At 68.7% G+C, this 448983-nt stretch carries 414 protein-coding genes, 7 tRNA genes, 1 other RNA gene, 5 pseudogenes and 3 riboswitches; of the genes and pseudogenes, 254 read left to right on the top strand and 173 right to left on the bottom strand.

Features of this window, described 5'->3' with window-relative positions:
- Positions 1-292: 292 nt before the first annotated feature.
- The 4 genes and pseudogenes from metG (at position 293) to FHR84_RS22990 (ending at position 5846) form a co-directional block, all read left to right on the top strand.
- Positions 293-2095, top strand: coding sequence for a methionine--tRNA ligase (gene metG / locus FHR84_RS17760; RefSeq protein WP_179536636.1), 1803 nt, complete (start codon positions 293-295; stop codon positions 2093-2095).
- 293 nt (positions 2096-2388) lie between these two features.
- Positions 2389-3234, top strand: coding sequence for a YchF/TatD family DNA exonuclease (locus tag FHR84_RS17755; RefSeq protein WP_179536635.1), 846 nt, complete (start codon positions 2389-2391; stop codon positions 3232-3234).
- 340 nt (positions 3235-3574) lie between these two features.
- Positions 3575-3823, top strand: a pseudogene (locus tag FHR84_RS17750) (transglycosylase family protein); the annotation flags it as partial.
- Positions 3824-4337: 514 nt separating this feature from the next.
- A complete protein-coding gene (locus FHR84_RS22990; protein WP_179536633.1) occupies positions 4338-5846 on the top strand; it encodes a ubiquitin-like domain-containing protein in 1509 nt (502 codons plus the stop codon).
- A 99-nt stretch (positions 5847-5945) separates the two neighbouring features.
- Here FHR84_RS22990 and FHR84_RS17740 read toward each other — a convergent pair whose 3' ends face one another.
- Positions 5946-7196, bottom strand: coding sequence for a cytochrome P450 (locus FHR84_RS17740; RefSeq protein WP_179536632.1), 1251 nt, complete (start codon positions 7194-7196; stop codon positions 5946-5948).
- 129 nt (positions 7197-7325) lie between these two features.
- Between FHR84_RS17740 and rsmA the strand changes: the two genes are divergently transcribed.
- The 6 genes from rsmA to FHR84_RS17710 all read left to right on the top strand — a co-directional run bounded on the left by rsmA (position 7326) and on the right by FHR84_RS17710 (position 14358).
- The gene (gene rsmA, locus FHR84_RS17735; RefSeq protein WP_179536631.1) at positions 7326-8201 is read left to right on the top strand and encodes a 16S rRNA (adenine(1518)-N(6)/adenine(1519)-N(6))-dimethyltransferase RsmA; all 876 of its coding nucleotides are present in this window, start codon (positions 7326-7328) and stop codon (positions 8199-8201) included.
- Positions 8202-8462: 261 nt separating this feature from the next.
- Positions 8463-8552: riboswitch (SAM riboswitch) on the top strand.
- Between the two features lie 218 nt (positions 8553-8770).
- A complete protein-coding gene (locus tag FHR84_RS17730) occupies positions 8771-9790 on the top strand; it encodes an ATP-binding cassette domain-containing protein (RefSeq protein WP_179536630.1) in 1020 nt (339 codons plus the stop codon).
- A complete protein-coding gene (locus FHR84_RS17725; protein ID WP_179536629.1) occupies positions 9787-10473 on the top strand; it encodes an ABC transporter permease subunit in 687 nt (228 codons plus the stop codon). The genes FHR84_RS17730 and FHR84_RS17725 overlap by 4 nt, the downstream gene beginning before the upstream one ends.
- A gap of 154 nt (positions 10474-10627) precedes the next feature.
- On the top strand, positions 10628-11440 hold the full coding sequence (locus FHR84_RS17720) for a MetQ/NlpA family ABC transporter substrate-binding protein (protein WP_179536628.1): 813 nt from the start codon (positions 10628-10630) through the stop codon (positions 11438-11440).
- 99 nt (positions 11441-11539) lie between these two features.
- Positions 11540-12493 (top strand): 4-(cytidine 5'-diphospho)-2-C-methyl-D-erythritol kinase, encoded by a 954-nt coding sequence (locus tag FHR84_RS17715; RefSeq protein ID WP_179536680.1) that lies wholly within the window; start codon positions 11540-11542, stop codon positions 12491-12493.
- 74 nt (positions 12494-12567) lie between these two features.
- Complete coding sequence (locus FHR84_RS17710) at positions 12568-14358, top strand: ABC-F family ATP-binding cassette domain-containing protein (protein ID WP_179536627.1); 1791 nt, start codon at positions 12568-12570, stop codon at positions 14356-14358.
- A 411-nt stretch (positions 14359-14769) separates the two neighbouring features.
- Here the strand turns inward: FHR84_RS17710 and FHR84_RS17705 are convergent, their stop codons facing one another.
- The 3 genes from FHR84_RS17705 to FHR84_RS17695 all read right to left on the bottom strand — a co-directional run bounded on the left by FHR84_RS17705 (position 14770) and on the right by FHR84_RS17695 (position 16984).
- Complete coding sequence (locus tag FHR84_RS17705; protein WP_179536626.1) at positions 14770-15453, bottom strand: hypothetical protein; 684 nt, start codon at positions 15451-15453, stop codon at positions 14770-14772.
- A gap of 223 nt (positions 15454-15676) precedes the next feature.
- Positions 15677-16267, bottom strand: coding sequence for an aminoacyl-tRNA hydrolase (pth, locus tag FHR84_RS17700; RefSeq protein WP_179536625.1), 591 nt, complete (start codon positions 16265-16267; stop codon positions 15677-15679).
- An 87-nt stretch (positions 16268-16354) separates the two neighbouring features.
- Positions 16355-16984 carry a 50S ribosomal protein L25/general stress protein Ctc gene (locus FHR84_RS17695; protein ID WP_179536624.1) on the bottom strand — a complete coding sequence of 210 codons (630 nt, stop codon included), beginning with the start codon at positions 16982-16984 and terminating at the stop codon, positions 16355-16357.
- A 393-nt stretch (positions 16985-17377) separates the two neighbouring features.
- Between FHR84_RS17695 and FHR84_RS17690 the strand changes: the two genes are divergently transcribed.
- Positions 17378-18664 carry an Nramp family divalent metal transporter gene (locus tag FHR84_RS17690; RefSeq protein ID WP_179536623.1) on the top strand — a complete coding sequence of 429 codons (1287 nt, stop codon included), beginning with the start codon at positions 17378-17380 and terminating at the stop codon, positions 18662-18664.
- Between the two features lie 403 nt (positions 18665-19067).
- On the opposite strand, the gene FHR84_RS17685 is transcribed toward FHR84_RS17690, so the two are convergent.
- From FHR84_RS17685 to FHR84_RS17670, 4 genes are all read right to left on the bottom strand, one after another.
- Positions 19068-20039 carry a ribose-phosphate diphosphokinase gene (locus tag FHR84_RS17685; RefSeq protein WP_246300687.1) on the bottom strand — a complete coding sequence of 324 codons (972 nt, stop codon included), beginning with the start codon at positions 20037-20039 and terminating at the stop codon, positions 19068-19070.
- Positions 20040-20088: 49 nt separating this feature from the next.
- Positions 20089-21588: a bifunctional UDP-N-acetylglucosamine diphosphorylase/glucosamine-1-phosphate N-acetyltransferase GlmU gene (gene glmU, locus FHR84_RS17680; protein WP_179536622.1), complete on the bottom strand. Its 1500-nt coding sequence runs from the start codon at positions 21586-21588 to the stop codon at positions 20089-20091.
- 316 nt (positions 21589-21904) lie between these two features.
- A complete protein-coding gene (locus tag FHR84_RS17675; RefSeq protein WP_218863031.1) occupies positions 21905-23578 on the bottom strand; it encodes a GGDEF domain-containing protein in 1674 nt (557 codons plus the stop codon).
- A 121-nt stretch (positions 23579-23699) separates the two neighbouring features.
- Positions 23700-23770, bottom strand: a tRNA-Gln gene (locus FHR84_RS17670).
- A gap of 481 nt (positions 23771-24251) precedes the next feature.
- Here FHR84_RS17670 and FHR84_RS17665 point away from each other — a divergent pair.
- On the top strand, positions 24252-25220 hold the full coding sequence (locus FHR84_RS17665) for an acyl-CoA desaturase (protein ID WP_179536620.1): 969 nt from the start codon (positions 24252-24254) through the stop codon (positions 25218-25220).
- A gap of 313 nt (positions 25221-25533) precedes the next feature.
- A complete protein-coding gene (locus tag FHR84_RS17660; protein ID WP_179536678.1) occupies positions 25534-26130 on the top strand; it encodes a TetR family transcriptional regulator in 597 nt (198 codons plus the stop codon).
- Between the two features lie 32 nt (positions 26131-26162).
- Here the strand turns inward: FHR84_RS17660 and FHR84_RS17655 are convergent, their stop codons facing one another.
- A complete protein-coding gene (locus tag FHR84_RS17655; RefSeq protein ID WP_179536619.1) occupies positions 26163-26693 on the bottom strand; it encodes a thioesterase family protein in 531 nt (176 codons plus the stop codon).
- A gap of 411 nt (positions 26694-27104) precedes the next feature.
- On the opposite strand from FHR84_RS17655, the gene FHR84_RS17650 reads away from it, so the two are divergent.
- Positions 27105-27506: a DUF4326 domain-containing protein gene (locus FHR84_RS17650; RefSeq protein ID WP_179536618.1), complete on the top strand. Its 402-nt coding sequence runs from the start codon at positions 27105-27107 to the stop codon at positions 27504-27506.
- A gap of 187 nt (positions 27507-27693) precedes the next feature.
- Complete coding sequence (gene mfd, locus FHR84_RS17645) at positions 27694-31335, top strand: transcription-repair coupling factor (protein WP_179536617.1); 3642 nt, start codon at positions 27694-27696, stop codon at positions 31333-31335.
- A gap of 79 nt (positions 31336-31414) precedes the next feature.
- Here the strand turns inward: mfd and FHR84_RS17640 are convergent, their stop codons facing one another.
- Positions 31415-32047: a hypothetical protein gene (locus FHR84_RS17640; protein WP_179536616.1), complete on the bottom strand. Its 633-nt coding sequence runs from the start codon at positions 32045-32047 to the stop codon at positions 31415-31417.
- A 241-nt stretch (positions 32048-32288) separates the two neighbouring features.
- Between FHR84_RS17640 and FHR84_RS17635 the strand changes: the two genes are divergently transcribed.
- From FHR84_RS17635 to FHR84_RS17615, 5 genes are read left to right on the top strand one after another with little or no spacing between them, the layout of a single operon-like run.
- A complete protein-coding gene (locus FHR84_RS17635; protein ID WP_179536615.1) occupies positions 32289-32570 on the top strand; it encodes a hypothetical protein in 282 nt (93 codons plus the stop codon).
- On the top strand, positions 32567-33838 hold the full coding sequence (locus FHR84_RS17630; protein WP_179536614.1) for an NsdA family TPR-like regulatory protein: 1272 nt from the start codon (positions 32567-32569) through the stop codon (positions 33836-33838). The genes FHR84_RS17635 and FHR84_RS17630 overlap by 4 nt, the downstream gene beginning before the upstream one ends.
- Positions 33839-33875: 37 nt before the next feature.
- A complete protein-coding gene (locus FHR84_RS17625) occupies positions 33876-34613 on the top strand; it encodes a TIR domain-containing protein (RefSeq protein WP_179536613.1) in 738 nt (245 codons plus the stop codon).
- A complete protein-coding gene (locus tag FHR84_RS17620) occupies positions 34610-36598 on the top strand; it encodes a hypothetical protein (protein ID WP_179536612.1) in 1989 nt (662 codons plus the stop codon). Before FHR84_RS17625 ends, FHR84_RS17620 begins: the two co-directional genes overlap by 4 nt.
- Positions 36595-36966: a hypothetical protein gene (locus FHR84_RS17615; RefSeq protein ID WP_179536611.1), complete on the top strand. Its 372-nt coding sequence runs from the start codon at positions 36595-36597 to the stop codon at positions 36964-36966. Before FHR84_RS17620 ends, FHR84_RS17615 begins: the two co-directional genes overlap by 4 nt.
- Positions 36967-37084: 118 nt before the next feature.
- Here FHR84_RS17615 and FHR84_RS17610 read toward each other — a convergent pair whose 3' ends face one another.
- A complete protein-coding gene (locus FHR84_RS17610) occupies positions 37085-37258 on the bottom strand; it encodes a hypothetical protein (protein WP_179536279.1) in 174 nt (57 codons plus the stop codon).
- 26 nt (positions 37259-37284) lie between these two features.
- On the opposite strand from FHR84_RS17610, the gene FHR84_RS17605 reads away from it, so the two are divergent.
- Both FHR84_RS17605 and FHR84_RS17600 read left to right on the top strand, forming a co-directional pair.
- Entirely contained in the window at positions 37285-37503 is a 219-nt protein-coding gene (locus tag FHR84_RS17605) for a hypothetical protein (protein WP_218863030.1), read from the top strand.
- Entirely contained in the window at positions 37500-37841 is a 342-nt protein-coding gene (locus tag FHR84_RS17600; RefSeq protein WP_179536609.1) for a type II toxin-antitoxin system PemK/MazF family toxin, read from the top strand. Before FHR84_RS17605 ends, FHR84_RS17600 begins: the two co-directional genes overlap by 4 nt.
- A gap of 46 nt (positions 37842-37887) precedes the next feature.
- Here the strand turns inward: FHR84_RS17600 and FHR84_RS17595 are convergent, their stop codons facing one another.
- Both FHR84_RS17595 and FHR84_RS17590 read right to left on the bottom strand, forming a co-directional pair.
- On the bottom strand, positions 37888-39408 hold the full coding sequence (locus FHR84_RS17595) for a glycerol-3-phosphate dehydrogenase/oxidase (protein ID WP_179536608.1): 1521 nt from the start codon (positions 39406-39408) through the stop codon (positions 37888-37890).
- Between the two features lie 4 nt (positions 39409-39412).
- A complete protein-coding gene (locus FHR84_RS17590; protein ID WP_179536607.1) occupies positions 39413-40000 on the bottom strand; it encodes a TetR/AcrR family transcriptional regulator in 588 nt (195 codons plus the stop codon).
- 17 nt (positions 40001-40017) lie between these two features.
- Here FHR84_RS17590 and FHR84_RS17585 point away from each other — a divergent pair, with 17 nt between their 5' ends.
- Together FHR84_RS17585 and FHR84_RS17580 are read left to right on the top strand one after the other, a co-directional pair.
- Positions 40018-41631 (top strand): FAD-binding oxidoreductase, encoded by a 1614-nt coding sequence (locus FHR84_RS17585; protein WP_179536606.1) that lies wholly within the window; start codon positions 40018-40020, stop codon positions 41629-41631.
- 85 nt (positions 41632-41716) lie between these two features.
- Positions 41717-42595: a diacylglycerol kinase gene (locus tag FHR84_RS17580; protein ID WP_179536605.1), complete on the top strand. Its 879-nt coding sequence runs from the start codon at positions 41717-41719 to the stop codon at positions 42593-42595.
- Positions 42596-42724: 129 nt separating this feature from the next.
- On the opposite strand, the gene FHR84_RS17575 is transcribed toward FHR84_RS17580, so the two are convergent.
- Positions 42725-42988: a hypothetical protein gene (locus FHR84_RS17575; protein WP_179536604.1), complete on the bottom strand. Its 264-nt coding sequence runs from the start codon at positions 42986-42988 to the stop codon at positions 42725-42727.
- 162 nt (positions 42989-43150) lie between these two features.
- Between FHR84_RS17575 and FHR84_RS17570 the strand changes: the two genes are divergently transcribed.
- The 10 genes from FHR84_RS17570 to FHR84_RS17525 all read left to right on the top strand — a co-directional run bounded on the left by FHR84_RS17570 (position 43151) and on the right by FHR84_RS17525 (position 51949).
- On the top strand, positions 43151-43990 hold the full coding sequence (locus FHR84_RS17570) for a Scr1 family TA system antitoxin-like transcriptional regulator (protein ID WP_179536603.1): 840 nt from the start codon (positions 43151-43153) through the stop codon (positions 43988-43990).
- Positions 43983-44171, top strand: coding sequence for a DUF397 domain-containing protein (locus tag FHR84_RS17565; protein ID WP_179536602.1), 189 nt, complete (start codon positions 43983-43985; stop codon positions 44169-44171). Before FHR84_RS17570 ends, FHR84_RS17565 begins: the two co-directional genes overlap by 8 nt.
- Positions 44172-44267: 96 nt before the next feature.
- Positions 44268-44666: a hypothetical protein gene (locus FHR84_RS17560; protein WP_179536601.1), complete on the top strand. Its 399-nt coding sequence runs from the start codon at positions 44268-44270 to the stop codon at positions 44664-44666.
- Complete coding sequence (locus FHR84_RS17555) at positions 44663-45292, top strand: DUF3558 family protein (RefSeq protein ID WP_179536600.1); 630 nt, start codon at positions 44663-44665, stop codon at positions 45290-45292. Before FHR84_RS17560 ends, FHR84_RS17555 begins: the two co-directional genes overlap by 4 nt.
- Positions 45292-46737 (top strand): PPE domain-containing protein, encoded by a 1446-nt coding sequence (locus FHR84_RS17550; protein WP_179536599.1) that lies wholly within the window; start codon positions 45292-45294, stop codon positions 46735-46737. Before FHR84_RS17555 ends, FHR84_RS17550 begins: the two co-directional genes overlap by 1 nt.
- 30 nt (positions 46738-46767) lie before the next feature.
- Complete coding sequence (locus tag FHR84_RS17545) at positions 46768-47589, top strand: ESX secretion-associated protein EspG (RefSeq protein ID WP_179536598.1); 822 nt, start codon at positions 46768-46770, stop codon at positions 47587-47589.
- A gap of 195 nt (positions 47590-47784) precedes the next feature.
- Positions 47785-48696 carry a SurA N-terminal domain-containing protein gene (locus tag FHR84_RS17540; protein WP_179536597.1) on the top strand — a complete coding sequence of 304 codons (912 nt, stop codon included), beginning with the start codon at positions 47785-47787 and terminating at the stop codon, positions 48694-48696.
- Between the two features lie 385 nt (positions 48697-49081).
- A complete protein-coding gene (locus tag FHR84_RS17535) occupies positions 49082-50086 on the top strand; it encodes a nucleoside triphosphate pyrophosphohydrolase (RefSeq protein ID WP_179536596.1) in 1005 nt (334 codons plus the stop codon).
- 132 nt (positions 50087-50218) lie between these two features.
- Complete coding sequence (locus FHR84_RS17530; RefSeq protein WP_179536677.1) at positions 50219-51031, top strand: lytic murein transglycosylase; 813 nt, start codon at positions 50219-50221, stop codon at positions 51029-51031.
- A gap of 84 nt (positions 51032-51115) precedes the next feature.
- Complete coding sequence (locus FHR84_RS17525; protein WP_179536595.1) at positions 51116-51949, top strand: lytic murein transglycosylase; 834 nt, start codon at positions 51116-51118, stop codon at positions 51947-51949.
- A 108-nt stretch (positions 51950-52057) separates the two neighbouring features.
- On the opposite strand, the gene FHR84_RS17520 is transcribed toward FHR84_RS17525, so the two are convergent.
- A complete protein-coding gene (locus tag FHR84_RS17520) occupies positions 52058-52441 on the bottom strand; it encodes a tetratricopeptide repeat protein (RefSeq protein WP_179536594.1) in 384 nt (127 codons plus the stop codon).
- A 260-nt stretch (positions 52442-52701) separates the two neighbouring features.
- Between FHR84_RS17520 and eno the strand changes: the two genes are divergently transcribed.
- The 3 genes from eno (at position 52702) to FHR84_RS17505 (ending at position 55052) form a co-directional block, all read left to right on the top strand.
- Positions 52702-53988 (top strand): phosphopyruvate hydratase, encoded by a 1287-nt coding sequence (gene eno / locus FHR84_RS17515; RefSeq protein WP_179536593.1) that lies wholly within the window; start codon positions 52702-52704, stop codon positions 53986-53988.
- Between the two features lie 120 nt (positions 53989-54108).
- Positions 54109-54534, top strand: a complete 426-nt coding sequence (locus tag FHR84_RS22985) for a septum formation initiator family protein (protein WP_179536592.1) — start codon at positions 54109-54111, stop codon at positions 54532-54534.
- Positions 54531-55052, top strand: coding sequence for a DUF501 domain-containing protein (locus FHR84_RS17505; RefSeq protein WP_179536591.1), 522 nt, complete (start codon positions 54531-54533; stop codon positions 55050-55052). Before FHR84_RS22985 ends, FHR84_RS17505 begins: the two co-directional genes overlap by 4 nt.
- 291 nt (positions 55053-55343) lie before the next feature.
- Here the strand turns inward: FHR84_RS17505 and FHR84_RS17500 are convergent, their stop codons facing one another.
- Positions 55344-57008 carry an isovaleryl-CoA dehydrogenase gene (locus FHR84_RS17500; protein WP_179536590.1) on the bottom strand — a complete coding sequence of 555 codons (1665 nt, stop codon included), beginning with the start codon at positions 57006-57008 and terminating at the stop codon, positions 55344-55346.
- A gap of 184 nt (positions 57009-57192) precedes the next feature.
- Here FHR84_RS17500 and FHR84_RS23355 point away from each other — a divergent pair, with 184 nt between their 5' ends.
- The 7 genes from FHR84_RS23355 (at position 57193) to FHR84_RS17465 (ending at position 65593) form a co-directional block, all read left to right on the top strand.
- A complete protein-coding gene (locus FHR84_RS23355) occupies positions 57193-58497 on the top strand; it encodes a lytic murein transglycosylase (RefSeq protein WP_218863026.1) in 1305 nt (434 codons plus the stop codon).
- 214 nt (positions 58498-58711) lie between these two features.
- Complete coding sequence (locus tag FHR84_RS17490; protein ID WP_179536589.1) at positions 58712-59665, top strand: Ppx/GppA phosphatase family protein; 954 nt, start codon at positions 58712-58714, stop codon at positions 59663-59665.
- Between the two features lie 206 nt (positions 59666-59871).
- Positions 59872-61527 (top strand): peptide ABC transporter substrate-binding protein, encoded by a 1656-nt coding sequence (locus FHR84_RS17485; protein ID WP_179536588.1) that lies wholly within the window; start codon positions 59872-59874, stop codon positions 61525-61527.
- A gap of 81 nt (positions 61528-61608) precedes the next feature.
- Positions 61609-62535 carry an ABC transporter permease gene (locus FHR84_RS17480; protein WP_017976580.1) on the top strand — a complete coding sequence of 309 codons (927 nt, stop codon included), beginning with the start codon at positions 61609-61611 and terminating at the stop codon, positions 62533-62535.
- The gene (locus FHR84_RS17475; protein WP_017976579.1) at positions 62528-63532 is read left to right on the top strand and encodes an ABC transporter permease; all 1005 of its coding nucleotides are present in this window, start codon (positions 62528-62530) and stop codon (positions 63530-63532) included. Before FHR84_RS17480 ends, FHR84_RS17475 begins: the two co-directional genes overlap by 8 nt.
- A 14-nt stretch (positions 63533-63546) precedes the next feature.
- On the top strand, positions 63547-64566 hold the full coding sequence (locus tag FHR84_RS17470) for an ABC transporter ATP-binding protein (RefSeq protein WP_179536587.1): 1020 nt from the start codon (positions 63547-63549) through the stop codon (positions 64564-64566).
- The gene (locus tag FHR84_RS17465; protein ID WP_179536586.1) at positions 64559-65593 is read left to right on the top strand and encodes a dipeptide ABC transporter ATP-binding protein; all 1035 of its coding nucleotides are present in this window, start codon (positions 64559-64561) and stop codon (positions 65591-65593) included. The genes FHR84_RS17470 and FHR84_RS17465 overlap by 8 nt, the downstream gene beginning before the upstream one ends.
- 359 nt (positions 65594-65952) lie before the next feature.
- On the opposite strand, the gene FHR84_RS17460 is transcribed toward FHR84_RS17465, so the two are convergent.
- Positions 65953-67431, bottom strand: coding sequence for a S10 family peptidase (locus tag FHR84_RS17460; protein ID WP_179536585.1), 1479 nt, complete (start codon positions 67429-67431; stop codon positions 65953-65955).
- A 78-nt stretch (positions 67432-67509) separates the two neighbouring features.
- Here FHR84_RS17460 and FHR84_RS17455 point away from each other — a divergent pair, with 78 nt between their 5' ends.
- The 14 genes and pseudogenes from FHR84_RS17455 to FHR84_RS22560 all read left to right on the top strand — a co-directional run bounded on the left by FHR84_RS17455 (position 67510) and on the right by FHR84_RS22560 (position 80271).
- The gene (locus tag FHR84_RS17455) at positions 67510-68277 is read left to right on the top strand and encodes a uracil-DNA glycosylase family protein (RefSeq protein WP_179536584.1); all 768 of its coding nucleotides are present in this window, start codon (positions 67510-67512) and stop codon (positions 68275-68277) included.
- 732 nt (positions 68278-69009) lie between these two features.
- Entirely contained in the window at positions 69010-69465 is a 456-nt protein-coding gene (locus tag FHR84_RS17450; RefSeq protein WP_343075312.1) for a hypothetical protein, read from the top strand.
- Positions 69466-69771: 306 nt separating this feature from the next.
- Positions 69772-71094, top strand: coding sequence for an NAD(P)/FAD-dependent oxidoreductase (locus FHR84_RS17445; protein WP_179536583.1), 1323 nt, complete (start codon positions 69772-69774; stop codon positions 71092-71094).
- A gap of 307 nt (positions 71095-71401) precedes the next feature.
- Positions 71402-71475: transfer RNA gene (locus tag FHR84_RS17440), tRNA-Leu, on the top strand.
- 51 nt (positions 71476-71526) lie between these two features.
- Positions 71527-71730, top strand: coding sequence for a hypothetical protein (locus tag FHR84_RS17435; RefSeq protein ID WP_179536582.1), 204 nt, complete (start codon positions 71527-71529; stop codon positions 71728-71730).
- Between the two features lie 131 nt (positions 71731-71861).
- Complete coding sequence (locus tag FHR84_RS17430) at positions 71862-72086, top strand: hypothetical protein (protein ID WP_179536581.1); 225 nt, start codon at positions 71862-71864, stop codon at positions 72084-72086.
- A gap of 420 nt (positions 72087-72506) precedes the next feature.
- The gene (locus FHR84_RS17425; protein ID WP_218863025.1) at positions 72507-73694 is read left to right on the top strand and encodes a ParB/RepB/Spo0J family partition protein; all 1188 of its coding nucleotides are present in this window, start codon (positions 72507-72509) and stop codon (positions 73692-73694) included.
- A gap of 1051 nt (positions 73695-74745) precedes the next feature.
- Positions 74746-75063 (top strand): hypothetical protein, encoded by a 318-nt coding sequence (locus FHR84_RS17420; protein WP_179536580.1) that lies wholly within the window; start codon positions 74746-74748, stop codon positions 75061-75063.
- Positions 75064-75082: 19 nt separating this feature from the next.
- Positions 75083-75781 carry an SDR family NAD(P)-dependent oxidoreductase gene (locus FHR84_RS17415; protein ID WP_179536579.1) on the top strand — a complete coding sequence of 233 codons (699 nt, stop codon included), beginning with the start codon at positions 75083-75085 and terminating at the stop codon, positions 75779-75781.
- On the top strand, positions 75778-77142 hold the full coding sequence (locus tag FHR84_RS17410) for a long-chain fatty acid--CoA ligase (protein WP_179536578.1): 1365 nt from the start codon (positions 75778-75780) through the stop codon (positions 77140-77142). The genes FHR84_RS17415 and FHR84_RS17410 overlap by 4 nt, the downstream gene beginning before the upstream one ends.
- Positions 77139-77765, top strand: a complete 627-nt coding sequence (locus FHR84_RS17405) for an LbetaH domain-containing protein (protein ID WP_179536577.1) — start codon at positions 77139-77141, stop codon at positions 77763-77765. The genes FHR84_RS17410 and FHR84_RS17405 overlap by 4 nt, the downstream gene beginning before the upstream one ends.
- 26 nt (positions 77766-77791) lie before the next feature.
- A pseudogene (gene cmlS, locus FHR84_RS17400) lies at positions 77792-79483 on the top strand (chloramphenicol-biosynthetic FADH2-dependent halogenase CmlS); the annotation flags it as partial.
- Positions 79484-79680: 197 nt separating this feature from the next.
- Positions 79681-80106, top strand: a pseudogene (locus tag FHR84_RS23530) (4'-phosphopantetheinyl transferase family protein); the annotation flags it as partial.
- Positions 80107-80130: 24 nt separating this feature from the next.
- On the top strand, positions 80131-80271 hold the full coding sequence (locus tag FHR84_RS22560) for a hypothetical protein (RefSeq protein ID WP_246300685.1): 141 nt from the start codon (positions 80131-80133) through the stop codon (positions 80269-80271).
- Positions 80272-80313: 42 nt separating this feature from the next.
- Here FHR84_RS22560 and ectA read toward each other — a convergent pair whose 3' ends face one another.
- Positions 80314-80832, bottom strand: coding sequence for a diaminobutyrate acetyltransferase (gene ectA, locus FHR84_RS17390; RefSeq protein ID WP_179536574.1), 519 nt, complete (start codon positions 80830-80832; stop codon positions 80314-80316).
- Between the two features lie 534 nt (positions 80833-81366).
- On the opposite strand from ectA, the gene ectB reads away from it, so the two are divergent.
- A complete protein-coding gene (gene ectB / locus FHR84_RS17385) occupies positions 81367-82629 on the top strand; it encodes a diaminobutyrate--2-oxoglutarate transaminase (protein ID WP_179536573.1) in 1263 nt (420 codons plus the stop codon).
- Between the two features lie 502 nt (positions 82630-83131).
- Positions 83132-83929: pseudogene (locus tag FHR84_RS17380) on the top strand (IS5 family transposase).
- Here FHR84_RS17380 and FHR84_RS17375 read toward each other — a convergent pair.
- On the bottom strand, positions 83926-84906 hold the full coding sequence (locus FHR84_RS17375) for a LysR family transcriptional regulator (RefSeq protein WP_218863024.1): 981 nt from the start codon (positions 84904-84906) through the stop codon (positions 83926-83928). The pseudogene FHR84_RS17380 and the gene FHR84_RS17375 overlap by 4 nt on opposite strands.
- 328 nt (positions 84907-85234) lie before the next feature.
- Between FHR84_RS17375 and FHR84_RS17370 the strand changes: the two genes are divergently transcribed.
- The gene (locus FHR84_RS17370) at positions 85235-86479 is read left to right on the top strand and encodes an APC family permease (RefSeq protein WP_179536572.1); all 1245 of its coding nucleotides are present in this window, start codon (positions 85235-85237) and stop codon (positions 86477-86479) included.
- A 71-nt stretch (positions 86480-86550) separates the two neighbouring features.
- Here the strand turns inward: FHR84_RS17370 and FHR84_RS17365 are convergent, their stop codons facing one another.
- Positions 86551-86850 (bottom strand): MFS transporter, encoded by a 300-nt coding sequence (locus FHR84_RS17365; protein ID WP_179536571.1) that lies wholly within the window; start codon positions 86848-86850, stop codon positions 86551-86553.
- A 246-nt stretch (positions 86851-87096) separates the two neighbouring features.
- Here FHR84_RS17365 and FHR84_RS17360 point away from each other — a divergent pair, with 246 nt between their 5' ends.
- The 4 genes from FHR84_RS17360 to FHR84_RS17345 are packed head-to-tail and all read left to right on the top strand — an operon-like array spanning position 87097 to position 92101.
- A complete protein-coding gene (locus tag FHR84_RS17360) occupies positions 87097-87651 on the top strand; it encodes a YbaB/EbfC family nucleoid-associated protein (protein WP_179536570.1) in 555 nt (184 codons plus the stop codon).
- A gap of 25 nt (positions 87652-87676) precedes the next feature.
- Entirely contained in the window at positions 87677-87985 is a 309-nt protein-coding gene (locus tag FHR84_RS17355) for an ESX-1 secretion-associated protein (RefSeq protein ID WP_179536569.1), read from the top strand.
- Positions 87982-91773 (top strand): YwqJ-related putative deaminase, encoded by a 3792-nt coding sequence (locus tag FHR84_RS17350; protein WP_179536568.1) that lies wholly within the window; start codon positions 87982-87984, stop codon positions 91771-91773. Before FHR84_RS17355 ends, FHR84_RS17350 begins: the two co-directional genes overlap by 4 nt.
- Before the next feature lie 7 nt (positions 91774-91780).
- Entirely contained in the window at positions 91781-92101 is a 321-nt protein-coding gene (locus tag FHR84_RS17345; RefSeq protein ID WP_179536567.1) for a toxin-antitoxin system YwqK family antitoxin, read from the top strand.
- Here the strand turns inward: FHR84_RS17345 and FHR84_RS17340 are convergent.
- A complete protein-coding gene (locus FHR84_RS17340) occupies positions 92098-92784 on the bottom strand; it encodes an endonuclease V (RefSeq protein WP_179536566.1) in 687 nt (228 codons plus the stop codon). The two genes, FHR84_RS17345 and FHR84_RS17340, sit on opposite strands and share 4 nt — an antisense overlap.
- A 166-nt stretch (positions 92785-92950) precedes the next feature.
- Positions 92951-93129, top strand: a riboswitch (cobalamin riboswitch).
- A 76-nt stretch (positions 93130-93205) separates the two neighbouring features.
- Here FHR84_RS17340 and FHR84_RS17335 point away from each other — a divergent pair.
- From FHR84_RS17335 to FHR84_RS17325, 3 genes are read left to right on the top strand one after another with little or no spacing between them, the layout of a single operon-like run.
- Complete coding sequence (locus FHR84_RS17335; RefSeq protein WP_179536565.1) at positions 93206-94231, top strand: ABC transporter substrate-binding protein; 1026 nt, start codon at positions 93206-93208, stop codon at positions 94229-94231.
- Positions 94228-95265 carry a FecCD family ABC transporter permease gene (locus FHR84_RS17330; protein ID WP_179536564.1) on the top strand — a complete coding sequence of 346 codons (1038 nt, stop codon included), beginning with the start codon at positions 94228-94230 and terminating at the stop codon, positions 95263-95265. Before FHR84_RS17335 ends, FHR84_RS17330 begins: the two co-directional genes overlap by 4 nt.
- Positions 95266-95287: 22 nt before the next feature.
- Positions 95288-96067 carry an ATP-binding cassette domain-containing protein gene (locus FHR84_RS17325; protein ID WP_179536563.1) on the top strand — a complete coding sequence of 260 codons (780 nt, stop codon included), beginning with the start codon at positions 95288-95290 and terminating at the stop codon, positions 96065-96067.
- Between the two features lie 127 nt (positions 96068-96194).
- On the opposite strand, the gene FHR84_RS17320 is transcribed toward FHR84_RS17325, so the two are convergent.
- Positions 96195-96779 (bottom strand): NADPH-dependent FMN reductase, encoded by a 585-nt coding sequence (locus tag FHR84_RS17320; protein ID WP_179536562.1) that lies wholly within the window; start codon positions 96777-96779, stop codon positions 96195-96197.
- 484 nt (positions 96780-97263) lie between these two features.
- On the opposite strand from FHR84_RS17320, the gene yidC reads away from it, so the two are divergent.
- From yidC to FHR84_RS17295, 4 genes are all read left to right on the top strand, one after another.
- Positions 97264-98439: a membrane protein insertase YidC gene (yidC, locus tag FHR84_RS17315; protein WP_179536561.1), complete on the top strand. Its 1176-nt coding sequence runs from the start codon at positions 97264-97266 to the stop codon at positions 98437-98439.
- A gap of 187 nt (positions 98440-98626) precedes the next feature.
- On the top strand, positions 98627-99427 hold the full coding sequence (locus tag FHR84_RS17310; RefSeq protein WP_179536560.1) for a Bax inhibitor-1/YccA family protein: 801 nt from the start codon (positions 98627-98629) through the stop codon (positions 99425-99427).
- 173 nt (positions 99428-99600) lie between these two features.
- The gene (locus tag FHR84_RS23525) at positions 99601-99786 is read left to right on the top strand and encodes a leucine zipper domain-containing protein (RefSeq protein ID WP_179536559.1); all 186 of its coding nucleotides are present in this window, start codon (positions 99601-99603) and stop codon (positions 99784-99786) included.
- A gap of 923 nt (positions 99787-100709) precedes the next feature.
- Positions 100710-101252 carry an IS5 family transposase gene (locus FHR84_RS17295; protein ID WP_425489960.1) on the top strand — a complete coding sequence of 181 codons (543 nt, stop codon included), beginning with the start codon at positions 100710-100712 and terminating at the stop codon, positions 101250-101252.
- A gap of 18 nt (positions 101253-101270) precedes the next feature.
- Here FHR84_RS17295 and FHR84_RS17290 read toward each other — a convergent pair.
- Positions 101271-102069 (bottom strand): annotated as a pseudogene (locus tag FHR84_RS17290) (IS5 family transposase).
- Between the two features lie 231 nt (positions 102070-102300).
- Positions 102301-102582 carry a transposase gene (locus FHR84_RS22555; protein ID WP_179536557.1) on the bottom strand — a complete coding sequence of 94 codons (282 nt, stop codon included), beginning with the start codon at positions 102580-102582 and terminating at the stop codon, positions 102301-102303.
- 408 nt (positions 102583-102990) lie between these two features.
- Here FHR84_RS22555 and FHR84_RS17280 point away from each other — a divergent pair, with 408 nt between their 5' ends.
- The 3 genes from FHR84_RS17280 to FHR84_RS17270 all read left to right on the top strand — a co-directional run bounded on the left by FHR84_RS17280 (position 102991) and on the right by FHR84_RS17270 (position 104715).
- Positions 102991-103368: a helix-turn-helix domain-containing protein gene (locus tag FHR84_RS17280; protein WP_179536556.1), complete on the top strand. Its 378-nt coding sequence runs from the start codon at positions 102991-102993 to the stop codon at positions 103366-103368.
- The gene (locus FHR84_RS17275) at positions 103320-103733 is read left to right on the top strand and encodes a transposase family protein (protein WP_246300684.1); all 414 of its coding nucleotides are present in this window, start codon (positions 103320-103322) and stop codon (positions 103731-103733) included. Before FHR84_RS17280 ends, FHR84_RS17275 begins: the two co-directional genes overlap by 49 nt.
- Before the next feature lie 493 nt (positions 103734-104226).
- Positions 104227-104715, top strand: a complete 489-nt coding sequence (locus tag FHR84_RS17270) for a hypothetical protein (RefSeq protein WP_179536555.1) — start codon at positions 104227-104229, stop codon at positions 104713-104715.
- 275 nt (positions 104716-104990) lie between these two features.
- Here the strand turns inward: FHR84_RS17270 and FHR84_RS17265 are convergent, their stop codons facing one another.
- Entirely contained in the window at positions 104991-106211 is a 1221-nt protein-coding gene (locus FHR84_RS17265; protein ID WP_179536554.1) for an acetyl-CoA C-acetyltransferase, read from the bottom strand.
- Between the two features lie 497 nt (positions 106212-106708).
- Positions 106709-107620 carry an SGNH/GDSL hydrolase family protein gene (locus FHR84_RS17260; protein WP_179536553.1) on the bottom strand — a complete coding sequence of 304 codons (912 nt, stop codon included), beginning with the start codon at positions 107618-107620 and terminating at the stop codon, positions 106709-106711.
- Positions 107621-108001: 381 nt separating this feature from the next.
- Between FHR84_RS17260 and FHR84_RS17255 the strand changes: the two genes are divergently transcribed.
- From FHR84_RS17255 to FHR84_RS17240, 4 genes are all read left to right on the top strand, one after another.
- Positions 108002-109369, top strand: coding sequence for a cystathionine beta-synthase (locus FHR84_RS17255; protein WP_179536552.1), 1368 nt, complete (start codon positions 108002-108004; stop codon positions 109367-109369).
- Between the two features lie 95 nt (positions 109370-109464).
- Complete coding sequence (locus FHR84_RS17250; protein ID WP_179536551.1) at positions 109465-110790, top strand: hypothetical protein; 1326 nt, start codon at positions 109465-109467, stop codon at positions 110788-110790.
- Between the two features lie 296 nt (positions 110791-111086).
- Positions 111087-111659 (top strand): hypothetical protein, encoded by a 573-nt coding sequence (locus FHR84_RS17245; RefSeq protein WP_179536550.1) that lies wholly within the window; start codon positions 111087-111089, stop codon positions 111657-111659.
- A 155-nt stretch (positions 111660-111814) separates the two neighbouring features.
- A complete protein-coding gene (locus tag FHR84_RS17240; RefSeq protein WP_179536549.1) occupies positions 111815-112954 on the top strand; it encodes a cystathionine gamma-synthase in 1140 nt (379 codons plus the stop codon).
- Positions 112955-113121: 167 nt separating this feature from the next.
- Here the strand turns inward: FHR84_RS17240 and FHR84_RS17235 are convergent, their stop codons facing one another.
- Both FHR84_RS17235 and hppD read right to left on the bottom strand, forming a co-directional pair.
- Positions 113122-113397: a hypothetical protein gene (locus FHR84_RS17235; RefSeq protein WP_179536548.1), complete on the bottom strand. Its 276-nt coding sequence runs from the start codon at positions 113395-113397 to the stop codon at positions 113122-113124.
- A gap of 303 nt (positions 113398-113700) precedes the next feature.
- The gene (hppD, locus tag FHR84_RS17230; protein WP_179536547.1) at positions 113701-114906 is read right to left on the bottom strand and encodes a 4-hydroxyphenylpyruvate dioxygenase; all 1206 of its coding nucleotides are present in this window, start codon (positions 114904-114906) and stop codon (positions 113701-113703) included.
- A gap of 164 nt (positions 114907-115070) precedes the next feature.
- Here hppD and FHR84_RS17225 point away from each other — a divergent pair, with 164 nt between their 5' ends.
- Complete coding sequence (locus FHR84_RS17225) at positions 115071-115556, top strand: Lrp/AsnC family transcriptional regulator (protein ID WP_179536546.1); 486 nt, start codon at positions 115071-115073, stop codon at positions 115554-115556.
- 632 nt (positions 115557-116188) lie between these two features.
- Here FHR84_RS17225 and greA read toward each other — a convergent pair.
- Together greA and FHR84_RS22980 are read right to left on the bottom strand one after the other, a co-directional pair.
- Positions 116189-116677 (bottom strand): transcription elongation factor GreA, encoded by a 489-nt coding sequence (gene greA / locus FHR84_RS17220; protein ID WP_179536545.1) that lies wholly within the window; start codon positions 116675-116677, stop codon positions 116189-116191.
- 177 nt (positions 116678-116854) lie between these two features.
- A complete protein-coding gene (locus tag FHR84_RS22980) occupies positions 116855-117304 on the bottom strand; it encodes a DUF4307 domain-containing protein (RefSeq protein ID WP_179536544.1) in 450 nt (149 codons plus the stop codon).
- Between the two features lie 181 nt (positions 117305-117485).
- Here FHR84_RS22980 and mca point away from each other — a divergent pair, with 181 nt between their 5' ends.
- Complete coding sequence (gene mca / locus FHR84_RS17210; protein WP_179536543.1) at positions 117486-118367, top strand: mycothiol conjugate amidase Mca; 882 nt, start codon at positions 117486-117488, stop codon at positions 118365-118367.
- Positions 118364-118768 (top strand): hypothetical protein, encoded by a 405-nt coding sequence (locus FHR84_RS17205; RefSeq protein ID WP_179536542.1) that lies wholly within the window; start codon positions 118364-118366, stop codon positions 118766-118768. The genes mca and FHR84_RS17205 overlap by 4 nt, the downstream gene beginning before the upstream one ends.
- 102 nt (positions 118769-118870) lie before the next feature.
- Here the strand turns inward: FHR84_RS17205 and FHR84_RS17200 are convergent, their stop codons facing one another.
- Entirely contained in the window at positions 118871-120196 is a 1326-nt protein-coding gene (locus tag FHR84_RS17200; RefSeq protein WP_179536541.1) for an AAA family ATPase, read from the bottom strand.
- Positions 120197-120555: 359 nt separating this feature from the next.
- On the opposite strand from FHR84_RS17200, the gene FHR84_RS17195 reads away from it, so the two are divergent.
- Entirely contained in the window at positions 120556-122604 is a 2049-nt protein-coding gene (locus FHR84_RS17195) for a thioredoxin domain-containing protein (protein ID WP_179536540.1), read from the top strand.
- Positions 122605-122749: 145 nt separating this feature from the next.
- On the opposite strand, the gene trhA is transcribed toward FHR84_RS17195, so the two are convergent.
- The gene (gene trhA, locus FHR84_RS17190; RefSeq protein ID WP_425489959.1) at positions 122750-123427 is read right to left on the bottom strand and encodes a PAQR family membrane homeostasis protein TrhA; all 678 of its coding nucleotides are present in this window, start codon (positions 123425-123427) and stop codon (positions 122750-122752) included.
- A gap of 160 nt (positions 123428-123587) precedes the next feature.
- On the opposite strand from trhA, the gene FHR84_RS17185 reads away from it, so the two are divergent.
- Positions 123588-124364 carry an isoprenyl transferase gene (locus FHR84_RS17185; RefSeq protein ID WP_179536539.1) on the top strand — a complete coding sequence of 259 codons (777 nt, stop codon included), beginning with the start codon at positions 123588-123590 and terminating at the stop codon, positions 124362-124364.
- 243 nt (positions 124365-124607) lie between these two features.
- Here FHR84_RS17185 and FHR84_RS17180 read toward each other — a convergent pair whose 3' ends face one another.
- The gene (locus FHR84_RS17180) at positions 124608-124856 is read right to left on the bottom strand and encodes a hypothetical protein (RefSeq protein WP_179536538.1); all 249 of its coding nucleotides are present in this window, start codon (positions 124854-124856) and stop codon (positions 124608-124610) included.
- A gap of 261 nt (positions 124857-125117) precedes the next feature.
- Entirely contained in the window at positions 125118-125366 is a 249-nt protein-coding gene (locus tag FHR84_RS17175) for a hypothetical protein (RefSeq protein WP_179536537.1), read from the bottom strand.
- Between the two features lie 379 nt (positions 125367-125745).
- Here FHR84_RS17175 and FHR84_RS17170 point away from each other — a divergent pair, with 379 nt between their 5' ends.
- Both FHR84_RS17170 and phoH2 read left to right on the top strand, forming a co-directional pair.
- Positions 125746-126954, top strand: coding sequence for a DUF2268 domain-containing putative Zn-dependent protease (locus FHR84_RS17170; protein WP_179536536.1), 1209 nt, complete (start codon positions 125746-125748; stop codon positions 126952-126954).
- Between the two features lie 302 nt (positions 126955-127256).
- Positions 127257-128648, top strand: a complete 1392-nt coding sequence (gene phoH2, locus FHR84_RS17165; protein WP_179536535.1) for an RNA 5'-3' helicase PhoH2 — start codon at positions 127257-127259, stop codon at positions 128646-128648.
- Between the two features lie 76 nt (positions 128649-128724).
- On the opposite strand, the gene FHR84_RS17160 is transcribed toward phoH2, so the two are convergent.
- The 6 genes from FHR84_RS17160 to FHR84_RS17135 all read right to left on the bottom strand — a co-directional run bounded on the left by FHR84_RS17160 (position 128725) and on the right by FHR84_RS17135 (position 135831).
- Complete coding sequence (locus FHR84_RS17160; RefSeq protein ID WP_179536534.1) at positions 128725-128943, bottom strand: DUF397 domain-containing protein; 219 nt, start codon at positions 128941-128943, stop codon at positions 128725-128727.
- A gap of 165 nt (positions 128944-129108) precedes the next feature.
- On the bottom strand, positions 129109-130548 hold the full coding sequence (locus FHR84_RS17155) for a GuaB1 family IMP dehydrogenase-related protein (protein WP_179536533.1): 1440 nt from the start codon (positions 130546-130548) through the stop codon (positions 129109-129111).
- 104 nt (positions 130549-130652) lie between these two features.
- Entirely contained in the window at positions 130653-131141 is a 489-nt protein-coding gene (locus FHR84_RS17150; protein WP_179536532.1) for a DUF4288 domain-containing protein, read from the bottom strand.
- Positions 131142-131379: 238 nt separating this feature from the next.
- Positions 131380-132912, bottom strand: coding sequence for a GGDEF domain-containing protein (locus tag FHR84_RS17145; RefSeq protein WP_179536531.1), 1533 nt, complete (start codon positions 132910-132912; stop codon positions 131380-131382).
- A gap of 292 nt (positions 132913-133204) precedes the next feature.
- Positions 133205-134602: a class II fumarate hydratase gene (locus FHR84_RS17140; RefSeq protein ID WP_179536530.1), complete on the bottom strand. Its 1398-nt coding sequence runs from the start codon at positions 134600-134602 to the stop codon at positions 133205-133207.
- Positions 134603-135009: 407 nt separating this feature from the next.
- Positions 135010-135831: a trypsin-like serine protease gene (locus FHR84_RS17135; RefSeq protein WP_179536529.1), complete on the bottom strand. Its 822-nt coding sequence runs from the start codon at positions 135829-135831 to the stop codon at positions 135010-135012.
- A 172-nt stretch (positions 135832-136003) separates the two neighbouring features.
- Between FHR84_RS17135 and FHR84_RS17130 the strand changes: the two genes are divergently transcribed.
- Positions 136004-137008 carry an NAD(P)/FAD-dependent oxidoreductase gene (locus FHR84_RS17130; protein ID WP_179536528.1) on the top strand — a complete coding sequence of 335 codons (1005 nt, stop codon included), beginning with the start codon at positions 136004-136006 and terminating at the stop codon, positions 137006-137008.
- Positions 137009-137323: 315 nt separating this feature from the next.
- Here the strand turns inward: FHR84_RS17130 and FHR84_RS17125 are convergent, their stop codons facing one another.
- Positions 137324-138064, bottom strand: coding sequence for a S1 family peptidase (locus tag FHR84_RS17125; protein WP_179536527.1), 741 nt, complete (start codon positions 138062-138064; stop codon positions 137324-137326).
- 202 nt (positions 138065-138266) lie between these two features.
- A complete protein-coding gene (gene glpX, locus FHR84_RS17120) occupies positions 138267-139328 on the bottom strand; it encodes a class II fructose-bisphosphatase (RefSeq protein WP_179536526.1) in 1062 nt (353 codons plus the stop codon).
- A 219-nt stretch (positions 139329-139547) separates the two neighbouring features.
- Here glpX and FHR84_RS17115 point away from each other — a divergent pair, with 219 nt between their 5' ends.
- Positions 139548-140168, top strand: a complete 621-nt coding sequence (locus FHR84_RS17115; RefSeq protein ID WP_179536525.1) for a DUF4245 domain-containing protein — start codon at positions 139548-139550, stop codon at positions 140166-140168.
- A 221-nt stretch (positions 140169-140389) separates the two neighbouring features.
- Here FHR84_RS17115 and FHR84_RS22550 read toward each other — a convergent pair whose 3' ends face one another.
- The 4 genes from FHR84_RS22550 to FHR84_RS17095 all read right to left on the bottom strand — a co-directional run bounded on the left by FHR84_RS22550 (position 140390) and on the right by FHR84_RS17095 (position 143267).
- A complete protein-coding gene (locus tag FHR84_RS22550) occupies positions 140390-140683 on the bottom strand; it encodes an exodeoxyribonuclease VII small subunit (RefSeq protein WP_179536524.1) in 294 nt (97 codons plus the stop codon).
- A gap of 13 nt (positions 140684-140696) precedes the next feature.
- Positions 140697-141128, bottom strand: a complete 432-nt coding sequence (locus tag FHR84_RS17105; protein WP_179536523.1) for a hypothetical protein — start codon at positions 141126-141128, stop codon at positions 140697-140699.
- A 117-nt stretch (positions 141129-141245) separates the two neighbouring features.
- Positions 141246-142478 carry an exodeoxyribonuclease VII large subunit gene (xseA, locus tag FHR84_RS17100; protein WP_179536522.1) on the bottom strand — a complete coding sequence of 411 codons (1233 nt, stop codon included), beginning with the start codon at positions 142476-142478 and terminating at the stop codon, positions 141246-141248.
- 240 nt (positions 142479-142718) lie between these two features.
- Entirely contained in the window at positions 142719-143267 is a 549-nt protein-coding gene (locus FHR84_RS17095; protein WP_179536521.1) for a lipid droplet-associated protein, read from the bottom strand.
- Between the two features lie 128 nt (positions 143268-143395).
- Between FHR84_RS17095 and FHR84_RS17090 the strand changes: the two genes are divergently transcribed.
- Entirely contained in the window at positions 143396-144424 is a 1029-nt protein-coding gene (locus FHR84_RS17090) for a 4-hydroxy-3-methylbut-2-enyl diphosphate reductase (RefSeq protein ID WP_179536520.1), read from the top strand.
- Between the two features lie 94 nt (positions 144425-144518).
- On the opposite strand, the gene FHR84_RS17085 is transcribed toward FHR84_RS17090, so the two are convergent.
- Entirely contained in the window at positions 144519-145613 is a 1095-nt protein-coding gene (locus FHR84_RS17085) for a DUF6542 domain-containing protein (RefSeq protein WP_179536519.1), read from the bottom strand.
- Positions 145614-146108: 495 nt separating this feature from the next.
- Between FHR84_RS17085 and FHR84_RS17080 the strand changes: the two genes are divergently transcribed.
- Positions 146109-148658 (top strand): glycoside hydrolase family 172 protein, encoded by a 2550-nt coding sequence (locus tag FHR84_RS17080; protein ID WP_179536669.1) that lies wholly within the window; start codon positions 146109-146111, stop codon positions 148656-148658.
- A gap of 202 nt (positions 148659-148860) precedes the next feature.
- On the opposite strand, the gene FHR84_RS17075 is transcribed toward FHR84_RS17080, so the two are convergent.
- Complete coding sequence (locus tag FHR84_RS17075) at positions 148861-149868, bottom strand: substrate-binding domain-containing protein (RefSeq protein WP_179536518.1); 1008 nt, start codon at positions 149866-149868, stop codon at positions 148861-148863.
- 161 nt (positions 149869-150029) lie between these two features.
- Between FHR84_RS17075 and FHR84_RS23350 the strand changes: the two genes are divergently transcribed.
- Both FHR84_RS23350 and FHR84_RS17065 read left to right on the top strand, forming a co-directional pair.
- Positions 150030-151445, top strand: coding sequence for an L-fucose/L-arabinose isomerase family protein (locus FHR84_RS23350; RefSeq protein ID WP_179536517.1), 1416 nt, complete (start codon positions 150030-150032; stop codon positions 151443-151445).
- Between the two features lie 44 nt (positions 151446-151489).
- Entirely contained in the window at positions 151490-152980 is a 1491-nt protein-coding gene (locus tag FHR84_RS17065; RefSeq protein ID WP_179536516.1) for an FGGY-family carbohydrate kinase, read from the top strand.
- A 232-nt stretch (positions 152981-153212) separates the two neighbouring features.
- Here FHR84_RS17065 and FHR84_RS17060 read toward each other — a convergent pair whose 3' ends face one another.
- Positions 153213-154142, bottom strand: coding sequence for a DNA recombination protein RmuC (locus FHR84_RS17060; RefSeq protein ID WP_343075311.1), 930 nt, complete (start codon positions 154140-154142; stop codon positions 153213-153215).
- A gap of 145 nt (positions 154143-154287) precedes the next feature.
- Here FHR84_RS17060 and FHR84_RS17055 point away from each other — a divergent pair, with 145 nt between their 5' ends.
- From FHR84_RS17055 to FHR84_RS17045, 3 genes are all read left to right on the top strand, one after another.
- Positions 154288-155466, top strand: a complete 1179-nt coding sequence (locus FHR84_RS17055; protein WP_179536515.1) for an exonuclease SbcCD subunit D — start codon at positions 154288-154290, stop codon at positions 155464-155466.
- A complete protein-coding gene (locus FHR84_RS17050) occupies positions 155463-158417 on the top strand; it encodes an AAA family ATPase (RefSeq protein WP_179536514.1) in 2955 nt (984 codons plus the stop codon). Before FHR84_RS17055 ends, FHR84_RS17050 begins: the two co-directional genes overlap by 4 nt.
- Positions 158418-158739: 322 nt before the next feature.
- On the top strand, positions 158740-160086 hold the full coding sequence (locus FHR84_RS17045) for a DUF2252 domain-containing protein (RefSeq protein WP_179536513.1): 1347 nt from the start codon (positions 158740-158742) through the stop codon (positions 160084-160086).
- Between the two features lie 517 nt (positions 160087-160603).
- Here the strand turns inward: FHR84_RS17045 and FHR84_RS17040 are convergent.
- On the bottom strand, positions 160604-161101 hold the full coding sequence (locus tag FHR84_RS17040) for a methylated-DNA--[protein]-cysteine S-methyltransferase (protein ID WP_179536512.1): 498 nt from the start codon (positions 161099-161101) through the stop codon (positions 160604-160606).
- Complete coding sequence (locus FHR84_RS17035) at positions 161098-162606, bottom strand: bifunctional transcriptional activator/DNA repair enzyme AdaA (RefSeq protein ID WP_179536511.1); 1509 nt, start codon at positions 162604-162606, stop codon at positions 161098-161100. Before FHR84_RS17035 ends, FHR84_RS17040 begins: the two co-directional genes overlap by 4 nt.
- Before the next feature lie 165 nt (positions 162607-162771).
- Here FHR84_RS17035 and FHR84_RS17030 point away from each other — a divergent pair, with 165 nt between their 5' ends.
- Both FHR84_RS17030 and ychF read left to right on the top strand, forming a co-directional pair.
- Complete coding sequence (locus FHR84_RS17030; RefSeq protein WP_179536510.1) at positions 162772-162945, top strand: hypothetical protein; 174 nt, start codon at positions 162772-162774, stop codon at positions 162943-162945.
- 82 nt (positions 162946-163027) lie between these two features.
- Entirely contained in the window at positions 163028-164107 is a 1080-nt protein-coding gene (gene ychF / locus FHR84_RS17025) for a redox-regulated ATPase YchF (RefSeq protein WP_179536509.1), read from the top strand.
- Here ychF and arr read toward each other — a convergent pair.
- The 11 genes from arr to FHR84_RS16970 form a co-directional block, all read right to left on the bottom strand.
- Positions 164104-164520, bottom strand: a complete 417-nt coding sequence (gene arr / locus FHR84_RS17020) for an NAD(+)--rifampin ADP-ribosyltransferase (RefSeq protein ID WP_179536508.1) — start codon at positions 164518-164520, stop codon at positions 164104-164106. The genes ychF and arr overlap by 4 nt on opposite strands.
- A gap of 370 nt (positions 164521-164890) precedes the next feature.
- Entirely contained in the window at positions 164891-165613 is a 723-nt protein-coding gene (locus tag FHR84_RS17015; RefSeq protein ID WP_179536507.1) for a phosphorylase family protein, read from the bottom strand.
- 216 nt (positions 165614-165829) lie between these two features.
- A complete protein-coding gene (locus tag FHR84_RS17010; RefSeq protein WP_179536506.1) occupies positions 165830-166579 on the bottom strand; it encodes a TylF/MycF/NovP-related O-methyltransferase in 750 nt (249 codons plus the stop codon).
- A gap of 19 nt (positions 166580-166598) precedes the next feature.
- Entirely contained in the window at positions 166599-167381 is a 783-nt protein-coding gene (locus tag FHR84_RS17005; protein ID WP_343075317.1) for an HAD family hydrolase, read from the bottom strand.
- A 13-nt stretch (positions 167382-167394) separates the two neighbouring features.
- Complete coding sequence (locus FHR84_RS17000; RefSeq protein WP_179536504.1) at positions 167395-168603, bottom strand: MFS transporter; 1209 nt, start codon at positions 168601-168603, stop codon at positions 167395-167397.
- Between the two features lie 40 nt (positions 168604-168643).
- Positions 168644-168937, bottom strand: coding sequence for a hypothetical protein (locus tag FHR84_RS16995; RefSeq protein WP_179536503.1), 294 nt, complete (start codon positions 168935-168937; stop codon positions 168644-168646).
- Positions 168938-169020: 83 nt separating this feature from the next.
- Positions 169021-169323 (bottom strand): HD domain-containing protein, encoded by a 303-nt coding sequence (locus FHR84_RS16990; protein ID WP_179536502.1) that lies wholly within the window; start codon positions 169321-169323, stop codon positions 169021-169023.
- A gap of 359 nt (positions 169324-169682) precedes the next feature.
- The gene (locus tag FHR84_RS16985) at positions 169683-170093 is read right to left on the bottom strand and encodes a Rossmann-fold NAD(P)-binding domain-containing protein (RefSeq protein WP_179536501.1); all 411 of its coding nucleotides are present in this window, start codon (positions 170091-170093) and stop codon (positions 169683-169685) included.
- Between the two features lie 41 nt (positions 170094-170134).
- Positions 170135-170842 (bottom strand): SDR family oxidoreductase, encoded by a 708-nt coding sequence (locus FHR84_RS16980; protein WP_179536500.1) that lies wholly within the window; start codon positions 170840-170842, stop codon positions 170135-170137.
- Positions 170826-171554 (bottom strand): phosphoribosylaminoimidazolesuccinocarboxamide synthase, encoded by a 729-nt coding sequence (locus FHR84_RS16975; RefSeq protein ID WP_218863023.1) that lies wholly within the window; start codon positions 171552-171554, stop codon positions 170826-170828. The genes FHR84_RS16980 and FHR84_RS16975 overlap by 17 nt, the downstream gene beginning before the upstream one ends.
- A 551-nt stretch (positions 171555-172105) precedes the next feature.
- Positions 172106-172318, bottom strand: coding sequence for a hypothetical protein (locus FHR84_RS16970; RefSeq protein WP_179536499.1), 213 nt, complete (start codon positions 172316-172318; stop codon positions 172106-172108).
- 347 nt (positions 172319-172665) lie between these two features.
- Here FHR84_RS16970 and FHR84_RS16965 point away from each other — a divergent pair, with 347 nt between their 5' ends.
- Both FHR84_RS16965 and FHR84_RS16960 read left to right on the top strand, forming a co-directional pair.
- Complete coding sequence (locus FHR84_RS16965; RefSeq protein ID WP_179536498.1) at positions 172666-173220, top strand: TetR/AcrR family transcriptional regulator; 555 nt, start codon at positions 172666-172668, stop codon at positions 173218-173220.
- Positions 173217-173696, top strand: coding sequence for a small multi-drug export protein (locus tag FHR84_RS16960; RefSeq protein WP_179536497.1), 480 nt, complete (start codon positions 173217-173219; stop codon positions 173694-173696). Before FHR84_RS16965 ends, FHR84_RS16960 begins: the two co-directional genes overlap by 4 nt.
- Before the next feature lie 89 nt (positions 173697-173785).
- On the opposite strand, the gene FHR84_RS16955 is transcribed toward FHR84_RS16960, so the two are convergent.
- Entirely contained in the window at positions 173786-175036 is a 1251-nt protein-coding gene (locus FHR84_RS16955; protein WP_343075310.1) for a multidrug effflux MFS transporter, read from the bottom strand.
- Positions 175037-175149: 113 nt separating this feature from the next.
- Here FHR84_RS16955 and FHR84_RS16950 point away from each other — a divergent pair, with 113 nt between their 5' ends.
- Positions 175150-175644: a MarR family transcriptional regulator gene (locus FHR84_RS16950; protein WP_218863022.1), complete on the top strand. Its 495-nt coding sequence runs from the start codon at positions 175150-175152 to the stop codon at positions 175642-175644.
- On the opposite strand, the gene FHR84_RS16945 is transcribed toward FHR84_RS16950, so the two are convergent.
- The 6 genes from FHR84_RS16945 to FHR84_RS16920 all read right to left on the bottom strand — a co-directional run bounded on the left by FHR84_RS16945 (position 175645) and on the right by FHR84_RS16920 (position 180247).
- On the bottom strand, positions 175645-177591 hold the full coding sequence (locus FHR84_RS16945; protein ID WP_218863021.1) for an NACHT domain-containing protein: 1947 nt from the start codon (positions 177589-177591) through the stop codon (positions 175645-175647).
- A 111-nt stretch (positions 177592-177702) separates the two neighbouring features.
- Positions 177703-178047 carry a hypothetical protein gene (locus tag FHR84_RS16940; protein ID WP_017976488.1) on the bottom strand — a complete coding sequence of 115 codons (345 nt, stop codon included), beginning with the start codon at positions 178045-178047 and terminating at the stop codon, positions 177703-177705.
- 2 nt (positions 178048-178049) lie between these two features.
- Positions 178050-179237, bottom strand: a complete 1188-nt coding sequence (locus tag FHR84_RS16935; RefSeq protein WP_179536496.1) for a putative T7SS-secreted protein — start codon at positions 179235-179237, stop codon at positions 178050-178052.
- Positions 179238-179243: 6 nt separating this feature from the next.
- A complete protein-coding gene (locus tag FHR84_RS16930; protein ID WP_179536495.1) occupies positions 179244-179537 on the bottom strand; it encodes a hypothetical protein in 294 nt (97 codons plus the stop codon).
- Positions 179538-179543: 6 nt separating this feature from the next.
- On the bottom strand, positions 179544-179918 hold the full coding sequence (locus FHR84_RS16925) for an SseB family protein (protein ID WP_179536494.1): 375 nt from the start codon (positions 179916-179918) through the stop codon (positions 179544-179546).
- A gap of 137 nt (positions 179919-180055) precedes the next feature.
- Positions 180056-180247 carry a helix-turn-helix domain-containing protein gene (locus FHR84_RS16920; RefSeq protein WP_179536493.1) on the bottom strand — a complete coding sequence of 64 codons (192 nt, stop codon included), beginning with the start codon at positions 180245-180247 and terminating at the stop codon, positions 180056-180058.
- A 118-nt stretch (positions 180248-180365) separates the two neighbouring features.
- Between FHR84_RS16920 and FHR84_RS16915 the strand changes: the two genes are divergently transcribed.
- The 5 genes from FHR84_RS16915 to FHR84_RS16895 all read left to right on the top strand — a co-directional run bounded on the left by FHR84_RS16915 (position 180366) and on the right by FHR84_RS16895 (position 185460).
- Positions 180366-180668, top strand: coding sequence for a hypothetical protein (locus tag FHR84_RS16915; RefSeq protein WP_179536492.1), 303 nt, complete (start codon positions 180366-180368; stop codon positions 180666-180668).
- Between the two features lie 111 nt (positions 180669-180779).
- Positions 180780-181643 (top strand): helix-turn-helix domain-containing protein, encoded by an 864-nt coding sequence (locus FHR84_RS16910; RefSeq protein ID WP_179536491.1) that lies wholly within the window; start codon positions 180780-180782, stop codon positions 181641-181643.
- Between the two features lie 243 nt (positions 181644-181886).
- A complete protein-coding gene (locus FHR84_RS16905) occupies positions 181887-182390 on the top strand; it encodes a 2Fe-2S iron-sulfur cluster-binding protein (protein ID WP_179536490.1) in 504 nt (167 codons plus the stop codon).
- Positions 182387-183379: an FAD binding domain-containing protein gene (locus FHR84_RS16900; RefSeq protein WP_179536489.1), complete on the top strand. Its 993-nt coding sequence runs from the start codon at positions 182387-182389 to the stop codon at positions 183377-183379. The genes FHR84_RS16905 and FHR84_RS16900 overlap by 4 nt, the downstream gene beginning before the upstream one ends.
- Positions 183376-185460, top strand: coding sequence for a molybdopterin cofactor-binding domain-containing protein (locus FHR84_RS16895; protein WP_179536488.1), 2085 nt, complete (start codon positions 183376-183378; stop codon positions 185458-185460). The genes FHR84_RS16900 and FHR84_RS16895 overlap by 4 nt, the downstream gene beginning before the upstream one ends.
- A 275-nt stretch (positions 185461-185735) precedes the next feature.
- Here FHR84_RS16895 and FHR84_RS16890 read toward each other — a convergent pair whose 3' ends face one another.
- The 6 genes from FHR84_RS16890 to FHR84_RS16865 all read right to left on the bottom strand — a co-directional run bounded on the left by FHR84_RS16890 (position 185736) and on the right by FHR84_RS16865 (position 189412).
- Complete coding sequence (locus FHR84_RS16890) at positions 185736-185993, bottom strand: hypothetical protein (RefSeq protein WP_179536487.1); 258 nt, start codon at positions 185991-185993, stop codon at positions 185736-185738.
- An 87-nt stretch (positions 185994-186080) separates the two neighbouring features.
- Positions 186081-186404, bottom strand: a complete 324-nt coding sequence (locus FHR84_RS16885; RefSeq protein ID WP_179536486.1) for a hypothetical protein — start codon at positions 186402-186404, stop codon at positions 186081-186083.
- Between the two features lie 167 nt (positions 186405-186571).
- Positions 186572-187258, bottom strand: a complete 687-nt coding sequence (locus FHR84_RS16880; protein WP_218863019.1) for a pyridoxamine 5'-phosphate oxidase family protein — start codon at positions 187256-187258, stop codon at positions 186572-186574.
- 501 nt (positions 187259-187759) lie between these two features.
- Positions 187760-188101 carry a hypothetical protein gene (locus FHR84_RS16875; RefSeq protein WP_179536485.1) on the bottom strand — a complete coding sequence of 114 codons (342 nt, stop codon included), beginning with the start codon at positions 188099-188101 and terminating at the stop codon, positions 187760-187762.
- Complete coding sequence (locus tag FHR84_RS16870; RefSeq protein ID WP_179536484.1) at positions 188085-188324, bottom strand: DUF397 domain-containing protein; 240 nt, start codon at positions 188322-188324, stop codon at positions 188085-188087. Before FHR84_RS16870 ends, FHR84_RS16875 begins: the two co-directional genes overlap by 17 nt.
- A gap of 197 nt (positions 188325-188521) precedes the next feature.
- Entirely contained in the window at positions 188522-189412 is an 891-nt protein-coding gene (locus FHR84_RS16865; protein ID WP_179536483.1) for a helix-turn-helix domain-containing protein, read from the bottom strand.
- 236 nt (positions 189413-189648) lie between these two features.
- Between FHR84_RS16865 and FHR84_RS16860 the strand changes: the two genes are divergently transcribed.
- Positions 189649-190488 (top strand): SAM-dependent methyltransferase, encoded by an 840-nt coding sequence (locus FHR84_RS16860; RefSeq protein ID WP_179536482.1) that lies wholly within the window; start codon positions 189649-189651, stop codon positions 190486-190488.
- A gap of 227 nt (positions 190489-190715) precedes the next feature.
- Here FHR84_RS16860 and FHR84_RS16855 read toward each other — a convergent pair whose 3' ends face one another.
- On the bottom strand, positions 190716-191885 hold the full coding sequence (locus FHR84_RS16855) for an 8-amino-7-oxononanoate synthase (protein ID WP_179536481.1): 1170 nt from the start codon (positions 191883-191885) through the stop codon (positions 190716-190718).
- 122 nt (positions 191886-192007) lie between these two features.
- Here FHR84_RS16855 and FHR84_RS16850 point away from each other — a divergent pair, with 122 nt between their 5' ends.
- From FHR84_RS16850 to FHR84_RS16825, 6 genes are all read left to right on the top strand, one after another.
- The gene (locus tag FHR84_RS16850; RefSeq protein ID WP_179536480.1) at positions 192008-193321 is read left to right on the top strand and encodes an adenosylmethionine--8-amino-7-oxononanoate transaminase; all 1314 of its coding nucleotides are present in this window, start codon (positions 192008-192010) and stop codon (positions 193319-193321) included.
- Between the two features lie 3 nt (positions 193322-193324).
- Positions 193325-194011: a dethiobiotin synthase gene (bioD, locus tag FHR84_RS16845; RefSeq protein WP_179536479.1), complete on the top strand. Its 687-nt coding sequence runs from the start codon at positions 193325-193327 to the stop codon at positions 194009-194011.
- 107 nt (positions 194012-194118) lie between these two features.
- A complete protein-coding gene (locus FHR84_RS16840; RefSeq protein WP_343075309.1) occupies positions 194119-195090 on the top strand; it encodes an FAD-dependent oxidoreductase in 972 nt (323 codons plus the stop codon).
- A gap of 359 nt (positions 195091-195449) precedes the next feature.
- A complete protein-coding gene (locus tag FHR84_RS16835) occupies positions 195450-196505 on the top strand; it encodes a thiamine ABC transporter substrate-binding protein (RefSeq protein ID WP_218863018.1) in 1056 nt (351 codons plus the stop codon).
- Positions 196506-196507: 2 nt separating this feature from the next.
- Positions 196508-198154, top strand: a complete 1647-nt coding sequence (locus tag FHR84_RS16830) for an ABC transporter permease (RefSeq protein WP_425489958.1) — start codon at positions 196508-196510, stop codon at positions 198152-198154.
- Positions 198154-199248, top strand: a complete 1095-nt coding sequence (locus FHR84_RS16825; protein WP_179536478.1) for an ABC transporter ATP-binding protein — start codon at positions 198154-198156, stop codon at positions 199246-199248. The genes FHR84_RS16830 and FHR84_RS16825 overlap by 1 nt, the downstream gene beginning before the upstream one ends.
- Before the next feature lie 172 nt (positions 199249-199420).
- Here FHR84_RS16825 and FHR84_RS16820 read toward each other — a convergent pair whose 3' ends face one another.
- From FHR84_RS16820 to FHR84_RS16800, 5 genes are all read right to left on the bottom strand, one after another.
- Positions 199421-200008, bottom strand: coding sequence for a DinB family protein (locus FHR84_RS16820; protein WP_179536477.1), 588 nt, complete (start codon positions 200006-200008; stop codon positions 199421-199423).
- 104 nt (positions 200009-200112) lie between these two features.
- Positions 200113-202383, bottom strand: a complete 2271-nt coding sequence (locus FHR84_RS16815; protein ID WP_179536476.1) for a terpene synthase family protein — start codon at positions 202381-202383, stop codon at positions 200113-200115.
- A gap of 146 nt (positions 202384-202529) precedes the next feature.
- Positions 202530-203387: an ABC transporter permease gene (locus tag FHR84_RS16810; protein ID WP_179536659.1), complete on the bottom strand. Its 858-nt coding sequence runs from the start codon at positions 203385-203387 to the stop codon at positions 202530-202532.
- Between the two features lie 5 nt (positions 203388-203392).
- Positions 203393-204367 carry an ABC transporter ATP-binding protein gene (locus FHR84_RS16805; RefSeq protein ID WP_179536475.1) on the bottom strand — a complete coding sequence of 325 codons (975 nt, stop codon included), beginning with the start codon at positions 204365-204367 and terminating at the stop codon, positions 203393-203395.
- Entirely contained in the window at positions 204367-205449 is a 1083-nt protein-coding gene (locus tag FHR84_RS16800) for a LolA family protein (protein WP_179536474.1), read from the bottom strand. The genes FHR84_RS16805 and FHR84_RS16800 overlap by 1 nt, the downstream gene beginning before the upstream one ends.
- Before the next feature lie 269 nt (positions 205450-205718).
- Here FHR84_RS16800 and FHR84_RS16795 point away from each other — a divergent pair, with 269 nt between their 5' ends.
- The 10 genes from FHR84_RS16795 (at position 205719) to FHR84_RS16750 (ending at position 215626) form a co-directional block, all read left to right on the top strand.
- Positions 205719-206426 carry a response regulator transcription factor gene (locus tag FHR84_RS16795; RefSeq protein WP_179536473.1) on the top strand — a complete coding sequence of 236 codons (708 nt, stop codon included), beginning with the start codon at positions 205719-205721 and terminating at the stop codon, positions 206424-206426.
- A gap of 145 nt (positions 206427-206571) precedes the next feature.
- A complete protein-coding gene (locus FHR84_RS22070; protein WP_218863017.1) occupies positions 206572-207399 on the top strand; it encodes an NUDIX domain-containing protein in 828 nt (275 codons plus the stop codon).
- Positions 207400-207600: 201 nt separating this feature from the next.
- Positions 207601-207906: a YciI family protein gene (locus FHR84_RS16785; protein WP_179536472.1), complete on the top strand. Its 306-nt coding sequence runs from the start codon at positions 207601-207603 to the stop codon at positions 207904-207906.
- Positions 207907-208120: 214 nt separating this feature from the next.
- Entirely contained in the window at positions 208121-208282 is a 162-nt protein-coding gene (locus FHR84_RS16780; protein ID WP_179536471.1) for a hypothetical protein, read from the top strand.
- A gap of 366 nt (positions 208283-208648) precedes the next feature.
- Positions 208649-210553, top strand: a complete 1905-nt coding sequence (gene typA / locus FHR84_RS16775; protein ID WP_179536470.1) for a translational GTPase TypA — start codon at positions 208649-208651, stop codon at positions 210551-210553.
- Positions 210554-210851: 298 nt separating this feature from the next.
- A complete protein-coding gene (locus tag FHR84_RS16770) occupies positions 210852-212567 on the top strand; it encodes an ABC transporter family substrate-binding protein (protein ID WP_343075308.1) in 1716 nt (571 codons plus the stop codon).
- 263 nt (positions 212568-212830) lie between these two features.
- Positions 212831-214075 carry a threonine synthase gene (locus FHR84_RS16765; RefSeq protein ID WP_179536468.1) on the top strand — a complete coding sequence of 415 codons (1245 nt, stop codon included), beginning with the start codon at positions 212831-212833 and terminating at the stop codon, positions 214073-214075.
- 78 nt (positions 214076-214153) lie between these two features.
- On the top strand, positions 214154-215068 hold the full coding sequence (gene mshB / locus FHR84_RS16760; protein WP_179536467.1) for an N-acetyl-1-D-myo-inositol-2-amino-2-deoxy-alpha-D-glucopyranoside deacetylase: 915 nt from the start codon (positions 214154-214156) through the stop codon (positions 215066-215068).
- The gene (locus FHR84_RS16755; protein ID WP_179536466.1) at positions 215065-215448 is read left to right on the top strand and encodes a hypothetical protein; all 384 of its coding nucleotides are present in this window, start codon (positions 215065-215067) and stop codon (positions 215446-215448) included. Before mshB ends, FHR84_RS16755 begins: the two co-directional genes overlap by 4 nt.
- A 16-nt stretch (positions 215449-215464) precedes the next feature.
- The gene (locus tag FHR84_RS16750; RefSeq protein ID WP_179536465.1) at positions 215465-215626 is read left to right on the top strand and encodes a hypothetical protein; all 162 of its coding nucleotides are present in this window, start codon (positions 215465-215467) and stop codon (positions 215624-215626) included.
- An 84-nt stretch (positions 215627-215710) separates the two neighbouring features.
- Here FHR84_RS16750 and FHR84_RS16745 read toward each other — a convergent pair whose 3' ends face one another.
- The gene (locus tag FHR84_RS16745; RefSeq protein ID WP_179536464.1) at positions 215711-216664 is read right to left on the bottom strand and encodes a YihY/virulence factor BrkB family protein; all 954 of its coding nucleotides are present in this window, start codon (positions 216662-216664) and stop codon (positions 215711-215713) included.
- A gap of 673 nt (positions 216665-217337) precedes the next feature.
- Positions 217338-218405, bottom strand: coding sequence for a fatty acid desaturase family protein (locus tag FHR84_RS16740; protein ID WP_179536463.1), 1068 nt, complete (start codon positions 218403-218405; stop codon positions 217338-217340).
- A 1259-nt stretch (positions 218406-219664) separates the two neighbouring features.
- On the opposite strand from FHR84_RS16740, the gene fdxA reads away from it, so the two are divergent.
- On the top strand, positions 219665-219985 hold the full coding sequence (gene fdxA / locus FHR84_RS16735; RefSeq protein ID WP_179536462.1) for a ferredoxin: 321 nt from the start codon (positions 219665-219667) through the stop codon (positions 219983-219985).
- 68 nt (positions 219986-220053) lie between these two features.
- Positions 220054-221130, top strand: coding sequence for a succinyldiaminopimelate transaminase (gene dapC / locus FHR84_RS16730; RefSeq protein ID WP_179536657.1), 1077 nt, complete (start codon positions 220054-220056; stop codon positions 221128-221130).
- Positions 221131-221227: 97 nt separating this feature from the next.
- Here the strand turns inward: dapC and FHR84_RS16725 are convergent, their stop codons facing one another.
- Positions 221228-222223, bottom strand: coding sequence for a CHAD domain-containing protein (locus FHR84_RS16725; RefSeq protein WP_179536461.1), 996 nt, complete (start codon positions 222221-222223; stop codon positions 221228-221230).
- A gap of 269 nt (positions 222224-222492) precedes the next feature.
- Positions 222493-223482, bottom strand: a complete 990-nt coding sequence (gene dapD / locus FHR84_RS16720) for a 2,3,4,5-tetrahydropyridine-2,6-dicarboxylate N-succinyltransferase (RefSeq protein ID WP_179536460.1) — start codon at positions 223480-223482, stop codon at positions 222493-222495.
- Between the two features lie 92 nt (positions 223483-223574).
- Here dapD and dapE point away from each other — a divergent pair, with 92 nt between their 5' ends.
- Positions 223575-224657 carry a succinyl-diaminopimelate desuccinylase gene (dapE, locus tag FHR84_RS16715; RefSeq protein ID WP_179536459.1) on the top strand — a complete coding sequence of 361 codons (1083 nt, stop codon included), beginning with the start codon at positions 223575-223577 and terminating at the stop codon, positions 224655-224657.
- A gap of 20 nt (positions 224658-224677) precedes the next feature.
- On the opposite strand, the gene FHR84_RS16710 is transcribed toward dapE, so the two are convergent.
- Positions 224678-225616: a slipin family protein gene (locus FHR84_RS16710; RefSeq protein WP_179536458.1), complete on the bottom strand. Its 939-nt coding sequence runs from the start codon at positions 225614-225616 to the stop codon at positions 224678-224680.
- 227 nt (positions 225617-225843) lie between these two features.
- On the opposite strand from FHR84_RS16710, the gene FHR84_RS16705 reads away from it, so the two are divergent.
- The 3 genes from FHR84_RS16705 to folP all read left to right on the top strand — a co-directional run bounded on the left by FHR84_RS16705 (position 225844) and on the right by folP (position 228574).
- The gene (locus FHR84_RS16705) at positions 225844-226668 is read left to right on the top strand and encodes an LOG family protein (RefSeq protein WP_179536457.1); all 825 of its coding nucleotides are present in this window, start codon (positions 225844-225846) and stop codon (positions 226666-226668) included.
- A 397-nt stretch (positions 226669-227065) separates the two neighbouring features.
- Entirely contained in the window at positions 227066-227638 is a 573-nt protein-coding gene (locus FHR84_RS16700; protein WP_179536456.1) for an LOG family protein, read from the top strand.
- Between the two features lie 66 nt (positions 227639-227704).
- Positions 227705-228574: a dihydropteroate synthase gene (folP, locus tag FHR84_RS16695; RefSeq protein ID WP_179536455.1), complete on the top strand. Its 870-nt coding sequence runs from the start codon at positions 227705-227707 to the stop codon at positions 228572-228574.
- A 127-nt stretch (positions 228575-228701) separates the two neighbouring features.
- Here folP and FHR84_RS16690 read toward each other — a convergent pair whose 3' ends face one another.
- Positions 228702-229064 (bottom strand): hypothetical protein, encoded by a 363-nt coding sequence (locus FHR84_RS16690; RefSeq protein WP_179536454.1) that lies wholly within the window; start codon positions 229062-229064, stop codon positions 228702-228704.
- The gene (locus FHR84_RS16685; RefSeq protein ID WP_179536453.1) at positions 229061-230740 is read right to left on the bottom strand and encodes a hypothetical protein; all 1680 of its coding nucleotides are present in this window, start codon (positions 230738-230740) and stop codon (positions 229061-229063) included. Before FHR84_RS16685 ends, FHR84_RS16690 begins: the two co-directional genes overlap by 4 nt.
- A gap of 357 nt (positions 230741-231097) precedes the next feature.
- Between FHR84_RS16685 and FHR84_RS16680 the strand changes: the two genes are divergently transcribed.
- The 4 genes from FHR84_RS16680 to FHR84_RS16665 all read left to right on the top strand — a co-directional run bounded on the left by FHR84_RS16680 (position 231098) and on the right by FHR84_RS16665 (position 233123).
- A complete protein-coding gene (locus FHR84_RS16680) occupies positions 231098-231430 on the top strand; it encodes a helix-turn-helix transcriptional regulator (RefSeq protein ID WP_179536452.1) in 333 nt (110 codons plus the stop codon).
- Between the two features lie 176 nt (positions 231431-231606).
- Complete coding sequence (locus FHR84_RS16675) at positions 231607-232005, top strand: DivIVA domain-containing protein (protein WP_179536451.1); 399 nt, start codon at positions 231607-231609, stop codon at positions 232003-232005.
- A gap of 153 nt (positions 232006-232158) precedes the next feature.
- Positions 232159-232557: an SRPBCC family protein gene (locus FHR84_RS16670; RefSeq protein WP_425489957.1), complete on the top strand. Its 399-nt coding sequence runs from the start codon at positions 232159-232161 to the stop codon at positions 232555-232557.
- Positions 232554-233123, top strand: a complete 570-nt coding sequence (locus tag FHR84_RS16665) for a DNA-3-methyladenine glycosylase I (protein ID WP_179536449.1) — start codon at positions 232554-232556, stop codon at positions 233121-233123. Before FHR84_RS16670 ends, FHR84_RS16665 begins: the two co-directional genes overlap by 4 nt.
- Positions 233124-233196: 73 nt before the next feature.
- Here the strand turns inward: FHR84_RS16665 and FHR84_RS16660 are convergent, their stop codons facing one another.
- Positions 233197-233985, bottom strand: a complete 789-nt coding sequence (locus FHR84_RS16660; protein WP_179536448.1) for an enoyl-CoA hydratase-related protein — start codon at positions 233983-233985, stop codon at positions 233197-233199.
- A gap of 563 nt (positions 233986-234548) precedes the next feature.
- On the opposite strand from FHR84_RS16660, the gene FHR84_RS16655 reads away from it, so the two are divergent.
- The gene (locus tag FHR84_RS16655) at positions 234549-234716 is read left to right on the top strand and encodes a DUF3117 domain-containing protein (RefSeq protein ID WP_017976434.1); all 168 of its coding nucleotides are present in this window, start codon (positions 234549-234551) and stop codon (positions 234714-234716) included.
- A gap of 219 nt (positions 234717-234935) precedes the next feature.
- Positions 234936-236504 (top strand): leucyl aminopeptidase, encoded by a 1569-nt coding sequence (locus tag FHR84_RS16650; protein WP_179536447.1) that lies wholly within the window; start codon positions 234936-234938, stop codon positions 236502-236504.
- Between the two features lie 206 nt (positions 236505-236710).
- Here FHR84_RS16650 and tatB read toward each other — a convergent pair whose 3' ends face one another.
- The 4 genes from tatB to sigE form a co-directional block, all read right to left on the bottom strand.
- Positions 236711-237121: a Sec-independent protein translocase protein TatB gene (gene tatB / locus FHR84_RS16645; RefSeq protein ID WP_179536446.1), complete on the bottom strand. Its 411-nt coding sequence runs from the start codon at positions 237119-237121 to the stop codon at positions 236711-236713.
- Positions 237122-237207: 86 nt separating this feature from the next.
- Positions 237208-238842 (bottom strand): trypsin-like peptidase domain-containing protein, encoded by a 1635-nt coding sequence (locus FHR84_RS16640; protein WP_179536445.1) that lies wholly within the window; start codon positions 238840-238842, stop codon positions 237208-237210.
- A 345-nt stretch (positions 238843-239187) separates the two neighbouring features.
- Positions 239188-239913 carry an anti-sigma factor family protein gene (locus FHR84_RS16635; protein ID WP_179536444.1) on the bottom strand — a complete coding sequence of 242 codons (726 nt, stop codon included), beginning with the start codon at positions 239911-239913 and terminating at the stop codon, positions 239188-239190.
- Complete coding sequence (sigE, locus tag FHR84_RS16630) at positions 239910-240584, bottom strand: RNA polymerase sigma factor SigE (protein WP_218863015.1); 675 nt, start codon at positions 240582-240584, stop codon at positions 239910-239912. Before sigE ends, FHR84_RS16635 begins: the two co-directional genes overlap by 4 nt.
- A gap of 551 nt (positions 240585-241135) precedes the next feature.
- On the opposite strand from sigE, the gene FHR84_RS16625 reads away from it, so the two are divergent.
- A complete protein-coding gene (locus tag FHR84_RS16625) occupies positions 241136-241741 on the top strand; it encodes an O-methyltransferase (RefSeq protein WP_343075307.1) in 606 nt (201 codons plus the stop codon).
- A gap of 112 nt (positions 241742-241853) precedes the next feature.
- On the opposite strand, the gene FHR84_RS16620 is transcribed toward FHR84_RS16625, so the two are convergent.
- Together FHR84_RS16620 and FHR84_RS16615 are read right to left on the bottom strand one after the other, a co-directional pair.
- Positions 241854-242993: a P-loop NTPase gene (locus tag FHR84_RS16620; RefSeq protein WP_179536443.1), complete on the bottom strand. Its 1140-nt coding sequence runs from the start codon at positions 242991-242993 to the stop codon at positions 241854-241856.
- Positions 242994-243237: 244 nt separating this feature from the next.
- The gene (locus tag FHR84_RS16615) at positions 243238-243573 is read right to left on the bottom strand and encodes a hypothetical protein (protein WP_179536442.1); all 336 of its coding nucleotides are present in this window, start codon (positions 243571-243573) and stop codon (positions 243238-243240) included.
- 323 nt (positions 243574-243896) lie between these two features.
- Between FHR84_RS16615 and FHR84_RS16610 the strand changes: the two genes are divergently transcribed.
- The 9 genes from FHR84_RS16610 to FHR84_RS16570 all read left to right on the top strand — a co-directional run bounded on the left by FHR84_RS16610 (position 243897) and on the right by FHR84_RS16570 (position 255767).
- On the top strand, positions 243897-244856 hold the full coding sequence (locus FHR84_RS16610; protein WP_179536441.1) for an HpcH/HpaI aldolase/citrate lyase family protein: 960 nt from the start codon (positions 243897-243899) through the stop codon (positions 244854-244856).
- 140 nt (positions 244857-244996) lie between these two features.
- Positions 244997-245563, top strand: coding sequence for an HAD family hydrolase (locus FHR84_RS16605; protein WP_246300681.1), 567 nt, complete (start codon positions 244997-244999; stop codon positions 245561-245563).
- Between the two features lie 512 nt (positions 245564-246075).
- Positions 246076-247167, top strand: a complete 1092-nt coding sequence (pstS, locus tag FHR84_RS16600; protein ID WP_179536440.1) for a phosphate ABC transporter substrate-binding protein PstS — start codon at positions 246076-246078, stop codon at positions 247165-247167.
- Positions 247168-247383: 216 nt separating this feature from the next.
- Positions 247384-248331 carry a phosphate ABC transporter permease subunit PstC gene (pstC, locus tag FHR84_RS16595; RefSeq protein ID WP_179536439.1) on the top strand — a complete coding sequence of 316 codons (948 nt, stop codon included), beginning with the start codon at positions 247384-247386 and terminating at the stop codon, positions 248329-248331.
- On the top strand, positions 248331-249419 hold the full coding sequence (gene pstA, locus FHR84_RS16590; RefSeq protein WP_179536438.1) for a phosphate ABC transporter permease PstA: 1089 nt from the start codon (positions 248331-248333) through the stop codon (positions 249417-249419). Before pstC ends, pstA begins: the two co-directional genes overlap by 1 nt.
- A gap of 26 nt (positions 249420-249445) precedes the next feature.
- On the top strand, positions 249446-250225 hold the full coding sequence (gene pstB, locus FHR84_RS16585) for a phosphate ABC transporter ATP-binding protein PstB (protein WP_179536437.1): 780 nt from the start codon (positions 249446-249448) through the stop codon (positions 250223-250225).
- Between the two features lie 166 nt (positions 250226-250391).
- Positions 250392-253847, top strand: a complete 3456-nt coding sequence (locus FHR84_RS16580) for a patatin-like protein (protein WP_179536436.1) — start codon at positions 250392-250394, stop codon at positions 253845-253847.
- Positions 253848-253977: 130 nt separating this feature from the next.
- Positions 253978-255066, top strand: a complete 1089-nt coding sequence (locus FHR84_RS16575) for a CPBP family intramembrane glutamic endopeptidase (protein ID WP_343075306.1) — start codon at positions 253978-253980, stop codon at positions 255064-255066.
- Between the two features lie 176 nt (positions 255067-255242).
- Entirely contained in the window at positions 255243-255767 is a 525-nt protein-coding gene (locus tag FHR84_RS16570) for a general stress protein (protein ID WP_179536435.1), read from the top strand.
- Between the two features lie 127 nt (positions 255768-255894).
- Here FHR84_RS16570 and FHR84_RS16565 read toward each other — a convergent pair whose 3' ends face one another.
- The 3 genes from FHR84_RS16565 to FHR84_RS16555 all read right to left on the bottom strand — a co-directional run bounded on the left by FHR84_RS16565 (position 255895) and on the right by FHR84_RS16555 (position 259587).
- Positions 255895-256353 (bottom strand): CAP domain-containing protein, encoded by a 459-nt coding sequence (locus FHR84_RS16565; protein ID WP_343075305.1) that lies wholly within the window; start codon positions 256351-256353, stop codon positions 255895-255897.
- 1040 nt (positions 256354-257393) lie between these two features.
- Positions 257394-258479: a magnesium/cobalt transporter CorA gene (corA, locus tag FHR84_RS16560; protein ID WP_179536652.1), complete on the bottom strand. Its 1086-nt coding sequence runs from the start codon at positions 258477-258479 to the stop codon at positions 257394-257396.
- 679 nt (positions 258480-259158) lie between these two features.
- Positions 259159-259587, bottom strand: coding sequence for an NUDIX hydrolase (locus FHR84_RS16555; RefSeq protein ID WP_179536433.1), 429 nt, complete (start codon positions 259585-259587; stop codon positions 259159-259161).
- 145 nt (positions 259588-259732) lie between these two features.
- Between FHR84_RS16555 and FHR84_RS16550 the strand changes: the two genes are divergently transcribed.
- The 5 genes from FHR84_RS16550 to FHR84_RS16530 all read left to right on the top strand — a co-directional run bounded on the left by FHR84_RS16550 (position 259733) and on the right by FHR84_RS16530 (position 263057).
- On the top strand, positions 259733-259894 hold the full coding sequence (locus FHR84_RS16550; protein ID WP_165633387.1) for a hypothetical protein: 162 nt from the start codon (positions 259733-259735) through the stop codon (positions 259892-259894).
- Positions 259895-260055: 161 nt separating this feature from the next.
- Positions 260056-260625, top strand: a complete 570-nt coding sequence (locus FHR84_RS16545) for a PH domain-containing protein (protein ID WP_017976408.1) — start codon at positions 260056-260058, stop codon at positions 260623-260625.
- 169 nt (positions 260626-260794) lie between these two features.
- Complete coding sequence (locus FHR84_RS16540) at positions 260795-261673, top strand: PHP domain-containing protein (protein ID WP_246300716.1); 879 nt, start codon at positions 260795-260797, stop codon at positions 261671-261673.
- Between the two features lie 97 nt (positions 261674-261770).
- On the top strand, positions 261771-262604 hold the full coding sequence (locus FHR84_RS16535) for a PD-(D/E)XK nuclease family protein (RefSeq protein WP_179536432.1): 834 nt from the start codon (positions 261771-261773) through the stop codon (positions 262602-262604).
- A gap of 3 nt (positions 262605-262607) precedes the next feature.
- The gene (locus FHR84_RS16530) at positions 262608-263057 is read left to right on the top strand and encodes a hypothetical protein (protein WP_246300679.1); all 450 of its coding nucleotides are present in this window, start codon (positions 262608-262610) and stop codon (positions 263055-263057) included.
- 109 nt (positions 263058-263166) lie between these two features.
- Here the strand turns inward: FHR84_RS16530 and FHR84_RS16525 are convergent, their stop codons facing one another.
- Positions 263167-264384, bottom strand: a complete 1218-nt coding sequence (locus FHR84_RS16525) for an Rv3212 family protein (protein ID WP_179536431.1) — start codon at positions 264382-264384, stop codon at positions 263167-263169.
- 154 nt (positions 264385-264538) lie between these two features.
- The gene (locus FHR84_RS16520; RefSeq protein ID WP_179536430.1) at positions 264539-266257 is read right to left on the bottom strand and encodes a DEAD/DEAH box helicase; all 1719 of its coding nucleotides are present in this window, start codon (positions 266255-266257) and stop codon (positions 264539-264541) included.
- Positions 266258-267082: 825 nt separating this feature from the next.
- Here FHR84_RS16520 and FHR84_RS16515 point away from each other — a divergent pair.
- Together FHR84_RS16515 and FHR84_RS16510 are read left to right on the top strand one after the other, a co-directional pair.
- Complete coding sequence (locus tag FHR84_RS16515; RefSeq protein ID WP_218863014.1) at positions 267083-267802, top strand: ferritin-like fold-containing protein; 720 nt, start codon at positions 267083-267085, stop codon at positions 267800-267802.
- 142 nt (positions 267803-267944) lie between these two features.
- Positions 267945-268172 (top strand): DUF3107 family protein, encoded by a 228-nt coding sequence (locus tag FHR84_RS16510; protein WP_179536429.1) that lies wholly within the window; start codon positions 267945-267947, stop codon positions 268170-268172.
- 279 nt (positions 268173-268451) lie between these two features.
- On the opposite strand, the gene FHR84_RS16505 is transcribed toward FHR84_RS16510, so the two are convergent.
- Both FHR84_RS16505 and FHR84_RS16500 read right to left on the bottom strand, forming a co-directional pair.
- Entirely contained in the window at positions 268452-268886 is a 435-nt protein-coding gene (locus FHR84_RS16505) for a DUF4873 domain-containing protein (RefSeq protein ID WP_179536428.1), read from the bottom strand.
- A complete protein-coding gene (locus FHR84_RS16500; protein WP_179536427.1) occupies positions 268883-269614 on the bottom strand; it encodes a TetR family transcriptional regulator in 732 nt (243 codons plus the stop codon). The genes FHR84_RS16505 and FHR84_RS16500 overlap by 4 nt, the downstream gene beginning before the upstream one ends.
- A gap of 77 nt (positions 269615-269691) precedes the next feature.
- On the opposite strand from FHR84_RS16500, the gene FHR84_RS16495 reads away from it, so the two are divergent.
- The 3 genes from FHR84_RS16495 to FHR84_RS16485 all read left to right on the top strand — a co-directional run bounded on the left by FHR84_RS16495 (position 269692) and on the right by FHR84_RS16485 (position 272232).
- A complete protein-coding gene (locus FHR84_RS16495; protein ID WP_179536426.1) occupies positions 269692-270591 on the top strand; it encodes an AurF N-oxygenase family protein in 900 nt (299 codons plus the stop codon).
- A complete protein-coding gene (locus tag FHR84_RS16490; RefSeq protein WP_179536425.1) occupies positions 270588-271499 on the top strand; it encodes an alpha/beta fold hydrolase in 912 nt (303 codons plus the stop codon). The genes FHR84_RS16495 and FHR84_RS16490 overlap by 4 nt, the downstream gene beginning before the upstream one ends.
- A 373-nt stretch (positions 271500-271872) precedes the next feature.
- Entirely contained in the window at positions 271873-272232 is a 360-nt protein-coding gene (locus tag FHR84_RS16485) for a hypothetical protein (protein WP_179536424.1), read from the top strand.
- Positions 272233-272443: 211 nt separating this feature from the next.
- On the opposite strand, the gene FHR84_RS16480 is transcribed toward FHR84_RS16485, so the two are convergent.
- Positions 272444-273079: a TetR/AcrR family transcriptional regulator gene (locus tag FHR84_RS16480; protein ID WP_179536423.1), complete on the bottom strand. Its 636-nt coding sequence runs from the start codon at positions 273077-273079 to the stop codon at positions 272444-272446.
- Positions 273080-273608: 529 nt separating this feature from the next.
- On the opposite strand from FHR84_RS16480, the gene FHR84_RS16475 reads away from it, so the two are divergent.
- From FHR84_RS16475 to FHR84_RS16460, 4 genes are all read left to right on the top strand, one after another.
- Entirely contained in the window at positions 273609-274589 is a 981-nt protein-coding gene (locus tag FHR84_RS16475) for a DUF3152 domain-containing protein (RefSeq protein ID WP_179536422.1), read from the top strand.
- A 170-nt stretch (positions 274590-274759) separates the two neighbouring features.
- On the top strand, positions 274760-275962 hold the full coding sequence (moeZ, locus tag FHR84_RS16470) for an adenylyltransferase/sulfurtransferase MoeZ (protein ID WP_179536421.1): 1203 nt from the start codon (positions 274760-274762) through the stop codon (positions 275960-275962).
- 199 nt (positions 275963-276161) lie between these two features.
- Positions 276162-276968, top strand: coding sequence for a TIGR02569 family protein (locus FHR84_RS16465; protein WP_179536420.1), 807 nt, complete (start codon positions 276162-276164; stop codon positions 276966-276968).
- A gap of 133 nt (positions 276969-277101) precedes the next feature.
- On the top strand, positions 277102-277929 hold the full coding sequence (locus tag FHR84_RS16460; protein WP_179536419.1) for a uroporphyrinogen-III synthase: 828 nt from the start codon (positions 277102-277104) through the stop codon (positions 277927-277929).
- A gap of 17 nt (positions 277930-277946) precedes the next feature.
- Here the strand turns inward: FHR84_RS16460 and FHR84_RS16455 are convergent, their stop codons facing one another.
- Positions 277947-278264 (bottom strand): MGMT family protein, encoded by a 318-nt coding sequence (locus FHR84_RS16455; protein WP_179536418.1) that lies wholly within the window; start codon positions 278262-278264, stop codon positions 277947-277949.
- Positions 278265-278356: 92 nt separating this feature from the next.
- Here FHR84_RS16455 and FHR84_RS16450 point away from each other — a divergent pair, with 92 nt between their 5' ends.
- From FHR84_RS16450 to FHR84_RS16440, 3 genes are all read left to right on the top strand, one after another.
- Positions 278357-281578 carry a PD-(D/E)XK nuclease family protein gene (locus FHR84_RS16450; protein WP_179536417.1) on the top strand — a complete coding sequence of 1074 codons (3222 nt, stop codon included), beginning with the start codon at positions 278357-278359 and terminating at the stop codon, positions 281576-281578.
- The gene (locus FHR84_RS16445; protein ID WP_179536416.1) at positions 281575-284865 is read left to right on the top strand and encodes a UvrD-helicase domain-containing protein; all 3291 of its coding nucleotides are present in this window, start codon (positions 281575-281577) and stop codon (positions 284863-284865) included. The genes FHR84_RS16450 and FHR84_RS16445 overlap by 4 nt, the downstream gene beginning before the upstream one ends.
- Before the next feature lie 100 nt (positions 284866-284965).
- Complete coding sequence (locus tag FHR84_RS16440) at positions 284966-285583, top strand: hypothetical protein (RefSeq protein WP_179536415.1); 618 nt, start codon at positions 284966-284968, stop codon at positions 285581-285583.
- 249 nt (positions 285584-285832) lie between these two features.
- On the opposite strand, the gene FHR84_RS16435 is transcribed toward FHR84_RS16440, so the two are convergent.
- Together FHR84_RS16435 and FHR84_RS16430 are read right to left on the bottom strand one after the other, a co-directional pair.
- Positions 285833-286402 (bottom strand): hypothetical protein, encoded by a 570-nt coding sequence (locus tag FHR84_RS16435; protein ID WP_179536414.1) that lies wholly within the window; start codon positions 286400-286402, stop codon positions 285833-285835.
- 64 nt (positions 286403-286466) lie between these two features.
- Positions 286467-286838, bottom strand: a complete 372-nt coding sequence (locus tag FHR84_RS16430; protein WP_179536413.1) for a DoxX family protein — start codon at positions 286836-286838, stop codon at positions 286467-286469.
- A 223-nt stretch (positions 286839-287061) separates the two neighbouring features.
- Here FHR84_RS16430 and FHR84_RS16425 point away from each other — a divergent pair, with 223 nt between their 5' ends.
- The 3 genes from FHR84_RS16425 (at position 287062) to FHR84_RS16415 (ending at position 288800) form a co-directional block, all read left to right on the top strand.
- Entirely contained in the window at positions 287062-288048 is a 987-nt protein-coding gene (locus FHR84_RS16425) for a potassium channel family protein (RefSeq protein WP_343075315.1), read from the top strand.
- 252 nt (positions 288049-288300) lie between these two features.
- Positions 288301-288555 carry a hypothetical protein gene (locus FHR84_RS16420; protein ID WP_179536412.1) on the top strand — a complete coding sequence of 85 codons (255 nt, stop codon included), beginning with the start codon at positions 288301-288303 and terminating at the stop codon, positions 288553-288555.
- A 56-nt stretch (positions 288556-288611) separates the two neighbouring features.
- Positions 288612-288800 carry a hypothetical protein gene (locus tag FHR84_RS16415; protein ID WP_218863010.1) on the top strand — a complete coding sequence of 63 codons (189 nt, stop codon included), beginning with the start codon at positions 288612-288614 and terminating at the stop codon, positions 288798-288800.
- 199 nt (positions 288801-288999) lie between these two features.
- On the opposite strand, the gene FHR84_RS16410 is transcribed toward FHR84_RS16415, so the two are convergent.
- Complete coding sequence (locus FHR84_RS16410) at positions 289000-289965, bottom strand: neutral zinc metallopeptidase (protein ID WP_179536410.1); 966 nt, start codon at positions 289963-289965, stop codon at positions 289000-289002.
- 784 nt (positions 289966-290749) lie between these two features.
- Here FHR84_RS16410 and FHR84_RS16405 point away from each other — a divergent pair.
- The 8 genes from FHR84_RS16405 (at position 290750) to FHR84_RS16370 (ending at position 301642) form a co-directional block, all read left to right on the top strand.
- Entirely contained in the window at positions 290750-292453 is a 1704-nt protein-coding gene (locus tag FHR84_RS16405; protein ID WP_343075304.1) for a DUF2207 domain-containing protein, read from the top strand.
- A 246-nt stretch (positions 292454-292699) separates the two neighbouring features.
- On the top strand, positions 292700-293155 hold the full coding sequence (locus tag FHR84_RS16400) for a hypothetical protein (RefSeq protein WP_179536409.1): 456 nt from the start codon (positions 292700-292702) through the stop codon (positions 293153-293155).
- A 167-nt stretch (positions 293156-293322) separates the two neighbouring features.
- Entirely contained in the window at positions 293323-294645 is a 1323-nt protein-coding gene (locus tag FHR84_RS16395) for a M16 family metallopeptidase (RefSeq protein WP_179536408.1), read from the top strand.
- A complete protein-coding gene (locus FHR84_RS16390) occupies positions 294642-296009 on the top strand; it encodes a M16 family metallopeptidase (RefSeq protein ID WP_179536407.1) in 1368 nt (455 codons plus the stop codon). Before FHR84_RS16395 ends, FHR84_RS16390 begins: the two co-directional genes overlap by 4 nt.
- Positions 296006-296947: an NAD(+) diphosphatase gene (nudC, locus tag FHR84_RS16385; RefSeq protein WP_179536406.1), complete on the top strand. Its 942-nt coding sequence runs from the start codon at positions 296006-296008 to the stop codon at positions 296945-296947. Before FHR84_RS16390 ends, nudC begins: the two co-directional genes overlap by 4 nt.
- Positions 296948-297334: 387 nt before the next feature.
- On the top strand, positions 297335-299422 hold the full coding sequence (locus FHR84_RS16380; RefSeq protein WP_179536405.1) for an ATP-dependent DNA helicase UvrD2: 2088 nt from the start codon (positions 297335-297337) through the stop codon (positions 299420-299422).
- A 578-nt stretch (positions 299423-300000) separates the two neighbouring features.
- The gene (locus FHR84_RS16375) at positions 300001-300372 is read left to right on the top strand and encodes a WhiB family transcriptional regulator (RefSeq protein WP_281361368.1); all 372 of its coding nucleotides are present in this window, start codon (positions 300001-300003) and stop codon (positions 300370-300372) included.
- A 406-nt stretch (positions 300373-300778) separates the two neighbouring features.
- A complete protein-coding gene (locus FHR84_RS16370; RefSeq protein ID WP_179536404.1) occupies positions 300779-301642 on the top strand; it encodes a class I SAM-dependent methyltransferase in 864 nt (287 codons plus the stop codon).
- Positions 301643-301799: 157 nt separating this feature from the next.
- On the opposite strand, the gene FHR84_RS16365 is transcribed toward FHR84_RS16370, so the two are convergent.
- Both FHR84_RS16365 and FHR84_RS16360 read right to left on the bottom strand, forming a co-directional pair.
- Positions 301800-303110 carry an AarF/UbiB family protein gene (locus FHR84_RS16365; protein ID WP_179536403.1) on the bottom strand — a complete coding sequence of 437 codons (1311 nt, stop codon included), beginning with the start codon at positions 303108-303110 and terminating at the stop codon, positions 301800-301802.
- 268 nt (positions 303111-303378) lie between these two features.
- Complete coding sequence (locus FHR84_RS16360; protein WP_169336111.1) at positions 303379-303543, bottom strand: DUF5679 domain-containing protein; 165 nt, start codon at positions 303541-303543, stop codon at positions 303379-303381.
- A 287-nt stretch (positions 303544-303830) separates the two neighbouring features.
- On the opposite strand from FHR84_RS16360, the gene FHR84_RS22965 reads away from it, so the two are divergent.
- On the top strand, positions 303831-304382 hold the full coding sequence (locus FHR84_RS22965) for a YgjP-like metallopeptidase domain-containing protein (RefSeq protein ID WP_179536402.1): 552 nt from the start codon (positions 303831-303833) through the stop codon (positions 304380-304382).
- Positions 304383-304532: 150 nt separating this feature from the next.
- Here the strand turns inward: FHR84_RS22965 and FHR84_RS16350 are convergent, their stop codons facing one another.
- The gene (locus FHR84_RS16350) at positions 304533-306014 is read right to left on the bottom strand and encodes a zinc-dependent metalloprotease (protein WP_179536401.1); all 1482 of its coding nucleotides are present in this window, start codon (positions 306012-306014) and stop codon (positions 304533-304535) included.
- Positions 306015-306310: 296 nt separating this feature from the next.
- On the opposite strand from FHR84_RS16350, the gene FHR84_RS16345 reads away from it, so the two are divergent.
- Positions 306311-307336: a PDZ domain-containing protein gene (locus FHR84_RS16345; protein ID WP_179536400.1), complete on the top strand. Its 1026-nt coding sequence runs from the start codon at positions 306311-306313 to the stop codon at positions 307334-307336.
- A 174-nt stretch (positions 307337-307510) separates the two neighbouring features.
- On the opposite strand, the gene FHR84_RS16340 is transcribed toward FHR84_RS16345, so the two are convergent.
- On the bottom strand, positions 307511-308089 hold the full coding sequence (locus tag FHR84_RS16340) for a PPA1309 family protein (RefSeq protein WP_179536399.1): 579 nt from the start codon (positions 308087-308089) through the stop codon (positions 307511-307513).
- Between the two features lie 383 nt (positions 308090-308472).
- On the opposite strand from FHR84_RS16340, the gene FHR84_RS16335 reads away from it, so the two are divergent.
- The 3 genes from FHR84_RS16335 to FHR84_RS16325 all read left to right on the top strand — a co-directional run bounded on the left by FHR84_RS16335 (position 308473) and on the right by FHR84_RS16325 (position 312324).
- Positions 308473-311445: a UPF0182 family protein gene (locus tag FHR84_RS16335; protein ID WP_179536398.1), complete on the top strand. Its 2973-nt coding sequence runs from the start codon at positions 308473-308475 to the stop codon at positions 311443-311445.
- Between the two features lie 479 nt (positions 311446-311924).
- Positions 311925-311998: transfer RNA gene (locus FHR84_RS16330), tRNA-Met, on the top strand.
- A 252-nt stretch (positions 311999-312250) separates the two neighbouring features.
- Positions 312251-312324 (top strand) — tRNA-Met (locus FHR84_RS16325).
- A 317-nt stretch (positions 312325-312641) separates the two neighbouring features.
- Here FHR84_RS16325 and FHR84_RS16320 read toward each other — a convergent pair.
- Positions 312642-312854 (bottom strand): hypothetical protein, encoded by a 213-nt coding sequence (locus FHR84_RS16320; protein WP_179536397.1) that lies wholly within the window; start codon positions 312852-312854, stop codon positions 312642-312644.
- Positions 312855-313210: 356 nt separating this feature from the next.
- Between FHR84_RS16320 and FHR84_RS16315 the strand changes: the two genes are divergently transcribed.
- The 6 genes from FHR84_RS16315 to ssrA all read left to right on the top strand — a co-directional run bounded on the left by FHR84_RS16315 (position 313211) and on the right by ssrA (position 318098).
- Complete coding sequence (locus tag FHR84_RS16315; protein ID WP_026152656.1) at positions 313211-313708, top strand: PadR family transcriptional regulator; 498 nt, start codon at positions 313211-313213, stop codon at positions 313706-313708.
- A 68-nt stretch (positions 313709-313776) separates the two neighbouring features.
- Positions 313777-314895 (top strand): peptide chain release factor 2, encoded by a 1119-nt coding sequence (prfB, locus tag FHR84_RS16310; RefSeq protein WP_179536396.1) that lies wholly within the window; start codon positions 313777-313779, stop codon positions 314893-314895.
- Positions 314896-315005: 110 nt separating this feature from the next.
- Complete coding sequence (ftsE, locus tag FHR84_RS16305; protein ID WP_179536395.1) at positions 315006-315695, top strand: cell division ATP-binding protein FtsE; 690 nt, start codon at positions 315006-315008, stop codon at positions 315693-315695.
- Positions 315696-315769: 74 nt separating this feature from the next.
- Positions 315770-316672: a permease-like cell division protein FtsX gene (gene ftsX, locus FHR84_RS16300; RefSeq protein WP_179536394.1), complete on the top strand. Its 903-nt coding sequence runs from the start codon at positions 315770-315772 to the stop codon at positions 316670-316672.
- A gap of 171 nt (positions 316673-316843) precedes the next feature.
- Entirely contained in the window at positions 316844-317320 is a 477-nt protein-coding gene (smpB, locus tag FHR84_RS16295) for an SsrA-binding protein SmpB (protein WP_179536393.1), read from the top strand.
- 406 nt (positions 317321-317726) lie between these two features.
- Positions 317727-318098: a transfer-messenger RNA gene (ssrA, locus tag FHR84_RS16290) on the top strand.
- A 166-nt stretch (positions 318099-318264) separates the two neighbouring features.
- Here the strand turns inward: ssrA and FHR84_RS16285 are convergent.
- Complete coding sequence (locus FHR84_RS16285) at positions 318265-318621, bottom strand: ArsR/SmtB family transcription factor (protein WP_179536392.1); 357 nt, start codon at positions 318619-318621, stop codon at positions 318265-318267.
- Between the two features lie 56 nt (positions 318622-318677).
- Here FHR84_RS16285 and FHR84_RS16280 point away from each other — a divergent pair, with 56 nt between their 5' ends.
- The 3 genes from FHR84_RS16280 (at position 318678) to FHR84_RS16270 (ending at position 322620) form a co-directional block, all read left to right on the top strand.
- Positions 318678-319727, top strand: a complete 1050-nt coding sequence (locus tag FHR84_RS16280; RefSeq protein WP_179536391.1) for a cation diffusion facilitator family transporter — start codon at positions 318678-318680, stop codon at positions 319725-319727.
- Positions 319728-320152: 425 nt separating this feature from the next.
- A complete protein-coding gene (gene nhaA / locus FHR84_RS16275; protein WP_179536390.1) occupies positions 320153-321415 on the top strand; it encodes a Na+/H+ antiporter NhaA in 1263 nt (420 codons plus the stop codon).
- 98 nt (positions 321416-321513) lie between these two features.
- On the top strand, positions 321514-322620 hold the full coding sequence (locus tag FHR84_RS16270) for an acyltransferase family protein (RefSeq protein WP_179536389.1): 1107 nt from the start codon (positions 321514-321516) through the stop codon (positions 322618-322620).
- Between the two features lie 218 nt (positions 322621-322838).
- On the opposite strand, the gene FHR84_RS16265 is transcribed toward FHR84_RS16270, so the two are convergent.
- The 3 genes from FHR84_RS16265 to FHR84_RS16255 all read right to left on the bottom strand — a co-directional run bounded on the left by FHR84_RS16265 (position 322839) and on the right by FHR84_RS16255 (position 325080).
- A complete protein-coding gene (locus FHR84_RS16265) occupies positions 322839-323936 on the bottom strand; it encodes an ArsO family NAD(P)H-dependent flavin-containing monooxygenase (RefSeq protein WP_179536388.1) in 1098 nt (365 codons plus the stop codon).
- An 84-nt stretch (positions 323937-324020) separates the two neighbouring features.
- On the bottom strand, positions 324021-324215 hold the full coding sequence (locus tag FHR84_RS16260; RefSeq protein ID WP_179536387.1) for a DUF397 domain-containing protein: 195 nt from the start codon (positions 324213-324215) through the stop codon (positions 324021-324023).
- Positions 324205-325080, bottom strand: a complete 876-nt coding sequence (locus tag FHR84_RS16255; RefSeq protein WP_179536386.1) for a helix-turn-helix domain-containing protein — start codon at positions 325078-325080, stop codon at positions 324205-324207. Before FHR84_RS16255 ends, FHR84_RS16260 begins: the two co-directional genes overlap by 11 nt.
- 123 nt (positions 325081-325203) lie before the next feature.
- Here FHR84_RS16255 and FHR84_RS16250 point away from each other — a divergent pair, with 123 nt between their 5' ends.
- The 8 genes from FHR84_RS16250 to FHR84_RS16215 all read left to right on the top strand — a co-directional run bounded on the left by FHR84_RS16250 (position 325204) and on the right by FHR84_RS16215 (position 331666).
- Entirely contained in the window at positions 325204-325578 is a 375-nt protein-coding gene (locus FHR84_RS16250) for a hypothetical protein (protein ID WP_179536385.1), read from the top strand.
- Positions 325579-325667: 89 nt separating this feature from the next.
- Positions 325668-326507: a GNAT family N-acetyltransferase gene (locus FHR84_RS16245; RefSeq protein WP_179536384.1), complete on the top strand. Its 840-nt coding sequence runs from the start codon at positions 325668-325670 to the stop codon at positions 326505-326507.
- Between the two features lie 509 nt (positions 326508-327016).
- The gene (locus FHR84_RS16240) at positions 327017-328333 is read left to right on the top strand and encodes an MFS transporter (RefSeq protein WP_179536383.1); all 1317 of its coding nucleotides are present in this window, start codon (positions 327017-327019) and stop codon (positions 328331-328333) included.
- A 71-nt stretch (positions 328334-328404) separates the two neighbouring features.
- A complete protein-coding gene (locus FHR84_RS16235) occupies positions 328405-328644 on the top strand; it encodes a DUF6158 family protein (protein WP_425489956.1) in 240 nt (79 codons plus the stop codon).
- A 252-nt stretch (positions 328645-328896) separates the two neighbouring features.
- Positions 328897-328969, top strand: a tRNA-Ala gene (locus FHR84_RS16230).
- Positions 328970-329406: 437 nt separating this feature from the next.
- Complete coding sequence (locus FHR84_RS16225) at positions 329407-330813, top strand: LVIVD repeat-containing protein (RefSeq protein WP_179536381.1); 1407 nt, start codon at positions 329407-329409, stop codon at positions 330811-330813.
- Between the two features lie 65 nt (positions 330814-330878).
- Positions 330879-331445, top strand: coding sequence for a DUF305 domain-containing protein (locus FHR84_RS16220; protein WP_179536380.1), 567 nt, complete (start codon positions 330879-330881; stop codon positions 331443-331445).
- Positions 331446-331593: 148 nt separating this feature from the next.
- Positions 331594-331666, top strand: a tRNA-Ala gene (locus tag FHR84_RS16215).
- A 373-nt stretch (positions 331667-332039) separates the two neighbouring features.
- Here FHR84_RS16215 and FHR84_RS16210 read toward each other — a convergent pair.
- Together FHR84_RS16210 and FHR84_RS16205 are read right to left on the bottom strand one after the other, a co-directional pair.
- Positions 332040-332426: a hypothetical protein gene (locus tag FHR84_RS16210; protein WP_179536379.1), complete on the bottom strand. Its 387-nt coding sequence runs from the start codon at positions 332424-332426 to the stop codon at positions 332040-332042.
- A gap of 954 nt (positions 332427-333380) precedes the next feature.
- Complete coding sequence (locus tag FHR84_RS16205; RefSeq protein WP_179536378.1) at positions 333381-334787, bottom strand: sugar porter family MFS transporter; 1407 nt, start codon at positions 334785-334787, stop codon at positions 333381-333383.
- 869 nt (positions 334788-335656) lie between these two features.
- Here FHR84_RS16205 and FHR84_RS16200 point away from each other — a divergent pair.
- The 5 genes from FHR84_RS16200 (at position 335657) to FHR84_RS16180 (ending at position 341359) form a co-directional block, all read left to right on the top strand.
- On the top strand, positions 335657-336865 hold the full coding sequence (locus FHR84_RS16200) for a YbfB/YjiJ family MFS transporter (RefSeq protein WP_246300678.1): 1209 nt from the start codon (positions 335657-335659) through the stop codon (positions 336863-336865).
- Positions 336866-336901: 36 nt separating this feature from the next.
- A complete protein-coding gene (locus FHR84_RS16195; protein WP_179536377.1) occupies positions 336902-337939 on the top strand; it encodes a nitronate monooxygenase in 1038 nt (345 codons plus the stop codon).
- Positions 337940-338137: 198 nt separating this feature from the next.
- Positions 338138-340084, top strand: a complete 1947-nt coding sequence (locus tag FHR84_RS16190) for an FAD/NAD(P)-binding protein (protein ID WP_179536376.1) — start codon at positions 338138-338140, stop codon at positions 340082-340084.
- Between the two features lie 30 nt (positions 340085-340114).
- Positions 340115-340519: a carboxymuconolactone decarboxylase family protein gene (locus FHR84_RS16185; RefSeq protein WP_092527044.1), complete on the top strand. Its 405-nt coding sequence runs from the start codon at positions 340115-340117 to the stop codon at positions 340517-340519.
- A 180-nt stretch (positions 340520-340699) separates the two neighbouring features.
- Complete coding sequence (locus FHR84_RS16180) at positions 340700-341359, top strand: pyridoxamine 5'-phosphate oxidase family protein (protein WP_165633962.1); 660 nt, start codon at positions 340700-340702, stop codon at positions 341357-341359.
- 207 nt (positions 341360-341566) lie between these two features.
- Here the strand turns inward: FHR84_RS16180 and FHR84_RS16175 are convergent, their stop codons facing one another.
- The gene (locus FHR84_RS16175; protein ID WP_179536375.1) at positions 341567-342208 is read right to left on the bottom strand and encodes a class I SAM-dependent methyltransferase; all 642 of its coding nucleotides are present in this window, start codon (positions 342206-342208) and stop codon (positions 341567-341569) included.
- Positions 342209-342349: 141 nt separating this feature from the next.
- Positions 342350-343648: an MFS transporter gene (locus tag FHR84_RS16170; protein WP_179536374.1), complete on the bottom strand. Its 1299-nt coding sequence runs from the start codon at positions 343646-343648 to the stop codon at positions 342350-342352.
- 245 nt (positions 343649-343893) lie between these two features.
- Here FHR84_RS16170 and FHR84_RS16165 point away from each other — a divergent pair, with 245 nt between their 5' ends.
- Together FHR84_RS16165 and FHR84_RS16160 are read left to right on the top strand one after the other, a co-directional pair.
- On the top strand, positions 343894-344787 hold the full coding sequence (locus tag FHR84_RS16165) for a LysR family transcriptional regulator (RefSeq protein ID WP_246300677.1): 894 nt from the start codon (positions 343894-343896) through the stop codon (positions 344785-344787).
- A 261-nt stretch (positions 344788-345048) separates the two neighbouring features.
- Entirely contained in the window at positions 345049-346209 is a 1161-nt protein-coding gene (locus FHR84_RS16160; RefSeq protein WP_179536373.1) for an IS701 family transposase, read from the top strand.
- Here the strand turns inward: FHR84_RS16160 and FHR84_RS16155 are convergent.
- A complete protein-coding gene (locus FHR84_RS16155; RefSeq protein WP_179536372.1) occupies positions 346185-348143 on the bottom strand; it encodes a helix-turn-helix domain-containing protein in 1959 nt (652 codons plus the stop codon). The genes FHR84_RS16160 and FHR84_RS16155 overlap by 25 nt on opposite strands.
- A 335-nt stretch (positions 348144-348478) precedes the next feature.
- Between FHR84_RS16155 and FHR84_RS16150 the strand changes: the two genes are divergently transcribed.
- A complete protein-coding gene (locus tag FHR84_RS16150; RefSeq protein ID WP_246300700.1) occupies positions 348479-349138 on the top strand; it encodes a 50S ribosomal protein L11 methyltransferase in 660 nt (219 codons plus the stop codon).
- Between the two features lie 42 nt (positions 349139-349180).
- Here FHR84_RS16150 and FHR84_RS16145 read toward each other — a convergent pair whose 3' ends face one another.
- Together FHR84_RS16145 and FHR84_RS16140 are read right to left on the bottom strand one after the other, a co-directional pair.
- Positions 349181-350170 (bottom strand): transaldolase family protein, encoded by a 990-nt coding sequence (locus FHR84_RS16145; protein ID WP_179536370.1) that lies wholly within the window; start codon positions 350168-350170, stop codon positions 349181-349183.
- A 244-nt stretch (positions 350171-350414) separates the two neighbouring features.
- Positions 350415-351866, bottom strand: coding sequence for an MFS transporter (locus tag FHR84_RS16140; protein WP_179536369.1), 1452 nt, complete (start codon positions 351864-351866; stop codon positions 350415-350417).
- Between the two features lie 290 nt (positions 351867-352156).
- Between FHR84_RS16140 and FHR84_RS16135 the strand changes: the two genes are divergently transcribed.
- From FHR84_RS16135 to FHR84_RS16080, 12 genes are all read left to right on the top strand, one after another.
- Positions 352157-353839 (top strand): FAD-binding oxidoreductase, encoded by a 1683-nt coding sequence (locus FHR84_RS16135; protein ID WP_179536368.1) that lies wholly within the window; start codon positions 352157-352159, stop codon positions 353837-353839.
- A gap of 104 nt (positions 353840-353943) precedes the next feature.
- The gene (locus tag FHR84_RS16130) at positions 353944-354705 is read left to right on the top strand and encodes an SDR family NAD(P)-dependent oxidoreductase (RefSeq protein WP_179536367.1); all 762 of its coding nucleotides are present in this window, start codon (positions 353944-353946) and stop codon (positions 354703-354705) included.
- Positions 354706-354786: 81 nt separating this feature from the next.
- The gene (locus FHR84_RS16125) at positions 354787-355251 is read left to right on the top strand and encodes an AtaL-like protein (RefSeq protein WP_179536366.1); all 465 of its coding nucleotides are present in this window, start codon (positions 354787-354789) and stop codon (positions 355249-355251) included.
- A gap of 75 nt (positions 355252-355326) precedes the next feature.
- On the top strand, positions 355327-357180 hold the full coding sequence (gene asnB / locus FHR84_RS16120; RefSeq protein ID WP_179536365.1) for an asparagine synthase (glutamine-hydrolyzing): 1854 nt from the start codon (positions 355327-355329) through the stop codon (positions 357178-357180).
- Between the two features lie 305 nt (positions 357181-357485).
- Positions 357486-358703 (top strand): 3-deoxy-7-phosphoheptulonate synthase, encoded by a 1218-nt coding sequence (locus FHR84_RS16115; protein ID WP_179536364.1) that lies wholly within the window; start codon positions 357486-357488, stop codon positions 358701-358703.
- 44 nt (positions 358704-358747) lie between these two features.
- The gene (locus tag FHR84_RS16110) at positions 358748-359518 is read left to right on the top strand and encodes a 2,3-dihydro-2,3-dihydroxybenzoate dehydrogenase (RefSeq protein ID WP_179536363.1); all 771 of its coding nucleotides are present in this window, start codon (positions 358748-358750) and stop codon (positions 359516-359518) included.
- 118 nt (positions 359519-359636) lie between these two features.
- Positions 359637-360293: an isochorismatase family protein gene (locus FHR84_RS16105; protein ID WP_179536362.1), complete on the top strand. Its 657-nt coding sequence runs from the start codon at positions 359637-359639 to the stop codon at positions 360291-360293.
- Positions 360290-362191 (top strand): anthranilate synthase family protein, encoded by a 1902-nt coding sequence (locus tag FHR84_RS16100; RefSeq protein WP_179536361.1) that lies wholly within the window; start codon positions 360290-360292, stop codon positions 362189-362191. Before FHR84_RS16105 ends, FHR84_RS16100 begins: the two co-directional genes overlap by 4 nt.
- On the top strand, positions 362191-362520 hold the full coding sequence (locus FHR84_RS16095) for a hypothetical protein (protein ID WP_179536360.1): 330 nt from the start codon (positions 362191-362193) through the stop codon (positions 362518-362520). The genes FHR84_RS16100 and FHR84_RS16095 overlap by 1 nt, the downstream gene beginning before the upstream one ends.
- A 130-nt stretch (positions 362521-362650) precedes the next feature.
- Positions 362651-363838: a 3-hydroxybenzoate 6-monooxygenase gene (locus FHR84_RS16090; RefSeq protein WP_179536359.1), complete on the top strand. Its 1188-nt coding sequence runs from the start codon at positions 362651-362653 to the stop codon at positions 363836-363838.
- A 205-nt stretch (positions 363839-364043) separates the two neighbouring features.
- Positions 364044-365519: a saccharopine dehydrogenase NADP-binding domain-containing protein gene (locus FHR84_RS16085; protein WP_179536358.1), complete on the top strand. Its 1476-nt coding sequence runs from the start codon at positions 364044-364046 to the stop codon at positions 365517-365519.
- Between the two features lie 78 nt (positions 365520-365597).
- A complete protein-coding gene (locus FHR84_RS16080; protein WP_179536643.1) occupies positions 365598-366062 on the top strand; it encodes a hypothetical protein in 465 nt (154 codons plus the stop codon).
- Positions 366063-366089: 27 nt separating this feature from the next.
- On the opposite strand, the gene FHR84_RS16075 is transcribed toward FHR84_RS16080, so the two are convergent.
- The 3 genes from FHR84_RS16075 to FHR84_RS16065 all read right to left on the bottom strand — a co-directional run bounded on the left by FHR84_RS16075 (position 366090) and on the right by FHR84_RS16065 (position 369101).
- Positions 366090-367481, bottom strand: a complete 1392-nt coding sequence (locus FHR84_RS16075; protein WP_179536357.1) for a GNAT family N-acetyltransferase — start codon at positions 367479-367481, stop codon at positions 366090-366092.
- A 135-nt stretch (positions 367482-367616) separates the two neighbouring features.
- On the bottom strand, positions 367617-367829 hold the full coding sequence (locus tag FHR84_RS16070) for a DUF2188 domain-containing protein (RefSeq protein ID WP_179536356.1): 213 nt from the start codon (positions 367827-367829) through the stop codon (positions 367617-367619).
- A 279-nt stretch (positions 367830-368108) separates the two neighbouring features.
- Complete coding sequence (locus FHR84_RS16065) at positions 368109-369101, bottom strand: aldo/keto reductase (RefSeq protein ID WP_179536355.1); 993 nt, start codon at positions 369099-369101, stop codon at positions 368109-368111.
- Between the two features lie 242 nt (positions 369102-369343).
- On the opposite strand from FHR84_RS16065, the gene FHR84_RS16060 reads away from it, so the two are divergent.
- The 5 genes from FHR84_RS16060 (at position 369344) to FHR84_RS16040 (ending at position 373708) form a co-directional block, all read left to right on the top strand.
- Positions 369344-369526: a hypothetical protein gene (locus FHR84_RS16060; RefSeq protein WP_026152646.1), complete on the top strand. Its 183-nt coding sequence runs from the start codon at positions 369344-369346 to the stop codon at positions 369524-369526.
- Between the two features lie 120 nt (positions 369527-369646).
- A complete protein-coding gene (locus tag FHR84_RS16055; protein WP_179536354.1) occupies positions 369647-369991 on the top strand; it encodes a thioesterase in 345 nt (114 codons plus the stop codon).
- A gap of 160 nt (positions 369992-370151) precedes the next feature.
- Positions 370152-370946, top strand: coding sequence for a hypothetical protein (locus FHR84_RS16050; protein ID WP_179536353.1), 795 nt, complete (start codon positions 370152-370154; stop codon positions 370944-370946).
- Positions 370947-370981: 35 nt separating this feature from the next.
- Positions 370982-372889, top strand: a complete 1908-nt coding sequence (locus FHR84_RS16045) for a fumarate reductase/succinate dehydrogenase flavoprotein subunit (protein ID WP_179536352.1) — start codon at positions 370982-370984, stop codon at positions 372887-372889.
- Between the two features lie 60 nt (positions 372890-372949).
- Positions 372950-373708: a succinate dehydrogenase/fumarate reductase iron-sulfur subunit gene (locus FHR84_RS16040; protein ID WP_179536351.1), complete on the top strand. Its 759-nt coding sequence runs from the start codon at positions 372950-372952 to the stop codon at positions 373706-373708.
- Between the two features lie 229 nt (positions 373709-373937).
- Here the strand turns inward: FHR84_RS16040 and FHR84_RS16035 are convergent, their stop codons facing one another.
- The 3 genes from FHR84_RS16035 to FHR84_RS16025 all read right to left on the bottom strand — a co-directional run bounded on the left by FHR84_RS16035 (position 373938) and on the right by FHR84_RS16025 (position 376536).
- Positions 373938-374819: an SDR family oxidoreductase gene (locus FHR84_RS16035; RefSeq protein WP_179536350.1), complete on the bottom strand. Its 882-nt coding sequence runs from the start codon at positions 374817-374819 to the stop codon at positions 373938-373940.
- Between the two features lie 177 nt (positions 374820-374996).
- Positions 374997-375683, bottom strand: coding sequence for an HAD family hydrolase (locus FHR84_RS16030; RefSeq protein ID WP_179536349.1), 687 nt, complete (start codon positions 375681-375683; stop codon positions 374997-374999).
- Positions 375684-375879: 196 nt separating this feature from the next.
- Positions 375880-376536 carry a DUF305 domain-containing protein gene (locus FHR84_RS16025; protein WP_179536348.1) on the bottom strand — a complete coding sequence of 219 codons (657 nt, stop codon included), beginning with the start codon at positions 376534-376536 and terminating at the stop codon, positions 375880-375882.
- Positions 376537-377121: 585 nt separating this feature from the next.
- Here FHR84_RS16025 and ctaD point away from each other — a divergent pair.
- From ctaD to FHR84_RS16005, 4 genes are all read left to right on the top strand, one after another.
- Positions 377122-378888: an aa3-type cytochrome oxidase subunit I gene (ctaD, locus tag FHR84_RS16020; RefSeq protein WP_179536347.1), complete on the top strand. Its 1767-nt coding sequence runs from the start codon at positions 377122-377124 to the stop codon at positions 378886-378888.
- Positions 378889-379055: 167 nt separating this feature from the next.
- Positions 379056-380291 carry a phosphoserine phosphatase SerB gene (gene serB / locus FHR84_RS16015; protein WP_179536346.1) on the top strand — a complete coding sequence of 412 codons (1236 nt, stop codon included), beginning with the start codon at positions 379056-379058 and terminating at the stop codon, positions 380289-380291.
- Between the two features lie 12 nt (positions 380292-380303).
- Positions 380304-380945 carry a Pr6Pr family membrane protein gene (locus FHR84_RS16010; protein ID WP_179536345.1) on the top strand — a complete coding sequence of 214 codons (642 nt, stop codon included), beginning with the start codon at positions 380304-380306 and terminating at the stop codon, positions 380943-380945.
- Between the two features lie 166 nt (positions 380946-381111).
- Positions 381112-381978, top strand: a complete 867-nt coding sequence (locus FHR84_RS16005; protein WP_343075303.1) for a peptidyl-tRNA hydrolase — start codon at positions 381112-381114, stop codon at positions 381976-381978.
- On the opposite strand, the gene FHR84_RS16000 is transcribed toward FHR84_RS16005, so the two are convergent.
- Together FHR84_RS16000 and FHR84_RS15995 are read right to left on the bottom strand one after the other, a co-directional pair.
- Positions 381972-382772: an SDR family oxidoreductase gene (locus tag FHR84_RS16000; protein WP_179536344.1), complete on the bottom strand. Its 801-nt coding sequence runs from the start codon at positions 382770-382772 to the stop codon at positions 381972-381974. The two genes, FHR84_RS16005 and FHR84_RS16000, sit on opposite strands and share 7 nt — an antisense overlap.
- Before the next feature lie 176 nt (positions 382773-382948).
- Positions 382949-383857 carry a LysR family transcriptional regulator gene (locus FHR84_RS15995; protein ID WP_179536343.1) on the bottom strand — a complete coding sequence of 303 codons (909 nt, stop codon included), beginning with the start codon at positions 383855-383857 and terminating at the stop codon, positions 382949-382951.
- A 224-nt stretch (positions 383858-384081) separates the two neighbouring features.
- Between FHR84_RS15995 and FHR84_RS15990 the strand changes: the two genes are divergently transcribed.
- Positions 384082-385098, top strand: a complete 1017-nt coding sequence (locus tag FHR84_RS15990; RefSeq protein WP_179536342.1) for an aldo/keto reductase — start codon at positions 384082-384084, stop codon at positions 385096-385098.
- Positions 385099-385163: 65 nt separating this feature from the next.
- Here FHR84_RS15990 and FHR84_RS15985 read toward each other — a convergent pair whose 3' ends face one another.
- The 5 genes from FHR84_RS15985 to FHR84_RS15965 form a co-directional block, all read right to left on the bottom strand.
- Positions 385164-385826, bottom strand: a complete 663-nt coding sequence (locus tag FHR84_RS15985) for a CbiQ family ECF transporter T component (RefSeq protein WP_179536341.1) — start codon at positions 385824-385826, stop codon at positions 385164-385166.
- Positions 385823-386497, bottom strand: a complete 675-nt coding sequence (locus tag FHR84_RS15980) for an ATP-binding cassette domain-containing protein (protein WP_179536642.1) — start codon at positions 386495-386497, stop codon at positions 385823-385825. The genes FHR84_RS15985 and FHR84_RS15980 overlap by 4 nt, the downstream gene beginning before the upstream one ends.
- A 92-nt stretch (positions 386498-386589) precedes the next feature.
- Entirely contained in the window at positions 386590-387732 is a 1143-nt protein-coding gene (locus FHR84_RS15975) for a thiolase family protein (protein ID WP_179536340.1), read from the bottom strand.
- Positions 387729-389171: an AMP-binding protein gene (locus FHR84_RS15970; protein ID WP_179536339.1), complete on the bottom strand. Its 1443-nt coding sequence runs from the start codon at positions 389169-389171 to the stop codon at positions 387729-387731. Before FHR84_RS15970 ends, FHR84_RS15975 begins: the two co-directional genes overlap by 4 nt.
- Complete coding sequence (locus FHR84_RS15965) at positions 389168-389770, bottom strand: biotin transporter BioY (RefSeq protein ID WP_179536338.1); 603 nt, start codon at positions 389768-389770, stop codon at positions 389168-389170. The genes FHR84_RS15970 and FHR84_RS15965 overlap by 4 nt, the downstream gene beginning before the upstream one ends.
- A 359-nt stretch (positions 389771-390129) precedes the next feature.
- Here FHR84_RS15965 and FHR84_RS15960 point away from each other — a divergent pair, with 359 nt between their 5' ends.
- Positions 390130-390414, top strand: coding sequence for a hypothetical protein (locus tag FHR84_RS15960; RefSeq protein WP_179536337.1), 285 nt, complete (start codon positions 390130-390132; stop codon positions 390412-390414).
- Between the two features lie 84 nt (positions 390415-390498).
- Here FHR84_RS15960 and FHR84_RS23345 read toward each other — a convergent pair whose 3' ends face one another.
- The 3 genes from FHR84_RS23345 to FHR84_RS15945 form a co-directional block, all read right to left on the bottom strand.
- Positions 390499-392508 (bottom strand): ATP-dependent DNA helicase, encoded by a 2010-nt coding sequence (locus FHR84_RS23345; protein ID WP_218863044.1) that lies wholly within the window; start codon positions 392506-392508, stop codon positions 390499-390501.
- A gap of 297 nt (positions 392509-392805) precedes the next feature.
- Positions 392806-393363 carry a nicotinamidase gene (locus FHR84_RS15950; protein ID WP_179536336.1) on the bottom strand — a complete coding sequence of 186 codons (558 nt, stop codon included), beginning with the start codon at positions 393361-393363 and terminating at the stop codon, positions 392806-392808.
- 49 nt (positions 393364-393412) lie between these two features.
- Positions 393413-394714: a nicotinate phosphoribosyltransferase gene (locus tag FHR84_RS15945; protein ID WP_179536335.1), complete on the bottom strand. Its 1302-nt coding sequence runs from the start codon at positions 394712-394714 to the stop codon at positions 393413-393415.
- Between the two features lie 73 nt (positions 394715-394787).
- Between FHR84_RS15945 and clpS the strand changes: the two genes are divergently transcribed.
- The 12 genes from clpS to rdgB all read left to right on the top strand — a co-directional run bounded on the left by clpS (position 394788) and on the right by rdgB (position 403299).
- The gene (gene clpS, locus FHR84_RS15940; protein WP_179536334.1) at positions 394788-395081 is read left to right on the top strand and encodes an ATP-dependent Clp protease adapter ClpS; all 294 of its coding nucleotides are present in this window, start codon (positions 394788-394790) and stop codon (positions 395079-395081) included.
- A 16-nt stretch (positions 395082-395097) separates the two neighbouring features.
- Positions 395098-395661: a DUF2017 family protein gene (locus FHR84_RS15935; RefSeq protein ID WP_179536333.1), complete on the top strand. Its 564-nt coding sequence runs from the start codon at positions 395098-395100 to the stop codon at positions 395659-395661.
- A 202-nt stretch (positions 395662-395863) separates the two neighbouring features.
- Entirely contained in the window at positions 395864-396922 is a 1059-nt protein-coding gene (locus FHR84_RS15930; RefSeq protein WP_179536332.1) for a P1 family peptidase, read from the top strand.
- 92 nt (positions 396923-397014) lie between these two features.
- Positions 397015-397470: a M67 family metallopeptidase gene (locus FHR84_RS15925; protein ID WP_343075301.1), complete on the top strand. Its 456-nt coding sequence runs from the start codon at positions 397015-397017 to the stop codon at positions 397468-397470.
- Between the two features lie 81 nt (positions 397471-397551).
- Positions 397552-397830, top strand: coding sequence for a MoaD/ThiS family protein (locus FHR84_RS15920; protein ID WP_179536330.1), 279 nt, complete (start codon positions 397552-397554; stop codon positions 397828-397830).
- A gap of 28 nt (positions 397831-397858) precedes the next feature.
- Positions 397859-398809 (top strand): cysteine synthase, encoded by a 951-nt coding sequence (locus FHR84_RS15915; RefSeq protein ID WP_179536329.1) that lies wholly within the window; start codon positions 397859-397861, stop codon positions 398807-398809.
- 294 nt (positions 398810-399103) lie between these two features.
- On the top strand, positions 399104-399745 hold the full coding sequence (locus FHR84_RS15910) for a rhomboid family intramembrane serine protease (RefSeq protein WP_179536640.1): 642 nt from the start codon (positions 399104-399106) through the stop codon (positions 399743-399745).
- Positions 399742-400566 (top strand): glutamate racemase, encoded by an 825-nt coding sequence (gene murI / locus FHR84_RS15905; protein WP_179536328.1) that lies wholly within the window; start codon positions 399742-399744, stop codon positions 400564-400566. Before FHR84_RS15910 ends, murI begins: the two co-directional genes overlap by 4 nt.
- A complete protein-coding gene (locus FHR84_RS15900; protein WP_179536327.1) occupies positions 400563-401333 on the top strand; it encodes an MBL fold metallo-hydrolase in 771 nt (256 codons plus the stop codon). Before murI ends, FHR84_RS15900 begins: the two co-directional genes overlap by 4 nt.
- A 121-nt stretch (positions 401334-401454) precedes the next feature.
- Entirely contained in the window at positions 401455-401874 is a 420-nt protein-coding gene (locus FHR84_RS15895) for an Imm1 family immunity protein (RefSeq protein ID WP_179536326.1), read from the top strand.
- Between the two features lie 67 nt (positions 401875-401941).
- The gene (gene rph / locus FHR84_RS15890) at positions 401942-402697 is read left to right on the top strand and encodes a ribonuclease PH (RefSeq protein ID WP_179536325.1); all 756 of its coding nucleotides are present in this window, start codon (positions 401942-401944) and stop codon (positions 402695-402697) included.
- Entirely contained in the window at positions 402694-403299 is a 606-nt protein-coding gene (rdgB, locus tag FHR84_RS15885; protein ID WP_179536324.1) for an RdgB/HAM1 family non-canonical purine NTP pyrophosphatase, read from the top strand. The genes rph and rdgB overlap by 4 nt, the downstream gene beginning before the upstream one ends.
- Positions 403300-403496: 197 nt before the next feature.
- Here rdgB and FHR84_RS15880 read toward each other — a convergent pair whose 3' ends face one another.
- On the bottom strand, positions 403497-404450 hold the full coding sequence (locus tag FHR84_RS15880; RefSeq protein WP_179536323.1) for a TIGR03621 family F420-dependent LLM class oxidoreductase: 954 nt from the start codon (positions 404448-404450) through the stop codon (positions 403497-403499).
- A 405-nt stretch (positions 404451-404855) separates the two neighbouring features.
- On the opposite strand from FHR84_RS15880, the gene FHR84_RS15875 reads away from it, so the two are divergent.
- Positions 404856-405614 (top strand): TSUP family transporter, encoded by a 759-nt coding sequence (locus tag FHR84_RS15875; protein WP_179536322.1) that lies wholly within the window; start codon positions 404856-404858, stop codon positions 405612-405614.
- A gap of 155 nt (positions 405615-405769) precedes the next feature.
- Here FHR84_RS15875 and bcp read toward each other — a convergent pair whose 3' ends face one another.
- Both bcp and FHR84_RS15865 read right to left on the bottom strand, forming a co-directional pair.
- Entirely contained in the window at positions 405770-406237 is a 468-nt protein-coding gene (bcp, locus tag FHR84_RS15870) for a thioredoxin-dependent thiol peroxidase (protein WP_179536321.1), read from the bottom strand.
- 28 nt (positions 406238-406265) lie between these two features.
- Positions 406266-406436, bottom strand: a complete 171-nt coding sequence (locus tag FHR84_RS15865) for a hypothetical protein (RefSeq protein ID WP_179536278.1) — start codon at positions 406434-406436, stop codon at positions 406266-406268.
- Positions 406437-406680: 244 nt separating this feature from the next.
- Here FHR84_RS15865 and FHR84_RS15860 point away from each other — a divergent pair, with 244 nt between their 5' ends.
- The 3 genes from FHR84_RS15860 to FHR84_RS15850 all read left to right on the top strand — a co-directional run bounded on the left by FHR84_RS15860 (position 406681) and on the right by FHR84_RS15850 (position 409590).
- A complete protein-coding gene (locus FHR84_RS15860; protein WP_179536320.1) occupies positions 406681-408414 on the top strand; it encodes a pyruvate dehydrogenase in 1734 nt (577 codons plus the stop codon).
- Between the two features lie 135 nt (positions 408415-408549).
- A complete protein-coding gene (locus tag FHR84_RS15855; RefSeq protein WP_179536319.1) occupies positions 408550-409398 on the top strand; it encodes a helix-turn-helix domain-containing protein in 849 nt (282 codons plus the stop codon).
- Entirely contained in the window at positions 409399-409590 is a 192-nt protein-coding gene (locus FHR84_RS15850; protein ID WP_179536318.1) for a DUF397 domain-containing protein, read from the top strand.
- Positions 409591-409654: 64 nt separating this feature from the next.
- Here FHR84_RS15850 and FHR84_RS15845 read toward each other — a convergent pair whose 3' ends face one another.
- The 5 genes from FHR84_RS15845 to FHR84_RS15825 form a co-directional block, all read right to left on the bottom strand.
- A complete protein-coding gene (locus FHR84_RS15845; protein WP_179536317.1) occupies positions 409655-411292 on the bottom strand; it encodes a PH domain-containing protein in 1638 nt (545 codons plus the stop codon).
- The gene (locus FHR84_RS15840) at positions 411289-411801 is read right to left on the bottom strand and encodes a PH domain-containing protein (RefSeq protein WP_179536316.1); all 513 of its coding nucleotides are present in this window, start codon (positions 411799-411801) and stop codon (positions 411289-411291) included. Before FHR84_RS15840 ends, FHR84_RS15845 begins: the two co-directional genes overlap by 4 nt.
- Positions 411802-412029: 228 nt before the next feature.
- Complete coding sequence (locus FHR84_RS15835) at positions 412030-413049, bottom strand: ABC transporter substrate-binding protein (RefSeq protein ID WP_179536315.1); 1020 nt, start codon at positions 413047-413049, stop codon at positions 412030-412032.
- Positions 413050-413057: 8 nt separating this feature from the next.
- Entirely contained in the window at positions 413058-413846 is a 789-nt protein-coding gene (locus FHR84_RS15830) for an ABC transporter ATP-binding protein (protein ID WP_179536314.1), read from the bottom strand.
- Positions 413846-414862, bottom strand: coding sequence for a FecCD family ABC transporter permease (locus FHR84_RS15825; protein ID WP_343075314.1), 1017 nt, complete (start codon positions 414860-414862; stop codon positions 413846-413848). Before FHR84_RS15825 ends, FHR84_RS15830 begins: the two co-directional genes overlap by 1 nt.
- 371 nt (positions 414863-415233) lie before the next feature.
- A riboswitch (cobalamin riboswitch) is annotated at positions 415234-415344 on the bottom strand.
- Positions 415345-415819: 475 nt separating this feature from the next.
- Here FHR84_RS15825 and FHR84_RS15820 point away from each other — a divergent pair.
- Both FHR84_RS15820 and FHR84_RS15815 read left to right on the top strand, forming a co-directional pair.
- Positions 415820-416350, top strand: coding sequence for a hypothetical protein (locus FHR84_RS15820; RefSeq protein WP_179536312.1), 531 nt, complete (start codon positions 415820-415822; stop codon positions 416348-416350).
- Between the two features lie 148 nt (positions 416351-416498).
- Positions 416499-417074: a hypothetical protein gene (locus tag FHR84_RS15815; protein ID WP_179536311.1), complete on the top strand. Its 576-nt coding sequence runs from the start codon at positions 416499-416501 to the stop codon at positions 417072-417074.
- 1 nt (position 417075) lies between these two features.
- On the opposite strand, the gene FHR84_RS15810 is transcribed toward FHR84_RS15815, so the two are convergent.
- The 4 genes from FHR84_RS15810 to FHR84_RS15795 form a co-directional block, all read right to left on the bottom strand.
- On the bottom strand, positions 417076-417726 hold the full coding sequence (locus FHR84_RS15810) for a galactosyltransferase-related protein (protein ID WP_179536310.1): 651 nt from the start codon (positions 417724-417726) through the stop codon (positions 417076-417078).
- Between the two features lie 11 nt (positions 417727-417737).
- Positions 417738-418193, bottom strand: a complete 456-nt coding sequence (locus tag FHR84_RS15805; protein ID WP_179536309.1) for a hypothetical protein — start codon at positions 418191-418193, stop codon at positions 417738-417740.
- Positions 418194-418291: 98 nt separating this feature from the next.
- Entirely contained in the window at positions 418292-419101 is an 810-nt protein-coding gene (locus FHR84_RS15800) for a hypothetical protein (RefSeq protein WP_179536308.1), read from the bottom strand.
- Between the two features lie 45 nt (positions 419102-419146).
- Positions 419147-419497 carry a hypothetical protein gene (locus FHR84_RS15795; RefSeq protein ID WP_179536307.1) on the bottom strand — a complete coding sequence of 117 codons (351 nt, stop codon included), beginning with the start codon at positions 419495-419497 and terminating at the stop codon, positions 419147-419149.
- Between the two features lie 460 nt (positions 419498-419957).
- Here FHR84_RS15795 and FHR84_RS15790 point away from each other — a divergent pair, with 460 nt between their 5' ends.
- Complete coding sequence (locus FHR84_RS15790; RefSeq protein WP_179536306.1) at positions 419958-421400, top strand: glycosyltransferase family 2 protein; 1443 nt, start codon at positions 419958-419960, stop codon at positions 421398-421400.
- Positions 421397-421663 carry a YtxH domain-containing protein gene (locus FHR84_RS15785; protein ID WP_179536305.1) on the top strand — a complete coding sequence of 89 codons (267 nt, stop codon included), beginning with the start codon at positions 421397-421399 and terminating at the stop codon, positions 421661-421663. Before FHR84_RS15790 ends, FHR84_RS15785 begins: the two co-directional genes overlap by 4 nt.
- Positions 421664-421799: 136 nt before the next feature.
- On the opposite strand, the gene FHR84_RS15780 is transcribed toward FHR84_RS15785, so the two are convergent.
- The 8 genes from FHR84_RS15780 to FHR84_RS15745 all read right to left on the bottom strand — a co-directional run bounded on the left by FHR84_RS15780 (position 421800) and on the right by FHR84_RS15745 (position 425602).
- The gene (locus FHR84_RS15780; RefSeq protein WP_179536304.1) at positions 421800-422420 is read right to left on the bottom strand and encodes an AAA family ATPase; all 621 of its coding nucleotides are present in this window, start codon (positions 422418-422420) and stop codon (positions 421800-421802) included.
- 98 nt (positions 422421-422518) lie between these two features.
- On the bottom strand, positions 422519-422683 hold the full coding sequence (locus FHR84_RS15775) for a hypothetical protein (protein WP_179536303.1): 165 nt from the start codon (positions 422681-422683) through the stop codon (positions 422519-422521).
- The gene (locus FHR84_RS15770) at positions 422680-423078 is read right to left on the bottom strand and encodes an Imm1 family immunity protein (RefSeq protein ID WP_179536302.1); all 399 of its coding nucleotides are present in this window, start codon (positions 423076-423078) and stop codon (positions 422680-422682) included. Before FHR84_RS15770 ends, FHR84_RS15775 begins: the two co-directional genes overlap by 4 nt.
- Positions 423075-423857, bottom strand: a complete 783-nt coding sequence (locus FHR84_RS15765) for a DddA-like double-stranded DNA deaminase toxin (protein ID WP_179536301.1) — start codon at positions 423855-423857, stop codon at positions 423075-423077. Before FHR84_RS15765 ends, FHR84_RS15770 begins: the two co-directional genes overlap by 4 nt.
- 5 nt (positions 423858-423862) lie before the next feature.
- A complete protein-coding gene (locus tag FHR84_RS15760) occupies positions 423863-424117 on the bottom strand; it encodes a hypothetical protein (protein WP_179536300.1) in 255 nt (84 codons plus the stop codon).
- A gap of 545 nt (positions 424118-424662) precedes the next feature.
- Positions 424663-425118: a hypothetical protein gene (locus FHR84_RS15755; RefSeq protein ID WP_179536299.1), complete on the bottom strand. Its 456-nt coding sequence runs from the start codon at positions 425116-425118 to the stop codon at positions 424663-424665.
- 18 nt (positions 425119-425136) lie between these two features.
- Positions 425137-425442 (bottom strand): hypothetical protein, encoded by a 306-nt coding sequence (locus FHR84_RS15750; RefSeq protein WP_179536298.1) that lies wholly within the window; start codon positions 425440-425442, stop codon positions 425137-425139.
- Positions 425432-425602 carry a hypothetical protein gene (locus tag FHR84_RS15745; protein WP_179536297.1) on the bottom strand — a complete coding sequence of 57 codons (171 nt, stop codon included), beginning with the start codon at positions 425600-425602 and terminating at the stop codon, positions 425432-425434. The genes FHR84_RS15750 and FHR84_RS15745 overlap by 11 nt, the downstream gene beginning before the upstream one ends.
- Positions 425603-425882: 280 nt before the next feature.
- Between FHR84_RS15745 and FHR84_RS15740 the strand changes: the two genes are divergently transcribed.
- On the top strand, positions 425883-427070 hold the full coding sequence (locus FHR84_RS15740; RefSeq protein WP_179536296.1) for an NsdA family TPR-like regulatory protein: 1188 nt from the start codon (positions 425883-425885) through the stop codon (positions 427068-427070).
- Positions 427067-427543 carry a hypothetical protein gene (locus FHR84_RS15735; protein ID WP_179536295.1) on the top strand — a complete coding sequence of 159 codons (477 nt, stop codon included), beginning with the start codon at positions 427067-427069 and terminating at the stop codon, positions 427541-427543. Before FHR84_RS15740 ends, FHR84_RS15735 begins: the two co-directional genes overlap by 4 nt.
- A 31-nt stretch (positions 427544-427574) precedes the next feature.
- On the opposite strand, the gene FHR84_RS15730 is transcribed toward FHR84_RS15735, so the two are convergent.
- Positions 427575-427648 (bottom strand) — tRNA-Leu (locus tag FHR84_RS15730).
- Positions 427649-427863: 215 nt separating this feature from the next.
- Between FHR84_RS15730 and FHR84_RS23340 the strand changes: the two genes are divergently transcribed.
- The gene (locus FHR84_RS23340) at positions 427864-428085 is read left to right on the top strand and encodes a DUF3618 domain-containing protein (RefSeq protein ID WP_179536294.1); all 222 of its coding nucleotides are present in this window, start codon (positions 427864-427866) and stop codon (positions 428083-428085) included.
- Between the two features lie 186 nt (positions 428086-428271).
- Here the strand turns inward: FHR84_RS23340 and FHR84_RS15720 are convergent, their stop codons facing one another.
- The 10 genes from FHR84_RS15720 to FHR84_RS15675 form a co-directional block, all read right to left on the bottom strand.
- Positions 428272-428928, bottom strand: coding sequence for a TetR/AcrR family transcriptional regulator (locus FHR84_RS15720; RefSeq protein WP_179536293.1), 657 nt, complete (start codon positions 428926-428928; stop codon positions 428272-428274).
- Between the two features lie 145 nt (positions 428929-429073).
- A complete protein-coding gene (locus FHR84_RS15715; RefSeq protein WP_179536292.1) occupies positions 429074-429397 on the bottom strand; it encodes a hypothetical protein in 324 nt (107 codons plus the stop codon).
- 119 nt (positions 429398-429516) lie between these two features.
- Positions 429517-430092 carry an NTP transferase domain-containing protein gene (locus tag FHR84_RS15710; protein ID WP_179536291.1) on the bottom strand — a complete coding sequence of 192 codons (576 nt, stop codon included), beginning with the start codon at positions 430090-430092 and terminating at the stop codon, positions 429517-429519.
- Positions 430093-430327: 235 nt separating this feature from the next.
- Entirely contained in the window at positions 430328-431443 is a 1116-nt protein-coding gene (locus FHR84_RS15705; protein ID WP_179536290.1) for an XdhC family protein, read from the bottom strand.
- A gap of 86 nt (positions 431444-431529) precedes the next feature.
- On the bottom strand, positions 431530-432996 hold the full coding sequence (locus FHR84_RS15700; protein ID WP_179536289.1) for an NCS2 family permease: 1467 nt from the start codon (positions 432994-432996) through the stop codon (positions 431530-431532).
- 325 nt (positions 432997-433321) lie between these two features.
- Positions 433322-433771 carry a nucleoside deaminase gene (locus tag FHR84_RS15695; RefSeq protein ID WP_179536639.1) on the bottom strand — a complete coding sequence of 150 codons (450 nt, stop codon included), beginning with the start codon at positions 433769-433771 and terminating at the stop codon, positions 433322-433324.
- A gap of 130 nt (positions 433772-433901) precedes the next feature.
- On the bottom strand, positions 433902-436220 hold the full coding sequence (gene pucD, locus FHR84_RS15690) for a xanthine dehydrogenase subunit D (RefSeq protein ID WP_179536288.1): 2319 nt from the start codon (positions 436218-436220) through the stop codon (positions 433902-433904).
- Positions 436221-436311: 91 nt separating this feature from the next.
- Positions 436312-437721 carry an 8-oxoguanine deaminase gene (locus FHR84_RS15685; protein ID WP_179536287.1) on the bottom strand — a complete coding sequence of 470 codons (1410 nt, stop codon included), beginning with the start codon at positions 437719-437721 and terminating at the stop codon, positions 436312-436314.
- Complete coding sequence (locus FHR84_RS15680) at positions 437718-438224, bottom strand: (2Fe-2S)-binding protein (protein ID WP_179536286.1); 507 nt, start codon at positions 438222-438224, stop codon at positions 437718-437720. Before FHR84_RS15680 ends, FHR84_RS15685 begins: the two co-directional genes overlap by 4 nt.
- Positions 438215-439123, bottom strand: coding sequence for an FAD binding domain-containing protein (locus FHR84_RS15675; protein WP_179536285.1), 909 nt, complete (start codon positions 439121-439123; stop codon positions 438215-438217). Before FHR84_RS15675 ends, FHR84_RS15680 begins: the two co-directional genes overlap by 10 nt.
- 373 nt (positions 439124-439496) lie before the next feature.
- Between FHR84_RS15675 and FHR84_RS15670 the strand changes: the two genes are divergently transcribed.
- The 4 genes from FHR84_RS15670 to FHR84_RS15655 all read left to right on the top strand — a co-directional run bounded on the left by FHR84_RS15670 (position 439497) and on the right by FHR84_RS15655 (position 444029).
- Complete coding sequence (locus tag FHR84_RS15670) at positions 439497-441023, top strand: PucR family transcriptional regulator ligand-binding domain-containing protein (RefSeq protein WP_179536284.1); 1527 nt, start codon at positions 439497-439499, stop codon at positions 441021-441023.
- A 361-nt stretch (positions 441024-441384) separates the two neighbouring features.
- Positions 441385-442635, top strand: coding sequence for a type III PLP-dependent enzyme (locus tag FHR84_RS15665; RefSeq protein WP_179536283.1), 1251 nt, complete (start codon positions 441385-441387; stop codon positions 442633-442635).
- Positions 442636-442711: 76 nt separating this feature from the next.
- Positions 442712-443110 (top strand): adenosylmethionine decarboxylase, encoded by a 399-nt coding sequence (speD, locus tag FHR84_RS15660; RefSeq protein WP_179536282.1) that lies wholly within the window; start codon positions 442712-442714, stop codon positions 443108-443110.
- 40 nt (positions 443111-443150) lie between these two features.
- Positions 443151-444029 carry a spermidine synthase gene (locus tag FHR84_RS15655; protein ID WP_179536281.1) on the top strand — a complete coding sequence of 293 codons (879 nt, stop codon included), beginning with the start codon at positions 443151-443153 and terminating at the stop codon, positions 444027-444029.
- A gap of 126 nt (positions 444030-444155) precedes the next feature.
- Here the strand turns inward: FHR84_RS15655 and FHR84_RS15650 are convergent, their stop codons facing one another.
- On the bottom strand, positions 444156-445319 hold the full coding sequence (locus FHR84_RS15650; protein WP_343075300.1) for a hypothetical protein: 1164 nt from the start codon (positions 445317-445319) through the stop codon (positions 444156-444158).
- A gap of 131 nt (positions 445320-445450) precedes the next feature.
- On the opposite strand from FHR84_RS15650, the gene rbsK reads away from it, so the two are divergent.
- The gene (gene rbsK / locus FHR84_RS15645) at positions 445451-446344 is read left to right on the top strand and encodes a ribokinase (protein WP_179536637.1); all 894 of its coding nucleotides are present in this window, start codon (positions 445451-445453) and stop codon (positions 446342-446344) included.
- Positions 446345-446461: 117 nt separating this feature from the next.
- On the opposite strand, the gene FHR84_RS15640 is transcribed toward rbsK, so the two are convergent.
- Positions 446462-446830 (bottom strand): Lsr2 dimerization domain-containing protein, encoded by a 369-nt coding sequence (locus FHR84_RS15640; protein WP_142077769.1) that lies wholly within the window; start codon positions 446828-446830, stop codon positions 446462-446464.
- Positions 446831-447217: 387 nt separating this feature from the next.
- Between FHR84_RS15640 and FHR84_RS15635 the strand changes: the two genes are divergently transcribed.
- Positions 447218-447712 (top strand): histone-like nucleoid-structuring protein Lsr2, encoded by a 495-nt coding sequence (locus FHR84_RS15635; RefSeq protein WP_179536280.1) that lies wholly within the window; start codon positions 447218-447220, stop codon positions 447710-447712.
- A 407-nt stretch (positions 447713-448119) separates the two neighbouring features.
- Here FHR84_RS15635 and FHR84_RS15630 read toward each other — a convergent pair whose 3' ends face one another.
- Positions 448120-448344 (bottom strand): hypothetical protein, encoded by a 225-nt coding sequence (locus tag FHR84_RS15630; protein WP_179536277.1) that lies wholly within the window; start codon positions 448342-448344, stop codon positions 448120-448122.
- Positions 448345-448983: the final 639 nt, after the last annotated feature.

Here is a 448983-nt window from a genome sequence, read left to right as displayed (position 1 = left end):
GCTTGGCCCGAGCCATCCCACGCTCCACTCACACAGCGAACGTGATCACCACCCACCCCACCCTGCCAAACCAAGATCATTCTGCAAGGACCCCTAAGTCCGTGATCGTGTGCGGAACACTCGCGCCGCGCCGTCGCCGTGCTCGGTGCTCACGGCGCGGAACCGTTCCGGGGCCGCCCCTCGCGTTGCGCGCCGGGGGCACGGCTGATGGAGGTCTCCCGCCGCTGAGCGCGCCCCGCTCTTGCCCAAACCCGTTCGATGCCCTGGGGCACGGGTACGTAGGCTGTGAACCATGAGTACCTCCGTGCTTACTGGCGTGGCGTGGCCCTACACCAACGGGCCGCGGCACATTGGTCACGTCTCCGGAATCGGTGTCCCCTCGGACGTCTTCTCGCGGTACCACCGAATGTCCGGGAACAAGGTGCTCATGGTCTCCGGAAGCGACGAGCACGGGACCCCCATCCTGGTGCAGGCCGAGAAGGAGGGGCTCACCCCGCGTGAGCTGGTGGACAAGTACCACCGCGTGATCGCCGAGGACATGCGCTCGCTCGGGGTCAGCTACGACCTCTACACCCGCACCACGACGGGGAACCACTACGCGGTGGTGCGGGACATCTTCCGCGCGTTGTACCACAACGGCTACATAGTCCCGCGGACCACGACGGGCGCGGTGAGTCCCTCCACGGGCCGCACCCTGCCGGATCGCTACATCGAGGGAACCTGCCCGATCTGCGATCAGGACGGTGCGCGCGGCGACCAGTGCGACAACTGCGGCAACCAGATCGACGCCGCCGAGCTGCGCAACCCCGTTTCCAGGATCAACGGCGAGACTCCACAGTTCGTGGAGACCGAGCACCTGTTCCTCGACCTGCCCGCGTTCACCGACTCGCTGGGCAAGTGGCTGTCCACGCGCACCGACTGGCGCTCCAACGTACTGAACTTCACGCGCAACCTCGTCGAGGACATGCGCCCCAGGCCGATCACCCGTGACCTGGACTGGGGGGTGCCGATCCCGCTCGAGGGCTGGGACGAGCCGTCGATGAAGCGTCTCTACGTGTGGTTCGACGCGGTGATCGGCTACTTCTCGGCCAGCGTCGAATGGGCCCGCCGTTCCGGCGACCCGGAGGCGTGGCGTGCCTGGTGGAACGATCCGGAGGCCCTGCGGGTCTACTTCATGGGCAAGGACAACATCACCTTCCACGCCCAGATCTGGCCCGCCCTGCTGATGGGGCACAACGGTACGGGTGACCGGGGAGGAACGGCAGGCCCGTACGGGGAGCTCAACCTGCCCACCGAGATCGCCTCCAGCGAGTTCCTCACCATGACCGGCTCGAAGTTCTCCACGTCGCGGGGCACCGTGATCTACGTGCGTGATTTCGTGCGCGAGTTCGGCCCGGACGCGTTGCGCTACTTCATCTCGGCGGCCGGGCCCGAGACGCACGACGTGGACTTCACCTGGGAGGAGTTCGTCCGGCGGATCAACTTCGAGCTCGCGAACGAGTGGGGGAACCTGGTCAACCGCGCCGTGTCCCTGGCGGCCAAGAACGTGGGGGCCGTCCCCCAGCCTCGTGCCCCCGAGGAGGCGGACGAGGAGCTGAAGACCATGGCGCGCGGGGCCTTCGACGTGGTCGGAGGGCATCTGCGGCGGTCCCGCTTTCGCGCGGCCACGCAGGAGGCCATGCGCGTGGTCACCGCGGCCAACAAGTACCTGTCCGAGCAGGAGCCCTGGAAGCGCAAGGACGACCCGGACCGGCGGGACACCATCCTGCACACCGCGCTGCAGGTGGTCTCGGACGCCAACACGCTGCTCACCCCGTTCCTGCCGCACTCGTCCCAACGGGTTCACGAGCTGCTCGGCGGCAGCGGCACCTGGGCGGCCCAGCCGCGGATGGAGGACGTGGCCGATCTGGACGTGGCCGAGCGCTCCTATCCGATCCTGACGGGCGACTACTCCACCGAGCAGGCGAGCTGGGAGTCCAAGCCGGTTCCGGTGGGAAGGCCGTTGAGCAAACCGACCCCGCTGTTCGGCAAGCTCGATCCCGGACTGGCCGAGACCGGTCCGGAATGGGCCCCGCTCCGCACCGACAACTCGTGACAGAGCTTTGCGCGGTTGGTCGGGTAGCCGGTACGTGAGTCGGCGCCTTGCTGCGTCGGAGGGCACGTCGAGTAGCGGCCTGCGCCACGTGCCCTGCCGCCTTGCGACGCGTCCGACTCACGCACCGGAGCTTCTCGTTCTGCGGAGTGCGCGTCGCGCGAGGTGCTCAGGGTGTGTTCTGGCGCTTGCCGTGTCGAAAGCACCACGCCAGTCGTCGACACACCGGCACCGGTGCGGGCCCGGTGAAGGGTGCGGTTGTCTCCGTTCCGACGAACGTCTGCGAGGGAATCGAAGTGAGCAAGGGCGACAGGCGAACACCGCCTCCGGAACCGGAACCACTGCCGGCGCCGGTGGTCGACGCGCACACGCATCTCGACGCCTGCGGTGCGTCGAACGCAGCGGAGGTCCACCGCATGGTGGACCGCGCCGAGGCCGCCGGGATCGGCCGTGTGGTGACGGTCGCCGACGATCTCGACTCGGCGCGCTGGACGGTCGAGGCCGCGGGCTGGGACGAACGTGTCTACTCGGCCGTGGCGCTGCACCCGACCCGTGCGAAGGACTTCGGCGAGACCGAGCGGAAGACGCTGCGGGAGCTCGTGCGCGATCCGCGTGTGGTCGCGGTGGGCGAGACCGGGTTGGACTACTACTGGGACTTCTCCCCGCCGGAACCGCAGCAGGAGGCCTTCCGGTGGCACATCGGGCTGGCCAAGGAGACGGGCAAGCCGCTGATGATCCACGACCGGGACGCGCACGAGGACATCGTGCGCATCCTCGAGGAGGAGGGCGCCCCCGAGACGGTGATCTTCCACTGTTTCTCCGGGGACGCCGAGTTCGCGCGCAGGTGCGTCGAGGCAGGCTACGTCCTCTCCTTCGCCGGGACGGCGACGTTCCGCAACGCTAACGCGCGGGGACTCCGGGAGGCGGCGGCATCGGTTCCGGCCGGGCAGATGCTGGTGGAGACGGACGCTCCGTTCCTCGCCCCGCACCCCTTTCGCGGGCGTCCCAACGAGCCGTACTGCGTGAATTACACCGTTCGTGACCTTGCCGAACTGCGCGGGGAATCGGTCGAGGAACTGGCAGTGGCTGTGTCTACCACTGCCGAGCGAGTGTTCCAACTCGATCGTGTAGTGGGTTCCTGAGCACTGATCACGCTTCGCAGGTAAAGACGATCAGTTGCGAGTGTGCCGAGTTGCGCTGCTGCGGTGTGCTCCTACCGTCCATTGTGGAAGCCGGGATGGAGGGCCTGCCGGGACGAGTGGTGGGTCGATCACCGCAGCGTACGGGGTTCTGATCGACCGGGCACTCCCTCGGGAACCGCGCCGTTGCGGTGGATGACGGCGGATGGCCCTCCGCGCCCGGAAGCACGGCGGAGAGGTTGCCATGACAACTCGGAGCGTCCTGCGTATCGTGATCGTTCTCGTGGCGATGTCGACCACGGCCGTACCGGCGGCTGCCGCCGCGGAGCACCGGGAGAGCACCGGTGTGTGGGAACGACTGGCTCGGTGCGAGTCCGGCGGTAACTGGCACATCAACACCGGAAACGGCTACTACGGGGGGCTGCAGTTCATGCGCAGCACCTGGAAGGCCTACGGCGGCGAGCGGTACGCCCGGTACCCGCACCGCGCCTCCAAGGCCGAGCAGATCGCCGTGGCGCGGGGTCTTCGCGAGGCGCACGGGGACTACGGAGCCTGGCCGGCGTGCGCCCGCAAGTTGGGGCTTCCGCGGTGACGGCCGCTCGTGTTGCGCGGTGAACTTCGCCCGGAAGCGCGAAAAAGTATTATCAAAACAATCGAACCGGCCACGCTTGGTGTCGAGATCTGTGCGTAATGGGGTGCGGAATCGGATCGGCGCTCGTATTCGTGCTCGTTCGTGTGAGTATCCCGATACCACGTGCGCAGGGGTGCCGGTTTTCGGTGCGGTAACTCGGATCACAACGATTTCGTGATCCTTGGCAGCGCGCAGATCATCACGCTAGAGTCTCGAACTCGTAAACCGATGACGACAGTCACGGATTACGCCCGCAGTCTTCGCCGGTGTACGTCGGGGTAGTTCCGCTGGCGCGGTCCGGGTCCGAGAGCGGACACGGACGTGGCAGTGGGCTATGGCGGCGCTGGCTACGGGAGTCGGATACGGACACGAAGCACGAAGGTTGCGTGCCCACCGGGGGGATCAGGACGTTGAATCGACGTGCCGAACCAACCCGCCCGGGTGCGCCTTCCCGCCTTCGGGAGGTAACGACCCTGTGAACGAACGCGGCTATTTCGGTCGGAACGCTTCGATCGACCATCACTCCGCCCACTGGGGTGACTCGCTCGACGGAACCGACTGGTTCACCCCCACTGTCGCGCCCGAAACGCACACCGCCGTCGGTGTGCTGGAACGCCCAGAGGAGCAGACCCGAACCCACCAGCCCTGTCCGGCGCAGGAGGACCACCCGAGCCTCCCCTCGGGGACTCTCAGCATCACCCCTGAGGACGTTTACGAGGTCCTCGGCCCCGACGTCGAGGACCTGATGGCCGACGCCGACCTCGAGGTCGACGAGCTCATCCGGCTGCTCAACGCCGAGACGACGGTCATGCCCCCGCTCTCGCTGCCCGAGACGCTGGGCGCGGACGAGAGCCTCGACGAACCGTCCCCCGAACTCGCCGAGGCGATCAGCACCTGGAAACGCCGTTTCCTCAAGAGCGCGGTGGCCGCCGTCGTGCTCTCGATCGGAGGGACCGGTGGTGCCGCCGCCGCGATGGACAAGTCCGTCACCCTCGAGGTCGACGGGCAGGAGCACCAGGTCAGCACCTACGAGTCGACCGTGGGCGAGGTCCTCGAGGACGAGGGCATCGAGGTCGGCAAGCACGACGCGCTGAGCCCGTCCCTCGATTCCAAGATCTCGCAGGGCGAGACCATCACCCTCGACCAGGGCAGGAAGATCGAGCTCACCGTCGACGGCGAGACCCGCGAGGAGTGGGTTCGCTCGGTGACCGTCGGGCAGGCGCTCCGGCAGCTCGGCGTCCCCACGGACGGTTCCTGGGTGTCGGCCAAGAGGACCATGCAGGTCCCCGAGGACGGCATGAACCTGGAGGTCAAGACCTCCAAGTCGATCAGCATCGCCGACGGCGGCAAGGAGCCGCGCCAGCTGACCACCACGGCGGTGACGGTCGACGAGCTGCTGCGTCAGCATGGCATCAAGGTCGACGGCGACGACAACGTCACCCCGGGCGGGGACAAGAAGATCACCGACGGTGCCGAGGTGCGGATCGACCGCACCAGCACTTCCACGGTCAACGTCCGCGAGCCGATCGAGCCCCCGGTCAAAGAGATCGTGGACGACACGATGCTCAAGGGCGAGCGCAAGGTCGAGAAGCAGGGGCAGGCCGGCGAGAAGATCGTCTTCTTCCGTGTGACGAAGCACAACGGGGACGAGGTCAAGCGCGAGTCCATCGACGAGCGCGTCGCCAAGGAGGCCGAGCCGAAGGTCGTCCGCGTCGGTGGCAAGGAGCCCCCGAACAGCGGTGTCTGGGACAAGCTGGCCCAGTGCGAGTCCGGCGGCAACTGGCACATCAACAGCGGCAACGGCTACTACGGCGGCATCCAGTTCGACAAGTCGACCTGGAACGCCTACGGCGGTGATCAGTACGCCGCCTACCCCCACCAGGCGACGCGGGAGCAGCAGATCGCGATCGCGACCAAGGTCCGCGACGCGCGCGGGGGCTACGGCGCCTGGCCGTCCTGCTCGTCGCAACTCGGCCTGTCCTGACCCCCGGAGCGGGAGCGGGTCCGCTCGTGAAGTGTTCCGGGCCCGGGCGGTGCCTCTCCGCCCGGGCCCGTTCTCGTCTCCGCCGAGCCGGCTGGGTGGTCACCGCTTCGGCGGGTGGACGGACTCGATGACGAAGCCGCTCCGTGGACGAGCGGGCAAGCGGCGCAGGGAGATCGTCAGGTCCTGCTCCGGCACCTCGTACTCCAGTCGGGCCAGCCGGGGGACGAGAGCCCGCAGCAGCGCGCGGGTCGCGTCCTCGCCCGGGCACCGGTGCGAGGTGTCCGGATCACCGCCTCCCTGGGGAACCAGCTCGTCGCGGTCGACCGGGCGGTCGAGGAAGCGTCGCGGATCGAACGCGTAGGGGTCCTTCCACAGCGCGGGGTCGTGGTTCTGCCCGTACAGGTCGAGCAGCACGAGGGTGCCCGCCGGGATCGGTTCGCCGTGCCAGCTCAGGTCCCGCACCGCTCTGCCGCCGACGAACGGTGCGAACGGGTAGAAGCGGCGAACCTCCTGGACGAAGCCCTCGGTGCGGGCGGGATCGTCCGCGCCCAGCGGCTCCCGGTGGGCGGGCCAGCGGTGCAGCGCGTGCGCGGCGAACGTGAGGAACCAGCACACGGCGACGGTGGGCCGGATGACGTTGAGCAGCTCCACCGCGGCGACGCGGGGGCTCAGCGCTGTTCCGTCGGAGTCGTGGTGCCGAGCGACCACGTCGACGGCGGAGTTCCGCGGCACGGTTCTCCTGCCGGAGCGCACGTCCTCGATCAGGCGTGCCAGCCGGTCCTGCTGACGTCTGCGGGCCGACCGGGCTCGCCAGTGGCGCGGGCCGCCGGTGGCGAACCCGTCGACCAGGGAGACCAGGTCGTGGGCGGTGGGGCGCACCTCGTCGTCGCTCAGCGGGATGCCCGCCCAGCGGCAGACCCCTCGGGTGAGCACGCTGCTCGCCTCGTCGAACAGCACCACCCCCGGGCGGTCCCTCCAGGAGGAGCTCTCCTCGTCCCACGCGGCAGTGACGGCCTCGACGAGCTCGTTCGTGCTGCCCGCCTCGCGCACCAGGGAGCCGAAGATCGCTCTGCGCGTGCGGTGGGCGGGTCCGTCGAGGGTGTGCACGGCTTCGTGGCCGAACAGCGTGCTCAGCACCGGTTCCGGCACGGCCGTGCTCCTGCTCACGTTCTGCTCGTCGTAGAACAGGCGCACAGCCTCGGGGCCGCGCAGACCCACCGCGCGCTGCCCCAGCAGCCGGGTGCGGACGAGGGGGCCCGCCGCGTTGTTCCAGCGGGAGGGCAACCAGGCGTAGCCCTCGGTGAGCACGGCCAGCGTGCTGTCGGTGACGGGAACACGAGGTGACTTCATGCGAGCGCACTGCCCGCTGCCGGTCGTGCTGAAACGCGCGCCGGGCGAATGTCGGCGGATGGGATGACGCGCTGCCCGCGATCGAACCCGCGCGAACCGGGACGAGGGGGTCCTACTAGGTTCGGTCGGGTGGAGCAGCGACCGCGGGCAGCGCGTCTGCTCGGCCCCGCCGAGGTGCGCGGACTGGCCGAGCGGCTCGGGCTGCGTCCGACCAAGAAACTGGGCCAGAACTTCGTGCACGACCCGAACACCGTGCGCCGCATCGTCGACACCTCCGGGGTGGGGCCCGACGACGTGGTTCTCGAGGTCGGTCCCGGGATCGGTTCGCTGACCCTCGCGCTGCTCTCCGAGGCCGGAGCGGTGACCGCGGTGGAAGTGGATTCCGCGTTGGCGGAGCGACTGCCGGACACCGTGGCCGAGCACGCCCCCGAACTGGTCGATCACCTGCGGGTGCTGCGCGCCGACGCCATGAGGTTGACGGCGGACGAGGTCGGCGTGGGGCACGGGCCTCCCACGGCGTTGGTCGCCAACCTGCCGTACAACGTGGCCGTTCCCGTGGTGCTGCACCTGCTCGCGGAGTTGCCGAGCCTGCGGCACGGTTTGGTCATGGTCCAGTCCGAGGTCGCCGACCGGATGGCCGCCGAACCGGGGAGTCGCAGCTACGGTGCGCCGAGCGCGAAGTCGGCGTGGTTCGCCTCCGTGCGGCGAGCCGGGGCGGTCTCCCGCAACGTTTTCTGGCCGGTGCCGAACGTGGATTCCGGCCTGGTCGCTTTCGCCAGGCGCGAGCCTCCTTCGGAGGTGTCGCGCGATCGTGTTTTCGCCGTGGTGGAGGCGGCGTTCGCGCAGCGCCGCAAAACCCTCCGATCGGCTCTGAGCGGATGGGCCGGTTCGCCCGCGCGGGCGGAGGAGCTGCTGCGGGCCGCTGGCGTCGATCCCGCGGCGCGCGGGGAGCAGTTGTCCATAGCGGAGTTCGCGTCCGTCGCGGCGGCCGCTGAGCAGCGGTAGTCGATCCGCTTTCCTGCTCGGGTGCGGTCCGAGCTCGTCCGGTGCCACGCTCCCCCGTCCGGGGCCTCGGCGTGTGCGGTACTGCCTGCCGGTGCCGGATGGCCACTTCCGTGGGGTTCTCACCGCGCGAGATCGTGCACTCGCGGTCGTGTTTCCGCTGTCGGGTAACTCCGTTGTGTGAGTGATGAATGCGACAAACAGCGGAAAGTGACTGACATCAACTTGCATTGCCGGTCATCGATGATGTCTACTCTCGTGCGGAGTCCATCCTGAGCGGCTGAGAGATCTGGCTCGAAGACGCCGCAGCAACCACCCGGAGCGGGCAGGTGCTACAGCCAGGAACGATGGAGTTGATTTGTCTCTAAGTTCCACCGCCACCGCGAGGGCGCTGCCCGTGGCTACCCGCCTCGGCTTGACGGAGCGCCGTGTCGTCGACCTGGAGCGTCGTACTACGACCGCCTGTCGTCGCCGCGCCTGAATCCCCGTACTGGCCCCTGGTTCCCTCCCCAAACCGGCTACGTGCGATGGAGCACGTCTCACGCCGGGGTGAGCTGAAGCGGAGTTCGATCGTGATCACAGTCGAAAACCTGAGCAAGTCCTTCACCCAGAACAACACTCGTGTAACCGCGCTCGACGACGTGAGCCTCGAAGTCCCGGACGGCACGGTCTGCGGAGTCGTCGGAACCAGCGGTGCGGGCAAGTCCACCCTGGCGCGCTGCATCTCGCTGCTGGAGAAGCCCGACAGCGGAGCCATCCGGGTGGACGGCACGGACCTGGCCGCCCTGGACGGCAGCAGGCTCCGTGCGGCTCGTCGCCAGATCGGGGTCGTCCCCCAGGGGGACTCCCTGCTGCGGCAGCGCACGGCGGCGGGCAATGTCGCCCTCCCGCTCGAGTCGGCCAAGGTCCCCGCGGCGCAGCGGCGCAGCAGGGTGGCCGAGCTGCTGGACCTCGTGGGGCTGAGCGACAAGGCCTCGGTCTACCCCGACCACCTCTCCGGGGGGCAGCGTCAACGGGTCGCGGTCGCCCGCGCGTTGGCCGCGAAGCCCTCGGTGCTGCTGGCCGACGAGCCCACCTCCGCGCTGGACCCGAGCACCACGGACTCGGTGCTGACGGTGCTGGACCGTGCTCGTTCCGAGCTGGGGGTGACCGTGCTGGTCGTCACCCACGACATGGCCGTGGTGCGGCGCATCGCCGACGACGTCGCGGTGCTGGAGGAGGGCAGCGTGGTCGAGCACGGCAAGGTGCTGGACCTCGTTTCCGAGCCGGGCAGCCGGATCGGTTCCACGCTGCTGCCCGAGACCGACCAGGCGGAGCTGGTTCGTTCGCCCGGCGGGGAGCACGACGTGACCGCCGAGGTGGTGCTGGTCGGTTTCGCGGCCGTGGGGGCTCTGCTTCCGGAGGCATCGAACCGGTTCGGGGTGGAACTGTCCATTCTCGGCGGTGGATTGACGCGGCTCGGGGACACACCGGTCGCCAAGTTCCGTATCGGGTTGTCCGGTGAACGTTCCGAGTCCGCGCTGAAGTGGATGATCGAGCGCGATGCGCATGTGCGCCGCGCTCCCGTGAGCGTTGATGGAGTTGCCGCGTGACTGAAGTGACCCCCTGGTCGGAGGTCTTCGAACTGGCACGTCCCGCGACGGTCGAGACCATTTACATGGTTCTGGTTTCGACGTTGATCGGCGTGCTGGGCGGATTACCACTGGGTGTGTGGCTGCACCTGACCTCGCCGGCCGGGTTGAGCCCCATGCCCGTGTTGCACCGGATCATCAGCGCCGTCGTGGACGTGGTCCGTTCGGTCCCGTTCGTGGTGCTGCTTGTGGTGGTCGCCTCGCTCAGCAGGTTGCTGGTCGGAAGCGCCATCGGAAGCACCGCCACGATCGTGCCGCTGGCCATCGCCGCGATCCCGTTCTTCGCGCGGCTGGCCGCGAACGCGCTGCGCGAAGTGGACTCCACAGCGGTGGAGGCCGCGGTCACCACCGGCGCGGGCAAACCGCGGATCGTGTGGACCGTGCTGCTCAGCGAGGCCCGTTCGGCACTGGTCAGCGCGGTCGGAGTGACCATGCTGGCCTTGATCGGCTACGCCGCCATGGCCGGAGCCATCGGCGGCGGTGGACTGGGGTCCATGGCCATCCAGAACGGGTACTACGCCTACGACGACAGAGTGCTGTACACCGCCGTCGTCCTGCTCGGCGTACTGGCCTGGGGGATGCAGCTGCTCACCGACTGGGTGACCAAGCTCGTCGACCGGCGCAGGTCCCTGGCCAACGTCTGATGGATCGCGGGTCGTCGTGAGCTTCCACGGCCCGCCCCACGAAGAGCTTTCCGTCCGATGAGGGCCCGTGTGCGCCCCGCGGGGCGCACACGGGCCCGTCCGAGTGAACGGTGGCGTTCGCGTGCCACCGGAAACGAATCCCGAAGGGATGAACATGCGCACCAGAAGACTCCTTGCCTCCTTGATCGCCGTGTGCGGGCTGGCGCTGGCCGGCTGCTCGGGTGGTACGGCGGCGCAGGACGACCCGAACGCGGCGATCAAGGTCGGCGTCACGCCCCAGCCGCACGGCGAGATCCTGGAGTACGTCAAGAACAACCTCGCCGAGGACGAGGGCGTCAAGATCGAGCTCCAGCGGTTCAGCGACTACAACCGGCCGAACGCGGCGGTGGCCAACGGTTCGCTGGATGCCAACTACTACCAGCACAAGCCCTTCCTGAAGGAGTACAAGTCCGAGCGCGGCGGCGATCTGCACTGGGTCGGTGGCGTGCACCTCGAGCCGCTGGGGATCTACTCCGAGAAGCACGGCTCGGTGAAGGACCTCCCGGAGGGCGCCTCCCTGGCGATCCCCAACGACCCGAGCAACCGGGGGCGTGCGTTGAACCTGCTCGAGGAGCAGGGGCTGATCGAGCTCAAGGAGGGGGCCGAGCAGGAGGCCGAGGTTCGCGACATCGCGGAGAACCCGAAGCACCTCGAGATCAGGACGCTGAAAGCCGCGCAGCTCCCGCGCACCCTGGGTGACGTGCAGGCTGCCGTGATCAACGGCAACTACGCGCTCAAGGCGAGCCTCGACGATCCGCTGGCCCTCGAGTCGACCGAGGACAACCCGTACGTCAACGGTGTCGTCACCAGCTCGCAGATGCAGGACGACCCGCGGGTCAACAAGCTCGTCGAGATGCTGCAGTCCCAGCAGGTGAAGGACTTCATCAAGCGCGAGTACGGGGGCGAGGCGGTCATTCCGGCCAGCTGACCTCGGTCGATCCCGGACGGGCGTGATCGGGGGCGACTCGCTTGCCAGCTCGCGCGCCACGGTGTGGTCCGAACACGTACCCTGGGAGTCGTGCTGTCCGTGGTACCTACCCCGATCACCGTCCGGGTTCCGGCCAAGTTGAACCTGCACCTCGCGGTCGGCGACAGTCGTTCGGACGGTTACCACGAGTTGGTGACCGTTTTCCAGGCGCTGTCGCTGATCGACGAGGTCACTATACGGGCCTCCGACGAGCCCGGCCTCGAAGCGCACGGAGAAGGCGCCGAGTCCACGCCGACCGGTGCGGACAACCTGGCATGGCGGGCCGCCGCCGAACTCGCCCGCGTCAGTGGCCGTGACTCCGAGGACCCGGGAGTGCGGATCTCGATAAACAAGGGCATCCCGGTGGCGGGCGGGATGGGGGGCGGCAGCTCCGACGCGGCCGCCACGCTGCTCGCGTTGAACTCGCTGTGGCGGCTGGAGATGGGACGCGACGAGCTCGCCGAGGTCGCCGGTGCGCTCGGCAGCGATGTTCCGTTCGCCCTGCAGGGAGGCACCGCGCTGGGCACCGGGCGCGGGGAACGTCTGGTGCCGGTGCTGGCCAGGCACACCTACCACTGGGTGATCGCGCTCCACGAGGAAGGTCTGCGCACCCCGGAGGTCTACGGGGAACTGGACCGGTTGCGCCGGAACTCGGCCAGCCGGGTGGGTGACGTCGAGCCGGTGCTGGAGGCGCTGGCCTCCGGGGACCCACGCGAACTCGCGCTGCTGCTCGGAAACGACCTGCAGGCAGCGGCGGTCTCGTTGCGCCCGGTGCTTCGGCGCACCCTGCGGGCCGGTGTGGACGCGGGTGCTCTCGCCGGGATCGTGTCCGGATCGGGGCCGACCTGCGCGTTCCTGTGCACGGACGCGGACGAGGCGGTCCGGGTGGCCGCGGAGCTCTCCGGGGCCGGGGTGTGCCGGACGGTACGTGTGGCCCAGGGGCCGGTGCCGGGGGCACGGCTGGTCGGTGACGAGAGGACCGACCGGCCCACCCCGCCACAGGTCCACGCTTGAAATACACGGTCCTCCGGGATCGTTCATCGCCTTTGTGGCGCATTCGCCGTAGTAAACGGAGAGACTCACCCCCGATGGCCAACCTGATCAACCTGGAGTCGGTCGAGAAGAGCTACGGCGTCCGGCCGCTGCTGGACGGCGTTTCGCTCGGTGTGACCGAAACCGACCGCATCGGGGTCGTCGGCCTCAACGGTGGGGGCAAGACGACCCTGCTCGAAGTGCTGACCGGCCTCGAAGAACCAGACGCTGGACGCGTCAGCCAGGCACGCGACCTGCGCAGCGCTGTCGTCACCCAGCGCACCGAACTGCCCGAGGACGCGACGGTGCGCAACGCCGTGCTCGATCCGCGGGGGTTCACCGAGGAGTACGAGTGGGCCGCCGATCCCAGGGTGCGCTCGATACTCAACGGGCTCGGTATGACCAGCCTGGGGCTGGAGACGAAAGCCGCCGAGCTGTCCGGAGGCGAGCGGCGCAGGGTGGCGTTGGCGGCGGCGCTGGTGCGTGAACTCGACGTTCTCGTGCTGGACGAGCCGACCAACCACCTGGACATCGAAGGGGTTCGCTGGCTGGCCGACCACCTGCTGGCGCGCCGCTGCGCGCTGGTGATCGTCACCCACGATCGCTGGTTCCTCGACGCGGTATGCAACCGCACCTGGGAAGTCGTCGACGGCAAGGTGGAGCAGTACGAGGGCGGCTACGCCGACTGGGTCTACGCCCGGGCGGAGCGGGCCAGGCTCGCGCAGCAGGCCGAGGAGAAGCGCCGCAACCTGGCCCGCAAGGAGCTGGCCTGGCTGCAGCGCGGTGCGAAGGCCCGCACCTCCAAACCGAAGTTCCGGGTGGAGGCAGCCGAGTCCCTGATCTCCGACGTCCCGGAGCCGAGGGACACCGTGGAACTGGTCTCCTTCGCCAAGCGAAGGCTGGGCAAGACCGTCGTCGAGCTGGAGGACGTCGACCTCGCGGTGGACGATCGCAAGCTGCTGGGCGACGTGACCTGGCGGCTCGGGCCGGGGGACCGCGTCGGCGTGGTCGGAGTGAACGGTTCGGGCAAGACGACCCTGCTGCGCCTGCTGGCAGGGGAGCGGGAGCCGGACTCCGGCAAGCGGATCGAGGGCAAAACCGTCCGGCTGGCCCACCTGACCCAGGAGCTGCACGACCTGCCCGGCCAGTGGCGCGTTCTCGAGGCGATCGAGGACGTCGCCTCCCACGTGCAACTCGGCAAGTACGAGTTGAGCGCCTCGCAGCTGGGCGAGCGGTTCGGTTTCGGCAAGGGCAGGCAGTGGACGAGGGTCGGCGACCTTTCCGGTGGGGAGCGGCGCAGGCTCCAGCTGGCCAGGTTGCTGATGGACGAGCCCAACGTGCTGGTGCTCGACGAGCCGACCAACGACCTCGACATCGACACCCTGCAGCAGCTGGAGGACCTGCTGGACGGCTGGCCGGGAACCCTGGTCGTCGTCTCGCACGATCGCTACCTGATCGAGCGCGTCTGCGACCACGTGGTCGCGCTGTTCGGGGACGGCGGTATCACCCACCTGCCGGGTGGCATCGACGAGTACCTGCGGCACCGGCAGTCGCTGCTGGAGTCCGGCGACCAGAACCTCGGAAAGCAGGCGCAGCAGGAGAGCAAACCCGGTAAGGGTTCCGGCCAGTCCGGTTCGGAGGAACGGGCCGCGCGCAAGGAGATGTCGCGTTTGGAACGTCAACTGGACAAGCTCTCCGAACGGGAGCAGAACCTGCACACCGAACTGGCCGAGGCCGCGAACGATCCGGAACGGCTGCAGAAGCTGAACTCCCAGCTGCAACAGCTGCGCGGTGAGAAGGACGAGATCGAGAACAGGTGGATGGAGGTCGCCGAGCAGCTGACCTGACACCGATGTCCCGCCGGATTCGCGCGGGGGAACCTCGGGCGGGGGGCTCGCTGCGGGAACCGGCACGTCGAGCAGGCGCCGCCACGTGCCTGCCGTTCTCACGAGACCCGCGGCCGAGCCCCCCGGCGGCGCCCACTGCCGGGGTGGTGGTCTCGGCGCCGCCTGCGCCGAAGGACGAACCCGGACAACCCCCCGGCCGGGGATCACGAGCGTTCACGTGAACCGGCTGATCGTGCTGGGAGCAGCGGCCCAGTGCCTCGCCCGAAACCACGAGCGCATGTGGAGCACCGCCGAACCGCGTCCGGTTCCGGCCCGTGCGGAGGCGCTGTGCCGGCGGAAGCCCGCACGCGCACGTCGGCCCGATCTCCTCGGCGCCCGAGGAGATCGGGCCGACTCACGACGATTCGGGATTCAGAGGACGTCGATTTCCACGGGAACGCCGAGAACGCGACCCAGCGTGCGTTGGTCGTTCTCGGTGACCAACTCGACCGAGTCGTCCTCCAGCTGATACTGCGCGCCCCGCGGAGGGAACTGGTCGAGCCGACCGACCAGTTTGGCCGGGTTCTTCGTGGTCAGGACAAGAGGGCCTTGCTGTGCTCCACGAGGACCCACCTGTTCCCGCAGACCTTCGGGCGGGTTCTCGATCGAGATCCTCAAGTCGAGGGACATCGTCTGCTCGAACCTCGGCGGGAACTTCTGGGTCATGGTCAGCGAACTCTTCGGGGTGGAGCTCTGTTCGACGCTAACCTCTCCGAGGTCCTGCCGGGGAGATGAATGGTGTGCCGAGGAAGTCGAGTGCGCCGTCAGGTTTCTGACCTCGATGGAAGTGGTCGTCCCGGGCACTACTGGGGGAGTGCCCTCCATGACCACCGATCCTGTCAGCGGAATCACGAAGTTCTGGTTGCCCAGATCGAAATCCATGCCGGACGAAGTGAAGGCCAGTTCCTCGATGCCCTTCGTCGAGCTCGATTCCCCTGCCTGCGGGGCCGCCGGAGCAGTGGCCAGTGCCGCGGGCATCGCCGGTGTGACGATCAGGGCGACCACACCGGCTGCTCCGGCGACAGCGCGGCGGAACATACGACGATTCCGCAACACGATTTCTCCTCACGTTCGGGTCCGAGCGTTGCTTGGGACAACCGAAACCTTGGCGAGGACGCTGTGCTCCCACAAGCAGCGGTCCACTATCGAGAACCACCATCACCCGTTCCGGCCACCGGCGGCTACGTGTCGGAACCGAAATCGCACCGTTCGACCCGTGCCGACGCGGTGCATCGCGCCGCGGTCCCCGTCGTGGCGGTCCGGGCAGCGGGGGAAGCGCTCAGTGGAACTCGTTCTGCGCCGCCTCCAGGCCCTTCGTCGCCAGCGCGGCCACCGCGTCCGCGCAGCGGTCGACGAAGAACCCCAGTTCGGAGCGCTCGGTGCGGGAGAAGTCGCGCAGCACGTAGTCGGCCGGATCCATCCGCCCCGGCGGGCGGTCCACACCGAACCGCACGCGCAGGTAGTCGCGGGTGCCGAGGGACTTGCTGATCGACCGCAGGCCGTTGTGGCCGTTCTCGCCGCCGCCGCGTTTGAGCCGCACGGTGCCGTAGGCCAGGTCCAGCTCGTCGTGGATCACGATCACCGACTCGGGCCGGACCTTGTAGAACCGGGCGGCTCCGGCGACGGGACCACCGGACAGGTTCATCAGCGAACGGGACTTCGCCAGCGCCGCGCGAGTGCCGTCGAGCCTGCCCTCGGCGACGTCGGCCCCGGACTTGTGTCGCTTGAACTTGCCGCCGATGCGTTCGGCCAGCTCGTCGGCCACCAGGAAACCCACGTTGTGCCGGTTGCCCGCGTAGCGCGGCCCCGGATTGCCCAGCCCGACGATCAGGGCGAGCCGGTCGGCGTCTTCACTGCCCGGTGTAGTCACGAGAACCTCGGATTCGTACTTACCCGAGAGCGTGGCCGCGCGAGCCCACCCGCGCGGCCACACCCGTGGTGGTGAGAACCGCCGCGATTACTCGTTCGCGGTCTGGGACTCGGAGGCCTCCTCGACCATACCGGCACCACTGGTGTCGATCTCGGACTCCATGTCGGCCTCGCTCGGGGCATCGGCCACGAGGACGACCAGGACGTCCTCGCTGCTCTGCAGGGTCGAGCCGCGGGGCATGGTCAGGTCCGGGGCGTGGATCTGGGTGCCCGCCTCGGCGCCCTGGATCGAGACCTCGATCTGCTCCGGGATGTTCATGGCGTCGGCCTCGACCTGGACCTCGTTGGTGTCCTGGGTGACCAGGGTCCCGGGGGCCGCCTCACCGGTGACCACGACGGGCACGTTGACCGTGACCTTCTCGCCGCGGCTGACCAGCAGCAGGTCCACGTGCTCGAGGTAGTTCTTGGTCGGGTGGCTGGTGATCGACTTGCACAGCGCCGTCTCGTTCTTGTCGCCCTCGACCTCGAGGGTCAGCACGGCGTTGCGGCCGTTCTCGCGGAGGATCCTGGCGAACTCGACGGTGGGCAGGGAGAGGTGCTTCGGCTCGGAACCGTGGCCGTAGAGCACCGCGGGGACCTTGCCCGCACGACGAGTCCTGCGAGCGGCTCCCTTGCCGAACTCGGTGCGCTTTTCCACTGCGAGACGTACTTCGGACACGGTGATGTACTCCTTGGCGTCGGGCTGACGTGCATCAGTCGCTGACCTGCGGCGGCGCGACGCGCGACTGGTGTGGTGGAACGGGGCGCCGAGCGCTCACCGGAGTCCGAACCCGGGGTCGATGCGCCGGCCGGACCGCCGGCGATCGCCAGCCGCCACGCCGATAACGCCGGGATTTCACCCGACCTCGCCGAGGCAACCATGCCATTGTATGCGTCGCCCGTTCGGGCTGGTTAAGCGGCCGGTGCGGCACGGCGTGCTGGCGGCGCCCCGGCGCGGAGCGGAACGTTTCGCGCGAAACCGTCGGCGGGGCGGGACCGCGCGGTTCCCGTGGCGACTCGCGGTGTTGTCAATACCTTCCGTGTCCGCCCTGCGGGTATTACTTTGATCCGCATGAGTGCCGAGACCACCGTGGACGGTTCGGAGAACACCGGATGGGCCGGCCGGTTACGTCGCGTCGGCCCCGGGGTCATGGCCGCGGCCACCGGAGTCGGCGCGGGGGACCTGGTCGCCACCCTGGTGGCCGGTTCCCGCTTCGGATACACCCTCTTCTGGGCGGTCGTGCTCGGCACCGTGTTCAAGCTGGGGCTCGGTGAGGCCGTGGGGCGGTGGCATCTGGGCTCGCAGCGCACCATCCTGGCCGGCTGGCGATCCCTGGGGAGCTGGGCCACCACTTTCTTCGGCGTGTACATAGTGATCTGGGGCTTCGTCTACGGAGCCACGGCCATGTCCGCCACCGGGCTGCCGCTGAACGCCCTGTTCCCCTGGCTGTCCGTGCGCTACTGGGGGATGATCTGCGGAGTGCTCGGCCTGGCCCTGGTCTGGTACGGGCGGTACCGCCTGCTCGAACGTCTGATGACCGTGCTGGTCGGGGTGATGTTCGTCGCGGTGGTGGGGACGGCGGTGCTGGTCGGGCCCGACCTGGCCGCGCTCGGCGGCGCGGTGGCGCCGCGACTGCCCGACGGTTCCCTGGCCTACGTGCTCGGCCTGATGGGGGGCGTCGGTGGCACGATCACCATGGCGGCCTACGGGTACTGGACCATGGCGAAGGGGTGGCGCGCACCGCGCTGGATCCCCTTCATGCGCACCGACAACGCGGTCGGTTACATCACGACCGGCATATTCGTGGTGGCCATGCTGATCGTCGGCTCGGAACTGCTGCTCGGGCAGGGGATCACCGATGGCGACCAGGGGTTGCTGGAACTGGGCGGACGGTTGGCCGCCGAGTACGGCCAGTGGGCGCGGCTGCCCTTCCTGGTCGGCTTCCTGGCAGTGACGTTCACTTCGCTGCTCGGCGTGTGGAACGGTGTCAGCCTGCTCTTCGCGGACTGGTGGCGGACCTGGCGGCTACCGCGCGGGGAGAGTCTCGATTCGTTGCGGGAACACGAGCGGGTGGCCCTTCCGCGCAGCACCGCCTACCGCGGCTACGTGGTGTGGTTGACGGTTCCGCCCATGGCGTTGCTGTTCCTCGACAAGCCGTTCCAGCTGACCATCGTCTACGGGGTGCTGGGCGCGCTGTTCATGCCCTTCCTGGCCGGCACCCTGCTGTTCCTGCTGAACTCGCGCCGAATGCCCGCCGCCCACCGCTCGCGCTGGGCGTCCAACACCGTGCTGACCCTGTGCCTGGTGCTGTTCGCGGTGCTGGCCGTGCACAAGCTGTTCGGCTACTTCGGGGGGTGAGGGTCGGCGGTGCCGGTGGCCTGGTGGGTCACTTGGCGGAACCTCAGTCGGGGTCTCGCTGCGGGAGCCTCGACATCGGGTAGCGCGGCCTACACAACGTCGAGGCTGTCCTCGCGAGACCCGTGACTGAGAACCCGCGTCGGCGCCGACTGCGCAGGCTCAGAGCACTCTCGTTGGTGGGGAGCCTTTCGCCGGGAGCTCCTCTCCGGGAATTTCAGCGGTTCGGCCCCGCGGAGAGCGGTGTCGGGTGCTCGGGTAGTGGTGAGCGGCCCGAGCCGCGCGGGCGCTGGGGAGGCTTCCCGGCTCGAACCGTCGGGGAAGTCCTTCGCCGGAAGTTTCCAACGGGAGTCCGGGCGGCGGAGCCCCGGGGAGGCCGGGAACCCGCCGCCCGGAACCGGAGGCGTTATGCCTGGCCGTTGAACAGCCCGGTCACCGAGCCGTCCTCGAACACCTGGTGCACCGCCTTGGCGATCAGCGGTGCGATCGAGAGCACGGTGAGCTTCTCGAAACGCTTTTCCTCGGGGATGGGCAGGGTGTTGGTCATGACCACCTGCTTCGCCCCGCTGTTGGAGAGCCGCTCCACGGCCGGACCGGACAGCACGCCGTGGGTGGCCGCGATGATCACGTCCTTGGCCCCGGACTCGAGCAGCTGCTCGGTCGCCTTGACGATGGTGCCGCCGGTGTCGATCATGTCGTCGACCAGCACGCAGAGCCTGCCCTCGACGTCACCGACCACGCGGTTGGCGACCACCTCGTTGGGCTTGGTGGGGTCGCGCGTCTTGTGGATGAACGCGAGCGGAGTACCGCCCAGGTTGTCGGCCCACTTCTCGGCGACGCGGACCCTGCCGGAGTCCGGCGAGACGACGGTGATCTCCTCCTCGGAGTAGGCGTCCCTGATGTAGTCGGACAGCACCGTCTGGGCGAGCAGGTGGTCGACCGGGCCGTCGAAGAAGCCCTGGATCTGGTCGGTGTGCAGATCCACGGTGAGGATGCGGTCGGCTCCTGCGGTCTTGAACAGGTCGGCCATCAGCCGGGCCGAGATGGGCTCGCGGCCCTTGTGCTTCTTGTCCTGCCTGGCGTAGGCGTAGAACGGCATGACCACGGTGATGCGCTTGGCGCTGCCCCGCTTGAGCGCGTCGACCATGACCAGCTGTTCCATTACCGCTTCGTTGATCGGATCGCTGTGCGACTGGATGACGAAGGCATCGCAGCCGCGCACCGACTCGTCGTAGCGGACGAAGATCTCGCCGTTGGCGAATTCGTACGCCGCCTGCGGAGTGACGGTAACGTCCAGGTGCTTGGCGACCTCCTCGGCCAGTTCCGGGTGGCTGCGTCCGGAGAAGAGTTTGAGGCTCTTCTTCGGCGTCGCAGACATGGCACTCACGGTCATCGTCCCCTCCCGTTGACGCTGAAAAGCTCGGGTGTCACTCGTCGGTTTCGGTGGAGTTGTCACGGTCGGCCAGCGCACGCTGGGCGGCCTCGTCGGCGGCTGTGCCCGGGCGCCGTTTGGCGACCCAGCCCTCGATATTGCGTTGCCTCCCCCGGGCGACCGCCATAGCACCAGGAGGAACGTCTTCGGTGATGACCGATCCCGCCGCGGTGTAGGCACCGTCGTCGACCCGAACGGGGGCCACGAACATGTTGTCGGCACCGGTACGTGAATGAGAACCGATCACCGTGTGGTGTTTGGCCACGCCGTCGTAGTTGACGAAGACCGTGGCGGCCCCGATGTTGCTGTGCGTTCCGATCGTGGCGTCACCGACGTAGCTCAGGTGCGGGACCTTACTTCCCTCTCCGATCTCGGCGTTTTTCACCTCGACGAAGGTGCCCACCTTGCCGTCGCCACCCAATCGGGTACCGGAACGAAGGTAGGCGAACGGTCCGACCGAGGCGGCGGGCCCCACCTCGGCGTTCTCCCCGTGGGTACGCACCACGTGCGCCCCGCAGCCCACCGAGCAGTCGGTCAGGGTGGTGTCCGGGCCGACGTGCGCTTCATCGGCGATGTTCGTGCCGCCACGCAGCTGCACGTTCGGTTCGAGCACCACGTCCCGGCCGAGCACGACGTCGCTGTCCAGCCAGACACTGGAGGGGTCGGTGACCGTGACGCCTTCGCGCATCCAGTGCAGCAGCAGTCTGCGGTTGTACTCCGCGGACACGGAGGCGAGCTGCACGCGGTCGTTGACGCCTTCCACGAGCCAGTTGTCCGCGCACACCAGAGCACCGACCCCGCGCCCCTCGCCGCGGGCGATCTCCACCACATCCGTGAGGTACAGCTCACCCTGGGCGTTGTCGGTGGACAACCGCCGCAGCGCGGTGTCCAGGAACCGGGCGTCGAAGGCGTAGACCCCCGAGTTGATCTCCCGGAGGGCATCCTGCTCCGAATCGGCGTCCTTCTGCTCCACGATGGCGGTGACGTCCCCGTCGCGGTCGCGCAGGACTCTGCCGTAGCCGTGCGGCTCGTCGACCACGGCGGTGAGCACGGTCACCGCGTCGCGCCGGCGTCTGTGCTCGCGCAGCAGGCTCGCCAGCGTGTCCGCGTCCAGCAGCGGGATGTCCCCGTAGGTGACCACCACGGTCCCCGCGCCGTCCCGCTGGTCCGTCGCACACCGCACCGCGTGTCCGGTGCCGAGCTGTTCTTCTTGCACTACGGGGGTGATGCCCCGGTCGAGTTCGGATTCCAGCCGTTCGAGATGTTCCCCGACGGCCTGCCTACCGTGCCCGATCACCACACTCAGCTCGTCGGGGGCGATACCCGCGGCTGCGCGGACGGAGTGTTCGAGTAGTGATCTGCCCGCGATCCGGTGTAGCACTTTCGGGGTCGCGGATCTCATGCGAGTGCCCTCGCCCGCGGCCAGCACGAGCACACTCACCGGGTCGGAGGACATGCCGTCCGAAGGCGGCTGGGCAGTGACGCCCTCGAGCATCGATGCTCTCCCTCGGAGTCCAGCGGTTTCGACGTCGACTCACCGTGCTCACCCGCAGGTAGTGCCGGGCTCCGCGGAAACCGAGCCCTCATGACCACGGGAAGAACGGCGCCTGTGACGTCCAATCGGGTGAAGGGTAACCGTCCGGACGCGGTATCGGACCGCTGCCCCGGCCTTGTACGGGTGTGCGGGTGTGCCGGTGGTCCGATGTTACCCGTGGCGTCCGTCGAACGCCCGGGTTCAGCGGCGGGTGAGCCGCCGTTCACCTCGGGGCGGCCCCGGATCCCGTGGAAACGCAGCGGGACTCACGGGCCCGTCAGGTCGCCTCCGGAGGGATCCAGATCGGAGGATCCGGGGGGATCTCCTGGGCGGAGTCGACCGACACGGCCGCCACCTGGTTGCCGCCGCGACGTTTCGCCCGGTACATGGCCATGTCCGCGCGTGCCAGCACCTCGTTGCCGTCCTCCCGGGGCTGCATGGCGACCACGCCGATGGACAGCGTCACCCCCCTGGAGAGGGAACCGGGAAGTCCGGCGACCGCGTGGACCGTGCGTTCCAAGGCGTTTTCCGCGGCCTCCAGGGACACCCCGGGAAGCAGCACGACGAACTCGTCGCCGCCGTAGCGGGAGACCAGGTCGTCGGAGCGCAGCGTGTCGCTGAGAGTGCGTGCGACCACCCGCAGCACCTCGTCGCCCTCCGCGTGCGAACGCTGGTCGTTGACCTCCTTGAAGCCGTCCAGATCGACCAGGGCCACCGAGAGCGGCTGGGAAGCGGGCTCGCGCAGCAGGCTCTCCAGCTTCGCGTCCAATGCCCTGCGGTTGGGCAGCCCGGTCAGCGGATCGTGCATGGCCTGGCGGGTTATCGCGTGGTGCTGCCTGTTCAGCCGCTGCCGGTCGAGCCGGGCCATCAGGGTGGCGCTTCGCGAGGCGCGCATGGTCCACAGCTCCGACTCCAGCTCCTGGGCGTAGTCCCGGAGTGCCGCGCTGGCGCTTTCGGGGCCCAGCTCGGCCTGCTGGGCGTATTCGCGCACCAGCGATATCCGGAGGCTCGGCTCGGAGACGTCCCCGGCGGTCTCCTCCTTGATCGCGGACAGCGCTTCGTTCGCCTCGTCCCGGTGGCCCGCCGCCCGGTGGCAGCGGAACAGCGCGATCGCCACGATGATCCGCTCCCGCACCGGCAGTTCCTGCTCGGGAACCGAGACCTCCTCCAGACGCGTGATGTGCGCGGGACCGGGCTGCGCGAGGGCGCACGCGGCGACGAGCACGGGCAGCTGTTCGGCGTCCTTCATCCCCGGTATGCGGGGGAACAGCGCCTCCTGCGAGCGCCCGTCCATGGAGAGGGCGATCTGTGCGGCCGTGTTGAAACGCGCGTGCGCGTCGTCCTGCTTGCCGATCCGCTCGAGACGCAGTCCCCAGCCGAGCAGCATCCGGCACCGGTTGATCAGGTGCGTGGCTATCTCGTAGGGCCCGCCGCTCTCCCTGATCCGGTGATGCGCCCGGGCCATGACCTCGTCGGCGATGTCGTACACCCCGAGCTGGGTGAGCACGCGCCCGATGTCGATCAGTGCCGTGGCCAGCAGCCGCTCCCAGGAGCGCCTTCCGAGCATCGCGTCGGGGACCAGGTCGTCGTCGAGGATCACCAGGGCCTCGGCGGCCTGGTTGAGGGCGTTCTCCTCGTTGCCGTCCATGAGGGCGAGACGGCCGCGCAGGGCGTGCGCGTCGGCGCGCAGCACGTCGAGCCGGTGTCTGCGGGCGTGCGTGAGCAGCTCGTCGAGCAGCGGAACGGCCTGCTCGGCGAGTCCGGGAGTACAAAGACGCAAGGTCACGCAACAGCACAGGAGCTGCCCGATCATCCTGGGATTACCCCTGCGGCGGGCTTCGGTCAGCAGTTCGTCCGCCTCGCGGAGGGTGGACTCCCGTCCCCGCGGGTCACTGTGCTGACCGACGACCTGAAGTTCGCGGGCACGGCCGACCACCCACGCGTCGGACATCTCGCCGAGCGAAGTAGCCGCTCCCTCCCGCGCGTCAACCACGTCGTCGCGCAGCGGCACACACCCCCTGACAAATCCGACCGACTCGGTCGGCGCGTGTTGTGAACCGGGGTGCCGGTCGCTCCGCCGCCAGGATTCGAACCTGGACTATCGGAACCAAAATCCGAGGTGCTGCCTTTACACTACGGCGGATCACACGACACGGCATCGCACTGTCCGCACCACGTCGTCCGGTGCGGTATCGCTGCCGCAGCTTACCGACCACGCGGCGTACCGGCGACGTCAGGCCACGCGCTGCCGTGTCCGGACACATGATGTCATGTCCCGTTCCGGGAGCGGTATCCGGATGGGCGTTGTCGGTCCGCGCCTTCTCGCGCGCTCGCGGCCCGCTGCTTCCGCGCCGAGAGGCCACCGCGGGTGCGGCGTCCCCGGGATCGCCCTCCGCGCCGGGGTCGATCGATTGGACTCCGGAGCCCGGTGGTGTGAGCCTCGAGGTAGCAGAGGAACCTGGGAACTTACGCAGCCGTAGGTTACGCTGCCGTAGGCTGAACGGTGCATTCCGGTCGTGCTGGCGGCGAGGTGTCCGTCGAGAGCCGGATGCGCACGCGGTAGTGGGCCGCTTCCGAAAAAGCCGGTACAACCTCCGTTTCTCCGATCCAGTTGAGGTAGCGAAATGACCGCACCGACCGACAGCGCGGCCGCCGAACAGCGGTCCCGGCGCGCGGCGCCCAAACCCCTTACCGCGGGGCATCGTCCCCGCATCGCTCAGGCCCTGGTCTATCTGTTCGTCATCGTTCCCCTCCTCGCCCTGATCGCCGCCGTCCCCGCGGCCTGGGGATGGGGCCTCGGAGCCGTGGACATCTCCTTGGCGGTCTTCTTCTACGTGCTCAGCGGTCTCGGGGTCACCGTCGGGTTCCACCGCCTTTTCACGCACAAGTCGTTCAAGACCAACCGCGGCGTGCAGGTGCTGCTGGCCATCTCCGGCATGAGCGCCGTGCAGGGGCCCGTGATCAACTGGGTGGCCGACCACCGCAGGCATCACGCCTACTCGGACCGGGAGGGAGATCCGCACTCGCCCTGGCGGTTCGGCGCTTCGGCCACGGCCCTGGCCAAGGGCTTCTGGCACGCGCACATGGGGTGGTTGTTCGAGCGGGACGTGACCAACGTCGACCGCTTCGCCCCCGACCTGCTCAAGGACCGGGTGCTCGCGCGGATCAACAAGCTCTTCCCGCTGTGGACGGTGGCCAGTTTCGTGCTCCCGGCTGTCCTGGGCGGTCTGATCACGTGGTCCTGGTGGGGCGCGCTCACCGCGTTCTTCTGGGCCGGGCTCGTCCGGGTCTCGGTGTTGCACCACATCACCTGGTCGGTGAACTCGATCTGCCACATGATCGGTGAGCGTCCGTTCAAGAGCAGGGACAAGGCCGCGAACTTCTGGCCGCTGGCCCTCATCTCGTTCGGGGAGTCCTGGCACAACTCGCACCACGCCGATCCGACCTGCGCCCGGCACGGAGTGCTCAAGGGGCAGCTGGACATCTCGGCACGGCTGATCTGGATGCTGGAGAAGGTCGGCTGGGCCTGGAAGGTGCGTTGGCCGAACGAGAAGCGGCTCGCCAGGATCTCCGCCACCGAGCAGGCACACTGACGAAGGGTCGGCGGCTCGGCTTGCTCGGGTGGTGTGTTGTGGCCCACCGCGCCGAAGGACACCGGGTTTGCCGGGCCTCGGGACTCGATCGAACGAAGTTTCCACGAAGCGGGGCGGGCGCCGCGGTGCGCCCGCCCCGGCTCTTCGGGGCGGGAACCGAGTGCGCCTGCGCCGCGCCGAAGACGGGTGGCGCGTTTACGCGCCGACCCGCCGGTACGTAGGGTGATCTCCCATGGCGGCACGGCGACGTGGGCAGGACCGGGGGAGCGACTCCCCGAGCGGGGTCGGTTCCCGTGGTGCCGCTCGTGTTCGGATGACGGGCAAGGAACGTCGTCAGCAGCTTCTCGACGTGTCCAGGGCCCTGTTCGCCGAGAAGGGGTTCGACGGTGCCTCCGTCGAGGAGATCGCGCACCGCGCGGAAGTGTCCAAACCGGTGGTCTACGAGCACTTCGGCGGCAAGGAGGGCATCTACGCGGTGGTGGTCGACCGCGAGATGCAGACGCTGCTTGATCTCGTCGTGTCCGCGCTGTCGGCGGGGCATCCCCGTGAGCTGTTGGAACAGGCGGCACGGGCGCTGCTGGACTACATCGACAACTCGACCGACGGATTCCGCATCCTGGTCCGCGACTCGCCCGTGGCCAGTGCCAGGGGGACCTTCTCCGGGCTGTTGAACGACATAGCCAGCCAGGTGGAGCACATCTTCGGGTTGCAGTTCAGCGCCCGTGGCTACGACCCGGAGCTGGCTCCGCTGTACAGCCAGGCCCTGGTCGGCATGGTCGCGCTCACCGGCCAGTGGTGGCTGGAGGTGCATCGCCCGGACAAGGACGAGGTGGCCGCCCATCTGGTCAACCTGGCCTGGAACGGGCTCTCGCACCTGGAGCACGATCCGGTCCTGCGGACCGGGGACTGATCGCGCCGCTCCCCGGCCACGGCCAACTCCGGTCAGACGCTCTGCGAGCGGTGCTCGTAACTCGCCCTGCTCCACTGGCTCACCCACTCGGGCAGCTCCGGGCGTTCCGTCTCGCTGGGCAGCAGCTCCGCCACGCGTTCAGGGGCGATCTTCTCCCCTCTCTTGGAGAGGAAGCGGAGTTGGATCACCGCTGTGGTCGTCGGTTCCCCACCGCTGCTGACCCGGTGTTCCAGGTACAGGTGCTGTTCGTCCCAGCCGAGCACCCGGGTGCGCACGGTGAACGCGCGGAAGGGCTTCAGCGGACGGCGGAACGACCCCGTCTCGTTGGTGACCACCGCGTGCCAGCCGTGGGCCCGCAGCGCGCGGAGCAGCCCGGAACGCAGCATCAGGTCGATCCTGCCGAGGTCGAAGACGGAGAAGTAGACCCCGTTGTTCATGTGACCGAGCAGGTCCAGGTCGGTGGGCGCGACCCTGAAGTTCGTGGTGCACGGTCCCAGCGGGTCCACTCCGCGTCCGAACCCGCTCTTGACCGCGAGGACGAGCAGGCGCAGCAGCATGTTCATGGGGTTCCTTCCTCGGTGGGTTCGGAGAGCACGCGACACAAGTTACCGGCGAGTAAAAGTATGTCCGATCCGACCCGCGGGCAACGGATCGCGATCGTGAACACCGACACACGGTGCGAGCGTGGTGGGGTGGCGACAACGTGTGACCGGCTGCGCGGCTCGGCGGTTCGGTTTGCTCGGGTGGTCCGGTGGGGGAACCCCGGCCGGGGGCTCGTTGCGGGAGCCGGCCACCCCGAGTAGCGGCCTACGCCACGAGTCCTGCCGCCTTGCGGTGCATCCGGCTCACGCGCCGGGGTCCCGCGCGCTGCTCGGGCTGAAGCGCCCGAACCGGACGAAGTCCTCCGTCAGGGGTTCCGGGGCAGCGGGAGGGACCCCGTCAAGGCGAACGGAGAACCTCTGTGAGGAGGCACGATGAGCGAGCGGACATCCCTTCCGGAGCAGGCCCGCACCTGGAGCGAGGACGAGCGCGAACGTGCCCGCCGGGTGCTGGCCGGTCACACGACCGTGGTCAACGTGCGCAGGAACGGCCCGCACGAGCGGCTGGTTCCCTGGCTGCTCTCCCTGGACCTGCTGACCTACGTCGGACATCGCGGTGCCCGCCACGGATGGCCGGAGTCCGACTTCGCCAGCCCCTTCGTCAAGCAGGCCCGAACGGACCGGGCCGCGGCACGGGACTCCTACGAGGAGTGGTTGAACGGAAACCCCGAGCTGCTGCGCAGGATCGAGGGGGGCGAGCTCGATGGCCGGGCTCTGGGCTGCTGGTGTGCCCCGGAGCCGTGTCACGCCGACGTGCTCGCGCGCAGGGCGGAGTGACCCGACGGCGTCCCGTCCGCACGGGTCGTCGAATCCTCGCGGGAGCGGAGTCGTACGCTGGTGGAGGTGCCCGTCAGTCCGGCCTTCGGCGCCCGGTGACGCACGACACACGGTGCGGCACTTCCGCGGCGCGGCCCCTATCTGCGGGATGTGTCCGCGTTCCCTTCGTCGCGGTGCGAGGTTGTTCATGACCCAGGCTGGTCCCCTGGCGGGACTGCTCCAGACCCTGTCCCGTGATCCGGCGTTGGGGCGTATCGCTTCCGCGGCGGACTCCGAACGGCTCACGTTGGAAGGTCCCGCGGCCGCCCGTCCGTTCGTGGCCACGGCCCTGGCGGAGGGCAGCCGTTTCGGGGGGTCCGACCGCCCGGTGCTGTTGGTGACCGCCACGGACCGGGAGGGCGACGAGATCGCGGCCGCCGCCTCGGCCCTGCTCGGCCCCGAGGGCGTGGAGGTGATGCCCTCCTGGGAGACCCTGCCCCACGAGCGGCTGTCCCCGCGCGCCGACACGGTCGGGCGGCGTCTCGCCGTGCTGCGTCGGCTCGCTCACCCGGAGGAACACCCGCACGGCCCGCTCCGGGTCCTGATCACGACCGTGCGCAGCCTGATACAGCCGGTCGCCCCCGGGCTGGGGGAATTGACTCCGGTGCGATTGGGCGTCGGGGAGGAGCACGACTTCGAGCAGCTCATCGAGCGGCTCTCCGGGCTGGCCTACAGCCGCGTCGACATGGTCGAGAAGCGCGGTGAGTTCGCGGTGCGCGGTGGGATCGTCGACGTGTTCCCCCCGACCGAGGAACACCCGCTGCGGCTGGAGTTCTTCGGCGACGAGGTCACCGAGATCCGTCCGTTCTCGGTGGCGGACCAGCGCTCGCTCGGCAGCGATCAGGAGTCCGAACAGGCCGGTGAGCTGAACGCCCCGCCGTGCCGGGAGCTGCTGCTCACCCGGGACGTCCGCGAGCGCGCAGCCGAGCTCGCCGAGGGCCACTCCGGGGACGCGCAGTTGGGAGAGATGCTCAACAACATCGCCTCCGGTATCCCGGTCGAGGGCATGGAGGCCCTGATACCCGCCCTGTGCGCGGGCAAGATGCAGCTGCTCAGCGATCTCGTTCCCGAGGGCACCCACGTGGTGCTGTCCGATCCGGAGAAGGTCAGGGCCAGGGCGGCCGACCTGGTACGCACCGGGGAGGAGTTCCTCGAGGCCTCCTGGATGGTCGCGGCCGACGGTGGTCAGGCGCCGATCGATCTGGGGGCCTCGGCCTACCGGGGTCTGGCCGAGGTGGCCGAGTACACCCGCGGGCTGGGGATCCCCTGGTGGACGTTGACCCAGCTCAGCAGCGAGACGGGTGAGGCGGAGGGCGCCGATAGCACCGAGGACGGTGTCCTGCGGCTCGACTTCAAGCAGGTCGAACGGTACCGGGGAGACGTCCGGCGGGCCTTCGACGACCTGCGTACCCACACGGCCGGGGGAGGCGCGGCGCTGCTCGTGGTCCCCGGGACGGGCACGGCCCAGCGGGCGGTGCAGCAACTGCGCGAGGGGGAACTGCCCGCCAAGCACGCGGAGGAGGGTCTGGCCGCCGAGCCGGAGTCCGGCGTGGTGACGGTGGTGCGCGCGAACCTGGAGGACGGGCTCTCCGCTCCGGCGGTGGGGCTGGTCGTGCTGACCGAGACCGATCTGACCGGAGGCAGGGGCGGCACTTCCTCGGGCGACATGCGCAGGATGCCCTCGCGGCGGCGCAAGTCCGTCGATCCGCTGGCCCTGAAGGCCGGCGACTACGTGGTGCACGAGCAGCACGGGATCGGCAAGTACGTGGAGATGGTGCAGCGCAGCGTGGGCGGCGCCACCCGCGAGTACCTGGTGCTGGAGTACGCCTCCAGCAAGCGCGGCCAGTCCGGGGACAGGCTGTTCGTGCCGACCGACCAGTTGGACGAGATCTCCCGCTACGTCGGCGGTGAGACGCCGACGCTGAACAAGCTCGGCGGTTCGGACTGGAAGAACACCAAGGCCAAGGCGCGCAAAGCGGTCAAGGAGATCGCTTCCGAGCTCGTGCAGCTCTACGCCGCCAGGCAGTCGGCCCCGGGGCACTCCTTCGGCCCCGACTCGCCGTGGCAGCACGAGCTGGAGGACGCCTTCCCCTACACGGAGACCGGTGACCAGCTCGCCGCCATAGAGGAAGTCAAGGCCGACATGCAGAACACGGTTCCGATGGACCGGGTTATCTGCGGTGACGTCGGCTACGGCAAAACCGAGATCGCGGTGCGTGCCGCGTTCAAGGCGGTGCAGGACGGCAAGCAGGTGGCGGTGCTGGTGCCGACCACGTTGCTGGCGCAGCAGCACCTGAACACCTTCGTCGAACGGATGCAGTCCTTCCCGGTCAACATCAGGGGGCTGTCCCGGTTCACCGATCCCCACGAGTCCGAGCAGACGATCAACGGGCTGGCCTCCGGCGAGGTGGACGTCGTCATCGGAACGCACCGGCTGCTGCAGACGGGGGTGCGGTACAAGGACCTGGGCATGGTCATCGTCGACGAGGAGCAGCGCTTCGGTGTGGAGCACAAGGAGCACATCAAGCAGTTGCGCACCCACGTCGACGTGCTGACGATGTCGGCCACCCCGATCCCGCGGACCCTGGAGATGAGCATGGCCGGCATCCGCGAGATGTCGACCATCCTCACCCCGCCGGAGGAACGGCATCCGGTGCTGACCTACGTGGGCGGTTACGACGAGAAGCAGGTCGGGGCCGCGGTGCGTCGTGAGCTGCTGCGGGACGGCCAGGTCTTCTTCGTGCACAACAGGGTTCACGACATCGAGAAGACGGCGCGGCACCTGCGCGAACTGGTTCCTGAGGCGCGGATCGTAACCGCGCACGGTCAGATGAACGAGGACAGGCTGGAGAAGATCATCCAGGGTTTCTGGGAGCGCGAGTACGACGTGCTCGTGTGCACCACGATCGTGGAGACCGGTCTGGACATATCCAACGCGAACACGCTGATCGTGGACCGCTCGGACGCGCTGGGGCTGGCCCAGCTGCACCAGCTGCGCGGCAGGGTCGGACGTGCCCGCGAGCGGGGTTACGCCTACTTCCTGTACCCGCCGGAGAAGCCGCTGACCGACACTGCGCACGACAGGCTGGCCACCATCGCCCAGAACTCCGAGCTCGGGGCGGGCATGGCCGTGGCGATGAAGGACCTGGAGATCCGGGGGGCCGGCAACATCCTCGGGGCCGAGCAGTCCGGCCACATCGCCGGTGTCGGTTTCGACCTGTACATGCGGCTGGTCGGCGAGGCGGTGCAGGCCTACCGCGAGGAGGGCGGCCCCAGTCCCGAGGAGGACGAGGAACTCACCGACGTGCGGGTGGACCTGCCGGTCGACGCGCACATCCCCCACGACTACGTTCCGGGGGAGCGGCTGCGGCTCGAGGCCTACCGCAAGATCGCCGCTTCCTCGGGGGACGCCGATCTGGAAGCTGTGCGTGTCGAGCTGGCCGACCGCTACGGCCCGCTGCCGGATCCGGTGGAGCGGCTGCTGAAGGTGACGGCCTTCCGGCAGGTGTGCCGGCAACACGGTGTCACCGAGGTGACCCTGCAGGGCTCCTCGATACGGTTCGCCCCGCTGGAGCTGACCGATTCCGCCCAGATGCGGATGAAGCGGCTGTACCCGAAGGCGGTGTACAAGGCCGCGGTGCGGACGGTGTCGGTTCCGCGTCCCACGGAGGGGGCGGCCGGAGGGCGCATCGGGGCTCCGCAGCTGCGGGACGAGGCCCTGCTCGACTGGTGCGGCAAGCTGGTCGAGTCACTGACCGCCGCCCCCGAACCGGTATCGCAGAGCTCCTGACGGTGTTGAGCGGATCGGCCGGTGGTTGTGCCGCGGAGGCGCAACCACCCCGTCCCCGTTGGGACGGTTCCGGCGGGGGCTACCGGCCGGGATGGCGCAGTGCCGTCCGAGCGGCGTCGTTCAGCGCGGCCCGATCGGGCTTTCCGCGCTCGGAGCGTGGTGCGGCCTCGGACACGGTTACCGTGTTGCCTTCCCGAGCCGAGGAATAGTGCTTGCCCTCGAAATCCACATCGGCGTAGGCGAGTGAGTCACGCGAGAGCTCTTCGAGGTTGCCGGTTCCCTGAGCGTCCACCAGCTCCCGCAGTTTCACCGCGGAACCGGCGGTGGCCATCGTCGTCCGGGAAACGGCTACGACCATCGTGGCGCCGTCCCGATCGGGAACGGTCAGCAGCGTACGGCGCAGCTTTCGGCACGGATGCTTCGCGAAGAATCCCTTCACCCGTCCGTACGAGTGATTCACGCAGGACGCGGGGGCGTCCGAATCCACGGCGGTGAAAGTCGATCCGCCGTGCCGCCATGTCGGGTGCTCGGTTTCCTGCGTAGTGCCCGTGCCGAGCCCGTTCCCGACGAGCACCAGCGCTCCCAGCGAAAGCACCACTGCCACGAGAACTCCAGGCGGCCCCGAGGAAACATCGCCCGATCCCGGGGAGGACCGGTTGTGCGGGCGCACCTCGGTGCCGTCCTTCTTGGTGTAGCGGCGTACCTGAACCATCCGTGATCCCTGATGTGCTCCGGTCGAGAATTCCGTCTGCTGTGCGGCCGTTTCCCGTCGCCGGTGGCGCCGGGCAACGGGAAACACGTTTTGGACCCCTGGTGCTCGTCACCGGGGTTCACCACGATCCGGCGGTGATCCGGGGCTCCCCTGAACGGGACTTTCGCCGGACATTCCGTCGTGGAAGTCGGCCGCGGCGAGCGAAGTGGGGAGTGCGAGTGCGGGGGTGTACGGCGTGTGCGTGATCGCCCCGGATTTTTCCGCGCTCGTGCTGCCGGCGGTGTTCGAAGCGTGCCGAGGGCGAGCACGGCGATCGATCGCGCTGGTCTCATCGGGTGACGATCCGCGAATCGCGCCTTTCAAGATCACTTTCTCTCCTAGCGTGCCGCTCGATGTGTCAGCGCGTTCGGTTGGCTGTGAGTTCCGCTCACACCAGTACAGCGTGTTCGCTCACGAGAACCGCGAACAGCGGTTGCCCGTTGTCCGTGTTCGTGGGCAACAGGAAACCGGGAGGCAGATGTGAGTGAGCAATGCAGACTGTTCGGCACGGAGCTTCGACGGGCGCGTATCGCAGCTGGGCTCTCCTTGTCCGAATTGGCCGGACGGGTGCACTACAGCAAGGGGTACCTGAGCAAGGTCGAAACCGGTCGCAAGCAACCGATACCGGCGCTCGCGCGACTCTGCGACGACAAGCTCGGGGCCGGTGGGGAGCTGACCAAGCTGGTTCCGGAGCCCTCGTCCGAAGCACCACCGCGACCGGAGGAGAACGGTGAGGTGTGGTTTATGGGATCCGCCCGGGACGGCACGAGTTTCCGGACCTTGAATCGCCGCGGTCTGCTGGCAGCGGGGGCGGCTTCGGCCGTCTCCCTCGGTTCGAGGTCGAACAGCGGCTCGGCGATGGAGGAGAGGTCGCTGGAGACCTTTCGGACGATGTTCGGCCAGTTTCGCGAGCTGGGGCAGACAGCCAGCCACGCCGTGGTGCTACCCGCCCTCACCGCGCACGCGCACACCCTGAGTGAGCTGGCCACGCACGCCACTTCCCGAAACCGGGACGGCATTCTGGCTCTCGGCTCCCGCTACGCCGAGTACGCGGGGTGGATGGCCCAGGAAGCCGGCGAGGAACGAGCCGCACTGTGGTGGACCGATCGTGCGGCCGAGATGGCGGAGGCCGCAGGAGAGCACGGCTCGGCGAACCACACGCGGGTGCGTCACGCGTTGTTAGCGCTCTACCGGAACGACGCGTGGCGGACGATCGAGTTGGCCCAGCAGGCCGGAGACAGCCGTACTCCGCCCCGCCTCCGCGCGTCGGCCCTGCAACGCGAGGCGCAGGGACACGCCCTGGCCGGGGATCACGCCTCCTGCATGCGGAGCCTGGATCGTGCGCGTGAGGCGCACAGCGTCGCCGAACCGAACACCGTCCTGGCACTGGGGACCACGAATCTGGTGGATCCCGTCGCGATGGTGACCGGTTGGTGCCTGCACGATCTCGGGCGCCCCGGTGAGGCGAGTTCGGTGCTGGATCACGAGATCCAACGTGTACCGGTGCACGCCTCGCGTTCCCGGGCCCGTTACGGGGTTCGCCGCGCCCTCTCCCACGCGGCGGCGGGCAACGTCGAGCACGCCTGCGCGATCACCGAGCGGGTGCTCGACACCGTCGACGCGGTCGAGTCGGCGACCGTGACCACCGACCTGCGGCGGCTGGACCGCACGCTCGCCCGGTTCCGCGGGAACCCTTCGGTGAAGGACCTGACCCCGCGCCTGACCCAGTCGCTGCGCGTTCGCACCGGCTGAACGAGAGAACCGATTTCCGTTGTGAAAGGAGAATTCGGTGGCGGACATCTTCGTCAACTACCGGACCGGGGACGGTCACGATGCCGCAGTCGCCGTGGAACGGGAGCTTTCCCGGCGGTTCGGCGACGAGAAGGTCTTCCGTGCCAGCAAGTCGATTCGGCCCGGTGACGACTTCCGCGGTGCGTTGACGCGGGGTTCCAGCGGTGCTCGGGTGCTGCTGGTGCTCATCGGCGATCGTTGGCTCTCCATGCGTGACGCGGAGGGCAACGTGCTGCTGGACAAGGAGGACGACTGGACCCGCGCCGAGATCCTCAACGCGCTGGAGTCCGGTACCCGGGTGATCCCGGTGATGTGCGGGCGGAGCCTGCCGCGACTCTCCGCGTCCGATCTTCCTCCTGCGCTGACGCCGCTGGCGGACTGCCAGTCGCTGCGCTACGACAGCGGGAACGCCGAGCACGATCTGGCGAAGATCGCCCACGAGCTCGTCGAACTCGTCCCGGGCCTCGAGGACCGGACGGTGCGGAAGGAACCGGAGGGGACGGGCACGCGCAACTCGGTCAACAACACGACCGCCGAGTGGGTGGTGCAGACCCACGAGTTCCACCAGGGAAACAGAACCGACATCGGCACTGTCCACGGGAGTGTGCACAGCGGCGGCGGTCCTCAGTACAACAACACCTTCAACGGTGACGGGACCAACTACGTGGCCGGGTCCAACCACGGCGGAATCAGCCAGAACTTCGGCGAGAAGAGCGGAGGCGAGCGTGACAATTGACCGACATCGACGAGGTATACGGTCACGTGCACACCGGCTCGGGGGATCAGTTCATCGAGCCGAAGGTGGTCATGAACTTCCTGCGGGAAACCACCGAGTACATGCGCGAGAGCGGGGTGATCTCGCGAAATGACCTCGGTTGGCTCAAGCGCCTTTTCGTGCCGCCGCAGGGATTCGGTCTCGCACGGGAACGGTTGAGCGACACCCGGGCGGTGCTGCTGCACGGTCCCGTCGGAAGCGGTCGCCGCAGCGCGGCGAAGATGCTGCTGCACGAACTGTCCGACGAGACGAGCTCCTTCGCGGAGTTCACCGAGGAAGCGCTCTCCGCCGAAGTCAAGCTGTTTCCGGACAAGGTCGGTTACGGTCAACGCCTCCTGCTGGATCTCACGCGGGGTGACCCGGACACGTTGAGTGCCCGTCGCCGTGAGCTCCCGGCTCTTCGTGCTGCGCTGGACGAGCAGAAAGCCCGTCTGGTGGTCGTGTTGCCGTACGACGGGAAGGACTGGGCCGATGAGGAGCTGGCCCGGCAGTTCGTCGAGATGGCGCGGCCTTCGGGACACGTGGTACTGCGGAGGCACCTGGAGGAAGCGGGGATCGCGCTACCCGAAGAGGAGGAGCTCGCCCCGGAGTTGCTCCAGTACTTGACCGGCCCGCTCCGCGACATCGCCAAGCTGGCGAGTCTCGTCGTGCGGGTCGAGAAGGATCACCCCGACTGGTGGGTGTCCGAGTGGCTGCAAGCAGCCCTGGCGGCGGTTACGGAACGTCGGGAGGAGGCCGCCAAGCAGGTGGCGCGGTACTCGGAGGCACGGCAGCGCGCGGTGCTGTTCGCCGCCGCGATGTGCTGCGAGGCCTCCGCCGACGCGGTCTTCTTCGTCGCGCAGAACCTCATGGAGCTACTGGGGCTGACCGACCGGGAAAAACCGAGGTTGGAACAACGCGGTCATCGCAGCCAGCTCGAGGACCTCGAGGTCCGGCCGGACCAGCACGGTGAACGCGTCGGTTTCAGGTCCTTCGCCTACGACAGGGCGTTGCGTTCCCACTTCTGGGAGAACTACCCGGATCTGCGCCCCTGGTTCTGCAAGTGCAGCGAGAACGCGGTTTTCTCCGCATGGCTCAGTCGCCGTGATCGGCGGAACCTCGTGGACCGGTACCTCGAACACGGCCTGAACACCGGGTGTGTCGAGGGAATCATCCAGACGATCAACAGGTGGAGCGACACCGAACGGAATTCCTCTCCGGCATACTGGATACAGTTCGCTGACCAGGCGCTCGTCATCGGCCTCAACGATCGGCGCTACGGTACGCGGTTTCGTCGTCTCGTCTACGACTGGTCCTGCGACGAGAACCTGACAGCTCCGGTCGGACAGCTCCTGGTGCACGTCTGCACCGAGGTGATCGCACCGGAGTTCCCCGAGCAGGCGATGGTGCGGCTGCATCAGCGTGCTCGGAGAGAGGTCGATCCCGCCGAGCCGACCGCGCGACAGGCCTTGCGCGGGCTGGCCCTGGCGGACCGCGGCATGCTGCGCCGGGTGATCCACAGGTTCGCCACCGAGTTCCGGGAATTGCGATGGTGGAAAGTGGATCCGGACCTGTTCGCGGAGATGCTCGATCCGTGGTGCCTGCTCGATGACGGCGGGGCGACGAAGCCCCTTGCGGCCGAGTCGGTCGTGCGGTCGGAACTCGTGTTGAGCTGGCGCACCATGATGGACAACCGGCCGGATCTGACCTGGTCGACGGTGCGGTGGTGGTTGGAGGCCGCCGGTCGCTCGTGGAATCCGGATCTCCTGCTGTGGGTCCTCGTCGAGGCGGCGGGCCACGAAATCGAGGCGCTCGGCAAGCTCCACGTGACGGCACGTGACTGGAGCCAGGTATCCGGGGGAGCTCCCGGCGTGGCCGCACGTCTGACCCGGCTGATCGATTCCTACCAGGGGATCGACGACGTGGATTACACCGTGGCTTCGAGTGCCGAGGAGGCGAGTCCGTGACGAAGGAGAACCGCATCCTGTTCACCGGCCTGGCGGTCGCCTTCGTGCTTCCGCTCGTGCTCGGCTGGTTGCTCGCTTGGCCCGCCTGGGTGACCGTTCCGCTGTTCGTGATGGTGCTGGTGGGGATCTACCGCAAGCTCGTGTACGGAACCCGCACCGTCGCCGATCAGGTGGGAGCGTTGTTGGACAAGCTCGGCCTCCACCAGGAGAACGCGGTGCGCGCCATGACCGCGAACCGCCTGGCCAAGATGATCGAGGCTTCCGGCAACACCGCGGCGGCGGCCGAGGTGCGCAGTCGGTTCGACTCCCCGCGACCGTACGGCACGGCGAGCTCACAGCACTCCGCGCGGAACATCTTCTCGAAATGAAGTCTTGCGGTTCGCAGGAGCTCTCGAACGTGGGGAGGCGGACAGTTCGGGAAGATTGGCAGAGTACCCGCCGGGCGACCGCGCTCTGTTCGATGGTGGACACGGCTGAGTCCACCACTCAGCCCGGGCACGTCCGGCGGGTGCTCCGCTCTCCCCCCAGCGCCTCCCGGCCCGCGGGCAGCGCGGCCTCCCGGTCGCGGGCCACCACCCCGACGCGGGTCCTGCGGTCGAGCAGGTCGTCGACGTCCAGCGCACCCTCGTGCCGCACGGCGGACCAGGAGGTTATCGACAACTTCTCAGATGTGGCATACTCGAAGTATGCAAACGAGTATGCGAATTGATTCTAATAATCGGGACACGCTGGCGCGCATCGCCGAACGTGACTACGGAGGTGCGAGCCTGGACGAGACCGTGGCCCGGCTGGCCTTCGAGCACGAGTCCTTCACGGCCCTGGCGCGCCTGTCCGACGATGAGCTGCAGGATTACCAGGACGAGCAGCAGGGGCTGGCCGAATCGGACATGGGCACCTCGGAATGACCGAACGCTCCCTGCGTCCCTGGCAGGTGTGGTGGGTCGACTTCAACCCGCGGATCGGGCACGAACAGGCAGGCCTTCGTCCCGCAGTGGTCATCTCCACTGCTTTCGAGTGCGCCCTGCCCAACGGGCTCACCATCGTAGTGCCCTGCACCAACACCGATCGTAGCTTGCCGTACCAGCCACGTTTGGGCAGCCTCAATCAGCCCACGTTCGCCATGTGCGACCACGTCAAATCGATCAGTCAGCAGCGCCTGCGTCGCCGTCACAGCGCGCGGATCACACCAGAGGAGATCGACAGGATCAAGTTCGCGCTGCGTGGCATCATCGATATCAACTAGATGCGTTGAGACCGTTCCGCGCTCTGGTCCGGCGGTTGCTCCGCTCTCACCCCAGCGCCTCCCGGGCGGCGGGCAGCGCTGCCGCTCGGTCACGGGCCACCACCCCGACGCGGGTCCTGCGGTCGAGCAGGTCGTCGACGTCCAGCGCGACCTCGTGGCGCACGGCGAAGCGCAGCTCGGCGGGGGTGACCGACAGGCCCTCGGCCACCGGTTCCGACTCCGCCGGATCCCCCGCTGCCTGCTCGAGCACGGCGGGGGCCTCGGTGCCGTACCGGGCGACGAGGCGGCGGGGAGCCGGTACCCGCGACAGCCGCGCCCGGGCGTCCGCGCCCACCAGCGGCAGCCTTTTGGTCCTGCACGGCCCTGCCGTGAGACCGGCGTGCCGGACCGCCGCGTCCACCGCGTCCTCGGCCATGCGGCGGTACGTGGTCAGCTTGCCGCCGACCACGCTGACCACACCGCTGCCTCCCGGAAGCACCGCGTGGCTCCGGGACAGGTCGGCGCTGCCGCCCGCGCCGCCGTCCAGCAGCGGGCGCAGCCCCGAGTAGGTGTCGAGCACGTCGGCGGAGCTCAGCGGTTCGGTCAGCACGGTGTTGATCGTCTCCAGCAGGAAGTCCACCTCGTGCGCCGCGGCCTCCGGAACGTCCGGTACCGGCTCCGGCGCCTCCTCGTCGGTCAGTCCGATGTGGATCCTTCCGTTGTCCGCCGGCAGTGCGAAGACGAACCGGTTGGTCGTGCCCGGAACCGGTACCGTCAGCCCCGCGTCGAGCCCGGGCAGCGAGTCGGCCGAGACCACCAGGTGCGTCCCCCGGCTGGGGCGCAACGTGAGCTCGGGGGCGACCTCGCCGGCCCACACCCCGGCCGCGTTGACCACAGCACCTGCCCGGACGCGCACGGTCTCCCCGCTGATCCGGTCGCGCAGCACGGCCCCCTGGCCGGTCACGTCCTCCGCGGCGCAACGGGTGAGCACCCTGGCCCCGTGCCCGGCCGCGGTGCGCGCGAGCGAGGTGACCAGCCTGGCGTCGTCGGTGAGCTGTCCGTCCCAGGCCAGCAGCCCGCCACGCAACCGCTCGTGCCGAACGGGTGGCGCCATGCGCAGGGTCTCGGCCGCGCTGATCCGCCGGGAACCGGGCAGCGCCGCGGAACCGGTCCGCGCCGCCAGGCGCAGCGCGTCCCCGGCGAGGAAGCCCGCCCGCACCAACGCGGCCTGCCGCGTGCCCGTCTCCGGGAGCAGCGGTACCAGCTGCGGCAGCGGACGTGTCAGGTGTGGTGCGGTGGTGCGCAGCAGGACGCCGCGCTCCACGGCGCTCTCGTGGGCTATGCCGACGTCGCCGGAGGCCAGATAGCGCAGTCCGCCGTGGACGAGCTTGGAACTCCACCTGCTGGTGCCGAACGCCAGGTCGTGCTTCTCGGCCAGCACCACCGACAGCCCGCGGGAAGCGGCGTCGAGAGCGGTTCCGGCTCCGGTGACTCCGCCACCCACCACCAGCAGGTCCACCCGCTCGGTTTCGGCCAGTTCGGACAGTTCTCGGTCTCTGCGGGCGGCGTTGAGCGAGGTGTCGCGCATCGGTTCACTCCTTCGCGGGGGAGTCGGCGGGGCGCAGGTAGTTCTCGAGCACCGACCGCAGTTGTTCGTCCAGGCGGTCGGCGGGCAGCTGGTCCGCCACGATGCGCGGGGAGAGCACGGCGGACTGCGTGACCAGCAGCAGCATCGCCGCGAGTTCCTCGGGGTCCCCGTCGGTGATCGAGCCGTCCCGCTGGCCCTCCCGTACCGCCGAGGCGAACACCTCCAGGATCTCCCGTTGGCTGGTGCCGAGCCGGTCGAAGGTGTAGGTGATGAGCAGTTCCGGATCGGTCTCCAGGATCTTGCGCAGCAGCGGGTGCTCGCGCACGGCCGCGACGGTGCTCACGATCCGGTCCACGCCGCGCACCCGCGCGTTGCCCGCGGTCGCACCGTCCCCGGGCAGCAGCGAGCGGAGTTCCCGGGTCAGCAGGTCGGCCGTCAGCGAGCGCACGTCCTGCCAGCGCCGGTAGACGGTCGGCCTGCTCACTCCGGCGCGCCGGGCCACCTCGGTCAGCGTCGTACGACGCATCCCGACGGCGAGGACGCAGTCGCGCACCGCGTCCAGGATGGCCTCTTCGTTACGACTTGACGTCATGTGTAAAACTGTAGCGCATGACCGCACCGCACAGCCGCACCCCGACCCCGGCGTGGAACGCCTGGGGCAGCACGGAGGACGCGAGTCCGCTGGACGAGAGCCTTCGCACGCTGCTGGAGGAGGGACTGGGGGTGCGACGTCGCGACACGCCTCCGGTCGACGAGAGCGAGGTGCGGATACGGGACTCGGAGCTGCCCGCCGAGGTGCGCTCCGAGCTCGAGGGGATCGTCGGCGCTTCCCGGGTCCGGACCGACGATCACACGCGTTTGCGGCACGCGGGAGGCAAGAGCACCCCGGACCTGCTGCGGCGCCGCTCCGGGGACGCCGACGTCGCCGACGCCGTCGTCCTCCCCGGCGGGCACGAGGAAGTCGAGAACGTGCTGCGCAGCTGTTCCCGCCACGGCATCGCCGTAACGGCCTTCGGCGGGGGAACCAGCGTGGTCGGCGGGGTGGAGCCGCGGCGCGACGGATTCGCCGCCGTGGTCACCCTGGACCTCGCGCGACTGGACGGGTTGCTGCGGTTGGACTCCGAGTCCGCCACGGCGACGCTGCAGGCGGGACTGCGCGGCCCCGAGGCCGAGGAGCTGCTCGGCGCGCACGGGTACTCGCTCGGCCACTTCCCGCAGAGCTTCGAGTACGCCACCATCGGCGGTTTCGCGGCCACCAGGTCCTCCGGGCAGGCCTCGGCGGGATACGGGCGGTTCGACGACATGGTCGTCGACCTGAGAGTCGCCACCCCGCGCGGAACCCTCGGTCCGGGACGAGCGCCCGCCTCGGCGGCGGGACCGGACCTGCGGCAACTGCTGCTCGGTTCGGAGGGAACGCTCGGGGTGATCACCGAGGTGACGGTGCGGATACACCCGAAGCCGGCCGAGAAGCACCACGAGGCGTGGTCCTTCCCCGATTTCGGCTCCGGATCGGCCGCGTTGCGCGACCTCGCGCAGACCGGGGCGCTGCCCACCGTGGCCCGCCTCTCCGACGAGGTGGAGACCGGGCTCAACCTCTCCTCGGCCGAGGTGGGCGTCCAGGCCGCTTCGGACGGTTGCCTGCTGATCACCACCTACGAGGGCAGTGCCGAGCACGTGGCGGCGCGGCACGCCGAGGCGGCGGCGCTGCTGCGCGCGGCCGGGGGGACCCCGCTCGGCGCGGACCCCGCGATCTCCTGGGAGAAGGGCCGGTTCCACGCGCCCTACCTGCGCGATGCGCTGCTGGACGTCAACGCGCTGGCCGAGACCCTGGAGACCGCGACGAGCTGGTCGAACCTGCACGCCACCCGCACCGCGGTGCGGGACGCGCTGACGGAGTCCCTCACCGAGCAGGGAACGCCGCCGCTGGTCATGTGCCACGTTTCGCACGTCTACCCGACCGGTGCCTCGCTGTACTTCACCGTGGCCTGCGCGCGCGGCCGGGAGCCCGTCGAGCAGTGGCGGCGGGCCAAGCGGGCCGCGGCCGAGGCGATCGCGGCGGCCGGGGCCACGATCACGCACCACCACGCGGTCGGTCTGGACCACAGGGAGTGGATGACCGACGAAGTGGGTGGCCTCGGTGTGGAGGTGCTGCGCGCGGTCAAGTCCGCTGTGGACCCCGAAGGGGTGCTCAACCCCGGCAAGCTGATCCCGGACGGTGTTTGACCGGCCGACTGATCGATTGACCCCCTCCGCTCGGTCGTGTCGCCCGGCCGGAGAGCACCCCGCTCCGCGGGAGGAAGGTGGAGCCTTGTCCGGTGGGATCGCGCTGCTCGTCAATCCGGCTTCGGGAGGAGGGCAGGCCCGGGACGCGGCGCGGCGCGCGGCGCGGTCGTTGCGCGCGGGCGGGGCGGTTGTCGACGAGCTGGTGGGATGCGACGCCGCCGAGTCGGCCGAGCTGGCCCGCCGAGCCGTGCACGCCGGGGTCGACGCGCTGGTGGCCTGCGGCGGCGACGGCATCGCGAACATCGCGTTGCGGGCGGTGGTGGGAACGTCCACCCCGATGGGGTTGGTCCCGGCGGGAACCGGCAACGACTACGCGCGGATGCTGGGGATCCACGGCAGTGATCCGGAGACGGCCGCGCGCGTGGTGCTGGACGGTGGAACCAGGGTGATCGACGCCGCGCGCTGCGGGGATCGCTGGTTCGGAACGGTGCTGGCGGGCGGGTTCGACGCCAGGGTCAACGAGCGCACCAACCGCATGTCCTGGCCGCGCGGCAAGTGGCGCTACAACCTGGCCGTGCTCGCCGAACTGGCCAGGCTGCGGCCGCTGGACTACGTGCTGGAGCTGGACGGCGAGCGCAGGCACACGCGGGCCGTGCTCGTGGCGGTCGGCAACGGCCCCAGCTACGGCGGCGGGATGCGGATCTGCCCCGATGCCGTTCCCGACGACGGGCTGCTCGACGTGACCGTGATCGGCCAGGTCGCGGCCCGGCGGCTGATCCGCGTGCTGCCCACGGTCTACAGTGGAAAGCACGTGGAGTACTCCCAGGTGAGCACCTTCAGGGCCCGGAGGGTCTCGTTGTCCGTCCCGGGAGTGACCGCCTACGCGGACGGGGAGCCGCTGGCCGGGGCGCCGTTGGACGTGGAGTGCGTGCCGCGCGCGGTCGACGTCCTGGTTCCCGGCTGACGAAGCACCCCGCGGTCGTCGCTCCCCGATGTCGGGGCCGCTGCTCGAGGTGCCCTCCAACGCGGCAAGGCGCCGACTCACGTGACGGCTACCCGAGCAACTACGCAGAGTTCCGCCGCAGTTCGCGACTCAGAAGTCCCAGATGACTCCGGAGCAGTCCCGCTGCTCGGCGAGCTCGCCGCAGCGGGGGCACTGCCGCTGGATCGCGGCCGTGCTCGGGACGCGGCCCGCTGGGGTCGGGAACGGCAGCCGGATCCAGTGGTGGCACAGCGTCGGCACCCACTCGCCGGGTGGCTGTGCCCCGGGGATCACCTCGGTGGCGTGCCGGACGTCGGTGGACAGCCCGACGATCCAGAACACGTCGTCGCGCTCGTCGTACGGGTTCGGAAACATGGTCGCCCTTTCGGATCAATTCCAGTTCAGCGCCTTACTCCGGTGAAGCTAGATCGCTAAGCTGTGTTTCACGAATTTGTGAAGCTGCAGGGCAAAGCAAATTCGTGGAGATCATTTGTCTCAGACGCGAGACAGGGCGACAGCGAATCGGGAGGTCGACTCGTGGGTGAAGGCAAGAAGCTGCGTCAGATCGGGCTCGGTGTGCAACTGCGCGAGCTCAGGGAAAAAAGCGGAATGACCACCCGATCGGTGGCATCCTCGCTCGGGTTGTCACCTGCTTCGGTGAATCGAACCGAGTTGGGACAACGTCTTCCTGGGCGGGACGAGATGAATGCCCTCTGCGCCCTGTACGGCGTCACGGGCGAACAGAAGCTTCTGCTCGTGCAGCGAGCGACCGAGGACAGTACGGCGTGGCTGGAGATGGCCTCCGGTGAGCCCGATCAGCTGGCCAGTTTGATGACGTTGGAGCGGGAGGCTTCCGCTATTACGAGCGTCGAGATCGCTCTGATCCCCGGACTGGCACAGACTTCCGACTACTCTCGGCGGTTGATTGCCACTTCCGACGTCACGGGACAGGATCCGGAGCACAGGGTAGCGACGCGTCTTAGCAGGCAAGCAGTTCTGTCGCGACCGGATCCCCCGCGTGTGACCTTCCTCATCGACGAGAGCGCATTGCACCGCACCCTCGGGAACGTAGGAGTGGTGAAGGAACAGCTCGAACATCTGCTGGTGATTCAACGGCGCGAGAACGTCGTAGTTCGGGTCGTTCCGCTCAGTTCGGCGGCACATCCTGCGTTGGACGGTGCTTTCTCGCTGTACGAGCTTCCGGACGGCAGCGCGCACGTGTACGTGGAGGCCCGCTACTTCGGGGTTTTCCTGACCGAACCCGCTGATGTTGGTCCGTACATCCAGTCCCGTTGGGACCTTGAGGAACACGCGTTGGATGAGCAGAGTTCCAGAGAGTTGATCGCCGAGGTCATGGGGAGGATGAGCGATGAGTGAGCTTGTGTGGCACAAGAGCAGTAGGAGCGGATCTCGGCACAACTGCGTGGAGGTGGCGTTGGTCTCGGACGGGGCGCTGGTGCGGGACTCCAAGGCTCCGGAGGAGGCGCGCGTCGCGGTGCCGGCGGATCAGTGGCGCCGGTTCCTCGCGCAGGTCAGCGCGGGACGCTACGACACCTGAGGCTTCGCGGGCGGAGCCTGATCGAACCGGGACACGACGCGCTGATCGTCTGGCAGACTGCGTCTCGGAGGATCCGGTCGGACAGGAGGTTCGTGCGTGGCCGAGGTTCAGATGGCCGTGATGGGCGACGGGATGATCGCCAAGCCCGCCGACGCGCCGCAGGCGATCGCCTCGGGCGCGGCCACCGGCATGAGTTACCAGGTCGACCGTGAGCAGATCCCCGAGGTCATCACCAAGCTTCAGCGAGCTCTGGGGCACTTGGACGATGCTGAGCGGGAAGCCCTGCAGCACGATCGCATCGTTCCTCCTGGTGGTGACCCGTACAGCCAGCAGGCGGTCAAGGCCATGGGGCCGGAATTGGTGAACAATTACGTAACCTCGAATAAGCAGGACAAGGCGAACATTCAGGCGATAATGGAGAACCTCGAAGCGGCAATGCGGCGCTATGACGCCGATGACGACGAGGCGGCCCGCCGGTTCAGGGCGGAGGCGTGACGGTGCGACACAAGCTTGCCCTGACGAGTGCCGCGCTGTCGGCGGTGGTCCTGCTGGCCGGGTGCGGTTCGGGCGCGGGCACCACGGACACCTCGGAGCAGCCGTCGTCCTCTTCGGTGAACATGCACGGTGCTCCGAAGGTGCAGGAGCCCTTGGATACCGAGGCGTTCCAGCAGAAGCCGTGCAGTGTTCTCGAAAAGGGACAGATCGAGACCCTGGACATGCAGCAATGGGAGCCCGAAGTGGATAAGGAAGCCACGGGAGGACCAAGCTGCAGTTGGCAGTACATGGGTGGGCCACCGGACTACACGGTTTCCAGTACTGGTGTGACCTTCATGGTCAACGGGGACGGGCTGAAGAATACTTACTTCAGGCGCGGACAAGGCGTTTTCGAATACTTCCGGGAACTGGAACCAATCGCTGGGAAACCGGCTGTCGCGGCGGGTAGCTCGGCTAGTACGCCAGAGCAGGAAGGAACCTGCGAGGTCGAGGTCGGCGTTACCGACAGCTTGACCTTCCTCACTCAGGTTCAGCTCGGCGAAGGCTCACCCTACGCGGACGATCCGTGCGGGCGTGCCCGTGACGTGGCGACCGAGGTCGTGAAGACGCTGAAGGCGGGTGCCTGATGGGCTGGGGCATGGACGTGGTCAACAACGTCGTGGAGGGCGTCCAGGACGCGGGCAACGCCGTCGTCGACGGGGTGCAGCGCGCCGCGAGCTCCACCGCCGAGGGGTTCAACAGCGCCTGCGACTGGGTGCACGACCAGCTGACCCCTGACATCCGTCCGGAGGGGACGGACGGCCACCAGATCTACGTGTGGTTCCACCACGGAGCCGGAACCGGCAGCCTCGACGAGGCCGTGCGGGGCTGGGGCAAGGTCTCCGAGAAGCACTCCGAGGTGGCGACCGAGCTCGACGGTGCCCTCGGCATGATGCGCTCCTCCTGGCAGGGCGAGGCCGCCGAGGCGGCGCAGAGCTCGATCCGCCCGCTGCGCGACGCCGCCGACACGGCGGGCAGCCGTTGCCGGGAGGCCGGAAAGGTGCTGGAGGCGCAGAGCTCCGGCTTCAACGAGAGCAAGAAGAACGTCGTCGACGTGCCCTCCGAGCCGCCGACGATGAACCCGCTGACGGTTCCCGCCAATCCGGCGGGCTACGCGGTCGAGGCCCAGAGCTACCAGGCGCAGCAGCAACAGAACCAGATGTCGCTGCGCGGCTACGGCGACACCACCGGCGGAAACACCGGGGCGGTTCCGTCCTTCGACGGGCACAAGGAGGCCTCCAAGCCCCCGCCGCCCGACGGCCGGGAACCGGGTGGCGGCACCGGCGTCGGCGGGTTCGGTGTCGGCGGCAGCGGCGACGGCTCCGGTTCGGACGTCGCCCGCATCGGTGGGACCGGTGCGGGGGGCTACTCGGGCCCGGCCGGAACCGACCAGGCCGGCACGTCCGGGCACACCGGCACCGGCTCCGGGACCGCCGCCGGCGGCAGCACCGGATCCGGCGCTTCCGGTGGTGGCCACGGCGGCGGCAGCGGTTCCCCAGGGGGAACGCGGTCCGCGTGGTGGTCACAGCGCGATTCCGTCGATACGGACCCCTTCGCCGGGGACCAGCGCGGCGCGCTCGCGGGCGCAGCGGGTGGTGCCGGGCTGGCGGCCGGTGGTGCCGTCCTCGGTGGCGGTCTGCTCGGAGGAAAGGCCGAGGGCGCGGGCATCAGCGGTCGCGGCATCCCCGGCACCGGCGCGGGAACCGGAACCGGCACGGGCGGTCGCGGTGGCACCGGGTCGCTGCCCGGCGGTGGGAGCGGCGGTGTCGGCAGCGCCCCTCCGACCTCGGGTGCGACCACCGGTGTCGGGGCGGCCCGCGCGACCACGGGCGCCGGTGCCCCGATGGGCGGCGCCGGGGGGCGCGGCCAGCAGCAGGGCGGTGAGGGCGACGACACGCACGAGCGTCCCGACTGGCTGCTCGACGAGAACGACCCCAACGAGCTGTTCGGCACCGACGAACGCACCGCCCCGCCGGTCATCGGGGCGACCAGCGCCGAACAGGCCCGAGCCGAACGGGGAGAGCAGCGGTGAGCGCGATGAGGACAGTGCGCGGGGGTGGTCGTGTCCCGGCGGTTTGAGCGGATCATCAGCACCCCGGTCCTGCTCGACTACGCCGCCTACGACGTGCTGCACAGCGGCGAGTGCGGCGAGGGCGCGCCCAAGCCCGCCGGCCTCGAAGGACTCTCACCGGGCAGCACGTACCGGGAGCGGGTGCGCCTGATCAAGGAGGTGCTGGCCGACCTGCGCGAGCGCGGACTGGCCAAAGTGGACAACCCGGCCCCCGAGCTGCGCGAGACGATTCGGCTGCTGCACAACCCGCACCGGCGGATCTACGGCTGGTACGGCTTCGTCGAGGACGAGCAGCGGGTGCAGGGCAGCTTCCACGTCGCCGAGTCCGACGACGTGGCCGTGCTGGCGGTGTGGGAGCGCGGGCAGGTGCTGCTCGAACCGGTCGACGCCGACGACCTGCACTCGGTCGTGGCCAGCCTGCTTCCCGACGCGGTGGAACCGGTCGCCGACGAGGAGATCGTCGTGCCCGCCGAGCGGCCCCCGCGCCGCTCGCGTGGTGAGGACGACGAGCCGTGGTTCGTCGACTGCGATGTCGGCCGTACCGAGCGGGACCCGGTGCAGCGCCGGTACGACCGCGTCGAGCGGCTCACGAGCGGAGGGCAGCACTTCGTCATGCAGCTCGGCAAGGCCCACAAGGGCTCCTGGGGCGAGGAGAAGGTCAGCGAGTTCCCGCTGAACTACTACTTCGGGCCCGAGGGGGCGGTGCTCTCGGTGCTCAAGCGCTCGGGAGAGGACCCGGACGGCGAGCCGCTCCGGCACCTCGTCCCGGCCACGTCCGCCGCCTTTCGGAGGGAGCTCCGCTCCCTCCGCTGAGGTTCGGCGCCCGGCTCGACGGTCGGTTCGGGCCGGTCCGGTGTGGACGGGGAGCTCCCAGTTTTAGGCAAAATTGGGAGACCGCCGGAACCGCGCCGGGTCACGGTGACATCCGGAAGATGGTACGGAACGTGATCTGTCATGATCACAACGGGTTTACGGACAAGCCGGGGCGTCTCGTGAGAAAGTGATCCTGTGAGATCCGTCATCGTTCGCCCACGATTGATCGTCGCGTTGCTCGCCGCCGCGTTGTTGACGGGCTGTGGTGCCCAACCCGCGAAGGCGGGCTCGGCCGCCATCGTCGGCGACCACGCCATCCCGGTGAGCACTGTGGAGAACCGCTTCGACGCCGTGCTGCAGAGCAGGCCGAGGATGCTGGAGCAACTCGAGAGCGAGAACCGCAAGGACGAGCTGGCAAGCAGGATAGCGGCGTTCACGGTGCGGCAGGAACTGGCCGACCGGGCCGCCCGCAGGCAGAACCTGCGAGTCACCGAGCAGCAGGTCACCGAGTGGATCGAGAGCCAGGGCGGTGCCGAGGCCGCCATGAGCGAGACGATCTTCGCCACTGGAGAGGCCCGTTCGGTGGCGAGATCGCTGTTGCTGATGCGTGAGCTCGGCAGCGCTCAACTGCCCAAGGTCTCGGTGCGTTTCGACTACACCAGCGCCACCACCCGCGAGGAGGCCAAGAGCAAGGCCGAGCGTATGGCACGCGGACCGGAGCAGGCCGCTGAGCTGATAGCCGAGGACCGCTCGTCCGGGAACCCGGCGGGCGAGGGCAGAGAACTGCGCGCGGCGAACAACCCGAGTATGGCCGCCAACACTCCGCTGTTCGCGGCCGAGTCGGGAATTGTGGTGGCGTTCCGCGGAAACGGACGTTCCACGAAGTGGATGATCGCGCGGATCACCGAACGCCGGAGTGCGGACGAGAAGGGGCGGAGTTCCGCTGCGGGCTCGGCCGCGGAACTCGAGCAGAGGTTCGGCGCGCGGTTGCTCGGCCTGACCGCCCAGCGCACCGGGGTCGAACTCAGCCCCCGCTACGGGGTGTGGGATCCCGTGGCCGTGACCGTGGTTCCGGACGAGGGGCAGCGCAGCGGCTTCCGCCTTTAGCCGGTAAGGGGTCCCGGAGCCGGTTTGCGTGGGTGGTTCCGTGGGGGAACCTCGGTCGGCGCCCGGCTGCGGGAGCGCCCATCGAGTAGCCACCTACGCCACGGGCGCGCTGTCCTCGCCGGGCACTCGACTGAGAACCCCCGGCGGTGCCGACTGCGTAGGTGGGTGTTTCGGCGCCGGCGGCGCCGAAGAATCCGCCCTGGCAACCCGCGCCGCCGCGGGTTCTCTCGTGGTGCTCTCGCGAGGACGGCCCCGACGTTGTGTAGGTCGCTACCCGATGTCGGGCCTCGCCGGAGCGAGCGCCCGCGAGAGGTTCCGCCAAGTGACCCACTGCGCAAACCGAGCCGCCGGACCTACTCCTCGAAGCGGTGGAAGAATCGCGGGCATGGATGCCGCTCGCCAACAGCCTTCCGCCGTGACCGGTTGTGCCGTCGTGCTCGTCGACGACCGCCTGGGGGACACGATCCCGGCCGAGGCGGTTCCGGTGCTGCGCTCCGCCTCCGCGGTCCACGCGGACAAGGGGCTCACGGAGTCCGCCCGCGCGGCGTCGGGAGCCACCGAACCGCCCCGGATCCCCGAACTGCTGGAGAAAGCGCGGCACGAGGCCGTGGTGCTGATCGCGGCCGAGGAGCACTCGGAGGCGGTCACGGGACTGCTGTCGTCCGGGGCCGCGCTGATACGTCCCCGGCCGCCGCACGGCGCGGAGCTGCTCGACGCGGTGACCGTGATGGACAGGTTGCGCTCCCCCGGGGGTTGCCCGTGGGACGCGGGGCAGACCCACGACTCCCTGCGCACCTACCTGGTCGAGGAGACCTACGAGTTGTTGGACGCCCTGGAGCGCCGTGATCGCGCGGCGATGCGCGAGGAGCTGGGGGACGTGCTGTTGCAGGTCCTGTTCCACGCCAGGGTGGCGGCCGAGGACGAGCGGGACCCGTTCGACGTCGACACCGTGGCCGCCGAGCTGGTCAGCAAACTCGTCTCGCGGCACCCCCACGTCTTCGCGACGGACGACGCGGTGCGCGACGCCGAGTCGCAGCACGCGCGCTGGGAGGAGCTCAAGCAGGCCGAGAAACAACGCGAGTCCGCTGTGGACGGTGTCGCGCACGGTCAGCCTGCCGTGGCCCTGGCGGCCAAGCTCGCCCAACGGGCGCGGCGGGCCGGTGTTCCGGCCGACCTGCTGCCCGCGGGCTCCGGGGCCGGTGCGGAGTTGTTCGCCCTCGCGGCCCGCGCCGAGCACCGCGGGCTGGATCCGGAGGACGAGCTGCGTGCGGTGGCGCTGGCCTTCGACGAGCGCGTCCGCGCCGCCGAGGCGAGCGCGCGGGAGAGCGGAGCGGACACGAACGGGCTCTCCGCCGAGCTCTGGCGGCGACACTGGCCGGGGCGGGAGTGACTCCCCCGGGCCGACTGGTTCGGTGGCGCGCCGTGCGAAGTGCGCGAGAGGTGCGAACGTGACGTTCGGTCTGACCCGTTCGGTCGAATCAGCCGTGGAGACACCGTCGTGCGGGCACACTGGGGCAGGGTGATGGGAGGTCCGGTCGTGCCGCGACAGTGGAATGCATCCAGACCCTCGATGGGGCTGCTGGCCGGGTTGGTGATGTTCGCCGTGCTCGTGTTCCTGGCCAGCGTGCTTCAGGAGGACGACTCGGCCCGCGAGCGACTTCCGACCGCCACGGCTCCCCCGGCGGACGGGGTGCGACCGCCACGGGTGGCCGCGTTGCCGGGGACGGACGCGGTCGAGCGGGGGCAACGGCCCCAGGAACTGCTGGAGGGCTGGGCGGACTCGATGTCCGAGGAGCTCAACATCCCGTTGACGGCGCTGGAGGCCTACGGCTACGCCGAGCTCGCTCTGGAGCGTTCCCGGCCGGAGTGCCGGTTGAGCTGGTCCGTGCTGGCGGGCATAGGCGCGGTCGAATCCGGACACGGACGTTACGGAGGCGCGGACCTGGACCGGACCGGAAGGCCGGACCCCCCGATCAGGGGCGTGGTCCTGGACGGGAGCGAAGGCATCCGGCTGGTTCGGGACACCGACGGGGGGGAACTGGACGGTGACAGCACCTACGACCGCGCGGTGGGGCCGCTGCAGTTCATCCCGAGCACCTGGCGCACCTGGGGGCGGGACGCCGATGCCGACGGGGAAGCGGATCCGGACGACATGGACGACGCGGCGCTGGCCGCCGCGCACTACCTGTGCTCCGCGGACACCGATCTGCGCGAGCCAGAGCAGTTCAGGGACGCGGTGCTGCGCTACAACGCCAGCGGGGACTACGTGCAGCAGGTGCTCAACCACGCCGACGACTACGGCAAGCGCAGCAGGGATCTCGTGCGCAGGGAGTGATCGGGCTGTACGCGGCGAATGCCCCGTCCCGCGAATTCTCCGCGCGTGGACGGGGGACGGACGTGCTCGAGTAGCCTGTCGTCGATGGCGAACCCCGGGCCGTACCCCACACGTCTCCGTGCCTTCCTCGCCGTGATCTCCCGTGTCGCCCTCGCCTCGAGCGTGCTTTTCGTGGCCGGTCTGGGGGTGGGGCTGGTCGCGGTGCTGGGCGATCCCGCTTCCGCACCGGAGGCCGGCCCCGCGCCGAAGGCGCGGGTGGAACCGGCCGAGGTGGAACCGGGCTCCGTTCCTCCGGGGGGCAGGAACCCGGGAGCCGAGCCGGGCGCGGGTGACGGAGCGGACCGGGGAGATCCGGTGCGGCACTGGGCCGACGAGGTGGCCGCCGTGGTGGACGTTCCGGCGCGCGCCCTCGTTTCCTACGTCCGGGCGGACCTGGCCATGCGTGACAGACGGCCCGGCTGCCGGATCGACTGGGCGACTCTGGCGGGGATCGGCAGGATCGAGTCCGACCACGGTCGCTACGGCGGGCGCAGGCTGGGGGCGGACGCGGTCCCCTCCAGCCCGATCATCGGGGTTCCGCTGGACGGCGGTTCGGAGGTGCGGGAGATAACCGACACCGACGACGGGGCCCTGGACGGGGATCCGGTGCACGACCGGGCCGTCGGTCCCATGCAGTTCATCCCCTCCACCTGGGCGAAGTGGAGCACCGACGGCAACGGCGACGGTGTCGGGGATCCGCACGACCTGGACGACGCCGCCATGGCCGCCGCGCGCTACCTCTGCGCGGGGGGACGGGACATGCGAACGGGAGAGGGGTGGTGGTCGGGTGTGCTTTCGTACAACAACTCGGCCTCCTACGCGAAGAAGGTCTTCGCGCTGGCGGAGACCTACGCGGACGCGGGGAACCGTCGCGAGTGAGCGCGTTGCCGACCGAGGATGTGGCTACTCGAGGTCGAGGTACACGCGACGAGAGCCCGCGAGAGGTCCCACCAGCCGAGCACCTACGCGAACCAAGCTGCCGACCGGCTAGGAGTCCGCGTTCACCCGGGCTATGTGCGCTCGGATCTCGCCGAGCACTTCCTGGTACGCGGGGTCGGGATACATCGTCGTGGCCAGTTGAACCTGGGTGTGTGCCTCGTTGAGCCTGCCCTGACGCTGCAGGGTTCGTCCGAGCACCAGTCGTGCGTAGTGATCCGAGGGGTCCAGTTCGATCACCCGCAGGAACGCCCGCTCGGCACGCCGGAACTGCGCCGAGAACAGGTACGCGCGGCCGGCCAGCAGTTGCACGCTCGGCTTGTCCGATGCTTCGTCGAGCACCGGACCGAGCGTGCGCAGGGCTTCGAACGGACGCCGTTGCGCCACAAGCTTTTCCGCTTTGCGGAAAGCTTCCACGGTTCCTTCGGTCCTCATGGCCACACCAACGGTACGGTTCGATCCGCTGTTCCACCATGGTGCGACCGGGTGGCGTGCGGCGCCAGGTGTTCCGCACATCACCACGTCCCGCCGTGATTCGGGACCGCGAGCCTGCGGCGGGCACGTGGGGCGCCCGGTTAGGCTCGGAGAAGGTCGTCGGGCGTCCCGCCCACTATGGGTCTCTTCGGTGGCACACCGGTGGGAACGTTACGGCGGGCTGTGACGTCTTGAGTACACAAAGCTTGTTAGGAGCACAAGTGGCGATCATCGAGCAGGTCGGCGCTCGCGAGATCCTGGATTCGCGCGGCACCCCCACCGTCGAGGTCGAGGTGGCCCTGGACGACGGCACGCTGACTCGGGCTGCCGTACCGTCGGGCGCGTCCACCGGTGAGCACGAGGCCGTCGAGCTGCGGGACGGCGCGGCCGAACGCTACGGCGGCAAGGGCGTGGAGAAGGCCGTCGCCGGGGTGCTGGACGAGATCGGTCCGGAACTGATCGGCGTGGAGGCGATCGAGCAGCGGGTGGTCGACCAGAAGCTCGTCGACCTGGACGGTACCCCCACCAAGTCCAGGCTGGGGGCCAACGCGATGCTCGGTGCCTCGCTGGCGGTGGCCAAGGCGGCGGCGGAGTCCACGGGACTCGAACTGTTCCGCTACGTGGGCGGGCCCAACGCGCACGTGCTGCCGGTGCCGATGATGAACATCCTCAACGGTGGTGCGCACGCCGACACCGGCGTGGACATGCAGGAGTTCATGATCGCCCCGATCGGGGCCGACTCGTTCTCGGAGGCACTGCGCTGGGGCTCGGAGATCTACCAGGCCCTCAAGTCGGTGCTCAAGAGCAAGGGCATGGCCACCGGTCTCGGGGACGAGGGAGGCTTCGCCCCCTCCCTGCCGGACAACCGGCAGGCGCTGGACCTGATCAGCAGCGCCATCGAGAAGGCCGGTTACAAGCCGGGCAGGGACGTCGCGCTCGCGCTCGACGTGGCGGCCACGGAGTTCCACTCCGACGGCGTGTACCACTTCGAGGGGGCCAAGCGCAGTGCCGAGCAGATGGTCGGCTACTACACCGAGCTGCTGAACTCCTACCCGCTGGTCTCCGTCGAGGACCCGCTCTCCGAGGACGACTGGGACGGCTGGGCCAGGATGACCTCCGAGCTCGGCGAGAAGGTCCAGATCGTCGGCGACGACCTGTTCGTCACCAACCCCGAGCGGCTCGAGGAGGGCATCAACCGCAGGGCCGCCAACGCGCTGCTGGTCAAGGTCAACCAGATCGGCACGCTCTCGGAGACCCTCGACGCGGTGAACCTGGCCAACTCCTGCGGGTACCGCAGCATGTTGAGCCACCGCTCCGGGGAGACCGAGGACACCACCATCGCGGACCTCGCGGTGGCCACCGGCTGCGGCCAGATCAAGACCGGCGCCCCGGCGCGCAGCGAGCGGGTCGCCAAGTACAACCAGCTGCTGCGCATCGAGGAGAACCTCGGTGACGCGGCCCGTTACGCGGGTGAGCTGGCCTTCCCCAGGTTCACTGCGGAGGTGTAACCCATGCCCACCGGGCGACCGCCTGAACGCGATCGGCAACGGCGCGGTGTGAACGCGACGCGCCGCGCTCGGGAGTCGGCGCGTGAGCGGCGCCCGAACGGGGGATCGGGAGGCAGAGCCGTGTCGCGGCGGTCGGGTAAGAGCACCCGGCCGCCCGCGGGCACCGGTGGTGCGTTCAAGCTCTCCTCGACCCGGCGGGCGGCCGTGCTGGCGATTCTCGTCTGTGCCATGGCGTTGAGCGTCTCCGTGCCGTTGCGGACCTATCTCGGTCAGCGTGACGAGCTGGCCGACCTGGAGAACCGGGAGCACCAGCTGGGCGAGGAGGTGCAGCGGCTCGCCGAGCGGAAGACGGAGCTGTCCGAGCCGCAGCGGCTGGAGACGGAGGCGCGAGAGCGGCTCGGCTACGTCCGTCCGGGGGAGACCCCCTACATCGTCCACCTGCCGTCAACGTCCCCCGGTGATTCCGGGGGCGAGGACGGGGACTCGGAGGAGAAGCCCTGGTACCAGAATCTTTGGAAGAGCCTGACCGGAGGGGAGGGGAAGTGACCGTGTCGGGTCTGGAACCGCCCGGTGGCCCCACCGCGGACGAGCACGACCGGGAGGTCGTGCGCAGGCAGCTCGGACGTCCGCCCCGCGGAATGCGGGACGTGGTCACGAGGGACGCTTCGGGAGAGCCGACCGTGGTGCGCACCAGCCCGCGCCTGCCGGACGGGACCCCTTTTCCGACGTTGTACTACCTCACGTCCCCCAGGCTGGTCACCCTGGTGTCCACCCTGGAGTCCGAGGGCGTGATGCGGGAGATGACCGACCGGCTGTCCACAGACGAGGACCTCGCCGAACGTTACCTGCGGGCGCACCGGGAGTACCTGGCCGAGCGGGACGCGCTCGAACCGCTGGGCACCGAGGTGAGCGCGGGAGGAATGCCCGGCAGGGTCAAGTGCCTGCACGTGCACGTGGCCCACGCGCTGGCCAAGGGGCCCGGGGTGAACCCGTTCGGCGACGAGGGGCTGGAGACCGTCGCGCGGCGCTGGCCCTCCGACGCCGCGGAACTCTTCCGGTTTTAGGGGGGTGCGCGGCTCTTGCTGCGTGGCGGTGCCGGTGGCGGAACCTCAGTCGGCGCCCGGCTGCGGGTGCCCCGACATCGGGCAGCGGCCTACACAACGTCGGGGCCGTCCTCGCCGGGCGCTCGACTGAGAACCCGCGGCGGTGCCGATGGCTCAGGATCGCAAGCGCCTGCGTTGGCGTGACCCCCTGGGCGGGAGCTCCAGTCCGGGTTTTCGTGGCGACTCGGGTTGCTCGCGGCGGTGCCGACTGCGCGGGCTCGGAGCGCTCGCGGCTGGCGCCGCGTGATCGGGTCACCTTTCACTCTTCGGGGTGACCCGGTCGAGCAGTTGCCGGGAAGCGACTCCCGACGTCCCCGGCGTGCTGCCCGTTGCCTCCAGCCGGGTCGCCAGGAAGGTGTCGGAGACCTCCTCGGGGGAGCCGCGCAGCAGCAACCCCGCCTGCACGGTCTGCGTGAGCAGTTCGGCCAGCCTCCTGGCGCGGGCGGGCTGCGGATCGGTGAGCTCCGCGCGGAGCGACCGGACGGCGCGGTCGTAGCGTTCGTCCATTCCGGAGGCGAGCTCGAGCTCCTCCAGCAGACGCTCCGCCGTCTCCGGTTGCTTGTGCAGCGCGCGTAGTGTGTCCAGCGCGGTCACGTTGCCCGCTCCCTCCCAGACGGACATCAGCGGGGCCTCCCGGTACAGCCGGGGCAGCCCGGACTCCTCGACGTAACCGTTCCCGCCGAGGCACTCCAGCGCCTCGGCGATGACGGTCGGGGCGCGCTTGCACACGTAGTACTTCGACGCGGGCAGCACGAGCCGCAGCAGGTCGAGCTCGGCGCGCTGCCCGCGCTGTCCCCGGTCGGTGGCCGCGGCGAGCCGCATCCCGAGTGCGACGGCCGCCTCGGACTCGACCGCGAGCTCGGTGAGCACCGTGCCCATCAACGGCGTCCGGTCGAGCCGCTCGCCGAACGCGGAGCGGTGCGCGGCGTGGTGGGTCGCCTCGGACAGCGCGATCCTCATGTTGGCCGCGGAGCCGAGCACGCAGTCCATCCTGGTCATCGAGACCATGTCGATGATGCTGCGCACCCCGCGTCCCTCCTCGCCGACCAGCCACCCGATCGCGCCGGTGTACTCGAGCTCGGCCGAGGCGTTGGACTTGTTGCCGAGCTTGTCCTTGAGGCGTTGCAACCGGATCGCGTTGCGGGTGTCGTCCGGCAGCACCCGGGGGACCAGCAGGCAGCTCAGCCCGCCGGGGGTCTGCGCGAGCGTGAGGAACAGGTCGTTCATCGGGGCCGAGGTGAACCACTTGTGGCCGACGACGCGGTAGCTGCCGTCGGACAGCGGTTCGGCGGTCGTGCTGTTGGCGCGGACGTCGGAGCCGCCCTGCTTCTCGGTCATGGACATGCCGGCGAGCAGCCCGGCCTTCCGCTCCGGGTGCCGCACCCCGAAGTCGTACCGCGTGGAACGCAGCCCCGGTTCGTAGTGCTCGGCCAGCTCGGGGCTGTGGCGCAGCGCGGGGACCGAGGCGAAGGTCATCGAGACGGGGCAGCCGTGTCCGGCCTCGGCCTGGGACCACAGGTAGAAGCCCGCCGCGCGGGCGAGGTGTTGCCCGGCGGTGGCGCCGGGGGACCAGGGCGAGGCGTGCAGGCCGGAGGAGACCGCCTCGCCCATGAGCCGGTGCCAGGACGGGTGGAACTCGACCTCGTCGACGCGGTGGCCGTAGCGGTCGTGGCTGTGCAGCACGGGAGGGTGCGCGTTGGCGAGCCTGCCGTGCTCGCGTGCCTCGGCCGAACCGGCCCGCCGGGCCAACGGGCGGAGCGACTCCACCCGGTCCTGCGCGCCCTGCGCGGTCAGCGCCTCCCGCAGCGCGGGGTCGCAGGCCAGCGGGTCGAAGTCGTCCAGCGGGGGCGGCTGGTTGCGCACCTCGTGCGTTTCGGCCGGTGCGGGGGCGTGTTCCCGCTCTGCGTTGAGCCTCATGTCGGAAGGGTAGGCCACATCGGTTACCGAACAGTAGTGGTAGTGGAGCGGAAACGGCCGAACCGGACGGTTCTCGGAGCGCTCGGCCCGCTTCGAGTGCTGATCACCGGGCGAGCAGGACGCGCATGGTGTGCAATCGCCGGGTGTAGGCACCTCGGGAAGCGAGCAGGTGGGGGGACAGGACGTGGCGCGTCGGAACAGACCAGCGCCGTGGCGGCGCCGGCCCCAGCGGTCCTGGTGGTCGCACCCTGCCGGAAGCGACCGGTCCGCCCGCGGACGTCGAGCACGCGGGGTCTCCCCGGGAGGGACGCTGCTGCTGCTGTTCGGGCTGCTGCTCCCCTTCGTGCTGGTCGGAGGTGCCAATGCCCTGACGGCGACCTGGTTCGCCGGGAAGAGCGCCCCGGGGGACTCCGGTGTGCCCCGGGGGCTGGGGGCGAGCGGGCGGGTCCCCGAACGGCAGGAGCCCGGTGTGCGGCTGCTGCGGGACAGTGCCGCGCTGCGCGATCCGGACTCGGAGGAGGCCGTCGACGTGCCGGACGGGCCGCTCGGGGTGCCGGAGCCGGTGCTGCGGGCCTACCGCGGTGCCGCGCGGGGAACGGCCGAGACCGACCCCTCCTGCGGACTGCGCTGGTCGGTGCTGGCCGCGATCGGCAGGGCCGAGTCCGGGCACGCCGGTTCCGGCCGGGTGGACGGCACGGGGACGACGGCGACCGCGATCCTGGGGCCGCGCCTGGACGGTGGCGAGGACCTCGCGGCCGTCCCGGACACGGATTCGGGTGAGCTGGACGGGGATCCGGTCTGGGACCGCGCGGTCGGCCCCATGCAGTTCCTGCCCTCCACCTGGAGGCGTTACGGGGCAGACGGCGACGGTGACGGGGTGAGCAGCCCCCACAACGTGCACGACGCGGCCCTGGCGGCGGCCCGCTACCTGTGCGACGCGGGGGGCGACCTGAACCGGCCGCGGGACCTGGCCCGCGCCGTGTTCCGGTACAACCACTCCGAGAGCTACGTGCGCGAGGTGCTCGGCTGGGCCACCGCCTACCGGACGGGGGTTCTGCCCGTGCCCACGGATCCGGCTCCCGAGGTGGACGAGGTGGTGCTGCCGGAGGCGGGGAGCTCGAGTCCGGAGACCTCGGAGCGGACGGAGCCCGAGCGGTCGGGGCAACGTCCGGAGTTCCCCCCGCTCTCGCCCGCGCCCGGACCGTCCGGCGATTCGGGGCGCGAGGCGTTCTCCCCGCTGGTCCCCGCGCCTTCGCGGGGCGGTGGCGGGGAGGATCCGGCCGGTTCGGAGCGGCCGTCCCGGACGCGGGCTCCGGAGACTTCCGACGGGGGCGGGGCGGAGCCCTCGGAACCGAACCGGACCTCGCGGGCACCCGCGCCCGCCTCCGAGTCCTCCGCGGAATCGCATCCCTCCGCGCCCTCCGGGAGCTGGCGCGAGCGTGGTTCCTCCGCCCCGGAGCCGTCCTCCGCCGCTGACACCGGCTCCTGACCGCTTGGAACGTTTCGCGCGAAACTGTCGGCTCGGTGGACAGGCGGGGCCGCGGCCGGGAACCCCGCTCGCATAGCGTGGGCCGCGACGCGCGGACGAACGACCGGACGCGTCGCGCCGTGATCCGCGCTCTCCGCCCGCGCGTGATCACGGACGGCGCGGGCCACGGGACAGCCGCGCGGTCGTTCCGCCGGAACCGAACCAGGAGGACTTGATGCCACGCGTAGCCGCGATCGACTGCGGGACGAACTCGATACGCCTGCTGATCGCCGACGTGACGGTGCACGACGACGGCACGCGCAGCCTGCGCGACGTGCGGCGCGAGATGCGGATCGTCCGGCTGGGGCAGGGGGTCGACGCCACGGGCAGGCTCGCCGACGAGGCCCTGGAACGCACCCGCGCGGCGCTGCACGACTACGACGAGAGCATTCGGGAGTCGGGCGCCGGGAGCACGCGGATGGTGGCGACCTCGGCGACCAGGGACGCGGCCAACCGCGCGGACTTCTTCGAGATGGTCCGCGAGACCCTCGGGGTCGAGGCCGAGGTCATCACCGGCGAGGAGGAGGCGCGGCTCTCGTTCGTCGGAGCGGTCGGGGACCTGGATCCGGACGACGGGCCGTTCCTGGTGACCGACGTGGGCGGGGGCTCGACCGAGCTGGTGCTGGGGCACTGGGACGGCAAGGACGCCGAGATCCTCGGCTCGTACTCCGCGGACGTGGGGTCGGTGCGGCTCACCGAGCGCTGCCTGCACAGCGACCCGGCCACCGCGGAGGAGGTGAGCTCGGCCAACGAGGTGACCAGGCGGACCCTGGACGAGGCCTTCGCGGCGGTGGACGTGTCCGGGGCGCGCCGGTGGGTCGGGGTGGCGGGCACCGTCACCACGCTCTCGGCGATCTCGCTGGGGCTCTCGGAGTACGACCCCTCCGCCATCCACCTCTCGCGGTTGTCGCGGGACGGGGTGGACCGGACCGAGCGGGAGCTGTTGGAGATGGATCACGAGCAGCGTGCGGCGATCGGGCCGATGCATCCGGGACGGGTGGACGTGATCGGGGGTGGCGCTCTGGTGCTCGGGGTGTTGGCCGCCGAGCTCGCGGAGCGCTCCGGGATCGGTGAGATCACTGTCAGTGAGCACGACATACTGGACGGTATAGCCCTTTCGATCAGCTAGTTCTCAGAATGTGGAATAATTTATTCCGCTGATTGAGTGACAATCCCGCTGAATCGAGAAAGAATGTGACGGCTTTGTGACAGCACATTGTCGTGAACTGTGTCTCCCTTATGTTTACGCTCGCACTCATCCGACGATCGAGATCGTCGGCGTGGCGACTTTCGCGGTGTCCCGCGAGAGGTCACGTAGACAGCGGGAGGAAACGAATGCGCAAGCGACGCATGGTCGCGCCGGTCGCGGCCTCGCTGTCGGCGGCCCTGCTGGCCGCCGGCTGCGGAGGCGGTGGCGGTGGTGTCACCGAGGCAACCGGAACCCTCGAGGACCCGATCACCGTCCAGTGGGGCGAGCCGCAGAGCGAGCTGGTCCCCACCAACAGCAACGACACCTTCGGCAGCCAGGTGTTCAACCCCATGTTCACCGGGTTGGTCGAGTACGACCCGAACACCTTCGAGGCGCGCAACGCGATGGCCGAGTCCATCGAGCGTGCGGACGACAAGAAGACCTACACGGTCGAGCTCAAGGAAGGCTGGAAGTTCCACGACGGCGAGGAGGTCACCTCCGACAACTTCGTCCGGGCCTGGAACTACGCCGCCTACGCCCCCAACGGCCAGCAGCAGGCCAACATGTTCAAGCGGATCCAGGGCTACGACGAGGTCCACCCCGCGGATCCGGACGGCGACGGGCCGAAGAAGCCGCCGGAGCCGAGCGCCGAGAAGATGTCCGGGCTGAAGGTCGTGGACGACCACACCTTCGAGATCACCCTGAAGCAGCCGTTCACCGTCTTCCCCGAGAAGCTCGGCTACCAGACCTTCGTGCCGCTGCCGGAGAGCTTCTTCGAGGACAAGGAAGGCTTCGCCGAGAACCCGATCGGCAACGGGCCGTACGAGTTCGAGAGCCGCTCCCCGAGCCAGAGCCTGACCCTGACCCGCTACGAGGACTACAAGGGCGCGGACGCGGGCAACGCCGACGCGGTCAAACTGGTCGTCTACGAGAAGGCCCAGACCGCCTACCAGGACCTCAAGTCGGACAACCTGGACGTGATCAACACGATTCCGACCTCCGCCCAGGCCGACGGCCGGTGGAAGGAGGAGCTCGGCGACCGCGCCATCTCCAAGGACCGGATGGGGCTGACCACGCTCAGCCTGCCGCTGTACGAGGAGAAGTTCCAGAACCCGGACCTGCGCAAGGCCATCTCGCTGGCCATCGACCGGCAGCAGATCGTCGAGACGGTCTTCAACGGTTCGGCCACCGCCGCCGACGGCTGGACCGCGCCGAGCATGCCGGGACGCACGGACGGCACCTGCGGACAGTGGTGCGAGTACGATCCGGCCAAGGCCAAGGAGTACCTGGAGAAGGCCGGCGGCTTCGACGGGCAGATGACCCTGAGCTACAACGCCGACGGTGCGCACAAGCAATGGATGACCGCCGTGGCGGGCAGCATTCGCGACACCCTGGGCATCGATGTCGGCACCAACGGGGTGCCCACCTTCAGCACCTTCCAGGACAAGATGGACAACCAGGAGATGAGCGGGCCGTACCGCTACGGCTGGGTCGCCGACTACCCCACGCCGCGCACCTTCCTCAACCCGCTGTACACCACCAGCGGATCGGCCAACTACACCGGCTACTCGAACGAGGAGTTCGACAACATGATCGGCCGGGCCGACCGGGCCGCCACGGTCGACGAGGCCAACGAGCTCTACGGCAAGGCCGAGAAGCAGCTCGCCGAGGACATGCCGTCGGCCCCGCTGTTCACCCAGACGGTGAAGGGCGCACGGTCGGACCGGTTGGCCGAGGGCACGCTGAACACCCGGACCAACGTCGCGATCACGAGCCTCAAGGTCGCCGAACCCACCCAGTGACCCGGTTTTCGTAGTCGTACCCGGTCCACCGCCGTCACGAGCGGCGGTGGACCGGGTTGTGTCCTTGTAGAAGGAGGTTCGGTGGGCCGATACATACTGCGGCGACTGCTGCAGTTGATTCCGGTTTTCATCGGAACAACGTTCATCATCTACTCGCTGGTCTGGGCGATCCCCGGAAACCCCTTCGCGGGGTTGTGCGGTCCGCGCGGTTGCCCACCCGCGTTCATCGACCAGATGACCGAGCAGTACAATCTGGACCAGCCGCTGCCGGTGCAGTACGTCCTATACCTCGGACAGCTGTTCCAGGGCAACTTCGGGGAGACCTTCAACGGGATCGAGGTCGGCACCCTGATCCAGCAGGCCTACCCGGTAACGCTCAAACTGGCCACCATCGCCCTGATCTTCGAGGCGATCATCGGCATCGCGGCGGGAATCCTGACCGCGCTGCGCGGCAAGGGCTTCGTGGACAACCTCGTGCTGGCGGCCACCCTGTTCCTCATCGCCGTTCCGGTGTTCGTGAGCGGCTTCGTGATCCAGGTGGTGTTCGGCGTCCAGCTGGAGTGGATGGAGCCCTCCGTGGGCGCCGATCCCGGCATCGGGCAGCTGATCGTTCCCGGCCTCGTGCTGGGCAGCCTGTCCATGGCCTACATCGCCAGGCTCACCCGCACGGCGATGTTCGAGAACAAGCGGGCCGACTACATCCGCACCGCCACGGCCAAGGGGCTCACCCCCCGCAGGGTCGTTTCGGTGCACATGCTGCGCAACTCGCTGATCCCGGTGATCACCTTCATCGGAACGGACTTCGGTGCGCTGATGGGCGGGGCCATCGTGACCGAGGGCGTGTTCAACATCCACGGCATCGGCGGGCTGGTCTTCAGCGCCATCCAAGGCCAGGAAGGCATCACCGTGACCGGGGTGGTCACCCTGCTGGTGCTCGTCTACCTGCTGATGAACCTGCTGGTGGACATTCTCTACGCGGCTCTGGACCCGAGGATCCGATATGACTGACCCAGGCGAAGGCAGGCAGAGCACCCTGAGCACCGGGGCTGATGCCGAAGGCGTGGACGAGGTGCGGCGGGACTCCCCGCAGCAGCACGAAGGGAGCCCCGAAGTCGGGTCGAAACCCCGGGAGAAGCAGCGGGGACTCTGGGGCGATGCCTGGCTCGACCTGCGCCGCCGCCCGCTGTTCGTGATCGGCGGACTGATCGTGCTGTTCCTGCTCGCGATCGCGGCCTTCCCCGGGCTGTTCGCGTCGGGCGACCCGAACGCGCAGGACCTGTCGCTGGCCCGCGAGGGGCCTTCGGCCGAGGCATGGTTCGGCTACGACGCCCTGGGCAGGGACATCTACACCAGGGTGATCCACGGAGCCCGCGCGTCCATCGTGGTCGGTGTGCTGGCAACACTGCTCACCGTGCTCATCGGCTCGCTGGTCGGGCTGGTCGCGGGTTACTTCGGCAACAAGACCGACAGCTTCCTGGCCAGGTTCGCCGAGATCTTCCTCGGCCTGCCGTTCGTGCTCGGCGCGATCGTGATCCTGTCCGTGTTCAACGCGGGGATCGAAGGGGCTCCCGGGATGCTGCGGGTCATGACCCAGGTGATCGTGACCATCGGGGTGCTCGCGTGGCCGATCTCCATGCGCATCATGCGCTCGGCGGCCATCGCGGCCAAGCAGCAGGACTACGTGAAGGCGGCCAAGGCGCTGGGCGCCAGCCACGGCCGGATCATCTTCAAGCACGTGCTGCCGAACTGCATTGCTCCGGTGATGGTCTACGCGACCATCGCGCTCGGCCAGTACATCGGGCTGGAGGCGACGCTGTCCTACCTGGGGCTCGGACTGCAGAACCCGGTCGTGTCCTGGGGAATGATGATCTCGAACTCCCAGCAGTACATCATCAGCACCCCGCACATGCTGCTGTTCCCCGCCGGGTTCCTGGTGCTCACCGTGCTCGCCTTCGTGATGCTCGGTGACGCGGTGCGGGACGCGCTGGACCCGAAACAGAGGTAGTGAGGAGGGCCGCTATGTCGGCTACCGACGACGGCACGGGCGGCTCGCCGAAGCCGCGCCTGCTGGAAGTGCAAGACCTGCACGTGGAGTTCCGCACCCGCGAGGCGACGGCCAACGTGCTCAACGGCGTGGGCTACCACGTCGACGAGGGCGAGACCCTGGCCGTGCTCGGCGAGTCGGGCTCGGGCAAGAGCGTCACCGCCCAGACGGTGATGGGCATCCTGGACACCCCGCCCGGGTTCGCCACAGCGGGCACCGTCCGGTACCGCGGGGAGGAGCTGCTCTCCGCGAAGGAGGAACGTCGCCGTGAACTCCGGGGGGAGAACATGGCGATGATTTTCCAGGACGCTCTCTCCGCGCTCAACCCGGTTTACACCGTGGGCTTCCAGATCGCCGAGCAGTTCCGCTTCCGGCGGGGCATGTCGCGCAAGGACGCCACGGCCAAGGCCGCCGAGATGCTGGACCTGGTCAAGATCCCGAACGCCAAGCAGCGGGTGAAGGAGTTCCCGCACCAGTTCTCCGGCGGCATGCGCCAGCGGGCCATGATCGCCATGTCGCTGGCGCTGGACCCGGACCTGCTCATCGCCGACGAGCCGACCACGGCGCTGGACGTCACGGTGCAGGCCCAGATCATGGACCTGCTCGACGAGCTGCGCCGCGAGCGCGACATGGGGCTGATCCTGATCACCCACGACCTCGGCGTGGTCGCCGAGGTCGCCGACCGGATCGCGGTGATGTACGCCGGGCGCGTGGTGGAGGAGTCCGACGCGGAGTCGCTGTACAAACGCCCCGCCCACCCGTACACCGAGGGACTGATGGAGTCCATTCCCCGGCTGGACCAGAAGGGGGAGGAACTGGCGAGCATCAAGGGGCTGCCGCCCAACCTCGCCGACATCCCGCCCGGATGTCCGTTCCACCCGCGCTGCCACCGTGCCGAGGAGGAGTGCCGCGAAACGGTCCCCGAGCTGCACGAGCTCCGGGCGGGACGCCACAGCGCCTGCCACTTCGCCGAGGAGTTGATCAGCCGTGACTGAGCCGATCCTGCAAGTCCGCGACCTGGTGAAGCACTTTCCGGTGCAGCAGGGAGTGGTGTTCAAGAAGACCATCGGCCACGTGCGCGCGGTGGACGGGGTCTCCTTCGACCTCAACCGGGGCGAGACGCTGGGCGTGGTCGGCGAGTCCGGCTGCGGCAAGTCCACACTGGCCCAGGTGCTGATGCGGCTGGAACAGCCGACCAGCGGCAGCGCGCTGTTCGAGGGCGCCGACATGTTCGGCAAGAAGAGCGCGGCGGAACTGCGCAGCCTGCGCAGGGACATGCAGGTCGTGCTGCAGGACCCCTACACCTCGTTGAACCCGCGCAAGACCGTGGGCGACATCATCGGCGAGCCGTTCGAGATCCACCCCGAGGTGGCTCCGAAGGGGGACCGGCAGCGCCGCGTCCAGGAGCTGCTGGACACCGTCGGGCTCAACCCCGAGCACGTGCGGCGCTACCCGCACCAGTTCTCCGGTGGGCAGCGGCAACGCATCGGCATCGCGCGGGCGCTGGCGCTCAAGCCCAAGGTGATCGTCTGCGACGAGCCGGTCTCCGCGCTGGACGTCTCGATCCAGGCGCAGGTCATGAACCTGCTGGGCGAGCTGCAGTCCGAGTTCGGGCTGTCCTACATCTTCATCGCGCACGATCTGGGCGTGGTGCGGCACCTCTCGGACCGGGTGGCGGTGATGTACCTGGGCAAGGTCGTGGAAACGGGCACTGAGGACCAGATCTACGAGCACCCGCAGCACCCGTACACCCAGGCGCTGCTGTCCTCGGTGCCGGTCCCGGACCCCTCGCTGCGCAACCGCAGGGAGACCATCCGGCTGTCCGGCGACGTTCCCAGCCCGGCGAGTCCGCCCTCCGGGTGCCGCTTCCGCACCAGGTGCTGGAAGGCCGAGGACATCTGCGCCGAGCAGCAGCCCGAGCTGGCCGTGCGGCTGGACGGCGGGGAGCTCGCCCCGGACGCGGAGCAGGGGCACCCGAGTGCTTGCCACTTCGCAGAGCGGAACGAGCACGTGGTCTCCTGAGCGCTACGTTTCTCGGCTCTTTCCGCGTGGCGGCGCGGGTGGGGGAACCTCGGTCGGCGCCCGGCTGCGGGAGCGCGCCCATCGAGCAGCCACCTACGCCACGGGCGCGCTGTCCTCGCGAGACCCACGCCTGAGAGCCCCCGGCGGTGCCGGTGGCTCGGGTGGTGTGGTTCGGCTCCGGCGGAGCCGAAGAATCCGCCCTGGCAACCCGCGCCGCCGCTGGTTCTCTCGTGGTGCTCTCGCGAGGAAGGCCCGACGTTGTGTAGGCCGCTACCCGGTGTCGGGCCTCGCCGGAGCGAGCGCCCGCGAGGGGTTCCGCCACGCAACCACCCGAGCGAACCGGCCTGCGAGCTCCGGTTTCACCTGGAGACGAACTCGGCGAGGTCCGCCGACTGCTTGATGCGCGACGGCTCGTGCACGTACATCATGTGCCCGGCCGGGTAGTAGCGGACCTCGATGTTGTCCCGCAGCTCGCTCGGTATCTCCAGCTGGGCCAGGGTGTGCTCGGCCGCGTAGTACGGTGTCGCACCGTCGGTGTGACCGCAGCCCACGTGCACCCGCAGATGCGGGTTGGTGCGCATCGCCTTGGCCAGCTTGTCCGCCGCCGTCACCGACATGCCCTCGAAGTCCGCGTAGGACCAGGGGTGAACCCGCGCGGAGAGCACTTCGTACGGCAGGTCGTTGGCGTAGTCCAGTTCCTGGCGCACGTAGTGGTTGATCCCGGCGGAGAAGGCTCCGATGAGACCGGAGACGCTGGGATCGTCGGTGAAGTGCTCGCCGCCCGCGTCCGGTTCCCACCCGGTGAACCGTCCGTCCATCCTGCCCACCGTCAACCGCCGCTCGCGCAGCAGCTCGGTGAAGAAGCGGATGTGCTCGATGCGCAGGTTCACCCGGTCCACGTAGTCGGTGCTCAGGCCGGTCAGCTTCGCGGTGCGCCGCACCGCATCCTCCCGGTCCTCCGCGGACAACCGGGCTCCCCTGGAGAGGGCCCACGGGTAGTCCCGCGCGGCGAACTCCTCGGCCTCCTCCAGCACCTCGCGCAGCGGTCGGTCGCCGTGCTTGCCGTGGTAGTGGGCGATGGCCGCGTAGCTCGGCAGGAAGAGGCTGTACGGGAGATCGTTGCCCTCGGTGAACCGGATGGTTCCCATGTCGAGCACGGCGGAGACGAGCAGCAGGCCGTTGAGGTACATGCCGTGCTTGCTCTGCAGGTGCTCGGCCAGCGCGGCGGCGCGCAGCGTTCCGTAGGACTCGCCCGCCAGGTACTTGGGCGAGAGCCAGCGGCCGTTGCGGGAGGTCCACAGCCGGATCAGTTCGCCCACGGACTCGATGTCGCGCTGGTACCCGTGGTAGTCACCCGGCTTTCCGCCCTGCACGGCCCTGGAGAACCCGGTGGAGATCGGGTCGATGAACACCAGGTCGCTGTGCGCGAGCAGCGTCTCGGGGTTGTCCGCCAGCCCGTAGGGGGGCGCGGCCGGTTGTCCGGCGTCGCCGGACAGGACTCGCCGGGGGCCCAGCAACCCCATGTGCAGGAACACGCTGGCCGCGCCGGGGCCGCCGTTGAAGGCGAAGGTGACGGGGCGGTCGCTGTTCGCGGGGGCGTCGGCGATGTAGGAGGTCACGAACATCTCGGCCTTGGCCACGTGCCCGTCGAACTTACCGTCGGTGAACGACTCCTCGCGCAGCACGTACCGGCCCGTCGTCGCCGTGTAGGACAGTCGCTTGCCGTTGGCCGTGATCGTGTGATGCGTGCTGACCAGGTCATCGGTCGGTTCCGCCGCGGGAGCGCCCGATCGCTGGTTCGTCTCTCCGGTGGTGTCGGTTTCCTCGCTGGCTGCCATGGTTCCGTACCCTAGTCGCATCCTCCGCCGGGGCGTGTGTCGTACGCGGCCCGTGCTCGGGTGTGCCACTGTGGGTGCGTGAGCGAGTCCAGAGCCGAACTGGTGACCCGGCCGGTCGAGGATCCGGCGGGAGTCGCCCCCGCGAGTTCCTCCGTCGCCGAGCTCGACGAGGCCGTGACGCGCTGCGTCGCCTGTCCCCGGCTGGTGGAGTGGCGCGAGCGGGTGGCCGAGGAGAAGCGGGCCGCGTTCCGCGATCAGCGTTACTGGGGCAGACCGGTTCCGGGCTTCGGGCCCACCGACGCTTCCGTGGCGATAGTCGGTCTGGCACCGGCGGCGCACGGGGCGAACCGCACGGGGCGGATGTTCACCGGGGACCGCTCGGGGGAGTTCCTGTACCGCGCGCTGTTCGACGTGGGGATGGCATCCGCCCCGAGCTCGGAGGCCGTCGGTGACGGGCTGCGGTTGAACGGGGTGCGGATCACGGCCCCGGTGCGGTGCGCTCCTCCGGACAACAAACCCACCCCGGCCGAGCGGGACAACTGCCGTCCCTGGCTGGCGCGCGAGCTGGAGCTGCTCCGGCCGACGCTGCGGGCGGTCGTGGTGCTCGGTTCCTACGGTTGGCAGTCGCTGCTGCCCGTGCTGGCCGCGGACGGCTGGACGATCCCGCGGCCGCGGCCGAAGTTCGGGCACGGTGCGGAGCGGACGCTGAGCGGCCGAGAGGGAGGCGAGCTCCACTTGCTGGGCTGCTACCACGTCAGCCAGCAGAACACCTTCACCGGCAGGCTCACCCCCGAGATGCTGCGCGGGGTGCTGGAGCGGGCGAAGGTCCTGGCGGGGGTGGGGTGAGGTCCGAGCCGTCCATGACGCTCGCCGTCCTGGTCATGGGGCCGTGAGGGTGCCCACGCTGCCCGAATCCGGTCGGCCAGCTCGGCGTACGTCGTGGCCGGTTGAGCGTCGGGAACATCGCTCACTACGTGCGGGGGCTCGTGCGTGGAGACCCCTTCGGCGGTTTCGAGCCCGCGGTGTGCGGTGCCGATCAAGTGCCCCATGCGTGTGCGCGCGTCGTACTCGGTGCACGGTGTCGCTTCGCTCAGTTGCCCGGGTGCCGTCGCCTCCATCAGAGCTGTGACCCAGGCGAGTGCGTCGAAACAGTCTTGGCGGTGTTCGTCGAACAGCACTGCTGAGCTCCTCGCGGCTGGCCATGTTGACCAGGACGCGCTGCTGATCAATTGCCAGTGGGATGCAGTGCAGGTGTGGACCGCACTCGTGCGGGTGGGTAGGAAAAGCCGATGGTGGTGTGCCGCAACAGCCGCGTGCTCGCTTCCGAAGCCGTGCGCACCCCTTATCTGATTCAGTCGAGACCACTCCGTTCGAGCTCCTCCGGAGCGGTTCGGGGCGGGTTCGGGCGGCCTCCGGTGCCGAGAGTGGGCACGGTTCGAACTCGGGCGGTCCGCGGGGAAAGCACATCGCGCGGGACGGACCGGGCCTCTGCCCCCGGATTTCTCCGGGCGCCGTCCCGGAAGCGTTCTTCCCCACGTGCGTCTAGTCTCGCCCGCGTCGGGGACAACAGCTCGTGGGGTGACGGTGCGCGGTAGGGGAGTCACACGTGCCGGGACGGGGGCGCGGCTGTCCCCGTGGCAGCTCACGCTGCTCGCGGCCCTGGGGGTGCCACGGGTCGTCTTGCACGATCTTGGTTTGGCCGGTGCCGGGGTGAACGCGCTGCTCGTGTTCGCTCCGCCGGTGTGCTGGGTGCTCGTGGTGCTCCTGGCGCGGGTGCCGGATCCGTTGCGGACCCTGACCAAGGTGGGACTCTGCTACGGGGTGCTGATGGGGGCGGTGCACCAGGTGCTGTGGAGGCTCGCCTACGACGGCGAGACCCCTCGACTGGGCGGCAACCTCGCCGGGCTGCCCGAGATGGCCCACGTGGTGATCACGCGGGGGTTCGCCTTCGGCAGCAGTGTGGTGACCGGAGTGCTGGTCGGCGTGCTCGTGGGACTGGTGGCCTGGGGACTCGGGCGCGTGCTCCGGCTGTGAGGTGATGATCTGTGCGGCGGCCGGTTCGAACATCGGGTATCGTGAGCGGGGATGACTTCGAGATCGACTCCGGCCGGACGTTCGTCGGTGCCGTAGCCGGGCGGCGGAACGCAGACCGACACCCCTCGGTGGGGCGCGCTCGCGTGAGGCGCCGGGTGCGCGACCGGGGACGCTTCGCGTGCGTGGGGGACGCACTGCTCACGACCGTGCACGGGCTGTTTTTGTGATCAGGAACACCCGCGAGCGGTGTCACATTTGAGGGGGCCGCCGAGGTGTCGGGGGCCGTATTGGTGTGACCATAGAGGCATGGCTGGTAAATCCGATCCCACCCGGATTCTCATTCTCGGCGGCGGCTACGTCGGCATGTACACCGCGTTGCGCCTGCAGTCCAAGCTCGGCCGCCGTGAGGCTTCGGTGACGGTCGTCGACCCTCAGCCGCACATGACCTACCAGCCCTTCCTGCCGGAAGCGGCGGCGGGCAACGTTGAGCCCCGTCACGTGGTAGCGCCGTTGCGACGAGTGTTGAAGCGGTGTCATGTCCTCACCGCACGTGTCACGGAAATCAACAAGGAGAAGCGATCGGTCACTGTCGAGGACGCCGAGGGCGTCGCCAGTGACCTGGGCTACGACGTGCTCGTTGTCGCGCTCGGATCGGTCTCGCGTCTGCTGCCGATCCCGGGACTGCCCGAACAGGGCATCGGGCTCAAGACCGTCGGCGAGGCGATCTACCTGCGCAACCACGTGCTGGCGAAGATGGACGCCGCCGCGAACACCTCCGATCCGGAGCTGCGCAAACGACTCCTGACCTTCACCTTCGTCGGTGGCGGTTATGCCGGCACCGAGGCCCTGGCCGAGCTCGAGGACATGGCCAGGTACGCCACCCGCTACTACGAGTCCATCACCCGTGACGACATGAGCTGGTCGCTGATCGAGGCGGCGGGCCGGATCATGCCCGAGGTGAGCGAGAAGATGGGCGTCTACACCGTGAAGGCGCTCGAGGACCGGGACATCAAGGTCTACCTGAACACCTTCCTGAAGTCGGTGGAGAACGGTCACGCCGTACTCTCCGACGGCACCGAGTTCGACACCGACACCCTGGTGTGGAACGCGGGCGTCAAGGCCAACCCCGTGCTGAAGAACAGCGATCTCCCGTTGGACGAGCGGGGCAGGATCAAGGCCACTTCGCACTTGCAGGTCGAGGGCAACCCCGAGATCTGGGCGGCGGGCGACTGCTCGGCCGTGCCCGACCTGTCCAAGACGGAGGAGGACCCCAACGCCACCTGTGCGCCTTCGGCCCAGCACGCGGTCCGGCAGGCGCACCAGCTGGCCAAGAACGTCATCTCCTCGATGCGCGGCCGCAAGACCGGTGAGTACTACCACCGCAACGCGGGTTCGGTCGCCGGTCTCGGTCTCTACAAGGGAGTCGCCGACGTCTACGGCTTCAAGGCCAAGGGCCTCATCGCGTGGTTCATGCACCGCACCTACCACGTGAGCAAGATGCCCACCTTCAACAGGAAGGCCAGGATCATCATCGACTGGACCCTCGCGTTCCTCTTCCGCCGCGAGGTCGTCTCGATGGGCCAGATCCAGAACCCGCGGGCGGACTTCAAGCGTGCCGCCTCGAGCTGAGCCCTCCCCGGACGGGAACGGAGGCCGTGTGCCGGTTCGTCCGGCGCGCGGCCTCGTGTGTACGTTTTCCGCACCGTTGGCCTTACGTGGCTACTGGCTGTCACTCACTCCACGAGTAGTGCCCACCAGTGTGTTTCAATTAGCTCGTATGGAGTAAAGGATCCGGTGCTTTGCACATGGAGTTACTGCGGTTGCTCCAGATGGCGGTTTCCTGCGCGTTGGAACCAACGGCACGATCGAAGCGTCCTAAGGAAGCCAGGTGTGGGCTGGTCGTGACGCGTGTCGTCGGCGACGATTCCAACGGCGAGCCCCCGTAGCCCAATGGGCAGAGGCAGACGACTTAAAATCGTCGTAGTGTCGGTTCGAGTCCGACCGGGGGCACGTACAGCATCCACACGACCTGTGTCCCCTGCGTGATCAGGGGTTTCGTGTGTGGACGGCGTAGTGTGCGTGATCCGTTCCGCTGCGTGGGCGATCTGGGGGGAGGTCGTCGGCGGGGAGCTTGATCGTGATGGTCGCTTCGTCGCTGTTGCCGTGGAGGGTGACGGTGAGCTGGGTGATCTCGAACAGCCTGCGGAGCAGTTCCTCCGGGGCGTGGGTGAGGTTCAGGGCGAGGTGGGGCAGGTGGTCCAGTAGCGCGACGTCGTCGGTGCTGGGTTTGGCTGGTTCGGCTTCCTCGGCGGTGTCGAGTTCGGCGAGGGCTGCCTCGGTTGTTGTTGCGGGGCCAGCACAGGTAGTAGGCGCAGTCGCGGCGCCGGGTACCGAACATGCGTCGTCCGCAGGAGCAGAGCTCCATGCGGCCGGATTCCACTTCGTGGACGTGCGTGACGATGCCCCATGATTCGGGCAGGGCGGTCTTGCAGTTGCCCAACTGCCGCTGCAACGGCTGGCGCGGGTCTTGTTGGGCCTCGGTGGAGGTGCGGCCGAGGAAGGCCACGCGCACTTCGTTGCGCAACAGCGCGGTCGGCATCCCCGACGGGGAGACCGCGTAGTCCGACAACCCGGACGGTCCCGACTCCGGCGCGGCCGCCCTGGTCCTGCTCCACCACCATGACCGCACCACCTGACCAACAAACTTGACCACGTAAGGTAACAATTGGTTGCGCAAAATGGCTCAACGTCTGCGGGCGTCTCCAGGACAGCGGTGGATCGGACACTCGTCGACGAACAGGTTTCCCTGTGAAGCCGAACTGCGGAAAAACGACTTCATGTCAGGGAGTCTGCCCTCTCGTTGCCGCGCCGCCACGATCACGCAGCGTCGCGAACCGTTGTCCGAAACGACTCAGCAGGCGCTTGACGAAATGATCACGGGCAGAAAAAATAACTCAAGTGGTCACGGCGCGACCGTCGATCGCGCGGACCTGACTACTGGCTAATCCAGGGGAGGGGAGAAGGAGGCCATTCTATTTGGCATGAGCAGTTCCTCTTTCCGAAAATGCGATGTTGAAAACACCAAAAGAGCGCGTGACGTCCGTCACTTGGACTTGATGGCGGGAGACCCTCCGTTGCAGGTAGGAATGCCTTCTAAGCTTACTTCGATGGGATGCACCGGCCTGGGGGCTGATATGGACGCTCAGCATGACCGCAGTGATCAAGCAGAATACCTTGAGTCCGGCGAATCGACAACTCATCTTATTCCCATAGATCAGCTTCTGCCCGGTGACTCTCCTCGGCTTGCAGGAGAGGACGAGCAGCACTCCCAGAGGCTGATCGAGAGTGAATCTGAACTGCCGCCGATACTGGTTCACAGGCCTACAATGCATGTGATCGACGGTATGCACAGGCTCCGTGCAGCCAAGAAGAAGGGTCACAAGTCGATCCGGGTCGCGTTCTTCGACGGCGGCGAGGAAGAAGCTTTCGTCGAAGCCGTAAGGGCCAACATCAGCCACGGACTGCCACTTTCTTTGGACGAGCGCCGTTCAGCTGCTGAACGTATCATCTCCTCACAGCTGAACATGTCGGACAGGGCGCTGGCCGAATGCACAGGATTGTCCACCAAGACGGTCGGGAGCATTCGAAAACGGTTGAATGACGGCTCCGCCCAGCAACATGTGCGGATAGGTAAGGACGGGCGCCGTCATCCGCTCAGCTCTGCCGCCGGGCGACGGCAGGCTGCTGAGACGCTGACAGCTGAACCTCATGCTCCGCTGAGGCACGTCGCCAAGCTTTCCGGGGTTTCCGTGGGAACAGCGAAGGACGTGAGGGAACGGATCCGCCGAGGTGAGGACCCGGTCGCTCCCAGGGACTCTGATAAGCAACGAGATTCCGGGGTGTGCGAGAAGAATGCGGCTCCGTCCGAACCTCCGGCGACTCACCCGGAAAGGCCCCCGGCCGGCCCGTCAGGAACCGCGCCGGAGATGGAGCGAAAGAATATGCAGGAATGGATAGCTTCATTGAAAAAGGATCCTTCGCTCCGCTCGTCGGAATCAGGCCGGGAGTTGCTGAGGTGGTTACACCTGAATCACCAGGCAGAGGTCAAGTGCTCGCAGGTCGTTAACAACGTGCCCCCACACCTCGCGGCAATCGTAGCCAAACTGGCTACCCAGTGTTCTGAAATATGGCAGAACCTTGCCCAGGAACTCCAGGAACGTGAAGTATAAGTGGAACATTGAGACGCCAGCAAGCGAAGCGCGTGGTGCGGGCCGTGCTGAATGGTCGAACGGCCACGAAGTCATGGAAGTTTTCGCCTCGTCCTCCTCTTGAGCGGTGAGCCTTTTGGCGTTTGCATGTTACCCCTTGTGTGCGCCGCAAGAATAAGGGGTTCTGGATCCGCGATATTAGGCATTGAACTGCGCTGCCGACCACGGGCGATCCCAAGCCGAGCACATGATGTCGTCCTCCCCAGTCCTCTTCCGAGCGCACGAAACGGTTCATGGAACTGAACTCGGTGAGCAATAGCAGATGTCAGCGGATGTCGGGGTTGCTGTCGCAGCAAAATCGCGCGGCGACCAAATTTGCAGGTTTAAGCGCATGGCTACCGGTGCTCGTCGCGTCCTGGCGCCGGTGACAAGGGCCTTGTTCAACCGTAGAGAATCCACGGTTGAACAAGGCCCGCTGATGCGCCTGCACGGTACGAGGTACAGCACCGCACCGGCCTTCAAAGGGCTCTTCGCTGCTTCCAGGCCGGCAACCGGCAACCCGTGAGGAGCTCACAAACTCGCATCTCGGCCTTTTCGGGTTGACGTGATATTCTCGTAGTGACGGTGTGCTGCCGGTTGTATGATCGCGGTGCACGCGCTCTACCGGCTTCACCGATTCTGGTAAAGGCTGTGTTGAGCTGGTCTAGAAAGCGTTCGCGTCTGCGGTGAGCAAGCCTGAACACGGCTCAGCGGGATGACGCAGGCGACTGCTGTCGCACCCGCGAGTCAGCAAGGTGCTCGACTGGGTTGCACGCACGCCACTTGGTGTTCGTCCCTAAAAGCGGGTTTAGTGCTGATTGGTCGGACATGCGAATTTCCTACTCGCTCTGGGACGCCTCATTTGGCAATCCCTACGGTCCCGAGTTGGAAGTCAGGAGGTAGACACAGCGCTTCACCGTGAAGGATGATGAGCTAAACCGGTAGGGGTATCACTGATGCTTCCTTCTGCGGGGGTCTCACCTGCAAAACCCGCTCGAAAACATGCGTACTTCACCCGGAAGGAACTCTGGCCATGAATGACCGAATTCTCAGTCTGATCAACAACATCTTCGAGGAGGTCAACGAGCGCAGGGAAGAGAAGATCTCCACTGAGGACCTTCCGTCCCTGGCCCTGTACGGGGAGCATGGGGTCTTCGACTCCATGCAGCTGGTCAACTTCCTGACCCAGGTTGAAGAGGCCGTTGAGGATGAGTACGACCAGGAGATCTCACTGACCTCGGAAAAGGCCGTCTCGCAGAGGGTGAGCCCGTTCAGCAGAGTGAGCCGGCTCGTCGATTTCATTGAGGCGGAGCTGCTCGAATCTGGCGTCGCTGTCTCTGAAACGGCTTGACCGGATACGCGCCGCTCTGATGATTACCCTCGTCACTGGAACCAGGACTGGCGTAGGAAGGGCACTGGCCGAACATTTCCTCGAGCGCGGTGACACGGTGGTCGGTTGCAGTAGAAAGTCCTCGATGATCGACCATAGCAGGTACCGCCACCACGAGATCGACTTGACCGACGGCGCGCAGGTGCGCTCCATGTTCCGCGCGATTCGCCGCGAGTTTGGGCATTTGGATGTTTTGGTGAATAATGCTGGAACAGCGGTTATGAACCATTTCATGATGACGCCGGAGGAGACCGCGCGCGAAGTTTTCGACCTTAACTTCTTCGCGGTTTTAAACTGCTGCAGGGAGGCCGCCAAGCTGTTGCAGAAGAGTCCGGAAGAATCCGGGGCGATCCTCAACATCTCGACGGTTGCCGTGCCGTGGGCATTGGACGGCCAGCTTGTCTACTCGGCGAGTAAGAGCGCCGTTGAGCAGCTGACTCGTGTCATGAGCAAGGAACTGGTCGCGTTCGGCATACGAGTAAATGGGGTTGGTGTGCCGCCGGTCCGGACTGCCCTCACCCGAACTCTCGCGCGGGAGACTCTCGATGCCGTCATTGCCCGGCAAACGATGGGGCGGATGTGCGAGATGGAGGACATCGTTGGCCCGGTCGACTTCCTGACCACTGGCCGATCCGGCTTCGTTACCGGCGAGACTCTGTATCTGGGAGGAATCCAATGAGGGAGACCCTGTTGGGTCGGCTGGAGCGGTTGGGAGACCGCACGGCAGTCGTACACGAGGAATCGAGCGGCACGTACGGAGAGCTGGCCGGGGAGATCCGGCGCATCGAGACGATGCTGGACGAGGCGGGGGTGAAGCCGCACGACCCCGTTGTCCTCAAAGGGGACTTCTCGTTCTCCCACATCGCCGCGCTTTTCGCGCTCTACCGCTTCAAGGCCGTGGTGGTCCCCGTCGTGACGTTCACGGAGACAACGCTGACGGCCGTTCGCGACGCCTGTCGTCCTCGACACGTGCTGGAGGTGGAAGCAGAGGTCACGGTCACACCGTTCGACGCTCCTCCGGGTGAGACCGAAGACCTCTACGGAGGGCTGGTCGAAGCTGACTCTTCAGGGCTCGTCCTGCTCTCGAGCGGATCGACAGGAGCGCCGAAGGCGGTCTTGCATAACTTCGACGCCCTGCTCGAAGACAAGATCGGCGCGAGTGAACGCGTGGGAGCTAAACCACCGCACATTCTGCTGTTCCTGCTGGCCGACCACATCGGGGGGATCAACTCGCTGCTGGGCGTCGTGCGCAGCGGGGCCACCGCAGTCGTGCCGGCCAGGCGCACGCCCGAGGAGATCTGCTCATTAGTCGACCGGTACGGCATCCGCCTACTCCCGACCAGCCCGACGTTCCTCAACCTCATCCTCATCGGCAAGTTCCACGAGAAGTTCGACCTCTCCAGCCTGCGGCTGATCACCTACGGGACCGAACCCATGCCGGAGGAGCTGCTCGGTCGCGTTCACGCGGCCTTCCCGCGCGCTCGCCTCCTCCAGACCTTCGGGACCAGTGAGACGGGCATCTCGACCACGCAGAGCGAGTCGTCCTCCAGTACGTACTTCAAGATCTCCGAGGAGGGGGTCGAGCACCGGATTGTCGAAGGTGAGCTGCAGCTGCGAACCAAGACGCAGTTTATGGGCTACCTCAACTACTCCAACGAATCCGTAACCGAAGATGGCTGGTTCCGGACCGGCGATCTCGTGGAGGAGAACGAAGAGGGCTATATCAAGGTCAAGGGGCGCGCTAAGGAGATCATTAACGTAGGTGGCGAGAAGGTCCTCCCGCTCGAACTCGAATCGATCCTCATGGGCAGCCCTGAAATCGCCTACTGCGCCGTCTACGGGAATGCGAACTCCATCACGGGGCAGGCCGTCCACGTCGAGGTCAAGCCCGTCGGCGAGATGAATAAGCACGAAGTCCGGCGACATGTCCGCGAGTTCCTCGACGGCAAGGTCGAGCCGTTCAAAATGCCCGCCAAGATCACGGTGATCGATGAGGTTCCCGTATCAGCCCGGTTCAAGAAGAAGAGGGGCCAGGAGTGAACGAACTGGTCGCCATAGGGGCAGGAAAGTTCGCTCTGGAAGTGGCGCGCTACGCCGAGGAATCAGGTTTCCGCATCGAGCGCTATCTCGCCCTCGAAGGCGAAGATATACACGCGCCGGACGGGATGTGGTCGAATCTCGCCGAATACGACCCGAATGAAGGCACACGGGTGGCCCTCGCCGTGTCCGACATGGTCCTACGGCGCGAGGTTATCGAGGGGTACATCACGGCCCGGGAGCTAGAACCGGTCAACATCATCCACCCCTCTTCCCACCTCGATCCCGTAGCGATCGAGGGCGGGGGAAATGTGATCGGACCGGACAACTACATCGGTGTGAACACCGTCGTCGGAAGCTATAACGTCGTCAACTACCGGTGCACTTTCGGGCATCATTCCCGGATCGGGTCGGGCAACTTCTTCTCCCCGAACTTTCACTGCGGAAACAGTGTAAGAATAGGTGAGGGGAACTTTTTCGGCCTTGACTGCACTGTCGCACCGGAGATCTGCATTGGCGACGAATGCCGGTTTCAAGCGGGGATCACCTTTTTCGAGGATGCTGCTAGCGGATTTTCCTACCTGACTCCGAGTCGCATCAAATCCATCAAGTCCGACCAATCATGAGAGGACTCATCTTGAACCGATCGACCGTCGCTGTCATCGGGGCCGGCCCCGCTGGCTGCACCGCCGCCCTCACGCTGCACAAGCTCGGCCACCGACCGGTCGTTTTCGAGCGCGAAATCTTTCCTCGCTACAAGGTCGGAGAGTCGTTCCTGCCGGGAACACTGTCCATCTTCAACCGACTGGGCCTGCAGCAGAAGATCGACGCGCGCAACTTCGTGAAGAAGCCCTCGGCAACTTTCCTGTGGGGACGGGACGAGGCCCCGTGGACTTTCTCCTTCACCACGCCACAGAGCTCGCCGTGGGTTTTCGACCACGCTATCCAGGTCAAGCGCGATGAATTCGACAAGCTCCTGCTCGACGAGGTTAAGGAACGTGGAATCGAGGTGTCCGAGAACACATCGGTATCCAATGTGGACATATCGGATCCGGACAAGGTGTCGCTTACCGCGGGGAAAGCCGACAATCAGGTCGAGTTCGACTTCGTGATCGACGCGGGCGGCTCCAACGGGCCCCTGGCCCGGAAGCTCAAGGTGCGGCACTACGACGAGTTCTACAAGAGCTTCGCCATCTGGTCGTACTTCCGACGTGCCGACCCCTTCGAAGGCGACCTCAAGGGGACGACCTACTCCATCACCTTCGAGGACGGCTGGGTCTGGATGATTCCGGTCGCGGACGACCTCTACAGCGTGGGGCTGGTCGTAGACCGCTCAAAGTCGAGCGAGGTCAAGGAGAAGGGGCCCGAGCGCTTCTACCGGGAGACTCTCGCCAAGGCCACCCGCGCCAAGGAGATCCTCGGCGACGCCGAGATGACCGACGAGGTCCGTGTCATCCACGACTGGTCATACGATTCCGAGGTGTACTCCGCCGGACGCTACTTCCTCTCCGGCGACTCGGCCTGCTTCACGGACCCCTTGTTCTCCCAGGGCGTGCACCTGGCTACGCAGTCGGCCGTCTCCGCGGCCGCCGCGATCGACCGGATCACCAAACGGAAGGACGAGAGTGAGGAGGTTCACGCCTGGTACAACCGCTCCTACCGTGAAACCTACGAACAGTACCATGAGTTCCTCGCCTCCTTCTACACCTTGGCTTCCTTCACCGAACCGGAGTCCGCGTTCTGGTCCAAGCGGCGGATCAGCGAATCTGATGACGGACGCCTGAACCGCAAGGGCTGGTTCGAGAGGTTGGCTGCTTCCAGCAAGGACGGCACGGTGTCGGTGGCCGACTTCCGCGACCGAGCGGCGACCATGATGAGTATCGGACGCCACCAACGCACGGAGCTGAGCGACGAGTTCACCGACAGGGAGCTCGAGCCAGCTCGTGTGCGCTGGATCAGCCAACTGACCAAGCGGCTCAACCGCATCAAGCGACTGCAGTGGAACGGCGCAGAGGTCGTCCTCAAGCCCTACTACAAGATCGATCCTGAAACGTTCACCCTGGAACCCAAGCAGGTCCTGGCGAATGAAGACGGCCGTGACATGATCAAGTGGCCCGTGGAGGAAGAGCACCGGGAGATCCTCAGCCGTCTCCTGAAGGAGGAGGTCGGCTACAAGGAGCTCATCCGCGAACTGGGCGACGCCGGCCAGCAGGAGATCAGCTCACAGATCGTCATCCGTCTCATGGAGGCAGGTCTCCTGGTGGGCTTCGACAAGAACGGCGAGCGGGTCTTGATCCAGGACCGCCTCCGCTTCGACGGCGTGGGAACCGAATATGAGGTTTGACCCCCGGCCCCGTCGTCCGCGGCCCGGGGCGCCGGAGCTGCGGACGACGGGGCCGGAATCATGCCTGGAAGGGAACGAAGCTGTCTCCCCTCTACGCCCTACCCGCCGTCGGCGAGTGCCACCTCTGGTCGGTGCCGGTCCGGGAGCGACCGCACTGGGAAGGACTGCTGACGCCAATCGAGGCCGCCCGCGCCGAGATGATTCCCAAGGGCGGGCAGCGGAATCTATTCGTCACCTCCCGCGGAGCGCAGCGATTGATCGCCTGCCGGTATACTGGCAGGCCGACCGATCTTGTGCGCATCGACCGGACCTGCGACCGCTGCAGCGCCGACCATGGACGCCCTCGCGTAGTCGGAGCCGGATACGACTACTCGGTCGCGCACACTCGCCATCGGGTTGTCATCGGTGTCGTGACCCGGGGGTTCGTGGGCGCCGACCTTGAAACATTGGGGAACCTCCGTGTCCCGGGGCGTCTCATGGGCCGCACCGTCACATCGGACGAAGCCGCAACTCTGTCCCAACTGCCCGCACATGACTTGGCGGAGGCGTTCGCGCGGCTCTGGTCGCGGAAGGAAGCCGCCGTCAAGCTCACCGGACACGGACTAGCGGCTCGCCTGGACCGTATCGGAGTCCAGGGTGATCTGGCTGTGCCTCGAGGGCTCCCCGCCGAGGACTGGCCATCGTCCCCGATCCACCTGCTGGACGTGTTCGTAGAAGGCCATGCCGCCGCGATCGCCAGCACACATCGGATCACCGCTGTGGAGGTGCGTTCGCTGCTTCCCACCTGAGGGCGATGGGGCCGACCGCTCCGGGCCGCCCCCGCCCCAGCTTCAGGTGCGAGGGTTCAGCGGTCCGAGGCGGTAGAGGACCTCGTCATGGTCACCATCTGGAAGCGCTTCCGCAGCGAACAGGAGTTCGGTGGCGATGTCGGCGTCGTATTTCTTGGCGATCATGTGCAGCAGCATGGTGACTGCCTTGTTCTGCTCGGAAATAGTCGTTTCCACGTACTTCGCCCCGGTGGTCAGTTGGAAGTCGATCGCGTTTGCGAGGATGTCGACCCCGAGACCCGAAATGCCGCTTCCGGGCTTGACCGCCGCCTGCCAGATGAAGAATGTGTCCGGTTTGCAGGGTCGTCGATATCCGGTCATGAACCCCACGAGTTCGTCTCCCACGTTGGCCACCATGGAGGTCTCAGCAAAGTCCCGGAACCAAAGCGTGTAGTGGTAAGAACTGTTGTCGTCCAGCATCGGCTCGTTGGCGACCATCTGCCAGACAGCAATGGCGTCCGCCGGGGTAGGTGTGCGGTATTGGACATCGGTACCGTTATTCTGCGGCGGCGATGCGGTCATCGTTCTCCCTTTCGCTCAGAAGAATCGGAGCGTCAGTTGGGGACCGGCATGATCCTGGTCTCTCCCCTGCGAAGAGACGGCCGAGGCGGGCGCGCGCTCCTCCACCCGAGTGTCATCCATTTCCACCCGTTCGTCTACCCATCACGGGTCGGCGGGGTAAAAATGCAGCGGATCACGAGGGATGAAATGTTCAAAATCCCGCATCGCTGTATACTGCTCCACGAAACTCATCTGACCAGAAGCAGGAGGCGACGGAAGCGATGTGCCGGCGCATCACTCCTGCCCCTGGCCATCGCCAATCCCGTTAACACCCAGCCGCGCGACGTGAGCGGCTGCATGAAACTCGAAGTCGGTGTGCGAGTCCTCGATGCGGAAGTCGCAGTTCGTGACGTTGGGCGGGCCGTGCCCACGGGTGTGGCCGCCGCGTGATCAGCTCGGGTGGATCGAGCCTGAAGGAAGGTGCTGTGGCTGCGTCGCCGTAATTACAACGACCGCTTCTGCGGGGTAGAAGGTAAACATACAAGGAGGAACTCCGTGACGATCACTGCGCCCGACCTGAGCGTTTTCGAAGAGCGGGAGTCAAACGTACGCAGCTACTGCCGTGACTGGCCCGCCGTTTTCGACCGCGCGCAAGGCAGTCACCTGTATGATGAACGGGGGCGTCCCTACCTGGACTTCTTCGCCGGAGCCGGGGCCCTGAACTACGGACACAACAATCCGGTACTGAAGCGGGCGCTGCTGGACTATCTCGAGCGCGACGGCATCACCCACGGGTTGGACATGGCCAGCGCTGCCAAGCGCAGCTTCCTGGAAGCTTTCGAGCACTACGCGCTGCGCCCGCGCGATCTGTCGTACACAGTCATGTTTCCGGGACCGACGGGCACCAACGCCGTTGAGGCCGCGCTGAAGCTGGCCCGGAAGGTCACGGGCCGCGAGACGATCGTCTCGTTCACCAACGCTTTCCACGGCATGTCGCTGGGGGCCTTGGCTGTTACCGGCAACGCCTTCAAACGGGCCGGGGCAGGCGTCCCGCTCGTCCATGGCGCACCGATGCCTTTCGATCGCTACCTCGATGGGCAGGTCCCGGACTTTCTGTGGTTCGAGCGGCTGCTGGAGGACAAGGGATCAGGCCTGAACAAACCCGCAGCCGTGATCGTGGAGACCGTGCAGGGGGAGGGTGGGATCAATGTGGCCCGGGCCCAGTGGCTGCGGCAACTCGCTGCTCTGTGCAAGCGGCACGGTATGCTCCTCATCATCGACGACATCCAGATGGGATGCGGTCGCACGGGCGCCTTCTTCTCTTTCGAAGAGGCAGGTGTCGTGCCGGACATCGTCACGCTGTCCAAGTCCATCAGCGGCTACGGCCTTCCGATGTCCCTGACCCTGTTCAAGCCTGAATTGGACATGTGGGAAGTGGGTGAGCACAACGGAACCTTCCGCGGCAACAATCCCGCCTTCGTCACCGCCACCGCCGCCCTGGCCACTTACTGGAAGGACGATCAGACACAGAAGCAGACCCAGGCGCACGCCGAGCAGGTCGAGCGGAGCCTGCAGACGATCTGCGCTGAGCGCGCTGATGCCTCATATCGCGGCCGTGGCCTCGCATGGGGTATCGAATTCACGAATCCGGAGCAGGCGTCCGCCGTATGCGCGCGGGCCTTCGAACACGGGCTGTTGCTGGAGACGTCGGGTGCGCTGAGCGAAGTCGTCAAGCTGCTTCCCCCGCTCAGCATTTCCTCCGGTGAATTGGAGGAAGGTCTGAGCATTCTCGCCCGTGTTGTCGCCGAAACCCGCTGATGTGCCGGCGCCCGACCCACCACAGCACTCGTCTCTACCTGGCCGTGGATCCCAGTGAATCGCCCCGGTGTGTCCGGGGGCTGTTGGTGTAAGAACTCAGCGGGGTGGCTGGGCTCGGTGGTGAGCGAAGTGGACGACGGATTCAGCTGGTGGAAGCATGCGATGCGGGGAGTTCGGTGAAGACTTCGCTGGATTTTTCCGATCGTGAATTTTGCGGGGCGGGCCCCAAGACATCGGTGGAACCACCGTGACGACCGATTTCTCTCGACACGACGCGAGCAGCACGCCGATCCGGTCCGCGATCTCCCGGCGTTGCAGCCCCTCGGCCGCACCCGGGAGGTCTCTTCGCGCTCAGCCGCAGTCACCATCCGACCTGCGAATCGAACACCAGGACCACCTGCTGCCACCGACTGAACTCAAGAAGTCGGGGAGGTCCAGCAGTAAAAGCGACCTCCTTCGAGTCCCTAACGCATTGGGGATCTTGGTTTGAGATGATCTTGGTGTGGCTGCGCCGTGGATCGTGTCGGACGGGTTGTGGGAGCGCATCGAGCCGCTGTTGCCGGTGCGTCCGGCGAGTAAGACGGGCCCGAAGCCGTTGCCCGATCGCGCGGTGCTGCAAGGGACCCTGTTCGTGCTCTACACGGGCATCGGGTGGGAAGACCTGCCACAAGAGCTCGGCTTCGGTTCCGGGGATGACCTGCTGGCGACGCTTACGGGACTGGGTTGCAGCCGGTGTGTTTGACCAACTGCACGAGGTCTTGTGGGCCGAGCTGCACGCTGCCGATCAGATCGACTGGTCCCGTGCGATCGCGGATGCCTCGCATGTGCGGGCGAAGGGGGCACCGATACCGGTCCCAGTCCCCTCGACCGCGCCAAGGCGGGGTCCAAGCACCACCTGATCTGCGACGGTGGTGGTGTTCCTTTGGCCACGGTCCTCACCGGCGGCGACCGCAACGACATCACCCAACTGCTGCCGCTGGTTGAGGCGATTCCGCCCGTGCGCGGCCGAGTCGGGCGACCCCGCCGCAAGCCGGAGGCCTTGGTCGCCGACCGCGGCTATGACTACGACCGTTACCGAGAGCTGTTGCGAGACCGCGGCATCCGGCCGCTGATCATCCGTCGCGGCGCCCGCGACAACAACCAGCCCGTGCGCTGGGTCGTCGAACAAACCCTGGCGCTGCTGCAGCGATTCCGCCGCCTGGCCACCCGCTGGGAACGCCGCACCGACATCCACCAAGGCTTCCCCACCCTCGCCAACAGCCTCATCTGCTGGCGCCGACTCCCAACCCAGATACGTTAGGAGCTCTTTGGCGTCGCGCCCGGTGAACAGGTGAGCTGACGGCTGGATGTTGGCTCGTCGTCGAGGGGTTGATGGTCGTGGACCGCATCTTTGAGCGCCTGAACCCCGAGGTCGATGAGCGGGTTCCGTCGGCTGCCCCGGCGTACGCAGGTGAGGATCCGCCGCATCGGCATGTTCTCGCTGGAGACCGGTACCCGAACGACTGCCTGCCCTGCGGGGCCTTCAGCCAGCTGCGGGATCAGCGAGACGCCCAGGCCGTTACTGACCAGCGACCAGACCGCCGGCCAGTGGGTGGCGGAGTGCACGATCCGCGGCGAGAACCCGGCTGCCGCGCACAGGCCCCGCACCCGCTGGGCATGGTCGCACGTACCCGGCTCGGCGACGATCCAGTCCTCGGCTGCCGCGTCCGCCAGCTGCACCGTCGACGCCTGCGCCAGTGGGTGGGCGGCAGGTACGAGCATGATGAACGGTTCCTCCAGCAGGGGGATTTGCTCGAACCGCGCATCATCCGGCGGTGGCCCGCCCTCGATGGGCTCCACGACCGCGAGATCCACCTCGCCGGCCACCAGCAGGTCCATGCTCTGCATGGTGTCGCACTCGCGAACGTGTACCTGGAAATCGGGATGGCTGTTCCGCAGTTGTCCGGCCGCGGGCGCGATCAGGCCGCTTACCGCAGTGGTGAAGCCCGCGACGCGCAGCGGTCTGCTCATGCCGGCTCGGTGGGACTCCAACTCCGCCTGTGCTTGTTCCCATCGGGCGAGCAGCACGTCGGCGTGCTCGATCAGCAGGTACCCGGCTGGGGTCAGCCGGATGTTGCGGCCCTGTGGTTCCAGGAGCGGGACCTTGAGCTCACGCGCGAGCTCACGAATGTGGCGGGAAACCCCCGAGGGCGTGAGGTGCAGGGCCTCTGCGGCAGCAGTGACGGTTCCCTGCTGGTGCACCACCCTGAGCATGTGGAGTCGGCGTAGGTCAACCATTCACGCAGGGTACACAAAATCCTGGCGAAATTGGCAATAGACTGCAACGGTCGTCCACAGTCACCATGGTCGCCGTGGACGTCGACACGAACCGCTGCGTTTCCCATCGCGCCATCAGCTGGGGTTAGGGCCGCGGGAGCCGCAGTATCTGCGGAGGGCTTGAGACGGCCCTGGTTTCCTGCGGTATCGACGGCAAGGGGCCCACTGCGAGCGAACAGTGACACGCATCGAAGAGTGTCCAATCCCGGGGGAGGGACTGTTGGATACGAGCACGACTGCGAAAGACGCAAGTTCGGGAGGAGAATCCTTGCGGGGTGGTGGGATAGGCATGCCGCAGGGCATGGCCCTTTACGTAGGTGCCGTACTCGGCACGGGAGTGCTGACACTGCCCGCACTCGCTGCGGAACTCGCCGGGCCGGCATCGTTGCTGGCCTGGCTGGGGCTTGTGGTCTTGTCTGTCCCGTTGGCGACAACTTTTGCGGTACTCGCGACGCGCTTCCCCGACTCGGGCGGGGTGTCAACGTATGTGCGCAGGGCGTTCGGGAAGCGGATTTCTGCCGTCGTGGGGTGGTGGTTCTTTATCGGCGCCCCGCTCGGGATGCCTGCACTGGCCTTGTTCGGTGCCTCTTACCTGGCTGAGGTCACGCACGGCGGACAGGGTGAAGCAGTGGCCTATGCGGCGGCCATGCTCACGTTGGGCTTCGCCTCGAATGCTTTCGGGGTTCGGCTGTCAGGCAAGGTGCAGCTCTTGCTGACCGGGACGTTGGCCCTGTTGCTCGTGACGGCGGTGGTCGTCGCGGTGCCGCACGCCAGGGAGGGGAACCTGGAACCGTTCGCCCCACATGGCTGGGCGGCAGTCGGATCTGCCGCAGCGCTGTTGATGTGGTCTTTCAACGGGTGGGAGACCGTCACGCATTTGTCGGGTGAATTTGCGAACCCCAAGAGGGATATCAAGCGGGCTACCGTGGGGGCCCTCGTGGTCATCGGCTCGCTCTATCTTCTGTTGGCTGCTGTCACCACTCTGGCTCTCGGGGAGTCGGCCGGCAAGACAGCGACTCCGCTCGCTGCGCTGTTGGAGCTCGGGTTGGGTTCCACCGGTCCTGTGGTCGCCGCGTTTATCGCGGTACTGGTTACCTCGGGGACGATTAACGCATATGTGGCTGGCACCTCCAAACTTGCCGCTGCCCTGGCTCGGGACGGCGCACTTCCCCGGTATTTCGCCCCTGGTGCGGAGACCGGTGCGGTCCCGCTGCGGAGCCTGATCATCGTCGCGGTGATGACCGGCAGCGTGTTTTCCGCATCGATCCTCTTTGATCTGGACGTGCAGACGTTGGTGCTGAGCTCTACCGCCTGCATCATGGCTCTTTACGTGGTGGGCGCATCAGCCGGAATCCGGATTCTTCGCTATACCAGTCGAGCCGGTACCGTATCGGCCGCAACAGCCCTTGTGCTGCTCGTCGTTCTGTCCGTCCTCACTGGCTGGTACCTGTTGTGGCCGCTTGGCATCGCTGCCGCATGGCTTCTCGTGGCCGGTCGTGGCGCTGCAGGAGGGCAGCTTGCGCAGGTGACTTGAAGCGTCGACTCTGATCGCCGTTCGTCCGGGGCTGTTGTGCGGGTCAGCACGATTCCGCAGCCGTAGACGCGTCACCTGCCCACGACGTCGGAGAGCCAGCCGAAGAACGGCATGGACAGCAGTCCGAGCGCGGCGGCCGCCATCAGGCAGCCGAGCACCTGCCCGCGCGGCACGTCCAGCTCCTTCGTGCCGTAGGTGAGCACGAACGTCGTGAAGATGTGGAACGGGGACTGCTCGGCGGCGCGGACGAACATGGCCTTGAGCACGTCGCGCCGCTGGTCGCGCAACACCCGCACCAGCGGGAGCTTGACCACCGCGTTCTGCGTTCGGACCTGGCGGAACGCCGGGCTCTCCAGCACGCGCAGCCGCACGTAGAGCCCCGACTCCGATGAGCGCGACGCTGGCGAGGAACGGGATGCGCCAGCCCCAGTAGGCGGCCTCCGAGCGGGTCCTCGCAAGAGCTGCCGTTCGGGTTTTTGCGCGAAAAGGGCCAACCAGACTGTCCTTTTCGGAGTAATGTGTGCGACCTTTCCGCTCATTTTCCGAGAAATGTGCCTTCCGCTCCGCTGCCGAGTCGTTACGTTGCTCGGGACGGGAGGAGCTGACGAGGAGGCGGGTTGACCGAGGACTTCGGCAGGGACGTCGGGGCCGCGGAGCGGATGGTCCGTGAATGGCAGGAACGCGCGAGCGAGAAGGCCGAGAGATTCGGTCGGATGCAGGCGGAGATCGAGGACATCTCGGTGACCGAGTCGTCGAGTGACGGAGCGGTCCGGGTGACCCTTGGCTCGGACGGGATCCTGCGGGACCTGAGCCTGTCCGACCACGCGGCCAACCGGCCGATGTCGAAGCTGGCCGCCGAGATCATGCGTGCGGTGCGGTCCGCGCAGTCGCGGATCCCGGAGCTGATGCGGCAGGCCGCTGCCGACACGGTCGGCACCGAGGACCCGGCTGTCCAGCACGTCCTGAGCCGGGCCCGCGAGAGCTTCCCGGAACCGCCGGAGTCCGAGGAGTCCGACGAGCCGCGGACCTCCGGGGCCGGTGTGCGGGAGATGAATCTGGGGCCCGATGACGACGACGAGGCCGCGTCGGCTCCGGAGGGCTCCGCGCGGTCGTGGCAGCGGCCGGAGGAGTCCGATGACGACGACTTCGAGGGCCGGTCCTTCCTGCGTTGATCTTTCGGTGTTGAGGAGTTCGTCTATGTCCGACCGAGTGAACGTCGCCCCCGAGGAACTGCGCAACCACGCATCCAAAGTGGACGAAGTGATCGACCGGCTGGACACCGCCGTGGACGCCGCGCAGCAGGTGTCGCTGGACAACGACGCCTACGGGATCCTGTGCCGACCGTTCGCGTGGATGTTGGATCCGGTGGAACAGCACGGGATCGACACCCTGAAACAGGCGGTAGAGGGGATGCGGGACACCGCCGAGAACGTCCGGGGAGCCGCTGAGGACTACGAGTCCGTGGACCAGGACAACAGCGACATGCTCGGCGAGATCCGGATATGAACAACCCCCTCGTCGAGCAGGAGGAGCAGGCACCGGACGGGCCCGGACCGCTCACCGAAGGTACGGGAGAAGCGGGATGGGGCACCGGAATCGGCATCGCCGAGTCCGTCAACGACGTGAGCAGCCTCGAGGACGGTTCGAGCTGGGTCGAGTCGGGACTGGCCTACGGCGGGCTCGCGATGGAGGCGGTCAGCCTCGCGGTCGACCCGATCGGCACGCTGATGTCGTACGGGCTGTCGTGGCTGATCGAGCACGTCGAACCGCTCCAGGAGGCCCTGGACTGGTTCGCGGGTGATCCCGACGGGGTCCGTGCCTACGGGGAGACCTGGGGCAATGTTTCCCAGGAGGTCAACGAAGCCGCCAAGCAGTACGGCGCGGCCGTCGAGGCCGACGTCGCGCAGTGGGTCGGGGCCGCCGGGGACGCCTACCGGGGTCACGCCGCGGAAAGGGGCGAGGCGCTGTCCGGTGCCGCCGAGCTGGCGAGCACGATCAGCTCGGTCGTGACGATCATGGGCGAGGTCGTCTCGTTCGTGCGCGAGTTCGTGCGCGACCTCGTCGCCGACTGCGTTTCCCGGTTGATCACCTACGCGCTGGAGGCGATCGGAACCCTCGGTTTCGGCACCCCGGTCGTCGTCGCCCAGGCCACCACCTTCGTCTCCAAGACCGTAACCAAGATCGCCGAGATCGTTCAGAAGCTGACCAAGACCATCAGCAACGTCTCTCCGAAGTTGAAGAAGATGGTCGACGTCTTCGGCGAGATCATGAGCTCGCTCGGCAAGATCGGCAAGAAGGCGGCCGAGGGAGCGGGCAGGGTCGCCGACAAGATCGACGTCTCCGGCAAGGTCGCCGACAGGGTCGCCGAGAGCTCGTGGAGGAAGTTCGACGACGCCTTCGGCACCGACATATCCGGCAAGCACCCGTACGGGGGCGGTGGTTCCGGTTCCGACGGCGGCTCGGGCTCGGACCCCGGTTCCGGCGCCGATCCGGACCTCGCTCCCGAACCGGGGGCCGGTCCCGACTCCGATCTCACCGGGCCCGAATCGGATTCCACCGCTCCCGGCGGGGCTCCCGATCCGGCGGCTCCCGGTCCGAGGTCCGGTCCCGACGCGGACTCCGCCGCTCCCGGTGGCGCCCCCGAGTCCCCGCGCTCCGGCCCGGACGCGGCGCCCTCCGCGGACACCCCGGTTTCCTCACGTCCGGAGACCGGTCCGGGAGGTGCTCCGTCCTCCGGCGAGAGCCCGTACTCCGGGCGCCCTTACGAGTCCCCCGGAGGACCCGGTCCGGAGCGGAGCTTCCCCTCCTCGTCGTACGAGGGAGCGGACTCGTCCTCTTCGGGGGTGGACGCGCCGACCGCGGGGTCCGGACCGGATCCCGGCCCCTCGGCCCCCGGAGACACCGGTCCGGCACCGCCGCGGTCCGACGGTTCCGCCGAGGGCGCAACCGTTCCCTCCCCGGAGGGCGGTCCCGGTGGTGAGCCACCCACCGGCAGCACCGCGCCCGGCGGCTCCACGGCCGCTCCGGACCCCCGGACGATGACGTTCTCCGGGGACCTGTCCAGTGGTGGGGGCGTGCCCGATGCCGGAGGTGGCCGCCCCTCCGGACCGGCTCCGGAGGCACCAGGTGGAACCGGGGCCGCTCCCGACGCGTCCGGTCCCCGTCCCGGGGCGGGCGGCCCGCCCGACGGCGGGAGCCCGGGTGCCGACGGCGGTTCGCCCCCTTCGTTCCCGGAGGGAAACCCGAGTGCTCCGTCCAGCACCAGCCCGTCCGACGTGACGTCCCCGGCCGCATCGGCCGCATCGGCCGCACCGGCGGCCCCGTCGACGCCGCCTCGTGCGGATCAGCCCTCGAGCTCTCCCTCCACTCCGGCGGCGGGACCGGCGGGCAGCCCCGGGACGGCCGGTGGGCAGTCCGGAACCGGCGGGGCGGGCCCGAGCGGCGGTGGAAACCGTCCCGGATCCGGAGGAGGCTGGACCGGAACCCCCGGCACGCCGGGGGCGGCCGGTCGACCGCCGTCCACCACGGACGCTCCACGTGCTTCCGGGCACACCGGATCGCCCACGGGGCCGGGGACGACCGGCCGAGGTCCCGAGGGGCCTCCGAAACCGCGGGCGGAGACCGCGGGGACGAGCAGTCCGCCACGCGGCCCGGAACGCGGTCCCGGCAGACCGGACACGTCCGGGCGCTCCCCGGACGGAGGGAGCCCGAGCTCCCGTCCGGGCACCGGCGGGGGAGGAGCGGGACGGCCTCCCGAGACGTCGCCCCCGTCCGCTCCCAAGCGGACGGACGTCCCGGGGCAGCAGCGTGGTGGCGGCGACGGCTCGAATCGACCGAACACCGGGTCGGACGGGCCCGAATCGGCACCGCAGCGGCCGAAGGACGATCCGGGGGCGGGGAACGGCGACGGCTCGGGGCCCCCGAGGGACGATGCCGACCGGCCGGAGCCGGGGACACCGGAGTACGAGCGCAAGGTCGACGACGCGCTCGAGCAGCTGCGCGGCAACCGCACCGACTCCGGGGTGTCGGGGCACACCGACCCGAACATGCAGGACCTCGCGCGCCGCGTTCCCGACGACGGCGGGCACTTCACGCTCGACGCCCACATGAGGCCGGACGGGCGCGCCCACATCGGTGACCGCGGCTACTCACCGGAGGAGCTGAGCGACGTGCTGCGTCGCCTGCCGGAGTGGGACGGCGAGCGGCCGGTCCGGCTGGCCGTCTGCGACTCCGAGGACTTCGCGGCGGATCTGGCCCGCGAGCTCGACGTCCCGGTCACCGCCCCGCGCGGGCTGGTCTGGAGCGACAGCAGCGGGCGCCTGTTCGTCAGCGCCACGGGGCCCGACGGAAGCCCGACCTGGCCCCCGGACGGTGGCTGGGACACGCACCACCCCGACAGCACCAGGGCTCCGGCCAGCGAGGACGGCTTCCATCCTCCCCGGGACGGCGCGGACCCCGGCGAGAGGCCGGAGGAAGCCGAGGCGCGGGGAGACGATGGCCAGACCGCTTTCGGAAGCGAGAAATATCCGGAAAAACCGGTCAACACTGATTTTGATCGCGCCCATGAACTGGAAACGATCGATCCTTACCGGTGCGAGTACGAGGAGGGGCTCATAGTCAAGATCGACGGCGATCCGGTTGAATCGTATGTTCGACAGGCCCTCGAGGATCGAACGGACTTTATTCGGGATGCTGCTAAGAATCACCGCCCGCTCGACCAGGAGGGCAACACGATATCGCAGAAGAGGATGGGAGGAAAAAATGGAGGTGTTAATTCCGTCATTATCGACCGGGAACTTGGCAATGTCTACGAGGCGGTAAACGGGAAGAGCGACAGCGCTATTCCCGGAGTGGAATTGAATCATGCCCTGTGGGATCATTTGGAGGATATTCGCGGCGAATATGATCTGTACGGCCCTGACGGAAACCTTGCTTCTGAGAAAGGGGAGTACCCCTGGCAGGATGAACCTACTCGACACGCGGAGGTGAAGGCGTTGAACAAACTGTTGAATGACAGGGGGGTTGGCACCAAGGCGGAGATGAAGGAAATCATGGGGCGAATGTACGTAGACAGTCGGTTCACGTTCAAGGACTGGCCGGCATCCTTGGCTCCGTGCTGTGCTAATTGCAATGCTATACTCTCAACGGGCTGGGAGTCCTCTGATATGGCAGCGGGCGGTTTCAACCACGGAAAAAATCATCCTGACAGGAAAATTGAAAACATAGCCAACAGTGAGTATGTTGTTCCGCTTGAAGAGTTCACTCGGAAGAGGGGTAATGTTTCGGATAACTGAGGACGAGGTGGAATCTGGGTTCGATGAAACAGCTCTGTATCAGGGTTTTCCTTTTACTGGAGAAGTGGTGGAGGAAACGCGGGGCGGTGTTCTTGTTGCTTTGACTACCTATGTTGACGGAGTTCCGGACGGGGTGACGAAGGAATGGTATCCGGATGGGGCAAAACGTTCCGAAGGTTATAATTCAAGAGGGCGGGCCATCGGAACTCATGTCGAGTGGCATAAGAATGGAACTTTGGCAAGAGAGGCTCGGTTCAGCGATACAGGAGGATACCTGGGACAACGACGGTGGGATGATGATGGGACATTGACGCTGGATGACTTTTAGGCCGGTGCGGAGCGTCCCAACCTGTCAGCACTGCGTGTCGTCTCGGGCAGACGGTAGAACGGTGCAAGTCGCAGTATCAGCTCGCACGCGGTGTCGAGCGTGAGGCGGTGGCCGACCGAGACGAACACCGGTTTCACGCCGTGTCGCGTCCGTAGCGCTCGGCCTGCGATCTCGGAGTCGCAGTAGAGCGGTGACCAGTCGCCGCGCTGTTCTCCCGGTGGTTCGTACCGGCCCATCGCGGTTTTGGCGACGCCGACGCTGGGAGTGTCGGTCAGCACGCCGATGTGACAAGCCAGCCCGAAGCGGCGAGGATGGGCCAGTCCTTGACCGTCGCAGACGAGGATGTCCGGCTCGACTGACAGACGTGTGAGTGCTTCCAGCAGCGGTGGAGCCTCGCGGAAGGCGAACAGTCCCGGTACGTAACGAAACTCCGGCTTCCCGCGCACCACCACACTGTCCATGATGTCCAGTGTTCCCATGTCGAGAACCGTGACCGCTGCAACGAGTTCGTTCGTGTCCTCGCGATAGGCCACGTCCAATCCCGCCGCGGTGCGGACGACCTCGGGCTCGCCGTCGAAGCGGACCAAGGACCGCAGGTGCTCCTGAACCGCGACGGCTTCCTGTTCCGTAGAGGGCCACGGGTGTGGGTTGTGGACGCGAATCATCACTCCATTGTTGGACATGTGGAAAGCTTTGGCGAGTCATGAGACCGTGGTCCCCGGGACTCGTCGGTACCGCGAACTCTTCATCGATCACACCATGGTCGCTTCGAACGTCGCACCGCTTGTGGTATGTGACTCTTTTCTCGGTGGTGTCCTCACTCGACCGGTTCATGGACGAACACCGCGCTGTTAGGCTGTCCGCGCCAGTCAACCCGTGATGGGCCAGGGAATCCGGTGCGAATCCGGAGCTGACGCGCAGCGGTGTGAGGGACGGGCGGAGCAACGGCCACTGGGGACAACCCCGGGAAGGCGCTTTCCGCTCGGAGGATCTCGAGCCCGAAAACCTGCTGGCACCCGCCGAACCGGCGGTTCGCACCCGCTGAACCGGCGGTTCGAATGCCCGCGAGGCTCCGCGCTCGAGCCTTCCGACGGAGAGGATCCGATGCGTAGGCCGTTCCGGTCGTTGTCCCTGTGCTGCCTCACGCTGCTCGCAGCCGGTCTGCTGACCGCCTGCGGCGGCGAGCCCCCCGACTCCTCCGGGCGGAGTGCGCCCGGCTACCCGCGAACCGTCGAGAACTGCGGCAGGGAGGTCACCCTCGACGCTCCGCCCGAACGTGTCGTCTCCCTGGACCAGGGATCAACCGAGATCCTGCTCTCCCTCGGCCTGGCCGACCGCGTGGTGGGCACGGCGACCTGGACCGACCCGGTGCTGGAGTCCCTGGAGGAGGCGAACTCCGGGGTCCCCCGTCTCGCCGACGACACGCCCTCCTACGAGCGGGTGCTGGCCGAGGAACCGGACTTCGTCTCGGCCTCGTTCGAGAGCACCGTGAGCCGGGTCGCCTCGCGGGAGAAGTTCGAACAGCTCGGCGTGCCGACCTACGTGGCCCCCTCGGACTGCGCCAAGAACAACGCGGGGGACGGGGACGGCTCGCGCGCCGAACAGCTGCGGATGGACCGGGTCTACGAGGAGATCGAGAACCTCGCGCGGGTGTTCGGCGTCGAGCGGCGCGGTGCGGAACTGATCGACGAACTGCGGGACAGGGTCGCCACGGCCACGGAGGACATCGATGCCTCCGGGGTGAGCATGCTCTACTGGTTCGCCAACAAGGAGTCGCCGTACATGGCGGGCTGCTGCGGCGCACCGGGGATCATCACCGACAGGATCGGCGCGCGGAACGTCTTCGACGACACGCACCAGGAGTGGCCGCAGATCAACTGGGAGACGGTGGCCGAGCGGAACCCGGACGTGCTCGTGCTCGGTGACCTCACCCGCGAGAGCCAAACGGCGGAGGAGGCCGCCCAGAAGATCCGGTTCCTGGAGTCCAACCCGGTCACCAAGCACATGGACGCGGTGCGCGACGAGCGCTACATCAGGCTCAGCGGAGCCGCGATGAACCCGTCGCTCCGTACCGTGAACGGGGTGGAGCGGGTGGCCGCCAAGCTGCGCGAGTTCGGCCTCGTCGAATGAGATCGTTGCTCACCCGCTCGGGTGGTGTGGGCACCACGGTCCTCTGGGTGTGCGGGCTGGCACTGCTCTGCCTCTCCGTGGCCTTCACCATCACGATAGGACCGGCCGACATCGCGGTGCCGAACGTGTGGGCGGTGGTGGCCGACCACCTCGGTCTCGGGGACTCCGGGCTCTCGCTGATCCGCGAGGGGATCATCTGGAACCTGCGGCTGCCCCGCACGGTGCTGGCCGCCGTCTGCGGGGCCGGGCTCGGACTGTGCGGCGTGGTCATGCAGTCCCTGCTGCGCAACCCGCTGGCCGACCCCTACGTGCTGGGGATCTCCTCGGGAGCCTCCACGGGGGCGGTGTCCGTGGTGATCCTGGGCCTCGGCAGCGGGGTGGCCACGCTCTCGCTCGGTGCCTTCCTCGGCTCGCTGTGCTCGTTCACGCTGGTGCTCGTGCTGAGCCACGTCGTGGGCGGTACGGCCGACCGCGTGATCCTGTCCGGCGTGGCCGCCATGCAGCTGTTCTCGGCGTTGACCTCGTTCATAGTCATGTCGGCCGGTGACGCCGAGCAGACCAGGAGCGTGCTGTTCTGGCTGCTGGGCTCGCTGGCCGGAACCGGGTGGTTCGACGTGGCGTCTTGCCTGTTCGCGCTGGTCGTGGTGCTGCTGGTGTGCCTGGCCAAGGCCACGGCGTTGGACGCGTTCACCTTCGGGCAGGACGCCGCCGCCTCGCTCGGCGTCTCCGTGACGCGCACCAGGACGGTGCTGCTGATCGCGACCGCGCTGCTCACGGCGACCCTGGTCAGCTCGGCCGGTGCGATCGGTTTCGTCGGGCTCGTGCTGCCGCACGCCGCCCGCGCCCTGGTCGGATCCGGTCATCGCGGGTTGCTGCCGACCACCGCGCTGGCAGGGGCGATCTTTCTGGTGTGGATCGACACGATCGCTCGCACCGTGCTCGATCCGCAGGAGATCCCGGTGGGGGTGATGACGTCGTTGATCGGTGTTCCCGCCTTCGTGGTCATCCTCTACCGCACCCGCAAGACGAGTTGACCGTGAGAAGGAGGGCGGCACCGTGGGATTGCTCGCCGACCGGGTTTCCTGGCACGTCGGCGGCAGGTTGATCGTCGACGAGGTCAGCCTCGAACCCGAGCCCGGTTCGACCGTCGGACTGCTGGGGCCCAACGGTTCCGGCAAGTCGACCCTGCTGCGGTTGCTGTCCGGGGTGCGCGGCGCTTCGGCCGGGGTGGTCCGGCTCGACGGCGTTCCGATCGACCGGGTGGGCCGCAGGAACGTCGCCCGCAAGGTCGGGCTCGTGGAGCAGCAGGCCGACACCGGGGTGGACATGAACGTGCTCGACGTCGTCCGGCTGGGCCGCGTCCCGCACCGACGTCCCTGGTCGGCGGAGACGGCCGCCGACGAGGAGGCCGTTCGCTCCGCTCTCGAGTACACGGAACTGTCGGACAAGAAGCGGCGTTCCTGGCACACGCTCTCCGGCGGTGAACGGCAGCGGGTGCAGATCGCGCGTGCCCTGGCCCAGCAGCCGCGGGAGCTGCTGCTCGACGAACCGACCAACCACCTGGACATCCGGCACCAGCTCGAGCTGCTCGGGCTCGTGGTGCGCATCCCGGTGACCAGCGTGCTGGCGCTGCACGATCTGAACCTGGCCGCCATGTTCTGCGACCAGCTGATCGTGCTGCGGGAGGGCAGTGCCGTGACCTCGGGAAAGCCCTCCGAGGTGCTCACGCCGGAGCTCATAGCCGATGTCTACGACGTGCGGGCCGGGGTCTCCCCGGACGGTCCGGGCGGGCGCCCCGCCGTCCGCTTCTTCCCGGGGAAGCCTTCGGAGTGCTGACCCGCGAAGTTCGATTTCGCGCGGTACGGCTCGCCGGGGCTTCCCCGCGAGCGGGTGCGGAACGGCTTCACCGACCGCACCCGACCGCACCCGACCGCTCTCGCACGCCGTGCCCGCGGCGAGCGGTTCAGCCGAGGTAGGGGCGCTTCTCCTTGGCTTCGGCCAGCGCGCGGGTCCACCAGGTCAGGTCCTCGAGCATCACCTTGGCCGCGGTGCTGCTCCCCGCCTGGTCCACCGGGAGCCCCTCCTCGTCGAAGGCCGCCTGAGCCCCGTGGAAGCTGACCGTGTCCCGCACGGTCATGGCGCGCACCTCGGCGAAGACCTGGCGCAGGTTCTCCACCGCGTGCAGGCCACCGGCGATGCCTCCGTAGGAGACCAGTCCCACGGGTTTGGCGTACCACTCGACGTTGTGGTGGTCGATCACGTTCTTCAGCGCGGCGGGGAAGCTGCGGTTGTACTCGGGGGTGACGACGACGAAGGCGTCCGCGGCACCGAGCCGGCGCCGCAGCTCGTCGCCGGACTCCTGGGCCTGCGGCCCCGACTCGTCCCCCATGTCGAGGGGCAGCTGGAACTCGGCCAGATCGATCGGGTCGACCTCGAACCGCTCGAACCGTTCGGCTTCGTTCGCGACCCAGTGGCCGACGGTGGGACCGAAGCGGCCCTGGCGGACACTTCCGATGATCACTGCGAGGCGGAGGGCGTTCGAACTCATGGTGCTCCTTCGATCCCGTGGGACCCGGCCGGTCCCGGCTGCGGCTACGTGAGCAAAACTAGAACTTCGATCAAGGTTTAAGTCAATGCCTCCGCGACGACGTCTCCCGAAAGAGTGCGTTCCGGTGTCCGCCGGGGTGTCCGCGTCTTTCCGGGGTGCCCGTGGTCGGCCGGGCACGCGTACAATCCCGTGTGTGACGAGCGCCGTGCTCTCCGACTCCGGAGGAGGCTCCGCGTGAGAACCCCGCACGGTTCGTCCGTGCGCGAGAACGTCGGAGCCCACGCCGGTCGGATCGGGGGTGTTCCGGAAGGCCTTTCCGGACGGTCCGGTGTCGCGTGGTCGAGGCGGTTGTGGGGCCTCCCGCGCGTCGTGATCGGATTCGGTCGTGGCACCCTGGCGGGGTTGAGCCCTGCGGTGCGAACGGGGTGCGGTTGTGCAGGTGAAGCCCGGAGGAGCACGCCGGGCGACGACCAGGAGTGAATGAGTGGCGGACTTCTTCGGCTTTATCCTCTACCCGGTGTCGGCCATCCTGTGGTTCTGGCACACGATCTTCGGCACGCTGTTCGGGAAGGACCAGGGCATCAGCTGGGTGCTCGCCGTCTTCTTCCTGGTCTTCACCCTGCGTGTCCTGTTGCTCAAGCCCGCGCTGAGCCAGATCCGTGCGGGGCGGAAGATGCAGAAGTTCGCCCCGCAGATGCAGAAGATCCGCGAGAAATACAAAAACGACCGCCAGAAGATGATGCAGGAGATGCAGAAGATGCAGTCCGAGCAGGGGGTCAACCCCCTCGGCGGCTGCCTTCCGGCTCTCGTGCAGATTCCGGTCTTCCTGAGCCTTTTCCACGTACTGCGGAGCTTCAAGCCGGACGAGGACAGCAACTTCGTGTTCGGCAAGGAGGGCGTCACCTCCTTCATCAACGCCGACATCTTCGGGGCCAAGCTCTCCAACACCATCACCCAGTCCGAGCAGCGGCTGGAGGAGTTCGGCACCAGCAGGCCCGAGATGATCGCGGTGGGGATCCCGCTGATGATCATCGCCTCGGTGGCCACGTTCTTCACGATGCGCATGTCGATGAAGCGGCAGTCGGACGCGGCCATGGCCAATCCCCAGAGCGCGATGATGGGCAAGGTCATGATGTACCTCGCCCCGATCGGCGCGCTGGTCTCGGGCTGGTTCCTGCCGATGGCCGTCCTGTTCTACTGGTTGGCCAACAACGTGTGGACGCTCGGCCAGCAGCACTTCCTCACCAACAAGGTGGACCGCGAGGAGCAGCGCCAGAAGGAGCGCGACCTCGAGGCCAAGAAGGAGGCTCCCCGTCCCAAGCCGGGGCAGAAGCCGGACCGCTCGGGCGAGTCGGCCACCGCGGTCGAGGGGACCGTCGTGGAGGACCCGGTTTCCGGGGCGTCCGAGAACGGAACCCGCTCCGGCGGTGGTTCCGGGAAGCAGGGGGGTGCTTCCGGCGCGGGGGAGAAGAAGTCCGGTTCCGGGGCGAAGGCGGGATCCGCGGGCAAGTCGAACGGGACACCGGGCGGCAAACCGAGCGGGGGCTCGAAGAGCGGCGCCAAATCCACGGGTGGTTCCTCCGGAAAGAAGGGGCCGCAGCAGAAGGGCCGTTCCGGTAAGCAGTCCGCGACACAGCGGAGCCAGAAGAAGCGCCGTTGATTCCGTGACGTGGAGCACTTCCTCCGGGGAGGTTTCGCCTCACCCGGCGGACATCTCTCGATCGGCCGGGTGAGGATGTGGGGGAAAACGTCGAATACGGGTAAAGTGTTTTTTACGTGACATGGAACCGTGCGCGGTTCTCGATCGTTGTAACGGGTGACGGCGCACGCACGCCCGGGAGGATGAGTTGCGCACAAGCAGTAACCCTGCGTTCAAGAGCCTGCCCAAGGGCGGGCACGCGAACTTCAACTACGGCCAGCCCCCCGGGGGCTCGTTCGGTGCCGGCGGACAGGCACCCACTGCTCCCAAGCAGGCCGGACGTCCGCTGACCATCGACGACGTCGTGACCAAGACGGCCACCACGCTGGCGATCACGATCGGCACCGCGGCCGCGACCTATTTCGTCGCCGGTCCGCAGGCGATTGCGCTGGCGCTGCCCGCGGCGCTCGTCGGGTTCGTGCTGGCGCTGGTCAACATCTTCAAGAAGAAGGTCAGCCCCGCGCTGGTGATCGCCTACTCGGCAGTCGAGGGCGTGTTCCTCGGCGGGATCAGCTACATGTTCGCCTCGATGGTTAATCCGGGTATCATCATGCAGGCGCTCGCGGGCACGATGGGTGTGTTCGCCGCCATGCTGGTGGTCTACAAGACCGGGGCCATCCGGGTGACGCCCAAGCTGACCAAGTGGATCATCGGGGCCGCGGCCGGCGCCTTCACGCTGATGCTGATCAACCTCGTCGCCGGTTTCTTCGTCGAGGGCGGCCTGGGCATCAGGGACAGCGATGGTGGTCCGCTGGCCATCGGCTTCAGCCTGCTGTGCATCGGTATCGCCGCGTTCGTCTTCCTGCTGGACTTCGACGAGGCCGACCGGGCCATCAAGAACGGGGTGGACGCCCAGTACTCCTGGTACATCGCCTTCAGCCTGATGGTCACGCTGATCTGGCTCTACCTGGAGATCCTGCGGTTGCTGTCCTACCTGCAGAACGACTAGGTGTACTGCCTGAGGAGATTGTGTACGTCCGACACGGTTCGGATGTTTTTGGATTAGGAAGGCCATCCGGGTTCGGTGCGGATCACCATAATCTGCACCGAACCTCCAGGAGGCCCTCATGGTTCGCGGTGATACCCCGTTGACTCCGCTCGGCCGGTTGCGTTTGGCGCGGTGTGTCATCGACGAGAACTGGCCGCTGGGCTGTGCCGCGAAGCGGTTCCGGGGCGCGGTGGGCACGGCTCAACAAGTGGGTCAAGCGTTACCGTGCCGAGGGCGAGACTGGCATGGTCGGCTCGTCCAACCGCCCGCATACGAGCCCACGGCCTACGTTGATCCGGCCTGAGCGGGCATCATCATAGTCCGGCTGCTGCGTCTCGGTGGAGCCTGGCTCGCATCGCCGGATTCCTGGGGTTGGTAGCACTCTACGGTGCACCGATGCTATCCCGCTACGACATCGCTTGTCTGCATCATCTGGCTCGGGGCGCCGGGCGCGTGATCCGCCGCTACGAATATGCCTAGGCCAGCGGTCTGACGCGCGTCGACATCACAAAGCTGGGCACCATTCCCGACGGAGATGGTCACACAGTCCACGGGCGTGCCACTGGTGGCTGACACAGCACCCGCAGTCAGCCAGTCATCAACAATACACCAGCTCCCGCGAGAAGCTGGGTCAAGCCTAGCTGCACACCACCCTGGACGATCACAGCAGGCTGGCCTACACCGAAATCCTGCCCGATGAAACGAAAACCACCGCCACAGCGTTCTGGAAACGAGTGCAAGCATCGACGCAGCGGGTATCGACATCCGATGATTCCTGACCGGTAACGGCGCCTGTTACCGATCCCACCCCTGGGTAACAGGCGCTGCATACGGCCAGCATCAGCCACAACGCACCTGCACCTCTGGCCCACAGACCGACGGCATAGTCGAGCGTTTCCACCGTACTCTGCTCGACGAATGGGCCTAAAAGCTTGTCTCAGTTGGTTGTGTGGGGATGTGATGATCGTGGGTGATGGATGAGTTGTCGCGTCGGTTGGTGCGGCGACGAGTGGTCAGAGCGTTGGTCGAGCCGTTGATCCCGCAGGCGGGGGGTGCGTCCGCAGGGTGGTGGCCGGGCTCGGAGCGGAGGCGCGGGCGGTGTTTACCGCGATCGTGTTCGTGGTCACCAGTGGCTGCGTCTGGCGGCATCTCCCACCCAGTTTCGGGGTGAGCACCCCGAGGAGCGCATCGGTGGTTTCAACGCTGGACACGCGAGGGGCTCTGGCGCAGGCTGCATCGGGCGGTGCTGGACGAGCTGGGTGGTTTTCGGACAGCTGGACTGGTCCCGAGCGATCGTGGACGCGGCCAGCGTCCGCGCGAAAAAAGGGGCTGGCTGACCGGCCCCAATCCGGTCGACCGCGGAAAATCCGGCAGCACGATCCACATCAGCACGGAACGGGGCGGCATCCCCCTGTCGGTGGGGATCTCGGCGGCCAACACTCATGACAGCCACGCTCTGATCCCTCTGGTGCTGGCGATCCCGCCCACCCGTAGCCGACGTGGGCCGCGACGGTTCCGCCCGGACAAGCTGCACTCCGACAAAGCCTATGACCATCCCGAGTTGCCTCGCTGGCTCCGTCGGCATTCCATCACCGCTCGCATCGCCCGCCGCGACATCGACACCTCGACCACCCTCGGACAACACCGGTGGGCCGTCGAACGCACCGTCTCCTGGCTGGCCGGTTATCGACGACTGACCACCCGATACGAACGCTACGGCAACCACTTCGCCGCCTTCCTAACCCTCGCTGCCGCCCTCACCTGCTACAAAAAACTCACCAAGTAAGACACGGTCTAAGAGCTCCTAACGCATTCGGTGTGGGAGTCGGCGCCAGCAGATGAGGCCGCAGGCGAGGGTGAGGAAGCCGCGGTGGGTGTCGATGCGGCGTTGTCAGCGTTCGGCCAGGCGCCGGAACTGGTGCAGCAGCGCCAGGGTTTGCTCGACGACCCAGCGCACGGGTTGGTTGGTGTCGCGAGTGCCACGGCGGCTGATCAGCGGCTGGATTCCTCGGTGGCGTAGTCGGTCTCGGTACCGGTCATGGTCGTAGCCGCGGTCTGCCACGACGACCTCCGGTCGGTGGCGCGGGCGCCCTCGGCGACCTCGGACGGGTGGAACGGCGTCGACGAGTGGGAGGAGTTGGGTGATGTCGTTGCGGTTGCCACTGGTGAGTGTCGTGACGAGGGGAACTCCGCCGCCGTCGCAGATCAGGTGGTGTTTCGAGCCGGTCTTGCCGCGGTCGAGGAGGGCTTGGGCCTGTCGCGGACCCCCCTTTCGCGCGGATGTGGGAGGCGTCTACACACGCGTGTGACCAGTCGATCTGTCCGGCCGCGTTGAGTTCGGCCAGCAGTACCTCGTGGAGCTGGTCGAGGACCCCGGCTTGCTGCCAGTCGCGCAGGCGGCGCCAGCACGTCATCCCGGATCCGAATCCCAGCTCTTGCGGCAGGTCCTCCCAGTCGATACCGGTGACCAGCACGAACAGGATCCTCTGCAACACCTGTCGGTCCGGCAGCGGCTTCGGAGCCGTCCGACTCGCCGGACGCACCGGCAACAGCGGCTCGATCCGCTCCCACAACTCGTCCGAGACCACCCACGGCGCAGCCACACCACGATCATCTCAAGCCGAGATCGTCAACGTGTTAGAAGCTCTAAGCCCAACCTTACTCCTCAGAAACCCAAGGGTGCGCTATCTTGCTCAACTGGCTCCACGAATACAATCATCATCGCCACCACATTGGGGTCGTCCACCCGCCAATCGTGTATTCAACTGGACTGTCGGGAGTCTCTATCTAACGGCTCTGTCCAAGGCTTCGTGATATGGGAAGGTTGTAGTCTCTCAGTTCATGAGGAGGATTCGTTTACGGAGTAAGGCAAAGCTGACTCTGCCGTAGGTCTTCCGTTTCAGCATCTTGATTTTGTTGATGACGCCTTCGGTTAGTCCGTTGATATAAGGCAGGGTTATCCCTGCAGCGAGAGTTTCTTGGTCTTTGGTGAGTCTGTCGGTGAAGGCGTACATAGCGGGCAAGTTGTCGCTACGCACGGCGGTGATCCAGGTGTCGAGGTCGATGCCGTGGCGTTGGGTGAGCATGTTGCCGAATTCGCGAGCGCGGGCGGTCAACCTCGTGATGGATGAATGGCTGGCGATGAGGTCATTGTGGTGATGCCGTGGTCGCAGTCTGAAATCGACGTACGAAGGAACTTGACGATGTCATCGTATGGTTGCCACATGACATCCACATCTACGCTGCGTTAGCTGTGGCGCATCGCTTGGCCTACCGTCGAAGCAACCATACCCGTGTGCATGCTGACATCGATGCCGAGTTTGATCGATTCGTAGAGATGTGTCTCGGGAGTAGCGAAATCAGATATACAAAGAAATAGAAGCAACCTGAAGTACTCCCGCTTGAGCGGACGCTTGATGAAGGCTATGCAGGTGAGTTGAAGACGAGGGTGGAAATAAAAAGAAACGGCCTTTCCGGGTACGATGGAATTTGACCAAAAACGCCATATACTCAAGGGAAGAACGTTGCGTTACGAGGGTACCACAGGGCTGAGTGAGGACCAACTGTGCTGGCTGGCTGAGCGGATCAGTGAGGTGATTCAGTGGGACCCGAAGAACACGCTGTCGGTGTTCATGGCCCTGGTGGTGACACTGGAGTCCTACCGGACGAATCTGACCCAGAAACAACTGGCAGCCTTTCGGAACACGAGTCAGTCGACGATCTCGCGGGTGCTGCGTCGGACCGAGCCCGCCCTGGCCGAGGTCATGGACGGGATACACGCCCCATTTGAGGAGCTCCACAGACGAGTGTCGATGGCGTACACATCCCCACAGGAAACCGTCGTGACCAGGAGATGCTGTACTCGGGAAAGCACCGACGCTACGGAGTCCGCCTGCAGCTGACCACCGATCTCCACGGGAACCTTCTCGCATACTCAGAGATCTTTCCCGGCGCCACCCACGACCTCACGGTATTCCGGAGATCATCCCTGTACAACACGCTGAACCATACCAACACCATCGGCGATCTCGGCTACCTGGGCAGCGCCATCACGCAACCCCACAAAACACCGAAAAACGGAACACTCGACCCCGACAGAGACAAAGTCAACACGACAATAGCGTTCCTACTATATCCGATCGAACGCGCCATCGCCCACCTGAAAAGCTGGATCATCCTCGCCAGCCGATACTGTCGCTCACTTGTCCAACTCCAACGAATCCTCCACATCATTACCGTGATCCGGCGACTCCAAGAGTTCTGGTAAACAGTTCAGTGCATAACCTTTAATATTCTCTGCGCAAAATCGTGGACCACGTCGCTATCCGAGACGGATCGCGCAGCAGATGTTGCAGTCCGGTCGGGGGAGTATCATGGGGCAGCTCGATCAGACTCCAGCAGTTTTTCTGCGACACTGCCTAGGTGTCACTCTGCACTAGAGCTCGAGGTTGCTGTCGTGGCTCATTCTGGACGAACTCAGACCGCCGTCCGGCCCACGACCCGTCCAACGTCGCCTGTCATTCGATAGCATCACATGTTATGATCTACAACACCGTTTGCACGACACTGCATCTGCGCGACACTACATAGGTACACGGTGGCCGTCCGTTGTTGACGTCTTTCACTACCAGCGATCGTACAAGTCTGGCTGTAGTACTAGGTAATTTAGAGTAGTGTTTTCACGTCCCATTGACAGGAAGTCATTTCTTTGCTTAGATGGCCACTGTCCATAGAGGAAGAACATATGGGGTGTTTCTGGAATGCGCAAAGTAAAGCTTATATCCGTATTGTCTGTTTGTGTTGCATCTTTTTTTGGTATGAATTTTCCTGCGCAAGCTGCTGAGTCTTCTGGTGTGGATTCTGAGAAGCCAACTGTGAAACAGAACTTAAGTGATTGTAATGTCCCCTCTGCTGGATGGAGGCACTGTACTGAAGTGACAGGACAAGGGGATTATGTGAATACTGTTAGGGCCATGCAATCTTTTTCGCCTTGCGAAAGTAGTTATGGTCATTTTCAAGTCTATATCGTGTATGGTAATCAATGGCAATGGGAGTGGAGCGGGCCAGACTTTAACACAAAAACTGACTGCTGGGGGAACTTTGGTGGAATTGAAGAGCACAGCAGGTGGTTGGAAGTAAACGGAAGCTACCCCAATGCTCATGTCTGTTCAAAGTTTTGGATCCGAGAGGGTGAGGGATATGTAGAAGCATCCCCGAGTGCGGATCCCTGTGTTCAGATGAATCCCTGATAGTAATTTACAGAACGCTCTATTTTCTGTAAATAGGTAGTACTGCATAGGTGCAGTATAGAACTATAATGCTGCATTTCGCCAAGCTATATTTCGCAACCCCATTTCTCCTGGTGTGATTTTCTGGGGTTTTTTCCTTTAGTGGGGCACTATGGAGAAATGTTCTGCGTGTAGTACTAGATGTGGATTTTAGCTGTCCAATACTCGGAAGCTGGATGGCCGGGTGGGATCCGTCGGGAGCACCTCGACGAATCCCACCCGTGCCCGGACCGGTCTCAGCTGAGCCGCTCCAGAACCATGGCCATGCCCTGGCCGCCGCCGACGCACATCGTCTCCAGGCCGAACTGCTTGTCGTGGAACCGCAGCGAGTTCAGCAGCGTGGTGGTGATGCGGGCGCCGGTCATCCCGAACGGGTGTCCCACGGCGATCGCCCCGCCGTTCACGTTGAGCTTGTCCAGCGGAACGCCCAGCTCCCGGTAGGAGGGGATCACCTGGGCGGCGAACGCCTCGTTGATCTCGACCAGGTCCATGTCCCCCGCGCCCATGCCGGCCCGGCTCAACGCCTGGCGGGAGGCCTCGACGGGGCCGAGCCCCATGATCTCCGGCGACAACGCGGAGACTCCGGTGGACACGATCCGCGCCAGCGGCGTGAGCCCGAGTTGCTCGGCCTTGCGGTCGCTCATGACGACCAGGGCCGCGGCCCCGTCGTTGAGGGGGCAGGCGTTGGCAGCGGTGATCCTGCCGTCCGGGCGGAACACGGGTTTGAGCCCGGCGACCGACTCCTTGGTCACGCCGGGCCGTGGGCCGTCGTCGGTGTCGATCACGGAACCGGAGGGAGTGGTGACCGGGGTGATCTCCCGCTGCCAGAACCCGTTGGCGTTGGCCTTCTCCGCCAGGTTCTGCGAGCGGACCCCGAACTCGTCCATCTCGTCCTTGTCGATGCCCTTGGCCCGTGCCAGGTTCTCGGCGGTCTGCCCCATCGGGATGTAGACGTCGGGCAGCGCGTCGAACTCGCGCGGGTCGGTCCAGTCGTCCGCACCCTGCTCACCGGTTCGTTGCGTGCGCTGCTGCGCCTGGTTGAACAGGGGGTTGGTGGTCTCGGGCCAGGAGTCGGAGTTGCCGTTGGCGAAACGTGAGACCGCTTCCACACCGGCGCTGATGAACACGTCCCCCTCGCCGGCCTTGATGGCGTGCATGGCCATCCGGGTGGTCTGCAGGCTGGAGGAGCAGTAACGGGTGATCGTGGTGCCGGGCAGGTGGTCGTAACCGAGCAGCACCGAGACCACCCGACCCATGTTGAAGCCCTGCTCCCCGCCGGGCAGGCCGCACCCGAGCATCAGGTCGTCGATCTCACCCGGGTCGAGCTCCGGTACCTTGTCCAGCGCCGCGCGCACCATCTGCGCGCTCAGGTCGTCCGGGCGCATGTCCACCAGCGACCCCTTGCCCGCGCGGCCGATGGGGGAGCGCGCTGTTGCGACGATGACTGCTTCGGTCATGACGCGACTCCTTCGTGGTTGCTGCGTCTTGCTCGGTCGGATTCGTGTGCGCGAGCCGTCCCGCCTACACACGACGAGTGTGCTCACCCTAGGCGCTGTGCCGCCGTTGTCGCGGTGATCGCGCTCACACTAAATCGGTATACCGACCGGATGGTACGCCTGCTCAGGGGTTGTTCGGCCAGATGATCCCGTTCCGGGAGCTCCGACTGCGGACTCACAGGGCTCTTCGGTCGGGTCCGTTGGCCGGCTCGGTTTCCCCCGGGAGCGACAGCGCCGAAAACCCGGACGGGAACTCCCGATAAAAGGGCACCGTTTAGCCCAGGCGCTCTGAGCCTGGGCAGCCCGACCGACCGCGGGTTCTCTCGTGGTGCTCTCGCGAGGAAGGCCCGACGTTGTGTGCCGCTACCCGATGTCGGGCCTCGCCGGAGCGAGAGCCCGCGAGAGGTTCCGCCGAGTGAGCAGCTACGCCGAGGGAGAGCGGTGAAGGAAAAGACCCCTCAGGACTGCGCGCGGCGCCCCCAGCGCAGGTTCAGCCGCGCGACGAAGCGGCGGGTCGGCCTGCGGGCCTCCACGGCTGCCGACCTCCTGGGCGGGGTGGGGACGGGAGCGCCCTCCCAGGCCCCTATGGCGTCGCACAGCTTCGGCAGCAGCATGTCGGTGGCCATCTCGTAGCCCGCGGCGGAGGGGTGGAAGCGGTCCGGACCGAACAACTCGACCGGGCGGGTGAGGAACTCGGGGGAGAGCAGGTCGGCGAGCGGAACGGCGTGTCCTCCGGCGCGTTCCACCGCGCGCCGCTGCTCTGTGGCCAGCACCAGGCTGTACCTGCCCGCGAGCGAACGCAGCGGCTGCGGGATGGGCCGGATGGCCCCCAGGTCGGGGCATGTTCCCACCACTACGGCCGTGCCCGACTCGGTCATGGCGCGGACGGCTTCCTCCAGCAGGTGCGCGCTGGTCCGCACCGGTAACCGCGAGGTGACGTCGTTGGCGCCGATCAGCACCAGCGCCAGTCGCGGTGGTTCGCGCAGCACCACGTCGACCTGCGGGGCCAGGCTCCGGCTCGTCGACCCGACGATCGCGTGGGTGCGCAGCCGGACCGGCCGTTCCAGTTCCTCGGCGAGTCCCGCGGCCAGCCGCACCCCGGGCAGTTCTGTCGCCGTCTCGACACCGAGCCCGGCGGCGGAGGAATCGCCGAGCACGGCGAAGTCCAGCGGTGCTTCCGCGGGTTCCGCGAAGGGACGGTTCGTGGGGAAGTAGGTGCCGTCGGCGCACAGGGGGTCCTCCGTGCTGAGGCCGATGACGCGTCTGGCGTGTCTGGACTGCCCGTTGAGCAGGCCGTAGGCGACACCGGACAAACCGCCGACCGAGGCGGTACCGACAGCGACCAGCCGCAACAGTCGCACAGCGATCATCGTTGCCTCCTGCGCTTCTCGCGGACGCCACCTCGTACCGGTTCCCCGAATGGTCGGTCCGCTCGGCCCGTTTCGCACCCGCTCCGGGCAGGATGAGGGTGGAGGTGGCCCGTGCAAACGGTCCCGTGGACAACGTCGCCCGGTTGTGCCGTCGGATCGAGAACTCACAGCGGAACTTCGCGTAACCGCTCGATTTCCGCCCGCGTGGCCGCCATCCGGGCTCTCCGGCGTGTTGTCGCCAACCCCGGCGTGAGCGTTCGTGAGCGGGCGGGGAAACTGCGAGTGGGGAATCGATCGGGCCGGGGAAGGCACCAGGAGAGCAGTCGTGCACGGTGCTGCCAGGCTTCACGACACACACCGAGACGAGGAGAGGGACCCGCGGTGGACTACGTCGAGCACGTGGCCGAGCTTGTCGGCGACACGCCGTTGGTGAAGCTGAATTCGCTGACGCGCGGACTGAACACATCTGTGCTGGCCAAGGTCGAGTACTTCAATCCGGGTGGCAGCGTCAAGGACCGGATCGCCGAGCGGATGATCGAAGCCGCGGAGGCTTCGGGGGAACTGCCTCCCGGCGGCACGATCGTCGAACCGACCTCGGGCAACACCGGAGTGGGACTGGCGATGATCGCGCAGCGCAAGGGGTACGGCTGTGTGTTCGTCTGTCCGGACAAGGTGAGCGAGGACAAGCGCAACGTCCTGGAGGCCTACGGCGCGGAGGTCGTGGTCTGCCCCACGGCCGTTCCCCCGGAGCACGATGATTCCTACTACAGCGTGTCGGACAGGCTGGCCGCCAAGGACGGGTACTGGAAGCCTAACCAGTACGACAACTCGTCCAACCCGGAGTCCCACTACCACTCCACGGGTCCGGAGATCTGGGAGCAGACCCGGGGGCGCGTGACGCACTTCGTCGCGGGGATCGGCACCGGAGGCACGATCTCGGGTGCGGGCCGTTACCTGAAGGAGGTTTCCGACGGGCGGGTCCGCATCGTCGGGGCCGACCCGGAGGGTTCGGTGTACTCCGGCGGAAAGGGACGGCCCTACCTGGTCGAGGGGGTCGGCGAGGACTTCTGGCCGACGACCTACGACCGGGAGATCTGCGACGAGATCGTGTCCGTGTCGGACGCGGACTCCTTCCGGATGACCCGCGAACTCGCGCAGCGCGAGGCGCTGCTGGTCGGCGGGTCCTGCGGCATGGCCATCGTGGCCGCGCTGCGCGTGGCCGAGCGCGCCGGGCCGGACGACGTGGTCGTGGCGCTGCTGCCCGACAGCGGGCGCGGTTACCTGACCAAGGTGTTCAACGACTCGTGGATGGCCTCCTACGGTTTCCTCTCGCCCGACCACGGTGGTGGTTCGATCGGGGACGTGCTGACCCGCAAGGACGGCACGATGCCCGAGCTGGTGCACGTCCATCCGAACGAGACGGTCGCCGAGGCCGTGTCGATTCTGCGCGAGTTCTCCGTTTCCCAGATGCCGGTCGTCAACGCGGAACCGCCGATCATGGCGGCGGAGGTGGCCGGGGCGGTCAACGAGCGCGACCTGCTGGACGAGCTGTTCGCCGGAAAGGCCAATCTCGCGGACCGGGTGGAGACGCACATGTCCCCGCCGCTGCCGACCATCGGGGCCGGTGAGGACATAACATCCGCCATGCGGGCGCTGCGGAACGCGGACGGAGCCCTGGTGCTGGTGGACGGCAAGCCCGCCGGTGTGGTCACCAGGCAGGACGTGCTCGCCTTTATCGCGGGACGATGAGTTTTTGTTACACGTCGGCCCTTGTTCGTTACGCGGTCGGATAGCGTAGGCCGTGTACACGCCCAGGTTTACGCCCAAGGGGGTAGGAAAACCCGATGAGCTCCCCACAAACACCCGAAGGTGGTAACCAGGAGCAGCCGCCGGAGGCGTCCACGGAGCAGCAGTCCGGCGCTGCCGACACCAATGAGTCCACTCCGGACTCGACGCAGATGATTTCCTCGCGGATGGATCCGCAGCAGTCGCAGGAACAGGGCGGCGAGCAACAGGGCGACCGCTCTTCCGGATCGGACTCCACGCAGGTCGTAAACCCCGCCCAGGTGATGCAGCAGGCCGACCAGTCCGCTCAGGCACCCCAGAACCAGCAGGAGGGAGGGGGTGGGGCGACCCAGGTCGTTCCGCCTTCCATGCAGCCACCACAGCAGCCCATGTACGAGCAGCCGGGACTGCAGCAGCAGCCCCAGCCGGGGATGCAGGGCCCACCTCAACCGGGGATGCAGGGGCAACCGGGAATGCAGGGACAGCCCCAGCCGGGGATGCCCGGGCAGCAGGCGACTCCGAGCGGTGGTTTCCCCGCGCAGCAGCCTCCGGGACAGCCGGGCGGATACGGTGGCCCGCCCCCGCCGCCCCCGGGGCAGACCTCCGCGGGACCGCGAGGGGTGGCTCCCAACAAGGGGCTGGCCCAGGGAGCTGCCTGGAGCGGCATCGGGCTGGGAAGTTTGACCGCGATCTTCGCGCTGATCGGGTTGTTCGGTTTCCTCAGCACCGTCAATCAGTTCAAGCAGACCAGTTCGCAGCTTTCCGAGCAGTACGGCGTCGAAATGCCGGACCTGCCGCCGACCGGGTTGATCGTGTCGCTCAACATCCTGCAGATCGTTGGTGCGCTGGCGCTGGTGGGAGCCGGGGTCCTCATCCTGCAGCGCAGGAATTTCGCGCCGTTCGTCATGATCGGCGGTTCCGGGCTGCTGGCGCTCGCCGTGGTGATCGGTTGGATCACGTACCAGTTCTCCCCGCTCGGACTGATCTCCATTCTGTTCGCGGCCGTTCCCTCGGTGCTGGCCATGCTGCCCGCAGCACGGGCGTACTCGGAAAGTGCCGCCGGCCCGGCGATGGCAGGCGGTTACGGGCCACCCCCGTCGGCTGGTCATCCCGGTCAGCCGGGTATGCCCCCGGGGCAGCAGCCCTACGGTCAGCCGCAGCCGGGGATGCCGCAGCAGGGCCCACCGGGGATGCAGGGGCAGCCGCAGCCGGGGCAACCGATGCCCGGGCAGCCCATGCCCGGTCAGCCCCAACCCGGTCAGCCGATGCCCGGACAGCCCTACGGACAGCAGCCCTACGGACAACAGCCCTACGGACAGCAGCCGTACGGTCAGCAGCCGTACGGTCAGCCGGGCGGATACCCGCAGCAGCCGCCCCAGTGGTGACGGGAACCCCCGGAACGGAGCTGGTGGCAGCCGAGTCCGCCACCCGTTCGCGAGACCGAGCGGTGCCGGTCTCCTGAGCACTCCTCCGCGGGCGGGTCCGCGGCCGTCCGAGGCCGTGAGCCCGCCCGCGAAGTCTCTTCTCCAGTCGTGATCCCCATCAGCCGAGGGAAGTGCCGTGTATCCTCCACAGCCGCCGGGTGGGCAGCAGTTCGCCCATCCCGTACCGGGGCAGCCGCCTCCGGCGGAACAGCAACCGTACGGGGGGCAGACGTGGCCCCCCGGGGCCGAACAGGCCGGTGCCAGCGGAATCACCTCCTGGGTGGCCCGCCCTGCTCGGTTGTTTCGTCGCGCTCGGCACCCAGGTGGGCATGCTGGTGATACTGCTCGGCCGAGAGAGTGTGGGGATCCCCCAGCTGCTGTCGGCCGTCGGGACCATCGCGGTGCTCTCGGTCCCCCCGCTCGTCGGCGCGAGCGGTCTCCTCGCCCGCAAACGCTTCGGCAGGTGGCTGCTGATCGGCGGTCTGGTTCCGCCCGTCCTCGTCCACGGATACATCACCTACATGGGGCCGCTGCTGTGGCCGCTGTGCTTCTTCGTGGGAGCGCTGGCGGCGATCGCGCTCGCCCTGTCCCCGACCACGGGGGACTACCTGCGTGAGGGGGCCGTCACGGACGCGGCGACTCCGGAGGTGCCGAACCGGACCGGCTGTCCGATGGGAGAGCCGGGACAGCAGTCCTTCGGGGGATACCGGGGTTTTCCGGGGGGACGTGGTGACCCGCGGTGGAACGGCCGGGGCAACCCCCAGTGGAATCCCCAGTGGAATTCCCAGGGGGCCGGTTACCCGCCGGAGCAGCGGCCGAACCAGTACTGATCGCGGCTTTCTGTCGGGTTGTCCGGTGGGGCCGGGGTCCTTCCTCGGCGCTGCCGCGCCAAGGAACCCCCGAGCGATCACCTGGCCGGGCGAGGACGGAGAACCTCGAAGAGCCGAGTTCGAGCAGGTGAGTGACGGACAGTAGAGTTCCCGGCATGACCGACGGTTTCGCCACTCGTGCCATCCACGCGGGACAGCACCCCGACGACTCGACCGGTTCGGTGATCCCGCCCATCCACGCGACGTCCACCTACGCCCAGGACGGGGTGGGGAACCAGCGAGCCGGTTACGAGTACTCCCGCACCGGCAATCCGACCCGCACCTCCCTGGAGGAGTGCCTCGCCGCGCTCGAGTCCGGCACTCGCGGACTCGCCTTCTCCTCCGGGATGGCGGCGACCGACGCGGTGCTGCGTTCCGTGCTGCGGCCCGGTGATCACCTGGTCATCCCCGACGACGCCTACGGTGGGACCTTCCGGCTCGTCGACAAGGTGCTGACGGGCTGGGGCGTCGAGTACACCCCGGTGCGAGTCTCGGACCCGGACGCGGTCCGGGCCGCGGTGCGGCCGAACACGAAAGTGCTCTGGGTGGAGTCGCCGACCAACCCGCTGCTGAACATCGCGGACCTGGCGGCGCTGGCCCGGATCGCGGCGGAGACGTCGACGAAGCTGATCGTGGACAACACCTTCGCCTCCCCGTACCTGCAGCAGCCGCTGCGGCTGGGGGCCGACGTGGTGGTGCACTCGACCACCAAGTACCTGGGCGGACACTCCGATGTGGTCGGCGGTGCCGTGGTGACCTCCGACGAGGAGCTGGCCGACGGCGTGGCCTTCCTGCAGAACACCGCGGGAGCGGTGCCGGGCCCCTTCGACGCCTGGCTGACCCTGCGCGGGGTGAAGACCCTCGCGGCGCGGATGGAGCAGCACAGCGCCAACGCGGCCAGGCTCGCCGCCGCCCTGTACGAGCATCCGAAGGTGACCCGGGTCTTCTACCCCGGCCTCGCGGACCACCCCGGTCACGAGGTCGCGGCCGGGCAGATGCGGCGCTTCGGGGGGATGGTCTCGTTCACCCACGCCGACGGGGAGCAGGCCGCCGTCGACGTCTGCTCGCGCACGCGGCTGTTCACGCTGGCCGAGTCGCTCGGCGGGGTGGAGTCGTTGATCGAACACCCCGGCAGGATGACCCACGCCAGCACGGCCGGATCGCTGCTGCAGGTGCCGCCCGAGCTGGTCCGCGTATCGGCCGGTATCGAGGATGTGGACGATCTGCTGGAGGACCTGCTGGGCGCCCTGGAGTAACGGGAGTTCGGCGGCTCGGTCCGCGTGGTTGCTCGGACCTCGGGTTTCGGCGCGGGCCGCGGGCGCGGCAGCTAAGCGGCTGCGCCGCTTTCCGGGAGGGTCCTTCGGGAATCCTCACAGCGCGGATTGCCGGCCTGCGGTGTCCGGAAGGGGGTTCCGGACACCGCTCACGAACTCAAGCCGGGGAGCGGTTCCCCTGAGCCGTCGAAACGGTGGGACGGCCCCTGCCGGGACGGGCCCTCGTCCCCCGTGCTCACCGGCAGGTCCTCGCGGCTGACGCAACCGTTCACCAGTTCGAGAACACCGCCGCGCCTCTCGTAGCTGCCCGGGTTCTCGCAGCCCGAACCGGCCACTGTGAACACCGCTACGGCGCACAACGCTGTCGCGGTGAGAATTCCCGCCACCAGCGATTTCGCTCCGGGAGCGGTGCTCGCTCGTGTCATGAGGCCTCCAGGGCGGCACGGCGACCGGGCAACGCGTCCGTGTCGCGGCGAACAACTGCGCGACACCGAGCGTACCCAAAACGTTTCGGGATCACCCCGTCACGAGCAGCCCTCGAGAACTCTCCCGGAACCGTTCCTCAGGCGGTTCCGGCGCGCTCGTTGAGATTCCTCGTTCGGATCGTCGTGGTTGGTCACTCGGCGGAGCCTCCCGCGTCGGCGCCGGTTGTCCGGGCGGTGCGTTCCGGCGCCGGGAGCGCCGCAGAAGGCCCCGGGGCAACCGGCGACTGGACCGGAAAACATCGGTCAGAGGTTGCCGCGCAGCTCCTGCTCCCGCTCTATGGCCTGGAAGAGCGCCTTGAAGTTGCCGATCCCGAAGCCGAGGGAACCGTGCCTCTCGATGAGTTCGAAGAACATGGTCGGGCGGTCCCCGATGGGTTTGGTGAATATCTGCAGCAGGTAACCGTCCTCGTCCCTGTCCACGAGGATCCCGTGCTCCTTGAGGGTCTCGATGGGGGTGCGGACCTCCCCGATCCTGGCCCGCAGCTCCGGATCGTCGTAGTAGGAGTCGGGCACCTCCAGGAACTCGACGCCCGCCGCGCGCATCGCCCGGACGCTTCCGATGATGTCGTTGGTGGCCAGTGCGATGTGCTGGCATCCGGCCTGGCCGTAGAACTCGAGGAACTCGTCGATCTGCGACTTCTTCTTCCCCACGGCGGGCTCGTTGAGCGGGAACTTGACCCTGTGGTTGCCATTGGCCACGACCTTGCTCATCAGCGCCGAGTACTCGGTCGCTATGTCGTCGCCGATGAACTCGGTCATGTTCACGAACCCCATGACCCTGTTGTAGAAGGCGACCCACTGATCCATCTCCCCCATGGGGACGTTGCCCACGCAGTGGTCGATCGCCTGGAAGACGCGCTTCGGAGCGCCCTCGGGCTTGCGATACCCGCTCGTCCTGGCGACGTAGCCGGGGAAGTAGGGGCCGGAGTACCGGGAGCGGTCGACGAGGCTGTGCCGGGTCTCGCCGTAGGTGGCTATCGCGGCCACCCGGACCGTCCCCCAGTCGTCGGAGAGGTCGTGCGGCTCCTCCAGAACAGTGGCCCCCTGGGAGCGGGCGTGCTCGACGCACCTGTCCACATCGGCCACCTCGAGGGAGAGGTCGGACACTCCGTCGCCGTGTGCACGGTGGTGGTCGGCCAGCGGGCTGTTCGGGTCGACGGCTCCCTTGAGCACGAACCTGGCCGAGCCGGATTCCAGCACGTAGGCCCTGTGGTCCCGGAAGCCGGTTTCCGGCCCCCGGTAGGCGACCAGCCTCATCCCGAGAGCGCTCTGGTAGAAGACCGAGCTCTGCGTGGCGTTGCCCGCTACGAACTCCACCGCGTCCATCGACTTGACGGGGAAGGGGTCCTTGGTGGGGTCGTGCTGGACCAGCCCCACGAGCTGTTTCATCTGGTCGAAGGTCACGTCGTCGCGTTCCGTGGTGGTGGTCCGGTTCGTGGTTTCGGTCATGGCTGCCTCCCGGTGCGTGGGGACTTGGTGCCGCCTCAGCGTGCGAGTACCCGGCATCCTGCGCAACAGGCGGTCTCACGGCTGTACAAATTGCTCGATTCGTGCTCGTTTTGTGGGGGAGCGGTTGCTCATCCTGTACTGCCGGAAGATGTTGGGAGCGTGTCATGGCAACCACGGCGGGTGACGGCGTTCTGGACGAGCTCGACGCTCGTCTGCTGCTCCTGTTGTCCGACGAGCCCCGGCTGGGGGTGTTGGAGTGTTCGCGCAGGCTCGGAGTGGCGCGCGGCACGGTGCAGGCGCGGATGGACCGCATGGTCCGCAAGGGGGTGTTGCGTGGTTTCCCGCCGGAACTCGACCTGGCCGCTGTGGGCTACGGCCTGACCGCGTTCGCCGTGCTGGAGATCGCGCAGGGGCAGCGTGGTGCGGTCGCCGAGCAGCTGTCCTCGATCGACGAAGTCTGCGAGGTGCACGCCACAACCGGGCAGGGCGATCTGTTCGTGCGGATGGTCGCGCGGTCCAACGACGACCTGCAACGCGTCATAGACCGGGTGGTGGCCGTCGACGGGGTGCGGCGCACCTCCACATCGATAGCGCTGTCCACTCCCGTTCCGCCCCGGGTGCGTCCGCTGCTGGAACGGATGGCCGATTGAGGTCTTCCCGTTCGCCCCTCACCTGGATGGTTGCTGAGCGGAACCCCCGCGGGCTCGTGAGCGGGGCCTGTTCCCGGGGTGGCGGTTCTGCACGACCGGCTCGACCGGAGGGGCCCGGTGAGCGGGGGCGCGCCCGGCGCCCGGTTGGACGTTTCGCGCGAAACGTCCAACCGGGTGTCCACAAGCAAGCGGCGTTTCGGGTACTCGTCCACGAACGGCAGGGTGTTCCTTTCCGCTCGGAAAGTGCGCAGAGGCCTGCGCTTCCCGGGCCGCGCCCCGCCGCGCGACGTTGGCCACACCCGCCGGTGCGGTCTTCCCGCGGCTGTGCTCAGCGCCGGCGAGCTGGTCCTGCCGGAGTTTCCGGCGGGCTGGTCCGTCGTCCCGGCGCAACCCTCCGCGGACGCCGCAGCAGCGGACGGCCGGGTCGCCGAAGCGGGTTGGTTTCGCCCCCCGGACCTCTTGACCACCTACGGTGTCCGACAAGTCGCACGCCGTAGCGCGGAATCGAGAACAGCGGGCCCCGAGGGGAACGCCTCAGCGGGACCGGCGAGGCGTACGAACACACACGTGGTCGCCTCGTGAACCGAACGCCTGTCGTCGGCGTGGGAGATGAGAAGCCGGTTCCGGAGGCCTCAGCCCTGGAACGGCTCGGCCTTGATCAGGGTCACCTGCATCTTGCCGCCGTTGGGCAGGTCGTACTCGCACACATCGCCCTCGTTGGCGTCCAGGAGGGCCTGGCCGAGGGGGGAGTTCGGCGAGTAGACCTCCAGCTCCCCGTGTGCGCCTTCCTCGCGGTTGGCGAGCAGGAACTTCTCCTCCTCGTCCTCGCCGTCGAAGCGCACCGTGAGCACCGAACCGGGACGTGCGACGCCCGACTCGGTCGGCACGTCACCGACCTTCGCGTTGCGCAGCAACTCCTGCAGTTGGCGAACGCGCCCTTCCAGCTGGGCCTGTTCCTCGCGAGCGGCGTGATACCCGCCGTTCTCCTTCAGGTCGCCCTCTTCGCGAGCTTCGTTGATCTTCGCAGCGATCGCCGGGCGCTCGGCCACGAGCTCGTCCAGCTCACCCTTGAGCCGGTCGTAAGCGTCTTGGGTCAGCCAGGTCGCCTGGGTATCGCTCACGGTCACCACTCCTCGTCGACTGTGGCTCCGCACTCCGCGGGCCGATATCTTCCGCACCCCGAAGAGCTCGGAATGGAAAAACACGGCCCGTGCGGGACCGTGCTGGTAGCGACAATAACACGAAACAGGACAGGTTGTGAGTGATTTCGTCAGCTCCGCCGGTGTGCGGAGGCAACTTCACCCGGATGGCCGTTCGCCCGGGTCGAGGTAACGCGGGACGTCGTAGGAGCAGCCGAAGACCTCCCCGGTGACGGGTGGAGCCGAGGTGGTCAGCACGGTGCGGTGATACGCGGTCGGTTGCCCGGCGGGGATGTAGACCTCCCCCCGTCCGACCTCCTTGCCCGAACGTCCCCTGGCGCGGACCACGCACTCGGCCGATCGGGTGGGATCGTCGCGCCGGACCTCCAGGGTGATCCGGACCGATTCGTCACGGACGTCGAAGGTGGCCGCCTTGCCCTCGATGGGAGCGCTGCCGAAGTTGGAGTAGGCGACGACCGAGATCCCGATCCCTCCGAGCAGAACCAGCGTGCCCAGCGCCCACGCGGGCCAACGCCTGTTGCGGCCCTTCCGGGGGGAGCCGTATCTGCCTTCGGGGGGTCCGCCGGGGGTCTCGGATGAACTCGTCACGGTCTTCGCCTCTCGACGTCCTGTCGGATCGCCTCGTTCGGCGCCGGACCTGTATCCCGCCGGTGTCACCGTTCGGGAACAATGGAAGGGCACCTTCGGTTGAGTATCCCTGGGGTGTGCCGCTCGTACTCGGTGGGGGCGGTACAGGTGTCGACAGCCAGACGGGAAGGATTACCGGACAATGGCGGAGAGGCTTCGCCTGATGACTGTGCACGCCCATCCGGACGACGAGTCCAGCAAAGGGGCGGCCAGCACGGCGCGTTATGCCGCGGAGGGAAACGACGTGATGGTCGTCACCTGCACTGGCGGTGAGGCGGGCAGCATTCTGAACCCTGCCATGGATCGGCCGGGTGTGGTCGAGAAGATGCCGGAGATCCGGCGCGAGGAGATGGCCCGCGCGGCCGGGATACTCGGTGTGCAGCATCGGTGGATGGGTTTCGTGGACTCCGGTCTTCCCGAAGGGGACCCCCCGCCGCCGCTGCCGGAGGGGTGCTTCGCCCGGCAGCCGCTGGAGGTGCCCACGGCGGAGCTGGTGCGGCTCGTGCGCGAGTTCCGCCCGCACGTGGTGGTGACCTACGACGAGACCGGCGGCTACCCGCATCCCGATCACGTGAAGTGCCACGAGGTGTCCATGGAGGCCTTCGACGCCTCCGGCGACCCCGAGCGCTTCCCGGAGCAGGGGAAGCCGTGGCAGCCGTTGAAGTTGTACTATTGCCACGGTTTCTCGCGCAGGCGCATGCAGCTGTTCCACGATTCGCTGCTGGAGCGCGGGCTCGAGTCGCCCTACGAGGAGTGGCTGCGCAAGTGGGACGGGTCACGCCCGGACCCCTACGAGCGAGTGACCACGCAGATCGAGTGCGCGGACTACTTCGAGGTGCGCGACGAGGCACTGCGGGCCCACGAGACCCAGATCGATCCGAACAGCCGTTGGTTCGCGGTGCCGTTGGACATCCAGCGTGCCGTCTGGCCCACTGAGGACTACGAACTGGTGCGATCGCTGGTGGACACGACGTTGCCGGAGGACGATTTGTTCGCCGGGGTGCAGGAGCGGGTGCACGCATGACGGTGCTTGGGTACACGGCGGTGCTGGCGGCGGAGTCGCGGACGGCGCTTTCCGTGCTGGCGCAGGACTCCGGGCCGGGAGTGCAGGACGAGGAGTTCGGCAAGTCCACTCCGCTGGGCTTGTTCCTGGTCCTGGTGTTGCTGATCGCGATCGTTTTCCTCGCCCGCTCGTTGAGCAAGCAGCTGCGCAAGGTGCCGGAGCGGTTCGACGAACAACGCGCGGCGGCCGCCGCTCCCGCGCGGGTCAAGAGAGCCGAGCGTGCCCGTGCCGTCGAGGAGGGCACGGGCGAAGCGGACGAGGGCACCGCCGGCCCCGCGGACGCGGAGGACTCCGCCCCGTCCCGCGAGGGGCACGGGGAGGAGGGAGACGGCTCCACGGGGACCGATACCGAGCGGAGCTGAGCGGGCGGCGGGCCGGACGGGGGGTCGCACGGGGCTCACCGAGGCATCCGTGCGCAATCGGGTGCGGTGAGCTGCCGTGGCCGGAAACCGGGGTGACGGGTCCTATCGATTCCGCCGTTCCGTCGCCGCTTCGTCGTCCGTCCCTGCCCGTGGCCGGGCCGGGCGGCTGTAGTGCTGCTTCGCCGGCACGGACTCCAGTTCGCCCTCCGGGTAGCGCAGGGCGGTCAGCCTGCCCCCGAACACGCAGCCGGTGTCCAGGCACATGGTGCGGTTGAGCCATTCGGCCGAGCTGACCGGCGTGTGCCCGTACAGCACGATCGCCGAGCCCCGGTAGTCCCTGGCCCACGGGTAGCGCACGGGCAGCCCCGCTTCGTCGGTCTCACCGGTGGTGGATCCGTAGAGCGCGAAGGCACGCACCCGACCGGAGTCCCTGCCCTGGTAGTACTCCGGCAAACCGGCGTGTGCCACGACCAGCTCGCCACCGTCCAGCACGTAGTGCTCGGGGAGCTCGCCGCAGAACCGCCGCACCAGCTCCCGGAAGTCCTCGTCGGTCTCGGAGAGCTGTTCCATCGTCAGCTCGAGGCCGTGGGTCATCTTGACCCTGCGCCCGTCCAGGACTTTGACCAGCTTGTTCTCGTGGTTTCCCATCACGATCAGCGCGTTGCCCGACTCGGCCATGCCCATCGCGAGCCGGAGCGTGCCCGGGGTGTCGGGGCCGCGGTCGACCAGGTCACCGAGCAGGACCGCCCGTCTGCCCAGCGGGTGCTCGGCGTCGACGCTCGCCCCGTTCCCGTCGCGGCGCAGGTGGTAGCCGAGCCGTTCCAGCAGTTCCTCCAGCTCGGCGCGGCAGCCGTGCACGTCTCCGATCACGTCGAAGGGGCCGTGCTCCTCCCTGGCGTTGCTGCGGAGCCGGGTCCACTCGATCCCGGCCGATTCGGTTTCGCGCTCTCCGCTCAGCACGTGCACGCGGTGGAAACCCTCGCCGCGGAGATCGTTCGTGGACTTCCGCAGTTCACCGTGGTGCTTGCGGACGACTTCCGCGCCCGGTTTGTCGGTTCGCGCCGCGTTGCGGGTGATGCACAGCTGTTCCGGGACGTCGAACACGACGGCCACCGTGGGCACGTCGTGTTCCTTGGCGACACGCAGGAGGGACTGCCGCTCGCCCGCGCGTACGTTCGTGGCGTCCACGACCGTGGTCCGCCGCGCGGCCAGGCGCTTGTCGACGATCGTGTGCAGCACCTCGAACGCGGCGGGCGTGGCGTCCTGGTCACCGGGGTCGTCGGAGACCAGCGCGCGGCACCGGTCACTGGAGACCACGCGGGTCGGTTCGAAGTGTCGCGCGGCGAAGGTCGACTTCCCCGATCCAGAAGGGCCGATGAGCAGGATCAGCGCCAGCTCGGGCAGTTCGAGGGTGCGCGTGCTGCTCATGACCGGGCCTGCCTGGTGCGGGGATGGGTGTTCGGGGCGGGGCGCCGCACGCTTCGGTGTGGGCGGATCTGCTCCCGTGGGGTGATGCGGGTTGGCGACACGGTCGCCAGCATGCCCCGCGCGGCCGCGGGAACGCACCCCGTTTCCGCGGGAAGGCCGTGCCGAGGCGGTGTGCGGGCCGGTTCGCTCGGTTGGCGGGGGAGCTCCGCGACCGAGTCGGCGTCTCGTCGTCGCGAGACCCGTGCAGCGGGAGAGCTGTCCGGGTGGAGTTCGTGGCGTCACTCGGGTACCCCGTGCGTGCGAGCCGCACCGGGACGACCGGGCGGACAGCGACGCTTGGAACGTGGGAGGCTGCGAATATGGCAGAGCGGTTAGCGCAGGCGACCAGTCCGTACTTGCTCCAGCACGCCGACAACCCGGTCGACTGGTGGCCGTGGTGTGCCGAGGCGTTCGAGGAGGCCCGGCGCAGGGACGTGCCGGTGCTGCTCTCGGTCGGCTACGCCGCCTGCCACTGGTGCCACGTGATGGCCCACGAGTCGTTCGAGGACCCCGAGATCGCCGAGGTCATGAACGACAACTTCGTCAGCGTGAAGGTGGACCGGGAGGAGCGCCCGGACATCGACGCGGTCTACATCCAGGCCACCCAGGCCATGACCGGGCAGGCGGGTTGGCCGATGACCTGCTTCCTCACCCCGGACGGGGAGCCGTTCCACTGCGGCACCTACTACCCGGCGGCTCCGATGCGCGGGATGCCGTCCTTCCGGCAGCTGCTCGACGCCGTGATCAGCGCGTGGAACGAGCGTACCGAGGAGGTCCGGCAGAGCGCCGCGAAGATCGTGCAGCACTTGGAGGAGCAGCGCACGGCACTTCCCGAGTCGAACGTGGACGACGAGACGCTCGCGGGTGCGGTCACCGGGCTGGCCGAGGAGTTCGACGCGAGCCACGGCGGTTTCGGCGACTCCCCCAAGTTCCCGCCGTCGATGGTGCTGGAGTTCCTGCTGCGCCATCACGAGCGCCGCGGTGAGCAGGGCACCGGACCGCGTGCCCGGGAGATGGCCGAGAGCGTCTGCACCGCCATGGCCAGGGGAGGGATCTACGACCAGCTGGCGGGCGGTTTCTCGCGCTACAGCGTGGACGCGAGCTGGACCGTGCCGCACTTCGAGAAGATGCTCTACGACAACGCGCTGCTGCTGCGCGCCTACACCCATCTGGCCCGGCGCTGTGCCACCGATGACGTCGCCTGCGCCAGTCCCGGGCTCGCCGGACGCGTGGCCACCGAGACGGCCGATTTCATGGTGCGCGAGCTCGGAACCGCCGAGGGCGGTTTCGCCGCTTCCCTGGACGCCGACACCGACGGCGAGGAGGGGTTGACCTACGTGTGGACCCCGGAGCAGTTGCGGGAGGTGCTCGGTGCGGAGGACGGCGCGTGGGCAGCGGAGCTCTTCGGGGTCACCCGGCAGGGGACTTTCGAGCGCGGGGCCTCCACCCTGCGCCTGCCGAGCGATCCGGTTGATCCGCAGCGGTGGGACCGGGTACGTGCGGAGCTGTTGAACGCTCGCTCCCGGCGTCCGCAGCCGGACAGGGACGACAAGGTGGTGACCGCGTGGAACGGCCTGGCGATCACCGCGCTGACCGAGGCGGCCACCTCCATGGAGCGGCCCGACTGGTTGCGTGCCGCGGAGAGCGCGGCGCGCTTGCTGGTCGAAACCCATTGGCGTGACGGCAGGCTGGTGCGCAACTCCCGTGCCGGTGTCGCGGGGAACGCGGCGGGGGTGCTGGAGGACTACGGCTGCCTCGCCGAGGGGTTGCTCGATCTGCACCAGGCGGGCGGCTCCCGCCGGTGGCTGGATCTGGCGTGCGAGCTGCTGGACACCGCTTTGGACCTGTTCTCCGACGAGGAGAACCCCGGTGCCTTCCACGACACGGCCTCGGATGCCGAGTCACTGGTCAACCGTCCCTCGGACCCGACGGACAACGCCAGCCCCTCCGGAGCCGCGGCCGTGACCTCGGCGTTGGTGACGGCCTGCGCGCTAGCCGAACCGGAGCGGGCGCAGCGCTACCGCGCCGCAGCCGAGCGGTCCCTGAGCCGTGCCGGTCTGCTCGCGCAGCGCGCCCCGAGGTTCGCGGGGCACTGGCTCGCCGCGGCCGAGGCGATGCGGCACGGTCCGCTGCAGGTCGCCGTGGCCGGTCCGGAGGGTCCGGGGCGCGGGGAACTGGCCGGCGCGGTTCGGCTGCACGCGCCCGGTGGTGCGGTCGCGGTCGTGGGAGAGCCGGAGAGCGCGGAGGTTCCGCTGCTGGAGGGCCGGGGCACGCTGGAAGGGGAACCCGCGGCCTACGTCTGCCGCGGCTTCGTCTGCGACCGGCCGGTCGGCACCGTGGAGGAGCTGGTCGCGGCGCTGCACGGGTGATCGGTACCCGGGCGGTCGACGAGCGCGGTTCGCGCCGGGGCTGTTCCTCGGCGCGGCAGCGCCGGAACAACCCACCACGTAGTCAGCACCGCCGCGGGAGGTTCCGTCACGCCACCTGAGCAAACCGAGCCGCGGACCCTCCCGGTCAGGAGTACAGGGCCAGCCAGATGGCGATGTGGTGACAGATCGCGGCGGCGGAGACCGCCGAGTGGAAGAACTCGTGGTAGCCGAACACTTCGGGCCACGGATCGGGGCGGCGGATGGCGTAGCAGACGGCCCCTCCCGTGTAGAGCAGCCCGCCGGCCACGATCAGCACCAGGGCCGCCACTCCCGCGTTGCTCAGCAGGTCGGGCAGCACGAACACCGCCACCCAGCCGAGGGCGACGTAGACCGGGACTCCGACCCAGCGCGGGGAGTTGGGCCAGGAGAGTTTCAGCACGACCCCGCCGAGTGCCCCGCCCCACACCACGGAGAGCACCACCGTGCCCGTGGTCGGTTGCATGGCGAGCATCGCCAGTGGGGTGTAGGTGCCCGCTATGAACAGGAAGATCATGGAGTGGTCGAGTCGACGCATCCATGTTCGTGCCCCGAGCGTGTTCCAGGTCTTGCGGTGGTACAGCGCGCTGACCCCGAACAGGCCGAGAACGGTCGCGACGTAGACGGAGGCGCCCAGGGCCGCTTTGCCGGAAACGGTCGCGGCCGCCAGGACGATGAGGACGGCACCGGAGGCCAGCGCGCCCAGTGTCGACCAGGCGTGGATCCATCCACGCAGGCGCGGTTTCACCAGCGCCGAGGACTGTCGGGAAGAGCTCGCCGTACGCACGGGACCGAGCCTACTGCAAGGACGGTGGACTGTCCCCGGCTGCGGTAGTCGCACTCACGCGGGTGGGGGCGGTGCGGTGTTCGTCCGGGAGCGCGTTTCTGCGTGGCGATCGTGTGGTCGCTTAACGAGTTGCTCCGTTGTCCGCGTAGTCTCTTGAGGCGTGGCGCTCAAGGTTCGGCTACGGGAACTTGTCTACTATCTCTACGAATGGCGGTTGCGTCGTCAGCTGGAGGGAGCCCAGCATCCCAGGCACGTCGGCGTGATCCTGGACGGCAATCGTCGTTGGGCGAGAGAGGCCGGCTTGGACGCGGACCACGGCCATCGTGCCGGGGCGCGCAAGATCTCGGACTTTCTCGGCTGGTGCAGGGAGAGCGAGGTGGAGGTTGTCACGCTGTGGTTGTTGTCCACCGACAACCTCGGCCGTGCCAGCAAAGAGGTCGACTCGCTGCTGGAGATCATCGCCGGCGTGGTCGAGGAGATCACCCAGCCGGGCACTCCTTGGCGAGTGCGCATAGTCGGGGCGATGGACCTGCTTCCGACCGAGATGGCCGCCCGCATCTCGGCCGCGGCGCTGCGCACCGAGAACCGTTCGGGGATGCAGGTCAACGTCGCCGTCGGGTACGGAGGCCGCCAGGAGATCGCGGACGCCGTTCGCAAGCTGCTGCAGCAGCACGCCGAGGCGGGAACCACCATCGAGGAACTGGCCGAGTCGCTCGATGTCGACCACATAGCCGAGCACCTGTACACCTCGGGCCAGCCCGATCCGGAGCTGGTGATCAGAACCTCGGGGGAGCAGCGGTTGTCCGGGTTCATGCTGTGGCAGTCGGCGCACTCGGAGTTCTGGTTCTGTGAGACCTACTGGCCCGCTTTCCGCCGGGTGGATTTCCTCCGGGCGCTGCGCAATTTCGCCGCCAGACATCGCCGGTTCGGCGGCTGAGGGGGCTGTCCGGCCCCCGCTGGGGCTTCAGAGGTTTTCCGACTGCCGGAGCGGCGTGTTTCGGCGCCGGGAGCGCCGAAGGGAGAGCCCGAGCCGGCCGACGACTCGGCCGGAGAGCACCAGTCAGCGGGGAGGGGACACCGCGGACGCGAAAGGGCGGGGCCGAACCGCGATGTTCGACCCCGCCCAATTCATCCGGAACCGCCGATGCTGCCGACGTGACCGGAGTGCGGTTCCCGCTCGTCAGTCGGCCTTGGGGTGGTCGACGACGGGAGCGTTGACGCACTCGCTCTTCTCGGGGGAGAGGATCGGCACGACCGCGCCGAGCACGGCGATGTCGTTGCCGCACAGCTGGATCGGCACCGCGCTGATGTTGTTGTCGTTGAGGATGTTGATGCCGTCGTTGTCCTTGGTGTCGGCGCTGGCCATGGGGGCCATTGCCATCATTCCGGCGGCGGCGATTCCGGCGGCGGCTGTTGCCTTCTTCAGCACTTGAGGTCACTCTCCTTCTACGGACAGATTCGACATCCGCGAATCACCAGGCGAGCCTCGGTTGTCCCTCGGCGCGGTGAAAGCGGTGATTTTTGGAACCGCTGCCAAAGCCTCTCGGAGCCGATGCTTTCCGGGTCGTCAGCGGGAAGAGCATTGTTCCGTTGTGCGGGGCAGCGGTTTCGATGGAAATCCGGAGTGGGAATCGCCTCTCGGTGAGACTCCCACTCCGGTTGCTCCGGCCGTGGGGACGACTCTCGGTTGTCAGTCGGCCTTGGGGTGGTCGACGATGGGAGCGTTGACGCACTTGCTCTTCTCGGGGGAGAGCAGCTCGACGACCGCGCCGAGCACGGCGATGTCGTTGCCGCAGGCCTGGATCGGCAGCACGCTCAGGTTGTTGTCGTTGAGGATGTTGATGCCGTCGTTGCCCTTGGTGTCGGCGCTGGCCATGGGGGCCATTGCCATCATTCCGGCGGCGGCGATGCCCACGGCGGCTGTTGCCTTCTTCAGCACTTGTTCGCTCCTTGTCGGTCACGGATGATCCGAGCACGGGTCCCCACAGCGAAACCCCAGCAATTCCACAGTGGCCGTGCACACGCAGAAAAGTTATCGATCGTCCGAACAGGAGGAAAGCTGTGTAACACTATTGTGTATAGCTGATCTTACTTCTCTAAAGGTATCGACCATGGACCCGTGCTCTTTACGAGCTGATTTCGTAAAAATCGAGGGAGCTTCCGCGGTTTCGACGCTTCGCCGCGCACCGTGACCGATGAACCGGTGCCCGATGCGGGGCACCCGCTCGCGAGCCCGCGAGAGGGTCCGCTCAGCGACGACCTGGCCGACCTGAGCGGAAGAAGCGGAAGAACCCGGCGAGACGGCTTATCCTTCCGGTGTGCACCATCGGGCGCTGATCACCGAGTACCTCAAGCTCGGCCTGCGTTTCGGGAGGATCTCGCCGGGATTCGTCCACGGCTACACGGGTGACTCGCGACTCCCCGCCGAGGTGCGCGCCGAGCCGCCCCCCGCGTACGCCGACCTGGCCGCCCAGGCACGTCGCCTGCACAGGCTGGTGCGCTCCTGCGAGCTCGGTACGGCACGCCGGGAGTTCCTGCTCGGGCAACTCGCAGCGCTGGACTGCGCCGCGCGGGTGCTGGCGGGCGAGCGGATCCCCTTCGGCGCGCGGCTGCGGCTGTGCTTTCAGACCGAGGCCGCCACCGGGGACGGGGACGGTTACGAGCGGGCGCACTCCGAACTCGACGGAGTGCTGCCCCCCGGAGGCTCGCTGGCCGAGCGCATGGCGGACTTCCGGAAGCGCGACCGCATACCCCGGCGGCTGGTTCCCGACTGCGTGCGTGCCCTGGCGGAGTCGCTGCGCGTGGAAACCAGGAACCGCTTCGGGCTGCCCGCGCACGAGACGGCGACCTACCGGTTCGTCGAGGACGCCTCGTTCAGCGGTTTGCAGCGCTGCCTCGGGAACCGGCGCTCGCGGGTGTCCATCAGTCTCGCGGCGCCGCATCGACTGGGGACTCTTCCCAGGCTGCTCGCGCACGAGACCTATCCCGGGCATCACACCCAGTACTGCCGCGCGGGGTTCCCGGAGCAGGCGATCGCGCTGGCGAACACCCCGCAGTGCGTCGTCGCGGAGGGGCTCGCCGAGCTCGGCCTGGACGTGCTGATCGGCCGGGGGTGGGGGAGCTGGGCGCGGCGGGTGCTGTCCGGGATCTGCGGGATCCCGCACGGGGAACTGGCCGAGCGGGTGGACGACGCCCAGCGGAAACTGGCCGGAGTACGACGTGACGCGGCTCTGATGCTGCACGAGCACGGCGCCGATCCGGCGCGGGTGCGGGCGTACCTGCGGCACTGGTTGCTGCTCGACGAGGACCGCTGTGAGAGCCTGTTCAGGTTGCTGGAGAACCCTCGCGCGGGGGCGTACTCGGTGCTCTACCCCGCTGGGACCGACCTGGTCGGCTCGTGGGTGACGGCGGAGGGGGACGCCGGACGCTCGCGGCGGTACCTGCGCCTGCTGGAGGAGCCGTTCGCTCCGCGAACGCTGCGGAAGGGGGTCGCGGGGCAGCGGATCGGTCCGCACGGGGGCTCGTGACTCTCCGGAACTCCCCGGAGGCGGCGGAACGGGATTCCGACATTCGGGTGTGCGTGGTGTGGCACCCGGATGACGATCGGTTGAATCACCTGTGTGGCCGCCTGCCAACAGTCGATCGCACGGGTAGCGTCCCGCTGTGACGGGCCGTGTAATTGCGGTCCGTCCGGGGAGGCCCTTCACCCGCGGCCAAGGCCGGAGCGGGCTCCACCCGGATGGCGCCCGGGCCGAAGCCTCTGGTGCAGGGCGGCCCGGCCCGCCGACGAACGGGTGCGAAGGACCGCGCCCGTTAGGGAGTAGCCGTGATGACACGACGTTCCCAGCAAGCGGAGCCCATCTCTGACTCCGGCTCCGCGGATTCCCCCACTCCGAACCGGCCGACCTCAGGCGAATCCGGAGGAGTGGAGGTGCGCAGCTACGTCCTGGACACCTCGGTGTTGCTGTCGGATCCGTGGGCGATTACCAGGTTCGCCGAGCACAGCGTCGTCCTCCCACTGGTCGTGATCAGTGAGCTGGAGGGCAAGCGCCACCACCCCGAGCTCGGGTGGTTCGCCCGGGAGGCGCTGCGCGGACTCGACGATCTGCGCGTGCGGTACGGCAAGCTGGACGAGCCGGTCCCGGTGGGTGAATCGGGTGGTCGGTTGCACGTCGAGCTGAACCACTCGGACCCGGAGGTGTTGCCGCCGGGTTTCCGGACCGACTCCAACGACGCCCGCATCCTGGCCTGCGCGCTCAATCTCGCCGCCGACGGCCACCCGGTGACCCTGATCAGCAAGGACATGCCGCTGCGGGTGAAGGCCGCGGCTGTCGCGCTGGACGCGGACGAGTACCGGGCCCAGGACGTGATCTCCACGGGCTGGTCCGGCATGGCCGATCTGGACGTGCCGCCGAACGAGGTGGACACCCTGTTCAAGAACGGATCGGCCGACTTGGAGGAGGCCAGGGAACTGCCGGTCAACACCGGGCTGCGGTTGCTCGCGGGAACGAAGAACGCCCTGGGACGTGTCACCGAGGACAAGTCGGTGCGGCTGGTGCGCGGGGAACGTGAGGCCTTCGGGCTGCACGGCAGGTCCGCCGAGCAGCGAATAGCCCTGGACATCCTGATGGACCCCGAGATCGGCATCGTCTCGCTGGGCGGTCGTGCCGGGACCGGGAAGTCGGCGCTGGCCCTGTGCGCCGGGCTGGACGCGGTGATGGAACAGCAGCGGCACCGCAAGGTGATGGTGTTCCGGCCGCTGTACGCCGTGGGTGGTCAGCAGCTCGGCTACCTGCCGGGAAGCGAGGGCGACAAGATGCAGCCCTGGGGCCAGGCGGTCTACGACACGTTGGGAGCGCTCGCGGGGCAGAACGTCATCGACGAGGTCATGGACCGTGAGATGCTCGAAGTGCTGCCGTTGACCCACATCAGGGGCCGCTCGCTGCACGACTCGTTCGTCATAGTCGACGAGGCGCAGTCCTTGGAGCGCAACGTGCTGCTCACGGTGCTGTCCAGGTTGGGCGCCAACTCGCGGGTGGTGCTCACGCACGACGTGGCGCAGCGGGACAACCTGCGGGTGGGCAGGCACGACGGTGTGGCCGCCGTGATCGAGAAGCTCAAGGGGCATCCGCTGTTCGCGCACATGACCCTGACCCGTTCCGAGCGCTCACCGGTGGCCGCGCTGGTCACGGAGATGTTGGAGGAGGAGTTCGTCTCCTGAGCCGCTGTCCCCGGGGTGTCCCCAGTTTTGCCTAAAACCGGGGACACCCCGCGGGGGTCACCGTGATCCGGCGTGGTCACCAGCCGGGGCAGCCGTGCCGGGACGTGTCCGCGAACCGCCCGGCCCTGATGCCGTCCACGCAGGACTTCCACGTCGCGCCGGAGAAGGTGCGCACCGCTTCGTCTGGGTTCTCGGAGTCGCGGACCCCGACCCCGGTGGCGGTGAGGCGCACCTCCACGCAGTTGTCGCCGGCAGCCGCGCTGTAGGAGCTCTTGGTCCAGCCGGTGTCGAACATCAGACCTCCTTGAGAGCTCGTTCGAGGAAGCTCGGGGCCGAGCGCGAGTCCGCAAGCTCTGTGCCCCGCCCCGGAGCGGCCCCGGCCCCGGGCTCCGCCCGGTTATAGGCAGAATTGGGCGGAACCCGGAGCGGGTGATCAGGCGTGGTCACCGGACCGGTGTGGTCACCAACCGGCGGGCAGCGGCCTGCCCTCGGCGAAACCCGCGGCGGACTGGATGCCCACGAGCGCGCGCTCGTGGTACTCGGCCAGCGAACGCGCTCCGGCGTAGGTGCAGGAGGAGCGCAACCCCGAGCTGATCCGGTCGAGCAGGTCCTCCACCCCGGGTGCCGTCGGGTCGAGCTTCATCCGCGAGCTGGAGATCCCCTCCTCGAACAGCGCCTTGCGCGCCTGGTCGAACCCGCTGTCCGAACGCGTCCGCGCGGTGACCGCGCGCTTGGAGGCCATCCCGAAGGACTCCTTGTAGGCGTTGCCGTGCTCGTCGCGCTGCATGTCGCCGGGGGACTCGTACGTTCCGGCGAACCAGGAGCCCACCATCACCGAGGAGGCACCGGCGGCCAGCGCCAGCGCCACGTCGCGCGGATGCCGGACGCCACCGTCGGCCCAGATCCGCTTGCCCAGTTCACGGGCGGTCTCGGCGCACTCGGCCACCGCGGAGAACTGCGGCCTGCCGACCCCGGTCATCATCCTGGTCGTGCACATCGCCCCCGGCCCGACACCGACCTTGATCACGTCGGCTCCGGCCTCGGCGAGGTCCCGCACCCCCTCGGCCGTGACCACGTTGCCCGCCACCACGGGGACGGACGGCGAGATCGAGCGGATCGCGCGCAGCGCGGAGATCATCTTCTCCTGGTGGCCGTGCGCGGTGTCTGCCACCAGCATGTCCACCCCGGCTTCGAGCAGCGCCGAGGCCTTGCCCGCCACGTCACCGCTCACACCGACCGCGGCCGCCACCCGCAGCCTGCCGGAGGGGTCCACAGCGGGGGTGTAGATCTCCGAGCGCAGCGCTCCGCGCCTGGTCATGATGCCGGCGAGCACGCCGTCGTCATCCGTCGCCAGCGCCACGCCCCGGCCCTGCTGGTGCAGCTTCTCGAAAACCTCGCGTGGCTTGGTGTCCAGCGGCAGCGTGACCGGCTCGTGGTCGGCGACCTCGCCGAGCCGCGCGAACCGGTCCACCCCGGTGCAGGACTGCTCGTCGACGGTTCCCAGCGGACGATCCGCGTCGTCGACGATCACGACCGCTCCGTGCGCACGCTTCGGGAGCAGGTTGAGCGCGTCGGCCACCGCGTCACCCTCGTGCAGCACCAGCGGGGTGTCCCACACGGTGTGCCGGGACTTCACCCACGAGACGATCTCGGCCACGGCCTCGGGCGCGACGTCCTGTGGAAGCACCACGAGTCCGCCACGCCGAGCGATCGTCTCGGCCATCCGGCGTCCCGCGACGGCGGTCATGTTGGCGACCACGATCGGCAGGGTCGTCCCGGAACCGTCGTCGGTCGACAGATCCACGTCGAAACGCGATTCGACACCGGAACGTGCCGGGGCGAGGAACACGTCGTCGTAGGTCAGGTCTGTGGTGGGCTGTTGCCCGTTCAAGAACCGCACAACCCCTCAGGCTACCCGCGAAAGGCCCTCGGTTCACCGGGCAGGAAGCGATCGCGTGGGAAGTCACCACGACGCGGGCCGCCGTGGGCGGGCGCCGGTAGTGCTCAGAGCTCCTCTCCGGCCAGGGTCGGCTCGAAGGAGCTGTACTGCGCGTAGTTCCGGAAGAACCGGCTGTACAGCTCGGAGCCGTCGTCGAAGGTGGCGTCCTCGATCCGCTTGACCTCGACCACGTGCTTGAGCCGCCAGGTGACCAGTTCCTGGTTCTCGTTGTAGTAGCTGACTTCCTGCTGCTTGCCGTACTCCCTGGCCTTCTCGGAGGCCTCCTCGTCGGAGGAGGCGGTCAGCAGCACGAACGACTCCTCGTACAGCGGCCGGAAACCCTCCGACTCGGAAGTCGACTCGGTGACCAGCACGGCCACGTAGGGTTCGGGCTCCGAACCGGCGAACACGGAGGCGCGTTCGCCCGAGACCGCTCCGGCGCCACCGATGTTGATCGAACGGTCACTCTCCTCGACCAGTTCCTCGGGAAGCTCCACCGGCGGTGGCATGTCGCGGGACTGATCGGCGTCCGGTTCGCTGCCGCGATTGCTCATGCCTCCAGTTTCTCACTCGCGCGGTGCTTCCCGGCCGGGCGGTGCCAGGGGCTCGTCCGGGAGCGATTCGTCGTGACCGGCGTGCCCGGCCAACGCGGAGCGATGTCCCCCGGCGCGTGAGCCGGACGCACTGCGGGGCGGCAGGGCAAGTGGCGTGGCCGCTGATCGAGGTGCCCCGCAACGCTCGCCGAGGCGCCGACTCGCGTGACGGCTGCCCGGCCAGCCGCGCAGAGCTCTGTCACGGGTTCTGGACCGAACCGGCCAGGCGCCCCTTCCTGCCGAGCATCGCGCGGTCTGCGGATTCCAGGGTCGCGGAGAGCCGCAGCGGTTCGCTCAGCTCGGCCCAGCCGATCGTGACCGACACGGGGGTGCCCGCCACCAGCGCGTCCCAGTCCCCGTCGGCCACGGCCCCGGCGATCCTGGAGCCGATCCGGTGGGCGTCGGCCAGGTCGGTGTTCGGGAGCACGGCGATGAACTCGTCCCCTCCGTAGCGCGCGACGAAGTCGCCCTGCCGCAGCGTGCGGGCGAGGATGGCCGCCACCCGCTGCAGCACCAGATCCCCGGAGAGGTGCCCGTACACCGTGTTGACCGCCTTGAAGCCGTCCAGGTCGATGACCCCGACCGCGGCGCGGATCCGGTTCTCGGAGAGCCGCGCCACGTAGCGGTCGAAGTGCCTGCGGTTGGGCAGCCCGGTGAGGGGGTCGGTGAGCGCTTCGGAGGCGTACTGCTCCACCGTCCGGCGCAGCGCCTCGTGGTCGAGCTGGGCCCTGGTCCCGTCCACCAGTCCGTCCCTGAGCTGCCCGCCGTCCCCGGCCGAGATCCTGGTCGCCTCCCGGTCGGCCGCGCGGGCCGCGCGGTGGTCGTCCAGCGCCGCGTGGGCGAGGGCGCGCACGCGGAAGACCTCGGCCGCACCGAGGGTGTAGGGATTCACCGACCTCCCCTCGAGCCGCTTCAGCGCCTCGGAGGGATGCCCGGTGCGGATGTCGCGGCAGGCCGCGGCGAGCAGTCGCAGGTCCGCGACCTCCCAGCCGTGCTCCTCGGCGGTGAACAGCGCCGGATCGACCTCGGCCGGTTCCCCGAGGGCCCGTAACCTGACCGCCGCGTACCCGTAGTAGTGCTGCTCGGCCGGCCAGAGCTCGCGGGGGTCGGTGCGCTCGGCCCAGGTTTCCAGCACCCGGCGGAGCATGTTGACGCAGGCTTCGGTGTCACCGTGGTGATCCAGCGAAACCGCCCAGCGGACCCCGACCTCGGGCAGGGCGTGGTCGCCGCTGGGCAGGCCGAGGGACTGGGCCGCCCGGTAGCAGCGCTCGGCGATGGGAACCGCCTGCGCGTGGAAACCGACGTAGGAGTAGGTCACGGCCAGGTCGTGGCGGGCGGTGACGGTCTCCTCCGTCGGTCCGTTCTCGACCTCGAGCTCCCGCCCGGCCTGAACCAGGTGACGCACGCAGCGTGCCAGCGAGTCGGGAGCGGCGATGATCCCGGCCAGGGCGTGCAGGTGGCCGCGCAGCGCGGGGGCCTGTTCGCCCTCCAGGGTCTCGAACGCCCGGTCCAGCACCGCCGGGCACTCCTCGGTGCGTCCGAGGTTGAAGAGCCGACCCAGTTTGAGGACGAGGGCCCTGCTGGTGACGAGCGGGTCCCGGGACTCGGCCGTCACGCTGTCGGCGACCTCGATGGCTCCGGCGTTGTCGCCGTTGCGGGTCAACGAGCGGATCCGCTCGAAGTGGTCCGCGAAATCCGCTACGGAGCCGACTTCTGTTCCAGGAACCTGCATCACCTGTCCCCGCAGTGTTCGACCGGCGGCAACCGGCTGCCGTCATCTGTGCACGATAGTGCCATGTGGGTGTGAAAGTAGTCACGAGAAGTGGCTCGCGGGTTCGCGGATCACCCGTCTGCTGCTCCCCGGGCCGGGCGAGATCGCCGGGGCGGGGGCCCGGGACCGGACCGGTGTCCCGTCACGTCGCGGGTGGCCTCGACGGAGGTCACCCGCTCCCGTCGTGCCGCGAGGCTTCCGACCCGGTCCCGGCGAGCGCGCAGTCCGTCCGGACCTCGGCTGTGAAGCCGGCTCAGCGCTCGGCGCGCGCCATGCTCAGCACGTCCAGCGCCGTGTCGAGCTGCTCCTTGGTCAGCTTGCCCGCCTCGACGTGACCGCGCTCCAGGACGACGTCGCGGATGGTCTTGCGTTCCTTCAGCGCCTGCTTGGCGACGGAAGCGGCTTCCTCGTAACCGATGTAGCGGTTGAGCGGGGTGACGATGGAGGGGGAGCCCTCGGCGTACTCGCGGGTGCGCTCGGTGTTGACCTCCACACCCGCGAAGACCTTGTCGGCCAGCAGCCTGGACACGGCAGCCAGCAGCCGGGCCGATTCGAGCACGTTCCTGGCGATCACCGGCAGGTTCACGTTCAGCTGGAAGTTGCCCTGCGATCCGGCGAAGGAGACCGCGGCGTCGTTGCCGACCACCTGGGCGACGACCTGCATCGTCGCCTCGGGGATCACCGGGTTGACCTTGCCGGGCATGATCGAGGACCCGGGTTGCAGATCCGGCAGCGCCAGCTCGGACAGGCCGGTGCGCGGGCCGGAACCGAGCCAGCGCAGGTCGTTGGCGATCTTGTTGAGGCTCACGCCCACGGTGCGCAGGTTCCCGGAGGTCTCCACCACGCCGTCCTGGCTGGCCTGGGCCTCGAAGTGATCACGTGCCTCGGTCAGCGGCAGCTCGGTCACCCGCGCCAGCTCCGCGGACACCGCTGCTCCGAACCCTTCGGGGGCGTTGAGCCCCGATCCGACGGCCGTGCCGCCGATGGGCAGTTCGCCCAGCCTGCCGAGCCCGGCGCGCAGCCGCTCGATCCCGTAGCGCACCTGGGCGGCCCAGGCTCCGGCTTCCTGCCCGAGCGTGATCGGTACCGCGTCCATCAGGTGGGTGCGCCCGGACTTGACGATCTCGTCCCACTCGGAGGCCTTGGCTTCGATGGCCGTGGCCAGCTGGTCCAGTGCGGGCACGGTGTCGGTGAGCACCGCTTCGGTGGCCGCGACGTGGATGGTGGTGGGGAAGGTGTCGTTGGAGGACTGCGAGGCGTTGACGTGATCGTTGGGGTGCACGTCCCGCCCGAGCGAACGCGTGGCGAGGGTGGCGATGACCTCGTTGGCGTTCATGTTCGACGAGGTTCCGGAGCCGGTCTGGAACACGTCGATGGGGAAGTGGTCGTCGTGGTGTCCGGCGGCGACCTCGTCCGCCGCGGCCGCGATCGCCGCGGACATGTCGGAGTCCAGCACCCCCAGTTGGCCGTTGACCCGGGCGGTGGCCGCCTTCAGCAGTCCGAGCGCGCGGATCTGAGCGCGTTCCAGCCCGTGGCCGGAGACCGGGAAGTTGTCCACGGCACGCTGGGTCTGGGCGCGGTACAGCGCCTCGGCGGGCACCTGGACCTCGCCCATCGTGTCGTGTTCGGTGCGGTATTGCTGTTCACTCATGTTGAGAGTGTGAACCGTGCCCGCCGGAGCGGTCAGTATGGGTTCGACCACGTCGGGAGACTCGGCGGTGCCGGTTGCTTGGTGGGTTGCGTGGCGGAACCTCTCGCGGGCTCTCGCTCCGGGTGCCCGACATCGAGTAGCCACACGCCACGTCGGGCCTTCCTCGCGAGAGCACCACGAGAGAACCCGCGGTCGGGATGCCCAGGATCAAAGCGCTTTCGTTGAGCGGTCCCCCTCCGTCGGGAGTTGCTGACCGAGAGTTCGATGGTTCGGCGCGGTGGGGTCGCTTGATCGATGACCGGGGGCGGCCGAGTGCACGCCCGGTTCGTGGGGTGCGGACGCGCGTTCGGCACGCACCGTGCTCTGTGGACCGTCGGTGCGTGCCGTGCGCCGCGTGCCGCGTCGGGTCACCCCTGCGTGTGCGAACGGATCCAGTCGCCGTAGGCGGTGGCGTCGGTGTAGATGGAAGGTGCCGTTCCGCAGGCGGGGACCGGGCTGCCGAGCCTGCTCGTGACCCCGATCAGCTTCCGGTCGCCCGGCTCGCCGCGCAGCTGCGGGCCTCCGGAGTCACCGAAGCAGGCGTTCGAGAGCAGCTTTTCGCTGCCCGTGCACAGCTCGGTGGCCCCGTCGACGAATCCGAGGGTGCACTGGAGGTCACTGACCAGTTTGGTGTCCAGCTGCTGGAGCTGTTCGGGGGGCTGGCCGCAGCCGCGCGTGCGGCAGGTGAGGCCCCAGCCGATGATGCTGGTGGAGGTGCCCGCCTGTCCGGCCTGCTGCGCGAGCTCGACCGGCTGCTGCTCGACGGCCTGGTCCAGTTTGACCAGTGCGATGTCGCCCTGCGGTGATTCGTCGGCGTAGTCCGGGTGGGCCTCCGTGCTGTCGACGCCGGTGAGGGTTCCTCCGGTGGTGTGGTCGGAACTGCCGATACGCACTTGGAGCTCGTCGGCCGAGACCTCCTGGATGCAGTGCGCCGCCGTGAGTGCCCACTGCTCGTCGATGAGCGAAGCACCGCAGAAGTGCTTGCCGTTCTGCTGGAGGGAAGCCATCCACTCGTACGACTCGCTCGCCTGGTCGCCGCCCACGATCATCGTGTTCGGTTCGTCCGGTGCGGGGGTGGCTCCGGCGGCGGGGACTGCGGCCAGCGCCATGGCCGCGGCCGCGAATCCGCCCAACAGCGTAGCTGTTTTTCGCACGGTGTTCTCCGTTTCGCTGCCGGTGATCGATTGCACGGCAACGTAGAAGCTTTGTTACTCGTGAGGTACCGCTGAACACCGCATGGATCTCGCCCTTTCGGAGTAGTGGAATCGAGTGAATGGACGCGCCTTCTCGTTGGTTACGCACAGTGGGGTGATCGGACTACGCTGGTGTGTGGCATTCCCGTCGCCCCGTGAGGGGGTATGGATGAGTGGCGAAGCGGTACCGAGTGACAGGCCGGCCGCCGAAGTCGACGTGCTGATCGTCGGCGCGGGGCCCACCGGTCTCTACGCCGCCTACTACGCCGGTTTTCGCGGGCTCACCTCCGCCCTGGTCGACTCGCTGCCCGAGCCCGGCGGTCAGGTGACGGCCATGTACCCGGAGAAGCGGATTTTCGACGTGGCCGGTTTTCCCGAGGTGCGTGGCAAGGACCTGGTCGGCGCGTTGGTGGAGCAGGCCGGAAGGTACGAGCCCACCTATCTGCTCGGGCGTTACGCCACCGAGCTTTCCGAGGCGCCGGAGGGATTCACGGTGGAGCTCGGCGACGGGACCAGCGTGCGAACCGGGGCGGTCCTGGTCACCGCGGGAATCGGGGAGTTCACGCCGCGCCCGCTGCCCGCGGCCGACGGTTGGCTCGACAAGGGCGTGGTGCACTTCATCCCCGAACTGGGAGTACACAGTGGACGTGACGTCGTCGTGGTCGGGGGCGGGGACTCCGCGTTCGACTGGGCACTGGCCCTGCACCCCGTGGCGCGCAGCGTCACCCTCGTGCACCGCAGAGCGCGGTTCCGCGCCCAGGCCGGGCTGATCCAGGAGGTCGAGCGGCTCGGGGTGCCGTTGATCACCGAGGCCGAGGTCTTCGAGATCAGAGGCGACGAGCACGGCGTCCGCGAGGTGGAGCTCGAACTCGGCGACGGCGAGCGGCGGGTGCTCACGGCGCAGACCGTGGTCGCCGCGCTCGGATTCACCGCGGACCTGGGGTCGATCGAGTCCTGGGGGATGGAGCTGGAAAAACGTTCCATCAAAGTGGACACCACCATGCGCACCACCAGGGAGGGGATCTACGCGGCAGGCGACATCGCCACCTACCCCGGCAAGGTCAAGCTCATCGCGACCGGTTTCGGGGAGGCGGCCACGGCGATCAACAACATAGCCGTCGAGCTGGACCCCAGGGCCAGGCTGTTTCCCGGGCACTCCACCAACAAGGGTTGAACGAGGTCTTCCGCCCGGTCGGCACCCCCGCGCCCGGTGAGCGGACGCGGGGGTGTTCCGCGGGAGGAAGAAGCGGAGAACGCTTCACCGATGTTTTCCGGTCGAGTCGTCGGTCGGCTCGGGGACCCTTCGGCGCGGGCAGCGCCGAAACGCTCACCCACGCAGCCGGACCCGACCGCGGGTTCTCTCGTGGTGCTCTCGCGAGGACGGCCCCGACGTTGTGGTCGCTACCCGATGTCGGGGCACCCGCGGCGAGAGCCCGCGAGAGGTTCCGCCAACCGACCATCCACGACAGGGGAGAGCGGAAAACTTCAGTCAGTTCGCCGTCTGCTGCGCGATCCAGTCGGAGTGCGCGGTGACGTCGGTGTAGATGGAGGGCGCGGTGGCGCACGTCGGGCTGTCGTTGCCCGCACGGCTGGTGGCACCGATCAACTTCCAGCTCCCGGTAGTGCCCTTGATCTGGGGCCCTCCGGAGTCCCCGTAGCAGGCACCGGAATCACCGCCGGGGTTGTCCGTGCAGATCTCGGTGCTCCCGTCGATCCCGGAGCACTCGTTGTCGGCGACCACCGAGGTGTCCAGTTCCTGCAGGGTGCGCGGAGCACCGCACCCGCCCCGCTCCGGGCAGGTCTGGCCCCAGCCGAGGAGCCGCGTGGCCGTGCCGGGCGATCCGGCCTCCGCGGCGATGTCGATCGGCTCCGCCCGGACGGAACCGCCCAGTCGTAACACCGCGAGATCGCTGCTCGGGTGGGTGGACACCTCGGTCACGGAAGCCTGCTCGCCTCCGCCGGAATGGTCGGTGCTGCCCACCCGCACGGTGTAGGAGCCGCCACCGCTCACGCAGTGCGCCGCTGTTACCAGGGCGTCGGGCTCGATCAGCGTGGCTCCGCAGAGATGTCGGCCGCCCGACTGCAGGGAGGCCATGAACGAGTACTGCTCGGTCGCGTCGTGCCCACCGACGATCATGGTGTCCGGGCCGTCGGCGGACGCGGGGGCGGCGAGTCCGACCGCGCCGATCAACGCGGTGAACGCGCCCAGCAGACAAGAGCGTTTACGCATCGTCGCTGTTCCTTCCGTTACGTCCGGCTTCGTGTGCCGGCTGGTGCCGAACGTAGGGAGCGGAACCCGATGCGAGTACCGGCGAAGGACGGCTCCGGACTCGCACGAAAGTGTGGTTGGGGCGGCTCGCCCGTTCCGGCGCCGCCGCGCCGGACGAACACCCCGCCCCAACCGTCGACTCGATCCGGAAGGCCTCGATCAGTCAGGGGAGCAGGCCGTAGCGGGGGGAGGGTGCGCCGCTGGTGAAGTCCAGATCCGAGTACTCGCCGAGTTTGCCCAGCTTGTGCGAGCCCTCGATGGAGCGGACCGTGCCGGACTTCGAGCGCATCATCAGCGACTGCGTGGTGCACCTGTTCGCCCTGTAGTGCACCCCGCGCAGCAGTGCTCCGTCGGTGATCCCGGTGGCGCAGAAGAACACGTTGTCCCCGCGCACCAGGTCCGAAGTGGTGAGCACCTGCTGCGGGTCGTGCCCTGCCGCGCGGACCTGCTCGCGCTCGGTGTCGTCCTTGGGCCACAGCCTGGTCTGCAGCTCACCGTCCAGGCACTTCAGGGCGCACGCGGTGATGATCCCCTCCGGGGTGCCGCCGATCCCCATCAGCATGTCCACGCCGCTGTCCGGCCTCGCCGCCGCGATGGCGCCGGCCACGTCGCCGTCCGAGATGAACTGGATCCGTGCCCCGGCCTCACGGACCTCGGAAACCAGCTGGTCGTGGCGCGAGCGGTCCAGGATGCAGACGGTGACGTCCGAGACCTCGATCTGCTTGGCCTTGGCGACTCGGCGGATGTTCTCCGAAACCGGAGCGCTGATGTCGACCACCCCGGCGGCCTCGGGGCCGACCGCGAGCTTTTCCATGTAGAACACGGCCGAGGGGTCGAACATGGCGTTGCGCTCGGCCACGGCGAGCACGGCCAGGGCGTTGGGCATCCCCTTGCTCAGCAGCGTGGTCCCGTCGATCGGGTCGACGGCCACATCGCAGTCGGGGCCGTGGTGGTTGCCGACCTCCTCGCCGTTGAACAGCATGGGGGCCTCGTCCTTCTCCCCCTCGCCGATCACGACGACACCGCGCATGGCCACGGTGCTGATCAGTTTGCGCATGGCTTCGACGGCCGCGCCGTCACCGGAGTTCTTGTCTCCGCGCCCCACCCAGCGACCCGCGGCCATGGCCGCGGCCTCGGTCACACGCACCAGGTCCATTGCCAGGTTGCGGTCGGGAGCCTCGGGGCGGCGAGTTGCTCCGCTCGTTTCGGTCTCGGACGTGTTCATGGCGCCTCCCGCAGGCGAGACTGATTCGCTGCCTCGGTCGTGTCCGGTGATTCGATGTGGCGGTGGCCCGGAGCGCTGGGCCGAGGGCACAGCACGCCACTTCGGGTGTTGGGCGGATCTTCGCAGATCCGAATCCTTTCGGTTCCGAAATAGTGGCGCAGCCCACGACGTAGGCCCGTTGCGCGGGCGCGTTACCCGTTCACCAGGCTAGGTGAGAGCATGCGAGGCGTGGCTGAACAGCGCAACCAGGGGTCGGATGACGACCGTTCCGGAGGTTCGCCGGGTGTGGCTCCGCGCAGCGTTCGAGCCATGGTGTTCGCGATGTTGCCGCTGGTGCTCGTGGCGCTGGGCGTGGTGGGGTTGACGGGACGTTGCTCGGTCAGCCCGCTCGGCTCCCCCGCCGACGTGGGCACGGCTCCGACCGTCAACGCCTCCCAGGAGTTCGAATCGGCTGCCACCGGAGTGGACTTTCCGGTCGTGCGTCCGAATCCGCCGGACGGGTGGCGGGCCAACTCGGCCGACACGAAGCGGGTCACCCCGCAGGACAGTGCCGTGAGGGTGGGCTGGTTGACCGGGGAGACGCACTACGTGCGGCTGTCCCAGTCCAGCGCCCCCGAGGCGGAGCTCGTCTCCTTCGAGACGGAACAGCCGCCGCGTGCCCGCGGGACCGTTCAAGCGGCGGGAACGCAGTGGGTGGTCTACGAGAGCATCCGCTCCGAGCTGGCCTGGGTCGGCGAGCGTTCCGGAGTGCGGCTGCTGATCACCGGGAACGGGACCGAGGAGGAGTTCAGGACGATGGCGCGGGCCGCGATCGATGCCCCGGTGGTTCACTCTGAGTGAGAGTTCGGCGGTGCCGGCCGCTCGGGTGGTCGGGTAGCCGTCACGTGAGTCGGCGCCTTGCGACGTTGGGCCGCTCTCGAGTAGCGACCTACGCCGCGAGCGGCCCGGCCTTGCGATGCATCCGACTCACGCACCGGAGCTCCTCGTCCCGCGTAGTGCTCAAAGCACTCGCGTCGGACGGAGCCCTGCTTCCGGAAGTTCCTAGTAGGAAGTTCGGCTGGTCACTCCGCGGAGGAGTCCGGTTCCCGCACCGAGGCCAGCGCGCGGTCGACCCGCTCGCGCGCGCCCGCCAGCTGCCGCTCGCACGCATTGGCCAGGGCCTCTCCGCGCTCCCACAGCGCGAGCGAGTCCTCGAGGGAGAGCCCACCGGCCTCCAGCTTGCGCACCACCTCGGCGAGCTCCTCCCGCGCCTGCTCGTAACCGAGGGCGGCAACGTCGGGGTGATCGGAATCGGGGTCGACCTCGTTCGCCGCGGCCGGTTCCTCCCGGGGCTCTTCCCGCTCTTCGTCGGTCACTGATTCGCTGCTTTCATCGGACGGTTCTTTCCAACTCTCGTCGCACGGACATCACGGCGGTGGCGACGGCCTGGTCGTAGCCGACGAAGGCTTCGGCGAACTCCGCCCCGTCGCCCTCGCGCACCGCGTCGTTGATCCGCAGCTGTGCTTCGGCGACCCTACGCCGGTATCCGCTTCCCTGCGCGGCCCACCACCCGCGGCCCACGTAACGCGCGGCCGCCTCGGCCAGGGCGCTGAGCCGACCGGGCAGCGCACGCCGTTCGGGTGGGTGGCAACCACCCAGCAGCGCCGCCCAGCACCCCGCCGCCGCCGTGTCGGCCTCCTCGGCCTTGCGTCGTACCGCGTGGGCGCTCTCCCCGGAAGAAGTCTCCGAGGCGGCGCCCGCCGAGGCGGTCACGGCGACGGTGAGCGGGAGGAAAGTGGGCTGTCGCCCGTGATTTAGCACCGCACACCTCCATGGGAGCACAAGCTGCTCGGGCGCCGTCGTCGATTCGCGTCGCGCCGCGATGCGGCCTGCTCGCCTGTCTTCGCGGCGGTCGTGCCGCCTGATACGAACAGCGGGTTACTCGTCGTCGGTGACGACGGCGTGCACGGCCCCGTCCGTTAGACGGATCCGCAGGTGCGACCCGGGAGCGACCTGTTCCGTCGAGTGCAGGACGGACGGGCCGGCGTCTTCGACGCGCTGCACGATCGCGTAACCGCGAGCAAGCGTGGCTGCCGGTCCCAGCGCCGTCAAGCGTGATCTCGTCGCCGCGAGCTCGTGCTGCTCGCCGGTCAGCACCGCCAGCACCGCCCTCCTGGAACGCTGCCTGAGCGCGTCGACCTCCTCCTCCCGGCGCTGCAGCGGAGCGTGCGGGTCGGCGATCGAAGGCCTCGTGCGCAGCGAGTCCAGGACTCGTTGTTCCCGGTCGACCCAGCCGCGCAGTGCCCTCCTGGCCCGCTCCCTGAGCTGGCCGACGTGCTGGCTCTGCTCGGCGACGTCCGGCACGATCCGCTTGCCCGCACCCGTCGGTGTGGAGCTGCGCACATCGGCGACGTGATCCAGCAGCGGGGAGTCCGGTTCGTGGCCGACAGCGCTCACGACCGGGGTGGTGCAGGCCGCCACCGCGCGGCACAACGTCTCGTCCGAGAAGGGCAGCAGGTCCTCGACGCTGCCCCCGCCACGGGCGATCACGATCACGTCCACGTTCGGATCGTTGTCCAGCTCGGAAAGGACCTCCAGGATCTGCGGGACGGCGGTCGACCCCTGTACGACCACGTTGCGCACCTCGAACCGCACCGCGGGCCACCGCAGCCGCGCGTTGCTCAGCACGTCGTGCTCGGCAGCAGAGTCCCTGCCCGTGATCAGGCCGACTCGCGTCGGCAGGAACGGAAGCGGTCGCTTCCGCTCCGCGTCGAAGAGCCCCTCGCCCTTGAGCAGCCGGCGGAGTCGCTCTATCCGGGCCAGCAGCTCGCCCACCCCGACCGCTCTGATCTCGTCCACCCGCAGGCTCAGCGTGCCGCGGGCGACGTAGAAGGACGGCTTGCCGTGCACCACGACCCGGCTTCCGTCGGTCACCGGGGGATCCATCCCGCGAAGCAGCTTCGCCGGACAGGTCAGGGTCAACGAGACGTCCGCCGAAGGATCCCGCAGCGTGATGAAGGCGGTGGAGGCACCGGACCGGGCGGAGATCTGCGTGACCTGTCCCTCGACCCAGATGGTGCCGAGCCGGTTGATCCAGTCCGCGATCTTGCGGGCCACGGTGCGGACCGGCCAGGGCTCTTCGGCGGTTGTGGGGGAATTCAGCGGACTCACTCCTCGGAAGTCTTCGGAATCGACGTGCGCTGTGACGTGCGCTGCGAGGCCCCGGGGAGAGCACTACTGCCCGGGACCGTGGAGCGGGCACGTGAAACGGCGCCCCGGCCACGTCGCGGGGCGCTCGAACGGCGGCCGCGCGGTCTCGGGTGGGGTCCTCCCGAGCGCGAGGCGGGAGAACCCGGCGCCGCCGACGGGCGGCGCCGCCGCACCGGACACGCACCGCTCTCCCGGGGGGCGTCATTCGCCCGCGGTGTCCGAGCCCCCCAGGTTGTTGATCCGGTTGGAGAGCATCTGGAGGAAGTCGGGGCGCCGTGAGTGCCCGCGTTCGTACCGCAGCAGCCGGTTCAGGTCGGTCAGGCTCAGGCGACGTAACTTGCCGCGCAGCTGCGGCAGCGTCATGTCCTCGTAACCGGGCAGCAGGTCCGACACGTCGTCGTCCCCGCCGGTGCGCGGGGTGCTTCGCGCTCCGCTCCCGGCCGCGTCGACCGTTCCACCCGTGGGGCGGTCGGAGGACGAAGCCGGGGGCTGTGCCCGCCCGGCCTGCTCGTCCTCGTCGAACCTGGCCCACTCCGGCTGCTGTTCGGTTCGCCGGAACTCCGCCAGCAGGTCGTCGCCCTTGATGGCGAGTTCGGTGACCTGCTGTTGCACGCGCATGGTCAGTTGCAACGCCTGACTGGTGACCGTGACCGGAAGGCCGATCAGACAGTCCGGCAGGCGACGGGTCTGTTCGACGGCCGTGCTGGCCAGTCCGGCAGCCACCCGAATCGGCAGGGGAAACGATCGCATACCTTCAAGCTTGCCCCACGTGCGGACCCGGCGTCATCTCCTCCGGCGGAGGGGGCTCACGGTGATGTCCCTCGCCAGGGTGAAGCTGCCTGCTGACCGGTGGGATCGATGTCCGTACCCTGGGCGGTATGAGCACCTCGCCGCAGGCTTCCGAGCATACCGAGACCGTCACCGAATCCTCGTCGACGAACAAGCGGATTCTGCTGGCCAAGCCCCGCGGGTACTGTGCCGGTGTCGATCGTGCCGTGGACACCGTGGAGCGGGTGCTGGACAAGTACGGCCCTCCCGTGTACGTCCGCAAGGAGATCGTGCACAACCAGCACGTGGTGCACAACCTCCGCGAGCGCGGTGTGGTCTTCGTCGAGGACACCGAGGAGGTGCCCGAGGGCTCGTTGCTGGTGTTCTCGGCCCACGGCGTCTCACCGGCCGTCCGCGAGGCCGCGGAGCGGCGCAACCTCCGCACCATCGACGCGACCTGCCCGCTGGTGACGAAGGTGCACAAGGAGGTGAACCGGTTCGCCAGGAAGGACTACGACATCCTGCTGATCGGTCACGAGGGCCACGAGGAAGTGGAAGGCACCTCGGGTGAGTCCCCCGAACGGGTTCAGCTCGTGGACAAGCCGGAGGACGTGGACCAGGTCGAGGTGCGCGATCCGTCCAAGGTGGTCTGGCTGTCCCAGACCACGCTCAGCGTGGACGAGACGATGGAACGGGTCGAGCAGCTCCAGGAGCGCTTCCCCGACATGCAGGCTCCCCCGAGTGACGACATCTGCTACGCGACTTCGAACCGTCAGGTGGCGGTCAAGGCGATGGCGGCCGAGTGCGATCTCGTGCTCGTGGTCGGCTCGCAGAACTCCTCGAACTCCAAGCGGCTGGTCGAGGTCGCCCTCCAGTCCGGTGCCAGTTCCGCTCACCTGATCGACTACGCCAGCGACGTCGACGACTCGTGGCTGGAAGGCGTGGAGACCGTCGGCGTGACCAGCGGTGCCTCCGTCCCCGACGTGCTGGTTTTCCAGGTGTTGGATTACCTGCAGGAACGTGGCTGGGGCGACGTCGAGGAGGTCACCACGGCCAACGAGAAGGTTTCCTTCGCCCTGCCGCGGGAGCTGCGCAAGGATCTCGACGAGAACCCGAACAACCCCCAGGGAGTGCGCTGATCGGGTTTCCGCTCGGGTTTCGCGGGTGCTCGGTTGGTTGAACCACCTGCGGCGACCTGAGGCCACCTGCGACGACCTGAACGGGAAGCACCCGTCAGCCCTCGTCGCGACGTGGACGCCGGGGGCGGCCCGGGGGCTCGGAACGGCCGCCGTGTTGCGGCGGTTTCGCCGCGCCCCCTCCGCCGTCTCGGGGTGACTGCCCCGGGGCGGCCCTTCCCGGAGGGGCCGGGCGCTTCTCCCGGCCCGGTGGGGTCTTGCCCTCGCCGCCGCGTGCCGGATTCGGGGCGTTCTTGCCGCCGCCAGGTTGTTGCCGGGGGCGTTCGCCGCGCCCGTTTCCGCCCTCCTCGGAGGTGCCGGACCGGTTGCGCTCCCCCTCCGCGGGGCGCTGTCCCTGACGCGCACCGCGTCCCGGACGGGCGCTCCTGCGCTGCTCACCAGCCTGCTCCCGGGGGGTCTCCCCCCCGGAGTCCCGTCCGGCGGAATCCCGCGTGCTCCGGGCGGCAGGCTTGCTCGCCGAGCCGGCCCGTTTCTCGGCCGATTCACGTTGTCGGCCCCGCTCACGCCGCTGGGAGGGGCCACCGGTTTTCCGCGCGGTCCTCTCCGGGGACTCCTCCCCGCGCCGGCCCCCGTCCGGCCGCGCGTTCCCGCGTCCCCTCGCCTTCGGAGCACCCGCCGATTCGCTCCGCGCGGGCTGCTGCCTCCCCGGTTCCGAAGCCGCTTCACCACCCCTGGCGCGTTCGAGCACGTGCATGCGCAGCAGGCCCGCGACGAGCACCAGCACGGTGGCTGTCGCCATGGCGGGGAAACTGTTGATCAGGGGGGTTATGACGGACAGCATCACGTTGCGTCCGCTGTCCCCCGAGTCGAACCCGGTGCCCGTGACCATGACGAGCGTGGGAATGGTGACCGCGATGACCAGGGGCGGCTGCACCATCGGGCCGAAGAGGCTGCCACGACGCACCAGAGCGACCGCGAGCAGGCTGCTCACGACGTAGCCCGCGACGAACAGGAGGCCCGGTTTCGACTGGACCAAGAGGTCGATCACGATGCACACGCTCGTCAGCACGAGGGGGAGCAAGCTCGCTGCCCACCACGGGGCACTGCGTGTGGTGCCGAAGGCGGACCGTTCCGCCCACTGGTTCGAGGATCCCTCGGCGGTGTGGATCTTGCGCTCGGATGTCGCGGTCACAGTTGTCACCGTAACTGCCGTTCGAGGGGGCAACGACACGTCCACAGTCGAGGCCCCCGTGCGGAGGCGGTACCGGGCGAGAGGAACGGAGGGCATGCCCCCCTTTGTGACCTCTTCGTTATCACCGGCGGAACATGGGGCCGGCCCCGGTGGGACGCGCGCCCCCTCCGCGCGATTTGTGATCCTTGACACCGCGCGGCGGCCCTCGAGGTTTCCCGCTCGGCGCGCCGCGCCCGCGCGGCGAACGTTCTTCACGAAGAATCGGTCCGGCCTTCTCGGGACTCCGAATTACCCCTGAACGGACGATGTGACCTTCGGTGCGAAACCGGCAATCTTCGTATGACAATCCCTTCGGAAACGAGCCGGTTCTCGACGGTGCGCCGTGACGACGACCGGGAAGGTCCGGTCCGGGGAGGGGAACAGATGGCAACGGGACCAGTCGCGGCAACGCGTTCGGGGACGGTCCGCCGTCGGCCTCCCCGGCGCGCACCGGGGATGCTGGCACTCGCCGTGGCCACCGTGGCCGCGACCGTGGCAGCCGCGGTTCCCGAGGTCGGTGCCCGCTCCGCTCGTGCCGAGCCGGGGGCGACGGTCCGTTCCCACGAGGCCGGGGGCAGCGGAGGTCCCGGGGACAAGGGGCCGGTCGGTTGGCAGACCTACCGTGAACTGGACCGGCTCGGTGCGATCAGGCAATCGCAGCACAGCGGGCAGTACTCCAGCTTCTCCAGGAGCGGCAGCAACGACGACGGTTTCGAGGGGAGCTACTCCTGCCTGCGCACCGATGAGCAGGGGTGCGTCATCGCGGAACGGGCCGGGGCGGGTGAGATCACCTCGATGTGGTTCACGAGACAGCCCTGGGGGGACGTCACCGCGACGGGAAACATCCGCGTCGAACTGGACGGCCGCACCGTGCTCGACGCCCCGCTCGCGGATGTGGTCAACGGTGAGCTGGGTGCGCCCTTCGTGTGGCCGCTCGTGGGCAACGCCGCGGACACCGCGGGTGGCGCGGTGATCAAGGTTCCCATGCCCTACCGGGAGTCCATGCGCGTGACAGTGGACAACAATCCGCACTTCTACCACGTGGGGTACCGCTCGTTCGCCGACGCGCACGGGGTCGACACGTTCGATCCGACGGATCCGGCGCGCGACGTGATCCGCGAACTCCGCCGGTTCGGTGTGGCGGACCCCAAACCCGACTCCGGGACGCTGGAGAGCAGGAAGAGCGACTTCTCGCTCGCTCCGGGGGAAACCGTGCGGCTGGATCCGTTCCACGGCCCGGGGATGATCGACGAGTTGCGGTTGCGGATCCCGCGGGTCGTGGCGGCACCGCGGGTGGTCGATGACGGACGGGCCTTCGGCGCCGACGGCGGCAGTTCCTTCACGGCTCGGGTGGCCCCCGAGAACGAGGGGGTGCGGATAACCCGGCGCTACGACGCCAACGTCGGTGCGCAGGTCGCTCGGCTGCGGGTGAACGGTTCCCCGGTGGGAACCTGGCGCAGCGGACCAGCGCGCCCCGGGGAGTGGGGGACGCAGCGAATCGAGGTCGACGAGTCGGTGACCGGTGGCGAGGACGAGCTCCGGATCTCCAGTACGTTCCGCTCTGCGGAGGTGGACGTCAACGAGTTCCGCTACGAGGTGCACAGCAAGCTCGACGGCGAATGGGTCCGTACGGACGTGCTGGACCTGGGCCCGGCCCATCCGGGGGAGGAGCGGGCGCACGACTACCGCATCGACCACGAGGTGTTCCAGCGCGAGAAGCTCCGCGCGCGGCTGCCTCACTCGGACGAGCGGGTCGCGGAGTCGGACTCGATCCTGACGAACACGCGGTTGCGCGTCAGCTTCGACGGACGGACCACTGTGGACGCGCCGATCGGTGAGTTCTTCGGCTCCGGGCTGGGCGAGTACGACGTCCGGCGGTTGATGAGTTCGATCGACGCCGGGAAGGGGTGGTACACCTCCTGGTGGCCGATGCCGTTCCGCCGCGACGCGACGGTCGAACTGGTCAACGACGGTCCGGTGCCCATCGACGAGGGCACGCTCCACGTCTCCACGGCCCCGGACGGGAGTGAGCCCGGCAAGAAGTCCGGGTACTTCCACGCCACGCACCACGAGGGCCACACCGAACCGGGCGCGGACTGGGAATTCCTCTCCGCGCGGGGGAGCGGCACTTTCTACGGGGTCACGCACACCATGCGCGGCAGGATTCCGCGGGCGGGCGCGCAAGGCGACGAACAGCCCCGGTCACTGGTCTCCCCGCGTGCCAATCAGCGCAACTACCTGGAGGGGGACGAGCGGTTCTACGTCGACGGCTCGTCCAGTCCGGCCTGGTACGGAACGGGCACGGAGGACTTCTACGAATCGGGCTGGTACTTCCGGGGAGGAACCACTTTCAACATGCCGCTGGCCGGGAGCCCCGCTCACGAGTACTCCGGCGACGGTTGCCGCCACGACTGCACGGGAGCCTACCGGCTGCTGTTCCCCGACGCGGTTCCGTTCACCGAGGAACTGGTGGCGGGGATAGAACACGGCCCCGCCAACGACGAGCCGGGCGTGTACAGCTCGACGGCTTACTGGTACGGGGGACTGGCTCCGCGTACGAAGCGCACCGACGGTGTCGAACTCGACGACCGCGCGAGCAGGACCGCGCACCACTACCGGGCCGAGGGTGAGACGACCGAGGAACTGACCGCCACCTTCGAGGGGGAGAGGAATCCGGGGCCGCACACCCGTTCCACCACGTCGACCACCGGGGAGATCGGTTTCCACCTGCGGATCGACCCGAACAATTCCGGCGTGCGGCTGCGCAGGCTCGGCGATCAGTTCCACAGTGGTCAGCGGGCCGCGGTTCGCGTGGACGGGCGCCCGGCCGGTACGTGGGCACAACCCCTCGGCAACGAGAGCCACCGGTGGTTGGAGGACGGCTTCGACATCCCGCCCGAGCTGACCAGGGGCAAGAGCTCGGTCCGGATCGAGCTCACCCCGGCGGACGGAGCTCCGCCGTGGTCGGCCGCGCGGTACACCGCACTGTCCCGGTGGGCTCCCTGAACGTTTTCCCGGGATTCGGAGGGGCGGCGGGCCCGGTCCGCCCGGGCGGCCGCGAGCGGATCCGCCGCTTGCACGACGGCCGATCCGGCCGAGCGAGTGCACGCCCGAACCGCGCGGGTTCCGACCCCGGAAAGAGGACTCCGGAGGTGTCCCGGGGGCGGTTCTCCGTCGGTTCCGGGAGCGGGAGGTGGTGGAAGGAGTTTCAAAAGGGCTTCCAACGCGGGTCGCTGCTGGCCCGCGGAACCAGGTGCGCGGACAGCGTGGTGGTGGTCGGTTCGCCGCGTTCGTTCCCGATGCGGCTCAGCAGCAGCTGTGCGCCCACGGTGCCGATGTCGTAGGCGGGCTGGGCCACCACGGAGAGCGGTGGATCGAGCAGCCGTGCCCACGGCGCGTCGTCGAAGGCCACGAGCCCCACGTCGCTTCCGGCGCGCAATCCCAGCTCACGCAGCGTTTCCAGCACTCCGAGGGCCATGGCGTTGTTGGCCACGAGCAGCGAGTCGGGTGGTTGCGTCAGCTCCAGCAGCGAGCGCGTGGCGCGTCCGGCGCCCGCCGCTTTGAACTCGCTCCGCCGCACGAGCGAGGAGCAGCCGCGTATCCCGGCCGCGCGCAGCCCGTCGCGGTATCCCGCGAGTCGTTCGTCCGCGGTGGGGACTCCGGCGGGGCCGGTTATGCACCCCGGTCGCCGATATCCCTGTTCGGAGAGATACTTCGTGGCGTCCCTTGCTGCGGAACCGGTGTCCACCAGCACCGTGTCCCCGGAGATGCCGGGCAGCGGGCGGTCCAGCGCCACGAAGGGAGTTCCGGTGCCGCTCAGCAGTTCACCTCCCGAGGTGCGACCGGTGGGGGAGAGCAGCACACCGGCGACCCTCTCCTCCAGAGCCACGGATACGTAGGAGCGCTCCTTCTCCGCGTCGTCGTCGGAATTGCACAGCACCACCGAGTACCCGGCCGCGTGTGCCACGTCCTCCACGCCGCGGGAGATGGCGGTGAAGAACGGGTTCTCCACATCGGAGATGATCAGGGCGAGAACGGGGGTCTCCTGTCTTCGCAGGTTGCGCGCCGGCCCGTTCGGCCGGTAACCGAGTTCCTCGGCCGCGGTGAGCACCCGTGCGGCCAGTTCGGAGTCCACAGTGTTCTTGCCGTTCAGGGCCCGGGACACGGTGGCTGTGGACACACCGGCCCGGTCGGCCACCTCGTTGATCGTCGCCACAGTCGTTCTCTCCTTCCCGCGAGCCGTGTTGACACCTCCGCTCCCACGAGAATAACTTTTGAGAAAACGATTACTCGAGTGTGTGGCCGTCCGGGAAACGGAATTCGTTCGCTTTCCTCGGTCGAACAGCCGGTCGTTTCCGGCCGGAGTTTGGGGTTGTCGTGGCTCGTATCGGCGTGCTCAGCATTTCGGACGGAAGGCAGCACGTACACACCAGGAACGTGGAATTCATCCGGCTGAAGCGGGACGCGCTGGTCGAATCGCTTCGTGCCGCGGGGCACGAGGTGGTCGACCCGGCCGCGCCGATCGCGTCGAACGCGGAGGCCACCACGGCCGCGCGCCGGGTGGCGGCCGCCGGGGTGGACCTGACCCTGCTGTACTACACGGTTTGGGCCTTCCCGCACTTCACGATGCTCGCCGCCGATGCGGTCGACACGCCTCTCGCGCTGGTGGCGAGCACCGACCCGACCGAACCCGGGCTGGTGGGGATGCTGGCCGCAGGCGGTGCCCTGGACCAGATCGGCAGGGAGCACAGCCGGCTCTGGGGAGAGCCGAACGATCCGGAGCTGACCGCGGGGATCGGTTCCCGCGCGACGGCGGCGGCGACCACGGCCGGGCTGCGTGGCTGCACCTTCGGCCGTTTCGGCGGCCGCCCCATGGGGATGAACACCGCGGTGGCCAACACGGACCAGTGGCAGCGGCTGTTCGGCATCGACGTGGAGGAGATCGACCAGTACGAGCTGGTGCTGCGCGCCGAGCGAGCCGATGCAGGCGAGGCCCGCGAGGCCAGGGAGTGGTTCGAGCAGCACGCGGCCGGGGTGCACTACGACGGCGTCAAGCTGACCCCGGAGCTGTTGGAGCGCCAGATCCGCTCCTACCTGGCCGCGCGCGAGATCATCGAGGAGCGGAACCTGGACTTCTCGGGGATCAAGGCCCAGCCGGAGCTGACCGAGAACTTCGCCACGATGGACATCACCGAGGCGCTGCTCAACGACCCCTACGACTGGAACGGGCCGAAGCGGCCGCACGTCTGCGCGACCGAGGCCGATATGGACGGTGCGCTGACCATGAGACTGTTCGGCGACGTGGCGGGAACCCCCGCGCTGTTCGCCGACGTGCGGCACTACCACGCCGACCGTGACGTCTGGGACCTGTGCAATTCGGGACAGCACGCCACGTGGTTCGCGGGGCGCAGCGACGATCCGGCGGCCAACCTCGCGAACGTGCACCTGTGTCCCGAGGTGTTCTTCTTCCCGGCTGGAGGGGCCTCGGTGCAGCACGTGGCCGCCCCGGGGACGATGACGCTGGGGCGGCTCACCCGCTCCGGCGGGCACTACCGCATGCAGCTGATGCTCGGCGAGTTCCTCGATCTCGACGCGGACACCACGGAGGACCTGGTGCGCCGGTCCACTCCGGAGTGGCCGCACGCCTTCGCCAGGTTGGACGCCCCGGCCGATACCTTCCTGTCCCGTTTCGGGGCGAACCACATCCACGCCGTCCCCGGCGACCACCGGGCGGTGTTGCGCGCGGTCGCCGAACAACTCGACATCGAGCTGGAGGAGTGGACCCGCGGGTGACCAGTGGTCGCCCGCGGCGACCGGCTGACTGAACGGAGCCAGGGATGGCGGACGAGGCGTTGCTGGGCATCGACATCGGCACATCAGGTTCGAAGGGTGTGCTGACCACCGCGAACGGGAAGATCCTCGCCAGGGCCGAACGCGCCCACCGGACGCGGTACCCCCGTCCGGGGTGGGTGGAGCACGATCCGGACGCGATCTGGTGGAACGACTTCCGCGAGCTGGTCGCCGAGCTGCTGCCCGCGGCTGAGGGGTACGAGCTGGCCGCCCTGGGGGTGAGCGGCATCGGGCCGGTGCTGCTTCCCGCCGACGAGCGGGGCACCGCGCTGCGCCCCGCGATCCTGTACGGCGTCGACACCAGGGCCACGGCCGAGATCTCCGAGCTGGAGAACGAGCTGGGCGCGGAGGAGATCGTGCGCCACGGTGGTTCGGCGTTGAGCAGCCAGGCGGTGGGGCCGAAGATCCGCTGGCTGGTCAACAACGAGCCCGAGGTGTACCGGCGCACCGCGAAACTGCTGATGTGCTCTTCGTACCTGGTGCACCGGTTGACGGGGCGCTACGTGCTCGACCACCACTCCGCGAGCCAGTGCGACCCGCTCTACGATCTGCACGGCAAGCGCTGGTCACCCGAGTGGTCGAGCAGGGTGGCTCCGGGGCTGGAACTGCCCGAGCTCGCCTGGCCGACCGAGGTGGTCGGACGGGTCGGCGGTGCCGCCGCGGCCGAGACCGGTCTGCCGGAGGGGCTGCCCGTGACCACGGGAACCGTGGACGCGTGGGCCGAGGCCGCCAGTGTGGGGGTGCGGAATCCGGGCGACGTGATGCTGATGTACGGCACCACCATGTTCTTCGTGCAGGTGCTGCGCGAGCCGCTTTCGCACCCCGCGCTGTGGGCCACCTGCGGTGCCTACCCGGACACGTACACGCTGGCCGCGGGGATGGCCACCTCGGGCGCGGTGACCGACTGGCTGCGCGGACTGTTCGGGTCGGAGTTCTCCGAACTGGTCGCGGCCGCCTCCGAGGTTCCGGCCGGGAGCAGGGGGTTGCTGCTGCTGCCGTACTTCGCGGGGGAGCGGACCCCGGTGTTCGACCCGGACGCCAGGGGACTGCTGTTCGGGCTGACCACTTCGCACGGACGCGCCGAGGTCTACCGCTGCGCTCTGGAGGGGATCGCCTACGGGGTCCGGCACAACCTGGAGGCCATGCGGGACTCCGGGGCGGAGGTGGAGCGGCTGGTGGCCGTCGGCGGGGGGACCACGGGTGGACTGTGGACGCGCATAGTCTCCGACGTCACCGGGATGCCCCAGTCGGTACCGGAGGAGACGGTGGGCGCGTGCTACGGGGACGCGTTGCTCGCCGGGGTGGCCACGGGGGTGGCCGTCGATCCGGACGGGTGGAATCCGGTGGTGGAGACGGTGGAACCCGACGTCGCCAACGCGGAGCGCTACGACGCCTTCTACCGGCACTACAGGAGCGTCCACGAACGGACCGTCGACACCGCGCACTTTCTCGCCGAGCAGCAGCGCTCCGCGGGATGAGCGGAACACCGCCGTGTCACTTACAACAGCTTCGCGTGGCTGGTCGGGTAGCCGTCGCGTGAGTCGGCGCCCTGCGACGTTGGGCCGCTCTTGAGTGGCCACCTGCGCGGCGGCCCGGCCTCGCAACGCATCCGACCCACGCACCGGATCTCCTCGTCCTGCGCGGGCTGAAGCACCCCGAGCCGAACGGGCCCCTTCGTCAGAGGTTCTTCGCGGTGCGTCCGGGAGTGACTCAACTCCCCTCCCCGTCCACCGCGATGGACTCCGTTTCCCGGCCGACCCGGCCGGTCTCGGTGGTGTCGGACAGTTCGGCCAGCGGTTGGACCGCGCCGCGGAAGTTCTCCAGCGCGTCCAGTTCCCTGCGCCGCGCGGACACGAACCGCTGCAGGTGCGTGCTCGACAGGTTCACGGCCTCCACGGCGGAACCCGCCGCGCGCTGAGCGCGCACGGCCTGGGCGCGGACCCGTTCCATGTCCTCGGAGATGGCCTGTTCCGTGGCCGCGAACATCGCGGCCGAGGCCAGTACGGCGAATCCCGTCGGTCCACAGAGGAAGACCCGCTTGTCCAACAGCCACGTCAGCAGGTTCGGGTCCGCGTCCAGTGCGGACACCACAGCCGAGTCCGAGGGGACGAACATGACGGTCCCGTAGATGGCGTCGGCCCAGCGCCGGTAGTCCTTGCCCGCCAGCTCGTTGGCCCGCGACCTGATGTTCTTGGCGTGCACCCGCAGCGCTTCGCGGCGCTCCTCGGGGTCGTCGGTTTCCACGGCCTCGGCCCACACCGCCAGGCTGGCTTTCGCGTCCACCGGCACGCGCCGTCCCCCGCCCACGGTGAGCACCAGGTCCGGCCGGGCCGCGCCGCCGCCCGCTATGTCTGTCTGCTGGGTGAAGTGCACCCCTTCGCGCAGGCCGAGAGCGGTGGCGGTGCGCACCAGCGCCTGCTCGCCCAGCTCACCCCGCCCGTTCGTCGAGGCGAAGGTGACCTCGTAGCGGCGCAGTTCCGCCTGCTGCCTGGCGCTGCGGGACCGCTCCTCGTCCAGCATCCGCAGCGCTTCGTCCGCGCGGCGCGCGTTGTCGGTGTAGAGCCGCCATATCATCGTGAGGGCTCCCGCGAACAGCAGTATCAGCACCACGACCAGCACCCCGAGAAATCCCGATCCCACGGACGCTCCTTTCCGCCTCTCGTCCGGTCCTCCTGCCGATCATCTTCGACTTACCGCGTCACGTGTGCGGGTTCGAGTCCGACACGCGGGTGCAGCAGGCGACCGGTCGCCCGATCCTCCCCCGGCCGTCGATAGCGTGCTCCCCATGCGCCTGCTGCACACCTCCGACTGGCACATCGGTCGTACCTTCCACGGGCACGACCTGCTGGACGATCAGTGGCGCGTGTTGTCCGAACTGGCCGAGCTGGTCCGCGCGGAACGCGTGGACGTCGTGCTGGTCTCCGGTGATCTCTACGACCGCTCGGTCCCCTCCGGCGAGGCGGTGCGGTTGTGCGTGGACGTCCTGGAGCGGATCCGCGACGCGGGAGCCCGGCTGGTCGTCACTCCGGGCAACCACGACTCGCCACAGCGCGTCGGCGCGTTCGCGGAGTTCGCGGCCGCGGGGGGACTGCACCTGCACACCAGGACTTCCCGGCTGCACGAGCCCACGGTGCTCGAGGACGAGCACGGCCCGGTCGCCTTCTACGGGATCCCGTACCTGGAGCCGGACCCGGCGCGGCAGGTGCTGCGTTCCACACCCGCGCCGGGGGCCGCAGCACAGGACGTCGGCCGTGATCACCCCTCCGTGCTCGGTGAGGCCATGAACCGGGTGCGTGCGGAGCTGGCCGAGAGACCGGCGGCGAGGTCGGTGGTGCTCGCCCACGCGTTCGTCACCGGGGCAGAGGGCAGCGATTCCGAGCGCAACATCGCCGTCGGTGGTGTCGACCGGGTTCCCGCTGCGGTGTTCGACGGGGTCGACTACGCGGCGCTGGGGCACCTGCACGGTCCGCAGCGCGTTTCCGAGCGGGTGCGCTATTCGGGCAGTCCGCTGGCCTACTCGTTCTCCGAGGCCGGGCAGCGCAAGTCGGTCTGGTTGGTCGAGCTGGGCGCGGACGGGTTCTCCGAAGCGCGGCGGCACGAGCTGCCCGTCCCGCGTGAGCTGGCCACCGTGGAGGGAACGCTCGAGGGGTTGCTGAACGATCCGGAGTACGAGGCGTTCACGGACTGCTACGTTTCCGCCACGGTCACCGACGAGACGCGGCCGTTGGACGGTATGCGCAGGTTGCAACGGCGCTTTCCCCACGCGGTGCACATGGACTGGCAGCCGGCCGAAGGACGGGCCGGGGCGGCGCTGCGCTACTCGGAGGCGGTGCGCGGTCGCGACGAGCAGCAGATCGTGCGGGACTTCGTGGCCAACTGCCGCGGAGGTGATCCGTCCGAATCGGAGCGATCTCTGCTGGACCGGGCCCTGACCGACGTACGTGCCTCGGAGGTGCGGGAATGAGACTGCATCGGCTGGAGATGTCGGCCTTCGGACCGTTCCGGGACCGCCAGCTGGTGGATTTCGACGAGCTGAGCGGCGACGGGTTGTTCCTGCTGCACGGCGACACCGGCGCGGGAAAGACCACCGTGCTGGACGCGATCGTGTTCGCCCTGTACGGCGAGGTCCCCGGGGCGCGCAATCAGATCAAGGCACTGCGTTGCGACACGTCCGACCCGGCGACCCCCACCCGGGTCTCGTTGGAGCTGAGCGTGCAGGGGCACCGGCTGCGCGTGGAGCGCAACCCGGAGTACGAGCGTCCGAAGAAGTCCGGCCAGGGGTCAACGACCGAGAAGGCCAAGGCCTCGCTGACCTGGTTGAACGAGCCCCCCTCCGGTGAGATGCGCGAAGGGATCACCCGGCCGGCCGAGGTGCGGCCCACGATCGAGCGACTGCTCGGTGTGGACGCCAAGCAGTTCTGCCACGTCGCGCTGCTGCCGCAGGGGGACTTCGCCCGCTTCCTGCGTGCCGACGCCAAGGAACGGGGCGACCTGCTGGAGCGGTTGTTCGGGACGCGGCGGTTCTCCGCAGTGGAGAAGTGGTTCAGGGACACCCGCCACGAACGTGGCCGGGAACTGGAGCAGCGGCGCGGGGAGGCCGATCGGCTGCTGGCCCGGCTCGCCCAGGTGGTGGGCAGCGAACCCCTCGAGGAGGAGGACCGGGCCGCCTGGCTGGAGGGAGTCGAGAAGAGCTTCACCCGGGAGAGCGAACGCGCGCGCGGCGAACTCGACCGGCTGCGGCGGCAGCGCGAACAGGCCGACGACACCCTGGCCAAGCAGCGGGAACTCGCCGACCGGGTCGGCAGGGTCCGCACGGCACGTTCGGAGCTCGACGAGCTGGCTGCCGAGTCCGAACAGCACGGCGCGGCCAGGGCCGAGCTGGAGGCGGCGCGGCGCGCCACCTCGGTGGTCGACGTCGGCAGGACCGTGGACAGGGCCACGGCAGCGCTGCGGGAATCCGAGGCGGAACTGCGGGAGGCCCGGGCGGCCTGCCCCGATGTGGACACCGACTCCCCGGCGGACCCGGAGGAACTGCGGGCGCTGGCCGTGCGGTACCGGGAGCGGGCCGCCGTGCTGGAGAGCCTGGAGCCCGAGGCCGAGCAGCAGCGCGGGGACCGGGAACGGATCACCGAGCTGGACGAACGGATCGCGGCCGACGCGGCCGCGGACGCGGACCTGGCCGAGCGGGTGGGGCAGCTGCCCGCGGCCGTCGAGCGGGCCCGCGCGGAGGTGCACGAGGCCGAGCAGGCCCCCGAACGACTCGAGGTGGTGCGCAGGAACCGGGAGGAGCTGGACGCGGCGTTGCGCGCCGCGCGGGAACTTCCCGCGGCGGAAACCCGGAGCGTCGAGGCGCGGGACCGCGAGCGCCGCGCCGTGGACGATCACCAGGGCGCGCGTGCCGAGCTGCAGCGGGTTCGGGAGCTCAGGTTGGCCGGGATGGCCGCCGAGCTGGCCGCGGAGCTGGACGAGGGAACGGCCTGTCCGGTGTGCGGCGGCACGCGGCATCCCGAACCGGCCGAGCCGCACGAGCGAACCGTCGGTGCCGAGGACGAGCGGCTGGCCCGCGAGAAGGAGGCGGAGCTCCAGCGGTGGCGCGACGAGCAGCGTGGCCTGGCGGAGGAGGCCGAACGGGAGTGCGCGCGGCTGCGCGAGCAGGTGGGCGAGCGCACCGAGCAGTGGCTGCGGTCCGAACTGGACAGGGCCACCTCCGAGCGGGACCGGCTGAGCGAGCTGGTCGCGCAGCGCGAGACCAGGGCAGCGCGGCTGGCCGAGCTGGAGACCCGAAGCGAGCGGCTCGGTGAGCGGCGTTCCGAACTGGCCGAGCGGCTCGCCACCGCTCGTTCCTCCCGCGACTCGCTCGCCGAGCAGGTGCGGGAGCGGGAGCAGCGGTTGAGCGAGTCCCGCGGCGAGTTCGACACGGTCACCGCCCGCAGGCGGTACCTGGTGGAGCGTGCGGAACGGATCGACCGGCTCGCCGCCGCCGAGGGAGACCACGACCGGGCGTCGGCCCGGGAGTCCGAACAGCGCGCGGAGCTGGCCCGCACCGCCGCGGACAACGGGTTCGAGACCCCCGAGCAGGCCCTGGCCGCGCGGCGGGAACGGCGGCGTGTCGAGGAGCTCGAGGAGTGGCTGGCCGAGGTGGACCGTCGGGAGGCGGCGGCGCGGGCGACGCTGCGGGAACTGGCCGACGTGCCGGTCGGGGCCGAAGTGGACGTGGCGGCAGCGGCGGAGGCGGCCGATCGGGCCAGGGAGGCGGCCCAGGAGGCGGCCACCACGGCGGCCGACCTCGACCGGCGCGTCGACGAGATCACCGAGCTCGGGCGGCAGCTGCGCGAGTCCTGGAAGGAGCTGGAACCGGTCGAGGCGGAGTTCGCCGAGCTGGACGCGCTGACCGATGTGATCAACGGACAGGGGCAGAACGCACGCAGGATGACCCTGCGTTCCTACGTGCTCGCCGCGCGGCTGGAGGAGGTCGCCGAGGCGGCCACCCAGCGGCTCGGGCACATGAGCGACGGGCGCTACTCCTTCGTGCACTCCGACGAGCAGGGACCGCACGGCAAGCGGGGCGGGCTCGACCTGCGGGTGGTCGACGACTACTCGGGCCGCACTCGGTCGACCAAGACCCTGTCCGGGGGCGAGACCTTTCTGGCCTCGCTCGCGCTGGCGCTCGGGCTCGCCGACGTGGTGAGCGCGGAGGCGGGGGGCGCGATGTTGGACACTCTGTTCATCGACGAGGGGTTCGGCACCCTGGACGGGGATACACTCGACCTGGTGATGGACGCGTTGGACGAGTTGCGCGCCGGTGGCCGGGTCGTCGGGCTGGTTTCCCACGTCGACGAGCTGCGGCAGCGGATTCCGGTACGTCTGCGGGTGCGCAAGTCGCGCGGCGGTTCGTCGTTGGCGATCGAGTCGTGACCGTGCCGTCCGCTGTCCGTCCGACGGCCGGGGAGTGGGAGCCGACGGTGCTCCGCAGGGTGCTGTCCGTCCGGTCGCTCGAGGTCGGTGTCCTTCGGTGCGGGTAGTGCCGAAACGACCCCCTGAGCAGTCGGCGCAGCCGCGACCTCTTCCACGTCGTGCTCTCGCGCGGACGGCCCCGGCGAGACGCGGGGCGCTACGCGCGTAAGGGCCTCGCGGCGGGAGGTTCCCACCGAGCAATCACTACGGAAACCCGAACGGAAAACCTCGGTGATCGAGGGAAGCGAAAAGCGCGGCCCCCAGGGTCGGGAAAGGTCGACACATGTCCGAGCTGTCCAACATGCTGGAGGTTCACGATTCGGACGCTCGTCGCGAGCACATCGTGAACACGCTCGTCGACACGTTCTCGGAACTGATGCGGGACAAGCCCGCTGCGTTCCGCACCAAGTTCCGCAAGATGGCCGCCTCCCCGTTCGCCTTCTACCGGGGCAGTGCCAGCCTGTTCTACTCCGACGTCGCCCGGATCAGGGATCCGTGGGCCGACGAGCGCACCGGCAGGGTCTGGATCCAGGGGGATCTGCACGCGGAGAACTTCGGCACCTACATGGACAGCGAAGGCGTGCTGATCTTCGACGTCAACGACTTCGACGAGGCCTACGTGGGGCACTTCACCTGGGATCTGCAGCGGTTCGCCGCCAGCATCGCCCTGCTCGGCTGGAGCAAGGCGCTGCCGGACGAGGAGATCGAGAGGTTCGTGAAGGACGCCACGCGCTCCTACATCGACCAGGTACGTCGTTTCGTCGAGGGCGGTAACGACGCGGCCTTCTCGCTGAACCTGCGCAACACCGACGGCGCGATCCACGAGGTGCTGCGACATGCGCGGTTGTACAGCAGGGGAGGCCTGCTGGACCGGGACACCGAGACCGAGGGCTTCGACCGCCGGTTCCGGCAGGGCCCCGGCGTGCGCAGGCTCGGCGAGCAGGAGTACAAGCGCGTCCTCGAGGCCTACGATCGCTACCTGGAGACGATCCCGCAGGACAAGAAGATGAGCGACATCGCCTACGGGGTCAAGGACGTGGTGGGACGCAGCGGTTTCGGTATCGGCAGTGCCGGCCTGCCCGCGTACAGCCTGCTGCTCGAGGGCGAGAACGAGGCGCTGGAGAACGACCTGATCCTGTCCATGAAGCAGGCCAACGTGGCCGCCCCCGCCGCTGTGGTGCCCGACGAGCGGATCAGGAACTACTTCCTGCACCACGGTCAGCGCACCGCCCTCTCCCAGCGGGCGCTGCAGGCGCACTCCGACGCGCTGCTCGGCTACACCGAGATCGACGGAGTCGGCTACGTGGTCTCGGAGGTCTCGCCCTACGTCTCGGACCTGGACTGGAGTGAGCTGACCGAGCCGGAGGACATCCTGCCCGTGGTGGACTACCTGGGGCGGGCCGTGGCCAAGGTGCACTGCGTGTCGGACTCCGACTCCGACCAGACGCTGGTCCCCTTCCAGACCGAGGACGCGATCCTGAACGTGGTGGGAGGTCACGAGGAGGAGTTCGCGAACTGGCTGTGCGACTTCGCGATGGAGTACGCCAACGTGGTGCGCGACGACTACCGGCTGTTCGTCGAGGCCTTCCGGAACGGGGAGATCGGTGGGGTTGCTTCCACCCGCACCTGAGCGTCCGGGTGCGGACCGGCTTGCTCGGATGGTTGGTTAGCCGGCACGTGAGTCGGCGCCTCGCTGCGTTGGGCGCGCTCTTGAGTAGCGGCCTACGCGGCGAGCGGCCCGGCCTTGCGATGCATCCGACTCACGCACCGGATGTTCTCGTCTTGCGCAGGCTCAGAGCGCCTGCGTCGGAGCGGAGGATTTTGCGGCGGGGCGGTTCGCGTAGTGGGGTCTGATGAGCGGAACCTCGGTCGGCGCCCGGCTGCGGGTGCCCCGACATCGGGTAGCGGTCTACACGACGTCGGGACTTCCTCGCGAGAGCCCCGCGAGAGAACCCGTGGCGGTGCCGCCTGCGTAGGCTCGAAGCGCTTGCGCCGAGCGGAGCCCTTTCGCTGGAAGTTCCGGGCAAGGCCTCCGGCGGTGCGGGGTGTTCGCGTGGTGTTTCGCCGCCCGGCACCGGAGGGGAGCCAGGGAATTCGGGACGTTCCACGTGGAGGTCCTCCCCTCACTGGCGGGGATACGGGAGCGGTCACCCCTTCTCGTGCTCGAGCAGCCTGGCCTTGAGTCCGGTTCCCCAGCGGAACCCGCCGAGCGTGCCGTCCCCGCGCAGCACCCTGTGGCAGGGCACGAACAGCGCCGCCGCGTTGTTGGCGCAGGCCGCCGCGGCGGCCCGCGCGGCTTGCGGGCGCCCCGCCAGCGCGGCGCACTCCCGGTAGGTGACGGGGTCACCCGCCGGGACCGTGCGCAGCGCTGCCCAGGTGTGCTCCCGGAAGGGGCCGGAACGCTGCCGCACGGGAACCTCGTCGACGGCGTCCAGCTCGCCCGCGTGGTAGCGCTCGACCGCCTTGTCCACCGCGCCGAGGTCGAGTGCCTTCCTCGTCTCGGTGGGGCGCAGCGATGCGGCTATCAGGGGCAGCAGTTCGGCCACCTCCGCGGTCCATCCGGAGGCGAGCACCGCCCCGTCCGCGTCGACGACGGTGGTGAACGGGCCGAGGTGGGTGTCCGTGGTGGAGCAGTGGGCGATCATTCTCGTCCTTCTTCCGTGTCCGGGGGCTCTTCCGAGCCGGTGTGGGGTTGTTGCGCACCGATCCGCCGCAGGTGCATCGCAGCGTAGGAGCGCCAGGGCGACCATCCGCGGGCGTGCCGGGTCAGCTCGGCTCGTTCCGGGGCGAGCCCGAGTCGTGCCGCGCCGCGCAGCAGCACCGGATCGGTGGGCGTGAGGGAGTCCGGTTCGCCGAGCACCCTGGCGGTGACGTGTTCGGCGGTGGCGGGGTCCAGGCCGCCGATGTCGCGCAGTTCGCTCCGCAGTTCGGCGTCGTCCCTGCCCGCGTCGACCCGGATGTCGTCCTCCGCGATCCTCTCCGCGAGCGCACGGACCGCCGCGCTGCCTTCGGACGGGCGTGGCAGCACCCGCGCGGCGTGCTCCGCCACGGCTTCCGGACGGGGGAACAGCCTCGCCCGGGTGTTCTCCGTGATCCCGCGTACCGGCTCGCCCAGCTCGTCGGCGAGGGCCGCGGTGCGTCTCGTGGCCGCTTCCCGCGGGAGTCCGCGGGACAGCACCGCGCGGAGCGCGGTCTCGGGGCCGTCGACGCTGCCGGGGAACCGGATTCCCGGTGCGCGGCGTACGGCCCCGGAGAGGGCGGGGTCGTTGCCGAGTGCCTCGTCGACGGCGACCGGGTCGCAGTCCAGGTCCAGCAACCGGCGCAGCCGGGTGACCGCGCTGCCGAGGTCGCGCAGGTCGGTCAGCCGCAGCGTGGCCGCGATGTGCTGCCGCCGCGGGGTGAGTTCGGCGGTGCCCGTTCCGTGGGGCAGCCGCAGCGTTCTGCCGTAGTGCGTGCTCGATCCCCACTCGACGCCGGGGACGGCCTCCGCCAGCAGGAAGTTCAGCGTCCCCGCCGCGTCGAAGGGCAGCCGCAGCGGCAGCCGCAGCCGCAGTGTGCCCGTCGGGAGCTTCGCCGGGGCGGTGCGGCGGGTGGCTCGGTCGCGCAGCGCCGTGGGGGTGGTGGCGAAGACTTCGCGCACGGTGTCGTTGAACTGCCGCAGGCTCGCGAAACCGGCGGCGTGGGCCACTTCGATGAATTCGAGTCCGGTGGTTTCGATCAGCAGCCGGGCGGTGTGTGCCCGGTGGGCGCGGGCGAGTGCGAGCGGTCCGGCCCCGAGCTCCGCGGTGAGCACTCTGGTCAGGTGCCTGGTGGAGTAGCCGAGGCGGGCCGCCAGGCCGGAGACGCCTTCCCGGTCCACGGTTCCGTCGTCGACCAGGCGCATGGCCCTTCCCGCCAGGTCGGCCCGCAGGTCCCACTCGGGGGATCCGGGGACGGCGTCGGGCAGGCAGCGTCTGCAGGACCGGTAACCCGCCTGCTGCGCCGCGGCCGCGGTCGGGAAGAACTCGACGTTTCCGGCCTTGGGGGTGCGTGCCGGGCAGGAGGGCCTGCAGTAGATGCCGGTGCTGCGGACGCCGGTGACGAAGCAGCCGTCGAACCTGGTGTCGCGGGAGGCGACCGCTCGATAGGCTCGTTCTTCGCTGACCAGCATGAACCCGATACTGCCACTTGCGGGGGGCGAAGTACCGGCGGAAATCGGACACGGCTGTTGCCGGGCCTTCGAGGAGGCGGGGAGCTCCGTGCGGGGCCGTGCTCGTTCGTTCCGGCGGTGGTGGACCGCGCTGCGTCCGCGGGCGAGGCGGCTTACCTTCGGAGCATGACTCGGGGACTGCGCGCGAGACGAGTGGCGGGGGCCGTGCTGGCCGCTTTGACGTTGCTGCTCGGGGCCGCCTGCGAGGACACCGGCGGTGGGGGCGGCGACCAGCAGGAGCAGGAGCGAGAACAGGAACAGGACGGTGACCAGCAGGAGGAGGACGACGGCGGCTACTGAGCGGTCGCCCGGCTCGCAGGCGGCACGCGATTGCCCGACCGTCTGACCGAGATCGTGGAGGGGCTCCTAGACTTGGACAGCTGTGAGCCTCACTCTCGGAATCGTCGGGCTGCCCAACGTGGGCAAGTCCACCCTGTTCAACGCGCTGACCCGCAACGAAGCGGTCGCGGCCAACTACCCGTTCGCGACCATCGAACCCAACGTCGGTGTGGTCCCGCTGCCGGACCGGCGGCTGGACGATCTCGCCGAGATGTTCGAGTCCGCCCGCACCATGCCGGCCACCGTCTCGTTCGTGGACATCGCGGGCATCGTGCAGGGAGCCTCGGAGGGGCAGGGGCTGGGCAACCAGTTCCTGGCCAACATCAGGGAGGCCGACGCGATCTGCCAGGTCATCCGCGTCTTCGACGATTCGAACGTGGTTCACGTCGATGGGCAGGTGAATCCCTCCAGCGACATCGAGACGATCAACACCGAGCTGATCCTCGCCGACCTGCAGACCATCGAGAAGGCTCTGCCGCGCCTGGAGAAGGAGGCGCGCACCAAGAAGGAGCGCAAGCCCGCTCTGGACGCGGTCCAGGAGGCCAAGGAGGTCCTGGACGAGGGACGGACCCTGTTCTCGGCTGGCAGGGGCGGCGAGGCCGCCGAGCTGGCCGAGCTCAACCTGCTGACCACCAAGCCCTTCCTCTACGTGTTCAACTGCGACGAGGGGGTGCTGGCCGACGAGTCCAAGCTCGCGGAGCTGCGCGAGATGGTCGCGCCGGGTGACGCCGTCTTCCTGGACGCCAAGGTGGAGTCGGAGCTGACCGAGCTCGACGAGGAGTCGGCCAGGGAGCTGCTGGAGTCGGTGGGCCAGGAGGAGCCCGGGCTCAACGCGCTGGCCAGGGCCGGTTTCCACACCCTCGGGTTGCAGACCTTCCTCACGGCCGGGCCGAAGGAGGCCCGCGCCTGGACGATCCGCCAGGGCGACACCGCTCCGGAGGCGGCCGGGGCCATCCACACCGACTTCCAGCGCGGTTTCATCAAGGCCGAGATCATCTCGTACGAGGACCTGATGGAGGCCGGATCCATGAGCGCGGCCAAGTCCGCGGGCAAGGTTCGCCTCGAGGGCAAGGAGTACGTGATGCGCGACGGTGACGTGGTGGAGTTCCGGTTCAACGTCTAGTTGATGATCACGGCCTCGCCGCTCTCGAGGAGCGCGGCGAGGCGCTCCCGCCAATCCTGCAGCTCTTCCGGGGTCAGGCGCGTCCAGTCGGTCACCTCACGCACGATCTTGAGCGGACCGCTGCTGCGGTATGACCGGGTGGGGTTGCCGGGGAACCTCTTGTCGGTGAGATTCGGATCGTCCTCGAACGGCCCGGTGGGTTCGACGAGGTACACGCGCGGTTCCCGGTCGCCCGGCGCGAGTTCGGCGGCGAGCCCCGCGCTGTCCGGCAGCGCGGTGAAGTAGATGTGGTTCATCACGACGTCGGGGTGGTAGTTCGACCGGAACCCGGCAGCGAGGTGATCTCCGGCTCGGAGATCCGCCTTCGTGCCGTGGTAGAAGGGTCCGTCATCGACGGGCTGCGTCGTTGTCACCGCGTCATTGTTGCATGAGTGTGCCGAGCGCAGACGTTATTCGGTTGCGGAACGTGGTCGGCATCACGATTACCGTGGTAGCACGTCCCGCCGCAACGTTGGACCGAACTGTATCATGCCTCTTCCCCGGAGGGAAGCGACGCCCTCCGGGGCCGGTGGACACGTGCGGAAGCGATCCCCCTGATCGCGGCCGAGCCGTGCGACGGACACAGCTCACCCGAGATCAACGGAAGGTGAGCAGAAGCTCTCCGGCACACCGGACTTGTATCCGTCGCTTCACCCCGGACGGCTTGTTGCGGCCGTCGACCCTCCGAGCAGGTCATTCCGTGAGGAACCCCGAGTTCGGAAAGGGCTTGGTTCCCCTCTCTCGTCATTGGTGAACGAGTGCATCCAGCGCGATCCTCGACGCCTTCGCAAGGCCGTCCGTCACCTCCCTCGTGTTCGGTTGATAGGAGAATACGTCAGGGTCGTCCACGCGTGCGTCGTTGTCGATGACGAGCAGTGCCCCGGCCCGCATCCGGCGGATCGCGGCGAACACCAAGAGCGTCGCGACTTCCATCTCAAGTGCCTTCGCCCCGGCGCCACGATATTCTTCAACGGGCAGTGAGAGCACTTCGGGAGCGAAAGCGGCGCGTGTCCAGACGATTCCACGGTCAGCAGGCTCCGAATGACTCTCAGCGGCGCGCTGCAAAGAAAACACCGTCTCGGGAGCGGCCGTCGCCGGAAAAGACATAGGAACGAGCTGGTCGCTCACCCCGTCGTCCCGAATCGCGCATTCGGGGATGAACAAATCGCCACGGGAGAGGTCTTCAGTCAGGGAGCCGGCAGTACCGAGTCGTATGACCTTGCCTACCCCGGCCTGTGCGATTTCCCTGAACAGGCAGACAGCGCCGGGGCCTCCCACGCCGTGGGAGGAGACGAGGACCCGGGTGCCCCGCCACGCACCGGTGAAAGAAACAAATTCACGGTTTTGAGCGACTAGATGAGAGTCCTCAAGGAGCGCGGATATGTTCCGAGCCCGTTCGGGGGACCCCACTACCACGGCCGCCTCCGGGGTGTCGGACTCGGGGAGGCCGCTGATCGGCATCGGCATGGTTGCCCTCTCTTTCGTACGTCGAAAAATTCCGGTGGAAACACGGGACACGGTCGTGACGATCGGTCGTGACGGCGTTCTCGGGGAGCACGGGCCATGACAGGTGCAGGCGGTTTGGTCCTGCGGCCGGGGCGAACCGGAAAGCGGACGAGCCGATCTCAACTGCTCGGTTCCTTCGAGTGATAGGCTCGGATCGTTCGTCGGGACAGTTTCCCGCTATCCTGTCTGACTCTTTTCGTGGACGAAGAAGGCACGTCCGTGCCAGCCGTACGAGAAAAATTCAGTGCAGCTGTAAAGCGACTCCGAACATGCGAACGTCTCCTGCATCGCGCGACGCTCTCCGAAGTCGTCCCGTGCTCGATTGCAGTTGTAGTCGTCACACATGATCACTGATCCGTCCTGGAGAGCGCCCCGTGAAACGAGGTGGTCCAGCACGAGCTTCGTGGAAGCGTAGAGGTCACAGTCCAGGTGGACGAGTGCCACGTCGTGGTCCGGCGGACATGTGAGCAGGGTCTGTTCGTAGAATCCGGGTACGATCGCAAACCCCTCCTCCGGAAGGATCGTGGCCAGAAAATCTCTCACCTCGTCCTGTGTTCCGGCTGGCGCTGCTCCGGTTCCCGGGGCCCACGATTGCGTATGATTGACCTCGTAGGACACCCGGTCCACCGGCGAGTCGCTTTCCGGGAACGCCTCGAAGGAGTCGTAGCACAGCAGACGCCGCCCACGCTGCGCGGAAAAACGTGGTCGACCATTGAAAAAACGCATCATTTTTGCGATGACACCGGCGGTGAAGCCCCGATAAGTGCCGAACTCTGCCACGTCTCCCGGGATCTGGTTCGTGTACAGATACTCGAACACTTTCTGAAAGGCTTCGCTGTATATGGCGAGGCCACGCTCGGGACAATCGGTGTAGTCGGGTGCGGCAGTTCCGGCGGGGCCTGCTTCAGCTAATTTCTGATGGTTCATAACCAACACCTTCATGTGGTCACGCAGAGTGGTTGATCAATTTTTCATCGAGGAAACTCGCGACACCGTCATCGTCATTTGACGAGGTTATGTGGTCTGCCACCGCGAGCAGGGAAGCATGTGCGTTGGCGACAGCCACCGAGGTTCCCGCCCACCTCAGCATCGGTATGTCGTTCGGCATGTCGCCGAATGCGATTACGTTGCGGGCGGTACACCCCCGTGTCAGGGAAACGAGCTCGAGCGCTTCGGCCTTGTTCGCACCCGACGCCGTGATCTCGCAGAACCATTCGGAGGAGCAGGTGACTTCGAATTTCGTCGGCAGCCGGGAGCACAGCGTTCGGAGGTAATCGGTCGCGCGCCCGGGCAATTGGACGATCAGCTTGGCCAGGCCGGGGCCGCCGAGCACGGTCTCGAGGTGCTGCGCTGTTTCTGTTGGCGGCTCCGCCGAGTCCGGCAACAGGAACCCGTCCTCCAAGAAGAGCTCGGGATTTAGTTCTCCGCCGAGTCGTACTTCTGGTGCGATCCGGCGCAGAATGTCGATTATCATCTCCACGTCTCGCGCAGGCATGTAGTTCCGATGCAGATCGACACCGGAAAACCGGTCGTGGATCAGCGTGCCATTACCGCATGCAAGAAGCGCGCGGTCCGGGAGACCGTCGAGCGTCACGACGTCCCGGAGCGGACGGGCGGTCATTATGGTCACCGCGAACCCGGCCTCGTCCAGTGCTCCGAGAGTGCTGCGACTGTACGCGGACAGCGTCCCCTGCGAGTTCAACAGAGTGCCGTCGAGATCGGTCGCCACGACTGTCACTTCGTCAGCGCGCAACTTCGTACTCACCGCTCCGTCGCCGGTGCTTCGCACGTCGTGCGGCCGACAGCCCCGTGAACACGAGGAATCCGCACAGCGCGCTCGTCGGTGGTGCCCAGAAGGCGGCGTGCAGCCCGATGTGCTGCAGCAACGTTCCGGCGAGGGTCGACCCGGCTGCGTTGCCCGCCATGAAAATGGTGACCAGCCATGCGAACGCCTCGGTACTCGTTCCTGAAGGTACGCTGCTGCCGACCACGGCGAACGCGCTCGCCAGAGCCGGTGCCAGCGAAATCCCGCTGAGAGCCGCGCACGGGATCAGCACTACCGGCGGCGGGGCGAACGCGAGCGGTACGTATCCGACGGCGAGCGTGAACATCAGGAACTGGAAGTGCCGGTATGAACTGCCAGGCCAACTGCGGCTACCGTAGACGAGCCCGCCGATCAGCGCCCCGAAGGCGTTCGTCGCGAGGATGATCCCCGAGAGTTCATTCGCATGGTTGGCTTCGCTGTAGGCGATGACCGAGATGTTCAGCAGCCCGATCGTCGCTCCCGCGAATACCAGGCTCATCAGGATCTGACGCAGCGTCGCCGAACGCAACGGTCCGGCCCAGTCCGCCTGGCGATGTTCGGCCTGCCACCGCCGCACGGGTGGGGTGGTGATGAACGTGATGGTCCCCAGCAAACCGAGCAGCCCCGTGGTGACCAGGGCACCGGCCGGCCCCATCGCCTCCACCGCGATGACCACCAGCAGCGGCCCCGAAACGAAAACGAGCTCCTGCAGAGTGGCGTCGAGGGCGTAGGCGGTCTTGATCGTGCGTTCTCCCGTCAGCACCCGCGGCCACAGGCTCCTGAGGCAAGGTTCGAGCGGTGGGGTGAACAGCCCGGCCGCCACGATGCTCATACCGGCGAGCAGAACCTGGTCCGACGGGGTGATCGAGAGGGCCAGGAACCCGGCCGTGGAGGCCAGCATGCACACAGCGAGCACGCGCACTTGGCCGTAGAGGTCGACGCATCGGCCCAGGACCGGTGTGCCCACGGCGGCGGAGATTCCGTACAACGCAGCGAGCACACCGACCAGGCTGTACTCGAATCCTTGCTCGCGCAGGAACAGAGCGACGACGAGCGGCCCCATGCCCTCCGGGAGCCGCCCGACGACGTTACTTGGCAGCAGTTTTTTGACGTACTGCTGCCGGAACAACTCACCGTAAAGTTTCACGCCTTCTTCCCTTTGGTTCGTTTCCTGCCCAGTCGTGAGCTCACCGTGACGCGATCCGGCACATTTGGCGATCGGCGTCCACCAGCAACTCTACGGTCCGCGTTATCGGAGTCCGGTAAAACCCCCTGCCGAGGAGGACCAGCAGGCGTCCGGCCTCGTAATCGAGAGAAATGAATCTGTCCGCATTTTTCAGGGTTTTCCTCGAGGACATCGGGCGCAGTGTTTGCACCGAGTGTTCCGGAAGGTCGAACAACTCGACACCGAGTAGCCCCCCAGACTCGCCCAGCTCGAACACGGCCGACACGCAGGATCGTTCGATACCGTGTCCGGCCACGGGAGATCCCTGAACGCAAAGGGAGAGCTCAGATGGGTCGACATCGACGGTGGCCGAGGAACGAGCAACTTGTACCGTATATCTCATAATGCGTCTTCAAATCGGTGTGCCGGGGCGGTGTCCAGATCTCCGTGCTCCTCGTGCAGAAATTGAGGGAACCGTAGCACCGGTTGATGCCGACGCTCGGCTTCGCGCTTGCCCGAGGACGTGCTCGTCTCCTCGCGCAGACGAAGCGGCTTCTCATGGAAGCGTAGGACGACGGAACTGGTCCGGCCCCCGGGGTAAACCGTTTGAAGCTGTTCCGTCGCAACCCGCATCGGCTCACCCGTGCTACCGCCGTACATAAAAGCGCGGGCAATTCCGATCGCTCCGATCTCGTCGAGCATGTCGGCATCGCGCGAGCACGCTGCCACTGCGTCAACGGAATCGGCTGACGCACCGGCGAACGTAAACGTGTCAGTAATGGCAACCGCCGCTTCGGCACCACGTCGGAGATGGGGACCAGCGCCCGCTCTCATCAGGGTGCGTCGCACCTCCGGAAGGGACTCGGCGGAACTCGCTCCGCGACCCCGCTCGTGTTCCGGAAGACGGTGGTGGTCGTGGACATAAGCGGCGACAGCCGTGACTTCGGGATCGGCGCCCCCCTCCGCGTCGAGTGTCCGGCTCAGCCGAGCGACTCGGTCGAGGTGACCGAAGTCCTCCTCCACAGCCTCACGCACGCGCTCTACCAGGTATCGTCGGTTGTTCACGGGGTGTTCCGATGAGCGCATCGCCACGTATCGGCCAACCACTGCTGCAGCTCCGGGGCCAAGCGGTGGATTCCATTTCGGTGTCGTTGTGTCGCGAGAGCCCACATGCACATGCACAGCTCGGAACGGATCAGCTCGAGCGCGTTGCCGAGAGCGCTTTGTTCCAAGAAGTTTATCGGCTCCCCGTCGTTCAGGACGTAAACGGTGTTACCGTCCAGCATGAGTTCTGAAACAATGTCGTCTTCGCGCTTGCTTGCACAATTGGACCGTATCCCCTCGACATCGAACTCAACTTTGTTCGGGCTGCCACCGGCGAGTACCGCCCCGTCGCGGACGTGTTCCACGTCATCAGCCGTAAAGGAGCGATGCCCCGTTGCTCCGAGCACCGCGTCCGACCATCCGAACACTACTCCTGTTGATCGGGCTGTGGGGTTTTGCGGTGGTCCTGTCAGACAAAATTCAATCGATCAAGTCCGGATACTTCCGGAGGAGGAATGTTCGCCGGACGAACCTCGACCTCCCCGACGGCGACATCCTCGGGAGTGCTGGTGATCAATGTGCGCACGCAGTGCGCCACGGACTCGGTAGTCATCTTGTACGGGGAGTGGTCGTGATCGAAGTTCGCGATCGCTCCGGGGGAGACGAGGGTCGTCGTGACACCGTTTTGCCTTTCCTCCAGAAGCAGGGTCTCGACGAGAGCTTTCAGGGCCGCCTTGGTGGTGCTGTACGCCGTGCCGCCCTCGAAGCACCGCGACCCGGCATGGCTCCCGATGACGACGATGTGTCCGCGGGCACGCCGGATGGATGGAAGGAGCTCGCGAATGGTGAGAACGACGGAAGTAAGGTTGACCATCACTGATTCGTGGTACTGATCGGCCGTGATATCAGCGATAGGCGCCAAGTTGCGCGAGACCGCGGTTGCGATGAATGTGTGGATCTCATCGTTCTCCGTGGAAATTCTGCGCGCCGTGGAAACGACCTCATCGGCGTCGGTGAATTCGCATTTGTGCTGTTGCATCCAGTCTTCGCTGGACAAAGTTCGGTTTACCGAGACGATGCTCCAGTCCTGTTCGTGCAGACTGTGCGCGATAGCGTTCCCAGTGGCGCGGTTCGTCCCTGTTACGACAGCCACCCGCCGTTTAGCTGACGTGCTCAATGAGTTCCTTCCACGCCGTCGTTATCTCGGTGTGCTCCCCGCCGTTCCGAAAAATGTCCTTGTCGAGCATGCTGCCGTCCTCCGCGCGGAGGCGCATGCAGTCCGGTGAAACTTCGGAGATTATGCTCGGATCTCCCTCGCTGTCGATCCCGAAGATCAAGCAGAAGTCCCATAACTGTATGGGATCGAGCCATTCGCAAAGCAGTTCGTTGACCGTCAAGGCGGTTTTGTACATTTTTTCCACCGGAATCCCGAGAGCGCGCAAGTAGTCCTCTCCTATGGGTTGGTCCTCGGGGTCGCACCGGTAGTCGAACTTGACGACCGGGCGCGGAAGGACTTCTTCCTCGGCGAACAGGCCTGGGTACTTGCGCAGTGTGGAACCAACAGCACGGTTTTTTACTATGACTTCGACCGGGGGAGAGACTTTGTAGTACTTAGCGAGGTAACCGGTCTGATCGACTCGACGCAGAAACGCGCACGGAATGCCCTCCTCGCGGAGCCTGCTCGCCGCCATCTCATAGAAGTCGAGACGGAGCGGACCCGTTCCCGAAACGAGCTCGTGCCGTTCATGGGTATAACTGGTGAGGCTTTCGACCAGGCGTACGAAACAGGTTTCCTCGTCGACGTGCCACAGTTTCTTGCTGCGTCCGGAAATAGAGGGTGATCGGTGCTGTTCGATCTGCAGGGGATCGGTGTTTCCAATATTCGTCACTTGACACCTTCAGGAGACGGACGAAGTGGGTTTCCGCAGTTTCGTCGGAGTGCGTAAATATTACTGCGGGATCGGTCGTACCCTCGCTTTTGCTCGCGTTCACAGGCTGTAGGGGGACTTCGGATGTCCCTTCTGGTCACCATAGGTTTACCAAGCCGGAAGAACGAGGGTCAACAAGAAATCTAATCGGTCCCACGAAAAGACGAAAAATTTTGTGACGTGGGACACAGTTCGAGGTGGATTATTCGGTCGGAACCAATTCCTGTGGTGTGGCGGTGTGTGAGAGGGGGAGGAGTCGACCGATGGTCCTCGTGCGTCGATATGCCGAGGAGGTGCCGGGGCTCGGCGACGGGGAAAGAAGTTCGCCGGATCCGCCGACAACGTCCCCGGTCGACGCGCGGGCTCTCCGTGGCCGAGCCGCGGGGAGCCCGTCGGGGAAGTGTGGTTACGTTGCAGGGCCGGGCCGCCGGGGCCACGAGCGACGGGCGGCCACGTCGGTCATCGTGACCGGGACCGGGCCCACAGCGCCCCCATCCACGCGATGGCCCCGATCACGCCGAGGCGGCGACGAAGGCAGGCCACAGCTCCTCGAGGCCGAAGACGACCGACAGCGGTGCGAGAACGGCGATGAGCGCCATGAGCTTCCCGTCCGTGTTGCGGGGCGTGTCGACGCCCTCCCGGCCGGTGGGTGATCGATCCTCGCGGTGCTGCCAGGTCCGGTCCCCGGGAGTGAAGTCCCCGGGAGTGAAACGGCCCCGGGGCATCCGTCGACGAAGAGTGCCGCGCCGGGAGGACGCTCTTCTGTCGTGAACCGGAGATCGGTCGGCGATTCCCCCGGTTCAACGCACGAGGCTTCCTGGCGATCGAACCACTGGTAGCCCTGCCGGGCAGCGGGAGCGCGTCCTCTGCGTCGGCTGAGGGGGTGGAGCACCGGTCGTTCCGCTGGATTCGCTCCCGCGCGGACGTCGTGGCGTGCGGGGTGGTGGGCACCGCAGTGGTATCGCCAGGGTGACCTGCTCGGACGTTCCGGGGAGCGCCTCGGGCCGGAGGGGCTGCTGGAACGACCCCGCGAGCCCATTCCACTGCACCGTCCGGACGGTACAGTAGAGGCATGGGCGAGACTCGGGACCGGTTGCTGCGAGTGGCCGGAGAAGTCATTCACCGGGGTGGTGTACGGGCGCTGACCCTGGAGTCGGTCGCGCGCGCCGCAGGTGTCAGCAAGGGTGGTCTGCTGTACCACTTCCCGAGCAAGCACGCGCTCGTCGAGGCGATGGCCGAGGCCCGGGTCGCCGAGATCCGCTCGGCGATGGAGCGCCATCGCGAGCAGAACCGGGATCACGGCCCGGTCGCCGGTTACATCGCCTCCCTCGACGCGGCACCCGACACGCACCTCGACACCGCGCTGATGGCCGCCGCGTTCGAGTACCCGGAGGCAGTTGCTCCGTTCCGCCGGGCCTTCGCGGAGTTTCAACGAGTGAGCAGGGAATCGAACGCGGACCCGACGCTGGGCACTCTCCTGCGGCTGGCGTGTGACGGCTTGTGGCTGGCCGAGCTCGTCGGCCTGGACGTGCTCGAGCCGTCCGAACGAGCGGCCGTGCTCACGCGAATGACGACGTTGGCGGCGGAGGAAGCCGATCCTCCGCCGGAGACGAAGGTGGAGCGATGACCGGCACGAACATCGCGATCCTGCTCGGCGTTCTCGTAGGCGGGGCAGCGCCGTGGCTGGAGGCCGTCGTCGTGATCCCCGGGGGCATCCTCGCCGGAGTGCACCCGGTACCTGTCGTGGTCGCCGGACTGGTGGGCAACCTGGCGACGGTCGCGGTCGCGGCGTGGTTCGGTGAACGCGTTCGCGCGTGGTGGGTGGCGCGCCGCGGGACGCGCGCGGAGGCCGGCGGCCGACCGGATGCCGGCCGGCGCAGGCAGCGGGTCGAGCGGCTGGTGCGACGCTGGGGCCTGCCCGCACTGGCCGTGCTCGGACCGATCGGGCTGGGCACTCAGCTCTCCGCGCTCGTAGCCGGTGGCATCGGCATCACACCGCGGGCCACGTTCGCCTGGATCGGGGCGGGCACGGTCGCCTGGAGCATCGTTGCGGCGATCGCCGCCGCCACCGGCATCTCCCTGACCGGCGCCAGCTCACCGTGAACGCCGATGGCAGTGCCGGGCGGCGGCGACCCGGTCCCGCTCCGCTTCCGAAACGCGCGAAACGCCCACCGCGGTCACACGACCGGCTGTCAGCCGAGGTGCTCCCCGGCTCCCCGCCACGGCCGCGCCAGCAGGAGCAGGGCGAGCGCGGCGCAGCAGAAACCGGCGAGCATCAGGGTCGCCATGGGCAGCGCGCTGCCTCCCGTGGCTCCCACCAACGGGGAGAACACGGCGGCGAGCAGGAACTGGCCCGCCCCGATGAGTGCCGAGGCGCTTCCGGGGGCGTGCGGCACCAGGGACTGGCCGATGGCCATGACCCCGGGAAGCACCGCCCCCATGCCCAGCATGGTCACGAACAGGAAGATCCACGTGGTGATCAGGCCGCCACCGATGAGCAGGTCGGTGATCAGCTGGGCGAGAGTGGCCACGAGTCCCAGCGCCACCCCGGCGGTGAGCACGGTGTTCATCCGCACGCGGCGGGTGAGCGCGCCGAAGGAACCGCTGGAGACCAGCATCGCCAGGGCGTTGACGCCGAAGATCAGGCTGTACCGCGTCGGGGAGACGCCGTACAGGTCCTGGAAGACGAAGCTCGAGCCGGAGATGTAGGTGAACATGGCGGCGAACGCGCACGAGAGCGTGGCCACGTAGCCCATGAACGTCCGGTCGGTCAGCAGGCCGCGCATGGACGCGAACGAGGCGGCCAACCCTCCGCGGCGTCGCCGTTGCGGTGGCAGCGACTCGGGGACGGCGCTCCACACGGCCAGCAGCAGGGCGATCCCGATTCCCGTCAGGCACCAGAACACGACGCGCCAGGAGGACCGGTCGACCAGCACGCCGCCGAGCACGGGGGCGGCGACCGGGGCGATCCCGAGGAGGACGGAGAGCACGGAGAAGTGGCGGGCCGCGGCCGGGCCGCTGTACCAGTCGCTGATGACGGCGCGTGCGATCACCATGCCCACCGCGCCGGTGAAGCCCTCCAGCAGTCGTGCGACGTCCAGGGTGAGCGCGTTCTGGGCCAGCGCGCACACGGCCGAGCAGGCCGCGAACAGGGCGCTGCCGACCAGCAGCGGGCGCCGTCGGCCCAGGCCGTCGCTCAGCGGGCCCGCGAACAGCTGGCCCACGACGAGTCCGAGCAGGAACATCGTCAGCGACAGCTGGGTGCCCGCGCTGCTGATGTTCAGCTCCGCGGACAGCTGCGGGAATCCGGGAACGTACATGTCCGTGGCCAGTGGCGAGACGGCGCTCAGCGCCGCCAGCACCGTGATCAGGACACCGGTGTGCCGGGGTGGTTGGGTGCGGGGCGGCTCCACGTGTGGGCCGCGGGTCTCGGCAGGGTGCACAGTACGAGCTGCTCCTTCCGGTGCGGTTGACGGCGTGGACGAGTCCGGGACAAGAGCGGCCGGACCGAAGATGAGATACAAATAGTATACATGTTTACTAATTGGGAGTGCACGTGTGCGCTGACACCCTGGGAGACATTCACGACGCGTGGCGGCGGGCGCGTCCGGACCTGGACATTTCCTCGATGGAGGTCTTCGGGCGGCTCAAGCTGATCCAGGCCCTGCACGAGACCGCGGTGGAACCGGCCTTCTCCGGAGCGTCGCTTTCCCCGCCGGAAGTGGACGTGCTGGTGCTGCTGCGGCACCTGGAGGAACCCATCATCGCGCGCGAGCTCGCCAGGCTGCGCGGGTGCTCGCGGGCCGCGATAGGGCGCATCCTGTCCAAGCTGGACGACCGTGGACTGGTCGCGCGGGAGCCCAACCCGGCCGACCGGCGCGCTGTCCTGGTGCGCATCACCGAGCTCGGCTGCCAGCGGATAGACGAGGTGTTCCCCCGGCAGCTGGTGCTCGAGGGCCGGGTGCTGAGCTCGCTCACCGCGCGGCAGCGCGAGCAGGTCACCGGTGCGCTGGACCTGCTGGCCGAGGCCCTCGGCGGTGTGACCGGCTGATCAGTCGGGAGCCCCGGCTTCGCGTGCAGGCTGCTCGGTCGATGTGGAGGCGAGTCTGTCCTGAATCTCGGCGTGGCGGAACTGGTAGAGGGGTCCGACCGTCCGGAGCAGGTTCCGTGCACGGGCGTCCTCGAGGAAGAGGATCATTCGTGGCGGGGTGCGGTGTGCGATCGAGAGTCGAGCAAAGGATGCCGTGGTTGAGCTAGATGCGAAACCGCTGAAGGTTGTTAAAGTCCCAAGGCCGAGCCCGACGACGATCCCAACCGTGGCCCCGGCTGCGAACCCGACCGTGTAGCCAGTGAGGAGGCCGGTTGAGAGGCTGCCTGCGAGCCCCATCGTGATCCCGTACGTGAGCCCAGCCCTCCGGTCTTGAACCCAGATCTCCACAGGGCCTCGGACTTCCCGTTCGACTTCCTTCGAATCCTGAGCCGAGCTCACGAGTCCGAGTACGAGGCCGAAAAGCCCGCCGCCTATGAGACCGACTGCGAGCGCAGTAACGAGCGCTACGAGTCCAGCCGTGGGGCCAGTCTTGAGCCAGATCGCGAGCCCGGTTGCAGGCCCGGCCGGGAGTCCGTGCATAAGCCCGTATCTGAGCGCGCTCGGGGCCAACCTCAGCTGTTTGGGGGACAGGGGAGTTGCGGCTGTGGGGTTCTCACTGGCCAGTCTGGGCAACTGCCACCAGGCGAGGTCGCGGGTTCCTGCGGCGGTCATGCGGGAGGCGAGGTATCGCAGGGTGCGGTGGGCTGCTTCGGCGGTGTAGGGCGGTGGTGGTCGCCCCGGGCGGAGGCGGTAGGCGGCGTGGATCGCGTGGTCGAGCAGGTGGTTGTCGATGTCGGTTGAGGTGGGAAAGCGGGTGGTGTCGAGGAGTTCGTCGACGGGTTCGGTTGCCCCGTAGACGTCGCGCAGAAGGCTGAGCGTGAGCGGGTTGTCCAGTGCGTCGCCGACAGCGCTGTCCGAGCTGCCGGTGAGGTGCTCAACGAGTACTTTCCAGGAGGGTGGCGGCGGGTCGACCAGTGGTTCGAGTAGGTACTTGGCCGCAGTGTCCGAGGGAACGGGTTGGATTTCGAGGGCGACGGCCCCGGTCAGGATCGTTGTCTTGGCTGTGGTCAGGGCTTCGTCGATGCGGCTGGTGATTACCAGCCGGAACGGGGCGTCGGCCAGTGCCGTGAGCGCGCTGGAGCGCAGGTATTCGGGCATCTCGTCGAGTCCGTCTAGGAACACCGCCACCCGGCCGGTGACCAGTAGCTTGGCGGCGTGCTCGCGACGGCCGCGAAACATCGGGTAGTTCTCGACGAGCTTGTCGGTCAGCCAGTCGGTGACTGCGGTTTCGTGAGTCCAACCGTGCAGGGTGAACATCACCGGTACGGGGATTCGTGCCCGATCCCCTTCCGGTGCGTGCTCGCGGAAGCGCAGCGCCTCGCACAGCAGCAGGATCGCCGCCGAACTCTTACCGGAACCGGCGGGACCGAGCAGCAGCAGTCGTCCCGAGGCCAATCCGCCGTACACCGTGTGGAGCGCTGCCGCGTCCCCTTCCTCGAGGTGTTCGCGGTCCACGGTGTCCAGCCCCGGGAGCGGATCGAAGCGGGCTCCTGATGGTGTGGTCTCAGTGGCGGCGGTTACCGGTCCGGCCACCGGTGACTTCGAACGACGCCACCACACCGGAAGTGGGTGTGGTCGCACGAGTCCTCGTTCCCGCGCGGCCTTCTCCCACTGTTCGCTCACCGCGGCCGCGAGCAGCTCTGCCGGGTCTTCCGTGTCCGCCCCCGATCTCGTCGCCGAGATGACTGTCCACGCCAGCGGAATGAGCGTGGCGACAGCGGCGACGATGCCCGCGAGGTCGTTGCCGGTTCCCAGCCCCTCGGTGACAGCCGTACCGATGATCAGGATGCTGACGCCCACTGACGCCGACAGGGACGCGACCACAACCCAGGTTCGTGACCTCGGCATGACGAATCCTCACCACTGACGACTGCTGCTACGGCGCAAACTGTAACTGCCGCATCCCGCGAGAGTGTTGTGACTCCGGAGTTAGCCGGGCCCATCCGGCCGCGTCGCGGTTCAGCTGGCCTCGCCAGGGCCGCTGTAGCTGGAGGTGTGAAACCAGCAGATGTCCCCGAAGTTGAACTGTCCCTCGCCTCGCATCACTTCTTGCTGGCCTTGGCGGAAACGTTCGATGATCTCCTCGCGAGGGGCCTTCCAGCGGTGGAACATGTTGTCGACGATATCTCCTGGGTACAGATATCCACGATCCATGAGAATGATAGCGGAATCCACCGTCCGCTCGACGAGGTTCGCTTCCTCTCCGGTGTCCTCCTTGAGGAGGTAAGCCAGGTCTATAAACTGAACATCGTCGTCCTCGCCGAGATCGAGAACATCGTCAATAAATTCCTGTGGAAGTTCCACCGTTATTTTCCTCCTTGTTTCGGATCGATGTGAATCTTGAGTTCGTTCTTGGTCGGATCTCGTAAGTCCAGTACCGTGCTCTCCGGTCCTTGTCCGCTTTTGGTGCGATATCCAACCGTGCTTCCGTCGGGAAGCATGACGATCTTGTCATAACCGGGGCGTTCTATCGGCGTTCCACCTCGGGAAAGATTTTCCCAGGCTTCGTTTATGTCCTCAGCACTATCAACGTGTCGCATCGGCGTCTTTTTCTTCTTTGGGGGTTCGTGACCGATGTCGGTGCCCCGATTGGCTACGTGGTCGGCGATGTTCTTGCCGTTGTAGGTGGCCTTGTCGAGGATACGTTGGCTCTTGGCGGACTTCAGGGCGGTGTTCACGCCGGAGAGGACATCGCCGCCCTTCTTGGCGGCTCCGGCTCCGCCGAGGGCACTCAGGATCGCGTCGGGCAGTACGTGGCCAGCCGCCCGGGTGGGATTGGTGTGGAACTGGTCCCAGGAGACCATACCCTTGGCGAACTCGACCGGATGAGCGAAAGCCGAGCGCACGCTGGCCGGTATCTGGTCCAGATTGGTGACGATGTCGCCGATGTCGCCGGCCCAGTCGCCCACCCCCTGGAAGAACTGGGACACCCCGGAACCGACGCTTCCCCAGAAACCGGGTTTGTCCGGGGCGCGATCACGTGCGTCGTCGAGAGCGTCGGCGGCGCGTTCCCCGGCCTCGTTCAGCTGCCCACGGGCTCGATGCAACAGGTCTTGGGCCTGCTGCCGTTTCTCCGCCCCCGGATCGGTGAACTCCGGTGGTGACTCGCCTGCCTGCTGGGCCTGCTGAACAGCGGCTTCGTGTTGGGCGCGCGCCTGCTCGCCTGCCTGCTGCCCCTCCCGCCACACCGCGATCGCCTCACCCGCCCGCTGCTGGGCCCACTCCAGAGTTTCGACGTACTCGGTCAGCGCGTTCGCCGCATCCAGGAACGCGTCCCCGGCTTTGATCCAGGCGCTCGGATGGCCGTCGAAGGCTTCGTGGAACGCGTCGGCTGCCTTGCCCTCCCAGTCGGCGGTATCCAGGTGCTTGAGTCCGTCCCCGGCTCGCAGATAGGCGGCGCTCGTTCTGTTGCACTGGGCGATTTCCTCCCGGACGGCGTCCGGCTTGCCTGGAACCAGAGCACGGGGGTCCGTGGTGCTGCCCAATTCGGCCACGGTCGCTCACTCCCCGGACGACATCAGACGATCGACGTTGACGTTCTCCGTCTCCGCGTACGTCTTCGCGCTGTCGGACAGCGCATCGCGCAGGCCGGTGGCATCGCGCAGCAGCACCGAGACCCCGTACTTCCACGCATCGCCGAATCCGGCTACTGACCGGGCCAGCCGTTCGTGTCCGTAGATGGACGACTCCTCGCCGAGTCCGCCCACGTTCGCCTCGTTCGCCTGCTCGATCGCCGCGTCCACTCCGCCGGAGGCATCCAGCAGAGCCCGCATCGTCACCCGCACATCACTCACACCCGGTCACTCCTCTTCCGCGAGCGGCATGGTCGCGACCTCGGCCAGCACCGATGGAGGTAACGACACCGCGTGTTCGTCCTCCACATCGATCACCAAGCCCACATCGGCAGGAACGAAACGTGCGAACTCCCCACCGCTCAACCCCAGGTAATCGCACTCTCCGGCATGCGAGGCCAGGCGTTGCTTGGTGGTGAACACGCACGCCCAACATCCCTGGCTGGACACATCGGCTACGAACAACTTCGGCGACTCGGCGGACGTGCGCGTGTAGAAGAACCCGGCGGCGAACACCGGAAGGAACTCCGCCAGTGAGCACTCATCGGCGTGCAGTCGCCGCGCGGCCTCGGCTACTTCACCACCGACGGAAACGCTTCCCATCCGTACCTCACACCAGCACGGCAGCAACGGTCCGGAACAGGTTAGTCACGACCGGAACGGGTTCACGTCCACGGTGAACAGCGCAGGAAGTGTTCTTGATCACAAGGAGAGCGCGCTCTCTTCAGGGATCAGCGTCCCTAGCCCCTGCGGCGGCGCTCGTTGAGCTCGCGGAGCTGGCGCTTCACGTCGTCGAGCTCCCAGCGGTAGTGACCGCCCGGTGTCGTCAGCGCGGGTTCCAGCTGGCCGGTGCGGGCGTAGTGCGTGATCGACTGGTGGGAGATCCCGAGGGCTCGTGCCAGCTCCCCGCTCGTCAGCAGTCGATCGGACATGCCCCGAAGGTAATTCGCTCGATCGGTCGACGCTTGTCGCTTTAGCGGTTTTAGCAGTTCGGTTAAGATTCGCTTGTTAGCACTTTTAGCAGATTGAGCATTTTTATGAGGAGGTCCGATGGATTTCGAGCGCCCGCACTTCTGGATGCCGGTGCCCGCGCCCGAGGGCAGGCGCCACGCCTTCCGGGGCAGGCGGTGGGACGGCTCGCCCGTGCTGGAGAGCGCGTGCGGCTCGGCGCTTCCGCTGGCGACCCCCAGCGAGATGGACTGGATCCAGTGCCCCACCTGCTGGTACTGCTGGAACGTCCTGCTGGAACAACCTTCCGAACCGGAGAGCACCTGCGCGGGCTGCCCGTACGACTCCGGACACCGGACCCCGGAGAGCACCAGGGCCGAACTCGAGCGCGCCGACACCCCGTGAGCCCGGTGGTCCGCCGCCGACGTCCGGAGCGGGCCGATCGCAACGGACACGGATCGTCGGGTCGGAAGGCCCGGGCAGCGCCTAGCTTCGAAGTCGGGGAGGGAGGCCACCGTGCTCGAACACCTCAACGAGGCCATGGAACACATCGAACGTCACCTCACCGAGGAGATCGACGTCCGGGAACCGGCCCGGATCGCGCGCACCTCGGAGCACCACTTCCGCAGGATGTTCTCCGCCCTGGCGGGGATCCCGCTGTCGGAGTACGTGCGCAGGCGCAGGATGACCCTGGCCGCGGGAGCCGTGCTCTCCGGTGAACGGTCCCTGCTCGACATCGCCGTCGAGCACGGTTACGGCTCCAACGAGGCGTTCGCCCGTGCGTTCCGCTCCGTGCACGGCGTCGGGCCGTCCGAGGCGAGGAGTCGCGGTGCCGCCCTCCGATCCCAACCACGGATGACGTTTCACCTGACGGTCGAAGGGAGCACACCGATGGAACACCGGATCGTGGAGAAGGAGGCCTTCCGGCTCATCGGCCACCGCACCGAGGTCCCGATGGTCCACGAAGGACACAACAGTGCCATAGCCGACTTCGTCTCGGGAATCGGCGCCGCGGAGCTGAAGCTCCTGGAAGCGTTCTCGGACCAGGAGCCGCGCGGCATCGTCTCCGCCGTGGAACCGCTGGACGCCTCCCGGGCGGAAGGCAGCAGCGTGGACTACCTGCACGGGGTCGTGTCCGCGTCCCCCGCGACGGAAGGCTTGGCCGAACGACTCGTTCCCGCGGGCAAGTGGGCCGTGTTCCCCACCAGTGGCAAGGCGCCGGAAGCCGCGCAGTACCTCTGGCGGGACGTGTTCACCGAATGGTTCCCGTCCAATCCCCACCGCAGCGTCGCGGGACCGGAGATCCTGCGCACCGAGCTCTCCGCGGACGGAACCGAGATGTCCTGCGAGCTCTGGATACCCGTCGAGCACGAGAGCTGATTCGTACGGTGCCGGTTCGTTTCCGACGGGCACGGGGGCGGAAAACATTCCGCCCCCTTTCCGCCGTGCGGCTCTCGTGTCGGATGCCTCCGATCGGGTTAGAACGAGCCCTGCGGTGCTCGTTTCCGCACGACGAATCGTGGTTCCGAACTCGCCGGTCCGCGTAGGATGATCAAAAGACGCCCCCTGGCGGGGGGCGTTGTCATCCAGCACCACCAGTACGCGAGGAGAGGCGCCCGTCGGATGGACGCGGAGATAACGCTGCGGGTGGACGGGCAGCGGCGGACGCTGTCCGTGGACACCCGGACCACTTTGCTGGACGCGCTGCGGGAGAGAATGGGGGTGACCTCGCCGAAGAAGGGGTGCGACCACGGGCAGTGCGGCGCGTGCACGGTGCTGCTCGACGGCCGCCGGGCGACCAGCTGCCTGACCTTCGCCGTCGCCAACGACGACAGCGAGGTCGTGACGGCCGAGGGGTTGGCCGAGGACGAACGACCGCACCCGGTGCAACAGGCCTTCCTCGACAACGACGGTTTCCAGTGCGGGTACTGCACCCCGGGCCAGATCTGCTCGGCCGTCGGGATGCTCGACGAGGTCAAGGCGGGCTGGCCCAGCCACGTGACCGAGGACCTCGACGAACCGCCCGAACTGGACGACGAGGAGATCAGGGAAAGGATGAGCGGCAACCTCTGCCGCTGCGGTGCCTACGCCAACATCGTCTCAGCCATCCGAGAGGCCGCCGAGTGAAACCATTCGACTACCAACGCGCGGACGACGCGGACAGCGCGATCGCGACCGTCAGCGGTGATCCCGAGGCGAGGTACATCGGCGGCGGGACCAATCTCGTCGACCACATGAAACTGGGGATCACCGAACCGGGGAAGCTGGTCGACATCACCCGGTTGCCGTACGACTCCGTCGAGGCGCTGCCCGGCGGCGGGGTGCGCATCGGCGCCACGGTGCGCAACAGCGACCTCGCGGCTTCCCACGTGATCCGCCAGCGCTACCCGGTGCTGGCCCAGGCGCTGCTGGCAGGGGCCTCCGGGCAACTGCGCAACCTCGCCACGACCGGGGGAAACCTGCTCCAGCGCACCCGCTGCTCCTACTTCCAGGACACGAGCACGCCGTGCAACAAGCGCGAACCGGGAACCGGGTGCTCGGCCCTGGAGGGCTGGAACCGCTACCACGCGGTCCTCGGGGCCTCCGAGCACTGCGTGGCGACCAACCCCTCCGACATGGCCGTGGCCCTGGCCGCGCTCGACGCCACCGTGCTGGTCCGGGGGCAGGAGGGACAGCGCCGCATCCCGGTGACCGAGCTGCACCGGCTCCCGGGCGACGAACCGGAGCGCGAGACCGTGCTCGAGCACGGTGAGCTGATCACCGCCGTCGAGCTGCCCGCTCCCTCCGAGAGCTCCCGCTCCACCTACCGCAAGGTCAGGGACCGCGCCTCCTACGCGTTCGCCCTGGTCTCGGTGGCCGCCGTCGTCGAGGTCTCCGAAGGCGCGATCAGCCACGCCCGCATCGCCCTCGGTGGACTGGCGCACAAACCGTGGCGGGCCACCGCCGCCGAGGAGGCACTGCGCGGCGCCCCGGCCACCGAGGAGACCTTCCGGAACGCGGCCGAGGCGGAGCTGGCCGAAGCGCGGGCACTGCGCGACAACGCGTTCAAGATCCCCATGACCCGCAACACCCTCAGCGCGGTGCTGCGCGAGCTCACCAGGCAGGAGGGAGCGTGACCGACGTGTCGAACTCCGGCAAGCTCGGAGAACCGCTGGAACGTCTCGACGGGCCGGCCAAGGTCACGGGAACGGCCAGGTACGCCTTCGAACAGCCCGTGGACGATCCCCTCTACCTGCATCCGCTGCAGGCCGACATCGCGCGGGGAAGGGTCGTCAGGATCGACACGAGCCCGGCCGAGGCCCTGAGCGGGGTCCACACCGTGCTGACCCACGAGAACGCGGAGTCCCTGAGCTCCCGGGTCGACGTCGAACTGGCCGTCCTGCAGTCCCCCGAGATCGGCTACCGGGGACAGGTGATCGGTGCCGTGGTCGCCGACACCCAGGAGATCGCGGCGCACGCCGCGGGCCTCGTCGAGGTCACCTACGAACGGCACCCCCACGACACCGTGTTCCGCTCCGACGACGAGATCGTCTACACCCCGGACGGTTCCAACCCGATGATCGGCGAGGACCTCGACCGGGGCGATGTGGACGAGGCGCTGGCCGCTGCCGAGTACGCGGTGGACGCCACGTACACCACCCCGGCGGAGTACAACAACCCGATGGAGCCGCACGCGACCATCGCGGTGTGGGAGAGCGCGGAGCTGACCCTGTACGACTCGAACCAGGGGTCCTACACCGTGCGGGACATGATCGCCCCGACGCTCGGGATGGATCCGCAGCGGGTGCACGTCTTCGCCCCGCACGTCGGCGGTGGTTTCGGCTCCAAGGGGGTCCCCCACGCGCACGTGATGCTGGCGGCGCTGGCCGCCAGGAAGTTGGAGGGACGACCGGTCAAGTGCGCGTTGTCCCGCAGGCAGATGTTCTCCCTCGTGGGGTACCGGCCGCCAACCAGGCAGCGGGTTCGGCTGGGAGCGGACTCCGCGGGCAGGCTGACCGCGACCGAGCACTCGGCGCTCGAGCAGACCGCGCGGGTCAAGGAGTACGCGGAGCAGAGCGCCAGCGCGGCGCGGAACATGTACGTCTCGGCCAACCGCCGCATCACCAACGAGCTGGCCGTGCTGGACGTGCCCGTGCCCACGTGGATGCGCGCCCCCGGTGAGGCCGGTGGGATGTACGCGCTGGAGACGGCCATGGACGAGATGGCCCTGACCTGCGGTGTGGACCCCGTCGAGTTCCGCGTCCGCAACGAACCCGAGCGCGCCCCGGAGTCGGGGCTGCCGTTCTCCAGCCGCAACCTGGTCTCCTGCCTGCGTCAGGGGGCCGAGATGTTCGGCTGGAACGATCGCGACCCCGAACCGGGCGTCCGGCGGGAGAACGGCTGGCTGTCCGGAACCGGTGTGGCCGCGGCGACCTTCCCGAGCTTCAGCATCCCCGGCTCGAAGGCCACCATCGGTTACGAACCCGGCGGGTACTACCGGGTGGAGATCGGGGCAGTGGATCTCGGCACGGGCTCCCGCACGGCGCTGAGCCAGATCGCCGCCGAGGCGCTGGAAGTGCCCGTGGAGGCGGTGCGGCTGCACCTGGGCAGCACCGAGCAGCCGCGGGCGAGCATCGCGGGGGGATCCTCGGGAACGGCCTCCTGGGGCTCGACGATCGTCCAGGCCGCGCGCGAGTTCCGCGCCGAGCACGGCGCGGAACCTGCGGAGGGCGCCGAGACCACGGCGGAGGCCGCGGCCAACCCCGCCGCCGGTGAGTACGCGATGAACGCCTACGGGGCGCAGTTCGCCGAGGTCGCGGTGAACGCCGACTCCGGGGAGATCCGCGTGCCGCGCATGCTGGGTGTTTTCGCCGCGGGACGCATCGTCAACGCGCGCACCGCGCGTTCGCAGTTCCTCGGCGGGATGACCATGGGCCTGTCGATGGCGCTGCACGAGCACGGCGTCCTCGACGGGCGGTTCGGGCACGTCGTCAACCACGACCTCGCCGGGTACCACGTAGCCGGCAACGCCGATGTGGGTTCGGTGGAGGTGAGCTGGCTCGACGAGCACGACCCGCACGTCAACCCCATGGGGATCAAGGGGATCGGCGAGATCGGCATCGTCGGGGTGGCCGCGGCCATCGGGAACGCGGCCCGGCACGCCACCGGGATCCGGGTCCGTGAGCTGCCCCTGACCCCGGAGAAGTTCCTCATTTAGATTCCATGGCGGAGCTTTGCTCGGGTGGTTTCTTAGCCGTCACGTGAGTCGGCGCCTTGCTGCGTTGGGCCGCTCTTGAGTAGCGGCCTACGCGGCGAGCGGCCCGGCCTTGCAATGCATCCGACTCACGCACCGGATCCCCCGTGCCCCGCGTAGGCTCAAAGCACCAGCGCCGGGGAGAACCCCCCGGCGGCGCCTACTGCGCAGGTGGTGACAAGCGGCTGCGCCGCTTGACTGACGGCCGGACCGACCGAGGTGCGACCGCGGGGGCGGCGTTACCTGCGCCGTCCCCGCCGGGATTCCCGCGGAACCGGCTTGCGCCCCCAGGTGCGGTGCCAGCGCCAGTTGATCCAGGCGTCCGCGAGCAGCACGAGCAGTGCCAGCACGGCCAGTCCGGCGCCCAACGCAGCCGAGATCACCACCCCGAGGAACACGCCGAAGAGGAGCAGCGGAATCACCAAGATCCAGCAGAACGGATCGACGCTGCCGAAAAACGAGGGGTTGGGGCGGGAACTCCCCTGGTCACGCGCCACCGGGATGCTCGCTTTCAATCGAGGCCTGGTCCGAGTGAATTATCGGTGTCGCCGTGCGGACCGCTGCGGGCGGGGCGGCCCGGAAAGTCACCGCTGCCCACGGGCTGGAGTTCCGGAGCGGGTCGCTCGCGGCCGCAACGTGGCCCTGCTCGGCAGGCCGAGCCACCACTTCTCCGGCCCGAAACGCCACTCGTCCGGGCCGAAGCGCCAGCGCCGCGGGGTGAGCCGCCAGTGCTGTGCCTCCTGCGGTTTCTTCGGCACGCGGCGGTACGTCAGGAACCCGAGTATGACGGCCGCGAGGAAGCAGGGCGCGGAAACGCCGAGCGGGGGATCGGTCAGGTTGAGCACCATCGCGGTGGTGGAGGGCGCGATGAACCCGACGATGAGCAGGAGCCGGTCCCGCGGGGACATGGAGTTCCAGGGTGGAACGGATGAGCTGCCACCGAGGTGTGCGTTGCCGCAGGATTCCCGGGGCCGGTGTTCGTGCCGCGGAGTGCCCGGGTCCGTGGAGGCCATCGTTCTTCCCGTCGCGTACTCGGTGTCCGTGTTCCGTCCCGGCCGTGGGTTCCGCGGGAGGATTATCCTCCGTACAGCTTCGCGGCGTAGGACTCCCCGTAGTACTGCTCCAGCTCCGCGAGGCTCTTTTCCGGGGATTCCAGGGTTTTGGCTATCCGCGGTCGCGAGTCCACCGCTGCGGGGTTCCAGCTTTCCGGGTTCCACAGGTCGGCCCGCATGAAGGACTTCGCGCAGTGGTGGAAGATCTGCTCGGTCTCGACGACCAGGGCGAGCGCGGGGCGGTGCCCACCGACCTCCATGCGTTCGAAGAACGGTGCGTCGGTCGCGATGCGCGCCCGTCCGTTGATCCGGAGCGTGTCCCCGCGTCCGGGGATCATGTAGAGCAACCCGACGTGCGGATTGCGCAGGACGTTGTGGAACCCGTCCGCGCGGCGGTTGCCGGGCCGCTCCGGAAGCGCGATCGTGCTCTCGTCCAGCACGAGCGTGAACCCGGGCGGATCGCCCTTGGGGGAGACGTCGCAGTTGCCGTGCTCGTCGGAAGTGGCGACCAGGCAGAACGGCGAGCGGGCCAGCCACTGTCTGTCCAGCTCGTGCAGCGTGGACCTTTCCTTGTCCAGCGTCCGCCGCAGCGGTGTGCCGATCAGCTCGTGCAGCTCCTGCGCGTCCGTGACCTCGGTGAACCCGGTGGTTTCGCCGCCCGTCGATCCGAGCTGTTCAGCGGAGGAACCGTGCGCTCCGGTTTCGTTCATCCGTGCACCCTCTGGCGGGGAAGATCCGTCGACGGACACGGTACCCGGCAGCGGGTGGGCCGGACAGGCCTTCCGTGATCGGGTGGGCCCGCCCGGAACGTTCGAGCGTGCGAGCGGAACGTTTTTCCGAGGCGGCTCCCGCCGGCGAGACTTTCCTTTCCCCTGCCGTGGGGGTGCTGAGCGGAACCTCCCGCGGTCTCGTGAGCGGGTGCCCCGACATCGGGTGGCGGTTTCCGCACGACGTCGGGGCCGTCCTCGCGAGAGCACCACGGGAGAACCCGCGGCGGCGCGAGCTGCTCGGGTGAATTCTTCGGCGCCGCCTGCGCCGAAAGCACCACGTCGGTCATCGACACGCCCGGAGGGCATCGGTAAGCGGAACCCGCGCGAACGGGGCGGTACGGACGGGCTCCGCTGTGAACGGATGCTTCCGCCAGAAAAGGGGCGCGGTTCGGAAGCTTCCGTGCCGTGCATCGGGAGGCAGTGCGCTCGTCCGCGGAGCCGTTACGAGGTCGTGCCGCTCGTGGCGACGAGCAACGATCCGGGAGTGTGGTCGTCGGGGAGATCGAGCAGTTGGTCGATCACTTCGTAAACGGTTCCGCTGGAGCGCCACCAGACCGTGCTCGGTGCGTAGATGTTCTCCTCCGAGCCGGGCATCCTGGTGGCGAACACGTGGTCCTCGGATTCCAACCGGATCACGTCGATGACGTTGTCGTGTCCGCGGAAACCGACCAGGGACTGCAGTTCTCCTTCGGAGTCCGTGGACTGGACGAATTGGAAACCACGCGCGATGAGTTGCAGCAGGCGGGTTTCGTACTCCGTTTCGGTGTCAGCGGATGAAGTCATCGAACTCACCGTCCTTGGCGCCGGCCACGAACGCCGCGATCTCGGCACGGGTGTAGACCAGGGCGGGGCCCTGCGGATCGCGCGAGTTGCGCATAGCCACCTCGTTCCCGTCCAGTGCGGCGACCTCCACACAGTTGCCGACCGCCCCGCTGTGCCTGCTCTTGCGCCACTGCGCTCCGGTGAGCCGGGCGGCCGAGGTGCTGGTGCGGGTCTCTCCGTGCATGGGGTCACTCCTCCTGTGTGTTGTGTGCATGTGCACGTGCACGGTGATCCTGCCAAGGGAGCTTTCGGGGTGGCAATGCATATGCACGTGCAGCTGCAAACGACACTCGATCGTGGGAGTTCGTTACCCCTTCGTTCTCCGGGAATTCACTTTTCGTGGTCCCGCGGCGTCACGACGAACCGCGCTGTCGGAAGTGGTCAGTCGATGCTCGCCCGCATCTTCTGCAGCAGTTGCCTGGAATCCTCCGGCGTCTCCGCGTCCACGGTCAGGCGGTCGAAAACCCTTCCGTACTTCTCGATCTCGTCCGGCTTGTCCAGATGCAGCGCCCCGGCCAGGTGCTCCACGTAGACCAGGTTCGGAAGTTCCGGCTCGGCGAACCGCAACATGCTGAACGACCCCTCCGCCGCGTAACCGCTGAGCCGGTAGGGCACGACCTGCAGAGTGATCGTGGAGCGCTTGGTCATCTCGAGCAGGTGATCGAGCTGCGCACGCATCACCCGTATCCCCCCGATGGGGCGGTGCAGCACGGACTCGTCGATCACGGCCCAGACCCGAGGGGCGTCGGGACGGTTGAGCAGCTTCTGCCGCTGCATCCGCAGCGCGACCCTGCGGTGGACGTCCTCGTCGGCCAGCTCCGGTCGGCCCCGGCTGGCTATCGCCCTGGCGTAGTCCTCGATCTGTAACAGGCCGGGAACGAACTGAAGCTCGAAGGTCTGGATCCGCGCGGCGGACTCCTCCAGCCCCACGAAGTCCTGGAACCAGTCGGGCATCAGGTCGCTGTAGCGGTTCCACCAACCGGGCTGGTTGGACTCGCGGGCCATGTCCAGGAACGGCTCCCGGTGCTGCTCGTCGACTCCGTAGCACTTCAGCAGGTCGACTATGTCGCGCTCCTTGATGCTCACCTTGGCCAGTTCGATGCGACTTATCTTCGACTCGGAGCCGCGTATGGACTCGGCGGCCTCGGCCCTGGTGATCTCGGCCGCCTCCCGCAGGCGTCGCAGCTGCGTCCCGAGCACGATCCGCCGTGCGGTCGGCTTCGGGTGCTCCTCGGGTGGCTCGTGGTGATCGCCGGAATCGACAGTGGTCATCGCCGCTCCTGTTTCCTCGGTGTAGGCACCGGTCCGCGGTGGGCCCGAGCCGTCGGGAGGGGGTTCGGCTCGAAGGTGTCCGAAAAGGCCCATCGGCGCCGTTCCCGATCCGATTCGAGTCCTGTCGTACGGTTTCGCGAGATTACCTTCCTGTGCTTGCATTTACCGCACGCGATGGTTCTTTTACGCCACGTGTCCGATTGTGGAGTACTCGCCGGCATTCACGTGAGGTTTCGATGACCGAAGTCAACCCGTTAGTAGAGAGCGCCACCCCGGTCCACATCGACACGGGTAAGGCGAGTATCGCCAGGGTCTACGATGCCTTCCTCGGTGGCAAGGACAACTACGAAGTGGACAGAGCAGTCTTCGAGGACGTCAAGCGAGTGACCCCGGAGGCTGCCGATCTGGCGTGGGACAACCGCGAGTTCCTCATCCGGGTGACCCGCTTCGTCGCCAACCAGACGGGAGTGCGCCAGTTCCTCGACTGCGGGTCCGGGCTCCCCACCGCCGAGAACACCCACCAGGTGGCCCAACGCCTCAACCCCGAGGCCAAAGTGGTCTACGTGGACAACGACCCCGTGGTGCTCGCCCACGGTCGTGCGCTGCTTGAGGAGAACGAGCAGACGCACTTCAGCCCGACCGACATCTTCGAGCCGCGCCAGGTCCTCGAGGATCCGGTGGTGAACAGGTACCTCGACTTCTCCGAGCCGGTCGCGCTCTTCCAGATCGGCACACTGCACCACCACGTCGGCGACCGCGACCCCGGCGACCTGATGCGGGAGTACGTGGACGCGCTCCCCTCCGGTTCCCTGGTGGCGCTGAGCCACTTCTACGACCCGGAGGACGGCGACTACTACAGCGGGCTGGCCCGGCGGATGGAGAAGAGCTTCACCAACAGCCCGATGGGAAGCGGGCTGTTCCGCTCCCGAGCACAGATCGAAGCCATGTTCCCCGGGCTGGAGCTGATCGAACCGGGCCTGGTGCTGTGCTGCGACTGGTGGCCCGACGGCCCGAGGCTGCGGAAGCAGCCCGAAGTCTCCAACTGCATAGTGGGTGCGGTGGGACGCAAACCCTGATGGGACGGAGAACGTCGGCTCCGGGTGGTCGGGTAGCCGTCACGCGAGTCGGCGCCTCGCTGCGTTGGGCCCGCTCTCGAGTAGCGGCCTAGGCCACGTGCCCTGCCGCCTTGCGATGCATCCGACTCACGCACGGCCGCTACCCGATGTCGGGCCGCGCCGGAGCGAGAGCCCGCGAGAGGTTCCGCCACGCAACCACCCGAGCAACCGGCACCGGGAACCCTCCATCATCCCGGTGCGGTCTCGGCGAGCGTCCGGGCCACTCGCCGAACATCGTCGTCGTCCAGGTCGGCCCGGGCCGTCAGCCTCAGTCGGGACGCCCCGTCCGGAACGGAGGGAGGACGGAAGCACCCCACGCGCACCCCGTGCTCCAGGCAGGAACGCGCCCAGGTGACGGCGGTACGCGGCGCGCCGACGGGAACGCCGAGCACGGCCGCGCCGGGGGAACCGGCCGGGACGCCGCGTTCGGCCAGCGCCCCGTGCAGCCCGTGGGCCACCTCCTGAACCCGCTGCGCGCGCCGCGGTTCCTCCCGCAGCAGGCGCACCCCGGCGAGCGCGGCCGCGGCCGCGGGAGGGGCGAGCCCCGTGTCGAACACGAAAGTGCGGGCCGCCTGCGCGATGTGGTCGACCACGCGCCGCGGTCCCAGCACCGCGCCGCCCTGCGCGCCCAGCGCCTTGGACAGGGTCACGGCGGCCAGGGCGTCGTGGGGAGCCCCGAGTCCGAAGGCGGAGAACGCCCCGGCGCCTCCGCCGAGCACACCGAGGCCGTGCGCGTCGTCGACGAGCAGCCCGGCCCCGTGCTCGCGGCAGACCGCGAGCAGGCCGTCGAGGTCGGCGGTGTCCCCGTCCACGGAGAACACCGACTCGCTCAGCACCACGTGGGGAGGGGAGCTCTCCGCCAGGGCGTTCCGGACCGCTTCCGGATCTGCGTGGGGCACCACCCGCACCCGTGCCCTGGACAGCCTGCATCCGTCGATCAGCGAGGCGTGGTTGCCGCTGTCCGAGACGATCGTGGAGTCCGCTCCGGTCAGCGTCGTCACCAGAGCCAGGTTCGCGGTGTATCCGGAGGAGAACACCAGCGCCGCCTCGGTGCCGTACAAATCGGCCAGTTCGGCTTCCAGGGTCGTGTGCAACTCGGTCGTTCCGGTGACGAGCCTGGACCCGGTGGAACCGGTGCCCCAGCGACGTGCGGCCGCGGCGGCGGCCTCCGTGACCGTGGGATGCCGGGCGAAGCCCAGGTAGTCGTTGCTCGCCAGGTCCAGCACGTCCTCCGCGGAACGGCGTGGCTCGACGACTCTGTGCAGCCCGTTGTCCCGCCGGTGCCGCGCGTGCCGATCGACCCAGTCGAAAACCGCCTCACCCGCGGAACAGCCGTTCGCGGAACCACTAGCCGTCATGAGTCCATGCTGTTCGGACCGGGGCGGATTCCGACAGTGTTCGGAACGGACAAGCGAAGCGGGCCCGTTTTGTCCGTGGCACGAATGGGAACCGGGGCCCGGAACCGGGCAGGGTCCGGGGCGTGCTGTCGCTCGATGCTCCGCTGAACGCGGAGGAACTGACCGAACTGGACCGTCGTCGTGTCTGGCACCCCTACACCACGTCTCCCACCGGGAGCCGGCAGCTGCTGGTCGAATCGGCCGCGGGGGTCCGGCTGCGGTTGGCCAGGCCGGTGAACGGGGTGGAGGAACTCGTCGACGGGATGTCCTCCTGGTGGGCGGCCGTCCACGGTTACGCGCACCCCGAACTGGACGCGGCCGCCCACGCGCAGGTGGACAGGATGAGCCACGTGATGTTCGGCGGGCTCACCAACGAGAGCGCGGTACGGCTGGCCGCGACACTGGCCGAGATAACCCCCGGAGCGCTGAACCACGTCTTCCTCGCCGACTCGGGGTCGGTGTCGGTGGAGGTCGCGCTCAAGATGTGCCTGCAGTACTGGCGCGGGCTCGGTCGTCCGGAGAAGCGGCGGCTGCTGACCTGGCGCGGCGGCTACCACGGGGACACGTGGCATCCGATGTCGGTGTGCGACCCGGAAGGCGGCATGCACCACCTCTGGAGCGGGGTGCTGAACGAGCAGGTCTTCGCCGAAGCGCCCCCGGTGGGGTTCGGCGCGGACGTGGACGAGTCCTACCTGGAGCGTTTCGAACGGCTGCTGTGGCGACACGCGGAGGAACTCGCCGCGGTGGTCGTCGAACCGGTGGTGCAGGGCGCGGGTGGGATGCGCTTCCACGCGCCCGAGTACCTCCGCCGGTTGCGCGAACTCGCCGACCGTTACGACGTGCTGCTCGTCTTCGACGAGATAGCCACGGGTTTCGGGCGCACCGGCGAGCTGTTCGCCGCCGGGCACGCGGGGGTGGCCCCGGACGTCATGTGCCTGGGCAAGGCCCTCACCGGCGGATACCTGACGATGGCCGCGACCGTGTGCGGGGAGCGGGTGGCCGAGGGGATCGCGGGCGGAGACGTGCCGGTGCTCGCGCACGGCCCCACGTTCATGGGCAACCCGCTGGCCGCGGCCGTGGCCAACGCGTCGCTGCGGGTGCTGTTCCGGGACGACTGGAGGGCGAAGGTCCACGGGATAGCGGCCGGACTGGAGACCGGGCTGGCGCCGGCCCGGGAAATCGCCGGAGTGCGGGACGTTCGGGTGCTCGGCGCCATCGGGGTGATCCAGCTCGACCACGAGGTGGACGTCGCCGCCGCGAGCGCGGCGGCGATCGAACGAGGCGTCTGGCTGCGCCCCTTCCGGGACCTGATCTACACGATGCCGCCGTACGTGATCGACGCCGAGGACCTCGGCAGGGTGACGGACGCGGCCGTGGCCGCGGCACGGGTCGGTTGAACGATGTCCCCGACTCCGCTGTTCGTCACGGGAACCGGAACCGACGTGGGTAAGACGGTGGTCACGGCAGCTGTCGCCGCGCTGGCCCGCGGCCCGGTGGCCGTGGTCAAACCCGCGCAGACGGGGACCAGGGGAGGGGGTGACTGCGCCGAGGTCCTGCGGCTGGCCGGTGACGTGGACGTGTTCGAACTCGCGCGGTACCCGGATCCGCTCGCCCCCGCGACTGCGGCGCGCCTCGCGGGCGAGCCACCCGTCACCCCGGAGAGGATCGTTCGCGAGCTCGCCGAGCTCCCGGCCGGTTACGGCACGGTCCTGGTCGAGGGGGCGGGAGGAGTGCTGGTGCCCTACGACGACCGGGGCGGCACGCTGCTCGACGTGGCCGAGCGACTGGCCGGGGCGGTGCTCGTGGTCTGCCCGTCCGGGCTCGGCACGCTGAACTCCACGGCGCTGACCGTCCGGGAAGTGCTGCGTCGCGGGCTGCGGTGCCTCGGCACCGTGTTCGGGAGCTGGCCACACGAGCCGGGCACGGCCGAGAGGTGCAATCTCGTGGACCTGCCCCGGATCACCGGGGTTCCGCTGCTGGGGGCGCTCGAGGAGGAGGCCTCCGGCCACGACCGGGAGAGCTTCGGCGACAGGGCGCGTTGCTGGCTGGCCCCCGAGCTCGGCGGGACGTGGCGGGCGCCGGGATGAGCCCGACCGGGGAGCCCGACGGGTGGACCGTGGCGACTCTCCACCTTTCCGGCTAAATCCGGCGAAAGGGGTGCGTCGCCACGCCCGGGGTTGGTACCGTCCTCCCGGTGAATGAGCGCTCACGTTCCGTGCTGGTCATCGGTGCCGGTGTCCAGGGATTGAGCACCGCGACGGTCCTCGCCGAGGCGGGGCACCGGGTCCGCGTCAGAACCAGCGAACACCCCTCCGGGACGACCTCGGCCGTCGCCGGAGCGGTGTGGGGCCCGACCTCGCTGTGGCCGGTCGAGCGCGCCAGACGCTGGGCGGAACGTACCTACGGTGTCTTCCTCGAACTCGCGACCGACCCGGCCACCGGTGTGCACTCGGCGTCGGGGATCGTGGCCGGCAGAACGGAGTTCCCCGAATCCCCACCGGGTGCGCTGGGACTGCTCGACGGGGTCCGACCGTGCGGAGCGGGGGAACTACCGCCCGGGTTCGCGGTGGGGCTGCGGGCCACGCTTCCGCTGGTGGACATGCCGCGCTACATGGAGTACCTGAGCGACCGGTTCCTGAACGCGGGCGGGGAACTGGTGCACAGCACGGTGCAGAGCCTGTCCGAGGCGGCCGCGGAGAGCTCGCTGGTGGTCAACTGCGCCGGTGTCGGGGCGCGCGAACTGGTCGGCGACCCCGGGGTGCGTCCGGTGTCCGGGCAGCACGTGATCGTGGAGAACCCGGGACTCGAGGAGTTCTTCGTCGAACTCAGCGACGTCGGGGAGTGGACGAGCTACATGCCGCACGGGCAGCGACTCGTGCTGGGAGGCACCGCGGTCGAGCACGACTGGGACCGCACCCCCGATCCGCAGGTGACGGAGGGGATCCTCCGGCGTTGCGGGGCCATACAGCCCGTGCTGCACGAAGCGCGGGTCCGGGAGGAGCTCGTCGGGCTGCGCCCGCGGAGCGACTCGGTGCGGCTGCACACCGAGCACTACGAGGGAGCCCGCATCGTGCACGACTACGGTCACGGGGGCAGCGGGGTCATGGTTTCCTGGGGTTGTGCGTACGAGGCGGCCGGACTGTTGCTGGCCGACCTCGACGACTGACGTGTTCCCGCGTGGCTTGCTCGGGTGGAGCCCGGCGGTGTCGGTGGGCGGGGCGGTGTTTCTGCGCTGCCCGTGCCGAAGCAAAACCGGTCCAACAACTGGCAATTCGGCGGGAGGCCTCCGCGCGCCGGTGAACCGCGCGATGCCGACAGGGGTGTCCGCATGGTGACCGCCCGGACAGGCTCTCGTGCCCGCGAGCGGGTCGAGTAGACTGCCCGCCGCCACGGGAGTCCAGTGCGCTGGGCTGAGAGGAGGGCACGGGGTCCTCGACCGTCCACCTGAACCGGACAATGCCGGCGCAGGGAGGCGTGCGATCAGCTCGGTGTCGCACTGCTCGTGGTGTGTCTTCGGGAGGACCATTGAAACGACACACCGCACGCCGGATGCGTGCCGCGGTGGCGACCGCCGCCGTGCTGCTGGTCGCGGGTTGTTCGCTGATCGGCACCGACGGCGGTTCGGAGGGCGAGACCGTCACCCTGGTGACCCACGACTCGTTCGCGATCAGCGACGAGGCGCGGCGGCACTTCGAACGCGAGTCCGGCTACGAACTGCGCGTCAACAAGATGGGCGACGCCGGAGCGCTGACCAACGAACTCGTGCTCACCAAGGACGCCCCCGTCGGGGACGTGGCCTTCGGAGTGGACTCCACGTTCTACTCCCGCGCGCTCGACTTCGACGTCTTCGAGCCCTACCGCCCGCAGGGCTCCGGCTCCATCCCGGTCAAGTACGCGGTCGTCGACCCGAGACTCACCCCGGTGGACGCGGGCGACGTGTGCGTCAACATCGACAAGAGCTGGTTCGCGCAGCACGACGTTCCGGAGCCGGAGAACCTGGCCGATCTGACGGAACCGCGCTACCGCGGGCTGTTCGCCGTTCCCAGCCCGGCCACCTCCTCGCCGGGGATGGCGTTCCTGCTGAACACGATCGACGGTTTCGGCAGGCAGGAGGGCTGGAAGAACTACTGGCGCCAGCTGATGTCCAACGACGTCCGGATCTCCTCGGGGTGGCAGGAGGCCTACAACCAGGACTTCTCCGGTTCCGCGGGCAACGGGCAGCGCCCCATCGTGCTCTCCTACGCCTCCTCCCCGGCCGCGGAGGTGGGTGAGGACGGCGAGTCCCGCACCCGCGCCCTGCTGGACACCTGCTACCGCCAGGTCGAGTACGCCGGGGTGCTCACGGGAGCCGAGCACCCGAAGCGTGCCAGGGAGCTGATGGATTTCCTGCTGTCGTGGAAGTTCCAGTCCCAGGTTTCCGAGCAGATGTACGTCTACCCGACCGTGCTGGGAGTCGATCTCCCGGAGAACTGGCAGGACGTGGCGCCGTTGCCGCCGGAGCCCGCCGAGATGAACCCGGAGGTCGTGGAGCAGAACCGTGAGCAGTGGGTGAGTCAGTGGCGTGAGCTGACTCGGAGCTGATCGTGTTCCGGACACGGCGCTCCGGCCGCACCGGAGCCGTCACCACCCCCGGAAAGCCCGCCGGATCCGCGGCCCGCCGTCCGCTCCTGTTCGTCGGAGCCGTCGCGGTGCTCGGCTTCCTCGGTGTTTTCTTCGCCTGGCCGGTGCTGGCCATCCTGCACCGCGGGCTGCGCCCGGAAACGGCGCTGGTGCTGGTCGACCACGGGACGTGGCGGATCGTCGCCTTCACCCTCGGACAGGCCGCGGCCTCCACCGCGTTGGCCCTGGCGGCGGGGATGCCGCTGGCCTACCTGCTCGCCAGGGTGCGGATCCCGGGCAAGGTGCTGCTTCGCGCGGTGATCACGGTTCCGTTCGTGCTGCCCACGCTGGTGGTGGGCATGGCCTTTCGCGCGCTGCTCGGCACCGCGGAACCGAGCGTGTCGGCGATCGTGCTGGCCAACGCGTTCTTCAACGTCGCCGTGGTCGCCCGCACCGTCGGTGGGCTGTGGGCCCAGCTGGACCGGCGGGCCGAGGACGCGGCCCGCAGCCTCGGTGCGGGGCCGCTGCGGACCTTCGGCACCGTCACCCTGCCCGCGCTGCGCCCGGCCCTGTGGTCGGCGACCGCCGTGGTCTTCCTGTTCTGCTCCACGAGCTTCGGGGTGGTGCTGGTGCTCGGCGCGGGCAGGTACCGGACCCTGGAGACGGAGATCTACCTGCGCACCGTTCGGATGCTGGACCTGTCCGGTGCGGCCGCGCTGTCGCTGCTGCAGCTCGCCGCGGTGCTGGCGGCCCTGGCCGTCGCGGCCCTGGCCAGACGGCGCCGCGAGTCCGCCGGAGGGGTGCGTGCCGCGGAGAGGCCGGCGCGAAACCCGCGGGGTGCCGAGTGGCTGGTCGTCGCGGCCGGTGGTGCGGTGCTGGCCGCGCTGCTGGTGCCGATCGGGGCGCTGCTGGTCCGCTCGGTGAGTTCGCGGAGCGGGTGGAGTCTCGCCGGCTACCGCGCCCTCTCCGGAACCGGGGACGGTGCGCTGGGCGTCTCCGGGTGGCAGGCGGCGCTGAACTCGCTGCGTACGGCGACCGACGCCACCTGGATGGCCTTGTCGCTGGGAGTGCTCGCCTGTCTGGTGCTGATCTCGCTGCGGAAGCGCTGGACCGCCGAGCTGATGGACACCGCTCTGATGCTTCCGCTCGGGGTGTCGGCCGTGACGGTCGGGTTCGGCTATCTGATCACGCTGCAGCTGCTCCCCGGGGATCTGCGCACCTCGCCGCTGCTGGTGCCGTTCGCGCAGGCGCTGGTGGTGACCCCGCTCGTCGTGCGCACGGTGCTGCCCGTCCTGCGCTCGGTGGACGAGCGGCTGCGGGAGGCGGCGGCGACCCTGGGGGCCGGGCCGTGGCGGGTCCGCCGTGAGGTGGACCTGCCGTTGGCGGGCAGAGCGATCTGCACCGCAGCGGGATTCGGGTTCGTCGTCGCGCTGGGGGAGTTCGGGGCCACCGGGTTCCTGGCCCGTCCGGAGGCGCCGACGCTGCCCGTGGCCATCAGCGAGCTCATCAGCCGCCCCGGCGAGCTCAACACGCAGATGGCCTACGCGTCCTGCGCGCTGCTCATGCTCGTTACCGCGGGCGCGGTGCTGGTGATCGAAAGCCTCCGCACGGATTCGGTCGGGGAGTTCTGATGCGCGCCTTCGAGGTCGACGACGTGGCGGTTCCCGGTGTGCGGCAGCGGGACGAGGGGCTGCGCCTGGAGAACGTGACGGTCCGGTACGGAAGCACGACGGCGCTGTCCGGGATCGATCTCTCCGCGCCCGGCGGCGAGGTACTGGCCGTGCTCGGTCCCTCCGGGGGAGGGAAGTCGACCCTGCTGCGCACAGTGGCCGGCCTGGAGGGCGCCTCGCGGGGAGCGGTTCGTTTCGGCGGGGAGGACCTATCCGGGGTGCCGGTGCACCGCCGTGGTTTCGGGATGGTCTTCCAGGACGGGCAGCTGTTCGGGCACCGCGACGTCGCGGGCAACGTCGAGTTCGGACTGCGGATGCGTTCGGTCGGCAGGCGCGAACGGAGCCGGGAGGTGGCACGGCTGCTGGAGCTGGTCGGACTGGCCGGGTACCAGCGGCGAAGGGTGAGCGAACTGTCCGGAGGGCAGGCGCAGCGCGTCGCGCTCGCCCGCGCTCTCGCGGCCCGGCCGCGGCTGCTGCTGCTCGACGAACCGCTTTCGGGGCTGGACCGGATGCTGCGCGAACGGCTCGCGGTCGATCTCGCGGAGCTGCTGGCCGACAGCGCCACCACCGCCGTGGTCGTGACCCACGACCTCGACGAGGCGTTCACCCTGGCGGACCGGGTGGCTGTGCTGTCCGAGGGGCGCGTGTTGCAGGAGGAACGTCCGCGCAGGTTGTGGACGCGGCCCGCGGACGAGGAAGTGGCCGGGTTCCTCGGGTGCACGACGTTTCTGCGCGGGCGGATCGAGGACGGGGTCGCCTCGTGCCCGCTCGGATCGGTTCCGTGCCCGGGGGAGCACGCGGGCGAGGTGCTGCTGGGGCTGCGCGCCACCGGGGTGCGTGCCCACCGGTCGGGGACGGAGCGGCATCCGGGCCGCCGGGGAGAAGTGGTGCGGCGGTTGCACCGCCACGATCACGTGCGGTTGACCGTGGCGGTTCCGGAGCTCGCCGGTGCGGAGCTGCTGGAGGCGGTGGTGGCCGACACCGATGTCCCCGATCCGGGCGAGGACGTCGCGTTGGCCCTCGACCCGGCAGGAGTGGCCCTGCTCGGACGTTAGGAAGGTCGGTGGCTCGTTCTGCGCAGGTGGTTGCTCGGCGGAAAGCGGCGGTGCCGCCTGCTCGGGTGGTCGGCGGCGAGGTGCTGAGGAGAGGCCCGATCCCAGCCCCCGTTCTCACCAGAACGGGGGCTCGGTGGGTGGGGCGCAATTTTGCCTATAACTGGGAGGGCCGTCACGTGCCGCTGCGGGTGGGCGCGTCCTCCGTGGTCGCGGCGGGCGCGCTCGCCGCGAACTCGCTCATCAGCGAGTGCGCGAGCCTTCCGTCCAGCGATTCGCGGATGATGTCGGCGTGTCCCGCGTGACGTGCGGTTTCCTCGATCAGGTGCAGCAGCACCCAGCGGGTCGAGAACGGTTCGATGTCGGTGCGATCACGCATCTCGGGGGGCAGCGGCAGCGGGGCGTCGAGATCGCTCACCTCGGCCACGGTGCGCTCCGTCTCCGCGGGCACGGCCGAGTAGGCCTCCAGGTAGCCGGACAGTGACTCGTGCGCCTCGACCCGGAACTCCTCCTCCAGATCCGTAATGGGCCACAGCCCGGGAAGCTCGCGCTGACCGATCTGGACGACGACCCAGCGCCGCTCGGTGCGCACGGCGTGCTTGAGCAGGGTCGCCATGTTCAGCGTGCTGGTCGTGGTGCGTTGCCGGGCCTGCTGCTCGTCCAGCCCGTGGGCGGCGGCTCGCAGCGCGTCGCGCTGCTGTTCCAGGAAGGTCAGCAAACCGTCGCGGTCGTCGGTGACCTGTCGTGCCAGCAACGGTGACATGGGTGATCTCCTCACGGTCGGCGGGTGCGCGGTCCCGCTCCGGAACCGCACACCCGATGTTGGCACCGACCCCCGACACTCACGGGGGCGCGCGAAAACGTCGATCAGACGCCGCTGAGATCGCTCCGGCCGGACCGCTCACCCAGCCGCTCGGCGATCGCGGCCGCCGAGGTGCCCAGTCCGGTCGGTCGCTCGGCGAAACCGCGAACCGCCCCGGTGCCGCTGAGCCGGCGCAGCTCGGCCTCCTCGTAGCGCACGCACCTGCGGTGCCACTCCAGGATTCCGGACATCCAGTTCCGCAGCTCCAGCACGTGACCGTCGAGCTGCTCCCGCGCTGCCCCGTCGAGCTCGAACCGCTCGTAGAGCTCGGGCATCTCGTTGGCCACGAGGTGCTCGAACTGCCTCATCCGCGCGTTCGCCAGGTCGACGACGACATCGAGCGCCCTGTCCTGGCCGAGGTCGAGGAAGTTCCGCACCACGAGGACCATGTTGTGCAGCTCGCCCTCGAACTCGATCTCCTTGCGGTAGGAGTACAGGTCGTTGAGGAAGCAGGCGTAGTCCTGCGCGGAGGTCTCCAGCTCCCGCAACGTGCGCGTCCGGTGCAGCTCGGGCGGTACCGCTTCGCCCTGGGACAGCCTGGACAGGCTCATGGTCATGTCCGAGCCGAAGGTCCTGCGGCGCATCTCGACGTAGTCCACCGGATCGGGGATGCGGTTGGCCGCCTGGTTGTCCAGTTCCCACAGCCAGCTGGAGGTCATCTCCCGCACCGCGGTGCGGAAGCGACTCCTGGCCTGCCGGGTCATCGGCCGCGCGGTGCGCTGCCACAGGTCGGCCAGGCCCCGTTCGACCGGGTTGGTGGGTTCCGGGGTCCCGCCCGCGTCCAGCGGCATGAACGCGGCCAGCCTGTCGTCGAGGTGCTTCGCGGCGGCCAGGTTGCGGGTGGTGCCGAAGACGAGCGGGTAGTAGTCGTCGCCGTAGGTCCCCCAGGTCAGCCAGTCCGAGGAGAGCCTGAGCTGTTCGAGGTCGGCGTCGGGGTGGATCATGGACGCGCAGTGCGGCAGGTCCAGGTTGACGAACCGCTGCTCGTCCCAGACACCCCCCGCCTCGACGCCGGGCACCGAGTCGAGCATCCCCATCCGGCGGGCCCAGCCGACCGCTTGGGAACGCGCCGCGTCGATGTGCGGGCTGGTGCGGAAGGAGAAGGGCATCCGGAGATCCGGGTGCGGCAGCGGCCCCACCCGTTCGAAGGGGCGCTGCGAGTGCTGCCGGACCCGGTGGCGCGCTCCGATGGCGATCGTCGAAGTCGGAACCGCGGCTGCCGAGGTGCCCAGCCCGTTCGGCCCCGCGAGCACGTGGGGCTGCCGTGCCGTCGTGAACTCCTCGTTGGTGTAGCGACTGGACCGCGCGTGCCACTCGTGCCCGCCTGCCTGCCAGTCCTGGAGTCCCTTGACGTAGGCGGTGACCCCGAAGTGCTCGTCCGCGAGCACCCCTTCGTCGGCGAACAACCCGGGAACATCGTGCAGCGCTGTCTTCTCGAACTGCTGCAGGCGGGAGGTGAGCAGGTCGTTGACGAGTTCGACGGCCCGCTGGGTGGAGCAGTCGAGGAAGCGTTCGAACACCAGCACGGCGTTGGAGTTCTCGCCCTCCTCGGTGACCTCGCGCTCGTAGGAGAACAGGTCGTTGCGCAGGTGGACCGCGTCCGAGAACGTGTCCGAGAGGACCTGCACGGGCCGGGTCCCGGCGAACCTCTCCGGGAGCTCGGCCGCGACGGCGCATTCGACGAGGTTGGCCGACCACGGCGCGCCCCCCACTCTGCGGCGCATCTGCACGTACTCGATCGGGTTGGCGATCCTGCCCCGCTCGATGTTGTCGAGCTCCCACATCGACTCGACCATCAGGTTGTGCGTGCTCGTGGTGAAGCGCCGGCGCCAGTTCCGGGACATGGTGGGGGCGGTGCGCTGCCAGAGGTCGTGCAGCCCCGCCTCGGCGGCGTTCTCCGGTTCCGGGGGCTGCAGGCCCGGTTCCGGCATGAACAGTTCCAGCCGGTCGAGGTACCGCTGCGCGCCGCGCGGATCGCGCGAGTACTTGAACCGCTCGAGGAAGTGGTCGTCGAAGAAGAAGACCCAGACGTACCAGTCGGTGATCAGGTCCAGCATCGGGCCGTCGCAGTCCGGATGGGTGTAAGCGCACATCAGCGCGTAGTCCATCTCGTCGAGGGCGCTTCGGTCCCAGACGAGTCCCCCTCCCGGCTTGGGGGTGTCCAACATGCCCATTTCGGCCGCCCACGCGGCGCTGTGCTCGCGGGAGCGCTCCAGGTGCGGATTCAGTCGGGCCGGGTGGGGGAGGTAGAAGTCCGGGTAGGTGAAAGCGACCATCGGTCCGCCTACTCTGCTCGGCTGTGGCGTGTCCTTCCGGGAGATTGGCAACCGGAGGCAGGCGGCTGATACGTCCATCCGGGCGTCGCCTCTGCACGAACGGGTGATCTTGAGCCCCGTTCGGGGAGGGGCCGCCGAGGGCGGTGTCAGGTGTCCTTGGTGGCCATCAGCGCCGTCGCCGCCGACATCCCGACGAGGACGTAGCACCCGGCACGCCACAGGCCCGTCAGCAGGTCCTCGGAGCGGATCGGATCGCTGAGCACATCGCCGATGGAGTACCAGTCCGCGGTGAGGAACACGGGTTTCAGCCACTCCAGCGCCGGTAGGGCCTCCAGCACGCCGAACACGATCAACCCGCCCACCGCGACGGCCATGACCACCAGCGGGTGATCCGTCATCGCGGAGACGGCCAGCGCCACCGCACCCACGGCGGCCATCTGCACCGCGCACCACCCCGCGGCCAGGGCGACCCTTCCGAGGGCGGGCCCGAGCGACAGGGTCGTGCCGGACAGGGTGACGAACCCGTCGCCGCCCACGACCACCAGGCCGGTCAACGCGCCGCTGAGCGCGATCAGCCCCACCGCCAGCACGACCACGGTCAGCACCCCGACCGCCTTCACCGCGACGAGCCGCACCCGCCCCACCGGGGCCAGCAGCAGGCCGCGCAGCGTGCCGCTGGCCGACTCGCCCGCCAGCGCGTCGGCGGCGACCATGGCCGTGACCAGCGGGAGCAGCAGGTTCTGCGTCATCATCAGGCTGAAGACGGGCAGTACCAGGCCGTTGCCCGCCATCGCCGACAGCAGCCGGGGACCGGAGCCTGCCGCGGGAGTCCCCGTCAGGGCGATCACGGTCCCGATGAGCACGGGCAGCGCGGTCAGACCGAGCAGCGCGAGCAGATTGCGCGGCCTGCGCAGCACCCAGCCCAGCTCCGCGCGGATCACGCGTCCGAGCGGAGCGGACTCGCGTCGTCTCGTTCCGGACGGCAACTCCACCCGCGACGTCATCCCGTTCAACTTTCTTCCTCGGTGAGTCGGGCGAAGATCTCCTCCAGCCCCGCGCGCTCCCTGCGGGCCTCGTACACGTCCACCCCGGCCCGCACCAGCCCGGCTATCACTTCGGGAGCGTCCCTGTCGGACAGTTCGACGCGCAGCGCACCGTTCTCCGCCCGAGCCGGTACCCCGCTGTCGCGGAGTGCCTCCAGACCCGCCTCGCGGTCCGCGACGGAGACCAGCAGGTGCGGGCCCCCGGACTCCAGCAGCGAGTTCAGCTCGCCCTGGGCGATGAGCGAACCGTGCTGCAACACGGCGGCGTGCGTGCAGGTGGCCTCCACTTCGGACAGCAGGTGCGAGGAGACGAGGACCGTGGTCCCGCCCGCGTGCAGCTCCGCCACGATCCTGCGGATCTCCCGGGTACCCGCCGGATCAAGACCGTTGGTCGGTTCGTCGAGCACCACGAGCTCGCGCGGGACCAGCAGCGCGGCGGCCAGCCCCAACCGCTGTTTCATGCCGAGCGAGTAGGAGCGGTACTTGCGGTCGGCCGCCTCGGCCAGCCCGACCCTTTCCAGGGCCTGTCCCACGGCGGTGCCCGTGTCGGCCCCGAAGAGGGCGGGCTCCATCGCCGCACAGCGCGCGAGATTGCGTCTGCCGGACAGGAACGGATGGAACCCCGGCCCCTCGACCAGCGCTCCCACCAGCGGAAGCGCCCGGCCCGTGTGCTCGGGGATCCGGTGACCGAGCAGTTCCACGGAACCGGAGGAGGGCTCGGTCAACCCGAGCAGCATCCTGATGGTGGTCGTCTTGCCCGAACCGTTGGGGCCGAGCACGCCCAGCACCGCACCCCGGGGAACGGACAGGTCCACATCGGAGACCGCCACGGTTCGGCCGTACGTCTTGCGCAGGGAACTGGTGCGCAGCGCCGGTTCCCGCTCCGGCCCGGAGGCGGGAGCGCTCGCCCCCGCCTCGGCCGTGCCGGTGGAGCCGCTCATCAGGCTTCCTTCAGCGCCTCGATCAGCACCTGCCTGGGCACGGCTCCGGTCACGACCCGTCCGTCCGAGGTGATCACGGCCGATCCGACCGAGGTGTCGACGGCCCACCCGTGACCCCAGGAACCGTTGACCGGGTCCCCGGACCGCTCGAGCACGGCGCGAAGGTTCCTCTCGCTCTTCCCGCCACGGCTGTCCTCCTGAGCACCGCGCACGGCCTCCGCGGGAATCCGGGCCGTCACGACCGTGTCCCAGCCCTCGCCCGTCGTTCGGGGCTCGGGGCCTTCCGCGTCCTGCTGCGCGCGGCCGTGCCGTTCCGCGTCGCCGTGCGGATCCTCGGTGCGGACCCGCGCGTCGTCGGGCGGAGTGAACCGGAACAGCCCGGGGTCCTGGGAGCCGAAGTCGATCCGCGAGAAGCCCGCGCGCAGCGCGGGCTCCGCGGAACCGTTCGCCTCGACCTCGACCCGCAGCGGGATCCGGTGCTCGGCGTCCACGGCGATCCGGACCTCGCGCAGCTTGGTGCGTTCACCCGGTTTCGGGGTCAGCACGAGCTCGTAGGCGTCCCGGCCGGCGACGCTCGTCGTCCCGTCCACGGTGACCGAGCTGCTGTCCCGCAGCTTGCCCACGATGTGCCGGGAGAGCTCGGCCGGGTCCGCTCCGCTGCCCTCGGCCTCGGCCCGCTGCCGGACATCGGGGTGCTCGACGACGGTCCGCTCGGAGGAGTCCCACTTCCACACGGTGTCGCCGTCGTCCACGACGGTGATCTCACCGTTGTCCTTCTGGACGGACATCCGGTGAGCCCGCTGCCCGTCGGACCACACTCGCAGCGACTGCTCTCCCGCGGACAGGAACTCCCCGGAATCCCCCGTTCCGGGCAGAGCGGGGAGCCCGAGGTCGTTGTCGACCGTGACCGTGCCCGCCATCGCCGGGGCCTCGGCGTCCAGCACGGAGGAGACCAGCCCCTCGGGCGTGGTCCGGGGCAGGTTCGGGTCCTGGGCCCCGGCGGGTAAGGCCAGCGAGGTCAGCCCGAGAGCCCCGGCCGCTATCCCGGCCGAGGCCGTCAGCGCGATGTTCTTGCGTCTCATGCGGATCCCTTCCGGTCGAATCCGTGGTGCCGTCGCTTCTCAGCCCGCACCCGATCCGCCGAGATATCACTGAGGGACTGTCCGGCGAACCGGTTCGGTCGGGGTTCGGGACCGATGGTCGATAACTCGTAGCGGAACTCTGCGTAGCTGGTCGGGTAGCCGTCACGTGGCTCGGCGTCTCGGCAGGTTGCAGGGTACCGCGAACAGCCGTCGAGCGTCCCCCTCCGGTCGCGGGACGAGTCCGCTGCGTTGATCGCGGGTTCGGGGGCATGCTGACGGCCGTGGACGAGGACGATAGCCCGGTGCGGGTGCTGGTTGTCGACGACGAGGCGGGAGTCCGCTCCGCCCTGCGTCGTGGGTTGGCCGCCGAGGGAATGGAGGTCACCGCTTGTGCTGAGGGAGCCGAAGCCCTGCGGCTCGGCTCGACCGGAGCTTTCGACGTGATCCTGCTGGACGCGCTGCTCCCCGGGGAATCCGGTTACCGGGTGCTCGAGCGGCTGCGTGAACGCGGGACGACCACCCCGGTGCTGATGGTCGCGTCCGGGGAGGACGATCTCGACCGGGCCGACGGGTCCGCCCCGGAAGCCGACGGCTACGTGGTGAGACCGTTCTCCGTCGTGGCGCTGGCCGGGCGGGTGCGGGCGCTGGTGCGCGGGAGCGGCACTCCCGGGGAAGGGGACGTTCTGCGGGTGGGCGCGCTGGAGATCGACCGTGCGGGCCGCAAGGTCCGCTGGGCGGGCGAACCGATCGCGCTCTCCCCGCGGGAGTACAAGCTGCTGCTGGCCCTGGCCGGTCGGCCCGGGACGGTGCTTGCCGAGGAGGACCTGCTGCGTGAGGTCTGGGGTGCGGATCAGGACGTGACCAGCGACGTGGTGGAGGTCTACATCGGTTACCTGCGGCGCAAGCTGGACGCGGTCGGAGCCGGGGAGCTGGTCCGGACGGTGGAGGGGCGCGGTTATCGGGTGGGCGAGGCGTGAGACCTCACAACAGCGCTTCGCTTCGCGTGCCCGGCCGGGTGCGCGCCGCACGTGAGCGGGGACCTCGGAAGCGCTGCGGGGCGCGTCCTCAACGGTTCGGGGGGCGCGGCGAGGAGGCTCGGCGGGAGGTGCACGATGCACTTTCGTGCTGGTTCGTACCCTCTCGATCGATGCCCCTGTTCGCACCGTGGCCGCCGCGGCGCGGCACACCTGCACGGTGCTGACCGGTTTCGCCGCTCTTCGTCCGAGTCCTGCTCCGCCCGTGGGGGAGCTGCTGGTCCCCGGGGACGGGCTGGTCCTGGGCCCCGGCGGGGCACGGGACTCGACGCGTGGTTCGTTCGCGGTGCTCAGGGCGGACGAGCGCGGCGTGCTGTTGGCTCGCCCGGACGGCGATCGGTGCCCACCCGCGGAGTTCGAGGTCACGTTGACCGAGAGCGCCGCGGGCACGTCGGTGACCGTCACCGCGCGTCCGGCGGGGGAACTCGGGGGTGCTGAGCTCGCCCGCTTGGAGGAGGTGCTGGACGGTTACCCGGTGGCCGTGCGGGAGATCACGGCGGAGTGGTGCGCCAGGCCGGTCGTGGTGGCCGCGGCGATCGTGGACGAGGGGCGGCTGCTCGCCCAGCAGCGGCGTCGTCCGGCTCGGCACGCGGGCGGGTGGGAACTTCCCGGCGGAAGGGTGGAGGCGGGCGAGACCGAGGAGGAGGCGGTGGTGCGTGAGTGCCGCGAGGAACTGGCCGTGGACGTCCGGGTGCTGCGTGGTTTCGGAACCGATGTTCCCGTCGCCGCCGACCGGGGGATGTTGCTGCGCGGTTACCTGGCCCGCTTGCGGGACCGGTCGTCCACGCCCCGTCCGGTGGAGCACCGGGCCGTGCGCTGGGTCGGGGCCGATCGGTTGCACGAGCTGGAGTGGTTGGAGACCGATCGCTCGCTGGTCGATTCGATGCGTTCCGCCCTGGGGGAGACGTCGCGGTGACGCGCGGGGACCGAGCGGGCGCGGCGGGAGCGCCGAGTCCTGCCGGCGGGTTCGGGCGCTCGGGCCGGGGAGCGCCCGTTCCGGGGAAGGATCATGATTATTTTTCGGATTTGTCGGAAAAGGCGGAAAAAACTGGCCGAACAGTGTGTCGTCGTACCTTTTTGGTCGTCAACGTCGCCTCTTCGGACATATCATTGAGGAATGTACGTTGTTCTGGTTCATTACACCGCGCCGCTGGCCGAGGTGGACGCATTGTTGGCCGATCATTCCGAGTGGTTGGCCCATCATCAGGATTCGGGCGAGTTCATCGCCGCGGGCAGGCGCCACCCGCGGACCGGTGGGGTGATCATCGCGCGTTCGATGTCGCGTGGGCAGCTGGACGCGATTCTGGCCACCGACCCGTTCGTGGTGCACAAGGTCGCAAAGCAGGAGGTGATCGAGTTCCAGGCGCTGCGCACCATCCCGGAGCTGGCCGACTACGCGGATCACCTGACTCCGGCTGAGTGACGGTCGGGCCGTCCCGGTGCACGGCTTCGCCGTGGGTGCCGACGCCGTGTTCCGGGGCGGCCCGGGAGCCGTTTTCGTGAAACGGTTCGCGGGGACGGAGGCCGGTGGGCGTTCAGCCCGCCGGAGGGTGTTCGAACGCGTCCGTTTTTCCTTTTTCGCCCCTCGGTGTCCTGTCTCGGTCGATCTCATCCGAGTGAAAATGAAGCTCACTCGAATGGATGACGATTCAGTGTCGTTGCTCACCGGGGGGACGGCGCGCGCCGGGCGGTTTCTCGCGGAAACGATCATCCCGGTGGTGGTCGGCCGACCGGGAGCCGACGCGGCCCCGCGGGATCCCGTTCCGGAACGGGAATACCGGTTCGCTCCTCCGCGTTGAGCCCGATGTGTCGTTCCGGCTCGGTTGCCGGTGCTCCGGCCGTCGAGCGGTTCGCGGAACGGTGTCCGCACGGTCACCCACCGAACACGTCCGTGTTCCACGTTTTCGTGGCCCCGCCCGGATGAAGAGGCCCGCACGCCGGGCCGACCGCGACGGTGGTGAGCCACACGATCCCCGGAACGGGTTCGTGCACTACGCTGGTGGGGGATATCCGGCCGTCGGAGATGGGCACGTCAGGCGTGCCGAACAGACACCAGATTTCCGCGGCGGCCGCGGCCCACGGGTTCCGTGCTCATGTGAACCGCAGGGGCCGCTCCTCGAACGACGCCGTTTTCAACCGACCCGTACGAAGCCAGGAGTTCCTGCGTGTCCGCCACCAGTGTCGCCAGCCCGAACCAGCGCACCCGTACCGATTTGCGCAACCTCGCGCTCGTCGCGCACGTCGACCACGGCAAGACCACCCTGGTGGATGCCATGCTCCGGCAGTCCGGCGCGTTCTCCGAGCGCACCGAGCCCGTCGATCGCGTGATGGACTCCAACGACCTGGAGCGCGAGAAGGGCATCACGATCCTGTCCAAGAACACCGCCATCCAGCGCATGACCGAGGACGGTCCGGTGACGATCAACGTCGTCGACACCCCCGGTCACGCCGATTTCGGCGGTGAGGTCGAACGCGGCCTGTCCATGGTCGACGGCGTGATGCTGCTGGTCGACGCCAGCGAGGGGCCGCTGCCCCAGACCCGGTTCGTGCTGCGCAAGACGCTTGCCGCCGAGCTGCCGGTGATCCTGGTGGTGAACAAGGTCGACCGCCCCGACTCCAGGGTCGCCGAGGTCGTGGAGGAGACCCACGAGCTCCTGCTCGAACTGGCCGCCGAGGTGGGGGCCGACGAGTCGGTGCTCGACATCCCGGTCATCTACACGGCGGCCCGTGCCGGGCGCGCCGACCTGACCGCCCCCGAAGCGGGTGAGGTTCCCGAGAAGGACCTGACCCCGCTGTTCGACACCCTGCTCGAACACGTGCCCGCCCCGGAAGGGGACTCCCAGGCCCCCCTGCGCGCGCTGGTCACCAACCTCGACGCCTCCTCGTTCCTGGGCCGCATCGGGCTCTGCCGGATTCACGCCGGGGAGCTGCGCAAGGGCCAGACCGTGGGACTGTGCCGCGAGGACGGCAGCGTGGAGAAGGTGCGCCTGAGCGAGCTGATGGTCACCGAGAACCTCGACCGGGTCAACGCCGAGTACGCCTCGGCAGGCGACCTGGTGGCGGTCGCCGGGATCCCGGACATCAACATCGGGGACACGATCGCCGATCCGGAGAACCCCGAGCCGCTCCCGCGCATCACCGTCGACGCCCCCGCGATCTCGCTGACCGTCGGAACCAACACCTCGCCCATGGCGGGGCGCAACGGTGGGACCAAGGTCACCGCGCGGCTGGTCAAGAACAGGCTCGACGCCGAGCTCATCGGCAACGTCAGCCTGCGCGTCGTGGAGACCGAGCGCCCGGACACCTGGGAGGTCCAGGGAAGGGGCGAGCTGGCGCTCGCCGTTCTCGTGGAGACCATGCGCCGGGAGGGCTTCGAGCTCACCGTGGGCAAACCGGAAGTGGTCACCAAGACCATCGACGGCAAGGTGTGCGAGCCGTTCGAGAGGTTGTCGCTGGACGTCCCGGAGGACAACCTCGGCGCCGTCACCCAGTTGCTGGCTACTCGCAAGGGCCGGATGGAGACCATGGACGGCCACGGGACCGGCCGGATCAAGATGGAGTACGTGATCCCGGCACGCGGCCTGATCGGCTTCCGCACCGACTTCCTCACCGAGACGAGGGGGGCGGGCATCGCCAACCACGTCTTCGAGCACTACGCGCCCTGGGCCGGTGAGATCCGCACCCGCAACAACGGGTCCATGGTCGCCGACCGCGCGGGGCCGGTGACCGCCTACGCGCTGATGCAGCTCTCCGACAGGGGAACCTTCTTCGTCGAACCGGGCAACGAGGTATACGAGGGCATGGTCGTCGGCGAACACCCGCGCAGCGAGGACCTCGACCTCAACGTCGCCAAGGAGAAGAAGCTGACCAACATGCGTTCGGCGGGTTCGGAGGAGCTCGAGCGGCTGGCCCCTCCGCGCAGGCTCGGCCTGGAGGAAGCGCTCGAGTTCTGCTCCACCGACGAGTGCGTCGAGGTCGGGCCGCAGGCACTGCGGGTGCGCAAGACGACCTTGGACGGCTCCCAGCGCAGCAGGGAGCGTGCCCGCGCCAAGTCGCGGGACCAGGGCTGACCGCTCGTTTCCGGCGGCGGGCTTCGGCGGCTCGTCCCATCCGGCTCGGATGGGACGGGCCGCCGTTCTTCTGCCACCGGAACGTCCGCGCGACGAGCTCGGCCCGTCGGGCCGGGTGGCGCGGTTCCGGACAGCGGTACCGGCTGGTCCGCGCCGGAGGACGCCGGTATGGGATGGTCGTGGAGATTCGCGGCCGTTCCCGGCCGCCGCTCCGCCCCCGCCGGTGTGGTCTTCCGGCCGGATCCGCAACGGAGGTTCGACCAGCGTGTACCGAAGTCGGCGCCGTCCGCTTCCCGTCGTGGCACTGCTGTTGGTGCCGTTGAGCGTGCTCGTCGGGTGCACGAACGCGCCACCACCACCGCTGGTGGAGAGCACCTCGTCCACGCCGAGCTCCGAACCGCCGACGGAACCGGCGCAGCCCAAGGTGGTCGTCGCCGGGATCGACGAGCTCAGCGGTGGTTTCAACCCGCACGCCCTGGCGGATCAGTCCCCGGTCACCGACGCGTTGTCCGAGCTCATGCTGCCCTCCGCGTTCGTTCCGGGGTCCGACGGCAAGCAGGTGCTCAACGACACCCTGCTGAAGTCGGCCGAGGTCGTCACCGACACCGACGAGTTCACGGTGCGCTACCGGATTCGCACCGGGGCCGGGTGGTCGGACGGCGCTCCGATCGCTGCCGAGGACTTCGTGTACCTCTGGGAGCAGATGCGGGACCGCTCCGGGGTGATCAACCCGGTGGGCTACCGCATGATCTCCGACGTGGAGTCGAGGCAGGGCGGCAAGACGGTGCTGGTCACCTTCGACCAGCCCTACCCGGGGTGGAAGTCGTTGTTCGACCACCTGCTGCCCGCCCACCTGCTCAAGGACGCCCCCGGTGGTTGGTCGGACACCCTCGACAAGGGGTACCCGGCCTCGGGAGGCCCCTTCGCGATACGCCGGTTCGACCTCGACCGAGGGGAGGTCGTGCTGATGCGCAACGAGCGGTTCTGGGGGGAACCGGCGAAGTCGGACCGCATCGTGCTGCGGGCGGCCGACCGTTCCGCGAATCTGAACGCCCTGCGCAGCGGGAAGGTGCAGATGGGCATGTTCACCGCCGACGCGAGCACCATGGACGCGCTGCGCGGTCTGGGTGACGAGGTCCACCTGACCACGCTGCCCCGCCCCGTCACGAGCACCCTGTTCCTGCGGCGCAGCAGTCCCCAGCTCGGGGACGTCCGGGTCCGGCGTGCCGTGCTGGCCGCGTTGGACAGGAACGCGTTGGTGCGCACGGGGACCGGTGGTGGTCCCGCGGAGCAGCTGCGTGCCCACGCGCAGGTCCTGGCCCCCTCGCAGCCCGGGTACTCCCCGACGGAGCCCGCGGGCGAGTTCCCCGGCTCGCCGGAGCCACAGCGGGTCACCCGGCTGCTCGAGGAAGCGGGGTACCAGCACACCGGCGGTGCCTGGGTGCGTGATGGTGCTCCGTTGAACCTCGTGATCGCGGCCCAGTTCGAGGACGAGTCCTACGAGGCCGTGGCCAACGCCATGGCCGATCAGCTCGCCGCGCAGGACATCCAGGCCACCGTCATCACCCCGGAGGGCGACGAGCTCTACCGCACGATGCTGCCCGCGAATCCCGAGACGCAGGACCCCCCGGACTCGGCCGGAGTCGATCTCGCCGTGGCTCCGCGCCCGGTGAGCTCGGACCCCGCGTCCACCATGGCCGCCCAGTGGGGGTGCCCCAGGGTGGATCCGGGGACGGGACGAACGGCCGCGTTCAACATGACCGGCTTCTGCGACCGGCTGGTGCAGCCGACCGTCGAGGCCGCCACCACGGGCGAGACCTCCTTCGAGCGGGCCTCCGAACGGGTCGAGCCCGTGCTGTGGTCCAGCGCCGTCGCGCTGCCGCTCTACCAGGAGGCACAGGTACTGGCCGTGCGACGCGAGGTCAGCGGTGTGGAGGACGGTCCGGGGTTCGCGGGCCCGTTCAGCTCAGCCGGTGACTGGGTCGGCACTCCGGGGGAGAACTACGACTGGTGAGCGCGGCTGAGGCCGGTACCTCGCAACGCCGCAGGGCGCCGACTCGCGCGCCGGTAACCGGCCCCACCCGGGCGAGCCGCCCCCTCGCCCTCCGGGCGCCCGGAGAGGTATGGCGCTTTCCCGGCTCGTGGTGCACCGTTGTCCGGAGTGGAAGGGCCGTGGGGTCGGCGACGTTGCCGTGCTCGAAAGGGCGTCGAACGACCGCGGGCGAACGAACACACCCGGGGAAGCGCTGCGGGTGGCGAGTCAGAGAGGGCGGTGGCATGTCGTTCACGACCGCCGGTCCGGAACGCTCCGACGTCCACGGTTTCGCGGGCGGGACCGCGCATCCGAGCCTGCGCGGATTGCGGTGCGTGCGGTGTGGGGCGCGGAGTCCGCTCCGCGCCGACACCGAGGGGTGTCGGCGATGCCGTGCGGAGGGGGTTCCTTCCGCGCTGCTGGCCGAGCACGAGCTGTCCGGCGTGGACGGCGGGCTGTTGGCCGAGCGCTGGTCCCGGAGGCGGGACGGCATGTGGTCGTACCGCGAGCTGCTCCCGGTTCCGGAGGAAGGAGCCGTCACGCTGCGGGAAGGGGCGACCCCGCTGGTGGCGCTGCCCGCACCGGCCGAGGGGGAACTCCCCGGGACGCTGGTCAAGGACGAGCGCCGCAACCCGACCGGCAGTTTCAAGGACCGCTTCTACAGCGCGGCGATCTCCTGGGCGGCGTGGCAGGGGGCGCGGACGGTGGCGCTGGCCTCCAGCGGCAACGCGGCCGTCTCCGCCGCGGCCTACAGCGCGGCGGCCGGGTTGGACTGCGTCGTGGTCGCCACTCCCGACATAGGGGAGGTCTGGCGTGACCTGGTCGAACTGCACGGCGGCCGGATGCTCTACGCCTCGGACGCGGCCGAGCGCTGGGACATCCTGCGGCGCGAGGCAGGCGAGAAGGGCTGGTCGGTGCTGACCAACACCTCGGCGGTGCCGGTGAGCAGCCTGTGGGCCGGTGTGGAGGGCTACAAGACGATGGCCTACGAGATCGTCGAGGAGCTCGGCGGTGCCCCCGAGGCGGTGAGTTTCCCCGTTTCCCGGGGTGACGGCTTCGCCGGGGTGTGGGCCGGTTTCCGCGAGCTGTTCGAGCTGGGGCTGATCGGGACCCTTCCGCGCATGATCGCGGCCGAACGCTACCCCTCGCTCTCCACGGCGCTGCGCGAGGGCCTGGAGCTCCCGCCGGAACAGCCGGTGGACCCGGGGAGCCTCGCCTCCTCCATCGGCAACCCGCAGGCGACGGTGATGTCGCTGCGCGTGCTGCGCGAGTCCGGGGGCACCGCGGTGGCCTGTTCGGAGGAGGAGCTCCGCGCGGCCACGAGGACTCTGGCCCGTTCCGGGCTCGCGGCCGAGCTCAGTTCGGCGGCGTCGCTGGTCGCCGTCGAACGGTCGTGCCGGAGCGGGGAGCTGAGCGGGCGGGACCGAGTGGTTCAGGTGCTCACCTCGCACGCCTCGCACCAGCCCTCCGCCTTCCGGCAGGACTCCTGAGGACGTCGGTGGCTTCTCGCGCGGTGGGCGCGGGGTCGTCGGACACACCCGGGAGGCGGCGGCTCCTAGGCTGGAGCGGTGACGTTGACGACCGAACCGCGCCTACTGCTGGTACACGCCCATCCGGACGACGAGACGCTCTGGACCGGCGGGACGATAGCCCGCTACGCCGCCGCCGGGGTGCACGTGACGCTGGTCACCTGCACTCTCGGCGAGGAGGGGGAAGTGATCCCCTCCGAACTGCGCGGCCTCGATTCCTCCGCTGCCGACCAGCTCGGCGGCTACCGCATCGGCGAGCTGAACGAGGCCTGCGCGGCGCTCGGGGTGTCCGACCAACGGTTCCTCGGCGGCACGGGGCACTGGCGTGACTCGGGAATGGTGTGGCAGCAGCACGGCAAAACCGCGGTGGCCGCTCCCGAGACGCATCCCAGGGCCCTGGTGGCCGGGGACATCGGCGCGCAGACCACGCAGCTGGAGGAGGTCCTGCGCGAGGTCGAACCCCAGGTGGTGGTCACCTACGCCTCGGACGGGGGGTACGGGCACCCGGACCACGTCAGGGCGCATCGGATCACCGTGGCGGCGACCGAACGCGTTCCCGCGGTGCGCCGCCTCTTCTACGCGACTCCCTCCGCGGCCGCGGTGCGGGACGGCATCGACAAGCTGGCCGTGACCGGCGGGATGCCGTTCACCCTTCCCGGGGCCGACGAGCTGCCCGCCGTGGACGACACCGCCATCAGCACCGTGATCGACGTGTCCGACGGGTTGCCCGCCAAGTTCGACGCGCTGCGCGCGCACCGCACCCAGGTGCGGCTCTGGACCGCGGAGTGGGACGGCGGAAGTGGCGCTGCCGCCTACGCGCTGTCCAACGGGATGGGCCAGCCCGTGGTGAGCACCGAGCACTACGTGCTGGGGCGGGGCGAGGGGGCCCCGCCGAGCGCGGACCTGTTCGGTGGGCTGGACGTGGCAGGCGGCGACCCGTTGGAGCGGCGATGAGCGTGCACTACCGTAAGTGGGTCGATCACTGCACCGTGGCCGTGCTGTTGTTCGACGCCGTGCTGCTGGCGCTGCTCGAACTGCTGTTCCTGCCCGCCTACATCGGTTCGGTGCAGTTTCCCGTAACGGTGGCCCTGGCCGTGTTCACCAATCCGCTGCTGGTGGCCGTGGCCGGGCGGTTCTCGTCGAACGGGCTGGTCACCGCGGCGCCGCTGCTGGTCTGGTTCGCCACCGTCGTCGTTTTCGGCACCATGGGGCCGGGAGGTGACATGCTGCTGCCCGCCGAGGACTGGCGGAGCTACCTGCTGATCGGGGGCGGGACGCTGCCCGCGGCAGCGATGCTCGGGATCGTTCGAGGCAAGCAGCCGCGTCCGAGGTGAGCGCACCGCGTCCGAGGTGAACAGTGCCGAAGCGCGTGGCGGCCGTGCCGCGCCCGTTCCGCGTGCCTGCGAGCCCGTGCTCGGGGCGTTGCGGGAGTCGGACCCGTTGCGACTGCGCGGCAGGTCCGGTGCTTCCGGGGCCGGGACCGCGTCGGAGGCGGACCCCTGCGGCAGCTGACGGCCCCCTTCAGGTAGCCCGGAAAGCTCCGGAGCACGTGCTCCTCCCCGGCAACGATTGCGTTCCCCCGGGCTGACAGCCGACTCAGCCCGGGGCGCTGTCGCCGCGGGTGGTGTCCCGGTCGGTCTGCCGCTCCGACTCGACGTTGATCTCTGCGCCCAGCAGCACGACGTAGCTGGTGAGATAGAGCCACAGCAGCAGCACGACCACTCCGGCGAGCGCCCCGTAGATCTTGTTGTAGCTGCCGAAGTTGGTGATGTACAGGTTGAACGCGGTACTGCCGAGGAGCCACAGCCCGGTCGCGGTGACCGAGCCGACGCTGACCCAGCGGAAACGCGGCGCGACCCGATCGGGAGCCACGCGATAAACGACAGCAAGCACCACCGCGATCAGCGCGACGAGCAGGAGCCAGCGCACCACCTGCGCCGTGATCAGGCCCACGGAGCCGATGTCGAGACCGTTCAGGACTGCCGGGGCGACCGCGACCAGCGCCAGCGCCAGCAGCATGAACAGGCCCCCGGACAGAGTGAGGCCGACCGCGAGAGCCCCCAGCTTGAGGAAGCCGCGGCTCTCCTCCTCGCCGTAGGCGAGATTGACCGCGCTGATCAGGTTCCGCGTCCCCGCCGAGGCCAGCCAGAGCGCGACGAACAGCGAGGCGACCAACCCGAAACCCAGCGATCCACCGCGGCCCCGGGCCACCGCGGCGAGCTGTTCGTTGACCAGCTGCTGAGACGCCTGCGGCAACGACGAGGTGTACTCGCCGATCTGACGCGTGGCCTGTGCCGGATCGGCGACCAGCCCGAAGACCGTGAGCAGCGCGATCAACGCGGGGAAGATCGCGAGGAACGCGAAGAACGCGACGCTGCCTGCCAGCATGTAGATGTTGTCGTCACCAGCGGCCTTCCACGCGCGCACCAGAATTCGGCGCCAGCCCCGGGGCGGTATCTGCGACGGCCAGTGGGCATCCCCGCCCGAGCGGGACCTCGATCCGACGCGCCCGTCCCGGTCCGCCTGTTCGGCCACCTCGTCTCGGGCCATCACGACCTCCCTTCCACCTCGTAGCCGCACGACGCTGAGTGACCGGATACTCGTGCGCCATGCGGTGCGCGTCTCAGCGTGCGAGCGAACGTCGGCGTTGTTCGCCTCCCGCTGGTGCTCGCCGCCGGTGTCCCGGTGAAGTCGTGATCACGCGTGCGATCCGCTTGTGGGAACGCGCGGACAGGGCGAGTTCTCACTCGGTCGGGTCTGTCGGTGAGCAAGCGGCGCAGCCGCTTTCCACCACCCGAGCAGGCCGATCCACGCGCTCTCCATGAGCGAGGCCGAGGAGGTCGAACCGGTCGGCCGCCGACTCGGCCGAGCACGAGGCCGTACGACAGGTGGTCGACGGTCGGCATCGCCGCCGCCTCGTGCGAGCGGCGGAGCGAACGGGATGCGGCCGCGGGAGCGGAGCGATTCCCGCGTCGTGGCCGAGCCGGAGCGCCGTGCCGAACACCGGCCTCACACGCCCAGTGCCGCCGCCAGCGCTGCGGGACGACGCGCGCACCGCGTCGCCAGCTCCCCGTGGCTCGAGTGGAGCAGGTCGACCGCCCCGCCCCCGGCACCGGGGCCTTCAGCTTCTGGACGGCTTCATCGGTCAACCGCTCGGGCGGCGTGCCCGACCCAACAGCCCGAGCTCGGCGGCGTGTGCGCGGTAGCCTGCGTTTCTCGACGCTCACTTACCGGCGTGAGCGTTGGGGGGCGCCGATGCCTGCTCAGCGGGTTGGCGCAGTGGCGCGCCGACGGCGTGCAGGTGGCGCAGGACCTCGGAGTAGGAGTACAGCAGGCCGCACTGGCTGTAGGAGATGCCGCGCTGGGTGCAGAACTCGTGGATGAGCGGTTGGGCGCGGCGCAGGTTGGGGCGCGGCATACCGGGGAACAGATGGTGTTCGATCTGGTAGTTCAGGCCCCCGAGCAGGAAGTCCACCCCGCGGCCTCCGACCACGTTGCGGGAGGTGAGCACCTGTTTGCGCAGGTAGTCCAGCTTTTCGCCCTCGGCCAGGAGGGGCATGCCCTTGTGGTTGGGCGCGAAGGAACATCCCAGGTACACGCCCATCAGCCCCTGGTGCACGACCAGGAACACCACCGCTTTGCCCGGGGAGAGCACCAGGAACACCGCAGCCAGGTAGCCGAGGACGTGGGCGGTGAGCAGCCCTGCTTCCAGCTTGACGGACTTGACCTCGCGGCGCAGCACGGCCTGGACGCTGCGGATGCGCAGCATCACCGCCTCGGCCAGCAGCATCGGGAAGAACAGGAACGCCTGGTACTTGGCCACCCACCGGAGCAGTCCGCGCTTGGCGTGGGACTGCTCGTGACTGAACGCGAGCGCGGCGATCTCGATGTCGGGGTCCTCCTCCTCGTGGTTGGGGTTGGCGTGGTGCTGGTTGTGCTTGCCGACCCACCACTCGTAGCTGATCCCGGTGATGGTGCTGTGCGCCCGCCCGACGAGATCGTTGCCGCGTCGGCTGTTGAGGACCTGCCGGTGTCCGGCGTCATGACCGATGAACGCGGACTGGGTGAACATCACGGCGAAGAACGCGGCGGTGAGCAGCTGCCACCAGGAGTCACCGAGGAGCACGAACGCGGCGGCTCCCGCGGCGAGCAGCAGGGCGTTGACCGTGATACGCACCGCGTAGTAGGTGTATCGCCGTTGGAGCAGCCCGGCGCGCTTGACCGAGCGGGCCAGCTTCGCGAAGTCGCTTCCGAGGTTGTCGTCCGAGGGTTGTGCTGGGGATGCGGTCATGGTGAGAAAAGCTCTTTCGTGACAGCGGGCCGTCGAGCCCGGCGACTGGTGCCGCTCCGGCGCGGCCGCGCCGCTGCCGGGTGAACCGGCCGATGAGGTTGCTGAACTGCTGTTGCACAGGATCTGAGAGGCTCGGGCCGATCAACCCCGTCACCACGCCGACGATGACGAGGACGCCCAGCGGCGGAGCAAGCACGGCAGGAACCGGTCCACCGGTCGCGACGCCCTTGCCCGCCGGCGCGAGGACGAACGCGGGGAGCCCGGAAACCGAGGCGGACGCCACCGCGACGCCGGTCCCGCCCCGGGGCACAGCAGACGGCGCGCTCGCGGTCCAGGAGCGCAGAGCCGGGGAGCGGGTTTTCCCGGGTCGCGGTCCCCACTCATGGCGGCACGCCGACGCGACACGCCTGTACTTCGCCCCTCGGGACCACCTCAGGAGCACGGGGCCTTGTCGTGGTTTCTTCGGTCGTGTGGTCGACGTCGCGAGGCTGAGTCATGGCAGCTTCCCTCTCACATCACGTGGGTGGCCGGGGGCAGCGCTGGAACTGCCGCCCCCGAGTCGGGCGACGGAGTCGTTCCTCGGCCATCGCGCGGGCCGAGGGCGGTGGTGGCCGGTCGCCGAGCACGTCGATCCGGTGGCCCCTTGCACTGCCTCACCGCCCGCGAATGGTGTGCTTCGTGCACTGCCGCCGGGACTGGAGACGAAGCGGGTCCTGGCATCGCACACTCCTTACGGTCTTGGGGTACCCACTCGCGGTGGACTTCACACGCGGGGAGGATCGCGCTCGGCCGCTGGACGTGCCCGGCTCGGCAGGCGGGATGCTTCGGCCCACCGCGGGCGAACCGGCGCAGGGTCTACTTCGACTCGGACGTGCCGTGTGGCGAATGGCACGTACCCGCTGGGAAATCCGATCCGAACCTGATTCGCGTCCGTCGGGCGGGGTGGGGCGCGAGCTGCTCGGCTCGACGTCCGTGGTCGGCGTGCTCGGCGGTTACCTGGGGGAACGGTCCACGCCGCGGCGGATCACCCGTAAGGCGGATGAGTGGATCGGTGAACGGCACGGCTTGTCAACCGGGTGAGAAGGTGACTCCGGGGGCCCTTGAGTCGCCGTTTACCGGTGGCCAAACGGCCGAGTACCCTCGATCACGCTCCCGTGCTGTGGAACCGCCTATGTGTGCGGGGCACCTCCGAGGGATACTGACGGCAGCCGCGCGAATTCGGCGCGGGACGACGAAACGTACCAAGCAGGAGAGCTACCGTGACCTACGTGATCGCCGAGCCCTGCGTCGACGTGCTCGACAAGGGATGCATCGAGGAATGCCCCGTCGACTGCATCTACGAGGGCGGGCGGATGCTCTACATCCATCCGGACGAGTGCGTCGACTGCGGGGCCTGTGAACCGGTCTGCCCGGTCGAAGCCATCTACTACGAGGACGACGTCCCCGATGAGTGGGCCGCCTACACGCAGGCCAACGTGGACTTCTTCGACGACCTCGGCTCGCCGGGCGGTGCCGCCAAGGTCGGCAAGGTGAACAAGGACGTCGAGCCCGTCACCAGCCTCCCCCCGCAGGGCGAATGAGCTCGCAGGGCTCGTCCAGTGGTGTCGCGGCGTCCGGACGGACCCCGTCCGTGCCGCGAGACCGGCACATGCCCGAGTTCCCGTGGGATTCGCTGGCCTCCGCCGGGGAGACGGCGCGTTCGCACCCCGACGGGGTGGTGAACCTGTCGGTGGGAACGCCCGTCGATCCGGTCCCGGACGTGGTGCGCGCGGCCCTTCGCTCCGCCGACGACGCTCCCGGCTATCCCGCCACGCACGGGACGAGCGAGCTCCGCGAGGCCGCCGTCGAGGCGTTGTCCCGGCGGCACGGCGTGACCGGCGTGGACCGGCGCGCCGTGCTGCCCACGATCGGTTCGAAGGAGTTCGTCGCCTGGCTGCCCACACTGCTGGGGCTCCGGGCGGGTGACACCGCGGTGATCCCGGATCTGGCGTACCCGACCTACGAGGCGGGCGCCAGGCTGGCCGGGGCCGACATCGTGCGCACGGATGCCACGCACTCCCTGGGCCCCGAGCGTCCGGCGATGCTGTGGCTGAACTCGCCGTCCAACCCGACGGGCAGGGTGCTTCCGAGCGAGCACCTGCGCAAGGTCGTCGAGTGGGCCCGCGAGCGCGGGACGGTGGTGGTCTCCGACGAGTGCTACCTCTCGCTCGGCTGGGACGCCGAGCCGGTCTCGGTGCTCGATCCGGCGGTGTGCGGCGGCTCCTTCGAAGGGCTGCTCGCGGTGCACTCGCTGTCCAAGACCTCGAACTTCGCCGGTTACCGGGGCGGGTTCGTCACGGGCGATCCCCGGATCGTCGGCGAGTTGCTCGAACTCCGCAAGCACGCGGGGATGATCGTCCCCCGCCCGGTCCAGGAGGCCATGACGGCCGCGCTGGGCGACGACGAGCACCTGCGCGCGCAGCGTGCGCGCTACGCCGACCGGCGCGAGCGGTTGTGGGCCGCGTTGGAAAAGGCGGGGTTCCGGATCGACCACTCCGAGGCGGGCCTCTACCTGTGGGCCACCGGAGGCGAGGACGCCTGGAAGACGGTGGAGTGGTTGGCCGAGCGCGGGATCCTCGTGGCCCCCGGCACGTTCTACGGCCCCGAGGGGCAGTGGCACGTGCGGGTCGCGCTCACCGCCTCCGACGAGCGGATCGAAGCAGCCGCGAGGCGACTGGGCCGGTGAGCTCCGTTCCCGGGAGGGGGCGCGGCCTGCGGGACGGTTCCGGACTCCCCGGGGACGACGCCGTGGGCGGAAGCCGTGCCGTCGCGCTCGGTCGGCCTCAGCCTTCTCCGGAACCGGGCGGCAGGTCGGCCGCCGCGTTCAAGAGCCCCAGCCACGCCGGTCGCCACGCCTCACGCAGTGCGGCACGGCGTGCGCGGGAACGTTCGGCCAGCCTGCCCGCGAGGAGCACGGCCGTGGGGTCCGGTTCGTGAGTCGACCCCCTGTTCGGGGAGTTCGGCGCCGTAGCCAGTCGGTGCATCCAGCGCTCGGTCACCGCGGCGTCCTGGTGTCGCCCCAACACGTCCTGCAGCTTCTCCGCGGCGCCCAGCAAATCGCCGACCTCGAGCACCGGTGCGGCGAGTTCCGCGCAGTAGCGCAGCCCCTTGGTCCGGATTCGCAGTTCGTGCAGCCGCGCGTCCTCGGGGAGTTCGGAGGCTCGGGCAGCCGTACGCTCCACCTCGTCCAGTCGGGTCCGCAGTATTCCGCGCAGCGCTTCCGCGCCGGACCCGGTCGTCCCGGGAGCGGGAACTCCGTCGCGGACGGCGGTGGCGAGGCTCCCGAGGAGTTCGCGGTAGCTTTCGGAGGAAAGCACCTCCAGCAGCGCGGAGCGCGCGTGGTCGCGTTCGTCGAGCAGCACGGCTTCCAGCCGTTCGGCAGCGGCGCGCTCGCTCGCCTCGAAGGCCCCCTTCGTTTCCCGCATCCCGTTCAGCTGCACGTCCAGGTCGCGCACCGGGCCGAGAGCGCGCCCGAGCCCACCGAGCTCGGCACGTGTCCGGCGGCACCACTCGGAATCGAGTCGTTTCCCGGTGGCCTTGAGCACCGCCCGCATCCTCCGGACCGAGACGCGCGCCTTGTGCAGCTCCTCCGGATCGTGTCCCGTTCTCGTGCCGGGAGCGTGCGCGGCGAGGGTCCGTGCCCGCCCGGCGAGGAAGGCACGGACGTGCTCGGCCAGCGGATCCTCCGGGGCGACGGGAACCGGCTCGATCGCCGCGAGAGCGGATTCGACGTCCCACCGCTCCCGCGAGCCGTTCGTCCGACCGTCGGAGCGGGACATGCCGTGATGGTAGCCCGTGAGACCGGGTTTCTCCCCCTCTCGAGGACGAGGGACGCCACAGGTCGGTGGTGCCGAACCGGGCCTGAGCGGGGTCGCCCGGTTCGACCGTCCCGCGGATGCGGCTCGTCGGGGTTTCCCGTTCGGGGTGCCGGCGGGACCGAGGTTTTCCCGCGCGCGGGCGGCGCCGAAACGCACCGCCCCGGCAGTCGGCACCGCCGCGGGAGGTTCCGCCGAGTGGCCCCCGCGGCAACCCGAGCGGAACCCCTCACTCAGTCGTTGGCGTGCAGCGCCGCGTTCAGCTCGACCTTCCCGCCGGTGCGGGCCACCGCCTCGACCGCTCCGGTGTCGGAGTTGCGGCGGAACAGCAGACCGTCGGAGCCGGAGAGCTCCGCGGCCTTGATCAACGTGCCGTCCTCCAGGGTGACCTTGGTTCCGGCCGTCAGGTAGAGCCCGGCCTCCACGACGCAGTCGTCCCCGAGGGAGATGCCGCAGCCGCCGTTGGCTCCGATCAGGCAGCGCTCCCCGACGGAGATCACCTCACGGCCTCCGCCGGAGAGCGTTCCCATGATCGAGGCGCCGCCGCCGATGTCGGAGCCGTCGCCGACGACCACGCCGGCCGAGACGCGTCCCTCCACCATGGAGGCGCCGAGAGTGCCCGCGTTGAAGTTGACGAATCCCTCGTGCATCACCGTGGTCCCGCTGGCCAGGTGCGCCCCGAGCCGAACCCGGTCGGCATCGCCGATGCGCACCCCGGAGGGGATGACGTAGTCGACCATCCGGGGGAACTTGTCGATGCTGTAGACCGTGACCGGGCCCCGCGCGCTGAGCCGCAGCCTGGTGGCCTCGAAGCCCTCCACCGGGCAGGGGCCGTGGTTGGTCCAGACCGTGTTGGACAGCAGGCCGAACATGCCCTCCATGTTCTGCCCGTGCGGACGCACCATCCGGTGCGACAGCAGGTGCAGCCGCAGGTAGACGTCGTGGGTGTCCGCGGGGGCATCGGAGAGCTGGGCCACGCCGGTGCGCACGGCTACTACCTCGACACCGCGAGCGTCGTCACGGCCGAGCAGTTCCGCCCCGGTCGCCCCCAGCGCTTCGGCGGCCTGCTCGGCCGTCAACCGGTGGCTGCCGACCTGTTCCGGTTCCCCGAGGCGGACCGTGGGGAACCAGGTGTCGAGTACTGTCCCGTCGTCGGTGACGGTCGCGATTCCCACACCGTGGGCGCCGGTGTTCTGCGTGTCGGGAGTGGTTGGGCTGCTCATGGTGCAAACGGTAGTCGGAGCGCCGGTGTCGTGCCGTCGGGGGACCGGCGATTACGTCGAGCGCTTCCCCGCCGGCGGTAGGGTCCTTGGGCATGACGCCGCGCTTGGATCTAACCACCGACCCCGTCGAACTCACCGCCGCGCTGGTCGACATTCCCAGCGTCTCCGGATCGGAGGACCGACTGGCCGACGCCGTCGAGCGGGCCCTCCGCGCCGACGCACCGGGACTGGAGGTCGTCCGCAGCGGTAACGCGGTGCTGGCGCGCACCGGTCTGGGGCGGCGGTCGCGCGTCGTGCTGGCCGGGCACCTGGACACGGTGCCGATCAACGAGAACCTTCCGGTGACCCGCACCGGCAGCGGAGGCGACGAGGTGCTGCACGGCTGCGGAACCGTGGACATGAAGGGCGGGGACGCGGTGATGCTGCACCTGGCGGCCACCCTGGAGAACCCCGAGCACGACCTGACCTTCGTCTTCTACGACTGCGAGGAGGTCTCCGCCGACCGCAACGGGCTCAACCGCATCGAGAGCGATCTCCCCGACTGGATGGACGGCGATCTGGCCGTGGTCTGCGAACCCTCCAACGCCGCGGTGGAGGCGGGCTGCCAGGGGACGCTGCGCGTGGAGGTCCGAACCAGGGGGCAGCGCGCCCACTCGGCACGGGCCTGGATGGGGGTGAACGCGATCCACGCGGCCGAACCGATACTGCGCGGGCTGTCCGAGTACGAGCCGCGCACTGTCGATGTGGACGGTCTGCGGTTCCACGAGGGGCTGCAGGCGGTGGGGATCAACGGCGGTGTGGCCGGCAACGTCGTGCCGGACGAGTGCGTGGTCACCGTCAACCACCGCTTCGCCCCCGACACCACCCTGGAGGAGGCCGAACAACGGGTGCGGCGGGTGTTCGACGGGTTCGAGGTCACGGTGGTCGACGCGGCCCGCGCCGCCCATCCCGGGCTGAGTGAGCCCGCCACGGCCGAACTCGTCGAGGCTTCCGGCTCGGAGCCCGTGGCCAAGCTCGGCTGGACCGACGTGGCCCGGTTCGCGGCCAGGGGAATGCCCGCCGTCAACTTCGGCCCCGGTTCGCCGACCCTGGCCCACACCCGGCAGGAGAACGTGACGGCCAACGACGTCCGCCACTGCGCGGAGGTGCTGAGGCGCGCCCTGGGCGGTTCCTGAAGCCGGGTGCGGCGGGTGCGTCAGCTCGGACCCACCCGCGGTCGCTCCTCCGGAACCCGTTGTCCGGGCAGTTCGTCCCGGCCCCCTCCGGTGTCGATCTCACCGGAGGGATCCGCGGAACCGGAGGTGTCCGCTGCTTCGGGCTCGGCCTCGGCCGGGGGCGCTGTCTCGGCCCCGGGGTCGGACCCGGGCTTCCGCGCTCCGTCCCCGTGCTGGTCCTGCTCGACGAAGCGCAGCAGCTCGACGGGGAACGGCAGCACGAGCGTGGAGTTCTTCTCCGCCGCCACCTCAACGACCGTCTCCAGCAGGCGGAGCTGCAGCGCGGCAGGCGTGTCGGACATGACGGCGGCTGCTTCGGAGAGCTTGCGGGAGGCCTGGAACTCCCCGTCGGCGGAGATGATCCGCGAACGCCGTTCCCGCTCGGCCTCCGCCTGGCGCGCGATCGAACGTTTCATCGCCTCGGGCAGCGCGACGTCCTTGATCTCGACCCTGTCGATGTGCACGCCCCAGTTCAGGGCGGGACTGTCGATCATCACTTCCAGGCCCTGGTTCAACTTCTCCCGGTCCGAGAGCAGGTCGTCCAGGTCGCTCTTGCCGATGATGGAGCGCAGCGACGCCTGGGCCACCTGCCCCATGGCGAACCTGTAGTCCTCCACGTTGATGACCGCGCGCTGCGGATCGGTGACGTTGAAGTACACGACGGCGTCCACGCGCACGGTCACGTTGTCCCGTGTCACGCCCTCCTGGGCCGGGACCGGCATCGTGATGATCTGCAGGCTCACCTTCCGCATCCGGTCGGCACCGGGGAGGATCGCGGTCAGCCCCGGGGTCCTGGTCCGTTCCCGGAGCCGTCCGAAACGCAGCACCACGCCCCGCTCGTACTGGTTGACGACCCGCACGCTCGCGGCAGCGCAGAGCGCGAGGAAGACCAGAACCGCGATGAGTACATCGATGATCATATCCGGCTCCCTGGTTCGGAGTTCCGGTTCGGCGCGAACGGGACGAGCGGGTGGTCGCTGCCTCCGTTCACGTGGCCGCTGCCGGCAATGTTACCCCGCTCACACGCCTCGGGGGTCTCGTCGGCAGTGGTTTCCGCGCCCGGAAGGAGGGCTCCGTCGGGCCGGTGCCACGCGTCCGTGCAGGGGACATCATCTCCTGTTCACGCGCAGTGCATAAGCTCTGTCGTATGAGTATCGACGAACAGTGGCAGCAGAGCGCGGAAACCAACGGGACGGGCCCGCACGACGGCGACGGTTCCGATGTCGAGCACCCGAGCGAGCAACGACGCGGTCCCGTGGTGCTGCGACGCTCGAGGCCGGGGGAGATGAGCACGACGGACCAGCGGCTGCTCGACTCCCGCGGTCCGACGGACTGGGTGCACACCGACCCGTGGAGGGTGCTGCGCATCCAGGCCGAGTTCGTCGAGGGATTCGGGGCGTTGGCCGAGGTGCCGCGTGCGGCCACGGTCTTCGGCTCGGCGCGCACTCCGCGGGACCACGAGGAGTACGCGCGGGGAGTGCACCTGGGAGCTTCCCTGGCCGAGACCGGTAGCGCCGTGATCACCGGAGGCGGTCCGGGAACGATGGAAGCGGTCAACAGGGGGGCCTCCGAGGCGGGCGGGCTCTCCATCGGCCTCGGGATCGAACTGCCCTTCGAACAGGGACTGAACCCGTGGGTGGACCTGGGGGTGAACTTCCGGTACTTCTTCACGCGCAAGACGATGTTCGTCAAGTACGCGCAGGCCTTCGTCTGCCTGCCCGGCGGGTTCGGCACACTCGACGAGCTGTTCGAGTCGCTGACCCTGGTGCAGACGAAGAAGGTGACCAAGTTCCCCGTCGTGATGTTCGGGCGTTCCTACTGGCAGGGGCTCTACGACTGGATCAGGGACACGATGCGTTCCAGCGGCAAGATAGGCGACGAGGAACTCGGGCTGCTGCACCTGACCGACGACGTCGACGACGCGGTGCGCGTGGTCGAGGAGGCATGGGGCGCCTGGGACGCCACCCACTGATAACTCATAACGGAGCTTCGCGTGCGTGGTCGGGTAGCCGGCACGTGAGTCGGCGCCTTGCGGCCTCGGGCCGCTCTTGAGTGGCCACCTACGCGGCGAGCGGCCCGGCCTGGCAATGCATCCGACTCACGCGCCGGAGCTTCTCGTCCTGCCTGGGCTGAAGCACCCGCGTCGGGCGGAGCCTGCTGCTTGGAGTTCCCGGAGAACTCCTCTCGACTCGGCTCGTGATCCGGTGTCCGACCACCCGAGCAACCTGTCCCGAGCGGAAACCTTAGGGTTCATCCGAAAGGGGAGTGAGCCGCCGTGGTGACCGGTTCGACCGCCCCGCGAACCAGTTCGCCCGGACGGGGCTTCCCCGCGGGGCGAACGATCCGAACCCCCACGAGAGCGAGGTCCCATGACGACGGGAGACGTCGACGCGGTGCAGCAGTCCGAACGAGTGGCCGTGTGCGTCTACTGCGCTTCCCGGCCGGTTCCGGACCGCTACGTGCGGTTGGCCGGCGACATCGGAACGGGCATCGCCGAACGTGGTTGGAGGCTGGTCTCCGGCGGCGGCCGGGTCTCCATGATGGGCGAGGTCGCGCGGCGGGCCCGGGAGGGAGGGGCGCGCACCGTCGGCGTGATACCCCGCGAACTCGTCGACGAGGAGGTCGCCGACACCGAGGCGGACGAACTGCTCGTGGTGGACACGATGCGGGAACGCAAGGGGCTGATGGACAGTCACGCCACGGCCTTCCTGGCGCTGCCCGGAGGAATCGGAACCTGCGAGGAACTGTTCGAGGTGTGGACCTCGCGCTATCTCGGCATGCACACCAAACCCGTGGTGCTGCTCGACCCGGACGGGCACTACAGCGGCCTGCTCGACTGGATGAGGGGGCTGGTCGACTCGGGCTTCGCCTCCCGCGCCTCCCTCGACCTGTTGACCGTGACCGAGGAGGTGGACACGGCGCTGGCGGCCTGCCTGGGATGATCGGGCCGGCCGCACGGGCGTGCGGCGGAATCGTTCCCGCGCGGTCCGCTGTGCCAGGATGGAAGCGTGCAGCCCCTCCGGTTCGGTGACAAGCGTGTGGCCGCGGACCGCCCGCTGGTCATGGCCATAGTCAATCGCACCCGCGACTCCTTCTTCGACGGTGGGCGCACCTTCGAGCAGAGCTCGGCGGCCGGCGCCGTGGAACGAGCCGTCTCCGAAGGGGCCGACATCGTCGACATCGGCGGTGTGCGCGCCGGAGCCGAAGGGGAGCGGGTCGATGTCGAGGAGGAGGCACGCCGGGTCGTTCCCCTCGTCGCCGAGCTCCGCCGGCGCTATCCGGAGCTGGTCATCAGCGTGGACACCTGGCGGCACGAGGTGGCCCGCCGCGTCTGCGAGCAGGGCGCCGACCTGATCAACGACAGCTGGGCCGGAGCCGACCCGGAGCTGGCGGAGGTGGTCGCCGAGTTCGACGTCGGAGTGGTCTGCTCCCACACGGGAGGTCTCCCGCCGCGCACCGACCCACACCGTGTCCGGTACTCCGATGTCGTGGCCGAGGTGGTGGACGAACTCGCGCGACGAGCCGAGCGCGCGGCCGGGATCGGTGTCGCCCCGGAGAGCATCCTGATCGACCCCACCCACGACTTCGGCAAGAACACCTGGCACGGGCTGGAACTGCTGCGCAGGGTCGACGAGCTGGTCGAGACGGGTTGGCCCGTCCTGATGGCGCTGTCCAACAAGGACTTCGTCGGGGAGACGCTCGGTGCCGGGGTGCACGAGCGGCTGGAGGGCACGCTGGCCGCCACGGCGGTCAGCGCCAGAGCGGGCGCCAGGGTGTTTCGCGCCCACAACGTGGCACAGACCCGCGCCGTCGTCGACATGGTCGCCAGCATCGCGGGTACCCGGCCGCCCACCGAAGTTTTGCGCGCCCTGGCTTAGGGGAACTTCGGCTGCCCGTCCGCCGTCACGCGAGTCGGCGCCTCGGAAGCGCTGGGGCACTTCGAGCAGCGGCTTCGCCGCTCGCCTTCCGCTTGCGAGGCATCCGGCTCACGCACCGGTGCCCGGATCAGAACAGGCCGCCGAGCAGACCCGCTATTGAAGCCACCGAGCCCGCGTGTCCGAGCGTGTCCAGCAGTGGGCGCAGCTTGGACCAGCGCTTCCGGACGCTGTCGCCGTCCGGGTGATCCTCCCGCAGCAGTTCCTCCAGTTCGGTGGCCTGGTCGTGGGCCCTGACGGCGTCGGTGTCCGAACGCTCGGCCAGCTGGGTGGTCAGCTCCGTCACGAGTCTGCGCAGCTCGTCGAGGTCCCCCTGGGGCCCCGCCTCGCTGCCGACCGCCCGTTCCACGTTGGCGCTCCCCCCGGAGGCGAAGTTCTGCGCCCCCACGAACGAGCTCGCGTGGAAGTTGAAGGTCTGCCCTGCCTCGTTCATCCGCTCTCCCTCCCGGGACCGTGCGTCGCTGTCGAAGAGGTGGGTACCGCCGTGGCGGTTCCGTTCGCCCCGAAGTTCTGGGCTCCGAGGAACTGCGATCCGTGGAAGTTGTTGGTGGTGTTGTTGATGATCCGGGTGGCCTGCTCCTCCAGTGCTTCGGTGCTGAAACCCCGTTCGACCAGGTGGTTGCGCACCGCGGACAGCGTGCGCTCCTGCAGCAGCGTGATGTGACGCTGCCCGTCCAGGTCCTGGAACTCGTTGACGCACTCCTCGTCGGCGGCCAGCTCCCGGATGCTGCGCACCTCACCGGACCCTTCCGAGGTGATCCGCCGGTGCGGCAGTGAACCGAGCAGCGTTCTCCAGCGCCAGGCGATGCTGCCCAGCAGCTGACAGAACTCGAGCAGTGCGGTGGCCGCGACTTCCCTGGTCGAGTTTCCGGCCACCCCGCGCAGACGGTAGCGCGGAGCCATCGGGTACAGGCAGTAGGCGTTCCACTCCAGGTACAGCGTGCGGTCGTCGCAGCCGATGTTGAACAGCGTCGACACGAGCAGGTCGGAGTTCCAGCTGAGCACACTGGTGCGCTGGAAGTGCCGCACCCATTCGAGGTCCTCGTCGACGAGCAGGTCCATCGTCTCCTGGTCCACATCGCTGACGGGAAGCCCGTTGTCCCGGGAAAGCAGCGCCTGTGCGGTCGGGGTGTGCCAGTTCCGGTGCAGGTTCTCGGTGTTGACGACGATCTGCGGGCTCACCCGTAGTTCGCGCAACCTCCTGCTCGGGGTGAGCAGATCCGAGTCCTGCATCGAGTGCAGTTCGCTCGTCACCGCGCTGTAGAGCTCCCTGGGGTGGAGGGTGGGAGTCCTCTCGGTCCGGTCGCGCGCGCGCAGCACCAGCGGAAGCGTCCAGGCGTTGACCCGGTGGCCGTGCCCGACGAAGGCGTGCCAGCCCGCGTGGGGCAGCACCGAGCTCTCATCCCCCTTGCGGGCCACGTCCTCCAGCAGAGCGCTGTGCCTGCGGGTGACTCCCGCGATCAGCGAGTCGGCCAGTTTGGCCACCACCGAGTTGGTGCCGACCGGGGTTCGGTTCCCGCCGGAGGCGATCAGGTGGCGTGTCACCCACTTGTCCAGCAGCAGCACCGCGAAGATCGCGACGGCGCAGAGCACGAACAGCAGGACGGGGAGCAGGACGGCGACGGCCCAGGGCGCGGAGGTCGTGCTTTCCGCTGAGCCCGTGCCGAAGCCGTCGTCCGCGGAGGTGGAGAGCCCGGCGAGTGTGGTGCTGACCCTGACACCGATCCACGTGTAGGACAGCCAGCCCACGAAGAAAGCCAGGGTGCTGACCAGTCCGATGATGCTGGTCTCCTCCTCGTCCGCGCGTGGTTTCCGCGGAGCGCCCGTCCAGAGCTGCCGTGAGGCGAACGCCAGCGACCAGAACAGCCACAGCGCTCCCCAGCCGAACAGGAAGGCGAAGCTGTAGGGAATGGCGACCAGCCCGGCCACCAGGACCAGGACCAGCACCAGCACGTCGCGCATCCGGCGCCTGCGCCGGGCCACCAGCGCCTGGGTGAGCACGAGCACGGCGTCCGTTCCCTGAGGAGGCGGCAACGCCTCTCGCGGAGCGTTCAGGTAGTTCTCGCCGATCCGGTCGGCCAGCTCGGGTTTGAGGTGCACGGCAGCCACGAGATGACCGTCGATTTCGGAGAGAGCCGGGGAGGGAGGTGGCGCACTCCGGGGTTCCTGGTCGGCTGCCTGGGGGTTCGGTTGCATCGAAGGCCTCTGTGCCGGTTTCGGTGACGCTGCGGTTCCGTGCTTTCCGCCGACGTGATCGTCCCTCCGCTGCGGGGGCGACGGGGCGATTCCCGGACAACTCACACGAACGGAGCAGTGACGGACCGGGACGGCCTCGTCGTGCCGTGCTGTGTGGACGTAGCGACCCACGTGTGACGCAGCTCAATCTTTCCGCGGTGTCAACAGGACCTAAGCCTCTTGTGGTGAGGACGGTGACAGTGCTCGTGGTGCAACGTAGAGTGGCGACTCGTGAAAGCTGATGCCCTTCGTGGTCATTTGGACGGACTGCTGCTGGCCACTCTGGATGGCAGGCGGCTGCACGGCTACGCGATCATCGAGGCACTGCAGCAGCGCAGTGGCGGAGCCGTTTCCCTGCCTACCGGGACCGTCTACCCCGCGCTGCGCCGACTGGAGAAGGCGGGCTACGTCCGCAGCGAGTGGAGCACGGTCGGAGGCAGGCAGCGCAGGTCCTACAGCCTGACCCCTTCCGGCAAGAGCGGCCTGGAGAACGAGCGGCGGGAATGGCGCGAGTTCACGGCCGCTATCGAAGGTGTGCTCTGCGGCGCCACGACTACCGTCTGACAGAGCTCGGACAGGGCTTCGCCGGTTCGGGTCGTTCCGGACCGGGAGCGCCGCGGGAAAGGACCCCGGTCGGCCATCGGCTCGACCGGTGAATCGCCGGACCCGGTCTCGGTCGAGGTCGTTCGGGCGGTGTGCGGTGCGTGCCGAGCGTGGAGTACGTGCCACTATCTGGTGCTGTGGCAAGTGCACTCATCTACGTCGTGGTCGTGCTCGCGGTGGCCGCCGTGGTCTACCTGCTGGCAAGCCTCGTCTTCGGGCGTGGGGAAGAGCTGGAGCCGTTGCGGCCGGGAGCGACACCCACACGGTTACCCCCCTCCCCCCTGGCAGGGCACGACGTGCGGTCGCTGCGCTTCCAGCTGGTTTTCCGCGGCTACAAGGCTTCGGAGGTGGACTGGGCCCTCGAGCGGCTGGCCGACGAGCTGGACGACACGCGGCGACGTGTCACACTGCTGGAACGAGAGCTGAAGGCCGAGCGGCAGCGGCGGGACGACTCGGCGGACGCGGACGGGGAGGACGCGCCGGACGGGGAGGACGCGCCGGACGGGGAGGACACCTCGCCGGAGCGGGAGCTCTGATCGTTCGGTGGCCCCGGTGCGGTCCGCGCACCGCGTTCGGTCCCGTGCCCGGTGGGCAAGCCCCGGTTCGTCCAGGACGAGGTGGTCGGAATGGCCGTTGGTGAAGTGCGTTCGAGGGTGCGTATCCCCTGCTCCCGGAGAACCGTGTGGACGGTGGCGACCGACTGGCCCGGACAGAGCGAGTGGATGCTCGGCACCCTGGTGCGCGTCACGGGCGGAGACGGGAGAAGCCCCGGTTCCGAGCTCGTCGCCTTCACCGGTGTGGGCGGCCTCGGGTTCCTGGACACCATGCGCATAGAGCTCTGGCAGCCGCCGTCGAGCTGTGCGGTGCGCCACGTGGGGAAGCCGGTGCGGGGCACCGGCGGGTTCACGGTGGAGCCCGCCGAGGGGTGCGGGACGGATTTCGTGTGGTGGGAACGCTTCGAGATCCCCACCGTGCTCCTGCCGCTGTGGTTGCTGGCGAAACCCGTGGTTTCCTGGGGGCTGGACCGATCGCTGCGCGGTTTCGCACGCCGCTGTCTGCGTTACGCACGGGAGAGGGGAGACCGGTGACCGCGGTGTTCGGTGACGACGGCAGGCGGAGGTGCCCCTGGGGTGCCGCCCCCGCGGACTACCGGGAGTATCACGACGCCGAGTGGGGCAGGCCGGTGCACGGGCAGCACGCCCTCTTCGAGCGGCTGTCTCTCGAGGGGTTCCAGTCCGGGCTCTCCTGGTTGACCATTCTGCGCAAACGCGCCGACTTTCGGCGCGCCTTCGAGGGGTTCGACCCGCATCGGGTCGCGCGGTTCGGGGAGCGCGAGCGGGAGTCGCTGCTCGCCGACCGGACGATAGTCCGCAACCGTGCCAAGGTCGACGCCACGATCGCGAACGCACGGGCAGTGCTGGAGCTGGACACCCCGCTGGACGAGCTGTTGTGGTCGTTCGCCCCGGAGCGGGAGCCGCACGCGCGTCCCGCGACGATGGAGGAGGTGCCCGCGACCACCCCCGAGTCGAGAGCCATGGCCGGGGCGCTGCGCGGGCGCGGGTTCCGCTTCGTGGGCCCGACCACCTGTTACGCGCTGATGCAGGCGACGGGGATGGTCGACGACCACCTCGGCGGTTGCTGGCTGGCGCGCTGACCGGCCACCGGCACCGCCGAGCTCCCGACCGGCCGGCACCGCCACACAGGCCGGAACGGCGACTCCGAGTCCCTCAGCTGCCGGTGAAGTGGGGGGACCTCTTGGCGACGAACGCGGCGACGGCCTCGTGGTGGTCGTGCGTGCCGCCGCACTGGTTCTGCGCCCCGGCCTCGACTGCCAGGGTCTCGTCCAGTCCCTCGGACGCCGCGGCGAGCATCGTCTCCTTGATCCTGGCGTAGGCGCTGGTCGGGCCCGTTGCCATCCGTTCGGCCAGCTCGGTGGCCTTCTCCGGGGCCTCGCCCGCGGCCACGACGCGGTTGACCATCCCGATGCGCTGGGCCTCGGAAGCTTCCACGGGTTCACCGAGCAGGAGCAGTTCCAGGGCCCGGCCGTAGCCGATGAGCCTGGGCAGGGTCCAGGAAGCCCCCGAGTCCGTGGAGAGCCCGACACCGGCGAAGGACATCACGAATTTGGCGTTGTCCGCCGCGACCCGCAGGTCGCAGGCATAGGCCAGGGAGGCCCCCGCGCCGGCCGCCACACCGTTGACAGCGGCGATGATCGGTTTGGGGAGCGTGGTCACCGCGCGGATCAGCGGGTTGTAGTGGTCCTCGACCGTGCGCAGCGGTGTCGGATCGTTCGAATCCAGTTGGCTGACGTGCTCCTTGAGGTCCTGGCCCGCGCAGAAGGCCTTCCCGGAGCCGGTGAGCACCACGGCGCGCACCGAGTCGGCGGTGGCCGCCTCGCGCAGGGCTTCGATCAACCGCAGCTTGAGCTCGGTCGTCAGCGAGTTGTAGGCGTCCGGCCTGTTCAGTGTGATCCTGCGCACGCCGTTTGTATCCTCGGTCAGCAGTACCTCGGTCACGGGGCTCCCTTCTCGGGTCGGGGTGGGACGGCCGTTCGCCCTGGTGGGGGACAGAACCACGTTCCGGTTGTCCGCCGGTTTTCCACAGTAGACCTCGTGGTCGCGCGTGGTTGGAGATGAGCGTGCCAGCCGAGGGGGCTCTTGTCGAAGGTGGCGGAAGGACGTGCGGAGTGCGTGGGCGACCGCGCAGTGGGACTTCGCCGGTTCGGTTCGCCTGGGGGCGCGGGACGGAACCTCTCGCGGGCTCTCGCTGCGGGACCCGGCCTCGGGTGGTGAGCTACCGGGGGCGAACGGGAACGCCGGGACTCGGCGGGTTCCGGTGGGAGGAGGGGCCGTTGTCCGAACGGTCCGGAACGTCCCGATGTGGACGCGTTCCGTGTCCACCTCGTTACCCGAAGAGGGGAATGAGGTGGAGCTCTCCGGCCGGGGCGGCGTTCGACCAGCGCAAAACGGACGGAAGTTGATCGGTTCGGTTTCGCGGGTGCGTCCGGATGGGGGAGAATGTAGGACAAAGGCTGGTTTGGTGACCAGCCGGTGGGATGAGTTCACGGAGGGAGCACGCTATGGCGGCCATGAAGCCCCGGACCGGTGACGGTCCCCTCGAGGTGACCAAGGAGGGACGCGGAATGGTGATGCGCATCCCGCTCGAGGGTGGTGGGCGTCTTGTCGTCGAAATGACGATGGAGGAGGCCACGAATTTGAGCGAGGCTCTAAACTCGGTCACCGGTTGAGGCCGCCGCGAGGTGATCGGCGGGCGAACCACGCCCCGGCGCAGCGAGCCGACCCCGGCATCCGCCGATGGTGCCGGGGTTACAGTACGCGAACGCGTCACGCTCCGGCGGGTCCGCACGCGTGACGGGTGAAAGAGCTGTCGCCGTTGTCCTCATCGGGAAGACAGCCCCCTTGTCCAGCACATGCCAGCCGAACAACCTGATCAGGAAGGTGCCGCAGTGTCCGGTTCCGCAACTTCGACTTCGAGCACAGACGCGATCCTTCCCGTTATTCCGACTGCCCTGGTCGAAGTCGACGTCGTAGAGCGGTGGCGCGACGGAATTCCGGCCGCGGTGCCGATACGCGATGTGGACGGCGAACCGGAGCTGGACACCCCCTGCGAGGTGTTCGGCGTGGAGTCCGGAACGCTGCGTGCGCTGGACGTGACCGGCAAGGCCGGGGAGGTGCGCACGGTGCCGTTGCCGGAGGCGCGCTTCGGTTGGACCGTGGGCAGCGGCGATGGCTCCTCCGCGAGCTGGCGCGCGGTGGGCGCGGCGTTGGCGCGGGCGGCCCGCGCCAGGCTGGAGGAAGCCGGAGCGGGCGGCGATGCTCCGGAGGACCTCGGGGAGGCGCTGGATGTGGAGTACCTCCAGTTCCGGTTGCCCGCGGAGGCCGACGAGGAGCTCGTCGCGGCACTGACCCTGGGGCTGGCGTTGGGAGACTACCGCTTTCGAGTGTCGAGTCATCCCGCGCCGCCACGGCTGCGCAAGGTGCTTCTCGTCGCAGGCACGGGGGAGGACGCGCAGCGGTTGCGGCCCGTCGCGTCACGGGCCCGCGAATGGGCCTCCGCCACAGCGCTGGCACGGGACCTGGCCAACACGCCCTCGAACGTCAAGGACCCGGCCTGGCTGGCGGGCACCGCCGCCGAGCTCGCCGGTTCCGTTCCCGGGTTGCGCGCCACGGTGCGCGACGAGAAGTGGCTCTCCGAGAACGGTTTCGGAGGGGTCCTCGCCGTCGGGGGCGGTTCGGCCCGCCCTCCGCGCCTGCTGGAGATGCACTGGGACGGTACGCGGAACTCCGAGGTACGGCACGTAGTGCTCGTCGGCAAGGGAATCACCTTCGACACCGGGGGGATATCGCTGAAGCCCGCCGACGGTATGGAGATGATGCGTACCGACATGGCCGGGGGAGGAGCCGTGATCGGAGCCATGCTGGCCGTGGCGCGGCTGGAACTGCCGGTACGGGTCACGGCGCTGGTTCCCATGGCCGAGAACCACGTTTCGGGCAGTGCCTATCGGCCCGGCGACGTGGTCCGGCACTACGACGGCACCACCACGGAGGTCGCCAACACCGACGCAGAGGGGCGAATGGTGATGGCCGACGCGCTCGGTTACGCGGTACGTGGGCACGACCCCGATGTGCTCGTGGACGTGGCGACGCTCACCGGGGCGATGAAGGTGGCGCTCGGTCTCCGCACCGGTGGCGTGTTCAGCAGTGAGCAGTCGTTCGCGGAACGGGTGCGTGCCGCCGGTGAGCGTGCGGGCGAGAGCTGGTGGCCGATGCCACTGTCCGAGGACCACGTCGAGGACGTGCGCGGGGCGAACGCCGATGTCCGCCAGGCGCCGCAGGGGCCCGGTGGTGTGATGGCCGCGTTGTTCCTCCGTGAATTCACCGGGGGATTGCCCTGGGCGCATCTGGACATCGCGGGGCCGGGACGTGCGGACAAGAACTACGAGGAAGTGGTTCCGGGAGCCACCGGCTTCGCCGCGCGGACACTGGTGGAACTGGTGGCCGGACTGGGCGAGTGAAGCGCGGGGCCCGGCTTCGCGCGTGACGAACCACCGGATCCGCTCCGGGAAGTTCGTCGCGCGTGAGGCCTTCCCCCGGCTACGGGGCAGTGGGAGCACGTCCGGCCGCCTCGCGACGCGCCCGGCTCACGCGCCGGAGCTGCTCGCGCCGCGTGGGCTGAGCACCCGGGCCGGGCGAAGCCCTTTGCCAGAAGTTCTGAGGTGGGTCAGGTGGTGTCCGAGTCGAACGGGGGACGTTCCCCGGACTCCAAGGGGCTGTGCTCGCGGGACCGCGGAGGTGTCGGTCCGGATCGGGAACCGTTGCCGTTGGTCTTGGAACCGCCGTTGCCGGTGACGTCGTCCAGCGGGTTCTCCCCGTCGAAGAGGTGCTTGCTCACCGCGCGCCGCGGGTCGAAATTGCGGACCTCGCGCAGGTCCTCCAGCGGTTTGCGAAGATCGTCGAATTCCGGGCCGAGTTCTGAGCGGATCTGTTCCCGCGCGCCCGTCGCGTACTCGCGAACCTGGCGAACCGTCTTGCCGAGCCACGCCGCCGCGGAAGGCAGCCGCTCGGGTCCGAGGATGAACAGACCGGCGACGATGAGAACGAGAATCTCACCCCAGCCGATGCTATCGAACACCTCGACTCCTTCCGGGATGACGCCGTTGTCCGGACATCGGCACGCTACCGAGTGCCGTGCGTGCTCAGCCTATCCAACTTTGCCTGCTAGTGAAGAGTGACGTCCAGGACAAGTTCGCGTCCTTGGCGAACGACCGTCACGGGGACCACGGCGCCCACGTCGTGCTCGTCGACGGCGACTTCCAGCTCATCGGCCCCACCGACCTCGCGGTCCCCGACCTCGGTGATCACATCGCCTTCCGAGAGGCCTGCTTCCTGGGCCGCTCCGCCTTCCCGCACGTTCTGCACCTGGGCACCGTCCGCCGCCCCGTCGGTGACGGATTTCGCGTCCACGCCGAGGTCGGGGTGCCGCACCTGTCCGGTGCGGATGAGCTGTTGGGAGATCTCGCGTACTCGGTCGATGGGGAGGGCGAACCCCAGACCGATCGAACCTCCGCTGCCGCCGGTCCCCATCGTTCTGATGGCCGTGTTGATTCCGACGACGGTCCCGTTGCCGTCCACCAGGGCGCCTCCGGAGTTGCCCGGGTTGACCGCGGCGTCGGTCTGGATCGCGTCGATTACCGCGTTCGTGTCGGTTTCTTCCCCGGCGAGCCGCACCGGTCGGTGGACGGAACTCACGATCCCGCTGGTGACCGTGCTTTCCAAGCCGAGTGGTGAGCCGACGGCCATGACCTTGTCCCCGACCTGCAGGTCCTTCGAGTTCCCCAGCTGGGCGACCGTGGGGTTGCCCACTTCGACCTTGAGCACGGCCAGGTCGGTCTCGGGGTCGCGCCCCACGATCCGCGCGGAGGTTCGGGTACCGTCCGAGAAAACCGTGAAGATCTTCGCGTCGGGTGTGTCCGCGGCCATCGAGACCACGTGGTTGTTGGTCACGATGTAGCCGTTGCCGTCTATCATGACGCCCGAGCCGGTTCCTCCCTGGGAACCCACCCTGACCTCGACGGAGACGACGGCGGGGACCACGCCGGAGGCCGCTCCGGCGATGGAGCTCGCGGGACGGTCCGCTCCCGGCTCCACGGTGGCCAGGGTCACATCCGGATTGGTCAGCGGGTTGCCCTCTTCGGCGGTTATCCGGCCGACGAATCCGCCTGCGGCCCCCACGAGCAGCACCACGAGCCCGAGGGTGACCAACGACCACGGGCGCACTCTGCGGCCGAAGAGCACCTCTCGCGCGCTGAGCAACGGGCCGGAGCCGGGGGAAGCGGGTTCCTCGTCCCGCTCACCGGTGAGGGCGGGGCCACCCAGCACGGCCCCCGTGGTGGGGTCCCGCCACGGGTCGTGCTCGTTCCCGTCCCCCCAGAGAACGGGGTCCTCCTCGGTGGAAGCGTCGGTTTCTCCGCTGTCCCAGGGGGAGCGTTGCAGCGACTCCGAGCTGTTCGTGGGAGGTCCGAAAGCCTTGGCGAGGGACTCCGGCGGTGGGGGTGCTTGTTCCACCCGAGGTGACAGGCCGGGGGCGTTGCTGCGGTCGAAGCTTCCGGTGACCCCTTCCGGCCTGCCGAAAACGGCCGACTCGGCCGGGGTCGCGGCCGTCCGCCGCGGAGGGGTCTCGTCCGAGTCCCGGGCCTCGCCCGCGTTCTCGTGCTCGGCCGCCGACGCCCCCGCCCGGGGAGACTGTCCGGAGTGGCTGGTGGCGCTCCCGTGGTTCGCGTGCGCAGCGGGTCCATCCGTGTTCGGATGCTGCGAGTCCCCCTGGTGCGCGGATGTCCTCGGCTGCTCGCTCATCGCTCCCCGGTCGTGTGCACGTTTCGGTTCGGCCGCTACCCGTGAGTGCATCACACGAAGGAGGCTTCGTGCTCACCGGAGCCGGAAACTCGTGCCGAACTCCGGAATCATCCAGCGCGTCGACGACCGGTCGTTTCGGCCGGAATCCATTCTGCCGGTCCGGGTGTGAAGTTCTCGTTGACGGTCACGTACCGGCTCCCGCTGCTTCCCGTGGCCGTCAGCCACGCGGCTGCTACGCGCTTCGGCGCGCGGGCCGCCACTCGAGAGCGGCCCAACACGGCAAGGCGCCGACTCACGTGACGGCTACTACCCGACCAGGCGCACAAGCCATGCTGCGAAGAATTCTCAGGGCGATTCGGGGGCGGTGGGGGTGGCAACCCTGCTCCCCACGGTCTCGGACGGAGTGGTGCTAACCGGGGTCCCGGGGGAGGAGGCAGCCAGGGTTCCCGGCGCGGGGCTGGTGGATGTCACCGAGGACTCGGCCTCCTCGACGGCTCCGCCGTGGGGAGCCTGATCCGGAACCGTGGTGACGTTGTTCCGGACACTGTCGGCGGGGGTGTTCATGAAGGCGAGCGCTCCCAGCACGAGGCCGGAGAACACCACGCCGGCACCCTGCTTGGCCCGGCGTCCACCGAACTTCGAATGGTGCTGGCCGGATTCCGCCTCGCTCTGCTCACCTTCCAACGGGCCGGGCCGGACCGCACCACCACCCAACGGGAGCTCCGCTCCGAGCGGGGAGGACTTCGCTCCGGCGTTCCTCCCGTTGGTGGTGACGAGGCGACCGTCCTCGCTCAACGCGAGGTTGTCCGGTTGTTCGGGGAGCTCGGCGGTGCTGGGGATCGACTGCAGGGACTGCAGCAACTGTGGGGAGATCGAAGGAGTCGAGGCCGTACGCACTGCGGAACGCGCCTGTCGCTGGGAGTCCGCCTCGGCGGCGCAGCTGGGGCACGTCGCGAGATGGGCGGCGGCGCGGTCGTGGGCGCTCGGACTCAGTTCGCCGTCCACGAAAGCGACCAGCGCGTCCAGCGCGAGGTGCTGCTCCGGCAACCCCCAACCTCGAAGACCGGTCATGCGGTTTCCTCCCGATCGCGCTCGCGGCGAGCTTCCAGGGCTGATTTGAGCAGCTGCCGGCCCCGATGGATCCGGCTGCGCACAGTCCCTAGCTTCACGTCGAGTGTAGCGCCGATTTCCTCGTAGGAGAGCCCTTCGACGTCGCACAGCACGATGGCCGCGCGGAACTCGGGAGGCAGCTCCTCCAGGGCCGCCTGCAGGTCCGGGTCGAGATGTGTCGCCTGATACACCTGTTCCGGGCTGGGACCGCTTCCGGGGATGCGGTCGGTGTCCTCGGGGAGCCCTTCCATGCGCACCCTGGAACGCCGCCGCGCCATGTCGAGGAAGAGGTTGGTGGTTATGCGGTGCAGCCACCCCTCGAACGTCCCCGGGCGGTACGAGGCCAACGAACGGAACACGCGGATGAAGGTTTCCTGCGTCAGGTCCTCGGCGTCGTGCTTGTTCCCGGAGAGGCGGAAGGCCAGCCGGTAGACGCGGTCCGCGTGTTCGCGGACCACCTCCTCCCAGGACGGTGGGGTCCAGTTGGCCTCGGTGGCTTCGGAGGGGGAAGTGACCGCCGCTTCGTCGCTCGCTGTCGCCCGCACCGGCGGATCGCCGGCCTTGGCGGCTTCCGGACCGGTGTCGGTCGTCTGCGGCGAAGCCGAGCTCGGTGCTGCCGTGTGAGTGGCCATGTGGCGGGAAGGCACCTCCTGCGGGCGGGTTGCGCCCCGTAAAACGATCTCCCCGGCCGGTTTGTTCCCGTCTTCACGGGAAGGGGTTGCGAACCGCCGGATATGACGCCTCCACTGTCCCCCTCGCGGGTGAGTTGACCGTGATAGAACTCTGAGAAACCGCTGAGAACTTGTCCGAGGCCCCGGGCGCCGGGGACGGAAACGAGGTCGGTCGGCCGGAGCCCCGGGGCCGTTCCCGTCGTTTCGCCTTCAAGGTACCCCCTCGCGAGCCGGTTCGACACGGGGCGAGGGCCGTTTCACCGGCTGTTTCCGCACCGTGGACGGGGGGCGACGGCGGGAAACGCGTCCGACGGGGCGGGTGTGATCGTGGAGCGCGGGTGCGGCGTTACTCCGGCGTGCGCACGTGACACGATCCGTTTCGAAATCGTTGTGACCCACCTCGCGGGCACCACCCCGGTTCGACGATAACCTGTTCAACCGTGCAACCCGAAATTTCCTCCCCCGCGCCGAGGGGCGGCGGTGCGCCGTCTCCCCGGAACAACTTCGGGGACGTGTCAGTTCGTGCTCGAACCTCCGGGCGCGCTCCCGTGGAGCTGGTCGACAGCGATCACGGCGCGGAGCGGGGCGTCGCCGAGCGTTTCGGGTCTCCCGAGGCGGTGTTGCGCTTCCTGGCCGCGGTGCTCCGGGCGAAGTCCGTGGTCGAGGTCGACGGTTCGACCCCCACCGCGCTCGCGTTGTGCGAGGGGATGGTCGCGGAGGGCACGCTGACCTGCATCACGCTGGACACGGAGGTGCAGAGTTCCGTGCGCAGCGCCGTCGCCGAGGCCGAGATGTCGACCCACCGGCTGCGCATGATCACCGAGGTGGCCTCCGGGGTGCTGCCCAAACTGGCGGAGGGGACCTACGACCTGGTGCACGTCGTGGTCGGCAGCGCCAGGACTGCCTCCCTGCTCGAGCTAGCGACGCCGTTGTTGCGCCCGGGCGGGACGCTGGTCCTCAACGGGGCGTTCGAGCGGGACGAGGGCTCCGACCGCTTCGGAGCGGACGGGGGTCCGCGTATGCCGCGCGAGGTGTTGCACGCGATCCACACGGACCCCCGTCTCGTCCCGGTGGCCCTGCCGACGGGGAGCGGGCTGCTCGCGATCGCCCGCGACTGATCCCGCGGGCCCGCCGGGCTCGTGGCTGTTCGACGCCGGGCGCCCGCTCACGAGCCGACGAGGGCTCCGCCGCGCGGGCACTCACGCGAACCCGAGCGGAAGAGCCCCGGTCTCAGGCCGGAGAAACGGACAGCAGCTGGCCCGCGAGCCCGCGTGCCCTGGTGGACAGCTTCTTGGCCACGTCGCTGAGCACCGTGCTCGCGGGGGAGTCGGGGTCCTGAAGGACGAGCGGAGCACCGCTGTCGCCGGACTCCCGGAGACGTGTGTCGAGCGGGACCTGCCCGAGCAGCGGGACCTCCGAACCGACCGAGCGGGTCAGCGACTCCGAGACGATCTGACCGCCCCCGGACCCGAAGACCTCGACGCGCTGGCCGTCCTCGAGTTCCATCCAGGACATGTTCTCGACGACCCCGGCGATCCGCTGGCGCGTCTGCATGGCGATGGCACCGGCGCGCTCGGCCACCTCGGCAGCGGCCTGCTGCGGGGTGGTGACCACGAGGATCTCCGCGTTCGGGATCAGCTGGGCCGTCGACAGCGCCACGTCACCCGTACCGGGCGGGAGGTCCAGCAGCAGGACGTCGAGGTCTCCCCAGAAGACGTCGGAGAGGAACTGCTGGAGGGCCCGGTGCAGCATCGGACCACGCCACACGACCGGTGTGTTGCCCGGGGTGAACATGCCGATGGAGATCAGCTTGACCCCGTGCGCCTGCGGCGGCATGATCATGTTCTCGACCTGGGTGGGCTTGCTCTCGGTGCCCAGCATCCGCGGTACGGAGTGCCCGTAGATGTCGGCGTCGACGACGCCGACCGAGAGTCCGCGTTCGGCCATGGAAGCGGCGAGGTTGACCGTCACGCTGGACTTGCCTACACCGCCCTTCCCGGAGGCGACGCAGTAGACCCTGGTCAGCGAGCCGGGCTCGGCGAACGGGATGCGGGGTTCCTCCGCGTCACCCCGCAGCTGCTTGCGGAGTTCGGTGCGTTGCTCGTCGCTCATCACGTCGAGTTCGACCTCGACCGAACCGACACCGGTGACCTCGGAGACCGCCGAATCGACCCGCTGGGTGATGGTCTCCCGCATCGGGCACCCTTGCACGGTCAGGTAAACACCGACCTTGACGTCACCCTCGGAACCGATGGTCACGTCCTTGACCATGCCGAGCTCGGTGATCGGCTTGTGGATCTCCGGGTCCTCCACCTTGGTGAGGGCCTGCCGCACCGCGTCCTCGGTGGGAGTGGGCTGAGTTGTGGTCACGGCTACGCGACACCGACCTTTCCTGCGCTGGTGTGCCACCACATATGCTACGGGCGAGTACGGGTGGGATCACAGCCCGACCGCCTACCGCGTCCTCGGGTCCCCGCTCCGTGTCGGCGGACCACCGGAGAGTCACTCCTCCGCGGGGCCGGACGCGGAGCGGACGGGTGCGTCCCGCACCCCGCGCGGGCGGGGCTGTGTCCGTGCCGAGCCGGGTGGTCCGCGGACCCCGGCGACGGCCGGGTCATCCCTCGGTGGGAGGTGCCTCGGACGAGGAGTTCACCGCCCGTGCCAGGTCGAGCGCGGCCAGATCGGCGAACAACCATCCGTTCGGCGGCAGCGGTGTGCTGGGAGCCGCCTGCAGGGAGCGGATCAGCTCGGCCACTTCGGCGGCCCGCGAGGGATCCGCGGAACTCGCCGACTCGACCAGGTCCCGCCACTGCTGCTCGGTGCCCTCCTCGATCACGATCCCGCGGAGCCTCGTGAACAGTGCGGTGACGCTGCTTCTGGCGGACTCGGGAACGGTCTCGAGCTTGTCGAGACGAGCCGTCGCCTCCCGGACCTCTTCGATCGGTGCCATGTCGTCCCGTCCCCCGTTTCGGGTGCTCTCCGTTCGGTGGCCCCCTCGCGCTCCCGGAGCCGTCCGGAAAGTCGTCCCCGGGGTGGCGAGGCGGCGCGGGCCTCGTCGTCGCCGGACATGGTAGTGCCCGACGGCGCCGGTTCGTCGGTGCGGCCGCGGGCCGTGTCGACGGCGGAGACCCCTCCTGCCGCTGGTGGGAGTCCGCGGGGTGCCGTCGTGGCCGCGGCGAATATACTCCGGCCCGCGGCCGGGCCGACTCGTGAGACCACCCCCTGAGACGGCCCGGACCGGTTTTCCCGCCCCGGCAGGAGGAGTCCCCCACATTGACCGCCGCACAGCGCTCCCGACGTAGTTGCCTCGCCGTTCCCGGTTCCGCGCCCAGGATGATCGAGAAGGCGCGCGGACTGGTCGTGGACCAGTTCTTCCTGGACCTGGAGGACGCGGTGGCCCCGCTCGTCAAGGCCGAGGCACGCGGCGAGGTCGTCGGCGCGTTGAACGCGGGTGGATGGGGGGACAAGATCCGCACGGTCCGGGTGAACGCGCTGGACACCGAGTGGACCTACCGCGACGTGGTGGACGTGGTCGAAGGCGCGGGTGGCTCGTTGGACACCCTCATGCTGCCCAAGGTCTCCGGGGCGGATCAGGTCCGCTGGCTGGACCTGACGCTCTGCCAGCTGGAGAAGGCCCTCGGGCTGCCCGCCTCCTCGATAGGGATCGAGGCGCAGATCGAGGACGCGAAGGGGCTGGCCGAGGTGGACTCGATAGCGGCCTCCTCGGCCAGGCTCGAGGCGTTGGTCTTCGGGCCCGCCGACTTCATGGCCTCGATCAACATGCCTTCGCTCGTCGTCGGGGAACAGCCACCCGGGTACGACGTCGGCGATGCCTACCACTACGTGCTCATGCGGCTGCTGACGGCCGCGCGGGCGAACGGGCTGCAGGCCGTCGACGGGCCCTACCTGCAGATCAGGGATCAGGAGGGGCTGCGTCGTGTCGCGGGACGTTCCGCCGCGCTCGGGCTGGACGGCAAGTGGGTGCTGCACCCCGCGCAGGTGGAGGAGGTGAACGGGATCTTCTCGCCGAACCAGCGGGACTACGACCGGGCGGAGAACATTCTCGACGCCTACGCCTGGTACACCTCCGAGGAGGGCGGCAGGCGCGGGGCGGCCATGCTGGGTGACGAGATGATCGACGAGGCCTCCCGCAAGATGGCCCTGGTGGTGGCCGGTAAGGGACGCGCGGCCGGGCTGCGCCGCACCGAGCCCTGGCACCCCCCGCGCGACTGATTCGGGCGGGCTCCGGTCCGGGGCTGCCCGGGTGGTCGTTCCGGCTCCGGAAGCGCCGGGGGAAAGCCCGACCGACGACCGGGAACGGCTCGGCCGGAGGAGCTCCGCTCCCCGGGAACGGGCAGTGTTGTAAGGAATCCTTGGTTTCTCGTTCACCCCGCGTGCGTGGTGTCGGCGCCCTGCCGGTGCGCAGGCTGTGCGTGCCTGTTCGCCGGTACTGGGAGACCGCGGTGTTCGCCGAATCGGATCGCGCGGTGGCGCTGGGTTGGGACGGCACCCTCGTCGAGCGGGAGCGAGGCGGTGCTCGACTGACCTGCGGCGCCGACGAGCTCCTGCGGGGAGCGCGCGCTGCGTCCGTCCCGGTCATAGTGCTGACCCGGACCGCTGTGGAGCGTGTGGCTTCCGAGGCGCGGCGGTTGCGCGTCGCGGACGGGCTCTCCATCGTGATCGCCGGCGTCGAGGACGAGACCGCCGAGCTGCGCGCACTGGCGGCCGAGTACCCGTGTCTGGCGCGGGTGGCCGGTTCCGAGGAGGAGGTTCGCGCCGCGCGGGGCGCGGGGGTGCTCGCGTTCGGCTTCTCCGGCGGTGGGGTCCCCGGGGCGCGGTTGCGTGCGGCGGGGGCCGAGGCGGTGGTTTCCCGGCTGGACCGCGCCCTGGCCGTGCGCGTGACCGCGCGGCGCCTGTTCACCGTCTCCGGGGAGCTCTGACGGAGCGTTTTCCCGTTCCGGCGCCGCCGTGGCCGGGAACCTCCGGCAGAAGTTAGTTCGGGTTGCTGCTCGGGGTGCCCCGCGACGCTCCCGAGGCCCCGACCACGCGGGCGGCAGCCGACCAGCTGCGCAAAGTTCCGTTTTCGTCGTGGGGCGAAGGGCGTCGTCGAACGCTCGAACGAGCGTACCGGCCGGAGCGCTGTCGGCAACTCCGGACGGATTCCCGAAACTCTCCGTAACCCTCCGTGTTCGGGATGTCGTCTTGTGTTTGCTTTCAGCGGAAATGCTGGTTCTCCCGCGGTGTGGAGTGGAGCTGACCACTTGTTTTCGGTGCGATTCCACAGTGTGTCCTTTTCGTCGTCCCGGCGTGGCGAACGATTTCCGTGGTTTGTTATTCCATTGCTGTTCATCTCGGTTGATTCGCCACGTCACCTTTTCGGTTTAACGTTTTCACCGCCAGTGCAGACCTCGGCCGGTAAGCCCGGTCGCAGCAGCGTGAAAAGGGGCTACCTGTGCAGCGCAGTATTGTCAGACGTGTTGTCGCCGGTGCGGCGGTAACGACGCTGACCCTGGTTCTCGGGGCATGTGGCGCCGCCAACGAGGAGTCCGGGTCGGGCGACGGTTCGGGACTGTCCGGAACTATCGACGGGGCCGGTGCCAGTTCCCAAGAGGCCGCACAGCAGGCCTGGCGCGCGGCCTTCTCCGAGAAGAATCCGGACCTCACGATCAATTACTCGCCCATCGGTTCCGGCGGTGGGCGCGAGCGCTTCGTCTCGGGGGCCAGCGACTTCGGCGGTACCGACGCCGCGCTGGAAGGCGATGAGCTGTCCAAGGCCAAGGAGCGCTGCGGCGATCTCGTCGAGCTCCCGGTGTACGTCTCCCCGGTCGCGGTGTCCTTCAACCTCGAGGGCGTCGAGAAGCTGAACCTTCGCCCCGCGACGATCGCGAAGATCTTCAACCAGCAGATCACCGAGTGGAACGCCCCGGAGATCGCCGAGGCCAATCCGGGCGTCGACCTGCCGGACACCCCCATCACCCCGGTGAACCGCTCCGACGAGTCCGGTACGACGGAGAACTTCACCGACTACCTGTCCACGGCCGCACCGAACGCCTGGCCCCACGAGGTGAGCGGTGACTGGCCGGTTCCCGGTGGCGAGGCGGCCAAGGGGACCTCGGGAGTCAAGAGCGCCATCGACGCCGGCCAGGGAACCATCGGTTACCTGGACGCCAGTCAGGCCGGTGACCTGGGGCAGGTGGCCGTCGGGGTCGGCGACGAGTTCGTTTCCTACTCCCCCGAGGCGGCCGCCAAGGTGCTGGAGGTCTCCGAGCGCAAGAAGGACCAGGGCGAGCACGTGTTCGCCTACGACCTGGCACGGGACACCACCGAGTCGGGCACCTACCCCATCGTGCTGGTCTCCTACGGGATGGCCTGCGGCAACTACGAGGACGCCGAGACAGGTGAGCTCGTCCGCTCCTACTTCGAGTACATCCTGAGCGAGGAGGGACAGCGGAAGGCGGCCGACTCGGCAGGCTCCGCCCCCATCTCCCAGGCACTGCGCGAAGAACTGCGCCCCGCCGTCGAAGCCATCGGCGCGAACGGCTGATCCGCTCGTTCCCAACGCCGGAAGGGAACGAAGGGACCCCCGCGAACGCGGGGGCCGAGCCGAGAGTCCGCCGGCCGAGATCTCGACGAACGGTGATCGCGGCGGCCCGGGACGGTTCCGCCCCGGGCCGCCGCTCACCCGTGAGGACTCGGCTCGACGGCGGGTTCCGGCAGTGAAACACCGCCGTCCGACCGGGAATATCCGAAGGGACCGTCCGTGAGCAGTATCGGACAAGACGCCGTGCAAGGCCGTCGCGCACGCAAGCGGCCCGCCGACCAGGCCTTCAGAGGGATCACCACCGGCGCCGGTGTGCTGATCCTGGTGGTGCTGGCGGGTGTGGCCGCTTTTCTGCTGATCGAGGCCTGGCCGGCCTTCGTGGCGCCCGCGGAGGAGATTCCCGGTGAGGGCGGCCTCGTCCTGTACATCTGGCCGCTGGTGTTCGGCACCCTGCTGGCCGCGGCGCTGGCCCTGGTGCTCGCCGCCCCGCTCGCAGTGCTCATCGCCCTGTTCATCACGCACTACGCCCCGCGCAGACTCGCCCAGCTGCTGGGCTACGTGATCGACCTGCTCGCGGCCGTTCCGAGCATCATCTACGGGCTCTGGGGATTCACGGTGCTGGCCCCGGCCACGCTGACGCCGACGGGCTGGCTGGCCGAGAACCTCGGTTTCATCCCGCTCTTCGCGGGTCCGGCCTCCACCACCGGTCGCACCATGTTCACCACCGCGCTGGTGCTGGCCGTGATGATCCTCCCGATCATCACGGCGGTGATCCGCGAGGCCTTCCTGCAGACCCCGAAGCTCTACGAGGAGGCCGCCCTGGCGCTCGGGGCGACCCGGCTGGAAATGATCAGAACGGCGGTGCTCCCGTTCGGGGGCTCCAGCATCCTGAGCGGTTCCATGCTCGGTCTGGGACGTGCGCTGGGGGAGACGATGGCCGTGGCGATCGTGCTCTCGGCCTCGGGAGGGATCACCTTCAACCTGATCAGCTCCGGCAATCCGGCGACGATCGCGGCCAACATCGCGCTCGAGTTCCCCGAGTCCTCCGGTGTCGCCATCGACGCCCTGATCGCGTCCGGCCTGGTGCTGTTCGCCATAACGCTTGTCGTCAACATGATCGCCCGAGCGGTCATCAACCGCCGCACCGACTTCTCCGGAGCCAGTTGATGAGCACCCCCACCAAATCCCGCCCCGCGCCCCCGGAAACGGACCCGCCCGGCGACTCCACACGGCTGGTCCGCGGTTCGCTGCCGCGGAGGGCGTCGTGGGGCGCCCTGGGCGCGGCGACCCTGGTGGCCGCCGTCGTCGCGGCCCTGACGGGTTTTTCCGTCACGCTGTTCGTGCTCCTCGTCGTGGTGCTGTACACGGCGGGGATGTACGTGTGGTCACGTTCGGCCGAGGGAAGGCGCAAGGCCGCCGACCGCGCCTTCACCTCCGTGGTCACCTCGGCCTTCCTGATCGCGTTGACCCCCCTGATCTCCGTGGTGATCACGGTGATCTCGAGGGGAGCGGAACGGTTCGACGGGAAGTTCTTCTCCTACTCGATGCGCGGGGTGGTCGGAGACGGTGGCGGTGCCTACCACGCGATCACGGGCACGCTGATCACCAGCGGACTGGCCACGCTGATGTCGGTGCCCATCGGTTTGGCCACCGCGGTCTACCTGGTCGAGTACGGCAGAGGGCGGCTGGCCAAGTCGATCACGTTCTTCGTGGACGTGATGACGGGCATTCCCTCCATCGTGGCCGGTCTGTTCGCCTACGCGCTGTTCACCCTGGTGTTCGGCGCCGGAACCATCAACGGTTTCGCCGGAGCCGTCGCCCTGAGCGTGCTGATGATCCCCATCGTGGTGCGGTCCAGCGAGGAGATGATCAAGCTCGTTCCGGACGACCTGCGCGAAGCGGCCTTCGCGCTGGGAACGCCGAAGTGGAAGGTGATTCTGCGCGTGGTGCTGCCGACGGCCGTCGCCGGTATCAGCACCGGCGTGACGCTGGCCATAGCGCGCGTGGTCGGCGAGACGGCCCCGCTGCTCATCGCCACGGGTACGACGGCGAGCACCAACTTCAACCCCTTCTCCGGGCAGATGGCCACTCTCTCGGTCTTCTCCTACTACGAGTACGCGAGCCCGGGGGTTCCCCCAGAGCCCTATCTGGCGCGTGCCTGGACCGCCGCGCTGACGCTCATGCTCATCGTGATGGTGCTCAACCTGGTGGCCCGGTCGATCTCCCTGTTCTTCGCGCCGAAAACTCGCAGCTGAATCGCCGAACCGGATAGGAGCCAGCAATGGCGAAGCGCATCGAAGTCGAGGACCTGGACATCTACTACGGCTCCTTCCGCGCTGTGCGGAACGTGTCCATGACGATCCATCCGCGCGCGATCACCGCGTTGATCGGCCCCTCCGGGTGCGGCAAATCCACCTACCTGCGGGCGCTCAACCGCATGCACGAGCTCATCCCCGCCGCGCGCGTGGAGGGGCGGGTCGTCATGGACGAGCAGGACCTGTACGCGCCCGGCGTGGACCCGGTCGACGTCCGCAAGCACGTCGGCATGGTCTTCCAGCGGCCGAACCCGTTCCCGACGATGTCGGTCTACGAGAACGTGGCGGCGGGGCTGCGGCTCAACCACAAGCGGATACGCAAGTCCGAATTGGACGGAATCGTCGAGGAGTCGTTGCGCGGTGCCAACCTCTGGGAGGAGGTCAAGGACCGCCTCGGCAAGCCGGGGTCCGGACTCTCCGGTGGGCAACAGCAGCGGCTCTGCATAGCGCGGGCCATCGCCGTCAAGCCCGACGTGCTGCTGATGGACGAGCCCTGTTCGGCGCTCGACCCCATCTCGACGCACGCGATCGAGGACCTGATGGCCGAGCTCAAGGAGAACTACACCATCGTCATCGTCACCCACAACATGCAGCAGGCCGCGCGGGTGAGCAACTACACGGGGTTCTTCAACATCGGCGGCACCGGGGAACCGGGGGAGCTGGTCGAGATCGACGAGACGCCGACGATCTTCTCGACCCCCACCCACACGGACACGGAGGAGTACATCTCCGGCCGCTTCGGCTGATCGACGTTTCCGTAACCGGGCCGACGACTCTCCGGTAGCCACGCCCGGAGGTCGTCGGTTCGTGGTGCGTTCGGCCGAATCGCCCGGTCGGCAGTTCCCGCCCGGTCCGTGTGAAGGGTAGTTTGCGGGTCGCAACCGGTCTTGTCGATCGAGGGGCGGGTCCGAAGTGTCCAGCCACGAGTCGAATTCGCGGTCCTCCCGAGAGCTGCGTCTCGCGCTGGCGCTGCGTGGTGGGGCCAGCATGGCCGTGTGGATCGGGGGAGCCGTGGCCGAGACGGACCGGCTGCGGCGTTGGGTCTCCCACCAGGAGGAGCGGGAGTCGGGCCCCCGCTCCCGGCACCCCTGGGCCGCGCTGGCCGAACTCGCCGGGTACGACTCGGTCGAGCTGGACGTGCTCGCCGGAACCTCGGCCGGCGGGCTCAACGCCACGCTGCTGGCCACATCGCTCGTCTACGGGATGCCGTTCGGGGTGATGCGGCGCGCGTGGATCAGGTTGGCCGACCTGGAGGCCATGGCACGTCCCGTTCCCCGTCCCTGGGAACCCCGCCCCGAGTCGCTGCTGGAGGGTGACGGCTACTTCCGCGCCGAACTGGACGAACTGCTGGCCGAGGGGATCGGGAACGGCTCCGACGAGGAGTCGGTCCGGCGGGTGGAGCTGCTGTTGACGGCCACGCTGCTGGACCCGGTCTCCGAGCGGCATTTCGACGCGGCGGGCACGGAGTTCGGCAAGGCACGTCGCCAGGCGATGTTCCGGTTCAGGCACAGGGGGCGGCCGGGGGAGCCGCTCAGCGATTTCGGTTCCGCGGAGCGGCCGGCGGACACGGCGCGGCTGCTCGCCCAGGCGGCCCGCACCACGTCCTCTTTCCCGTTCGCCTTCGAGCCCGCGGTCTTCCGGTCCACGGCCCGCGACGACGCGGAGCGCGGGAACGGAACCCGCACGGCGGACGGTTCCGCGGTGGACAGTGCCTCCGGATCGCCCAACATGTACGGGAGGTTCTCCGAGACGACCTGTTCGGACGGTGCGCGCTTCCGGGCCATGGACGGCGGGGTGCTGGACAACATACCCGTCACGGCGGCGGTCGAGGCGATACGGCAGGTCGAGGCGGACACGCCCACGGAACGGTGGCTGCTCTACCTCAACCCCGAACCGGACCCGAAGGAGCCCTCCGAACGCACGGCCGGTTTCGCACGCGCGGTCACGGCCACGGCGCTGCGGGCGAAGCTCGGGCAGGAGAGCCTGCTCACCGACATCGAGGCCATCGAAGAGCACAATCGCCGCGCGCGCAAGGCGGCAGGCAGGCGCGATGCCGTTTTCACGGAGCTGGCCGATACGCCGCGTCCGGACCGCTGGGGCTGGCTGAACGCCCGCATGAGCGCGGTTCGCGTGGAGCACGCCGAGCGGTTCGCCGAAGCCCGTGCCGAGAGCGTGTACGAGCTGCTGACGGCTCCGAAGGACACCGCGGGGACCCCGCTGCTGGGCCCGCTGCCCAAGCAACCGCTGCTGGACTGGCCAGCGACCGCCTGCACCGGGTTGCGCGAACGACTCGTGCACCACCACCGCGGCGAGGCTTTTCGGCGCCCGGCCGAGGTCTTCGGCGACTCGGACACGCTGCTGGCCGCGGTGGACGAGTGCCTGCGCTGGACCCGCGAGCTCGAAGCCCACTGTGCGCTGCCCACGGAACGTTTCGGCGTGCTCAAGGGGAGCCTGTACCGGTTGCGCGCCGTCTTCGAGACCCTGGAAGGGTACGCCGCCCGCTGCTGGGTACACGCGGCGCGCACCGAGCCGGTCTTCGTCCGGGCCGAGCTGGACGGCTGGATCGGGTGCGTGTGGCAGCGGCGGTACCGGCTGCAACACGCTCTTCCGTCCCCGATGGGGGCGCTGCTGGACCCGCTGCTGGACAGCGTTCCGGCCGAGGAGCCGGGCTTCGGCGCGGTTTTCCAGCGACGGCTGGCCGACTTCGCGGCCGAGCTGTCCTCCGTCGTGGAGTCGTCGGGTTTCGAGGCGGCCGATTCCGACACCGGGGTGGACCCGGTCGCCGAGGGCTGGGCGGTGCTGGACCGTCTCGCGGGAAAGGTGCTGGAAGCCACGAGCGAGGAAGGTCTCGCGGACCTCGACCGGGTGACGCGCGCCTTCCTGGAAACCGCCTCCGACGGGGACGCGGCGTGGTTGCTGCGCGCGCTGGTGGTCATCGGGGTCCCGCTGGGTGTGGGGGACGGCGACGAGTCGCGGGTGCTGCTGCACCGTTTGGCCGGGGACCAGTCCAGCCCGTTGCCGTTCACGGCGCTGCGCGACGGGAACGGCCGGATCCCGGTTCCGGACAAGGTCCGGGGCTCTGGGATGGGGAACTTCGCGGCCTTCCTCTCGGCCAAGTGGCGGGCCAACGACTGGATGTGGGGACGGCTCGATGCCGTGGCGAGCATCGTGGAGATGCTGATCGAACCGGGGCGGTTGCTCGGGCACGGTGCTTCCGGTGCTTCCCGGACGGGTGACGAGCTCCAGGCGATCCTGTGCGAGCCCACCACCGCCGAGCTCGGGGAGATGGACGAGTCCACGACCAGGCAGTGGCGCGAGTTCCTCACGGAACGCTGGGCCGAACGCTCCGGTGCGGTGCGGGCGGAGCTGGAGGCCCTGTTCGCGAACCCCGAGGACGAGCACCCGTTGAGGGCCACCAGAGCGGCCGTGACGGAGCGCTTGCAGTGGACCGCCGTGGCCGAGGAACTGCCGTTCGTGGAGGCGGTCGCCTCGGGAGCCGACCCGGCTGCGAGCGACGTGCCGATCAGGCGTGACCCGCGCGCGCTGGACTCCGCGGTGCGGAGCTACGACGTGGGCAAACAGCGCTGCGACGACCTCGCCGAGGACCGCACGGCCTCGATGGCGACCCGGTTCACCCTGCTGGCCCACCGCGCTCTCCTGCCGCGGTGGAGGGGTTTTCGCGGCGTGCTGGCGGCGCTGGCCGTGACGGTCGCGAAACCCGTGCTCCTGTTGATCGCTTTCGGGCTGGCCGCTCCGCGCCGCGCCGCGGTCTGCGTGATGACCGGTGCGGCCGCGACGGTTCTCGTCGGGTCGGCCGACGAGGACGGGGTGTGGGGCTGGCTGCGGCTCTACGAGCTCTCCGGCACGGGGGTCGGGGTGGTCGGCGGGACGGCCGCCCTCCTCGCCGTGCTCGCGGCCGCCCGCTGGGGGTGGTTGTCCGTGCCACGTTCCGGTTCGAACGCCACGCGCTGGCTCGGCGCACTCGTGGCCGGAGGGCTGTTCGCGGCTCTCGGCTACTGGGCGCTCGGCGCGGGACCGCGGCTGGGGCCGCTCGGTGTGTCGTTCGTGGCCGTGTGGATCGTCTGGTACGCGAGCTTCGCCTTGCGGAAGGGCGGCAGGATCGCCGCGACGGTGCTCGCTCTGGTCTCGTTCGGGACCACGCTCGGCGTGGCGATCGCCTTCGACTGGTCGGTTCCCGGCTGGATGACGCTGGCCGCGGTCTCGACGGCTTGGGCGCAAACCCTGCTGCTGAGCATCGCCGACGTGCTCCGCCCGCGTCCGCGGGCGCGGGGCGGGCTCGTCGGCGGGAGCCGAGCAGCCACGGTGCGGACCTCCGAGACCAGCGGGGTGGGAGCCGGCAGCGGGTGACCCGGAGGTGCTCGGGCGGGCACGCCACCGGCGCGGAATCCGCCGGTGAGTCCGGTTCGCACGCCGCCCGGTTGATCACTCTCCCGGGTGTATCGGGTGAGCGGAGCGGGAGCGGGCCTACTATTCCGGTGTGTCCGACCATTTCGCACGCGCCGACCAGCCAGGAGCCGCAGGGGAGGAGCACCCGCTCGCGGCGGAGCCCCCGCCCGCTCGAGGGGTGGTCCGGGCGGCACCGGGAACGCCGTTCGACATGCTCGCGCGCAATCCGGCGCACCGCTGGTGGCGCCCGCTGGTGACGCTGCTGGTCTTCGCCGGAACCACCGCGGTCGCGTTGATCTGCACGACAGTGCTGTTCGTCGGCACGGTGCTGGTGGGGATGCCCACCCGGGTGCTGCGTGTCGTGTCCGATCCGGCGCTGAGCCCCGAGGACTTGTTGCGCGATCCGTTGCTGATGCTGTTCTTCAGCTTCGCGTTGCTCGTGGCGCTGATTCCCGCCGCCGTGCTGACAGCTCGCTGGACTCAGCGTCGAAACCCGGCGAGCCTGGTGAGCGTGGTGGGCGGCTTCCGGGCCGGTTGGCTCGGTGCGGCTCTGCTGTGGGGGCTGCTCGTCTTCGGCACGATGTTCGGCGTCAGCCTGCTGCTCCAGGTGTTCGCGGGGATCCCCCTCCTCGAGGGGTTTCCCGGCTGGTGGTCGTACTCGTCGATCGTGCTGATAGCCGTGATCGTCGTGCCGGTGCAGAGCGCGGCCGAGGAGCTGGTTTTCCGCGGGCTGCTGCTGCAGACCCTCAACGCCTGGTTCCGGGTGCCGTGGTTGGGCATCGTGGTGTCCTCCTTGGTCTTCCTGTCCGGGCACGGGTACACGGATCCCGCGGTGTGGGCCGAGTTGTTGTTGATGGCCGGGGCCATGTGCTGGCTCAGCATTCGCACCGGAGGTCTGGAAGCGGCCATCGCGCTGCACGTGAGCAACAACAGCCTGAGTTTGTTCATAGCGGGGCTGTCGGGGGTCCCCGGTGTCGAGCAGGGCGGGAACTACCCGCTCGCCCAGGTGGCGCCCCTCATGGTCGCTGTCGTGGTGTACACGTGGCTGGTGGACAGGAGCGCGGCTCGTCGCGGTCTGTACACAGTCGTCGGGGGGCGGGAGCCGATCCATCCGGTGACCCTGCGTCCCCGGGGCTCCTCGCGGGCTGAATCCCGCGCGGCGGAGGGGGTAAACTCGTAGCCGACAGGACATTCGGCAGGTTTCGGACCGAGCCATGGCGAGCATCCTGGGGTGCGGTCGCGCCAGCGGGTCGTGCTCGAGTGGTGGCAGGCCCGGTGTCTCCGGCCGTGTCCGCCCGGCGAGCAGTACGCACGACGTCCAGTGCTCGGACGTCGGCCGTAACGGAGGTGTCTACGGTGAGCAGCCCGTTTTCCGGCTCCGCCCGGTCAACCCAGGGGCTACCCAGCTTGCCCACCCCGCCGACAGGTTGGCCCATCGGCTCCTACGGCACCTACGAGGAGGCCCAGCGAGCCGTTGACCACCTCGCGGACCACGATTTCCCCGTGCAGGAAGTCACCATCGTTGGTGTCGATCTGATGCTCGTCGAACGCGTGACGGGGAGGCTGACCTGGGCGCGTGTGTTGGGCGGTGGCGCCGCTTCGGGGGCGTGGTTCGGCCTGTTCGTCGGGTTGATCATGGGGATCTTCTCGGCGCAGAACGCCTGGCTGGGGCCGTTGTTGTTCGGGCTGGGGGCCGGTGTGGTGTTCGGTCTGATCTTCGCGGCCGTCACCTACGCCTCCACGAGGGGGCGGCGGGACTTCTCCTCCTCGAGTCAGATAGTCGCGGGGCGCTACGACGTGCTGAGCCAACCCAGCCATGCCGAGCAGGCGCGGGACATGCTCGCCCGGCTCGCGATGGGAGGACCTGCCACGCAGCAGTAGCACCACGCAGCGGTGGGGAACCGTGCCGGGACCCGCTAGGGGAGGGGAAGCCGCTCCCGAGACGGTGGGAGGCTCCGCCGGCCGAGCACCATGCCGGGGGCGGACGGAGAACCTCGACGAGGTGCGGTCAGTCCCGCGGATCACTGCTGCCGAAGAGCTGCGTCCAGTAGTGTCCCCACTCGCTGTCCGGGTTCGCCGCGTGGCCGACCCCGAGCTCGGTGAAGGAGCAGTTCAGGATGTTCTTCCGGTGCTGAGGGCTGGTGCTCCACTGGGCGAAGGTCGCGGAGGCGCCCGCGTTGCCCGCGGCCACGTTCTCGCCCACGTACGAGGACGGGTAACCCGCGCGGCGCGCTCTGGTTATGTGGTCCGTGCCCCTGCTCCCGATGTGCCCCAGGTAGTCGTTGCGGGCCATGTCGGTGCTGTGCCGTTGGGCCGTTCGGGTCAGCGACGGGTTCAACCGGACTCGCGGACAGCCTGCGCCGGCTCTGGCCCGATTGGTCAGCTCCAGTATCCGCTCGGCTCCACCCGTCGGTTGTTCCGCACGGGTGGTGGTCCCGTGGGCCGGTACGGGCAGGAGCAGTGTCACGGGGACGAGGAGAAGGAGTATCCGACTCGGTTTCGCTTTCATGCGAGTGCCTTTCCGCGTTCGTGTGGGGCTCCTCCGGATTGTCTACAGCACCGGCACCGGCGTTGTGCCGTGCGTTCTCCACCGTGCGACGCGCGGCGCGGAAAAACCACTCGCTCAGGGGAAAGGGCAGTTCGGAAGCCGTCCGAGATCCGCGTTTTCGGGATCGCGTGCCCCCCGGGAGGCCGGGAGCCCACCGGGGGCGCGCTCGATGATGTTCTCCGGGGCGGTCTGCGTGGCGGACCCCCTCGCGGGCTCGTGAGCGGGTGCCCCGGCAGCGGGCAGCGGCCCGCACGAGGCCGGGACCGTCCTCGCGAGAGCCCCACGGAAGACCCCGCGGCGGTGCGGGCTGATCGGACGGTGTGCTTCGCCGCCGCCCGCGTCGAGGGAAAACCCCCGACTCGGCCAACGAGCCGATAGGAAAAGTTCTCAGATCTGATTGGCGATGATCAGGAACAGCGTGAGGATCCAGCCGTTGATCAGCGTGAAAAGCACGGCGGGTTTGTTGGTCACCAGACGGGACATGACATTCCTCCCAGTGCGCAGCTCGAAACGGAAACCGCGTCCGGACGGAATCGACGGACGCGCGGAATTCGCCGCACGATGTGGCCCGTGGTGCTCCCAGAATCAGTGTGCCGAGAGTTCGGCGCGCGTGCTCGTGGGAGCCACGTTCCACACCGCGCCGGGTTTTCGCTGGTGCCTTACGTCCCGGGAGGTTCGCCGCCGGTGAGGTGAATCCAGTTGTCGTTCGCCGGTGGCCGTCGAAACCCGTTCCGACGTCGCCTGCGGCGGGTTCGCCGGCTTTCCGGTTCCGGTGTCGCGCATGATTCCCTCCCAACCGCGATCGTCGTTTTCGTGCCCGGGCCGGGGTCGCGTGAGCCGGGCTGCGTGAACGAACCGCACGTGGTCGTGTGCCGGCGTGGCCGCGCACCGGGCGGCCGGTCGTTCCGGCGGCCCTGACCGTGCTGTCGTCACGCCCCCGCTGTTCGTTACTCCCGGGGTCACAACCAGTTGTTCCTTCTGAAGATCTTGAACAGCATGACGCAGGCCAGCATCATCACCAGCAGCGTCACCGGATAGCCGAAAGTCCACTGGGTCTCCGGCATCTTGTCGAAGTTCATCCCGTAGATACCGGCGATCATCGTGGGTGTCGATATGATGGCCACCCAGGCCGATATCTTGCGCATGTCGGTGTTCTGCTGCAGCGTGATCTTCGCGAGGGTCGCGTCGACCAGCGTGGTCAGCAGCTCGTCGAAGGAGGCCACTCGCTCCGAGACCGTGGCGAGGTGGTCCTCCACGTTCCTGAAGTAGGAACGCACCTGGTCGGGGACGTGTGCCGTGTATCCGCCCGCGAGCCGCTGCAGTGGCTGCGACAGCGGCATGACGGCCCGGCGCAGTTGCATGACCTCGCGCTTCATCAAGTAGATCTGCTCGGCCTCTATGCTCGTGCGTGGTGCGAACACCTCGGTCTCGATCGAGTCGATGTCGTCCTGAACCGACTCGGTGACCTCGAGGTAGCTGTCGACCACGTGGTCGGCGATGCCGTGCACCACCGCCGCGGGACCCAGCGCCAGGTGGTCGGGGGACTGTTCCAGTTCGTTGCGCACGCGGGTCAGCTCGGCCTGCTGCCCGTGCCGGACGGTGATCACGAAATCGCGCCCGAGGAAGATCATCAGCTCGCCGCTCTCGACGATATCGCTGTTGGTCGCCCGCGCGCGGTCCGGAACGTAGCGCACCGTCTTGAGCACCATGAACAGTGTTTCGTCATAGCGCTCCAGCTTGGGGCGCTGGTGGGCGTGCACGGCGTCCTCGACGGCGAGCTCGTGCAGCCCGAAGGTCTCGGCCACTCCGTTTATCTGCTGCTGGTCCGGTTCGTGCAGTCCGATCCAGACGAAACCGCCGTGCCGTTCGCGCACCTCGGTCATGGCCTGCTCGTGCGTCCACTCGCCGGGGAGCCTGACCCCGTTCACGTAGACCGCGCAGTCGACGACCGGAGTGGAGCGCTTCGACGCCGTGGAAACCGAACGGCTGCGGTGGCCGTTGCGTGTGGACCTGTTGCGCAGGCCGAGCGCAGGAATGCTGAACACGGGGACCTCCGGGGTGGGACACGTCGCGAGTTGCCGCACGACGGGAATCGGCGTCACGTGCGCGTCCCTGCCGGATCCCGACCGGTCACCGGCCGGCGAGTTCGGCGGATCAACCCGCGTTCGCGGGAACCCCCGGTCCTTCTTCGAAGCTGATCTTCCCGGCGGGGACGCGGCCGGTACTGCAAGGCGATGCACTGTCCGCGCTGCTGCCTTCCGCGGTGTTCGGCACGTATCCTCACCTCCAATCAGCTCGGCTGCGGGGGACGGCGGTCCGTCGACGACCGCCCGGCCATCCTACTCGTCCGGTGCTTCTCGGTGCGAAGCGGTGTGTTGGGACTTACCCGTTCCCGGTGGGGCGGGGCTTCGGCTTCGCTCCGGCGGAGTCGGCCCCTCGTTTCCGGGGCTCCGTCTCGGGCGGTGCCCCGCGATCTCCAGGAGGCGAGCCGGGGGCGGCGGTGCGGGGTGCTCCGGGGCGGTGGCTCCGGAGGGGCACACGACCCAGTGGGCGGAGTGAGCACTCCGGGCATCCGGTGGCGCACGACTAATGCTTTCGAGTGATAGTTGTTGGATTCGCCGGGGAAGCGCGCCAGTGTTGTGATCAGCAGCATCCCGCGATGTCAACAACACGTGCGTGAACTTCTGCTGATCTTCACCTGAAAAGGGGGTCCGATTGTTCAGGTCAAAGGTCCCGGGGAAGCTGGTTCCACTGGGAGAGCAGTTCGGGGAGTCCGGCGGTTAGCTCACCCGATCGGGCGAGTGTGGTGAATGTCGCAGCATCGGTCCACATTGCATCGGCAGCGTCGTCACCTGCGCGAAGTTCGTGGTTCAGGGGCCGGCAGGAGTAGTCCACTATGTAGTAGGACTGCTGTGATCCGGATCTCGTCAGCCGCCCGACGACCGGTCCGACGGCGACGGTGAGCCCGGTTTCCTCGGCGATCTCGCGCCGCAGCGCGACCGGGTCGCTCTCGCCGTCCTCGACCCGCCCTCCGGGGAGGGACCACTTGCCCTGACCAGGTTCGTTGGCTCGCTGAATCAGCAGCAGCCTGCCGTTCCGGTCATGTATCACAGCCCCGACGCAGCGGATCGGCGAAGCCTCGAAGTCCCTCATGGACACGCAGGGTAGCGATTCCGGCGCCGGTGCCACGTTACTGACCCAAGTGCGCTAAAAACCTGCCGTACAGGCATTGAGTGCGGTACAACGGATCAGCAGGTTTCAGCACTAGTACAGGTCAGTCCAGACGGGGTGCGTGACAGTGAACATCAAGAAGATCCTCACTTGGGCCGGGATCGCGTTCCTCTTGTTCTTCCTCATCTCGGCGCCATCTCAGGCGAGCGACGTGGTCAACGGCATCCTCGCGAGTCTGCAGCAGGCGGCTGAGGCGGTGATCACGTTCATGCGCAATCTCTTCGAGTGAGTGAGCGGAAGGCTTCGCTCGTCGATCGGGCGCTGTCCGGCGCGGACGTTCACGGTCCGGTGGAGTCGGTTCAGCGAGGCACAGCCCGGCTCGGGGTCGGTACCGAGATCGTCATGCCGGCCCCGTGAGAGGCAAGAAAACGAGCCACGAGGGTGGTTTCCATGTTCGCACCGAGGGATCCGGGGGAGTACCTACTCGACACCGAGCGGCGTGTGATCCGGGTTCGCAGGCATTGGGCGTGTCTCGTGTGGGACATCTTCGAGGCAGCCGGGTTGTTGCTCGGAGTGATGATGATCTCCGTTCTGCTGCCCGAGGGGAACTGGTTGCTGCAGAACGTCCTCTGGTACGGAGGGCTGTTCGTGCTGCTGCGCTTCATCTACCAGGTGTTGGACTGGTACGTGGAGCGGATCGTGGTCACGGACAAGCGATTCATGATCACTGAGGGGATCTTCACGACTTCCGTTCAGATGATGCCCGTGACCAAGGTCACCGACCTGACCTACTCGCGCAGCATTCCGGGAAGGTTGTTCGGGTACGGAACGCTGATCGTCGAGTCGGCGGGACAGATCCAGGCGCTCAACCGGATCGAGTACCTGCCCAATCCGGAAGAGGTCTTCGACGCGATCTCCTCGTTGGTCTTCGGGGAGAAGAAGGCCCAGCAGGACCGCTTCTCGATGCTCAAGGCCCGCAGGGCCGCGGTCGGGAGAGGCAGGGCCAAGCTGACCGAGTGACTCCACCGATGTCTTCCGTTCGGGGCGTGGCAGGACTTCGTCGCCCCGGTTCGCGTGGCGGCACGGGTGGTGGAGCCTCCAGCGCCCCCGGGAGCGGGTGCCCCGCTCCGGGGCGCTCCGCCGGTAACTTCCCGGGTGCGGCTCCCCGGCGACGGAAGTATCGGTCACACTGTCGGATGTGCGAATAGACCTGCATGTGCATTCCACCGAGTCCGACGGCACGGACAAGCCCGCCGAACTCGTCCGGACCGCCGTCGAAGCCGGACTCGACACCATCGCGTTGACCGATCACGACACCACCGCGGGGTGGCGGGAGATCGAGCGGGCGGTGCGCGAGCAGGAGCGCACGTCCCTCCGCGTGGTGCCCGGGGCGGAACTGTCCTGCAGCAGCGACGACGGCCACGGCGGAAGCGTGACGGTCCACCTGCTCGCCTATCTCTTCGACCCCGGATCACAGGCGCTGGCCGACGAACAGCTTCGCCTGCGCTCCGAGAGGCGCGGCCGGCTGGAGCAGATGGCCCGCAGGATGGCCGCGGACGGCTTCCCGGTGGATCCGGACGCCCTGATGGCGGGGTTGCCGCCCGACTCCCCCGGAGGACGCCCGCATCTGGCCAGGGCCCTCGTCGAGGGCGGAAGCGTGGAAACGGTTACCGAGGCTTTCGACGAGTACCTCCGCACCGGAGGCCCCTACTACCTGCCGCGCACCGACACCCCGGTGGAACGTGCCATCGAGATGATCACCGAGGCCGGCGGTGTCACGGTCCTGGCCCATCCCTTCGCGGCTTCCAGGGGGCGATCCGTCACGGAGGACGTGATCGCCGACCTGGCCGATCGCGGTTTGAGCGGTGTCGAGATCGAACACCCGGACCACGAGGACAAGGCGCGCGGGAGGTTGCGCGGACTCGCCGCCGAACTGGGACTGGTTCCCACGGGAGGCAGCGACTACCACGGAACGAACAAGAGCACAGCCATGGGAAGCCGGCTCACCGAAGCTCAGTCCCTGGAGCGACTGACGGAGGGGTGCACCGGCAGCGCGATCATCGGTTGAAGCGGTGCTCCTGCCCCGCGTCCTACCCGGCGGGGCGTGGGAGAGCGGCGGGGGCTGGAAGCGGTACACATCCGGTGGACTGCGTAGTGTTGGACGCGTGCAAGGGCAACTCGCCTTCTACGGCATTCCGGACAGACTGGTGCGGGTGACCCCGGCCAAACTGGCCGCGTGGTCGAACTGTCCGCGCCGATACCGGTTCGGCTATGTGGACACCCCCCGGCCTTCCCGCGGTCCCGCCATGGCCCACACGACCCTCGGCGCCGTTCTGCACAACGCGCTGCGCGTCCTCTACGAGCTGCCGGTGGGGCAGCGCACTCCGTCGCGGGCGCGGGAGCTGGTGCGTGAGCACTGGAAGAACGACGGTTTCGCGGGGCCTCGGCAGTCCGGTGATTTCATGGCGCGTGCGCAGGACTGGCTGGCGGAGTACGTCGAGCGGTGGGGGACGGCCGCGAAACCGGTTGGTGTCGAAAAATGGGTCAGCGCGACCACGGGTACGATCATCGTGCAGGGTCGTGTGGACCGTGTCGACGAACGCGACGGTGAACTCGTGATCGTCGACTACAAGGCGGGCAGGCGTCCGCCCGAGGTCGACGACGTGCGGAAATCGCAGGCACTGGCCCTGTACGCGCTGGCGCTGCAGGGGATGTCGCACACCCGGTGCCGTAGGGTCGAGCTGCATCATCTCCGCACCGCCGAGGTCGTGGGGTGGCGGCACAGCACCGGTTCCCTGGCGGAGCACCGTGAGCGGGCCGAGGAGCTCGCCCGTGAGTTCGAGGAGGCGACCGCCGCGGTCGAGGCGGGCGCGGATCGGGAACGGGCGTTTCCCGCACGGCCCGGTGGTCAGTGCGCGGCGTGCGAGTTCCGGAGGCACTGTCCGGAAGGGCAGCGAGCCACCCCGGAGGTCGACCCCTGGGCGCTGCTGGGGGAGTGAGTCGTGCAACCGATCGAAGCCGGTGAGGACGAGGCAATGCGGGCATCATCTGGTCAACCTGCCGAGGACGTCGCGGCGGGGGCGCGTGGCACGGAGGGACTCGGGGAGATGTCCACGCGGCCTTCGATCGAACCGCCCGCGCACGTGGGGTCCGGAGGGGACCCCGCACGGGGGGGCGGTTTGATGGGAACGGTGCTGCGCGGGGTGACCGGAGCTCTGGCCGCCGGGCTGCTGGTGCTGGCGATGACCCTGACCGGGGTCCAGCTCTGGGGGCTCGGCAACGGCGGTATCGGCCCGGGGTGGATCATCGTGTGCGGGCACTGGGTTTCCGCGTTCGTGGCGCTGTTCCTGCAGGTTCGCGCCGATCGCGGGCGAACTCCGGCGAACGCGCTCCAAGCGCTCGGCGCCGCTCTGGTCGTGCTCGCGAGCCTGACCTACTGGTGGTGGCTCTGATCGGGTTTTGCTCGCCCCTCGGCGGGGTGCCCGATCGGCGGAACCTCCCACCTGCTCGCGCCCGGGTCCGTGCGCTCCCGCGCCGTGAGCGGGCGAACCGGCCGGGCCCTCACCGGTACGCGAAGAGCTGGTCCCCCCGCTGCTCCAGCACCGTCCTCCCCACCACTTCGGGGAAGACGACCGGTGAAGCGTCCCCCGCCCGATCGAGCGCCAGGGTCCTGCTCCGCTCACCGGAGGCCGGATCGTGTACGGCCAGGCCGTCCCGTACGGGAATCAGGCGCTCGTCCGCCATCCTCGTGGCGGGACCGAGCGTGTTCCGCGCCGTCCAGACGGGGGTGAGCGTCTCCCCGTCGAGGGCGACCGTGTCCCTTCCCGTGTACCAGTAGACGTCCCCATCCCGTGTCGTCGGTTCGATCCGGACGTCGGCACCGGTCTCCGGAAGCGTTCCGAGCCGTACCGCGTGGCTCTCCCGAAGCGCGCCGGACATGTCGTAGACAGCCAGCTGTTGCCGGTCACGGAGCACCACGGCGACCCGTCCCCCGGTCACCGCGACCACATCGGCCCGCTCGCCGCCCAGTGCGGTGCTCATCACTTCTTCGGGCTTCTCGTTGTCCTCGGGGTGGGCCTTGAGCACGGTCACCCGGTCCCCGGTCGAACCGGCGCACTCGGCTATGACGGCGACACGCCGATCGCCGACGGCGGTTCCCGAGTAGTCGCACTCCGGGCGGCGCAGATTGTTGTCCGGGATCTTGATGTCGGTGGGGATGCCGTACTGCTGGGTGCGCACCAGATCGGAGCGCCACGTCTCCAGGAGCCGACTGCCGGTGGCCGTCACGTAGTTGCCGTCGGAGAGCAGCCGGGTTCCCGCCCCCACGTCGCTGTTGCGCTGTGGTTCGCGGGTGCCGTCCGAGCCGCGCAGCGAGGTGACGGCGTTGCAGTGGCTGCCGGTTCGGTAGACCGCGATCGCGCGTTCCCACTCGGCCCCGACGGTGCAGAGGCCCTTGCCCCTGCTGTAGCGCCACCGGACCTCGCCGTCGGCCGGATCGCGCCCGAGTACCTCGCCGCCCTGGCCGGTCACCACGGCCGGTCCTGCCAGGACGGGGTGCGGTGTGGCGGAGCTGGGGGCCTGCCACACCTGTTCCAGCCGGTCGGGCACCGTTCGCGCCGGGGGCGCGGGGTCGACGGGTTCGGCCGCCGGGCTCAACTCGGTGGCCCGGGCGGAGCTGAACCACCAGAGGGTGACCGCCCCGCCGAGAACGGCGATGGTGAGCACGAGTGCCGTGGCGATGTCGCCCTTAGTCCGTCGCTCCGGCCGTACCAATGTCACCCCGGTTGTCGCTCGTCCGACAGGTCCTCGTGCGGGAGCCTAATAGTGCCGGGCCGGGTGCTGTTGTCGGCACCGCCACGACGCCGTGGGGACACCGTTCGGGCGCGGCGCCACCGGAGTCGCCACGCCCGTACTCGGCCGGACGGCCTCAGGATCACTGAGTGGTGGCGTCCGCCTTCTCCTCGGCGGGCCCGTTCTCGGAGCCACGCCGCCTGCGGACCCTCCTGCGTGCCGGACGCTGGGTCTTCGCCTCCGAACTCTGCTCGGAGTCGGTCGACGTGCCGGAGGCCTGCGCCTCCTCGACCGGTTGCCCGTTCCTGGTGCGCCTCCGCTTCCTGCGTCCGTTCGGGCGACTGTTGCCCGTCTCCTCGGACCCGCTCGAACGGGAGCCGGAGGACTCACCGCGGGAGCCCTGCCGGTTCCGGCGCTTGTTGCGCTTGGGCGCGGACTCGGTGCGCTCCTCGGCCTCGGCGTCCAGACCCACGCGGGTGCGCTTGGACAGCGGCAGCCTGCCGCCCACCTCGGAGGGAATGTCGAGTTCGTTGAACAGGTGCGCGGAAGTGGAGTAGGTCTCGACGGGATCCTCCATCCCCAGGCCGAGCTCCTTGCTGATCACCTTCCACCGGGTTTCCTCGTCCCAGTCGACCAGGGTGATGGCCACTCCGGTCCGCCCCGCGCGTCCGGTACGCCCGATGCGGTGCACGTAGGTCTTCGAGTCCTCGGGGCACTGCAGGTTGATCACGTGTGTGACGCCCTCGACGTCGATGCCGCGCGCGGCCACGTCGGTGGCGACGAGGATGTCGATCTTGCCGGTGCGGAAGGCGCGCAACGCCTTCTCGCGTGCTCCCTGTCCCAGGTCGCCGTGTACGGATCCGGCCGCGAAGCCGCGCTCGTTCAGCTCGTCCGCGAGCTTCTGGGCCGAACGCTTGGTACGGCTGAAGATCATCGTCAGCCCGCGTCCGTTCGCCTGCAGCGCGCGGGCGAGCAGCTCGGGCTTGTCCATGGCGTGGGCGCGGTAGACGAACTGGTGGGTTCGCTCGTGCACCGCGCTCTCGTCGGACTGCTCGGCCCGTATCTGGGTCGGCTGGTACAGGAAGTTCCTGGCGAGCTGGATGATCGCGTCCGGCATGGTCGCCGAGAAGAGCATGGTCTGCCGCTGCTCGGGCACCATTCCGAGGATGCGTTCGATGTCCGGCAGGAAGCCGAGGTCGAGCATCTCGTCGGCTTCGTCGAGCACCAGGGTGGAGACCTTGCCGAGCACCAGGTGCTGCTGTTCGGCGAGGTCGAGCAGCCGACCCGGAGTGCCGATCACCACGTCCACACCGGCGCGCAGCCCCTCGATCTGGGGTTCGTAGGGGCGGCCTCCGTAGACCGACAGCGTGCGCACGCCGAGGTACTTGGCGGCGTCCTCGATGTCCCGCGTCACCTGCATGCACAGTTCCCTGGTCGGTACCACGATCAGGGCCTGCGGGGTTCCGTCCCCGGGCAGGTTCATCTGCTGCAGGAGCGGAACGCCGAACCCGAGGGTTTTGCCCATTCCGGTGCGTGCCTGGCCGATCAGGTCGGCGCCGCGCAGGGCCAGCGGCAGCGTCATCTCCTGGATCATGAAGGTCCGCTCGATTCCGGCTTCCCGGAGAGCGCGGACGATCTCCTCGGAGGCGCCGAGCTCGGCGAACGTGGGGCTCTCGGAATCCCCGGTGTTCTCCGCGTGCAGGTCACGGCCCTGCGTCGGCTGGGCCTGCTCGGAAGGTGCCTCGTGCTTTTCCGAATCGCGGTGTTGGACCGCTGGTTTCTCGTCCTCGGCGCCGGTGTGACCGGTGCTCCGGGTCTCGTTGTTCGTCAGAGTAATCGCCTCTTTCGTGATCGCGCGCACGATCGCGTGGCCGCATCGGGATCGATGTGCGGGCACACGGCCGCGCGGCGATGTTGGTTTTGTGGCCGTGGACGGACCGCGGAATCGGCGCGACGTTCGACGCCGATCGCCGAACCCGCCGCGGTTCGTCGCCTCGCGGTGGCGGCCTGTCGTGTGGGCGCCATGTCCGTCGCTGCGACATCCGCTTGCTCACGGCCTGCTCCGGCGGAGGCGACTCACGTCGCCCGCCACCGTGAGACGGCGTTCGTGTTCGGGAGGGCCCGGCGCGGTTGACCGTTCTCCCCGCGGGGGTGGCACAACCGCCGAGGGCATCCCCGTTTCGGAATGTGGGCGTTCCCGCTCCGGCCGGTCGGACGTGGCCGTCCGGTCCGCGGAAGACCCCGCCCGCGGCTGCGCGAAGGGGTCCCGGCCCGGAAACCGCTCCGGCCGGAACTCGAAGCGCACCAGCTGTCGGCACACTAACCGCTGTCGGGGGGACCCCGCACGGGCAACACCGTTCGGCGGGGTTCCATTCCCACGGTCGGGGGACCGACGGGGCGGGTGCTTGCCTGACGCCAATAAACCTCCCTTTGGGTGAGGATACCTGGCACATCTCACCGTGAGGGGCGTGGATGGCGAACGCCACCCTCGGAGTTCCTTTCGCGTGGCTCGTCCTCCTCACTCACCCGAAAGGAGGCCTGGTGTCTCGTGATCGGGTTCGGGTGTCCCGGTTTCGAGCAGCGCTCCTCACGCGCCGGTGGTGCTCGCCGGAGCGAGCCACTCCGTGAGGAACGCGGGTTCGGACGGACGGACTCGAAACGAGCTCGAGAGCGGTAGGCTCGCACCATGACCGAGGCTGACCAGAGTGCCGTGGCTTCCGGGGTCCGTGACACGGAGGCCCCGGAGGAGGAGGAAGCGGGTTCCGCCGGCTACGAGGAAGGGGTGACGGATCTGCTCGCCGCCCTGGCATACGGTGAGCTCTCCGCTTTCGACCGGCTGGCCGAGGACTCCAGGGAGGCCCCCACCCTCACGGGGAGGGCCGCGCTGGCGAGCATGGCCGCCGCCGAGATGGGGCACTTCCGGCTGCTGCAGGACAAGCTCTCCGAGCGTGGTGTGGCGGTCGAGGACGCGATGCGCCCCTTCGCCGCCCCCTTCGACGCCTTCAACGCTTCCACCGCCCCCCACTCGTGGCTGGAATCGTTGGTCAAGGCTTATGTCGGGGACGGTCTGGCCGCCGATTTCTACCGCGAGGTCGCGAACTGGCTGGACCCGGAGACCAGGGAGCTGGTGCTCACCGTGCTCTCCGACACCGGGCACTCGGCGTTCGCGGAGCGCGAGGTCTCCGCCGCCTGCGCCGAGGACGATTCGCTGCGGGACAGACTGACCCTGTGGGGGCGCAGGCTGCTGGGGGAGGCGGTGACCCAGGCGCAGTGGGTCGTGGCCGAACGCGACGCGCTCTCCGAGCTGATCATCCGGGGGTCCGGTGATCTGGCCGGGATAGGTTCACTGCTGCGCAGGCTCCAGAACAACCAGAACAAGCGGATGTCGCGGCTGGGGCTGGGCTGAGCACCCGAACCGGACGAAGCCTCCCGCCGGAAGTCCGGGAGAGCGACGTTCCCGCGGCATCGGCCGTTTCCGGTCCGTTCCGGGGCGGGCAGATAGCCTTTTGAGGCAAGGCGACAATCAGCAACGTTCACGGAGGTGTGCGGTGGAGGTCAAGATCGGAGTCGCGGAAGGCACGCGCGAACTCACGCTGAACAGTGGTCAGACCCAGGAAGAGGTCGAAAAGCTGGTCTCGGACGCGTTGGCCACCACTGACGGCCACCTGCGTATCGACGACGACAAGGGGCGGCGCTACATCGTGCCCGCGGCCAAGGTCGCCTACGTCGAGATCGGGGCGCCGGAGACCCATCGCGTCGGCTTCGGAGTCGGCTGACCCGCTCACTCCCGGTGAGGCGTGAACGGTCTCGGGGGCCGCCGAACGGGCCGGCCCCGTCCCGGACGGGGCCCGGGCCATCGGATCGGGGTTGTTCCCTCGGTGCCCGGCACCGAGAACCACTCGGGCGACTCGCACCGCCGCGGGGTCTCCCGCGGGTGCTCCGGCGAGGACGGCCCCGACGTTGTGTAGAACCACTACCCGATGTCGGGGCCCCGCTCACGAGGCAGCGGGCCTCCCGCGCCGGCGAACTCGCGCGAACCGAGCGCGGAACCGCTGTCAGCCGTTCTCCTTCAGGTCGGCCAGTTCGGTGTCCAGCGGAAACGGTGGACGCCCGAGTCCGGTGACGCGGTACCTGTTCCACGGGTCCGGATCGGACAGGGTGGCTGCCGCATCGCCGTGCGGAGTGCGCAGCACGACCTCCACCCTGCGGCCTGCGGTCAGCTCGTCCAGCTTCTCGTCCGCCTCGGCGCGCCCGTACCAGTGAAACCTCCCGTCGATCGGCTGGAAGTTGCCGCGCAGCACGACGTCCACGGCGACTTCCGCATCGGCGGTGAACACCACGGCGGAGCCGAGGTAGTCGTGTTCGTCGTGTGCGTCGTGCCGTTCCTCGTCCTCGAACCGCTCCAGCACGGTCTCGCCTCCGTTGTTCGTCGTGCTCGCGGTCGCCGGCGGGCCGCTCGGCCCGCGCCGCCGGGCCGGAGCGGTGTTCAAACGTCCTCGTTCTCGACCAGTTTCAGGTCGGGGGGAAGCTCCAGCGGCTGGTCCGGATCGATCACGATCCCGCCCGAGCGGAGCACCCCGTCGATGGCGAACCAGATGATCTTCGTCAGGTATTCGGTGAGGTCGTCCCTGCTCATGGAATGACGTTCCAACCACCAGTCACCGCTGGCCTGGACCATGCCCACGAGCCCGTGGCTCCAGGCCTCCACGCCTCCCGAATCCAGCTCGAGACTGCGCAGGTACTCGCCGAGCAGCCGGGACAGCGAGTTGGCTATGATCGTCTTCTCGGTGCTGACCGGATCGGTCTGCACCGGCCGGTCGGCGAAGTTGCGGCGCACCACGAAGCGGTACAGCTCCGGGTACTCCTCGATCACCCCGAGGTAGGTGCTCACGATTCGTTCGATCCGCTCGCGGACGGTGCCGCCCTGCTCGAGTGCGGGTCTTATCCGCTCCATCAGCAGGTTGGTTCCCCACTCGCCGACGGCGAGGTAGAGATCGCTCTTGTCGCTGAAGTGCCTGTAGAGCACGGGTTTGCTCACGCCGGCCTCCGCGGCGATGTCGTCCATGCCCACTTCGGCACCGTAGTCGCCGATCGCGCGGATGGCGGCTTCGACGAACTCCGCCCTTCTCGCTTGTCGGTGTCCCTTCCAGCGTTCTCTCCGGGCATCGTTGCGCCCCTGTGGCTGCGTGGCCTTGACAGGCCGCGAGATGTGGCTCACGCTACTCAAGGTAGCTGTTACTTGTAGTAACACGCAATGTTCGGCACGGGCGCCCCCCGGAAGGGTGATCAGTGATCATGACCAAGACTCTCCAGGTCAACGACCGGGAAAGAACCGCTTCGCGGCTGCTGAAGTCCTCGGCCAAGAACAGCTACGACCCCGAGGTGGACATCGACTGGGATGCCCCGCTCGCGGAGGACAAGCCTTACCTCCCGTTCCACCGAAGCACGCTGTACGGCACCCGGTTGTGGGAGCAGCTCACCGAACAGCAGCGTATCGAGCTGACCAAGCACGAGTTCGCGAGCGTCGCGTCGAACGGCCTCTGGTTCGAGGTGCTGCTCATGCAGATGCTGCTCAAGGACTTCTACCACCGCGATCCGCGCACCAACCACGCCCAGTACGCGCTGACCGAGATCGCGGACGAGTGCAGGCACTCCACCATGTTCGCGAAGACCTGCGATCGGATCGGGGCACCCGCCTACGGGCCGGTCCGCATTCTGCACCAGGGCGGCAGGATCCTGCCTGCCGTGCTGAAGGGGCCCTCGGCGTACGCCTCCATACTCGTCGCCGAGGAGATCCTCGACCGGATACAGCGTGATCAGATGTACGACGAACAGGTGCAGCCGCTGGTGCGGATGGTCAACCGCATTCACGTCATGGAAGAGGCGCGGCACGTCACCTTCGCCAGGGAGGAAGTGACCAGGGGGATGCGCGAGTGCGGTCCCGCCGAGCGCGCCCACCACCAGTTCATGACCTCGTTGGTCGGTTTCGCCATCGTCAAGGCGCTGATCAACCCGAGGATCTACAAGGCGGTGGGATTACGTCCCAGGACCGCCTACCGGGTGGCCATGGAGAACCCGCACTGGCAGGAGACCATCCGGTGGAGCGGCGAGAAGATCATGGCCTTTCTCGACGACGCGGGTCTGGTAGGCGGACCCGGAATGCCGTTGTGGCGGAAAGCGGGGTTGATCCGGTGACTCTCGGACAGCAGGAGCGCGTGGAGAGCACGCTGACCACCTCGGACGGGGTCGAGCTCGCCGTGGACGAGAGCGGTGATCCGCACGCCCCGATCACGGTGTTGCTCGTCCACGGCTGGACCCTGAGCAGGCGCACCTGGGACCGCGTGATGGAGGGCCTGCCCGGTTCGGTCGGGAGTTCGGTGCGGGTGGTGCGGTTCGACCACCGTGGTCACGGCGACTCGGATCCCTCCCCGCGCGGAACGGCCGAGATCGCGCGCTGCGCGGACGACGTGGCGGAGCTGATCGCGGACAGGGTTCCGGCCGGGCCCGTGGTGATCGCCGGACACTCGATGGGCGGAATGACGATCATGGCCCTGGCCGAGAGGCACCCCCGTCTCATGGCGGAGCGGGTGCGGGGTGTGGCCCTGATCGCCACGTCGAGCGGCGGCCTGGCCGCCCCCGATCTCGGGCTGCCTGGCCCGGTCGCGGCCGTGTTCAACGCGGGGGAGCGCAAACTCCGCTCCGTGCTGGCCCGTTCCGAGCGCGGCAGGGTCGGCGATCGCTCCGCGTGGATGCGTCCGGGGCTGCGGTGGCTGCTGTTCGGCAGCGGCGCCTCGGGCAGCGACGTGGCCATGAGCGCCGAGTGGGTCGCCAAGTGCCATCCGGCCAGTTTCGCGGGGTTCCGCGAGTCGTTGGCCGAGCACGAGCGCGGCGATGCCCTGGACGCGTTGCCCGAGGTTCCCACCGTGGTGCTGGCCGGGCTCGCCGATCGGCTCTGCCCGCTGCCGCACGCCAGGGTCATGTCCGAGCGGCTTCCGCGGGCGGGCTTCTTCGTGTACGCCGGAGCCGGTCACATGCTTCCCCTGGAACGAGCGGAGGAAGTGACCGACCGGATAGCCGACGTCACACGTTCCGCGCTGCGGTGACATCCTCCCACGGCCGGTCCGGCCGGGTTCCCGTTCGGCCGCGTCCGGGCGCGGGGCCCGGACGGCGGGCGAGCGGCGCAGCCGCTTTCCGCCACCCGCGCAACCGGCATCGCCGGGGTTCACTGATGTCTCCCGTTCGAGCTGCTGGTCGGGTCGGGGGTCTTCCTCGGCGCGGCGGCGCCGAAACGCCCCCGAGCCACCGGCACCGCCGATCCCCTCGATCGAGTGCTCCGCGCGGTTCGCGCTCCCCGGGGGGTGCGCGTTGTTCGGTACTGTGACCGGAGGCGGCATATCACGGTGGGGCGGTTACGCGGCCGCGTTCGGAAACCGTGCGTCTCGCCGTGACGGGAACCATCCGGACGAAAGGACCTCCGTGGGACAGCACACCAACAGCATCCACCACCACGGCTATGTCGAGGACACGCCGCTGAACCAGGCCATGCCCGCGCACGAGCGGTTGACCCGTCTCGACGCCGTGGAGATCCTGCACAGTCCCGACGAAGTGGCGCAGTGGCTGGCGAGCACGCTGCGTGCCGCGATGGGCAGGTCCGAGGACGAGGTCGCGTTCGACGACGAGTGGGACCAGTGGGTCAAGTACGCCCACTCCGGTGAGACGATCACGACCGGCCTGCTGAACGGCCCGACCATAAGCGTGGTGGCCGTCCCCGAGGCCGAATGCCGTTGTGCCTCCACTCCGCTGGTTCCGGTCGGAGGCAAGAAGCGTAGCCGGTGAACCCCGGCAGGGCGGCGACGGCGGGCCGGGGCCCTTCCGGGCCGATGGTCCCCAACCGGGGAGTTACCGGAACCTCCGCGGCTCGTCCCGACGATCGTCGGCGCTCTTCTCCGGTGCCGCTCGTCGAGCTCGGCGCGAGACGACGGGGCCGCGCCCGTCGGTCCGGGCCCCCGTTCCGCGCCCGTCCCGTTCGTGCGCGGAACGGGAGGGGTCAGCCCTGCTGCATCGGGAAGCCGGCCAGTCCCTTCCAAGCCAGGGTGGACATGAGGTTCACGGCCTCGTCGCGGGAGATGGAGTTCTCCGTGTCCAACCAGTCCCTGGCGGTCACCTGGCTCAGCCCGACCAGTCCCACGGCGAGCAGCCTCGCCCGTTCGTGATCGAGTCCGGCGTCCGCCGTGACGGCCTCGGCCACCGCGTCGATGCAGCCCGAGGAGGCCTGCTCGACGGCACGTTCCACAGCGGGCTCCCCCCGGAGATCGGACTCGAACACCAGCCGGAACGCCTGGTCCTCCCGGTCGACGAACTCGTAGAGCGCACCCACGGCGGCCCGCACGCGCTGCTTGTTGTCGGGATTGGACTCGATGGCTTCGCGCACCCGACTGACCAGTTCGGTTCCGTGCGTTTCCAGCAGAGCGAGGTACAACTCGAGCTTGCCGGGAAAGTGCTGGTAGAGCACGGGTTTGCTGACACCCGCGCGGTCGGCGATGTCGTCCATCGCCGCGGCGTGGTAACCATTGGCCACGAACACGTCCTGAGCCGCGGAGAGCAGCTGCGCCCTTCGTGCGTCACGCGGAAGTCGGACCCCGCGGTTGGGCTGGTCGGTGCTCTGCTGCGCGGTCTCGGTCATCTCTAAGCCTCCACCGAATGATGCTGGTTCCGGTCGGGTCGTCGTGCGGGACGGGCTACCCAACTTTACTTGTCGGTAGAGATTTTGTGCTGCTTACCTGTTCATCGACCGGCCGAGAATTCGTAATCCGCACCGCACGGGCTCGGTGGTTCCACGCCACGCCCGGCTACGGACAGTACCCGCATTCGTTGGTCGAGTTGCGTACTGTGGCAATCTGAAGGCAACGGAAGCGCGCGTCGGGCCGCACGGTCCGAGCGGTGCGCCGATCGAGGTTTTCTGCTCGGGTCGTCGCGGGTGGTCGCTGAGCTGGACCTCCCGCCGACTCTCGTTGCGGACGCCCCGACATCGGGTAGCGTCCTACACGACGTCGGAACCGTACTCGCGGGAGCGCGACGCGGGAGAACCCGCGGAGCCGCCGGCTGCGCGTGGTGGGGTGCCGCGGCGCTGCAGGCGCCGAGAGCACCGCACCGGTCGTCGACACGGCGGGAAAGAGCATCAGTGAGTAGTCGGTAGGAATTCGAGGAGATCAGTGGAATCCGGGGAAGGCGGTCGGCACCGGGGGGATCCTCTCGCGGCGTCCTGGTATCCGAGCCCCGAGCGACGAACCGAGGGCGGCGGAACCCGACGCTCCGGGAGGAGCCGCCGGAAGAGGGGGCTGCTGCGTTACGGCTGGGGCGTCTACGCGGTTCCGGTACTGCTGGTGATCACCGTCTTCGCCGTCGTGGGGTTGCCGGACCGGTCCCAGCAGGGGGGCGGTGCGGTGGAATCGGCGGGCAGGACGACGGAGAACGACACCGCCCCCGTGGTCGAGGAGGGGGACAAGGGAGGCGAGTACGACTCCCGGATGAAATCTCCCGAACTGCCTTCCGGCGCGCCGGTCCCGAAGTCGGGGTCGGGGACTTTCGAGGTCGTGCCGGGGGAAACGGATCCGGTCGGCTCGGGACGGCTCTACAAGTACACCATCGAGATGGAGACCGGTGTTCAGCTGATCGAGGGAAACGACACCTTCGCCAGGCTCGCCGAACAGACCCTGGCCGATCCGCGCAGCTGGACCAATCCCCGCGCGGGCGGCATATCGCTGCGTCGGGTCGGTCCCGACGGCCCCCGGCCGGACCTGCGGGTCACGCTGGTCAGCAGGAACACCGCCAGGGAGGTGTGCGGCTACGGGAACGGACTGCCCTACGACTCCTCCTGCCGAATCGACGAGCGCGTCTACATCAGCGCCGCGCGCTGGGTGCGGGGAGCGGTCTCCTTCGACGGGGACATCGGCACGTACCGGCGGTATGTCGTTAATCACGAGGTCGGGCACTTCTTCGGGAACGGCCATGTGGGCTGCCCGGCCCAGGGGCAGCTCGCTCCCGTGATGATGCAGCAGACCTTCAGCGTCTCGAACGACGAGCTGCACGACCTGAACGAACGAGTTTCCCAGGGCACCGAGATTCCGTCCAACGGTTTCGTGTGCAAGCCGAACGCGTGGCCGTTCCCGCTGGGGAACGAGGCGGGCCGCTAGGGAACTCGTCCCAGTTCGTGGGAGCGGCTTGGGACGTGGAAGACCATCGGCCAGGCTTGCGTTACACGATGTGGTGGCGCGCGGTAGGCGGGTTGTGAGGCCGTACCGGCCGGCACGCCGTGGCCGCCGCACGTCGACGCACATCCAGGCAACGCAGGAGGAGCTGGGAGATGACCGGCAACACATCCCCTCAGGGGGCGGCCGGTAGCGGGACGGCGCTCCCGCCGCTGGTGGAGCCCGCCGCGGAGCTGACCAAGGACGAGGTCGCGCGCTACAGCAGGCACCTGATCATCCCGGACGTCGGGATGGAGGGCCAGAAGCGCCTGAAGAACGCCAAGGTGCTGGTTATCGGGGCGGGCGGACTCGGCAGCCCCGCGCTGATGTACCTGGCCGCCGCGGGTGTGGGAACCCTCGGGATCGTCGAGTTCGACGAGGTCGACGAGTCGAACCTGCACCGCCAGGTCATCCACGGTCAGTCCGACCTGGGACGCTCCAAGGCCGAGTCCGCGCGGGACTCGATCGCCGATGTCAACCCGTTCGTTCGGGTCAATCTGCACCAGACACATCTGACCTCGGACAACGCGCTCGGCATCTTCGAGGACTACGATCTGATCCTCGACGGCACCGACAACTTCGCGACTCGTTACCTGGTCAACGACGCCGCGGTGCTGCAGGGCAAGCCCTACGTCTGGGGCTCGATCTTCCGGTTCGAGGGTCAGGCGAGCGTTTTCTGGGACACCCACGGGCCGAACTACCGCGACCTCTACCCGGAGCCCCCGCCGCCGGGAATGGTGCCGTCGTGCGCCGAGGGCGGTGTGCTCGGAGTCCTCTGCGCCTCGATCGGTTCGATCATGGTCAACGAGGCGATCAAGCTCATCACCGGAATCGGTGAAACCCTGCTCGGCAGGTTGATGATCTACGACGCCCTGGAGATGAGCTACCGCACGGTCAAGATCCGCAAGGACCCGAACGCGGACGAGGTCACCGAGCTCATCGACTACGAGACCTTCTGCGGAGTCGTCTCGGACGACGCGCAGCAGGCCGCCGCGGACAGCACCATCACTCCGCAGGAGCTGAAGGACAAGTTCGACTCGGAGGAGAAGTTCGAACTGATCGACGTCAGGGAACCGCACGAGTACGAGATCGTGCGCATCGACGGTTCGAAGCTGATCCCCAAGGACCGGATCCTGTCCGGCGAGGCACTGGCCGAACTGCCGCAGGACCGGCAGATCGTGCTGCACTGCAAGTCGGGCGGGCGCTCGGCCGAGGCGCTTTCCGCGCTGCACAAGGCGGGCTTCTCGGATGCCGTTCACGTCGGTGGCGGTGTGCTCGGCTGGGCGAACCAGGTCGACACGGACCTGCCGACCTACTGATCGAGGTTCGTGGGGCACCGGCACGTTCCGGTCCGGTCCCGGGTCGGAACGGCCGGTCCGGGACCGACCGCGAGAGGTCCGTGGTCCATCCGGTGCGAAGTCCGGCCGGTGCCCGCGTGTCACCTTGATCGCTCCAGTTCTCGTCCTCTCCCGGAGCGTCTGCGACTTGATCGCCACCGTTGCGGGTAGCGTCTTGCACGTGAGTGCTACGGCCGAGCCACCCCCGACCCATGTGCGCGCCGCGTTCGGCGCGCGTGGGGAGGAGGTCGAACTGCTGGAGGGCGGACTCGCCTGGCGTTGCGGCGAAGAGGACGGAGTGCTGCTCAAACTCGCGGCGAACACGGCCGAGGCCGCCTGGGTGGCGCGGGTGTTGGACGCGCTGGCTCCGGAGGAGACGCGTTTGGCGCGACCGCTGCGGTCCACCGACGGCAGGTGGGTGGTTTCCGGATGGTCCGCGCGGCGCGATCTCGTCGGACGGCCCGAGCCGCGACACGACGAGGTCGTCGCGATGTCGCTGCGGCTGCACACCGCGACCAGCCGACTGGACAAACCGCGTTTCGTGGATTCCCGCCAGGACATCTACGCGCTCGCCGACCGGATGGCCTGGGGCGAGGCGCACATGTCGCTGTCCCCGGAGAAGGGCGGGCGGCTGTTCGACGTGCTGGCCGCCTCGCGCAAACACGTCGCACTGCGCCCGCAGGTGGTGCACGGCGACTTGTTCGGCAACGTGCTGTTCTCCGGCAACGCCCCGCCCGGTTTGATCGACTTCGTCCCGTTCTGGCGACCCGCGGAGTGGGCAGCGGCCGTGGTGGTGATCGACGCGCTGGCCTGGGGAGGCTCCGACCCGGCGATAGTCGAGCGGTGGTCGCATCTCGCGGAGTGGCCCCAGATGCTGCTGCGAGCCCTGCTGTTCCGCCTCGCGTTGCACGCGCTGCACCCGCGCGCGAGCACCGCCTCGCTCGGGGGCCTCGAGAGTGCCTCGCAAACGGTTTTGGAAGTTCTTTAGGGGTTAGCTCGTCGGCTCGGTTCGCTCGGGCGGTCGGGTACCCGGTCCCGGAACGCGGGAGTTCGGGGCGGAATCCCGCGTGAGCGCGACGCGGGACGGCACGTTTGTCGACCTTTCGTGTGAAGATGGCGGAGTGGGTTCGAAAACGGAGGAACCGCTGCGCGGTTACACGGTCGGAGTGACCGCGGAACGCAAGGCCGAGGAACTGGCGTCGTTGCTGAACAGGCGCGGGGCGGACGTGGTGCAGGCCCCGGCGATGCACACCGTCCCGCTTCCGCGGGACGGAGCGCTGGCCGAGTCCACCGCCGAAGTGCTCGCCGCCGAGGTGGACTACGTGGTCGCCACCACGGGAGTGGGGTTCCGCGGGTGGCTCGAGGCCGCCGACACCGCGGGCGACGGAGCGGCGTTGCGCGAGCGACTGTCCGCGGCGACCCTGCTCGCGCGCGGCTCCAAGGCCGTGGGGGCGATCCGCGGGGCCGGGCTCGAGGTGGCTTGGAGCGCTCCCTCGGAGGAGGCCGGAGAGGTCCTGGCCCACCTGTTGACGCGCGAGCTGCGCGGCAGGCGCGTGGTCGTCCAGGTGCACGGGGACCCGATGTCGTGGTTCCGCGAACGCCTCGTCGAGGCGGGAGCGGAGGTGATCGCCGTGATGGTCTACCGGTGGACGGACCCCCTGGAGCCGGAGAAGCTGGACGACCTCATCGGCCGGGTGATCGACGGCGGGGTGCACGCGCTGGCCTTCACCAGTGCCCCCGCGGCGTCGAACCTGCTGGGCCGGGCGGAGCGGATCGGGCGTTCCGCTGAGCTGCGCGAGGCGATCAGCGGCGGTGTGCTGCTCGGCTGCGTGGGTCCGGTGACGGCGGCGCCGCTGGTGGAAGCGGGCTTCTCCTGCGCGTTACCGGAGCGCGCGCGGACCGCTTCGCTGGTACGCCTGATCGCGGAGCGGCTCCCCGAGCGGCGCTGAAACGCGGCGGGTGCGGTTCACTCCGCACCGGGGAGTTCGAAGGGGGCGGACGGTTCCCACCGGTAGCGACGCATGTCCACCCGCCCCCCGTCGGCGAGCACCCCTTCGGTGCGGAGCCGTTCCAGCTGTTCGTGGCGCAGGTGCTCGGCCACGCTCCCGTTCGAGCGGAGCACTCTGTGCCAGGGGAGGTCGGCGCCGTCCTCGGCGAGGATTCGTCCGACCACACGGGCGGAACGCAGCCCCGCGTGCCGCGCGACGTCGCCGTAACCGAGGACGTACCCCGGCGGGATGGTGGTGACCACCGTTCGAACGTGTTCCCAGGTCCGTTCGTCCACCCGGGAAGTCTCGCACAGCCGGACGTGGTGCGGGCGACACACTCGTCACCAGGTGCGGGAAGCGATCATGGCGGCATGATTCCATCGCGTACGTGTCGACCTCCACCGCTCCGGCCCTCGTGCGTTCCGGTGAGCAGAGCGCTCCGCGTCTTCGGTGGTCCGAAGCGCAGCGCCGGGTCATCGACGGTGCGAACGGATTCCTGCGAATCCTCGGAGGCCCGGGGACCGGCAAGACGACGTTGCTGGCCGAGATGGTGGCCGAGCGGCTGCTCGACGGCAGGGCCACCGCCGATGACACCCTCGTGCTGACCGCCAATCGCACCACGGCGGCGCTGATGCGCGGTGCCATCAACAGTCGCCTGCTGGCCGGTGACGCCTCCGTCAGCACTGGGCGTGCTCCGCTGGTGCGCACGGTGCACTCCTACGCGTTCGGTGTGCTGAGGCTGCGGGCCAGCCGCGACGGCGGCCCGCAGCCGAGGCTGCTCAACGGTCCCGAACAGGACCTGCGGATCCGTGAGCTGCTCGAGGGCGACGTCGAGGACGGAGCCGGGTACTGGCCGGAGTCGCTGCGTGCCGCACTGCGGACCGAGGGCTTCGTCGCCGAGCTTCGTGATCTGCTGATGCGTGCCGCCGAGCGCGGGGTGGGGCCGAACGATCTGGTGGCGCTCGGCGAACGGCACGAACGCCCCGAGTGGGTGGCGGCCGGGACTTTCGGGGCGCAGTACGAACGCGTCACCCAGCTCGGAGGAGCGAGCGGGGACACCGCACCACCACTGGACGCGGCCGAACTGGTTTCCGCGGCCCTGTCCGCCTTCGACTCCGACGCGGAGTTGTTGGAGGCCGAGCGGACCAGGGTACGGCACTTGGTGGTGGACGACGCCCAGAACCTGGATCCACAGCAGTACCGGTTGTGCCGCCGCATCGGTGACACGGCCTCCGAGTTCCTGCTCGGCGGTGATCCCGACCAGGCCGTTTTCTCCTTCAGGGGCGCTGATCCCAGTAGTCTGTCCGAAGCGGACCGGAGCGGGGAGCGGACCCTGGTGCTCGGTGCCGACCACCGGATGTCGACACGCGTGCGCAGGGCGGTGCGGCGGCTGTCCGCGCGTCTTCCCGGTTCGGGTGCGCAGCGACGGATGTTCGGTGCGGACCTCGCCGAGGACGCCGGTGAGCCGGAGGAGGGCGACGAGCGCTCCTCCGGCGGGGGAGTCCAGGTTCGGCTGCTGGCCTCGCAGGCCCAGCAGGCGGCGTGGGTGGCCGACCAGCTGCGCCGAGCGCACTTGCTGCGCGGGGTGGCGTGGTCGGACATGGCCGTGATCGTCAAGTCCACGGGCCTCTCGCTTCCGGTGCTGCGCAGGGCGTTGCTCGCTGCCGGGGTCCCGCTGGAACTCGGTGACGAGGAGATACCGCTGGCCCGGCGCCCGGCCGTCCGCCCGCTGCTGACGCTGCTGCGTTGCGCGGCACGTCCATCCGATCTGGACTCCGACACGGCCGAGTACCTGCTCGGTTCGCTCCTCGGAGGTGCGGACTCGTTGGCCCTGCGGCGACTGCGGCGCGGGCTCCGCAGGTTGGACCTGGCAGCGGGCAACGACCGTCCGAGCGGTGAGGTGCTGGTAGAGACGCTGTGGGACGCGGACAGGCTGGCGGCGCTGGAGGGGAGCACGGCGGAGCCGGCTCGCCGGGTGTCCACGCTGCTCGATTCGGCCGGGCGTTCCTGTGCGCGAGGGGAGAGCGTCGAGGACGTCCTGTGGCGGATCTGGAAGGACAGCGGGATGGAGCAGACCCTGCTGACGCGTTCCGAGCGGGGAGGTGTCAGCGGGGCGCGGGCCGACCGCGACCTGGACGCGGTGGTCGCGCTGTTCGACGAGGCGGCGCGGTACGTGGACCGTCTCGCCGGAGCGGACGCGGCCTCGTTCGTCGGCCACCTGGAGAACCAGCGCATCTCCGGGGACACGTTGGCACCGAGCTCCCCGGGAGGGGACGCGGTGTCCGTGCTGACCGCGCACGCGGCCGTCGGGCGCGAGTGGGAAGTGGTGGCGGTGCCCGACGTGCAGGAGGGCATCTGGCCCGACCTGCGGTTGCGCGGTTCGCTGCTCGGGGTCGAGCGCCTGGTGGACGTTCTGTCCGGTGTGGATTCCCCGGACGTGGTTTCCGCCTCCGCGCCGCTGCTGGCCGAGGAGCGCCGGCTGCTGCTGGTGGCCGCCAGCCGTGCCCGCAGGACGCTGCTGGTCGGCGCGGTGCGCGGGGAGGAGGAACAACCCTCCAGGTTTCTGGACGAGTTGGACGGCGCCGACGAGGACTCCGGGGCGGAGGAGCGCCCGGTCTCCGGGCCCGAGCGTGGCCTGAGCCTTCCCGAACTGGTGGGCGAGCTGCGCCAGGTGGTCAACGACGCCACCGCGGAAGCGGAACGCCGTCGTCACGCGGCCGCGCAGTTGGCCAGGCTCGCGGCGGCCGGAGTGCGGGGGGCGCATCCGGACAGCTGGTACGGGTTGCCCGAACCGTCCAGCTCAGCCCCGTTGGTGGGCGAGCACGAGCCGGTCCGGGTGAGCCCGTCCACGGTGGAGGTGCTCTCGACCTGCCCGCTGCGGTGGATGATCGAACGGCACGGTGGACAGGACGCCGCCGAGCTGGCTTCGGTGGCCGGTACCGTGGTGCACTCGCTGGTCCAGGCAGCGGCCGAGGGAGCCGACCGGCAACGGCTCGAACAGGCGCTGGACCGCGCGTGGGAGTCCGTGGACGCGGGGGCCCCCTGGTACTCCCGCAGGGAGCGCGAGCGGGTGCGCGGAATGCTGGACTCGTTCCTCGCGTGGCTGGACTCCTCACGTGCCGAGCTGGAGCAGGTCGCGGTGGAACGCGATCTGGACCTGACGGTGCCCGCGCGGGAAGGCGGGCACCAGCTGCGGCTGCGGGGCCGGGTGGACCGGCTGGAGAACGACGGCAGCGGCAGACCGGTGATCGTGGACGTCAAGACGTCCAAGACACCGGTGAGCAAGGACAGGGCCCGGCAGCACACTCAACTGGCGGTTTACCAGCTGGCCGCGGCACTGGGCGCTTTCGGCGCGGACGGGGAGAGCGAGCCGGGCGGGGCACGACTGGTCTACGTGGCCAAGCCGGAGGCCGGGAGCGGCGCGGCCACCGAGCGGGTTCAGCAGGGATTCGACGACGAGGAGATCCGCGGCTGGCTCGAGGTGGTGCACGACGCGGCCGCGGCAGGCACCGGCCCGGAGTTCCGCGCCGTCGAGAACGCGGACTGCCCGCGTTGCCCGGTTCGCACCAGCTGCCCGGTGCACTCCTCGGGAAGGCAGGTCGGCCAGTGATCACTCCACAACGCGTCGCCCAGGCACTCGGACTGCCCGAACCGACCCCCGAACAGGCCGTGGTCACGGGGGCCCCGGCGCAACCGGCACTGGTGGTGGCCGGAGCGGGAGCGGGGAAAACGGAGACGATGGCGGCACGGGTCGTCTGGCTCGTCGCCAACGGTGTCGTCACTCCCGAACGGGTGCTCGGACTGACCTTCACCCGCAAAGCCGCCAGGCAGCTGGCCGACCGGGTGCGGGCGCGCCTGCGACGCCTGGCCGGGTCCGGACTCCTGGAGGAGGTCGACCCCTCGGGAGGCCTGCGCGCGAGGGTGCTGTCCGAGGAGCCGACCGTGCTGACGTACCACTCCTACGCGGGCAGGCTGGTGTCCGAGCACGGGCTGCGCGTGCCGGTCGAACCCGGCGCGCGGCTGCTGCCCGAGACCGCGTCGTGGCAGTTGGCCCACCGCGTCGTTTCCGGCTGGACCGCCGATCTGGACACCGACAAGGTTCCGGCGACGGTTACCGAGCACCTGCTCTCGCTCACGAGTGAGCTGGCCGAGCACCTGGTCGATCCGGAGCGGGTGCGGGAACACGCCGAGCGGGTGGTCTCGCTGGTGGAGAACGCTCCGCCCGAGAAGCGGCAGGGGACGAAACCGCCGCAGGAGCTGCAGCGGGTGGTGGCCGCGCAGCGGCTGCGCGCGGCCCTGCTTCCGCTGGCGGAGGCCTACACGGCGCGTAAGCGCGGCGAGGCGGCGATGGACTTCGCCGACCAGATGTCCCTGGCCGCACGGCTGGCGGCGGAGCACCCCGAGGTGGCGGAGGGGGAGCGCACGCGGTTCGCCGCCGTCCTGCTGGACGAGTACCAGGACACGGGGCATTCCCAGCGCGTGCTGCTGCGGAACCTGTTCGGTTCCGCGGAAGGGGCCGCGCCGTTGCCGGTGACGTCGGTGGGGGATCCGGCGCAGGCCATCTACGGTTGGCGCGGGGCCAGTGCCGCGAACCTGCCCAGGTTCACCACGGACTTTCCGTGCCGGGACGAGAGCTCGGATGCCACACCGGCCCCCCGATACGGCCTGCTCACGAGCTTCCGCAATCCTCCGGGGGTGCTGAGGCTGGCCAACGCGGTGGCCGAACCGTTGCGCGAGGCCGGGTTGGACGTCGAACAGCTGCGTGCCAAGCAGGACGCCCCAGCCGCCGATATTCGCGCCGCGCTGCTGGAGGACGTCCGCACGGAGCGCCAGTGGGTGGCCGAACGCGTGGCTCGGCGTTGGCGCGCCGCGGTGGAGGCCGACGGTTCACCTCCGACTGCCGCGGTGCTGGTTCGGCGTCGTGCGGACATGGCGGACATGGCGGAGGCGCTGCGCGCCGAGGGGCTCCCCGTCGAAGTGGTCGGTCTCGGTGGTCTGCTGGACGAGCCCGAGGTCCGGGATCTGGTGAGCGCGCTGCGCATGCTGACCGACCCGTTGGCGGGCACCGCGGCGATGCGGTTGCTCACCGGTTCGCGCTGGCGCATCGGCGCGGCCGACATCGCGGCCCTCTCCGCTCGTGCCGGGGAGCTGGGCGAGCGGAGCGTGCCCGGCAGCTCCGATTCCGGTGTCGAGGACACCTTGGCGGCGGCTCTTCCCGGAGAGCGCGCGGAACAGGCCGGTCTGGTCGACGCGCTCGACGATCCGGGGGGTCGGGAACGCTACTCGGAGGAGGGCCACCGCAGGATCCGCAGGCTGGGGGGCGAGCTGGCCGCGCTGCGGCAGCGGCTGGAGCAGCCCCTTCCGGAGCTGGTCGCCGACGTGGAGCGCACCCTGCTGCTGGACATCGAGAGCATGTCCCGCACCGACGGGGTCGGCAGGGCCCACCTGGACGCGCTGTCCGAGGTGGTGACCGAGTTCGCCACCGCGAGCCCCACCGCGACGCTTCCCGCGCTGCTGGACTATTTGGACTCCGCGGAACACGCGGAGGACGGTCTGGAACCCGGTGAGGTGGAGGTGGCCGAGGACAGGGTGCAGGTGCTGACCGTGCACGCGGCCAAGGGGCTGGAGTGGCAGCTCGTGGCTCTCCCGCATCTGGTCTCCGGGGTCTTCCCCGGCAAGCGGAAGTCCTCGTGCTGGCTGCGTTCGGTCACCGAGCTCCCGCCCGAACTGAGGGGGGACGGCCCCGACCTGCCGCGGTTGGACCTCGACCGGCTGGAGGGGCTCACCCGCAAGGAGCTGCAGCGGGAACTGGACGAGCACGACGCCGAGTTCGAACGACGTCGGCTGACGGAGGAGCGCAGGCTTTTCTACGTCGCGCTCACGCGTTCGGAACGAACCTTGCTGCTGTCCGGGCACTGGTGGGGGGAGAGCGGTGGGAAGCCCAAGGGCCCCTCCGGGTTCCTCGAGGAGACCGCGCGGGAGCTGACCGGGCAGGAGGACCACGGTGTCCTCGAGCACTGGGCCCCGGAACCGGAGGAGGGCGCGGAGAACCCGCTGGCGGAGAAGGGAAGGAGCCTGTTGTGGCCGGTGGATCCGCTGGAGGGGCGCAGGAACGCCGTCGTGGAGGGGGCCGAGCTGGTCCGGGCCGAGTTGAACCGGGAGAGGGAGTCCGGGAGCCAGGAGTCCGGGGAGACGGACGAGGAGGCGGAACTCGATCCGGAAGTGCTGCGTTGGCGGCGTGACGTGGACGTGCTGCTGGCCGAACGTGAGCGCGGTTCCCGGCAGGAGCGGGTGCGGTTGCCCGACCAGCTCTCGGTCAGTCAACTGGTCGAGTTGGCCGATTCCCCCGAGCGCTTCGCACGGGGGTTGCGCCGGCCCCTGCCCGCCCCGCCCAATCCGGTCGCGCGGCGCGGCACGGCTTTCCACGCCTGGTTGGAACGGCGCTACACCTCGGAGGCCCTGTTCGAGGTGGACGAGCTGCCCGGTGCCTCCGACGAGTCGGCCGCTCCGGACGAGCACCTCGAACGGCTCCGCGACGCGTTCCTGGCCGGTTCCTGGGCGGACAGGGTTCCGCACCGCACCGAGGTGCCCTTCGAGACCCGGATAGCCGGGATCGTCGTACGTGGTCGGATGGACGCGGTTTTCTCCGATTCGGACGGGGGGTGGACCGTGGTCGACTGGAAGACCGGTTCCGTCCCGGACGAGCGGCGCATGTCGGCGACCGAGGTGCAGCTCGCCGCGTATCGGCTGGCCTGGTCGGAGATCTCGGGTGTGCCGGTCGAGTCGGTGCGTGCCGCGGTGCACTACGTGCGGCACGACCGCACCCTGCGCCCGACCGACCTGCTGGACGCGGAGGGGTTGCGCAAGCTGATCCTGTCCGTGCCCTCCGAGGAGTGAGCGGGCGCACCGTGCCGTTCGGTGGAGCAGAAGGACAAAAAACACACGTTCGAGTGGTGCGGCTTGTATTCGGGCGTCCTCACCCAGGAATATGCCCGCGATGTCGCAGATTACGGAAACCAAGCTCGACGCCTCTTTGCAGACCGAGGTGTCCGTGGACGAGGAGGTCCTTTCCCTGCAGGCCCCTCTCGTGCTCGTGAGGAGGGACGAACAGGGGGGGTGGTTCTTCGAGGGGCCCGGTGAGTCGGACTCCCGCTCGGCCGTGCTGACGGTGCTCGGCGCTGTGGTGAACGCTTGGCCGCACGTGGCGGCGTTGACGGAGTTGCAGCCGGGCTCGTCCGCGGTCTGGTCCTGGCAGAGCCACGGCTGGACCAGCGAGTTCGAGTGCACCTGTGGCGAGTGCGAACAGCCGAAGCCCGTGGACCTCGATCGGCGCAGCTGGCCCGCGGAGCTGGATCCGGAGACGATCGTGAGCGTGGAGGAGGCCGCGCTGTCGGGGCAGGTGACGCTTTCCGACATCCTGCACACCGCAGGCAGGATCGCGCTGCTCGGAACCGGTGAGCAGAACCGTTCGAGCGAGGAGATGACCTCGGTGGCCCTGGCCAACGTGATCCGGCGCTGGCCGCACACCATGCGTGCGCTCCGCTCGGTCCGGCCGGGTTATCTGCTGCGCTGGAACCCGGACAGCCTCAACTGGCACGAGTACGAGACCGTCTGACCGATTTTTCCGCTCTTCCTCGTCGTGGGTGCTCGCTTGGCGGAACCTCGCGCGGTCTCGTGAGCGGGTGTCCCGACATCGGGCAGTGGCCCGCACGATGTCGGGACCGTCCTCGCGGGGCACCACGGGAGAACCCGGGGCGCGCCGGTTGCCAGGGTGGTGTGCTTCGGCGCCGGGAGCGCCGAAGGAGAAACCCCGCCCCGGCCAACAGCCTGGACGGAGGAATTCGACGATCCGCTCCGCTCCGATTCATTCGGGATGTGGTGCGGTGTCCCCGTCGGTGCGCCTGGCCGCGTTCTGAGTGCTTTCCGGGTGGCTGTGCACCACTCGCTCGTAGAGCAGTTCCAGCAGCCATCTTTCGAACGGCGAGGTGCCGAACTCCGTTCTGCGGTCCTCCGGGGCGAGGACGAGTTCGGCCGCTCCGTCGCGGTCCGCGGTCACCGCTCCGATCCCGTAGTAGTCCATTTCGGTCAGTGCCCAGGGGCGGTAGGGGTGGTCACCGGGCAGCACCGCCGCGCAGGGCGCGATGGTCAGCATCGTTCCGCACGCGCGCGTGGCCTTGCGGGCCTTGGAGACGCGTACCAGCAGCCCGACCAGTTCGACCGCGGGGACGGGAAGCCGGTCCGGGGAGTCCGATCCGGACCAGGCCTCCACCCGGGCCGGGTCGGTCTCCGGTGGCCACTCGTTTACGCTGCGCCACTGGTGTACGTCGAAACGTAGCCGGGTCACGGCGGTGAATCGTGCTCCGAGAGCCGCTATGTCGGAGACGAGATGGCCGTGCCAGCCGAGGGCACGAGCCGCCTGCTCAAGCTGCTGCACCGCGGAATGGTAAGCAGGACAGCTCAAGGTTCAACAACTCCACACGCTTTCGGGGACCAAAGTGTTACCTACCGGTGTCGCGGCGTACGCGTAGCGCCCACCCAATCAAGGGTAACTGCATCGGCAGTCTGGCGTAGGCCGCGTAGCGCGAACGGAGGTTTCGGGCCCGGTGGTCGAGGGCCATTTTGATGTTGGCGGGGAAGACGGCGACGAGCAGCAGCGCCGTCGCCGCGGCCCCCGTGCGGCGGGTCCGGGGCGCGGCCAGGGCCGCCGCGCAGGCCAGTTCGGCCGCTCCCGAGAGGTAGGTCCACGTCCGGGGGCTTCCGGGGATCCCGCGCGGGACGATCTCGTCGAACGGGCGGGGGAGCGCGAAGTGGGTGCTTCCGGTGACGGTGAGTCCGGCCGCCAGACACAGTGCGGAATTCGCTCTTCTCATGAGGAGAAGGTTTCACAGGGTTCGGCCGGGCACAACGGGACACCGGCCGGGGGTGGCCACGAGTGTCCGGTCCGGGAACGAGGCGTTACGGTGCTCGCTCGTGGACAAGCACGCTACCCGAACCACGCGATTCGGACGTTCGTTGCCCGGCCGCCGCTCCGAATCGACCCTGACCGATCGACTCACCGACCGACCGGATCACGCGCTGGTCGGGGTGGTCCGCATGCCGGCCACCGCCGTCGGTCCCGTCAAGTCGATCATACGCAGGATCATCGGGGCGAGCCTCGCTCTCGCGATCACCGTGCTGCTGGTTTACTTCGACCGGGGCGGATACAGCGACACGGACGGCACTCCGTTGAGTGTGCTGGATGCCCTTTACTACGCCACCGTTTCGTTGTCGACGACCGGATACGGTGACATCGCCCCGGTCTCGACCTCTGCGAGGGTGGTGAACGTACTGGTCATCACCCCGCTGCGGGTACTGTTTCTGATCGTGCTGGTTGGCACCACCTTGGAGGTGCTCACCGAGCGCTCTCGTCAGGCACTGAAGATCCAACACTGGAGGTCCAGGGTGCGCGACCACGTGGTCGTCATCGGGTACGGCACCAAGGGCAGGTCCGCCGTGACCGCGCTGCTCGGAGACGGGGTCGAAGCGGGCAACATCGTAGTGGTCGACACCGACCCAGCTGTGCTGGAAGCGGCTTCCTCGCTCGGTCTGGTGACCGTCAACGGTTCCGGTACCCGCTCGGACGTCCTCCGGGTGGCGGGCATCCCGCGAGCGAGGGCTGTGGTGGTGGCCCCGCCCCGCGACGACACCGCCGTGCTGGTCACGCTCACCTCACGCGAACTCGCACCCAAGGCGCAGATCGTCGCGGCCGTGCGGGAGGCCGAGAACGTTCACCTGCTCCGGCAGTCCGGTGCCGACTCGGTGGTCATATCCAGCGAGACGTCGGGAAGGCTGCTCGGGATGGCGACCTCGACCCCCTCGGTGGTCGAGATGTTCGAGGACCTGCTCAGCCCCGATCTCGGGCTGGCCATCGCCGAGCGGGAGGTCGACAAGACCGAGGTCGGGGGGTCGCCCCGGCACCTTTCCGACATCGTGCTGGGCCTGGTCCGGGACGGGCAGCTCTACCGGGTGGACGCCCCGGAGGCCGACGCCATCGAGGAGGGGGATCGTCTGCTGTACGTGAAGAAGGTGGCGAGCTCCTGAAGTCCGTCCGAGCCGATCGGCCGCCGCGCCCCCTGCCACTGGACCCTCGTCGGCCGCTCGGACGGAACGGGAGGAGTCGAGCGCTCACGCGGTGCTTCCCCGTGGCCTCGTACGGGCGAACAGATGAACACCGTCGTGATCTGGGTCCCAGCCGTAGCCCTGCCGATATTCGGGAGTGACGGGCGACACAGCGCCGTGCGGTGGTGCTGTGCCGCCCGGCGAATCGCGTGAACCGGCACGGAACGGAAAGTGGTGACCGCGCACTCGATGGAACGCACCCAGGTTTTCTGGATCACCCCGGAAGACGGCACCAGGCAGCACGCGACGTTGCGCGAGCCTCCCGCCGAGGGCGGGAAGGTGGAGGTCCTCGGAGGGCACTCCCCCGTGTTCGCGCCGGAAGTGAGGGACCGCCGGGGGTACCAGATGTGGCACACCCGGCCGTTCTGCGAGGAGTGCTTCACGGCTTACCTGAAACTTCCGATCGCTCGGCCGGATTGGAAGTCGTGATCGGCGTGGGAGCACATCACTACTGGCTGCCGGTGAGCAGTCGTGTCGAGTCCCGGATGACTCGCCATGCGTTCCGCGGGAAGCGCTGGGAGGGACATCCGGCGGGAACCTCGGTGTGCGGCGTGCTGTGCGCGATGGCCGAGCCCAACGAGCTGGACTGGTTCCAGGCCCCGACCTGCCGGGACTGCACCGACGTCCTGATAGCGGAGCAGGATGTGGCCCGGCACGGCGAAGGGGGCGAGTAGCTTCACCGCTGCTCGCGCCGCCCCGCGATGCTTCCGAGGTGCCGGTTCGGGTGACCGGCACCTCGGCCGCTCGCGCGGGACTCCAGTCGTGAGCTCTCGTCCGCGGCATCACGTCAGCGGTCGTCCGGGAAGCGGGCAAGCCGCTTCCCGTCCGCGCGAGCGACTCGGCCCGCTGCGCGGTTCATTCCACAGTGGATCCTCAGCTCACGTCGCTCGCGCTCGCCGCCCAGGTGTTGCACTCGCTGGTGTTGTTGCGTTTGTAGCCCGCCTCCAACCAGCTGCCGTAGTGCTGCGGACTGCCGTGATCGCGCGGTTGGTTCCCCCGGTCCCCGCGGTTGTACCCGTCCTGGACCCCGTTCCACGCGGCTCGCGTGCTCAGCGAGTTCGTTCGTTCGGCGCTGGCGAGGTACTGCCCGGCGAAGCACTGGGCCTGCAGCTCGCTGCGCCTGCTCAACGCGAGGGCCTCGGGCGTCTCGTACCCCCCGGTCTCGTACGCCTCGTTCTGCCAGGCGGTCATGATGCCGGAGAGCTGCTGGACGTGATGACCGTACTCGTGGGCGAAGACCCCGAGGTAGATACCGGGCTGTTCTCCGTAGACATCGGTCTGCAGCCCCGCGAACGGCATGTAGATGGTCTGGTTGCTGCCGCAGTAGAAGGCGGACACGTTCTCCGACTTCGCGACCGAACCGCACGGGCTCGACCAGCTGCCTCCGCCGGGGAAGGCGAGCTCGGGGGGTTCGAACGGCAGGTCCGCCTGACTCAGCACGCTGCTCCACGCCTCGTTCAGGCACGGGAGCGCCGCGCGGAAGAAGCGTTGCGACGCCTGTGGGTCGGTCTGCCACTCGGGCAGGTCGCATCGCACGTCCGGGACCGGTACGGATGCTGTGGCGATCGGGTTGTCCGCTGTTTCGCGCACCGGTTCCGGTCCTGTCGCGGAGGTGGTCGGTGAGGCAGCCGTGCCCGACCGGTCACTTCCGGTGGGCGTCGTGGTGTCCCGGTGTCCGGTACCGCTCTCCCCGGTTTCCGTGCCGCCGATGTCCTCGTTCTCGCCGTACTCGTAGGTGCTGTAGTCGTACCCGCTTCCGGCGGAGGCGCTCGTCCCCGAGGTGAGCGAGGCCAGCGCTATTCCCATCGGCATCACGATCAGCAGCAGAAAACCGCACACCAGCGGGATGATGATCGCCGCCGGACTGGTCCGCTTGCGGGGCGGTGCGGCGCCTCGGTGTCCCGGCGGCACGGGACCCTGGAAGCGCTGCGGAGTTCCGGGGTGGACAGCGCCCGGGGGCGCGACTCCCGGCGGGGGCATCACCTGCTGTGGAGGCGGTGCCGGCCGCGGTGGCGGTTGGGCCTGCGGAGGAGGTGGGCCGTACCCGGGGCCGGGGGCGTTCGGATGCGCCTGTGGTCCTGCCCGATGTGGTCCGGGTGGCCGCGCCCGCGGGTCGGGCGCTTGGGGCCCGGGCCCGGGGCCCTGGGCGGGATGCTGCGGAAGAGGCCTGGCCATCGGTGGCGACGTCGGCCTGCGGTGCTGTTCCGGCCCCGGCGGATTCGGGGGGCCTCCCGACGGCCACGGTTGATCCGGCGGTTGCCGCGGAGGCGTCACCGCTCCACCTCCCATCCGAACAGTACGGTCCTGGGAACTTCCGACAGAGGGCTTCGTCCGGCTCGGGTGCTCAGCCCCCGCGGAGCTCGTGGCTCCGGTGCGTGAGTCGGACGCATCGCGAGGCGGCAGGGCACGTGGCGTGGTCCGCTGCTCGAGGTGCCCTGCAACGCGGCGAGGCGCCGACCCACGTGACGGCTGCCCGGCCGGCCACTCGGAGCTCCGTTGTGAGTTCCAAAAGGACGTAAGAGCGTCTGGTCGCGAGTTGATCGCGACACCTTCATCGTGTTTCCCCCTGCGCTTGAAGCGAATTCGGCAAAAACACTACCCACTGTTCGCTATCGTTCGTGGCGTGTTGAAAAAACGGTTCCTGTTCTCTTGTGCCGTGCTGGCATTGGCGGTCCTGATGGGCTGCTTACCCCAGGTGCGGCAATCGGCCGTCGCCCGGGCGGCGGAAGACGGGGTGACCAGTGATGTCTCCCTGAAGCTCGAACGTGACGGAAAGCTGTCCGTCACGGAACGCGTGACGGTTCCCTCTGGGGGCGAGGTGCATCGCACCGTCCCGTTGCGCCAGGCCGCGGGCGAGGACGTGGACCGGGTGTTCGACATTCGCGGTGCCGAGGTGAGCGGGCCGGGAAGCGCACGTGTCACCGACGAGCAGCTCGAACTGACGCTGCCGCCAGGGGAATCCACTGTGGAGTACCAGGTGGTCGGTGCCGTCGGCGACCCCCGGGGCGGCACCCAGCAGGTCGACTGGCGTGCTTCCGGCGGCTGGGACGTGTCCGTCCAGCGGACCCGGATCTCCTTCATAGCCCCGAAACCGGCCCGCTCCATCGACTGCCGAGCGGGTCCCGTCGGCAGTGACGGCAAGTGCACCAGCTTCCGGATCGGCACGACACGAGGTCCCAGGGCCGAGCACACCGAGCTGGCCGAAGGGGACCGGATCGACTTCTCGGTGGACCTGCCGGAGGGAACGGTCCCGGCCAACGCCGAGTTCGACGAGACGTTCAGCCTGGACGATGCCTTCGAACTGAGTCCGACGGTGGCGGCGGCGCTGGCCGCGCTGGGGCTGCTGGTGATCGGCGGATTCGGTCTGCTCTGGTACACGAGAGGGCGCGACGCGCGCGTGAGCAGCGGTGATGTCGGGCCGGTCGACGTGCTGATGACCGACGAACAGGGCAATGTGCGTTTCGCGTCCCCGGACGGTGTGCTGCCCGGGCAGGTCGGCACCGTCATCGACGAGCACGTCGACGTGGTGGACGTGACCGCGACGATCATCGACCTGGCCGTGCGCAACTACCTGTGGATCGAGGAGGTCCCCGGGGAGCAGCAGGGGCGCGACTGGCGGATCGTGCTGCTGAATCCCCCGGACGACTCGTTGCGCTCCTACGAGCGCGCGGTGCACGAGATGCTGTTCGGAGCGGGCGGCGCCGAACGGGGTCAGGTGATGGTCTCCCAGCTGCGCAGCGGGAGCGCCCCCGACCTGACCGAGGTTCGTGATCGGATGTACTCCGATGTGGTCGCGCAGCGCTGGTTCTCGCGCAGGCCCGACTCGGAGCGGAACCTCTTCTGGTGGATCGGTCTCGGAGTCGCGGCCTGCGGTGTCGTGCTGACCGCGGCGCTGGCGCTGACGACCTCGTTCGCGCTGCTCGGCATCGGCGTGCTGGTCGGCGGGGTCGCCCTGACCTTCGGCGCCAGGATCATGCCCGCCCGGACGAAGCGTGGGAGCTCCCTGGTCGCCCAGGTTCGGGGGTTGCGTGACTACCTGCGGAGCGCGTCCGCGGACTCGATCCCGTTGACCGACCGCGAGATGGTTTTCTCCCGTTCGTTGCCGTACGCGGTGGTGCTCGGTGAGACCGAGCGCTGGTTGGGCGAGTTCGCCGAGCTGGATCCCGCCGCCGACGGCACGCCCGGTTTGTACTGGTACGGCGAACTCGTGGAACGGACCGGCCACGTGGTGCCCGATATGCGTCGTTTCCGGGAGCACTTCCCGATGCTGGTCTCGGTGCTGGACGACGTGCTCGCCCGTCCCGGGCAGGTGCGTTCACTGCGTTGAAGAGGGGCGGCGGCTCGGTCTGCCCGGCGGTGCCGGTCGCCGAGGTGGAATTTTCGGCGCTGGGTGCGCCGGAGTGGACCGCACGTCTGGAACCCGCGGCGGTGCCGGCTGCGCGGGTGGCGGAGAGCGGCTTCGCCGGCTCGCCCGGCGCCGCCCCGGACCGAGCAAGCGCTTGCCCGCCCCGTAGCACACGCTGTAGTGATCCGTCCCCGGAACGGGTGAAATCGGGTCTGGCAGTATCACACTGTGGGGCGAGGGCGTGGTTCGGCATCGGTGCTGTTGACCCTGGTGGTGCTCGGGGCGCTCGGCGTGACCGCGATCGCGTTCGCCCGCTGGCCGGTCCTGGACTCCGGGAGCGGTGCGCGGGAGTGGCGAACCACGACGGCGACCGTGGTCCGTTCGGCCTCCTGCGGTGCACCCGGCGCGCGGGACCTGGTGCGGGTCGGTGTCGAAGGGCGGCAACTGCGTGTCCCGTTCGACGGTTGCGGACACTCCGAGGGGAGCAGGCTGGACGTGCGCGTGCCCGTTCGGCCGAGCGGGGAGTTCCACGCTCGGCCGCCTGAGCGGGGTGACGGGCCGGGCGGGACGGGGCTCGTGGGCTTCGACAACAGAGCGGGCACGGTGCTGTGCGTGCTCGCCGCCGTCTCCGGTGCCGGATACGTGCTGATGCTGGCGGGCGGCAGCCGCGGGACCTCCGGTTAGGCGGTGCGGGCGCCGCCCGCGGTCCCGGTTCGAATGTTCGCTCGCACCGGCGGAAAGGCGCCTTCCCGGAAGGAGGTCCCTCGGCGACGAATCGTTCGAGGTCCATCACGACGAGTGGTCACCAGGGTGCTCACCGCGAGGGTGCCGGACGCACGTAGGCTGAGGACATGGTCGAACCGCAACCACATCGCGTTACCCTGCCCAACGGGCTGCGCGTGGTGCTGGCTCCGAACGCCGAACCGGGATCAACCGAACCCGGCGGGCCTCCGGTGGTCGGCATCAGCGTGCACTACGACGTGGGATTCCGTTCCGAACCGCAGGGGCGGACGGGATTCGCGCACCTGTTCGAGCACCTGATGTTCCAGGGCAGCGAGAGCCTCGAGAAACTCGCCCACTTCCGTCACGTACAGGGCTCCGGCGGTATCTTCAACGGTTCGACGCACCAGGACTACACGGACTACTTCCAGGTGCTTCCCTCCAACGCTCTGGAGCGCGGGCTGTTCCTGGAGGCGGACAGGATGCGCGCGCCGCGGCTGACCGAGGAGAACCTGCGCAACCAGGTGGACGTGGTCAAGGAGGAGATCCGGCTCAACGTGCTGAACCGGCCGTACGGCGGGTTCCCCTGGATCCTCCTGCCGCCGGTGCTGTACTCGAGCTTCGCCAACGCGCACAACGGTTACGGTGACTTCACCGATCTCGAACGCGCGACCGTGGACGACTGCGCTGCGTTCTTCGACACCTTCTACGCGCCGGGCAACGCCGTGTTGACCATAACGGGCGACATCGACGTCGAACACGCCACCGAACTGGTGCACAAGCACTTCGGGGACGTTCCGGCTCGCTCGGTCCCGGAGCGCCCGTCCTTCGCCGAGCCCCTCCTCGAGAGCGAGCGGCGCGATCGGCAGCAGGACCCCCACGCGCCGCTGCCCGCGGTGGCCCTGGGATACCGGCTGCCCGACCCGGTGGGGGAGCTCGACAGCTACCTGGCGGACGTGGTGCTGGGAGAGGTGCTCAGTGACGGGGACGCCTCCCGGTTGCAGCAGCGCCTGGTCTACCGGGACTCCCTCGTCGTCGACGTCCAGGCCGGGGCCGGGCTGATGGGGGCCCCGCTCGACGCGCGCGACCCGGACACGTTCACGGTCACCGCGGTCCACAGTCCGGAGGTTTCCACCGACAGGGTGGTGGAGGCCATCGACTCGGAGCTGGACCGGCTGGCGACCGAGGGGCCCACCCCCGAGGAGCTCTCCAGGGTCACCGCCAGGTGGTCGGCCGGGCTGTACCGGGACCACGACCGGTTGATCTCGCGAACCCTGGACCTGGGCAGCACCGAGCTGTTGCACGGCAGGGCCGAGCTGGTCGGTGAGCTTCCCGGCCGGGTCGGCGCGATCACCACCGAGGACGTGGCCTCGGCGGCCAAGGCCCTGCGCCCGGAGACACGGGCCGTCCTCGAAATCGAACCGACAGGCGACTCCGACGGAGGTGCGGCATGACCAGCGCTACCCATCGCAGTGCCGAGCGGATCGGCCGCACCGAGCAGGGTCCCCGGCCGCTGCCCGGACTGGCCGAACCGCGCCAGGGGTGGCAGCCGGAAACGGTGGACACCGTGCTGGACAACGGACTGCGCGTCATAGCGGCCAGGCACGGGGCCGTGCCCATGGTCGAACTGCGGCTCCGCATCCCGTTCGCGGGCGACGATCCGATGCATCCGGCCCGAGCCGAGGTGCTCGCCGAGACCCTGCTGACCGGAACCGACCGGCGGGACCGGATCCGGATGGACACCGACCTGGCCGCGGTCGGGGGCACACTCCAGGCCACAGTGGACCCGGAACGCCTCAGCATCACAGGTGACGCGCTCGCCGGCGGAATGGACACGTTGCTCGACGTGCTCAACGATGCGCTCACCGGTGCTTCCTACCCCGAGCACGAGGTCGGCGGTGAACGCGACCGTCTCGTCGAGCGGATCGCCGTGGCTCGTTCCCAACCCAGGGTGATCGCCCGCGAGGAGTTGCAGAACCACCGCTACGGCGACCACCCGTTCGCCCGGGAGGTGCCGCAATCCTCCGACGTCGCGCAGGTGACGGCGGATCAGGTCCGCGAGCTGCACCGTTCCGCCGTGCTCCCCCGCGGGGCGACCCTGGTGCTCGTCGGGGACATCGATCCCCAGCGGACGGTGGAGACCGTGAGCAGGGTGCTGTCCGGCTGGAGCTCGGAGAGCAGCGCCCGCGAGATCCCCGCCCTGCCTCCGGTCGAGGGCGGAAACGTCCGGCTGGTGCACCGGGAAGGCGCGGTGCAGTCGCAGCTTCGCTTCTCGGCGCAGGCCGTTCCGCGCACCGACGAGCGCTACCCCGCGCTCCAGATCGCCAACCTGATCTTCGGCGGCTACTTCTCCTCCCGGCTGGTCGAGAACATCCGCGAGGACAAGGGCTACACCTACGGTGCCCATTCGGCTTTCGAGTTCACCCCGGGCAACGGAACGATCCTGGTCGACGCCGACACGGCCAGCGAGGTGACGGCCGCGGCACTGATGGAGATCCGTTACGAGTTCGGCAGGCTCGCCCTGAACCCTCCCAAGGAGCCCGAGGTCGAGTCGGCGCGGCAGTACGCCATCGGCGGTTTGCTCACCTCCACTTCCTCCCAGTCCGGGCTGGCCTCCATGCTGATCGGCCTGGCGGCCGTGGGACTGGGGCAGGAGTGGCTCGCCGGGCACCCGGAACGGCTGCGCTCGGTCACGGTGGACCAGATCGCCGAGGCGGCCCGGTGGTACATGCCCACCGCGTTCACCGGCGTGGTCGTCGGTGACGCGAACCAGCTGAGCGACCAGCTACGTGGACTCGGTGGTGTGGCGCTGCCGTGACAGCTCGTTCGGAATCGGAGGAGATCGACTTCGGAAGGGCCGCGAGCGGGGGAGGGTTCCAGCTGGACAGTTCTCCCCTGCTGGCCCGTTCTCCGGTGGAGCTCTCGGACGCCCAACGGGACGATCCGGAGACGGCGGCCGAACTGTGGCGCGACGGCAGGGTGCTGCTGGTGGACGAGTACGGTCGCACCCCCGTCGACGCGGAAGGAAGTCTGGCCTGGACCGGTCCGGGGGGTTCCGGGAGCGGAACGAACGTCGTGCTGCTCGGAATGTACCGGGGGAGGGCCCGCTGGGGGGTGCGTGCCTCCGCGCGTGACTCCGAACTCCTCTGGAGCGATCTGCGCGTGCTCGGGGACTGGCTCGGTGACGCGGAGGCGGGCCTGTTCGCCACCGCCGTCGGGTTGCTCGCCTGGCACGATCGTGCGCGCTACTGCGCGCTGTGCGGCGCGGGTACGGAGCGGATCCGCAGCGGGTGGGCCCGCCGTTGCGGCGGGTGCTGGCACGAGGAGTACCCGCGCACCGACCCCTCCATGATCTGCCTCGTGCACGACGGGGCCGACCGGGTGTTACTGGGCCGCAAGGCCGGTTGGCCGGACGAACGCTTCTCGGTGCTGGCCGGTTTCGTGGAGATGGGGGAGTCCCTGGAGGGGTGCGTACGCCGCGAGGTGCGCGAGGAAGTCGGGGTGGAGGTCTCCGACATCCGCTACCTGGGCAGTCAACCGTGGCCGTTCCCGCGTTCGTTGATGGTGGGCTTCGCCGCCGTGGCCGATCCGGATGCACCACTGCACCCGGCGGACGGAGAGATCGCCGAAGCACACTGGGTGAGCAGGGAACGCGTTCGCCGGGCCCTGGAAGCGGACGCCCCCGTGCACGGCATGCGACTGCCTCCCGGGATCTCCATAGCTCATCGGATGCTGCGTGGTTGGGCCTTTGGTTGACTCGGCGGCTCCCCCGGCTTGGCGGGTCGCTTGGCGGAACCTCTCGCGGGCTCTCGCTGCGGTGAGGCCCGACATCGGGTAGCCACCTACACCACGTCGGGCCTTCCTCGCGAGAGCACCACGGGAGAACCCGCGGTCGGTCGGGGTGCTCGGGCCCAGAGCACCTGCGTCGAGCGGAGCCCTTCCGCTGGGAGTAGCTGGCTCCGTCCTTGTGCCGGGCCGGGTGCGCAGGTGGTGACAAGCGGCCCGCTTTCCCTGTGCGGTACCTCTTCGAGAGCGCCGCACCGGGCGGGTCCCCGGGGATGTGGAAGGCGCCCCGCCGGGGCACGTCCACACGCGGCGGGGTGTGACCGCCGTCAACCTCCCGCCTCTGCGAGGATGCGCACCATGACCGATCGACCGCGACTGCTGGAAGGACTCGATCCACAACAGCGTGCGGCCGTGACGGCTCCGCGCGGTCCGGTCTGCGTGCTCGCGGGCGCGGGAACCGGAAAGACACGCACGATCACGCACCGCATCGCCCACCTGGTCCAGCGCGGTCTCGTCGTCCCCCAGCAGGTGCTGGCCGTGACCTTCACTGCCCGTGCCGCCGGGGAGATGCGTACCAGGCTGCGCGGACTCGGCGCGTCCGGTGTGCAGGCGCAGACCTTCCACGCGGCCGCCTTCCGCCAGCTGCGCTACTTCTGGCCGCGTGCGCTGGACGGGGAGATCTGGCCGCTGGTCGAGCACAAGTTCCGCCTCGTGATGCAGGCCGCGAGCCGGGTCGGTCTGTCCACGGATTCGGACTCGGTCCGCGATCTGGCCTCCGAGATCGAGTGGGCCAAGTCCGCGCTGCTCACCCCGGAGCAGTATCCGGCGGAAACCGCCCGAACCGGGCGGAGCGCTCCGGTGGCCCCCGAGCGGTTCGTGCGGGTCTTCGAGGCCTACGAGCGGGCGAAGAACTCCGCGAAGGTGCTCGACTTCGACGACCTGCTGCTGCACACCGCCGCGGTGCTGGAGGAGCACTCCGAGGTGGCCGAGGAGTTCCGCGCCCGGTACCGGACCTTCGTCGTCGACGAGTACCAGGACGTCACCCCGCTGCAGCAGCGGATTCTGGACGCGTGGCTGGGTGGACGGGACGACCTCACCGTCGTGGGCGACGCCAATCAGACCATCTACTCGTTCGCCGGGGCCTCCCCGAAGTGGCTGGTCGACTTCCCGCGCCGCTATCCGAAGGCCGAGGTGGTCCGGCTGGAACGTGACTACCGGTCCACACCGCAGGTGGTCGAACTGGCCAACAGGGTCATCGCCGTGGGGGGGTCCGGCAAGTCGCACACCGGCCTGACCCTGGTCGGGCAGCGCGCGGACGGCCCGGAACCGGGCTTCGCCGAGTACGAGAACGAAGCGGCCGAGGCGCAGGCCGTGGCCCGGACGGTCGCCGAGCTCGCGGGCAACGGTGTCCCGCTGTCCGAAATGGCCGTGCTGTACCGGGTCAACGCCCAGTCCGAGGTGTACGAGCAGGCGCTGTCCGATGCGGAGATTCCGTACCAGGTACGTGGCGGGGAACGTTTCTTCGCACGCACCGAGGTGCGTCAGGCCATGGCGGCGCTGCGCACCGCCGCGGGCAGGGGGTCCACGGAGGGAGCCGAGCTGTCCGAGGTGGTGCGCGAGGTGCTTTCCGGGGTCGGCCTGACCCAGAAGCAACCCGAGGGCGGGGCGGCACGCGAGCGGTGGCAGTCGCTGAACGCGCTGGCCGAGCTGGCCGACGAGCTCTCCCGCGAGGTGGAGGGCGCGGACCTGGACCGCTACGTGAGCGAGCTGGACGCCCGTGCCTCCGCACAGCACCCCCCGACGATGGAGGGGGTGACGCTGGCCTCGTTGCACGCTGCCAAAGGGCTCGAGTGGGACGCGGTTTTCCTGGTCGGCCTGACGGAGGGGACGCTCCCGATCCAGCACGCCGACGGTGACGACGCTTCGGTGGAGGAGGAGCGTCGACTCTTCTACGTCGGAGTGACCCGGGCCAGAAAGCATCTGCGGATCTCCTGGGCGTTGTCCAGGGGGCAGGGCGGCGGACGCAAACGTCGGCGCAGTCGGTTCCTGAACGGGTTGGCGTCCACCGGCAGCGGATCGGAGAGCTCCGGGACGGCTCGGCGGGCGAACTCGGCCCGGGGGAGTCGCAAGGACGTCGCGCGTTGCCGGAGCTGCTCCGCGCGGTTGGAGTCGGCGGTCGAGGTCAAGATCGGTCGTTGCGCGAAGTGCCCCTCGGACGCGGACGACGAGTTGCTGGCGAGGTTGCGCAGCTGGCGCACCGAGCGGGCCCACGAGCTGAAGGTCCCCGCCTACGTGGTGTTCTCGGACGCGACCCTGATCGCCATCGCCGAGCAGCGTCCCGGCGACACCGAGTCCCTCGGAAAGGTTTCCGGCGTCGGTCCCACCAAGCTGGAGCGGTTCGGTGCGGACGTGCTGTCCCTGGTGAACGGCCCGGCCGATCTCTGAAGCGCCCGCAGCCGGTCGTCGTGAGTGGCGATTTCTCGCCAGCAGGGTGAAATCCTGCCGAAAAGACGGCTTCCCGGCGGCGTGCGGTACCTGGTGAGAATCTCGTGACTGTCGTTCGAGCTGGGTACAGCGGTGTGAAAAATCGCTTGCGCCGCGTGTGCCCCGCGGAATAATCTGCCTTCGGCAGTCCGGACGAACTCGTCCAATCCGGCGGCGGGCGAAGGAAAGGTGGTGGCTCGAAATGCGCGAGCTCGGCATTCACGCGTCGATGGGCCACCACGGCCTCGCGGACACCGCTGCGTGGCGGATGCTTCGGGACCAGCACGACGAGAACGGCTCTGTCGTGGGTCCGTGCTTCCGTCGTGTCGCACAGTCGGGGATCACCCGTCGGGGGCGGTCCGTGCCGGAACGAAGTTTTTGAGGCTGCTTGTCGAGTAGCCGGTGCTTTTTCGGCCGCGGACCCACCGAGGGTCCGCGGCCTTTTTGATGTGTCCCCACGTACCGAACCGACTCGTACTTCACGGACATTCCGCAGCGCTCGACGAACGAACTGATTCGACCGATCAGGAGGAAGACACATGGCGACCGGCAGTGCCCCATCAGTAACCGGGGACGAGACCGGCAACCACGGCGAGACCGTTTCCGACCTGCTCAACGCCGCACCGAGCACCAACGAGTACCTGCCCTGCCGCCGGGATCCTGACCTGTGGTTCGCGGAGAAACCGTCGGACCTCGAGAGGGCCAAGCGGTTGTGCGGTGACTGTCCGATCAGGTCCGAATGTCTGGCGGGAGCTCTCTCCCGTGGTGAACCCTGGGGGGTCTGGGGCGGTGAGATCGTCGAACAGGGGACGGTGATCAACCGTAAGAAACCGCGCGGAAGGCCGCGCAAACACCCGGTGGAGGACACCGGTGCGGGGCGAAACTCCACGAACGGACGGCGAGTGGCATGACATCCGCACGGATGGCCCGGACGAACGAGGCGAAACGGAACGAGGAGCGGAGGCGAAGAATGTTCCCCGAAGAGATGGCCCGATTACGATGTCGGCGGTTGCTGGAGGAGGCCGAGGAGGCGAGACTGGCCCGTCGGCTGAAGGCAGTTCGATTCTGGCGACGCGTCTCCGCCTTCGCGGCGAGGAGAGCCGAACGGCGACTGCCGCGGAATTGAATCCGCTGCCTCGGTCCGCCGGTTCGCGAAGGATCCGAGGCGGTGGAAACTCGCGTCGGAAGAAAATGCACCGGAAGCGTTCGGTCCGCGGAAAAAGAGGACGGTTCGCTTCGCCGGTGCGGCGGATGTGTTCCGTGCGGATTCCCCGTCGGTTCGGCCGGGGCATCCCGTGATCACGGTAGGCTTCGAGCATGCACAGCCATTCGCACGACAACATCGACTGGGACGCGCGCCTGCGAGAACTGCGTGAAGAGGACGAACTGGCCGCCGCCGAGACCGGGCGGCTCGCGGCGGCTCTGGTCTCCGGCGGGCGGAACTGCGAATCGGTCGTCGACGTCGGTTCGGGGGCGGGCGGGGCCGCCGCGGCGTTCGCCTCGGCACTCCCGAGCGGTCTGGTGACCCTCGTGGACTCCGCGCCGGAACTGCTGGCCGAAGCGCAGCGCCACGCGGACGAATCCGCGGGTGAGAACGTGCGGGTCCGCGGTGTTCGAGGTGATGTCGCCACAGAGGAGCTGAGCGATTCGGTGGAACCGGCCGACCTGGTGTTCGCCTCGCTGATGGTCCACCACCTGCCGGACCAGCTCGACGGGTTGCGCAGGCTTTCCCGGCTGGTGCGGCCCGGCGGCAGGCTGGTCGTCGTGGAATCCGGTTTGTGGGCGCGGACTCTGCCCTGGGACGTCGGAGTAGGACAACCGGGCTTGGAGGAGCGGCTGCTCGCCGCGCGGCAGACGTGGTTCCGCAGGATGCGGGAGGAGATGCCCGGTGCGGTGCGGCTGCCGGTCGGCTGGACGACAGCGCTGGGTCGGGCGGGACTGGACGAGATCACCTCGTGGAGCTACCTGGTGGACCGGCAGGCTCCGGCCACCGGCCCGGTGCTGAACGTGGTCCTGCGGCGGCTGCGCTGGTTGCGCGAGGCGGCGTGGACGGAGTGCTCGGCGGCCGACGTCGACGCGCTCGACCAGCTGCTCGACGAGGACGGGCCGAACTACGCGGGCGGCCGCGACGATTTGTACTACCTGTCCGCCGATACCGTGTACGTGGGGACGAAACCCTGACAGGAGCTCGTCGGCTCGGTTGGAGCGAGGGGTCGCGTGGCGGAGCCCTCGGGTGACGCTGCCGACCACTCTGCTGGGGGCGTTTCGCGCGAAACTGTCACCCTGGAACGGTTCCGGAAAGGACGTTTCGCGCGAAACCTTCCACAGCGGACCGGGCTCAGTCCAGGAACCCGGGTTGCCAGGTGGCGATGATCTCCCGCGCCGCCACCTCGGCGTCGAGCTGGCAGAGGATCCCGGTAGCGCCCAGAGTCACCCGGTGGATCAACAGGTAGTCCGGGGGCAGGTTCAGCGAACGCCCGGTCCGGAAGTCGGGACTGCGCAGATCACCGACGCGATCCGCCTGGTACTGCAACCACGCGCGTGTGAAGTGGAAGGTCTCCGTGCGAACCGGGTCCACGAACGGGCCGAGGTAGGCCTGCACGTCCTCGGCTCGGAGGGCGGAGTCGGTCTGTACGAACCGATCGGAGCGCAGCAGGTCCATCAGCTCCTCGGCGCGGTCCTCCAGCGCGAGTCGCAGCATGCGTCCCAGCGTGGTGGGCAGCCCCTCCGGGAGCCGTGCCACGGCACCGAAGTCGATCACGCTCAGTCTGCCGTCCGGAAGCAGCCGGAAGTTGCCCGGATGCGGATCCGCGTGCAACAGCCCGACCCGAGCCGGGGATGAGAAGTGGAACTCGCTGAGCAGCCTGCCCGCCCGGTTCCGCTGCTCACGCGAGCCGTTCTCGATGATCTCGGCGAAGGGTTCACCGGAAACCCACTCGGTCACCATGACCTTGGGGGAGCTGGCGACGACCCCGGGAACGCGCACGAGTTCGTCGTCGGCGAAAGCCGCGGCGAACGCACGTTGGTTGTCGGACTCGATGCGGTAGTCGAGTTCCTCCACCATCCGATCCTGCAGCTCGTTGAGCAGCGGCTTTATCTCCGCCCCCGGGAGCAGGGACTGGAAGAGCCTGGAAAAGCGCATCAGCTGGCGCAGATCGGAACGCAGTGCCTCGTCGGCCCCGGGGTACTGGATCTTGACCGCGACCTCCCTGCCGTCGTGCCAGACGGCCCGGTGCACCTGTCCGATACTCGCCGCCGCGGTGGGGGAGTCGTCGAACTCGGCGAAACGTCGGTGCCAGTCGGCGCCCAACTGCTCGTCGAGGGTTCTCCGCACGCTGGCTTCCGACATCGGTGGTGCCGTTGCCTGCAACTTGGACAGTGCCTGCCGGTAGGGCTCGGCCAGCTCGTCGGGAACCGCCGCTTCGAACACGCTCAACGCCTGTCCGAACTTCATGGCGCCGCCCTTGAGCTGTCCGAGGACGGCGAACAACTGCTCGGCGGTTCGCGCGGAGAAGTCCGCGCTGACCGTGGCGGCGTCCTGTCCGGTCAGCCGCTTGCCCCATCCCGCGGCCACCCTCCCTGCGGCACCGAGCGGCAGACTTGCCAGCTTGGCGGTACGCTGCGCTGCCCGGCGGGGAACATCGGTCACGGGAACTCCCTTCCAGTCGGCAGGTGGCGAAGGCGGCTCGGCCTTCGAACACACGCCTACGGACTCACCGCCATGTTAGAGGTATTCGCATAGCCGTGTGCAAGATCGCCACGGACGAATTCGCTCTTTCCCGCGGGGAGGAGTGCCCGTCCCGAGTCCGGGTGAGGTGCTCAGCGCTGTCGTGTTGTCGCGTTTCCGACTCCCGTCGGAACGATCGCCGCCCTCCGGTCCGTGAGTAGTGGTCGGGGAGATTTCCGCGTGGAAGGGGTCACCCCTGGGCGTTGTGTGCCTTTCCGAGAATGCGTGTCATTTTCGTGCCGCACACCGGACAGGTCCCCTTGGCCATCCTCCTGCCGTTGGTCTCCGAGATCTCGCCGGTGAAGTCTCGTTTCTCCCGGCACTTCACGCAGTAGCCGTTGTACGTTTCGGCCAAGGCTTCCTCCTCTGTCGCCGTCCCGAGGTCCGGATCTTCGGTACGCACCGTTGTGCCTGTCCGGACTACGCTGGGCAAAAGGTACCCGTGGGCGGGGCGGCGCGCATGCGTTCGGAGTGTCGCGAGTTCGTGTGAAAGTGCTGGGCGAATCGCAAACACTCTGCGTGTTTGATCGAAATTTCTCCGGACGGTCCCGCCCGTTGCGACCGCCCCGGGTCGGAGTCGATCTGCGGGTAGGATCACAGCGGACGTCCGGAGCCGGAGGAGGCTAGCTAGGCTCCCGGAGCGTGTCCGAACCGCAAGTGGAGGTGCGCCGCAGCAAGCGCAGGCGTCAAACGGTCAGTGCCTATCGCGACGGCGGCAAGGTGGTCGTGCTGCTACCGGCCAGGATGAGCCGGAGCGAGGAGAAGCGCTGGGTCGAGGAAATGCTCAGCAGACTCCGCCGCAGCGAGACCCGACGCAAGTCACCGGCACGGGAGTCCGACACCGCGCTGGCCGACAGGTGCGGTGAACTCGCTGAGCAGTACCTGGAGGGCAGGGCGGTTCCCACGGGCATCCGGTGGGTGGCGCCGATGCGCACCAGATGGGCCTCCTGCACGCCGAGCGAGGGCACCATAAGGGTCAGCCGCAGACTGCGCGATGTCCCGTCCTGGGTGCTCGACTACGTGCTGGTCCACGAGCTGACGCATCTGCTGGTGCCCGGGCACGGGGCGGACTTCTGGGCCTGGGTGCGCAGGTACCCGAAGACCGAGCGAGCCATCGGCTACCTGGAGGGGCTGGCCGCGGCGGCACAGCTGGAGCTCGACGGGGACGACGAGGAGGACTGCACCGACCGGTGACGGCCGGGAACCCGGAGCCCCGGTCCCCGGCCGACTCCGGTGTCGGTTCGGCCGGGAGCGGCACCACCCGACGTCGGGGCACCAGCCCGCGGGCCCGCGGGGGTTCCGCCGAGCGACCACCCACGACGGGGAGGAGCGGAGAACTTCGGATCAGCGGTCGGCGCCGCCCTGCTGTGCGTCCCCGTCGTCCTCGCCGTTCCCGCGGTTCCGCTCATCCGAGTCGTCGTCCTCGGTGCTCGAGTTCTCCTCCGCGGCTTGCTCCTCGGCCTCGGCGCGTCGGATGGCGGCGATGGGATCGTCCAGGTCCTCGTGGCCCCGGCCCCAGCGGTCGGCGAAGTCCAACGGCTCGTCGAGGTCGGAACCGTCCGGCAACAGGTCGGGGTGGTCCCACACCTGGTCGCGGCCGGTCACTCCGTAGCGTTCGGTCATCAGCCGCCACAGCGAAGCCGCCGCACGAAGCCTGCGCGGCCGCAGCTGCAGCCCGACGAGCGTGGCGAAGGTCTGCTCGGCGGGGCCACCGCTGGCGCGCCTGCGCCGCACGGTCTCCCCGAGCGCGTCCGCACCCGGCAGCCGGTCCCCGACCGCATCGGCCACGACCACGTCGACCCAGCCCTCGACGAGCGCCAACAGGTTCTCCAGCCTGCCGAGGGCGGCCTGCTGCTCGTCGGTGGTCTTCGGCTCGAGCATGCCGGAGTTCATCAGTTCCTGCATCGAACTCGGATCGCTCGGGTCGATCCTGCTCGCGAGGTCCTCCAGCGAGGAGGTGTCGACCTGGATGCCGCGCGCGTACTCCTCCACCGTGGCGAGCAGCTGTTGGCGGAGCCAGGGGACGTGGCTGAACAGCCGGTGGTGGGCGGCCTCCCGCGCGGCGAGGAAGACGGTTATCTCGCTGGCGGGACGATCCAGTCCCTGGCCGAAGCGTTCGACGTTGGCAGGCATCAGGGCGGCCGTGCCGTCGGGTCCCAGCGGCAGTCCCACCTCGGTCGAGGTGAGCACCTCGCCACCGAGTTGGGCCAGACCGTTCCCCAGCTGGGAACCGAAGGTCAACCCGCCCATCTGGCCGAGCATGGAGACTATGGGGCCCGCGGCCTGCTTGGCTTCCTGCGGCAGGGCTTCCAGCCACGCCTCGGAGACCCGCTGCGCCACCGGGTCGCACAACCGTTGCCAGATCGGCAGGGTCTTGTCCACCCAGTCACCCGGCGACCAGGCCTGGACGGTGTGCGTTCCCGCCGGGAACGAGGTGGTGGGGTCGAGCCAGAGCTCGGCCAGCCGTACTCCGTCCTCGACGGCCTTGGTCTGCTCCTGCGTCGGCCGCTCGTTGCTCTGCAGCTGCTGGTGGGCCAGCTGTTTGGCCAAGTCGTAGTTGACCGGTCCCGCGCTGCCGCTCGACGACTGGCTGAGGGCCTGCCCGAGTTGAGTCAGCATTTGGCCGAGGGCGCCGATGTCGAAATTCGGCATACCGCCGCCAGGACCGGGCATGCCCCCGGGGCCGAAGCCGGGGAAGGACCCCGTTCCTCCGGAGGATCCGGCGTCGCCCCCTGAGCTTCCTTCCGACGATTCGCCCCTGTCGCGATCGTCGGGCTCCTCGTTGTTGGGATCGTGGGGGCCGAACCCGAAGGGCACATCACTCATGGTTCCAGCGTACGCGGAACTCGCGGAGGACTGTAGGCGAGCGGGCCCCGCGCGGAAGGCGTGTCGTGCGGTCGGATGCTCGGGGAATCCGCGGCAGACTCGGCGCTTCGGCAGCGTTCAGGGGGTATCCGGGCAGCGGTCGTTCGCCGCTGCTCGTGGCGTTCCCGCGCCGACCGAGAGCTTGTTCGCTTCCGGCGAAACACGTGGTTCCGCCCGGCTGATGACGAACGAGACATCTCGGGCGCGGCTCCGGTCACCCGTCGGACGGGGAGGGGTGGCACGTAGGGTGTCGGACTGTGAGTCGCCGAACCTGGACCCTGCTGACGAGTGTCGTTCTTGTCGTGGTCTTCGGGATGCTCGGAGCCTTCCTGCCCGTGCCCTACGTGGCTCTCGGCCCGGGCCCGACGCACGACACCCTCGGAAGCTACGAGGGAAGGGAAGTGGTGCGCATCGACGGCACGAAGACCTTCCCGACGGCGGGCCACCTCAACATGACCACCGTTTCGGTGGTGGACCAGCTGTCCGTGTTCAACGCGCTCGCGCTCTGGGCGAGCGGCGACCACGCACTGGCTCCGCGCGAGCTGTACTTCCCTCCGGACAAGTCCGAGAAGGAGGTCGAGCGCACCAACACCAAGGCCTTCCGGAGCTCCCAGACGGCGGCCGAGACCGCGGCCCTGAAACACCTGGGGTATCCGACCAGGCTCGTGGCCGACCAGGTGGTGGAGGGCTCGCCGGCGGAAGGCGTCGTCGCCCCGGACGACGAACTCATCTCGGCGGACGGTACTTCGCTCAGCGATCCGCAGTCGCTGATCGACGCGCTCTCCGACACGAAGCCCGGCCAGCGCGTGACCATACGTTTCAAGCACGCCGATCAGGAGCCGCGGGAAGCGACGATCGAGCTCGGTGAGCGGCCCGACGACAAGCAGCAGGGCTTCCTCGGGGTGCAGCCGGCCCTGCGCCCCAACGCGAACTTCGACATCGACATCCGGCTCCCCAACGTGGGCGGTCCTTCCGCGGGGCTGATGTTCTCGCTGTCCATCGTGGACAAGCTGACCCCGGGCAAGCTGACGGCGGGGAAATTCGTCGCCGGTACGGGGGAGATCGACCCCGCGGGCGAGGTCGGCCGCATCGGCGGTATCGGATTCAAGATGGTCAAGGCCCGGGAAGCGGGCGCCGAGATCTTCCTCACCCCGGAGGGCAACTGCGCGGCGGCCAAGTCCCAGGCGCCCTCCGGGATGAAGCTGATCAAGGTGAGCACGCTCGACGACGCGGTCGACGCCCTGAACGCGCTCGAGAACGGGAAGTCCCCGCAGAGCTGTTGACGTGCCGTCGGCGTGGGGGACCGCCCCGCCGGAAGGCGGTCGTCACGCCGCGCCACCGCTCCACGACTCGCTCGGCGAACCGAGGAGTCGTGGAACGGCGCACCGGGGCCGACCGATGTTCCCCGCTCTCCCCCGTCGCGGGTGGTTCCGCCGCGGGGGTCCCCTCGCGGGCTCTCACTCCTCGAAAGTGGCGTGCAACGCGTTGAGCAGGTTCGGTGCCAACGCGCTGTCCTCCACCAGTTCGCCTTCCTCGGCCTCCGGGTCGTCGTCGAAGCTCGCCGCCGCGTCGTCCGGGTCCTGCTCCGGGGACTTGTTGCGGAGCCGCAGCACGCAGGTTTGTGTTCCGCTGCGCAGCACCCCGGCCACGATCCTGGCCTCCCGGCGCTCGGGGTGTTCGGCCGCGGCCGCCTGTGCGGCGGATCCCTCCTCGGGCAGTTCCTGCTCGGCCTCCGGTGGAAGCACCACGATCTCCTGGACCAGCGCGCAGCCGAGCACGCGTTCGGGCCAGCTGATCCCGGCCAGTGCCTCCCCGAGGTCCTGACTGGGCAGCTCGTCCTGCGCCACCGGAGTCAGCGGCGACTGCGTGTTGAGCTGCTCCTCCAGATCCGGTTCGGCCTCGAGCAGTTCGGTCGTGTCGACCAACGCGAACATCCGAGCGGGTCGGTTCCACCCCTCCGAGGCGACGAACTGTTCGATTTCACGTACGACCGTCGGCAGGGCCGCGGTCATCTCATCGGTGATAGCGGACGACATTGGCCCATCGTCGCACCGCTTCGCCGTGCGTCCGCTTTCCCGGGGGCGGCGCGCGAGCCTCCGTTCCGGAGGGAGCCTCTCCGACCGGGCCGCCGGTCGGGTCGGGGTTTTCCTCCGGCGCCGCGAGCGCCGAAACGACCCCCCGGGCGACTCGCGCCGCCGCGGGAGGTCCCGCCGAGCGACCACCCGCGACAGGGGGAGCGGGAAACGGCGGTGAAGGCGGCTCACCTCCGCCTGAAGCGGCGCGGCTTGTCCGTTTAGGGCGAATCGACGGGCACCGTCCCCGTGTCTGGGGGCTGGGTCGTAGAGTTGACCGCACGGGTGTCCGGGTCGCTCGGCGACTCGGCCCCGTTGCCCGCGGATCGTCACCAGGAGAGTGCGCTGTGGCCACGAGGCCGGTAGGAGTACCCAAACTGTCCCGGCGTAGCCGGATCCTTCTGATCCTGGGCGCGGCGGTGCTGGTAGCACTGATCGTCGGATCACGGCTGATCGGGACATACGTTGATTGGCTGTGGTTCGGTAGTGTCGACTACCGGGGAATATTCACCACGATCGTGCTGACCCGGATCGTGCTGTTCGCCTGTGGGGGAGTTTTCCTCGGTGGAATTCTGGCACTGAACCTGTGGCTGGCCTACAGGACGAGACCGGTGTTCGTGCCGGTCAGCGGGCAGGACGACCCGCTGGCCCGCTATCGCACGGTGATCACCCAGCGCTCCAAGTGGTTCGGCATCGGCATCCCCGTCGTGGTCGGCGCGATCGGCGGCCTCGCCGCTACGGGCGACTGGCGCATGGTGCAGATGTTCCTGAACAGGCAGACCTTCGGGAGCCAGGATCCGGTCTTCGGGCACGACCTCGGCCTCTACGTCTTCCAGCTTCCGTTCTTCCGCTGGGTGCTGGCCTGGGCGTTCATCGCGGTGACCCTGTCGTTCTTCGCCGCGCTGGCCACGCACTACGTCTTCGGCGGCGTCAAGATCGCCGGACGCTCCGGTCAGATCTCCCAGGCCGCGCGCATTCAGCTGGCGGTGCTGGCCGGAATCTTCGTGCTGCTCAAGGCGGTCGACTTCTTCTTCGACCGTTGGGACCTGCTGCTTTCCCAGCGCAGTGATCTGTTCACCGGTGCGAGTTACACGGACCTGAACGCCGTGATGCCGGCGAAGGTGATCCTGCTGTGCATCTCGGTGATCTGCGCCCTCGCCTTCTTCGCGGTGATCTTCCTGCGCAATCTGCAGATCCCCGCCCTGGCCACGGTGCTGCTGGTGCTTTCCAGCCTGGTGATCGGCGCGTTGTGGCCCGCGTTGTTGCAGCAGTTCTCGGTGGAGCCGAACGCCAACGAGCGGGAGTCCACATCGATCGAGCGCAACATGAACGCCACCAAGCAGGCCTTCGGGATCACCGACGACAAGGTCACCGTCAAGGAGAACTACGGCGGCAACGAGGACGTGAGCCCGGAGGACGTCGCCCAGGACACCGGCACGATCTCCAACGTGCGGTTGCTCGACCCGAGCCTGCTCTCCGAGACCTTCACCCAGTTGGAGCAGCAGTTCAACTTCTACGGGTTCCCGGACGAGCTGGACATCGACCGCTACCGCGACGAGAACGGCGAGCTGCAGGACTACCTGGTCGCGGTGCGCGGGATCAACACGGATGGGCTCGCGGACAACCAGCGGTCCTGGATCAACCGCCACATGGTCTACACCCACGGCAACGGATTCGTGTCGGCTCCGGCCGACCGGGTGAGCAACGTTCCCGGTGAGGGGTCGGACACCGGGTCCTACCCGGTGTTCTCGATGAGCGACGTGAGCAACGACGGGCAGGGCGAGATCCCGGTGGACCAGCCGCGGGTCTACTACGGTCAGCTCAACCAGGACTACGCGATCGTCGGCGCCGAACAGGGCGAGAACCCGCGGGAGTACGACACGCAGAACTCCCGTTACACCTACACGGGAGACGGCGGGGTCGCGATCGGCAACTGGTTCAACAGGGCCGTGTTCGCCGCCAACTACGGTGAGCGCAACATCCTGTTCAACCAGAACATCGGTTCCAATTCCAAGATCATGTTCGATCGGAACCCGCGGCAGCGGGTGCAGAAGGTCGCCCCGTGGCTCGAGCTGGACGGCGATGCCTACCCGGCGGTGATCGACGGCAAGATCAAGTGGATCGTGGACGGCTACACCACGCTGGACAACTACCCGTACTCCAAGCTGACGTCCTTCGGGCAGGCGGCCAGCGACTCCACCAGCAGTCCCGCCCAGTCGAACCAGCAGATCAACTACATCCGCAACTCGGTCAAGGCCACGGTCGACGCCTACACGGGCGAGGTGAAGCTGTACGAGTTCGGCAAGAAGGACCCGGTGCTGGAAGCATGGAAGGGCGTCTTTCCCGGGCTGATCGAGCCGAAGAGCGAGATCAGCGACGAACTGCGCCAGCACCTCCGCTACCCGGCCGACCTGTTCAAGGTGCAGCGCCAGTTGCTGGCGCGGTACCACGTGGACAATCCGGGGGACTTCTACGCCACGCGTGGGTTCTGGGAGGTTCCGACCGATCCGAACCAGGAGCAGCGCCAGGGCCCCGGTGAGAACCAGCCCCCGTTCTACGTGGTCGCGCAGGCGCCGACGCAGAATCGGCCGACCTTCCAGCTGACCAGTGCGATGACCGCGCTGGAACGCCAGAACCTCTCCTCGTGGGTCTCCGCGTCCTCGAGTCCGGAGAGCTACGGCGAGTTGACCGTGCTGGAGCTGCCGACCGAGAACCAGACACCGGGTCCGGTGCAGGTGCAGCGCCAGATGGAGTCGACGCCGAAGGTCACCGAGGACCGGACGTTGTTCGACAACCCCGGTGTGCGCGCGATGTTCGGCAACCTGCTGACCCTGCCCGTCGAGGGCGGCATGCTCTACGTCGAGCCGATCTACATCAGGCCGAACAACGAGGACTCCTACCCGCAGCTGGCCAGGGTGCTGACCTTCTACGGCGGCAGCGTCGGCTACGCCGACACCCTCAAGGGCTCGTTGGAGCAGGTGTTCGGACCGGGCGCGGGCAGGAATGCCCAGACGGCGGAGAACGAGGACGACCAGCAGGACGGTGGCGGCCAGCAGGGTGGCGACCAGGGCGGCGACCAGGGCGGTGACCAGAGCGGTGACCAGAGCGGTGACGGCCAGCAGGGGGGCGACCAGGACGGTGACCAGCAGGGCAGCGGTCAGGATCCTCAGGTCGCGCAGGCGACGCAGGAGCTGCAGGCCGCGCTCGAGCAGGTCCGCTCGGCTCAGGAGTCGGGCAACTTCGGTGAGATCGGTCAGGCCCTCCAGCGACTGGAGGAGGCCATGAACAGCTACGAGCAGGCGACCGGCAGCGGTGGATGATCCGCGGCGGGCGCGGACGGGGACCCGTCCGCGCCCGCTGTTCGGGTGAGAACGCCCCGACCGGTTCGCCCCTCCGGCTCCGCCGGAGGGGCGTTTTTGTTTCCGGGATCGGTGGTGCCGGTTACGCAGGTGGTTGCGTGGCGGAACCTCAGTCGGCGCCCGGCTCCGGGTGCCCGACATCGAGTAGCCACCTACGCCACGTCGGGCCTTCCTCGCCGGGCACTCGACTGAGAACCCGCGGTCGGCCGAGTTGCCTAGGCTGAAGCACCTGCGTTGGAGCGGAGTCTTTCCGGCGGTGCTGACTGCCCAGGCTCAGAGCGCTCGCGTTGGAGTGGTTCTCTTGATTGGGGCCTGTCCGGCGTCTTCGGCGGTGTTTTGGCTGTTCAGGAGGTTGGTCAAGGGTTGTTGCACCCCCCTGTGAAGCTCCCTTCCCGGCGGTGTAGAGTATCAACTACAACGAAATACAGCGCAGAACACGGCGCGGGGTGGAGCAGTTCGGTAGCTCGCTGGGCTCATAACCCAGAGGTCACAGGTTCGAATCCTGTCCCCGCTACTTGGTTCGCCCCTCCGGCCCAGCCGGAGGGGCGTTTTTGTTTCCGGGGTCGGTGGTGCCGGTTACGCAGGTGGTTGCGTGGCGGAACCTCAGTCGGCGCCCGGCTCCGGGTGCCCGACATCGAGTAGCCACCGTCTTCGGCGGTGTTTGGGCTGTTCAGGAGGTTGGTCAAGGGTTGTTGCACCCCCCTGTGAAAGTCTCTTCTCGGCGGTGTAGAGTATCAACTACAACGAAATACAGCGCAGAACACGGCGCGGGGTGGAGCAGTTCGGTAGCTCGCTGGGCTCATAACCCAGAGGTCACAGGTTCAAATCCTGTCCCCGCTACTTGGTCAGGCCCCGGGATCTTTCTCGGGGCCTGAAGCTTTTCGGGCCCCGTTGGTACGACCGGGCCGCCGCCCCCTACCGGGACGTCGCGGCGTGGTCGGGCGACCGGATCGTCGGCCGAACCGGCGCGTGGTGCTCGTTCGAGGTGTTCTGTTCGGGTTGTCGTGGGTGTTCGGTTGGCGGAACCCTCCGCTGTCTCGTGAGCGGGTGCCCCGCCATCGAGTGGCCGCTCCTGTCGGAACATCCGGCCCGGAGCCCGCGGGCGGACAGCCGGGCCGAAGGAGACCTCCCGAAAGAGCTCAGGGCGGGGACCGGTGTCAGCTGTCGGCCCACTTGCGGGCGCAGTTCGGCGAACAGACTCGCCCGTCGCTGCTCCCGCCGCGCACTGAGCGCATCTTCCGGCCGCAGACTATGCAGTTGCGCGGGTTGTCGACCTGAATCGGCATCATCGATTTCGCGCGTTGGGTGACGCGGTTGGTTACCTTGTTCCTGCCTTCGGCGAGCTTGGTCCGCAACAGACTGCGATGCACGGTGTTACCTCCCTTGTCCCGGCGGGTGTCGTACGCGCACCCGTCGCAGTGTCCGACCCTGTTTCTCGGTCGGCCACTGTGAAGGGTGCCCTTAGTACGAGTCCTTTTGCAGCATTCAAGCAAGAATTCGCCCGTTCGGGCTAGTAGTTATCCCTGTCCAGAGGACAGTGAGTGTACGAATTGACGGTTTCGGGCGGATGATGTCGCGTTGAAGGCGAAACGAACTCGGTTTGTTCGCTCGAAGTGTTTTCCTGGAAGCGGTGCGTGTTCGAGAATCTCTCCGAACAGGCCGTCAACGCGGACACGCGCTACGGCCATTGTGGACACCCCCTTCGCATCGTGGCACCGTAGGAGCCGTGACCGACCTGAATGCGACTTCCGCAGCCTTGCTGGGGCTCCTCCACGAGGGGCCGATGACCGGTGGACAGCTGGTGGCTGCCGCAACCGACCGGTTCAGCGGATTCTTCAGCGTCACCCGCAGCCAGGTTTACCGGGAACTTCCCGCGCTGGCCGAAGCGGGCATGCTGCGTCTCGGCAAGCAAGGCCCTCGTTCCAGCCAGCAGTACATCATCACGGCGGCGGGAAAACGTGCCTTCAAGTCGTGGTTGAACACGGAGCCGGGCCCGGACAACGTGCGCAGCCCCCTGCTGCTGCGGTTGCGTTACGCCGGGATGCTGACTGCCAAGCAGCGGTCCCAGCTGGTAACCTCGGCACGCGAGCAGTACGTTGAGAAGCTCAACGAGGCCAAAAGTGCGGCCAAGGTGGCCGAGGACCCGTACGAGAAGGCCGCCGCCGACTTCTCGGTCGCGCACAACCGTGCGGTCATCAAGATGCTTGATGCCATCCCCGAATGACCGCTCACCGGCGGAGCGGATCCGGTCCACGTCGGCGGCCGTGAGCGTGTGAAGTAGGCTGGGTAACCGTGAACCCCGACGTCGCCGCCGAACTCAAGGACCTGTCCGAGACCCTCCAGGGCATCGAGCGAGTCATGGATCTCGACGCGTTGCGAGCCAGGATCGCCGAGCTCGAGGAGGAGGCGGCCCGGCCGGATCTGTGGGACAACGTCGAGTACGCCCAGCAGATCAACAGTCAGCTCGTGTACAAGCAGGCCGACCTGCGCAAGATAACCGGCCTGCGGCAGCGGCTCCAGGACCTGGAAGTGCTCTACCAGCTGGGTGAGGACGAGGACGACAAGGCCAGTGTCGCCGAGGCCGAGCAGGAGCGTACGCAGCTGAAGAGGGATCTGGCCGACCTGGAGATCCGCACGCTGCTCTCCGGCGAGTACGACGAGCGTTCCGCCATGGTGACCATCCGCGCGGAAGCGGGTGGCGTCGACGCGGCCGATTTCGCCGAGATGCTCATGCGCATGTATCTGCGCTGGGCCGAGCGGCACGAGTACCAGGTGGACGTCTACGACATTTCCTACGCGGAAGAGGCCGGGGTCAAATCGGCGACTTTCCGCGTCGACACCCCCTTCGCGTACGGCACGCTCTCCGTGGAGCAGGGCACGCACCGGTTGGTGCGGATATCGCCGTTCGACAACCAGGGGCGCAGGCAGACCTCCTTCGCCGGTGTCGAGGTGCTGCCCGTGGTGGAGGAGACCGATCACGTGGAGATCCCGGAGAAGGACATCCGCATGGACGTCTTCCGTTCCTCCGGGCCCGGCGGACAGAGCGTGAACACCACGGATTCCGCCGTGCGGCTCACCCACTACCCGACCGGTATCGTCGTGTCCTGCCAGAACGAGAAGTCCCAGCTGCAGAACAGGGCTGCCGCCATGCGGGTGCTGCAGTCCAAGCTGCTGGCGCGCAAGCGCGAGGAGGAGCGTGCCGAGCTCGACGCGCTCCGCGACAGCAGCGGGTCCGGTTGGGGGAACCAGATTCGTTCCTACGTCCTGCACCCCTACCAGATGGTCAAGGACCTGCGCAGCGGCTACGAGATGGGCAATCCGGAGGTCGTGCTGGAGGGGCAGATCGACGGGCTTCTCGAGGCGGGCATCCGCTGGCGCAGGCAGCAGCACGATCAGCAGAAGCAGGGCTGACCGACTCACCGGCCTTCGAGGGGTGGCTACGGTGAGCTGTCGACTCCGCTGCGTCGACTAGTACGGGTGAGTGACGGTCCGGCGAAGGGCCACAGGTAAGCTCACTGACCGTGATCCGGCTCGAACACGTGTCAAAGACGTACAAGACGTTGGCGCGCCCCGCCCTCGACGACGTCTCGGTCTCGGTGGACAAAGGCGAGTTCGTGTTTCTCATCGGGCCGTCGGGCTCGGGGAAGTCGACCTTCCTTCAGCTGTTGCTGCGCGAGGAGGTGCCCAGTGACGGACGGGTCATCGTCGCCGACTGGAACGTCGCGAAGCTCCCGCGCAGGCGCGTTCCGAAGCTGCGTCAGCGAGTTGGTTGTGTTTTCCAGGACTTCCGCCTGCTGAACAACAAGACCGTCTCCGAGAACGTCGCGTTCGCGCTCGAAGTCATCGGGAAGCCGAGGCACACGATCCGCAAGGTGGTTCCCGAGGTGCTGCAGCTCGTCGGGCTCGACGGCAAGGCCGATCGCATGCCGGCCGAGCTCTCCGGCGGTGAGCAGCAGCGCGTGGCTATAGCGCGGGCGTTCGTCAACCGCCCACTGGTGTTGATGTGCGATGAGCCCACCGGAAATCTGGATCCGGACACGAGCCAGGACATCATGCTCCTGCTCGAGCGCATCAATCGCACCGGGACCACGCTGGTCATGGCCACCCACGATCACTCCATCGTCGATTCCATGCGCAGAAGGGTCGTCGAGCTCAGCCACGGCAAGGTCATCCGTGACGACGCCCGTGGCGTGTACGGCGTGGGTCGCTGAGTCGACCTCCCGGCCGTGGCCGGCCGCTTCTTCCGACTTCTCCAGCCTCAGACCGCACCGAAAGCTGACTCAAGATGCGCGCGAGCTTCGTATCCAGCGAGGTCGTCAACGGCCTTCGTCGCAATGTGTCGATGACGATCGCGATGATCCTGACCACGGCGGTCTCCCTCACGCTGCTGGGCAGCGGTCTGGTCGTGGTCCGCAAGGTGGATCAGGCCCAGGAATCGCTGCAGCAGGCGGCCGATGTCGTGGTTTACCTCAACGACGACGTCAGCGCGAACGACTCCACCTGTGAACAGCAACCGTGCGCAGGCCTTCGCTCCGAACTGGAACAGGCCTCCGGGGTGCAGTCGGTGGAGTACCAGAACCGGCAGCAGGTGTACCAGCGGGCGATCAAGAAGTTCGAAAACAGGCCGGAACTGCGCGAGATCGCGCGTCCGGAGGCGCTGCCCGCCGCTCTGTGGGTCGAGCTGGGTCAGAACGTCGATCCCGCAGCCGTTCAGCAGCAGTTCGGCGACAGCGCCGGGGTGGCCAACGTCGACAACCAGTCCGAGTTCGTGCAGCAGATGGTCGGCAAGCTCAACGACGTCCGGGACGGGACCTTCCTGATCGCGGCCCTGCAGGCGTTCGCGGCCCTGCTGCTGATTTCGAACACCATTCAGCTTTCCGCGTTCAACAGGCGCACGGAAACCGGGATCATGCGCCTGGTCGGGGCCTCGCGCTGGTACACCCAGCTGCCCTTCCTGCTCGAGGCGATGGTTTCGGGCATCATCGGTTCCCTCGCAGCGGTGGGACTGCTCGTCGTGATCAAGGAGGCCTTCCTCGACGGGCTCATGCAGCCGCTCACCAACGCCGGACTGCTGACCCCGGTCAGCTATGCCGACATCGCCTTCGTCTCGCCGGTCCTGGTTCTGGTCGCCTCGGTGATCTCGGGGCTGACGGGGTACCTGACCCTGCGGTTGTACGTGCGGATCTGACCCAGGACTCCCGTTCCGCGCTCCCGGCGGGTGCGGAACCCGGAGGTCGCGCGCTTTCCGCCGACTCGTCCGGGGCGTGTGCGGTGCTTCACGCCTTCGCGTGGCACCGCACACGGCGCCGCGGAGGAAACCGCGTCGTCACGTCCCGCGCTTCGGGGCTATCCTCGCGGTATGCCGAAGGAACGTGGCCACAACCTGATCGCGCGCAATCGCAAGGCGCGGCACGACTGGACTGTGCTGGACACCTACGAGGGGGGCATGGCCCTGACCGGTACCGAGGTGAAGAGCCTGCGCCAGGGACGTGCCTCGCTGGTCGACTCCTTCGCCACGATCGATCACGGCGAGGTGTGGCTGCGGAACATGCACATCCCGGAGTACACCGAGGGCACGTGGACGAACCACGCTCCACGCAGGTCCCGCAAGATTCTGCTGCACCGGGACGAGATCGAACGGTTGATGGGCAAGACCAAGGAGAGCGGGCTGAGTCTCGTTCCGCTCTCGCTGTACTTCTCGGACGGCAAGGCCAAGGTCGAACTGGCGCTGGCACGCGGTAAGCGGGTCCACGACAAGCGCAGGGACATGGCCAAGCGGGACGCGGAGCGCGAGATGGCCCGGGCCATAGGGCAGCACCGCAAGGGGATGCGCTGATCGCCCCGGTGCGCGTGCGACGAGGGGAGTCGAGTGGGCCCGGCTTCCGGTTCGTCCCGTGATCCGTCCCCGGGGCGGTGGAGGACACCGAGGCCCCGGGAAGGTAGGCCGAGCTCGGGACCGCCGGACGAGCGGTCCCGCGGGCCGGAGGCCGGGAATACCGTTCCCGCGTCCGGTGTTGGGCGGGGCGTCCACGCGGTTGCTCGGTTAGGGCGCGGACGCGGTCACCGAGGTCGCGGATCGTCCCGAGGGACGGGTGGGTGCGAAGGCCGCGGAGCCGGCTCGCGAGATCGAGTCCGGATCGTGACGTGATCCGGGAATGATCGCGCGGCTGCGAGGCGTTACACTTGACGAGGACGCCGTGGTGCGAGGCCACAGGGGTCCGGGCTGTTGGAAAACAGAACACGGGGGTGAACGGTTTCGACTCTGGCCGTTGAGCCAAGGGAAGCGTGCCGGTGCAGGCGGAAGACCACCGAAAGCGTCGCCGTAAATTAACAAGCGCCGACAACAAGAGTCAGCGCGAGTTCGCACTCGCCGCCTGAGCGAGTAGCGACTCTGTCGGACCGGGTGAGTCTCCGACCCGGACCCCGGCATCGTTTAGGGGACTCACCGTTGGGCTTGGTCGCGGGGCCTAACGGGACACCGCACAGCGGCTGGGCTTGTCACACCGGCTTGTCCGCGTGACCGGTGAAGCCAAGCAGTGACATAGCGGACTGCGCACGGAGAAGCCTTGGTGAGGCGACAGAGGACCCGGGTTCGAATCCCGGCACCTCCACGAGCGGCCACTGTGGTCGCGAATTCGAGAAGGGCCCTGTTCGGCGGTTCACGCCGGGCAGGGCCCTTTTGCTGTGCGCGGGGCGTGCGGTCCTTCCACCGCGAGGGCTGCTCCCGCGCGGGTCGGGACCACGTTCCGGGAGCGGAGGAGCTCCGCAGGTCCGGAAGGCTCAGTCGTGCTCTTCCGTTCCGGTCAGCCGGTGGTCGGCCGCTTCGACGGCCTCGGCGAGCAGGCGGCGCACGTGGCCCCCGCGTGCTCGGTAGAGCGCTCGTCTGCCCTCTTTCCGGAGTGTGACGAGCCCGGCGAGCCTGAGTTTGGCCAGGTGCTGCGACACCGCGGGCCGGGCCACGCCGACCCGGGCGGCCAGCGTGGCCACGTCGTGCTCCGCGCCGCACATCAGCCACAGCAGCCGCACCCTGGTCGAGTCGGACAGCATCCGGAAGGCCTCCGTGGCCGCTCGCACGTGCTCGCCGCTCGGCAGCTGTTGCCACTGTTCCGCTGCTGCGATGTCGTCGCGTGCGTACATGAGCACATATACTGCCGACTGTCCGGTCACGTCGCAAGCAGCTGGAGGAGTCGGTGATGGGCACGTCCGGTTCCGGCCCCGACAACGGGTGGGGAGCGCGGCGGCACGACGGTTCGGAGCACTCGCACGGTTCCCCGGGGTGGACGCCGCGGGCGCTGTCGCGGTCCCTGGCGCACCTGTTCGTCCCCCACGAGCACGACACGGCGGAACGTGTCGATCGAGCGATGGAGACGAGCCGGGCGGGGATGCGGGCCCTGTGGATCTCGCTGCTGGCGCTGGGAGTCACCGCGGCCGGGCAGGCCGCCGTGTTCGCGCTGTCCGGGTCGGTGGCCCTGCTTTCCGACACCCTGCACAACGTGGCCGACGCCCTGACGGCGGTTCCGCTCGGGATCGCCTTCCTGCTTGGCCGCCGCCCGGCCACCCGGCGGTTTCCCTACGGGTACGGGCGGGCCGAGGACGTGGCCGGGGTGGTCGTCGTACTGGTCGTAGCCGTTTCGGCCGTGGCCGCTCTGGTCGAGTCGGCGGGGAGGTTGCTCTCCCCCGGGGACATGAGCGATCCGCTGATCGTGGCCGCGGCCGGTGTGGTCGGGTTCGTCGGCAACGAGATCGCCGCGGTGGTCCGCGTTCGGACCGGGCGCCGCATAGGCTCGGCCGCTCTGGTGGCGGACGGCCTCCACGCTCGTACCGACTCGTTGACCTCGCTCGGGGTGGTGCTCGCGGCCGCCGGTTCCGCCGCGGGCTGGTCGTTCGCCGATCCGCTCGTGGGGCTGGCGATCGGCTTCGCCATCGCCGTGGTGACGTACTCGGCGGCTAAGCGGGTGCTGGCCAGGCTGATGGATTCGGTCGCCCCGGAGCTGGTGGATCGGGCGAGCGAGGCCCTGGAGGGGCATCCCGAGGTGCGGACCGTCGACGCTGTGCGGCTGCGGTGGATCGGGCACGCTCTGCACGCCGAGGTCGAGCTCGGCGTCTTCGGCGGTCTCACGTTGTCCCGCGCTCACGAGGTGGCCCACGAAGCCGAACGCAGGCTCCGTGGTGAGCTTCCCCGCCTGGAAGGGGCGACCGTGCACACGCATCCCGCCGGTGCGTCCCACGCGAACAACTCGTAGCGGAGCCTCGCGTGGGTGCTCGGTCAGCCGTCGCGTGAGGCGGTGCCTCGCTGCGCCGGGGAACCACGAGCGGTGTCCTGCGTCACGTTCCCTGTCGCCTCGCGGCGCACCCGACTCACGCACCGGGGTCCGTGCGCTGCTCGGGCTGAAGCGCCCGGGTCGGCCGAAGCCTTTCGCCGGAAGTTCCGAGTGATCGGACTCACCGAAGGTTGACAGAGCGGGCCGAGGCCGGTTCTCGGACTGCGCCGTCCGTGTTCGGTGGGGCATCATTGCCGGGCACGAACGGGCAAGCCTGTTGTGAATCCTGTTCGTTCCGAGCGTGTGGGGGGCGAAGATCGGTGGACACAGCACCTAAAATCGTACAAATGGTGTGCCGGGAAGGCTGGTCGGCGATGTTGGCGTAATGATCCGAACAGGGGTTGTCGATGGCAGCTGACCGAGAGCGCACACCCGTGCGCCGACTATTCGCTCCGACACCGAACGCGGAGGCCCGCACGCTCGCGGACATCCTCCGCACGGAGACGGTCGGCGGTGTGCTCGTGCTCGTGGCGGCCGTGGCCGCGCTGATCTGGGCGAACTCTCCCTGGGGGGACTCGTACTCGGCGGCTTCCGAGTACGTGCCGTGGCCCGGAGGGGCCGCGATAGGGCTGGATCTGAATCTGGCCCACTGGGCCTCCGACGGTCTGCTGGCGATCTTCTTCTACGTCGTTGGGCTGGAGCTCAAACGCGAGTTCGTGTCTGGTGACCTGCGCAATCCGCGCAGAGCCGTGCTGCCGGTCGTGGCGGCGATCTGCGGAATGGTCGTGCCCGCCCTGGTCTACCTCCTGATCGCGGCGAGTGCCAGCGGCCCGGCGGCGCAGGGGTGGGCCATCCCCACCGCCACCGACATAGCCTTCGCGCTGGCGGTGCTCGCCATCATCGGAAAGCACCTGCCGAGCTCACTGCGCGCCTTCCTGCTCACGCTGGCCGTGGTGGACGATCTGCTCGCCATCACCGTCATCGCCGTTTTCTACACCGACGATTTCCACGCCGTTCCGCTGCTGGGGGCGCTGCTGCCCCTGATCGCGTTCGGCGCGCTCGTCCAGCTGCGGAAGTCCTGGTGGTGGGCCCTGCTCCCCCTCGGCTTCCTCACCTGGATCCTGGTGCACGAGTCGGGGGTGCACGCCACGATCGCCGGGGTGCTGCTCGGGTTCACCGTGCCGGTGCTGCGGCGCGACGGGGGGCAGCCGGGTCCGGCCGAGCACATGGAGCACAGCTGGCGCCCCGTTTCCGCGGGTGTGGCCGTGCCGGTCTTCGCGCTGTTCGCCGCGGGGGTCTCCCTGCGGGACGGCGGGATCTCGGCGGCTTTCTCCGATCCGGTGGTCCCCGCTGTGATGGCCGGTCTCGTACTCGGTAAGTTGGCCGGGATATTCGGCTCGACCTTCCTGCTCGCCAAGTTCACCCGTGCACAGCTCGATTCCGATCTGTCCTGGTGGGATCTTGTGGGGGTTGCGTTGCTCGCCGGGATCGGGTTCACCGTTTCCCTGCTGATCGGCGAACTCGCTTTCGACGCGGCGGGGGCCCGTGCCGAACACGTCAAGGTGGCCGTTCTGATGGGATCGGTGCTGGCGGCGTTGTTCGCTTCGCTCGTGCTGGCGCTGCGCAGCCGGGCTCACCGGCGTGCGCGGAGTGAACAGCCCGAGGGTTGAGTGGGATATCACCTCTTCGTGCGTTAACACGTGTCCGGCGGGGCGCGATTTAGCCACGGCGCGGGTCGGTGTAGTCGAGAAAACGGGAGTGGATATTCGTGGTAGTCCCCAGACAGGGGAGCCGTCGCAAGATCAGCTGGGATGTGGTTCGCGCCGGGTGCGTAACCCTGGTGATGCTGTACCACTCGACCACGGTGAGCGTGGAGTTTCATCCCGAGATCGAGCCGCGAACGTTCTACTTCCCTTATCAGGTCGGTGCCAGCCTGCTGCTCGTGATCTCGGCGTACTTCGCGTGCGTGACGATCGGACGCGGAACGGTGCTGCGTTACTGGTGGGGCCGGATAGCGCGGCTGCTGCCCGCTTTCGTGGCGGGCTCGCTGATCATCTTCCTGCTGACCAGGGCCTACTACATCGAGGGGTGGTTCTGGCCCCGCACCAGGGATCTCGTCGAACACCTGCTGATGCTGTGGCACTGGATGCCGGAGGAGTTCGAGTTCATAGACGTCTCGCACTGGACCATCCCGCTGCAGCTGATGGGGTTCACCGCCGCGGCCCTGCTGTACCGCAGCCGCTGGGGACACGGGAACCGGATCGTGTGGGTGCTCTGGGCCGCCGTGCTGCTGCCGATGCTGCAGTGGCCGATCCGGGCCTCCGCACCTTCGCATCTCTACGTCGTGCTGGCGGACGGGTTCGGTCTGCACCGCTGGCACCTCTTCGTGGCCGGGGTGGCCATCTGGCTCTGGTCCTCCAAGGGCAGGCTCGGCAACACGCACTTCGCCGCCCTGCTGGCGTCCTGCATGGTGGCCCAGTGGCTGCACAGCTTCGCCCCCGACACCGAGGGAATGCTGTCCGCGGATCTCGGTTCCTCCGTCGGCGTGAGCATCGGGCTGTGCGTGGTGGCGCTCGTGGCGCGCGGCCCCGACTGGGAGGGCCTGATCCCGCGCTCGGCGTACAAGCCGATCCAGTGGTACGCGGGGATCTCCTACGGGGTGTTCCTGATGCACCAGTCCCTCGGGCACATGGTGGTGCGTCGGCTGCAGGACCTCGGCGCGCCGACCACGGTGCAGACGCTGGGGATGATCGCGACGGGGGTGCTGCTCGGGTGGATGCTCACCCGGGTGGTGGAGCAACCGGCCCACCGCTATCTGATGGAGGTCTACGACAAGTTCACGCCCGAACGCGGGGCGCCGGCGCGCGCCGGTTAGAGAGTGCACGGCTTGGCCTGCTCGGGTGGTTCCGCGGGCGAACCTCAGCCGGGGTCTCGCTGCGGGTGCCCGACATCGGGTAGCGGCCTACACAACGTCGGGGCCGTCCTCGCGAGACCCGCGACTGAGAACCCCCGGCGGTGCCGGGTGCGTAGGTGGGTGCGAGCGGCTGCGCCGCTCGCCCGCCGAGCGACCACTCGCCCGGTCCGCGCGGACACTCAGTCCGCGCTCGCACGGCGGCTCCGGGACAGCGTGTTCACGATCTCGGAGACCGCTGTGCGGGCGGTGCGTCCGGCCCCGATCAGCGTGGCCGATGCCGGTCCGGTCCAGTCTCCGTAGCCGAGCAGGTGCAGCCGTGGGTGCTCGAGGCTGCGCGTTCCCTCGGTGGGGATCTCGCCGGATTCGCGGCGCAGCCGCAGCGGGCGCAGGTGTCGTAGGGCGGGCCGGAAGCCGGTGCACCACACGACGGTGTCGTAACTCCGCGCGGAGCCGTCGGGCCAGACCGCGCCGTTCCGGGTGAGCCCGGTGAACATCGGGTGGGCGTGCAGCGCTCCCCGCTCCCGTGCCGCGCGCACGCTCTCGACCACCACGATGTCGCCGAGCGCCGCGACACCGCCCGAGTCCTCCACGCCGGCCTCCCGCTCGGCACGTTGCCGGGTGGCCACGTCGAACAGCACCCGGCCGTCCACGTCGTCGGGCATGAAGCGCGGTGGCCTGCGGGTCACCCAGGTGGTCTCGGCGACGGTGGACAGCTCGGCCAGGACCTGCGCCGCGGAGTTCCCCCCGCCGACCACGAGCACGCGTTCGCCCTCGAACGGTTCGGGACCGGGGTACGAGGCCGTGTGCAGCTGCCGGCCCGCGAAGTCCCGCATCCCCGGATAGCTCGGAACGTACGGGGACTGCCAGGTCCCGGTGGCGCTGATCACGGCGTGCGCGTGCCACTGCCCCTGCGGGGCGTCGACGAGGAAGCCGTCGTCCGACTCGTGGACACCGGTCACGCGCACCGGCCGGAGCACGGGGAGTTCGTAACGCCGTTCGTACCGGCGCAGGTAGTCGACGGTGTGCTCCGCGTCCGGGAAGTCGACGCCCGGTTGCGGGGGCATCGGCCAGCCGGGCAGCGGGTTGTGCCGCGCGGGCGAGAACAATCGCAGCGAGGGCCACACGCGCTGCCAGGAACCGCCCGGCTCCTGCCGGTCGTCCAGGATCGCGAAGTCCAGGCCCGCGCGCCGCAGGAAGTAGCCCGCGGCCAGCCCGGCCTGTCCGCCTCCGATGACGACCACGTCCACCCGGTGGCGCAGGACCTCGGGTTCCGGCACGGCGCACCCCTTCGAGACGGCTGGTTTCCTCCCCGTGTCGACGAGCGTCCGAGGCGGGGAGAGTATTCCCGGGGGGTCAGCGGGTCATCGTTGGGTGTGGAGGTCGGCGAGGAAGTCGGTCCACTGGGTGGTGGTGAAGCTGAGGTGGCCCTGCCTGGGATTCTTGGAGTCGCGGACGTCGATGCCCCGTGCGGTGAAGCGGGCCTCGACGCAGCTGTTGTTGTTGCCGCCGCTGTAGCTGCTCTTGATCCAGGAGGTTAGCGGACGGTCAGTGCTCATAATCGATCTCCTCCACGCGCCGCGCGATGGACGCGCGTGACTCTTCCGGCCCAAGTGCCACGGCGCGCAGCTTGTCGAAGGCGCGCGTGCACTCGGCTATGTCGTCGTCCTCGACGGCGTAGACACCGCCGCCGATGAAGGTGGGCTGGTGCACGATATCCGGTGCTTGGGAGCCGAAGCGAAGGATCTCCAAAGAACTTCCGAGCAACGGGTGGTCCACGATGGACAGGGGAGCCACCTGGATCACTACGTGCGGGTGTTGTTCGATGACCTCGAGCAGGTGGAGGAGCTGCTCACGAAGGATGTCCCTGTTCCCCATGGGACGACGCAGGGCTGCCTCACCGATGACGAACCACATCCGTGGAGGCTTCGCCCGTGTCAGAAGCTCTTGTCTGTCCATGCGGAACTGAACGCGAGGTTCGATGTCGTCCGGTGTGCTCTCGACGCTAGCCGAACGAGCTATGCGTATCAGGACGCGGGCGTAGTCCTCGGTTTGGAGCAGCCCGGGAATGAGTTCGCCTTCGGCGTAGTAGATCTCGGTGGCGTCCTGCTCGTGGTCGCTGAGCCTGCGAAAAGCTCCCGGCAACGTGTCGGAGTACATGCGACGCGGTTGCCGTTGCCGGGCGATCTGGGCGAGCTCGTTGATCTGAGCACGTGACTCCTTCGGCGCGCCGTAGAAGTCCAGCAGTGCCTCGATCTCCAGCACCTTGAAGGCGCGTTCTCCGCGTTCCACACGGCTGATCTGGCTGACGTCGCACTCGATCGCGGCAGCGGCTTCCTTCTGCTGCTTGCCCGCTGTTTCCCGGAGCCTGCGCAGCTCGGCACCGAGCTGGCGGCGTTCCAGCGTGGCCCTTGGTTTACCCATCTCGCGAGATCATCCATTCGGGGACATGTGCCACTGACAATTGTCAGTTAGTTTGAGTGTGTCACAGAACACGGGGTGCACTGCGGCTGATCAGTGTATCCAGGCAGTAGGGGAGTGATCGCGGTGCGTTTGGGATACACCCTCGAGGAGGCTCCGGCCCCCGGTGTGAGTCCGGGCCGGGACGTGCACGTGGCGAGCCGGGAGCTCGACGTCCACGACGGCTGGGAGGAGCTCCGGGAAGGGCTGCACTCCTGGGCCGTCGAGGAGCTGACCCGGAGGCGGTGCGAGTTCGGGCTCTACGTCGCGGAGTTCGGCACCTGGCTGGCCGAGGGCGATCCGGGCTACTACCTGCGGGAGAGCTACCTCGTGTGGAGCGGTGACGAGGTGTTCACCATCCACGTCGAGGACAGCCGGATCAACGTCGAGGGCGTGCGCGTGCTCACGGCGCAGGCCGACGCCTTCCACGATCTGCGCCGCCGCGAGGCCCGGGTGTCCTGATCGCCGCTCCGTGTTCGTGAAGCAGCCACCCGTCCGGAACCGCCCCGACCACGGGCCGAGGACGTGCCGATGGCAGCCACAATGTGGGGGTGGACCCGCTGCACGACCCCGACGACGAAGAGCTGCTCTCCCCGGAGCAGGCCCGCGAACTGGCCGCGCTGGTCGAACGTGCTCAACTGGCCTCCGGAGCCGTCCGCGACGGGCGGACCGGCAAGGTCGGCGTCGCCGATGTGGTGCTCAACGCGGGCAACCCGCTGGCACTCGGGAACCGCGCCTGCGGACTGTGGGGCACCTCCGCGGAGGTGGCCACCACCCTGTTCCGGCTGGAACGCGTCTTCGCCGACGCGGGGCGTCCCGAAGCGGTGGTGCACGCCTCCCCGACGACCGTCGCCGACATCGAGGGGATCGCCGACGACTCGGGCTGGCACGCGGTCGCGGAGAACGTGGCACTGGTGCACCGCCTCGACCGGGCGGACGCCGAGCCGCCCGGGACGTACCCGGTCCGCCAGGCCGCCGAGGACGACCTCGAACCGATCGCCGGGCTGCTCTCGGACGAACTGGACCTCTCGGAGGGCGCGGAGCGCAGACTGCCGCGCAACCTCGCGCAGCGGCTGGACGACCCGCGCTGCCTGCTGCACGTGATCGCCGACACCGAGGTGGACCGGCCCGCGGGCTTCGTGCTCGGGTTCGTCGAGTCCGAGGTCGGACTGATCGAGCACATCGCCGTGCGGCCGGGGAGGCGAGGGCGTGGCCGGGGAAGGGCCCTCGTGGGCAGTGCCGTGGACGCGGCCGCGCGGGCGGGGGCGCGGCTGGTGGCCACCCACGCCGAGGACGGGGGGAGCGCGCAGCGCTTCGCGGAGGCCTGCGGTTTCGCCACGGCTTACGAGGTCACCGCCTACACCAGGGGCGTGGACGAGCTGTTCGACTGATTGATCGAGGCTTCCTGTCCGGCTCGTCGTGGGTGCTCGTCCGGCGGAACCTCTCGCTCGGGTGGTGGTTCCGGCGTCGTGGGCGCCGAAGGACCGAGCGCGCGGCTTCGGGACGTTTCGCGCGGAACGTTCTTTCCGGAGCGGTTCCAGGGTGACGGTTTCGCGCGGAACGTTTCCGGTGCGGAGCTCGGATGGGTTCCCCCGCCTCCTCGGTGGTCGTTTCGGTGCTGCCGCGCCGAGTCCCCGCCCCAAGCCACAGCTCGGCAACAGCTCGACCGGAGAACACCGGTGATCCGGAGTGGGCGCAGGGCGCTCGCCTGTCCGCCCGAGTCGAGTCGGACACCGGCACGAACGCGGCACGGGCGGTGGCGGGCGAAGCCACCGGTGGGACCACGGGCACCCCGCGTGGGCTCGCTCACCACCGGTTGGTCGGGCACCCGGACGCCCGCGAGCCCGGGAATATTTCACCCGCACGTGGACTTGTGCCTTCCGGATGCGAAGGAGGCACAGTGCCCGAGACGCAATCGACCACCGAGGATTCACCGGATTCCCCGCGGGGCGGGACGAAGGCGGGCAGGAGCACCCTCGCCGAGCTGCCCCGCGAGATATGGGTCCTGATCAGTGGCGGTTTCATCGTGGCCATCGGGATGGGCATCGTCTCGCCCGCGCTGCCCACCTTCGCGACCAGCTTCAACGTCGGCGTGACGGCGGCTGCGTTCATCGTCAGCGCCTTCGCGCTGATGCGGCTGGTCTTCGCCCCGGCCAGCGGGAAGCTGGTCTCGCTGTTCGGTGAGCGCCCGAACTACGTGCTCGGCATCGTCATCGTCGGCATCAGCTCCACCGCCTGCGCCTTCGCGCAGTCCTACTGGCAGCTGCTGGTGTTCCGCGGGCTCGGCGGCATCGGTTCCACCATGTTCACCGTCTCGGCGCTGGCGCTGCTGGTGCGGCTCGCCCCGGCCCACCTGCGGGCCAGGGCCTCCGGACTGTGGGCCACCAGCTTTCTGCTCGGCAGCATCTCCGGACCGGTGCTCGGCGGACTGCTGATCGGGTTCTCCCTCCGGCTGCCCTTCCTGATCTACGGCGTCGCGCTGTACATCGCAGCCTTCGTCGGCTGGTTCCTGCTGCGCAACTCCACGCTCGCCGATCCGCAGCGGAACGCGGCGGCCCCCGACCTCAAGGTGACCACCGCGCTGCGCGATCCCAGCTACCGCGCCTCGCTGCTCGCGAACTTCAGCAAGGGCTGGACCGCGCAGGGCGTGCGGATCGCGCTGATACCGCTGTTCATCGTCGAGGCCATGAGGCTTCCCGACGCCATGACCGGTATCGCCCTGTCGGTGTTCGCGGCGGGCAACGCGGCCGTGCTGCTCCCCGCGGGCAGGCTGGCCGACTCGCGTGGTCGCAAACCGATGCTGGTGAGCGGGTTGGCGATCGCGGCGGTGGGCAGTGCCGCGATCGGTTTCAGCGAGTCGGTGCCCTGGTTGCTGGGTGCCTCGTTGCTGGGCGGCATCGGCATGGGGCTGTTCACCCCGGCGCAGAGCGCGGCCGTGGCCGACATAGTCGGCCCGAAGGCCAAGGGCGGGCCGGTGCTGGCCACGTTCCAGATGTCGGCCGATGTGGGCACCATCCTCGGGCCGCCGCTGGCCGGGGCGCTGGCGGAGGGGCTGTCCTACGGCATGGCCTTCCTGCTCACCGGGTGCGTGGCAGTGGTGGCGCTGGTGATGTGGCTGTTCTCGCCCGAGACGCTGGGGCGCAACGCCCCCTCCGAGCGGTCCGAGTCCGTCGAGTCGACCGGGACCGAGCCGGCCGAGCGCGGCGCGGCCGGCTGAAACCGCGCTCCCCGGTGTGGAACCGCTTCCGAACGGGTAGACACCGGGAAACCGGTGGGCGAGGGGAGTGCGTGTCGATGGAAACCGGAATCGAGGCCGCCGAGCTGTCCGAGGACGCGCTGCGACGGGAGCTGCGACACCTGCACGAGACGCGCAACGAGACCTTCCTGCACGGCTCCTCGGACGCGCTCGAGGAGCACACGCGCCGGACTTTCGAACTGGAGCGGGAGTACCTGCGCAGGCACCCCGAACGGGAGGTGGATCCGCGCCGGACGAGGGAGGGCGCGCGAACCGCCGGGCAGGGCGCCTGACCCGCTTCGCGCGGGCCGCGCTCGGAGTCCGTGGCGGAGGCCGGACCCCGGTGAACCGGGACGGACGGGTGGTGCTCGGCTCGGTGAGAAGATCCTCCCGGGCACGGGTTCGCCAGCAGGGTGAGCTCTCTCCGCTCGGGCGGCTTCCGGCCTCACGGGGGGACCCCCTGTGAAAGCCCGATCGATCCTGTTGTAAAGTATTGTCAGAACAGCAGGCGGGACGGAGAAACCGCAGTGCTGGAAAAGAGCAGAGGGGCTGTGGCGCAGTTGGTAGCGCACCTGACTGGCAGTCAGGGGGTCACGGGTTCGAGTCCCGTCAGCTCCACCCGATCATTCATCGTGTGAATCGCTGATTTCGAGGTCGTTTCCGCTGTTCAGGCGGGAGCGACCTTTTTTGTTGCGGGGCGGTGGGCCGGTAGCGGTGTTGACTCCGGGCTCCGGGCCGGAGATGGATCGCCGGGAAGCGTCCGCGATCGTCCCGCGGTCCTCGAACCGGCACGCGCGGCGCGGTGCGACTCGCGGGTTCCGCCACGTGCCCGAAGGCTGAGCTGCCCAGGCATGCCTCTGTTCCCCGGTTCAGTGCTCCACACGGCCCAGCGAGCATTGCGGCACACGGCCGTTATGCTTGCTGCGCAAGGCGTAAACAGCCGGCTACGCCCTGTCTGAACCTCTTTCGGCGTGTAACGATCTTCGCCGGAGAATCCGGGATTTTCCGGCTCGCCCGGCGAGTCCCGAGTTGGGGATTTCAGGGAGGTTGACCGAATGCTGGAGTTACGTGGCCGACGGCGATCCCGGAGGCCGCTCGCGCTCGGCTTGGCCGCTGCCGTCACCGGACTGGCGCTGATCGCGCCGTCCGCCGCCGCCCAGCCGCCGGGTGACGCCGCCGCCCAGCCGCCGGGTGACGACGTGCAGCACAGCAACAACGTCCACCCGGTGGCCAACGTGCCACGGCAGGGTCCGCTGGAGGAGTCGAACCACACCGATCTGGCGTTCTACCAGGACTACGCCTTCCAGGGCAGCTATGACGGTTTCACCGTCTACGACATCTCCAAGCCGCACAAGCCGAAGACGGTCACCCAGGTGCACTGCCCGGGCGGGCAGGGCGATGTGTCGGTGAGCCCGGACGGCGGCCTGCTGTTCATGTCGGTGGACTACGCCCGCACCGACGACACCTGCCAGAGCGAGCAGGGGTCCTACGAGGACCCGAGCTCCTGGGAGGGAATGCGGGTCTTCGACATCAGCGACAAGGCGAACCCGCGCTACGTCAAGGGCATCAAGACCAGCTGCGGTTCGCACACCCACACCATGGTCCCGGACAAGAACACCGACGACCTGTTCCTCTACGTCTCGTCGTACAACCCGGACGAGGCGTTCCCGAACTGCCAGCCGCCGCACGACTCGATCTCGATCGTCAACGTCCCGGCCGGTAGCCCGACCGACTCCAAGGTGGTCGCCGAGCCGGTGCTGTTCCCCGACGGTGGCGCGGCAGGCACCGCGGGCTGCCACGACATCACGGTCTACCCGGAGCACGACCTCGCCGGTGGCGCCTGCATGGGTGATGGCGCGCTGATGGACATCTCCGACCGCGCCGAGCCGCGGGTGATCACCACGGTGGAGGACCCGAACTTCGCTTTCTACCACTCGGCGACGTTCACCAACGACGGCAAGAGCGTGCTGTTCACCGATGAGCTCGGTGGCGGCGGTGCGCCGACCTGCAACGACGACGTCGGCCCCAAGCACGGCGCGGACGCGATCTACAACATCACCGGCAGCGGGGACGACCGCCAGCTCGAGTTCCAGAGCTACTACAAGATCCCGCGCGACCAGACCGACACCGAGAACTGCGTGGCGCACAACGGGAACCTGATCCCGGTTCCGGGCCGCAACGTCTACGTGCAGTCCTGGTACCAGGGCGGTGTGTCGTTCTTCGACTTCACCGACACCACCGCGCCGAAGGAGATCGGTTACTTCGACCGCGGTCCGGTCGACGAGGACAACCTGACCCTCGGCGGTTCCTGGTCGGCGTACTACTACAACGGTTACGTCTACTCCAGTGACATCACGCGCGGCCTGGACGTCATGAAGGTGACCGGCCCCGGCATGGGCCAGGCGGGGCAGGTCCACCTGGACGTGCTCAACCCCCAGACGCAGTACTCGTACCCCGAATGATCCGTCCTGCCGCCGGGCCCGGTCGCCACCGGGCCCGGCGCAGGCCGTTCGGAAGGGAGCAGGCGATGTTCCTGCGGAAGCTCTCCCTGCTGGTGGTTCTGCTGGCAGGTCTGCTCGGCGCCACCGGGACCGCGAGTGCGGGCACCCAGGCGTACAACGACGTCGACGCCGAGTTCACCCGCATGATGATCCCGCACCACTACCAGGCGATCGTCATGTCCGAACTGGCTCCGGACCGCGCGGCGGATCCCGAGCTGAAGTCGCTGGCCGAGCGCATCGGCACCGAGCAGGACCTGGAAATCCTGATGATGCGGGGCTGGCAGGGCCGCAACGGCCTGCCGGTGACCGATCCGGAGACCGCCTACCAGGACCTGCTCACCAAACCCGACGTGCTCGAGCGGATGGGCATGGCCACCCGGGAGGAGATGGACCGGCTCGCGACGCTCTCCGGGGCCGAGTTCGACCGGACGTTCCTGGACCTGATGATCCCGCACCACGACGGTGCGGTCGCGATGTTGCGGGACGTGATCCTCAACGGCAGCGACCAGGAGCTGAACCAGATGTCCCAGGACATGATGTCGACCCAGAAGGCCCAGCTCGCGATCATGCGCGACATGCGCGAGTCCGCGTGATGTGAGCGCGCCGTGCCCGGGTCGCCACCGGCGGCCCGGGCATCCGCTTGGGCGGGCCCCCCGAACGGCTCGCGCGCGGGCTGTGTATCGTGTTCACGCGAGGGATGAGCGGTGACGGCGAGCCGAGCGTCCCGGGCCAAGGGAAAACGGGGCTGTGGCGCAGTTGGTAGCGCACCTGACTGGCAGTCAGGGGGTCACGGGTTCGAGTCCCGTCAGCTCCACCCTCGACGATCAGCGGGTTCACCTTGTCGGGTGAGCCCGCTGCTTTTTCGAGCCTCGCACTCGGTTTGAGCGCGGCGTCCGTCGTCTCGGATCCAGTGCTCCGCAGTCAGCGACCGGTGGTCGGGTGGCGTTCGTTCGCACGGGGAGGTCGTGGAGCAGGCACTGACCGGACCTTCGTCGGGCGTCACCGGGACCCGGGTCAGGGCCGAGCCTCTGATCAGGACGGGACCAGCCGTCCTCTGCCGTGTGGCAGCGTGCGGGGCACGATGGCGTGTCCCGCACGCCACCACTACGGGGATTCACGGCCATGTTTATGATTTGACCGGATCGGATCGAGTCAGGTATGAACTCGACTCACGTGCGATGCGCGAGTTACTCGTAGCCGTCTCTCGTCGGATGTTCCAGAGCGAGGACCGCGACGTAAATTGTTCCTTCGTAGTAGTCGTCCCAGTCCAGAGAGGCGTCGCGAAGACCGAGTTCGGCTGTCACGGTCACTTCTCTCGACAGTTTGTCGGGTACCCAGCCTCCACCTCCTTCGCTCGATGAGATCTCTGTTTTCGCTATTTTGTAGTGCAGGCGGTGGAACGGGCGCTCCTTCTTTCTTCCGTCCTCTTCGACGAACTTTACGTCGACTCCTTGGATAAAAGTCGCGGCGCTTATTATTTTGTTGTCGAACTTTATGGTAGCGGATTCCTTGTTCACTCCGCCCTTGTGGCGCTCGAATACGATTTTTCCGGTTCTGACGGTGGGGTACGGCAACTCTTCGTGCTCCTTGTTCGTTTTGGGTTTTTCTGCGTGGAGGAACTCCGTGGTCCAATGTATTCGGATTTTTTCGGCTGGGCCATACTGGTTCCGAGTGACAGGGGTGCGGCGATGGTGTCCCTTTTTGGATCACTTTGAGTAGTATTCGGATTTCTGCTGTTCGGCATGGCTGGAACGGCCGGGTTTCGGTGTCCGCTTTTTATTGTTTTCGCTGCGCAGTGCTTCGGCGTTCGAGGTAACACCTGAGCGTGAGATGGGGTGTTGATTCCGGTGAGGTCGTCATGAGGGCTCGTGGAGTCGGTGGCGATAATTTTGATATATGTTCGAGTTTCCCGAGTCGGGAAGAAGGTGACGTTGGCCGACCGAAAAGTGGTCGCCGCTCGTGTCCGGAAGGGGAGTGCTGACCGGGTCGACCCCGATTGGTCCGGGGAGGGCTGATCCGGACATCCACGGCACCACCGAGCTCTCCGGCCTCCTGCTGTCAGTGGCCGTCTCGGCGGTCGACATTCGAGGCAGCCGCGCGTTGATGGCGCTTGTTCTATTGGCCGTACCACCTGATCGCAGTCTCCACGGGCCAAGACGCGAATTCATGTTCGAGCGGGTTTCGGTTGAGAGTGGTCTTCAACCGCGCCCCCGCGCGCAGGGGCGGATCCGCGATGGTGGAGCATTCCGATCCGAGCGCGCCGTAGCGCAGGAGCTTTGTCGGCTGAGGCCGCGAGAACTTCTTCGGTGCCTCGGGGTCCCGTTTCGGTTCCACCCGGCGCAGAAGTGTTTTCGGCAGTGGATTCCGCTTTTGTCGGCAGCTGATGCCGAAGCTGCTACCGTCCCTCCGCCAGAGCGCTGCGGAAGGATCTCCGCGGACACCTGATTGCGCACTCCTCCTGCTCCCCCGGCTCGCCGCTGGGTGCGGCCCTGCTCGGCGCCCGGGAGGGGAGGAGCGCAGCCGCCGTGTCACATCTCGCGGCGGGTTCGCCGCCGCTCGGTGCGGCTGGTGAGCTCGGCTTCGATGTCCTCGAGAGTGCGGTTCTTGGTCTCCGGCAGCCAGCGGTAGAGGTAGATCAACCCGAACAGGCCGAGCACGCCGTAGAGCCAGAAGACACCGGAGGGACCGCCGAACAGGCCGATGAGGGTCAGCACCGAGACGGACACGAGGAAGTTCAGCGCCCAGTGCGAGACGATGCCGAACGAGCCCGCCTTGCCGCGCACGCTGTTCGGGAAGATCTCGCTGTTGACCAGCCAGATCGCGATGCCGAGGCTGCAGGCGAACGCCGACTGGTAGACGATCAGGGCGGCTATGAGCAGCACGGAGACCGTGCCCTGCACCGGTTGGGTGAAAAGCAGCCCGATGAAGGCCAGGGCCGCGATGATCACGACCGTGCCGCCGAGGATGAGCGGGCGCCGTCCGAGGCGGTCGATGAACACCAGCGCGAATACCGTGAACAGCACGTTGAGCGTGCCGATGCCGACCGAGGCCAGGATCGCACCGGAGTCGCCGAATCCGGCGTCGGTGAGGATCGTGGGCGCGTAGTAGATGATCGCGTTCACCCCGACGAGCTGGCTGCTGCCCGCGGCCACGACACCGACGGAGATCCACCGGCGATAGCGCGGTCCGAGCAGTTCGCGGTAGGTGATGTGCCCTTCGGCCCGCACCGTGTCGCGGATCTCGGCGAGTTCGGAGTCGACGTGCTCCGGCGGCCGGGTGCGGGAGAGCACGTGGCGGGCCTCCTCGTGGCGGCCGTGGGTGAGCAGCCAGCGCGGGCTCTCCGGCAGTCGCAGCAACCCGAGGAACATGACCGCGGCGGGCAGCACGGCCACGCCGAGCATCCATCGCCACGCTCCTGTGGAGGACAGGCCGTAGCCGACGAGGTACGAGACGAGGATGCCGACGGTGACCATGAACTGGTGCAGGGACACGAGCGTGCCGCGCCGGTGCGGAGGTGCCATCTCGGCGATGTAGCCGGGAACGACGAGCGAGGAGACCCCGATCGCCACTCCGAGGAGACCACGGGCGAGAACCAGTACCCCCACGTTCGGCGTCAGCGCGCAGCCCAACGTGGCCAGCGCGAACAGCACGGTCACGGCGATGAGTGTGTTGCGGCGGCCCGCGCGGTCGGACACGGGGCCGCCGACGATCACACCGGCGACCGCGCCGACGAGCAGCGAGGAGACCACGACCTCCTGCGTGGAGTCGCCGAACCCGAATTCCGGCCGGATGTAGAGGATGGCAGCGGAGATGACGCCGGTGTCGTAGCCGAACAGCAACCCGCCGAACGCCGCGATGATCGACGCGCCGATGACGAGACCACTTCCGCGGGTGCGTCGGAGGTCGCTGCTCTCGCGTGCGGTGCCACTCGTCATACCAGCTCCCTCCGACGGCGGTGCCGGCTTCGCACTGGGCTGCTCCTCGGATCGTACGAGCTGAGCGGGGGTTCCGCGCTTCGCTGCCGTCGCACGTTCCAACACTGTGGACGTGGCAGCGTGGCCGTGCTGGATGCGTTGGGGATCGACAGCGCACACGTGGTGGGGATGTCCACGGGTGGAGTGCTGAGGAGGGGGCTACCGAAGTGGACCCTGGACGGTCAGCGTGAGAACCCCCGCTTCGGAACCGGACCCCCGAGGTGGCCTCGGCCGTTCGCCAGCCGGGCGAGATCACCTCCTCGCGGTGCGAGAAACGGAACCGGTTCACGGGAGAGGGGCTGGGTGCTGGTGATGACGCTGATGAACCAGGATCCGTCGAGGGGCACCGCCGGCGGTGCGCCGATTGTCCCGAGCGTCCGGGAAAGCGCGAAGACCGAAACCGCGCCGAGCCAGAGAAAACCTCCTGAGATCGTGCCGCCGGGTCCGCCTCTCGCTCTTCCGCGGCAGGAAGAACGGTTTACACTCGATCGGCGTAGCGCGGCGCCGTGCTTTCCGTGTGCGTTTCGTGTCCGTGTGCGAGGCGAGTCCGCGAGTGGTGTACACGTCCTTTATTCGGGGTGAATTTTTCGTCAATTGATTCGGGCGTGGTTCGGTGGTCCTGGTGCTGACCACCGCCGTGTTGATTCGGGATCGATTCGTGTGCTGCACATCATTCCTGTTCCTGTTGCGTGGGGATGGGGGCTTTGTGAGGGTTGATCCTGCCGTGATCGTCCGGATGAAAATCGTTCGTCGGTCGCGGCTGCAGCGGGACGTGTAAATCACTTGTCGAGGATCGGGAGTTTCATGTGGCTCCTGGAAGAATGCCGTCCATGACCGTTTCCGGTTCGACCGCATCCGGTTCGTCCGTTTTGGCGGACGAGCGCGGAATCCTGTGGCGCGGCGCGCTGGCTCTCGCGGCGGCCATGGGAGTGGGGCGCTTCGCGTACACCCCGATCCTGCCGCTCATGGAACGGCAGGCGAGCCTGACCGCCGACGCGGGGGCCTGGATCGCCACGGCCAACTACGTTGGTTACCTCGTGGGCGCTCTGCTGCTCATCGTGTTCCCGGCGCTGGCTCTTTCCGGGGGATTCCTCAGGTGTTGGCTCCTGGTGCTCGTCGCTTCCATCGCGGCGATGCCGCTGAGCACCGATCCTCCGGTTTGGATGGTGCTGCGGTTCCTCGCCGGTGTGGCCAGCGCCGTCATCTTCGTCGTCTCGGCCCAGGCGGTACTGCGCACGTTGCGACGCAATCCGCACCTCTCCGGGTGGGCTTACGGAGGTGTGGGCCTGGGCATCACGCTTTCCGGGGGAGCCGTGCTGTTGCTCGGGTCGACCTCCTCGTGGGGCGTCTCCTGGCTGGTGTGCGCGGTGCTGGCCGCTCTGCTCGGTGCCCCGGTGTGGACGTTGCTGGACAGGGCCACGCCGCCTTCGAGCACGGCAGAAGCATCGGAGGACGTCGTCCCGGGCCGTGCCAGAGCGTTCGGGCTGCTGCTGCTCGGCTACTTCCTCGAAGGGGTCGGATACATCATCGCGGCGACCTTCCTGGTGGCCGCGCTCGCCGACGCCGACCTGAGCTGGCTGGGCAACGGCGCGTGGGTGCTGGTCGGGCTGGCCGCCGTCCCCTCCTGCGTGCTGTGGTCACGACTCTCCAGGGGGTTCTCCACGCCGACGCTGCTCGTGGCCGCCCTGCTGCTGCAGACCGTCGCGGTCGCGTTGCCGGGGCTCACCGGAAACCCCGTGGCGGTGATCCTCGCGGCCGTCGTCTTCGGCGGCACCTTCATGGGGATCACGACCCTGGCACTGGCCTCCGGAGCCGCGCTGCGCGTGCCGCGAGCGGCGGCGGCCCTCACCTCGGCCTACGGTCTCGGGCAGATCGCGGGACCGCTGGCCGTGCAACCGACTCTGGCGGCCGGTTACCGGCCCGCGCTGCTCATCGGCGGTGCGGTGCTGCTCGGCGGCGCGCTGGTGGTGCTGGCGCTGCGATTGACGTCCTGGGAAACACGCCCCGGAACGACCCCGGGCAGCGTCCGGGACAGCTGAAACGACGACCCCGACAGACGAACAGGAGTTCGCGCGGTGTTCACCCTTTCCGAACTGGAAGTCCCCGTCATCGCCGCCCCGATGGCGGGCGGCCCCTCCACTCCAGCCCTCGTGGCTGCCGTGGCCGGAGCAGGCGGCACCGGCTTTCTCGCCGCCGGTTACAAGACTCCGGAGGCCTTGGAGAAGCAGTTCGCCGAGGTTCGAGCGCAGCGGGTGACGAACTTCGGGGTGAACCTGTTCGTGCCGAGCAAGCCGCAGGACAAACCGGACGCGGTTGCCGCCTACCGGGCCGAGCTCGAAGGTGAGGCCGAACGCTACGGGGCGACGACGCCCGAGACGGATCCGGCCGACCGCGACCGCTTCGAGGAGAAGGTGGACCTGCTGGAACGCGATCCGGTCGCGATGGTGTCCTTCACCTTCGGCCCTCCTCCGGAGGAGGTCGTCTCCAGGCTGCACGGGGTGAACACCCTCGTCGTGGCCAGCGTGACCACTCTCGAGGAGGCTCGGATCGCCGAGCGGCGCGGCGTGGACGTGTTGGCCGTGCAGGGCAGCGAGGCCGGTGGTCACCGCGCCACCTACGACGTGGAGGCCCCCGACGACGGGGTGAGCACGTTCGAGCTGCTGGAGCGGGTCCGTGCGCACATCGCTCTCCCGCTGATCGCCGCGGGCGGTTGTCACGGCGGAGCGGACGTGGCGCGCGCCCTGCGCGCGGGGGCCACGGCGGTCCAGCTCGGGACCGCCTTCCTGCGCTGTCCCGAGTCCGGTGCCGCACAGCCGCACAAGGACGCGCTGGCCGACCCGCGCTTCACCGAGACGGCGGTGACCCGCGCCTTCTCCGGCCGGAACGCCCGGGGGCTGCGCAACCGGTTCATCGACGAGCACGACGCCACCGCACCTGCCGCCTACCCGGGGGTCAACCAGCTCACCAAACCGCTGCGTGCCGGAGCGGCGGCGCAGGCCGATCAGGACGGACTGGCGCTGTGGGCGGGCACCGGTTACCGCTCCGCGAGTTCCGAACCTGCCGCGCACATCGTCACCGGTCTGTGGGAGGAGGCGCGTCGGGAAATGCGGTGATTCCCGTGCCGCTGCGGGAACTTCGTTCCCGGACGCCGCCCTCCGAGCCCCGGTGCCGGGAATCCGTGCCCCCGCGAAGTGTTCGTTCCCGGCGACCGACGAATTCGACGAGTCTCCGAACCGGGCACAGCCGTGCCGTGCCGGTGAAACCCGCTCAGACGATCTGTCCGAGGAATCCTCATCGCGAGGAGAGGAACCATGATCAGAGAAATCGCCATCGTCGGCCTCGGGCCGCGCGGACTGTCCGTACTGGAAAGGATCGCCGAGAATTCCCGCCACCGGGACGACTTGCGGGTCGTCGTGCACGCTTTCGACTCTGAGTCGCCCGGGGCCGGCTCGGTTTGGCGGCCGAGCCAATCACGGCGACTCCTGATGAACACGGTCGCCTCGCAGATCACCCTGTTCACCGATCCGAGCGTTCGCTGCGACGGTCCGATCGTGCCGGGGCCCAGTCTGTACGACTGGATCAGCCGGGGCGCGAGCGTCGAGATCGATGACGAGGAGCTGCGCGCCGAGGCGTCCGGGCTGGCCCCGGACGAGTACCCGAGCCGTGCCCTCTACGGCAGGTACCTGCACTGGGTGCTCGACCGTATCCGATCGGGACTGCCGAGCAACGTCCGATTGCGCACCTACACCGACCGCGTTCAGGCCACGGCGGTCGTGGAGTCCGGCAGGTACGTGGTCGTCCCGGCGCAACGCGGCAGGGCGGTCACCGTGGACAGGATCGTCCTCGCGCTGGGGCACCTGCCGGGTGGGCTGGGGGAGCGCGAGCGGAACTTGCAGGCGTTCGCGACCACCTACGGGCTGACCTACGTTCCGCCAGCCAACCCGGCCGACGTCCGGCTGGACCGGGTGGGGCCCGAGCAGACCGTGCTGATGAACGGCCTCGGGCTCAACTTCTTCGACTACCTGAGTCTGCTCACCAGCGGGCGCGGCGGGAGTTTCGAACGAACCGGGGAAGGGCTGGTCTACCACCCGTCCGGCGCGGAGCCCACCATCGTGGCCGGTTCCCGCCGAGGGGTGCCGTACCACGCGCGGGGCAAGAACCAGAAGGGCGTGGTCGGCAGGCACACCCCGCGGTTCCTCACCTCCGAGACGATCACGAGGCTGCGTTCGCGGGCGCGCGAGCTCGGAGGCCTGGACTTCGGAGCGGAGGTGTGGCCGCTGATCACCAACGAGGTCGCGTTCGTCCACTACCGCGCGCTGCTGCGCAAGAGGTTCCCGCACGCCGACCACGAGGTGTTCGCCTGCGGACTGGAGACGGTGCTGCGGCACCGGCAGGACCGATTACGCCCGTTCCTGCGTGCGCACGGCATCGGGGCGGAGGACGAGTGGTCCTGGGAACGCATCTCGCGTCCGCTGGGGGAGCGGAGCTTCGAGTCCCCCGATGACTTCACGTGCGCCCTGCTGGACCATCTCCGCGAGGACCTGGACAACGCGTACGACGGCAATGTGGACAACCCGCTCAAGGCGGCGCTGGACGCCATGCGGGACCTGCGCAACGAGGTGCGCCAGGTGGTCGACCACGGTCAAGTGCGGGCGCTTTCCCACCGCGATCACTTGGCGCGGTTCTACACGCCGCTCAACGCGTTCGTCTCGATCGGTCCGCCGCCCCGCCGCGTCGAGGAACTGATCGCGTTGATCGAGTCGGGAACGGTGACCGTCGCCGGTCCCGGGTTCAGCGCCGCGGCCGACTCCCGCGGGTGCTTCAGCGGATCCGCTTCCGCGGTGCGCGGATCGGAGTACACCGGCGACGTGCTGATCGACGCCAGGTTGCCCGATCCCGGTGTGGTCGGATCCGACGATCCGCTGGTCCGATATCTGCTGGACACCGGAACCGGAAGACGGCACGTCCTGAACACGGGAGGTGTCGAGCACACCACCGGTGGGCTCGAGGTCACGGAGCGTCCCTACCGGTTGGTGGACTCCTCCGGAGAACCGAACCCCGGTCTGCACGCGTTCGGAGTGCCGACCGAAGGCGTGCACTGGGCCACCGCGGCCGGGGTCCGGCCGGGACTGGACTCGGTGATCCTCGGCGACGCGGACGCGATCGCCCGTTCCGTGCTGGGCATCGACGACACCGGGACGGATGCGCGGGAGCGCTCCCCGGCCGGTGCCCGCCCGCGGCCCGCGCCTGTGCACTGAAATCGGGACAGTGAGAACGAGAGGGAGAACATGTCCGAGGACCGTTTCGCCACGGGAGATCGGATCCGCCGAGAAGTACTGGGCGATCAGTACGTCAACACCATGCTCCGCGGCTGGGAGCCCGCCCGCCCCCTGCTCGAAATGATCACCGAGTTCTCCTGGGGAACCGTTTGGTCCAGGGAAGGGGTGGATCGCAGGACCAGGAGCCTGCTCAACGTCGCCATGCTGGCCGCGCTCAACCGGCCCGCCGAACTGCGTCTGCACATCGGTGGTGCGTTGCGCAACGGTTGCACCGTCGAGGAGCTGGCCGAGGTGGCCCTGCAGAGCGCCGTCTACGCGGGAGTTCCGGTGGGTATCGACACCATGAGGCTGATCAGGGAGGAAGCCGACGCGTTCGAGGGGGACTCCGAAGGGGGGAACGGACGCGGCGGATGAACCGGCCCCCACGGGAGCGGGCGGTGGCACCGTGTTCGGCCGCCGGTGCGGTGCCACCGCGATCCGTGTGCGTCGATGACCGGTGGCGACCTCGCGAAACGCGGATGCCTCGAAGCGAAGCCGTCCCCGCGTGTCACCGACGGCGCGAGCACTCGTTCGAACGGGACGGGAGGGAATTCGATGAGCCGATTCGCACGCCTGGCGTTCACCGACACTGTGCGCCGGGTTCAACAGCAAGAGGGAACGCGGCCCCGGAATCACGGAGATCTCGGTGCGGCGGTGGGGCTCGACCCCGATCCGCTGGGAGAGCGCGAGAGTGAGTTCATCGGGGAGCGGGACGGGTTCTACCTCGCCACTGTCGGGGAAACCGGCTGGCCGTACGTGCAGTTCCGCGGTGGTCCGGAAGGATTCGTCCACGTCCTCGACGAGCACACGCTCGGATACGCCGACGTTCGCGGCAACAGGGAGTACATCACCAACGGCAACCTGCGCACGGACGGCAGGGCGGCGTTGTTCTTCATGGACTACTCCAGGCGTAGCAGGCTCAAACTTTTCGGTCGCACGGAAACGCGCTGGCCGGAGGACGATCCGGAACTGACCGACTCGGTTTGCCGGGTGCGTACGGAAGGAAGGGTCGAGCGGGTCGTGCTCATCCGGGTCGAGGGGTTCGACTGGAACTGCCCCAAGCACATACCGCGCCGCTACACCGAACGTGAGCTCGCCCCGACCCGTGAGCGACTGTCCCGTCTGGAGTCCGAGAACTCGGAGCTTCGTTCCCGGCTCCGGGCTCTCGGCGCGGATCCGGACGAGCTCCGCGGAGACGAGCGGTCCGGCGGCTGAGCTTTCCTCGGGAGCGGTGCGGGGAGCAGGCGAACACGCCGATGAGCGGTACGGGAAGTGAACCCGTTCCGCCGACCGGCGTTGCCGTCGCGGCCCGGGGTTCGGGTGGTACCCAGCTGTTCCGCGTCCGCCTCGAACTGACTGCTACGAGGAGGCCACGGCGCCCGTGCCCGGGCGGTCACGGGGCGGTCCGCCGGGGCGGAACCGTCAGCTCGTCGGTTTCCGCGCCGACAGCAGCAGGTGCCGCTCGGTGTCGGCGCTTCCGCGCCCAGTGGGGACGAACGGTTCCGAGCGGGTGCTCAGCACTTCCAAACCGGCCTGTTCCAGCAGCTCCGGCCACTGCTCGGCGGCGAAACTCGTGACCCGGAGCGGGTAGCCGAGGAAGGGCACCACGAGCTGTTCGATGTCGCCCGGAACCGTCAGCAGCGCGAGCGTTCCTCCAGGGGCGAGCCACTGCCGCACCCGTTCCAACATCGTGCGGATCTCCGCACGCGAGAGCGTCAGGAAGGCGAAGAACGCCCCCACCGCCTGAAACGACTCCGGTGGGAAGTCCCGGTCGCGGATGTCGGTGAGCTCGAACCGAGCCCCCGGCACCCGCTTCCGGGCCAGCTCGATCATGGTGGTGGAGACGTCCAGGCCCGTCACCGCGCACCCGGCGCCGACCAACCGCTCCGCGACCGGCCGGCCGGTGCCGCTGCCCAGGTCCAGCACCTCGTCACCGGGACGCAGCCGCGCCAGCAGGTCGTGCAGCCCCTCCCACACCAGCGGTGCCTCGTGGAACGCCGCCTCGTAGTCGGCGCCGAGCTCGTCGAACACCTCGGCCGGGTCCAGCACGCCGTCCGCATCCATGTCGGCTCCAAGGGGTGGTTGCAAGCGGTTCCGCCGTTTTGCCCGACGACCGGTCCAGCCGAGCGAGTGCTCGCCCAACCCGCGCGAGCGCTCGGGGGAGAGGTCGCCGCTTTCGATGCTACGGCGAAACCCCCCACTTCCTCAGCCGGTGGACTTGACCGCGGACTCGTTCGATCCGGCGTGCTCCGCGGCGGCGTCCCCTGTCGGCCCTCCGGTGTGCTGCCCGGGGCGGGCGGCCACCCCCATCGCCACCGCCGCGAGCGCGCCGATGACCGCGAAGACGTAGAAGCCCCACGGGTAGGCGATGCCCGCGGTGAGCAACGCACCCCCGATCAACGGGCCACTGATCGCGCCGATGCGCCCGACCCCGGTGGTCCAGCCCAGACCGGTGGCCCTGCTGTCCACCGGGTAGCTGCGCCCGACGAAGGCGTACACCAGCACCTGGGCGCTGAACACGAAGAAACCGGCCAGCAGCACCGCCAGGTAGAGCCCGAGGAAGGGCAGCCTGATGCTGAGCAGCGCCAGCATCACGGCGGCGGCCGCGAACCACAGCACGGTGGAGAACTTGACCCCGGCCCGGTCCGAGACGATTCCGGCCACGATCAGTCCGAGCACGGCACCCACGTTCAGGGTCAGCAGCAGGCTGAGCGAGGTGTCCAGCGGGTAGTTCGCGCTGCGCATGATCTCGGGCAGCCAGGTGTTCAGACCGTAGACGAGGATGAGTCCGAGGAACGAGGTCACCCAGAAGGCCACGGTCGAGCGTGCCATGCCGCCGCGGAACAGCAGTGTGATGCTCTCGCGGACCGAGGCCCCGTTCGACTGCTCCCGCTTGCGTTCGGCCCGGTCGCGGAACACCTCGGACTCCGGCAGGTGGCGCACCATCAGCGGCACCAGCACCAGTGCGGGGGCGGCCCCGGCGACGAACATGGCCTGCCAGCCGAAGCTCGGGATCAACCCGATACCGAGCAGCGCGGTGAGCACGGCGCCGACGTGGTAGCCGGTCATGATCGTGGTGGTCGCCGTGCCGCTCCTGCTGCCGCGGGCGTACTCCGTGGTCAGCGTGATCGCGGTCGGCAGGCACCCGCCGAGCCCCAGGCCCGCGAGGAAGCGCAGCAGCCCGAACACGAGGACCGAGGGGGCGACCGCGCACAGCAGGGTGAACAGGGAGAACGTGGTCACCGCCACCAGCAGCACCTTGCGGCGGCCTATGAGGTCGGTGATGGTTCCGATCGTCAGCGCGCCGACCATCATGCCGATCAGCCCCACCGTGGAGACCACCGAGGCGCTCGCCGGGTCCAGTCCCCACACTTCGTTCTCGAGCATGACCGGCAGAACCGTTCCGAGCACCACGAGGTCGAAGCCGTCGAGGAGCACCGCCGCCCAGCACAGCGGCAGCACCCATCCGACTCCCGCGCGGCTCGTCGTTTCAACACCCGGCACAGCACTCTCCTCGCTGAATTGGACGTGGTTCGAAGTCGCGGACGGTCGTGTGGTGGTCGCCGACGGCGGAATCGGGCGAGCAGTGTCCGCAGCCGATCACACCGCGTGTTTCCCGGCGTTTTTCGAGGTCGCGACCGTCGGCCAGTAAGAGTGGCTTTGACAAAGGTCATATGTCCAATACCATCTCGTGGCGGTAGCCATACCTGTGAGATATGGACCATTCGTGTGCAGCGACGAGGGCGGGATTGGAACTACGACACCTGCGGTACTTCGTGACCATCGCCGAGGAGCAGAGCCTCACGCGCGCCGCGGCTCGGCTGCACATGGCGCAGCCGCCGCTCAGTGCGCAGCTGCGCAAGCTCGAGGCGGAACTCGGCACCACCCTCGTCCAGCGGACCGCGCGCGGCGCCCAGCTCACCGAGCCGGGAAGGGTGCTGCTGGAGGAGGCCCGGCGCATCCTGCACGAGGTGGACCAGGCGGCCCGGATGACGCGCGAGGTGGGCAGCGGTCTGGTGGGCAGGCTCGCTCTCGGGTTCATCCCATCGGCCTCGAACGCGGTGCTGCCGCCGATCCTGCGCCAGTTCAAGGCCGAGTACCCCGACGTGACGCTGCACCTGCAGGAGATGCGGCCGAACGAGATCGTGGACCGGCTGCACGACCGCAGGATAGACGCGGGGCTGTTCTACCTGCCCTTCGAGGACCCCGCGTTGCACGTGCGCTCGGTGGCCGAGGAGTCCCTCGTGCTGGCCGTGCCCGCCACGCATCGCCTGGCCCGGCGCGAGCGGGTGGAGCTGGCCGAGGTGGCGGAGGAACCGTTCATCCTTCCCGCTCGGCACGGGAACATGCCCGGGCTGTACGCGATAGTGGTGGATGCCTGTGAACGAGCGGGCTTCTCACCGCGGGTGGTGCAGCGCGACGTCTGGCTGATGCAGACGATCGTGGGGCTGGTCGCCGGGGGGATGGGGGTCTCCGTCGTTCCGGACTCGGTGCGCAGGCTGCAGCGTGCCGGTGCGGCCTTCCTCCCGCTGAGCGACGTCTCGGAGCAGGCGCAGACCGCGATCGCGTGGCGCGGCGGGACCGCGCAGCCCGTGCTCGGGTCCTTCCTGGACATCGTCACCACGCGCTCCCCCGCGGTCTGACCGGGGTTTTCCGTTCCCACCCGCCGTGGGTGGCCGTTTGGCGGAACCGCCCGGTGCGGCCCCGTGCGGGCGGGGGTGGTGCCCGCGGCACCACCCCCGCACCGGCACGTTGGCCGCCACGGCGGCCCCACGGGTGCCGAAGGGTGGCCGAGGCACAGCGCACGGCGTGATTCGTGTGCTCGCGACCTCTCGTTGTCACCGGGGAATTCGAGCACTGTGAAGGACGTTCGAAGGAACGTTTTTCGTCAGGGGTGCCGGCAGATGAACGTGGTAGCGGTCCGTGCCGAGGAAGTCGTCGACGAGCTGTGCGCGAACGTGTTCTCCGCACTGAGCAGAAGCGATCAGCGAAGACGGGGGCAGGAGTACGTGCTGGGGCTGTTGTCCACGACCGGACGACGCTCGATCCGCAACATGGCCACCGGCATCGGTGGGGCGGCCGCGGCGCAGCGGCTGCACCACTTCGTGCACGGCTCCACCTGGGACTGGATGGCGGTGCGGAACCTGCTCGTCCGCTACCTGCGCGAACGCGTGCGCCCGCTCGCCTGGGTGGTGAGTCCGCTGTCCATCCCCAAGGCCGGGGACCACTCGGTCGGGGTGAGCACGACGTCGAGCAGCCAGCGGGCCTTCGGGCTCTGGATGGTCACCGAGGACTTCGCCGTGCCGGTCAACTGGCGGTTGTTCCTGTCTCCCGAGTGGACGGACGACCGGAGCAGGAGGGGCAAAGCCGGTATACCCCCCGGCCTGGGAAACGAGACGTCGGGGCAGTGCGCCGCGAACGTGGTGCTCGAAGCGGTACGCGCCTGGGGGACGCTCGGTGCCCCGGTGATCTTCGACAACGCGGAAGCCGAGATCGATTTGCCCGGCAGTGGTCTGGCCACCGCCGAATTCCCCTACCTGCTCCGTGTGCCGCGGTCGGCCCGGTTCTCCGTGGCCGATCCGTCGCTTCCCGGCTACGGCTCGGGGACCCTGCCCGCCCAACGGCTGCTCGACTCGGTGCGCGGGTTGCGCAGAGCGGTCGGATGGACCGATCCACTCACGGGGGAGTCCTCGACGACCCAGTCGGCGGCAGTGCGGGTCGGTTCCCTGCACGAGCGGAGGGGCACGTACAGCCCGGGCAGCACCGGACGCCCGCTCCGGCTCCTCGGTGAGTGGGCCGATCCGCAGCGGCCTCCGGCGCACATGTGGCTGACGAACGCGCCCACACCGCCCGTGGAGACGTTGCTGCGCAGTACCAAGTTGGCGGGACGGGCGTCCGGGGACGCCCGTGCGGTCGGCGACGAGGTGGGGATGCGTGACTTCGAGGGACGTTCCTTCCCCGGGTGGCACCGGCACATCACGCTCGTGTCGATCGCCCACGCGGCGCGGGTGCTCTCGCGCGACCGCGCGGGGGAACCGGATCAGGTGCCGCCGTTGCCAGTGTGACCCGCCAGCGGGGACGGCCCGTCGTTCTTCTGGAGCGTGTGCCTGGTGCGTTGCAGGCGCAGGGCGAGCTGGATCTCCAGGATCCGCTCGGGGTGCTGCCACTCCGGGCCGAGCAGGGTGGTGACGCGCTCCAACCTGCGCGAAACCGTGTTGGGGTGCACGTGCAGCGTCTCGGCGGCGTTGGTCGGGCTGTTCCCCGAGTCGAAGTAGGCGCGCAGCGTGGGAACCAGCTCGGTCGCCTGGGCCGTGTCGTAGTCCAGCACCGGGCCGATGGTCGAACGGATGAAACCGTCCACGTCGTGGTCGTCGGACAGCAGCATCCCGACGAAGCCGAGCTCGCGGGCCGCCGCCGCGCACCCGGTGTTTCCGAGCGCGGTGAGCGCGTCGAGACAGCGCATCGCCTCCTGGTGGACGTTGATCAGCGCGGACGGTTCGGAGAAGGGGCCCGCGGCTCCGACGGTGACCGGATGCCCGAGCAGCGCGGAGAGCTCCTCGGAGATGGACCTGGCCGCGGTTCCCGCGTCGGTGCCCGGTAACAGCAGCACCACGTGGTCGCCGCGGACGCTTTTCAACCCGGACCAACGCGCGGCGTAGGAGGAGGCCCAACCCGCGGCTCTGCCGTGTCCCTTCCCCTCGGGGCGGGCCACCACGACGACGTGCGGTTCGTTCAGGTTGATCGACAGGCGGCGGGCACGTTCGGCGTGCTGCTGCGGCGACAGCCAGGAGGAACTGAGCAGGTCCTCGAACAGTTCCTCACGCAGCTGCCCCTCGGCCACGGCGGTGCTGCGCTGGATGAGCAACGAGATGGCGACGCTCTGGGCGACGAGGTGGAACAGGTGCAGGTCGTGCTCGGTCGGTTGCCCCCGAGGCCGCAGTACCAGCGTGCCGAACTGTTCGGACCCCGCCGCGGCCGGGCAGGACCAGACGCACTCCAGGGGCTGGAACGGTTCGTGCTGATCCGACACGTCGGCGGAGATCCACCGGTACTCGATGTCGGCCAGTTCCGGGATCTCACCCGTGGCGGCCAGCTTGTTGCCGACGGTGTCGTAGACCAGCACCGTTCCGTCCAGTTCGCGGGCGGCGTCCGCGGCCAGCGCGTCCAGGCCCTTCCCGCGCAGCACGTGATCGAGCAGTCTGCTGTGCGCGGCGTGCAGTCGCCGTGCCGCCTGCGAGGAGCTCACCGCCTCCGAGGTGTCCATCCTGAGTTCGGTCACCTCGGCCCTGGTGCGGTCGAGCAGCCGCGTCTTCTCGATCGCCACGGTGACCAGCTCCCCGAGCGAGGAAAGCAGGGTGATCTCGTCGGTGTGGAAGAGCCGGCGTTCCCTGCTGGCCACGTAGAGCGAGCCGAGCGAGCTGCTGTCGTCCCGCAGCGGGACCGCGAGGATGGAGCACAGGTTCTCGGCCCGGACCACCTCGTCTATGACCTCGGAGTGCTCGAACCTCTCGTCGGTGAGGTACTCGGAGGACCAGAAGGGGGCCGAGTGGCGGGTGGCCTCGTTGCCCACTCCGCCGTCGGAGGGGACCCTGAAACCCACGGTGATGGTCGAAGCGTGCCCGTCGGCCGCGCGGACGTACGAGCAATTTTCCTCGGGCGAGTGAAAAGCAATCCACGACATGTCGAGATTCAGCAGAAGTCGTGCTCTTCTGGTGGCCAGTTTCAGCAGGGTCTCGAGCTCGTGCGGCCGCGTGAGTTCGCGGGCCATGTCGACCAGGGCGGCCATTCCCGCGGCACGTTGCTGGGGGCGGGTCGAGGAGCCGCGTATTCGTAGAGCCAGCTCCTTGGCCTTGTCCACGCGTTCGAGGAGCCTCGAGTCCGTGTTTTCGCGGTGCAGCCGTTGAGACCACTGATCCAATTGGACGGGTGAGGCTTCCCCGGCCAACAGTTCGAGGACTTCGAGCAGCTCGTCACCAGGAACGGCATCTTGTTTCGCCACCGGTGTCGTTCCTCCTCGTCTCGTGCCGTGTGGAGCACCAAGATTAGCAACCGATTCGGACGAACCGGACCGCAGTGACTCGGCGACCTGACACAGAACCGGTTTTTGCGCGGGCGAGTGAGGGGCCCGGCACCTCACCGGGGAGGGAGAAATGTAGCCCCGTCACCTTCCGTGGCCCTGTGCGCTGCGGAATCCTGTTCATCGGGATCTTTTTGGGGGGCACTACATCACTTCGAACCTGTGGGGAACGGATGACCGAAGTCAGGAGCTATGTCCGCTCTTTGGAACGCAGCAGGATTTCCAGGACTCGGAAGGACCGGCCGCGCGTGTTTACCATGCGCGGATTCGAGTGGGATCTGTTGGAGGAGGTGTTCGCACCGGTTTATTCGCCTTCGACCGAGGTGGGACTGGACTTTTTGGAGCAACGTCGTGTGCCTTTTGGCGGTTCGCTTCTCGAAGTCGGTTGCGGAGCCGGATTGTTGGCCGTGCTGGCCGCGAAGTACGGGTGCCGGAGGGTGGTCGCCTCCGACGTCAATCCGCACGCGGTGCGCAACGCCGCTTTGAACGCCGCACGCCACGGGGTGGCGGACAGAGTGGAGGCCGTGCACTGCGACATGTTCTCCGGGATCGACCACGACGAGCGATTCGACACGATATTCTGGAGTTCCAACTACGTGTACGGGCCGTGCGACTACGAATACCGCTCCTTGCACGAACGCGCCTACGTCGATGCCGGTTACCGCGCGCACCGCGCTTTCCTCGAGCAGGCCCCGTTGTGGCTGAGCGAGGGCGGAACCGCGTTGCTGCACTTCAGCAGTCGTGGTGACCACGGTGAACTCGAAAACCTGGCTCGACGGACCGGCCGGCTGCTGCGGACGGTGACCACCGTCGAACTGCTCGAAAGCGAGTACGGAGCGGACCCCGTTCGACACCTGCTGTTGGAGGTGCTGCCGGTGAGCGACCGCGTGGGAGGGGAGATGGCCACCGCGCGGTGAACCACGTGCCGTGCTCCGGGGGCGGGAACCTCCGTCACGGAGTCACCCGGCCGGGTTTTCCGGGAGATCCGGGGAAACCGGGTCCTGGGGGAGCAGGGAGAAGTCGTTTTCCAGTTCGTGGATGACGGCGGCCGGATCCACACCGAGCCCCCGCAGGTTCTCCAGGACCCGGTGCGCCTGCGGGTGGGTGTTCAGCATGTTGTCCCCCCGCAGGGGATGGCGCCCGGCGGCGCTCTCCAGTGTGGACCTAGTCAGGGCCTGCGCGGTGTTCCAGCCGATCAGTTCGGGAACGTGCCAGGGCCTGACACCGGTCCAGAGCAACCGGGGAGGGCGGGCGCCCGCGGCTCGCAGCACGCGCCACCACCAGCCCTCCAGGTGGGTCTCCCGCGTGCGATAGGCGAGCCGCGCCAGTGCGGTACCGGCCCGATTCCGGTGCGCCGCCGCGGTGTGGCCGGGAAGGGCGCCCAACCGCCGGTTGATCTCCTTGTCGAACAGCCCCACGGGGAAGGAAGTGATACCGGTGATCTCGAGTAAACGTATACCCGATTCCATGGCGCGTTCGGCTCCGGCGATGTGCGCGTCGAGCACCCTCCGGTACCGCTCCAGGGAGAGAATCGCGGTGCCGTGCACCCCCACGCCTTCGGCCAGGCAGTCCCTGTAGGCGTGGATCCCCGCGTCCGTCGCCGGTATCCGGACCAGCAGGTTCGGCCGGCACACTTCGGCGTGTACCGTCCTCGCGGCTTCGACCAGCGCGTCCGGGTCGTGCGTCAGCCGCTGGTCCACGGGAACGGAGACGTAACCGTCGCGGCCTCCGCTGCTGTCGTAGACGGAGCGCATCGCGTCACACGCCTCGCGCGCGACCGGCAACGGCTCGGTGTGGTCGGGGAGGAGGAAGCCGAACCAGGAATGCTCGCCGGAGAGGGACCCTGCCCACTCCGGCGAGGGATTCCCGCGGTCATCGGTGGTCAGCCAGGGGGCCACCCCCTCGGCTGCGAGACGGTCGAGAAGCGCGTTCTCCGGGCCGGTGATCATACGAGCCGATGATAGGCGGGTCCCCGAAGGCCGTTAAGACGCTTTTTTGTCTTCGTCAAGTCCCGGAGGACGAATTCGGCCGTGATCTCCCCGCTGTTCTCGTTCGGCGTCCTCCCGGGGTGTTCTCGCGCTCGATTCCTGCTCCGGAAAGCTGCGGACAATTTTCTTCCCCGGTTTCGGACAACGTCGCGTGATGTCAGTTGCGGTGGGTCCGGTACCGCGCTCCGGAACCGGAGTCGTGTCCTCACCCGTCTCGCCGCCGCGGCTCCCGGAGCAGCCACAGCGCCAGCGCGGCCGTGCAGGCCAGGGCCACCGCACCGACGTCGAAGGCGAAGGCGTACCCGGCCGTCTCGGCCGCCCGTTGTCCTGCGCCTCCGAGCGCCAACGAGTTGGTGTGCGCGGTGGCCAGGGACACGAGCAGCGCCAAACCGGCCGTGGGGCCCGTTTCCATCGCGGTGTTGACCATGCTGCCCGCGAGTCCCGCACGATCGTCGCGTGTGCGGGAGAAGACCGTCACCGTGCCCCCGGAGAACATCATGCTGATCCCCACGGGCAGCACAAGGAGGCCGGCCAGCAGAGCACCGGCGTAGGGGCTGTCGGCCTCGGCACGGCCGAGCAGCCAGAGTCCGGACGCGGCCAGCAACGATCCGGCGACCACGACGTTGCGCGCGCCGAACCACCTGACCAGGTGGGCCGCGGTCGTTCCGACGACGGCCAGGGTAACGCTGAAGGGCAGGAAAGCGGCCGCGGTGAGCAGCGGGGACATTCCGGCGACCTGTTGAAAGTACAGCGACATCAGCATGAACATGGTCGATATCCCGGTCGCTCCGGCCAGGATCACCCACAGTCCCGCAGCGCGGTGGGCCGAGCGGAGGAAGTCCATCGGCAGCAGCGGGTCCGGAGTCCGCAGTTCCAGGACGACGAACAGTGCCAGCAGCAGCACGCCGAGGAGGACCGGGCCGAGCACCGGCGGGGAACCCCAGGGACTCTCCGCCGCGTGGACCAGACCGTAGCTGAGCGCGGTCAAACCCGCTGTCGCCAGTACCGCTCCCTTGACGTCGAGGCGTGAACGAGTGTCCGCCGAGCCCTCCGGAAGCAGCGCGCGGGTCAGGGCCAGCGCGACGACCGCCACGACCGCGGGGATGGCGAACGTCCAGCGCCAGGAGAACCAGGTGGACACGGCCCCCGAGGCCAGGGTGCCGACCGCCGCGCCCATGGGGGACAGCCCACCCCACACCGCCATGGCACGGGAACGGCGGTTCGGCTCGGGGAAGACGGATCCGACGAGTGCCATGGCCGCCGGGGCCGCCAGCGCGGCCCCCGCTCCCTGCAGAAAGCGGGAGACCAGCAGCGTCCGGAACCCGGGAGCGATTCCCGCGGCCAGCGAGGCCGCGCCGAAGACAGCGACTCCCACGGTGAACAGCCGACGCCGTCCGTACAGGTCCGCGGCGCGACCACCGAGCAGCAGCAGGCCACTGAAGGACAGGCCGTAGGCGGCGTTGACCAGGGTCAACCGGCTCGTCGAGAGGCCGAGCTCGGCTTCGATCCTCGGCAGGGCCACCGAGAGCATGGTGATCGCCATGATGAGCACGATCTGCACGGTGGCCAGCAGTGAAAAGGCCGCTCTGGTACGTGGCGGGGCTTCGTGCCGCCCTTCCCTCTCGGACGCGGTGGCGTCTCGGGACTCCACAGCCATCGAACACCTCGACAATTCCGGACGATTGATTTCCGGGAGGAGTGTGCGCAACTCTGGTGGCCGCGGCAACGAGGACGCACAATTTCGTCAGGTCCGCTCCGCCGATCCGCCGATGTGACAAAGTGCGGAGCTCCGGTTGTCGAGACGTGAGCCGGGTTCGCATGATGTGTGTCGGATCTCCGGGGGAACGACGGATCCGCCGGCGACTTGCCTCTGGGGGAATGAGGGGAGCGCGAAGAGCTCCACATTCTTTCTGTCGAATCTGGTTCTTAGCGGGTGAGGGTATTCGGATGAGTGGTTTAAATCGGAGAAGAGTGCTCGCCGGAGCGGCGGGTGCCCTGACGGCGACCGGGATCGCCGCCACGGCGGGGACGGCCGGTTCGAAAAGCGCGGCGGCAGCCGAAGCGGGCGTGGCGTCCCCACCGTTCGATCCGGTCAAAATCGGCCCGGACGACCTGCGCTACCCGGACCTGACCAGGGGGATGAACCAGCGCTGGAGGAGCAAGCCCGAACACGTCCGCATGGCCGCGACCACCGACCAGGTGGTCGGCGCCGTCCAGGAGGCCGTGAACGCGAACAAACGCGTCACGGTCCAGGGCGGGGGGCACTGCTACGCCGATTTCGTGCACAACCCCGACGTCGACGTCGTGATCAACCTCAGCGAGATGAAGAACGTCCACTTCGATCAGCAGCGGTCGGCGTTCGCGGTGGAGGCGGGAGCCACCCTGCTGGAGCTGTACGAGACCCTGTTCAAGATCTGGGGCGTCACCGTTCCGGGAGGGATGTGCTTCTCCGTCGGCGTCGGCGGACACGTCAGCGGTGGTGGTTACGGACTCCTGTCCAGGAAGCACGGGCTGGTGGTCGATCACCTCCACGCGGTGGAGGTGGTCACCGTGGACGCGAGCGGAAAGGCGAAACCCGTCGTCGCCACCAGGGATGCGGACGACCCGAACCGTGACCTGTGGTGGGCCCACACCGGTGGTGGTGGCGGAAACTTCGGCGTGATCACCCGCTACTGGTTCAGATCACCCGGTGCCGCGGGCACCGATCCGGGGGCACTGCTCCCCCGCCCCCCGGAGACCCTGCTGGTGAACGCGGTGTCCGTTTCCTGGTCGGAGCTGGACGAGGCGAGCTTCACGCGCATGGTGCGCAACTACGGAACCTGGTTCGCGAACAACAGCTCGCCCGACGCGGCGGGTACCTCGCTGTCCAGTTTTCTGATGGTCAATCACAAGGCCAACGGAAGTGCCGGGCTGCTGACCGTGGTCGACGGGACGGACCCCGACGCCGATGCCCTGCTGCGGGACTACCTGTCGAAGCTGTTCGACGGAACGAGCGTGCAGACCCGGCCCATGTCCGAACCGGTCGGGGAGATGAGCCCCGCTCCGGAGCTCTACCAGCCGATGCGCTTGCCCTGGTACCGCGCCGCCCGGCTGCTCGGCACCAACAACCCGACGTTGAACGATCCGACCATGCGTGGGGAGTACAAGTCCGGGTATCTCAAGAATGGGTTCTCCGATGCCCAGATCGCGACCATGTACGAACAGCTGACCCGGTCCGATCACACCAACCCGGCCTCCATAATGGTGCTGCTCTCCTACGGTGGGCGGATAAACTCCGTTCCCCGGGAGTCCACGGCTTCGGCGCAGCGTGATTCCGCGTTCAAGATGCTGGTCGAGAGCTTCTGGTCCGACGCGGCCGAGGACTCGGCCAACGTGGACTGGTGCAGGGCCCTGTACAACGGTGTGTTCGCGGACAGCGGGGGATATCCGGTTCCGAACTCCCAGACGGACGGGTGCTACATAAACTACCCCGACATGGACATAACCGATCCCACTTACAACGGGTCGGGAATCCCCTGGCACGAGCTCTACTACAAGCAGAACTACCCCGAGTTGCAGCGGATCAAGAAGAAATACGATCCGAACAATTTCTTCCGCCACTCGCAGTCGATCGGACTGCCTTCCGCCTAGCGGGCGGATCCGAGTGCGGTAAGGCCGCCCGGGCCGGTCACGGAAGTGGTCCGGGCGGTGTCCACAGGTGAGCGTGTCACCGAAACGAAGCAGGAGAGCAAACGATGACCGCACGTTTTGATGGGAAAGTCGCCTTCGTCACGGGCGCGGGGTCCGGGATCGGCCGCAGGAGCGCGCTGGCCTTCGCCGCCGAGGGAGCCACGGTGGTCGTCGCCGACCACAACGCCGAGACAGCGGCGCAGACCGTCAAGCTGATCGAGGAAAAAGGTGGGAAAGCCAGCGCGGTAGACGTCGACGTCACCGACTCCGAGTCGGTGAAGAACGGCGTCGCCACCGCGGTGCAGCGGCACGGTTCCCTGGACATCGCGCACAACAACGCCGGCATCTTCCCGATGCCGGGGGCGTTCGGGGACACGGACGAGAAGACCTGGCACTCGGTGATCGCCATCAACCTCACCGGTGTGGCGCTGTGCATGAAGTACGAGATCGAGCACATGAGGGAGAACGGTGGCGGGGCGATCGTCAACGCCGGTTCCAACATCGGCGACCACGCCCGGTTCGGCGGTGTGGCCCCGTACGTCGCCTCCAAGGCCGGTGTCAGCAACATGAGCCGTTCGGCGGCCAGGGACCACATCGAGGACGGCATCCGGATCAACGTCGTCAGCCCCGGCGCCTCCGAGACCAAGATGACCTTCCTGCCCGGGGAGTCGGAGGAGGACCGCGCCGCCAGGCTCACCGGCGGGATTCCCGCGGGAAGGCTGGCGGACCCGGGGGAGATCGTCTCGGCCGTGCTCTGGCTCGCCTCGGACGAGGCCAGCTTCGTCGTCGGGCACGACATGGTGGTCGACGGCGGCGCCAGCGCCTGAGCTCGTTCCGGCTCGGTACTCGCCCGCGGAGCGGGTACCGAGCCCTTTTCTCTGATTCCTCTGGGACGGGGGCTGTTTGCGATGACCGTACTGAGTTGGACAGTGCCGTTGGAGGCCGTCGACGGCCGGACGGACGTGGAGCTGAACCGGGAATCACTCCTGGCGAGCATGCGCGACAAGGCGGAGAACCCCGCCGCCTACATTCCCTACATCACGTCCTGCGACGTTCGTGAGCGCTATTCGGACGGAATTCTCCGCGAGATCCTGTACAGCAGCGGTGAACGCGTCGTGGAACGGGTCACCTACGGGGCGAACGGGCGCTTCGTTTTCGAGGTGACCGAGCCGCTGGACGTGGCCCGCGTGGTGAACCAGGTCTCCGAGTCGGGGAGTGGTTTCCTGTTCACCCTGGAAGTCACGCTCTCCGAGAGCGGAAACAAGAAGGCGATGCGCGAGCCGGGGTTCCTCGAGGAGACGTCCGCGCTGTTCGCGGGGTCCCTGCTGACCATCGCGCACGCCACGGTCGAACACTGCACGACCGTGAAGTGAGGCGGTGCCCACTGCCGTCGTTCTCCGAGGTCGATTCGCTCGGCTCGGGTTCATTACTCGTGAGAGGCCTATACTATGTGCGGACTTACCGGATGGGTGAGTTATCAGCGTGACCTGACCGGACGAGCGGAAACGATATCCGAGATGACCGGGACCATGGAGTGCCGCGGTCCCGACGAGCACGGAACGTGGATCTCCTCGCGCGCGTTGCTCGGACATCGCAGGCTCTCCATCATCGACCCGGAGAACGGCAGTCAGCCCATGCGCGCCGTCGAGGGCGACGACTCGCAACCCGTGATCAGTTACACCGGGGAGGTCTACAACTACCGCGAACTGTGGGAGGAGCTGCGGGAGCTCGGGCACGAGTTCCGGACGGCGACCGACACCGAAGTCGTGCTGCGCGCCTACCTGGAGTGGGGTGAGGGGTTCGCGGAACGCCTCAACGGGATCTACGCGATGGCCGTCTGGGACCCGCGGAGCGAGGAACTGCTGCTGGTGCGGGACAGGATGGGTGTCAAACCGCTGTACTACTACCCCACCTCGGACGGCGTCCTCTTCGGATCCGAGCCCAAGGCGGTGCTCGCCCACCCCGAGGCCGAGGCCGTGGTCGACGCCGACGGCCTGCGCGAGGTCTTCGGCATCGTCAAGACACCGGGCCACGCCGTGTTCCGCGGTATGCACGAGGTGCGTCCCGCCACCGTCGTGCGTTTCGGCCGCGACGGCCGGCGCACCTCACCGTACTGGGAGCTGCGCGCTCGGCCGCACACCGACGACCTGGAGACGACGATCAGCAGGGTGCGGGAGCTGCTGGAGGACATAGTGGACCGCCAGCTCGTGGCCGACGTCACCGTCGGCACGCTGCTGTCCGGGGGCATGGACTCCAGCGCGGTCACCGCCCTGGCGGCGAGGGCCCTGCGCGAGCGGGGGCACGAGCACCCGGTGGAGGCCTTCTCCGTCGATTTCAAGGGGCTCTCCGAGAGCTTCACCTCCAACGTGCAGTGGGCCGACCCCGACACTCCGTTCGCCGTCGAGGTCGCCGAGAGAGTGGGGGCCGAGCACGTCGTCGTCGAACTGGACAACCAGGACGTGCTCGATCCGGAAGTGCGCGAGTCGGTGTTGCGTGCCCAGGACCTCCCGGTCTCCACGGGGGACATGGAGTACTCGCTGCTGGTGCTCTGCCGCGAACTGCGGAAGCGCATGACGGTGGCCCTGTCCGGTGAGGCGGCGGACGAGCTGTTCGGCGGTTACACCTGGTTCCACGACGAGGAGGCGGTGGAGGCCGACACCTTCCCGTGGCACCACCCCTTCGAGAAAGCGGGCGGGATCGGTGCGCTGCGCGCGGTCGGGCTCTGGGACTCTCTGGGACTGGAGGACTACGTCAAGCAGCGCTACGCGCAGGCGCTGGAGGAGGTCCCGCGCCTGGAGGGCGAGACGGGAACCCGGGAGCGCATGCGCGAGCTGACCTACCTCAACCTGACCCGCTGGGAGAACTTCCTGCTGGACAGGAAGGACCGAATCAGCATGGCCGCGGGGCTGGAGGTCCGAGTGCCCTTCACCGACCACAGGCTCGTGGAGTACGTCTACAACACGCCGTGGGAGATGAAGAACTTCGACGGCAGGGAGAAGAGCCTGCTGCGGGAGGCGATGCGCGGGATCCTGCCCGACTCGGTGCTGGACAGGAAGAAGACCCCCTATCCGTCCACGCAGGACCTCGATTACGAGCTGGCGTTGCGGGAAAGGGTCGAAGGGCTGATCACCGAGGGGTCCCCCGTGCTGGACCTGGTTTCCGAGTCCGGAATCCGCGCGCTGCTCGACGAGCCGGTAGGCACCTACGGCGTCGGTGGTCCGTGGGGTGCGCGCGCCGTCCTGGAGCGGTTGGCCGAGTTCGACCGCTGGGTTTCCGAGTACGGTGTTCGTGTCGAGCTGTGAAGGACGCGCGGTCCTTCCGGAGCGGGTTCGCCGCTCCGGGGACGCGTGAACCGGTAGTACCCCAACCGATTCGACCCGCCGCGCCGGCGGGTCGAATTTTCGGCGCGACGACTCCCTCCGTCCGCGCGCGGTGGTGCGAGGATTCTTTTCTGTTTTTTCGCGGGGCGCTCGGATTTGTTTTTCGTTCCCGACTTCCGCGTGGTTCCACGTGACAAAGTGGCCGGTTCGAATTGTTCCAACCGGAGCGGGTCGGTCATCATGGATTGTGTTGTTTCCTGATTCGTTCTTTTTCGAGGTGGTCGAAAATGGTTTCCCCGTCGAAATCGGCTCCCCTGGAAACCGGGCACACCGGTGCGGGGTCCCTCGTCGAGGCGGTGCTTTCCCGCACCGCTGAGCAACAGCCGGACTGGCCCGACCCCGAGCACGTTTCCGGGGTCGGTGAGCGGTTGTCACGATTACCGGCCCTCGTCGACTCCGTGGACGTCCGGATCCTGCGTGGACTGCTGGCCGACGTGGCCGCGGGCAAGATGCGGATCGTGCAGGCGGGGGACTGCGCCGAGGACCCGGCCGAGTGCACCCCGGAGCACGTCGCACGCAGGACGGGGATGCTCGACTCCATGGCGGGTGTTCTCCGGATGAGCACCAGGGAACCCGTGCTCCGCGTCGGCAGGATCGCGGGGCAGTTCGGCAAACCCCGCTCCAGCCCCACCGAAGTGGTCGGGGGCAGGCGGCTGCCCGTCTACCGCGGGCACATGGTCAACGCCCTCGAACCCTCCGAAGAGGACCGGACGCCCGACCCCGAGAGGATGCTCGGGGGATACCGAGCAGCGCGGGACGTGATGAACCTGCTCGGCTGGCCCGGGGCGACCACCGGCTCGCTCATAGACCCGCCCGTGTGGACCAGCCACGAAGCACTGCTGCTGGACTACGAGTTGCCGTTGACCAGGCGTGATCCGACCGGGCTTCCGGTGCTCGGCTCGACGCACTGGCCCTGGATCGGCGAGCGCACCCGGCAGGTGGACGGTGCTCACGTGGCGCTGCTTTCCCAGGTGTTCAATCCCGTGGCCTGCAAGGTCGGCCCCAAGGCGACCGTCGAGGAGGTCGTGGAGCTCTGCGAGGCCCTCGACCCGGAACGCGTCCCGGGCAGGCTCACGCTGATCGCGCGCATGGGGGAGGGCGTGATCGAGGAGGGGCTGCCGCCGCTGGTCCGCGCGGTGCGTGCCGAGGGGCACCCGGTGATCTGGATGAGCGACCCCATGCACGGAAACACGGTGAGCCGCGCGGACGGGTCGAAGACCCGGTTGGTGGACTCGGTGATGAGCGAGGTCCGGAGCTTCCGCCGTCTGGTCGAGGAGGAGGGCGGAGTCGCGGGAGGCCTGCACCTGGAAACGAGTCCGGACGACGTCACCGAGTGCGTCACCGACGGTTCGGCCCCGGACCGGGCGGGGCGCGGGTACACGAGTCTCTGCGATCCCCGGCTCAATCCCGAACAGACCCTGCGGGTCGTGTCCGCCTGGTGCTGACCGTGTCCCGCCTCGGCGAAGACGTCCGACGGAGGTTGTGCGAATTGCGGAACAGAGTAGCGCTCGTCACCGGAGCGGCGGGTGGAATAGGGAGAGCGGTGGTCCGTGAGCTCGGTGCGCGGGGGGCGCGTGTGGCCGCTGTCGACCGGGACGAGGGGCGACTGAGCGGGGCCGGCGCGGAAAGCGCCGCCTCCGGGGAAGGAGTCGCGTTCTTCCCAGCCGACGTGTCCTCGAGCACCGAGGTGCGGGGACTGGTCGAGGAGGTCGAATCCCGTCTCGGGCCGATCGACTTCCTGGTCAACGCGGCCGGGGTGTTGCGCATGGGAGAGGTTCGTCGGCTCACTGACGAGGACTGGTCGACGACCTTCGCCGTCAACGCGGCGGGGGTCTTCCTCGTGTCGAGGGCCGTGTCCGACCGGATGGTTTCCAGGGGCGGGGGCGCGATCGTGACGGTGTCCTCCAACGCCTCTACGACCCCTCGGGCGGACATGGGGGCCTATGCCGCGTCGAAGGCGGCGGCGACGATGATCACCAAAACGCTCGGACTGGAGGTGGCCGAGCACGGTGTCCGGTGCAACGTGGTGGCTCCCGGTTCCACGGACACCCCCATGCTCAGTTCGATGTGGGAGGACTCCGGGGGGCGTGACGCCACGATAGCCGGGGTTCCCGAGCGCTACCGGGTCGGTATCCCGCTGGGGAAACTGGCCACCCCGGAGGACGTCGCCGACGCCGTGGCCTTCCTGCTGGGGGACGAGGCCGCGCACATCACCATGCACTCGTTGACCGTCGACGGCGGAGCGGCGCTCGGCTCCTGACCCCGGCCGCTCCAGCGCCGGTGCTCCACGTTCGTCGGTACGTGCAGCCCAGACGCGCGGACTCCGTTCGCGCGGGGAATTTTTCGAAGAATCCTTTCTCGGGAAAAAGGGAGTTATTATGGCGGGAATTCCGTCCGTGCCGCCCTATTCGATGCCCGGAGAAGAAGAGCTCCCAGTGAACACCGCGCGGTGGAAGCCCGATCCCGATCGTGCGGTCCTGCTGGTCCACGACATGCAGGAGTACTTTCTCAAGCCGTTCCCGGAGGAGCGGGAGCCTGGAGGGAACCTGGTCGACAACGCGGTCGCGCTGCGTCGGCGTTGTGCGGATCTCGGGGTTCCCGTGGCCTACACGGCGCAGCCGGGTGACATGACGACCGAGCAACGTGGGCTGCTCCGCGATTTCTGGGGCAGGGGGATGCGCGCCGAGCCCGGGGACCGCGAACTCGTCGCCCGGCTGTCGCCCGGCGGGAGCGACTGGGTTCTCACCAAGTGGCGCTACAGCGCCTTCTTCGCGACGGACCTGCTCGCGCGGCTCAGGGAGTCGGGACGCGACCAGCTGATCCTGTGCGGGGTCTACGCGCACGTCGGTGTGCTCGTGACGGCCTTGGACGCCTTCACCAACGACGTCCAACCGTTCCTCGTCGCCGACGCGGTGGCGGACTTCTCCGCCGACCACCACCGGATGGCGCTGGAGTACGCGGCCGGCCGCTGTGCCGTGGTCACCACGACCGCCTCGGTCGTGGCCGAACTGGGTGTCGGGGAGGTCGTGCGATGAACGAGGGACGAGAGCCCGGCAACGCCGACCCGCTGGGGGCGGTCCTGGAAGGCGACCCCCGGCCCTTCGCGCTGTTGCACCGCCCGGAGACGACGGGTGCGGACGTGGTGGAAATGCTCACCGGATCCGTCACCACGGTGGAGAACCTGGCCGATCTGCCGGTCCCGGACCTGCCGGGCACCACCGAGGAGGCAGGGGGAGACAGGCACGAGCTGCTGACGGTGGTCCCGTACCGGCAGCTCGCGGAGAAGGAGTTCGAGGCCCCGCAGGACGGGGCGCCGCTCATCGCGCTCAGCGTCAGCGGACAGCGGCGGCTGTCCACCGCGGATGTCCTCGAACGCGTGCCCGACACCGGGATCGACCTGCGTGACGAGCGCTTCGACCTGGACGACGGGGAGTACGCGGACACGGTGCGGCGGATCGTCGAGGACGAGATCGGCAACGGTGCGGGGGCGAACTTCGTCCTGGGGCGCTCCTTCCTCGCGGAGGTCGCGGACTACTCGACCGCACGTGCGTTGACGGTCTTCCGCAGGTTGTTGGAACGCGAATCGGGAGCCTACTGGACGTACCTGATCCACACCGGGCAGCGCACGTTCGTCGGCGCCTCGCCGGAACGCCACATCAGCCTGCGTGACGAGCACGCGGTCATGAACCCCATAAGCGGCACTTACCGCTATCCGGAGTCGGGGGCGAGCCTGGCGGGGATCCTGGAGTTCCTCGACGACTCCAAGGAAGTCGACGAGCTGTACATGGTCGTCGACGAGGAGCTCAAGATGATGAGTCGTGTCTGCGACAGGGACTGCCGTGTGACGGGGCCGCATCTGAAGGAGATGGCGCGGCTGGCGCACACCGAGTACTTCGTCCACGGGCACAGCGTTCGCGACGTGCGCGAGATCCTGCGGGAGACGATGTTCGCGCCGACGGTGACCGGCAGTCCGCTGGAAAGCGCGGCCCGGGTGGTTCGCCGCTACGAACCGGCGGGACGCGGGTACTACAGCGGGGTCGCGGCGTTGATCGGCCGGGACGAGCGCGGCGGACGCACCATGGACTCGTCCATCCTCATCCGGGCCGCGGAGATAACCCCGGACGGCCTGTTGCGCATCGGTGTCGGAGCTACGCTGGTCCGCGACTCGGACCCGGTCTCCGAGGTCGCCGAGACCAGGGCGAAGGCGGCCGGGATGCTCTCCGCGTTGCGCTCCGGGACCGGCAGGGGGTTCGACGAGCACCCGAGCGTGCGCGGCGCTCTGCGGCGGCGCAACGATTCGATAGCGACGTTCTGGCTGAGCGAGGAGGAGGAACGCGCCCGGTCCGCTCCCGAGCTGGCCGGGTTGAGGGTGCTGGTCGTCGACGCCGAGGACACTTTCACCGCGATGCTGGGGCACCAGCTCCGCTCGCTCGGCCTCGAGGTGACCGTGCGCCGCTTCGACGAGAACCACTCGACCGAGCACCACGATCTCGTGGTCATGGGGCCCGGTCCCGGTGATCCCAACGACGGGGGATCTCCCAAGATCGGGAAACTGCGCGAGACGACCGGGCGGCTGCTCTCCGAGCGGAAGCCCTTCGTCGCCGTCTGCCTGAGCCACCAGGTCCTGAGTTCGCTGCTGGGGTTGCCGGTCGTTCGCCGGGAACGCCCGAACCAGGGGACGCAACGGGAGATCGACCTGTTCGGCGCGGCGGAGCGCGTGGGCTTCTACAACACGTTCGCCGCCGTCTCCGCAGAGGACAAGATCGAGCTCCGCGGCGTGGGCGTGGTGGAGGTGAGCAGGGACCCCGGTACCGGAGAGGTGCACGCCCTGCGCGGTCCCGGACTCGCGTCGATGCAGTTCCACGCCGAGTCCCTGCTGACGGTCGCCGGGCCGCGGATCATCCGCGAGATGACGAGCGGGGTGTTGCTCTGATGCGGGCGGTCGTCGTCTGGTGGGACCTGAGGTACTCCGAACAGACCATCGATTCCCTGGGTGAGTACCTGAACGACGGAGCGGCGCGGCGCTTCTCCGGGGTTCACGGGCTGGTGCTGAAGTTCTGGATATCCGATCGGGGGGCCGATCGCTGGGGCGCGGTGCTCCTGTGGGAATCGGCGGACGCGGCCGCCGAGGCCGCGATGCCCTCCGGTGCGGCCGAGCTGATCGGTTACTCGCCGACCGAGCGCTACGAGTTCGACGTGGAGGCCGTCGTGGAAGGGATCCACGGCCTGGCCGAACAGGGCGGCGCGGCCGTCGTTCCCTGACCCCTCGGGTCTCTTCCGGAGGCCGTCTTCGGGTCTCCCGGTGATTCCCGGTTCGTTCGGAGGTGCTTTTCGAGCCCCTCCGCACGAACCGGTCGATCGATGTCGACGAATCGGAAAAGGACTGTGTGACGTGTACATTGTCGTCGCCGGTGGCGGAATCGGTGGCTTGGCCGCCGCTCTCGCCGCATCGGAACAGGGGCACGAAGTGCTCGTGCTGGAACGCAGGGAGAAGTTCACCGAACTCGGTGCCGGGATACAGCTGGGGCCCAACGCCTTCCACGCGCTCGATCGGCTCGGGGTCGGTGACCGGGTGCGGGAACTGGCCGTCCACATAGACGAGCTGTGCTTCATGGACGGAACCACGGGGGAGAACGTGGCCAGCATGCCGGTGACCGGTGCCTACCGGGAGCGGTTCGGCAACCCCTACGCCGTGGTGCACCGCATCGACGTCTACCGCCCGCTGCTCGAGGCCTGCCGCGCCGCGGACTCCGTCGAGCTGTGGAGCGGCGCCGCCGTGGCCGGGTACGAACACCACGGCACCGGCGGTGTCGTGGCCGTGCTGGAGGACGGTCGGCGGATAACCTGCTCGGCGTTGATCGGAGCGGACGGCATCCGCTCCTCCGTGCGCGCTCAGCTGGTGGGCGACGGCCCACCGCGGATCTCCGGGCACACCATCTACCGCTCGGTGGTTCCGATGGAGGAGGTGCCGGCCGAGCTCCGCTGGAACTCGGTCACCCTGTGGGCCGGGCCGAAGTGCCACTTCGTGCATTACCCGATCGGGGGTGGTGACCTGCTCAACCTGGCGGTCACCAGGGACGACGACGCCTCGGAGGAGGTCGTGGGCGAACCCGTGGACCGTGATCCGGTGTTGTCGGAGTTCCCCGAGTTCGTGCACGGGGCCCGCCGGTTGCTGGAGCTCGGGTCCGAGTGGAGAACCTGGGTGCTCTGCGACCGCGACCCGGTCGAGCGCTGGGCGGAGGGCCGGGTTCTGCTGCTGGGTGACGCGGCGCATCCGATGCTGCAGTACGCGGCGCAGGGGGCGTGCATGGCGTTGGAGGACGCCGTGGTGCTCGGCGGGACGCTGTCCTGCTCGGCAGAGGACGTGCCGGAGCGGTTCGAGGAGTTCAACGGGCGTCGTTCTCCCCGTACCGCGCGCGCCCAGTTCGTCTCCCGTGAAATGGGGCGGGTGCTGTACCACCCGGCAGGAGAAGCAGCGGTGGAACGCAACGCGCGGCTCCGCGGTCTCTCACCGGAGCAGCTCCACGACGAGGTGGCCTGGTTGCACGGTGCCGGGGTCGGTGATCCGGCGCTGACCTGAGTCGGATCCGGAACCGGAAGTCCTCCGCGGGATCGGAGGGGCGCACGAGGGCTTCGGGGGAGCCGCTCGATGCGGCCCTCGCGGCGGACCGGACCGGGCCCCTGGCCGGACCGCCGCCCCCGCCCCGGGCGCGGCACTACGCTGATCGGTCCTTCTTGTCACCGTGCTGTGGCCGAACCGTGTTCTCACCGGTACGTGTTGGAACATGGAAACCGGATGGCGTGTCGAATTCACCGGACGTGTGCTGTTGCTCGGGTGCGGGGCGGTGTCCCGGTGCCTGCAGCCGCTGCTGCTCAGACACCTCGACATGGACTTCCGACGGCTGACGATCGTGGACTTCGTCGACCGGCCCTCCGGCGCCGAACCGGCTCTGGAGGCCGGAGCGCGCTACCTGAGACACCGGATCACCCGGGAGAACTTCGCGGAGTTCCTGGGCGGGCAACTGTCCGGTGGGGACGTACTGATCAACCTCACCTGGGACATCGACTCCTGCGAGCTGGTCGAGTGGTGCCACTCGCACGGGGTGCACTACCTGGACACCTCGATCGAGACGTGGGACTCCAACGGGGACCCCGCGACGGCGACGGTGGACCGGACCACCTACCGCAGGCATGCCCGGCTCCACGAGCTCGCGGAAGAACTCGACGAGAGCGGTCCCACCACCGTGGTCGAGCACGGGGCGAACCCCGGACTGGTCAGCCACCTCACCAAGCGCGGGCTGCGGGACGTGGCGAGCGCGCTGCTCGAGGAGGACCGGCTGGGGCAGCGGCGGCTGGAACCCGGTAGGCGCGACCGGCTGCGGACGGCCCTCGCGGAGGGCGAGTACGCGGAACTGGCCATGGAAACGGGGACGAAGTCGATCCACATCTCCGAGCGGGACACCCAGACGGGGCGGCTCCCGAAGCGGGTGGACGAGTTCGTCAACACCTGGTCCGTCAAGGGGTTCTACGAGGAGGGGACCGCTCCGGCCGAACTGGGCTGGGGGACCCACGAGCGGAAGCTCCCGCCACGCGCCGTCACGCACGACAGCGGTCCGGGCAACCAGATCTATCTCGAGCGGACGGGGATGAGCACCTGGGTGCGCTCCTGGGTGCCCTCCACCGGGCCGATGCTGGGGCTGATGATCAGCCACGGGGAGACCTACACGATCGGACGACACCTGACCGTGCGTTCTCCGGAGGGACGGGTGCGCTACCGGCCGACGGTGCACTTCGCCTACCTGCCGAGCGACGCCGGACTGGCCTCGCTGCACGAGTGCCGGATGCAGGGCTACCGGATGCAGTCGAGCCAGCGGATCATGGGCGACGAGATCGTCGAGGGGATGGACGAGCTCGGCGCGCTGCTGCTCGGACACGACCTCAACGCGTGGTGGACGGGCAGTCAGCTCGACATCGAACAGGCGCGATCGCTGGTTCCCGGCCAGAACGCCACGACGCTCCAGGTGGCGGCCTCCGCGCTCGGCGCGCTGCGGTGGATACTGCGGAACCCGGGCAGGGGGCTGTGCGTGCCGGACGACCTCGACCACGAGGAGGTGCTCGGGGCCGCCGAGCCGTACCTGGGCAAGTGCCCGTCCACGAGGAGCGAGTGGACCCCGCTGGCCCACGGGGACGACTCGCTCGGGGAGGACCCGGAAGAGGGGAGAGACGACCCCTGGCAGTTCGAGAACGTCCTGGTGTCGTGAACCGGGCCCCGCCCCGTGCGGTTCGCCCCCAACGGAGTCACGCTCGGCGGTGTGCCGGACGGAGGAGGCGCGCTGTTCATGGACGAGCGGAACGAACACCGGGAACACCGGGACGGGAACCCGGGCAACGTCGACGAGCGGACCGCGACGGCCGTCGGCAGGGTGACCGAGGCGCTGGAGAAGGTGGAGCGGGCCCGTGGACTGCTCCACGAGTGGCACCAGCTCATCGGGGCCGCCGACGCGAAGCTGGCGGAGGGTGTTCGGCTGTTGCGCTCCCGCGGGCACACCGGATCGGCGGACAGGTTGGAGCGCGAGCTGCTCGGTCGCAACGTGCTGCCCGGGAGGTGGACCTTCCAGACGCTGGAGGAGTTCGACGACGGGTACTGGTCGCTCTTCCGCGAGCTGGAACGCCTGCTGCGCGACGAGCTGCTCGGAGGTCAGCGACACGTCCACGAGGCCCGCATGAAAGCCCGGGAGCGCAGCGAGGATTCCGCCGGGAACCCGTTGCCCGGTTTCGAGGGCACTCCGGACGAGCTCCCCTGAGGGGCCCGCCGCGCGGTGGCCGAGTACTCAGTGCGGGCTGGTCTCGGCCAACGTCCGACGGGATCCCGCCTCCCCCGCGCGGGCGCGGGAGCCCGCGGTTCCGTTCCGCAGGTCGAGCGCCCAGGACCACTCCCCGGGCTCGCCCGCGCCCGTGTGCCTGAAGCCCGCCGAGCGCAGGGTGCGGACCATCGCGGTGTTGTCCAGCTGTGTCAGCGCGCCGACGGTGTTCAGCCCGAGTTCCCCGGCGTGACCGAGCAGTTCGTCCCGGAGTGCCGAACCGACCCCCAGCCCGTGCCAGTCGTCGCGCACCAGCAGCGCGAGGTCGCCGTCGTCGCCGTCGTAACCGAGATTGCCCATGGCCACGAGCTCCCCACGCTCGGACAGGGCCACCGTCGACCTGCCGAGCGCGGGGGCGAGCAGCAGATCCAACTGCCGCTCCGTTGGCGTACCCGTGACGAAGTAGCGGCGGTGCATGCCCGCGCTCGAACAGCGCTCGTGGAGCGCGCGCACCAGGGCGATGTCGGAACGGTCCGCCGGGCGCAGCGTCACCCGCGAGCCGTCCTCGGCGTTCAGCTCCCTCACGGGGCGGCCGAGGCGTTGCCCGCAGCTCCCCGCCAGCCGGAGCATCGAGCGGGCCCTGGCGAACTCGGCCGGGGTGAACTCCCCGGCGGTGCGGTGCAGCGTCAACACCCCACCGGAGGGATGGAGCAGGCGCATGGTGGAGCCGTCGAGCTCGTCGGTGTCCGCTTCCGGGGACTGCGCTCTGCGCAGGGAGACCTCTCCGAGCAGCGCGCGCAGCGCGCGTGTCGGCTCGACCGTGCCCTCGACCAGGTCGCCCGCCAGGCGCAGCGCCCGTGTCGGGACGTCGTCGAGCTCGTGCGGGTCGGTGCGCTCGGCGGTGATCCTCCCGGCTCCCGCGCGGGCCACCGTCTCGACCAGTTCGTCGTGTCCGGTTCCCGCGGGCAGGTGAACCAGCAGCTCGTCGACCGCCGCGTCGGAGACCGGATGCACCTGCATGGTCCTGATGTCCGCGTCGAGCAGGGCGAGTTGCCCCGTCAGCGCCGCCAGGTTGCCCGGCGTGTCGTCCACCGAGGCGCGGACGCGCCAGAGCTCGCGCTCGGGGGAGCTCTCCAGCGGGACCGTGATCGGCTCCTCCGGCGGGCCCTGTCCGGCCCTCCTGCGTGAAGGGCCGATCACGGCGCGGCCCGCCACGTGCAGGGCGACGGCGACGAGCAGCGCACTTCCGGTGATCAGGAACGTCAGGGCGCCGGACCGGGCGAGCCCCGAGTGGAGCAGCACCAGCTGCGCCACTCCGGTCAGCGAAACGAACCCGGCGGCTCCTGCCAGGGGGCCGAGTGCCCGCGCGGAACCGTCCGCCTGTCCACGTGGGTAGGAGACGAGCTCCCGGAATCCGCTCATGCGGACATCCTGGGGGCCGGGTGTTACCGGCGTGCTAACGAAGCGTTTCGGGAACCGTTCCGCCCGAGCCGTCGCGGTGCGGACTCGTGGGTGGAGGCCACGGGCCGCAACGGCCCGGGCCACCGCGTCGAGCCGCTACGAGGTCGTTTGAATCGTGCGACGGTCGCGAACCGATCCGTCCACCCCGTGGATGAGGATCTCGCCTCCGTCGGTGTCCTCCAGTTGCCTGCGTGCTTCGTCGATCGCGTCCGCCTGGGTGCTGGTGCTCGACTCGGCGGAGTCGGTGGCCGTGCCGACCACCTTCCAGCCGCCACCACCGTTTCCGGGAACGACGTGTCGCTGGGCCATGGTTGCCTCTCCGGAAGGGGAAACGTCCTGTTCCGGCCTACCCGCGCTGGAGCGTTTCTACACCACTCGGGTACCTGGACCAAGGCGATCAATTCCCCGCCCGCTCGTCAACACCGGTCTCCGGCCGCCCCGCCGGGGAGGGGAGCGTCGCGGCAGGACGGTGCGGGGCGGGACGAGCGCACTGGAATCGTGGTGCCGCCTCCCGCGGGGCAGGGCGAGGCGGCACCGCGGTCCGGAACGGGCGGTGGCGCCGCCCCGACGGCCGCGAAGCCGTGCCGCTCAGACGTGCACGCTGCGCATCCCGCGTTCGTCGTAGCGTTCGCCTGCCGCGACCCCGCGCGGAGCGACCCGCTCGATGCTCTCGAGGTCCTCCTCGGTGAGTGCCACGTCCGTGGCGCCCACGTTCTCCTCCAGGTGCTCCCGGCGCTTGGTGCCGGGGATGGTCACGATGTCCTCTCCCCGGGCCTGTACCCAGGCCAGGGCGAGCTGGGAGGCCGAAACGCCCTTCCGACCGGCCAGTTCGTGCACCCGATCGACCACGTCCAGGTTGCGCCGGAAGTTCTCGCCCCGGAAACGCGGGGTACCGCGCCGGTAGTCGTCGGCGGGGAGGTCCTCGACCGAACGGATCCTCCCGGAGAGGAAACCCCGCCCCAGCGGGGAGTAGGCCACGAAGCCGATGCCCAGCTCGCGGCAGGTGTCCAGCACTCCGTTGTCCTCGGGATCCCTGCTGAACAGCGAGTACTCGGTCTGCACGGCGCTGACGGGATGGGTCGCGTGGGCTTCGCGGATGGACTCGGGAGCGGCCTCGGAAATACCGAGGTAGCGCACCTTGCCCTCCCGCACGAGGTCGGACAGCGCTCCCCAGGTCTCGGCTACCGGCACCTCGGGATCGACCCGGTGCTGGTAGTACAGGTCGATGTGGTCGACCCCGAGCCTGCGCAGCGAACCGTCCACGGCGGTGCGCAGGTACTCGGGCCTGCCGTTGACCCTGCCCACGAGGTTGCCCTCCTCGTCGACCTCGTTGCCGAACTTGCTCGCCAGCACCACTTCGTCCCTGCGCCCGGCCAGGGCCCGCCCGATGAGGCGCTCGTTGGTCCAGGGGCCGTACACATCGGCCGTGTCGAGGAAGTTCACCCCGAGGTCGAGCGCTCGGCGGATGGTCGCGAGGGACTCCTCGTCGTCACCTCCCGTGTAGGCGAAGCTCATGCCCATGCACCCGAGCCCCTGCACGGTGACCCGCAGGCCCTGGCTTCCCAGCGCGCGTTGTCGCATTCGAAGGCTCCACATCTGCCGCGTGATCGTTCCAAGCGCGAGTGTCCCCCCGCGCCGGCCGGAACACGAGAACAGCGGGCCGGCTCGTCCCTTCCGGGAGCGGACGGGCTCCGGACGGTTCCGGGATCCGTTCCGCTCGTCGCACGAATCGGTGCCGTTCCGGCGCTGTCGCCTCCTGCGTATGGGCTGATCGTGCGATGGTGGTCCTCGATTTGCGGCCGTTCGGGACGCGGAGGTCGGGAGTGGACCGTAAGAGTGTGCTCATTCTGGTGGCGTTCGCGGGCATAGCCGTCGGCTACCTGGTGGTGCGTGACCCTGTCGGCGCGGCCGGGATCGCTCGCCAGGGCGCGACGGTGTTGTTCGACAGCGTCTCCTTCGTCTTCCAGTCGTTGGTCACCTTCGTCCGGCACCTCTTCGCGGGGTGAGGGTCCGTGCGTTCCGGACGCGCGCGGTGAGCCGTTCATCACATGTGTCTCTTGCCACTTATGCTTGTCGGGTGCAGAGTCGTGCTGTGAACGGGCCGGAACGCTGAAGGGGTGTCGGAGATGTCCTCGACGACTGAACTGGGTGAGGTGTTGCGGGCGCTGTCCCAGCTGCGCACCGGTGTCGACGGGCTGTACGCGCGCTACGGGGACATCCCCGTGGTGCGGCGCATCGAGAACGACTTCCAAAGACTCGAGATCGACGTTTCCGAGCTGTCCACGACCGCCCCGGGAGCGCCACGGCAGCGTTCCGGGCCCCGGTCGCCGGCTCCCCCCGGAACCGCGGGGGGCCGGCGCGGGCAGGCCGAGAACGAGATCGTCGAGGTTCCGGACACCCCCTACGACCCCTCCTGGTGGCGCGGGGTCGACGACGAGGGCGTGGGGGGCCAATCACCGCGCGACGACTGATTGAGGTTTTCCGCTCTCCCCGCCGCGGGCGCTCGGGTGGTGTGTTTCTGCGCTGCCGCGCCGGAGGAAGTCCCAGAACCGACCAACGACCCGCCCCGAGAGCACCAGTGCGCACGACTCCCCGATCGATCAGTCCACCCGCAATCCCCAGAGGTCGAGCATGTCCGCTCCCACAACCACATCCGGTCAACGCCGCGCCCGGACCCTGCGAACCGATCGGTGGTGGTTGCCGCCCCTGGGGACCGCCCTGGGGCTGTCCGCCTTCGTGATCTACGGCCTGGTGCGCACCTTCATGAACCAGTGGTACTGGGCTCCCGATCAGCACTACCTCGCCCCGTTCTTCTCCCCCTGCCTCAGCGAGGCGTGCGTTCCGGGGGCGAGCCACCTCGGAACGCCCTTCCCCGATCTGGCCCCGTGGGTCCCGCCGCCGGTGTTCGTGCTGCCTTTCGTGCTCGGCTTCCGGCTGACCTGCTACTACTACCGCAAGGCCTATTACAGGGCGTTCTGGGCGGCCCCTCCCGCGTGTGCGGTGACCGAGCCACATCGGCGCTACACCGGTGAGAGCCGCTTTCCGCTGATCCTGCAGAACTCCCACCGCTACTTCTTCTACACCGCGTTGCTGGTCGCCGCGGTGCTCACCTACGACACCGTGCTCGCCTTCCAGGGCGTGAACGGAGGGTTCGGCATCGGCCTCGGAACCCTGCTCATGGTGGTCAACGTGGTGCTGCTCTGGGCCTACACCCTCTCCTGCCATTCCTGCAGGCATCTGATCGGTGGACGGATCAATCACTTCTCCAAGCATCCCGTGCGGTACCGCATGTGGACCTGGGTCAGTGGTCTGAACGGCAGGCACATGTCACTCGCCTGGGCGTCCCTGGTCTCGGTGGCGCTGGTGGACCTGTACGTGATGCTCGTCGCGGCCGGGGCGTTCCCCGACCCGCGCCTGATCAACTGATTCGCCGCCGGTTACGAGGAGGAACCGCACAGCACATGGCCGAAATCGAGACCCACGAGTACGACGTGATCGTGATCGGAGCGGGCGGGGCGGGACTGCGTGCCGCGATCGAGGCACGTTCGCGAGGAATGCGGACGGCGATACTGTGCAAGTCGCTGTTCGGCAAGGCGCACACCGTCATGGCAGAGGGCGGTATCGCGGCCGCCATGGGCAACGTCAACTCCGGGGACGACTGGCGGGTGCACTTCCGCGACACGATGCGCGGGGGCAAGTTCCTGAACAACTGGAGGATGGCCGAGCTGCACGCCACCGAGGCGCCCCGGCGGGTGTGGGAGCTGGAGACCTACGGAGCGCTGTTCGACCGCACCCCGGAGGGGAAGATCAGCCAGCGCAACTTCGGCGGGCACGAGTACCCGAGGCTGGCTCACGTCGGGGACCGGACCGGGCTGGAACTGATCCGCACCCTGCAGCAGAAGGTCGTGTCGCTGCAGCAGCGGGACCGGGCCGAGCACGGGTCCTACGAGGCGGGACTGCGGGTGTTCGCCGAGTTCACGGTCACCGACCTGCTCCGCGACGGTGACCGGATGGCCGGGGCGGTCGGCTACTGGCGGGAGAACGGGAGGTTCGTGCGCCTGACGGCTCCATCCGTGGTGCTGGCCACCGGTGGCATAGGCAAGTCCTTCAAGGTCACCTCGAACTCGTGGGAGTACACCGGGGACGGACACGCCCTGGCACTGCGCGCGGGGGCTCGGCTGATCAACATGGAGTTCGTGCAGTTCCACCCCACTGGGATGGTCTGGCCGCCCAGCGTGAAGGGGATCCTGGTCACCGAGTCCGTGCGCGGGGACGGCGGAGTGCTGCGGGACTCTGCGGGACGCCGGTTCATGTTCGACTACGTGCCCGAGGTGTTCAAGGCGTCCTACGCGGACGGGCCGGAGGAGGCCGACCGCTGGTACTCGGACCCGGACAACAACCGCAGGCCCCCCGAGCTGCTGCCGCGCGACGAGGTGGCACGTGCGATCAACAACGAGGTCAAGGAGGGCAGGGGCAGCCCGCACGGGGGAGTGTACCTGGACGTCGCGGGCAGGCTCTCCACCGAGGAGATCATGCGCAGGCTGCCCTCCATGCACCACCAGTTCAAGGAGCTGGCCGATGTGGACATAACCTCCCAGAGCATGGAAGTGGGCCCCACCTGCCACTACGTGATGGGCGGGGTCGAGGTGGATCCGGACTCGGCCGCCTCCGCGGTACCGGGGCTGTTCGCCGCGGGCGAGGTGGCCGGCGGGATGCACGGGTCGAACAGGCTCGGGGGCAACTCCCTGTCCGATCTGCTGGTCTTCGGGAAACGCGCGGGTGCCGGGGCCGCCGACTACGTGTCCGGGCTGGAGCGGCGCCCCGAAGTGGACCCGGCCGATGTGGACGAAGCCGTCGGTGCGGCGCTGGCGCCCTTCGAAGTCGCCGACGCGCGCGGTGCGGAGAACCCGTACGCGATGCAGTCCGAACTGCAGCAGGTGATGAACCGGCTGGTCGGCATCATCCGGGACGGGGAGGAGATGTGCTCGGCGCTGGAGCAGATCGCCGAGATCGGGCAGCGTGCCGGAAGGCTGGCCGTGCCGGAGGGCAATCGCCAGTTCAACCCCGGATGGCACCTGGTGCTGGACGTGCGCAACATGCTGCTGGTCGGCGAGTGCGTGGCCGCCGCGGCCCTGCGGCGGACCGAGAGCCGGGGTGGGCACACCCGGGACGACCACCCGCGCATGGACCCCAACTGGCGCAGCAGGTTGCTGGGCTGCGTCCTGCGTGACGGCGCGGTGGAGGTCTCCGAGCAGGAGCAGGAGCCGATGCGCGCGGACCTGATGCGGTTGTTCTCCCGTGAGGAGCTGGAGAAGTACTTCACCGCGGAGGAGCTGGCCGTGGAGGAGACGGCCTCCCGAACGGAGTGACGAGGCCGGGGAGAGCCGGCGCGGAAACCGCTGTGAACGGCTGTGTGGAAGGGATCGGCGATGGGATACCAGGCGCGCCTGCGAGTGTGGCGCGGGGACTCCGAATCGGGTGAGCTGCGGGACTACGAGGTCGAGGCGGAGGAGGGGGAAGTGGTCCTCGACCTGCTGCACCGGCTGCAGGCCACCCGGTGCCCGGACCTCGCCGTGCGGTGGAACTGCAAGGCGGGCAAGTGCGGATCGTGCTCCGCCGAGGTGAACGGCAGGCCCAGGCTCACCTGCATGACGAGGATGTCGCTGTTCGACCCCGACGAGGTCGTCACCGTCACCCCGATGCGCACCTTTCCGGTGATCAAGGACCTCGTGTGCGACGTCTCGTACAACTACGTGAAGGCGCGCGAGGTGCCCGCTTTCACACCTCCGGAGGGGCTGGAACCAGGTGAGTACCGGATGCAGCAGCGGGACGTGGAGCGCTCCCAGGAGTTCCGCAAGTGCATCGAGTGCTTCCTGTGCCAGGACACCTGTCACGTGATCCGGGACCACGCGGAGAACAAGGAGGCCTTCTCCGGTCCGCGCTTTCTGATGCGGGTGGCCGAGCTCGAGATGCACCCGCTCGACGACTACGCGGAACGGGGCGGGGACCGCCCGGAGGAGTCCCGCGGGGAGCACGGGCTCGGGATGTGCAACATCACGAAGTGCTGCACCGACGTGTGCCCGGAACACATCCGGATCACCGACAACGCGCTGATTCCGCTCAAGGAGCGCGTGGCCGATCGCCGCTACGACCCGATCCTGCGATTCTTCCGCCGGAAGAAGGAGTGATCCGTTCGGGTGCGCTCCGGACGGGGTGCGCCTGCCTCGGAACGTCTCGCGCGAGACGTGTTCTCCGGAACGGGTCCGGAGTGACGGTTTCGCGCGAGACGTTCCCGGTGTTCCGGGTAGCGCGCCCCGTCCGTGCGAACACCGCTGCCCGGACCCGGGAATCCGCCTCACGTGCAGGCGGGGGTTCCGCACAGCGACCGCCCACGACAGGGGGACCGGAGGACCTCGATCAGTCCCCGGACTGCAGTTTCTGGTTCCGCGTGCTGAAACCGCGTCCCAGTCCGGCCACCTCGGACTCCATCTGCGGCATCAGCCTGCGCACGGTGGGTTTCATCAGGCGTTCCACCAGCCGGGAAGCGGGCAGGTTGCGCAGCCAGTGCATCAGCATGACCGACCTCGGCACGTAGATGCGCCGGGCGCGTCGTTCGATGCCCGCGGTGATCGCCCGCGCGCAGTCCTCCACCGTGGTGGTCGAGTGCATCGGCCACGGTAGTTTCGCGCGCATAGCCCGGAAACTCGGCAGGTCCGCTGAGGCGTCGCGGACGAGGTCGGTGTCGATCCAGGAGGGGTGCGCGCTGCCGACGTCCACCCCGAGGTGGCCCATCTCGGAGCTCAGCGCGCTGGCCAGTGCTTCGGAGCCGGCCTTGCTCGCGGTGTAGGCCGCCATGCCTCCTATCGGGGCGAAGGCGGACAGCGAGGAGACCACCAGCAGGTAGCCGCGTCGTTCCACGAGGTGCGGAAGTCCCGCGCGTGCGGTGTGGAAAGCCCCGTTGAGGTTCACGTCGACGGTTTTGGTGAAGGCCCTGGGGTCGTGGTGGCGGACCGTGCCGAACGGTGCGACGCCCGCGTTGGCGACCACGACGTCGATGCCGCCCAGTTGCCGTGCCGTCTCGTCGAGCGCGGCGCCTATCGAGTCGGCGTCGGTCACGTCGGCTTCGAACCACACGTGGCCGGTGCCGAGCTCGGCGGCCACGGCGGCGAGCTCCGCGGGCTCCAGACCGATGAGCGAGATCAGCGCGCCCCTGCGGGCGAGTTCCCGCGCGGTTTGGGCGCCGATTCCGCGTGCGGCACCCGTGATGGCAACGACTTTGCCCGACATCGACGTGGGCATGGGGCCTCCCTGGCTCGGCGAGCTGGCTACGGCGGTGGCCGGTCGGAAAGCGGACCGGCTAAGTTACCCATAGTAGGTTACTGAGCCGTAAAGTAAAGAGGATCGAGCCGAAGGGATGGCCTGCCCGGGACGTGGCCACGCGGAGAGCGGCGTTCCGCTGGAGGGGAGGAAGGCCGATCAGAAGTGCTCGCCGAGCTCGTGGAACAACCCGATCTCGCGGAAGTCCTCCCGCTGCCCGGGAAGATCACGCATCTCCAACGACCAGGTCTGCGGGTGCGGGACGAGCACCGCGTTCAGCCCCGCGTTCAGCGCGGGCCAGACGTCCGAGCCGGGAGAGTTTCCGATCATCCAGGTGCGGGAGGGATCCAGCGCCCGTTCGGCGACGAACCACTCGTACGTTTCCGGGGCCTTCTCTGCGACGATCTCGACGTCGGTGAACAGGCCGCTCAGCCCGGAGGCCTCGATCTTGCCGGTCTGCTCGGTCCGATCACCCTTGGTGAGCAGGTACAGCTCGTGCCGCCGGGACAGCTCACGGAGCGTCTCCGCGACCCCGTCGATCAGTTCGATCCGCTGCTCCCTGATGGGGGCGCAGGCGCTGCGCAGCTCGGCCAGGTCGGAATCCGTGACGCCGCGACCGTCGCGGAGCTCGGCCAGGCACTCGGCGAGACTGCGTTCGAAGCTGTCCACTCCGTAACCGTGGATCCGGCAGTTGACCTTCTCCACCTCGTCCAGCCTGGAACGTACCTGCTCCCGCGAAAGACGCGGATGGGCCAGGTGGTCGATGAACGACTCCACGGCGCGCTCGAACAGGACGTTGTTCTCCCACAGCGTGTCATCGGCGTCGAAGACGAGATTCTGCCGCATCGTGTCACCCGAACAGGTCGGTCCAAGGATTGCCGGGCGGGTACTCTAGGCGGTACCCGCCCGGGATGAACACCTCCGTGCGGGGCGGGCGCAGGTCGGCGCCCGTCAGCCGCCCGACGTCGGGCCTCCCGGAGCGAGGTCCCGCGGGAGGCTCCGCCGAGCGACCACTCACGAGAGCCGAGACGGCAGGCTCGTCTCAGAGCTGCTCGCGCAGCTGCTTCAACTCGTCCAGCTCCTCCTGCCTGGAGTCGAGGATCCGCTGCGCGATCGACTTCACCTGTTCGTCCGACCCCTGGTCGAGTTCGGTCTCGGTCATCTCCACGACCGATTCGTGGTGCTCGATCATGGCCTTGACCCACAGCCCCGGGAACTGGCCCCGCTGCGCCTCCTCCAGCTCGGTGACCTCCCCGGAGACGTCGGCGCTCGGCATCTGCGAGTTCTGTCCCGCTTCGAGGTCCTCGGCCGTGACCTCGCCCTCACCGTGCTCGGACAGCCAGCTCTCGAGCTGTTCGACGTTCTCGCCGTGCTGCTGTTCGAGCTGCTCGGCGAGATCCGTCACGTTCTGCCGGCTGGCGTTGTTCAGCGCGACCTCGAGCAGCTGCTGCTCGGCCCGGTGATGGGCCACCATCTGCTGGGCGAACTCCAGGTCAGTGTTGACGTTTGCCGTCTCGGCACCCTCGGCGGGAGTCTCCGCGGGGGCGATCGCGCTCGCCGGCGGTGGGGTTCCCGCTGCGGGCTTCTGCTCGCTGGCCTGCTCGTAGTTCGGCGAGCAGCCGGTCAGTGCCAGGACCGCAGCGGCCCCCAGGATGCCGATGATCGTGCTTTTGCGCACCGTAGCTTCGCCTCCGGACATGCTGATCCACCCCGGGCGAGCCGAGTGCCGGGCACGTCGACACGCCTGCGGAGCCCTTCGTACCGCTGAAGTTCCGTTCCACCCGCGCGGGTGGTCCACCGTCAGCTTAAGGGGTCCTTTCGGGACGAGTCGCGTAGGTGGTGGGCCCTCGGGCGTGTACACCCCGCGCCCCGGAGGGGGCTGTGGTGGACAGCGACCCCGTGAACAGGGGAGGAAGGTGCGCGAGAAGTGAGCACGGATGAGCCCGGGCGGATCCGTGCGGGGCCCTCCGGCAACACCGGTCGAAGTGGACCGGGGCGCCCCCGCGCGCGGAGCGGACGCGGAGCGGAGCCGTCCTCGTGTGTTGGATGGATCTCAGCTCGGGTGCTTCGGGAGAAGTCGATGAATAGGGTGACTACGGCCCGGACGCAGCGGAGTTGAGGGTCAGAGCTAATATCCGCAGATGGCAGTAACCCAACCGAGCACCGGCAGGCCAAGCTCACCGACGCCGGTTGCGGCGCTGTCATCAGGGTTAGCCGGCCCGGACGGGCCGGGCGGTCCCGTGGTCGGGGCCGACAACGTCTTCGAGGCAGTGCAGGAGGCACCGTGACGGCCGTCGCGCCAGAGCCGATCACTTCGCGCCCCTATCCGGTGCGAAAGACGTCCAAGGGATCCACACTGCTGGGGCTGCTGCGCACCACCGATCCCAAGCAGCTCGGCATTCTCTACCTAGTCACCTCGATGGGTTTCTTCCTGGTCGGCGGTCTGATGGCCATGCTGATCCGTGGTGAGCTCGCGGTGCCGGGGATGCAGTTCCTGTCGCAGGAGCAGTACAACCAGCTGTTCACCATGCACGGCACGATCATGCTGCTGCTGTACGCGACCCCGATCCTGTTCGGTTTCGCCAACTACATCCTGCCGCTGCAGATCGGCGCCCCCGACGTGGCCTTTCCGCGGTTGAACTCGTTCTCCTACTGGCTTTACCTGTTCGGCGGGCTGACCGTGGTGAGCGGATTCCTCGCTCCCGGTGGCGCCGCCGACTTCGGCTGGTTCGCCTACACACCGCTGTCCGACGCGATCAACTCCCCGGGAATCGGCGCGGACCTGTGGATCTCCGGCCTGGTCGTCTCCGGCCTCGGCACGATCCTCGGCGGTGTCAACATGGTGACCACCGTCGTCTGCATGCGCGCGCCGGGCATGACCATGTGGCGGATGCCGATCTTCACCTGGAACATCCTGGTCACCAGCGTGCTGATCCTGATGGCCTTCCCCATCCTCACCGCCGCGCTGATGGGACTGCTGGCCGACCGGCAGTTCGGTGCGCACGTCTTCGACCCGGCCAACGGCGGTGTGATCCTCTGGCAGCACCTGTTCTGGTTCTTCGGCCACCCGGAGGTCTACATCGTCGCGCTGCCGTTCTTCGGCATCGTCACCGAGATCTTCCCGGTGTTCTCCCGCAAGCCGCTGTTCGGCTACACCGGCCTCATCTACGCAACCCTCGGCATCGCCGCGCTCTCGGTGGTGGTCTGGGCCCACCACATGTACGCGACCGGTGCGGTGCTGCTCCCGTTCTTCGCCTTCACCACTTTCCTGATCGCCGTGCCCACCGGTATGAAGTTCTTCAACTGGATCGGCACCATGTGGCGCGGCCAGATCACCTTCGAGTCCCCGATGATCTTCTCCGTCGGGTTCCTGGTGACCTTCCTGTTCGGCGGGCTGACCGGGGTGCTGCTCGCCGCCCCGCCGATCGACTTCCACGTCTCGGACACCTACTTCGTGGTGGCGCACTTCCACTACGTGCTCTACGGCACGATCGTGTTCGCCACCTTCGCCGGGATCTACTTCTGGTTCCCCAAGATGACCGGCCGGATGATGGACGAGCGGCTGGGCAAGGTGCACTTCTGGCTGACCTTCATCGGCTTCCACACCACGTTCCTGGTGCAGCACTGGCTGGGCAACGAGGGGATGCCGCGGCGGTACGCCGACTACCTGCCGACGGACGGGTTCACCACGCTCAACATGATCTCCACCGCGGGGGCGTTCCTGCTCGGCGCCTCGATGCTTCCGTTCCTGTGGAACGTGTTCAAGAGCTACCGCTACGGTGAGATCGCCGATGTGGACGACCCGTGGGGCTACGGGAACTCGCTGGAGTGGGCCACCTCCTGCCCGCCCCCGCGGCACAACTTCACCGAGCTGCCGCGAATCCGCTCCGAGCGTCCGGCCTTCGAGTTGCACTATCCGCACATGAGTGACCGGATGAGGCTGGAGAACCACGTCGGGTTCTCCGGGAAGCCGCTGGCGCACGCGGGGGCTTCCGGCGAGTCCGCGCAGGAGAGCGGCGTTTCCGAGGAGCGCAAGCTCGACGAGAAGTGATATTCGACCTAACGACCCCCTTCACGGGTGTGTCACGGTAAAACCGCTCGACGGGGAGCCCCGGCCGGTCGGCCGTCCGACCGGTCCGGGGCTCTTGTTGTTCGGAAGCTGTTTTCCGAACCCCGTAGGGTGGACCGTAGCCGAATATCGAGGGAGTGCCGTCAGTCGTGACCACGTCGAATCCCACCACCGTGCTGATGACCGTTACCGGAGCGGACAGACCGGGCGTCACCTCGGTGTTGTTCGCGGCACTGACCAGGCACGGGGTGGACGTGCTCGATGTCGAGCAGGTCGTGATCCGCGGGCGACTGGTGCTCGGGGTGCTCGTCTCCACCGAGTACGACCCCGAGCAGCTGCAGGAATCGGTCGAGCAGGCCATGGCGACCGTCGGGATGTCGGTCGAGGTCGACATCGACGCGGAGGACGGTCAGGCCGACAAACTCGGCTCGACCCACGTGGTGACCGTGCTGGGGCAGCCCGTCACCGCGCGCAGCTTCTCGGAGGTCGCCCGCAAGCTGGCCGAGACCGACGTCAACATCGATTCCATCCAGCGTGTGGCCGACTACCCGGTCACCGGCCTCCAGCTGCACGTGACGGCAGCGGAGACCGGTGAGCACACCGACGAGCTGCTCACCGCCGAGATGGCCCAGCTGTCCGAGGGCAGCGGGGTCGACGTCGCGGTGGAGCGCACCGGGCTGTCCCGCAGGGCCAAGAGGCTGGTCGTGTTCGATGTCGACTCGACCCTGGTCCAGGGCGAGGTCATCGAGATGCTCGCGGCGAAGGCGGGACGCGAGGAGGAGGTCCGGAGGGTCACCGAGCAGGCCATGCGCGGGGAGGTCGACTTCGCCGAGTCCCTGCGCCGCAGGGTGGCCGTGTTGGAGGGGCTGCCCGCGTCGGTGCTGGACGAGGTGGGCGCGGAACTCCAGCTGACCCCGGGAGCCAGGACCACGGTGCGCACGCTGCGGCGGCTCGGTTACCACACCGGTGTCGTCTCCGGAGGTTTCACCAGGATCATCGACCACCTGGTCGACGATCTCGGTCTCGACTTCAGTGCGGCCAACGACCTCGAAGTCGTCGACGGTAAACTCACGGGCCGTGTCGTCGGTGAGATCGTCGACCGCGGGGGCAAGGCGCGTGCGCTGCGGCGCTTCGCCGAGTCCTACGACGTTCCGCTCTCGCAGTGCGTCGCGGTCGGGGACGGGGCCAACGACATGGACATGCTCGCTACGGCCGGGCTGGGTGTGGCGTTCAACGCCAAGCCCGCGCTGCGGGAGATAGCGGACACCGCGCTGTCGCACCCCTTCCTGGACGCGGTGCTGTTCGTCCTGGGCGTGACCAGAGCCGAGGTCGAGGCCGCCGACGCGGAGGACGGGTTCGTCGCGCGTGTGCCGCTGGAAACGTGAGGTGGCTGGTACATGCTGTCCAGCGGGGCGCGGGTCGTGCGCCTGGCGCGGATGCTGCTCGGAACTCTGGCGGTCGTCGCCATCGGAAGGCAGTTCCTCGCCGAAGTGGGGCTTGCCGACTTCTCGCCGGTGAACTTCTTCAGCTACTTCACGATTCTCAGCAACATAGCCGCCGGACTGCTGTTGTTCCGGCTCGGGGCCGCGCCCGGCCGAGGTAGCCGTGCCGTTCTGGAGTGGCTGCGCGGAGGCATGACCGTCTACATGGCGACCACGGGGGTCGTGTTCGCGCTGCTGCTCGACGACGGGGATCTCGGGCTGACGTTGCCCTGGGTGAACACGGTGATGCACCGGGTGATCCCGCTCGTGATGCTGGTCGACTGGCTGCTGGTCCGGCCGCGTGCGCGTGTCGCTTACGGTCGTGCGGTGGTGTGGTTGACCGTCCCGCTGGTGTACGTGACCTACGCGTTGGTGCGGGGTGCGGTGACCGGGTGGTTTCCGTACCCCTTCCTGCGGCCGGAGATGGTCGGCGGTGTGGACGGGGTGCTGTTGCACCTGATCGCGATGGCCGTGGGCGTAGCCGCGGTTTCGCTGCTGGTCGCGTGGCTGGGCAACGTCAGGGTGCGGGAGCGAGCCGAGGTCGCCCTTCCGGCTTAGTCCATGTTCGGCGGTGCCGACTGCGCAGGCTCAGAGCACCTGGTTCGGACAGTGCCCTTCTGCCGGGAGTTCCTGGCCGAGGCCTGGGGTGCCGGTGGGCAGGGTGGGTGTGAGTACCCGCATTCCCGAGTGGGGTGTGCGTGGTGCGCGCGGGACAATCGGTCTCGTGAGTGATCCCGCCGCCGTTCTCCGGCCGCTGACCGATCGTTACGCCTCGTGGCTGTCCTTGCCGGATCATTCGACAGCCGACACCTCGGACGAGGATCCCGAGGACGTGGTGCTGATGCCGGTGGTGCTGCGCATCGAACGCGGCGCACCACCGGCTCGTACCGAGCTGCTCGAGGCGGCCGCCTCGGCGGCGGTGGCGTTGTGCCTGGACGAGCGCGGTTCCGCGGGAGGCCCCTGGCACCAGGCGGTTTCCGAGTGGGTGAGCGGACGAATCCGCAAGGTCACCCGACGCGCGCGCGGCTCCCACTGGCGCGCCGTGCTGGAACTGCCGGGCGTCACCTTCTCCGTCGGCGGGGCCGAGGTGCGTGCGCTGCTGCCCACCCGGCTCTCCGAGATGCCGCGTGAGCTGACCAGGTTGCAGATCTCCGGCAGCGAACTTCCCCCGGACGAGCCGGGCCCCGCTCCCTCCGGTGCTCCCGTGCTGTGGCTGAATCCCGAGGTCGACATGAGCGCCGGGAAGGCGGCCGCCCAGGTGGGGCACGCGACGATGATCCTGGCGGCCCTGCTGCACGGGGACGCGTGCTCCGGAGGCGAGCGGGGAGCCACGGCCGAGCGGCACCTCCGCGACTGGAAGGGGCACGGCTTCCGCTGTGCCGTGCGCACTCCCGGGGTGGCGCGGTGGAACGAGCTGCTTCCCGGGCGGGATCCGGCCGGTGCGTGGCGGGAGCGGGGGATCGCGGCCGTCCGGGACGCGGGATTCACCGAGATCGACCCGGGCACCGTCACCGTGCTGGCCCAGTGGGGCGATTTTGAGGGGAGGGGCCACCGCTCCCCGGTGGTGGTCCCCACTCCCGGTTATCAGTGAATGGGATCTCCGATCCTGGGGTGTGGTGTGTCGTGGCGGGCGGGTTGTGCGGACTTGCCGCCGTCCACGAACACGGTGGTTCCGGTGATCCATCTCGCCTCGTCCGAGGCCAGGAAAGTTATGGCTGCCGCTACTTCTTCAGGGGTTCCTTCGTGTCCCATGGGGTAGGAGGCATTGATCCGCTCCTTCGGAAGATCTTGAATCGTTCCGGAGAAGCTCGTTTCCACGAAGGCCGGTGCGACGCTGTTGACCCGGACATCCGGCGCGAGTTGGTCGGCCATGCCGCGGCACAGCGACTCCAGGGCGCTCTTGGTCATCGAATAGGCGGGCAGGCGGACGTTGGTGTGGGCGGCGAGCGAGCTGAGCAGTACCACCGATCCGCCGCCGTCGGCCATTCCCCGCTCGTAGGCCAGCTTCGTGTACTCGAGCGCCGCCACGACGTTCAGGTCGAAATCCTTGTGCAGGAGCTCCGGATCGAGCTCCAGGACGGAAGTGTTCTTCGAGATGTTGGAGGCCGCCGCGTAGACGAGCACGTCCAGCCGCCCGAGGGATTCCACGGCCCGCTCGACCGTGCTCCGGCGCTGTTCGGCTCTTCTGGCGTGTCCAGGTATCGGTGTCACTGTCGCACCGCTGGCGGCCGAGATGTTCCGGGCCGCCTCGGAGAGGCTGTGCTCGTCCCGGCCCGTGATCGCCACCGCGCCGCCCTCCTCGGCGATGCTCCTGGCCGCGGCGAAGCCGATCCCCCGCGAGGCGCCCACCACGAGTGCGGTCCTGTCCTCGAATCTGCCGGTCACCTGTTGCCTCCGTTCGCGCGAGCGATTCCTTCGTTGCTCTCCGCGAAGCTAGTGAGCAGCGCTGACACGGTGCTGACGCGAACGTGACGCCGTTGGGGGCCTTGTTGCGACCGACTGCTCGGCGGCGCCCGCACCCGTGCGGAAGGCCGGTTCGCCGCGTCGATGTGCGCTCGAACCTACCGACTGCCGGGGACGGAGGAGCCGAGCAGTGTCCGCCGGAACTCGGTGACCAGGGGCCGCAGGTCGACGTGGTGCCAGGCCGCCCACAGGCGCACCGAGGAGGGGAACCAGGGGATTTCGCGCAGCGTGACCTCGGAGGGGGTGCTGTCGCGCATGCTGCGCTGGATCAGCGCCAGTCCCAGCCCGGAGGCGACCAGTCCCAACGCGGCCAGCGGTTCGGGGGCGCTCGTGCGGACGGTGGGGGTGAATCCGGCTTCCACGCACGAGGCCAGGAACTTGTCGGAGTCGTTGCCCGCGGGACCGCCGTCGGCCACGGTGATCCAGGACTGCCCGTCCACATCGGCCGGAAGGACGTCCTCGCGCTCGGCCAGCGGGTGCTGAGCCGGCACGGCCAGCATGAGCGGGTCCTCGAGCACCAGTGCCGATTCCAGAAGAGGGTCCTCGTCCTCCGGTGGCGCGTCCACCAGAGCCATGTCGAGGCTGCGCCGGCGCAGTCCCTCCAGCTGGTCCGCGGCCGACTGGTCGTACAGCGCGATGTGCACGTCCGGCCGGTCCCGGCGGATCGAGCGCAGCGCGCGGGGGAGCACACCGGCGTGCAGGGCGTGCCCCACGTAACCGAGGCACAGTCCGCCCGTTTCGCCCCGTCCGAGCCGTTGGCCGAGTGATTCGAGCCTTTCGGCGTGCCGCAGCAGCGCCCGCGCCTCGCCGAGGAACACCTCGCCGTCGGCGGTGAGCCGGATGCGTTGCCGTCCGCGTTCGAACAGCACGCAGCCGAGGCGCTTTTCCAGTTCGGCGATCCGGCGGCTCAACGGGGACTGCGAGATGTGCAGCGCTTCGGCCGCACGCCCCACGTGCTCGGTCTCGGCGACCGTGACGAAGTAGTGCAGTTGACGCAGGTCCAGCATTCGTCGGAGTTTCCCGTTTCGGTTCGTTCGGCGGAGGCGGAACCTCCAGCTGTCCCGTGAGCGGGTGCTCGACACCGGGGGCGTCGTGGGTCCGCCATCCAAGACCTTCGCGGAATCAAGTCTCGCTTATCGAGTCTTAGACAGTCATACGGGTCGAGTCTAGCGTCGTAGTGGAAGGCACGGGGGTGGCTGAGCCGTCCTCACGCTGACAACGAGGAGCACACATGAGCATCCGGTCGTTACTGACCGACAGGGCACTCGGATTCGGGGCGGCCCCGCTGGGCAACATGTTCCGCGCGGTGTCCGAGGAGGACGCACTGGCCACGGTCGAGACGGCGTGGAACGAGGGCATCCGCTACTACGACACGGCGCCGATCTACGGAGCCGGCCTCTCCGAGATCCGGCTCGGGCAGGTGCTGGCCCGGTACCCCCGCTCCGAGTACGTGCTCAGCACGAAGGTCGGCCGGACGGTCGAGGACGAGATCGAGGAGCCGACCGAGCGGGACCTGGGGGACAAGGGCGGGCTGTTCGAGCACGGACGCAGGAACAAGGTCCGGGACGACTACACCTACGACGGCACCGTGCGTGCGATCGAGCAGAGCCTGGAGCGGTTGCGCACCGACCACATCGACGTCGCGTGGGTGCACGACGTGTCCCCCGACTTCCACGGCGACGACTGGATCGACGCCTTCGCCACCGCGCGGACCGGCGCGTTCCGGGCGCTGACGAGTCTGCGGGATCAGGGCGTCATAGGCGCCTGGGGACTGGGCGTGAACACGGTCGAGCCGTGCGAACTGATCCTGGGGCTGGACGAGCCGGAGCCCGACGGATTCCTGCTGGCCGGGCGCTACACCCTGTTCGACCACGCGCACGCCGTGCAGCGCTTGCTGCCCACCTGCCTCGAGCGCGGCGTCGACCTCGTCGCAGGCGGCCCCTTCAACTCCGGCGTGCTGGCGGGCGGCAGGCACTTCGAGTACCAGGAGGCCTCCGCGGAGGTGCTCGAGCAGGTCGAGCGGCTGCGCGGTGTCGCGCAGGACCACGGGGTGGATCTCAAGGCGGCCGCGCTGCAGTTCCCGCTGGCGCACCCGGCCGTGGCCGCCACGATCCCGGGAATGTCCCGGCCCGAACGCGTGAGCCAGAACCTCGAACTGCTGCGCGCGCCGATCCCCGGGCAGTTCTGGCGGACACTGCGCGAGGAGAAGCTGGTCTCGGAGGACGTTCCGCTGCCCACCGGCGAGTGAGCCGACCGCGGCCGCGCTCGTGAGCAGGACGTCGTCGCGACACCGGCCCGCGAGGAGGCCCGAATTCAGTCGTCCCCGCGTTCGGGCGGGGCGTGTTCGGAGCGCTCCGGTTCCTCCGGGGCGGTGTCGCCCACTCCGCGCGCGGCCAGCGCCTCCCCGAGCTCGTCGGCGTGGCGCAGCGTGCGCACCAGGAACGGTACGGCGAACGCCGAAACCGAGCGGGTCGCGTTCCGCGCCCGCTGGGCCTGCCGGGTCTGCTCGGCGATGGTCGACAACGCCCCCACGGCCTGCACGGTCAGCCCGACCAGCAGCCCGAGAAGCTCCGGACGGACCCCCAGCCCGCGGGTGGGGGACAGCCCGCGCTCGATCGCGGAGACGAGATCACCGATCCTGGTGGTGAGGGTGAACAGGTTGGCCGCGCTGATCGCGACGAGCAGCCGCAGGCACACCACGGTCGCGCTCTCCGGGCCGATCAACCACCACTGCAAGGCGAACACGGCCGCGAGCAGCACGAGCAGCAGCCGCATCATCCGGAACACCCTGCCCGGCCCGATGCGTGCCGTGACGAATCCGACCAGCACCGCCACGCCCCCCAGGGCGAGCGGAACGGGTTCGTCGAAGACGACGATCACGGTGGCGAAGGCGATCAGGCCGAGGAACTTCCACCCGGCCGGAGTCCGGTGCAGCGGGCTGTCGCCGGGTTGGTAGAGACCGAGCGGGGAACTCACGTCACCAGCTCCCTGTAGTGGCGCAGCGCGCGGCCGGGTTCGTCGTCGGCGACGATTCCTCCCCGGTCGAGGACCACGACGCGCTCGAAGTCGTCCAACAGCTCCAGATCGTGCGTGACCAGCACGACGCGCTGCTCCAGAGCCTGCAGCCGTTCGACGAGGAGCCGCTTGTTGCGCAGGTCGAGCAGCGTGGTCGGTTCGTCGCAGACCAGCACCTCGGGGTCGAGCACCAGCATGGAGCACAGCGCGAGCAGCTGTTTCTGCCCACCGGAGAGCTGCTGCGCCGGGTGGTCCGCGTACCCCTCCAGGCCGTGTTCGGCCAGCGCGGCGGCAGCCCGGTCCTCCCGCTCCTTCTTGGACAGTCCTTTGCGGCGCAGCGAGAAGGCTACGTCCTCACCGGCCGTCGGCATGACGATCTGGGAGTCCGGGTTGGTGAACACGAAACCGACCCGCGAGCGGACGCGCTTGCCGTCCCGCACCGGGTCGAGGCCGTCCACCAGCACCCTGCCCCGCGTGGGGTGCACCAGCCCGTTGATCATGCGGGCCAGCGTGGACTTGCCGGAGCCGTTGGCGCCGACGAAAGCCACCCTGCGCTCCGTGATCCGCAAATCGATCCCGGAAAGCACCGTGTGCTCGCCGTAGGTGTGTCCCACTCCGTCGAACTCGATCAATCGTTTCTCCCATCGGGACGCGCGGAAGCGGAGACGTCCGGTGCGCGGGCCGCGCGCGCTTCCGGCGCGGTCGTCGTTCTCGGTGGAGGCGTTCAAGGGACCAGCTCCCACACGGTGGCGACCCCGATCCCGCCTCCCGAGGACAACGCGGCCATTCCCACCCGGTGCCCGTGGGTCGTCATCCGGTGGAACAGCCGGACGAGCAGTACCGCCCCGGAAGCTCCCCACGGGTGCCCGAGGGCGATCGCCCCTCCGTCGGGACTCACCGCCCGTTCGTCGATCCCCACGGCGTCCGTGCAGGCCAGCACCTGCCCGGCGAACGCCTCGGTGAACTCGACCACATCGGGGGCGCGGCCAGTGGCCCCCAACGCGGAGCGCATGGCGGGAACGGCAGCCAGCCCGAGCCGGTTGGGATCCGCACCGCTGGTTTCCCGGGCCAGCAGGCGGACACCCGGCACCCCCAGCCCGCGCCTCTCGCTTTCCGTGGTGACCGCCACCACCGCCGCACCGTCGCTGATGCCGCACGAGTTCGCCGCCGTGACGGTACCCCCGGCGGTGAACGCGGGCGGGAACCTGGCCAGCCTCCGCTCGCCGAAGCCCGCGCGTGGCCGCTCGTCGGTGCGGACCCCGTTCACCTCGACGAGCTCGGCCTCGAACGCTCCCGAGCGCTGCGCCTCGACGGCGCGCCGGTGGCTGCGCGCCGCGAAGCGGTCCTGCCGCGCCCGGGAGATCCCCGCTTCGGCGGCGACGAGATCGGCGGCCGGCCCCATGTCGGGGTCACCGATCTCGGCGGGGGCGAACGGCGCGCGGGAGTAGAAGACCGGCGGTTCGGCCGCGTCCCGCGGGCGCCGGGCCCGCCACGGAGCCGTCGACGCGCTCTCCGCGCCCCCGGCCAGGTAGTACTTCCCGGCGCCGGCGGCCACCAGGTCGGCGGCGGTGACGACCGTGCTCAGCCCGCTCGCGCACTGGCGGTCCACGGTCGTTCCCGGCGTGCCGTGTCCGAGGCCCGCGCGCAGCGCGGCGACCCGCGCGGGGTTCCCGCCGGGGCCGCGCGTGTTGCCCAGCAGCACGTCGTCGACCCGGTCGAACCCGCTGTCGCCCAGGGCGGCTTCGAGCGCGCCCGCGGCGAGCCGGTCGACGGCCACATCGCGGAGCGATCCGCCCGCGGTGCCGACGGGTGTGCGGCGCGCGGCGACGATCACGGGGGTGTGCGGGTGAACGCCGGGATCGGTCATCGCAGCGTCCCGGTGGGGAGCTCTCCCGAATCGAGCTGGTCCTCGATCCGGCCCCGGGCCGGTTTGCCCGCCGGGGTGCGTGGAAGCGCTCGCGCGGAGAGCCAGCGGCGCGGGCGCTGTGCGCTGCTCAGCGACTCCCTGGCCACCCGGCGGAGTTCGGCCACGGGGGGAGGAGCGGAGGGGTCGACTTCGAGTACCGCGGTGACCAGGGAACCGAATCTGGGGTGCGGGGTGCCCACGACCACCGCGTCGGCCACCCCGGGGACGGAACGCAGCACGTTCTCCACCCGCTCGGCCGGTACCAGCTCGGCCCCGCTGCCGATGGTGGCGGAACCACGTCCCAGCACGGTGAACCCGCCGTCGGCGTGGGCGGAGGCGAAGTCCCCCACGCTGTGGAAACCGGGTTCCGCGGGGGTCAGCGCCCCGGACTCCATCCGTCCGGAGAAACCCAGCGGGGAACGCACCCACAGGGTCCCCGTGCCGCCGGGGTGGACCACGTGCGGCCCGTCGCGGATCTCGGTCTCCACGTGGCGGGCCGGGCGCAGCAGCCCGTCGGAGCCGCGCAGGGCCACGACCGAGTGCTCGGCCGATCCGTAGTACTCCACCAGCTCGCAGCCGGGCAGCGCTTCCGCCAGGCGCTCCCGGAGCCGCGCGTCCGGTTCGGCCCCGCCGCAGATGAAGCGGCGCACCCGGCACCGCGCACGCGCCCGCGGATCGCGTTCGAGCACCGCGAGCAGCGCAGCGAGCATGGACGGCACGAGGTGCACGGCGCTCGCCCTGGAGCAGGCCTCCGCCGCTTCGTCCGCCGACCAGCGTTCGAGCAGCTCCACCCCGGCACCGAGGTGCATGGCGTGCAGAGCTCCGAACAGGAACAGCGACGAGCTCAGCGGGCCGGGGACAAGCACCGTGTCCTCCCCGGTTATGCCGACCTCGAAGGCCTCGAAGCTGTACCACCAGGAGGAGCGGGTGCGGGCGAGGACCTTGGGACGGCTCGTGCTGCCCGAGGTGGTGGGGAAGTGGAACAGGCTCCGCCCCGAGCCGCGCGCGGCGAATCGGGGGGCCGGGGTTCCGGGTTGCCCACCGGTCCACACGTCCGGAGCGACGTCCTCGAGGACCGCCGCGCGTTCGGCTGCGCTCCACCCCGGTTCGAGCAGCAGCGCACCGGCGCCGAGCAGGTCGGAACCGAGCAGGTGGGCGAGCCGGTCCGGGGCGGTGCCGTCGCCCTCGACGGCGACCCGGCTGCCCTCGGCCGCTCCGGAGGAGTGGAGCTCGGCGGCAGCGGCGTGCGCCGAGCCGACCAGTTCGGCGGCGGTGAGGCCGCGGGAACCGTGGTGGAGCGCGCGGGGCAGGCCTCCCGCCAGGATCGGGGGAACCGCCTCGGGCGGGACGTCCGTGCCGGGCGCTTCAGGACCCGGTCGCGTGCTCGCAGCCGGGTTCATGCTTTCGCCGCTGCCTTCCGGCGGGGCAGGGAGTTCGGGAAGGCGCGGTGCACGGCAGCCGCGACCAGCGAGACCAGCACGATCTTGGCCAGGTCGCCCGGGAGGTAGCCGAGGGAGGCCACGCCTGCCGCGCGGAGGTCGCCGATCGCCTGGGCCATGAAGGGGACGCCGAACAGGTAGTCCACGGCGATTCCGGCCAGGTTGGCCGGCAGCAGCACCGCGAGGGTGGGCCTGCGTGCCGCGGACACGATCAGTCCCACCACCAGTGCCGAGGCGATCCAGCCCACGAGGAATCCGCCGCTGGGACCGAAGAACGGGGCTATTCCACCGCGCCCCCCGGACAGCAGCGGCAGCCCGAGCGCGACCAGCACGAGCAGCAGCAGCACCGAAGCGGCACCACGGCGGGCTCCGAGCAGGCTGCCAGCCAGCAGTGGACCGGTGTTCTGCAGCACGATCGGCACCGCCGCACCGGCCAGGTAGATACCGGGGAAGGTGCCGAGCACCGCGGTGAACGCGGCGAAGACCACGATGCGGGCCAGGTCGGCGGCCGGCTGTGCGCCACCTGACCGCCCTTCCGAGGGGCGGGGGGATTCGGTCACGCTGTTCTCCTGCGGAAACGTTCGGGAGGGGCCCGGAAGCGTGGACGGACCGCTGGTTCGGCGCGGTCCCGTCGTGCCTCGGGCGGAACAGCGGACAACCTAACCGCGATCGTCGGCATTACAGAAAAAATCCGGCGCTGTTGTGGGAACTCCACAACGAGCGAGGTGCCTCGCCGCGTGGAGTCCGCGTTCGGTCTTGTCGGTGCTCGGCCGGTGCCGCCGGTGAGTGGCCGTCACGGGGATCGGGTTCCCGCCTCCGCCGGGTTTACCCGGGCCAGGAAGGGAAATCCCGGGGGTGGTCCAAGAAGTGCCCGGCTCCGCCACCCGCTGGCAGCGGGCGTGATCCGAGAGGTGTTCGCATGATTTCGATGCTGCGCAAATACGGAATGGACTCGGACAAGATGTTCGGGGCGGGGATCGCCTCGATACTCTTCTCGGTCGTCTCCTGGGCGGCCTCCCGCGGTCTGCAGGGAGAGAACCTGGCTCGTGCCGACAGGTGGGGGATCTTCGTCGGGGAGTGGGCCCCGACGTTCTTCGCGCTCGGCGTGGCCATGCGCCTGGAGGAGTACACGCATCCGGAGATGCCCGAGCAGTCCGAGCGTCAGCGCGAACGCGACATGAGCACTTCCGGTTCCGGTAGGTGAACGGGCTCGCGACCGGAGCGCCGGCACGGGGCGTGACTCCGGGAGGGACCGACCCCGGCCCGCCGTGGAGCACGCCCCGTCCGCTCACCGGTTCGCCGCCGCCGAGTCCAGCCGCCGCAGCGCGCCCCGAACCACCTCGGGGTCGTGGGTGCTCCAGAACGGGGGCAGCGAGGCGCGCAGGAAACTCCCGTAACGAGCGGTGGCCAGCCGGGGGTCGAGCACGGCGATCACCCCGCGGTCGGCGGCCGAGCGCAGCAGCCTGCCCGCGCCCTGGGCCAGCAGCAGCGCGGCGTGGGTTCCCGCGACCGTGATGAACCCGTTGCCCCCGTTCGCCGAGATGGCCTTCTGCCGCGCCGAGGCGAGCGGGTCGTCCGGCCTGGGGAACGGGATGCGGTCCATCACGACCAGTTGCAGCGACTCACCGGGCACATCCACCCCCTGCCACAGCGACAGGGTGCCGAACAGGCTCGTGGCCGGGTCCTTCGCGAAGGAGTCCACCAGCAGTCCCGTGCTGTCCTCCCCCTGGCACAGCACCGGTGTGGACAGTCGCTCCCGCAGCTCGTCGCAGGCCTGACGTGCCGCCCGCATGGAGGAGAACAGGCCGAGGGTGCGGCCTCCGGCCGCCGTGACCAGCTCGGCGAGTTCGTCCAGATAGGACTCCGGGAGCCCGTCCCTGCCGGGGGAGGGCAGGTGCCGGGCGACGTAGAGGATGCCGCTGCGCCGGTAGTCGAAGGGTGATCCCACGTCGAGACCGACCCAGCTCGGCTCCGCTCCGTCGGAAGGGGGTTCTTCGGCGGTCGCGGTCTCGGGAGCGGGACGGGCCGCCCGCTGCGGAGGCAGCCCCCACTGCCCGGCCAGCGTGTCGAAGGAACCGCCGAGCGCCAGCGTCGCGGAGGTCAACACGGTCGTCCGCTGCTCGAACAACCGCTGGCGCAGCAGCCCGCCCACCCCGAGCGGAGCCACCTTCAGCGCGGGCGCGCGGCCGTTCTCCGCGCTGATCCACACCACGTCGTGCCGCTCCCCCTCCGGGGCGTCGAACCCGTCGAGCAACCGCATCGCGGTGTCGTGGACCTCCTGGGTGGGCGCCAGGGCGAGTTTGCGGACGCTGCCCGTCTCCACGTCCTCGCGGTGCTCGGTCCCCAGCGCGGTCACGCAGGCACCGGCGGCGTCCCGGACCCCGGAGAGCGCGGAGGTCAACTCCCGCGGCAACTCCTCCAGCCTTCCGGGAGCCGATTCCCCGAGCACGAACTCGAGTCCCTCACCGGCCTCGTTCAGCCGGTCGGCGATCTCCTCGTCCACCGCGCGGCCGCACCTCTTGGCGGCCTGCTTCACGGCGGAACCGGAGAGCTCGCCACTGGCGGCTGAAGTCACCCGGTCCACCAGGTCGTGCGCCTCGTCGACCACCACCATGTCGTGCTCGGGAAGCACCGGGCGGTCGTCCAGCGCGTCGATCGCGAGCAGGGCGTGGTTGGTGACCACGATGTCCGCGCGCCCGGCCTCGCCGCGGGCCCGCTCGGCGAAGCAGTCCGCACCCACCGGGCAGCGGTGCGCCCCTAGACACTCGTTGGCCGTGACCGACATCTGACGCCACGCGCGTTCCGACACCCCCGGGACCAGCTCGTCGCGATCCCCCGTATCGGTCTCCGAGGACCACTCGCGCAGCCTGCGCACATCGCGTTCCAGCGCGGAGGTCGCGGAGGGGTCGAACAGCGCGGACTCCTCCGGTTCCTCGGGAGCGTTGCCGTGCACCCTGTTCAGGCACAGGTAGTTGCGCCTGCCCTTGAGGATCGCGAACGTCGGCCTCCGGCCGAGCCCCTCGGAAAGCGCCGTGGCCAGCCGGGGCAGGTCGCGGTCCACCAGCTGCCGCTGCAACGCGATGGTCGCGGTGGAAACGACCACGGTCGTGTTCGCGGCCACGGCGTGCCGGATCGCGGGAACCAGGTAGGCCAGCGACTTCCCGGTTCCGGTTCCCGCCTGAACGGCCAGGTGCTCACCGGAGCCGATGGCGTTGTCCACCGCCTTCGCCATCGCGGTCTGGCCCTCCCGCGGTGTGCCGGAAACGGCTCCGACCGCGACCGAGAGCAGCGTGTCCAGATCGGCGGGCTCCGCGCGTTCCGTCGTGTTCGGGGTGGGGAACTCGCCCGCCCCGGAAGAGGTCTGCTCCGGCTCGGGAGCGCTCTGCTCCACGAGTTCGGGAGGTAGTTGTTCGGTGCCGTCGGGCTCGAATACGTCGGAAACGGACCAGTTCGGAACGGAAGCGGGCACGTTCGCCGACGTTACCGCAGCGGCCTTCGGTGCCCTCCGCTACCCGATGCCGGGCCTCGGCGGAGCGAGAGCCCGCAGGAGGTTCCGCCACGCGGCGGTCCACGACAACCGAAGCGGGGAAACCGGTCAGCCGCGCACCACCGGCTCGCCGGAGAGGGTCACCCCCGCCGCGCGCAGCTGCTCCCGGGCGCGTCCCACGGTCTCCTCCGCGACCCCGGCAGTGAGGTCGAGCAGCACCCTGGTGTCGAAACCGGACTCGGCGGAGTCCAGCGCGGTGGCGCGCACGCAGTGGTCGGTGGCCAGACCGACGACGTCGACCGAGGTCACGTCCCGCTCGGCCAGCCACTCGGCCAGCCCGTTGCCCTCGAACCCCGAGTACCCGTGGCTGTACTGCCCCTTGGAGAAGACGGCCTGGATCGGGGCCACATCCAGCTCGGGATGGAAAGCGGCCCCGGCGCTTCCCGCCACGCAGTGCACCGGCCAGGAGGTCACGAAGTCTGGGTTCTCGGCGAAGTGGTCCCCGGGATCTATGTGATAGTCCCTGGTCGCGACCACGTGGTCGTGCTCGGCCGTGGCGAGGTGACTCGAGATCGCCGAGGCGATCCCGGCTCCTCCGCTCACGGCCAGCGCGCCACCCTCGCAGAAGTCGTTCTGCACGTCGACGACGATCAGCGCCCTGGTCATCCTCGCACCTCCAACCTTCCCGCCGCGCGGAACTCCACCCTCCGGCGCTTCAGTGGTTCTCGAACACCGTGGGGATGGCGGGCTCCCCCGAGGACAACTTGAGCCCCTCCCAGGGAAGGCTCACCAGCGCGTGCCGGAGTCGCTGTCGATTGTCCTCCAGCCCGGGCAGATTCTCGACCCTCCGGCCTCCCCGGATCAACGGTGTCTGCACGAACCTGTCGTGCGGTCCGGCCGCGGGCGGCTCGGCTCCCGCACCGTTGCGGTAGACGACCTCCTCCAGCGCGGTGCCGGTCGGCTTGTGCCTGCGCAACGCGGCCTTGCTCCCGCCGCGCGACTCCTTGTGCGAGCTGCGTTTGGCCACGGGGCGGCCGTCCACCTCGGCCAGTTTGTAGACCATCCCCGCGGTGGGGGCGCCGGACCCGACGACCAGGGAGGTCCCCACCCCGTAGACGTCCACCGGTTCCGCGCGCAGCGAGGCGATCGCGAACTCGTCCAGGTCCCCGGAAACCACGATCCGCGTGCCCGTGGCCCCGAGCGAGTCGAGCTGTTCCCGCGCCTGCCTGGCCAGCACCCCGACGTCCCCGGAGTCGATGCGCACGGCCCCCAGCTCGGGGCCGGCCACCTCCACGGCGGTGCGGATGCCCTCGGTGATGTCGTAGGTGTCGACCAGCAGGGTCGTGCCCGCCCCGAGCGCGTCGACCTGGGCCTGGAACGCCTCCCGTTCGCTGTCGTGCAGCAGGGTGAACGAGTGGGCCGAGGTTCCGGCCGTGGGGATCCCGTAGCGTGCCCCGGCCTCCAGGTTCGAGGTGGCCGTGAAACCGGCCAGATAGGAGACGCGGGCACAGGACACGGCCGAGTCCTCGTGGGTGCGGCGGGAGCCCATCTCGATGATGCGTCTGCCGTTGGCGGCCGAGGACATCCTGGTCGCCGCGGCCGCCACGGCGCTGTCGTGGTTGAGGATCGACAGGATCACCGTCTCCAGCAGCACCGCCTCGGCGAACGTCCCCCGCACCGTCAGCACGGGAGAGCCGGGAAAGTACAGCTCGCCCTCCGGATAGCCGTCCACGTCACCGGTGAAGCGGTACTCGCGCAGCCAGTCGAGCGTTCGCTCGTCGCACACCCGGTCGCGTTCGAGGACCTCCAGCGTCCGCTGGTCGAACCGGAAGTTCTCCACCGCGTCCAACAGCCGTTCGACGCCGCCGACCACCCCGTAGCGGCGCCCGTCCGGCAGGTTCCTGGTGAAGACCTCGAACACGCAGTCGCGCTGGGCCGTGCCGTCACGCAACGCGCTGCTGAGCATGGTCAGTTCGTAGTGGTCGGTGCGCAGCGCGGTACTGGCTGGATCGGTCATATACGCGAGATTACGTGCCGTGGGAAGGCACGTGGGCACCAGCCGCCGACCGCGAGCGTGTGAGAATGGGGACATGACCACCCCAGCCGAAGCGGAGAGCGCGCAGGTCGAACCGGAGGAAACCGGAGCGTCGGAACGGCCGTGGGTGACCATCGTGTGGAACGATCCGGTCAACCTGATGTCGTACGTGACCTACGTGTTGCAGAAGGTCTTCGGCTACAGCGAGGAACACGCCACCAAGCTCATGCTGGACGTGCACAACAAGGGGAGGGCCGTGGTCTCCTCGGGATCCAAGGAAAAAGTGGAGGGCGACGTGGCGAAGCTTCACGCCGCGGGCCTCTGGGCAACCATGCAGCACGACTCGTGAACGGACAGCGAACCCAGTGCAGGATTGGACACGCGACAACGGCCGGTTGGTGAGCGAACTCGAAGCCAACGAGGCGGCGGTGATCCGGGGCCTCGTCGGCGAGATCAAGGACATGCTCACCGCCCGTGCGGAGCAGGCTCCGCAGGACGAGCTGGCCGAGTTGACCGGGATGCGCACCGGCCCGAACACGCCGCCGCAGGAGAGCGTGCTGGCGAGGTTGCTGCCGGATTTCATCCGGCCGGACAGGGACAGCTTCGAACCCGAGGCCGAGGACGCCGACACGGCGGGGGCGCTGCGTTCGCTGCACGAACCCGACCTGATCGACCACAAGAGCGGAGTGGCGGAGACCGTGCTGGAAACCTGCCCGGAGCAGGGCGGGACGGTGTCGCTGACCGAGGACCAGGCCGACAGCTGGCTGTCCGCGATCAACGACGTGCGCCTCGCGCTCGGCACGGCGCTGGACATCTCGGAGGAGACCCCGGAGGAACCTCCGGAGGACCAGTTGCAGCGCGAGCACTACTACGTCTACCAGTGGCTCACCTGGGTGCAGGACAGTATGATCCGGGCCCTGACTTCTTGACCTACGTTTCTCGGTTCGGTTGACGTAGGTGGTCACTTGGCGGAACCCCTCGCGGGCTCCCGCTCCGGCGAGGCCCGACATCGGGTAGCGGCCTGCACGGTGGCTACTCGATGTGCCGGTTCCCGCAGCGAGACCCCGGCTGAGGTTCCCCCACGGAACCACCTGCTCAAGCCGAGCCGTCGACCCTCTACAGGACGGACTGATGGTCGACTCACCGCCCGGGGCGGGGCCGAACAACACGATCACCGATGTGACCGGGGTGTCGGTGGGGCACCGGCACCGGCTCGACGAGCGCTGGGCCACCGGGAGCACGGTGGTGCTCACGCCGGAGGGGGCCGCAGCCGGGGTGGACGTCCGAGGGGCGGGTCCCGGAACGCGGGAAACCGACGTGCTCGACCCCGACCACCTGGTGCAGCTGGTGCACGGGGTGCTGCTCGGCGGGGGCAGCGCCTTCGGGCTCTCCGCCGCTGACGGGGTGCTGCGCTGGCTGGCCGAACGCGGGCACGGGCTGCGGGTGGGGAGCACTCCGCACGAGGTGGTGCCGATCGTGCCCGCGGCCGTGCTGTTCGACCTCCCGATGAGCGACTGGGGAAGACGTCCGGACGCCACGTTCGGCTACGCCGCCTGCGAGGGGCGGACCCGCGGAGTTCCCGCGACGGGCAACGTCGGCGCGGGAACCGGGGCCGTGGCCGGGGCGATCAAGGGTGGTGTGGGGACGGCCAGCGCGGTGCTGGACGACGGAACCACTGTCGGCGCGTTGATCGCGGTCAACTCCTCGGGAGCGGTGGTCGACCCGCGGACGGGGCTGCCGTGGGCGCTTTCCAGCGGTCTGGAGGGGGAGTTCGACGTCCCCGCTCCCTCCGCCGAGGCGATCGCCGCGGCACGGGGGCGGAGCGCGCGCACGGACCGCGCCGGTGCGGAGATCGCCCCGCTGAACACCACCATCGGAGTGGTGGCCACCGACGCGGGATTCGGCAAGTCCGAGTGCCGCAGGATCGCCGTGGCCGCGCACGACGGTGTGGCCCGCGCGGTCCGCCCCGCGCACGGGATGACCGACGGGGACACCGTGTTCGCGCTGGCCACCGGGGACCGCTCCGGCGCTCCGGCCCCGGGCGAGCCCGGCTGGGTGGCTGCGCTCGACGCGGTTTGCACGGTGGCTGCCGAGGTCACGGCACGGGCGATCGTGCACGCGGTGCTCGCGGCCGGGTCGGTGGCCGCAGTGCCCGGTTACACACGCCTTTACCATCCCGAACGGGAATGAATCATGGTCGAGCGACGTTTCGACCTCAGGAACGATCCGCCACCGGGTTCACATCGTGGGACCCCGGTGACTCACCCCGTAGGATGGTGGCTGTGCTGGTGATCCGACGCGACCTCGTGGATGCGATGGTTGCGCATGCTCGACGGGACCACCCGGATGAGGCGTGTGGTGTGGTAGCGGGCCCGGAAGGGTCAGATCGCCCCGAGCGGGTGATCGAGATGATCAACGCCGAACGTTCGCCGACGTTCTATCGGTTCGACTCCACCGAGCAACTGCAGGTCTGGCGGGCCATGGACGCCGCGGACGAGGAACCGGTGGTCATCTACCACTCGCACACCGCCACCGAGGCGTACCCCTCGCGTACCGATGTGGCCTACGCCTCGGAACCCAACGCGCACTACGTGCTCGTGTCCACGAGGGACCCGCAGGAATACGAGCTGCGCTCCTACAGCATCGTCGACGGCGTCGTCACCGAGGAGCCGGTGGAGGTCGTCGAGTCCTACATGTTCGCCCACACCGGCAGCGACGACATCCCCGACCGAGGCTGAGCCCCCACGCCGCGCGGACGTGCGCGGCGTGGCTGTCGGGTGGATTTGCGAAATTACGTGTGGTTCACAGGAGGTTGCGCCATGGCAGTCAATGTTTCGATTCCGACTATTCTGCGCACTCACACCGGGGGGCAGAAGTCGGTTGAGGCCGACGGCAGCACCGTGGCCGAGGTGATCAACGATCTGGACTCGCGGCACACGGGACTCAAGGATCGGCTGGTCAAGGACGGTGCGCTGCACCGGTTCGTGAACGTCTACGTCAACGACGAGGACGTCCGGTTCGTCGGCGGTCTCGAGGCCTCGGTTTCCGACGGGGACAGCCTGACGATCCTGCCCGCCGTCGCGGGCGGCATGCGCTGAAGCGTTCTCTCGCGGGGAGGAGATTGACGTGGCCCGCTACGACTCGTTGCTGGACACCCTCGGGGACACCCCGCTGGTCGGACTGCCGCGGCTCTCGCCGTCCTCCGACGTGCGGTTGTGGGCGAAGCTGGAGGACCGCAACCCGACCGGTTCGGTCAAGGACCGGCCCGCGCTGGCCATGATCGAGGCCGCCGAGAAGGAGGGCACCCTCACCCAGGGGTGCACGATCCTGGAGCCGACCTCGGGAAACACCGGTATCTCCCTGGCCATGGCCGCTTCGCTGAAGGGGTACGGACTCGTTTGCGTGATGCCGGAGAACACCTCCGAGGAACGCAGGCAGATCCTGCAGGCCTACGGAGCGCGCATCGTCTCCTCCCCGGCCGAGGGCGGCTCGAACCAGGCCGTGACCGTGGCCAAGCAGCTGGCCGAGCAGAACCCGGACTGGGTGATGCTGTACCAGTACGGCAACTCGGCCAACGCCGAGGCGCACTACCGGGGGACCGGCCCGGAGATCCTGAGTGACCTCCCGAACGTGACGCACTTCGTCGCAGGCCTCGGAACCACGGGAACGCTGGTGGGTGTGGGGCGCTACCTGCACGAGCAGAAGCCGGGCACCCAGATCGTGGCCTCCGAGCCGCGCTACGGCGAGCTGGTCTACGGGCTGCGGAACCTGGACGAGGGCTTCGTTCCGGAGCTCTACGACGCCGACGTGCTCAACCGGCGGTTCTCCGTCGGCTCGTACGACGCGTTGCGGCGGACCCGCCAACTGCTGGAGTACGAGGGCATCTTCGCCGGTATCTCCACCGGTGCCGTGCTGCACGCCGCGCTGACGGTGGGTGAACGCGCCGTCGCGGCCGGGGAGCCCGCCGAGATCGTCTTCCTGGTGGCCGACGCCGGCTGGAAGTACCTGTCCACGGGCGCCTACGGGGGCACGCTGGACGAGGCCGCGCAGCAGTTGGACGGGCAGCTCTGGGCCTGATCCCCGGGGCGGGACTTCGTTCGGCGCGCTCTCGTGGCGGGGCTCCGCTGCGGCTGCGCACCGAGGGCCCGCCTCGGCGGAACCCCACCCGACTCTTGACGGTTTCGCGCGAAACCCTCTTTCCGGAAGTGTTCCGGGGTGACGGTTTCGCGCGAAGCGTTCGACCGGGAGCGCCGCGGGGACTCGGGCGCTCCGCGGCACCCGCCCGCACGTGGTCGCGCCTGCCGCGATCAGCGTAGGCTCGGCGGTGTGAGTTCGGCCTCCACGGGATCTGGTTCACGGCGCAAACCCCGAGTGCTGCCACCGCGCCCCGGGCGGGCGGCCGCGGTGGCGCTGGCTTTCGTGGCACTGCTGTACGTGCTGGAACTGACCGACCAGCTTTTCTTCCAGATGGGACCGACCACTCCCGGCAGCGTGCACGGACTCGACGTCAACGGCATCCAACCACGTGAGGTGGAGGGCCTGGACGGCATCATCTGGGCTCCGCTGCTGCACTACGGCTGGGAGCACCTGATGGCCAACACCCTGCCGTTGCTGGTGCTCGGGTGGCTGTGCATGGCGGGAGGGATCCGCCGGTTCGTCGCCGTCACCGCCGTGGTCTGGCTGGTCGGGGGGTTGGGGACCTGGCTGGTCGCCGGGGAGTCGACCACCCATCTCGGCGCTTCGGGCATCGCCTTCGGCTGGCTGATGTTCCTGCTGGTGCGCGGTTTCTTCACCGGGAGCGTGGCGCAGATCCTGGTGGCCGTGGTGCTGGTCGTCTACTGGGGCGGAATGCTGTGGGGAGTCCTGCCCGGACAACAGGGGGTCTCGTGGCAGGCGCACCTGTTCGGAGCGGTGGGAGGTGTGCTCGCGGCCTGGCTGGTGACTCGGAGTGACCGGCCGCACAGGGCCGGGTCCGCGCGTTCCGGTGACCTCCCGGGCAGACTGGGGTCGTGACCCAAGCACCGATCGGGATCTTCGATTCCGGCGTGGGCGGCCTCACGGTGGCCCGCGCGATCATGGACCAGCTTCCCGGGGAGCGGCTGCGGTACGTGGGGGACACCGCCAACGGCCCCTACGGGCCACAGCCGATCGCACGGGTGCGCGAGCACGCCCTCTCGGTGGCGGACTCCCTCGTCGAAGAGGGCGTGAAGATGCTGGTCGTGGCCTGCAACACCGCTTCGGCCGCCTGCCTGCGGGACGCGCGGGAGCGTTACGACATCCCCGTGGTGGAGGTCGTGCTGCCGGCCGCACGCCGCGCGGCGGCCACCACCCGCAACGGCAGGGTGGGGGTGATCGGAACCAGCGCGACCGTTCGTTCCCGTGCCTACGAGGACGCTTTCGCCGCTGCTCCCGGCGTGTCCCTGCACACCGTGGCCTGCCCCAGGTTCGTGAACTTCGTCGAGCGCGGGACGACTTCCGGCAGGCAGATCCTCGGGCTGGTGCAGGCTTATCTGGATCCGCTGCAGCGGGCCGACATCGACACCCTGGTGCTCGGGTGCACCCACTATCCGCTGCTGACCGGTGTGCTGCAGATCGTCATGGGTGATCAGGTGACCCTGGTCTCCAGCGCCGAGGAGACGGCGAAGGACGTGGTGCGGGTGCTCACCGAACGCGAGCTGCTCGCGGAGCGGGATGCCTCCCACGAGCCGCCGAAGCACGAGTTCCGCGCCACGGGCTCGGCCGAGCCGTTCGCCAAGCTGGCCCGGCGTTTCCTCGGGCCTTCCGTCACATCCGATGTTGCGTTGCCGCCCGACGTGTCACGCTCGGTCGTGTGAAGCTGACGATCCTCGGTTGCTCCGGCAGCATCCCGGGCTCCGCCACGCCCGCCTCGGGGTACCTGGTGGAGTCGGGCGGCGTCCGGATCCTGCTCGATCTGGGCAACGGCACGTTGGGAACCCTGCAGCGCTTCGCCGATCCGTTCGCCCCGGACGCCCTGCTGCTCTCACACCTGCACCCCGACCACTGCGCGGACTTCGGTGCCCTGACGGTGCTGCGCCGGTACCACCCGGACCCGCCGCACTCCCCGGGTGAGCGCAGGCTGAGCGTGTTCGGCCCGGAGGAGGCGCCGGACCGGTTGGCCGCGCTGTACGCCCCGAGCGCCGCCGAGCGCGCCGCGACCGACCTCTCCGACGTGTTCGAGTTCCGCCCCGTGCCCGAGACCCCCGTGCGGATCGGCCCGTTCGAGATCACGGCTTTCCCCATGGAGCACATCTGCCCCAGCTGGGGTTTCCGGGTGGCCGCCGAGGGCAGGGTGCTGGCCTACACCGGCGACACCGGCCCCTGCGGCAGGCTCGCCGAGCTCGCCGCCGACGTCGACGTGCTGCTGTCCGAGGCCTCCTGGCAGGACTCCCCGGACCGCCCGGACGGGCTGCACCTATCGGGCAGGCAGGCCGCCGAGGTGGCCGAGGACGGTTCGGTGGGCAGGCTGCTGCTGACGCACCTGCAGCCCTGGGCCGACAGTGCCGCGATCCTCGCCGAGGCACGTGCGAGCACTTCGGCTCCGGTGGAGCTGGTCTCCGCGGCCGAGACCTACGAAGTCTGACGGCGGTTTTCCGGTTCGGTCGGCGTGGACTCCCGGTTCGCCGGTGGCGTTTCGCGGTGGTGCGCTTCGGGGGTGGGATACTGCCCCGGTCGGAGTTCCGCCGTCGAGATGGAGTGTTGGCATGACTGTCACCGCCGTTTGGCCGATCGACTCGCCGGACGCCCCGAACGGCGGCGACGGTGTGACGTTGACCGACCCGTCCGAGGTGAGCGGGCTGCTCAGCCGCCTGGCCGAGCCGGGGGCCGGGGTGGCCGCCGTTTGGCACGAGCACCGCGAACCGGCCGACGAGGAGACCGGGATGCTCGACCACGACGTGTGCGTGGCCGTGCGGGACGGCTACGGCTATCTGAGCTACATCGACGTCGAGCACGATCTCGCCGTGCTGCGGGGGGATCCCGAATCGCCCGCGCTGGTCGGGGAGGACGTCGAGTTCCCCGCGGGCAGCGGGGTGGACCTCGGTGTGCTGGCCGAGGCGCTGAGCGAGTTCCTGCGCACGGGGCAGCGTCCCGAGTCCGTCGACTGGAGCACCGTCGAGGAGTGAGCCGGGTGCGGCCGGAAAACTCCGGCGGTTTTCCGGCCGTCCACGGCGACGTTCTAGGGTGGTGCGCGTGGCAAGAGCTGATGGCAGGAGCGACGACGCGCTCAGGGACGTACGGATCACCCGTGGTTACCAGGACTGGCCCGCCGGGTCGGTGATGGTTGAATTCGGTCGCACGCGGGTGCTGTGTGCGGCCAGCGTGCAGGACGGGGTTCCGCGCTGGCGCTCCGGTTCCGGTCTGGGGTGGGTGACGGCCGAGTACGCGATGCTGCCCTCGGCGACGAACACGCGCGGGGTGCGCGAGGCGGTCAAGGGCAAGATCGGCGGGCGCACGCACGAGATCAGCAGGCTGGTGGGGCGTTCGCTGCGCAGCTGCATCGACATGAGCGCGCTGGGGGAGAACACGATCACGCTGGACTGCGACGTGATCCAGGCCGACGGTGGGACGCGCACCGCGGCGATCACCGGGGCGTACGTGGCGCTGGCCGACGCGGTCACCTGGCTGCGTGCCTCCAAGCGCCTTTCCGATCCCAAGCCGCTGTCCTGCGCCGTTTCCGCGGTCAGTGTCGGTGTGGTGGACGGCAGGGTCCGGTTGGACCTGCCGTACGAGGAGGACTCCCGCGCCGAGGTGGACATGAACGTGGTGGCCACCGACCACGGGACCTTCGTGGAGGTGCAGGGCACCGGGGAGGGTGCGACCTTCCCGCGTTCCACCCTGGACGAGATGCTGGACAAGGCGCTGGCCGGTTCGGCCCGGCTGTGCGAGCTGCAGGCCGAGGCGCTGGCCGAGCCCTATCCGGGCAAGCTTCCGGGGAGCAAGGCATGAGCAGGCTGTTGCTGGCCACCCGCAACTCGAAGAAGCTGGTCGAGCTGCGCCGCATCCTCGCCGACGCCGGGGTGGCGGGTGTCGAGGTGGTCGGGCTGGACGACGTGCCCGAGTTCCCGGAGGCCCCCGAGACGGGGGCGACGTTCGAGGAGAACGCGCTGGCCAAGGCCGCCGATGCGGCTCGGGCCAGTGGGCTTCCGGCCGTGGCCGACGACTCGGGGTTGAGCGTGGACGCGCTCAACGGGATGCCCGGGGTGCTGTCGGCGCGCTGGGCGGGCGGGCACGGCGACGACCAGGCGAATCTGGAGCTGGTGCTGGCCCAGCTGGGCGACGTGCCCGACGAGCGGCGCGGGGCGGCCTTCGTGGCCGCCGCCGCGTTGATCACCCCGGACGGTTCGGAGACGGTGGTTCGCGGCAGCTGGCCGGGTCGCATCGTGCGTGAGCCGCGCGGGACCAACGGTTTCGGTTACGATCCGATCTTCGTGCCCGAGGGGGAGAGCCGCACCTCGGCGGAGCTGTCCTCGGCGGAGAAGGACGCGGACTCGCACCGGGGCCGAGCGCTGCGCGAGCTGCTGCCGCACCTGCGGGCGCTGGCGGAGTGAGCTGAGGCGTTCCCCCGGGGCCTGTTCCCGTGGGTTTCCCGATTTTGCCTATAACTGGGACTTATCCACAGGGGACCTCCAGTTATAGGCAAAATCGGAGCTCCGGAGCTCCGGGAAACGCTTCGAACGCCGACCGGCCGCCTGCGCCGTCCGGAGAGGCACGCGGCCGCCCGAACCCTGTGTCTCGGGCGGAAGACCTAACCCTCGATCTCGCGGACCCGCTCGACGACGGTAGCGAGGGTGTCCAGGTAGGGGCCGTGGACGGTGTAGTAGGTGAAGCCGTAGCGCTCCCGGTTGCGCAGCACCTGCTCGGCCATCTGCTCGGTGGTGCCGATGAGCACGAACGGGCTCCGCAGCAGCAGTTCCGGCGGTGTCGACTCCGGCCCGTACCGCCGAGTCAGCTGCTCGGCGGTGGCGCGTCGGTCCTCGGTGTGCACCACCAGCTGGACGAGCGCGTGCCACTCGATCCGGTCGGCTCGACGACCGGCGCGTTCGGCGGCGTAGCGCACCCGTTCCTCGACTTCCTCGGGCGTACCGAGCCGCATCGTGCCCGGCGGCTGCCCCTCGGCCTGGAAGATCCCGGGAACGCTGACGACATCGGCGCTCCGCCCGGCGATCTCCAGTACGCGGTCGCTGGTGCCGCCCACGATCAACGGTGGGCCGACCCCGCCGAAACCGTGGCGCTGCACGGGCCGCAGCGCGGGCAGGTCGCGGCTCGCCCGGAGTTCCTCCTGCTGCGGGTAGCCGTCCTGGGCGAACAACCGACCGAGCTGCTCGACGGTCTCGGCGAGCCGATCCGCGCGAGCTCCGAAAGGCTGCCAGGGGATGCCCGCCTCGTCGAACTCCCACTTCATGTGACCGGCTCCCAGGCCCAGTTCCAGACGCCCCCCGGTGAGGACGTCGGTCGTGGCGACCTCGCGGGCCAGCAGCGCGGGGTTCCAGAACGGCACGTTGAGCACCAGCGTGCCGACCCGCAGCCGCCTGGTGGCTTCCGCCGCGGCGACCAGCACCGGGAACGGTGCGGGAATCCCCAGGTGGTCGGCGGCGAAGACCGTGTCGTACCCGTATCGCTCGGCGCGTCGGCAGGTCTCGACGAAGTCCTCCCGGGTGGCGAATCCGTCGACGTTGTACGAGAAGCGCAGTCCTGTCATGCGGCCGAAACTTCCACGGGGAGTCTCCCCGGGACAGCGAATTCGCCGACAGCGCAACGCCGGGGAACCCGGTGCCGGCTCACCTGGTGGAGGTGCCCGGCGAGCGGAGTGGGACTGCTTTCGGAGCCGCTGCCGCACCTGCGGGCGCTGGTGGAGCGAGCTGAGGCGTTCCCCTTCGCGTCCACTCCCGTGGGGTTCCCGATTTTGCCTATAACTGGGAATCCCCCTGTGGAAAAGTTCCAGTTATAGGCAAAATCGGAGCTCCGGAGCTCCGGGAAACGCTTCGAACGCCGGGACGGACATCGCCCCGAGCCGTCCGCCGCGAAGCACGTGCCGCCGTCGGGCGACTGTGAAAAGTCCCTCCCCGAGGTGGGAAGCCCCCGGACGGGTAGCTAGGTTTCCGCCGTGCTTGGTGATTGGCTGGAACCGGTACTGCTCGCCGTGGCCGGACTCGTGTCCGGCTGCATCAACGCCGTCGCGGGCGGTGGCTCGTTGCTGGTGTTTCCCGCGCTGCTCGGCACGGGACTGCCGCCGCTGGCCGCCAACGTGACGAACTCGGTGGCCCAGGCCCCCGGTTTCGTCGGCGCTGCGCTCAGCCAGCGCCGGGACCTCGTCTCCAACGGACGCCGGCTCCTGTCGATCTCGATCGCGGCCGTGCTCGGCTCCGGCGGCGGATGCGCCCTGCTGCTCACCCTCCCCGGCGAGGTGTTCGACGCGGTGGTTCCCGCTCTCGTGGGGCTCTCGGCCGTGCTGATGGCCTTCCAGAACCGCATCCGGAAGTGGCTCGGCAACCCGGACCAGCACGGCCCGGACAAAACGGTGCTGCTCACCGCGGGAATCTTCCTGGCCTCGATCTACGGAGGATACTTCGGCGGGGCGCGCAGCGTCATCTTCGTGGTGATCCTGGTGCTGACGGCCAATGCGACGCTGCGCACGCTCAACGCCGCGAAGAACTGGCTGAGCCTGCTCGGCAGCGCGGTCACCGTCGTGGTCTACGCGCTGCTCGCGCCGGTGGACTGGGTCGCGGTGGCGGCGCTGGTGCCCACCACGCTGCTCGGGGGCGTGATCGGGGGCAAGGTGGCGCAACGGCTGCCCGCCGCGGGGCTGCGCTGGACCGTCGTGGTGATCGCCGCCGCGGTCGCGATCTACATGGCCGTGGACTGATCGAGGTTTTCCGTTCGGGTCGTCGTAGACGACCGCTCGGCGGGAACACCCGCGGGAGCTCGCCGCGGTTCCACACCGGGAGCGGACGGAGTCGAGCGGGGTAGCGTCGGGCCCGCGCCGGGAACGGGCCCCGCCGGAACCGGAGCGAACTCCGGTCAGACTCCGATCTCGCGGCGCAGCCGGTCGACGTGACCGGTCGCCTTGACGTTGTACATCGCCTGCTGGATCTTGCCGTCCGCGTCCACCACGAACGTGGAACGGATCACGCCCTGCACGATCTTGCCGTAGTTGTTCTTCTCACCGTAGGCGCCCCACTCGCTCATGACCGCGTGGTCGGGGTCGGAGAGCAGCGGGAAGGTGAGTCCCTCGGATTCGCGGAACTCGGCGAGCTTGCCGGGCTTGTCCGGCGAGATGCCGAGCACCGCGAATCCGGCCCCTTCCAGGTCGGCGAGGCTGTCCCTGAAGTCACAGGCCTCCTTGGTGCATCCGGGAGTGCCCGCGGCCGGGTAGAAGTACACGACCACGGGGCTTCCCCGGTAGCCCGACAGCGTCACGGAACCGCCGTCGGCATCGGACAGTGTGAAATCGGGGGCGACATCGCCTGGGGACAGTTGTTCGGTCATGCCTCGACGCTAGCCGATGACGCTTCGCTCACGGACGCGATCCCTCGGTGTCGGAGATCACCACCGCTCCGGATTCCGCTGTGGAGCCGGCACGTTCCGCGTCGAAATCGGTCGTGGCGATCATCATCCCGAACAGGAGCCCGGCCACGGCCGAGATCGTCACCGCTACAGCGGACAGAGTGTAAACGCGGACGCTCACCGCCATACCCCTCACAAGATCGTTTTTGTCGTGGTCGACGACTAGATCGCGAAGCAGGACTGAATCGTTACGCTACGTCCCTCGGCAGTGGGAGGTTCTCGCTCGGTTCCTCCGCGATCGCTTTCTCGAGTTGCGGGTACGGATCACTGCGGAGACGGTCACGAGCGGAGGCCGCACCCGGCGGGCTCCACCCGGGAGGCGCGTTCCCGCCGCCCAGCAGTGGACACTCTTCGTTGGAGCAGCGATGCCGACAGTGGCCGACCAGTTCATCGAGGTGCTCGTCGAAGCGGGCGTGGAGCGGATCTACGGCATCGTGGGTGACAGTCTCAACCCGATAGTCGACGCCGTCCGGCGCACTCCGGGCATCGAGTGGGTCTACGTGCGGCACGAGGAGGCGGGGGCCTTCGCCGCCGCGGCCGAGGCCCAGCTCACCGGGCGGCTGGCCGTGTGCGCGGGGAGCTCGGGGCCGGGCAATCTGCACCTGATAAACGGCCTGTTCGACGCGCACCGCAGCGGTGCCCCGGTGCTCGCGCTGGCCTCCCAGATCCCCTCGGAGCAGATCGGCACCGCCTTCTTCCAGGAAACGCATCCGGAGCGGATGTTCAACGAGTGCAGCCACCTCTGCGAAGTGCTCTCGCACCCGGAGCAGATGCCGCGGCTGCTGCGCAGCGCACTGCAGACGGCGGTGGGGCGGCGCGGGGTGTCGGTACTGGTGATGCCGGGGGACATCGCGGAGCGCACGACGGTCAATCCCACCGGACGGGGGAACGTGCACAGCGACCCTCCGACCGTGGTGCCCCCCGAGTCCCAGGTGCGCGCGCTGGCCGAATCCCTCAACTCCGCGGAGCGGATCATGCTGTTCTGCGGCGCCGGAACGCGGCAGGCGCACGACGAGGTGATGCGGCTGGCGGACACCCTCAAGTCCCCCGTCGGCCACGCGCTGCGCGGCAAGGAGTGGATCCAGTACGACAACCCCTTCGACGTCGGGATGAGCGGGCTGCTCGGCTACGGCGCCTGCCACGAGGCGATGCACAAGGCCGACCTGGTCGTGCTGCTCGGCACGGACTTCCCCTACGACAACTTCCTGCCCCAGGCCAACACGGTTCAGGTCGACATCGAACCGTCCCACCTGGGGCGGCGTACCGCGCTGGATTTCGCGGTGCAGGGCGACGTGGCCGAGACGATCCGGGCCGTGCTGCCGCACCTGACGACCAAGACGGATCGGGACTTCCTGGACAGGATGCTGCGCGAACACGCCGACACCCTGGAACGGGTGGTGGAGGCCTACACCCGCGACGTGGACAAGCAGGTCCCCATCCACCCGGAGTACGTCGCCGACGTCCTCGACGACGTGGCGGCCGAGGACGCGGTGTTCACCGTGGACACGGGGATGTGCAACGTCTGGTCCGCGCGTTACGTCACCCCGAACGGAAGCAGGAGGATGATCGGGTCGTTCATCCACGGCTCGATGGCCAACGCCCTTCCGCACGGGATCGGGGCGCAGTTCGCCGACCGGGACCGCCAGGTGGTGGCGATGGCCGGTGACGGTGGCCTCTCCATGCTGCTGGGTGAGCTGCTGACGCTGCGCACGCAGAACCTGCCGGTCAAGGTGGTGCTGTTCAACAACGCCTCGCTGGGCATGGTCAAGATGGAGATGCTCGTGGACGGCAAGCCCGATCACGGGACCGACCACGAACCCGTGGACTTCGCCGCGCTGGCCGGGGCCATGGGGCTGTACTCGGTGCGCGTTCAGCGGCCGGAGGAGGTGCGGGTGGGGCTGCACGACGCGCTCTCCCACCCCGGGCCCGCGGTGGTCGACGTGGTGACCGACCCCAACGCGTTGTCCCTGCCTCCGCAGATAACCGGTGCTCAGGTCAAGGGGTTCGCGCTGGCCGTGAGCCGGACGGTGCTGAGCGGCGGTGTGGGCAAGATGGTCCGGTTGGCACGCAGCAATCTGCGCAACATCCCGGGACGCTGATCCGTTCCCGCCGGAGCGCTCGCGAATCCTCCGTACGGTGTGGACGAGCAGTTCGGCGGCGTCCGCGCCGATGTCGCTGTCCGCTGGGTAACAATCCGGTTACGTTGTGCTTTCCTGGTGAGCAGACTGGGGAACATGACAGTGAGTCCGACAGTCCGGCGACGCAGACTCGCGGCTGAGCTACGGAGATTGCGTGCCGCCCGCGACGTCACCCAGCAGCAGGCCGCGCAGCACCTCGACTGCACCCAGGCCAAGATCGGCCGGTTCGAGACGGCGAAGCGCTCGCCGACGGTCGGCGACGTCGCGGCGCTGCTGGAGTTCTACGGCGTGGACGGAGCCACCAAGCACCGGATTCTCGAACTCGCCAGGGACGCCAGGAGACGCGCTTGGTGGCATTCCTACGGCGATGTCCTTCCCGAATGGTACGCGACCTATGTCGGGTTGGAATCCGAGGCTTCTTCGGTTCACACTTTCGAACTCGAAGCGGTTCCGGGGTTGTTGCAGACGGAGGAGTACGCCTACGCGATCACGAGGGAAACCCTGATCGCGGCTTCCGAGCCGGATATCAGCCGCAGGGTGGAACTGCGGATACGGCGCCAGAACAGGGTCACCGGCCGGGACCCGCTCGAATTGTGGGCGGTGATCGGCGAGGCCGCGTTGCACAGAAGGGTGGGTGGGACGGAAGTGCTGCGGGATCAGCTGCGCCACCTGCTGGAACTGGCGCGGCGACCGCACATCACGCTGCAGGTCATGCCGCTGGAGTCCCGTGCGCACCCGGCGCAGGTGGGCCCGTTCGTGATTCTGCGTTACGCGGACGAGATCGATCCCGACATCGTCTATCTGGAGACGCACGCCGGAGGTTTGTACCTCGAAGGGGAGAACGAGCTGTCGAACTACGACGCCATGATGGATCATTTACGCGCGTACGCCCACGAACCGCGGGAATCGTTGGACGTCATAAGCACACGAATAGGAGAACTCTAGATGTCCGAATTCTTTTCATGGCGCCGGAGCACTCGTACTCAGGGGCAGGGGCAGTGCGTCGAGGTGGGTTTCGCGGAAAACGCGGTCGGGGTCCGGGACAGCAAGAACCGTCCCGCCGGTCATCTGGCCGTGGAACTCGCGCAGTGGCGGGCTTTCCTGAAAAGGATCAAAGGGGAGTGCGGGCAGCGCTGAAGCGGGTCCACCCGGTGGGGCGGGGAGGTGCCCGTCCCACCGGGCAAGCGGATGCGCGGGTGTCTCAACGCTCGGCGGAATCGCCGCCCTCGGCGGGCGGTTCCCGCTCTGCTCCGTCGTCGGCGGAACCACCGCGCAGGAACGGGGTCAACAGACCGGGGACCGCCTCGTCCGCGAAAGCCAATCCGGAGGAGGGATCGACGTCGTGGACCGAGTAGTGGCCGTCCCCCGCTGCGGTGGTGGCGCTCATGGTCACCAGACCGGCCAGCCGCTGGAGCGGGGACTGCTTGACGCGCCACCCGATGATCGCGTTGCGCTGGAGCAGCACCGTCCTGCGCACGCCCGTTCCGTGGCGGGTGACGAGCAGGTCGTCGTGGAGGTCGTGCCCCAGGTTGCGGTAGGCGTCGAGTGCGAACAACGCGGCCGGGACCGCGAGGAGCACCGCCACGAGCGAACTCCACCACGGGAGCGGGCCGAGCAGCTGCGCTGCGACCGACGCGCCGACCGGTACGAGAACGACGAGCATCGCGCGCGTCATCCTCCTGCGCAGCGCCGCGCGCGGATGCCGCCGCAGGTTCCCCGGCCCACCGGAGCCGTCGGCGCGTTCCAGGACCCCGGCGCCGACCCGTTCCGCGACGCGGCGCGGAGCGGGCGGCAGCAGCGCCTTGTTGTCGGACCGACCGGAGCTGCCGCTTCCCAGCCCGGTGGCCACGGCGGTGAGCCTGCCGCCCCCGGCGAGCCGGAGCAGCAGCGGTTCGGCCAGCTCGATCCCGCGGAGCCTGCGTTTCTCGAGGGACACGGCCCGCGTGGTCAACAGCCCACGCCGGACGTGCAGCGTGTTCCCGCTCTCCGCCGAGAGGCGGTACCCCCACCACATCTCCAGTGAGATCGCCAGGGCACCGAGCCAGCCACCGGCCAGCAGCACCAGCAGGATCACCAGCACCCCGATCCAGAGCGACGGCCCGGCCAGCACCGAGTCCGGGCTTCCGGGCAACCGGTCGACCAGCCAGGAGGTGATCCCGAGCGCCCGAAGCAGATCGCCCAGGGTGTTCAGCGCCGATCCGAGTGCTGCCCAGGTGACCAGAAGCAGCGATGCGGTCAGCGTGCTGTACAGGTACCAGCTCGGGCGCATCCGCGCCAGGTCGGTGCCCTCCGCGGCCCCGCCGGGTCCCCGCTCGGAGGGCGCCTCGCCCGCGGGAGCGCTCCGCTGTCGAAGAAGCTGCTCGCGCAGGCGTTCGGCGCGGGCGGTGGGCAGGGCGTCCAGCCTGAGCTCGGAGTCCCTCGTGGACTTCCGTCCGGTGCCGATCCGGACCACCGCGATGCCGAGCAGCCGGTGGGCCACCGGAGCGGTCAGGTCGACGCTCCGGATGCGCTCGCGCGGGATCGAGTGGAAGCTGCGGGAGAAGTTGCCCTGGCGCAGCTCGAAACGCTCGGCGGTGACCCGGAAGCGGGTGAAGAACCACCGCCACCAGGCCGACCCGATCCCGAAGACCACCAGGGCCAGCGCGAGGCCCGCCGTCGGACGCGCGACCGAGCCGTCCGCGGGGAACAGCACCAGCCCCGCCACGGGCAGCATCGGTACGACGAGCAGGCCCATCGAGGCGAGCACGCTCCTGATGTCCAGGCGCTGCCACTCGGTGAAGGGGTCTTCCGGCTGCTGCCCGTCGTGCTCGGCGGCGGGCTCCGCGTGGGGATCGTTCAAGTGGCGTCTCCCGGAACGGCCTGGGTGGTCATCGTGAGTCGTTCCGCGAGGTCGGAGGCCACCTCGTGGTCGAGCCCGTCGATGCTGAGCGGTCCGGCCGCCGAGGCGGTGGTCACGGTCACGGTGGACAGGCCGAACACGCGTTGCAGCGGCCCCCGGGCCGTGTCCACGGTCTGGATGCGGGACATCGGGGCCACGCGCCATTCCCTGCTGATCCAACCGCTGGCGGTGTAGACGGCGGAATCGGTGGTCTCCCAGCGGTGCACCCGGTAGCGCCACCAGGGCATGACCACCGCGTAGCCGGCTCCGAGCACCCCGACGGGAAGCAGCGTCAGCAGCAGGACGCCTCGCGCGGAGGTGAACCACCACGCGGCCAGCACCAGCGCGACCAGCAGCACGACGACCGCCACGGCCGCTCGGCAGCCCCACCAGAGAACGGCGCGTCGATCGACACGGTGATGCGGCGGTCGCAGTCGCACCCCGCCGGGCGTTTCGCCGGTGTCGATCATGGTCACCTCCGAGTCCGCGGCCCCCGCGCCACATTTTGGCAGTCCGGGGTGAGCGGAGACGGCCGTACCGGTCCGGACGGTGCCTGCTCCTCGTCGGGGGCTTCTGCTCGGGTTGTTGGTGGGCTCGGGCTTCTTCGGCGTGACAGCGCCGGAATCATCACCCGAGCAGCTCGCACCGCCGCGAGAGGTTCCGCCGAGTGAACCCCACGCCGGCCGCAGCGGAGAAAATTATTCATCAGCGGGAACGTCTTCCAGGAAACGGGCCAGCTCCCGCACCGCCGAGGCGTTGCGAGGCCCTTCGACCAGGGAAGCGTAGGGCAGGGTGAAGAACCTCCCCTCCCGGACGGCGTCGAGCTCGGAAACGGCGGAGTGCTCGCGCAGGAACTCGATCTTCTCCGCGGCGCTCCTGCCGCCGTAGTCGTTGATCAGCACGGCGTCCGGATCGGCGCGCAGCACGGTCTCCCAGCTGACCGTGGTCCAGCTGTCGTCGAGACCGTGGAAGACGTTCTCCCCGCCCGCCTTGCGGATGATCTGATCGGCCGCCCCGCCGTTTCCCGAGGTGACCGGTTCGCTCCGACCCGAGTCGTAGAGGAAGACGCTGGGGCTGTCCCGCCCCGCGTTCCTCTCGCGCGCCTGCGCGATGGTGCTCTCGTACTCGGAGACGAGCCGTTCGGCGCGCTCCCGCACCCCGAACAACTCGCCGAGATTGCGGATGTCGGTGTACAGCGCCCGCAACGGGGGCATGATGCCGCGCCGGTCCTCCACACCGCTCCGGCAGGACTCGCTGAGCACGTAGGAGTCGATCCCCGCCTCCTCCAGGCGTTCGGGGGTGAAGCGCTGCGTCTCGCCGAACCCGTAGTTCCAGCCCGCGAACACCATGTCCGCCCCGGCGGCCCGGACTCCCTCCATGCCGATCTCCTCGCCGAGGTGCGGTGTCCGTTCGAACTTCGCGGACCACGGCGAGCTCCGCACCCCGTTGCGCTGCCCGTCGGACAGGAAGTAACCGGCCATCCTGTCCTCGAGCCCGAGCGCGAACATGATCTCGGTGATCCCGATGTCGTTGGTGACGACCTTCCTGGGCGGCCGGTCGAAAGTGCGCTGCCGCTCGCAGTTGTCCAACGTCACCGGAAACCGTTCCGGGGCGTCGCCGGAGGGGGCGGTGGCCACTCTGGCACCGCACCCCCCGAGCAGCAGGACACCGGACATCAGCAGGGAGATGCCTAAGAGGGTTTTTCGCTGGGTGCGCACGATCGGGCTCATCCTTTCGGCGGTTCGGTCACACCGGAGCCGGTGGCCGGGGCGAACAGCAGCTGCGGGGCGTCCGTCTCCGGGTGGCGGACGACGTGCGCGCGCACCCCGAAGACGTCGCCGACGACCTCGGGGGTCAGCACCTGCTCGGGAGGGCCACCCGCCACGACGCGCCCGTCGCTGAGCACGTAGACGTGGTCGCACCAGGCCGCGGCCAGGTTGAGGTCGTGCAGCGCGGTGAGCGTCGTCATGCCCAGCCGGCGCACCAGGGAGAGCACCTCCAGCTGGTGCCGGACGTCGAGGTGGTTCGTGGGTTCGTCCAGCACGAGCAGCTCCGGCCGCTGCACGAGTGCCCGCGCGATGAGCACCCGCTGCTTCTCACCACCCGACAGCGACAGCACGCTTCGTTCCGCCAGGTGCGAGCAGCCCACGGCGCGCAGCGCCTCCACGTGGGTGTGGTTCCTCGCCTCCCGCCCCGTCCCGCGGTGCGGGGTGCGTCCCATCTCGACGACCTCGGTGACGGTGAAGTCGAACTCGGACTGGGACTCCTGGGTCAGCGCGGCTATCCTGCGGGCGCTCTCCCGCAGGGACATCGCGGAGATGTCCGAGCCTCCGAGCCGGATGTCGCCCCGGTCGGGGCTCAGGGTCCGGTAGACGCAGCGCAGCGTGGTCGACTTGCCGCTCCCGTTCGGACCGACCAGCCCCACGAGCGCGCCCGAACCGACGTGCACGTCCACGTCCCGCACGAGCCGCACGCCCGCCGCGGACACGTCGACCCCTTCCATGCTCAGGTCCATCAGTGGCCTCCCAGCGTGTTTCCGCGGCGGTGCATCAGCAGCAGGAAGCACGGAACACCGATCGCCGCCGTGATCACACCGAGCGGGAGCTGTTCGGGAGCGGCGACGGTCCGCGCGAGCAGGTCCGTCCACACCAGGAACACCGCGCCCGCCAGCGGAGCCAGCAGCAGCACCCGGCGGTGGTCGGCCCCGACGAGCAGCCGCGCCAGGTGCGGCAGCATCAGCCCGACGAAGCCGACCGCGCCGCTGACGGCGACGAGCACACCGGTCACCGCGGCGGCGACCACGAACAGCTCGCGGCGGAAGCGCGCGGGGTTCACCCCCAGCGTCGTGGCGGTTTCGTCCCCCATGGCCAGGGCGTTGAGCTTGCGGGCCGACAGCAGCAGGTAGCAGAGTCCACAGGCGACCACCACCGTGGCCACCGGAAGCGAGCTCCAGGTGACCCCGCCCAGGCTGCCGAGCAGCCAGAACATGGTGGACTTGGCCGCGTTGCCGTTCGGCGCCTGGAAGATCAGCAGCGTGGTGACGGCGGAGAACCCGTAGGACATCGCCGTTCCGGTCAGCACCAGTCGCAGCGGGGCCAGCCCGTTCGAGGTGCGGGCGATCGCGTAGACGAGCGCGGTGGCGCACAGCGCACCGAGGAAAGCGGCCGTGGACAGGGCGTACAGCCCCAGCGCGCCGAGGATCCCGTACAGCGCGACGGCGCTGGCCCCGACCGAGGCACCGGAGGAGATCCCGAGCACGAACGGGTCGGCCAGCGCGTTGCGCACCATGGCCTGGGTGGCGACCCCCACGGCGCTCAGCCCGGCACCGACCACCGCGGCCAGCAGCACCCTGGGCAGCCTGACGTCCCACACTATGTAGTAGAGCCCGGCGTCCTCGGCGGGGACGACCCCTCCGCGCAGTGCTTCGTGGAGCAGCGCCACGGTTTTGCCGAAGGGGATGCCCGTGGGGCCCAGCGCGACTCCGCACACGACGGAGCCGAGCAACCCGATCCCGAGCAGCAGGCACAGCAGCGGAAGGCGGAGCCGGCCGGGACACTGTCCGCGCTGTTTCGCCCGCGCCGACCGGGGCGGGGCGTCGGCCGGTTCCCGCTCGGGGGAGCCGAGCGCCGTCGGGTGCTCCGCTCCGGACGGGGCGGACGTCAGGGGCGCGTTCTCCCGCGAACGCGGGTCGGCGTGGTCCAGGACGCCGGAACCGCTCGGACCGGAGGAGCCGCTCGAATCTGAGCCGTGTCGCACAACCCGGGTGCCTTTCTGCGCTGTCGACCACGCGAAGGCACCCGGCACGCCGGTATCCGCCCGGACCGGGCGTCGTGCTCGGGCTCCCTCCCCGCAGTCCTCGACGGTGGTGGAGCTTTCCGCGCCCTCCCCGGGTCCGCTTCCGGAAGGGCGCCGCGACGGCGCCGGGTTCTCGGGCTTGCTCACGCGAGCTCACCGTTGCGGGTCAGCGCCGGATTCGCACCGGACTTCCCCCGAGCGCCGTCGTTGGTGTTTTCCTGCTGCCGGATCTTCTGCCAAACACTGGCGATTGTCCATGCTTTGTGCGGGTGACCACAGCGCGCCGGGGCCGCCGGGGAGCAACCGGACGCAGCGGGGCGGATGGTCAGGGCCGCAGGGGCGGCCCCCCGCCCGTGCGTGCCTGCCGGTGATCTCGCTCGGTTCGTGGTGCCCCGAAGTCGGCGTTTCGTCCCCGGGACGTCCGGAAAGGGAGGCCCCCGAGTGCTCATCGCCGGAGAAACCGGCTCCGGAAATCTTCTGTCGCGTATTCGGATGAGACGTCGTTCCTTCTTTCGAGTCGGGGATTTCCGGGATGTGCTGGTGCGATTCCGAATCGCCTCGTCCCTCCGCGGGGTGGTGGAATATTCCAGGGAATTGCGGGGATCGCTCGTCCTTTCCTACTGTGTGATCGGCCGACGGGCGTTGTTTTTCGGGAAATGCATCGCCCGGCCGCGAGAGAACCGAGGAGAGGACATGCGAAATATTCGTCGGGTTCTGGCCGGTGCGGCGGCCGTGGTCGCGATGACCGCGGGGACAGCCGCGGCCACGGCCGCGGGTAACCACGCTCAGAAGGGCGAGGACATAGGGCCCATCGCTTTCCAGACCGATTCGACCACGCGCAAGTGCCCGCCCAAGAAGTACTGCTTCTTCTACAGCAAGAACTTCAACAACGAGGCCTCCGGGGGGTGGCCGCGGCAGCAGGCGTGGGCGTACGACAAGGCGTGGAAGCACTTCCATTACGACCCGGTGACTTCGGGTCCGTACCGTCCGGTTGCCACCAACGCGGTCAAATCCGTCATCAACAACGGCACCGGGAAGACCGTTTACTTCATGGAGTGGAACTACGGGCTTCCTGACGGCGGCACCAAGGTGTGCCTGGGTGTCCGGAGTGGACAGACCGTGCGCGATGTCGTGGCCCGCACGGGGGGCGACGGTGGGTACGGATCCGCTCGCCTCACGAAACCGGACAACTGCGAAATCGTGTACTCGGGCCCGAACAGCTGACTCGGGAGGCGGCGCGGCGGGCCTGCTAGGGGGCTGGTCCCGAGGCTCCCTCATCGCGTCGAGCGGAACGTTCCAGCTCCGTCGTCTCCGGTGACCTTCCCCGCCGCGCGTGAAATTCGGGCCGAACCGTTCGAAGGATCGAGTGAGTATGTTGAGCTTGAAAGGTGTCATGGCAGGCGCGGTCGGTGCACTGGCCGCGGCGAGTCTCCCCGGTGCCGTTTCGGCCGCTCCCGCTCCGGCCGAGCAGAATCAGAAAACCACGATCGCGCACGCGCAGTCGGGTCGCTTCGTGGTCAATCCGGGAGGTGGAGGCGGCGGTGACGACGGATCGGACGACGGTGGATGGTGGCCGGCTTCCCGGCAGGCCTCCTCGAAGAGGGCCGAGCTGACCCACGACGAAGAAAAATCCGGCACCGAGTGGAGATTCATCAGTCAAAATAATTATCCGGGATACTATCAGATTCAGCAGGATAGGCGAGGTTGCTTGGCGGCGGAAGCGACGAAGGGGGTCACCTACGTGGTGCTGAAGACGTGTCAGCGCGGGGACGACAGTCAGCTGTGGACCCGGGAGCGATCGGCGACCGCGCGGAACCGTTGGTTGATTCTGAACGATTCCGCGCCGGGGGTCATGCAGCCCCAGCGCGACTCGAAGTACCTGGTGGTGCGGATGAAAACGGACGCCGACGGGCAGCAGTGGCTGTTGCCGGGGTGGGCGGGGGACTGAACTAGGGTTCCGCGGTGGAGCGGACGCACCGGATGGCCTCGGGATCGCCGTGCGCGTCGGCGTAGCGCTGACCGCGTCGCAGCGCACGCTCCATCTCGGGACGGCCCGGTTGCTGCGTCGCGCACGGGGGGTGCCACAAGTGCCGCACGCTTCCCTCGTGCCGCCTGGTGCCGAGCAGGGTGTCGCAGACGCGCCAGAAGGCGGTGTCCTCGTAGCCCCACCCGAGGAAGTGCGGATCACATCCCCAGACCCGCAGGTAGGCGGCGCAGGGGATGACCCAGGCCCCGCCAACGGAATCGGGGTACTCGTACAGCGTCCGTCCCGACGAGTCGCACAACAGGCACCGGGTGTAGGGCAGCTGCAGCCGGTGCTCCTGCTGGCAGCACGCCAGGGCGGCGTACAGGGCCTCGGGCTCGATGAGGATGTCCGCGTCGCAGACGACGGCCGTGGCGAAGCCGTGCGCGTGCGCGGCGCGGACCCCCCGGTTGCGGGAGGCGGAGCGATTGAACACCGCGTAACCGGGATCGTCGCTCAGGTACAGCGGACACCCCGGCAGCGTCCGCGCGAAGTGGTCCACCACGCGGCACAGGTTGTCCGATCGTTCCGGCGCGGAACGACGCCAGGGCACCACGATCGCGACCTCGTCGTACATCGGCACCTCCGTCAGGGAATCGAGCGCGCCTCCGGGGAACCGTCGGTGCCCCGCCGCAGGACGCACAGGTGTGACAGGTACAGGAACTCCGGCTCGAGTTCGGCGTAGCCCGGGCAGCGCACGAGTGCGAACTGGAACGCCTGCGTGCGGAGGTCCTCGTGGTGGCGGACGCGATCCCGGGTAAGCTCCCGCAGCGCCGTGTGGGCCGGTGCGCGCACCGCTCGGCGCGGTTCGGCGGCGGTCTCCTCGAGGAACTCCGCGCACGCGTCGAACAGCGCCTTGTCCGAGCGCCGTTGCGGGCACCACAACGCGTGATACCAGCGCCGTTCGGCGATGCCGGACTCCCATCGCCAAGCGGACACGGCACCGCGAATGTCGACCACGCGATACAGCAGGCGGTAATCGTGCTGAGCCGGTTCCGGAGCGAAGAAGCACCAGTCCGGCAGCAGCACCCCCGTCGGGTCCATGCCGCGAATCCAGTGGAACCGGCGGTGGTGGCCGAGCAGAATCAGCCCCGTCCACGTCGCCAGTGCCCACCGGACCGCGATGCGCGCAACCCGTGGACCTACGCCGTGCACAGGACATCACCCCGTCGTTCCGCGCGCGCCACGTACAGCACGGCCGGGTAGGTGGCGGTGAACGCCCACCAGAAGCGTCCCAAGCCCATCACCCGTGCCGTGGCCGCGTGGAACGCGCACGCGAGCGCGACTATCGCGGGGGCCCACCTTCCCCGCCGGACGAATACCCCGAGGAACCCGCATTCCGCGATCGCCGTGCTCCGCGCCACCCAGCGTGCGGTCCGCGGATGGCGACGGCACCACGCGAACGCGTGCCGGTCGCCGTAGACACGGGTACGCAGGATGCCTTCCAGCGCGGTTCCCCGGCGCCACGTCGGGCCTGCGAGCTTGGCACAGCCCGACACGACATAGGCCATAGTGGCTTGCGTCGCCTGAAACAACAGGCACGCGTCCACCAGGCGCGGATCACGGTGGCCTGCTCGGGCGAGCGCACAGCTCGCCTGCACCAGCGCGGACATCTGATCCGCGCCGTCGGTCCCGTACCGACGGCGGCGGTGCAGCCAGCACGCGCAACCGGTGACCAGCACGTTCGCGAGGGTCCGCTGCCACCCCGCGCTCGGGGCGACCAACACCGCCGCCGCGAGGACCCGTACGGAGTGCAGTCCCTCGGTGGAGGTTCGTTCCCCGAGCTTCCGCGGCCACGTCGGTCCACGACCGGTGGAAGCGGCCTCCCGAGCTCCGGCGTCGAGTCCGTCCGAGCGACTGCCACGACCACCGAACAAGTACTCCAGACTGCCGGTCAGATGCGCCGCGGCGGCGAGGCGCTCCGCCGCAGCCAGCGCACCCTCCCTGCTCACCGTCGGAGCCGACGCGAGAAGAACACGCCTGTCCGGGCGCACGTCTCACCTCCGCGGTGCGTTTCGATCACGGTCGCCGGTCGTCTCCGCCCGCCGATCCGCTTCCTCGGAGGGACGGTCTCGACAGGCACCACTGCACTGCTCCCCGCATTCCTTGCGGCAGTTGAGTCCACGCCCCACCGCGCACCCCAGCGCGTTCAGGAGCGCGGCAACCCCTTGGAGGATCGTGGCGAGAATGTTGCCGAGCCGGCAGGCACCGATGTAGCGGAGCGACTCCACCAGCAGTCCGACCAGATCTTTCACCGCGTCGCCGAGATTGTCGTACGGCGGTTTCGGGGGTGGTTTTCCCGTTGTCGTCGTAGCACCGCCCGCGGTCGCCCCCGTCGTCGTCACCACCGGTGGACACACTGTCGGCGGTGGTGTTGGTGACCCGGTGGGCGGTGGTGTTGGCGATCCGGTGGGCGGTGGTGTTGGTGACCCGGTGGGCGGTGGTGTTGGTGACCCGGTGGGCGGTGGTGTTGGTGACCCGGTGGGCGGTGGTGTTGGTGACCCGGTGGGCGGCGGTGCCGACATGGATTTCCCTCCCGATCGGGAAAGTCCGATCACTCGGAATGGTGTTCCGCCAGCAAGGTAATCAAATCGACGTGCGCGACATAATTTCACGAAGAGGTTTATCGCTCAATTCGCACGGTCAGCATCAATGTGCGCGGAGAGAAAGCACAAGGATGCTCACACCATCGTGTGGCCTTGGTCGAACCCTGTTTTCTGTGGTGGTCCGACGAGCAAAAATAAACGTGTCCGATTTGTTCGGACGAGTGTCCGGCAGCCTCCACGTCCCGTATCGAGGTGAATGGGCGTGTCCGAAGACATCGATGTCGCGCGCTGGCCCAGTGCTGAATTGCAAGCGGTCCTGACTCCCCAGGATCACGGTGCGAACACGATTCCCCGGGTGAGTCCGCTTCCCGTGCGTGGTTCCGCCGAACTCACCATCGCCATTCCCACGCTGAACGACTTCGACGGGACCTGGTTCACGATAGCTTCACTGCGGTTGCATCACGCGCATCTCATGGGGTCCACCCAGATCCTGATACTGGACAACCATCCTTTCGGGGAAGAGGCCGTCGCTCTTCGCGACCTGGCCTCGTGGATTCCGAACGTGTACTACGTTCCTGTCGCGACGCTCCGATCCACAGCGGTGTGCGGCATGGCTTTCCGGTTCGCAGCCGCCGAGGTCGTCATGGTGCTGGACAGCCACGTGCTGCTTCCGGCGGGTGCACCTGACGCCGTGTTGGCTCACTTCCGTGACCACCCGGGAACTCGGGACCTCGTTCAGGGGCCGGTGCTGGACCCCGGTGGCGGTGAAGTCGCTGCCACCCACTGCGCCGAAGTCTGGTCCGGTGGTGCCTACTCGTGGTGGGAACTCGACGCACGGGGAGTCGATCCGGCGGAAGGGCCTTTTCCCGTCCCCATGCAGGGGTTGGGGGCCTTCGCCTGCAGAAGTGCCGCCTGGCCGGGGCTTCACCCGCGGTTGCGCGGTTACTCGTGCAACGAGTGGTACGTGCACGAGAAGTTCCGGAGGAGGGGAGGAAACACGCTCTGTTTGCCCGGATTCCGTTGGCATCACCGCTTTCCTCGGCCTGCCGGAGTTCCCTACGACATAACCTGGCAGGACCGCATTCGCAATTACCTCCTCTGCTGGCGGGAACTGGGGCTGGAGACGCGGACCATGACAGAGCACTTCTCCGAGATCGTAGGGCCGGATTTCGTCCGGCGAGTCGTCGAAGAGACCGAAGAAGAGCTGGCCTTCCCGTACGGTGACATAGACGGGGTTCTGTTCGCTCGCCACCGCGATTCCCCGGACGAGCGAGAAGCCCGTGAGGCGGCCGAGGAACGGAAAATCCCGTTCCGGGTGATCGAATCCGCAGACGAACCGGATCCGGAGGCGTCCAGGATAATGACCTATCGACGTTGCCTGCAGTTCGCGTACCTGCACCGCTGGGACCGTCCCGTCATCGTTGAACCCGGCTCGCGTCCCGCCCGAGCGCTCGCTTCCCGTCACACCGGGGAAACGTGGGGCCACCCGGGAAAGCTGCTGTGCGAGGTTCCTCCTGACGAGGACCACCACGGAAGTTGCACCATCGGGTACACCCCGCACGGGGTCACCGAGCTCCTGCGCCACCTGCCCACCGACCCCGGTGAGGTGCTCGCCTGGCGCACGCGGACGGGTTCCTTCCACGCGTGGCTGACGCGGATCGCCGGGGAGAGGTCTGAACATCACCCGACCACGGAGGTCGTATGATCCGCGTCGCACTCATCGGAGCCATCGGTTACGTCGCGGGAACTCGCGCCGGACACCGGCGGTACGAACAACTCGTCCACATCGCACGGTGGGTGCGTCATCTCCTCGGACACCCCGCCGTCCGCGCTACCGCGGTCACCGCGTGGCGACGACTCGTCGCGCAGTGGCAGGAACACCGTCCACTGAGGGGGAGCGCAGGCGAAGAGCGGAGCGGGGCCCGCGCGGAGGAGTCCACAGCCGCTCACGGCGCGCCGCAGTGGTGAACCCTGTGGACCGGCGGGCACCGGTGCTCCGGCGGGAGAGTGAGGCCGGCGGGATTCGAACCCGCACTGGCTAGGACGTAGCTACAAGGGGTGAATCGGGGTAGCGACGTATGGCGTAAACGACCTTTATTACAGGTCAACCGGCGTTTTCGTCGCCATTGTCCGTAACGAGGTACAGCGACGTGTGGCGCCGTTTTGCTCCACGCGGGCTCCGTGGAGCAGCGACCGACTCGTTGTCTGCTCCACGCTCGTCGGCGTGGTCGCGCTCGTCCATGACGTAGAAGCCCGGTTTCGACATCATCTCGGAGAAGATCGTCAGGAATCCTTCGCCGTGGCTCATCGATGCCGTGTCGGCGTCCCAATAGCCCGGTACCCCGCCGAGGTTTTCGGTCAGGTTGAACGCGGTCTCAGCTCGTAGGAAGAACCCGTGTTTGTGTGAGCGGGGGCCGCCCAGCATTCGCGAGCCTGCCGCTGTGGTTTCCAGCGTCAGCACGTCCCCCAGCGGGGTCCGCTGCGGATTCGGGCGCCCCCGCTTCGCGGCGAGCCGCCCGCCGTAGGCGTCCAGCTTGAAGCCTTCCGCGATGGCTTCCACGAGCGTGGATTTACCCGAGCCGTTGTCGCCGACGAGGAACGTCACCGGGGCGGTGAACCGCAACCCCTCGTCGGCGAGCTGGCTCACGCACGGCACCGCGAAGGGCCACTGCCCGCGCTGGGCGGGGCGGTCCGGTTCGCGGATGTAGGCGCGGCGGACGAACACGGTGCTCCCTGACTAGTCGTAGTTCGGCTGGCACCCACCGTTGGGTGAGCACGGCCCCGCTCCCGTCGGCCAACACGACGGGTTGCAGGACGGGAACGTCAGACTCGGCGCGTGCCGGTCAGCGATATCGAGGTACAGACACCACGCTCACCCCCGCTATTCGTGGCGACCGCGTCGCGCACGAAGCCGACCACGTCGAAGTCGGCGGGTAGCTCGTGCACGTTGCCGTCGCCGTCGTGCAGTAGTTCGGTAGCGACACTCATGCGTTGTGCTCGTTCCACTCCACGCAGGTCGGACGCTGTCCGGTGCGTACGAACTCGGCGACGGCGCTGAACACGTGCTCAAGCGGCAGTTCGGCGCTCGGCGGAAACGTGTAGTGATGCACGCCGCCCGTGAAGTAGTCGACGTGTTCGGCGTTCGTCCCGTGCGCTGGGATCGCGGGCGCGTCGAGATCATCCCAGTACAACGCGCCCCGCTCGCCATGCACACCCACTGTCAAGCCGGGGAACTCGTCACGGCGGTACAGGAACCAGCACGGCGCCCCCCGGTGCCCGTGCTGCTCGTTGACACGACGCAGCTCGGCAACAAGATCGAAGTCGCCGGGCAGCTCGGCAACGTCGAAGCCTTCGCGTGACAGGACGGTTTCAACGGTAGTCATGATGACGCCTTCCCGTGATAGGTCTGTGCGAACTTTCTACCCTGTGCAGTGGTGCCGTACACCGTGAGCGAGTATCCGGATGGTAGGAACCGCTCGAGGTGCTGGTCACACCCGGCGAAGGCGCCGGGCTCGGTTCCGCATGGTGCGTTGTTGATCACTATCTCGCCGTGTCGTGCCTGACTGTCGATGAGCAACGAGGCTAGCTTCATCTCGACGTGGTTGCCTAGCTGACGACGCGTGCGAATCCCGACAGCTCGCACCCGCTCGTCGACACGCTCGCTCAAGCCATCGCGGCCGGAACGCATCTCGCCGATATGACGCCCGTTGATCTTGGCTTGTCCGATCGTTGGGCGTCCGCTGCCAACTACGACGCGAGGCTCGAGCAACGGACGTGCCCACTGCGCTTCGATCGGGTAGCGCGAGCTGTCGTCGGCGACGAACTCACTTGTCGGCTCGGACGTGCCGGAGCTCGTCGAGTCGGAACCCGTCGAGATCACCGTAGGCGCGGCCGGTTCGGACGTGCCGGACGAGCCGCCGATCTGCGCAAGATACGTCTCGATCTTGCCTCGTACGGTCGCGTCGACCTGGCGCGCTTGTTCGACGAGCTCGGCGATTCGCTCGGCGCAGGCGTACGCCTCGACCGCGTCGTCTTGCTCGCTGCCGAGCTCGGCGAGGGTGTACCGGATCTGGTCGATCGTGTCGGCGGCTTCGGCGAGCCGCGAGCTCGGGATCTGCTCACGGGCTTGCCGAAGCCGCTCGACGACGTCGCCGACGGACATACGCGTTACAACCTGCTCGCGTACGAGTCGAGCGCTTGCTCGAGTTGCATGATCAGCCCGTGTGCCTGCGTCATGAGCTCGTTACCCTGTTGCGCCTGCCCGGCCGCTTCGGCGATCTCAGCGTTTGCGCTGCCCTGCGTAACTTGCGTGATCCTGCTCGTGACCTGCTCGAAGTCGAGCCGGGCTTGTTCGATCGGCCCCGCCGGTAACGTCTCTTTCGCGGCCGACAGCGCGGCGCGGATCTCGTCGACACTGGCCATAACTTCCCCTTGATACCTGCGGCGTCTGACAATCGAAGCCGGACAGGGACGCGCAGACGCCGTGTCGCGTCCCTGCCCAGCGCGGGTGCGCCTCACGTCGACGGCACCCGAGCGTGTGATTACAGCGCGACGAGGGCGATCATTGCCTCACCGGTTGATCGTCGAGGCGTAGCCGATACTGCGGGCAGCGGCCGGTGTGCTGCTGGTCGTGGCCGCAGAACACGCACGGTCCGGTCTGCCCGCCGTCGGACTGACCGCAGTAGCCGACCGCGCCGTTCGGCCGGGCGCTCGTGTGGGGATCGAGTGACCATGCTCGCGTTCCTTTGCCTACAGGTCCCACAGACCGGAGCGAACTCGGTCGAGAAGCTCCGGACTGATCGGGCTCCACTCCCACGACGGAGAGGGGAGCGATTGTGTGTGGAGCGCGGTTTCGATCTCGTCCAGCGCCTCAAGGATCGGCTCAAGGTGGCGCTGGGTGGGGACGGCGTCGGCACCGAGCTCACCTCGCCAGGCCAGGCGGAACCCGGTGCGCGGGCGCTCCTGTCTCACGGCTGCTTGATCCCGGTACATTCCTCGCACACCGGCCATTCCTCGGGAGGTGTGTGCAGCGGCCCCCACGCCAGGCAGCCGCACACGGTCTGTACGACGCTGCGGCCGTCGAGCTGGCCCGTGATTCGGTGATCCGGTACGAAGTGGCATACCTGCTCGCCGCGCAACCCGGCCGCGTAGCCTCCGGCCGGGTCGACGGCGACGGTGGGTACGTCGGGCTGTCGTGACGCGGTCGCCGGTACCTGCGTCGCGACAGCGAGCAGACAGGGTGTGCACGGCGCGCCGGTGGAGGCGCTCATCTGTTCACCTTCGCCGGGTTTGAGCTCGTGCCCGCACGCGGCCGTGAGCGTGTCGGGCGTGTCGGCGTTGTCGGGCAGGCGATACGCGTGTACGGCGGGTGGCTCGCCGCCGCGGGCGAGGTCGGCACGTTGTCGAGCGAGGAGGACAGTCACCGGGGCAGGACCTTTCTGTCAGACGTGGTGACCGGCAGCGGGCACAGGGTCGGGGGTGTGCCCGCTGCCGGTGATGGCTCGCCGAGTACCCGCGTGGGCGTAGTAGGGACTCGGCGAGTGCTCGCGCACAGCCGTGATCCCGGGGGGCGGTCCCGCTACGTGGGACCGGGTCGCGTCGGCGTTGCGGCGTGCCTGGCGCTGCCGTCGCCGGGAGTGCGGGGGCGGGAAGTTACGGAACTCGTCGGCCAGGTCGGCGACGACGGGTGACCACACGAGTACGAGTGCGGCACATACCAACAGCCACAGCGCCGGCTCAGCGAGCATCGCGTGCCCCCTTGCCGATGTAGCTGCGCACGCGACGAGCGGTGCGAGTCGGCTCGGCGGACAGCGGGCGCCGGTCGGCGCGGCTCGCAGTCGATGGGTTGGACAGCACGACGAATACGACACTGTGAAGTGCGTCGATCCGGTCCAGTCTTTCGGTCACGTTTCCTCGCCCTTGTGTGCGCGTATGTGCGGGTCCGGGGACGTACGTATCGCTGTTGTTGATCACTGCGCTGTTGACTATGGGCGTTGTCGCGTTCCGGTGGGAGGGAGAGCACGGGGGAGCGCAAGGGGAGGAATCGGGGAGAGTCGTTTATCCACTATGTGCTTATCCGGATACAGTCAGCGGTGATCCGATCGAAGGAGTCGACGTGCCGCAGCCCAACGACACTCTTCGGACCGTTCGAGAGAGTGTGGAGTCACCGACTTCGCCGGGGGAGTCGATGACTCGACAAGAGCTTGCCGACGCGGTGAATGTGCAGGTGTACCGCATGTCCGGGGAAATAACCACGATCGATGACAATCACATCGGTAAGTGGGAACGGGGTGACATTCGTTGGCCTGCAGCTCGCTACCGCGCCGCGCTACGCGCCCTTCTGGATGTGGCCACCGATGCGGACCTCGGGTTCAGACGTTCTCGTGGTCGATGCAACTCTGGGGATGTGGACAGGAAGACGTTCCTCAAGACGACGCTCGGGCTCGGTGCAGGGGCGACAGTCATGACAGGTGGTTCGGCTCCGACGGGACATGCGGACGAGCTCGCAGTGACCGTGGCTGGGGCGACTCAGCACTACCGGCGCATGGAGTCAACCGTCTCGTCGCAACATCTGGCTCCGGCGGTGGAGGGGCATCTTCGGTTGGCGACCGAAGTGGTTCAGGGCAAGCTACGCAACCCCACGGGGTTCGGAGTTCTCAGCGAGGTCGCCGGGCTGTCGGCATGGTTGGCGGCCGATCGCGGGGACACGGCCACGGCTCGACGGCGATACACGGACAGCATTCGCTACGCGGAGTCGGCGCAACATCCACTGCTGGTCTCTTACATGATCGCGAGCCTCGGGTACTACGCGGTCGAGATCGGTGATCTGCACCAGGGTTTGACGTTGCTAGGTCGAGCAGCGTCCTACTTGGACGACCGCACATCCCCGCCTGCCCGCGCCTGGTTGTCCTCCCTGTGTGCGGTCGGTCATGCCGCAGTCGGTGATCACGCATCCACGACGAAAGCTCTCCGTACAGCCGAAACGCTCGCCGATCGCGAGCCGGGTGAGGCGCAATGGCCGTGGATGTTCGCGTTCACCTCCGCTAAGGTGGCTCGTTATCAGTCGAGCGCGCTAGCGCGGCTGGGTGACGTGACAGGCGCTCGATCCGCGTACCATGCGGTGGTCTCCGACATCACGGCGCCGAAAGCGAGAGCTCTTGCGCAGGTAGAGCACGCGCATCTCCTGGCAATCACCGGTTACACCGATGAAGCGTGCACTTTGGCCTGCGAAGCACTCGCCACCGGAAAGCAGTATGCTTCCGAACGGATCGTGACCAAGGTGAGAACGCTACGCAGGGAGCTTCCACCCCGGAGCGGTCAGGCGGACGTCCTGGATGACGACTTGATCGGATTGTACGGCGAGGGGCAGGCATGATACGTCTCGCTATCACCGGGCATCGCGGACTTCCCGGTACCACGATTCAACTCGTCGACGAAGCGCTTCGTGACGAGCTACGCGATTGCTCTGTCCCCTTCGTCGGGCTCAGTTGCCTCGCCGATGGCGCTGACAGCTTGTTCGCCCGTGCTGTGCTCGATCACGGTGGTAAGCTCACCGTGATCGTTCCTGCCGCGCATTACCGCGACGAACTGCCCAGTGAGCATCATCCCGTTTATGACGCGTTGCTCCGGCAGGCGAATGACGTAGTACGGATGGACCACACCGACTCGACCTCACAGGCGCATATGGACGCCAGTATCGCGATGATCGAGCGGACGGATCGGTTGTTGGCCGTCTGGGACGGTCAACCCGCTCGTGGTTACGGTGGCACTGCGGACATCGTGCGAGCGGCTGAGGAACGTAACCTTCCTGTCACCAGGATCTGGCCTGCGGGCGCGAAGCGTGATTGAACTTCGAGTCCGCCTCCGTGGTTCCCGCTCGTGAGGCCGGCGGGATTCGAACCCGCACTGGCTAGGACCTAAACCTAGTGCCTCTGCCTGTTGGGCTACGGCCCCCTGAGGCACAGAATACCGGTAGGATCCGGTTCGGTCCGGGACGGCCCCGATTCGGGCGAGTCCGCGACACGGGCAGCGTGGCCGCCCATTGGTGCCGTGGTGTGATCTACGGTGTGCACAGCCGGGTGCCGAATCGGGGATGTGGTGCCCCCGGCCGCGTACCTTCGATCACCGCAACCAGGCCGACCACGACCCCAGAAGTACGAGGAGGACAGGTGGCCCGCGATCCCGACGCCATTCAGCGCGACATCGAGAAGGCGCGCGACGCGCTCGCGGCCTCGTTGGACGAGCTGGAGACCAAGGCCAACCCGACACGCGCCGTGGAAGCAGGCAAAGCCGGTTTGCAGGAGAAGCTGGAGGACCCGCGGGTCCGCTACGCGTTGATCGGTGTCGGCACGCTGGCAGCGGTGCTCGTGCTCCGCAAACTGCTGCGCTGATTCGTCCCGCTTCGTCCCGCGGTGCACCGGCCGCGCACGAGCGGTCCACGGGGCCGCCCGCGGCGTGCTCTCGCGAGGGCTGCCCCGCCGCTGCGCGGAACGCGCCCGAATTCGAGGCGCCCGGAGCGAGAGCCCGCGGGAGATCCCGCCGAGCAACCATCCGGCCGGGGCGAGCGGAAATCCCGGTCAGCGCAGCAGGGGGAGCAGCGCCTCGTGCAGCAGCCTGTCCACGAACCGCTGGTCGAGCGGTTCGCCGGTCAACATGAGCCGGTGGATCAGGGCCGCTCCGGCGAGCTCGACTACGGTGTCCACCGGAGCGTTCCCGCGGACCTCACCGCGTTCGCTTCCCCGGTCGATGATGCGCCGCAGCACGTCCCGCTGCGGCAGCAGGAAGGAATCCCGGAACGCCTCGGCCAGTTCCGGCTCGTGGGGGAGCTCACCCACGAGAGCCTGCGCGGCCTTGCCCACCGGGCCGTCGAGGAACTCGGCGAAAGCACTGAGGAACTCGCCGAGATCCGTTTCCAGCACCCCGTTGTCGGGCTGGGGGACATTGCGCTGCACCAGCTGGGTGCAGGTGTCGATGACCAGCTCCAGCTTGGACTCCCAGCGGCGGTAGATGGTCGCCTTGCCCGCCCGCGCCTGCGCGGCGACGGCGTCCATGGTCAGAGCGCGGTACCCCACGTCGGCCAGCACTTCCAGGGCCGCGGTCCGCAGTGCGGCGTCCCTCGTGGAGTCCCTGGGGCGTCCTCTGGTGGAGGATGCGCCCTCGGGCTGGGTGCGGGAGGTGCTTGTGGGCTGGGGTCGTTCCCAATCGCTGCCGAGCGGTGCGTTCACGGCCGACATACTAGTAGTGCTCTGCCGGGTGTGTTCGTTCGAAAGGGCCGAGGTCGTCCTTCGGCGCGCCGGCGCGGGAAAGGCCCCCGGACGACCCGTTCCGCGTGTGCGGCGATCCCGCCCGGAACGGGGCGGGGAGGTGCTTCCAGGGGCGTCAGCGAAGCTGGCTTCCCGGGTTCTGCTGCGCGGCGGCAGCCGCGGCCGCCTGGCGGGCCGCTGCCCTGGTGGCCTCGTCGGACAGCCCGTGGCGGGCCTGGAGATAAGCGGTGCTGAACGCGAAACCGTCACCGTCGAGTAAGTGGATGACGACCCGCCCCGCGGAGTTCGGCGCGAGCTGCTCGATCAGCTGTTCCGCCTGGACCCTGGCCGCGATCAGACCGGGAGCGTGCGCCACGCGGCTTTCCGTTCCCATCGTGACGGTGACCGTCCAGTCGTCGCCATCGGGAAGGTAGTTGGCTGTGATGTGCCCCTGAGCCATGATGCCTCCGCGTCCAGCATGCTCGATCTTCGCCGTGAACTCGCGCGTTCCGGCCGAAAGGCGGCCGCATTGGGCGTGGATCGGCGCGGTCACTCACGCGTGGTCAACGACTCTACGGGTTACTCCCCGGTCAGGTCTTCGGGGCGGTCTACATCGAATCCGGAGGCGACGTCCTCGCAGGGCACGAGAGCGACCCCGTGCGTGCGCAGGTAGTCGCGCGCCCCGCGGTCGCCCACGGCGAGCTCGGACACCCCGTTCCAGTGCCGCCTGCCCAGCAGCACCGGGTGACCACGCTCACCCTCGTAGCAGGCCGCGGCCAGCGCGTGCGGTTCCGCGAGAGCGGCGACCCGCCGCGCGGCCTCGACCGTGACTCCGGGCATGTCCACCGGCAGCACCAGCGTGCCGGTCGTCTCGCGCGCGGACTCGACGGTGGCCAGGGTCCGCAGCCCCGCGCGGAGGGAGGAGCCCATCCCGGTGGCCCAGTCCTCGTTGCGCACGATCTCCGCGGTGGCGAGATCGGCCCGCTCGGTGACGGCAGGGGCTGCCGCTCCGAGCACGACGACGACGGGCGAGCACCCAGCCAGCCGCAGCACGCGCACCGCGCGCTCCACGAACAGCTCGCCCCGGGTGCGCAGCAGCGCCTTGGGAGTCCCGATGCGCCGCCCCCGTCCCGCGGCGAGCACCAGACCGGCCACCGGTTCACCGGGGTCCTCCGACCGGTTCGAGGACCGGGCAGCGGCGTCCTCCGAGGCGAGAACGTCGACCGGCCACCCGTGCGACCCGGACCACCGCGGGTTCTCCCGCCTCGTGCTCTCGCGAGGACCGCCCGACGTGGTGTGGTTGGCTGCTCGACGGCGGGGTCCCGGCGCGGGAGCAGGCGGGAGGTTCCGCCGACCGAGCACCCTCGACAGCCGAAGCGGAAGAACTTCCTCAGGCATGGGAGTGGATCGGTCCGCTCGTGTGCGTCAGCGGGGCCGCGCTCGCTTCGTTGCGCAGCGCGACGATCTCGGCCGCGATGGACACGGCCGTCTCCTCGGGGGTGTGACCACCGAGGTCGAGTCCGATCGGGGCGCGGAGTCGTTCCAGCTCCGCCTCGGTCGCTCCCGCCGAGCGCAGCCGGTCCATCCGGTCGGCGTGGGTGCGGCGCGAGCCCAGAGCTCCGATGTAGGCGGCCGGGCCGCGCAGCGCCTCCTTCAGCACGGGGACGTCGAACTTCGCGTCGTGGGTGAGCACGCAGACGACCGTGCGCTCGTCCCGCTCGGTGGAGGCGAGGTAGTCGTGCGGCCAGCGCACGACCACTTCGTCGGCAGCGGGGAAGCGCCGCTCGGTGGCGAACACGGCCCTGGCGTCGCACACGGTGACGTGGTAGCCGAGGAACTTGCCCATCCTGGCCAGCGCGGCGGCGTGGTCCACGGCGCCGAACACCAGCATGCGCGCCGGGGTGACCCAGGCCTCGACGAAAACGGCGTGTTCCCGGCTTCGCTCGCCGGGAACGCACAGCTCGCGCAACTCCGAGCCGCCCCGTTCGAGCATCGCCCGGGCCTCGGCGAGCACCACACCGTCGAGCTCCGGGTCCCCGGTCCCACCCGCGTGCTCGTCCGGCCACACGGCCAGCGTGGCCCCGGAGTCGAGCACGCGGGCCACGGCGACCGGCAGGCCTGCCCTCGTCGAACGCAGCGCCAGGGACAGCACCCGTGCCGTCTCCCCGGGGCCGGGCACGCCGTCGCCGGCCGAGGGGTCGACGGGGTGCAGGTGAACCTCCAGATCGCCGCCGCAGGTCAGTCCGACCGCGAACGGATCGTCCGGATCGTACTCGAAAGTGGTCCGGCGCGGACGCCCCTCGGAAAGCGCCTCGAGGGCCAGCGCGTGGACCGAGCCCTCGACGCACCCCCCGGACAGGCTTCCCGCGATGGTCCCGTCGCCGCGTATCGCCGCGGCGGCACCGACCCCCCGCGGGGCGCTGCCGCGTATCTCGACGATCGAGGCGACGGCGAAGGGCTCGCCCGCTTCGGTCCAGCGCAGCAGGTCATCGGCGATGTCACGCATAGGTACCTCCTTCGACTGGCGAACCGAGCGGGAAACCGTTCCCGATGGCGCTTTCCCGGGGCCGCCGCGGCGCCGGGCGGTGAGGTTCACGAGACGCCGAACACGGCCTTGATCCCCTCGACCCCGAAGTAGAGCGCGAACACCAGGGACAGGATGCTCAGCAACCAGCCCAGTTCCCTTATCCGTCCCTTGCAGATCTTGATCGCACAGTAGGAGATCAGCCCCGCACCGACACCGTTGGTGATCGAGTACGTGAACGGGATGATCGCCACGGTCAAGAACACCGGGATCACGAAGTCCTCGTCGCTCCACGGAATGTTGCGTACCTGTGCCATCATCATGCCCCCGACCAGCACCAGTGCGGGAGCCGCCGCCTGCGCTGGCACCACGGCGGCCAGCGGGGTGAACAGCATGGTCGCTGCGAACAGGGCCCCGCTCACGACGCTCGCCAGGCCGGTACGGGCTCCCTCGGCGACGCCGGCCGCGGATTCGAGGAAGACCGTGTTCGGCGAGGAACCGGTCACACCGCCCGCCACTGCCCCGGCTCCGTCCACGAGCAGGATGCGCCCCATCCCCTGGACCTTGCCCTGGGAGTTGGTCAGCCCGGCCTCGTTGCCGACGCTGGTGATCGTTCCCATCGCGTCGAAGAAACCGGACAGCACCAGGGTGAACAGGAAAACGGTGGCCGCGAGCACACCGGCGTTCACGAAACCGCCGAACAGGTCGATGTCGCCGAACAGTCCGAAATCGGGCGTGGCCACCAGGCTCGACGGCAGGTCCGGCGTGGTGCGGCCCCACTGCTCGGCCGGGACGTCGAACACGGCGTTGGTCACCACCGACAGGACCGTTCCGGACACGATGCTGATCAGAATCGCTCCGGGCACTTTCCTGGCCACGAGGACGATCATCAACAGCAGGGTGAGGCAGAACAGGCCGAGCGGCCATCCGAGCAGGTGACCGTTCGGGCCGAGTTGCACCGGCACGTCGGTCTCGGCCGCGTCGGGCTGCCTGCTCACGAACCCGGCGCTGACCATCCCGACCAGCGCGATGTAAAGACCGATCCCCACGGTCAGCGCGGTCTTGAGCGGCAGCGGGATCGCGTTGATGATCCGCTCCCGTATTCCGCTGACCGCCATCACCACGATGCACAGGCCCTCGAGGACCACCAGCCCCATGGCCTGGGCCCAGGTCATCTCGGGGGCCACGGTGAAGGCGACCACCGGGATCACGCCGAGCCCGGCGGCCATCGCCAGCGGCGCGTTGCCCACCACACCCATGAGCACGGTCATCAACCCGGCGCACAGGGCCGTGGCCGTGGTGAGTTCGGCGTTGCCGAGGCTGGCCCCGGTGACGTCCTGGGAAGAGCCGAGAATGAGGGGGTTGAGCAACACGATGTAGGACATCGCCACGAAGGTGGTGATTCCGCCCCGCAGCTCACGGCCCACCGTCGAGCCGCGCCTGGTGATGCGGAAAAAACGATCTACCGACGAGCGGGGCTCCTCGGGCTCGGCTGCCGGATCTTCCTCGGTCGAGTCCTGGCGCAGCTGGGTCATGCGTCCTCCCATGCCGGTGGGCGCCCCCGGTCCGCCCCGCGGCGCGGGGCGGACCGGACTTCTCCTCGGACGCGGGCAGCAACGCTGCCGGCCCGATTAGGGGCGTTTGAAGAATCTGCTGAACTTCGAGCACGGCGGTTCCCGCCCCGCTCCGAGTGGGGAGAAGCCTCTCGCCGCTCCACCCCGTACCCGCGGCGCCGCCGACCCGGTCGTCGTGACCGGCGCCGCTGAAAAGGCACTGACAGACTAGGAGACGCTCCGGCGATCCGGTTCGGTGGCTCTGGGACACCGGAGGTCGTCGAACTTGGGCCCGGTACTCGACCGGTCAGTACTCGACGCGGTCGGCCTTGGCGAGCCAGGCGTCGAAGGGGGCGGTGCGGTTGTCGGCTCCGATGCGCCGCACCGGGGTCGGCCACACCGCCTCCGGATCGGTGAACAGGTCGTAGAACGCGCGGTCGTCGAAACCGGCCGCCGCGGCGTCGTCCCTGTCCGCGGCGTAGACGACGTGGTCCAGCCGGGCCCACAACGCCGAGGCCATGCACATGGGGCACGGCTCGCACGAGGTGACGAGCACGCAGCCGTCCAGCTTGAAGTCGTCCAGCGCACGGCACGCGTTGCGGATGGCGGTCACCTCGGCGTGGCCCGTCGGGTCGAGGCTCGTGGTGACCACGTTCGTGCCGGTGGCGACGATCTCGGAACCGCGGCCGACCACCGCTCCGAACGGGCCGCCTCCGGAGGCCACGCTGTCGGTGGCCAGCCGTATCGCCTCCTGCATCCAGGTTTCCGGCTTCGGATGCGCGGAAGCCGTTTCCGGTCGTGTGGACACGGGTGTTCCTTTCGTGGTGGGGGAGGCGCTGCTACGTACGCTCGCGCCGTTCGGTACGCGGGTTCCCGCGTGGGAGGAATCACTCGACGATGTGGTCCGGACCCACCGGGACGTGGTCCAGCGCCTTGCCGGTGGCCGCGCGGATCGCGGCCACGACGGCCGGGGTGGAGGAGATGGTCGGGGGCTCGCCGACCCCGCGCACCCCGTAGGGGGCGTTCGGGTCCCCGCGTTCGATGACGTCCACGTTCATCGGCGGCATGTCGAGAATCGTCGGGATGAGGTAGTCGGTGAAGGAGGGGTTGTCGATCCGGCCTTCGCTCACCTGGATCTCCTCCATGACGGCGAGCCCGAGCCCCTGGGCGGAACCGCCCTGGATCTGGCCGACCACGGAGTCCGGGTTCACGGCCTTGCCCACGTCCTGCGAGCAGTCCAGCTGCACGACCTTGACGAGGCCGAGCCCGGTGTCCACGTCCACCACGGCGCGGTGTGCCGAGAAGGCGTGCTGCACCTGCGCGCGCTCGCTGGAGCCCTGCTCGTCCAGCGGGAACGTCTCGCGGTGGTGGTACTCCCTGGTCTCCTCGATCACCTCGTCGCCGAGCACGTCCGCCAGGTCGGCCAGCACTCCCGAGGTCTCCGAGACCACCTTGCCGCCGGACAGGGAGAGCCCCGCGGCGGGTTCGCCGAGTTCCCGCGCCGTCAGGTCCAGCAGCTCCGCGCGTACCGCCCGGCAGGCCGCCTGCACGGCCCCTCCCGTCACATAGGTCTGCCGGGATGCCGAGCTGGAACCGGCCGGGCCCACCGAGGTGTCGTTCGGATGGATGTTGACCCGCTCCACCCCGAGCTCGCTGCGCGTGATCTGCTGCTGGACGGTGACCAGGCCCTGGCCCACCTCGGCCGCGGCCGTGTGCACCATCGCGATCGGCTCCCCGGCGATGACCTGCAGTCGCACCCGCGCGGTGGAGAAGTCGTCCGCGCCCTCGGCGTAGCAGACGTTCTTGATGCACACGCCGTACCCGATTCCGCGCACCACGTCCTCCCCGTGGGTGGTGTTGGACGCGCCACCGGGCAGGTCGCGGATGTCCGGGTCGGAGGCCTCCGCCGCCGAGGTCTCCGGCAGGGGCAGGTCCCGCACCCGCCGCAGCAGCTCCTCCACTGGAGCCGGGTAGTCCAGCACCTGGCCGGTGGGGGTGGACTCCCCGCGGCTGATCGCGTTGCGGACGCGGAGGTCGACGGGGTCCATGCCGAGCCGCTCGGCCAGCCGGTCCATCTGGGACTCGTAGGCGAAGGCGGGCTGCACCGCCCCGAGTCCGCGCATGGCCCCGCACGGCGGGTTGTTGGTGTACATGCCCCAGCCCTCGATCCGGACGTTGGGGACGACGTACGGACCGACCCCGAGGGTGGTTCCGTTGCCCACCACGACCGGCGTCTTGGACGAGTACGCGCCGCCGTCGAAGTACAGCCGCGCCCTGACGAAGACCAGGTCCCCCTCGCTGGTGGCCCCGTGCTCGTAGTACATGGTCGCCGGGTGCCGGTGCACGTGGCCGAAGAAGGACTCCGCGCGGTCGTAGACCATCTTGACCGGCCTGCCGGTGCGCAGGGCGAGCATGCACACGTGCACCTGCATGGACAGGTCCTCGCGGCCGCCGAAGGCCCCGCCCACACCGGACATCGTCATCCGCACCTGCTCCGGATCCAGCCCGAGGGCCGCCGCGGTCTGCTTGCGGTCGGTGTGCAGGTCCTGGGTGGCCAGGTACAGGTCGACGCCGCCGTCCTCGCCCGGGATGGCGAGCCCCGCCTCGGGCCCCAGGAACGCCTGGTCCTGCATCCCCACCGTGTAGGTCCCGGACACGATCACGTCCGCCGCGGCGTCCGGGTCGCCCTTGACGATCGGCTGGTAGCGCACCGTGTTGCCGCCCGGGTGCACGGCGGGAACCGACTCCTCGTGAGCCGCCCGTTCCGCGTCGAGGACCGGTTCGAGCACCTCGTAGTCGACCTCGACCAGTTCCAGCGCCCTCCGCGCGGTCTCCGGGTGGTCGGCCGCCACCAGCGCCACGGCCTCACCGCGGTAGCGGACCACGTCGACGGCCAGCACCGGCTGGTCGACGTCCTTGAGCCCGTACAGGTTGCGGCCCGGAACGTCGTCGGCGGTCAGCACCGCGTGGACCCCGGGTGTTCGCAACGCCGGTCCGATGTCGATGGAGCGGATCCTCGCGGAGGGGTGCGGGCTGCGCAGCGTCGCACCCCAGATCATGTTCTCGGCCCACAGGTCGGAGGCGTAGGCGAAATCGCCGCGCACCTTCAGCGCCGCGTCCGGGCGCTGTGGGGATTCCCCCACTCCGCCTGCGATTTCCTCCTCCAGGTCCTGCGGACGGTGGGCGGGGGCGTGCGTGTTGCTCATCGAGCCACCTCTTCGCGCGGGTGTGTGCGTGTTCGCCGTGGGGATGCGTGGCCGGGCGGGACAGCTCCGGCGGCCGGTCGGTGCGGTGGGCTCATCCGCCCCTCCTCGTTCCGATCCGGGCGCAAGCGCGACGCAGTTCCGCCGTCAGGTCCCGTTCCGACTCCCGGACGAGCCGGGAGTCCTCGACCAGCGTTTCGCCGCCGCGCAGCAACCTGCGCAGTGGTGGCAGCGGGCCGAGTGCCAGGGCGGCCACCGGGTCCCCGATCCCGGCGTGCCCGAGGCCGTCCAGGTCCCACAGGGCGATGTCGGCCAACTTGCCCGGTTCGAGCGAGCCGAGTTCGGACTCCCTGCCCAGGCAGCGCGCTCCGCCCCTGGTGCCCATCCACAGCGCGTCGCGCACCGACAGCGCGTCCGGGCCGTGCTCGGCGCGGCCGAGCAGCAACGCCTGCCTCAACTCGTCCCCGAGTCGTCCGGACTCGTTGGAGGCCACCCCGTCGATCCCCAGCCCGACCGGCGCGTGCGCGTCCAGCAGGGGACGTATCGGGGCGGTGCCCGCTCCCAACCGCCCGTTCGAGCTGGGGCAGTGAGCCACTCCGGTGGCCGTCTCGCCCAGCCGGCGGACCGCCCGCCCGGACAGGTGCACACCGTGCGCCAGCCACACGTCCTCGCCGAGCCAGCCGACCCGCTCCGCGTACTCGACCGGATCGCAACCGAACTCCGCGGCGCACCTGTCCAGCTCGTCGGTGGTCTCGGCGAGATGCGTGTGCAGCCGCACCCCGTGCTCGCGGGCCAGTTCCGCGGAGCGGGTCATCAGCTCCGTGCTGACGGAGAACGGCGAGCACGGGCCCACGGCCACGCGCAGGCGGGAGCCGAACCCCGGATCGTGGAATCGCTCCACGGCAGCGGCAGTGCCCTCCAGGGCCGACTCGGTGTCCTCCACCGCGGAGTCCGGGGGCAGTCCCCCGGCGGACTGCCCCCGGTCCATGGAGCCGCGCACCGCGTGCAGCCGCACGCCGATGCGCTCGGCTCCGGAGACCACGCCGCCGAGCACGTCCCCACCCGTGCGAGGGAACACGTAGTGGTGATCGGCGACCGTGGTGCATCCGGACAACGCTGTCCAGCCCAGTCCGGCAGCGGATGCCGAACGGGTCAGGTCCTCGTCGATGCCCGCCCATACCGGGTAGAGCTCGGTGAGCCAGCCGAACAGCGTCGAGTCGACCGCGTAGCCGCGCGTCGCCCACTGGTAGAGGTGGTGGTGCGTGTTCACGAGCCCCGGGGTCGCCAGACAGCCGGTGCCGTCGACGCGCCGCACCTCCTCGTTCTGCGGCGGGGCCGGTCCGGGGCCGACCGAGCGGACGAGTCCGTCCTCCACCACCACGTGCCCCTCGGGGTACTCGTCGCCGATCCCCGAGCCCCCGGGGGCGGCGCCGTCGACGGTGACCACCGCGGCCCCTTCGATCACGGTTCGCCGGGGGAAGCCCCGCTCGTCGATGGCGCTCATGTCAGCTGCTCCCCGGAGGACTCGCCCGAGCCGGTCGCGGGGGAGCCGCTCCCGGCGGCGGTGCGCACCGCGGCCATGATCTTCTCGTAGCCGGTGCACCTGCACAGGTTCCCCGCCAAGGCCTCCCTGATCTCGGCGTCGGAGGGCTCCGGTACGCGCTTGACCAGGTCGTCCGCGGCGACCAGCAACCCCGGGGTGCAGAAGCCGCACTGGACGGCCCCGGTGTCCACGAAAGCCCGTTGCACGGTCGAGAGCTCGTCCTCCCCGGCGAGTCCCTCGACGGTTCCGACTTCCCGCCCCTCGGCCTGGCCCGCGGCGACCAGGCAGGCGCAAACGGGAACGCGGTCCAGGTACACGGTGCAGGAGCCGCACTCGCCCTGTTCGCAGGCGTTCTTCGACCCGGGGAGCCCGAGTCGCTCCCGCAGCACGTACAGCAGGCTCTCGCCCTCCCACACGTCGTCGGCGGTGGTGGCGCGGCCGTTGATGGTCAAACTCAGGCGCATCCTTGCCTCCCGGAGGTTTCGGTGCCGTTGCGGTACTCGTCCCAGGCCCACCCGAGGGTTCGCCTGGCGAGCACGCCCAGCGCGTGTGTGCGGTACCGGGCCGTGCCACGTACGTCGTCGATCGGTGCGGCGGCCCGCGCGACCAACTCGCCGAAACGTCCGATCACCGATTCGGGCAGCGGATCGGGACGTTCCCAGCGGCCGTTCTCGGCCAGTTCCCCGGCGAGGAACTCCTCGGCCTCGGTGGCCGATCGCGGAGTCGGGGCCACCGAGCCCAGTCCGGTTCCCACGGTCCCCCGCTGGGGGTGCAGTGCGACGGCGAAGGTGCACACGGCGATGACCATCGCGTTGCGGGGGCCGATCTTGGAGAACTGCTGCGGACCGGTGGCCGCGGGCACGTGCACGGCCGAGACGAGCTCGTCGTCGGCGAGGGCTGTTCGCTTGACCCCGGTGAAGAAGTCGGAGACGGGCAGCGTTCGGGTTCCGCGCACCGACTCGAGCTCGATCTCGGCCTCCGAGGCGATCAGCGGCGGGTGGCCGTCCCCGGCCGGAGAGGCCGAAGCCAGGTTTCCGCCGAGAGTGCCGCGGTTGCGGATCTGCGGGGACCCGACCGTGCGCGATGCGATGGCCAGGCCAGGCAGACTCGTCCCCAGCTCCCCGATCAGGCGGGAGTAGGGCACCCCCGCCCCGATCCGCAGCACGTCGCCTTCCGGGTGTGAGTCGCGCGACCACTGTGCGAGTCGCTCGATGCGAGTCAGGTCGAGCAACGTGGTGGGGCGGCGCTGGTCGAAGTTCAGCTCGACCATGACGTCGGTGCCACCCGCGATCGGCGTCGCGTCCGGGTGGTTGGCCTTTGCCTCGAGAGCTTCGCTCCAGCTGGCCGGTCGAAGGAAGTCCACTTGTCTCTCCAGATCACAACCCGGGACAGGTCGTTGGTTGTGACCAAGTACACAGCCCGGCCGCCCGTGCTGACTAGCGGTGGAAAACATGAATCAAACCATCGGTGAACGGGTGGTGTTCGTGGTTTCCTACAACCGCGACTCGGAGGTCGCGCGGGTTGGTTCGCGTGGCGGGTCCTCTCGCGGTCTCGCCGCTTTCCCGCGGCCCGGTCCGGCCGGGCGAGCGCTCGCCCGGTTCACCGAGCGGAGCGTTCGGGTGCGGGCGTGCGGCTCGGTCCGTAGCGTTTCCCGGGGATGACGTTCTCGTGCGATCCGCGTTTCGCGGGCCCGCACCTCTTGCCGTCGCCCCCTGACCGCTGACTAAGGTGCGCGCGTGCTTCTCGGCGATCTGCTGGACGATTCCCGGCTCGGTTTGAGCCTGCTCACCGGGCGGGACCGACTCGACCGGGCGGTTCGTGGCGTCTACATCACCGACCTGATCGACCCGCGGCGCTACCTGCAGGGCGGCGAGCTGGTGCTCAGCGGACTGGTCTGGCACCGCGACGAGACGGACTCGGAGGCCTTCGCCGCGGCCCTGGCCGAGTCGGGGGTGGCCGGGCTGGTCGCGGGCACGGCGCGGCTGGGCAAGGCCCCACCCGATCTGGTCGAGGCCTGTGCGCGGCACGGGGTGCCGCTGTTCGAGGTCCCGGTGACGGTCAGCTTCAACACCCTGTTCGAACGCGTGCTCGGTGCGGTCCGCGACGAGCCCGCTCCGCGCCGGGACCTGGTCGCGGATGTGGCCGCGGGCGCGGACCTGACCAAGGTGCTCGCCGCGGCAGCCGCCGAGCTCGGCACGGACTGCTGGGTGTGCTCGGCCGTGGGCTCGGTCGTGGCCGGTCACGGTGAGCTGTCCGTGGAGGTGCTGCGCTCACTGGTGCGGGAGTTCCTGCGGGCGGAAAGACTGCCGAGGACGGTGTGCCCCGTGGAGGGGGCGACCTACGTGCTCCGGCCGATCGGGGCCGGAACGGAGTCCCGCCCCGCGAGGTGGTTCCTCGTGCTGCCCGGTGGTCAGGAAGCGGGGGCGGCGGAGCGCGGTTCGGTCTGCGACGAACTCGCGACCGCCGTCGCTCTGCTGCGCACCAGGCTGGAGGAGGGACGCCGTGCCGCGAGCCGCCCGTTCGGCGCGGCCGTCCGGGGGCTGCTCGACGGTTCGGTGGACTCACGTGAGGCGGCGGCCCGGCTGGGTGAGGCCGGAGTGCCGTCGGAGGGCTCGCTGTGCGTCGTCTCGCTGGACTCGGGCGGAACCGCCGCGGCCTCGGTCGAGCTGATGCGCGAGATCGCCGCGGCAACCGGGTTGCCCTCGGTCACGGTGGCGACGGACGTGGGGGCGCTGGCCGTTTTCGCCGAGGGGGAGCGGGGGCGGACGGAACCGGCCGAGCTGGCCGGGTGGATGCGGCGCACGCTCACCGACCTCGAGTACGCCGCCGAGTGGTTCTCCGTGAGCGTCGGGGTCAGCGATCTCGGGGACGCGGGCGGGCTGCGCGGGCTCGTCGAGGAAGCCGGGTACACCAGGCGGTTGGCGCGACGACGCGGGCAGCGCTGCGGGATAGTCACGGCCGAGGACCTGGTTTCGCACCAGGTGCTGCTCTCCGCCGTGCCCGACGAGCTGCGGCACTCCTACCGGCAGCGACTGCTGGGGAGTCTGCTGGCCTACGACAGGAGCCACCACTCGGAGCTGGTGCACACCCTGCGCACTTTTCTGGAATGCTCCGGTTCCTGGTCGCGTTGCGCGGAGCGGCTGCACGTACACGTGAACACGCTGCGTTACCGAATTCGGCGGGTGGAGGAAATATCCGGACGTGATCTGGGCGACTTTTCCACGCGGGTGGACTTCTACCTCGCGCTCCAGATAAACATCTGAACCTTTCTCGGAATAGATCCCTTCCGCGTGGGATCGCGACGAGCCGCTCCGGCGGACTGACGACCGGTGGTGCCTCCGGTCCGTCCGTGACGAACGACACGGCGGAAATGGCGAGTGCCGCGGCGACGTGGAGCGCTTTTTGATCACTCGCCGTGGCAGTTGTCACAATCGATTCCGCTGTCCGGGGGAAGCCTGCCGTGTGATTGGAAAAAGCGCCTCCATCGGCGGTACCGTTTCTGGTCGGCGCACGGCAGTCCCTGCGGCTCGGTCCTCCTTCGAGACCTGCTTCGGGTCGGCCCTGGCCGGATTGGTGTGTTCCCCGCGACGGCCCGCCAACGGCCGAGAAACGGAGGTTTCGGGATTGACCGACCTGTCCGCCACCAACGCTGTGACGGACCGCCCTGGCGGCGCCGCTATCACCGATCACTTCGCGATCGGCGGGTACTCGTCCGCTGAAAGCGCATCCGAATCCGTTCGCGAGTACCTGGATAGCCAGCGACCCGCGACCCCGTGCCTGGCCCTGGACCTGGCCGTCGTCCGTGATCGTTACTCGCGGCTGCGTGCCGAGCTGCCCACCGCACGGATCTGTTACGCCGTCAAGGCCAATCCCGACCCCCGCGTCGTCGCCGAACTCGTCTCCCTCGGAGCCTCCTTCGACGTGGCCAGCCCCGGTGAGATCGACCTCTGCCTGCGGCAGGGGGCCGCTCCCGAGTCGATCTCCTACGGGAACACGATCAAGAAACCGGCCGACGTCGCCCACGCCCACCGGAAGGGCGTCCGGCTGTTCGCCACGGACAGCGCCGCCGACCTGGAGAACATAGCCGAAAACGCCCCGGGGTCCGGAGTGTTCTGCCGGATAGCCGTGGACAACACCGGGTCGCGGACCCCCTTCGGCCGCAAGTTCGGGTCCTCCCCCGCCGATGCGGCGCTGCTGTTGGGGCGCGCAGGCGACCTGGGACTCGACCCCCGCGGGGTCTCGTTCCACCTCGGATCGCAGCAGCTGTCCACGGAGGCGTGGGAGCACGGTGTGGCCGCGGCGGCCGAGACCTTCCGCGCCTTCGACCCCGGTAGCGGCCCGCGCATGCTCAACCTGGGCGGCGGGTTGCCCGCCACCTACACGCAGCCGACTCCGGACCTCGCGGAATACACCGGAACGGTGCGCGCGACGCTGCGGCGCCACTTCGGGGAGCAGCCCCCGGAACTGCTCGTCGAACCGGGACGGTACCTGGTCGGGGACGCAGGCGTGCTGCGCAGCGAGGTCGTCCTGGTGTCCGAGGACACAACCGGCCGGGGCAGGTGGGTTTACCTGGACGCGGGACGTTACAACGGTCTCGCGGAGACCGAGGGGGAAGCGATCACGTATCGGTTGCGCACCAGCCGCGACGGCGACCCGGTGGGGCCTGTCGTGCTGGCCGGACCGACGTGCGACGGCGACGACGTGCTCTACCAGCACACCGTCTACGAACTGCCGACCACCCTCCGCGGTGGGGACAAACTCGATGTGCTCAGCGCGGGAGCCTACACCGCGAGCTACTCCTCGGTCTGTTTCAACGGGTTCGATCCGTTGACCACTTATTGCTTCGACAGTGCCGAGACCACCGAGCGAGCGTGAACGACCGCCGGAGCGGTCCTGGCTCGTTCGAGGGAGATTTTCAGCAGGAATCTGCGAAATGTTGGGAGGTCGATAGATGTCAATTGACGCCGGAACCCTGCAACCCGTCGGTCTGTTCACCGGGCAACACGTCCTCGCCGAGCTGGAGGGTGTGGCCGCTGAACTGCTCGATGACGAACGGTTCCTGACCGATGCGCTCAACAGCGCGTTGGATCGTTCCCAGGCCACGGTGTGCGACGTGATCTCGAAGCGATTCGAACCGCAGGGTGTGACCGTGCTCGCACTGCTGTCGGAATCCCACGCTTCGCTGCACTCCTACCCGGAGAACGGTTCGATCTTCGTCGACGTGTTCACCTGTGGTAATCGGGCACAGCCCGAGCGTGCGGTGCACCTGCTCGCCGAGGCACTGAGTCCGACGAACGTGAACTGCCGGACGATCCGGCGTGGTCATGACTACGAAACCGGCCTCACGTGAGGACGTGTGTCCGGCCGGACTCAGCGCAAAGGAGCGGGAGTTGATCGAGCTCGACGGCAAGCAGTGGATTCAGGAGCCGCTCGGTGCCGACATGCGGCGGCTCTGGCGCATCGACGAGGTGTTGTGGGAAGGCGACACCGATTATCAGCACGTGGTCGTCGGTCGCACCGGCCAGGGGATCGCGTTGTTCTGCGACGACGATCGGCAGAGCACCGAGTTCTCCCAGCTGGTCTACCACGAGGCGATGATGGTGCCCGGCTTCCTGCTCGCGGAACAACTCGAACGGGTGCTGATCGTCGGTTCCAGCGAGGGAGTGGCGAGCCGGATGGCCGTGCAGGCCGGGGCGAGCCGCGTGGATCACGTGGACATCGACAGGGAGTGCGTGCGCGTGTGCGCGGAGCACCTCCCGTACGGGTACCGCAGTGCCGATCTCGCCGACCTGGAAGAGGGAAACGGTCCGATCACCCTGCACTACACGGACGGGTGGAGTTTCCTGGACAAGGCGATCGGCACTGGGCAGCGCTACGACCTGGTGGTCGTGGACCTCCCCGACGAGCGAGCCGAGGACACCGACAGTCAGCACAATCGGCTCTACGGTGAGGAATTCATCCGCAGATGCCAAGCGGTCCTGGCGCCGGGAGGTGTCGTCGGCTTCCAGGCCGGGAGCCCGACCATATGGCGAAACACCACACTCACGAGGGCATACAACCGATTCCGGACCGTGTTCGACACGGTCACCTACTTCGGTTCGGACGAACACGAGTGGGCCTTCCTGTTCGGACGTGTCGAACAGCTGGACGACCCGGTGAACGTCATGCTCGACGCGCTGCCGAAAAGTTCCTACGAACCGGAGACGGTCGACGACGCGAGTCTCATCGGTCTGACCGTTCCGCCTTACTCGGTGCGTCACCAGGAGTGACGGTACACGGCATCGGTCCGTGAGCGCGGTCTCGACCGACCGGTCGAACTCCGTGCTCACGGAGCGATGCTCGTTCGGGCCCTACTCCCCGGCGGGGAACCGGCCTTCCGGGCCCGACCGGTCCGATCAGGCCGTGTAGGGGTGCTCTCCCAGCTCGGAATCCCCCGCCCTGTTGAACCACTGGTCGAAAGCCAGCCCCCGGTCACGCAGCCGCTGCTCCACCGATTCCACGTGCTCCGCGGAACCCCCGGACTCCTCCTCCGAGGCGGAATCGATGGTGAACAACTCCTCGTAGGCCCTGTCCGGGCAGGCGTGCGTGATGAACTCCTCGAACAGCGGCTCGCTCTCGTCCCAACTCATCAGTTCGGTGGCTTCCAGCACGACCCGCGCCTCGTTGACGAACAGGCGCAGCGCCAGCGACTCCGCCACGCAACGCGGCACCCGCCAGAAGCTGCCGGTGAGCCTGGTGGCGACCACGGCGGAACTCAACAGCAACGACCGCGTGAAACGCGCGTCGTAGTTGTGCTGGTAGCAGGGCGGAAGCTCCTCCAGCACGAGCAGTCCCACCGCGCCGTCGGCGGTGGCGTCGTTGACGGTCAACGCCAGCTCGTCGTAGAAGAGCTCGTCGGTGACGACGCTGACAGCGTGTATCAGCGCTCCCGCGGCCACCTCGGCCCGCTGGTCCCCGTGCTCGGGACGACCGAACACGGCCCCCGTGAACGCACGCAGTCGCTCGGCGAGACCGCGCAGCCTGTCCCGCCAGTGCTCGGTCTCGGGTTCGGAGCCGCTCGGAACGAGCTGCTCCCGCTCCGCGGAAGTCTCCTTGCCCTGCTGCCACGAAGTGGATTCGGGGATTTCGGCCTGTTCGAACGCCTCCTCTATCTCGGCCTGCAGCCTGGCGTCGGCCTCGCTGAGCGGTTCGCCCGCGTTCTGCTCGGCCGCTGCCAGGCTCTCGTTGAACTCGTCCTCGGTAATCTTGACCTCGGAGTGGGTCAGCGCCCAGTGCTCCAACACCTGACTGTCGGCGAGGACCTCCTGCACCACGTTGGCGGCGGCCGTCTCGGCCGCCTGCAGCGAAGGAGCGTCGACAGCCAGCATCACCGTCGCCCCGTCGGGACCGACCTCGATCCGGTAGTCCAGCACATCGATGTCCTCCGCTTCGGGGCCAGCAACGCCCTCGACCCGCCCGAGCTGGTGATCCAGCAGGGACACCACGCCCTCCTGCTGAAGCGGGTCGAGTTTGGAGATGTCCACCGGAGGCCGTAGCCCCGCAGTCACTACGTAGTCCACCGCGTCTCGTCCTCTTTCCAACTCGTTGCAGGCATGGTACGTGCTTGTGGCAGTGCGGATGCGCACGACGCGCCAACGGCCCTCACCGTCCGAGCTCCCGGGGAATCGGAGATCATAGCCGCGTGAACACGGTGACGGTATTCGGTAGTTGCAACATGGACCTGGTCGCTTACGTGCCCGTCGCTCCCCGGAGCGGGGAGACCGTGCACGGACGCGCCTTTCGCACTGTTCCCGGAGGAAAGGGAGCCAATCAGGCCATCGCCGCGGCCAAGGCAGGCGCCACGACCCGGTTCGTCGGTTCCGTGGGCACCGACGGGTTCGGCGAACAGATCCGCGACACACTCGCGGGGACGGGTGTGGACACCGCGGGGTTGCGCACGGTCGAGGGGAACAGCGGAACCGCGCACATCGTGGTCGACGACGAAGGGGCCAACTCCATAGTCGTCGTCGCCGGCGCCAACGCCTCGACGGATCGGATCGACGGGGAAGCGGAGGGGCTCATAGCCTCCTCGTCGTGCTTGCTGATGCAGTTGGAGACCCCGCTGGAGGGAGTGGAGGCGGCGGCGGAGGCGGCGGCCGCGCACGGTGTGCGGGTCGTGCTCACCCCGGCACCCGCCGAGCCGTTGCCCGAGTCCCTGCTGTCGAAAGTGGACCTGCTGGTGCCGAACGAGCACGAGGCGGCCGTGCTCACCGGACAGGAGGACCCGGAGCTCGCGGTGGAGGCACTGCTCCACAGCGTCGAAGAGGTCGTGATCACGCTCGGGGAGCGGGGAGTGCTCTACGGGAACCGGACGGGGAAGCGGTTGAGAGTGCCGGCCTTCCCGGTGCGGGCCGTGGACACCACAGCGGCGGGGGACACGTTCGTCGGCGCGCTCGGAGCGGCCCTGGCCGGGGAGGAGTCCGTGGAACGGGCCCTGCGCGAGGGGTCGGCGGCAGCGGCCCTGTCGATCGGGCGGGAGGGGGCGAGCAGCTCCATGCCTTCGGCGGCGGAGATTCGTGAATTCTTGGAGAACGACGCGAACTGAGCGAAAAACGATCACATTCGGCTCGTCGTCGTGCACGTAATGCTTTCGGTCTTCGGTCTCCGCCGGCGGGCGGGTGTACGAGCGATGTCGCTCCACCCGCCCGCGTCGGGAGTCGCCTCACTGAGCTTTGTCGTAAGCTTCCACGATCTCAGCGGGAATGCGACCGCGGTCGGAAACCTGCATGCCCTGCTGCCGGGCCCATTCCCGAATGGCCTGATTGCGTTCGCGGTCGGCGGCTTTCGGCGCCTGCGAGTTGCCGCTCGACTGACGGGTTTTACCGCCCTTGGTCGACTTTGCGGTGCGCTTACGGCCACCGGTGCGGCGAGCGCTGGAAAGATAAGGGGCCAGCGCATCCCGCAGATCGGCAGCATTGTCGGCCGACAGGTCAATCGTGTAGTTGACCCCATCAAGACCGAACTCGACGGTGGACTCTGCTTCCGAACCGTCGACGTCGTCGACGAGTTGAACCGTTACCTTCTGCGCCACTGCTAACCCTCGATTCCGGATCGTTTTCGTCGGTCATCCACAGCTTACGACGAAGCGCGGCAGTACAATAAACTAACGTCGTGCGATTGTCGCGAGCGGCTCTGTGGTCCTGTTGTGGAGTGACCTCGGTGACATGTTCAGCTATGTCCCGCGGGGGTGGTGGAGGCAACCCGGAGTGCCGCACCGAGAGAGCGCGGGAGTCGAGTAGTATTGGTTTTCACGAACCGACTGCGTGGGCATGGGTGGTTTACGGCCTCACGTGAGGTTGTTCTATCGTTGAGTACGAGACAACTGTCCGGCCGCGTGCTATAAAGTAAGTGTCGGTCGGAGATGTCTACCGGCAAGTGTCGCGGAGCGAGACGGGGCACGTTCCCGAAACAGGTGATCATGGCCGAGCGGATTCAGGTCGAACTCGTCGATGACATCGACGGGTCCGAAGCGCAGCAGACAGTTACTTTCGCCATGGACGGCGTGAGCTATGAAATCGACCTGAGTGAACAGAATGCGCGGAAGTTGCGCGAGTTGTTCGGGCCGTACATCAAGCAGGCGCGCACGGCGCAACAGCAGAACAAGCGGCAGACCACCCGTAAGCAGGAGCGCGAGGGGCGACAGGCCAGGAAGGCCAACCGCAAGCTCACCGAGGAAATCCGTGGTGCCGCTCGTCGGACCAAGGAGCAGTACCAGCAGGATCGTCCGGAGCCGGACCCCGTCTCCGAACAGGTGAACACCGAGGAGCAGGAGCAGGACTCGCTGCTCGAACAACCGCTGTCCTTCTCCCCCGGCGAAGAGCCCGAGCCGTCGCAGCCGGCTCAGGAGGAATCCGAGGAGGATCCCAAGGTCCCCGCGGTGTCGCTTCCGCAGTTCTCCTCGGCCAGCGACTGACACTCGGTCACCGGTCGGTGCGAACAGCTACGGCTCGGGTGGGCTCCACGCGGTGGTCGCGGAACGGGCGCTCCCTTCCGTGAGGATTCCGTGTCGTGGCCGCGTGTCCTCCGGATGAACCTCGTTTCGTCCTCGTGCGGGTGCGTCCGCTTTTCGTGGGGGAAGCGGACGCTGATTCGTCGCGGTCGGGTTTCGAAGCCGCCGTCCGGGGAGAGCGGGCATCCCGAACGGCGGCTCCCGTGGTGCTCTCGCGGACGGCCCGGCGACGGGGTGCGAGGCCGTCCCCGTCGCCGGGGCGACCGTGCCCGATCCGGCGGGAGGTTCGGGCAAGCGACCACCCGGGAGAACCGAGCCGGGAGAACCGAGCCGCCGGAGTCCGCCTCGTCATCCCGGGCGGAAGACCCGGATCAGTCCTCCGCCCGGTGACGGCGTCCCTTGCCGCGCCGGTTCACCTGGGGCACCTGCTCATCGGCGCTGTGCGTGCCGCCGGAGTCGCTCTCGCTCTGTTGGCTCTGTTCGTGGGCACTTTCCAGGGAGGCGAGGAACTCGGGTGGAGCGCTGTGTGTCCAGTGATCCTCTTCCGGATCGATCAGCGTGTTCCGCAGCTCTGTGTATATCGGTGTCGAATCCACTGCTACCCCCGTGGTCGTGTTCCAAGATCGAGGCTACCGCGCTCGACGGCGACAGGCCGAGGTGTGGACGATAATCACTCGAAGGAGAGTACTCCATCGGGCCGCGCGTGGGGACTCGTGCGGTCGCGTGGCCGGTCGAGCGCCGGAGCTCGACCGATTCGCGCCATTCGTGCTGTTCGCCCCGTGTTGTGCTGGTGTTTGTGTGGTGGTGGGGGGTGGGTGTGTGGGGGTGTGGTTGGTGGGGGTAGTGTGGTGGTTGTCGGCACGGCGGGAACTGCTGTGGAGCTTGCGGGTTTCTTCGGTGGTTGTGGTTGTGTCTGGTGTTGGTATAGCTGGAGATTGCTGATGCTTTCTGCGCCCCGGTGTGTGTGGGGTGTGTGGGGGTGTTAGGGTTTCTGGTGTTGTTTGGTTAATTGAGTTCGTTCTGGTGCCTGGTTTCTCCGGCGTGGCTGCGTGTTGTGCGTGGTGGTGTTGGGGAGTGTGCTGGGGTGCCCCCGGGTGTGGGGGTGCTGTGGTGGGGTGCTAGGGTGGATGTGCATTGGCCGCGGGGTCCGCACGGTTTTGTGTGGGTTTTGTGGTTGGTGTGCCTGCCGGTTGGTGGGTGTGTTCTTTGAGAATTCAACAGTGCCTTGACGCGTG

It is taken from the genome of Actinopolyspora biskrensis (assembly GCF_013408175.1).
GTDB lineage: Bacteria > Actinomycetota > Actinomycetes > Mycobacteriales > Pseudonocardiaceae > Actinopolyspora > Actinopolyspora biskrensis.
This window is presented reverse-complemented; position numbering and strand designations above follow the sequence as displayed.

What these genes read in the sequence shown, in the direction of transcription:
- metG (WP_179536636.1), top strand. Translation starts at nt 293, where the DNA reads ATGAGTACCTCCGTGCTTACTGGCGTGGCGTGGCCCTACACCAACGGG.
- FHR84_RS17740 (WP_179536632.1), bottom strand. Translation starts at nt 7,196, where the DNA reads ATGAAGTCACCTCGTGTTCCCGTCACCGACAGCACGCTGGCCGTGCTC.
- FHR84_RS17720 (WP_179536628.1), top strand. Translation starts at nt 10,628, where the DNA reads ATGCGCACCAGAAGACTCCTTGCCTCCTTGATCGCCGTGTGCGGGCTG.
- FHR84_RS17710 (WP_179536627.1), top strand. Translation starts at nt 12,568, where the DNA reads ATGGCCAACCTGATCAACCTGGAGTCGGTCGAGAAGAGCTACGGCGTC.
- FHR84_RS17690 (WP_179536623.1), top strand. Translation starts at nt 17,378, where the DNA reads ATGAGTGCCGAGACCACCGTGGACGGTTCGGAGAACACCGGATGGGCC.
- FHR84_RS17685 (WP_246300687.1), bottom strand. Translation starts at nt 20,039, where the DNA reads ATGTCTGCGACGCCGAAGAAGAGCCTCAAACTCTTCTCCGGACGCAGC.
- glmU (WP_179536622.1), bottom strand. Translation starts at nt 21,588, where the DNA reads ATGCTCGAGGGCGTCACTGCCCAGCCGCCTTCGGACGGCATGTCCTCC.
- FHR84_RS17675 (WP_218863031.1), bottom strand. Translation starts at nt 23,578, where the DNA reads ATGTCCGACGCGTGGGTGGTCGGCCGTGCCCGCGAACTTCAGGTCGTC.
- FHR84_RS17665 (WP_179536620.1), top strand. Translation starts at nt 24,252, where the DNA reads ATGACCGCACCGACCGACAGCGCGGCCGCCGAACAGCGGTCCCGGCGC.
- FHR84_RS17660 (WP_179536678.1), top strand. Translation starts at nt 25,534, where the DNA reads ATGACGGGCAAGGAACGTCGTCAGCAGCTTCTCGACGTGTCCAGGGCC.
- FHR84_RS17655 (WP_179536619.1), bottom strand. Translation starts at nt 26,693, where the DNA reads ATGAACATGCTGCTGCGCCTGCTCGTCCTCGCGGTCAAGAGCGGGTTC.
- FHR84_RS17650 (WP_179536618.1), top strand. Translation starts at nt 27,105, where the DNA reads ATGAGCGAGCGGACATCCCTTCCGGAGCAGGCCCGCACCTGGAGCGAG.
- mfd (WP_179536617.1), top strand. Translation starts at nt 27,694, where the DNA reads ATGACCCAGGCTGGTCCCCTGGCGGGACTGCTCCAGACCCTGTCCCGT.
- FHR84_RS17640 (WP_179536616.1), bottom strand. Translation starts at nt 32,047, where the DNA reads ATGGTTCAGGTACGCCGCTACACCAAGAAGGACGGCACCGAGGTGCGC.
- FHR84_RS17605 (WP_218863030.1), top strand. Translation starts at nt 37,285, where the DNA reads ATGCAAACGAGTATGCGAATTGATTCTAATAATCGGGACACGCTGGCG.
- FHR84_RS17600 (WP_179536609.1), top strand. Translation starts at nt 37,500, where the DNA reads ATGACCGAACGCTCCCTGCGTCCCTGGCAGGTGTGGTGGGTCGACTTC.
- FHR84_RS17595 (WP_179536608.1), bottom strand. Translation starts at nt 39,408, where the DNA reads ATGCGCGACACCTCGCTCAACGCCGCCCGCAGAGACCGAGAACTGTCC.
- FHR84_RS17590 (WP_179536607.1), bottom strand. Translation starts at nt 40,000, where the DNA reads ATGACGTCAAGTCGTAACGAAGAGGCCATCCTGGACGCGGTGCGCGAC.
- FHR84_RS17585 (WP_179536606.1), top strand. Translation starts at nt 40,018, where the DNA reads ATGACCGCACCGCACAGCCGCACCCCGACCCCGGCGTGGAACGCCTGG.
- FHR84_RS17575 (WP_179536604.1), bottom strand. Translation starts at nt 42,988, where the DNA reads ATGTTTCCGAACCCGTACGACGAGCGCGACGACGTGTTCTGGATCGTC.
- FHR84_RS17565 (WP_179536602.1), top strand. Translation starts at nt 43,983, where the DNA reads ATGAGTGAGCTTGTGTGGCACAAGAGCAGTAGGAGCGGATCTCGGCAC.
- FHR84_RS17550 (WP_179536599.1), top strand. Translation starts at nt 45,292, where the DNA reads ATGGGCTGGGGCATGGACGTGGTCAACAACGTCGTGGAGGGCGTCCAG.
- FHR84_RS17535 (WP_179536596.1), top strand. Translation starts at nt 49,082, where the DNA reads ATGGATGCCGCTCGCCAACAGCCTTCCGCCGTGACCGGTTGTGCCGTC.
- FHR84_RS17530 (WP_179536677.1), top strand. Translation starts at nt 50,219, where the DNA reads ATGGGAGGTCCGGTCGTGCCGCGACAGTGGAATGCATCCAGACCCTCG.
- FHR84_RS17525 (WP_179536595.1), top strand. Translation starts at nt 51,116, where the DNA reads ATGGCGAACCCCGGGCCGTACCCCACACGTCTCCGTGCCTTCCTCGCC.
- FHR84_RS17520 (WP_179536594.1), bottom strand. Translation starts at nt 52,441, where the DNA reads ATGAGGACCGAAGGAACCGTGGAAGCTTTCCGCAAAGCGGAAAAGCTT.
- FHR84_RS17500 (WP_179536590.1), bottom strand. Translation starts at nt 57,008, where the DNA reads ATGAGGCTCAACGCAGAGCGGGAACACGCCCCCGCACCGGCCGAAACG.
- FHR84_RS17490 (WP_179536589.1), top strand. Translation starts at nt 58,712, where the DNA reads ATGCCACGCGTAGCCGCGATCGACTGCGGGACGAACTCGATACGCCTG.
- FHR84_RS17485 (WP_179536588.1), top strand. Translation starts at nt 59,872, where the DNA reads ATGCGCAAGCGACGCATGGTCGCGCCGGTCGCGGCCTCGCTGTCGGCG.
- FHR84_RS17475 (WP_017976579.1), top strand. Translation starts at nt 62,528, where the DNA reads ATGACTGACCCAGGCGAAGGCAGGCAGAGCACCCTGAGCACCGGGGCT.
- FHR84_RS17470 (WP_179536587.1), top strand. Translation starts at nt 63,547, where the DNA reads ATGTCGGCTACCGACGACGGCACGGGCGGCTCGCCGAAGCCGCGCCTG.
- FHR84_RS17460 (WP_179536585.1), bottom strand. Translation starts at nt 67,431, where the DNA reads ATGGCAGCCAGCGAGGAAACCGACACCACCGGAGAGACGAACCAGCGA.
- FHR84_RS17445 (WP_179536583.1), top strand. Translation starts at nt 69,772, where the DNA reads ATGGCTGGTAAATCCGATCCCACCCGGATTCTCATTCTCGGCGGCGGC.
- FHR84_RS17430 (WP_179536581.1), top strand. Translation starts at nt 71,862, where the DNA reads ATGCGTCGTCCGCAGGAGCAGAGCTCCATGCGGCCGGATTCCACTTCG.
- FHR84_RS17425 (WP_218863025.1), top strand. Translation starts at nt 72,507, where the DNA reads ATGAGCAGTTCCTCTTTCCGAAAATGCGATGTTGAAAACACCAAAAGA.
- FHR84_RS17420 (WP_179536580.1), top strand. Translation starts at nt 74,746, where the DNA reads ATGAATGACCGAATTCTCAGTCTGATCAACAACATCTTCGAGGAGGTC.
- FHR84_RS17415 (WP_179536579.1), top strand. Translation starts at nt 75,083, where the DNA reads ATGATTACCCTCGTCACTGGAACCAGGACTGGCGTAGGAAGGGCACTG.
- FHR84_RS17410 (WP_179536578.1), top strand. Translation starts at nt 75,778, where the DNA reads ATGAGGGAGACCCTGTTGGGTCGGCTGGAGCGGTTGGGAGACCGCACG.
- ectA (WP_179536574.1), bottom strand. Translation starts at nt 80,832, where the DNA reads ATGACCGCATCGCCGCCGCAGAATAACGGTACCGATGTCCAATACCGC.
- FHR84_RS17375 (WP_218863024.1), bottom strand. Translation starts at nt 84,906, where the DNA reads ATGGTTGACCTACGCCGACTCCACATGCTCAGGGTGGTGCACCAGCAG.
- FHR84_RS17370 (WP_179536572.1), top strand. Translation starts at nt 85,235, where the DNA reads ATGCCGCAGGGCATGGCCCTTTACGTAGGTGCCGTACTCGGCACGGGA.
- FHR84_RS17355 (WP_179536569.1), top strand. Translation starts at nt 87,677, where the DNA reads ATGTCCGACCGAGTGAACGTCGCCCCCGAGGAACTGCGCAACCACGCA.
- FHR84_RS17350 (WP_179536568.1), top strand. Translation starts at nt 87,982, where the DNA reads ATGAACAACCCCCTCGTCGAGCAGGAGGAGCAGGCACCGGACGGGCCC.
- FHR84_RS17340 (WP_179536566.1), bottom strand. Translation starts at nt 92,784, where the DNA reads ATGTCCAACAATGGAGTGATGATTCGCGTCCACAACCCACACCCGTGG.
- FHR84_RS17335 (WP_179536565.1), top strand. Translation starts at nt 93,206, where the DNA reads ATGCGTAGGCCGTTCCGGTCGTTGTCCCTGTGCTGCCTCACGCTGCTC.
- FHR84_RS17330 (WP_179536564.1), top strand. Translation starts at nt 94,228, where the DNA reads ATGAGATCGTTGCTCACCCGCTCGGGTGGTGTGGGCACCACGGTCCTC.
- FHR84_RS17320 (WP_179536562.1), bottom strand. Translation starts at nt 96,779, where the DNA reads ATGAGTTCGAACGCCCTCCGCCTCGCAGTGATCATCGGAAGTGTCCGC.
- FHR84_RS17275 (WP_246300684.1), top strand. Translation starts at nt 103,320, where the DNA reads ATGCTGTACTCGGGAAAGCACCGACGCTACGGAGTCCGCCTGCAGCTG.
- FHR84_RS17270 (WP_179536555.1), top strand. Translation starts at nt 104,227, where the DNA reads ATGCGCAAAGTAAAGCTTATATCCGTATTGTCTGTTTGTGTTGCATCT.
- FHR84_RS17265 (WP_179536554.1), bottom strand. Translation starts at nt 106,211, where the DNA reads ATGACCGAAGCAGTCATCGTCGCAACAGCGCGCTCCCCCATCGGCCGC.
- FHR84_RS17260 (WP_179536553.1), bottom strand. Translation starts at nt 107,620, where the DNA reads ATGATCGCTGTGCGACTGTTGCGGCTGGTCGCTGTCGGTACCGCCTCG.
- FHR84_RS17250 (WP_179536551.1), top strand. Translation starts at nt 109,465, where the DNA reads ATGAGCTCCCCACAAACACCCGAAGGTGGTAACCAGGAGCAGCCGCCG.
- FHR84_RS17240 (WP_179536549.1), top strand. Translation starts at nt 111,815, where the DNA reads ATGACCGACGGTTTCGCCACTCGTGCCATCCACGCGGGACAGCACCCC.
- FHR84_RS17235 (WP_179536548.1), bottom strand. Translation starts at nt 113,397, where the DNA reads ATGACACGAGCGAGCACCGCTCCCGGAGCGAAATCGCTGGTGGCGGGA.
- hppD (WP_179536547.1), bottom strand. Translation starts at nt 114,906, where the DNA reads ATGACCGAAACCACGAACCGGACCACCACCACGGAACGCGACGACGTG.
- FHR84_RS17225 (WP_179536546.1), top strand. Translation starts at nt 115,071, where the DNA reads ATGGCAACCACGGCGGGTGACGGCGTTCTGGACGAGCTCGACGCTCGT.
- mca (WP_179536543.1), top strand. Translation starts at nt 117,486, where the DNA reads ATGGCGGAGAGGCTTCGCCTGATGACTGTGCACGCCCATCCGGACGAC.
- FHR84_RS17205 (WP_179536542.1), top strand. Translation starts at nt 118,364, where the DNA reads ATGACGGTGCTTGGGTACACGGCGGTGCTGGCGGCGGAGTCGCGGACG.
- FHR84_RS17200 (WP_179536541.1), bottom strand. Translation starts at nt 120,196, where the DNA reads ATGAGCAGCACGCGCACCCTCGAACTGCCCGAGCTGGCGCTGATCCTG.
- FHR84_RS17195 (WP_179536540.1), top strand. Translation starts at nt 120,556, where the DNA reads ATGGCAGAGCGGTTAGCGCAGGCGACCAGTCCGTACTTGCTCCAGCAC.
- phoH2 (WP_179536535.1), top strand. Translation starts at nt 127,257, where the DNA reads ATGACACGACGTTCCCAGCAAGCGGAGCCCATCTCTGACTCCGGCTCC.
- FHR84_RS17160 (WP_179536534.1), bottom strand. Translation starts at nt 128,943, where the DNA reads ATGTTCGACACCGGCTGGACCAAGAGCTCCTACAGCGCGGCTGCCGGC.
- FHR84_RS17150 (WP_179536532.1), bottom strand. Translation starts at nt 131,141, where the DNA reads ATGAGCAATCGCGGCAGCGAACCGGACGCCGATCAGTCCCGCGACATG.
- FHR84_RS17145 (WP_179536531.1), bottom strand. Translation starts at nt 132,912, where the DNA reads ATGCAGGTTCCTGGAACAGAAGTCGGCTCCGTAGCGGATTTCGCGGAC.
- FHR84_RS17140 (WP_179536530.1), bottom strand. Translation starts at nt 134,602, where the DNA reads ATGAGTGAACAGCAATACCGCACCGAACACGACACGATGGGCGAGGTC.
- FHR84_RS17130 (WP_179536528.1), top strand. Translation starts at nt 136,004, where the DNA reads ATGAGTGGCGAAGCGGTACCGAGTGACAGGCCGGCCGCCGAAGTCGAC.
- FHR84_RS17125 (WP_179536527.1), bottom strand. Translation starts at nt 138,064, where the DNA reads ATGCGTAAACGCTCTTGTCTGCTGGGCGCGTTCACCGCGTTGATCGGC.
- glpX (WP_179536526.1), bottom strand. Translation starts at nt 139,328, where the DNA reads ATGAACACGTCCGAGACCGAAACGAGCGGAGCAACTCGCCGCCCCGAG.
- FHR84_RS17115 (WP_179536525.1), top strand. Translation starts at nt 139,548, where the DNA reads ATGCGAGGCGTGGCTGAACAGCGCAACCAGGGGTCGGATGACGACCGT.
- FHR84_RS17095 (WP_179536521.1), bottom strand. Translation starts at nt 143,267, where the DNA reads ATGCGATCGTTTCCCCTGCCGATTCGGGTGGCTGCCGGACTGGCCAGC.
- FHR84_RS17090 (WP_179536520.1), top strand. Translation starts at nt 143,396, where the DNA reads ATGAGCACCTCGCCGCAGGCTTCCGAGCATACCGAGACCGTCACCGAA.
- FHR84_RS17080 (WP_179536669.1), top strand. Translation starts at nt 146,109, where the DNA reads ATGCTGGCACTCGCCGTGGCCACCGTGGCCGCGACCGTGGCAGCCGCG.
- FHR84_RS17065 (WP_179536516.1), top strand. Translation starts at nt 151,490, where the DNA reads ATGGCGGACGAGGCGTTGCTGGGCATCGACATCGGCACATCAGGTTCG.
- FHR84_RS17055 (WP_179536515.1), top strand. Translation starts at nt 154,288, where the DNA reads ATGCGCCTGCTGCACACCTCCGACTGGCACATCGGTCGTACCTTCCAC.
- FHR84_RS17050 (WP_179536514.1), top strand. Translation starts at nt 155,463, where the DNA reads ATGAGACTGCATCGGCTGGAGATGTCGGCCTTCGGACCGTTCCGGGAC.
- FHR84_RS17045 (WP_179536513.1), top strand. Translation starts at nt 158,740, where the DNA reads ATGTCCGAGCTGTCCAACATGCTGGAGGTTCACGATTCGGACGCTCGT.
- FHR84_RS17040 (WP_179536512.1), bottom strand. Translation starts at nt 161,101, where the DNA reads ATGATCGCCCACTGCTCCACCACGGACACCCACCTCGGCCCGTTCACC.
- FHR84_RS17035 (WP_179536511.1), bottom strand. Translation starts at nt 162,606, where the DNA reads ATGCTGGTCAGCGAAGAACGAGCCTATCGAGCGGTCGCCTCCCGCGAC.
- FHR84_RS17030 (WP_179536510.1), top strand. Translation starts at nt 162,772, where the DNA reads ATGACTCGGGGACTGCGCGCGAGACGAGTGGCGGGGGCCGTGCTGGCC.
- FHR84_RS17015 (WP_179536507.1), bottom strand. Translation starts at nt 165,613, where the DNA reads ATGCCGATGCCGATCAGCGGCCTCCCCGAGTCCGACACCCCGGAGGCG.
- FHR84_RS17010 (WP_179536506.1), bottom strand. Translation starts at nt 166,579, where the DNA reads ATGAACCATCAGAAATTAGCTGAAGCAGGCCCCGCCGGAACTGCCGCA.
- FHR84_RS16990 (WP_179536502.1), bottom strand. Translation starts at nt 169,323, where the DNA reads ATGCTCGACGAGATCGGAGCGATCGGAATTGCCCGCGCTTTTATGTAC.
- FHR84_RS16970 (WP_179536499.1), bottom strand. Translation starts at nt 172,318, where the DNA reads ATGCCCCGGGGCCGTTTCACTCCCGGGGACTTCACTCCCGGGGACCGG.
- FHR84_RS16965 (WP_179536498.1), top strand. Translation starts at nt 172,666, where the DNA reads ATGGGCGAGACTCGGGACCGGTTGCTGCGAGTGGCCGGAGAAGTCATT.
- FHR84_RS16960 (WP_179536497.1), top strand. Translation starts at nt 173,217, where the DNA reads ATGACCGGCACGAACATCGCGATCCTGCTCGGCGTTCTCGTAGGCGGG.
- FHR84_RS16945 (WP_218863021.1), bottom strand. Translation starts at nt 177,591, where the DNA reads ATGCCGAGGTCACGAACCTGGGTTGTGGTCGCGTCCCTGTCGGCGTCA.
- FHR84_RS16925 (WP_179536494.1), bottom strand. Translation starts at nt 179,918, where the DNA reads ATGGGAAGCGTTTCCGTCGGTGGTGAAGTAGCCGAGGCCGCGCGGCGA.
- FHR84_RS16920 (WP_179536493.1), bottom strand. Translation starts at nt 180,247, where the DNA reads ATGTCCGATCGACTGCTGACGAGCGGGGAGCTGGCACGAGCCCTCGGG.
- FHR84_RS16915 (WP_179536492.1), top strand. Translation starts at nt 180,366, where the DNA reads ATGGATTTCGAGCGCCCGCACTTCTGGATGCCGGTGCCCGCGCCCGAG.
- FHR84_RS16905 (WP_179536490.1), top strand. Translation starts at nt 181,887, where the DNA reads ATGGACGCGGAGATAACGCTGCGGGTGGACGGGCAGCGGCGGACGCTG.
- FHR84_RS16885 (WP_179536486.1), bottom strand. Translation starts at nt 186,404, where the DNA reads ATGTCCCCGCGGGACCGGCTCCTGCTCATCGTCGGGTTCATCGCGCCC.
- FHR84_RS16880 (WP_218863019.1), bottom strand. Translation starts at nt 187,258, where the DNA reads ATGAACGAAACCGGAGCGCACGGTTCCTCCGCTGAACAGCTCGGATCG.
- FHR84_RS16875 (WP_179536485.1), bottom strand. Translation starts at nt 188,101, where the DNA reads ATGACTTCATCCGCTGACACCGAAACGGAGTACGAAACCCGCCTGCTG.
- FHR84_RS16870 (WP_179536484.1), bottom strand. Translation starts at nt 188,324, where the DNA reads ATGCACGGAGAGACCCGCACCAGCACCTCGGCCGCCCGGCTCACCGGA.
- FHR84_RS16865 (WP_179536483.1), bottom strand. Translation starts at nt 189,412, where the DNA reads ATGACCACTGTCGATTCCGGCGATCACCACGAGCCACCCGAGGAGCAC.
- FHR84_RS16860 (WP_179536482.1), top strand. Translation starts at nt 189,649, where the DNA reads ATGACCGAAGTCAACCCGTTAGTAGAGAGCGCCACCCCGGTCCACATC.
- FHR84_RS16855 (WP_179536481.1), bottom strand. Translation starts at nt 191,885, where the DNA reads ATGACGGCTAGTGGTTCCGCGAACGGCTGTTCCGCGGGTGAGGCGGTT.
- bioD (WP_179536479.1), top strand. Translation starts at nt 193,325, where the DNA reads ATGTCCCCGACTCCGCTGTTCGTCACGGGAACCGGAACCGACGTGGGT.
- FHR84_RS16825 (WP_179536478.1), top strand. Translation starts at nt 198,154, where the DNA reads ATGCGCGCCTTCGAGGTCGACGACGTGGCGGTTCCCGGTGTGCGGCAG.
- FHR84_RS16820 (WP_179536477.1), bottom strand. Translation starts at nt 200,008, where the DNA reads ATGTCACCGTTGCTGGCACGACAGGTCACCGACGACCGCGACGGTTTG.
- FHR84_RS16815 (WP_179536476.1), bottom strand. Translation starts at nt 202,383, where the DNA reads ATGGTCGCTTTCACCTACCCGGACTTCTACCTCCCCCACCCGGCCCGA.
- FHR84_RS16810 (WP_179536659.1), bottom strand. Translation starts at nt 203,387, where the DNA reads ATGACGTCGCGGGTGGAGTTGCCGTCCGGAACGAGACGACGCGAGTCC.
- FHR84_RS16805 (WP_179536475.1), bottom strand. Translation starts at nt 204,367, where the DNA reads ATGAGCGGCTCCACCGGCACGGCCGAGGCGGGGGCGAGCGCTCCCGCC.
- FHR84_RS16800 (WP_179536474.1), bottom strand. Translation starts at nt 205,449, where the DNA reads ATGAGACGCAAGAACATCGCGCTGACGGCCTCGGCCGGGATAGCGGCC.
- FHR84_RS16795 (WP_179536473.1), top strand. Translation starts at nt 205,719, where the DNA reads ATGCTGACGGCCGTGGACGAGGACGATAGCCCGGTGCGGGTGCTGGTT.
- FHR84_RS16785 (WP_179536472.1), top strand. Translation starts at nt 207,601, where the DNA reads ATGTACGTTGTTCTGGTTCATTACACCGCGCCGCTGGCCGAGGTGGAC.
- FHR84_RS16780 (WP_179536471.1), top strand. Translation starts at nt 208,121, where the DNA reads ATGGATGACGATTCAGTGTCGTTGCTCACCGGGGGGACGGCGCGCGCC.
- FHR84_RS16765 (WP_179536468.1), top strand. Translation starts at nt 212,831, where the DNA reads ATGTCGTTCACGACCGCCGGTCCGGAACGCTCCGACGTCCACGGTTTC.
- FHR84_RS16755 (WP_179536466.1), top strand. Translation starts at nt 215,065, where the DNA reads ATGAGCGTGCACTACCGTAAGTGGGTCGATCACTGCACCGTGGCCGTG.
- FHR84_RS16745 (WP_179536464.1), bottom strand. Translation starts at nt 216,664, where the DNA reads ATGGCCCGAGACGAGGTGGCCGAACAGGCGGACCGGGACGGGCGCGTC.
- FHR84_RS16740 (WP_179536463.1), bottom strand. Translation starts at nt 218,405, where the DNA reads ATGACCGCATCCCCAGCACAACCCTCGGACGACAACCTCGGAAGCGAC.
- dapC (WP_179536657.1), top strand. Translation starts at nt 220,054, where the DNA reads ATGCCCGAGTTCCCGTGGGATTCGCTGGCCTCCGCCGGGGAGACGGCG.
- FHR84_RS16725 (WP_179536461.1), bottom strand. Translation starts at nt 222,223, where the DNA reads ATGTCCCGCTCCGACGGTCGGACGAACGGCTCGCGGGAGCGGTGGGAC.
- dapD (WP_179536460.1), bottom strand. Translation starts at nt 223,482, where the DNA reads ATGAGCAGCCCAACCACTCCCGACACGCAGAACACCGGCGCCCACGGT.
- dapE (WP_179536459.1), top strand. Translation starts at nt 223,575, where the DNA reads ATGACGCCGCGCTTGGATCTAACCACCGACCCCGTCGAACTCACCGCC.
- FHR84_RS16710 (WP_179536458.1), bottom strand. Translation starts at nt 225,616, where the DNA reads ATGATCATCGATGTACTCATCGCGGTTCTGGTCTTCCTCGCGCTCTGC.
- FHR84_RS16705 (WP_179536457.1), top strand. Translation starts at nt 225,844, where the DNA reads ATGAGTATCGACGAACAGTGGCAGCAGAGCGCGGAAACCAACGGGACG.
- FHR84_RS16700 (WP_179536456.1), top strand. Translation starts at nt 227,066, where the DNA reads ATGACGACGGGAGACGTCGACGCGGTGCAGCAGTCCGAACGAGTGGCC.
- FHR84_RS16690 (WP_179536454.1), bottom strand. Translation starts at nt 229,064, where the DNA reads ATGAACGAGGCAGGGCAGACCTTCAACTTCCACGCGAGCTCGTTCGTG.
- FHR84_RS16655 (WP_017976434.1), top strand. Translation starts at nt 234,549, where the DNA reads ATGGCGGCCATGAAGCCCCGGACCGGTGACGGTCCCCTCGAGGTGACC.
- FHR84_RS16640 (WP_179536445.1), bottom strand. Translation starts at nt 238,842, where the DNA reads ATGAGCGAGCAGCCGAGGACATCCGCGCACCAGGGGGACTCGCAGCAT.
- FHR84_RS16635 (WP_179536444.1), bottom strand. Translation starts at nt 239,913, where the DNA reads ATGACCGGTCTTCGAGGTTGGGGGTTGCCGGAGCAGCACCTCGCGCTG.
- sigE (WP_218863015.1), bottom strand. Translation starts at nt 240,584, where the DNA reads ATGGCCACTCACACGGCAGCACCGAGCTCGGCTTCGCCGCAGACGACC.
- FHR84_RS16615 (WP_179536442.1), bottom strand. Translation starts at nt 243,573, where the DNA reads ATGGCACCGATCGAAGAGGTCCGGGAGGCGACGGCTCGTCTCGACAAG.
- pstA (WP_179536438.1), top strand. Translation starts at nt 248,331, where the DNA reads ATGAGCACCCCCACCAAATCCCGCCCCGCGCCCCCGGAAACGGACCCG.
- pstB (WP_179536437.1), top strand. Translation starts at nt 249,446, where the DNA reads ATGGCGAAGCGCATCGAAGTCGAGGACCTGGACATCTACTACGGCTCC.
- FHR84_RS16555 (WP_179536433.1), bottom strand. Translation starts at nt 259,587, where the DNA reads ATGAGGGACTTCGAGGCTTCGCCGATCCGCTGCGTCGGGGCTGTGATA.
- FHR84_RS16545 (WP_017976408.1), top strand. Translation starts at nt 260,056, where the DNA reads ATGTTCGCACCGAGGGATCCGGGGGAGTACCTACTCGACACCGAGCGG.
- FHR84_RS16515 (WP_218863014.1), top strand. Translation starts at nt 267,083, where the DNA reads ATGACCGAGGCTGACCAGAGTGCCGTGGCTTCCGGGGTCCGTGACACG.
- FHR84_RS16495 (WP_179536426.1), top strand. Translation starts at nt 269,692, where the DNA reads ATGACCAAGACTCTCCAGGTCAACGACCGGGAAAGAACCGCTTCGCGG.
- FHR84_RS16480 (WP_179536423.1), bottom strand. Translation starts at nt 273,079, where the DNA reads ATGACCGAGACCGCGCAGCAGAGCACCGACCAGCCCAACCGCGGGGTC.
- moeZ (WP_179536421.1), top strand. Translation starts at nt 274,760, where the DNA reads ATGACCGGCAACACATCCCCTCAGGGGGCGGCCGGTAGCGGGACGGCG.
- FHR84_RS16440 (WP_179536415.1), top strand. Translation starts at nt 284,966, where the DNA reads ATGTCGCAGATTACGGAAACCAAGCTCGACGCCTCTTTGCAGACCGAG.
- FHR84_RS16430 (WP_179536413.1), bottom strand. Translation starts at nt 286,838, where the DNA reads ATGAGAAGAGCGAATTCCGCACTGTGTCTGGCGGCCGGACTCACCGTC.
- FHR84_RS16425 (WP_343075315.1), top strand. Translation starts at nt 287,062, where the DNA reads ATGCCGGCCACCGCCGTCGGTCCCGTCAAGTCGATCATACGCAGGATC.
- FHR84_RS16415 (WP_218863010.1), top strand. Translation starts at nt 288,612, where the DNA reads ATGACTCGCCATGCGTTCCGCGGGAAGCGCTGGGAGGGACATCCGGCG.
- FHR84_RS16395 (WP_179536408.1), top strand. Translation starts at nt 293,323, where the DNA reads ATGGTCGAACCGCAACCACATCGCGTTACCCTGCCCAACGGGCTGCGC.
- FHR84_RS16390 (WP_179536407.1), top strand. Translation starts at nt 294,642, where the DNA reads ATGACCAGCGCTACCCATCGCAGTGCCGAGCGGATCGGCCGCACCGAG.
- FHR84_RS16380 (WP_179536405.1), top strand. Translation starts at nt 297,335, where the DNA reads ATGACCGATCGACCGCGACTGCTGGAAGGACTCGATCCACAACAGCGT.
- FHR84_RS16375 (WP_281361368.1), top strand. Translation starts at nt 300,001, where the DNA reads ATGGCGACCGGCAGTGCCCCATCAGTAACCGGGGACGAGACCGGCAAC.
- FHR84_RS16370 (WP_179536404.1), top strand. Translation starts at nt 300,779, where the DNA reads ATGCACAGCCATTCGCACGACAACATCGACTGGGACGCGCGCCTGCGA.
- FHR84_RS16350 (WP_179536401.1), bottom strand. Translation starts at nt 306,014, where the DNA reads ATGAGTGATGTGCCCTTCGGGTTCGGCCCCCACGATCCCAACAACGAG.
- FHR84_RS16340 (WP_179536399.1), bottom strand. Translation starts at nt 308,089, where the DNA reads ATGTCGTCCGCTATCACCGATGAGATGACCGCGGCCCTGCCGACGGTC.
- ftsX (WP_179536394.1), top strand. Translation starts at nt 315,770, where the DNA reads ATGCGCGCGAGCTTCGTATCCAGCGAGGTCGTCAACGGCCTTCGTCGC.
- smpB (WP_179536393.1), top strand. Translation starts at nt 316,844, where the DNA reads ATGCCGAAGGAACGTGGCCACAACCTGATCGCGCGCAATCGCAAGGCG.
- FHR84_RS16285 (WP_179536392.1), bottom strand. Translation starts at nt 318,621, where the DNA reads ATGTACGCACGCGACGACATCGCAGCAGCGGAACAGTGGCAACAGCTG.
- FHR84_RS16280 (WP_179536391.1), top strand. Translation starts at nt 318,678, where the DNA reads ATGGGCACGTCCGGTTCCGGCCCCGACAACGGGTGGGGAGCGCGGCGG.
- nhaA (WP_179536390.1), top strand. Translation starts at nt 320,153, where the DNA reads ATGGCAGCTGACCGAGAGCGCACACCCGTGCGCCGACTATTCGCTCCG.
- FHR84_RS16260 (WP_179536387.1), bottom strand. Translation starts at nt 324,215, where the DNA reads ATGAGCACTGACCGTCCGCTAACCTCCTGGATCAAGAGCAGCTACAGC.
- FHR84_RS16255 (WP_179536386.1), bottom strand. Translation starts at nt 325,080, where the DNA reads ATGGGTAAACCAAGGGCCACGCTGGAACGCCGCCAGCTCGGTGCCGAG.
- FHR84_RS16225 (WP_179536381.1), top strand. Translation starts at nt 329,407, where the DNA reads ATGCTGGAGTTACGTGGCCGACGGCGATCCCGGAGGCCGCTCGCGCTC.
- FHR84_RS16220 (WP_179536380.1), top strand. Translation starts at nt 330,879, where the DNA reads ATGTTCCTGCGGAAGCTCTCCCTGCTGGTGGTTCTGCTGGCAGGTCTG.
- FHR84_RS16205 (WP_179536378.1), bottom strand. Translation starts at nt 334,787, where the DNA reads ATGACGAGTGGCACCGCACGCGAGAGCAGCGACCTCCGACGCACCCGC.
- FHR84_RS16200 (WP_246300678.1), top strand. Translation starts at nt 335,657, where the DNA reads ATGACCGTTTCCGGTTCGACCGCATCCGGTTCGTCCGTTTTGGCGGAC.
- FHR84_RS16190 (WP_179536376.1), top strand. Translation starts at nt 338,138, where the DNA reads ATGATCAGAGAAATCGCCATCGTCGGCCTCGGGCCGCGCGGACTGTCC.
- FHR84_RS16185 (WP_092527044.1), top strand. Translation starts at nt 340,115, where the DNA reads ATGTCCGAGGACCGTTTCGCCACGGGAGATCGGATCCGCCGAGAAGTA.
- FHR84_RS16180 (WP_165633962.1), top strand. Translation starts at nt 340,700, where the DNA reads ATGAGCCGATTCGCACGCCTGGCGTTCACCGACACTGTGCGCCGGGTT.
- FHR84_RS16175 (WP_179536375.1), bottom strand. Translation starts at nt 342,208, where the DNA reads ATGGATGCGGACGGCGTGCTGGACCCGGCCGAGGTGTTCGACGAGCTC.
- FHR84_RS16160 (WP_179536373.1), top strand. Translation starts at nt 345,049, where the DNA reads ATGAACGTGGTAGCGGTCCGTGCCGAGGAAGTCGTCGACGAGCTGTGC.
- FHR84_RS16150 (WP_246300700.1), top strand. Translation starts at nt 348,479, where the DNA reads ATGCGCGGATTCGAGTGGGATCTGTTGGAGGAGGTGTTCGCACCGGTT.
- FHR84_RS16145 (WP_179536370.1), bottom strand. Translation starts at nt 350,170, where the DNA reads ATGATCACCGGCCCGGAGAACGCGCTTCTCGACCGTCTCGCAGCCGAG.
- FHR84_RS16140 (WP_179536369.1), bottom strand. Translation starts at nt 351,866, where the DNA reads ATGGCTGTGGAGTCCCGAGACGCCACCGCGTCCGAGAGGGAAGGGCGG.
- FHR84_RS16135 (WP_179536368.1), top strand. Translation starts at nt 352,157, where the DNA reads ATGAGTGGTTTAAATCGGAGAAGAGTGCTCGCCGGAGCGGCGGGTGCC.
- FHR84_RS16130 (WP_179536367.1), top strand. Translation starts at nt 353,944, where the DNA reads ATGACCGCACGTTTTGATGGGAAAGTCGCCTTCGTCACGGGCGCGGGG.
- FHR84_RS16125 (WP_179536366.1), top strand. Translation starts at nt 354,787, where the DNA reads ATGACCGTACTGAGTTGGACAGTGCCGTTGGAGGCCGTCGACGGCCGG.
- asnB (WP_179536365.1), top strand. Translation starts at nt 355,327, where the DNA reads ATGTGCGGACTTACCGGATGGGTGAGTTATCAGCGTGACCTGACCGGA.
- FHR84_RS16115 (WP_179536364.1), top strand. Translation starts at nt 357,486, where the DNA reads ATGGTTTCCCCGTCGAAATCGGCTCCCCTGGAAACCGGGCACACCGGT.
- FHR84_RS16105 (WP_179536362.1), top strand. Translation starts at nt 359,637, where the DNA reads ATGGCGGGAATTCCGTCCGTGCCGCCCTATTCGATGCCCGGAGAAGAA.
- FHR84_RS16100 (WP_179536361.1), top strand. Translation starts at nt 360,290, where the DNA reads ATGAACGAGGGACGAGAGCCCGGCAACGCCGACCCGCTGGGGGCGGTC.
- FHR84_RS16095 (WP_179536360.1), top strand. Translation starts at nt 362,191, where the DNA reads ATGCGGGCGGTCGTCGTCTGGTGGGACCTGAGGTACTCCGAACAGACC.
- FHR84_RS16085 (WP_179536358.1), top strand. Translation starts at nt 364,044, where the DNA reads ATGGAAACCGGATGGCGTGTCGAATTCACCGGACGTGTGCTGTTGCTC.
- FHR84_RS16080 (WP_179536643.1), top strand. Translation starts at nt 365,598, where the DNA reads ATGGACGAGCGGAACGAACACCGGGAACACCGGGACGGGAACCCGGGC.
- FHR84_RS16075 (WP_179536357.1), bottom strand. Translation starts at nt 367,481, where the DNA reads ATGAGCGGATTCCGGGAGCTCGTCTCCTACCCACGTGGACAGGCGGAC.
- FHR84_RS16070 (WP_179536356.1), bottom strand. Translation starts at nt 367,829, where the DNA reads ATGGCCCAGCGACACGTCGTTCCCGGAAACGGTGGTGGCGGCTGGAAG.
- FHR84_RS16065 (WP_179536355.1), bottom strand. Translation starts at nt 369,101, where the DNA reads ATGCGACAACGCGCGCTGGGAAGCCAGGGCCTGCGGGTCACCGTGCAG.
- FHR84_RS16055 (WP_179536354.1), top strand. Translation starts at nt 369,647, where the DNA reads ATGTCCTCGACGACTGAACTGGGTGAGGTGTTGCGGGCGCTGTCCCAG.
- FHR84_RS16050 (WP_179536353.1), top strand. Translation starts at nt 370,152, where the DNA reads ATGTCCGCTCCCACAACCACATCCGGTCAACGCCGCGCCCGGACCCTG.
- FHR84_RS16045 (WP_179536352.1), top strand. Translation starts at nt 370,982, where the DNA reads ATGGCCGAAATCGAGACCCACGAGTACGACGTGATCGTGATCGGAGCG.
- FHR84_RS16040 (WP_179536351.1), top strand. Translation starts at nt 372,950, where the DNA reads ATGGGATACCAGGCGCGCCTGCGAGTGTGGCGCGGGGACTCCGAATCG.
- FHR84_RS16035 (WP_179536350.1), bottom strand. Translation starts at nt 374,819, where the DNA reads ATGCCCACGTCGATGTCGGGCAAAGTCGTTGCCATCACGGGTGCCGCA.
- FHR84_RS16030 (WP_179536349.1), bottom strand. Translation starts at nt 375,683, where the DNA reads ATGCGGCAGAATCTCGTCTTCGACGCCGATGACACGCTGTGGGAGAAC.
- FHR84_RS16025 (WP_179536348.1), bottom strand. Translation starts at nt 376,536, where the DNA reads ATGTCCGGAGGCGAAGCTACGGTGCGCAAAAGCACGATCATCGGCATC.
- FHR84_RS16010 (WP_179536345.1), top strand. Translation starts at nt 380,304, where the DNA reads ATGCTGTCCAGCGGGGCGCGGGTCGTGCGCCTGGCGCGGATGCTGCTC.
- FHR84_RS15995 (WP_179536343.1), bottom strand. Translation starts at nt 383,857, where the DNA reads ATGCTGGACCTGCGTCAACTGCACTACTTCGTCACGGTCGCCGAGACC.
- FHR84_RS15990 (WP_179536342.1), top strand. Translation starts at nt 384,082, where the DNA reads ATGAGCATCCGGTCGTTACTGACCGACAGGGCACTCGGATTCGGGGCG.
- FHR84_RS15975 (WP_179536340.1), bottom strand. Translation starts at nt 387,732, where the DNA reads ATGACCGATCCCGGCGTTCACCCGCACACCCCCGTGATCGTCGCCGCG.
- FHR84_RS15970 (WP_179536339.1), bottom strand. Translation starts at nt 389,171, where the DNA reads ATGAACCCGGCTGCGAGCACGCGACCGGGTCCTGAAGCGCCCGGCACG.
- FHR84_RS15960 (WP_179536337.1), top strand. Translation starts at nt 390,130, where the DNA reads ATGATTTCGATGCTGCGCAAATACGGAATGGACTCGGACAAGATGTTC.
- FHR84_RS15950 (WP_179536336.1), bottom strand. Translation starts at nt 393,363, where the DNA reads ATGACCAGGGCGCTGATCGTCGTCGACGTGCAGAACGACTTCTGCGAG.
- FHR84_RS15945 (WP_179536335.1), bottom strand. Translation starts at nt 394,714, where the DNA reads ATGACCGATCCAGCCAGTACCGCGCTGCGCACCGACCACTACGAACTG.
- clpS (WP_179536334.1), top strand. Translation starts at nt 394,788, where the DNA reads ATGACCACCCCAGCCGAAGCGGAGAGCGCGCAGGTCGAACCGGAGGAA.
- FHR84_RS15930 (WP_179536332.1), top strand. Translation starts at nt 395,864, where the DNA reads ATGGTCGACTCACCGCCCGGGGCGGGGCCGAACAACACGATCACCGAT.
- FHR84_RS15920 (WP_179536330.1), top strand. Translation starts at nt 397,552, where the DNA reads ATGGCAGTCAATGTTTCGATTCCGACTATTCTGCGCACTCACACCGGG.
- FHR84_RS15895 (WP_179536326.1), top strand. Translation starts at nt 401,455, where the DNA reads ATGACTGTCACCGCCGTTTGGCCGATCGACTCGCCGGACGCCCCGAAC.
- rdgB (WP_179536324.1), top strand. Translation starts at nt 402,694, where the DNA reads ATGAGCAGGCTGTTGCTGGCCACCCGCAACTCGAAGAAGCTGGTCGAG.
- FHR84_RS15880 (WP_179536323.1), bottom strand. Translation starts at nt 404,450, where the DNA reads ATGACAGGACTGCGCTTCTCGTACAACGTCGACGGATTCGCCACCCGG.
- bcp (WP_179536321.1), bottom strand. Translation starts at nt 406,237, where the DNA reads ATGACCGAACAACTGTCCCCAGGCGATGTCGCCCCCGATTTCACACTG.
- FHR84_RS15860 (WP_179536320.1), top strand. Translation starts at nt 406,681, where the DNA reads ATGCCGACAGTGGCCGACCAGTTCATCGAGGTGCTCGTCGAAGCGGGC.
- FHR84_RS15855 (WP_179536319.1), top strand. Translation starts at nt 408,550, where the DNA reads ATGACAGTGAGTCCGACAGTCCGGCGACGCAGACTCGCGGCTGAGCTA.
- FHR84_RS15850 (WP_179536318.1), top strand. Translation starts at nt 409,399, where the DNA reads ATGTCCGAATTCTTTTCATGGCGCCGGAGCACTCGTACTCAGGGGCAG.
- FHR84_RS15840 (WP_179536316.1), bottom strand. Translation starts at nt 411,801, where the DNA reads ATGATCGACACCGGCGAAACGCCCGGCGGGGTGCGACTGCGACCGCCG.
- FHR84_RS15830 (WP_179536314.1), bottom strand. Translation starts at nt 413,846, where the DNA reads ATGGACCTGAGCATGGAAGGGGTCGACGTGTCCGCGGCGGGCGTGCGG.
- FHR84_RS15820 (WP_179536312.1), top strand. Translation starts at nt 415,820, where the DNA reads ATGCGAAATATTCGTCGGGTTCTGGCCGGTGCGGCGGCCGTGGTCGCG.
- FHR84_RS15815 (WP_179536311.1), top strand. Translation starts at nt 416,499, where the DNA reads ATGTTGAGCTTGAAAGGTGTCATGGCAGGCGCGGTCGGTGCACTGGCC.
- FHR84_RS15810 (WP_179536310.1), bottom strand. Translation starts at nt 417,726, where the DNA reads ATGTACGACGAGGTCGCGATCGTGGTGCCCTGGCGTCGTTCCGCGCCG.
- FHR84_RS15805 (WP_179536309.1), bottom strand. Translation starts at nt 418,193, where the DNA reads ATGGACCCGACGGGGGTGCTGCTGCCGGACTGGTGCTTCTTCGCTCCG.
- FHR84_RS15785 (WP_179536305.1), top strand. Translation starts at nt 421,397, where the DNA reads ATGATCCGCGTCGCACTCATCGGAGCCATCGGTTACGTCGCGGGAACT.
- FHR84_RS15775 (WP_179536303.1), bottom strand. Translation starts at nt 422,683, where the DNA reads ATGAGTGTCGCTACCGAACTACTGCACGACGGCGACGGCAACGTGCAC.
- FHR84_RS15770 (WP_179536302.1), bottom strand. Translation starts at nt 423,078, where the DNA reads ATGACTACCGTTGAAACCGTCCTGTCACGCGAAGGCTTCGACGTTGCC.
- FHR84_RS15765 (WP_179536301.1), bottom strand. Translation starts at nt 423,857, where the DNA reads ATGTCCGTCGGCGACGTCGTCGAGCGGCTTCGGCAAGCCCGTGAGCAG.
- FHR84_RS15760 (WP_179536300.1), bottom strand. Translation starts at nt 424,117, where the DNA reads ATGGCCAGTGTCGACGAGATCCGCGCCGCGCTGTCGGCCGCGAAAGAG.
- FHR84_RS15750 (WP_179536298.1), bottom strand. Translation starts at nt 425,442, where the DNA reads ATGCTCGCTGAGCCGGCGCTGTGGCTGTTGGTATGTGCCGCACTCGTA.
- FHR84_RS15740 (WP_179536296.1), top strand. Translation starts at nt 425,883, where the DNA reads ATGACTCGACAAGAGCTTGCCGACGCGGTGAATGTGCAGGTGTACCGC.
- FHR84_RS15735 (WP_179536295.1), top strand. Translation starts at nt 427,067, where the DNA reads ATGATACGTCTCGCTATCACCGGGCATCGCGGACTTCCCGGTACCACG.
- FHR84_RS15720 (WP_179536293.1), bottom strand. Translation starts at nt 428,928, where the DNA reads ATGTCGGCCGTGAACGCACCGCTCGGCAGCGATTGGGAACGACCCCAG.
- FHR84_RS15715 (WP_179536292.1), bottom strand. Translation starts at nt 429,397, where the DNA reads ATGGCTCAGGGGCACATCACAGCCAACTACCTTCCCGATGGCGACGAC.
- FHR84_RS15705 (WP_179536290.1), bottom strand. Translation starts at nt 431,443, where the DNA reads ATGCGTGACATCGCCGATGACCTGCTGCGCTGGACCGAAGCGGGCGAG.
- FHR84_RS15700 (WP_179536289.1), bottom strand. Translation starts at nt 432,996, where the DNA reads ATGACCCAGCTGCGCCAGGACTCGACCGAGGAAGATCCGGCAGCCGAG.
- FHR84_RS15695 (WP_179536639.1), bottom strand. Translation starts at nt 433,771, where the DNA reads ATGCAGGAGGCGATACGGCTGGCCACCGACAGCGTGGCCTCCGGAGGC.
- pucD (WP_179536288.1), bottom strand. Translation starts at nt 436,220, where the DNA reads ATGAGCAACACGCACGCCCCCGCCCACCGTCCGCAGGACCTGGAGGAG.
- FHR84_RS15685 (WP_179536287.1), bottom strand. Translation starts at nt 437,721, where the DNA reads ATGAGCGCCATCGACGAGCGGGGCTTCCCCCGGCGAACCGTGATCGAA.
- FHR84_RS15680 (WP_179536286.1), bottom strand. Translation starts at nt 438,224, where the DNA reads ATGCGCCTGAGTTTGACCATCAACGGCCGCGCCACCACCGCCGACGAC.
- speD (WP_179536282.1), top strand. Translation starts at nt 442,712, where the DNA reads ATGTCAATTGACGCCGGAACCCTGCAACCCGTCGGTCTGTTCACCGGG.
- FHR84_RS15635 (WP_179536280.1), top strand. Translation starts at nt 447,218, where the DNA reads ATGGCCGAGCGGATTCAGGTCGAACTCGTCGATGACATCGACGGGTCC.